This is a genomic window from Streptomyces hypolithicus, from assembly GCF_052934925.1.
The window spans coordinates 4535111-4996483 of record NZ_CM128811.1 but is presented as its reverse complement, the minus strand read 5'-3'; the positions used below and the strand labels follow the sequence as shown (position 1 = coordinate 4996483).

Here is a 461373-nt window from a genome sequence, read left to right as displayed (position 1 = left end):
TGCGGCTCCCTGGGGGACGCACTACAGCAACAGTGACGCCGTTGTCCGGCTGGTCGTGGGCGACGACGGAGAGAGTGCGTCAGGCGCGTTTACCGGTCCCGTGGAGTTCATGAAGCTGCGGGCTCAGCGCCTCCCGCCTCTTGTCCACGCTGAGTACGTCACCGGCAGCGTCGCGGACGGTGAGGAGTCGTCTACGACGATCACAGAAACCGAATTTCTCGGTGATCAATTCGGGCCCCAGCAGTTCGCCCTCGGTCTCCGACTTCGCGACTGCCGGCACACCGTTGCCGACAAGCGCGACGGCGCACGGCCGGTATGGCTCTATGGGCTCAGCGACCGCTCATGGGCGTGCGCGATGTTCCGCGACGGCGACACCGCGCGGGTCTGGCAGTCGGGCCCCCGCCGCCTGTGGGACGAAGCGGAAGCCGCCTACCGATGGTGGGAGGGCAGAGGCAAGCCGGGGCATGAGCGGTTCGGGCTCACCGTGACAGCGGAAGGACAAGCAGCCTGGCTGGACGATCCGGCCGACTCCTGGCTCGTGTAAGAGGTCGCGCAGATAGGCGCGGTGGGGAGCCCTGGGCGAAACAGGCACAGGTCCTGGGCGATCACGTAATTGTCCGCTCTGTGTTTTCCCGGGGTCTGCCGCGAACGGAGCGGCTGTACGCCTGGCCGACGAGATGAAGGGGTTCCGGGGCTTGCTCAGATCGCTGGAGCAGCCATCGAGGCGCGAGTTGCGGCAGTGATGAGAATTTCGCGGGGCACCCGCGCTGCGGCGGCAAGGGCGCGACCCACTGGGTAGGCGTGGGCGCCTGCTGGGAGATTTCCGCGGCGCCCGCTGAGTACCACGTCGATGGAGCCCGTGCTGCTGTGCGATTCCGTGGTTCTGTCCAATCGCCGCAGTGTTTGGCGGGCGACTGCCTCCGCGCTGTCGTACAGGGTGGTTCCGGTGGGCAGGCTCTGCAGAATCTCTGGCGCCACCAGGGGGTAGTGCGTGCATCCCAGCACCACGGAGTCGCAATTCTGGGGGGTCCGCTTTGCCGCGTCGGCGATCGCTTCCGCTGCTGCGGCCATGTCTCCGTGGTCGATCGCCTCGGCCAGACCAGGGCATGCGACACGCGCGACAGGCCGGCCGTTCGCGAAGTCCGCGATCAGGCGATCCTGGTAGTCACTCGCCGTGGTCCGGACGGTTGCCCACACGGCGATGCCTTGGGCGGCCGCTGCGGCCGACTTCACGGCGGGCACGGTTCCGATCACAGGCACTCGGGGTTCAAAACTCTCGCGCAGAGCGTCGATCGCGGTGACGGTGGCGGTGTTGCAGGGGACCACGATGGCCTCCGCGCCCCGCTGGACGGCCAATTGGGCGGCACTGAACAGACGGTCCGTGACGAAGGAGGCCGTTCTCGATCCCCAGGGGGCGCCGTCGGGGTCCAGAAACAGAAGCAGATCGAGTTCCGGGGCGAGGTGCCGAAGCCATCCTGTGGTGGAAAGGAGGCCAAGCCCTGAGTCGATCAATGCCACCATCATGGGAGTCAAGTTACCAGCCGACCACTGGCGCAGATGGTGGTCCGTCACGGGCGGCGGCGGGGGCGGCCCTCCCAGCGGTGAGTGGTCCACGCTCGGCGGATCAGGCTACGCACGGTGATGATGGTGTCGGCGAGGTCGAAGAAGGCGTCGATGACGGCAGCCCTACGCTCATAGCAGCGGGCGAGCCGGTGGAAGGCGTTCTGCCAGGCGTGGGTGCGTTCGACGTGCCACCTCTGGCTTGCCTGGATCGGTGCCTTCTCGCCCTTGTGTGCGATGCGGCCGTGCAGGCCGCGTTCGTGGAGCAGGGTGCGGGTCTTGTCCGAGTCGTAACCGGCGTCCAGATGCACAGTGATGTCGTCGGGCAGCGGTCCCAGGTCGTCCAGGCGGTCCAGGGTCGGGGCGAGCAGCGGGGAGTCGTGACGGTTCGCTCCAGCCAGCACGCGGCCCAGCGGTATTCCATAACCATCCGTCATACCCGAGCGTTTCAGGCCCTGTTTGCCGCGATCGACCGGTGAACGCCCTGCAACCTCACCGCCGCCGGGGGCTTTGGTGATGGAGCCGTCGACGGCGATCTGGTCGAGGACGAGGCCGACGATCCGGTCGTAGGACTCCAGCGCAATCTGCTTGAGCTTGGCGAAGACGCCGAGCCGGATCCACTCGTCGCGACGGTTGCGGATCGTGGTGGCCGAGCAGGTCGTGTCGGCGATCGCCTGGTAGGAGCAGCCGAATCGCAGGAGCTGCAGCATCTTGTCGAAGACGATCCGGTCGCTGATGCGCGGGCGGTGGCAGCCCAGTGGATGGGTCGGTGCGTAGGTCGATCGCTCAGGCAGCAGAGCGGCGAATTGGCCCCAGAGCGGTTCGGTCAGCCATGATGGCAGTACAGGCACAGGTCCCCCCGGTGATCACAGAGCGTCGCAACTCCATGATCGCCAAGGCCTGTGCCTGTCTTGCTGCCGGGGTGCCACCACCGCGCCTATCTGCGCGGCCTCTAAGTCGATCCAAGGGCCGGGGCGTTAGCGGTCCCCGCAAGCCCGTCCGTGCTTCACTCCAGCTCAGAGGCGTGCTCGGGACGGTGCGGAGGCTGCCTCCGCTGTCCCGGCAACGCACCGGCCCGCCACCCCGTTCCCTGCCCCTGCCTGCGCGGGCAGGGCGAGGACCAGCGTCAGGTGAGCGCTCACGTGCGGGGTCAGCGGGTCGGGCGCCCAGCCGTGGCGGGCGTAGAAGGACTGGGCCCGCAGATTGTGCTCGTACACCTCCAGGCGCGCCTCGCGTACGCCGGAGCGACTCCAGGACTCCACGCAGGCCGTGTGCAGCCCGGTGCCCAGGCCGCGGCCCCACCGGGCGGGGGCGACATGGAGCTGGGTGAGGTTCATGACGCCGTCTCGGACGCCGAAGGCCGCGACGCCCGCAACGGCCCCGTCGTGCTCGGCGACGAGCACACCGCCGTCCCGGCGGCCGACGGCCCCGGCCCAGCCGGCGCGGGTTCTGGCCCGTTCGGCGGGGCCCGCGTAGTCCTCCTCGGGGATGTGGCCGCGGTAGTACGTGGCGCGGGCGGCGGTGTGCAGGTCGGCTATCGCGTCGAGGTCGGCGGGGACGGCTCGTCTGATCATGACGGCTCAGACGCGGCGGGCCCGGCCTGCGGTTGCGGTCGCGGTTGCGGTTCGCCCTCCTCCGCGGCAGCGCGTCTCCCCCGTCCGGAGGAGACGGATCACCGCTGAGCGGGACGTGCAGCGGCGGCCCGTGGCGGAGCGTGGATGCCATGACCAAGACCGAACCCGTCCCCGCGCCCCCCGCGCCCACCGCCCCCGTCGGCCTGCCTCGCAGGGTGCTGCGCGCCGCCGCCGTCGTCTCCTGCGTGCCGTACATCGCGCTCAAGATCTCCTGGATCGCCGGTGGCCGCACCGGCATTCCCGAAGGCAGTGTGCTCCTCGACCGGCCCGGTGTGATGGCGGCCGTCAACGGCGTCACGGTGGTGATGGACGCGACGGTCGTCGTACTGGCGCTGCTGCTCACCCAGGCCTGGGGCCGGCGCGTGCCCGCGTGGCTCATCGCGCTGCCCATGTGGGTGGCGACCGGGCTGCTGACGCCTATCGCGACCGGGTATCCGCTCCAGCTGCTGGCCAAGGTGTTCACGGACCGCGGGACCGTGCCGGCGAACAGCGAGCCGTTCCTCGACGCATGGGTGTTCGCCGTCGTCTACACCGGTTTCATCATCCAGGGGCTGACGCTGGGCACCCTCTTCGCCCTGTACGCCCGCGACAGGTGGGGACACCTGTGGGCAGGCGCGGTCCGGGACCTGCCGGACGACGCCGTCGGCCGGGGGCTGAGGGCCACCGCCGTGGCAGGGTCGGCGCTGGCCGCCCTGGCCGCCGTACCGCATGCGCTGTGGGCCACCGGCTCCACCACCGGCCTCAGCCGGTCGCGGATCGACGAACGCACGCCGGACTTCTACCTGCTTGAGGGGACGTACGCTCTCTTCGCCTCCGTCGCCGTCGTCACGGTGCTCGCGCTGGTGCTGCGGCGCGGCCGCCTGCCGCTCAGGACCCCACTGGCACTGGCCTGGCTGAGCTCGGCCACGCTGGGCTGCTGGGGCGGGTGGTTGCTCCTGGCCTCGGCGGCGCCTTCGGGCGACGGGGCCGAAGCGTCGACCGTGCTGATGGTCCTGACCTACGCTGTGCAGATGACCGCCGGTCTCCTCCTCCTCGCCGCAGGTACGGCGTTCCTGCGGCGGCTCGGGCGCGGGGGCGGGCGCGCGGCGTGAGAACCCTGTTCGGGGCGCGGGCCCGGCTGCGCTGGATCCATCTGATCCTCGGCGGCGCGCTGTCCATGCCGTACTTCCTGCTCGGCGTGGTGATCGTCGGCTCGTTCACCGGCAATACGAATGTTTTCACCTCCACCGCCCTGCAGTTCGCGTCCTTCGGCATCGCCCTGCCCATCGCCGCCCTGACCGCCTTCTTCCCGCTGGTCAGGCCCCTGTCGGCGGGCGCGGCCAAGGCGTTGTGCGGCATGCCGGCCGAGCAGGCGGAGCAGCTGGCCCAGGGGCCCGCCCGGTCTCTGACGGCGCGGGCGCGGACCGCGGCCTGGTACACGCTCCACCTGGGGCTCGGCGGGATCATCAGCGGCATGTCGCTCGCGGTGCCGCCGTTCGCGGGCGTGCTGATCCTGCTGCCGCTGTTCGCCCGGCTGAGGGATTCCCGTCTCGATCTGCCCGCGGTGTTCGGCGAGACCTGGGCGCTGGCGCTGGCTCCGGTGGCCGGCGCCGGGATACTGCTGGCGCTGGCCGGGTGCGCGGCCGTGGCAGCGGCGCTGCTGGCCCGCTGGGCGCCGGTGCTCCTCGGGCCGGCCCCCGCCGACCGGCTCGCGGCGGCGGAGCGGCGGGCCGCTGAACTCGCCGTACGCAACCGGCTCGCTCGTGAGTTGCACGACTCGGTGGGACACGCGCTGAGCGCGGTCACGCTCCAGGCGGGCGCGGCGCGCCGGGTACTGGACAGCGATGTGGAGTTCGTTCGGGAGGCGCTGACCGCGATCGAACGGACGACGCGGCGCACTGTGGGCGAACTCGACGCGGTACTCGGGCTGTTGCGGCAGGGCGAGGAAAGGGAGGGCGAGCTCGCCGGCCCGACGCTGGACGCGCTGGGCGACCTGCTGGCCCAGTGCGGCGTGCGGGTCGCGTACACGGAGAACGGCGACCCGGCGGCCCTGGCCCCGGTGACGGTGTCCCGCGAGGCGTACCGCATCGTGCAGGAGGGGCTCAGCAACGCTCTGCGGCACGGCGCGGCGGCACCCGTGTCGCTACGGATCGCCGTGCGCGGCGAGGAGTTGGAGATCGTGATGGAGAACCCGCTGCCGGGCTCGCCCCCCGTGGTACGTCCGGGAGGCGGCCGGGGCCTGCCCGGCACAGCGGAACGCGCCGCCCTGCTCGGCGGCCACGCCGAAGCCGGGCCGCACGGCGGTGTCTGGCGGCTCACGGCCCGCCTGCCACTGGCCGGAGGTGCGCGATGAGCGCCCAGGACGCGCGGGTCAGGGTGGTACTCGCCGACGACGAGCGCCTGGTCCGTACCGCCCTGCGCGTCATCCTCGAAGCGGAGCCCGACCTGGAGGTCGTCGGCGAGGCCGCGACCGGGGCCGAGGCCGTCTCGGTCGTGCGTGGGCTGCGTCCCGACGTGGTGCTGATGGACGTACGCATGCCGGAGATCGACGGCATCCGCGCCACCGAGCAGATCCTCGGCGCTCTGGAGGATCCGCCACGGATCGTGGTCGTCACCACCTTCGAGAACGACTCGTACGTGTACGACGCCCTGCGCGTCGGGGCCGCCGGGTTCCTGCTGAAGCGGGCCGCCGCCGAGGACCTCGTCGCGGCCGTCCGGCTGGTGGCGCGCAGCGACACGCTGCTGTTCCCGTCGGCCGTGCGACGCCTGGCCGCCCAGCACGCCAGGCGCCGGCCCGAAGCGCCGCCGTGGGCGGCCCGGCTGACCCTGCGCGAGGCGGAGGTGCTGCGGCTGATGGCGGTGGGCCTGACGAACGCGGAGGTCGCGGAGCGGCTGCGGGTCGGCCCGGCGACGGCGAAGAGCCATGTGGCGGCGGTGCTGGCCAAGACGGGCGCGCGGGATCGTACCCAGGCAGTGATCGCGGCGTACGAGTCGGGTTTCATCAGGCCGCACTGAGCAGCGCGGGGAGAGCGCGGAGAGACGCGCGGAGATGAAGACTGAGTGAGAAGGGCGACATACCGGAACTCCGGGGGCCGGTTCGTTCGTCTTCTGTGCGGGATGAACAAAACAATCAGGCGCGCTTCGGTCTTCTGCCTGCTGATGGTGCTCGCCCTGCTGGTGCGGATCACCTGGGTGCAGGCGTACCAGGGCCAAGCTCTCGCAGACGACAAGAACAACCGGCGGAATGTGATCGCGCAGTACGCGCAGCCGCTCGGGAACATCATCGTGGCCGGTTCGCCGGTCACCGGATCGAAGAAGACGGAGGGCAGCGATCTCGACTACAAGCGCACCTACACCGACGGCGCGCTCTACGCGGCCGTAACCGGCTACAGCTCGCAGGCGTACGGGGCGACGCAGCTCGAAGGCATCTACAGCAATGTCCTCGACGGGACAGACAGCCGGCTGAAGAGCCCGGCCGACCTTCTCATGGGCCGGCAGAGCGACCCCGGCGCCGTGGTGACTACTGTCGACCCGGCGGTGCAGAAGGCCGCGTACAACGCGCTCGGCGACAAGAAGGGCGCCGCCGTGGCGATCGACCCGGAGACCGGGCGGATCCTCGGCATGGTCTCCACGCCTTCATACGACCCGTCGAAGATCAGCGGTATGAACGACGGCGAGGCCTGGCAGCGGCTGACCGGCGACGAGGACAAGCCGATGGTCAACCGGGCGCTGCGGCAGGCGTTGGCGCCGGGCTCGACGTTCAAGCTGGTCGTCGCCGCGGCGGCGCTGGAGGACGGGCGCTACGGCTCGGTGGACGAGAAGACGGACAGCCCGAACCCGTACCCGCTGCCCAACACACAGACGGTCCTGAAGAACGAGAACCCGTCGGCGCCCTGTGAGGACGCCACGCTGCGCACGGCGCTCCAGTACTCCTGCAACAACGTCTTCGGGAAGCTGGCCGTCGATCTCGGCCAGGACAAGGTGAAGGCGATGGCGGAGAAGTTCGGCTTCAACACCGAGAAGCTGGATGTGCCGGTCCGGGCCGCCGAGAGCCTGTTCCCCTCGGGACTCGACAAGCCGCAGACGGCGCTCACCGGCATCGGCCAGTTCGATGTGACAGCCACCCCGCTCCAGATGGCCATGGTCTCGTCGGCCATCGCCAACGACGGTGAGCTCGCGTCGCCGCACATGGTCTCCAAAGTGACGGACGGGGACGGCGACACCCTGGAGGACTTCGGGGACGCCGACAGCGAGCGGATCGTGTCGTCCGACACCGCCGAGCAGCTGCGGAGCGCGATGGTCACCGTCGTCGAGGACGGCACGGGCTCGAACGCGTGGATCAGTGGCGCCGAGGTGGGCGGCAAGACCGGTACCGCGCAGCGCGGCGTCGACAACAGCAAGTCGCCGTACGCCTGGTTCACGTCGTACGCCAAGGACGAGTCGAGCGGCCGGCAGGTGGCGGTCGCGGTCATCGTCGAGGACTCGGGCGGCCCGCGCTCGGAGGTCAGCGGCAACGGCCTGGCGGCGCCGATCGCCCAGAAGATGATGAAGGCCGCGATAGACCGGTGAAGCGGGCGGCCGGTCCCGGCCGGTGCGCTCCTGTGACCGTCCCCTGCCCGCCCCCGGTCATCGAGAGGTCCTGTCGGATCCGGTTCAGGGGCGGGCAGCAGTCGGCTCCTACTGGCCGGCCCACCGCTTGACGGTGGCCTCGGCCGTCGCGCGCTCGTCCGGTGTCAGCTTGGAGATGGTCGCGCCGTGGTTGGTGTCCGGCGCGACGAAGAGGTGCGAGTCGCGCTTGCCCGGCTTGAACTGTTCGGCGCTCCACGGGTCGTTCTGCCCGTACACGAACATCATCCGCTCGCCGCGGGTGGACACCCAGCGGTCGACGTCCTTGATCACACGGCCTTCGTAGGAGGTGCGCATGCCGGCGGGCAGCACGGAGTTGGGCTGGTAGATGTCCGGGTGGTTGCGCACATCGCGCAGGTGCTTGAACTTCAGGTCGGCCCAGCCGAGTTGGGACGCGGCCTGCCGGTAGTACGGGCCTGCGCCCTCGGCCCCGTTGCCCTGGTCCGAGTAGATGCTCAGCCCGTGGCCCAGCGACCAGGAGTAGAGCTCGTCGTCGGTCGCCTTCTTCGCGTCCGGGACGGCCGGGCAGTCGGTGTGGGTGCCGCTCTGCCAGAAGTTCCACACCTGGTCGAGCACGGAGAACTCGTAGGCCCGGTCGGCGGAGCCGAGGTAGGCGAAGGTGAGGCCCTGCTCCTTGGACGTGGCCTCGAAGCGCGGCAGCATAGCGGAGCGCCGCACCAGCATTTCGCGCTGTACGGCGTCCAGGGCGGCCCGGCACTCGGGCGTGCCGACCGTCTTGAAGAACCGCTCGTAGACGCTGTCGTCCCGGTTGTTCGCGTCGTTCGGAGCGACGTACGCGACCACGGCGTCCAGGTCGTCCGGGTAGTGGCGCTCGTGGTAGACCTGCGTCATTCCGCCCTTGCTGGCGCCCGTGCCGAGCCACTTGGCCCCGTAGAGCGTCTTGAGTGCCTGGACGATCGCGTGCTCGTCGGTCGCCTGCTGCCAGACGTTCAGGTCGTCCCAGTCGATGTCGGCGTCGGCGGGGCGCGAGGTGTTGAAGTAACGGTGTTCCACGCTGACCTGGTTGGCGCCGAGCAGCGTCGTGATCTCACGGGTGCTGGAGGACAGCCCGTACCCGCCGGTGTAGTGCACGACCGGCGCCGTCTCGCTCTTGTGCCAGAGCGTGAGTCTCTGCTGGAAGCTGCCGCTGGACGGGTCGCGGTGGTCGACGGGCTGGGCCATCGTCAGCGTGTAGAGGGGGAATCCGCCCTTGTCGGCCACCGAAACGACCGTCAGCCCGGGGATCCGCTCCAGCTTTTCGCGGATGTCAGCGGTCGCGGCCGTGCTGGTGGCCGGCGCGTCCGGGCTGGTGGCCGCGGTGTCAGCGGCGTCCGGAGCCGCCGCCGCGACGGCGGGCGAACCGGTCGCCAGAGCGGTTGCCGCTATCACGCCGGCACAGAGCAGAGAAGACAGGAAGACCTTGGTGCGCACGCTGAAGTCCCCTCGGTCGCAGGTGTGGTGATGGAAGCGATGGACTCGACGCGCCGCATGCTATGCGCTTCGGACCTGTGACCGGCCTCACTCTGATCTTTTGCTTCCTGTGTCAACCGGAGGCGTGGTCCCGGGCGTATGCCACATGAGACCGAAGAGATCCAGGAGTGGTTGTTGACCGTCGAGGAGTTCGAAGAGTTCTACGCGCATACGGCCGCCCGCCTCGTCGGGCAGCTGTATGTGATGCTCGGCGATCGGCACGAGGCCCAGGACGTCGTCCAGGAGGCCTTCGTACGGGGGTGGAGCAAGCTGAGGGCGCTCGACCGCGACGGCGAACCCGAGGCATGGATCCGTACGGTGGCCTGGCGGGTGGCCGTGAGCCGGTGGCGGGTGAGCCGCCGTTCGGCGGACGCCTGGGAGCGGCGCGGCAGCCCGGGCGCCGACCCGGGTCCGGGGCCCGAACAGGTCGCTCTGGTGACGGCGCTGCGTGAACTGCCGCCCAGGCAGCGGCGGACCGTGACGCTGCACTACGTGTGCGACCTGACGGTCGCCCAGATCGCGGCCGAGACCGGCCTGTCCACCGGAACCGTCAAGACTCACCTGGCCCGCGGCCGGGCCGCGCTCTCCCATCTGTTGCAGGATCCGCGATCCGAGGAGGCCTCCGGTGTCTGAGCCCCAGCCCCACGACCCGTTGAGGGCGGCGTTCAAAGACGCGGCGGCGGCCGGGCAGGCGCGCACCAGGCCCGTGCCCGTGGCGGTGATCGCTGAGCGCGGTGTCCGGCGCCGGCGGCGCCGTCTCGCCCTGGTGTCGGCGACCGCCTGCGCGGTGTTCGCCTCCCTGGGCGCCGCGCTGGTGACGACCCTGGCGACGGACGGCGGCGCGGACCCGGCGGTTCCTGCCACCACCCCGGCCTCGCCCGTCCCGTCGTCGTCCCTCAGCCGCACCCGCACGTCGCCCCCGCCGTCCGTCGCACCGTCCGTCGCACCGTCCGTCGCACCGTGGCTCGCCCCGTCGCTCGCACCGTCGCTCGCCCCGTCCCGGACCGCGAGCGGGGGCGCTGGGACCTCGCGGACACCGGTAGAGACCCCGTCGACGAGCCAACCCGCCACGGACTGACCGCCACGGACTGACCCGCACCACCCACCCCCGCCACATCGCCCCTTGCGCCGGCCTGCGGGCCGGCGCGGGGCGGTGGCGGTCCCCCGCATGCCTCGATGCCAACGCCGACGCCCGTACCAGGAGCCCGACCATGGCCACCGCGACCCGCCCGCGCCCCGCCGCGCAGCCCGCCCGTACCGCCGCACCGGCCTCGGCCCCGGCGCGTCCGTCCGGGCGGCGTCGGATCGTGCGCCTGCGCCTGAGTGGCGACGACCGGAACGTCCTGCTCCTGTACGTCCTGACCCGCGCCGGTCTGTGGGCCGTCGCGTACGGCACGCGGTGGCTCTTCGCCGGTGACCGCAGGGCCCGCGACGTACGGTCGGCGCTGTCGCCGTGGGAGCAGTGGGACTGGTGGCACTACCTGCGCATAGCCGAGCACGGTTACTTCCCGGGCGGAACCGGGCCGTGGACGGACGACTGGGACAACCGGGAGGCGTTCTTCCCCGGCTTCCCCCTCGTGCTCCGCGCCGTCCATACCGTCGTCCCCGACTGGACCGCCGCCGGCCTGCTGATCTCCTTCTGCTCGGGGGCAGTCGCAGTCCTGGCACTCGCCCGCGTCGCCCGCCTCCACCTGCCCGACGGCGCCACGGCCCAGCGAGCCGTGCTCTTCCTCCTGCTCTCGCCGTGCGGGGTGTTCCTGGCCGCCGGCTACACCGAGTCGCTCTTCCTCGCGCTCGCCCTGCCGGCCTGGCTCGCCGCCCAGCGCCGCAACTGGGCGCTCGCGGGCGTACTCACCTGCCTGGCGACCGGGGTCCGGGTCAGCGGTCTCTTCCTGGCGGCGGCGATCGGCGTCCACTTCGTCGCCGCGGCAGACCTGCGCAAGCAGTGGCGCTCACTGGCCTGGATCGCGCTGCCCACCCTGCCCGTGGCACTCCACTCGTGGTTCCTGCACGCGCACACCGGCGACTGGTCGGCGTGGAAGCACGCCCAGGAGCGCGGCTGGTACCGCGAGTTCCACGTTCCCTGGGAGACGTGGGCCAACACCTGGAGGGCCGCCTTCGGGCACACGCAGACCACCGGTTACGCCGCCATGTTCCAGGCCGAACTCCTCACCATGCTCGTGGGTCTGCTGCTGCTCGGTGTGCTGCTGCGGCGACGGCGATGGCCGGAAGCCGTCTACATCGGACTGACCCTGTGGGCGCTGGGCACGTCGTACTGGTACACGTCGATTCCGCGCGCCACGCTCCTGTGGTGGCCGATGTGGGTGCTGCTCGCCGCGTGGAGCGTGCGGCGCCCGTGGGTGCGAAGCGCGTACGTCGGCGTGGTGGCGCCGGTGGCGACGCTGGTCGCCGTCACCTTCCTGTCGGGACGCTGGGCGGGCTAGCTTGAGATTTAACCTCCGGATTCGAACAGCTCCGACCAGCCCTTCCTGCCGCACGAGCAGGCCCCGCAGCACAGTCGGAAACCTAAGCAAGTCGGGACAAACGGTGCGCATGCTGGTTCCGTGAAGCCGACTTGCGGTCGTGTTCGAGCGGCGAGGTTAAATCTCAAGCTAGGGGGTGTCTGACAATTCCCCGCGGCGTCGCGGCGTCCGGCACGCACGCTCGCAGCGTTGCCGAAAAGCCCTAGTACTGCAACCGCATGTGTGGGTTTTGGCCTCGGCGTTGGTAGTGGCAGCGGCGGGCTCGGGCCTGGCTGCGGCGTCGGAAGTGTGACCAGCGGAGACGGTGCTCGTTGTCGTGGCAGCGGGGCGTGATGACGACGTGCCCGATCATCCGGCGGATCTCCGGGACGCTGAGGGGTATGAGGTCTTGCTCGTCGTCTCGGCTGCCCCTTTTGTGGCTTCTGCGGCACGGGTGGCGGTCAGGTAGGCGAGGGCGGCCATCGCGAGGGTGATGTGCCGGTACCAGGCCCGGTAGAGACGGACCTGGTAGTGGTCCAGGCCGCATTCGCCCTTGGCGATCTGGAAGCATTCCTCCACCTGCCACCGTGCGCCAGCGGTTCTGACCAGGTCTTTCAGCCGGGAGGTGGCGGGGCCGTAGCAGACGTAGTAGGCGATCTCGGCGGGGTCGCTGATGCTGCGGCGGGCCAGGACCCAGTGCCCGAAGCCGTCCTGCCACTGCGGGCGGACAGCGATCCGGGCCCAGTCGTAGAACCGCTGACCGTGCGCGCCCGCTCCGGCGGAGATCCGCTTCCATCTCTGCCGGGGCACTGCGGTGATCAGGTCGCGCACCTCGGCGACCGCACCATCGGTGGTGGTCACGGTGTCGTTGACCTTGGTGGCCAGTACATAGGCGACGTGCCGTTCCTCCAGCCAGGCCCGCATGTGTTTGACCTGGCCGTATGCCTCATCCGCAGTGACCCAGGCGAAGGGGACACGGGCGTCGATCACGCGTTGCAGCATCCACTTGAAATGCTCGATCTTCGTGGCGAAGGGCACCTCGTCACCGATCCCGGCCTGCCTGCACCGCTCGCGGTCATCGGTCCAGGAGGCGGGGACATACAGTTCCCGGTCGATCAGCGCCCGGCCTTTCACGGAGGCGTAGGCCAGGAACGTGCCGATCTGACAATTTTCCGTGCGGCCGGCCGTTCCGGAGTACTGCCGCTGGACACCGGCCGACTTGACGCCCTTCTTCAGGAAGCCGGTGTCGTCCCCGATCAGCACCGCGTCCTTGGCGCCGATCGTCTCGACGACGAAGTCACGCACGTCGTCACGGACGGCATTCTCGTCCCAGTCGGCAAAGTTCAGCAGCCGCTGGAAACCGTCCGGACGACGCTGGCCAGCCTGCTCGGCCAGCGTCCACCCGTTTTTCTTCTCCAGCGGTGCGAGCAACGTACTCAGGTAGTCCAGCGCCCGCTCACGCGGCTCCGACCTGCCGAAATGGCCCGCAAAGCGAGCATGAAGATCGGCTATCCCCTCGGACCAGTTCTCGATCTGCGCGACCGTCAGCGATTCATCACACAGTCAGTCCAACGACCAAGACGGCGCCCTGTCACGCCACATGCGGTTGCAGTACTAGTAGCTCCGCTACGAGGACTGTCCGGCGCCTTGCGATCGCACGCACCGGACGCCGCTCCTTGACCCACAGGGAATTGTCAGACACCCCCAAGGACACGCCTCACGTCCCCTCGAACACCTCCCGGGTGAGGAACGCGAGCCGCGCCCGCTTCTCCGGGAGGAAGACCTCCGGCAGGTCGACCTCCGGCAGCACCACCTCCGGCCCGACCTCGAAGCCCGCCCGCTCCAGCCGCGCCACCGCCTTCTCGTTGAGGACGTCCGGCTCCGCCACCAGCCGCTGGTGGGCGGAGTCGGAGAACACGAAGCCGACGAGCGCCGCCAGCAGGTTCGCGGTGAAGCCGCGCTCTGCCACGGCGCCCTCTCCTGACCCCGGCCCGACCAGCAGGTGGATTCCGCAGTCGCCCGCCCGGACCTCGTAGCACTCGCTGACCCGGTCGGCCTCGGGCTCGTACGTCTGGAAGAGCGCCACCGGCTCGCTGTCCCGCAGCGCCAGATATCCGTGATGTGTGGTGAGCGAGTCGAGGTGCGCGTAGATCTCCCTGACCTGCTCGCGCGTCGCGTCCCCCATCCCCCAGAACCGGGCCCGCTCCTGGGTGACCCAGCCGTGCAGCAGCGTGGCGTCGCGCTCCGCGTCGACGGTGACCAGGTGCACCGTCCCGAAGCCGGGGATCTTCTGCTCGTACACGGGATCGGCGTCGATCATCGTTGTTCCTCGTTCCTTGCGTGCCCTTGCGTGCGTCGATTCTTCGGTCAGGCGGTCCCAGTCGGTGGTCACGGGTACGAGTTCGCCCCGCAGCCACACCGGCAGTTGGTCACAGTGGTGGGCGTCGCCCGCGACACCGGACGCGCCGAGCGGCACCACCCACAGGCTGTCCTCGCGCCGGGCGAGGTCCCAGACGTAGCGGGCGGCGGGCCCCCGCGCGCACCGGTCGGTGACGCCCGGGATGCTGGACGTGGACAGCACGCAGTCGTGGTCCCCGGCCAGACCCGGCCAGCCGCCGGCCGGCGCGGACGGCAGTGCCTGCCACGGCGTGAGGAGGTGTACGTCGCCCCAGGGCGCCGGCGCCGGATCCGTGGCGGCGATCGCCTCGACGGCCGCCGCCACCGCGCCGGGTCTGTCGATGCCGGGCAGCAGATCCGTGGTCAGCAGCGTCTCCAGCGCGAAGCCGACGCGCGAAGTGAGGGCCAGCCAGGGCCGGAAGATCCCGGGGTACGCCGGGTCCGCGACCGGCTCGGTCAGCGCGCCGAGGTCGGGGTGGGCGGCGATCCGCCGCACCACCTCCGTCCGTACGGCGGCGTACAGCGTGGCCTCCCTGCTGTCGGCCTCCATGCGCCGGTCCCAGGCCAGCAGCCGGTCCCGCAGGCGTGCGGCCTTCGGGCCGAGGCCGTCCAGAGAGGCGAGCAGAGCGATCAGGGGGCGCGCCGACGCGAGGGCGGTGTCGGTGTGGACGGCCGCCATGTCGGCGGCGGTCCATGACGTCGACGCGTCGAGCAGGTACGCGATGCGGTCGGCCCGGTACGGCGGTGCGAACTCCACACCGAGCGGCGCGGCCAGGCCCCGCTGGTTGGCCATCACCGCGAAGCCGTCGACGTCGGCCCGCGGCAGCGGACCGTGCACGCCCGTCCAGGTGTACGCCGCGTCCCAGGCGGGTACGACGCGCAGCCCGTTGTCGCGGTGGCGCAGCGGCACCCGGCCGGCGACCCGGTGCAGCAGGCCGCCCGCTGTGTCGGCGGCCTGGACGACGTTGACGGGCTCGACCCACTTCTCGAAGGCGGCGTCCACGTCGGCGACGGTGCGTGCCCGAAGCAGCGCGGCAAGTGCGCCGAATCCGAGGTCTTCGTACACCCGGGTCGGGCAGCGCAGGCTGACGGTCATGTCGTCGCCGGGGGCTCCGATGATGACGGGCCCGCGCTCGGTCTCGACGACTTCGACCTCGACAGGGTCACTGCCGGCGACCTCGACGGTCTCGGTGTGCGCGGTGGCTGGGCGCCAGCCGTCGGGGCCCAGCGCCTCGACACCGTCGGGGCCGCGGCGCAACTGCTCGCGGTAGAGGTCCTGATAGTCGGCCATGGCATTGGTGATGGCCCAGGCCACCGTTGAGGTGTGGCCGAAGTGGGCGATGCCGGGGACTCCGGGGACGGCAAGTCCGACCACGTCGAACTCGGGGCAGGCCAGGCGTATCTGCTGGTAGACGCCGGGGGCTTCGATGAAGCGGTGTGGGTCGCCGGCGATCAGGGGCGCACCGGTGGCGGTGCGCTCGCCGGTGACGAGCCAGCCGTTGCTGCCGCTGGTGCCGGGGCCGTCGGTGGCGAACAGGGTGACCGCCTCGCCGCCGAGCCTGCGGGCGACCTCCTCACGCCACAGCTTGGTGGGGAAGCCCGCGAACAGGATGTGCGTCGACAGCCAGACCCCCAGCGGGGTCCACGGCTGCCACTGCCCCGGGGCGAGTGCGACCGCCGCGAACTCCGGGGCGCGCGAGGCTCCTTCGACGAGGCCGGAGTTGACCCCTTCGACGTACCGGGTGATCCACGCCGCGGTGTCCGCGTCGAGGGCGCGGAAGCAGCGCCTGGCGGTGTCGTCGAGGCGGGAGCGGCGGGCGAAGGTGTCCCAGTCGACGGCGTCGGCGCCGAGGAAGGCGGCCGTGGTGCCCTGAGCCCGGTGCCGTTCGATCTCGAGCTGCCAGGCGCGGTCGGTGGCGGCGTTGCGACCCTGGGCGAAGGCGAGTTCGTGCGCGCTGTCGGCGCGGAGATGGGGGATTCCCCAGGCGTCCCGGAAGACCTCGGCACTCACTTGTTTCCCATCCAAATTTTCACACGATTTAGGTTAGGCTGACCTAACTTAACGGACGGGTGTTCGGGAAACAATCCCGGACCTGCGGGGAGGAGACTGCGGTGGGGCACGGCTGGGAGGGCGCGGTACTGAAGCTGCTGCGCGGCAAGGACTTCACGTTCACCGTGACCGGGGCGGAGCAGGTCACGGAGGACTACCGGCGCCTGCACTTCACGGACGGCGGCCTGCTCGCGGCGGCGGGCACGCACCCGACGATGTGGGTGCGGATCTGGTTCGACAACGCCGGCAAGCCGCACCAACGCGCGTACACCCTCGTCGACCCCGACGTCACGGCCGGCACGTTCAGTCTGGAGTTCGCCCTGCACGAGGGGTGCGCGAGCGACTGGGCGCGCGAGGCGCAGCCGGGTGACACGATCGAGGCGACGCTCCAGGGCACGGGCTTCGACATACCGGACCCGCTGCCGTCGCGGCTGCTGGTGGTCGGCGACCCGGCGTCGCTGCCCGCGATCAACTCGCTGCTGGACGCCATGCCCGGGGTGCCGGCGACGCTCTGGTTCGAGACATCGCACGCCTCGGACGACGAGCTGCCGCTGCGGCTGGATCCGGCCCGCCACGAACTGCGCCGCGTGCCCCGGCGGGAGGCCGGGGCACATCTGGTCGCCGAGGTGAAGGAGGCGCTGGCCGGACCGGCCGAGGACCGGGCCGGGGTGTACGTGTGGATCGCGTGCGACACGGCGACGACGCGGACCCTGACGACGTACGTACGCAAGGACCTGGGGCCGGCGAAGGGGCGGGTCCACTCGCTGGGGTACTGGCGCGCCGCGTAGCACCTCGGCGACCGGAAACCGCAACGCAGAGGCAAACGGGCGTTCACCGCGCCACACTTGACGCACCGCGCCCCCCATCGCGCCCCGAGGAGACCCTCCGATGCCCGCACCCCACACCGTCCTGCTCACCGGCGCCGCCGGCGGCCTCGGCACCCTGATGCGGGGCCTGCTGCCCGCGTACGGATACGTGCTCCGCCTCTTCGACGCGACTCCCATCGAGGGCGAACCGGGCGCGGTCACCGCCGATCTCACGGACAAGGAGGCACTGCGCGAGGCCCTGCGTGGCGTCGACGCGGTGGTCCATCTCGCCGGGATCGCGCTGGAGGCACCCTTCGAGAAGATCATGCGCTCCAACATCGAGGGCACGTACAACCTCTATGAGGCAGTCCGTCAGGAAGGTGTCCGCCGCGTCGTCTTCGCGTCGTCCAACCACGCGGTCGGCTTCACCCCGCGCCCGGCCCCCGGCGGGCCGCTCATCCCGATCGGCGTCCCGCACCGCCCCGACACGTTCTACGGGCTCTCCAAGGCCTTCGGCGAGGACCTCGCACAGCTCTACTGGGACCGGCACGGCGTCGAAAGCGTCTCGGTGCGGATCGGCGCCTGCCTCATGGAGCCGAGCACGGTGCGGATGCTGTCGGTCTGGCTGAGCCCCGGTGACTGCGCCCGCCTCTTCCACGCCGCACTGACCGCCGAGGACGTGGGCCACACCGTCGTCTACGGCTCGTCGGCCAACACCCGTCTGTGGTGGGACCTGACGTCCGCGCGGGCCATCGGCTACACACCGCAGGACGACTCGGAGCAGTACGCCGACAAGCTCGTCGCCGACCAGGGCGAACTCGACCCGTCCGACCCCGCCCACACCCGCCTGGGCGGCGATTTCTGCACCGACCCGCCCCAGTGGCCGGTCGGTCTAAGACGGTCGGTCTAAAGCGCGCGACGGGGAAGGCAGTCGGCGGGCATCATGCGGTCATGCCACGACCACACGGATTCTGTTACGAGCAGTTCGGCGACGGCACCGTCGTCGTCACCCACCAGGGGCGGACCGCCGGCACCCTGCGGGGAAACCGGGCGGAGAAGTTCCTCACCGAGGTCCGGTCGGGGGACGGTCAGCTGGTCATGGCCCGCTGGACCGGGGCGTACAAACACGGCAACGAGCGGACCGCCAGGAATCACCCGCGGAACGGGTGAACGGCAAGGGAACGGCAAAGCGGTGTCGGTCGTTAGCCCTGGCATGACCGCAATGACACCCGGCTCGAACATTCCGCTTCCCACCGCCCGCGTGGCCGTGGACGTTGCCGCCCCGGTGCGGCTCGACGTATCGGGCCTGCTGCTCACCGCCGAGGGCAAGGTGCGCTCCGACGACGACTTCATCTTCTACAACCAGCCCGCGGGGCCCGGTGTCACCTACCGGTCCGGCGGCGGCACGGCCCCCGACGCGATCGTGGTGGACACCTCGGCAGTCCCGCCGGGCATCGAGAAGATCGTGGTCACGGCGAGCCCCGACGCCGCGGGCCAGACGTTCCAGGGCGTCGAGCCCACCGCCACGGTGCGGGGCGACGACGGGGCGGCGATCGCGTCGTTCACCCCGCCGCAGCTCGGCTCCGAGACGGCGCTCGTGATCGTCGAGATCTACCTGCGCAACGGCGCCTGGAAGGTCCGCGCGGTCGGCCAGGGTTACGCGAACGGGCTGGCCGGTATCGCCACCGACTTCGGCGTCTCGGTGGATGAACCCGCGGCCCCCGCCGCCACCGCGGCCTCCACGCCCGCTGCCACCCCTGCGGCGCCGCCCGCCCCGCCGGTGTCCGACCCCCGCGTCGCCGCCGCCCCGGCGGCCCCCTCCGCCCCCGCCGCACCGCCCGCAGCTCCTGCCGGGTCCGGGAAGGTCAACCTCGACAAGGGCCGGGTCAGTCTCCAGAAGAACCAGACCGTCTCGCTGGTCAAGGGCGGCCGCCCGCTGCTCTCCCAGGTCAAGATGGGCCTCGGCTGGGAGCCCGCGTTCCGCGGCAAGGACATCGACCTCGACGCGTCCGTCATCGCCTACGACGGAAACCGCAAGCACCTGGACAGCTGCTACTTCGGCAAGCTGACGATCCTGGGCGGTGCGGTCAAGCACTCCGGGGACAACCTCACCGGCGAGGGCGCGGGCGACGACGAGGTGATCGTCGTCGACCTCGGCCGCATCCCGCCGGAGGCGACCGGCCTGGTGTTCACGGTGAACTCCTTCACGGGACAGAAGTTCACCGAGGTGGCCAAGGCGTACTGCCGTCTGCTGGACGCGGCGACCGGTGAGGAACTGGTCCGCTTCGACCTGACCGGCGCCGAGCCGCAGACGGGGGTGATGATGGCAAAGCTGATCAAGCAGTTCTCTGGCGAATGGGAAATGACCGCCATCGGCGACTTCGTGAAAAGCCGCACCGTGCGGGGAATGGTCAAGCCGGCTGCCCAGGCCCTCTAGCGCTGACGCGCGGAAAGGCTCCTAGAGCTTGGTCAGCTTGACGAACGGGCTCAGGATGCGACCCTGTCGCCCTGCGAAGTCGATGAGAACCGCTGCATCACCTTCGACCGCGATGACCCTCCCGAGTCCGAACTGATCATGCGAAACCCGGTCGCCCACCTCGAATACCTCGATCGGTGGGGCGGCCGCGGCCGGGACGTTGAAGGGACTGGACGGCAGGTAGCGCCGGGCTCCGGCTGACTTTGTCATTGCTTGAGAGTATGCGCCCCGCGAGGCTGCCACGCCATGCCCGTCCATGATCACTTCCCCTGGGGGCGGTCCGTACCCCTCCTCGCGGGCGCCCCGGGGGCACTCCCCGAGCCGGCGTCCGCCGGGGCGCCGTAGGGCCGTCCACCTGCCGTTGCGGACAGAGCGTGACCGAACTGTGCCCCTGCGGAGCCCGGTCGCGGCCGCGGTGTTCACCGCATTCGGGCCGGTCCGCCCTGTCCGGCGAGTTGGGCGCGGCCCCGGAAGCCGCCGCCGGAGTGCGGCCCGGCCGCGCCGGCGCCGCAACCGGACGGCCGGCGTAGGCGTGAGGAAGGGCATACGGGACACTGGACGACGCAGGTCTGGACGGCGCAGACCCCGACGACGGGAGGGACCACGGCATGGCCGCACGCGCGGAGTACCGCACCGTCGCACCGATCGGGGCAGGCGGTACGGGCCGGGTCGAGCTCGCGCGCAACTCCGCCGGCCGCCTCGTCGCGCTCAAGACGGTGCACGAGCACCTGACCGCCGCCCCGCGCTTTCGCGAGCGCTTCCGCCGGGAGGCCGCCGCCGCCCTACGGGTCCGCGGACCGTTCACCGCGACGGTGACCGACGCCGGTACCGAAGACAGCGAGCCCTGGCTGGCCTCCGATTACTGCGTGGGACCGCCCCTCGTGGACGTCGTCACCACCGCCGGTCCGCCGTCCCCCGCCGACCTCGCCACCTTCGGCTCCGCGATCGCCGTGGCCCTGTCGGCCGTCCACGGCGCGGGCCCCGCCCTGCTCGACCTCAAGCCCGCCCATGTCCTGATCACCCGCCGGGGCCCGAAGATCATCGATTTCGGTACGGCCGGACGCTCGGCGGGTCAGGACCCTGCCGTCGCCGGCTTCCTCGGCTTCGTCGCCCCCGAGCTGCTGACGCCGGGAAGCCGGACGGACACCCCCGCCGACGTGTTCGCGCTGGGGGCGCTCCTCGCCCTGTCCTGCACGGGACGCAACCCGTTCGGGTCCGGCAGCCCCGACGAGATGACCCGCCGCACCCTGCACGACGGCCCCGACCTCGTGGGTGTGCCGGGTCCCGAGTGGCCGGGCTTCCTCGCGCGCTGCCTGACCGCCGCGCCCGCAGCCCGGCCGAGCATGCCAGAGGCCCTGGCCTGGTGCGCGGAGCGTGCCGCCCCCGCGCCGTGGTGGGAGCAGGATCCGGTGACCGACCTGATCCGCGAGCGCGAGGACGACTTGGCGGAGCTCCTCGCGGTCAGCGGCGGCGCCACGGGCCGGTGATGGCGAGCAGGATGCCCGGGGTCTGGATGCTCGCGTAGAGCGTCTTCCCGTCGGGCGAGAAGACCACCCCGGCGAACTCGCTGTACTCCGGCTCGGCGTCCGTACCGAGGTTGAGTTCGTTGCGTGCGATGGGGTACGTACGACCTCGCTCGGTGGCGCCGAGGAGGTGCTGGCCGCCCTCCCCGTCCTCCGCGATGACCAGGCCGCCGTACGGCGAGACGGTGATGTTGTCGGGGCTGTCGAACTCGCCGCCGGTGCCCAGGAGCACCTTCAGCGTGAGCGTGCGGTGGCGGGGGTCGTAGAACCAGACCTGGCCGTCGTGCGGACGGCCCGGGCTCTCGTCACGGGCGTACGACGACACGATGTACGCGCCGCCGTCGGCCCACCACATGCCCTCCAGCTTGCGGCCGCGCGTGATGTCACCGTCGTCGAACTGCTGGCGCACCGGTACCGTCCGACCGTCCCGGTCGGGCACATCGACCCAGTCGACGCCGTACACCGTGCCGATGCGGGTGGCGCGCGACAGGTCGTCGACGAACCGGCCGCCGGAGTCGAAGCACTGGGCGGCCTGCAGGACGCCCGCGTCGTCGGCGAGCCGGCGCAGCTGCCCGCGGCCGTGCTTGAAACCGTGCGGCGGCACCCAGCGGAAGAGCAGGCCGTTCGGCTCGGAGTCGTCCTCGGTGAGGTAGGCGTGGCCGCGCTTAGGGTCGATGACGACGGCCTCGTGGTCGAAGCGGCCGAAGGCTTTGACGGGCCGGGGGCCGAGGTTGGCCCGCCGGTCGTAGGGGTCGACCTCGAAGACGTACCCGTGGTCCTTGGTCATGCCGTTCTCGCCTGCCCGGTCGGTGTTCTCCTCACAGGTCAGCCAGGTGCCCCAGCTGGTGCGCCCGCCCGCGCAGTTGGTGGAGGTGCCGGCGATGCCGACCCACTCGGCGATCTCGCCGCCACGGTGCACCTCGACCACCGTGCAGCCGCCGGACGCGGCCGGGTCGTACACCAGGCCCTCGGTGAGCGGGACGGGGTGCTTCCACTTGGAACGCGGCCCCTTCAGCTCGTGGTTGTTGACGAGCAGCGTCACACCGCGCAGGCCCTCGAACGTGGCGGTGCCGTCGTGGTTGGACGGCGTGTACTCACCTGACTCCAGCCTGGTCACACCGGAGTGCGTGATGATCCGGTACGAGAACCCCCTGGGGAGGGCCAGGATCCCCTCCGGGTCGGCGACGAGCGGCCCGTAGCCGGGGTCGTGCCCGTGCCTCCCGGCCCCCTCACCGGCGTCCCCGGCCGCGTCCCCGGCCCCTGCGGTCTCATCGGCGTCGTCCGCCGCGAGCGCGCCGGGGGCGGTGGCGAGCGCGCCGACGCTGCCGGTGAGCGCGACCGCGGCACCGGTGAGCGCGGAGCGCGCGGTGAAGTCCCTGCGGGTGAGCGTCATTTCGGACCTCCTGGGGCCCTTGGTGGGCACGTGTTCTCGGCCTCAGGCTTCCTCGCGCGTATAAACGAGAGCTGAACAATGTCCGACTTCCGAAGGGCACCGTCATGCACCTGCCCCCTCCGGCCTCCGCGCCCTCGTCACCGGCGCGGCGCGCGGGCTCGGCCGCGCATCAGGGCGCAGAGCCTAACGGCCTGGTGCGCGATAGGGGACGGGCCCGCGACGCCGGCTACGGCACCTCGCCGCGTTGGCGAAACGCCCTAATAGCTCCGCTATGAGGACGCTCCGCCGCCTTGCGATGCACCGCATCCGACGCCGCGGGCTGATCCACCCCGTATCGCACACCAGGCCGTAAGCCCGTCCGGCGCTTGAGGACCGGGGTCCGGAGCCCCGCTGCCCCCGGCGCAACCCCCAGCCCGTCAGGCGCTCGAGGGCCGGGGTCCGGGGCGGAGCCCCACACGCGGCGGAGCCGCACAATGTCACTGCGGGAAGGGGCGGGGTGGGGAATGGCCCCCGCCAGGGGGTCGGAGCGTGACGGGCCGTCTCCTCGGGTGCCGAACCCGGAAGCCGCGCTCAGCCGCGCGACCGCGCCTTGAACGCCGCCTTGCGGGCATCCTTCGCCGATCTCTTGTCCGGGTGCAGGCGCCCCATCGCCTCGAGTACGTCGGCCGTGGCCGGGTGATCCACCCGCCAGGCCGCGTCGAAGAAGCCGCCGTGCCGGCCGGTGAGCCCCGCGATGAGCCCCTGGAGTTCGTCCGGTTCACCGTCCGCGTCCAGCTGCGCAGCGATGGTGTCGATCGCGAGCCAGAAGATCATCGACTCGGGCGGCGGCGGCACGTCGGCCGCGCCCGCCTCGGCGAGCCAGACCCGGGCCAGGCCACCGAGCTCCGCATCGCCGAGCACCTCGCGCACCGCGGCCTCCGCCTCCGGGCCGACCAGCGACAGCGCCTGCTGGCTGCGGAGCCGGCGCAGCGGCGCGCCCCGGTCGGTGCCACGGGCTGCGGCCAGCAACTCCTCGGCGGCCACGGCCGGTTCGCGGCGCGCGAGCCACAGCTGCGTCTCGGTTCCGGCCGACACCTCGGGGAAGTAGGCGATGCCGTCGAGGAGCGCCTGAGCGCCCCGGTCCGCGAGGTCACCGACCGCGGGCGCGTCGACACCGGCTTCGAGCATGCGGGCCCGGACGCCGTACAGACCGAGCGGGGTCAGCCCCACCATGCCGTACCGCGAGACGTCCTCGTCGTCGACGGGCGGCTGCGGCTCGGTGCCCTCCTCCGCCATCAACGCCTCGTCGACCGGCTGGTAGGCGACGAGCCCGATCGGCTCCAGCACCCGGAACTGGTCGTCGAGCCGCATCATCGCGTCCGACACCTGCTCCAGTACGTCGTCGGTGGGCTCCCCCATGCCGTCGGGCACGATCATGGAGGCTGCGAGAGCCGGCAGCGGCACCGGCCCCTGTGCCACTGCCTCGGCGACGGTCAGCAGGTAGAGATTGCCGAGTACGCCCTCCAGGAACTCGGCCTCCGCCTCCGGGTCCCAGTCCAGCGCCTCGAAGTCGATCCGCCCGTCCTCGCCGACGACCTCCGCGAGGTCGTCCAGGACCGGCGCCGTGGCGTCAGCGAAGACGGCGTCGAAGGCGTCGAGCCAGATGGCTAGGATCTCCTGGGGGCTTCCCGAGGTGAGCACGGCCAGGTTCTCGCCGGCCGTCACCGTGCCATCGCCGACCCAAGCGTCGTTCTCCTTGCCGTCCGAGCCGTCGTCCTCTTGGTCGTCGCCCGCGAGGTCGACCAGCCCCGCGTCGACGGCGATGCGCCAGGCCTCGCTCGCGTCCGCCGCGCCGTCCTCGTCGGCGGCGAGCCCGAGGTGCTCGGCGGCCTCGGCCAGCTGCTCGTCGACGAGTTCGCCGCCCACGCCGACCCGCGTTGCGGGCCCCGCCCACCGGGCGAGCCGCGCGGCTCGCGCGAGCAGCGGTGCGGTCAGCGCCTGCCGCGCCAACTCGGCGTCGGAGTGGAGCCGCACCGGCGGCAGAGTGGGGCGGTCACCGGACATCTGGGGGTTCTCCTCGGGCATGCGGGTCGGGCGGCCCCCAGCGTAGACGCATTTGCCCTCATGCCACCTGGTTCATGTACCCGTCAGAATCCGTATCCCCGGCGGACACCTGGGGCACCTTGACAACTCCCCTGCCCACGCAAGAGATTGACGCGCGTAGAACTGTGTTTTCCACCCCTCGCTTCCCACCCCTCACCCTCGCACTCGGAGCCACGTGATGACTGCCCGTTCCTCCCTCCCCAGATCAGCCGCCGTCGCGGCCGTCGTGGCCGCCGCACTGGCCGGCGGTCTGCTGGCCGGCTCGACCTCCGCTTCCGCCGCGGAGATACGGATCCACGACATCCAGGGCACCACCCGCATATCCCCGCTCGCCGGACAGCAGGTCACCGACGTGTCGGGGATCGTCACGGGTGTGCGGACGTACGGCTCGAAGGGCTTCTGGTTCCAGGACCCGCGGGCCGACGGCGACGACGCCACCAGCGAAGGCATCTTCGTCTTCACCGGCTCCGCGCCGACCGTGGCCGTGGGCGACGACGTCCTGGTGTCCGGGACGGTCGGCGAGTACATCCCGGGCGGTACGTCGTCCGGCAACCAGTCGGTCACCCAGCTCTCCAAGCCGGTCGTGACCGTGGTCTCCGCGGGGAACCCGCTGCCCGCGCCGGTGACCGTCTCCGCGAAGTCGGTCCCCTCGCGGTACGCCCCCGAGGGTGACCCGGCGGCGGAGGGCAGCGTCAACGCGCTGCCGCTGAAGCCCCGCGAGTACGCCCTGGACTTCTACGAGTCGCTGGAGGGCAGCAACATCCGGATCGGCACCTCGCGGGTGGTCGGCGCCACCGACCCGTACTCCGAGCTGTGGGTTTCGGTGAAGCCGCACGAGAACGACAACCGGCGCGGCGGCACGGTCTATGGCTCGTACACCTCGCAGAACACCGGCCGGCTCCAGATCCAGCAGCTCGCCCCGATCTCGCAGCAGCCGTTCCCCAAGGCGAACGTCGGCGACGTGCTGTCGGGTACGACCGAAGGCCCCCTGGACTTCAACCAGTTCGGCGGCTACACCCTGACCGCCCGCACTCTCGGCTCGATCATGGACCGCGGCCTGGAGCGCGAGTCGACCCGCCCGCAGCGCGACGGCGAGCTGTCGGTGGCGACGTACAACGTGGAGAACCTGGACCCGTCCGACCCGCAGACCAAGTTCGACGCCCTGGCGGCCGCGGTGGTGGACAACCTCGCCTCGCCCGACATCCTCGCCCTGGAGGAGATCCAGGACAACAGCGGTGCGAAGAACGACGGCACGGTCTCCGCCGAGGAGACGCTGAAGAAGTTCACGGCCGCCGTCGTGGCGGCCGGCGGCCCGTCGTACGACTGGCGCACGATCGACCCGGTCAACAACAAGGACGGCGGGGAGCCGGGCGGCAACATCCGCCAGGTCTTCCTCTTCAACCCCGAGCGGGTCTCCTTCACCGACCGCGCCGGCGGCGACGCGACGACCGCGACCGATGTCGTACGGGACAAGGGCCGCGCGGCCCTGACCCGTTCGCCGGGCCGCATAGACCCCGCGAACGCGGCCTGGGAGAACAGCCGCAAGCCGCTGGCCGGGGAGTTCACCTTCCGCGGGCGCACGGTCTTCGTGATCGCCAACCACTTCGGTTCGAAGGGCGGCGACGAGTCCCTGGCCTCGCACCACCAGCCGCCGGTGCGCAAGTCCGAGGCGCGGCGTCTGGAGCAGGCCAAGTCGGTCAACGCGTTCGTCAAGGGCGTCCTCGCCGCGGAGCGCAACGCGGACGTGCTGGTCGTCGGCGACATCAACGACTTCGAGTTCTCGGCCACGACACAGGCCCTGACGGCGGACCGCGCGCTGTACCCGGCCATCAAGTCGCTGCCCCGGTCGGAGCGTTACTCGTACGTCTTCCAGGGCAACAGCCAGGTCTTGGACCAGATTCTGACGAGCCCGTCGATCGGCCGGTTCGCTTACGACAGCGTGCACATCAACGCCGAGTTCGCCGAGCAGAACAGCGACCACGACCCGCAGGTGCTCCGCTTCCGCCCGTAGTACCGGCGGTACGGCCGAGGGCTGCTCGCCCGCGCTCAGGCCGAGCGCGGGCGAGCAGCGCCGCACGTCGCCGCTGGCGCTGGGGCCGCCGCCGCCGATGGCACTGGCACTGGCACTGACACTGCGAGAATCCGACCATGATCCTTCGCCCCGCCACCCGCCCGGACCTGCCCGCGATCCTCGCCCTCCTCGCCGACGAGGATCAGACCGTCGACCCGGCGTCGGCCATCGTCGAACCGGCGCACGAGCGGGCCTTCGCCGCGATCGTCGGCGACGGCCGCAACGAGATGCTGGTCCTCACGGACGACGCCGGCGTGGTGCTGGGGTGCCTTCAGGCGACGTACATCCCGGGACTCGGCAGGGGCGGAGCCGAGCGGGCTCTGCTTGAGGCGGTACGGGTCAGGGCGGACCGGCGGGGCGCCGGGCTCGGGCGGGAGCTGATCGAGCGGGCCGTCGAGCGGGCCCGTGAGCGCGGCTGCGCGCTGGTGCAGCTGAACAGCAACAAGCGCCGCACCGACGCGCACCGCTTCTACGCCTCGCTCGGATTCACGCGCAGCCACGACGGTTTCAAGCGCAACGTGTGACCGCCGGCGGGACCGTCGAGGACGTCGGTCGTGCCGGACGGGAAATGGCCCCATTGTTCAGCTTTGCTTGTCAGTCACCGCAAGACAATCTAAGTAGACCTTAAGCGTCCGCCCCGCCGACACTGCCCGTATGAACCCAGCACCCCCAGCACCCCGCCCCTTCGGCCGGGCCCTCTGCGCGATGGTCACACCCTTCACCCCCGATGGCGGGCTCGACCTGGACGGCGCCCAGCGGCTCGCCGACCGCCTGGTGGGCCAGGGAGGCTGCGACGGTCTCGTACTCAACGGCACCACCGGCGAGTCTCCGACCACCACCGACGCCGAGAAGAGTGCGCTCATACGCGCCGTGTGCGAGGCGGTCGGGGACCGGGCTGCCGTACTGGCGGGGGTGGGCAGCGCCGACACCCGGCACACCGTCGAGCTGGCTCAGGCGGCCGAGCGCTCGGGCGCGGCCGGCCTGCTGGTGGTCACGCCGTACTACAGCCGGCCGCCGCAGGCCGCCGTGGAGGCCCACTTCCGCCGGGTCGCGGACGCGGTCGGCGTTCCGCTGATGCTGTACGACATCCCCGCCCGCACCGGCACCCGCATCGAGACCGCGACGATGCTGCGGCTCGCGGAGCACCCTCGTGTCGTCGCGGTCAAGGACTGCGCGTACGACCTGCTGGGCAGCGCCACCGTCATCGCCGGGACCTCGCTCGCCTACTACTCCGGCTGCGAGGAGCTCAACCTCCCGCTCTACGCCCTGGGCGGCGCGGGGTACGTGAGCACGGTCGCCAACGCCGCACCCCGGGCCATGCGCGCGGCCCTGGACGCCTACGACGCAGGAGAGACGACCGCCGCCGCGCTCGCCCACGGGCGGACGGTCCCACTCGTCACGCTGATGATGGCCTCGGGGCTTCCTGGCACGGTGACCGCCAAGGCCCTGCTGGCCGCTCTCGGCCGGCCGGCCGGAGGGGTCAGGGACCCGTTGCAGCCTGCCGACCGGACCACCGCAGACGGGCTGCTGGCGGCGTACGAGGAACTGACTCAGTCAAAGACGTAGGTCCTGCCGAGGATCGCCGCGTGCTCCAGCACGTCCTCCAACGGGTCGTCGATCTGACCGGTGGAGATGAGCGAGACGCGCGGCGCGTTGTGCGAGTTGCTGTGCGTCTCGTCGGCGTACGCCGCCCCTGCGGGCAGCCCCACCGCCACCAGAACCGCACTACATCCAGTCAGCCATCGGGCCGTCGCCCGCGTCCGCCGTGCCAGCATTCCGTGAGCTCATCCTGATTCATCGTCCGATGTGCCGACCTGCTTATCGACCGAATGGCGCGGAGGTCATGCAAGATCATCCGTCAGGGTGCAACTCACGTCTAGAGTCGCAGGTCAAGCCCTGGGGAATGGCGCAACGGGACGTCCTGATAGATCAGCTTGTGTCGAGCAAGAAGATCATCGGGAGTCCCGTTGCAGGAGAAGTCTGTCATCACGCGTACGGTCGAGGCGGCCGGGGGTGTGTACGCGCCGGGTCACTTGGGCGAGTTGACCCAGATCGTGGACTTCGTGCTGGTGGACGCGGTGATTGAGGAGACCGGGTCACGGGAGAGGCGACTGCGGCTGCTGCCGTCCCGGGTCGTGGTCTACTTCGTCCTCGCGCTGGCTCTGTTCGAGGACTGTTCCTATCGGGGTGTGTGGGGCAAGCTGACGGCGGGGCTGGAGGGACTGCCGTTGGTGCGTCCGGCGGTCTCCTCGCTGTCCAGGGCCCGGCGGCGGATAGGGGCGGCGCCGCTGCGGCGGCTGTTCGAGGTTCTCGCCGGACCCGTCGCCCATCTCGGGCAGGCCGGTTCGTTCTATCGAGGGCTTCGGACCGTGGCCGTGGACGGCACCTTGCTGCACGTACCGGATGAGGAGGCGCTCACCTGGCGCTATCCCAAACGAGCGGGCGAGAGTGTGGAGTTCGGCTACCCGCTGCTGCGACTCGTGGTCCTGGTCGAGTGCGGCACCCGTGCCGTGCTGGCCGCTGCGTTCGGCCCCGAGAGTGACGGCGAACTCACCTATGCAGGACGCCTGCTGAGCATGCTGGACCGCACGATGCTCCTGCTGGCCGATGCCGGCTTCGATGCGAACGAGTTCGTCCGGGACGTCCAGGCCACCGACGCCCAGTTCCTGGTGCGCTCCTCCGCCCGCCGGATACCCACCCCCTTCCGGCACCTGGGTGACGGCTCCTACCTGGCCCGGATCGGCTACGGTGTCCTGCCCGTCCTGCTGACCGTCCGCGTCATCGAGGCGTCCGTCACCGTGACCCTGGCCGATGGCACCGTCCGCACCGAGCAATGGCGCCTGCTCACCAGCCTCCTCGACCCGGCCGCCCACCCAGCCGCCGGGCTCGTGGATCTCTACCACGAGCGGTGGCAGTCGGAGACGACGTATTTCTCGATCAAGGCCACCATGCTGGACGGCCGTGTCCTGCGCTCCCGCAGCCTGACCGGCCTCGACCAGGAGGTATACGCCCTGCTCACCACCTACCAGGCACTGATCCGCGCCGCCGCCGACACCGCCTGCACCCGGCCCGGCCTGGACATGGACCGCATCAGCTTCACCGTCCTGCAGACCACCGCCGCCGACACCGTCACCACCGCGACCGCAATCCTGCCCCCGGCGGGTCCCGCCGAGCTCATCGGCCCCATCGGCCGGGCCGTCCTCGACGCTCTTCACCCCGCCCGCCACCGACACCGCGTCAAGGCCCGCACCCGCAAGAACCCCACCAGCAAGTACGGACCGAACGCCGGACAACACCCCACGACCAGCCAGCACTACACCGTCCACACCACCGTCACGTTCTTCGAACACGGGCTTGCGAACCGCTCACGGAGGTAAACGCAACGGTGTTGGGGTGCAACTGACGCCCACGGCACGAGTCGAGCACCCTCCCGGACCGATCTGCGGCGCACGGCCCGGGAGGATCGCTCAGGGTCAGTTGTGGCTGTGCAGTACGTCGTTCAGGCCGCCCCAGACCGCGTTGTTCGGGCGGGCCTCGACAGTGCCGGTCACCGAGTTCCGGCGGAAGAGGATGTTGCTCGCACCGGACAGCTCGCGGGCCTTGACGATCTGCCCATCGGGCATCGTGACGCGGGTGCCCGCCGTCACGTACAGGCCGGCCTCGACGACGCACTCGTCGCCGAGCGCGATGCCGACGCCGGCCTCGGCGCCGACCAGGCAGCGCTCACCGATGGTGATGCGCACGTTGCCGCCGCCGGAGAGGGTGCCCATGGTGGACGCGCCGCCACCGATGTCGGAGCCGTTGCCGACGACGACACCGGCCGAGATGCGGCCCTCGACCATGGAGGTCCCGAGGGTGCCGGCGTTGAAGTTGACGAAGCCCTCGTGCATGACGGTGGTGCCCTCGGCGAGGTGCGCGCCGAGGCGGACCCGGTCGGCGTCGGCGATACGAACGCCCTTGGGCGCGACGTAGTCCGTCATCCGCGGGAACTTGTCGACCGAGGTGACCTGGAGGTGCAGACCCTCTGCCCGCGCGTTCAGCCGTGCCGTCTCCAGCTGGTCGACGGCGACAGGGCCGAGCGAGGTCCAGGCGACGTTGGCGAGCAGCCCGAAGACACCGTCCAGGTTCTGGCCGTGCGGCCGCACCAGGCGGTGGCTGAGCAGGTGCAGACGCAGGTACGCGTCGTGGGCGTCCAGCGGCTTGTCGTCGAGCGAGGCGATGACCGTACGGACGGCGACGATCTCCACGCCCCGTCGGGCGTCGGGGCCGACGGCCTTGGGCGCGGAGGCGCCGAGCAGCTCGGCGGCGCGCTCGGGGGTCAGGCGCTCGGTGCCGGCGGGGCCGGGCTCGGCGACGAGCTCGGGGGCGGGGAACCAGGTGTCGAGGACGGTGCCGTCGGCGGCGAGAGTGGCAAGGCCGGCGGCGGCTGCGCCGGTGGTGCGAGTGGCTGTCGTATCGGTCATGCCCGAACGCTAACCGCCCCCACCGCACCGAGGCCAACCGATCCCGCATACCGGTCCTCCCACCACCTGCGCCGACGCCCCCGCCCCGCGCCCGCGCATCACATCCAGGCTCCTTTCCCGCAGCCCAGCACCCGCCCAACGCGCCGCCCGCATTCAGCCCGTCGAGGGGGTCCCTCCCATGCCCTTCGGGCCATGGGGGAGCTTGAGGACCGGGGTCCGGGGCAGAGCCCCGGTAGTGGGGAGGGGCGGGCAAGTGGGCCGGGGAGAAGCCGCCCCACCTCCGACGCGACAGAGGCGCCCCGCGCCCAGCACCACCCCGCCCGCCACCACCGCCACCGCCGCGGACAGCGGCCACAACAGCCCGGGCGCCGCCTCGTACAGCGCGCCTCCCAGCGGCGGCCCGAGGACGAAGCCGCTGACGGAGACACCCGAGTACAGGCTCTGGAACCGGCCCTGCACATGATCCGGCGCCTCGTCCGCGACGTACGCGGTGGCCGGAGTCTTGTAAAGAATCTCGCCCGCACTCAGCAGCAACGCCATGGCGACGGCCACCGCGACCGACGCGCCGAACGTCAACGCCCCGTAGCCCAGCCCGACCAGCACCAGACCCAGCCCGACGACGGCGAGCGGCGGGCGGCGGCGCAGGGCGAGGGTGGCCGGGAGTTCGAGGCACAGGATCAATTCGCCGTTGATGGCGAGCAGCCAGCCGTAGACGAGCGGGTTCACACCGTGGTCGCCGAGGAAGACGGGGACGGTGGAGTACATCTGCCGGTACACGATGTCCGCGAAGAAGATCGACACGAGCAGCGCCAGGACCGCGGGCCGCGCCCGCAGCTCACGCCACACGCCGGTCCGCCGGGGCGGTTCACCGGCTGCGGCCCCTCCCGGCGCGGGCTTGCCCAGGACCACACCCCCGGGTACCACCCTTGCCACGTACAGGGCGAACAGGAGCGTGACGACGCCGTCGGCGACAAAGATCACCGTGCACGAGAACTCCGCCGCGACCAGCGCCCCCAGCGGCCCGCCCACCGCGAAGCCCGCGTTCCCCGCGGCCCGCATCACGGCGAAGCCCTGGCGGCGCGAGCCGTCCGCCACGCAGACCGCGACGAGCGCGGAGTCAACGCCTTGCGCGACCCCGTCGCCGCCGGCACCCCGTACACCGTCCTGTACTGCTTCCCCAGTGCCTACTCCCGAGCCGACGCCTACCCGCCGGGCTGGGCCGCGATCCCCGGCGCCACCGGCTGCACTCTCGAATCCTGCACCTACCGCGACCGGCTGGCCGAGTTCACGGCGGCAGGCGCGACCGTGCACGGGGTCTCCGTCCAGCGTCCCGACGAGCAGCGTGCGTTCGCCGACAGGGAAGGGCTGCGATTTCCGCTGCTGTCGGACGCGGACCTGACGCTTGCGGCCGCGCTGCGCCTGCCGACGTTTCGGGCGGCGGGCATGAGCCGGCTGAAGAGGCTGACGCTGGTGGTGGAGCGGGACCGCACGATCCGTGAGGTGTTCTACCCGGTCACGGACATCGCCGGGAGCGTCGGTGCGGCGCTCGCCGCCGTCGAGCGGCTCAGCCGATGATCCGGGACAGCATCTCGCGGGCGTACGCCTCGTCGTAGTCCGCGGCGGTCAGGAGCACCTGGAGGCAGATGCCGTCCATCAGGGCCACCAGGGCCCGCGCGGTCACCGCATCGGTGCGCGCGGTCAGCTGGTCGGCCACGCCGGCGCACCATTCGGCGGCGACGGGGCGCAGGGCGGGGCGGCGCAGGGCGGCCAGGTACAGCTCGTACTCCAGCTCCACCCCGGTACGGTCGCCCGACAGCCACTCCCCCAGCAACCGCGCGAGTTCGTCCGCGAGGTCGACGCGGGGGTCGTCGAAGGCGCCGCGGGCGCTGACCGCCTTGGCGAAGCCCTCATTGGCCTGCCGGAGCGCGGCGACCATCAGCTCGTCGAGGGTCTTGAAGTGGTACGTCGTCGAGCCGAGCGGCACATCCGCCTCGGCGGCGGCCGACCGGTGGCTCAGCCCCGCGAGGCCCTTGCTCCCGACGACCCGTATCGCCGCGTCGATGATGCGCCGGCGGCGCCCGGGGTCGTAGCGGCGGGCCATCAGTGCGCGCCGCCCAGGTTGAGCACGACGACTCCGCCGATGACCAGGGCGATGCCCGCGAGCTTGACCGCGTTCGCCGATTCCCCGAGGAAGAGCATGCCGATGGCCGCGACCGCGGCCGTTCCGGCGCCGGCCCAGATCGCGTAGGCGGTGCCGACCGACATGGTCTTCAGGGTCTGCGCGAGCAGGGTGAAGGCGAGGAGGTAGCCGGCGGCCGTGCCGATCGAGGGCCACAGCTTGCTGAATCCGTCGCTGTACTTCATGGCCGTGGTCCCGGCCACCTCCGCCGCGATGGCCGCGGCCAGCAGTACGTAGGGCATGCGTACGAGCGTACAGATCGTTGCGTACGTATGTACACATGACCTTTCGCCGTTTCGCACGACCCCAGCCGCCCGATACGGTGTAGCGCCTGGTCAGGGCAGTGAAATGGGCAGTGACATGGTCAGTGAAATCCGACGGGAGAGACAGTGGCGCACGATTCGGGATGGAACGGTCCCCACGGGGGCGGGCCGTACGCGGGGCAGCACACCGGGCCCCCACCCCCCGGCTGGGGCGGCGGCTGGATGCCGCCTCAGCCCCCGCCGCCCAAGCCCGGCGTGATACCACTCGCCCCGCTGGTCGTCGGGGACATCCTTGGCGGTGCCTTCAGCGCGATGGGCCGGCACTGGAAGCAGTTGTTCGGCATATCCGTGCTCGTGTGCGCCGCCGCGTTCGCGGTGGTGGCCGCGGCCCTGGCGGTCGCGTACGGAGCCACCCAGGACAGCGTCGACAGAGTCTTCGACTCTGGACCCTACGACGACCGGATCGACACCGAAACCGTGACGTCCCTGGTCATCGCCTTCGCCGCGGTGTGGATCGTCGCCATGCTGGTGATGATCGTCGCCACCGCGACCATCCAGGCCTGCTGCCCCGCCATCCTGCAGGACGCGGTGCTCGGCCGTCGCAGCTCCATCGGCGCGGTGTGGCGCCGCACCAGGAGCCGGGTGCCCGCGGTGATCGGCGCGTTGCTGCTGCCGGGGCTCGCCCTGACGCTCGTCGCGGGGCTCTTCGTCGCGAGCTATGTCGCCGCGATGGTCTCGCTCGTCTCCGACGACCTCAGCGGTGGCTGGGCTGTACTCGGCATCGCCTTGACGCTCACGCTGATGCCCGCGGGCGTCTGGCTCTGGGTGCGGTACAGCCTGGCGCCGGCCGTCGTGGTCTTCGAATCGCAGCGGCCCGTCGCCGCGCTGCGCCGCTCGGCGCTGCTGGTGCGGGGCTCGTGGTGGCGGATCTTCGGCGTCAGCCTTCTCGGCTACGTGATCGCGTCGGTCGCGAGCTACTTCATACAGTTGCCGCTGACCGTCATCGGCATGCTGACGAGCATGCCCGATCTGACCGATCTCGACCCCGAGGCGGGCGCGGGCGAGACGCTTGCCGCTATGGGTTCGTACCTCTCGTTCGTCCTGGTGGGCAGCATCATCAGCCACGTCATCGCCACCACCTTCCCGCAGCTGGTGACCGGCCTGCTCTACGTCGACCAGCGCATCCGCAGGGAGAACCTGGCACCGGCCCTCGCCGAGGCGGCGGCATCGGCGGCAGCCCCGCACTGACACGGCGTACGACATCGGCATACGGCGAAGGGGCCCCCGGCACGGCCGGGAGCCCCCTTCGCACGGTCTCGCCGGGCTCAGACGTTGAAGCCGAGCGCGCGCAGCTGCTCACGCCCGTCATCGGTGATCTTGTCCGGCCCCCACGGCGGCATCCAGACCCAGTTGATCTTCAGCTCGCTGACGATGCCCTCGGTCGCCGACTTCGCCTGGTCCTCGATGACATCGGTCAGCGGGCAGGCCGCGGACGTCAGGGTCATGTCGAGGGTGGCGACGTTCGACTCGTCCACGTGCACGCCGTAGATCAGGCCCAGGTTGACGACGTCGATGCCCAGCTCGGGGTCGACCACGTCGTACAGCGCCTCGCGGACCTCCTCCTCGGAGGCCGGCTTCATCGTCACGGCTTCGGTCTCGGTGGGTGTCACAGCGTTCTCGCTCATGCGGTCTTCCTCACAGCCTTGTCGCGGTCTTCACCCATCGCCTGGGCCGTCGCGTCCTTCCATGCCATCCAGCTCAGCAGAGCACACTTCACTCGCGCGGGGTACTTCGAGACACCGGCGAACGCGACAGCGTCCTCCAGTACCTCCTCCATCGCGTCGTCCGGCTCCAGCTGGCCCTTGGACTGCATCAGCTCCAGGAAGGTCGCCTGGATCTTGTTCGCGTCGGCCAGCTCCTTGCCGACCAGCAGCTCGTTCAGCACGGAGGCGCTGGCCTGGCTGATGGAGCAGCCCTGGCCCTCGTACGAGACGTCGGCGACGGTCTCGCCTTCGTACCTCACGCGGAGCGTGATCTCGTCTCCGCACGTCGGGTTGACGTGGTGCACCTCGGCGTCGCCGTCCCGCAGGCCGCGCCCGTGGGGGTGCTTGTAGTGGTCCAGGATGACTTCCTGGTACATCGAATCCAGCTTCACGATCCCCAGCCCTTAACCGAAGAAGTTCCGGACGTGCTCCAGCCCGTCGACCAGGGCATCGACCTCGTCCGGCGTGGAGTACAGATAGAACGACGCTCGCGTGGTCGCAGGAATTCCGTACCGCAGGCAGACGGGCCGTGCGCAGTGGTGGCCGACGCGAACCGCGATGCCCAGCTCGTCGAGGACCTGGCCCACGTCGTGCGGGTGGATGTCGCCGAGCGTGAAGGAGATCGCGGCGCCGCGGTCCTCGGCCGTTACGGGACCGATGATCCGCAGGTCGGGGATCTGCTGGAGACGCTTCACGGCGTACTGCGTGATGGCGTGCTCGTGCGCGGCGACGTTCTCCATGCCGATCGCGGTGAGGTAGTCCACGGCCGCACCGAGGCCGACGGCCTGGGCGATCGGGGGCGTACCCGCCTCGAACTTGTGCGGCGCCGGGGCGTACGTCGACGAGCTCATCGACACGGTCTCGATCATCTCGCCGCCGCCGAGGAAGGGCGGCAGGTCCTCCAGGAGTTCCTGCCGTCCCCACAGCACGCCGATGCCGGTCGGGCCGCACATCTTGTGGCCGGTGAAGGCCACGAAGTCGGCGCCCAGCGCCTGCACGTCCAGCACCATGTGCGGGGCGGCCTGCGAGGCGTCGACGCAGACCAGGGCGCCGACATCCTGGGCGCGGCGGACGATCGCCTCGACCGGGTTGACGGTACCCAACAGGTTCGAGACCAGCGTGAAGGAGACGATCTTCGTCTTCTCGGTGATGATCTCGTCGATGTTGGACAGGTCGAGCCGGCCGTCGTCGGTCAGGCCGAACCACTTCAGCTTCGTGCCGGTGCGCTGCGCGAGCAGCTGCCACGGGACGATGTTGGAGTGGTGCTCCATCTCCGTGATGACGACTTCGGTGTCGCCGTCCACGCGGTAGGGCTCGTCGGCCCAGCCCAGCATGTTGGCGACCAGGTTGAGCGACTCCGAGGCGTTCTTGGTGAAGATCACCTCGTTGCGGCTCGGCGCGTTGATGAAGGCGGCGACCTTGTCGCGGGCGCCCTCGTACAGTGCCGTGGCCTCCTCGGCGAGTACGTGCACTCCGCGGTGAACGTTCGCGTTGTGCTGTTCGTAGTACTCGCTGAGGGTGTCGATCACCTGGCGCGGGGTCTGCGAGGTCGCAGCGGAGTCCAGGTAGACGAGCTTCTTGCCGTCGTGGAGCACCCGGTCGAGGATCGGGAAGTCCTTGCGGATCGCCTCAGTGTCCAGGAGGCCTGGCAGCTGTGTCACGCGGTTGCGCCACCCTTCGTGTACTCCTCGTAGCCCTCGGCCTCAAGCTTGTCGGCGAGCTCCGGGCCGCCGGACGCGACGATCCTGCCCTTGGCGAAGACATGCACGAAGTCCGGCTTGATGTAGCGCAGGATGCGCGTGTAGTGCGTGATCAGCAGCGTGCCGACCTCGCCGGTGTCGCGGACGCGGTTGACGCCGTCGGAGACCTGGCGCAGGGCGTCGACGTCGAGGCCGGAGTCGGTCTCGTCCAGGATCGCGATCTTCGGCTTGAGGAGCTCCAGCTGGAGGATCTCGTGGCGCTTCTTCTCACCGCCGGAGAAGCCTTCGTTGACGTTGCGCTCGGCGAACGCCGGGTCCATCTGGAGGGTCTCCATGGCCGTCTTGACCTCCTTCACCCAGGTACGCAGCTTGGGGGCCTCGCCGCGGATGGCCGTCGCCGACGTACGCAGGAAGTTGGAGACCGAGACGCCGGGGACCTCGACCGGGTACTGCATCGCGAGGAACAAGCCGGCGCGGGCGCGCTCGTCGACGGACATCTCCAGGACGTCCTCGCCGTCGAGGGTGACGGTGCCGCTGGTGATCGTGTACTTGGGGTGACCCGCGATCGAGTACGCGAGGGTGGACTTGCCGGAGCCGTTGGGGCCCATGATGGCGTGGGTCTCACCCTGCTTCACGGTCAGGTCGACGCCCTTGAGGATCTCCTTCGTGGCGTTGTCGGCCTCGACGGAGACGTGCAGGTCGCGGATTTCAAGCGTTGCCATGGGTGTCTCAGGACTCCTGGGTGACGGAGACGAGCACATCGTCCCCTTCGATCTTTACGGGGTATACGGGGACGGGGCGCGTCGCGGGAAGGCTGGAGGGCTTGCCGGTGCGGAGGTCGAAGCTCGACCCGTGCAGCCAGCACTCGATCATGCAGTCCTCGACCTCGCCCTCCGAGAGGGAGACGTTCGCGTGCGAGCAGATGTCGTTGATCGCGTACACCTCGCCCTCGGTCAGGACGACGGACACCGGCGTGCCGTCGAGTTCCACCCGTTTCGGGGTGTCCTCGCCCAGCTCGCTCAGCGCACAGGCTTTGACGAAGGCCATCAGACGGACGCCCCCAGCTCGGCGTCGATCTTGATGAGGAGGCGCTCCTCGACGTCGGGCAGGCCGATCTGCTGGACGAGCTCGGCGAAGAACCCGCGGACGACGAGGCGGCGGGCCTCGTCGGCCGGGATACCGCGCGACATGAGGTAGAACAGCTGCTCGTCGTCGAAGCGCCCGGTCGCCGAGGCGTGGCCGGCGCCGACGATCTCGCCGGTCTCGATCTCCAGGTTCGGCACGGAGTCGACGCGCGCGCCGTCGGTGAGGACGAGGTTGCGGTTCAGCTCGTAGGTGTCGGTGCCCTCGGCGGCGGCCTGGATGAGGACGTCACCGATCCACACGGCGTGCGCGCCGTTGCCCTGCAACGCGCCCTTGTAGACGGCGTTCGACTTGCAGTGCGGCACGTTGTGGTCGATGAGGAGGCGGTGCTCCTGGTGCTGGCCTGCGTCGGTGAAGTACAGGCCGAAGAGCTCGGCCTCGCCGCCGGTGCCCGCGTAGCTCACGCGCGGGTGGAGGCGTACGACATCTCCGCCGAAGGTCACCACGACCGACTTGAACGAGGCGTCGCGGCCGATCAGCGCGTTGTGCTGCGCCACGTGCACGGCCGTGTCGTCCCAGTCCTGGACGGATACGACGGTCAGCTTCGCGCCGTCGCCGACGACGAAGTCGACGTTGGCGGCGAGCACCGCGTCACCGGTGTGGTCGATGACGACGACAGCCTCAGCGAAGGCTCCCAGCTCGACGACCTGGTGGCCGAAGGCGGTGCCGCCGTCGCCGTGCACGGCGATGCGGATCGGCTCGGTGAGCACGCTCTCCTTGGGCACCGAGACGACCGACGCCTTCTCGAAGGAGGCGTACGCCTGGGCGGCCACCCGGTCCACCGGGGTGCCGGCCCGGCCGAGGCGCGCGTCACCGCGGTCCACCGTCTCGACGGTGACGCCCTCGGGGGCGGTCACCTCGACGGTGAGTACGCCGCCGGCCTCGGCGGTGCCGTCGTGCAGGCCGCGCAGCCGCTCCAGCGGCGTGAAGCGCCACTCCTCCTCGCGGCCGTGCGGCACCGGGAAGTCGGCCACGTCGAAGGACGGCGGGGCGCTCATGCGCGTGGCGACGGTGGACTCGGCGGCCACCGCGATGGAGCCGGTGGTCGTGGAGCCCACCGGGATGTTCTGAGCCTCAGCCATGGCTGTCGTAGTGCTCTCTCTCTGGGTCAAAGAATTGAGTCGCTGCGCGGGGGCGGGGCCGTTAGCCGACCGAGCCCTCCATCTGCAGCTCGATCAGCCGGTTGAGCTCCAGTGCGTACTCCATGGGGAGTTCCTTGGCGATCGGCTCGACGAAGCCGCGGACGATCATCGCCATGGCCTCGAACTCGGTCATGCCGCGGCTCATCAGGTAGAAGAGCTGATCGTCGGAGACCTTGGAGACGGTCGCCTCGTGCCCCATCGACACGTCGTCCTCGCGCACATCGACGTAGGGGTACGTGTCCGAGCGGGAGATCGTGTCGACCAGCAGCGCGTCGCAGAGCACGTTCGACTTGGAGCCCGAGGCGCCCTCGCCGATCTCGACGAGACCGCGGTAGGAGGTGCGGCCACCGCCTCGCGCCACCGACTTGGAGACGATGTTGGAGGAGGTGTTCGGCGCCATGTGGACCATCTTGGAGCCGGCGTCCTGGTGCTGGCCCTCGCCCGCGAAGGCGATCGACAGGGTCTCGCCCTTGGCGTGCTCACCCATCAGGTAGACGGCCGGGTACTTCATCGTCACCTTGGAGCCGATGTTGCCGTCGACCCACTCCATAGTCGCGCCCTCGTACGCCACGGCGCGCTTGGTGACCAGGTTGTAGACGTTGTTCGACCAGTTCTGGATGGTCGTGTAGCGGCAGCGGCCGCCCTTCTTCACGATGATCTCGACCACGGCGCTGTGCAGCGAGTCCGAGGAGTAGATCGGGGCGGTGCAGCCCTCGACGTAGTGGACGTAGGCGTCCTCGTCGACGATGATCAGCGTCCGCTCGAACTGGCCCATGTTCTCCGTGTTGATACGGAAGTAGGCCTGGAGCGGGATGTCGACGTGGACACCCTTCGGGACGTAGATGAACGAGCCGCCGGACCACACGGCCGAGTTCAGCGACGCGAACTTGTTGTCGCCGACCGGGATGACCGTGCCGAAGTACTCCTGGAAGAGCTCCGGGTGCGTCTTCAGCGCGGTGTCTGTGTCGAGGAAGAGGACGCCCTGCTCCTCCAGGTCCTCACGGATCTGGTGGTAGACGACCTCGGACTCGTACTGCGCGGCGACACCGGCGACCAGGCGCTGCTTCTCCGCCTCGGGGATGCCGAGCTTGTCGTACGTATTCTTGATGTCCTCCGGCAGTTCCTCCCACGAAGTGGCCTGCTTCTCGGTGGAACGCACGAAGTACTTGATGTTGTCGAAGTCGATGCCCGACAGGTCGGCGCCCCAGCTCGGCATGGGCTTCTTGCCGAACAGCTTGAGGCCCTTGAGCCGCAGCTTCAGCATCCACTCCGGCTCGCTCTTCTTCGCCGAGATGTCGCGGACGACCTCCTCGGAGAGGCCGCGCTTGGCTGTGGCGCCGGCGGTGTCGGAGTCGGCCCAACCGAATTCATACGTACCCAGGCCCTCGAGTTCGGGGTGGGCAATCTCCGTGGGGAGCGTCATGCGGGGTTCCTCCCGGCCGTACTTGCAGATGCTGATGGGATGGTCTGTGTGGTGCCGGCTGCGCTCGCCGCGCCGCGCGGAATGAACGTCGTGCACACCCCGTCGCCGTGGGCGATCGTGGCGAGACGTTGCACATGGGTTCCGAGCAGACTGGAAAAGAACTCGGTCTCCGCCTCGCACAGCTGCGGGAACTGCTCGGCGACATGAGCGACCGGGCAGTGGTGCTGGCACAGCTGCTCTCCGACCGGTGCACTACGCGCCGTGGCAGCGTACCCGTCGGCGGACAGGGCCTTGGCGAGCGCCTCGGGCCGGTCCTCGGGGGCGACTGCCTCGATCGACGCGCGGTAGGCCGCCGACTGGGCGGCGAACCGGGCGCGGGCGAAGGCGGTGACGGCCGCCTCACCCTTCGCGCCGCCGCCCGCCGCCTCTGCGATCCAGTGCAGGGCGTCGGCCGCGAGCGTGTCGTAGGACTGGTCGAAGGCGTCCCTGCCGCAGTCGGTGAGCGCGAAGATCTTGGCGGGTCTGCCGCGGGTCCTGGCGCCGTACACCTTCTGGTCACGGGGCTCGACGACGTTCTCCGTGACGAGCGAGTCGAGGTGACGGCGGACGGCGGCCTGGGTGAGACCGAGACGCTTCGCGAGATCGGCGACGGTGGACGGGCCGTGGTCCAGGATGGAGCGCGCGACCCGGTTGCGCGTCGAGCGCTCTCCGGTCGCGAGTTCCTCCTGCGGAGCCTCGCCAACGTATTTCACAACGCCATTGTTGCGTAATTCCTCAGCCAGTGACAACCCGCGTCTGGATCAAGCTCCGGTGGGGTGTATCACTTAGGTACACCTAAGTTGACCTGCGGAAATGATCAGAATGGGTGCGATCAGGGGGCCGTCTCCGCAGGCCCGCGGGCCCTCTCTAGACTCCCAGCATGAGCATTCCCGTCGTCCGGATCGCAGGACTGGTCAAGCGGTACGGAGCGAAAACCGCCGTCGACGGCCTCGATCTGGAGGTCCGCGCGGGAACCGTCACCGCCGTCCTCGGCCCCAACGGAGCCGGCAAGACGACCACGATCGAAACCTGCGAGGGCTACCGCAGGCCCGACGCCGGGACCGTACGTGTCCTCGGCCTCGACCCGGTCTCCGACGCGGCCCGGCTGCGCCCGCGCATCGGAGTGATGCTCCAGTCCGGCGGGGTGTACTCCGGGGCGCGCGCGGACGAAATGCTGCGGCACGTGGCGAAGCTGCACGCTGATCCGCTGGACGTCGATGGGCTGATCGAGCGACTGGGCCTCGGCGGATGCGGTCGTACGACGTACCGGCGGCTCTCCGGCGGACAGCAGCAGCGCCTCGCCCTGGCGATGGCCGTGGTCGGCCGGCCCGAGCTGGTCTTCCTGGACGAGCCGACAGCGGGCCTGGACCCGCAGGCCCGCAGGTCCACCTGGGAGCTGATCGGTGAACTGCGCTCAGACGGCGTCGGGACCGTGCTCACCACCCACTTCATGGACGAGGCCCAGCAGCTCGCCGACGACGTCGCGATCATCGATGCGGGCCGGGTCATCGCCCAGGGCAGCCCCGAGCAGCTGTGCCGGGGCGGCGCCGAGAACACCCTGCGCTTCACCGGCCGCCCCGGGCTCGACGTCGAGTCCCTGCTCAAGGCGCTGCCCGAGGACACCCTGGCGGTGGAGCTGACGCCCGGGACGTACCGGATCACCGGCAAAATCGACCCCCAGCTGCTGGCCACCGTCACCTCCTGGTGCGCCCAGCACGGCGTACTGGCGGACCGTCTCTCCGTCGAGCGGCACTCGCTGGAGGACGTCTTTCTCGAACTGACCGGTAAGGACTTGCGTTCATGAGCGTCGGTACGTACACGCCGCGGCCGGGGGCCGCCCCGCTGCGGCGGATGATCGCGGCGCAGACCGCGTTCGAGACGAAGATGCTGCTGCGCAACGGCGAGCAGCTGCTGCTGACGGTGATCATCCCGGCGCTGCTGCTGGTGCTCTTCTCGTCGGTCGACATCATCGACACGGGCGCGGGTTCGTCCGTCGACTTCCTGACGCCCGGCATCCTGGCGCTGGCCGTCATGTCCACGGCCTTCACCGGGCAGGCCATCGCGACCGGCTTCGAGCGCCGTTACGGCGTGCTCAAGCTGCTCGGCACCTCGCCGCTGCCGCGCTGGGCGCTGATGACCGCGAAGACGCTTTCGGTGCTGGTCACGGAGGTTCTGCAGGTCGCCCTGCTGACGGCGATCGCGTTCGGCCTCGGCTGGTCACCGCAGGGCAACCCGTTCGCCGTACTCCTCCTGCTCGTCCTTGGCACCGCGGCCTTCTCCGGGCTCGGCCTGCTGATGGCCGGGACGCTCAAGGCGGAGGCGACGCTGGCCGCGGCCAACCTTGTCTTCCTGCTGCTGCTGGTGGGCGGCGGGGTGATCGTGCCGCTGGACAAGTTCCCTGGCGGAGTTCAGTCGGTGCTCGGGCTGCTGCCGATCTCGGCGCTGTCGGACGGGCTGCGCGACGTACTGCGGCAGGGTGCGGGCATGCCGTGGGGCGATCTCGGGATCCTGACGGTGTGGGCGGTACTGGGGCTGGGCGCGGCGGCCCGTTTCTTCCGCTGGGAGTAGCGGCACCACGGCCTCGCGACCCGAATCCCCCGCCCACCCCCGCACCCCCCTCGGACCCCCTCGTGAAAAGCTGCACAAGCGCCGTCCTACGATGGTTGCCGTGTTGACCCCCCTCGCCTTCATCGCGCAACGCTGGACGCCCTCCCCCAGGATGCTCCGGCGCGCCGCGCTCTCCGCCGTCGTGATGGCCGTCGTCATCATCGTGACCGGTGGCGCCGTCCGGCTCACCAGCTCCGGTCTCGGCTGCGACACCTGGCCCAAGTGCACCGACGACAGCCTCTTCGCGACTCCTGCCCAGGGCATCCACGGCGCGATCGAGTTCGGCAACCGGCTGCTGACGTACGTCCTGTCGGCCGCCGTCGGCTGGGCGATCATCGCGGCCCGGTCCACCAAGCCGCGACGGCGCCGTCTCACCCGGCTCGCCTGGGCCCAGTTCTGGATCGTGCTGAGCAACGCCGTCCTCGGCGGTATCACCGTGTGGCTGGGCCTCAACCCGTGGAGTGTCGCGGGGCACTTCCTCCTCGCCAACGCCCTGCTGACGGTCGCCGTGGTCACCTGGCACCGCACCCGCGAGGGCGACGCCGCCCCCCGGCCGCGCGTCCCGCGTCCCGTCCGCAGGCTGTCCCGGGTGCTGCTGATCACCTCGGGCATCCTCATCGCGCTGGGTACGACGGTGACGGGCTCGGGCAAGCACGCCGGGGACAGCAGCGACGTACCGCGCATGCCGTTCGACTGGGTCGACGCCGCTCACCTGCACGCCTCCGCCGCCTGGGTCGTATGCACGCTGGCCGTCGCCATGTGGCTGACGCTGCGCATCGTGGACGCCCCTGACGACGTCCGGGCCCGCGCCCGCGACCTGCTGATCGTCCTGGTGGCACAGGGCGGGATCGGCTACGTCCAGTTCTTCACCGGGGTGCCGGAGATCCTGGTCGGCGCCCACATGCTCGGCTCCGCCCTGATGTGGATCGCCGTGCTGCGCCTGGCCCTGAGCCTGCGCGAGCGCCCCCTCGAAGCACCGGCACCAGTGGCCGCCCGGTCCGGTTCATCGGTGTCCGCCGCCGCCTGACGGCCCATCCCCGCCACCCGCTCGGCAGACCGGTGTCCACCGAACGGGTGGAAATTCAGGTGTCCCGCAGGAGGCCGCCGGGCCGTCTTTCACCGGCTGCTTCCACCGGCTCCAGCGAACGGGTGACCCCCCGCGTCAGGTGTTGTTACGCCCTCGGCGCGGGGGCTTCGGCGGGGCCGTTGGACGGGCCGCCGATCTGCAGGCCGGCCATACGGCTCCACTCGTACGGGCCGGTACGCACCTTGGCCGCGAAGTCGCCGTCGAAGGACTCGTGCAGCGTGATCCCGGCCTTCTCGGCGGCGCTCTGCGCGACGGCGTGGGTCGGTGCGACGAGGTCGCCCCAGCCGCCGTCCTCGCCGACGAGCACGATGCGGGTGCCCATCTGGCCGAGGTAGGCGAGCTGTCCCTCGGCGCCGCCGTGCTGCTTGGCGAAGGCGCCGATCTCCTTGGCGAGCTTCGCCACCTTGCGCTCTGCCTGCTTCGTGGCCCGCTCCGTGGCCTGCTTCGTGTCTGCCATGAGCAGGATGCTACCGACGGGTAGCCCAGCGGTCCAGGGCGGGCTTCCTAGGGGGTGTCTGACAATCCCCCGTGGGTCAAGGAGCGGCGTCCGGTGCGTGCGATCGCAAGGCGCCGGACAGTCCTCGTAGCGGAGCTACTAGGGCTGTCCGGCAACGCTGCGAGCGTGCGTCGCGACGCCGCGACGCCGCGGGGAATTGTCAGACACCCCTAGGCTGCTAGCGGAGGAAGGGGTCGACAGCGACGGCGACGAAGAGCAGGGAGACGTAGGTGATGGACCAGTGGAACAGCCGCATCTCCTTCAGCGCCGCACCGGTCACGCCGGACTTCGCGCGGGCCTTGAGCCCGTGCGCCTCCTTGAGCCACCAGCCACCGGACACCAGCGCGACCGCCGTGTAGAACCAGCCGGTGTAACCGAGCGGAGTCAGCAGCAGCGAGACGGCGACCATCACCCAGCTGTACGCGACGATCTGGCGGGCCACGACCGTGTTGGAGGCGACGACGGGAAGCATCGGCACGCCCACGCGCGCGTAGTCCGCCTTCACCTTCATCGACAGCGGCCAGTAGTGCGGCGGCGTCCAGAAGAAGATGACCATGAAGAGGATGACGGCGGCCCAGGACATCGAGTTGGTGACCGCGGACCAGCCGATGAGGACCGGCAGGCAGCCGGCGATGCCGCCCCAGACGATGTTCTGCGCGGTGCGGCGCTTGAGGATCATGGTGTAGACGACGACGTAGAAGAGCAGCGCACCGAGTGACAGCGAGGCGGACAGCCAGTTGACGAGCAGTCCGAACCACAGCGTCGAGATCACCGCGAGGCTGATGCCGAAGACGAGGCATTCACGCGGGCTGACCATGCCGGTGACCAGCGGCCGCTGCGACGTACGGTCCATCAGCGCGTCGATGTCGCGGTCGATGTACATGTTCAGCGCGTTGGCGCCGCCGGCGGACAGATAGCCGCCGAGGCAGGTGATCAGGACCAGCCAGAGATCGGGGACGCCCTGTTCCGCCAGGAACATCACCGGGACAGTGGTGATCAGCAGCAGTTCGATGATCCGAGGCTTGGTCAGTGCCACGAACGCCTTGACTCGGGCTCCGAATGGCCGGTGGCCCCCCGGGCTGGGAGTCAAGGCGACCCCTGCGGGTCGGGACTCGACGGCCGTCACGCACACCCCTGACAGAGAAATTCCAGCAAGCTCCGGGCGTGAAGGCCCGGTAAACACTTGCGCGTACCACGCCACTCTAGACGTTGCCCAGAGGCCGATCTCCGCCGGGGTCGGCTCGTGTTGAGCAGCGCCGTGGCCGGGTCCGTAGAGAGGAGGGTGAACGTCAGGAGGCGAAGTCCGCCACCCGCCGGCACGCTGGGCTCTGTCTGCTCTTAGCCAGTTCCATCCAAGTCCTGGGCTCGAAAAGATGCGCGTTCTCGCGGGGGTCTGAACTGCACTCGTTCTAGTGAAGAGCGAGCATTCGTTAGCGGCTACGGGTTAGCGGCTTCTACGGTCGGTTTTGTGGATCTGACCGAGTGGGTGGAGGCCCAGGGTGTCCATCCGCAGACCGCGCGCCGCTGGTGCCATGAGGGGACGTTGCCGGTGCTGGCGATGCGGGTGGGTCCGCGCACGATCCTGGTGAATATCGAGGCCAACCAGGCCGTTGATGTGGTCGTTGGTATGGGTTTGTACGCCCGGGTCTCCTCGCATGACCGGAAGGCTGACCTGGCGCGGCAGAGGGCCCACGGTCGCCGCTCCGCGAGGAACGGGGCGCGAAAAGCGCTTGAGGCGGCCGCGAGTGAACGGGCGTAGGAAGCCGTTGCGGCCCGTTCGTGGTCCGGGAGGCGTCGGGTGTCGCGATCCGCGACCGGCTGGGGTGCCTCACACCCCAGGACGAAAAGGTCCTGCGCCTGGTCGGCGCCCACCTCGGCAGTCTCGCTGCCGCTGACCTCGCCCTGTACTCACGGGCCGGCTTCGAGCGGACCAACCAGACCTGGGCCGGACGCAAGCCCGGCCTGACGGCTGAGTCGTCGTCCCGGTGGGCCGGTGCGATCACCAAAGGCACCCACGACCAGTACCCGCTGGCCCGTCGCGGCCAGCTCGCCCACCGGGACAAGCTCGCCGACGGCATCCGGATGCTCACGCACCGCCTGTCCCTGCCGGTCGGGGAGAGGGGCAGCAGGGGGAGGGCCCGGCGGGTACCGGTCGCAGAGGGAGTGGTTCAACAAGTCCCGCCGCCTCCATATCCTCCAGGCCCGCCTCGTGGCCGTCGAAGAGGACATCGCGGCCGGGCGCGTGCACGTCGTACGCGGCGGGAAGAGACTCGCGCGCAACCGGCACAACCTCCAGTCGGCGGGGCTGAGCGAGGAGGGGTGGCGGGAGCGTTGGGAGGCCGCTCGCTGGTTCCTTGGCGCGGACGGGGAGTCGGGGAAGCGGTTCGGGAACGAGACGATCCGGGTCACCCCCGACGGCGAGGCCTCCATCAAGCTGCCCAAACCGCTGGAACACCTGGCCAACGCCCCGCACGGCCGTTACGTCCTGGCCACCCGGGTGGCGTTTGCGTACCGGGGAGCGGAGTGGGCCGACCGCGTCGCCGGGAACCTGGCGGTCGCCTACGACATCCACTACGACGTGGTGAAACAGCGGTGGTACCTGACCACCTCCTGGAAGCGCCCCGCCGTCCGGAGCATCCCCCTGCAGGCCGCGCGTGCCGGTGGGCTGATCGGTGTCGACACCAATGCCGACCACTTCGCCGCGTACGCCTCGACCCGCACGGCAACCCGGTCGGCGAACCGCACCGCTTCCCCTACGAACTGACCGGCAGCTCGGACCACCGCGACGCACAGCTGCGCCGGCGCTCAGCGGGCTGCTGCGCTGGGCCACCCGCGTCGGCGTCACCGCGATCGCCATCGAGGACCTGGACTTTCCCGACGGGAAGACCCGTGGGCGGTTCGGCCGCAAGAAGAGGTTCCGGCAGCTGATCCACGGCATCCCGACCGCCAGGGTGAAAGCCCGGCTGGTGAACATGGCCGCCGAGCCCGGCCTGGCCCTGGTCGCTGTCGATGCGGCGTACACCAGCAAGTGGGGCGCCGAGCACTGGAAGACGCCCCTGACCTGCAGCAGGCGTGCGATGACCCGCCATGACGCGGCGGGCATCGCGATCGGAAGGCGCGCCCTCGGGCACCCGATCCGGCGACGGACGAAACCGCCCCGCCACCACCGGAGCGATGGTGGCGGGCATCGGAACGTCCAGGCCGATCGTGGGACCCGGGGGCGTGAGGGACTCCGCCGGACACGGAACGGAACCAGCCCCCCGAGGGCGGCGACCGGCCGTGCGGTCACAGCGGACAACCAGCGTGCCCGACACCGATCGGGACACGCGGCTGAGCACGGGTCCTGGCAACAGGACTCACTCCCGCTCAGTCTTTAAGGAACGGTAGGCTCGACAGCGCCCGGTGCGTCTCACCGGGATTCGACATGTGGAGAGGAGCCCTGACTCAGGGTGAGCACCAAGCCGACGACCACAGATCTCGAGTGGACCGATCTGGACCAGCGGGCTGTCGATACCGTCCGCGTCCTGGCCATGGATTCCGTACAGAAGGTGGGCAACGGCCACCCTGGTACGGCCATGAGCCTCGCGCCGGCCGCGTATGTGCTGTTCCAGAAGCTCATGCGGCACGACCCCAGCGACGCGAACTGGACCGGCCGGGACCGATTCGTCCTCTCCCCCGGTCACTCCAGCCTGACGCTCTACATCCAGCTCTACATGGCCGGGTACGGGCTGGAGCTCGACGACCTCAAGGCGTTCCGCACCTGGGGCAGCCGGACACCGGGCCACCCCGAGCACGGGCACACCACCGGCGTCGAGACGACGACGGGGCCGCTGGGCCAGGGCATCGCCAACGCCGTGGGCATGGCGATGGCCGCGCGCTACGAGCGCGGGCTCTACGACCCCGAGGCGGCTGCGGGCGCCTCTCCGTTCGACCACACCATCTGGGCGATCGTCTCCGACGGCGACCTGGAGGAGGGTGTCTCGGCCGAGGCGTCGTCACTCGCGGGCCACCAGAAGCTCGGCAACATCGTCGCGCTGTACGACGACAACCACATCTCGATCGAGGGCGACACCGAGACCGCCTTCTCCGAGGACGTGCTGAAGCGGTACGAGGCGTACGGCTGGCACGTCCAGCGCATCGAGCAGAGCGCGGACGGCGACTTCGACGTGAAGGCGCTGCACGCGGCGCTGAAGGCAGCGCAGGACGAGACCGAGCGCCCTTCGATCATCGCGGCCCGCACGATCATCGCCTGGCCCGCCCCGAACGCGCAGAACACCGAGGCCTCGCACGGCTCGGCGCTGGGCGCCGAGGAGGTCGCGGCCACCAAGCGTGTGCTGGGCTTCGACCCGGAGCAGGACTTCCAGGTCGACGACGACGTTCTCGCGCACGTGCGCGCGGCGGGCGAGCGCGGCCGTGACGCGCACGCCGCCTGGGACAAGAAGTTCCAGGAGTGGCGCAACGCCAACGCCGAGCGCGCCACCACCTTCGACCGCGTCGCCGGGGGCAAGCTGCCCGAGGGCTGGGAGCAGGCGGTTCCCGTCTTCGAGGCCGGCAAGGCCGTGGCGACCCGCGCCGCGTCCGGCAAGGTCCTGCAGGCACTCGGCGCCGTCATTCCCGAGCTGTGGGGCGGCTCCGCCGACCTCGCGGGCTCGAACAACACGACGATCGACAAGACCTCGTCGTTCCTGCCGGCGGACAACCCGCTGCCCGAGGCGGACCCGTACGGCCGTACGGTCCACTTCGGCATCCGCGAGCACGCCATGGGCTCGACGATGAACGGCATCGCGCTGCACGGCAACACCCGCATCTACGGCGGCACCTTCCTGGTGTTCTCCGACTACATGCGCCCCGCCGTCCGCCTCGCCGCGCTGATGAAGCTGCCCGTGACGTACGTCTGGACGCACGACTCCATCGGTCTGGGCGAGGACGGCCCGACGCACCAGCCGGTCGAGCACATGGCCGCCCTGCGCGCCATTCCCGGCCTGAACATGGTCCGCCCGGCCGACGCCAACGAGACGGCGATCGCCTGGCGCGAGATCCTCAAGCGGCACGACGCCCCGCACGGTCTGGCGCTGACCCGCCAGGGCGTGCCGACGTACGAGGCCAACGAGGACGCCGCACGCGGCGGTTACGTCATGTTCGAGGCCGAGGGCGGCGCGCCGCAGGTCGTGCTGATCGGCACCGGCTCCGAGGTGCAGCTCGCCGTCGAGGCGCGCGAGCAGCTCCAGGCCGCCGGGATTCCGACGCGCGTCGTGTCGATGCCTTCGGTCGAGTGGTTCGAGGAGCAGGACGCGGGGTACCGCGAGAGCGTGCTGCCCCCGTCCGTCAAGGCCCGCGTCGCGGTCGAGGCGGGCATCGCACTGACCTGGTACCGGTACGTCGGCGAGGCCGGCCGTGTCGTCTCGCTGGAGCACTTCGGCGCTTCCGCGGACGCCAAGGTTCTCTTCCGGGAGTTCGGGTTCACCGCGGACGCCGTGACGGCCGCCGCCCGGGAGTCTCTGTCCGCCGCAGCGCGCTGACGCCGGTACACGACAAGTAGGAGATGCAACTCTCATGACAGACGCACTCAAGCGCCTCTCCGACGAAGGCGTCGCGATCTGGCTCGACGACCTGTCGCGCAAGCGGATCACGTCCGGCAACCTCGCCGAGCTGATCGACCAGCAGCACGTCGTGGGCGTCACCACCAACCCGTCCATCTTCCAGAAGGCGATCGCGCAGGGCGACGGTTACGACCAGCAGCTCGGTGACCTCGCCGCCCGCAGGCTGACGGTCGAAGAGGCCGTCCGCATGATCACGACGGCCGACGTGAGGGACGCCGCCGACATTCTGCGGCCGGTCTTCGACGCGACCGGTGGCAAGGACGGCCGGGTCTCCATCGAGGTCGACCCGCGTCTGGCCCACAACACCAGGGCGACGGCCGCCGAGGCCAAGCAGCTTGCCTGGCTGGTGGACCGCCCGAACACGCTGATCAAGATCCCGGCCACCGAGGCGGGTCTCTCGGCGATCACCGAGACCATCGCGCTGGGCATCAGCGTCAATGTGACGCTGATCTTCTCGCTGGAGCGCTACCGCAAGGTCATGGATGCCTACCTGGCGGGCCTGGAGAAGGCGAAGGCCGCGGGCCTGGACCTCTCCAAGATCCACTCGGTGGCCTCCTTCTTCGTGTCCCGGGTGGACACCGAGATCGACAAGCGCCTGGACGCGCTGGGCACGGACGAGGCCAAGGCCCTCAAGGGCAAGTCCGCGCTGGCCAACGCACGTCTGGCATACCAGGCCTTCGAGGAGGTGTTCGGCTCTGCCGACTCATCGACGCAGGCCTCGGACCGCTGGTCCGCGCTGGACAAGGCGCAGGCCAACAAGCAGCGTCCGCTGTGGGCTTCGACCGGCGTCAAGGACCCGGCGTACAAGGACACGCTGTACGTCGACGACCTCGTCGCCCCCGGCACGGTGAACACCATGCCCGAGGCGACGCTCGAAGCGACGGCCGACCACGGACAGATCTCGGGCAACACGATCGCAGGCACCTACGAGCAGGCGCGCGCCGACCTCGACGCCGTCGAGAAGCTCGGCATCGCGTACGACGACGTAGTGCAGGTGCTCGAGGACGAGGGCGTCGACAAGTTCGAGGCGTCCTGGAACGACCTGCTCAAGTCGACCGAGGCGGAGCTCAAGCGCCTCGCCCCTTCGGAGGGCTAAACATTGTCCAGCAGCAATCCGCTGCGTGACGCCCAGGACCGACGGCTCCCGCGTATCGCGGGGCCGTCGGGCCTGGTCATCTTTGGCGTCACGGGCGATTTGTCACGTAAAAAGCTGATGCCCGCTGTCTACGACCTGGCCAACCGCGGCCTGCTGCCGCCGGGGTTCTCGCTCATCGGCTTCGCCCGGCGCGACTGGGAGGACGAGGACTTCGCGCAGGTCGTCCACGACGCCGTCAAGGAGCACGCCCGTACGCCCTTCCGCGAGGAGGTCTGGCAGCAGCTCATCCAGGGCATGCGCTTCGTCCAGGGCAACTTCGACGACGACAACGCGTTCGAGACGCTGAAGTCGACGATCCAGGAGCTCGACAAGGCGCAGGGCACCGGCGGCAACTTCGCCTTCTATCTGTCCGTGCCGCCGAAGTTCTTCCCCAAGGTCGTCCAGCAGCTCAAGAAGCACGGGCTGGCCGACCAGAAGGAAGGCTCCTGGCGACGGGCCGTCATCGAGAAGCCGTTCGGGCACGACCTGGCCTCCGCGCAGGAGCTCAACAAGGTCGTCCACGAGGTCTTCCCGGCCAACGAGGTCTTCCGGATCGACCATTACCTGGGCAAGGAGACGGTCCAGAACATCCTGGCGCTGCGCTTCGCGAACCAGATGTTCGAGCCGCTCTGGAACCGGTCCTACGTCGACCACGTACAGATCACCATGGCCGAGGACATCGGCATCGGCGGCCGCGCCGGCTACTACGACGGCATCGGCGCCGCCCGTGACGTCATCCAGAACCACCTCCTCCAGCTGCTCGCGCTGACCGCCATGGAGGAGCCCGCCTCCTTCGAGGCGGATGCCCTGGTCGCCGAGAAGACCAAGGTGCTGGGTGCCGTAAAGCTCCCCGCCGACCTCGGCAGCGAGACCGTACGCGGCCAGTACGCCGCGGGCTGGCAGGGCGGCGAGAAGGCCGTCGGCTACCTCCAGGAAGAGGGCATCGACCCCAAGTCGAATACCGACACCTACGCCGCGGTGAAACTGAAGATCGACAACCGCCGCTGGGCGGGCGTCCCCTTCTACCTCCGCACCGGCAAGCGCCTCGGCCGCCGCGTCACCGAGATCGCCGTCGTCTTCCAGCGCGCCCCGCACTCCCCCTTCGACCACACGGCCACCGAGGAGCTGGGGCAGAACGCCCTGGTCATCCGGGTGCAGCCGGACGAGGGGGTCACCGTCCGCTTCGGCTCCAAGGTGCCGGGCACCTCGATGGAGGTGCGGGACGTGTCGATGGACTTCGCCTACGGCGAGTCATTCACCGAGTCCAGCCCCGAGGCGTACGAGCGCCTCATCCTGGACGTCCTGCTCGGCGACGCCAACCTCTTCCCGCGGCTCGAAGAGGTCGAACAGTCCTGGCGCATCCTCGACCCGATCGAGGAGTACTGGGACAAGCACGGCAAGCCCGCACAGTACTCGGCCGGGACCTGGGGCCCAGTGGAGGCGGACGAAATGCTCGCACGAGACGGACGGAGCTGGCGTCGGCCATGAAAATCGACCTGACGGACACCACGTCCAGCAAGATCAACAAGGCGCTTGTCCAGGGCCGCCGTGCCGTCGGCACGCCGGCCGTGGGCATGGTCCTGACGCTGGTCATCGTCACCGACGAGGAGAACGCGTACGACGCGCTCAAGGCGGCCACCGAGGCCTCCCGTGAGCACCCGTCACGCACCCTGGTCGTCATCAAGCGCGTCTCGCGTTCGCCGCGCGACCGTTCCAAGGCACGCCTGGACGCCGAGGTGCGGGTGGGCGCGGACGCGGGCACCGGCGAGACGGTCGTACTGAGGCTGTACGGCGAGGTCATCAACCACGCCCAGTCCGTGGTGCTCCCTCTCCTCCTGCCCGACGCGCCGGTCGTGGTGTGGTGGGCGGTGAACGCTCCGCTGGATCCGGCGAGCGATCCGCTCGGCGCGCTGGCGCAGCGGCGGGTCACGGACACGTACGCCGCCGAGCACCCCATCCAGGAGCTGACGGCCCGCGCCGACGCCTACACCCCTGGCGACACGGACCTGTCCTGGACCCGGATCACGCCGTGGCGCTCGATGCTGGCGGCCGCCCTGGACCAGGTGGAGTGCGAGGTCACCTCGGTGGAGGTGGAGGGCGAGGAGTTCAACCCGAGCGTGGAGCTGCTCGGCATGTGGCTGGCCGAGCGGCTGGGTGTGCCGGTGAAGCGTTCGCTGTCGGCCGGTCCCGGTCTGACGGGCGTACAGATGGAGACCAGCTGCGGGCAGATCACGCTCGGCCGCTCGGACGGCTCGCTGGCCTCCCTGTCCATTGAGGGGCAGCCGGACCGGGCGGTGGCGCTCAAGCGGCGGGAGACCGCCGAGCTGATCGCCGAGGAGCTGCGCAGGCTGGACCCGGACGACACGTACGCGTCGGCGCTGAGGTTCGGTGTCGACCGGCTCGGTGAGCCGGCGGACATGGCGACGGCGCAGGACGCTGCGGCGGAGGGATCGGCCCCACCGGCCGAGGTAAAGCCGGCCGCGAAGAAGTCGGCGGCGGCGGCGGCCAAGAAGGCGGCCTCGAAGTGAGCGCCGCACCACAGCTGGTCGTCCACCACGACAAGGAACTGATGGCGCAGGCCGCGGCGGCGCGGCTGATCACGAAGGTCGTGGACGCCCAGGCCGCCCGCGGCACGGCCTCGGTCGTGCTCACGGGCGGGCGCAACGGCAACGGCCTGCTGGCCGCCCTGGCGGCGTCACCGGCCAGGGCCGCGATCGACTGGGCGCACCTTGACCTGTGGTGGGGCGACGAGCGTTTCCTGCCCTCGGGCGACCCGGAGCGCAACCACACCCAGGCGTGCGAGGCCCTGCTGGACTCGGTGCCGGTCGATCCGGCCCGGGTGCACGCGATGCCGGCCTCGGACGGCCCGTACGGCGCGGACGCGGACACGGCGGCCGCCGGGTACGCCGCCGAGCTGGCGGCGTCGGCGGGGCCCGGCGACCACGCCGGTGTGCCGACCTTCGACGTGCTGATGCTTGGCGTCGGACCGGACACGCACGTGGCCTCGCTCTTCCCCGAGCTCCCCGCGGTCCGGGAGACCGAGCGGACGGTGGTCGGTGTGCACGGCGCCCCCAAGCCGCCGCCCACCCGCGTCACGCTCACGCTGCCGGCGATCCGTGCGGCGCGTGAGGTGTGGCTGCTGGCGGCGGGCGAGGACAAGGCGAAGGCGGCGTTCATGGCGCTGTCGGGGGCGGGCGAGGTCCAGGCGCCCGCGGCGGGTGCGTACGGACGCAGCCGGACGCTGTGGCTCCTGGACGACGCGGCAGCCTCCCACCTCCCCCGCAGCCTCTACCCCCCGGCGTCAGCCTGACCGCACCGGCCCGGCCCCTGCACGCCCCGTGGGCGGTGTCGTCAGTCGCCGGACGGGTTTGATCAAGCCCGTCCGACGAGTCAGGACCGGGATCCGGGATCAGGGGTCCGGGGCGAAGCCCGGTTCGGGCGGGGCGGTTCGGGCGGGGCGGTTCGGGCGGGGCGGTTCGGGCGGGGCCCCGGCTCCGGCGGAGCCGGGGGACGGCGCCGCCTACTCCCCCCGCTCCAGGAACGGCGCCAGCAGCCCCGGCACCGCCGCGTCCGCGAAGACCAGCCCCTCCGACTCCCCCGCGTCGTACACCGAGTAGGCCCCCGCCCCCGCCGCACTCGTCGCCGTCAGCGTGATCAGCCCGGTCCGGCGCTGGAAGTACGACTGCTTCGCCGTCCAGCCGATCACCCCGCCCCGCTGCAGAGCGACCGTCGTACGCCGTACCGTCCCCGACCGCGCCACCAGGTAGTCCCCGCTGATCCCGTGCCCCAGGGACCGGTACGCGTCCAGCGCCAGCAGCACCGCGACCGGGAGCGCCACCACCGCGCATGCCCCGGCGGCGTACAACAGCACTCGCTCGCCCAGGAGCAACCCGAGCGCAGCCAGGACCAGCAACGGCGCCAGCGCCGCCCCCACCGCCCAGCGCAGCCGGCGCGTGCGCGCGCCGACCGGGTGCGGTGTGAGGCGGACCGTGCTCGTCGGTGAGGCGGCCTCCCGCAGGACGTGCGCCGCGACCGCCTCCGCCGTGCCCCGCGGCGCCGCCGGCAGCAGCGTCTTGTGGTCGGCGTGCTTGCTGTCCTCGCCTTCGGCCAGACCGGTCGCCACCGCGTCCACCCGCGCCGCCCCCAACGTCCGCACCCCGAGCGGCTCGACCAGCTCCACCCCCCGCAGCCGCCGCTCCTCGATGGAGATCGACCGTGTGGTGAGCAGACCCCGACGAACCCGCAGGGTGCCGCCGGGCTCGCGCTCCAGACGGTAGTTCCACCACATCTCGACCCACAGCCCGAGCGCGCCGACGATGCCCGCCGCGCACGCCGCGAGCACGAGCACCACGACCACCCACACCAACGGGGTGTCCCGGAACCGCGCTTCGACCCAGTCGATCAACTCGCCCCGCGCCCCGAACCATTCACTGACCTGCATCAGACCACCGGCGGCGGCGCCGCCCAGTGCGGGGGCGACGAAGGACACCGGCGCATACCGGATCCAGGCCGGGTCGAGCGTGGCCAGTTCCCCCTCCCGGTGGGAGCCCCCCGTACCGGCGGGGACTGCGCGGTCCAGCAGTTCTCGCCGCAGCCGCTCGCCCTCCTCCCGGCTGACGGGGTCGAGTTCGAGAGTGGACTCGCCGCCGGCGCTGTTCTCGCCGGTGCCTATACGGACCTTGACGAGGCCGAGGACGCGCAGCAGCACGCTGGCCGTCAGGTCGACGCTGCGGATGCGTTCACGGGCGAGCGAGCGGCGTTTGACGAGCAGCAGGCCGGTGTGGAGTTCGGCGCGCTCGACCCCGATTCGGTACCGGGTCCGGCGCCACCGCACGTAGTCGAGCGCGGAGCCGCCGGCGATCAGCAGGACGGCCGCGGTCAGCACCCAGGTGAAGGCCTGCCAGACGGGTCTGCCGCCGGCGAGCGCGAGGAAGGCGGGCAACCCGGCGCCCATGGCGATGCCCGCCATGACGAGCGCGCCCACCAGGACGGTGAGCGGATGGAGCCGCCGCCAGCCTTCACCACCAGGCGAGGCGCCACCAGGCGGGGCACCACCAGGCAGGCCGGCGCTCTTGGGGCCGTTTCTCTCCGGGCCGGCGCTCTCCGGGCCTGTGCTCTCCGGGCCTGTGCTCTCCGCCCCACCGCCCTGCGGGGCGCTCATGTCGCGTCCCCGGGGGTGGCTCGCGTGATCTGTGTCAGCCGCTCGGCCAGCTCCCGGGCCAGCTCGTGGTCGAGCCCCTCGATCTTCACGGCGCCCTTGGACGACGCGGTGGTGACGATGACCGTGGCGAGCCTGAACATCTGTTCCAACGGCCCGCGCACGGTGTCGACGGTCTGAATCCGTGACATAGGCGCGATCCGCCACTCCTGCCAGAAGAACCCGGTGCGTACGTACACCGCGTCGTCCGTGACTTCCCAGCGGTGCACCCGGAACCACCACAGCGGCAGGAACACCGCGGCCGTCAGCCCCAGCACCGTCAGCGCGCCGGCGACGGGCAGCAGCCACGGCCGCGCGGGCGCGACGAACGCGCCCAGCACGGACGCGGCCGCCACCACGGCGGCCGTGAGCAGTAGCCACTGGGTCCGCCACCAGCCGATGACCCGCCGGTCCAGCGTGTTGTTCGGCGGCCTGAGCCGCACGGTCCCCCCGGTCATCGGCCCTGCCTCCCGTTCTGTGGTCAGCGCCCGCGCAGCGTGCGGTACTTGGCGGCCAGCGTCGCTGTCGAGCTGTCGAGCTGCTCGCCGCCACCCGCCGCGGCAGCGGCTGATGTGACCGTTTCGGTCAGCACCGGCTCGATCTTCTTCGCGAGGACCTTGCCGAGTTCCACTCCCCACTGGTCGAAGGAGTCGATGTTCCAGATGGCGCCCTGTACGAACACCTTGTGCTCGTACAGCGCGATCAACTGGCCCAGCACGGACGGGGTCAGGTCGTCGGCGAGGATCGTGGTCGTGGGGTGGTTGCCCCGGAAGGTCTTGTGCGCCACCAGCTCCTCGGCGACGCCCTCGGCCCGTACCTCCTCCGGCGTCTTGCCGAAGGCCAGCGCCTGGGTCTGGGCGAAGAAGTTCGCCATGAGCAGGTCGTGCTGCGCCTCCAGACCGGGCAGCAGATCGGCGACCGGCCTGGCGAAGCCGATGAAGTCCGCCGGGATGACCTTGGTGCCCTGGTGCAGCAGCTGGTAGTAGGCGTGCTGCCCGTTGGTGCCGGGCGTGCCCCACACCACGGGGCCCGTCTGCCAGTCGACGGGGTTGCCGTCACGGTCCACGGACTTGCCGTTGGACTCCATGTCAAGCTGCTGAAGGTACGCCGTGAACTTCGACAGGTAGTGGCTGTACGGCAGGACCGCGTGCGCCTGCGCGTCGAAGAACGCCCCGTACCAGACGCCGAGCAGCCCGAGCAGCAGCGGCGCGTTCTCCTCGGCGGGCGCGGTGCGGAAGTGCTCGTCGACGAGGTGGAAGCCGCCGAGCATCTCGCGGAACCTGGCAGGGCCCACGGCGATCATCAGCGACAGGCCGATCGCCGAGTCGAACGAGTATCGCCCGCCGACCCAGTCCCAGAACTCGAACATGTTGGCCGTGTCGATGCCGAACTCGGCGACCTTCTCGGCGTTGGTGGACAGCGCCACGAAGTGCTTGGCGACGGCTTCGCTGTCCGCGCGCAGGCCCGTCAGCAGCCAGTTGCGGGCCGAGGTGGCGTTGGTGATCGTCTCGATCGTGGTGAAGGTCTTGGACGCGACGATGAACAGCGTCTCGGCCGGGTCCAAGTCCCGTACGGCCTCATGCAGATCGGCCCCGTCGACGTTCGACACGAAGCGGACCGTGAGGTCGCGGTCGGCGAAGGAGCGCAGCACCTCGTACGCCATGGCGGGACCGAGGTCGGAGCCGCCGATGCCGATGTTGACGACGTTCTTGATGCGCTTGCCGGTGTGCCCGGTCCACTCCCCCGACCTGATCCGGTCGGCGAAGGCGGTCATCTTGTCGAGCACCGCGTGCACCGCGGGGACGACGTTCCGCCCGCCGACCTCGATCACCGCGTCGCGCGGGGCGCGCAGAGCCGTGTGCAGGACCGCGCGGTCCTCGGTGGTGTTGATTTTCTCGCCCCGGAACATCGCGTCCCGCAGCCGCGTCACCCCCGCGCCGTCGGCCAGCGCACGCAGCAGTCCCAGTGTCTCGTCCGTAACCAGGTGCTTGGAGTAGTCGAGATAGAGGTCGCCCACCTTGAGGGTGTAGGCGCTGCCCCGCTCGGAGTCCGCGGCGAACAGCTCGCGCAAGTTCGTTCCGCCCAGCTGGTCGCGGTGCTTGGCCAGCGCGGCCCACTCGGGCATCTGGTTGAGCCTGGTGCGGCTTTCTGCGTTCATCTCGGACATCAGCCCACTTCTTCTCGTACCTGCGTGCATGCCCCCTGGCGGCTCCAACTTAGTTGATCAGAGCGGCCAGCGATGCTATGGCCGCAGTGAACAGTGCCGCCGCCAGCAGGGCGGGCGTGTGCGGTCCCCAGGCTGCCGCGGCGGCGCCACCGAGCAGCGCACCGAGCGGTGCGCCGGCGACCGCGAGCGTACGGAAGGCCGAGCTGATCCTTCCCAGCATGGCCGCCGGGCTGCGCTCCTGCATCAGCGTCACCTGATTGGTGTTCCACACCAGGCCCATGACCCCGAACACCGCCATCGCCGCGATGGTGACCCACAGCTCCCGGACCAGGCCCACCGCGGCCAGGCAGCCGATCTGCACGGCTCCCGCGCCGAAGACACTGCGCATCCGGCCCAGGCGCGCCGAGAGCCGGCCCGCCATCAGCCCGCCCACGACGCTGCCCACCGCATACGCCGTCAGGACTGCTGCGTACCCCGCGTGCCCGCCGCCGAGCCGGTCCGTGACGTGCAGGACGAGGGTCGCGATGAGCGCGGCCATTCCGACGTTGCACAGCGTGCAGGCGACGCAGAGCCCGCGCAGCACCCGGTCGCGCCACAGCGCCCGCAGCCCCTGCGCGATGTCCCCGCGCAGGGTGGCGCCGGCCGGCCTCGGAGTCCGCTCCGGCGTCGCAGCCACCCGCAGCGAGGCGATCAGGGCCGCCCCCAGGGCGTACGTCGCTGCGTCAGCGGCGTACGGCACAGCCGCGCCCGCCACCAGCAGTAGTGGGATCAGCGGGGCGGCCAGCAGACCGCCCGCGATCTGCTGGCCGGTCAGCAGCCTGGCGTTGGCGCTGCCCAGCGCGGCCTGGGGCACCAGCGAGGGCAGGAGGGCGGTCGCCGCGTTGTCGAAGAGGGTCTGGAGAGTGGTGAGCGCGAAAGCCAGCGCGATGAGCAGCGCTATCGAGGCGTGGCCGGAGGCCACCGCCATCGCGAACGCGGCCATCAGGGCAGCCCGCACCAGATCCACGGACCACATCGCCCGGCGCTGGTTCACCCGGTCGGCCACCGCGCCGCCCAGCAGCCCGAACAACAGCCACGGCAGATAACCGCCCGCAGACACCAGCGCCACCAGCACGGGGTCGGACGTCAACGACGCTGCCAGCAGCGGCATCGCGGCCGTACGCAGCGAGTCTCCGAACCTCGAGACGACCGCCGCCGTCCACAGCCGCCCGAACCCCCCACGCCAGGCCGGGGCCTGCGCCTTGTCAACGGTCGGCTGCCCGGCGGCCTCGCTCGTCGCCACAACGCCCCCCTCGGTTCCGGTGCTTGGAAAAACCGTAGAGGGTGCCACTGACAATCGGCCTCGGACCCCAGACCCCAGACCCCAGACCTCAGGCCTCGGAGCGGTTGCCGAAAACAGATCAGCCGGACACCCTCGGGTGTCCGGCCGGACCGCAATTCCTAGATCTCGCCGCGCAGTTTCGCCAGCGCCTCGGCGAGAATCGCCTCGCCGTCGGCGTCGCTGCGCCGCTCCCGTACGTACGCGAGATGCGTCTTGTACGGTTCCGTGCGCGGCGGGGCCGGCGGGTGGTCCCGGTCCTGACCGGCCGGGAACCCACAGCGCGGGCAGTCCCACGTGTCGGGCACCTGAGCGTCACTGGCGAAGCTCGGCTGCGTCTCGTGCCCGTTCGAACACCAGAAGGAGATGCGGAGCCGGGGCGCCGACTCGCCGCGCTCGGCCTCACCCATCGGGCCCGCTCCGACCCGGCTTCCCCGGATCGCGTTGCCACTTGCCACGGTCGTAACTCCCTGCGTGATGGTGCTGCACTGCATCAATCAGCGGCTGCCGCCGCGGAGTCGTAACACAGCTCAGCTGCGAGCGCCCCAGTTTACGTAGGGCCCAACGCGCGTCCAGTGAACGGAGTTACACCCCCGCACCGGAGACGAGCCGATCGACTCATGATAGGCCGCGCGGCCGTCTCCGTACCGGACGACGGGTCAGCTGTCCAGCTTCATCAGCAACGCAAGAACGACAATGCAGGCAAACCAGAACAGACCGACTACCACCGTGATGCGGTCGAGGTTGCGCTCGGCGACCGAGGACCCGCCGACGGACGACTGCATGCCGCCGCCGAACATGTCGGAGAGACCGCCGCCCTTCCCCTTGTGCATCAGAACCAGCAGCATCAGCAGCAGGCTGAAGACGATCAGGGCGATCGAGAACCCCATAACCACGGCTGGACCAACTTCCTCGGGCTTCGCGTACGGACGACGAACGGACGACGGGGACCGGACGGCTGCTGCACAGCCGGCGCGGCCCCCGCCAGGGTACGACGGATCGGCCCTACGGCCTACTCACTGGTCGCGGAACCGAACGATCTTGACGAACTCGTCGGAGTCCAGCGCGGCGCCGCCCACCAGGGCCCCGTCCACGTCCCGCTTCGCCATGATCGCGGCGACGTTGCCGGACTTCACGGACCCGCCGTACTGGATGCGGACCTTGTCGGCCAGCTCCTGCGAGTACAGCTCCGCGAGACGGGCGCGGATCGCCCCGCAGACCTCCTGCGCGTCCTCGGGGGTGGCGACCTCACCGGTGCCGATGGCCCACACCGGCTCGTACGCGATCACGACGGACTCGGCCTGCTCGGCCGGGACGTCCTTGAGGCCGCCGTCGAGCTGGGCCAGCGTGTGCTCCACCTGGCGGCCGGCCTTGCGGACGTCGAGGCCCTCGCCGACGCACAGGATCGGCGTCAGGCCGTGCTTGTACGCGGCCTTGACCTTGGCGTTGCAGATCTCGTCGGTCTCGTCGTGGTACTGCCGGCGCTCGGAGTGACCGACGGCGACGTACGCGCACTTGAGCTTGGCGAGCATCGGGCCCGAGATTTCACCGGTGTACGCCCCGAAGTCGTGCGCCGAGATGTCCTGGGAGCCGTACTTGATCTTGAGCTTGTCCCCGTCCACCAGGGTCTGCACGGAGCGCAGGTCGGTGAACGGGACCAGGACGGCGACTTCGACGAAGTCGTGGTCCTTGTCGGCGAGCGCGAAGGCGAGCTTCTGGACGTGCGCGATGGCCTCAAGGTGGTTGAGGTTCATCTTCCAGTTGCCCGCCATCAGCGGGGTGCGCCCTTGGGCAGAAGCAGTCATTGAGGGTCAGTCCTCCAGTGCGGCAAGGCCGGGAAGCGTCTTGCCTTCGAGATATTCGAGGCTCGCGCCGCCGCCGGTCGAGATGTGGCCGAATGCGTTCTCGTCGAAGCCCAGGATGCGGACCGCGGCGGCGGAGTCGCCGCCGCCGACCACGGTGAAGGCCGGGCTGTCGACGAGGGCCTGGGCGACCGCCTTGGTGCCCTCGGCGTAGTCGGGGTGCTCGAAGACGCCCATGGGGCCGTTCCAGAACACGGTGGCCGCGTCGGCGAGCTTCGATGCGTACAGCTTGCGGGTCTCGGGACCGATGTCCAGACCCTCCTGGTCGGCGGGGATCGCGTCGGCCGCGACCGTTCGCGGGTTCGCCGGAGCCTTCGTCTTCAGGTCGGGGAATTCCGACGACACGAGTACGTCGACGGGCAGTACGAACTCGACGCCCTTGGCCTCGGCGCGCTTCAGGTACTCCTGGACCGTCGGGATCTGGTCCTCCTGGAGCAGCGAGAGACCGACCTCGTGGCCCTGGGCCTTGAGGAAGGTGTACGCCATGCCGCCGCCGACCAGGATGCGGTCGGCCTTCTCCAGCAGGTGGTCGATCACGCCGAGCTTGTCCGAGACCTTGGCGCCGCCGAGGACCACGGCGTACGGGCGCTCGACGTCCTCGGTGAGCTTCCTGAGGACGCCGACCTCGGTGGCGATGAGGCCGCCGGCCGCGTGCGGCAGACGGGCCGGAAGGTCGTACACGGAGGCGTGCTTGCGGTGCACGGCGCCGAAGCCGTCGCCGACGTACACGTCGGCGAGCTCCGCCAGTCGATCCGCGAAGGCGCCGCGCTCGGCGTCGTCCTTGGCGGTCTCGCCGGCGTTGAACCGAAGGTTCTCGACGACGGCGACCCGGCCGTTCACGAGGCCCGCGACGACGGACTTGGCCGAGTCGCCCACCGTGTCGGTGGCGAAGGCGACGTCGGCGAAAAGCAGTTCACCGAGCCGCTTGGCGGCGAGGGCGAGCGAGAAGGCCGGGTCCGGGGCGCCCTTGGGGCGGCCCAGGTGCGAGGCCACGACGATCCGGGCGCCCGCGGCGGCGAGCCGCTGGATCGTCGGGACGACGGCGCGGATACGGCCGTCGTCGGTGATGCTGGTGCCGTCGAGCGGCACGTTGAGGTCGGCGCGGACGAAAACCCGCTTGCCTTCGACCCCGTCGGCGAGAAGTTCGTCGATCGTCTTCATCTGTTACTGGACTCCTTGGGAGACAAGACACGTGACAGGGCCCGGGCAGCGCCGCGTTGCGCTGCCCGGGCCCTGTGCTCACATCGAGGTGCCTGCCGTACGGATCAGAGCTGGTTGCCGACGAAGACCGTGAGGTCGACGAGGCGGTTGGAGTAGCCCCACTCGTTGTCGTACCAGCCGAGAATCTTCACCGTCTTGCCTTCCTGAACCATGGTCAGGGAGGAGTCGAAGGTGCAGGAGGACGGGTCGCCCACGATGTCGGAGGACACGATCTGGTCCTCGGTGTACGTGAGGAAGCCCTTGAGCTCGCCGTCGGCCGCCTTCTTGAACGCGGCGTTGACCTCGTCCTTGGTGACCTCGCGGTCGAGTTCGACGACCAGGTCGGTGGCCGAACCGGTCGGGACGGGCACGCGCATCGCGATGCCGTCCAGCTTGCCCTTGAGCTGCGGCAGGACGAGAGCGGTCGCCTTGGCGGCGCCGGTCGTGGTCGGAATGATGTTCTCGGCGGCGGCGCGGGCGCGACGCAGGTCCGAGTGCGGGAAGTCCAGGATGCGCTGGTCGTTGGTGTACGCGTGGACCGTCGTCATCAGGCCCTTGACCAGGCCGAAGTTCTCGTCGAGAACCTTCGCCATCGGCGCCACGCAGTTGGTGGTGCAGGAGGCGTTGGAGATGACGTGGTGGCTGGCCGCGTCGTACTTGTCGTGGTTGACGCCCATCACGATGGTGATGTCCTCGTCCTTGGCCGGAGCCGAGATGAGGACCTTCTTCGCGCCACCGGCGATGTGCTTCTCGGCGTCGGCCTTCTTGGTGAAGATGCCCGTCGACTCGATCACGATGTCGACGCCCAGCTGACCCCAGGGGATGTCGGCCGGGTTGCGCTCGGAGAGCACCTTGATGGTGCGACCGTCGACGGTGATGGTGTCGGCGGTGTGCGTCACCTCGGCCTTGAGCCGGCCCAGGATCGTGTCGTACTTCAGAAGGTGTGCCGTCGTCGCGGTGTCACCCAGGTCGTTGACAGCCACGATCTCGATGTCCGCACCCTGCTCCAGCAGCGCCCGGAAGTAGTTGCGCCCGATGCGGCCGAAGCCGTTGATGCCTACGCGGATCGTCACGAACCGATCTCCTCGTTAGGTACGCCGGTTTTCGACGCCGGCGAGTTGTATGGGATGTCCCCGACCGCTTCCGACCCTACCTCTCCGTGCGGCCCGCGGTGACATCGAGCTGCCCCGGAGACGACACGCGGGCCCGTACTCCCCAGTAGGAGTACGGGCCCGCGTGCCGTGAGCCGCTTCGCAGCCCGTTACGCGGAGTCAGCGCCGCAGGGACTTCAGCGCCTTCCCGAGCAGTGCCTTGCGCTCCGCGGCGCCCGGCACGTGCTCCAGACCGAAGCCGAACAGCACGGTGTCACCCGTAGTGACCGCCGCGTAGGACTTGAACAGCTCCCCGGAGCGCGCCCAGTCGCCGCCTGTGGCGGGAGTTCCCTCGGGCGCTCCAGGGACGGTCCACGCCCCGAGCGAGATCTCGAATCCCTCGCCCTGCTGGTCGGTCCCGCCCACGTTCAGCCGGGTGTCGTCCGCGAAGACGCCACGGCCGCCGCTGCCGGGGTCGGTGATGGAGCCGAGTGCCAGCTCGACCTTCTTGCCCGCGTAGGCGCTGAGGTCGAAGGAGACCTGCTTCCAGCCGCCGGAGGAGCCGGTGAAGCTGTTCCAGGCGCCGCTCGTACCGGTCGCCTTGCAGCCGCCCGCCTCCAGCGTGAGGTAGTGCCGCAGGAAGGGGTGGCCGTTGATGAAGTAGCCCTGGTCGCACTCGGCGGGGACGGCTGCCTTCGTGGCGCCGCCCGCCTCCGGGAGCGTGGTCCAGTCGTCCGCGCCCACGGTGTGCGCCTCCAGGACCGCGTGGTCGTAGCCGCTCTCGGTGTTCCAGTTGAGGGCGAGCCGCAGCTGCGGCTTGTCGGCGGCGCCGACGCCGGTCAGGTCGACGGTACGGGCGAGGCGCTTCCAGTCGCCGTCCTCGTGCGTCGCGGAGGCCATCCACTGACCCGCGTAGGGGGCGTACGGGTTGACCACTCCGGCGTACGTGCCGGCCTGCGCACTCTTGAACTGCGGGAACTGCGCCGCCGGTAGCGTCTCCGAGGTGATGGTGTACGCGCCCGCCGCGTCGAGGGGGTTTTCGGGCGTTCCCGTGAGCGGACTTCCGGCGCCCGCGAGCGTTCCCGCACCGGTGAATCCGGTGGCGCCGGAGGCGTTCGTGCGACCGTAGGCGCCGAGGTAGTACTGGCTGAAGTCGTTCGTGACGGCCGGTCCCACGACCGCGTTGCCGCCGGCCAGTTCGCCCGCTTCGATCAGCTTGCCGCCCTCGTTGAGGAAGGCGCGTACGGCGAGCTGGGTGGGCCCTGACGGCGCTTTGGCGCCGGTGTAGTGCACAGCGGTGCGGAAGTGGGAGAGAACGCCGAGCGCGTGCGGGGCGCCCTGGGTGGCGACGTCCCAGACGGCCGCGGAACGCCCGTTGCCCTTGAGCGCGTCGACGTACTCCTGGGCGTGGCGCGCGGGGGCGCCCTCTTCGGCGATCACCAGGGTGTCGGCGCGGGGGCGTTCGGCGACCGTGTACGTGAACGGTTCGCTGGAGGTGCGCTTGCCGGCCTTGGTGCGGCCGGTGAACCAGACCTCCACCTCGTCGCCCGGCTCGGCGTCCTCGACCTCCGCGCGGTACGCGTCGAAGTGGAGGTTGTCCTCGCCGCCGTACGTCTCGCCGCCCTTCCAGCGCTCCAGGTCCTCGTCGTGCGTACGCCCGCCGTTGACGCGGTAGTTCAGCTCCTTGTCACGCACGGACCTGCGGGCGGTGACAGCGACCTCTTGGTCGCCGCCCCGCGCGAAGGAGGTGGTGAAGGGGTCGGCCGTGAAGTCGGGTGCGTCCAGGCCGACCGACGACGACGGCCGGTCGGGGTGCGCGGCGGTCTCGGCGACGGAGAGCGCGAAGGGCACGTTCTTGGCGAACTCCGCCTGGATCAGCTTCTCGTCGTCCGGGAAGTTGAAACCGGACTGGCAGTCCTCGGGCTTCCACCGGTCGTCGGGGTCCGAGTTCGACACCGTCTGGCAGGTGGTCATCTCAGGGGTGAACATCATCGTGCCATTGACGTTGGCCGCGTGGCCGTCGGCCTCACCGTTGGTGGTGTAGAGCTCGGAGGAGACCTGCGGGTGGTACCCGGGAACGGCGGGATTTTCGGGCGTTCCCGCGAGCGCCTTGTAGAGCACGTCGTCGGGGGTCGGGGTGGCGACCTGCCAGCCGACGCCGTAAAGGATCAGTTCGGCGGCGGAGTGGTAGTTGATGCCGTACTCGAAACCGATGCGCTTCTGGAAGCGGTCCAGCACCCGGGTCTCGGGCTCGGACATGGGAGACGCGCCGCGGTACGTGGCACTGGCCGGGTTCGGGGACGAGCCCTCGTTGTCGTAGCCCCACTTGTAGGCGAAGTTGCGGTTGAGGTCGACGCCGTCGCCGGGCGTGTACTTTCCGTCGGCGTCGATGTCACGCATGTTCTTGCGCCACAGGCGGTCGCCCGCCGGGTCGTGGGTCCAGTCGTACCCGTCGGGGTTCGCCGAAAGCAGGAACCACAGCTCCGTGGAGTCGACGATCTTCGTGACGCGACGGTCCTTGCCGTACCGGTCCAGGTAGTGATGCATCAGCCGCCGGGTCATCTCGGGGGTGATCCACTCACGGGCGTGCTGGTTGGACATGTACAGCACGGAGGGCTTGGCGCCGTCCTTCGTCTTCCGGGCGCCCTTGGTGAGCTTGAGGGCGAGGATGTCCTGGCCCTGGACGGTCTTGCCGATGGAGACGACCTTGGTGAGGCCGGGGTGCGCCTGAGCGGTCCTGACGATCTCCTCCCGGAGATTGCCCTTGCCGCTGTACGGGCGGTAGACGCCGTCCCCGGCGGCGGCGATGCGCGACTCCGTCCTCGCCGAGACCTTGCGCTCCGTGAGGTTCCTGACGCCCTTGGCGGCCAGGTCCTCGGCCTGGGCGTCGGTGAGGAAGAGCTCGACGCGCGCCGTGCCCTTCTCCGGTGCCCGCTCGCCCATTTCGTGGGCGTCCTGGCCGGCCGCGAGGAGCAGGGGTACCTGCTCCTTGGTGACGTCGGCGTTGAACACCTTGACGGCGTCGGCGCCCACGTCCGCGGCGGCGCCGGTGACGCCCCGCCCCTCTGCCTGGGCGACCGGTGCCACGGTCACGCCGCCGAGCAGCAATGCGCCCGCTGCGAGGATCGATCTCGCTCTGCGTCTCATGAGCCCCTCATGCCGTTGTGTGCCACGAAAGTGAACAGCGCCAGGCTCATGACAGTCCATGGTCATGTCAAGAGCGCGTACGGGCGCGTACGCAATGGGACAGAGGTACGAAATAGCCCCGCCGGCGCCCCCATGAGGGCGCCGGCGGGCTGTACGGACTGCTCCACCGGGTCAGCCGACCAGACCGTCGGCCATCTCCTCGGTGATGGTGGACTCCGTGCCGGGGATGCCCAGGTCCTGCGCCCGCTTGTCCGCCATCGCCAGCAGACGGCGGATCCGCCCCGCCACGGCGTCCTTGGTCAGCGGCGGGTCGGCGAGCGCGCCCAGCTCCTCCAGGGAGGCCTGCTTGTGGTCCATGCGCAGGCGGCCGGCGGCGGCCAGGTGCTCGGGGACCTCCTCGCCGAGGATCTCCAGCGCACGCCCCACCCGGGCACCCGCGGCCACCGCGGCCCGCGCGGAGCGCCGCAGATTCGCGTCGTCGAAATTGGCCAGGCGGTTGGCGGTGGCGCGGACCTCGCGGCGCATCCGCCGCTCCTCCCAGGCCAGCACCGACTCGTGCGCCCCGAGGCGGGTCAGCAGCGCGCCGATCGCGTCCCCGTCCCGTACGACGACCCGGTCCACGCCTCGCACCTCGCGCGCCTTGGCGCCGATGGAGAGCCTGCGGGCGGCGCCGACCAGGGCGAGTGCGGCCTCGGGCCCCGGGCAGGTCACCTCCAACGAGGACGAGCGGCCGGGCTCGGTGAGCGAACCGTGTGCGAGGAACGCACCGCGCCAGGCGGCTTCGGCGTCACAGGTCGCACCGGAGACGACCTGCGGGGGCAGGCCCCGGATGGGCCGGCCGCGGCCGTCGACGAGACCCGTCTGGCGCGCCAGCTGGTCGCCGCCGGCAACCACCCGAACGAGGTAGCGCGAACCGCGGCGCAGCCCGCTCGGCGCCATCACCACCAGCTCGGAGTGGTGGCCGAAAATCTCCAGGATGTCCTTCTTGAGCCTCCGGGCCGCGAAGCTGACGTCCAGCTCCGCTTCGATCACGATCCTGCCGCTCACCAGGTGCAGCCCGCCCGCGAACCGAAGAATCGCCGAGACCTCCGCCTTCCTGCAGCAGGTCCGGGTGACGGGGAGCCGGGAGATTTCGTCCTTCACCGCTGCCGTCATCGCCATGGGCCGATCCTTCCATGCATCCGAAAAATACGGTCGTACGCGGCGGCCAACAGCTCCGGATCGTGGATCGGAGAGCCGTCGGGCGCGGCGACCGGCGCCAGCTCGACCGCCGCGCCGAGCCGCTTGGCGGCATCGGAGAGGGACTCCCGGTCGGGCACGGCAGCCTCGTCGGCCAACACCACGTCCAGGGCGAGTTTAGGGGCGTGTCGTCCCAAAACCTCCAAATGACGCTGCGGAGAGAACCCATCGGTTTCGCCGGGTTGCGGAGCGAGGTTGAGCGAGAGGACCTTGCGGGCCTTCGTCGAGACCAGCGCGTCCAGCAGCTCGGGCACCAGCAGGTGCGGGATCACCGAGGAGAACCAGGAGCCCGGTCCGAGCACCACCCAGTCCGCGTCCAGGACGGCTGCGACCGCCTCCGGGACGGCCGGCGGGTCGTGCGGGACGAGATGCACCGACTGCACCTCGCCCGGGGTGAGCGCGACGGTCGCCTGACCGCGGACCGTGTCCACGTCGTCGGGGCGCCGGGGGTCGTGCCCCCGCACGAGCGCCTGGAGCTCCAGCGGCACCGCGGACATGGGCAGCACCCGGCCGTGCGCCCCCAGAAGCTTGCCGACCAGGTCCAGGGCCTGCACATGGTCGCCGAGCTGCTCCCAGAGGGCGACGATCAGCAGGTTGCCGACAGCGTGCTCGTGCAGGTCTCCGCGGCTGGAGAAGCGGTGCTGGATGACGCGGGCCCAGGTCTGGCCCCAGTCGTCGTCCCCGCACAGCGCCGCGAGCGCCTTGCGCAGGTCACCGGGCGGGAGTACGCCCAGCTCGTCCCGCAGCCGTCCGCTGGAGCCTCCGTCGTCGGCGACGGTGACCACGGCGGTCAGGTCGCCGGTGATGCGGCGCAGCGCGGTGAGCGACGCGGACAGACCCATACCGCCGCCGAGGGCGACGACCTTGGGCTGGGCGCCGCGCCCCCGCAGCGGCCGCGCGTCACTGCCGCGCAGCCGTCGCAGGCGGAGGTTGCGTCCGGTCACTCGCGCCCCATGTCCCGGTGGACGAGGACGGTCTCGACGCCTTCAAAGGACAGCCGGGCGGCGAGCTTCTCCGACATGGCGACGCTGCGGTGCTTGCCGCCCGTACAGCCGACGGCGATGGTCACGTAGCGCTTGCCCTCGCGGCGGTAGCCGGCGGCGATGAGCTGGAGCAGCTCGGTGTACTGGTCGAGGAACTCCTTGGCGCCGGGCTGGTTGAAGACATAACCGGAGACCTCTTCGTTGAGGCCTGTGAAGGGGCGCAGCTCGGGGACCCAGTGCGGGTTGGGCAGGAAGCGGCAGTCGACGACGAGGTCGGCGTCGACCGGCAGGCCGTACTTGTAGCCGAAGGACATGACGGTGGCGCGCAGCTGCGGCTCGTCGTCGCCGGCGAACTGGGCGTCCATCTTGGCGCGCAGTTCGTGGACGTTGAGGCTGGAGGTGTCGATGACCAGGTCGGCGTCGCCGCGCAGCTCGCGCAGCAGGTCGCGTTCGGCCGCGATGCCGTCGGTGATCCTGCCGTCGCCCTGGAGCGGGTGGGGGCGGCGTACGGACTCGAAGCGGCGTACCAGGGCGTCGTCCGAGGACTCCAGGAAGACGATGCGCCGGGTGACCTCCTTGGCGTCCAGGTCGGCGAGGGATTCGCGCAGGTTGTCGAAGAAGCGCCGGCCGCGGACGTCGACGACGACCGCGATCCTGGCCACGTTGCCCTGCGAGCGGGCGCCGAGCTCCACCATGGTGGGGATCAGGGCGGGCGGCAGGTTGTCGACGACGAACCAGCCGAGGTCTTCGAGGCACTTCGCGGCGGTACTGCGGCCCGCTCCCGACATGCCCGAGATGATCACCAGCTCGGGGATGGCCGGCTCGGTCGCCTCACCGGTCTCCCCGGTCGTGCCCGTACTCACGTGTGCTCCGTCTCCGTTGTGCTCAGTCATTCCTGCTGCCCCCGATCCGGCGGGGAGACCGCGGGTGCGGTCGCCGCGGGTTCCTCGTCGTGTTCAATGATCTCTCCTGTCGCCGTGTTCACGGCGGGTGCTGCCGGCGCGGCCCGAGCGAGCGCCGCGGCGACGGTCTCGGCCGTCTTGCGGCCTATCCCCGGGACCTCGCAGATCTGGTCGATTGTCGCCGACCGGAGCCTCTTCACCGACCCGAAGTGCTTGATCAGGGCCCGTTTGCGGGTGTCGCCGAGTCCGGCGACGGTATCGAGCGGACCGGCCCTGAAACGCTGGGCACGCTTGGTGCGCTGGTAGCGGATGGCGAAGTCGTGGGCCGTGTCGCGGACCCGCTGGAGGAGGTAGAGCCCTTCGCTGTTGCGCGGCAGCACCACCGGGTCGTCCTCGCCGGGCACCCAGACCTCCTCAAGGCGCTTGGCGAGGCCGCAGACGGCGACGTCGTCGATGCCGAGCTCGTCGAGGGCGCGCTGCGCGGCGGCCACCTGGGGCTGCCCCCCGTCGACGACGACGAGCTGCGGCGGGTACGCGAAACGCTTCGGCCTGCCGTCGTCCTCCAGTGCAGTGTCCGCCACAACCTCACCATCGGCGGGCCACTCCCCCGTCTTCTCCTTCTCCACGAGGTAGCGCCGGAAGCGACGGGTGAGCACTTCGTGCATGGCGCGGACGTCGTCCTGGCCCTCGAAGGTCTTGATCTGGAACCGCCGGTACTCACTCTTGCGGGGCAGACCGTCCTCGAAGACCACCATGGAGGCCACCACGTCGTCGCCCTGGAGGTGGGAGATGTCGAAGCACTCGACGCGCAGCGGGGCGGAGTCGAGACCGAGCGCCTCGGCGATCTCCTCCAGGGCGCGGGAGCGGGTCGTCAGGTCGGACGCCCGTTTGGTCTTGTGCAGTACGAGGGCCTGCTGGGCGTTGCGCTGGACCGTCGCCATCAGGTCCTTCTTGTCGCCGCGCTGTGGGATGCGCAATGACACCTGGGAACCACGCTTCTGCGCGAGCCACTGGGAGACCGCCGGGGCGTCCTCCGGGAGGGCGGGTACGAGGACCTCCTTGGGCACCGCGTCGCCCTGCTCCTCGCCGTAGAGCTGCTGGAGCGCGTGCTCGACGAGTCCGGCGGTGTCGACGGCCTCGACCTTGTCGGTGACCCAGCCGCGCTGGCCACGGACGCGTCCCCCCCGTACGTGGAAGATCTGGACGGCGGCTTCCAGCTCGTCCTCGGCGACAGCGATCAGGTCGGCGTCGGTGGCGTCGTTGAACACCACCGCGTTCTTCTCCAGGGCGCGGCGCAGAGCGCCGAGGTCGTCGCGCAGGCGGGCGGCCTTCTCGTACTCCATGTCCTCGGCGGCCTCGTGCATCTGCGCTTCGATGCGCTTGAGGTACTGGCCGGTGCGGCCGGCCATGAACTCGCAGAACTCGTCGGCGAGTTCGCGGTGCTCGTCGGGCGTGACGCGGCCGACGCAGGGTGCGGAACACTTGCCGATGTAGCCGAGGAGGCAGGGACGGCCGGTCCTGGCGGCGTTCTTGAAGACGCCGGCCGAGCAGGTGCGTACGGGGAAGACGCGGAGCATCAGGTCCACGGTCTCGCGGATCGCCCAGGCGTGTCCGTACGGACCGAAGTAGCGCACGCCCTTCCGCTTGGGGCCACGCATGACCTGCACCCTGGGGAACTCTTCCCCCAGAGTGACCGCCAGCGACGGGTAGCTCTTGTCGTCGCGGTACTTGACGTTGAAACGGGGGTCGTACTCCTTGATCCAGGAGTACTCCAGCTGAAGCGCCTCGACCTCGGTGGAGACCACGGTCCACTCGACGGAGGCGGCCGTGGTGACCATGGTGCGGGTGCGCGGGTGGAGGTTGGCCAAATCCTGGAAGTACGAGGACAGGCGCGGGCGCAGGCTTTTCGCCTTCCCGACGTAGATCACCCGGCGGTGGTCGTCACGGAACCTGTAGACCCCCGGCGAGTCGGGGATCTGTCCCGGCTTGGGGCGGTAGCTGGAGGGGTCTGCCATGTCTCACACCCTACTTGCGGGCAGTGACAGCGCGGGGGCGCCCAGGTGCGCGAGAGGTCAGGCTTCCGGGCTCGGCCCGGGGACCGCGACGAGCCTGCCGGCCTTGGCCTCGACCGGGATCGCAGGCAGCGGGACGGTTGCCGGCCCCCGCAGCACCTCACCCGTGGTGAGGTCGAACCGGCTGCCGTGGCACGGACAGTTACCCTCGCCCTTCTCGACCTTGTCCAGGACGCAGCCGGCGTGCGTGCACTGGGCGCTGAACGCCTTGAACTCTCCCTCGGCGGGGCAGCTGACGACGATGCGCTGCTCGCGGTAGAGCTTCGCACCACCGACGGGGACCTCGTCCGCGGCGCCGAGGGGCACCGGCGTGGACGGGAGGGGCTTGGCGCGGCCGAGCTTCGACTCGGTGGAGCACGCCGCCGCGCCCAGGCCGGCCGCGCCGGCGAGGGCGGCGCCCTTCAGCACGGTGCGGCGGGGGGCGAACTGGCCGGGCATGAGGTCTCCACACATCAAGAGCGCAAGCAGCGGGGGAAGCGTCCGGGACGCCGATGGCGCCGGTGACGGATCCGACGATACCGGCGAGGCTCGGCGGGCCCCGCGCGGGCTGTCCCGGCGGACGGCGATGGGTTACGTTCGGGCCGTGATCGTCGTCGCCGGAGAGTCGCTCATCGACCTGGTTCCGCAAGGGACGTGCGGCGCGGGCGCACTGGCGCCACTGCTGCCGCGGCTGGGCGGCGGACCGTACAACACCGCGATCGCCCTGGGGCGGCTGGGCTCGGGCGCGGCGTTCTGCTCCCGGGTCTCGACGGACGGCTTCGGCGAAGCGCTCCTGGGCGGGCTGCGGGCGGCTCAGGCGGACACGTCCTTGGTCCAGCGCGGCCCCGAGCCGACGACGCTGGCGGTGGCGACGCTGGGGGCTGACGGATCGGCGGGCTACGGGTTCTACGCCGAGGGCAGCGCGGACCGGCTGTTCGAGCTCCCGGAGGAGCTTCCGGCCGGCGTACGGGCCGTCGCGTTCGGCACCTGCTCGCTGGTCCTGGAGCCGGGGGCGAGTGCGTACGAGGCGCTGCTGCGGCGGGAGGCGGGGCGGGGGCTGTTCACCCTCCTGGACCCGAACATCAGGCCCGGCCTGATCCCGGACGCCGACGCCTACCGGGCCCGCTTCCGGAGCTGGCTGCCCCATGTCTCGGTGCTGAAGCTGTCGGAGGACGACGCGCGCTGGCTGGGCGGGTCCGTGGACGAGTGGCTGGCGGCCGGTCCGTCGGCGGTGGTGCTGACGCGGGGTGCGGCAGGGCTGACGGTACGTGCACGGTCCGGCTCGGAGGTGACCGTACCGGCGGCGGTGCGGGGCGGCGCGGTGGCCGACACGATCGGCGCCGGTGACACCGTGAGCGCGGCGGTGCTGCACCGGCTTTCAGGCCTGGGTGCGCTGTCGGTGCGGGGGGTGGAGGCGCTCGACGGGGCCGCGTGGGGCGACACGCTGGCTTTCGCGGCCCGGGCGGCGGCGGTCACGTGCCGCGGGTGCCGAGCCGCCGTGGGCGCGGGAAATGACGCCCTGACGCCTTCGGGCGTGTCCTCAAACGCCGGACGGGCTTGAATGTGCCGCAAGCGCGGCAGCATCCAGCCCTCCGGCGAGTCAGGGGCGGGGCCCTGGGGTGGAGCCCCCACGCAGCGGAGTCGCACAACGTCACGGCGGGAAGGGGCGGGTCGGGGCGGCAAAAAGCCCCGCCGGGGCCCCCGCGGCCGTACGTCAGGCCCGGCGAGCGCGGACTGCCTTCTCGGCCGGGGCCTTGGCGACCGCCGCCTTCTTCTTCGCCGGCGCCCGCTTCTTCGCCGGAGTCGCGTCGCTCACCCGGTCCCCCAGGATGTCCCTGAGGAACTTGCCTGTGTGGCTCGTCGGCACGGCCGCCACCTGCTCCGGTGTGCCCTCGGCGATGACCAGGCCACCCCCGTTGCCGCCCTCGGGCCCCATGTCGACGACCCAGTCCGCCGTCTTGATGACGTCCATGTTGTGCTCGATGACGATCACCGAGTTGCCCTTGTCGACCAGGCCCGACAGGACCGTGATGAGTTTCGAGATGTCCTCGAAGTGCAGACCCGTGGTCGGCTCGTCCAGGACGTACACCGTGCGGCCGGTGGACCGCTTCTGGAGTTCGGACGCGAGCTTCACGCGCTGCGCCTCGCCGCCCGACAGGGTCGGCGCGGACTGGCCGAGGCGGACGTACCCCAGTCCCACCTCGTTGAGGGTCCGCAGGTGACGGGCGATCTTGGGAACGGCCTCGAAGAAGCCCAGGGCCTCCTCGATCGGCATGTCCAGCACCTCGGCGATGGACTTGCCCTTGTAGTGGACTTCGAGCGTCTCGCGGTTGTAGCGCGCCCCGTGGCAGACCTCGCACGGGACGTACACGTCCGGCAGGAAGTTCATCTCGATCTTGATCGTGCCGTCGCCCGAGCAGTTCTCGCAGCGCCCGCCCTTGACGTTGAAGGAGAACCGGCCCGGCAGATAGCCGCGCACCTTCGCCTCCATCGTCTCGGCGAACAGCTTGCGGACGTTGTCGAAGACACCTGTGTACGTCGCCGGGTTCGAGCGGGGCGTGCGGCCGATCGGCGACTGGTCGACGTGGACCACCTTGTCGACGAGGTCATCGCCCTCCACGCGGGTGTGACGGCCGGGCACCGTGCGGGCGCCGTTCAGTTCGCGGGCCAGGTGCGTGTAGAGGATGTCGTTGACCAGCGTCGACTTTCCGGAGCCCGAGACGCCGGTGACAGCCGTCAGTACACCCAGCGGGAACGACACGTCGATGTCGCGCAGGTTGTTCTCCCGCGCGCCGTGGACGGTGAGCTGCCGCGACGGGTCCACGGGGCGGCGGATGTCCGGCATGGCGATGGCCCGCTTGCCGGCCAGGTACTGGCCGGTGATCGACTCCTTGTTGGCCAGCAGCTCCTTCAGCGAGCCGCTGTGCACGACCTTGCCGCCGTGCTCACCGGCGCCGGGGCCGATGTCGACGATCCAGTCGGCCACCTTGATGGTGTCCTCGTCGTGCTCGACGACGATCAGCGTGTTGCCCATGTCCCGGAGCCGGACCAGCGTCTCGATGAGGCGGTGGTTGTCGCGCTGGTGCAGGCCGATGGACGGCTCGTCCAGGACGTACAGCACGCCGACGAGGCCGGAGCCGATCTGGGTGGCGAGGCGGATGCGCTGGGCCTCGCCGCCGGAGAGAGTGCCGGCCGCGCGGTTGAGGGACAGGTAGTCCAGGCCCACGTCGACCAGGAACTTCAGCCGCTCGTTGACCTCCTTCAGCACGCGTTCGGCGATCTTCTTGTCGCGGGCGTCCAGCTTCAGCCGGGCCAGGAAGTCCGCGCAGTCGCTGATCGACATCGCGGACACCTCGGCGATGGACTTCTCCATGACCGTGACCGCGAGGACGAGGGGCTTGAGGCGGGTGCCCTCGCACGTCGGGCAGGGCACCTCGCGCATGTAGCCCTCGAAGCGCTCCCTGCTGGAGTCGCTCTCGGCCTCGGAGTGACGCCGCTTGACGAAGGGCACCGCGCCCTCGAAGGCGGTGGTGTACGCCCGCTCGCGCCCGTACCTGTTGCGGTAGCGGACCTCGATCTGGGTCTTGTGGCCGTACAGCAGCGCCTTCTTCGCTCGCTGCGGCAGTCCGGCCCAGGGGATGTCCGTACGGAAGCCCAGGGCGTCCGCGAGCGCGCCGACGAGGCGGGCGAAGTAGTCCTTGGTGTGCCCGTGGGACCACGGGTTGATCGCGCCCTCGTCGAGGGACTTGTCCTCGTCCGGGACGATCAGCTCGGCGTCGACCTCCATGCGGGTGCCGATGCCGGTGCAGTCCGGGCAGGCGCCGAAGGGCGAGTTGAACGAGAAGGACCTGGGCTCCAGCTCTTCGAACGACAGGCCGTCGTACGTGCAGTAGAGGTGCTCGGAGTACATCCGCTCACGCTCGGGGTCCTCGGCCGGGAGGTCGACGAAGTCGAGGATGACCATGCCGCCGGCCAGGCCGAGAGCGGTCTCCACGGAGTCCGTGAGGCGGCGCTTGGCGCTGTCCTTCACCGTCAGGCGGTCGATGACCACCTCGATGGTGTGCTTCTCCTGCTTCTTCAGCTTGGGCGGCTCGCTCAGCTGGATGGTCTCGCCGTCCACCCGTGCGCGGCTGTAGCCCTTGGTCTGGAGGTCGGCGAAGAGGTCGACGAACTCGCCCTTGCGCTCGCGCACCAGGGGCGACAGTACCTGGAAGCGGCTGCCCTCGGGCAGCTCCAGGACCTTGTCGACGATGGCCTGCGGCGACTGGCGGGCGATGGGCCGGCCGCACTCGGGACAGTGCGGCTTGCCGATACGGGCGAAGAGCAGGCGGAGGTAGTCGTAGACCTCGGTGATGGTGCCGACCGTCGAGCGCGGGTTGCGCGAGGTCGACTTCTGGTCGATGGACACCGCGGGCGACAGACCCTCGATGAAGTCCACGTCGGGCTTGTCCATCTGCCCCAGGAACTGCCGGGCGTACGAGGAGAGCGACTCGACGTAACGGCGCTGCCCCTCGGCGAAGATCGTGTCGAACGCGAGGGACGACTTGCCCGACCCGGACAGCCCGGTGAACACGATGAGGGAGTCACGCGGGAGGTCGAGCGAGACGTTCTTGAGGTTGTGCTCGCGAGCGCCACGAACGATGAGACGGTCGGCCACGCCGGTCCGCACCTTTCTTCAGAGAGGCAGAGAGACTGAGCCCCCACGATCTCGGACGGTTCTCAGGCTATGGGGGGTAACCACAGTGATGTTGTGAGGATTCCTGATGCCTCCGACGAGCCTATAGCACGTGCATTCGATTTACAGCGTTGCCCAAACGGGTTCACCCGATCGTGTGGCCGGACTATCGTCGACACCATGAACGATCATGTGCGCGACCTGGCCTCTGTACGCGAAGCGACCGACCGGCTCCTCGCCGCTGCCGGCAAGCTGGACAACGGCGCCGTGAGCGAAGCGTCACGGCTGCCCGGCTGGACCCGTGGCCATCTGCTGGCCCACGTCGCCCGTAACGCGGACGCCCTCGTGAACGTCCTGGCGGGCCGTCCCATGTATGCCGACGCACAGGTCCGCGACGCCGACATCGAGCGTGACGCACACCGCCCCCTCGCCTTGCACCTCGAGGATGTCCGTGACAGCGCGGCCCGCTTCGACGAGGCGGCCGCCGTCCCCGCCGACTGGTCCCGTACGGTCGCCCTGCGCAACGGCGTCACGGACGCGGCCTCCCGCATCCCCTTCCGGCGGCTCGTCGAGGTCGAGCTGCACCATGTCGACCTGGGGGCGGGCTACGAGCTGGAAGATCTGCCGGAGGAGTTCACGCATCGCGAGACCGCCTTCCTCGCCGAGCGGTTCACGGGAAACCCCGACGTTCCCACGATGCTGCTCACCTCACCCGAGGGACAGCAGTGGCGTACGGGCCGCGGCGAAGGCGTTCCCGTGAACGTCGCCGGCCCGGTGCCCGATCTGATGGGCTGGCTCGCCGGCCGCCGCGACGGCGCCGCCCTGGACAGCGCGGGAGGCCCGCTGCCCGTTCTGCCGCGGCTATAGGCTGAGCCCATGACGTACAGCGGAACGGTGCGGGTCGGCGGTCCTGCGGACGTGCACGAGCTCACGGACCTGATGATCTCCAAGGTCGCCGTCGGGTCCTCGAACAACAACGCGTACCTGCTGCGCTGCCGGGACACCGGTGAGCAGCTGCTGATCGACGCGGCCGCCGAACCGCGCACGCTGCTGCGGCTGATCGGTGACGACGGCATCGCGTCCGTCGTCACCACGCACCGCCACGGCGACCACTGGCAGGCGCTGTCCGAGGTCGTCGCGGCAACCGGGGCCCGCACCCACGCGGGTCGCCACGACGCGGAAGGCATCCCGGTGCCCACCGATGTGCTGCTGGAGGACGGCGACACCGTCCGGGTCGGGCATGTAGAGCTCACTGCCCGCCACCTGGCGGGTCACACGCCGGGCTCTGTCGCCCTCGTCTACGACGACTCGCACGGGCACCCGCATGTCTTCACCGGGGACTGTCTCTTCCCCGGTGGTGTGGGAAACACCTGGAAGGACCCGGAGGCCTTCGCGAGCCTGCTCGGCGGCGTCGAGGAGAAGCTCTTCGGGCGGCTGCCGGACGAGACCTGGGTCTATCCCGGTCACGGCGCCGACACCACGCTGGGCGCCGAGCGACCGCACCTGGCCGAGTGGCGCATGCGCGGCTGGTAGCACCCTGGTGGGAGACCACCACCGCTGAGAGACCACTGCTGCGAGCCTGCTCGCGGGTGCCGGGGCCGACTGCTTCCGCCGCCGCCATGTTCGCGGTGTCGCCGCCTGCCTGCCGGAGCTGTACGAGCCGAGGGTGCGCTGCACCGGGGCGGCCGTCGGTTACAACCTGGCGGGGGTTCTGGGCGGCGCGCTGACTCCGCTCGTGGCGACTGCGGCGGCGCAGGGCGACGGTACGCCATGGGGTGTGGCGGCGTACCTGACCGCCGTCGCCCTGCTCAGCCTGGGCTGTTTCGCGCTCCTGCCGGAGACCCGGCCGGCGCCCGGCGCCGTACCGGAGACGGCCACGGCCTGACCGCACCGGCCGGTGCGGTCAGGCCGTGGGCGACCCGGGCGTCAGGACCCGACGCTCTCCTTGTCGGCGGCCGTCGCCGCCTCCGCCTCCGCACGCTGCTCCGCCTTCTTGTTGGCGATGAGGCTCGTGATCGTGGTCACGATCAGCACGCCGCAGATGACCGTCAGCGAGAAGGGGATGGAGATCTCGGGCACGTGGACCCCGGACTCATGCAGTGCGTGCAGCACCAGCTTGACGCCGATGAAGCCCAGGATGACGGACAGGCCGTAGCTCAGGTGGACCAGCTTCTTGAGCAGTCCGCCGATGAGGAAGTACAGCTGCCGCAGACCCATCAGGGCGAAGGCGTTGGCCGTGAAGACGATGTACGGGTCCTGGGTGAGGCCGAAGATCGCGGGGATGGAGTCCAGCGCGAACAGCACGTCGGTGGTGCCGATGGCGAGCATGACCACCATCAGCGGGGTCAGGACGCGCTTGCCGTTCTTCCGGATGAAGAGCTTGGTGCCGTGGTACTGGTCGGCGACGCCGAAGCGCTTCTCGATGGACTTCAGGAGGCGGTTCTCCTCGAACTCCTCCTCCTCGTCGTCGGCGCGCGCTTCCTGGATCAGCTTCCAGGCGGTGTAGATCAGGAACGCACCGAAGATGTAGAAGACCCACGAGAAGTTGGCGATGACCGCGGCGCCGGCGGCGATGAATATCGCGCGCAGGACCAGAGCGATCAGCACGCCGACGAGCAGAACGCGCTGCTGCAGGTGGGACGGCACCGAGAACTTCGCCATGATCAGAACGAAAACGAAGAGATTGTCGACGCTGAGCGATTTCTCGGTGATGAAGCCGGCGAAGAACTCTCCGGATGCCTGTGTGGTACCGAATATCAGGAGTCCGAGACCGAAGAGCACCGCCAGGACGATCCAGACGACTGTCCAGATCCCGGCTTCCTTGACGGACACGTCATGGGGCTTGCGCCCGATGAGGAAGTCCACTGCGATCAGGGCGACCAGACCAAGAATGGTCAGCACCCACAGGGTCATTGAAACGTCCACTGCGCCTCCGGCAGATAGCTACGGCAACTCGTTCAGCGTCGTCGCTGCCGGAGGTCTCTTCCACCCGGGCGCGATCACCGCGCGCCGCGGGCCGACGCCCCGGGACCGATGGCGGTCCGTATTGACGGGTACGTCGCAGCCGGGAGTACTCCCCTCCGCTCCACGAAGAGTACAGGAATACCCAAGAGAAGGTAAAGGGATGGGTAAGGAGTACCCAAGGCTCTAGGGAGTGTTTTAGAAGCAGCGTCGTCCGCCCGGAGGGCGGGTTCGGCGTGGTCTGGTGCGTGCGATCGCAAGGCGCCGGGACAGTCTCGTAGCGGAGCTACTAGGGCATTTCGGCAACGCGGCGAGGATGGGGGCTCCCCTGGTCGAGCGGAGCCGAGACCTTGGGGAAGTGCCAGACCACGCGAGACAGACGGGACTTCTAAAACACGACCTAGGTCAGCGCCGCAGTTCCCGCCTGGCGGCTGCCACCTGTGCGAGGACATCGCGCACGACCCGGCTGCCGGGCGGCGGGAGCCGTGGCTCGTACGTCCAGGTGTGGCCCACCCAGGGGTCGATCAGGTGGTCGTCGGGCACCGGCGTGACACGCAGCAGAGAACGCCACAGGGGGTCGAGCACCGGTCCGTACGCACTCGCGTCCTCGCGGTCGGCGACCATCATCAGGTGCACGCCGACCGCCGGGCCCTCGTCGGCGAGGTAGCGCAGCTGGGTGACGGCGCGGTCGTCGAAGCCGTGCGGGAAGTCGTTGACGATGAGTAGTTGCTCGGCGGTGTCCAGACCGGGCGGGAGCGAGTCCGCCGCCCCTCCCCGGACCGCCATCTGCACCAGGTCCACCCGCTGTGTGAGCTTGGCCAGGACGGCTGTCACGCCCTGGGCGCCTGCCGCGGGCGGGGCGTCGAGCACCCCCGACGTTGTCAGTGGCGCCAGTTCGGCCGCGCCCGTCCCCGCCGGATCGATGACATGGACGGTGAACTCACCGGCGGGATACACGGCCAGCAGGCGTGTGGCGTGCGCGGCGGCGGTCCGCATGGCTGCCGCGCGCAGTTCGTCGGACTCCGTCATCATCGCGGCCTCGGAGCCCGTACGGCCGCTGTCGATCCACAGGCCGCGCTCCAGCGGGAGGCGCACCAGCATGGGGATGCACAGGCCCGGCCGCTCGGGCAGACGCAGATCACCGAGGCGCAGCGCCATGGGGATCTCCATCGGAACCTGGTGGGCGTGCCAGACCTGGCTGTCCCAGGAGGCGAAGGCCGCGGGCAGGGCGGGCTCGACCACCGCCGCCTCGGCGGCGAGCTGGGCGAGGTCGCGCTCCAATACGTCGCGGGCCCGGTCCACTAGCGCGTCGTGCTTGGCGCGGGCCGCCTCGCGAGCGGCGGCCCCCGTGGCGGCGATCCGGTTGCGTGGGTCGGACAGTACGGCGTCGAGCTCCTGCTCCTGGCGGGACTCGGCGAAGTCGACGGCGCTGCGATACGCCGCGGTGGTGCGGGCCAGGTCTTCGAACATGCCCCACACCTGGTTGTACAGCCGCTCCTCCATGGTCCAGCCGGTCGCGTCACCGGCGACGGGCCGGGGGTGCTGCCCCGCGGTGGCGGCAGGCGCGGTGGCGGGTGGCGCGGTGGGCGGTGTGGGCGCGCCGGCGCGGCGGCGGGGGTGCGCATAGTCGATGGGGCTGCTCGCGGCGGTGGCGCGGCTGCCCGGTGGGGTGGCCGGCGGCGGGACCGGCAGGGACCTGGCCAGGCTGCTGCTGACCGCGTCCTGGATGGCGGCGGCGAGCCCGTACGCTCCGGGCAGCCCCTGATCGGCGAGCATCTCGGCGAGCCCGCCGGCGTACCCCTGGCCCACGGCGCGCACCTTCCAGCCGCCCTGCCTGCGGTAGAGCTCCAGGGCGACGACTGCCGACTCGGAGTCGAGTCCGGTCACGGTGTACCCGGCGATCTCGGCCCCGTCGGGCCCGGTCACGGACACGAAGGGGGCTGGGAGGGCGCCGAAGCGGGCGGGAGCTTCTGCGCCGAGCGGGAGCGCGAGCAGCACGTACACCCGGTGGACGGCTGCGGGCAACTCGCCGAGATCGACGGCGAGCCGGTGCTGGGCAGCGGCCTGCCGGGACACCTCGATCCCGGGGAGGTTCGGCGATCCGGGGTGGGCGACCCACTCCGTGCCGCGCACGATGCCGCCCTCGTCACCGAGGCCGGCGCCGGCGACGACCGGCTGTCCCGCCGAAACCCGGATCTCCAGACGCGCCTGGGGCAAGGGGTGGTTCTGCCCCCGGACCAGCTCGGCCCTCATCGCGTGTCTCCCCCGTGTCGCTGTGTCGCTGTGTTGCTATGCCGGCGTGTCGCGTAGTCGGTCAGCTGTCGCCGCAGGGGCGCGACAGGCGCAACTCCCGGCGGCAGGCTGCCTCCGGGAGCTGCGCGCACGTCAGCCGGAGCCTGCCTACAGGTGCGGCAGGATCGACGGCATCAGGTCCTGGAACGTACGGCCGTTGGCCGGGTTCCCGATGGCCGTCATCTGCCAGCCGGCGCCGGAGCGGTGCACCTTCGCCATGATCTGGGCGGTGTACTGGCCCCCGCCGTCGAGCGTGTAACGGGCGATCTCCTGACCGTTGGTCTCGTCGACGATGCGGCAGAACGCGTTCTGCACTTCCTGGAACGTCTGGCCGGTGAAGGAGTTCACCGTGAAGACGATCTGGTCGATGTGGACCGGTACCCGCTGGAGGTCCACGAGGATCGCCTCGTCGTCGCCGCCCTGCCCGGCGCCGCCGACCAGGTTGTCACCGGTGTGCTTCACGGAGCCGTCGTCGCTGACGAGGTGACGGAAGAAGACGACGTCGATCGGCTGCTTGTCCGCGAACAGGACCGCCGAGGCGTCGAGGTCGACTTCGCGGGTGCGCGAGCCGAACAGTCCGCGGCGCGGCGCTGCCTGCCAGCCCAGTCCCATGCGGACAGCGGTCAGGGTCCCCCCGTCGTTCTTCTGCAGGCTGATGGCCTGCCCCTTGGTCAGGTTGACGCCAGGGCCTCCGGGCGTGTTGCCCTTGGATACGTCCACCACGCGCTGTCCCCTCTCAACAATCTTCGCCGCGCACCCGTGTGCGCGGCTCTTCAGCACCCTACGCAGTCGCGCGGGGGCTGCCACAGGCGACGTTCACTTTGTATCGGTCTTGCAACACACCAGGTGGTGGCGTGCTGTCAGGCCTGCCCCGCTTCCCGCATCTGCCTCAGTTCCTTCTTCAGTTCGCCCACCTCGTCCCGCAGCCGCGCGGCCACCTCGAACTGGAGCTCCGCGGCTGCGGCCCGCATGCGGTCGGTCATCTCCTCGATGAGCACGGCCAGTTCGGCGGCCGGACGGTCGGTGAGCACTTCGCCCTTCTTGCCCTTCCCGCCGGCCTTGGCGCCCTTGCCCGCCTTGGCGGCCTTGCCACCGAGCGCGGGGACGGGCGTCTTGGCTGCCTGACCGTCCTTGCCCTGGCGATAGCCGGTGCCCAGGAGCTGTTCGGTGTCGACCTCCTCGCGGGCGATCGTCGCGACGATGTCGTTGATCTTCTTGCGCAGCGGCTGCGGGTCGATTCCGCGCTCCGTGTTGTACGCGATCTGCTTCTCCCGGCGCCGGTTGGTCTCGTCGATGGCCTTCTCCATCGCCGGGGTGATCTTGTCCGCGTACATGTGGACCTGGCCGGATACATTGCGCGCCGCGCGGCCGATGGTCTGGATCAGGGACGTCCCGGAGCGCAGGAAGCCCTCCTTGTCGGCGTCGAGGATGGCCACCAGGGACACCTCGGGCAGGTCGAGACCCTCACGCAGCAGGTTGATGCCGACGAGGACGTCGTATTCACCGGCGCGCAGTTCGCGCAGCAGCTCGACGCGGCGCAGGGTGTCGACGTCGCTGTGCAGATATCGCACCTGGATGCCGAGTTCGAGGAAGTACTCGGTGAGGTCCTCGGCCATCTTCTTGGTGAGCGTGGTGACCAGGACCCGCTCGTCCTTGTCGGTGCGCTTCCTGATCTCGTGCACCAGGTCGTCGATCTGGCCCTCGGTGGGCTTGATGACGACCTCGGGGTCGATGAGGCCGGTGGGGCGGATGATCTGCTCCACGAAGCCGTCGGAGCGGGAGAGTTCGTACGCCCCCGGGGTCGCCGAGAGGTAGACGGCCTGCCCGACGCGCTTTTGGAACTCCTCCCATTTCAGCGGCCGGTTGTCCAGGGCCGACGGGAGCCGGAAGCCGTGGTCGACGAGCGTGCGCTTGCGCGAGGCGTCGCCTTCGTACATCGCGCCGATCTGCGGAACGGTGACGTGCGACTCGTCGATGACCAGCAGGAAGTCTTCGGGGAAATAGTCGATGAGGGTGTGCGGCGCGGTGCCGGGCGAACGGTCGTCCATGTGCATCGAGTAGTTCTCGATGCCGGAGCAACTGCCGATCTGGCGCATCATTTCGAGGTCGTAGGTGGTGCGCATGCGCAGACGCTGGGCCTCCAGCATCTTGCCCTGCTTCTCCATCTCGCCCAGCCGCTCCTCCAGCTCCTTCTCGATGCCCCTGACCGCCTTCTCCATGCGCTCGGGTCCCGCGACGTAGTGGCTGGCCGGGAAGACGTACAGCTGCTCGTCCTCGCTGATGATCTCGCCGGTGAGCGGGTGCAGCGTGGAGAGCGCCTCGATCTCGTCGCCGAACATCTCGATGCGGACGGCCAGCTCCTCGTAGACCGGGAAGATCTCGATGGTGTCGCCGCGGACCCGGAAGGTGCCGCGCGCGAAGGCCACGTCGTTGCGGGTGTACTGGATGTCGACGAAGCGGCGCAGCAACTGGTCGCGGTCGAACTCCTCTCCGACCTTCAGCGGCACCATGCGGTCCACGTACTCCTGCGGCGTGCCGAGGCCGTAGATGCACGAGACGGACGCGACCACGATGACGTCGCGGCGGGTGAGCAGCGAATTCGTCGCGGAGTGGCGCAGCCGCTCGACCTCCTCGTTGATGGAGGAGTCCTTCTCGATGTAGGTGTCCGACTGCGGGACGTACGCCTCGGGCTGGTAGTAGTCGTAGTACGAGACGAAGTACTCGACGGCGTTGTTCGGCAGGAGCTCGCGGAATTCGTTCGCGAGCTGGGCTGCGAGGGTTTTGTTCGGCGCCATGACGAGCGTGGGGCGCTGGAGCTTCTCGATCATCCAGGCCGTGGTGGCCGACTTGCCGGTGCCGGTCGCGCCGAGCAGGACCACGTCCTTCTCACCTGCCCGGACGCGCCGCTCGAGCTCGGCGATGGCCGTGGGCTGGTCACCGCTGGGCTGGTAGGAACTGACGACCTCGAAGGGCGCCAACGTACGTTCGATATGGGAAACGGGCCGCATGAGTAAACCGTACGACCCGGCACTGACACTCACCCGGCGATCGCGTCGGCTCACCGCCGCTGCGAGGCCCCGGGGGCGGGCCGCGGGATGCCCGGACGGGCCGGGTCCGGCGCTTCGGGGCGGCCGGTGAGGAGTCGCGGATCCAGCATGAGCAGGGCGCCCGCCAGGACCAGGAGGACCATCGGACCGGTGATCGCCGGCGCGAGCAGCAGGGCCGGTGTTTGACCGCCGGACCGGTCCGCGGCCTCGTGAAGGTGGACACCGACCGCCGCCATGCCCGTGTAGTGCATGCCGCTGACCGCTAGGCCCATGGTGAGGCCGGCGCCGAGGAACGCCGGGATTCCGCGCAACGACACCGCCGCCCGGAGCGCCACGGTCGCGGCGACCACGGCGATCACCACGGACAGTGCGACGGTCGGGATGTCGTACTGCAGCTGACCGTGCAGTCGCATTCCGGCCATTGCCAGGTAGTGCAGGGAGGCGACGCCGAGCCCGGTGAGAGTTCCACCGGTGACCAGCGCCATCGCCGTGGGCCCCCGGTGTCCGACGATGAGGACGCCGATGCCGACCATGACGAAGGCGACGCCCAGGCCGGCGTAGGCCGGGACCGGGTCGTAACCGATGGACGCCTCGCGCACCGAGAACCCCGTCATCGCGATGAAGTGCGTGCTCCAGACGCCGGTGGCGACGGCGGCCGCGCCGAGTGCGAGCCAGCCGGTTCTCCGGCGGCGTCCGGCGTTCGTACGTCGCCCGTCATGGACCGCCCGGGCGACGCAGCGCAGCCCGAGCGCGCCCCCCAGGGACGCCATGAGATACGCCGCGAACGGGGTGAGCAGCCCGTGGGTGAATCCGTCGACTGTGCCGTGCATGCCCCTGGTGTGCCCTTCGGCCTCGGTCGCTCGGTCGCTCGGGGCACGGCCGTACCGCTGGTACGGAGGCCCGGTTCGGGCGAGAATAGGCCGGACGCGGTGCCCCGCACACGTTTTCGCGGCACTTTGTCGGCAGGCAAGCTGACACGTGACAGGGGAGGGACGGTTTCGTTCATTTCGTGGCCATCCTTCACCTGTCTCTTGTTGGCACCCGGCTGTCACGCTCAGAGCGTCCGCGATCACTCACTGCGAGGAGTTCCCGTGTACGTACGTACCGCCCCGGCCACGGCCGCCGCACTGCTGGGCGCCGCCGCACTGCTCGTTCCGGGCACGACCGCGCAGGCCGCCCATGCGCCGGGCCACCACGACGAGCCAGCCGTCATCGCGCACCGCGGCGCGTCCGCGTACGCACCGGAGAACACGCTCGCCGCGATCGACCTGGCCGACCGGATGGGATTCGCCTGGGTGGAGAACGACGTACAGCGCGCCAAGGACGGCGAACTGGTGGTCGTGCACGACGACAACCTGGCCCGGACCACCGATGTCGAACAGCGCTTTCCTGGCCGGGCGCCGTGGAAGGTCAAGGACTTCACAGCGGCCGAGATCGCCACGCTGGACGCGGGCAGCTGGTTCGGCCCCAAGTTCGCCGGGGCCCGTGTGCCGACCCTGAAGCAGTACGTGAACCGGGTCGAGCGCAACCGCCAGAAGCTGCTCCTGGAGATCAAGAAGCCGGAGCTCTACCCGGGCATCGAGAAGGACACCCTGCGCGTCCTGCGCCGGGAGGGCTGGCTGGGCCGCCACCACGTCAAGCACAGGCTCGTCATCCAGAGCTTCGGCGCGGACAGCGTCAAGGCCGTGCACGCGCAGCGGCCCGACCTCACCACGGGCTACCTGGGCACCCCCGCGGTGGCCGATCTGCCGCAGTACGCGCGGTTCACGGACCAGATCAACCCGTCGCACACCTCGCTCACGGCGGAGTACGTGGACGCGGTTCACCGGTTGAAGGGCGCCCACGGCAAGCGGCTGCGGGTCAACACCTGGACGGTCAACACGGCGGCGGCCGCGGTGCGGGTGGACGAGTTCGGGGTGGACGGGATCATCACCAACAACCCCGACGTGGTGCGGGACGCCGTCGGCCGGTAGCCGAAGGTCCGGGCGCGACCAGCGTGACTGCGCGACCGTCCGTGACTGTCAGTGCCTGGTCGTACCGTGGGGCGCATGGACAGCGACGGGCAGTTCGTTGAGTGGGCGGTCATCGACAGCGGCGAGGTAAGCATCGGTCCGCTGCTGCTCGCCGCCGGCGGCCGGGGCCTGGTCTGCGTGGGGTTCCACGCCCGGCCCGAGGTGGTGGGCGAGGCGCTGGGCCGGCTGCGGTCCCGGCTGGGCACCGAGGTCACCGAAGCGCCCGGCTCCGCGCGGCTGGCCGAGCCGATACGCCAGTTCGCGGCGTACTTCGCGGGCGAGCTGCGCGACTTCGACCTGGCGCTGGACTGGTCGCTCTCGTCCGGCTTCAACCGGCAGGTGCTGCGCGAGCTGGCGACCGGCGTTCCTTACGGCGCGGTCGTCGGCTACGGCGAACTCGCAGAGCGGGTCGGGCAGCCGGGCGCCGCGCAGGCGGTCGGCGCGGCGATGGGGTCCAATCCGCTGCCCGTGGTGGTGCCCTGCCACCGGGTGGTGGAGAGCGACGGAGGCCTGGGAGGGTTCGGTGGCGGGCTGGAAGCGAAACGGGCGCTGCTGGCGCTCGAAGGGGTGCTGCCCAGGCCGCTGTTCTGATGTCTGCGACATCTCGGTTTCGCCGGTACGTAAGGACTGGCAAACTGCGGCGGTGACTACAACAGGCAAGGCGGCAGGCGGCGGCGCCGTGACGATCTCCGCACCGGGACCGGACGCGCTGCGCGCCCTCCAGCGACGTACGTCCGTCGTGCTCGTGGTGAGCCAGATCCTGGGCGGACTCGGTGTGCCCATCGGCATCGCACTGGCTCCCGTCCTGGCGACCCAGGTCAGCGGCACCGAGGCCATGTCGGGCCTGGCGCCGACCGCCTCCGTCGCCGGCACCGCGCTGCTGTCGATCCCGCTGGCGGCTCTGATGACCTCGCGGGGCCGCCGCCCAGGCCTCGTGCTCGCCTACCTGATCGGGGCGCTGGGTGCGGGGCTTGTCGTCCTTGCTGCCGTCCTCGAGAACTTCCCGCTGCTGCTGCTCGGCATGGCCGGGTTCGGCGCCGCGTCCTCGGCCAACCTTCAGGCCCGGTTCGCGGCCGCCGACCTGGCCGAGCCGGACCGTCGGGCCCGGGCCATCTCGACGGTCGTCTGGGCCACGACGATCGGCGCGGTGCTCGGCCCCAACATCGCCGCCCCGGCGGGCCGCGCGTTCGACGGCACCTCCATACCGCAGACGGCCGGACCGTTCCTGTGGGCTGCCGGGATCTTCCTGGTCACCGGCCTGGTGGTCGCCGTACTGCTGCGGCCCGATCCGCTGCTCACCGCGCGGGCCCTGGCCCCCGAGGAGTCGCAGTCCCCGCAGAGCCGTTCCCTGCGAGCAGGTGTCGCGGCGGTGGCTGCCTCGCCGCGTGCCAGGCTCGCTCTGGTCACGGTCGCGGTGACCCACACCGTCATGGTCTCGATCATGGTGATGACGCCGGTCGACCTGGGTCACCACGGCGCCGGCCTCGAACTCGTCGGCCTCGTCATCAGCGGCCACATCGCCGGCATGTACGCGTTCTCACCGGTCATGGGCTGGCTGTCCGACCGCGTCGGCCGCCTCGCGGTCATCGGGCTCGCCGCCGGTCTGCTCTGCTTCGCCGCCCTGCTGGCCGGCACCGCGGGACCGAGCCACGCCCAGACCGCCGCCGGACTCTTCGTGCTCGGTCTCGGCTGGTCCGCCGGGCTCGTCTCCGGGTCGGCCCTGCTCACCGACTCGGTGCCGCAGCCCGCCCGCGCAGCGGTCCAGGGCCTGTCGGACCTGACCATGAACTCGGCGGCGGGCATCGGGGGCGCGGCAGCGGGTCTGATCGTCGCGCAGGCGGGTTACGGCTGGCTCAACGCGATCGGCGCGTGCCTGCTGCTGCCGATGGCCGCGCTCGCGCTCCTGACCGCGCGCAGGTCCGCGACTCCTGCGGAGGCGAAGGAGCCGACCGAGCCCACCGAGCCTGCGGAGCCTGCTGAGCCGAGCGAGCCTGCGGAGCCGAGCGCTAAAGGCTGATGTGGTACGCCTTGCGCAGCGTCTCGTGAACCGTCCACGTCGTACGGTCCCCCTCGCGCAGCACACAGGCGTCACCGGGCCCGATCTCCAGCGTGTCCCCGCCGGCCACCTCCACCGTGGCGCGTCCGCTCACCACCACGAAGAGCTCGTTGGCCTCCGTGTCGGTGACCACACCGGGCGTGATCTGCCAGATCCCGCGCAACTGCTTGCCGTCGGGCGACTCCCACAGCACCTTGCCCGTCACCACGGGTGCGCCGGAGACGATCTGCTCCGGATCAAGGGGTTCCGGTTCAAGGTCCGCGTCCGGAATGTGGACGGTGAAGGAGGCGGGGAGTTGCTCACTGTTGGTCATGGCGCGCCACCCTAGCCGGGCGCCCCCAGGCAGGACGTTTGCGGGGTGGGCCCGCGCGCCAGGAATGGGGGCATGCCTGACACCACACTGCTGCTCTCCGAGGAGGTGCGGGACGCGCTGGAGCGGCGCCGTCCCGTCGTGGCCCTCGAATCCACCATCATCGCGCACGGTTTGCCGCGCCCGCGCAATCTGCGGGTCGCCTGGGAACTGGAGGAGCTGGTACGCGCCGAAGGAACCGTCCCCGCGACCATCGCCGTCCTCGACGGCGTCGCCCATGTCGGCCTGGACGGAGCCCAGTTGGAGCGGGTCGCCGACGACGATGCGGTGCGCAAACTGGGACACCGCGATCTCGCGCCCGCCCTGGCGGCGGGTGCCAGCGGGGCGACGACCGTGTCGGCGACGGCGTTCCTGGCCGCGCGGGCGGGGCTGAGGGTGTTCGCCACCGGCGGGCTCGGCGGCGTACACCGCGAATGGGCCGAGTCGCAGGACGAGTCGGCGGACCTGCGGTTGCTGGCGCGGACCCGGATCACCGTGGTGTGCGCCGGGGTCAAGTCGATCCTGGACGTTCCGGCGACGTTGCAGCGGCTGGAGACTCTGGGAGTGGCGGTTCTCGGATACGGCACGGAGCACTTCCCCGGTTTCTACCTGAGCAGTTCGGGTGAGCCGGTGGACTGGACGGTACGGACGCCCGACGAGGTGGCCGCCGTGATGCGGGCCCAGGACGCGCTGGCCGGCCCGGAGGCGGCGCTGCTCGTCGCCAACCCCGTACCGGAGGCCCAACAGCTCGATCCGGCGCTGCACGACCGGGCGCTGTCCGAGGCGCTGGACGCGTGCGCGAGGCGCGAAATTTCAGGTCAGGGCGTCACGCCGTTTCTGCTGGACCATCTGGCCCGGCGTACCGAGGGCGCTTCCCTGGAAGCCAACTTGGCGGCCGTGCGCGGGAACGTACGGCTGGCGGCGCGGATCGCCACGGCGTGGGCGACGGGGGCCGGACAGGACAGAGCGGCGGAGGCATGACAGGGAGTCGGGGCGCGGGCACGGGCGGGGCGCTGCTCGTCGTCGGCGATGTGGTCACCGACGTGGTGGCCCGCCACCGCACGCCGCTCGCCCCGGCTACGGACACCGTGGCGGAGATCAGGACACTGCCGGGCGGGGCGGGCGCCAACGTGGCGTGCTGGGCGGCGTATGCCGGCCTGGCGGACGTACGGCTGCTGGCGGCGGCCGGCGTGGATGCGGGCGCCTGGCACGAGGAGCGGCTGCGGCGGGCAGGGGTGCGGCCGCAGCTCGTGCTCGACTCCGAGGCGGCGACCGCGACCGTCATCTGCCTCGTCGACGCGGCGGCCGAGCGCACGTTCCTCACCGACAGCGGGGCGGCCCTGCGCCTGTCTCCCGCCGACTGGTCCCCGTCCCTGCTGGACGGGGTCGCCCACCTGCACCTCTCCGGCTACCTGTTCTTCGCCGGCACAAGCCGGGAGGCGGCCGGCCTCGCGCTGCGCGCCGCCCGCGAACGGGGGGTGACGGTGAGCGTGGATCCCGCGTCGGCGGGTTTCATGGCCGGGATGGGCGTGCACCGCTTCCTGGAGGCGGTGGCCGGGGCGGACGTACTGCTGCCGAACGCGGACGAGGCCCGGCTGCTGACCGGGCTGTCGGAACCGGCCCACGCCGCGGCCGAGCTGAGCCGCCGGTTCCCGCTGGTCGCCACCACGCTGGGCGCGCGGGGTGCGCTGCTCGCCGCGGCGGGAACCGTGCGCTGCCAGGTCGCGGGGGTTTCCACGACGGCGGTGGACTCGACGGGCGCGGGCGACGCGTTCACCGGCGCGTTCCTCGCGGCACGCCTCGCCGGCGCGGACGCAGCCCAGGCCCTGGCAGCGGGGTGCGGGGCGGGGGCGCACGCAGTGACGGTGGTGGGCGGGCGACCGCCGGGACGGTGACGCGCGGGGGTGGGCGGGCCCGACGGCCACGCGCGGGGGAGGGCGGGCCCGACGGCCACGCGCGGGGGAGGGCGGGCCGGCCAGCGGCGACGCCCCCACCGCGGCCTACGTAGGCGTGTGCCCCGTCCAGGCCGGATGCCGGGGGTCGTCCGCCCGTACGATCACATCGGCGCCCTCCGCCGCCCCCTGCTCCTCGTAGCGGGCCAACGCCGGCAGCGTCCACCGTTCGCCGGCGCCGGTCCTGCGCTCCAGCGCTCCCGGGGCCGGCAGCGTCCACCGTTCGCCGGCGCCGGTCCTGCGCTCCAGCGCTCCAGCGCTCCCGGGGACAGCCGTACATGCACCGCCAGATCGAGCGGGAACCAGTGCCGCAGCAGCATCGGCCCGTGCACCAGCACCACGCCCCCGGACGGCAGTTGGACGTACGGACTGCGGGTCGCCCGGTCGGTGGCCGGGTCCCACAGGTCCGGAAGCACCCGGCCGGCGCCGCCCGGTTCCAGCGGCGAGAAGACCTCCCGCCACAGCGCACCGATGTCGAACCAGCCGTCGTAGTACGAGTCGGGGTCCTGCTTGCCGAATTCGAAGCGCAGCGACGCCGGTCGCAGGAACCCTTCCGCAGCGACGACCAGGACCGTCCGGCCACGCAACCGCAATGCGCCGGCCAGGCGCTCGGCAAGCTCACCCGTACCGGCGGCGGCCGCCCCGTCGACGGCCGCCTTGATCCAGGGGCCGGGCGATGCGCCGGGGCCGGGGCCGGCCCCTGTCAGGCCTTCGAGGCCGTCGAGCTGGTCAAGGCACCCTTCGAGCCGGTCGGCGAGGGCGTCGGTGAGCCGTTCCCAGGTGATCGCTTCGAACCGCACAGCCTCTCACCCCGACTGCTCGGGCCCGTCGGCCCGGTCGAAGCGCAACGGCACACCGAGCCGGTCGGCGAGCGCCGTCCCGCGCTTGGCGACCAGCTCCTGGCAGGCGCGCAGGCCCGGCCTCGGCGCGACGCCGGAGGACCGGACGGCGAACACGGCCTGCACCGTCCGCCCCTCGGCGACCAGCGTGTCGACTTGCTCGCGAACGGCGGCGGGCAGCGCAGCCCAGAGATCCGAAGTCATGACACCGACCCTAACGACCTCCCCCACGATAGGGAGTGGATCAGCGAGCGGCGTCCTGCGGCTTCGATTGCAAGGCGGAGGAGGGAGGCGGATGGGGTCTCCCCTGCTCGAGCGAAGCTGAAAGCTTGGGGAAGGAGCGTCGCCGAGCTGACTGACGACAACGCCGCAAGCGGAGTCGCAGGGCGTCGGGAGCCCGCTCCCTATCGTGGGGGAGGTCGTAAGGGCTGTCCCGGCCCCTCCCCCTGCTCTCCCGCTACCTCGCCTCGCACCCGGTCGGCGCCTCCGCGTCGACGGAGAGCGGGCTGTCGGCGGGCAGCATGTAGGTCAGGTACAGCACGACCGGCTCGCTTCCCAGGTTGCGCCCGACGTGCCGGTGACCGGCGCCGGCCGGTTCGACGAACGACTGGCCCGCCGTCGTCGTCTCGACCGAGCAGTCCTCAAGGGTCCGGGACAGTGTTCCCTGCTGTACGACGGCTATGAGCTGGCCCGGGTGGTAGTGCCAGCCGGTGGATCCGCCGGGGGCGATGGTGATGGTGCGTACGACCACATCGGTGGGCCCCTCCGCCGTCACTCTCAGCGTCCCGGCCGAGGTACCGGTGGCCAGCACCGTGCCGCTCACGCCGCTGCTCTGCGTGGCGAGCGCGGCGGACGGCGCCACCCCGCCGGCCTTCCCTGCGTCCCCCAACGGAAACCCCTCCAACTCCCCTTTGCGCGACGGAGATCCGCGCAGGATTGTGTCCCGCCCCGTTCCCCGCCGCAGTCCGCACCGTCGTGATCTCCGGAGTCGGCACACCGTATATCCAACACCCGTCCCACGCCCCGGAGTCCACCGCACCCCGGATAGCGCATCCCGTACGCCGACGGGCAGTTCCGGCCGGCGCGGACGGGGTACGCGCCCGGATGGGTACGCTCCAGGCATGGACCTGGTGGTGATCGAACCGGAACCACACAAGCGCAGACACTGCGCCGAGTGCCGCCGGGGCCCGCTACGGTTTCACACCCTGGAGTTCAACGCCGTCATCTGCCTGGACTGCGCGGACCTCGCCCACCTCACGTACCTCCCCCGGGGCAACGCGGCCCTGACCCGCCGGGCCCGCGAGGCAAGCTCGCTCTGGGCGGTGGTAGTCCGCCACAACAGACGCCGCAGCCGGTACGAACGCCAGGGCCTCCTCGTCGAGGAACCCGCCCTGGCCCGCGCCGAGGCGGCCTGCCTGGCAGACGCTGATTCCCGCGCCCGCCGCCGAGCCCGCGACGCGACCCGCCGCGCAGACGAGGACGTACGCTTCACCGCCGCCCTCGCCTCCGAGATCCTCCGCATCTACCCCTCCTGCCCGCCGCCCCGGGCCGAGGCCATGGCAACCCACACCTCGCAGCGCGGCAGCGGCAGGGTCGGCCGCAGCGCTGCGGGGCGCGCCCTGGACGAGCCGGCGATCACGGCGGCGGTGCGGGCGGCCGTACGCCACGGGGACACCCCGTACGACGCCCTGCTGATGAGCGGGGTACCGCGAAAGAAGGCGCGTGCGAGGGTCGCGGCCACGATCGAGGCCGTCCTGACCGGCTGGCAGGCATGCAGGTGAAGGGGCGGCGGTAGGGTCTCGGACATGCCGCCGGCCAGCCGTTCAGAGAAACCTTCGTCGATTTCTGGGAACGGCATATCCGACGAAGCCGGGCCAAGTAGGATTAACGCTCACCCAGCGGGCAGCGGGCAGCGGGCAGCGGGCAGCCGAAGGCCGGGAGGGCGTAAGGGGGGAGGCGTCCGTGCCGTTCGCGGTGCGGTCGGCCACCGCCCTGCATCGGCTGCTCGACGTACTGCCCGTCTTCGCCGGGGACCCCCGAATCGTACGGCGTTTCACCCTCGTGCCCGGGTCCGACTTCGGGGTCGATGCCCTCGCCGCCATCGAGCGTTCCGGCGCCCGGAGGATCCCCTGGGCCGAGGCCGTCGCCCGTACGCATCACCTGATCCTCGCCGGCGCTCCCAAGGATGACCTTCATCTGCTGCGTGGCGGACCTCGCGTGCTGCTGCCGCACGGGGCCGGGTTCAACAAGACGATCAGCGGAGAGGGTTCGGGCGATTCGGCGTCCGGGTTCGACCGGGCGTATCTGGAGCGGGACGGTCGGCTGCTCGCCGGTCTGTACGCGCTCGCGCACCCCACCCAGGTGTCGCGGCTCGACGCCGAGTGCCCGCCTGCCGCCCGTCGTGCCGCTGTGGTCGGCGATCCGACGCTCGACCGGATGCTGGCGTCCCTGACCCACCGCGACCGGCACCGGGCCGCGCTCGGCACCGGCGGGCGGCGGCTGGTGGTGTTCACGTCCACCTGGGGACCGGAGTCTCTGCTTGCCCGGCGGCCGGGGCTGGTCGCGGAAGTGGCGGGGGATCTGGCTTGTGACGAGTACCAGTTGGCGCTGGTCGCCCATCCCAACGTACACAGCGAGCGCGGTCTCCTCGACCTGCGCGAACGGCTCGCACCCGCCGTCTGCGCCGGGCTCGTCCTGGCCCGGCCCTACGAGGAGTGGGCGGCGGTGATCGTCGCCGCCGATGCCGTGGTCACCGATCACGGCTCGACCGCGCTCTACGCCGCCGCCCTGGACCGCCCGATCCTCGCCGCCTGCGACGGTGGCGGCGAACTGATCGGCGGCAGCCCGATGGCCGAGCTGCTCGCCCGAGTGCCCCGGCTGACGTCGCCCGCGGACATCGCGCTCGCGATCGCCGCCCATCGGCCAGGTTCGGGGCGCGCCCTCGCCGCAGCCGCCTTCGCCGAGCGCGAGCAGGGGCGGGCGGTGGAACGGCTGCGCGGCGAGCTGTACGCGCTGCTGGGCAGCATGGAGCCGCCCGGCAGCCCGCCCGACGAGCGCACACTGCCCGCGCCGGCAGCAGCAGGCTCGCCGATTCCAGCTCGTCCAGGGCGTCGTCGGCGGCTGCCGGGCCGTGGACGTCGCCAAGGAGGGCCGCCGCCGGTCCGGGAGCCGTCGAGGGGCCGGGGTGCACGGCCAGCAGGCGGTAGAGGCGGGCCGCGTCGGCGGTCAGGTCCCGGTATGCGGCGTCCCATGCGCCTTCCCCCATGGACAGTCCCCCTCCTTGCAGCTCGGCGGCGAGTTCCTCGACCAGGCGAGGGAGGGGGCGGCGGCGGTGCTTGCGCACCCATCTCGCGGCCACGTGCAGGGCGGCGGGCAGGCCGTCGCAGAGGAGGCCGAGGCGGTCCGCCGCCGCGGGCTCAGCGGCCAGTCGCGGGTCGTCGACCACACGGTGGAGCAGGCGCAGCGCGTGCGGGGCGGCGAGCGGGGCGAGGGGGAGTTCGATGAGGGCGTCGCCCTCGATGTCGTAGAGGCGGCCGTGGCTGATGACAACGGCCACACTGCCGGCGGAGGCGGGTAACAGGCCCTCGGTCCCGTACCGCACGTTGTCGAGGATGACGACCAAGCGTTTCGCCTGCGTACGTTCCCACCATTGCTTGCGGCGGCCGGCGAGGGAGGGGGCCAGCCACGCCGGTTGCACGCCGAGCGGACGGAGCAACTCCGCCAGTATGTCCGTGAGTTCCGCTCCGCCCTCGCGCCGGTGGTCGTCCAGGTCGACGTAGAGGATGCCGTCAGGGCAGCGCGCTTCGTCCTGGAGTGCGCGGGCCAGTCGGCGGGCGAGTGCGGTCTTGCCCACGCCGCCGATGCCGCTGAGTGCGACAAGCAGGGGGCCTTCGCAGCCGTCTTCGCCGCCTCGGGCCAACTGGAGTACGGTCGCCTGCTCCGCTTCGCGATCCTCGAAATACTGCGTTACGGGAGGCAGTTGACAGGGCGGCGGCTCTGCGGGCGCCGGCGCTTCGTGCACGTGGAGTTCGCCGACACTCCCCGCCTGTACGAGAGTTCCGACCCTGGCGTGCCCGCCCAGCGTATTCCGCGTCTCGTCGGCCACGCACCCGACTCTAGACCCACAGCCCTGGTGTCGGTGCGGGTTAACGGCCTGGTGCGCGATAGGGGGCGGAGCAGCCCGCGGCGTCGGATGCGGTGCATCGCAAGGCGGCGGAGCGTCCTCATAGCGGAGCTATGAGGGAGTTTCGCCAACGCGGCGAGGTGCCGTAGCAGGCGTCGCGGGCCCGTCCCCTATCGCGCACCAGGCCGTAAGGTAACGCGGCGGAGGGGTGGACTGTGGGTGACGCTTGGCTGCGGGTGCCGGTGGGGGCGGACGCCTCTCGGTGGGTGACGCGGGGCGGTGTACGGCGGGTGCTGTTCGTCGCGCACAACGTAACGTCGGCGACGCGGCTGCTCGACGTACTGCCGCTCTTCGAGGACGATCTCGACGTACAGTGCCTCGCCACCTGCACCGGGTCCTCGCCGTTTCTCGACGGGGTGCCGGAGTTGCTGGCGGGGGCGGGGTTGCCGGTCCTGCCCTGGCGCCAGGCCACGGACCTGGCCGCGGAGATCGATCTGGTCGTGAGTGCCAGCTACGGCGGTGAACTGCATTATTTCGAGGGCAGGTTGGTCGTTCTCTCGCATGGCGTTGGCTACAATAAGAGGCTGGCGATACCGGATACCGGATACCGGATACCGGATACCGGATACCGGATACCGGATACCGGATGGCCGGGTGACGGTGACAGCGACCGTTCCGGCGGTGGCGTCGACGTCGCTCCCGTCTTCGGGCTCGGTGCCCAGTGGCTGCTCCACGACGGCAAGCCGCTGGCCACGGCAACCGTCCTGTCCCATCCCGAGCAGCTCCAGCGGCTGAGCCTCTCCTGCCCCGAAGCCGCCCCCACCGCCGTCCTCGCCGGCGACCCCTGCTTCGACCGGACACTCGACGCCCTCCCCCACCGGGAGGCCTTCCGGCGCCGCTTGGGGGTGGCGGACGGGCAACGGCTCGTCGTACTGAACTCGACGTGGGGGCCCAGGTCTCTCTTCGGGAGCGAGGCTCTGCCGTGGGTACTGGACGAACTCAGCAGCCGGCTCCCCGTCGACACCTACCGGGTGTGCGCCGTCCTGCACCCCAACATCTGGCACGCCCACGGGCCCGGCCAGGTCCGACGGTGGTTGCGCACGGCGCAGGAGTCGGGTGTCCTCCTGGTGCCCCCGCTCGGCGCGTGGCGGCAGGCGCTGGTCGCCGCCGACTGCGTCATCGGCGATCACGGGTCCGTCACCTTCTACGCCGCCGCCCTCGGCCGGCCTGTTCTCCTTGGCGCGTTCCCCGAGCAGGATCTCGACCCGGGCTCCCCCGTCGCCGAGTTGGGGCGTACCGCGCCGCGGATGCGCCCGTACGCCGAACCTCTGCGCGCACAGCTGGACCGCGTGATCGACGACTACGTGCCGGGGAGGTACGACCACCTCGCAGCACAGACGACATCGGCCCCCGGCAAGTCCGCGGCGCTGCTGCGGCAGCTCTTCTACCGGCTGATGGACCGGGCCGAACCGCACCGGCCGGCGCTGCTGGAGCGGCTGGGTGCGCCCGGCGAGCGCCTGGCCCCGGCCACCCGGCCGCTGCGTGTCCTCACCCGCGTGCACGATGCGCCGGTCGGCGGTGACGGCCTGCCGGAGGTGAGGGTGGCGCGGTACGCGTGTCCGGACGCCGAACCCCCGGACACCGTACGGGCCGACAGCGCCCACAGCGCCGTACCCGAGGAGACCCGGGACACGACCCGCCTCTCCCTCGCCGACCTGGTGCTGGGGTACGGGCCCGAGCACCCCGAGGCATGGGCCGGCGAAACCCTGCGAAGGTTTCCGTACGCCGCCATGGCGGTGGCCGTGACGGGCACCGGCGCCTGTCTGGTGCGTACGCACGACGGCACAGTGTGCACCCTTCGGGCGTCATCCGGCGAAGACGGCCGCCCGGATCTGTGCGACCCGGCCGCCTCCGCCTCCGCCCTCTACGCGTGGCTGGACAGCGGCCGGAGCCTTGCCGCCGTGGCCCTGGCCGGCCTGACGGTGGTGACGGGGCAGCGGCGTCACCATGTCGGGGTCACCGTCAGCTCCCCGTTGGCCCCGTGACCTCCAGGGCTTCCAGCCGGGCCCGGACCACCGCCGCCCCGGGGGCGCCCGTCCGCTCGTGGTGGGCGAGTGCCTCCGTGAGGAAGCGGCGTACGGCGGCCGGGTCGTTCGCCGCCCGGGCCCGCAGTTCCGCGATGTCGGCCTGCTGGACCACCGCCTGCTCCGCCGCCATCCGCGTGGCCGCCCTCGCCAGCCATGCCTCGGCCTGTTCCGGACGGCCGGCGGCGAGAGCCGTCTCACCGAGGCTCGTCAGCACGCGGGCCTCGTTGTAGGGGTCCGGCAGGCGCCGCATCAGCTCGCCCGCCCTCTCCAGCATGGCCGTCGCCTCGTCGTACGCTCCGAGACCGCTCAGCGCGCGCCCCAGATGGTGTTCGAGCAGGGCTCGCGCGCGCGGGTCGTCGGTGAGGTCCTGCGCCCGGCGGAAGCAGTCCGCCGCTTCTTCGTACCGCCCCCACTGCAGGCGGACCAGGCCGAGCGACTCGACGGCGGTCGCCTCACCCCGCCGGTGGCCGGTCCGCCGGTCCGATTCCGCCGCGGCCTCGAACTCGGTCTCCGCCTCCGCGAAACGCGCCGCCCCCAGGTATCCGAAGCCGAGCTGCGCGTGCATGCGTCCCAAGGCCTCCGGCACGTCAGGGCAGCGGGCAGCCGCTGCCACGCCCAGCCGGTGCGTCGCGATCCACTGCGCGTGGAACCCCTGTCGCAGATACAGCGCCCACAGCGTCTCGCACAGCTGCCAGGTCAGCTCGTCGTGCCCGTACTCCGCTGCCGTACGAACCGCCTCCGCCAGGTTCTCGTGTTCCTCGCCCAGCCAGGCGAGCGCATCGGCGGGCCCGGAGTACGCGGCCGGCTCTGCGGGGCGGGCGTATGCCGGGCCGAGGTGCCAGCGGCCGGGGATGACGCGGGCGTCGGCGGCCGCCGCGGAGTCGACGTACCACAGCAGCAGTCGCCGAACGGCCGCAGCGGACTGCGCCCGGCCGTCCTCCCGCAGCGCACGCTGCTCGGCGTGGGCGCGGATCAGCTCGTGGAAGCGGTAGCGGCCGGGGGCCGTCTCGTCGAGGAGGTGGACCTCCGCCAGCTCTTCGAGCAGCTCGGACGCCTGCGAGGCGGGAACGCCGGTGAGCGCCGCGGCGGCCGGGCCGCTGATCGTCGGCCAGGCGCGCAGCGCGGCGAGGCGGTAGAGGCGGGCGGCTTCCGGCGTCAGGTCGGTGTACGAGGCGTCCGCGACGCCTTCCAGCGGCTGAACGTCCGATTCCGGTTCCCTGTGGTCTTTCATGCCCTGCTCCATGTCCTGTCGCTGCTGCTGCCAGGTCAGGTGGGTCCGTACGGCCATCCGCTCGGCCGCTACGCACAGCGCGAGCGGCGAACCGCCGCAGTGCCGGGCGACGGCCGCCGCCCCTGTCATGTCACGGCCCGGTGCGATGCGGGCGAGGAGCTGCTCGGCGTCCTGGGATGCGAACGGTCCGAGCTCCATGTGGTGGGCCCCGCGCTCCCGGATGAGCCGGGCGAGGCGGTGACGGCTGGTGACGAGGGTCAGGGAGCCCGGTCCGGTGGGAAGCAGGGGCAGCACCTGGGCGACGGAGTGCGCGTTGTCGAGGATGGTAAGGACGCGCAGCCCGGCGGTGAGGCTGCGGAACAGGTCCGTTCGGCCGTCCTCTTCGGCGGGGATCCAGCGCTGGTCGATACCCAGCCGCCGCAGAAACCGGTCGAGGGCCTCGGACGAGGTGAGGGCGGTGGCGGTGGAGTCGCCGCGCAGATCGATGTGGAGCTGAGGGCCGTCGTAGTGGCTGCTCAGGGACGCCGCCCAGTGCAGGGCGGTCGCCGACTTGCCGATGCCGCCCGCGCCGGAGAGCACGACCACGTCCGGGGCGCCGGTCTCCGCGTCCACCAAGGCCGCGAGCCGGGCTAGTTCACTGCGGCGGTTGGTGAAGTGGCGGGTGGGCGCGGGTAACTGCCGGGGTACGGGCCAGCCCGGGATGCGTACGGGCGACGGGGCTTCATGGAAGGTGATGGCGCCGATGTGCTGAGCCTGCACGCTCGGGCCGTACACAGTCCCGCTCACATCGTTGCGTACCGCTTTAGGTGTCAACTCTGCTTCCATCAGGCCCCCTTCAGACGGCTGCGTCCCTCCGGACCGACGAGACTACCGGGCCCGTCGGGCATCGAGCAGTGGCTCGTCAGGCATCGAGCAGTGCGGTCAGGGCGCCCACCGGATCCTGGTCGGGGGCACCTGTCGGCCACCAGTCGTCGGTGCCGGGGTCGGATTCGTACGGATACCAGCGGTCGTCGTGGCCAAGGCGCAGCTGGATGCCGCGCTCCGCGTCGCTGAGGTGGTTGCGGTGGGGGCGCAGGCGGGGGAGGTCGGCGGCGGCGAGGGCCGGGCGGGCCCGGTCGAAGGGGCCGGCCGGCGGGTCCCAGGGCGATTCGAGTACGGACAGGCCGGTCAAGCCGCCCTGTTGCCAGGCGGCTACCGCACGGGCCAGGTCGGTGGGGGTGCGGCCGGTCGCCGAGGCGAGGGAGGCATACAGCTTGCGGGTGGCGGCGGTCAGGCCCGAGCCGGGCTGGGCAGCGGCGAGGCGGACGGCGTCCTGCCACTGCGTCAGCGTCCCCACCGGGTCGGCGCCGGTGGTCAGGAGCGTGTGGGCGCGGGCTGCCGCGTCCGTCACCAAGAGGTCGAGGGAGAGCGGGTCGGGCGCGCCGCGTGTGCCCGGGTACGCCCCGGACGCGTGGCCGGGGTGCGCAGGCGCGGGCATGGGGGCCGGGAGCGGCGGGAGTGTGCGCGGGGCCAGCGCGGCGCTGGCCGGGACGCCGGGGAAGGGCGGCGGCGTGGGCTTCTCGCGGGCGCCATGGGCGGCGTTGCGCCGGGCGAGCTCGTCGAGGACATCACGCTCGGCGCGGCCGCGCGCGAGCAGCAGGACGAACGGGTCGGTGTCCAGGAGACGAGCAGTCTCGTAACAGAGGGCGGCCGCGTGCTTGCAGGGGTGACCGTCGTCCGGGCACGAACAGGACGGCAGCAGGTCCCCGGCGCGTCCGGGCAGCAGCTCCACTCCCACCTCGGCCGCCGACTCCACCAGCGAGTGCGGCATGTCCTTGTCCAGCAGGGCTGCCATGTGGGACGGGTCGGCAGCCGCCATGTCCAGAAAGCGCTCCCAGTCGTCGTCGGAGAGCGTGCGCAGGCGGATCTCCGTGCGGTACGGGCGCAGCCGGCTCCCTCTTACGTACGAGACGATCCGCCCCGGCGTGACACTGATCGCGCCGACGTTTCCGCCATCGGCGTACGCACGGCCGCGCGCGAGGCGGGCGGGGTCCAGCGACAGCGATTCGAGGGCGTCGACCCAGGCGCTGCCCCACCAGCTCGCGCTCCCGCTCATGGCTGCCACGACTGCCTCCGCAGCGACACCAGGTCGGCCAGCTCGCGGTCCGTGAGCTCGGTCAGGGCCGCTTCTCCGCCGCCCAGGACCGCGTCCGCCAAGGCCCGCTTGGATGCGATCAGTTCGGCGATGCGGTCCTCCACCGTGCCCTCCGCGACCAGGCGGTGGACCTGCACCGGCTGCGTCTGGCCGATGCGGTACGCGCGGTCGGTGGCCTGGTCCTCGACGGCCGGGTTCCACCAGCGGTCGTAGTGGATGACGTGGGCGGCCCGGGTGAGGTTCAGTCCGGTACCGGCGGCTTTGAGGGAGAGCAGGAAGACGGGGACCTCCGCCGACTGGAAGCGGTCCACCATCTCCTCGCGACGGGCGACGGGGGTGCCACCGTGCAGCAGCTGGGCGGGAATGGCGCGGGCCGTCAGATGGTCGGCGAGGAGGCGGGCCATCGTCACGTACTGCGTGAAGATCAGGACCGAGCCGTCCTCGGAGAGGATGGTGTCGAGCAGTTCGTCGAGCAGTTCCAGCTTGCCCGAGCGACCGGCGAGACGCCTGGTGTCCTCCTTCAGATACTGAGCGGGATGGTTGCAGATCTGCTTGAGGGAGGAGAGGAGCTTCATGACAAGGCCCCGGCGGGCGATGCCCTCGGACGCCTCGATGACCGCCATGGATTCGCGTACCGCGGCTTCGTAGAGGGACGCTTGCTCGCGGGTCAGGGAGACGGCGTGGTCGGTCTCCGTCTTGGGCGGCAGCTCGGGGACGATGCCGGGATCCGACTTCTTGCGGCGCAGGAGAAAGGGCCGTACGAGACGGGCGAGCCGCTCGGAGGCGTCGTCGTCCTCACCGCTCTCGACGAGGCGGGCGTGACGGGCGCGGAACGCCTTGAGGGGGCCGAGCAGACCGGGGGTCGTCCAGTCGAGCAGTGCCCAAAGCTCGGAGAGGTTGTTCTCGACGGGGGTGCCGGTCAGTGCGATGCGGGCGGGGGCCGGGATGGTGCGCAGCGCCTTCGCCGTGGACGAGTACGGATTCTTGACGTGCTGCGCTTCGTCGGCGACGACCATGGCCCAGGTATGGGCTGCCAGTTCAGGTGCGCTGGTGCGCATGGTGCCGTACGTCGTCAGGACGAAACCGGCGTCCGGGCCGTCGGCGGTGTCCTGGCCGCCCAGGGTGCGGGTGGCGCCGTGGAAACGGCGGACGGGGACGCCGGGGGCGAAGCGGGTGATCTCGCGCTGCCAGTTGCCGAGGAGGGACGCGGGGCAGACGACGAGGGTGGGGGCGCTGCGTGCGCGGCGGAGGTGGAGGGCGATAACCGTGATCGTTTTACCGAGGCCCATGTCGTCGGCGAGGCAGCCGCCAAGGCCGAGCGAGGTCATCAGGTCCAGCCAGGCGAGGCCGCGTAGCTGGTAGTCGCGCAGGGTGGCGTCCAGACCGGGCGGCTGGGCGAGGGGCGCGGCGTCCGCACCGGCCGGGTCGGCGGTGAGGCGGTCGCGGAGGCCCGCGAGAGCGCCGACGGGCACCGCCTCGACCTGCTCACCGTCGACCTCGGCGCTGCCGGTGAGGGCCACCGCCAACGCGTCGACCGGCTCCAGCAGGCCCAGTTCACGCTTGCGCGCCTTGCGGACCAGCGCCGGATCGACGACGACCCACTGGTCCCGCAGCCGCACGATCGGGCGGTGCGCCTCGGCGAGAGCGTCCATGTCGGCCTCGCTGAGCGGCTCGCCACCGACGGCCAACTGCCAGCTGAAGGCGAAGAGTTCCTGGGCGTCGAAGAACGAGGTGCCGTCGGTCGCCGAGCCGGGTGCGGCACGGACGACGGCTGTGGCGGTGAGCGTACGGGCAAGCTCCCTGGGCCAGTGCACGGGAACGCCGGCGGCGCCGAGCCTGGCCGCTGCGGGGCCCAGCAGCTCATACAGCTCGTCCTCCGAGAGCGGCAGTACGTCGGGAACTGTGCGCTCCAGGAGCCGGCCGAGCGGGGGCCACACCCGGGCCGCGCGGCGCAGGGCCAGGACGGCGTCGATGCGGGCGCGCGGGCCGAAGCCTTCGCTGGCGCCGCCGGACCACAGGGCCGCGGCGTCGATGACGTGGGTCGGGTCGGCGAGGCTGTGCACCTGGACCAGGGCGGTCCCGGCCCGGCGGGGCTCGCTGCCCAGTTCGTGGTGCTCGTTGTGGTGCTCGTGCTCGTTGCGCGGATCGCTGTCGAAGAGTTCGAACTGCGACAGGTCGAGGCGCAACGACACCCGCACCCCCGCGTCCACCCCGGCCGCCACCTCCGCGGCCCACTCCCGCAGGCCGGGCAGGTGCTGAGCACCCTGGGCCGCGAAGGGGGCGCCCACGGCGTACGCCGCCGACGGGGTGCGTGGCAGGGTGTCGGCGACCGCGTCGAGGAACGCCTTGACCAGGGCCTCTGGGTCGGGGACCTGGAGGGGGGTGCGACCCGGGAGCGGAACCGCGTGCGCCTCCGGGGGCATCGCCGCCGCGATGGCCCGTACCTGGGCGATGTCGTCGGCGTCGAGGGGGCCGGCCCGCCAGGCGTCGCAGTCCCCGTCGGTCAGCCCCGGCAGCAGCCGGCCCCGCGCGGCGAGATGCAGGGCATGCAGCGCGGCGGCGCCCCAGCAGCGGGCAGCGGGGTGAGCGGCGGGGTCCTGGCGGGCGCGGGCGAGCAGCGGCAGGGCGTCCTGGACGGACAGGAGGACGGCGGGGACGGTACGGCGGCGGACAGCGGTGCCCGTGATGCCATGCCGGCGCACGACCGTGATCTCCGTGGTGGCGCCGGGCAGGGCGTCGCCGTCGGGTGCCCACAGGGCGACTCCGCCCTCGCGAGGCAGCGCGGCGGGAAGGAAGACCGCGGCGGCCCGGCGGGTGCGATCCGAGGCGGCGGAGGGCCCCAGCAAGCGGTGCATCATGGTCCCCCGTCCCGATCGTGCGGTTGTGTCCTTGTCGTTGATCGAGTCTACGGTCGGGGTCTGACAACGGGTTTCGGGACGGCTACCCAGGGGGCGCGGCGGGGTGCCCGCGGGGCGTGTACGGGGGGACGTGTAGGCGGGGGGACGTGTACGCGGGGCGGGCGGGTGCCTGCGGCGCTCTCCCCTACCCGCCCCCTCCCGAACCATGGCTCCGCCGCAGGCCCCGCTCCTCAAACGCCGGAGCGCTGAGTGGTTGCGGGGGGGGGCCTGGACGGCGGGCGCACTTCAAGACCAGGGCCGCCCCTTCGCCGCGCCTCAATCCCCCGCGCCCGGCCGCCCCGCGCCGAATGTCAGGGAGCCGACCGTCTTCGCCTGGACCACTGGGCCGTGCTGGACGCCCCCGCTGATCGAGTTGTGCACGTCGCCCTCACGTGCCCCGGCCTCACGCGCCGCCCCGGCTTCACTCGTCCGCGTCAGCTCGTCGAGCAGCGCTCGCAGTTCCGCCGCGGCCGCCGGATCGGCCACGAGCGTGCGCCGCAGGCGCGTGCGCCACTCCGCCTCCACGTCCGCCGCCGTCTGCTCGTCGCCCGCGTCCCGCGCCGCTGTCAGTTCGCCGCGCGAAACCTCCAGCTCCCCCTCGACTGCGTCTTCGTCCGCCGCCGTACCCGACGCCGACCGGGAGAAGATCGCTGCGACGCGGCCCCGCGCATGGGACCACGAGTCCGTCACCATCTGCTGGACGAGCGCCGTGGCCCCCGCCGTCGCCAATGCCACCAACTCGGCTTCCATCGCGCCCCCTTGTCCTCGGCTGTCACCGCGGCCGCCTCCGCGTCCGCTCCGCTCCACCGTAGTCGGGACCGGGGCCTGTCCGGCACTAGCTAGGGGCTGTCCGGTCGATCTCCGCGGCGTCGCGGGGCGTGGCACGCACGCCCCCAAGGCCTTAAGGGCCAGGGGGACCCCCTCCGGCGTTGTCGTCGGTCGGCGACGCTCCGCGTCGCCTCCCTCCTCCGCCTTGCAGCTGCACGCACCACGCCCCGCCCCTTCTCCCACGGAGATCGACCGGACAGCCCCTAGGCCAGCCGGCGTCGTACCAGCGCGGGCAGCTCCGCGGTGCGGTGACGGCGGGTCCAGGCGATGACGGCGAGCGGCACCATCACGATCAGCGGCGTTGCCGCGTTCTGCCCGTCGAACGCGAGGACTTGGGTGACGAACGCCCCGACCATCAACGCGCTGAGGGCGATGGCCGAAACCCCGGCCAGGGCGGGGATCAGCAGAGCGATCGCACCGGCCAGCTCCAGCGCCCCGACGAGGTACATGAACCAGTCACCGAAGCCGATCGTGTCGAAAATCTCCGTCGCCGAGGAGTGGCCGACCAGCTTGGGACCCGCACTGGGGACCGCGAAGAACAGCGCCAGCAGGACCTCGAAGATGCGCACCGTGACGTACATGCGCCGACTCGGCACCGCTACGGCGGCGGCGGGTACGTCTACGACGGCGCGGGCGGGGGTAGCGGTTGCCTCGGACATCTCGTTCTCCTCTGGAAGCGGCGGTACGCGTGCTTGCGGAGATACAGACCGCGCCGCTCCCCGGAACTCATCGCCAATTGCCGGAGGACGGGGCGAGAAGCCTAAAATTGGTTCAGCGGAAGAGGCGATGCCACATGATCATGCGAACCGGGAGTGAACCGAGCACCGCACGCAGCCCCCTCCGGCTGCGGCTGGGGCTGAGCATCTGGGGTCTGCTGTGGGCCGTCGGCGGCGCAGCCGCCTTCGGTGCGGCCGGCCGTACCGGCTGGGCCGTCGCCTGCGGCTGCCTCGCCGTCGTGGTCGCCGTCGACCTGATCATGGTCGTACGCCACATCCGTCAGGGCCCGCACTTCCAGCCCGGCCGTGACATCCCGCCGTACGAACCTCCGGGCCACTGACCGGACCTGGCCTGACAGGAACTGAAGTGACCAGACCTGGCCTGCCCGCCGCTCACTCCTCGTCGTCGAACCGGGCCGCCGCAAGGTACTCCGGCTTCGGATCCAGCGCCGCAGCGAGCCTGAAATGCCGTATCGCCTGGTCGCTCCGCGCCCCGCGCTCGTAGGTGCGCGCCAGGGCGAAGTGAGCGAAGGCGTTGTCTGGTTCTCGTTCCAGAACGAGCTGGAACTCCATTTCGGCCAGACGCAACTGGGCCGCAGCGAAGAAGGCACGGGCGCGCAGCAGGCGGGCCGCCGTGTTCTCGGGATGGGCCGCGATGACCGAATCGAGGAGCTTCACGGCTCCGCGCGGATCACGTGCGGCGAGCAACTGCTCCGCCGCGCGGTAGTCGATGATGTGAGTCTCGGGGCTCGGGCTGCTTTCGGGCACGCCGGTATCCTTCCGCTCGCCTCAGTCTTTCCAACCGCCCCGGCAGCATGCCCTATTCCACTGCCTGACCACGAGGCCGGCCGTCGCGCCAGGTCAGGCAGCCGGTGGCGTGGCCCGCCCGGTCAGATCCGCCCAGACCTCGCGTACCTGGGGCTCCAGAGCGGCCAGCGGCCCATCGTTGTCGATCACCAGGTCCGCGATCGCCAGCCGCTGCTCGCGGCTCGCCTGGGCGCTCATCCGGGAGCGGGCCTCGTCCTCGGTCATGCCGCGCAGTCGCACGAGCCGCTTCAGCTGCGTATCCGGCGACGCGTCCACGACCACCACCAGGTCGTAAAGCGGCGCGAGCCCGTTCTCGGTCAGCAGCGGTACGTCGTGGATGACCACGGCGTCCTCGCTCGCACCGCGCTCCAGCTCCGCCGACCGCGTCCCCACCAGCGGATGCACGATAGCGTTCAGCGCCGCCAAGCGGTCGGGGTCGGCGAAGACGACCGAGCCGAGCTTCGGCCGGTCAAGCGTGCCGTCCGCGCCCAGGATGTCCTGCCCGAAGGCTTCGACGACGGCCGCGAGCCCCGGCGTCCCGGGCTCGACGACCTCCCTCGCGATCCTGTCGGCGTCGATCAGCACCGCCCCGTACGAGACGAGCAACAGCGACACTTCGCTCTTTCCGGCGCCGATACCGCCGGTCAACCCCACCTTCAGCATGCCCCGAAGCCTAGGGCTTCCCGGCTCCTGGGGTTCCTGGCCCCCGGGTTGCCGGCCCCTCGGGTTCCCTGCCCTAGGCTTCGCCCTCACGCTCCGCCAGGAAGCGTTCGAATTCGAGGCCGATCTCCTCGGCCGACGGCAGGTCGACAGGCTCCGCGACCAGGCTGCCGCGCGTTGCCGCGCCGGCCACCGCGTCGTACTGGTGCTCCAGACCCTGCACGAGCGAGACGAGGTCCTCGTCACCCTCACCCACCTGCCGGTCGATCTCGTCCTGGGTGCGCTGCGCATCGGCGCGCAACGCGTGTGCGACGCCCGGCAGCACCAGTCCGGTAGCCGCCGTGATCGCCTCCAGCGCGGTAAGCGCGGCGTCCGGATACGAGGAACGGGCGACGTAATGCGGCACGTGCGCCGCGACTCCGAGCACGTCGTGACCGGCGGCGGCGAGCCGGAACTCGACGAGCGACTCCGCGCTGCCAGGCACCTGCGCCTCGTCGAACGGGCTGCGATGACCGGGCATGAGATCGGTGCGGTTGCCGTGCGGGGTGATACCGACAGGACGGGTGTGCGGTACGCCCATGGGGATGCCGTGGAAGTTCACGGTGAGCCGCACTCCGAGACGCTCGACGATCTGCCGTACAGCGACTGCGAAGCGTTCCCATTCCACATCGGGCTCGGGCCCCGAGAGCAGCAGGAAGGGCGCTCCGGTCGCGTCCTGGACGAGCCTGACGTCGATGACCGGGGCCTCGTACTCGGACCACCGGTCACGCCGGAAGGTCAGGAGCGGGCGGCGGGCACGGTAGTCCACCAGCCTGTCGTGGTCGAAGCGGGCCACCACCTGGTTCGGCAGGGTGTCAAGCAGCTTTCCGACGATCTGCTCGCCGGCCTCACCCGCGTCGATGTAGCCGTCGAAGTGGTAGAGCATGACCAGTCCGGCCGATTCCTGCGCGAGCGCCGTGTCGACGGCGGCCACACCCTTCGGCTCCCACTCATACAAGTCCTGCGGATCCAGCACGATTACCGCTCCTCCTCGTGTTCCTAGGGGAGAACGTGCCGTGGGGCATGGGCATTCCCCGTCCCGGGCGTCCCTTCGTCGGGTGTCCTTGTCGGCAACAGCAGTAAGGCCCACTCCCCAGGGGGAGTGGGCCTTACTTTCAGCCAGTTACCAGTTGGTGGTCAGAGCGTCAGCTCTGGCCGCCCGCCAGCTTCTCGCGGAGCGCGGCCAGCGCCTCGTCCGACGCCAGGGCGCCGGAGTTGTCCGCCGACTCCGAGGAGTAGGAGCCGCCACCGCTGCCGCCGGAGGCAGCCGGGGCGCCGGCGGCCGGGGCTGCAGCGCCCTCGGCAGCGGCGGCCTCGTCGGCCTCGCGGGACTTGATGACCTGGGCCTGGTGCTGCTCGAAGCGCTGCTGCGCCTCGGCGTACTGGCCCTCCCACGCCTCGCGCTGGGTCTCGAAGCCCTCGAGCCAGTCGTTGGTCTCGGGGTCGAAGCCCTCGGGGTAGATGTAGTTGCCCTGGTCGTCGTACGACGCGGCCATGCCGTACAGCGTCGGGTCGAACTCGACCGAGGCCGGGTCGGAACCGAACGACTCGTTGGCCTGCTTCAGCGAGAGGCTGATACGGCGGCGCTCGAGGTCGATGTCGATGACCTTGACGAAGATCTCGTCGTTGACCTGGACGACCTGCTCCGGGATCTCCACGTGGCGCTCGGCCAGCTCGGAGATGTGGACCAGACCCTCGATGCCCTCGTCGACGCGCACGAACGCACCGAAGGGAACGAGCTTCGTGACCTTACCGGGAACAACCTGCCCGATCTGGTGCGTGCGGGCGAACTGCTGCCACGGGTCTTCCTGCGTCGCCTTGAGGGACAGCGAGACGCGCTCGCGGTCCATGTCGACGTCGAGGACCTCGACGGTGACTTCCTGGCCGACCTCGACAACCTCGGAGGGGTGGTCGATGTGCTTCCAGGAGAGCTCGGAGACGTGGACGAGACCGTCGACGCCACCCAGGTCCACGAACGCACCGAAGTTGACGATCGAGGAAACGACGCCGGAGCGGACCTGACCCTTCTGCAGGGTCGTGAGGAAGGTCTGACGGACCTCGCTCTGGGTCTGCTCAAGCCAGGCACGGCGGGACAGGACCACGTTGTTGCGGTTCTTGTCCAGCTCGATGATCTTGGCCTCGAGCTCCTTGCCCACGTAAGGCTGGAGGTCGCGGACGCGGCGCATCTCGACGAGCGACGCCGGCAGGAAGCCACGGAGGCCGATGTCGAGGATGAGTCCACCCTTGACGACCTCGATGACGGTGCCGGTGACGATGCCGTCCTCTTCCTTGATCTTCTCGATCGTGCCCCAGGCGCGCTCGTACTGCGCGCGCTTCTTGGACAGGATGAGACGGCCTTCCTTGTCCTCCTTCTGGAGAACAAGAGCCTCGATCTCATCGCCCACGGAGACGACCTCGTTGGGGTCGACATCGTGCTTGATGGAAAGCTCGCGGGAGGGGATGACGCCTTCGGTCTTGTAACCGATGTCGAGCAGGACCTCGTCCCGGTCGACCTTCACGATGACGCCGTCGACGATGTCGCCGTCGTTGAAGTACTTGATCGTCTCGTCGATCGCGGCGAGGAAGGCTTCCTCGTTACCGATGTCGTTGACCGCTACCTGCGGGGTGGTGGAAGCGGTGGTCTCGGTGCTGCTCGTCATGTGGGTAAGGGCTCCGGTACGGACAGTAAGTCGTAGGTACTGCTACGCCGGGAGCCCGTATCGCACCTGATGAAGCCGGACAGCCTTGGAGGCGCACTTTCGTGGAACGGAAAGCGCCTCGACAACCGAGGGGACATACAACCGATGCAAGCGCAGCCTGCTCTGTCTGAGGTGCGCAGGCTCGCAGCGCAACTTGTAGCATACGGGGGCAGCCGGGCAGGGTCAATGCGCGAAGGCGCACACCCGGGGCGGATCGTGCCATACCCGGCGCAACTCGGGACGGGCGAAGCCGCCCCGGCCGCACCCCACCGTGCGGGTACGGGCTCGGGCGAGCGTACGCAGACGAAACAGACGGGCGCAATGAGCCACAGGGAAGACGCTTTCCGGTACGAAGGCGAGCCTGGCGGGGACCACGCCGGCGACAGTGACGAGGCCGAGGCGACCCGGCGTGCGGCCGGTGAGGCGGAGAGCAGCCGGGCCAGCCAAACCTGGTGGGACCGGAACGCGGACGAGTACCAGAGCGAGCACGGATCGTTCCTGGGTGACGACCGTTTCGTGTGGGGCCCGGAAGGGCTCGACGAGGCCGAGGCCGGCCTGCTGGGGCCCGCCTCCGCACTCAAGGGTCTGAACGTTCTGGAGATCGGCGCGGGAGCCGCCCAGTGTTCACGCTGGCTCGCCGCCCAAGGCGCGCGTCCCGTCGCCCTGGACCTCTCGCACCGGCAGCTGCAGCACGCATTGCGCATCGGCGGGGGTGTTCCCCTGGTGCAGGCGGACGCGGGAACGCTCCCTTTCCGGGACGCGTCCTTCGACCTCGCGTGCTCGGCGTACGGCGCGGTGCCGTTCGTCGCCGACCCCGCGGACGTCTTCCGCGAGGTGCGGCGCGTTCTGCGGCCCGGCGGACGGTGGGTCTTCTCCGTCACCCATCCCGTCCGCTGGGCGTTCCCTGACGAGCCCGGCCCCGAGGGCCTTTCGGTCGCCGCGTCCTACTTCGACCGCACCCCGTATGTCGAACAGGACGACCAGGGACGCGCCGTTTACGTGGAGCACCACAGAACGGTCGGCGACCGGGTAAGGGACGTGGTGGCCGGCGGTTTCCGCCTGGTCGACCTGGTCGAGCCCGAGTGGCCGGCCTGGAACAGCCAGGAGTGGGGCGGCTGGTCCCCGCTGCGCGGAAATCTGATCCCGGGAACGGCGATTTTCGTCTGCGTACGAGACTAGGGACGTGATCCGCACCGACGCCCTGGGGCTCCTTCCCGTACGTACCGCTGTGCCCGCGTTGGAGCGTGCCCTGAACGCGCACGGAACCGCGGTGCTGTGCGCGCCGCCGGGGACGGGAAAGACGACCCTGGTGCCGCTCGTGCTGGCCGGACTGCTCGACGGTGGTGCCCCTGTGCGCAGGGTCGTCGTCGCGGAACCGCGGCGGATCGCCGCGCGGGCCGCGGCACGACGCATGGCGTGGCTGCTGGGCGAGAGCGTCGGGGGGCGCGTGGGCTTCACCGTGCGCGGGGAGCGCGTAGTGGGGCGCGGGACGGTGGTGGAGGTCGTGACCACCGGTGTGCTGCTCCAGCGTCTCCAGCGCGACCAGGAGCTGTCCGGCGTCGACGTCGTCATGCTCGACGAGTGCCACGAGCGGCACCTGGACGCGGACACGGTCGCCGCGTTCCTCCTGGACGTACGGGCCACCCTGCGCCCGGAGCTGCGACTGCTGGCCGCGTCCGCGACCACGGACGCCCAGGGCTGGGCGAGGCTGCTGGGCGACGCCCCGCCGGGCGCCCCCGTCATCGAGGCGCAGGGCGTCTCGCATCCGGTGGAGACGGTATGGGCGCCGCCCTCCCGCCCGGTGCGCCCGCCGCACGGCATGCGCGTCGACCCGGCCCTGCTCACGCATGTGGCCGCCGTGGTGCGCAGGGCGCTCGCCGAGCGGGAGGGCGATGTGCTGTGCTTCCTGCCGGGCGTGGGTGAGATCGCGCGCGTGGCGGGGCAGCTGGGCGCCACGGGTGATCTGGGCGCCGAGGTGCTTCAGGTGCACGGGCGGGCGCCGGCGGCCGTGCAGGACGCGGTACTCGCCGGTTCGGCCGGGCCGCGCAGAGTGGTGCTGGCGACCTCCGTGGCCGAGTCGAGCCTGACCGTGCCCGGCGTGCGGGTCGTGGTGGACGCGGGGCTCGCGCGTGAGCCGCGTACCGATCACGCACGCGGCCTGAGCGCGCTCACCACCGTGCGGGCCTCCCGGGCGGCCTCCCGGCAGCGGGCGGGGCGCGCCGGGCGCGAGGCGCCGGGGACGGTGTACCGGTGCTGGGACGAGGCCGACGACGTACGGCTACCGCGCTTCCCCTCCCCCGAGATCAAGGTCGCGGACCTCACTGCGTTCGCACTCCAGGCGGCGTGCTGGGGCGACCCGGACGCGAGCGGCCTGGCCCTGCTGGATCCGCCGCCGGGAGGCGCCATGGCGGCGGCGCGTGCCGTGCTGGCCGCGATCGGCGCGGTGGACGGCTCCGGTCGCGCCACGGAGCGCGGTGTGCGGATGGCGCGCGTCGGCCTGCACCCCCGGCTCGCGCGGGCGCTTGTCGACGGCGCACGGCAGGTCGGCGTGCGCCGGGCGGCCGAAGTGGTCGCGCTGCTGAGCGAGGAACCTCCCCGGGAGTACGGCGACGACCTCACCGCGGCCTGGCGTACGGCCGCACGCGGGAACGACGCGTACGGCGCGCGCTGGCGCCGGGAGGCGAAGCGTCTGGCCTCGGCGGCAGACGACGGCGCACCGCCCCCCGCGCGTGGCGGGCCGGGCGCGGGATCACGGTCGCCGGCGGACGACGAAGTGGCCGGGCTCGTGGCCGCGCTCGCGTTCCCCGAGCGGGTGGGCAGGGCGCGCGGCGAAGGCGGCTTCCTCATGGCCTCCGGGACCGGCGCCGAGCTGGGCGAGGGGTCGCGGCTGCGCAGCGCGCCGTGGCTGGCCGTCGCCGTCGCCGACCGACCCGTGCATGCCGCCTCCGCGCGCGTACGCCTCGCCGCCGTAGTCGACGAGAGCACGGCCAGGCTGGCCGCCGAGCATCTGCTGGTCTCCGGCGAGGAAGTGCGCTGGGAGGGCGGCGATGTCGTCGCCCGGCACGTGGAGCGGCTGGGCGCAGTCGAGTTGACCGTACGTACGCTCAAAAACCCCGGTGCGGAGCGTGTACGGGAAGCGCTGCTTGACGGGCTGCGGCGCGAAGGCCTCGGCCTACTGCGCTGGACGCGCGACGCGCAGGGGCTGCGCGAACGCCTCGCCTTCGTGCACCGGGTGCGGGGAGCGCCGTGGCCGAACGTGTCGGACGCGGCGCTTACGGAGCGTTCCGGGGAATGGCTGGAGCCCGAGCTCTCGCGGGCGCGCCGGAGGTCCGACCTGGGCCGCATCGAGGCGGGGCAGGCCCTGAACCGGCTGCTGCCGTGGGCGTCCGGCGACGCGGCCCGGCTGGACGAGCTGGCACCGGAGCGCATCGAGGTGCCGAGCGGGTCGCGCATCCGGGTGGACTACGGCGGCGGGCAGCCCGTACTGGCGGTGAAACTGCAGGAGATGTTCGGCCTGGCCGAGACCCCACGGGTGGCGGGTGTACCGGTGCTGGTGCATCTGCTGTCACCGGCCGGGCGCCCCGCGGCCGTCACCGCGGATCTGGCGTCGTTCTGGGGTGACGGATACCGCTCAGTGCGGGCCGAGTTGCGGGGCCGCTATCCGAAGCACCCGTGGCCGGAGGACCCGGCCACGGCGGCCCCCACCCGGCACACGAAGGCGCGGGCGTCCGGATCCGGACGCGGGTGAGAACCCCGGCGCCTGCACAGCGAAGCACCGACGCACCGCTGCCCCGTCCGGAACACGGGTCCTGACGGGGCAGCGGCAGCGGAGAGTTACGCCGAGGGTTTCGTGGCGGGGGTGGAGTCCGCCGGGTCCGTCGGGTCCGTTGAGGGGTCGGCGCCCGGGTCGGGGGAAGAAGGGGCGGTGGCGGCCGTGACGGTCAGATCGACTGTCAGGACCACACCGTCGGCCGTCGTCAGACGCAGCTTGTAGGTGCCCGCGCTGCCGTCGGTGTAGATCTTCGGCAGCGTCACCAGGCCGTGGGCGTCCGACGTGAAAACGGTGAGCGTCCGGAGTGTCTTGCCTTCGGCGTCCTTGAAGTACGGGCCCCTGTCGTTCTCCACGGGCTTGTCGGCGCCGGTGACCAGCGTCGCGGTCACCGCGACACCGGCGGCGGCCTTGCCCTTGTACGTCGCCTTCACCTCGACGAGACCGGCGAAGGATCCGCCCGTCTCGGCCTTGAGCTCCTCTTCGGAGGTACGGGCGAGCACGTCAGCCTGCGGAGCCGGAGCGGGCTTGGCCTTGACGGTGGCGCCGAAGTCCGTCGCCGGGGCGGTGGTGCCGAGAGCCTTGGCACGGATGGTGAACGTGCCGGTCCGGCCGCCCGCGCCGAGCGCGGGGGCGGTGGCGATGCCGTCGACGCCGGTGGTGACGGTGACGCGGGTCGCGGCGCCGGGGAAGCGCGCCTCGGTGGCGCCGACGATCTGGAACTGGACCTGGGCGGCGGCAACGATTTTGCCCGCCGACGTCTTGGCCCGTACGCGCAGCCGGTCCGTGAACTTCTCGCCCTCGGTGGCCGACACGCTCCGGGCACCGATCCGCTCCAGTGCGGCGACGGACGCCGGCGGCTTCGGCGGGTCGGGCTTGGCCGGAGGCTTCGTGGGTGGCGGGGTGCCGGTGCCGCCGCCCGGCTTGCCGGGATCGGTGGGCTTGCTGGGGTCGGTGGGCTTGCTGGGGTCGGTGGGCTCCGTGGGCTCCCCCGGATTGCCGGGCTCACCGGGGCTCGTGGGAGGCGGGCCGGCCGGGGTGGTGGGAGGCGTCGGCACCCCCGGTGCGGCCCCTCGCCGCTCATCGCTGCCACCGCCGCTACCGCTGCCCCCGCCGCCGCCGCCGGGCACCGTGCTGACCGGCAGGACACCCGATCCGTCCGGGACCTCGTGGCTGCCGCGCCGGTAGTAGTCGAACCAGGACAGCACCGTGCGCAGGTACTCGCGGGAGCGGTTGTATCCGAGGATCGCCTCGTCCAGCTGGCTGGAAATCGTCAAGTCACGGTTGTGCGCGCACAGGTAGCGGCCCGCGGCGAGCGACGCGTCGTAGATGTTGTTCGGGTTCTTCTCGCCGTCGCCGTTGCCGTCCTGGCCCCAGGCGGCCCAGGTGGACGGGATGAACTGCATCGGTCCGACAGCGCGGTCGTGCGTCGAGTCGTCGTCGTACGCGCCCCTGTCGGTGTCCGAGATGTTGGCGAAGCCCACACCGTTGAGGACCGGGCCGAGGATCGGCGTCAGGGTCGTCCCGTCGGCGTCGACCCGTCCGCCGCGCGCCTGGCCCGACTCGACCTTGCCGATCGCGGCGAGCAGCTGCCACGGCAGCCGGCAGCCGGGGTCGGTGCCCTTGACGGTCTCTTCCGCGCGCTTGTACGCGGCCAGGACCGTGGCGGGTATGCCCGCCTCTGCGGCGCCCGCGCCCGTGCCGGCACTGATCGGAAGGTTGACCGAAGCGCCCGGCTTGTTCGGGGTGTTCAGCGGCGGGAGGTCCGTGAAGTACGGCGAGTCACCCGCCCCCGGCGGCGTGGCAGAGGTTTCGGTGGGTTCGGTCGCGTTCGCGGCCTTCTCGCCACCGGTGTCGGCGGACGCCAACGTGCTGCCCGGCGCCTGCGAGGCGGAGAGCGCTGCGACCACGAGCGCCGCCACCGTGGTGGCCGTCGCCCCCTTGCGCAGCCTGCGATCGAATTGCACTGCCATACGTCCGGCCCCTCCGTCAACGGCTGTTCGCGCTCCCCTGCGCAAGACTCAAGCGACACTACGACAACTCCAGGCGCCGGAACACCGGGTGATGTCCGCCTGTTACTGGTTGGTCGGAAATTCACCTCCGGTCACCGGACGGCATACTGATCGCCACAGACAAGAATCAGGCCAAGGGGGGCTTTTGCCGTTCACACTCAGCCATGCCGCGGCGGTTCTGCCGGGGATCCGGCGGGACGGCACCGGGCGCGGGCCGCTGCTCGCGTCGGCGCTGGTCGCCGGATCCTTCGCGCCCGACATGACCTACTTCGCGGCCAGCGCAGTGCCGGCCGCGATGGCCTTCGGAGACGTCACGCACACCGTGGTGGGCATCGTGACGGCCGACGTACTGATCACGGCGGCACTGGTGGGCCTGTGGCTGCTGCTGCGCGAACCGCTGCTCGCGCTGGTGCCGCGTCGCCGGCAGGCCCGCTTCCACGGTTTCGTGCGCGGCCAGGACTGGACGGCCGCCCAACCGGCTTCGCTGGCCTGGCGTTTCGTCCTTTCGGCCGTCGTCGGCGCGGGCACGCACGTCGTCTGGGACTCCTTCACACACCTGGACCAGTGGGGCACGAAGGCCCTCCCGGTGCTCGGCGAAGCCGTCGCCGGATTCCCGCTGTACACGTACGCCCAGTACGGCAGCTCAGCCGTCGCGGCCGTGGCCATCGGATGGTTCGCACTCTCGGCGCTGCGCCGCCGGCCGGACGGGCCGCCACCCGCGTCCGTGCCGCCGCTGGGCACGCGCGGGCGGCGGGCGATCTGTGCGCTGCTCGCCCTGTGCGCGCTGCTCGGGCTCGTACACCGGTGTCTGCGCTGGTACGCCGCACAGACGGTGACGCTGGTCCCGCTGGACTTCGTCCCCACCGCGTGCTTCGGCGCGGGCGCCGGTCTCGCCGTCGGCCTTGTGCTGTACGCCGCCGGGATGCGGCTGTGGCTACGGCGAGACCGCAACCGGGACACGGTACGGGGCCCCGGCCCTCGGTCGCCGGACGGGCGTGATGCGGCCGACGAGTCCGCGGCGCGGGCAGGGGCTCCCGGCGCGTCCGGCGATTGAGGGCGCCCCCTGGTGAGGCGCCCTCGGGGCGGGACGAGCCCGGAGTGGGTCAGTGCGCCGCCGACTCCCAGTCCCTGCCCACTCCCACCGACACATCCAGCGGCGCGCGCAGCGTGACCGCGGCCGCCATCTCGCGGCGGACGATCTCCTCGACGCGCATCCGCTCGCCCGTCGCGATCTCCAGCACGATTTCGTCATGGACCTGGAGCAGCATCCGGGAGATCATCCCGGCTTCCTCCAGGGCCCGGTCGACGCGCAGCATGGCGACCTTGACGATGTCCGCGGCCGTGCCCTGGATCGGGGCGTTGAGCGCCATCCGCTCGGCCATCTCGCGGCGCTGGCGGTTGTCGCTGTTGAGGTCGGGCAGATAGCGGCGGCGCCCCAGCATCGTCTCGGTGTAGCCCGTGGCGCGGGCCTCCTCGACGGCACGCTGCAGATAGTCCCGAACCCCTCCGAACCGCAGGAAGAAGGTGTCCATCAGGCCGCGGGCCTCACCCGCCTCGATGTTCAGCTGCTGGGACAGACCGAACGCCGAGAGACCGTACGCCAGTCCGTACGACATGGCCTTGATCTTGCGGCGCATCTCCGGGTCGACCTGCGACTTCTCCACACCGAACACCTGGGAGGCGACGGTGGTGTGCAGGTCCTCGCCGGACAGGAACGCCTCGATCAGTCCCTCGTCCTCGGACAGGTGCGCCATCACCCGCAGTTCGATCTGGCTGTAATCGGCGGTCATCAGGGATTCGTAGCCCTCGCCGACGACGAAGCCACGGCGGATGGCCCGGCCCTCGTCCGTACGCACCGGGATGTTCTGCAGGTTGGGGTCGGTGGAGGACAGCCGCCCGGTCGCCGCGACCGTCTGGTTGTACGTGGTGTGGATGCGGCCGTCCGTGGCGATGGACTTGACGAGCCCCTCGACCGTCACCCGCAGCTTCGCCTGCTCACGGTGGCGCAGCATGATCACCGGCAGGTCGTGATCGCTCTGCGCCGCCAGCCACGCCAGGGCGTCGGCATCCGTGGTGTATCCGGTCTTGGTCTTCTTCGTCTTCGGCAGCGCCAGCTCACCGAAAAGGATCTCCTGCAGCTGCTTGGGCGACCCGAGGTTGAACTCGCGCCCCGCAGCGTCGTGCGCCTCCCCCACCGCCTGCTGCACCGCACCGGCGAACTGCTGCTCCATCGCGTCCAGATGGGCGCGGTCCGCGGCGACACCGTGCCGCTCCAGGCGGGCCAGCAGGACGGACGTCGGCAGCTCCACGTCGTGCAGCAGATCGGTGGCGCCGACCTCATCGAGGCGTTCACCGAATGCCGCACCGAGATCGAGGACCGCGCGGGCCTGCGTCATGAGGGCGTCTGCCTCGGCCTGCTCGTCCGCGCCGAACGCCAGCTGGCCGGCGGCGGACGCCGGGGCCAGCTCACGCCCCAGGTACTCCACGGACAGGGCGTCCAGCGCGAACGACCGACGCCCCGGCTTGACCAGATAGGCGGCGAGCGCCGTGTCCATCGTGACGCCGTCGACCTGCCACCCGTGCTCGGGGAAGACCCGCATGACGCCCTTGGCGTTGTGCATGACCTTCGGCTGGGCCGGATCCGAGATCCACGCGGCGAAAGCCTTGTCGTCCCCTTCGTCGAGCTGCGAGGTGTCGAACCAGGCCGCCGCGCCGTCGGCCGCCGCCAGCGCGATCTCGCTGACACTGCCGGAGCCCAGCGCCCAGGCGTCGACCGTGGCCACCCCGAGCGGCCGCCCACCGTGCGCCTCCAGCCACGGCGCGACCTCACCGGCGCCCAGCACCGTGCCGTCAATCTCGACACCGGCGGCCGGCGGCGCGGACGGCTCGGCCTGCGCCGCGCCGGGGTCGACGGCGAGCAGACGCTCACGAAGGCTCGGATTGCGGATCTCCAGTATGTCCAGGACACCGGTCAGCGCCGCACGGTCGTACGGTGCGCGCTCCAGATCCTGCGGGCCCTTCGGCAGCTCGACGTCACGCACCATCTCCGTGAGCCGGCGGTTGAGCTTCACCGCCTCCAGGTGGTCCCGGAAGTTCTGCCCGGCCTTCCCCTTGACCTCGTCGGCGCGCTCCACCAGGTCGGCGAACGAACCGAACTGATTGATCCACTTCGCCGCGGTCTTCTCCCCGACACCCGGAATGCCCGGCAGGTTGTCGGAGGGATCGCCGCGCAGCGCGGCGAAGTCCGGGTACTGCTGCGGGGTGAGGCCGTACTTCTCCTCGACCTTCTCCGGGGTGAAGCGGGTCAGCTCCGAGACCCCCTTGGTCGGGTACAGCACGGTGACATGCTCGGTGATCAGCTGGAAGGAGTCCCGGTCACCGGTGACGATCAGCACCTCGAAACCGGCGGCCTCGGCCTGCGTGGCAAGCGTCGCGATGACATCGTCGGCCTCGAACCCGTCGATCGCGAACCGGTCCGCGCCCATCGCGTCGAGCAGCTCACCGATCAGCTCGACCTGGCCCTTGAACTCGTCCGGCGTTTTTGAGCGATTCGCCTTGTAATCGGCGAACTCCTCCGAGCGCCACGTCTTGCGCGACACGTCGAAGGCCACCGCGAAATGCGTCGGCGCCTCGTCACGCAGGGTGTTCGCCAGCATCGACGCGAAGCCGTAGATGGCGTTCGTCGTCTGACCGCTCGCGGTCGTGAAATTCTCCGCGGGCAGCGCGAAGAACGCCCGGTACGCCAGGGAGTGCCCGTCCATGAGGAGCAGGCGGGGACGGTTTTCTGCGGTCTTCTTCGATGCTGTCTCTGACACGCCTCCGATCCTAGGGCGCACCACTGACAATCCGGCCCCACGCCCTGGCACTGTCAGAGGCACGTGACAGGATCGGATACGTACGGAAAGTGAACCGCCCGCTCAAACCGCCCGCTCAAAGGGGAGCGCCATGGCTGCCAAGCCGCCCGCAGGTGACCCGGTCCAGGACGCACCACAGGTCACCCCTCCCCAGCACGCCGCCGCAGGCCTCGCGGCCATCGGCCACACCCTGCGGGCCGCGACACAGCAGATGGGCCTACGCCGCACCACGCAGACCCTCCTCAAGGTCAACCAGAAAGACGGCTTCGACTGCCCCGGCTGCGCCTGGCCCGAAGAGGACAAGCGGCACACCGCCGAATTCTGCGAGAACGGCGCCAAGGCCGTCGCGGAGGAGGCGACACTGCGCCGCGTCACCCCCGCCTTCTTCGCCGCGCATCCCGTCGCCGACCTGGCTGCCCGCAGCGGATACTGGCTGGGCCAGCAGGGCCGCATCACCCAGCCGATGCTACTGGCAACAAGCGCACAGACCGACGGAGTCGACCGGTACGAACCGGTGACCTGGGAACGGGCCTTCGAGATCATCGCCGAGGAGCTCAACGCCCTGAGCTCCCCCGACGAAGCCCTCTTCTACACGTCGGGCCGCACCAGCAACGAAGCGGCGTTCCTGCTCCAGCTCTTCGCCCGCGAGTTCGGCACCAACAACCTCCCCGACTGCTCCAACATGTGCCACGAGTCGTCCGGCTCGGCCCTGGTGGAAACCATCGGCATCGGCAAGGGCAGCGTCTCCCTCGAAGACCTGCACCAGGCCGACCTGATCATCGTCGCCGGTCAGAACCCGGGCACCAACCACCCGCGCATGCTCACAGCCCTGGAAAAGGCCAAGGCCGCGGGCGCCCGGATCATCTCGGTGAACCCACTGCCCGAAGCCGGCCTCGAACGCTTCAAGAACCCGCAAACCCCAGCCGGCATGCTCAGGGGCACCGCCCTCACCGACCTCTTCCTCCAGATCCGCCTCGGCGGCGACCAGGCCCTGTTCCGGCTGCTCAACAAACTGATCGTCGACACCGAAGGCGCCGTGGACGAGACCTTCGTGCGCGAACACACCCACGGATACGACGACTTCGCGGCCGCCGCCCGCAGCGCCGACTGGGACGAGACACTCACCGCCACCGGCCTTGAACGCGACCGGATCGAGCAGGCCCTCGCCATGGTCCTCGCCTCCGAACGCACCGTCGTGTGCTGGGCCATGGGCCTCACCCAGCACAAACACGCCGTGGCGACCATCCGCGAAGTCGTCAACTTCCTGCTGCTGCGCGGCAACATCGGCCGCCCCGGCGCCGGCGTCTGCCCGGTCCGCGGCCACTCCAACGTCCAGGGCGACCGCACCATGGGCATCTTCGAACGCCCCGCCCCGGCGTTCCTCGACGCCCTGGACAAGGAATTCTCGATCACCTCACCGCGCCACCACGGATACGACGTCGTACGGTCCATCCAGGCCCTGCGCGACGGCGACGCCAAAGTGTTCTTCGCGATGGGCGGCAACTTCGTCGGCGCCACCCCCGACACCGACGTCACCGAAGCCGCCATGCGCAACGCCCGCCTGACCGTGCACGTCTCGACCAAACTCAACCGCTCGCACGCCGTCACCGGCGCCCGCGCACTGATCCTGCCCACCCTCGGCCGCACCGACAAGGACACGCAGGCGGCCGGCAGGCAGTTCGTCACCGTCGAGGACTCCATGGGCATGGTGCACGCCTCCCGCGGCAACCTCACCCCCGCAAGCCCACACCTGCTGTCCGAACCCGCCATCGTCGCCCGCATGGCCCGCGCCACCCTCGGCGCCACCTCCACGACCAACTGGGAGGACTTCGAGCAGGACTACGCCACCATCCGCGACCGGATCTCCCGCGTCGTCCCCGGCTTCGACGACTTCAACGCCCGCGCCGCCCGCCCCGGCGGCTTCACCCTGCCGCACGGGCCCCGCGACGAACGCCGCTTCCCCACCGCCACCGGCAAAGCCAACTTCACCGCCGCACCCGTGGAATACCCCGAACTGCCCGCAGGCCGCCTGCTGCTCCAGACCCTGCGCTCCCACGACCAGTACAACACCACCATCTACGGACTCGACGACCGCTACCGGGGCATCAAGGGCGGCCGCCGAGTCGTCCTCGTCAACCCCGACGACGCCCGCGAACTGGGCCTCGCCGACGGGACATACACCGACCTGGTCAGCGAATGGAAAGACGGCGTGGAACGGCGCGCACCCGGCTTCCGAGTAGTCCACTACCCCACCGCCCGCGGCTGCGCCGCCGCCTACTACCCGGAGACGAACGTCCTGGTGCCCCTCGACGCGACGGCCGACACCAGCAACACCCCCGCGAGCAAGTCCGTGGTCGTACGTCTGGAACAATCGGCGCCCGCCTAAGCGTTTGCTCAATGACTTAGGACCCCGTACGACGATCGGAGCCGGGCCCCATGGGCGAGCAGCAAGCTGTGAAGTTCCCGCAAGAGGTCATCGACGAATACGCGTCGCTGGGCGTCGACCTGCCCGCCCTGTTCTCCGCCGGACACCTCGGCACCCGCATGGGCGTGCAGATCATCGAGGCGTCCGCCGAGCGTGTCGTCGCCACCATGCCCGTCGAGGGCAACACCCAGCCGTACGGACTGCTGCACGGCGGGGCATCGGCCGTACTCGCCGAAACCCTCGGCTCCATCGGCTCCATGCTGCACGGCGGCATCACCAAACTCGCCGTCGGCGTGGACCTCAACTGCACCCACCACCGCGGCGCCCGCAGCGGCCTGGTCACCGGCGTCGCCACCCCCGTCCACCGCGGCCGCTCCACCGCGACGTACGAAATCGTCATCACCGACGACCAGGACAAGCGCGTCTGCACGGCCCGCCTGACCTGCATGCTCCGCGATGTCGATGTCGACGTCGACGTCGACGTCGACGGCAAGGACAGCAGCGGCAGCAAGGGCTGACCACCGCACGACCGCCGGCGTCACCCGGGCGTGCCCGGCCCGGACAGCCACCCGCGTCCCGGCCGGGCACCAAGCCTCCTGCACCCGCTGTTCCCCAGCTCTCCCCAACAGAGCCGGACAGCTCAACTCCCTTGCCGCACAACCGTCCCGCGCAACCTTCCTGCTCGCACACCCTTGCAACAGCCCCGGCCACGCCCTAGTTTTCGCACGTGACCGCAGGCAGCACTCGGAGACACCGAGCCGGTGCCTGCCACGCCCTCGCGATGCTCGTCGCCCTGACCGGAACAAGCGGATGCGACGGCTCCGAGATCACCCCCAGTAACAGCCCGGCACCACACCGCACCACACCGGCGGAAGTGTGCGCCTCGCTCATCTCGTACTGGGTCGAAGAAGCCCTCAAGGACAGCAAATGGGCCGGCCTCGACTGGGAACAGAAGGGCCTGTCCAACGAGCAGTACGAACTCCACGAAAAGATCCTGGTTGCCGCCCGAGCCGAGCAGAACACCCGGGGCCGGGCCGCCGCCCTGCGACTGGCGGAGCGGGAGAGCCGGGCTCGCTGCGAAGCAGCGAACGGAGCCACTGGCAGTTCCGAGAACTGGCGACCGCCGCAGTAACGCTACGTAACAGGGGAAGGTACGGAAAATCTGGCCCTGCTCGCCGCCTGCCGCACCGCCGACCCCACCACCGCTGCCCGCGGACCCCGGCTCGACGTCAGGAGCAAGATCACCTCAAGCCCCTTAGCAGAACTGCAGTTTCTCACTATGTGGTCAAAAGGGTTGGGTCGGCCCACGTCCGATCTGTCCACACTCCCCCCACCAACCCTTGGCCTCGGCATAACAAGAACGTCACATCCTGACTCCGCACCTCCCTGACCCCGCCACCTGCGCCTAGAGTCACGGCCAGTTACCGCGCCGCCGGGCGCGACTGCAGCAAGGCCGTGCACCACCCCCAGTGCGGCCCGGCGACCTAACGGCAACCCAGCAGAGGTTGCCGCGCCAGGGAAAGGATTTATCGTGCGTCACCGTTCCTTGCTCATCCTCACCACCGTGGTCACCACGGGAGCTCTCACCCTCTCCGCCTGCGGGTCACGCGACGAAGGCAGCAAGGGCAACGACAGCGGCAGCAAAAAGACCACCGTCGTCATCGGTGTCGACGCCCCGCTGACCGGCTCGCTGTCCGCTCTGGGTCAGGGCATCAAGAACTCCGTGGACCTCGCCGCCAAGACGGCGAACAAGAACAACGAGGTCCCCGGCATCGAGTTCAAGGTCGAAGCCCTCGACGACCAGGCAGTCCCGGCCTCCGGCCAGGCCAACGCCACCAAGCTCGTCGGCAACCAGGACGTCATAGGCGCCGTCGGCCCGCTGAACTCCGGCGTCGCCCAGTCCATGCAGAGCGTCTTCGCGAAGGCCGATGTCGTCCAGGTCTCCCCGGCCAACACCAACCCGGCACTCAGCCAGGGTGACGACTGGGCCACCGGCGCCGCCAAGCGCCCGTTCAAGACGTACTTCAGGACCGCCGCCACCGACGTGGTCCAGGGCAAGTTCGCCGCCCAGTACCTCTACAACGACGCGAAGAAGAAGAAGGTCTACGTCGTCGACGACAAGCAGACCTACGGCGCCGGCCTCGCCGCCATCTTCTCCGCCGAATTCAAGCGCCTCGGCGGCAAGATCGCCGGCACCGACCACGTCACGGTGAAGGAGACCGACTTCTCCAGCACCGCCGACAAGGTCAAGTCCTCCAAGGCCGACTCCGTCTACTACGGCGGCCAGTACCCCGAGGGCGGCCTGCTCGCCGACCAGATCAAGAAGACCGGCGCCAAGATCCCCACCATGGGTGGCGACGGCATCTTCGACCCCGCCTTCATCAGCGCCTCCGGCGTGGCCAACGACGGTGACTTCGCGACCTCCATCGGCTACCCGGTCGAGAAGCTCCCCACCGCCAAGAAGTTCATCGAGGACTACAAGGCCGGCGGCTACAAGGACCCGTACGCGGCCTACGGCGGCTACTCCTACGACGCCGGCTGGTCCATCATCCAGGCCGTCAAGGCCGTCGTCGCAGCCAACGACGGCAAGCTGCCCGAGGACGCCCGCGCCAAGGTCGTCGAGGCCATGGGCAAGGTCTCCTTCGACGGAGTGACCGGCAAGGTCTCCTTCGACGAGAACGGTGACACCACCAACAAGCAGCTCACCGTCTACAAGGTCGAAGGCAAGGAGTGGAAGGACGTCAAGTCCGCCACCTTCAAGGACTGATCCACCGCACAACCCGCTCCACCTGCCCCATCTGAACGAAACCGCGCGGGGGCGCAAACAGCGCCCTCGCGCGGTGTCATATCCGACAAGCTCATCGGAGGCCCTGCGGTGCACGAACTGCCGCAACAGCTGGCCAACGGCCTTGCACTCGGCGCCCTTTATGGCCTCATAGCCATCGGGTACACCATGGTGTACGGCATCGTCCAGCTCATCAACTTCGCCCACGGCGAGATCTTCATGATCGGGGGCTTCGGCGCCCTCACCGCCTACATCGCGCTCCCCAGCGGAACGTCACTCCTGGTGGCCATTCCCCTCATGATCGTCGGCGGCGCAATCGCCTCCGTCGCCGTAGCCACGGCCGCGGAACGCTTCGCCTACCGACCGCTGCGCGGCGCACCCAGGCTCGCTCCGCTGATCACCGCGATCGGCCTCTCGATCGTTCTCCAGCAGCTCGTCTGGGGCTTCTACCCCGACGCGAAGAAGCCGCGAAGCTTCCCCGAGTTCCAGGGCGAATCGTTCAAGCTGTTCGACAACCTGTACCTCCAGCGCGCCGATGCCTTCGTGCTCGTCCTCGCCCCCCTGTGCATGCTCGCCCTCGGCCTCTTCGTCGCCAAGAGCCGCAGCGGCCGCGCCATGCAGGCCACCGCGCAGGACCCCGACACGGCCAAACTGATGGGCATCAACACCGACCGCATCATCGTCATGGCCTTCGCCATCGGCGCCGCGTTCGCCGCCGTCGCCGCCGTCGCCTACGGCCTCGACAAGGGCCAGATCAACTTCGAGATGGGCTTCATCCTCGGACTGAAGGCCTTCACCGCCGCAGTCCTCGGCGGCATCGGCAACATCTACGGAGCCATGGTCGGCGGAGTCGTCCTCGGCCTCGCGGAATCACTGTCGATCGCCTACATCGAAGAGATTCCCGGAATGCAGCAGCTCGGCGGCGGCGCCTGGGCCAACGTCTGGGCATTCGTACTTCTCATCGTCGTGCTCCTCGTCAGGCCACAGGGCCTGCTCGGTGAGCGCGTCGCGGATCGGGCGTGAGAGCCATGACAACCGACACCACGCAGACCGCCGAAGCCACCCCGGCCGACGGCAGCACCTCCCGCGCCAAGCTGCTGCGCCGGCTCACCGCCCTCGGCGGCCTCGCCACCATCGCCAGCACCTTCTTGTCCTGGACATACACCGACGAATTCCCCGGCGACCTCACCGTCTACGGCTACCCCGGCGGCCTCCAGGTCCTCACGCTCGTCGCGGGCCTCCTCGTCACCCTCTACGCCCTGGCGTCACTCGACATCAAGGGCCTGCGCTGGCTGGCACCCACCGGCACGACGAAAGCCCTGCGGCTGTTCGCCCTCGGCGCCCTCGGCACCACCGGGTTCACGGTCATCGCCATCGCCGTCGAACTCGGCGGCGTAGTCAACCTCGAACCAGGCGGCTTCGTCGCACTCGTCGCCTCCGCCATCCCCGTCGCCACGGCATTCCAGCTCCCCGACGACACCCGCAAAGCCCGCCGCCCCAAGGGCCTCCCCTCCTGGGCCGAGATCCTGATCATCGTCGCCGCGTTCGGCATCGGACTCTTCGTCGTCACCTACGGCATCGACACCGAATACCCCGAACTCTTCACCGGCTACATGATCACCGCGGGCCTCGCCGTCGCCGGACTCTTCAAGGCCGGCCTCATGGCACGGCTCTCCGGCCTCACCGCCAAATACCGCTCCATCGCCGTAGCCGCGGCCTTCGTCGCCGCCGCAGCATTCCCCTTCACCCAGAACACCGACCAGTTCACCCTCATCGCGGTCAACATCCTCATCTTCGCGACCGTCGCACTCGGACTGAACATCGTCGTCGGCCTCGCCGGACTCCTCGACCTCGGATACGTCGCCTTCCTCGGCGTCGGCGCCTACACCGCCGCCCTCGTCTCAGGCACCACCGCATCCGCATTCGACGTCCAATTCCCCTTCTGGGCCTCCGTCCTCACCGGCGGCGTCGTCTCCCTCATCTTCGGCGTCGTCATCGGAGCCCCCACCCTGCGGCTGCGCGGCGACTACCTCGCCATCGTCACCCTCGGCTTCGGCGAGATCTTCCGCATCACCGTCGGCAACCTCGACGGCGTATCCGGACCCCAGATCACCAACGGCCCCAACGGCGTACCCAACATCCCCGACCTCAACTTCTTCGGATACAACTTCGGCGAATCCCACACCATCCTGGGCTTCGAACTCGGCTCCTACGCCAACTACTACCTGCTCATGCTGCTCGCGATGATCCTCGTGGTCCTCGTCTTCAGCCGCGCAGGCAGCTCCCGCATCGGCCGCGCCTGGGTCGCCATCCGCGAAGACGAGACCGCCGCCACCGCCATGGGCATCAACGGCTTCCGCGTCAAACTCATCGCCTTCGCACTCGGCGCCACCCTCGCCGGCCTCGCCGGCACCGTCCAGGCACACGTCCAGAGCACCGTGGTCCCCGAGATGTACGTCTTCGCCGGACCCGTACCGCCGAACTCCGCCTTCCTCCTCGCCGCCGTCATCCTCGGCGGCATGGGAACCATCAGCGGACCCCTCATCGGCGCCACGCTCCTCTACATGATCCCCGCCAAGCTGCAGTTCCTCCAGGACTACCAGCTCCTCGGCTTCGGCCTCGCCCTCATCCTGCTGATGCGCTTCCGACCCGAAGGCCTCATCGCCAACCGGCGCGCCCAGCTCGAATACCACGAGACCGACCAACTCGACGTACCGGAAAAGGGCCTCCCCGACACCGGCGTCGGCATCACGAAGGCGGGGGCGTGAACCCCATGACGACCACCACCGAACCCACCGTCGTCCTCGACGCCAGCGGCGTCACCATGCGCTTCGGCGGCCTCACCGCCGTACGCTCCGTCGACCTCAAGGTCAACGCCGGCGAAATCGTCGGCCTCATCGGCCCCAACGGCGCCGGCAAGACCACCTTCTTCAACTGCCTCACCGGGCTCTACGTCCCCACCGAAGGCAAGGTCAGCTACAAAGGCACCGTCCTGCCACCCAAGCCCCACCTCGTCACCCAGGCAGGCATCGCCCGCACCTTCCAGAACATTCGGCTCTTCGCCAACATGACCGTCCTGGAAAACGTCCTCGTCGGACGCCACACCAGGACCAAGGAAGGCCTCTGGTCGGCCCTCCTGCGCGGCCCCGGCTTCAAGAAAGCCGAAGCCGCCTCACACAAACGGGCCATGGAACTCCTCGAGTTCATCGGCCTGGAAAGCAAAGCCGACCACCTCGCGCGCAACCTCCCCTACGGCGAACAACGCAAGCTCGAAATCGCACGCGCCCTCGCCAGCGACCCCGGCCTGCTCCTCCTCGACGAGCCCACCGCCGGAATGAACCCGCAAGAGACCCGGACAGCCGAAGAACTCATCTTCGCCATCCGGGACATGGGCATCGCCGTACTCGTCATCGAGCACGACATGCGCTTCATCTTCAACCTGTGCGACCGCGTCGCCTGCCTCGTCCAAGGCGAAAAACTGGTCGAAGGCACACCCGCCACCGTCCAGGGCGACGAACGCGTCATCGCCGCCTACCTCGGAACGCCCTTCGAAGGCGCACCGGGCGCGGACGAAGCCGCCGAGGTCGAGGCGGCCGAAGCACAGAGCAACACCAGCACCACCAGCACCACCAGTAAGGAAGGGGAAACCCCGTGACCGCACTGCTCGAGGTCGAGGACCTCAGGGTCGCCTACGGCAAGATCGAAGCCGTCAAGGGCATCTCCTTCAGCGTCGAAGCCGGCCAAGTCGTCACCCTCATCGGCACCAACGGTGCGGGCAAGACCACTACGCTGCGCACCCTGTCCGGACTGCTCAAGCCCTCCGGCGGCCGCATCATGTTCGACGGGAAACCGCTCAGCGGCGTCCCGGCCCACAAGATCGTCGCCCTCGGGCTGGCCCACTCCCCCGAAGGCCGGCACATCTTCCCCCGCCTCACCATCGCCGAAAACCTCCAACTCGGCGCATTCCTGAGGACGGACAAAGCCGGCATCGAGAAGGACATCCAGCGCGCCTACGACCTCTTCCCCATCCTGGGCGAACGACGGAAGCAGGCCGCCGGCACCCTCTCCGGCGGCGAGCAGCAGATGCTGGCCATGGGACGCGCCCTCATGTCCCAGCCCAAGCTCCTCATGCTCGACGAACCCTCCATGGGCCTCTCCCCGATCATGATGCAGAAGATCATGGAGACCATCGTCGAGCTCAAGTCACAGGGCACCACCATCCTGCTCGTCGAGCAGAACGCCCAGGCGGCGCTCTCCCTCGCGGACACAGCACACGTCATGGAAGTCGGCACCATCAAGCTCTCCGGCCCCGGCTCGGAGCTGCTCCACGACGAGTCCGTCCGCAAGACGTACCTCGGCGAGGACTGAGCCGAACGCACGACAGCAAGGAGGCCCGTACCCCGAGCGACTCGGGGTACGGGCCTCCTTCCGTACGCGGCCCTACTGGTCCTTCGCGGCCTTCTTCTCCTCGGCGTCCTCGATGACCGCCTCGGCCACCTGCTGCATCGACAGCCGGCGGTCCATCGACGTCTTCTGAATCCACCGGAAGGCGGCCGGCTCCGTCAGCCCGTACTGCGTCTGCAACACCGACTTCGCGCGGTCCACCAACTTGCGCGTCTCCAGCCGCTGCGTGAGGTCCGCGACCTCGCTCTCCAACGCCCGCAGCTCCGTGAACCGCGAGACAGCCATCTCGATGGCCGGTACGACGTCACTCTTGCTGAACGGCTTCACGAGGTACGCCATCGCCCCGGCGTCCCGCGCCCGCTCCACCAGGTCGCGCTGCGAGAACGCCGTCAGCATGAGGACGGGGGCGATGGACTCCTCGGTGATCTTCTCGGCGGCGGAGATCCCGTCGAGCACGGGCATCTTCACGTCGAGGATCACGAGGTCGGGCTTGTGTTCCCGGGCCAGCTCGATGGCCTGCTGCCCGTCCCCGGCCTCGCCCACGACCGCGTAGCCCTCTTCCTCCAGCATCTCTTTGAGGTCGAGCCGAATGAGCGCTTCGTCCTCGGCGATGACGACGCGGGTCGTCAGCGGCGGAACGTGCGACTTGTCGTCGTCGACGGCGACGGGCTGGGGCGACTCGGGGGTGGTCACGGGGGCTCCTCGTTCCAAGGCAGGTGCTGCTGCCTTGAGCCTACCTACCTGAATCATGACGCGGTCACCCGGTACACTCCCATCGAGACACCTCGCCGGGTTGGCGGAATGGCAGACGCTGATTGCTCAAACCAATCTGTCCGAAAGGACGTGCGGGTTCGAATCCCGCACCCGGCACAAGAAGCGGATGTTCACATTCTCGTGAACATCCGCTTTTTTCACGTGCTGCGAGTTGGCGTCACGCAGAGTTGCGGTATGCACTTCCACGGCACAGAGGTACGCCACAAGGCGCTCGCTCTCCTCCGGTCCGGTTCAAAGAACGTGGACGTCGCACGGCAATTGAACGTACCGGCGGGGACCGTCTCGTACTGGTTGCACATGGACCGATCCAAGCGCGGGGAATTCCCAGGCCGACAAAGTGCGTAATGTCCCCGATGCGACGGCCGCCCTCTCGACAACGCGTCGTACTCGTACCTGCTCGGGCTCTATCTCGGCGACGGGCACATCAGTCACCACTCAGCGCACCGAGTGCCGAGCCTCATGCTCGCCCTTGATGACTCCTGGCCAGGCGTGCAGGACGAGGCCGAAGCCGCGATGTGCGCCGTGTTTCCGGGGAACGCCACATGCCGCGTACGCAGGACGGGGTGCCAGAACATCAAGGTGTACTCCAAGCACCTCCCATGCCTGTTCCCGCAGCACGGCCCCGGTAAGAAGCACGCACGTGAGATCGCGCTGGCACCATGGCAACAGGACATCATCGACGAGTACCCGTGGCAGTTCATCAGGGGGCTCATCCACTCCGACGGTGTCGGATCACGAACTGGACGACCCGTGTCGTCCGCGGCGAGCAGAAGCGGTACGAGTACCCGCGGTACTGGTTCACCAATGTCTCGGATGACATCCTGCGGCTCTACACGGACACTCTCGACAAACTCGGCATCGAGTGGACGCACTGCACCCGGCGCGGGAAGCACTACAACATCTCCGTCGCCCGACGCGCGTCCGTCGCGTTGATGGACGCTCACGTCGGGCCGAAGTACTGAGGGCACCCCTACTTCACTCCGCGGTGTCGTCCTCGCCGATGTGGTGGACGCGGACCAGGTTCGTGGAGCCCGCGACGCCCGGCGGGGAGCCGGCCGTGATGATCACCACGTCACCCTTGCGACAGCGGCCGATCCGCAGCAGGTGTTCGTCGACCTGGGCGACCATCGCGTCGGTGGAGTCGACGTGGGGGCCGAGGAAGGTTTCGACGCCCCAGGTGAGGTTCAGCTGGGAGCGCGTCGCCTGGTCCGGGGTGAAGGCCAGCAGCGGGATCGGTGAGCGGTAGCGCGAGAGGCGCTTGACGGTGTCACCGGACTGGGTGAAGGCGACCAGGAATTTCGCGCCCAGGAAGTCGCCGATGTCGGCTGCGGCGCGGGCGACGGATCCTGCCTGGGTGCGGGGTTTGTTGCGTTCGGTGAGCGGCGGGAGGCCTTTGCCGAGGATGTCCTCCTCTGCGGCTTCGACGATTCGGCTCATGGTTTTGACCGTTTCGACGGGGTACTTGCCGACGCTGGTTTCGCCGGAGAGCATGACCGCGTCGGTGCCGTCGATGATGGCGTTGGCGACGTCGGAGGCTTCGGCGCGGGTGGGGCGGGAGTTTTCGATCATCGAGTCGAGCATCTGGGTGGCGACGATGACCGGTTTGGCGTTGCGTTTGGCGAGTTTGATGGCGCGCTTTTGAACGATCGGGACTTGTTCGAGGGGCATTTCGACGCCGAGGTCGCCGCGGGCGACCATGATGCCGTCGAAGGCGGCGACGATGTCGTCGATGTTCTCGACGGCTTGGGGTTTTTCGATTTTGGCGATGACGGGGAGGTGGCGGCCCTCTTCGGTCATGATGCGGTGGACGTCTTCGATGTCGCGTCCGCTGCGTACGAAGGAGAGGGCGATGATGTCGGCTCCGGTGCGCAGGGCCCAGCGGAGGTCTTCGATGTCTTTTTCGGAGAGTGCGGGTACGGAGACGGCGACGCCGGGGAGGTTGAGGCCTTTGTGGTCGGAGACCATGCCTCCTTCGATGACGAGGGTGTGGACGCGGGGGCCGTCGACGGAGGTGACTTCGAGGGTGACTTTGCCATCGTCGATGAGGATGCGTTCGCCGGTGGTGACGTCGGTGGCGAGGCCGTCGTAGGTGGTGCCGCAGGTGTGGCGGTCGCCTTCCATGGGTTCGACGGTGATGGTGAACTCGTCGCCGCGTTCAAGGAGTACGGGGCCTTCGCGGAAGCGGCCAAGGCGAATCTTCGGGCCTTGAAGGTCGGCGAGTACGCCGACGCTGTGGCCGGTTTCGTCGGAGGCCTTGCGTACGCGTTGGTAGCGCTCCTCGTGTTCGGCGTAGGTGCCGTGGCTGAGGTTGAAGCGGGCGATGTCCATTCCGGCCTCGACCAGTGCCTTGATCTGGTCGTATGTGTCGGTGGCGGGCCCTAGGGTGCAAACGATTTTCGCTCGGCGCATGGGTCGAGCCTAGGCCTTACCAGTGAGTAGACAATTGGCCGTGCGTGACTACTCAACAACCTTTACATGAAGGGTTATTGACAAGTGTTGAATTGTGCGCCGGGGTGCTCTGATGAGCGCGGGTCAGAGCTGGGGTGGGGTCATGAGGAAGCGGGCGTTCACGAGGGCGTGGATGGTCTGGCGTTGGGGTTCGAGGTCGAGGGCGGGGGCGTCTTCGGCCATTTCGGCTGATGCGGATCGCATGCGATGGCCGTAGCCGGCTGAGAATCCGGGTGCTACGGGGTGGGCTTCTTCTGCGCCGGGGTCGGCCAGTTCGACGAGGGCGCTGAGTTCGGCGCCGAGGGCGTGGGCGTATTCGCGGGCGCGTTTGACGGCTTCCCTGACGGCCTGGGCGCGCACGTGGCCGTAGGCGGGTGAGTCGGGGCGCATGGCCCACCAGGGGCCGTCGATCTGGGTGAGTTCGAGGTCGGCGAGGCGGGTGGTGAGTTCGCCGAGGGCGGTGAAGTCGGTGAGGGTGGCGGTGATGTGTACGCGCCCGTGGTAGGCGCGGACGCGTTCGCCGCGGCCGTGTTTGGTCAGTTCGGGGGTGATGGAGAAGGCGCCGGTTTCCAGCTTCTCGACGGCGTCGCCGTATGTCTTGACTAGGTCGAGGGCGAGGGTGTTGCGGCGGGTGAGCTCTTCGAGTGCGGTGCGGCGGTCGGTGCCGCGAGCGCTGACGGTGATGCCGATGTGGGCGGTTTCGGGGTCGAATTCGAGGCGTGCTTCGCCTTGTACGGCGAGGCGGGGGGCTTCGGGGGTGCCGTAGGGGGTTGTGGTGTTCGGGGTGTTGGTCATGGTTCCACTGTGGCACTCCGCTGCTGCGGGGGCCGGGGTTTGCCGTGGTGGGTGGTGGCGTGGTGTCGGCGGCGCCCGTCTCTCAGTAGCCCTGCGCGAGGGGGGTGAGCGTGGGCTGGGTGGGGATGTTGGGTGCTTCGCGGCGCTCCAGGCCGAAGCTGGTGAACGCGGTGCGCCTCGGCAGGGGGTAGGGCTCTTTGCCGGTGAGGGAGTTGAGGATGGTCGCGCTGCGCCATGCGGCGAGGCCGAGGTCGGGTGCGCCGACTCCGTGGGTGTGGCGTTCGGCGTTCTGCACGTAGATGGATCCGGTGACGGCGGGGTCGGTGACGATGCGGAACTCGTCGTCGATGCGTGGGCGGGCGGCGGCGTCGCGGCGGATGTACGGGTCGATTCCTGCGAGGAGTTGGCCGAGGGGGCGCTCGCGGTAGCCGGTGGCGAGGATGACGGCGTCGGTGGTGAGGCGGGAGCGGGTGCCTTGCTGGCGGTGTTCGAGGTGGAGTTCGATTTTGGTGTTGGCGACGCGTCCTGCTGTGCGTACGTGGACGCCGGGGGTGAGGACGGCGTCGGGCCAGCCGCCGTGGAGGGTGCGGCGGTAGAGCTCGTCGTGGATGGCGGTGATGGTGTCGGTGTCGATGCCTTTGTGGAGTTGCCATTGGCGGGGGCCGAGTTCGTCGCGTACGGACTCGGGGAGGGCTTGGAAGTAGCGGCTGTAGTCGGGGGTGAAGTGTTCGAGGCCGAGTTTGGAGTACTCCATGGGGGCGAAGGCTTCGGTTCTCGCCAGCCAGGTGATCTTTTCGCGGCCTGGGGGGCGGGCGCGCAGGAGGTCGAGGAAGATTTCGGCGCCGGATTGGCCTGATCCGATGACGGTGATGTGGTCGGCGGCGAGGAGGTTCTCGCGCTGGTCGAGGTAGTCGCTGGAGTGGTGGACGGGGGCGGAGGGGGCGTCGACGAGGGGTTTGAGGGGGTCGGGGATGTGGGGTTGGGTGCCGATGCCGATGGCGATGTTGCGGCTGTAGGTGCGGCCGAGGGCTTCGGCTGCGCCGTCGGCGGCGAGTTGGGTGTAGTCGATTTCGAAGGCGCCCTGTTCGGCGTTCCAGCGGACGGCGTCGACTTGGTGGCCGTAGTGGAGGCCGGGGAGGTGGTCGCTGACCCAGCGGCAGTAGGCGTCGTATTCGGCGCGGTGGATGTGGAAGCGCTCGGCGAAGTAGAAGGGGAAGAGCCGGTCGCGGGCGCGGAGGTAGTTGAGGAAGGACCAGGGGCTTGCGGGGTCGGCGAGGGTGACGAGGTCGGCGAGGAAGGGGACTTGGAGGGTGGCGTCCTCGATGAGGAGTCCGGGGTGCCAGTGGAAGGCGGGGCGTTGTTCGTAGAAGGCGGTGGTGAGTCCGCCGTGTACGCCGTCGGCGAGGGCGGCGAGGGAGAGGTTGAAGGGGCCGATGCCGATGCCCACCAGGTCGTGGGGCTGGGGGGGTTCCTGGGGCTGGGGGCGGGCGGTCATCGGTGGGCGCTGCCTTCCGGGTGGGTCAGGAGTGCGAGGAGTGCGTGGAGGTCGCTGGGGGTGGTGTGGGGGTTGAGAAGGGTGGCTTTGAGCCAGAGGCGGTCGTCGGCGCGGGCGCGGCCGAGGACGGTGCGGCCTTCGGTGAGGAGGGTGCGGCGGATGGCGGCGATGTCGTCGTCGGTGGCGCCGGTGGGGCGGAAGAGGACGGTGCTGATGGTGGGCCGGTCGTAGAGGTCGAGGCCGGGGGTGGCGTCGATGAGGTCGGCGAGGTGGTGGGCGGCGGCGCAGGTGCGGTCGATGAGGTCGGCGAGGCCTTGGCGGCCGAGGGCGCGGAGGGTTACGGCGATTTTGAGGATGTCGGGGCGTCGGGTCGTACGCAGGGAGCGGCCGAGGAGGTCGGGGAGGCCGGCTTCGGTGTCGTCGTGGGCGTTGAGGTAGTCGGCCTGGTGGGTGAGCGGGGTGAGGGCGGTTGTGTCGGGTACGGCGAGGAGTCCGGCGGCGACGGGTTGCCAGCCGAGTTTGTGCAGGTCGAGGGTGACGCTGTGGGCGCGGTCGAGGCCTTGGAGGCGGGTGCGGTGGGTGTCGCTGAGCAGCAGGGGGCCGCCGTAGGAGGCGTCGATGTGGAGTTCGGCGTGGTGGTGGGCGCAGAGGTCGGCGATGTCGGGTAGGGGGTCGATTTGTCCGGTGTCGGTGGTGCCGGCGGTGGCGGCGACGAGGAGGGGGGGGTGGTGGTGGAGGAGGAGGTCGGTGAGGGCTTCGTCGAGGGCGGCGAGGTCGATGGTGCCGGTGGGGGCGGGGACGGTGACGGGTTCGGGGAGGCCGAGGAGCCAGGCGGCGCGGTGCAGGGAGTGGTGGGCGTTGGCGCCGCAGACGAGTTGGACGGGGCCGTGGCGTTCGCGGGCGAGGAGGAGTGCGAGGTGGTTGGACTCGGTGCCGCCGGTGGTGATGAGGGCGTCGGGTGCCTGGTGGTGGGGGTAGATCTCGGCGGCGAGGGTGCGGGTGACTTCGGTTTCCAGGGCGGAGGCGGCGGGTGCCTGGTCCCAGGAGTCCATGGAGGGGTTGAGGGCGGAGGCGGCGAGGTCGGCGGCGGTGGCGACGGCGAGGGGCGGGCAGTGGAGGTGGGCGGCGCAGCGGGGGTCGGCGGGGTCGGCGGCGCCTTCGGTGAGGGCGCGGACGAGGGTGTGGAGGGCTTCGTGTGCGCCGGTGCCGGTGTCGGGCAGGACGGGTCGGGCGGCGTCGAGGAGTCGTTTGGTGACGGCGTCGGGGCCGCCGGGTGGGAGGGGTCCGCCTCGGGCGTGGGCTCCTTGGTAGAGGGCGTCGAGGACGGTGTCGAGCAGGGGCCGCAGGGCGGCGGGTCCGCCTGTGCCGCCGGCGAGGGGCGGGAGGGGGGTGCCGGGTGGCGGCGTACTCATGCGGGGTCCTTCGGGTGCGCTGGGGGTGGCTCGGTTGGCTCTCCAGCGTGTGGGTGGGTGAGCCGGTGCGTCCGCTGAGCACAACGATCTGAACCCGAAAGTGGTACTGGCGCCCGGCAGGCGGGGTTGGGGCGTGTGGGGCTGGTATGGGGGCCCGGCAGGGCTGTGGGGTGGCGGGGCCGGGCGGGCTGTGGGGTGGCCGGCCCGGCGCCGCAGGCCTGGGGGTCGGAGGTGGGCTGCGGGGCCGGGGTCGGGGGTGGCGGGGTCTGGTGGGCGGCGGGGTCAGTGGCCCCGTACGGCGATGGCGCGGCGCAGGTCGTCGAGCTGGTCGACGAGTTTGCGGCGCAGGGCGGGGATGGTTTCGGTGTCGCGCAGGAATTCTTCGCCGAGGCGCAGGGAGGCGGGGTCGGCGGCGTGGACGGGGAAGGCGTGGCGTCCTGCGGCTTCGGCGATGGCGGGGCCGCGGCGGGCGGCGAGGGCGGTCGCGTCGGGGTAGTAGCGGGGGATGTAGTCGCTGACGAGGTCGGCTTGTTCGGGTTGCCAGAAGCCTTGGGCGGTGGCGGTGAAGAGGTAGTTGGAGAGGGTGTCGTCCTCGAACATGCGGGTCCAGGCGGCGGCCTTGGCTTGGGGGGTTGGGAGGGCGGCGCGGCAGCGGGCGGCGCCTTCTTGTCCGGTGGCGCTGGGGTCGTGGTCGAGTTCGGTGGCGATGGTGGTTTCGTCGGTGGCGCCGAGGATGGCGAGGCGGCGCAGGATGCGCCAGCGCAGTTCGGGGTCGAGTTCGGGGCCGCCGGGGACGCTGCCTGAGGTGAGCCAGTCCTGGATGGCGTCGGGCTGGGTGGCGGCGTCGATGAAGTGGCGTACAGCGGTGAGGCGCAGGCCTGTTGCGTTGCCGTCTTCGGTGCGGCGGATGAGGTCGCGGCAGGTGGCGGTGAGGGTGGCGAGTGCGGTGGGGCGGTGGGCTGGGGGGAGGTAGCGGTCGGTGAGGTGGGTGTGGGCGAAGGTGAGGACGCCTTGGACGATGGCGAGGTCGGTTTCGTGGGGGAGGTGGGCGCGGGCTGTTTCGAGGTAGGTGCTGGGTTCGAGGTCGCCGTCGCGGGCCATGTCGCGTAGGCAGTTCCACAGGACGGCCCGGGTGATGGGGTCGGGGATTCCGGAGAGGGTGCGCAGTGCGAGTTCCGCGGACTGTTCATCGAGGCGGATCTTGGTGTAGGTGAGGTCGCTGTCGTTGAGTACGAGGAGGGCGGGGCGGCGGCCGGGGCGCTTGGTCGGGGATTGGTGGTCGGGTACGTCGATTTCGAATCGTTCGCGCAGGACGAGGCTGCGGCCGTCGGCGAGGTCGTGGTCGTAGGCGCCGACGGCGATGCGGTGGGGGCGGTCGCCGCGTTGGCCGACGGTGAGGTGCCAGTGGCCTTCGGTTTCGGTGAGGTGGGGGGTCAGGGTGTCGGTGCCGGTGGTGCGGAGCCATGCTTGGGCCCAGGTGTGGACGTCGCGGTCGGTGGCGGAGGCGAGGTTGTCGATGAAGCCGGCGAGCGTGGCGTTGGCGAAGGTGTGGCGGGCGAAGTGGGCGTTGATGCCGGCCAGGAAGTCTTTTTCGCCGAGCCAGGTGACGAGTTGGCGCAGGGCTGAGGCGCCCTTGGCGTAGGAGATGCCGTCGAAGTTGAGGAGCGCGGCGGCGGTGTCGGGGACGGCGCCGGGGTCGGGGGCGACGGGGTGGGTGGAGGGGCGTTGGTCGGCGTCGTATCCCCAGCCTTTGCGGGAGATGGCGAAGTCGGTCCAGGTGTTGCGGAAGCGGGTGGCTTCGGTGAGGGTCTGGTAGCCCATGTACTCGGCGAAGGATTCGTTGAGCCAGATGTCGTCCCACCACTGGAGGGTGACGAGGTTGCCGAACCACATGTGGGCCATCTCGTGGGCGATGACCATGGCGCGGTTCTGTCGTTCGGTGTCGGTGACGGCGGAGCGGTAGATGAATTCGTCGCGGAAGGTGACGAGGCCGGGGTTCTCCATGGCGCCGGCGTTGAATTCGGGGACGAAGGCCTGGTCGTAGGAGTCGAAGGGGTAGGGCTCTTCGAACTTTTCGTGGTAGCGGTCGTAGCAGGCGCGGGTGATGTCGAGGATTTCGGTGGCGTCGGTGTTGAGGTACGGGGCGAGGGAGCGGCGGCAGTGGATGCCGAAGGGCAGGCCGGCGTGTTCGGTGCGTACGGAGTGCCAGGGGCCTGCGGCGACGGCGACGAGGTAGGTGGAGATGAGGGGGGTGGTGGCGGCTGTCCAGCGTCCGTCGTCCTGCTGTGCGGTGATGCTGTTGGTGAGGACGGTCCAGCCTTCGGGGGCGGTGACGGTGAGGTCGAAGAGGGCCTTGAGGTCGGGCTGGTCGAAGGCGGGGAAGACGCGTTGGACGTCGTCGAGGAAGAGCTGGGTGTAGAGGTAGGTTTCGCCGTCGGCGGGGTCGGTGAAGCGGTGCATGCCTTCGCCGGTGCGGGAGTAGTGCATGTCCGCTTCGACGCGCAGCTCGTGCGGGCCTTGGGTGAGGCCGGTGAGTGGGAGCCGGTTGTCGGTGAGTGCGGCGGGGTCGAGGGGCTGTCCGTCGAGCGTGAGGGAGCGCAGTGCGGCGGGCTTGAGTTCGACGAAGGTGTCCCCGGCCGCGCGTGCGGTGAAGTGGATGGCGGTGCGGGAGCCGAAGGTCTCCTCGCCGCGGGTCAGGTCGAGGTCGATCGCGTAGCGGTGTACGTCGAGGAACTGGGCTCGGGTCTGCGCTTCGTCGCGCGTCAGTACGGACATGGGGACATGCTGCCCGATGGGTGCGGGGCGGTGCAGGAGTCAGGCGTGGTGCCGGGGTCAGGGGTGGTGACGGCGGGGGCGTGCCGGTCTGGGGCCGGGGTCAGTCGGTGCGGACTTCGTCGGCGATCGTCTCGTGGTGGCGGATGACCTCCGCGATGATGAAAGTCAGCAGCTTCTCGGCGAACGCCGGGTCCAGTTTCGCGTTCTCCGCGAGCTGTCGCAGCCGGGTGATCTGGCGGGACTCGCGGGACGGGTCGGCGGGCGGGAGGTGGTGTTCCGCCTTGAGCCGGCCGACTTGCTGGGTGCATTTGAAGCGCTCGGCGAGCATGTGGACGACGGCGGCGTCGATGTTGTCGATGCTGTCGCGCAGCCGGCCCAGTTCGGCGATGACGGACTCGTCGATGTTGCTGGAGGTCATGGTCAGGGAGCTTACGTGGGGCGGGTCACGATGGTCGGGGGGTGTTCGGGATCTGGGATCTGGTGGCTCCAGCCGCCGGGTACGGCGCGGCTCTGCTGTTCGCGGAACCGGATGGGTGGGGTGCCGACGCGGCGGGTGAAGAGGCGGGAGAAGTAGGCGGGGTCGTCGTATCCGACGCGGCGGGCGACGGCGGCGACGGGGAGGTCGGTGGCGGCGAGGAGTTCCTTGGCGTGCCCGAGGCGGATGCCGAGGAGGTAGTCCTTGGGGCTGCATCCGGCGCTGCGGCGTACGGCGGCGCGTAGTTCCGCGGGGGTCATGCCGTGGCGGGAGGCGTGTTCGGCGATGGTCAGGGGGCGGAACGCGTCGCGGGCCATGGCGTGGAGTACGGGATCGCTGCCGGCTTGGGTGTCGGTGCGGGCGCGGCGTAGGGCGACGAGGAGTTCGTGGACGGCGGCGGCGGTCTCGACTTCGAGGAGGGGGTTTCCGCGGCGTGCGGCGCGGGCGATGCGGCTGATGGCGCTGCGGGCGGCTGCGGTGTTGTCGAGGGGGACGACGGGGCGGCCCGGTTCGATGTAGCCGAGTTCGGTGTACGTCGCGGTGGCGGGCCCGGTGAAGTCGACGAAGCTCTCGTCCCAGCCGGTGGTCGGGTCGGGCCCGTAGTGGTGCGGGGTGCCGGGGAGGAGCCAGATCAGGGCGGGGGCGGTGACGGCGGTGCGCCGGCCGTCGGCGCCGCGGTACCAGCCGGTTCCGGCGCTGATGACGACGGCGACGTGGTGGTCGAGGGTGCGGGGGCCGACGGTGGGCAGGGCGCCGTGCTGGAGACCGACTCCGAGGCAGACCAGGCCCAGTTTGTGGTGGGTGGGGCTGGGGGTGAAGTAGCGCATCCAGCTGTGGTACATGGCCTGTTCCTCCCTGCCCGCCCGACCGCCTGCCTGCCTGTCTGTGTGTCTGTGTGTCTGTGTGTCTGTGCGTCTGTCTGCCTGGTGGCGTGCTGTCGGCTGTTCGTTGTGTCCCATGTTCGTTGTGTCCAAACAGCGCTGATCTTTGTCCATGGACTGCGCTGCCGCCAGGGGGTGAGGTGATCAGGTGATGGTGGAGCGAGAGGCGGGGACCGTGGGTGATTTCGCGGTGGGTGAGCGGGACTTCGAGCTGGACGGGCGGCCGGTGCGGCTGTTGTCGGGGGCTCTGCACTATTTCCGGGTGCACGAGGGTCAGTGGGGGCACCGGCTCGCGATGCTCCGCTCCATGGGGCTGAACTGTGTGGAAACGTACGTTCCGTGGAACGTTCACGAACCGGAGCCGGGCCGGCTGCGTGACGTGGGTGCGCTCGGCCGGTTCCTGGACGCCGCGCGGGACGCCGGGCTGTGGGCGATCGTCCGGCCGGGACCGTACATCTGCGCCGAATGGGAGAACGGTGGCCTGCCGCACTGGCTGACGGGGGCAGTGGGCAGCCGGGCGCGTACGCGTGATCCGGAGTATCTGGGGCATGTGGAGCGGTGGTTCAGGAGGCTGTTGCCGCAGGTGGCCGAGCGGCAGATCGACCGGGGCGGCCGGGTGATCATGGTGCAGGTCGAGAACGAGTACGGCAGTTACGGCTCGGACCAGGTGTATCTGCGGCATGTGGCGGACCTGTTGCGGGAGTGCGGGGTCGGCGTGCCACTGTTCACGTCCGACGGGCCCGAGGATCACATGCTGACGGGCGGGTCGTTGCCGGGTGTACTGGCGACGGCGAACTTCGGGGCGGGGGCGCGTGAGGGTTTCGCGACGCTGCGCCGGCACCAGCCGGCTGGGCCGTTGATGTGCATGGAGTTCTGGTGCGGCTGGTTCGACCATTGGGGCGCGGAGCACGTCGTACGGGACGCGCGGGACGCGGCGGCGGCGCTGCGCGAGATCCTTGAGTGCGGTGCGTCGGTGAACATCTACATGGCGCACGGCGGTACGAACTTCGCGGGCTGGGCGGGTGCGAACCGTTCCGGGGAACTGCACGACGGTGTTCTCCAGCCGACCGCGACGTCGTACGACTACGACGCGCCCATCGACGAGTTCGGCCGTCCCACGCAGAAGTTCTGGCTGTTCCGGGACGTCTTGGCGCGCTACCAGAACGATGGTGGCAGGCTGCCGGACCTGCCGGCCGCGCCTCCCGCGCTGGGTGCGCCCGCGCGGGCCGGGCTGACCGGGTGGGCGCCGCTGTGCGACGTACTGCAAATGCTTGGCGGGCCGGAGACCGAGCATGCGATGCCGCCGACGTTCGAGGAGCTGGGTGTGGACCGGGGACTGGTCCGTTACCGGGTGGACGTGCCGGGGCCGCGCCGGGGGATCCGCTGGGTGTGCGGGGGCTGCGGGACCGTGCTGTGGTGTACGTCGACGGGGTGCGGGCGGGGGTGCTGAGCGGCGAGGCGGGTCCGGGCGCGGGTTACGTGGCGCTGGCCCAGCTGGTGGCGGGGCCCGCAGCGGTGGAGCTGTGGGTGGAGTCGCTGGGGCGGGTCAACTACGGGCCGCGGCTCGGTGAGCGCAAGGGCATCACGGGGGGTGTCCTGCATGAGCGCCAGTACCTGCACGGGGTGCGGGCGCAGGGGCTGTCCCTGGACGCGTTCGAGGATGCGGAGGCGGTCGGCAAGGTGTCGTTGCGTTCTCCGGAAGCGGGGGTGTCGGGGTTGTTCCGGGGAACGGCGGAGATCAAGGGCGCGGGTGACGCGAAGCTGTCGCTGCCGGGCTGGGAGCGGGGCTTCGTGTGGGTGAACGGCTTCTGCCTGGGACGCTACTGGGCGGCGGGCCCCCAGGAGTCGCTGCACGTTCCCGGGAACGTTCTGCGTGAGGGTACGAACGACGTATGGGTGCTGGAGTTGGAGCGTTCCGGGGAACAGCACGTTTCGTTCAGCTGAACCAATGTGTGCCGAAAGAGGGGCCGGCCCTCCCCTACCCGGTAAGGGCCGGCCCTCCTGGACGCTGCCCCTTACGGCATCGCCCCTTACGGGGTTGCCGCTTACGGCCTGGTGCGCGATAGGGGGCGGATCAGCCCGCGGCGTCGGCTGCGGTGCATCACAAGGCGGCGGAGCGTCCTCATAGCGGAGCTATTAGGGCGTTTCGCCAACGCGGCGAGGTGCCGTAGCCGACGCCGCGGGCCCGTCCCCTATCGCGCACCAGGCCGTTACAGGGTGGCCGCGGCCTTCTTGATGTCGGCGGCGAAGGTGGAGACCTCGGTGTAGACACCGGGGTAGTCGGGCCGCGCGCAGCCGTTGCCGTAGCTCACTATGCCGACCTGGATCCACGCGCCGGCGCCGTCCCTGCGGAACATCGGGCCGCCCGAGTCGCCCTGGCACGTGTCTGTGCCGCCCTGGTCCATGAAGCCCGCGCACAGTTCCTCGGACGGCACGAATTCATTCCCGTACGCCGTCCGGCAGGTGGCGTCGCTGACGAACGGCACCTTCGCCTTCAGGAGGTAACGCTGCTGGCCGCCGCCCTCGGTCGCCGCGCCCCAGCCGGCGATGTCGAACGTGCCTGAGTTGTACGCCGTTGTGGTGGCGATCGGCAGGGTCGGGAGGCTGATGGGCTTGGCCAGTTTGATCAGTGCCCAGTCCTTGCCCCTGCCGTTGTAGCCGGGGGCCTGGAGGACCTTGGTCGACTTGACCTTGATGGCGCTGGAACTGCGCAGGTCGACGACGCCCGCGGTGGCGGTGATGCCGGTGTTGTTGCCTGAGCCGTTCACGCAGTGCGCTGCTGTCAGGACGATGTCGTTGGCGTAGAGCGATCCTCCGCAGCCCATCGAGAGCCGCACCATGAACGGGAACTCGCCCTGGGCGGCTCGTGTTCCGCCGACCACGGGCGGTGTCGACGCGGAGGCGAGGGACGCACCCGCTGGCTGTACGGCGACGGCGGCGAGGATCACGGCGCCGGCGGCGGCAGATCTCTTCGAGGCACGCAGAAAGTTCCGCAGCTTCCTCAAGGTATTGCCTTTCGTGGGGGGTTTTCGTGGGGGGTGCTTTGTTCACGCGCTCGTTCACGCGCACGACGATGACGAGCACGACAAGAAGACTGGCATGCTCCCGTCAATACATGTGGCAGGATTATGCGGACTCGGCCTCTCTGCCGACAAGGGTGACTTTCCAGCCACCCCCCGCCCCTCCTCGTCCCCCCGTGCCTACAGTGGAGACCTGTTCACCGTCGGGCGACGACGTACGGAGGTGGCTGCGCACATGACCGGTGGCGGCGATGTCGTGCACGGCTATCCGCACCTGGCCACCGTGCGGTCCGCTCTGGCCGCCCTCCACAAGCGGCTGTCCTACGACGGCGTGCACTCCTACGCCCCGAGTGTCTTCCCCGTCGACGTCGCGCTCTGCGACCAGGACGATCTGCACCTCGGCGCCCAGCGCGTGGCCCGCGCCCTCGTCCACCACCTGCGGCTGCCGGACGCCCGCATGATCGTGAGCTTCCGCGAGATGGAGCACGCCGCGAGCGTGGAACTGGCTGCGGGTCCCGAGTACTTCATCGAGCTCAACGCCCGCTTCGAGAAGCACCGCAGGGACATCGGGGCGGCCCTCGCCCACGAGATCACTCACGTCCTGCTGCACCGGCTGGACCTGTCGTTCCCCGGCACCCGCGACAACGAGATCCTCACCGACACCGTGACGACGTACCTCGGAGCGGGCTGGCTGCTGCTCGACGCGTACCGGGAGGACAGTGCGTCCAGCCAGAAACTCGGCTACCTCACCCCGGAGGAGTTCGGGTACGTTCTCGCGAAGCGTGCGATCGCGTTCGGCGAGGACCCCGCGCCCTGGTTCACCAGCCCGCAGGCGTACACGGCGTACACCAAGGGCCTCGCGCAGGCGCGCCGCGACGAGCAGCAGCCACCCCTGACGGCGGCGGGCTGGGCGGGGCGCCGCCGGTACGCCAAGGAGCGGCGGTACGCACAGGAGAACGGCGGCCGCACGGACCCCGGTTCGCCGTCGTACGCCTTCGAGGGCGGCGCCAGCGCGCCGCTGCGCGTCTCGTTCCCCTGTCCCACCTGCTGCCAGCGCATCCGCGTACCGGTCGGCGGACGTGTACGGGCACGGTGCGCGCTGTGCCGCACAATTCTCGAGTGCGACACGTGAACGGCGCGACGCGGTTCGGCCGAGGCTCAGCCAGGCTCAGCAGCCGTGGTCGACGAGGTCGAACGACGCGTAGTGATCTGCGGTGTAGTAGTCCTCCTGAGCCGCGTCACCAGTGACGATGCGCCGCGCCCCGCGGTCTGAGGAGCCCGGGGTGACGACCGTGTACTCGTGGTAGTAACCCGTGCCGCGGCCCGGCAGGATCTGTTCCCGGTTCTGGAACACGGTCCCGTCCTGGTCGTACGGGTAGGGTCCGCCGGCCTCGATGAGGTCGAGCGTGTCGTGTGCCTGGGAGGGCAGGTCCGAGTAGCAGATGTCACCGACCGCGGATACCGCGGCGAAGGCCGGTGCGGTGGCCGGGACACCGGCGAGGAGGGTGGAGGCGAGCGCGGCGACAGCGCCGATGGCTGAGAGACGTGGGGGGATTCTCATGGCTCATGATGACGCGCGTAGCGGTTGACGCGTCAACGCCAACTGCCTGTAATTCGCGGGACGTTCACCTCACCCGCCACCGTCCCCCGAAGGCCTCCCCAAGACCGTCAGGCGCGGTCCACCTACTCCGGCCGACCCCACCCCGGCCCGTGGGCGCGAACGCCTCGGGATGCGCTGTCCGGGGCCCTGGAGACGGGCCGGAGTACGAAGACCCTCCTACGCGGCTGCGCTGCGGCTGCCGCCCTGGGCGCGTCCACCGCGCCCACTACCACGCCCACCGCCGGCCTGCGCACGCGCACCGGCCCGCTCGCCACCCTGCGAGCGACCGCCACCCTGCGAGCGACCGCCGCCCTGCGCACGCTCGCCGCCCTGTGCGCGACCACCGCCCTGCGCACGCTCGCCGCCCTGTGCGCGACCGCCGCCCTGGGAGGCGCGGCCGCCCGTCTGGGCGCGCTCGCCCTGCGTACGAGCGCCGGCTCCGGACCCACCGCTGCGACCGCCACCGTTGGCGGCGCCACCGGTGCGGCCCGCCCCGCCGCTCCCCCGTCCGCCGCGCGCGCCGCTCTGCGGGCGCCGCTTGGGCTGCGCGGACGCCTGCTGCTGCTGCGGGACCTCCACGACGATGGCCACGCCCGACGGCTCGCGCGCGCCGGTGATCCGGGTCAGTTCGTCGTCGCTGGACTTGACCCGCGCGGTCTTCGGAACGATCCCCGCGTCCGACATGAGCTGCGTCATCTCCCGCTTCTCGTCGGGCAGCACCAGCGTGACCACGCTGCCGGACTCGCCGGCGCGGGCTGTGCGGCCGCCGCGGTGCAGGTAGTCCTTGTGGTCGACGGGAGGATCGACGTTGACCACGAGGTCGAGGTCGTCGACATGGATTCCGCGGGCGGCCACATTCGTGGCGACCAGCGCCGTAACCTGCCCGGCCTTGAACTGGTCGAGGGTGCGGTTGCGCTGCGGCTGCGAACGGCCGCCGTGCAGCGCCGCCGCGTGCACACCGCTGGCCAGCAGTCGCTTCGCGAAGCGGTCCGCGGCGCGCTTGGTGTCCACGAAGAGGATGACCCTGCCGTCGCGTGCGGCGATGCGCGTGGCGACGGCCTTCTTGTCGGTCTCGTCGGCGACGTACAGCACGTGGTGCTCCATCGTCGTCACCGCGCCCGCGGACGGGTCGACGGAGTGCACCACCGGGTCGGTGAGGAACATCCGCACGAGCCGGTCGACGTTGCGGTCGAGGGTCGCCGAGAACAGCATCCGCTGCCCGTCCGGCTCGACCTGCTTGAGCAGCGCTGTGACCTGCGGAAGGAAGCCCATGTCGGCCATCTGGTCGGCTTCGTCCAGCACGGTGATCGACACCTGGCCGAGCTCCGCGTCGCCGCGCTCGATGAGGTCCTTCAAGCGGCCGGGGGTGGCCACGAGGATCTCAGCGCCGCGGCGCAGCGTGTTCGCCTGCTTGGTGATCGACATGCCGCCGACGACGGTGGCCATCCGCAGGTTCACGGCGGTCGCGTACGGCGTGAGCGCGTCGGTGACCTGCTGCGCGAGTTCCCGGGTGGGCACCAGGACGAGGGCGAGCGGTGCGCGCGGCTCGCAGCGTCGGCCTGCGGTACGGGCCAGCAGGGCGAGGCCGAAGGCGAGGGTCTTCCCGGAGCCGGTGCGTCCGCGGCCGAGGATGTCGCGGCCGGCGAGTGAGTTCGGCAGGGTCGCGCCCTGAATGGGGAAGGGCTCGGTCACACCCTGTGCCGCCAGGGTCTTGAGCAGCGCGGCGGGCATGTCGAGATCGGCGAAGTTCTCGACGGCACCCAGCGCCGGCGTGATGGTCTCCGGCATCGCGAATTCACCCTGCAGGGGCGTGGCGCGACGGGCACCACCCTTGGCGGGTGTCTTGCCGGCGGGGGCCTTGCCGCGGGCCTGGGCGGGGCGGTTGCGGACGGGGCGTGCTGAGCGTGCGGCGGCGGGGCGTTCGGAGCGAGTCATTCGGGGTTGCCTTCCTGGGGACAGCACAAGCCGGGGCCCGCACCTTCACGGTGCGGGCCCCGGCCAGCGAGGTATCGCGTCGGCTGATTAGGCCGGGACGATGTTCTCCGCCTGCGGGCCCTTCTGGCCCTGCGTGACGTCGAAGGAGACCTTCTGGCCCTCCTGGAGCTCACGGAAGCCCTGGGTGGCAATGTTGGAGTAGTGGGCGAAGACGTCGGCGCCGCCGCCGTCCTGCTCGATGAAGCCGAAGCCCTTTTCCGAGTTGAACCACTTCACGGTTCCAGTAGCCATGTCATTCTCCTAAAAAAACTGGGGCAGATCCGCAAATCCGCACCGTACGGATTCCACGTCGCCGCAATGAGCCCCATCCGGAGAACCGGAAAACAAAATGCGCCTGAGGAAGCATTCCCGTCAGGCGCACATAATGTTTATGGGTACCAAAACTGCAACTCGGCTACTCTAACACGATGGCGCCGGAGCGCCAGGCTTCGGCGCCGCAAAGATCGTGTCAGCGTGTCGCCCCGGCGGTCCGGGCCGCCCGGAGGGTGCACTCCGCCGCGCGGATTAGGGTCCGGGGATGATCGCTGAACTGCAGTGTGTGGTCCTGGACTGCCCCGATCCGCGTGCCCTGGCCCGTTTCTACGGGTCGCTCGCCGGGGGTGAGGTCAACCGGCCGGACCGCCGGTGGAGCGTGGACGACGACTGGGCGACCCTGCATACCGCCGCTGGCCAGGTCCTGGCGTTCCAGCGGGCCGACGCTCACCGGCCGCCCCGGCGGGAGGACCCGGAGCGTCCGCAGCAGTCCCATCTCGACTTCGGCGTCGCGGACCTCCGCCGGGCTCATTGCGGAGGTGACGGAGCTGGGCGCGACACTGCTGCTGGACGACGGGGCGGGGGCGAGGAGCTGGCGCGTCTACGCCGATCCCGCAGGGCACCCCTTCTGCCTCGTACGGCACTGACTCAGCGCACGCAGGTGATGACGGCCGCCCGCCCTTCCGTGTCCAGTGCCACCGGCCGTCCCGGATCGCCGGCCCGGGCCGCCACGAGCACCGCGTCGTAGCGGCCGAGGACGACGCCCTCGGCCACGAGACGCGCGGGCCCTTCGAGGGCGACGATCAACGTCATCGCGCCGGCCGGGACGCTGATCGGCAGCCGCCCCCGTATGACGGAGACGAGCATGTCCGTGCGGCCGTCCCTGCGGTGCATGGCGTTGAGGTTGACGACCGGACCGTCGAGGAGACGGCCGTGGGTCGGTACGTCGCCCGGGAAGCGCCGGGGGGTGTCGCGCGCGTCGACCAGGTGGCGCTCGCCGCCCACCGTGAGGTCCATGCCCGCTCCCTCGACGACGGTGAGTGTGCGGTCCACACCGGGGAACGTCGAGAAGGGACCGTCTGCCGTGACGTCCGCGAGGCTCACCCGCCACTCGAAGCCGTCCGTCCCGGCGCCGTCGGGCCACGCGGCGATCTCGCGGGTGACACCTCCGCCGTGCTTCCACGGCGCCACGGGCCGCTCGGCGGCCCGCAGCACCCTGAACACCCGCGCGTCCCGCGTCATCGCGCGATGCCGGCCGTACGGGCGGCGCTCAGCCACGACGGGAACTCCCTTACCAGCGCGTCGTAGAGCTCAGCGTCGGACACCTGGCGGGGATCGAGGCCGGCATGGAAGTAACCGGCGTTGTCGACGCGGCGCCTGGCCGGCACGGGGAGTTCGTCGAGCTTGCGCAGGAAGTCGAACTGCGAACTGCGGGTGTTGCCGAAGCCGATGAACTGCCAGAAGAGCGGCAGTTCGGCCGCCTTGCACAGGTAGCGCTCTGCGGCCAGCTTGTTGATCGGCCCGCCGTCGGTCTGGAAGACGACCAGGGCCGGGTCCGTGCAGCCGCTGTCGAGGTAGTGGTCGATGACCGCGTCCATGGCCAGGTGGTAGCTGGTCTTGCCCATGTGGCCGAGCCCGGCGACGATGCGGTCGATCCGCCCCTGATGGTTGTCGAGCGCGATGTCGGTGACAGCGTCCACGTCGGTGGAGAAGAAGACGACGGGGACGGACCCGTCGTCGTCGAGATGCGCGGACAGGCCCAGTACCCGGTCGGCGAGCGCCTGCACGCTGCCGTCCGTGTAATAGGGCTTCATGGAGCCCGAGTAGTCGACGACGAGGTAGACGGCCGCGCGTGCCCCGCCCAGCCCGTGCTTGTGCAGACTGACGCCGGCGCTCTTGTAGAGGCTGACCAGCGCGGGCGCGGTCTCCTCCACCTTGCGGAGGGTTGTCGCCATGCGGGGCTCCTCAATCCGGTTCGCGTACGCGGTCGGGCCGGCCGACCGGCAGCTTCGTACGCTATCCGGGCCACCCCCGGACGCATCGCGGCGCCCACCCCTTGTCCGGTCGGGGACAGGGCGGGCGCCGCGTTCAGTTCCGCACGCCGTTGTACGGGACGAATGTGGGGCCGTAGGTCAGACCGTCAGCGCACGGTCCGTCGGCTTGACCGGGGCGTGGAGGTCGCTCGCCCCCGTCAGGAAGCGGTCGACGCCGCGCGCCGCCGAGCGGCCCTCGGCGATCGCCCAGACGATCAGGGACTGGCCGCGGCCCGCGTCCCCGGCCACGAAGACGCCGTCCACGTTGGTCGCGTAGTCCCCGTCGCGGGCGACGTTGCCGCGCGCGTCGAGCTCCAGGCCGAACTGCTGGACGAGGCCGTTCTCCTGATCCGTGCCGGTGAAACCCATCGCGAGGGTGACCAGTTGGGCGGGGATCTTCCGCTCGGTGCCGGACTTCTGCTCGAGCTTACCGTCCTTGAACTCCACCTCGACGAGGTGCAGGGACTGGACGTTGCCGTCCTCGTCGCCCTCGAAGTGGGTGGTGGAGACGGCGTAGACCCGCTCGCCACCCTCCTCGTGTGCGGAGGTGACCTTGTAGAGCATCGGGAAGGTCGGCCACGGCTGGCCCGGGTTCCGCTCCTCGCCCGGCTTCGGCATGATCTCCAGCTGGGTGACGGAGGCCGCGCCCTGGCGGTGGGCGGTGCCCACGCAGTCCGCACCGGTGTCACCGCCGCCGATGACCACGACGTGCTTGCCCTCGGCGGTGATGGGGGCCACCGTCAGATCGCCCTCCTGCACCTTGTTGGCGAGCGGCAGGTACTCCATCGCGAAGTGGATGCCGTTCAGCTCGCGGCCCGGGACGGGCAGGTCGCGGGAGACGGTCGCTCCGGCGGCGACGACCACCGCGTCGTAGCGCCTGCGCAGCTTCGCGGCGTCGACGTCGCGGCCGATCTCCACCTCCGTACGGAACTTGGTGCCTTCGGCGCGCATCTGCTCGATGCGCCGGTTGATGTGCGACTTCTCCATCTTGAACTCGGGGATGCCGTAGCGCAGCAGGCCTCCGATGCGGTCGGCACGCTCGTACACGGCGACCGTGTGGCCGGCCCGGGTCAGCTGCTGGGCGGCGGCCAGGCCCGCCGGGCCCGAGCCGATCACGGCGACGGTCTTGCCGGAGAGGCGCTCGGGCGGCTGCGGGGTGACGTCGCCGTTGCCCCACGCCTTGTCGATGATGGTGACTTCGACGTTCTTGATGGTGACGGCCAGCTGGTTGATGCCGAGCACGCACGCCGATTCGCAGGGAGCGGGGCACAGCCGCCCGGTGAACTCCGGGAAGTTGTTCGTGGCGTGCAGACGCTCGGACGCAGCCGTCCAGTCCTCGCGGTAGGCGTAGTCGTTCCACTCGGGGATGAGGTTCCCGAGCGGGCAGCCGCTGTGGCAGAACGGGATGCCGCAGTCCATGCAGCGGCCGGCTTGCTTGCTGATGATCGGCAGCAGGGAGCCGGGAACGTAGACCTCGTTCCAGTCCTTGACGCGCTCACCGGCGGGGCGGGTCTCGGCGACCTCGCGGCCGGTGGTCAGGAAGCCCTTGGGGTCAGCCATGGGTCGCCGCCTCCATCATCTTCTCGGTGGTCTCCTGCTCGGAGAGACCGGCGAGCTCAGCGGCGTCCTTGGCGGCGAGCACTGCCTTGTACGTAGACGGGATGATCTTGCTGAAGCGAGTGAGCGCGGTGTCCCACTCGGCCAGCAGCTTCTCGGCGACCGTGGATCCGGTCTCCTCCTGGTGGCGGCGCACGACGTCGTGCAGCCACTGCTTGTCGGTGTCGTCGAGCGGCTCGACGGCGCCGGCGTTGCCGGGGTTGACGTTGTCCGGGTCGAGGTCGATGACGTAGGCGATGCCGCCGGACATGCCGGCCGCGAAGTTACGTCCCGTCTCGCCCAGCACCACCGCGTGGCCGCCGGTCATGTACTCGCAGCCGTGGTCGCCCACGCCTTCCGACACGACGGTGGCGCCGGAGTTGCGGACGCAGAACCGCTCACCCGTCCTGCCTCGCAGGAAGAGCTCGCCGCCGGTGGCGCCGTACCCGATGGTGTTGCCCGCGATCGTCGAGTACTCGGCGAGGTGGTCGGCGCCGCGGTCCGGGCGGACGATGACACGACCGCCGGACAGCCCCTTGCCGACGTAGTCGTTGGCGTCGCCCTCCAGCCGCAGCGTCACGCCGCGCGGGACGAAGGCGCCGAAGGACTGGCCGGCCGAACCGGTGAAGGTGATGTCGATGGTGTCGTCGGGCAGGCCCGCACCGCCGAACTTCTTCGTCACCTCGTGGCCGAGCATCGTGCCGACGGTCCGGTTGATGTTGCGGATCGCGATCTGCGCGCGAACCGGCCCGGCCGCTTCGGCGCTGTCCGCGGACAAGGCGTCGGCGGCGAGCTTGATCAGCTCGTTGTCGAGCGCCTTCTCCAGTGCGTGGTCCTGCGCCGCGATCTGGTGGCGTACCGCGCCGTCCGGCAGCTCGGGGACGTAGAACAGGGGCTCCAGGTCGAGACCCTGCGCCTTCCAGTGGTCCACGGCCACGTCGGTGTCGAGGAGTTCGGCGTGGCCGACGGCCTCTTCCAGCGTACGGAAGCCGAGTTCGGCCAGCAGCTCGCGCACTTCCTCCGCGATGAACTGGAAGAAGTTGACGATGTACTCGGCCTTGCCGGAGAACCGCTCCCGCAGGACCGGGTTCTGCGTGGCGATGCCGACCGGGCAGGTGTCGAGGTGGCAGACGCGCATCATGATGCAGCCCGAGACGACGAGCGGCGCGGTCGCGAAACCGAACTCCTCGGCGCCGAGGAGGGCGGCGATGATCACGTCGCGGCCGGTCTTCAGCTGGCCGTCGGTCTGTACGACGATACGGTCGCGCAGCCCGTTGAGCAGCAGCGTCTGCTGGGTCTCGGCGAGGCCGAGCTCCCAGGGACCGCCGGCGTGCTTGAGCGAGGTCAGCGGCGAGGCGCCGGTACCGCCGTCGTGGCCGGAGATGAGCACCACGTCGGCGTGCGCCTTGGAGACGCCCGCGGCGACCGTGCCGACCCCGACCTCCGATACCAGCTTGACGTGAATCCGCGCCTGCGGGTTCGCGTTCTTGAGGTCGTGGATCAGCTGAGCCAGGTCCTCGATGGAGTAGATGTCGTGGTGCGGCGGCGGCGAGATAAGCCCGACGCCGGGGGTGGAATGCCGGGTCTTGGCGACCCACGGGTAGACCTTGTGGCCGGGCAGCTGGCCGCCCTCGCCGGGCTTGGCGCCCTGCGCCATCTTGATCTGGATGTCGTCGGCGTTGACCAGGTATTCGCTGGTCACACCGAACCGGCCGGAGGCGACCTGCTTGATGCTGGAGCGCCGGGCCGGGTCGTACAGCCGGTCCGGGTCCTCGCCGCCCTCGCCGGTGTTGGACTTGCCGCCCAGCTGGTTCATGGCGATGGCGAGGGTCTCGTGCGCCTCCTGGGAGATGGATCCGTACGACATGGCGCCGGTGGAGAAGCGCTTGACGATCTCGGAGGCCGACTCGACCTCGTCGATCGGGATGGCTTCACGGCCGCTCTTGAAGTCGAAGAGGCCACGCAGCGTCATCAGCCGCTCGGACTGCTCGTTCACTCGCTGCGTGTACTGCTTGAAGATGTCGTAGCGGCGCCCGCGCGTGGCGTGCTGGAGGCGGAAGACCGTCTCGGGGTCGAAGAGGTGCGGCTCGCCCTCGCGGCGCCACTGGTATTCGCCGCCGATCTCCAGAGCGCGGTGCGAGGCGGAGATGCCGGAGGCCGGGTACGCCTTGGCGTGCCGGGCGGCTACCTCCTTGGCCACCACGTCGAGGCCCGCGCCGCCGATCTTGGTCGCGGTGCCGTTGAAGTACTTCTCGACGAAGGCCTCGTCGAGGCCGACGGCCTCGAAGACCTGCGCGCCCCGGTAGGAGGCGACCGTCGAGATGCCCATCTTCGACATGACCTTCAGGACGCCCTTGCCGAGGGCGTAGATCAGGTTGCGGATGGCCTGCTCGGGTTCGGCGCCCTCGATGAAGGTGCCCGCGAGGACCAGGTCCTCGACGGACTCCATGGCGAGATACGGGTTGACGGCCGCGGCACCGAAGCCGATGAGCAGCGCGACATGGTGCACCTCGCGCACGTCGCCGGCCTCGACGAGCAGTCCGACCTGGGTGCGCTGCTTGGTGCGGATGAGGTGGTGGTGCACGGCGGAGGTCAGCAGGAGGGACGGGATCGGCGCGTGCTCGGCGTCGGAGTGCCGGTCGGAGAGCACGACCAGCCGGGCGCCGTCCTCGATGGCGGCGTCGACCTCGGCGCAGATCTGTTCGATACGGTCGGCCAGCGCGTCCCCGCCGCCGCTTACGCGGTAGAGGCCGGACAGGGTGGCGGCCGTCATGCCGGGCATGTCGCCGTCGGCGTTGACGTGTATCAGCTTGGCCAGCTCGTCGTTGTCGATCACCGGGAAGGGCAGCGTGACGCTGCGGCAGGACGCGGCGGTCGCCTCCAGTAGGTTGCCCTGCGGTCCGAGCGAGGACAGCAGCGAGGTGACGAGCTCCTCGCGGATGGCGTCCAGCGGCGGGTTGGTGACCTGCGCGAAGAGCTGAGTGAAGTAGTCGAAGAGCAGCCGGGGGCGCTCGGAGAGAGCCGCGATCGGCGAGTCTGTACCCATGGAGCCGAGCGGTTCGCCGCCGGTGCGGGCCATCGGGGCGAGGATGATGCGCAGCTCTTCCTCGGTGTAGCCGAAGGTCTGCTGGCGGCGGGTGACGGAGGCGTGCGTGTGCACGATGTGCTCGCGCTCGGGGAGGTCCTCCAGCTCGATCTCGCCGGCTTCCAGCCATTCCTGGTAGGGCTGCTCGGCTGCGAGGGAGGCCTTGATCTCGTCGTCCTCGACGATGCGGTGCTCGGCGGTGTCGACGAGGAACATCTTGCCGGGCTGCAGCCGGCCCTTGCGTACGACCTTCGCCGGGTCGATGTCGAGCACGCCGACCTCCGACGACAGCACGACGAGCCCGTCGTCGGTGACCCAGTAGCGGCCGGGACGCAGACCGTTGCGGTCGAGTACGGCGCCGACCTGGGTGCCGTCGGTGAAGGTGACGCAGGCCGGGCCGTCCCAGGGCTCCATCATCGTGGAGTGGTACTGGTAGAAGGCGCGACGGGCCGGGTCCATGGAGTCGTGGTTCTCCCACGCCTCGGGGACCATCATCAGCACGGCGTGCGGCAGCGAGCGCCCGCCGAGGTGCAGCAGCTCCAGCACCTCGTCGAAGGAGGCGGAGTCGGAGGCGTCGGGCGTACAGACGGGGAAGATCCGGTCCAGCGTCTCGCCCGCGAACAGGTCACTCGCCAGCTGCGACTCGCGGGCCTTCATCCAGTTGCGGTTGCCCTTGACCGTGTTGATCTCGCCGTTGTGCGCGACGAAGCGGTACGGGTGGGCGAGCGGCCAGCTGGGGAAGGTGTTCGTGGAGAAACGCGAGTGCACGAGCGCGATGGCGGTCGCGCAGCGCCGGTCGGAGAGGTCCGGGAAGAACGGCTCCAGCTGCCCTGTGGTGAGCATGCCCTTGTAGACGATGGTCCGCGCGGACAGCGACGGGAAGTAGACACCGGCCTCGCGCTCGGCACGCTTGCGCAGCAGAAAGGCCTTGCGGTCCAGGGCCACGCCCGTGGACGTACCGTCTGCAACGAAGATCTGTGAGAAGGCCGGCATGGTGGCGCGGGCGCCGTTGCCGAGCAGCGAGGGCGTGACGGGCACCTCGCGCCATCCGAGGACGTTCAGCCCTTCCTCGGCGGCCATCGTATCGATCCGTGCGACGGCGGCGGCGCTGTCCTCGGCAGGCAGGAACGCGATTCCGACGGCGTATGCCCCGGCCTCGGGCAGGTCGAAGGAGGTGACCTCGCGCAGGAAGGTGTCGGGGACCTGGAGCAGGATTCCGGCGCCGTCGCCGGAGTCGGGCTCGGATCCCGTGGCACCGCGGTGTTCGAGGTTGCGCAGTACGGTCAGCGCCTGCTCGACCAGCTCATGGCTGGCCACACCGGTGAGGGTGGCCACAAAGCCGACGCCGCAGGCGTCGTGCTCGTTACGGGGGTCGTACATCCCCTGCTGGGCGGGGCGACCGTCCATGGGCGACCAGGCGTCGGAACGCATTGGCACTCCCGTCGTCGTCGTGGCATATGCAACTACCGAGGGACGACGTTGGCCCTCCGCGAAATTTCGTGCAGGTTACATGATGGCTGGCTTCTCGGTTAGCGGATAGCTCATTCCAGCATGCGGACACCACGCAAAGCGGTGTAGGTGATTCGGGGGCGGACAGACCGACATCAGTCCGGCCGTCGCGGAGCAGGCTTCATTGCCCACGGTGTTGAGGGCTCATGCCCGGTGGTTAATACTGCAACCGCATGTGTGGGTTTTGGCCTCGGCGTTGGTAGTGACAGCGGCGGGCTCGGGCCTGGCTGCGGCGTCGGAAGTGTGACCAGCGGAGACGGTGCTCGTTGTCGTGGCAGCGGGGCGTGATGACGACGTGCCCGATCATCCGGCGGATCTCCGGGACGCTGAGGGGTATGAGGTCTTGCTCGTCGTCTCGGCTGCCCCTTTTGTGGCTTCTGCGGCACGGGTGGCGGTCAGGTAGGCGAGGGCGGCCATCGCGAGGGTGATGTGCCGGTACCAGGCCCGGTAGAGACGGACCTGGTAGTGGTCCAGGCCGCATTCGCCCTTGGCGATCTGGAAGCATTCCTCCACCTGCCACCGTGCGCCAGCGGTTCTGACCAGGTCTTTCAGCCGGGAGGTGGCGGGGCCGTAGCAGACGTAGTAGGCGATCTCGGCGGGGTCGCTGATGCTGCGGCGGGCCAGGACCCAGTGCCCGAAGCCGTCCTGCCACTGCGGGCGGACAGCGATCCGGGCCCAGTCGTAGAACCGCTGACCGTGCGCGCCCGCTCCGGCGGAGATCCGCTTCCATCTCTGCCGGGGCACTGCGGTGATCAGGTCGCGCACCTCGGCGACCGCACCATCGGTGGTGGTCACGATGTCGTTGACCTTGGTGGCCAGTACATAGGCGACGTGCCGTTCCTCCAGCCAGGCCCGCATGTGTTTGACCTGGCCGTATGCCTCATCCGCAGTGACCCAGGCGAAGGGGACACGGGCGTCGATCACGCGTTGCAGCATCCACTTGAAATGCTCGATCTTCGTGGCGAAGGGCACCTCGTCACCGATCCCGGCCTGCCTGCACCGCTCGCGGTCATCGGTCCAGGAGGCGGGGACATACAGTTCCCGGTCGATCAGCGCCCGGCCTTTCACGGAGGCGTAGGCCAGGAACGTGCCGATCTGACAATTTTCCGTGCGGCCGGCCGTTCCGGAGTACTGCCGCTGGACACCGGCCGACTTGACGCCCTTCTTCAGGAAGCCGGTGTCGTCCCCGATCAGCACCGCGTCCTTGGCGCCGATCGTCTCGACGACGAAGTCACGCACGTCGTCACGGACGGCATTCTCGTCCCAGTCGGCGAAGTTCAGCAGCCGCTGGAAACCGTCGGGGCGACGCTGGCCAGCCTGCTCGGCCAGCGTCCACCCGTTTTTCTTCTCCAGCGGTGCGAGCAACGTACTCAGGTAGTCCAGCGCCCGCTCACGCGGCTCCGACCTGCCGAAACGGCCCGCAAAGCGAGCATGAAGATCGGCTATCCCCTCGGACCAGTTCTCGATCTGCGCGACCGTCAGCGATTCATCACACAGTCAGTCCAACGACCAAGACGGCGCCCTGTCACGCCACATGCGGTTGCAGTATTAAGGGAACAAAACCACGAGGTAACAACTACTTATGCGGAGCCCTGCATAGTGTCTCATCCTACGGCGGTTCCGAACAGGACCCCAAGGGCGTACGTCACACCCGCTGCGGCCCCGCCGAGCGCCAGCTGACGCAGCCCGCTGAACCACCAGGACCGCGCGGTCACCCTGGCCACCAACGCCCCGCAGGCGAAGAGCCCCACTAGTGCGAGAGCGACGGCGGGCCACAGCGTCGAGGCACCGAGCAGATACGGCAGTACGGGCAGCAGGGCGCCCAGCGCGAAAGCCCCGAACGACGATACGGCGGCGACCAGCGGTGAGGGAAGGTCCCCCGGGTCGATGCCGAGTTCTTCGCGGGCGTGGATCTCCAGCGCCTGCTCCGGGTCTCTGGACAGCTGGGTGGCGACCTCGCGTGCCAGCCCCGGCTCGACGCCCCGCGACTCGTAGAGCGCGGCCAGCTCCTCCAGCTCGTCCATGGGGTGCTTGCGCAGCTCGCGCCGCTCGACATCGAGTTCGGCCTCCACCAGCTCGCGCTGGGAGGCGACGGAGGTGTATTCGCCGGCCGCCATGGAGAAGGCGCCGGCGGCCAGGCCCGCGAGCCCGGTGATCACGATCGTCTGCTGGCCCACGGACCCTCCGGCGACACCGGTCATCAGCGCCAGGTTGGAGACGAGTCCGTCCATCGCGCCGAACACCGCGGGGCGCAGCCAGCCCCCGTTCACATCGCGGTGGGTGTGGTTGTCGCGGTGCGCCGCGTGAAGCGTCGCCTCGGTCTCGATGATCGCCATGTCGCCGTGTTCCCCTCTCGCCGGAGGCGGTCCCGTGTGCGGTCCCTCTGCCCCCCAACGCCTTCGAAAGTACGCACGATTCGGGCCGCCCGCCAGCAAGGCAGGCCGTACTTACCCGCGTCTGCCCGGCGATGGCCGACCGGGTGACTTGGACGTTTCGACGCCTTCGCCGAGCCCTCGCGTGGCACAGATCCAGGAACGGAGCCGAGGGAGTTGAGTGCATGCGATCCCGTACCGAACGTGCCGATCGCGGCCGCGCGCTGACGGCCCTGCGGGTGCGCCACGGCGTACGTGCCCTGCGCGACCGGGGCCGGGGCGCGATGCTCGGCCTGGCGGTGGGGGACGCGCTGGGCGCGCCTGCGGAGAACATGAAGCCGTCGGAGATCCGCCGCCGTTGGGGCCGCATCGAGGGTTTCGTGGCCGACGACCCGGCCGGTACGGACGACACCGAGTACGCGATCTTCTCCGGCCTCCTGCTCGCCCGCCACGGCTCGGCGCTCACCGTGGCCCATGTCGAGCACGCCTGGCACCTGTGGATCGTCGACCTCGACGAAGGCCCTTTCCGGGGTGCGGGCTTCAGCGAACGCGGCACGCTGGAGAACCTCCGCCGGGGCCTGGCCGCGCCGATCTCCGCACAGCACCGGCACGCGTGGAGCGACGGACTGGCCATGCGGGCCGCCCCCTTCGGCGTCTTCGCGGCGGGCCGGCCGGCGGAGGCGGCCCGCCTGGTGGCGATCGACGGCTGTGTGAGCCACGAGGGCGAGGGCATCTACGGCGGCCAGGCCGTGGCGGCCGGGGTGGCGGCGGCCATGACGGGGGCGACCCCGGCGGGCGTCACGGCAGCGGCCCTGTCCGTCGTCCCCGCCGACTCCTGGACGGCCCGCTCGCTGCGTCGGGCGGTGGCGGCGGCGCCGCAGGGCGAACGGGCGGTGCGTTCGGCGGTGGTGATCGGCGGCTACCCCTGGACGGACCTGGCCCCCGAGGCGGTGGGCCTCGCCTTCGGGGCGTTCGCGGCGGCTCGCGGCGACTTCGCGGGCTCGGTGCTGACGGCGGTCAACATGGGCCGCGACGCGGACACCACGGCGGCGGTGGCGGGCGCGCTGGCCGGCGCGATGTGCGGCGCCCGGGCCATCCCGCCGGCCTGGGCGTCGGTGATCGCCCCGGCCCGGGGCAGCTGTCTCCCCTCGATGCGCGACCACCACGTTTTGGACGTAGCCGACCTGCTCACCCCGGACGACGACCCCCAGGCAGCCTCATGACCCCGTACACCTCCGAGGCACCAGTACTCCCCGATGTCGCGGAAGCGGACGAGCCCGGGGCGGGGGCCGGTCCCGGCATCCGCCGAATCGAGGGCCTCCTCCTCGGCCTGGCCGCGGGCGACGCCGCGGGATGGCCCGCGGCTCGCCACCGCGCTGCCCGTATGCCCGACTGGACCCGTCGGCTCACCCGCGAACTCGACACGTTCGCCGAGCAGAACGCGACCACCACTCTCCCCGTCCCCATCGCCCTCAACCAACCCCCTGAACCCCTGCGCCTCGGCCCCTCCGACGACGCGGAATGGGCGGCCTTCACCGCCGTGACGATCCTCGCCGCCGCCCCCGGCCGCCTTCGTGCCGAGATCGACCGGGCCTGGACGGCCCTGGCCGCCGAGGTCGCCGCTGCGGCCGACCGCGCCCCCGAGGTCGAGTCCGCCGTACTCCCCCTCCGCGCCCGGATCTCCGTACGCGCCGGTCTCGGCAACCTCGCCGCCGGTCTGCGGCCGCCCGCCACCGGCCACGACAATCCGCACTACTTCGACGACGCCGCCTGCATCCGCGCCGCCGTACTCGCCACCGCCCAGCCGGGCGACCCGGCCGCCGCGGCCGAGCTCGCCGAGTTCGACGCCCGCTACACCCAGGACGGCGACGGCGTGCACGGTGCCCGAGCCATGGCGGCGGCGGTCGCCGCGGCCCTCGGCGGGGCCACGGTCGACGATGCCGTGGACGCCGCCCTCGCCCAGCTCCCCCGCGCCACCGAGATCGGGCGCAACGCGGCGCATGCCGTCCTGCTCGCCCGCGAGGCGACCACCACCAGCGCCTTCGCCCTCGTCCCCACCCTCGAACACCAGATCGTCGACCACGTCTACAGCTACGGCATCGCGGCCGCCGAAACCCTCCCGGTAGCTCTCGCCCTGGCCACCGCCGCCCGCGGCCGCGTCACCGAGGCGGTGCCCGCCGCGGCCTGCCTGTCCCGCGTGGCCGACTCGGCCCCCGCCCTGGCCGGCGCGCTGACCGGCGCACTCGGCGGGGGCGACGCGCTGCCACCCGGCTGGCGCGACGCCTGCCGCACCCTCGTCGGCTGCGCACTCCCCCGCCTGGCCGGCACCGACCTCGTCGACCTGGCCGCACGGCTCACCGCCCACCCGCCCCACGAAAGGCTGATCCGAACATGACGCTCACGCTGGAAGACCGCACCACCGGCAGCCTCCTCGGCGCGGCGGTCGGCGACGCCCTCGGAGGCCCGGTCGAAGGGTGGTCCCCCGAGCAGATCCAGGAACGCCACGGCGGCCGCGTGCACGGCATCGTCGGTCCGTTCTACGACGACTGGCGTACGGCGCGCCCCATCGCCCCGTACCACAAGGGTGACGGCCACATCACCGACGACACCCTCATGACCCACGCGTTGATCCGCGTGTACGCGCAGGTCCGCGACCACCTGGACGCCTACGCCGTCGCCGACCACCTGGTCCCCGAACTCATCGGCGCCCCCATCTGGATCCCGGAACTGGAAGCCGAGGCCCTGCCCCTCCAGCGCGTCTTCCTCGCCGAGAAGTGGATCGTGGCCCGCCTCCACTACGGCCACGTCGACCCGCGCGAGGCCGGCGCGGGGAACATCGTCAACTGCGGCGCGGCGATGTACATGGCCCCCGTGGGCCTGGTCAACGCGGGCAACCCCGCAGCGGCGTACGCCGAGGCGATCGATGTCGCGGGCGCCCACCAGTCGTCGTACGGCCGCGAGGCTGCCGGAGTGTTCGCGGCCGCGGTGGCAGCCGCCTGCACCCCCGACGCGACACCCGCGACCATCGTCGACACCTGCCTCGCCCTGGCGAAGGACGGCACCCGCTCAGCCATCGAAGCAGCGGCCGAAACCGCCGTCCGCCACCACGACTTCGAGTCCGCACTGGCCCCCCTCCGCGCCGCCGTCGCCCCCTTCGACACAGTAGGCCCGGACTACCGCAAGCCGACGCTCGCCGCCCGCCGCCCGTCCCGGCTGCACTCCATCGAAGAGCTCCCCGTCGCCCTCGGAATGCTCCTGGTCGCCGGCGGCGACTACCGCCACAGCGTCCTGGGCGCGGTCAACTACGGCCGCGACTGCGACTCGATCGCCACGATGAGCGGCGCGATCGCGGGCGCACTCCACGGCGAATCCGCCATCCCTCACGACTGGTCCAAGACGGTGGCCGAAGCAAGTCGCACCGACCTGCACGCCCCGGCCCACACCCTCGCAGAGGTCACCCGCGAGGTGTACGCCCGCGACAAGGACCGCCACCGGGCCCACGAGAACGCATTCGAGGCGCTGGCGACATGACCACCCGCCTGACCTGGGTGCAACCGGAAGACCTCCTCGCCCACGAACTGCGCCAGGCAGCGGAGGACGGCCGCGACCCCACTCCCCTCCGCGTCCGCTGGGAATCGGCCGGCGGCACATCAACCCCACCCCCCTCCGGCTCATCCCCCACCCCCGCAGCCCCGCACCTGCGCACCCTGGCGGAAACGCTTCTGACCGAACTAGCCCACCTCCCCACCCCCTCAGCGCAGTACGAACCCACCCCCCTGACAGCCATCAGAGAGGCCTGCCCGACCTGGCCACCCCCGACGTCCGCCCCCACGTCGGACCGCGCGTCCGCCCCCGCGTCGCCTGTCACGTTGCCAGGAGGGGACGCGTCGGGGCGCTCCCCGCAGGGCGTCGAACGCAACCCCCCCGAGGAACCACACCTACCCGAACGTTCGGCGCCCGAGGAGACGCCCCGGCGCGGCACCGACCCCAGCACCCCCGGAAGCGGCACCCCCGGCCGCAGCACCCCGGCCCCCTGCATCCCCGCCCCCCTCCTCAACCGCCTGCACGCCGCCTGGCTAGGCAGAGCAGCCGGCTGCCTCCTGGGCAAGCCCGTCGAAAAGCTCCCCCTGGACGCCATCCGCCAACTGGCCGCCAGCACCGGCAACTGGCCCCTGCGCACCTGGTTCACCGCCCGAGGCGTCCCGGAAGCACTCCTCGCCCGCCACCCCTGGAACCGCCGCTCCGCCCCCACGTCCCTGGCCGAGAACATCAACGGCATGCCCGAGGACGACGATCTCAACTACCCGCTCCTCGGCCTGCTCCTCCTCCAGCGCCACACCAAGGCCTTCACCACCACCCACCTAGGAGCGTGGGTCAGTAACCGGCAACCCGCCTTCGGTTCGTGATCATTCGTAAGGAATGATGTCCGTATGCGTGGTGGGGATGGACTGTTTGAGGTCGAGCCGGTCGAGAAGAAGCAGCCGCAGGGTCATCCAGCGGCGGTGGACAAGCGGTTCCGGGCGTTCGACCCGCACCAGGTCCTGCTGCTGCCACCGTCGCTGGACCACTGGCTGCCCGAGGGGCACCTGGCCCGGTTCGTCGCCGACCTGGTCGACGACGTGCTGGATCTGGGGCCGGTCCTGGCCGGCTACACCGAGAAGCGCGGCTTCCCGCCCTACGATCCGCGCCTGATGGTGCGCCTGCTCATCTACGGCTACACCACCGGCATCCGGTCCTCGCGGGCGATCGAGCGCAAGTGCGTGGATGACATCGCGTTCCGGTTCCTGGCCGCCGACCAGGCGCCGGACTTCCGGTCGATCTCACGGTTCCGCCGCCGCCACCTGGACGCGCTCGCGGACCTGTTCACGCAGTCACTGCACCTGGCGCAGAAGCTGGGCATGGTCAGGATGGGCCGGGTCGCGCTGGACGGCACGAAGCTGGAGGCCAGCGCCTCCAGACACAAGGCGATGAGCTACTCCCGACTGATCGACAAGGAGGAGCGGATCGAAGCCGAGATCGCCGAACTGGAGTCCAAGGCCGCCGCGTTGCTGGCCGACGCCGAGTCCACCGACACCGCCGAGGACCGGATCTTCGGCGCCGACGGCAAGGACGTGGACCTGCCCGCCGAGCTGGACCGCCGCGAGAAGCGACTCGCCCGGCTCCAGGCCGCCCGCGCCCAGATCGAAGCCGAGGCTGCTGAGAAGGCCCGCCGCCACGCCGAGGACAAGGAACGCCGCAGGCAGGATCGCGCCGGCACCGACGACGAACAGGCCGTCACCGACGCCGGGCAGCAGGCCGCCGCGAAAGCCCGTCCCAAGCCGAAGGCGCAGGCCAACTTCACCGACCCCGACTCACGGATCATGAAGAACAGCGACGGCGCCTACATCCAGGCCTACAACGCCCAGGCCGTCGTCGACGCCGAACACCAGGTCATCACCGCCGCCGACGTGACGACCAACGCCGCGGACACGCTGAACTACACCACGATGCTCAACCAGTCCGCCCAGAACACCGGCATCCACCCCAAGCAGGCACTGGTCGACGCGGGATACTGCTCCGAGACCAACCTCCAGGCCGCGAAAGACCGCCAACTCACCTGCGGCACCGACACGTTCATGGCCACCGGCCGCCTCGCCCACGACGAACAGGTCCCGCCCGCACCACGCGGACGCATCCCGGCGAACGCCACGCTGAAGGAACGCATGGCCCGCAAACTGCGGACCAAACCCGGCAAAGCCGCCTACCGCCGCCGAAAAGCCATCGTCGAACCCGTCTTCGGCCAGATCATGACCTGCCAGAACGGCCGCCAGCTCATGCTCCGCGGCGAAGACGGCGCCCGCGGAGAGTGGCGACTGCTCGCAGCCTGCCACAACCTCCGCAAGATCTTCCGGCACACCACGGCCACCGGACTCGCCGCGGCGACCGGGTGACCGGCCCGGCCCAGGCCCTCCTCTGGACCATCCCGAGGCCCAGGAGACCCCAGCCTCGGGCCAGCCGACACCGACCGGGCGACTGTGACCGATCCCGCCGACCCGACCACCCGGCCGCCTGCTCGTTACTGACCCACGCTCCTAGCCCACGTCTGGCTGGACGAACTCCCCGCAGGCCGTACCTTCACCGCCGAACGCGTCGCCTACCGCAACCTCCTCCTCGGCCTGACGCCCCCGCACACCGCCCGCCACCACAACCCGTTCCGCGAATGGATCGGCGCCCTGATCCGCGCCGACATCCACGGCTGGACACACCCCGGCAACCCGGCGGCCGCCGCCGAACAGGCCCACCGGGACGCCACCCTCACCCACACTGCCAACGGCGTGTACGGCGCGATGTTCGCCGCCGCCACCATCGCCGCAGCCGCCGCCGGCACCTCCGACGTACACCAGTGCCTCCACACGGGCCTGACCGTCGTCCCCCCGGACTCCCGCCTCGCCAAGGCAGTCCGCTTCGGTATCGAAACGGCCCACGCTCACACCACCTTCGACACCGTCGTCGACCGCCTCCACGCCGCCTACGGCCACCACCACTGGGTCCATGTGGTCCCCAACGCCGCTCTCATCGCCGCCGCCCTCACCCACGCCGACGGCGACTTCACCGGATCCATCTGCCGCGCGGTGTCCGGCGGTTGGGACACCGACTCGAACGGCGCGACCGCCGGCAGCATCGCGGGCCTCCTGGCCGGCTCCCCCGAGGCGATCCCCGCCCACTGGACGGACCCCCTCCACAACCGCCTCGCCACCTGCGTCGCAGGCCTGGACGGCATCGGCTTCGACACCCTCGCCCACCTCACCCACACGGAGGCGACCCGGCCATGACCAGCCCCACCCCACCCGCATCCACCCCCACACCCCCACCCGCACTTCCCACCCCACCCGCCGCCCCCCTCACCGGCCTGCGCGTCCTCGACCTGGCCACCCTCTTCGCCGGCCCCCTGGCCGCCACCATGCTCGGCGACTACGGCGCGGACGTCATCAAGATCGAGCACCCCACGAAACCCGACCCCTCCCGCGGCCACGGCCCCGCCAAGGACGGCATCGGCCTGTGGTGGAAGGTGCTCGGCCGTAACAAACGCACGATCACCCTCGACCTGTCCGCCCCCACCGGCCGCGACGCCCTCCTGCGCCTCGCCGCCACCGCGGACGTGGTCATCGAGAACTTTCGCCCCGGCACCCTGGAGAAGTGGGGCCTGGGCCCGGCGGAGCTGACCGCGGTCAACCCCCGACTGGTCCTGGCCCGCGTCACCGGCTTCGGCCAGTTCGGCCCGTACTCCCACCGCCCCGGCTTCGGCACCCTCGCCGAGGCGATGAGCGGTTTCGCCGCCATGACCGGGGAGCCGGAGGGCCCACCCACGCTCCCGCCATTCGGCCTCGCCGACTCGATCGCGGCCCTCGCCACCGCGTACGCGGTGATGACCGCGATCACGGCCCGCGCCACAACCCTCCGCGGCCAGGTCGTCGACCTCGCCCTCATCGAGCCGATCCTCGCCGTCCTCGGCCCGCACGCGCTCTGGTACGACCAGCTCGGCTACGTCCAGCCCCGCACCGGCAACCGGTCCCGCAACAACGCCCCGCGCAACACCTACCGCACCGCCGACAACGCCTGGGTGGCCGTCTCCACCTCGGCCCAGTCCGTCGCCGAACGCGTGATGCGCCTGGTCGGCCGCCCCGACCTGATCGACGAGCCGTGGTTCACCACGGGCAGCGGACGCGCCGAGCACGCCGACGAACTGGACGGGCCCGTAGGCCACTGGATCGGCCGCCGCACCCGCGACGAGGTGCTCGCCGCCTTCGAGAAGGCCGAAGCCGCGATCGCGCCCGTCTACGACGTACGGGATGTGATGGACGACCCCCAGTTCCGCGCCCTGGACACGATCACCGAGGTCCAGGACGACGAGCTGGGCCCGCTGCGGATGCAGAACGTCCTGTTCCGCCTCTCCGAGACACCCGGCGCGATCCGCTGGGCGGGCCGCCCGCACGGAGCCGACACCGACGCGGTCCTGACGGAGGCGGGCTTCACCGAGTCCGAGATCGCCGTCCTCCGCGACACAGGCTGCACACGATGACGGCGCCCCCCATGCCCACGCCCACACCCACTCCCGTGACCTGGCTGTACGCACCCGGCGACCGCCCCGAAACGGTCGCCAAGGCGTTGCGTGCCGGGGCCGACGTCGTGATCGTCGACCTGGAGGACTCGGTCGCCCCGCACCGCAAGGAGTACGCCCGCTCGGCCACCGCTGAGCTGCTTTCCGAGCGCACGGCCGTCCCGGTCCACGTCCGCGTGAACGCCCTCGGCAGCCCGCTCGGCGACGCCGATCTGCACGCCCTGGCGCGGCTTCCCGGCCTGTGCGCCCTGCGCCTGCCCAAGGTCACCGACTCGGCCGAGGTGCGGCACGTGGCGAACGTGGCGCCGGACGTGCCGTTGTACGCCCTGCTCGAATCGGCGCTGGGCATCGAGCACGCCCACGCGATCGCCGGGGCACACCCCGCGCTGCGCGGAATCGCGCTCGGTGAGGCGGACCTGCGCGCGGATCTGGGCGTACGGGACGACGTCGGCCTCGCGTGGCCACGCAGCCGGGTGGTCGTCGCGGCACGGGCGGCGGGCCTGGGGCCGCCGGCCCAGTCGGTGCACACGGATCTGCGGGACCTGGAGGCGCTGGCGGCGTCATGCGCCCAGGGCCGGGCCCTGGGCTTCCTGGGCCGCACCGCGCTGCACCCGCGCCAGCTGCCGGTCATCGAGGAGGCCTTCTTGCCGACGCTGAGGGAAATCGAGGAGGCGGAGGAGGTCGTCAAGGCGGCGGCCGCGGACGGCGGCGCGTTGGCGCTCCCGGACGGCCGCTTCGTGGACGCGGCGGTGGTGGCGGGCGCGTACCGCACCCTGGCCCTGGCGTCCCGCCCCCGCCGGTGACTGCGTCCAGCTCCGCCCGGACCGGGGGTCCGGAGCGGAGGCCCGGTCAGTGCTAGCGATCCGCCGGACGCTGGTCCGTGACGTCGGCGGCTCCCGCATCCGACCCGGCTTCGGCTTCGGCGTCGGCGTCGGCGTCGGCGTCGGCGTCACTGTGGGTTTCGGCGTCGGCGTCGGCGTCGGCCGCGTCCGCAGAAACCTCGTCACCCTTGGCCAAAGACACCGCCCCCGGCTCGACGATCTCCTCGCGCCCCGGCCGCGACTTCGCCGAGATCACGAAGTACGCGACCGCGAGAACGAACACGACGATCGAGGTCCACACATTGAGCCGCAGCCCCAGGACCTGATTCGCCTCGTCGACCCGCATGTACTCGATCCAGCCACGGCCGGAGCAGTACAGGGCCACGTACAGGGCGAAGACCCGGCCGTGACCGAGCTTGAAGCGGCGGTCGGCCCAGATCACGATCAGCGCGGCCCCGATGCACCACAGCGATTCGTACAGGAAGGTCGGGTGGTAAAAGCCGGCTTCCCGGTTCGTGCCCTCGGAGATCTTCAGCGCCCACGGCAGATCGGTTTCGCGGCCGTACAGCTCCTGGTTGAACCAGTTGCCCCAGCGCCCGATGGCCTGGGCGAAGGCGAGTCCGGGGGCCATGGCATCGGCCCAGGCCGGGAGCGGGATGCCACGCCGGCGGCAACCGATCCAGGCGCCGACGGCACCGAGCGCCACCGCGCCCCAGATGCCGAGGCCGCCCTCCCAGATCTTGAACGCGTCGACCCAGTTCCGGCCGTCGGTGAAGTAGAGCTGGTAGTCGGTGACGACGTGGTAGAGGCGGCCTCCGACGAGGCCGAACGGCACCGCCCAGACGGCGATGTCGGCCACCGTGCCGGCTTTGCCTCCCCGGGCGACCCAGCGCTTGTTGCCGTACCAGACGGCTACGAAGACGCCAATGATGATGCAGAACGCGTAGCCGCGGAGCGGGATCGGTCCGAGCTCGATCACACCGGTCGACGGGCTGGGAATATAAGCGAGGTCCATGGCAGGGTCGACGCTACCTTGCCGGGTGGGACGTACGGCAACCCACCCGGCAACGTCTGCGTAACGGGCCCGGTATCGGCTACGGCGCCGCGGGCGGAGCCGTCACCGTCCCGGGGTCCTTGCCCTTGTTCGCCTCAGCGACCCACTTCTTCAGGTTCTCCGGCGAGATCTGCTCGCTGCCCTTCTGCGGGAAGACGGATTCCCCGTTGAGCTGCACCGTTGGCGTGCCGCTGAAGTCGCCCTTCTGGAATGCCTCGTTGGACTTCTGAACCCAGCTGTTGTGGGTGCCGTCGTTCACACACTGCTTGAAGGGCTCCGTCACCAGCCCGTCGACCTTCTCCGCCAGCTCGATCAGGTAGCTGTTCTTGCGGAAGGCGTCGTCGGGTTCGGGCGGCTGGTTCTGGAACAGCACGTCGTGGTACGGCGTGAACTTCCCCACGTCCTGCGCGCAGGCCGCCGCGTTGGCCGCCCGCAGCGACCCCGAGCCGCTCATGTTCCCGTCGATGAGCGTGGCCAGGTGGTACTCCGTCTTGATCTGGCCGGCCGCCTCCAGCTCGTGGATCGTGTCCCGGAAGCCGTTCTCGAACTGGGCGCAGGCCGGGCAGCGGAAGTCCTCCCAGATGGTGAGCGTCGAGGGCGCGTCCTTGGCTCCGACGGGAATCATCGGGTCGCCCTTGGCGTTCGTGCCCTTCGGCGGCACCACGGGGCTCGCGCTGTCGCCGTCCGAGCCGGAGTCCGAGCCGGAGTTCGCCGCGACGATACCCACGACGGCGGCCAGGCCCAGCACACCCACCACGGCGGCCGCTACGATCAGCGTCCGCCTGCGCTTGTCGCGCGTCTTCTGCGCCTCGCGCTCCTCGATGAGGCGCTCGCGGGCGGTCCTTTTTCCCTCACGGTTCTTGTCACTCACACTCGCAGCAACGAACCGGGGAGGCACCTGCGTGCCTCCCCGGTCCATGTCCACCCGTACGGGTCAAACCGATCAGTTGTTCGCGGTGCTCCTGCGGACGCCCCGGATCCCTTCCGCCAGCTCCCCCGCGAGGGCCCGCACGGCGGCCAGCCCGGCCGCCGGGTCCGGTGCGTCCAGCAGGAGCTTCACGAAGGCCGAGCCGACGATCACCCCGTCGGCGAAGCCGGCGACCTCCCTGGCCTGGACGGCGTTGGAGACCCCGAGCCCCACGCACACCGGCATCGCCGTCGTGGCCCGCGTCCTGCGCACCAGCTCCTGCGCCTGCTCGCCCACCGAGGCACGGGTACCGGTGACACCCATCAGCGAAGCCGCGTAGACGAAACCGGAACCGGCCGCCGTGATGGTGGCCAGGCGCTCGTCCTTGCTGCTGGGGGCCACCACGAAGACGGTCGCCAGGCCGTGCTTGTCAGCGTGCTCGCGCCACAGCGCCGACTCCTGGACCGGCAGGTCGGGCAGGATGCACCCCGCGCCACCGGCCGCCGCCAGCTCCGCGGTGAAGCGCTCGACACCGTACCGGTCGACCGGGTTCCAGTACGTCATCACCAAAATCGGCGCCCCGGTCGCCTCATACGCCTCACGCACCGTCCGCATCACGTCAGCGATCTTCACACCGCCACGCAACGCGATGTCATCGGCGGTCTGGATGACCGGACCGTCCAGCACCGGATCACTGTGCGGCAGACCGACCTCGACCACGTCCGCCCCGCCCGCGACCACCGCCTTGACCGCCTCGATGGCCCCGTCCACGGACGGGAATCCCGCCGGGAGATAGGCGACGAGCGCGGCCCGGTCCTCGGACCTGGCCTTGGAGAGGGTGTCGCTCAACAGCTGAATGTTGCCGCTCACTTGGTGTCCCTCTGGATCTCGGCCGCGCCGTCGACGGCGGAAGCGTCGGCCTCGACGGCGGCCTGGGTGTCGTAGAGCCCGAAGTAGCGGGCGGCGGTGTCCATGTCCTTGTCGCCGCGTCCGGACAGGTTGACCAGGATCAGACCGTCCCTGCCCAGCTCCCGGCCCAGCTCCAGCGCCCCGGCCAGCGCATGCGCGCTCTCGATCGCCGGAATGATCCCCTCCGTACGCGACAGCAACAGCAACGCCCGCATCGCCGCATCATCGGTCACCGCCCGGTACTCACCACGCCCAATGTCCTTCAAATACGCGTGCTCCGGACCGATCCCCGGATAGTCCAGACCCGCCGAGATCGAATAGGGCTCCGTGATCTGACCCTCCTCGTCCTGCAGAACATACGACCGCGACCCGTGCAAAATCCCCGGCTCCCCCGCCGACAGCGTCGCCGCATGCTCACCGCTGCCAATACCGTGACCGGCCGGCTCACAACCCACCAGCCGAACACCCTCATCCGCCAAGAACGCATGGAAAAGACCGATCGCATTCGACCCGCCCCCCACACACGCCACCGCCGCATCAGGCAACCGGCCCGCCCGCTCCAGAATCTGGCGCCGCGCCTCCACCCCGATGACCCGATGGAAGTCACGGACCATGGCAGGAAACGGATGCGGACCCGCGACCGTACCGAAGAGATAATGCGTACGGTCCACATTGGCGACCCAGTCACGAAACGCCTCATTGATGGCGTCCTTCAACGTGCGCGAACCGGACTTCACCGCGACGACCTCGGCACCCAGCATCCGCATCCGCGCCACGTTCAGCGCCTGCCGCTCAGTGTCGATCTCCCCCATGTAAATGGTGCACTCAAGACCGAAAAGCGCACACGCCGTCGCGGTCGCCACCCCATGCTGCCCGGCACCGGTCTCCGCGATCACCCGGGACTTGCCCATCCGCCGGGTCAGCAACGCCTGACCCAGCACATTATTGATCTTGTGCGATCCGGTGTGATTGAGATCCTCACGCTTGAGGAAAACCCGCGCCCCACCCGCGTGTTCAGCAAACCGCGCCACCTCGGTCAGCGCACTCGGCCGACCCGTGTAATGCACCATCAGATCGTTCAGCTCGGCCGCGAACACCGGATCCGACTTGGCCTTGTCGTACTCCACGGCAACCTCATCCACCGCCGCGACCAACGCCTCCGGGATGAACTTGCCACCATACGCACCGAAATAGCCCTCGGCGCTCGGGATCAGACCCTCGGGGTCCGGAACGAAGAAGTCAGAAGACATCCGACGTACTCCTCAGAAGGGGCTCTCGCGCCCCATGAAAACCAACGGGTGGACTTCACCGTATGCGCCGCGCGTGACCTTGCCCCGGTACGCCTCCGTGGCATCCGGGCACAGCTCAGCGGTGCGGCACGCCTTCGGTGCGCCATCGCATGCCGTTGATCTGGCCGGGCTCGGAACCGATGTGGTACCGCACCCGGCGTCCCCGCACACGTCGCGCCGGGGCCCGGCACCCGCGCGGGCGGCACCCGCGCGCCAGTGGCGCGTGCGGGTCGCGTCCCTGCGCCCCGGGGCGGCGGAAGCCGGTCCGGGGACGGGTGGCGGGACGGCGCGAAGCGGTCATGGGCGGGGTGTCAGCTCCGGCCGTGGCGCAGGGCGGGGTGGGCGCCCGCGGCGACCAGGTCGGCGACGGCCGCTTTGGGGTCCCGGCCGGTGACCAGGGACTCGCCGACGAGCACCGCGTCGGCGCCCGCGTTGGCGTACGCGATCAGGTCGTGCGGGCCGCGCACCCCGGACTCAGCGATGGTGACGATGCCGGCGGGGACCTCGGGGGCGACCCGCTCGAACGTGCCGCGGTCGACCTTGAGCGTCTTCAGGTCGCGTGCGTTGATGCCGATGATCTTCGCTCCGGCCTCTACGGCGCGCTCGACCTCGTCCTCGTCGTGCGCCTCGACCAGCGGGGTCAGGCCGATGGACTCGGCCCGCTCGATGAGGGAGACCAAGGCCTCCTGCTCCAGGGCCGCGACGATCAGCAGAGCCAGGTCGGCGCCGTAGGCCCGCGCCTCCCACAGCTGGTAGGCGGTGACGATGAAGTCCTTGCGCAGCACCGGAATGTCGACCTTGGCGCGTACGGCCTCCAGGTCGGCCAGCGAACCGCCGAAGCGCCGCTGCTCGGTGAGTACGGAGATGACGGCCGCGCCGCCCGCCTCGTAGTCGGCGGCCAGACCCGCGGGGTCGGCGATCGCGGCGAGGGCGCCCTTGGACGGGCTTGAGCGCTTGACCTCGCAGATGACCTGGACACCGTCACCGCTCAGAGCTGCGACGCCGTCCTTGGCGTGGGGTGCCTTGGCCGCGCGGTCCTTGAGCTCGTCGAGACTGACGCTTGCCTGCCGCTCCGCAAGGTCGGCGAGCACGCCTTCGATGATCTCGTCGAGCACACTCACGAAAGCGGCCCCCCTTCCGGGACGGTGATGGTGGACCAGGATCAGCCACAACGATGATATCCGCAGGACGGCCCAGGTCTCGCATCGAGCCGCCGACAGTCCCACTACCTGGGACTTCGTGAGGGCCGGTCGTGTGACGACTACGGGGCCAGCGCGGAGCCGAACGGCAGATTCCGGACGACGCTGAAGACCGCGACCACGGCGCCGATGCCCCACCAGTACCCGGGCCGCAAGGTGATTCGCGCCGGGATGCCCCTGCTCGCCCGGACGGCCCACAGCGTCCACAGCACGGCGAAGATCCCGTACCCGACGACGGCGAGGGCGTTGGCGCCGAACGCGCCGGCCAGGTCGCCCGTGGCGACGGCGTGCGCGCTGCGCAGTCCGCCGCAGCCGGGGCAGTACAGCCCGGTGACCTGGAGCAGCGGGCAGACGGGGTAGTGGCCGGGTTCGTTCGGGTCCACCGCGCCGACGAAGGCGAAGGCCGCGACCACACCCGCGAGGGTGAGAGCCGGCGCGCCGAGCCGGCGCGCGAGCGGTCCAGGCCGCCGCCCGACGGCGGCGCCGGGGGCGGGCCCGGGCGGCGGGGAGGCGGGGGCGGGCTTGGGCATGGCGTCCATCCGCTTGATTGTCCACGCTCATGACGAAAGGCGCAGCCCCATGGCGGGCTGCGCCTTCGCTGGACGCCCGGCGCGTGTCCGGGCGGGGGCATTCGGACCGTCAGCTGGCCCCGACCTGCTGTCCGGCCTGCCCGGCCTCGATACGTGCCCGCAGCGCGCCCTCGGACTCCTTCGGCCCGCCCAGACCGGCGACACTCATGACCTTGCCGACGACACCACCGAGCACCGTCACGACCATGCCGGCCCAGAAGCCGAGCGGGTTGGCCAGCACCATGAAGGCGGCCGAAATGCAGAAACCGATGAAGATGATGGTGACACCGGTCCAGGCGGCCGGGGTGTGTCCGTGGCTGCTGCCCGCCATGAGTTCGCTCCTCGTTGCTGTTGCTCTGTGGTGAGTCGGTGGGTGCGTGTGATCAGTGCCCATTGTCCCGTACGGGTGCGGGGGCACTGAGCGCGGGGTCATGCGTCGCGCGTGGGGTCCTCGCCGCGGTCGAGCGCCTTCCACAGCTCCTCGGGCCGGTCCGGGGCGGGCGCGGCGGGCGCCTTGCGAGCCCGCGGGGTGCCGTCGCGCTCGTAGCGGCCGGACATCGCGGGCCAGCTCCGTCCGTACCGCAGGGCGAGCAGTCCGGCGAGCAGGATCAGCAGGCCGCCGGCCGCGGTGACGTACGGCCATGCGGTGTGGGTCAGTGCGGCGGCCGTCGCACTGGTGTCGCCGGTCATCCCGGCGGCCTTCTCGTCCAGCGCGGCGCGCCCGGAGGCCCCCGCGAAGGCGGTGGCGGCCGCGGCCGCGCCGCTCAGCGCGAGCAGCGCGGAGACCAGCAGCCGGCCCGCCCGGCGGACGGCGAGGACGGCGACCAGAGCGGCGAGGCCGACGATGGCCAGCGCGGCGGGCGCACCGGTGACGTCCTGGCCCTGGACGTCGAGGGGGACGCTGCCGCCTCCGACGGCGGTCGCCCCCTCGGCCCAGGTCCGGCCGGAGCCGAGGAGCACGACGGCGGCGCCGAGGGCACCGAGCAGCAGGGCGACGGCGAGACTGCGCCGGCCCGTGGCGGCGGCCGGTGCGGCGGCGGGGTCGCGGCGCGGAAGCGGAACAGGTGTGGGGGATGCGGCACTCACGGACTCCACTATCCCTTACGGCCTGGTGCGCCGTTACGCCCGGTTCGCGTTCAGAGGCGGTTCGCCGTGTGTACGGCGCGCAGTACCGCGGCCGCCTTGTTGCGGCACTCGGTGTCCTCGGCGACGGGGTCCGAGTCGGCCACCACACCGGCGCCGGCCTGCACGTGTGCTGTGCCGTCGCGGAGCAGGGCGGTGCGGATGGCGATGGCGGTGTCGGAGTCGCCGGCGAAATCGAGATATCCGACACAGCCGCCGTACAGGCCGCGGCGGGACGGTTCCAACTCCTCGATGATCTGCATGGCGCGCGGCTTCGGGGCGCCGGAGAGGGTCCCGGCGGGGAAGCAGGCGGTGAGTACGTCGAACGCGGTGCGTCCCGGCGCGACGCGGCCCGTCACCGTCGACACGATGTGCATGACGTGCGAGTACCGCTCGACGGACATGAAGTCGACGACTTGGACGCTGCCGGGCTCGCAGACCCGGCCCAGGTCGTTGCGGCCGAGGTCGACGAGCATCAGGTGCTCTGCGCGCTCCTTGGGGTCGGCGAGCAGCTCGTCGCCGAGCGCCTGGTCCTCCTGCGGGGTCGCGCCCCTGTGCCGGGTCCCGGCGATCGGATGGATCATGGCTCGTCCGTCCTCCACCTTGACCAGGGCTTCGGGGCTGGAGCCGACGACGTCGAAGCCGTCGAACCGGAAGAGGTACATGTACGGCGACGGGTTGGTGGCCCGCAGCACCCGGTAGACGTCCAGCGCACTGGCCGTGCACGGCGTCTCGAAGCGCTGGGAGGGGACGACCTGGAAGGCCTCGCCCGCCCGGATGCGCTCCTTGATGTCGTCGACGGCCCGCTGGTAGGCCTCGCCGCCCCACAGCGCGGTGTACGGCGGCAGTTCGGACGGCGGCAGGGCGGCGGGCGCGGTCGGCACGGCCCTGCTGAGGTCGGCCTCCATCGCATCGAGCCGGGCGACGGCGTCGGTGTATGCCTCGTCGACGCCGGAGTCGAGGGCGTTGTGGTTGATCGCGTTGGCGATCAGCAGGACAGAACCGTCCCAGTGGTCGAGCACGGCGAGATCCGAGGTGAGCATCATCGTCAGCTCCGGCAGCCCGAGATCGTCCCGGCCGCTCTCGCCGATCTTCTCCAGGCGGCGTACGACGTCGTACCCGAGGTAGCCGACCATCCCGCCGGTGAACGGCGGCAGGCCGACGGCGAGGTCGCGGGGGGTGTGCAGCGCCTCGATGGTGGCGCGCAGCGCATCGAGCGGGTCGCCGCCGAGCGGTACGCCGACCGGGGGCGTCCCGAGCCAGTGCGCCCGGCCGTCCTGGGCGGTGAGGGTGGCGGCGCTGCGTACGCCGACGAAGGAGTACCGGGACCAGGAGCGGCCGTTCTCGGCGGACTCCAGGAGGAAGGTGCCGGGGCGTTCGGCGGCGAGTTTGCGGTACAGGCCGACCGGCGTGTCGCCGTCCGCGAGCAGCTTGCGGCTGACGGGAATGACACGCCGGTCGACGGCCAGCTTGCGGAAGGTCTCGATGTCCATGGCCGGTGCCTTACTTCGCGAGCGGGAGGAGGACGTCGGCGTCGAAGCAGGTGCGGTCGCCGGTGTGGCAGGCGGCGCCGGTCTGGTCGACGCCGACCAGCACGGTGTCGCCGTCGCAGTCCAGCGCGACGGATTTCACGTGCTGGACGTGCCCGGAGGTGTCGCCCTTGACCCAGTACTCCTGGCGGCTGCGCGACCAGTACGTGCAGCGGCCGGTGGTGAGGGTCCGGTGAAGTGCCTCGTCGTCCATCCAGCCGAGCATGAGCACCTCACCGGTGTCGTACTGCTGGGCGATGGCCGGGACCAGGCCGTCGGCGCCGCGCTTGAGGCGGGCGGCGACTGCGGGATCGAGGCGGCTGGGGCGGGGCGTGCTGGTCATGTACGTCATTGTGCCGCGTCGGCGGGTGCCCGCAGCGACGCCGTCCGGTCACTGGGCGGTGTTCATCGGACGACGACGGTGCGCGGCGCCGTGGCCCCGGCGGGCCAACGGCCGTACGCTGGCGGGCATGTCGACCCATGCCAAGCGCGAACGCCTGCTCCTCGCCGACCTGCTGGAGGCGGCCGGACCCGACGCCCTGACGCTGTGCGACGGATGGAAGACCCGCGATCTCGCCGCCCACGTGGTGGTGCGCGAGCGTCGGGCGGACGCCGCCGGCGGGATAGTGCTGGCGGCTTTGAAGAGCCGCCTCGAACGGGTGCAGGCGGAGTTCGCCGCCAAGCCGTACGAGGAACTCATCCAGCTCATCCGTACCGGCCCGCCCCGGATGTCGCCGTACGCCCTCAAGCAGCTGGACGAGGCCGCCAACACGGTGGAGTTCTACCTCCACACCGAGGACGTCCGGCGCGCGCAGCCCGACTGGACGCCGCGCGAGCTCGACGCGGTGTTCGCGAACGTGCTGTGGTCGCGCCTGGAGCGGATGTCCCGCGTCCTCGGCCGCAAGTCGCCGGTCGGCATGGTGCTGCGCCGACCGGACGGCCAGACGGCGGTGGCGCACCGGGGGACGCCGGTGGTGACGGTCACCGGGGAGCCGGGTGAGCTATTGCTGTTCGCCTTCGGACGGCAGGATTCGGCGCGGGTCGAGGTCGACGGCGACAAGGACGCGGTGACGCGGCTGGGCGAGGCGCAGCTGGGCATCGCGATGTAGCGGGCTGCGACGCGTGCGGCGGGCGCCTGTTCGCCACTCGCCGGAGGGGCTGGAAGCGGACGCAGCTTTCGCCCCGTCCGGCGACCAGCCCGCCGCAGCCGCCCTCGCGCCCCGCTAGGGGGTGTCTGACAATTCCCCGCGGCGTCGCGGCGTCGCGACGCACGCTCGCAGCGTTGCCGGACAGCCCTAGTAGCTCCGCTACGAGGACTGTCCGGCGCCTTGCGATCGCACGCACCGGACGCCGCTCCTTGACCCACGGGGAATTGTCAGACACCCCCTAGCTTGAGATTTGACCTCGCCGCTCGAACACGACTGCAAGTCGGCTTCACGGAACCAGCATGCGCACCGTTTGTCCCGACTGCTTAGATTTCCGACTGTGCCGCGGAGCCTGCTCGTGCGGCAGGAAGGGCTGGTCGGAGCTGTTCGAATCCGGAGGTTAAATCTCAAGCTAGCGGACCGGGTGGCCCGCTTCGCGGAGGGTGGCCTTGACCTCGCTGATGCGCAGGTCACCGAAGTGGAAGACGGAGGCCGCGAGCACCGCGTCCGCCCCCGCCGCGACGGCCGGCGGAAAGTGCGCCCGGCGCCCCGCGCCGCCGGAAGCGATCACCGGCACGGTGACGTGTGCCCGTACCGCCGCGATCATCTCCGTGTCGTAGCCGTCCTTCGTGCCGTCGGCGTCCATCGAGTTGAGCAGGATCTCCCCCGCCCCCAACTCCGCCGCCCGGTGCGCCCATTCGACGGCGTCCATGCCGACGGACTTGCGCCCACCGTGCGTGGTGACCTCGAAGGACCCCGACGCGGTGCGCCGCGCGTCCACGGACAGCACCAGGACCTGGCGGCCGAACCGCTCCGCGATCTCCCGGATCAGGTCCGGCCGGGCGATGGCGGCGGTGTTGACGCCGACCTTGTCCGCGCCGGCTCGCAGCAGCTTGTCGACGTCCTCGGCGGTGCGTACGCCGCCGCCGACCGTCAGCGGGATGAAGACCTGCTCGGCGGTGCGGCGTACCACGTCGTACGTCGTCTCGCGGTTGCCGGAGGACGCGGTGATGTCGAGGAACGTCAGCTCGTCGGCGCCCTCCGCGTCGTACAGCTTGGCCATCTCGACGGGGTCACCCGCGTCGCGCAGGTTCTGGAAGTTGACGCCCTTGACGACCCGGCCGTTGTCCACGTCCAGGCAGGGGATCACGCGTACCGCGAGGGTCATGTGCCGTCACTCCCCCGGTACGCCTCGATCTCGACCTCGACGACCAAACTCGGGTCCACGAAACCGGACACGATGATCATTGAGGCGGCGGGGCGGACCTCGTCGAAGAGTTCCTTGTGGGCGCGGCCGACGTCGTCGACGTCCCGCGCGTGTGTGATGTACATGCGGGTGCGGACCACGTCGCGCCGGCCGAGGCCGATCTGCTCCAGCGCGGCGAAAGCGACGCCGAAGGAGGTGATCGTCTGGTCGTACGGCGTACCGGCGTCGATGACACCGTCGACGACCGACGTGCAGCCCGAGACGAGGACCAGGCCGTTCGGCAGCTCCACGGCGCGGGAGTAGCCGAACTGCTCCTCCCACGGGGCGCCGGTCGAGACCTTGCGCACGGAACCGGAGGCAGCGTCGGTCATGCTGACACCGCCGCCAGCGCCTCTTCGAGGGTGAACGCCTTGGCGTACAGCGCCTTGCCGACGATCGCGCCCTCCACACCCTCGGGTACGAGCGAGGCGATCGCGCGCAGGTCGTCGAGCGAGGAGACGCCGCCGGAGGCCACTACGGGTTTGTCGGTGGCGGCGCAGACGTTCTTCAGCAGGTCCAGGTTCGGGCCCTGGAGCGTGCCGTCCTTGGCGATGTCGGTGACGACATACCGCGCGCAGCCCTCGGAGTCCAGGCGGGCCAGCGTCTCGTACAGGTCGCCGCCGTCCCGCGTCCAGCCGCGGCCGCGCAGGGTCGTGCCGCGTACGTCCAGGCCGACCGCGATCTTGTCGCCGTACTCCGCGATGACCTTGGCGACCCACTCGGGGGTCTCCAGTGCGGCGGTGCCGAGGTTGACGCGCCGGCAGCCGGTGGCGAGGGCGGCGGTGAGCGAGGCGTCGTCGCGGATGCCGCCGGACAGCTCGACCTTGATGTCCATGGAGCGGGCGACTTCGGCGATCCGCTCCCGGTTGTCGCCGGTGCCGAACGCCGCGTCGAGGTCGACGAGGTGCAGCCACTCGGCGCCGGCCTGCTGCCAGGCGAGGGCGGCCTGGAGCGGGTCGCCGTACGACGTCTCCGAGCCGGACTCGCCGTGGACGAGGCGCACGGCCTGGCCGTCGCGGACGTCGACGGCGGGGAGCAGTTCAAGCTTCTGAGGCATCAGAGGGTTCCGATCCAATTGGTCAGCAGCTGGGCGCCGGCGTCGCCGGACTTCTCGGGGTGGAACTGGGTCGCCCACAGCGCGCCGTTCTCGACGGCCGCCACGAAGGGCTCTCCGTGCGTGGTCCAGGTGACCCTGGGCGCCCGGATCTTGGGATTGGTGACTTCCAGGCTCCAGTCGTGCACGGCGTACGAGTGCACGAAGTAGTAGCGCGCGTCGGCGTCGAGGCCGGCGAACAGCTCACTGTCGGCGGGGGCTTCGACCGTGTTCCAGCCCATGTGCGGGACGATGGGTGCCTGGAGCGGGCCGACCGTGCCGGGCCACTCGTCGAGGCCCTCGGTCTCCACGCCGTGCTCGATGCCCCGCTCGAAGAGGATCTGCATCCCGACGCAGATACCCATGACGGGGCGGCCGCCGGACAGCCTGCGGCCGACGATCCAGTCGCCGCGGGCCTCCCGCAGCCCCTTCATGCAGGCGGAGAAGGCCCCGACGCCGGGGACGAGCAGCCCGTCGGCGTTCATCGCCGTGTCGAAGTCGCGGGTGATCTCCACGTCCGCGCCGACGTGCGCCAGGGCCCGCTCGGCGGACCGGACGTTGCCGAAGCCGTAGTCGAAGACGACGACCTTTTTCGGGTCGCTCATGCCCACAGTCCTTGGATGCGCAGGACGCCCGCGAGCAGGCACATCACGGCGGCGAGGCCGAGCAGCACGATGACGCCCTTGGGGAGCTGCTGCTTGTAGAAGGAGTACACGCCGCCGAGGAGGAAGAGCCCCACGACGATGAGGATGGTGTTGAGGCCTGTCACAGTGCGCCCTTGGTCGACGGGAGGATGCCGGCCGCGCGCGGGTCGTGCTCGCAGGCGTACCGCAGTGCCCGGGCCAGCGCCTTGAACTGGCACTCCACGATGTGGTGCGCGTTGCGCCCGTACGGGACGTGCACGTGCAGCGCGATCTGGGCCTGCGCCACGAAGGACTCCAGGATGTGCCGGGTCATCGTCGTGTCGTACTCGCCGATCATCGGCGCCATCTTCTCCGGCTCCGTGTGCACGAGGTACGGGCGCCCGGAGAGGTCGACGGTGACCTGGGCGAGCGACTCGTCCAGCGGGACCGTGCAGTTGCCGAAGCGGTAGATGCCGACCTTGTCGCCGAGCGCCTGCTTGAAGGCGGCGCCGAGCGCGAGGGCGGTGTCCTCGATCGTGTGGTGCGAGTCGATGTGCAGGTCGCCGTCGGTCTTCACGGTGAGGTCGAACAGACCGTGGCGGCCGAGCTGGTCCAGCATGTGGTCGTAGAAGCCGACACCTGTCGACACGTCGACCTTGCCGGTGCCGTCGAGATTGACCTCGACGACGACCGAGGTCTCCTTGGTGGTCCGCTCGATCCTGCCGACGCGCGCGACGCGAGTCATGAGCTGTGCTCCTTCTTCAGTGCGCGAACCGCATCGAGGAACGCGTCGTTCTCTTCGGGTGTGCCGGCGGTGACCCGCAGCCAGCCGGGTACGCCGTTGTCCCGGACCAGAACGCCCTGGTCAAGGATCTGCTGCCACGCGGTGTGGGAGCCGGCCGCGCCGTCGAACCGGCCGAACTGGACGAAGTTGGCGTCCGAGTCGGTGACCTCGAATCCGATGGCGCGCAGCTCGGTGACCAGGCGGTCCCGCTCGGCCTTGAGCTGCTCCACGTACCCGAGCAGCGTATCGGTGTGTTCGAGGGCGGCGAGCGCGGTGGCCTGGGTGACGGACGACAGGTGGTACGGCAGGCGCACCAGTTGTACGGCGTCGACGACGGCCGGGTCGGCGGCGAGGTAGCCCAGGCGCAGGCCGGCGACGCCGAACGCCTTGGACATGGTGCGGGAGAGCACCATGTTCGGCCGGCCCTCGATCAGCGGCAGCAGGGACGGGTGGTGGCTGAACTCGCCATACGCCTCGTCGACGACGACCAGGGAGGGCTTCGCCGCCTGGGCCGCTTCGTACAGCGCCAGGACGGTGTCCGCCTCGACCGCGGTGCCCGTGGGGTTGTTGGGCGAGGTGATGAAGACGACGTCCGGCCGGTGCTCGGCGATGGTCCGCTCGGCCGCGCGGACGTCGATGGTGAAGTCCTCGTTGCGCGGCCCGGAGACCCAGCCGGTGCCGGTGCCGCGCGAGATGAGGCCGTGCATCGAGTACGACGGCTCGAAGCCGATGGCGGTGCGGCCGGGACCGCCGAAGGTCTGGAGGAGTTGCTGGATGACCTCGTTGGAGCCGTTGGCCGCCCAGACACCGTCACGGGCGACCTCGTGGCCGGCGGTGCGGGTGAGGTAGCGGGCCAGCTCGGTGCGCAGCTCGACGGCGTCCCGGTCGGGGTAGCGGTTCAGCTCGCGGGCGGCGTCGCGGACCCGTTCGGCGATGCGCTCGACGAGCGCCTCGGGCAGCGGGTACGGGTTCTCGTTGGTGTTGAGGCGTACGGGCACGTCCAGCTGGGGGGCCCCGTAAGGGGACTTGCCGCGCAGTTCGTCGCGGATGGGCAGGTCGTCGATGCGCGTCATCGTGTGGGCACCTTCCAACCGAACCGGGCCTTGAGCGCGGCCCCGTGCGCCGGCAGGTCCTCCGCCTCCGCCAGTGTCACCACGTGGTGGGTCACCTCGGCGAGCGCGTCGCGCGTGTAGTCCACGATGTGGATGCCGCGCAGGAAGGACTGGACGGACAGGCCCGACGAGTGGCAGGCGCAGCCGCCGGTCGGCAGGACGTGGTTGGAGCCGGCGCAGTAGTCGCCGAGCGAGACCGGGGCGTACGGGCCGACGAAGACCGCTCCGGCGTTGCGCACCCGCCGGGCGAGGGCAGCCGCGTCGACGGTCTGGATCTCCAGGTGCTCGGCGCCGTACGCGTCGACGACCCTCAGGCCCTCCTCCATGGAGTCGACCAGCACGATGGACGACTGCTTGCCGCCGAGGGCCGGGATGATCCGGTCGTCGCTGTGCTTGGCCGCCGCGACCTGCGGTCCGAGTTCCTTTTCGACGGCGTCGGCGAGCTGCTCGGAGTCGGTGACCAGCACGGCGGCGGCCAGTGGGTCGTGCTCGGCCTGGCTGATCAGGTCGGCTGCGACGTGCGCCGGGTCGGCGCTCTCGTCGGCGAGGACGGCGATCTCGGTCGGGCCGGCCTCGGTGTCGATGCCGATGAGGCCGGTGAAGTAACGCTTGGCCGCGGCGACCCAGATGTTGCCGGGCCCTGTGACCATGTTGACGGGCGCGCACTCGTCGGTGCCGTACGCGAACATGGCGACGGCCGTGGCGCCGCCGGCCGCGTACACCTCGTCGATGCCGAGCAGCGCGCAGGCCGCCAGGATCGTGGGGTGCGGGAGGCCGCCGAATTCCTTCTGCGCGGGGGACGCGAGAGCGATCGACTCGACGCCCGCCTCCTGCGCGGGAACCACGTTCATGATCACGGACGACGGGTAGACGGACAGGCCGCCGGGTGCGTAGAGCCCCACCCGCCCGACCGGGACCCACCGCTCGGTGACGGTGCCGCCGGGCACGACCTCGGTGGTGTGCTCGCTGCGGCGCTGCGCGCGGTGGACGATCCTGGCCCGCCTGATCGACTCCTCGAGCGCGGCCCGGACCTTGGGGTCGAGCCGCTCCAGGGCGGTGCTCAGCGCGTCGGCGGGGACCCGGATGCGCTCCAGCCGTACGCCGTCGAATTTCTCCGCGTACTCGATCATGGCCGCCGTGCCCCGATGGTGCACGTCCTCGCAGATGGGCCGCACCTTTTCCAGGGCGGCCTGTACGTCGAAGTCGGCACGGGGCAGCAGGTCGCGCAGGGCGCCGCCCTCGGGGAGGGCGTCGCCGCGCAGATCGATTCGAGAGATCACGCTGTCAATTCTCGCAGACCGCATCCGGCCACCGGCCGCCCGTATCACTGGCTGATACTTCCACCCGCCGCCCGGCGACCAGGCCACGGCGTGGCGCCGGGCACCGCCTCTCTGGTATCTCAAGCCATTCATCACCACTGGCGTTCAGCCCGTCACACAGAGGGAAGAACGGCCGTACGAATCGGCGAAAGGGGCGGCCTTGACCGAGCCGCAGCAGGACGTCGAAGCGCCCGACTGGCTCAGTGCCGCGGAGCTCGGCATGTGGCAGGCGTTCCGCAATGGCAGTACGTACGACCTCAGCACCCTCGACCCGGTGCTGGACGATCCGCTGTCGGCCTGGCCATGGCCGCCCGAGCGCAGCGTGCGGGCCCGCGTGGTGGCCCTGCTGCTGCTCAGCGGGCCGCCGGCGCTGGCCGGGCGCGTCGCGGCGCTGAAGCTCAGGGGCGTACAGATCACGGGGACGCTGAAGCTCGCGGGCGGCCGGGTGGAGCCGTACGTCGAGCTGAACGGCTGCCGTTTCGAGAAGGAGGTGCTGCTGCCCGAGTGCCATTTCGCGACGCTGCGCATGGTGGGCTGCGTCATCCCGCGCCTGGAGGCGGCCCGCTTGCACACCGAGGGCGACCTGCATCTGCCCCGCTGCGTGGTGCCGGGCGGCATCCGGCTGACCGACGCCCAGATCGGCACGGACCTGCTGATCAACCAGATCGTCGTGCACCCCGACCGCAGGGGCCGCTCGATCGCCGCCGACGGGCTGTTCGTGGCGCAGGATCTCCAGGCCGAAATGGTCGAGCTGCACGGCGAGTTCAGCCTGCGCGGTGCCAAGGTCGGGGTCTCGCTGAGCCTGCGCGGCAGCCGGCTGCGCAGGCCGTACGGCGTGGAGGGGCGGCGGGCCCTGAACGCCCCGCAGCTGACCGTGGAGCGCACGCTGTACATGACGCCCGCCGGCGTCGGCCCGCGCGGCGCGGCCCCGGGCACCACCCCGCCGTACGGCACCGGGAACACTCCGGTGCGCGGCACCCGCGTCCAGCGGTTCCAGAGCGACGGCGGGATACGGCTGGACGACGGGCGGTTCGGCGACGCCGTGGACTTCGAGGGCGCCCGGTTCGTCATGTCGCTCGGCCAGGAACTGTCGCTGCGCCGGGTGCAGACCCCTGAGCTGCGGTTTCTCGGGGAGCGGCCGGAGGAGGGGAAGGTCGTGCTGTCTGGCGCGAAGGTCGGCAACCTGGTCGACAGGGCGGACAGCTGGCCGCTGCCTGGCGGGCTCACCATGAACGGCTTCAGCTACGAGTGCCTGGTGCCTCGCGGCCTGTTCCCGCTCTCCTGGCGGCTGGAGTGGGTGACCGCGGCGACCCCCGAGTACGCGCCGGAGCCGTACGAGCGGCTTTCGGCCGTTCTTCGCAGCAGCGGAGAGGACGCCGACGCCCGCGAGGTGCTGCTCGCCAAGCAGCGCAGACGGCGCGAGACGCTGCCGCTCGCCGGGAAGCTGTGGGGGTTCGTGCAGGACTGGACGGTGGCGTACGGGTACCGGCCGGGCCGGGCGGCGGTGTGGATGACCGTGCTGTGGGCCGCGGGCGCGGTGGCGTTCGCCCAGCTCGATCCCGAGGCGATCAAGCCGGGGGAGCACCCGGACTTCAACCCGTCCCTGTTCGCCCTGGACCTGCTGCTGCCGGTGATCAACCTCGGGCAGGAAGGGCACTGGCGGCTCGGAGTGGGCTGGCAGTGGGCGGCCGCGGGACTGATTCTGCTCGGCTGGATCCTCGCGACGACGGTGGCCGCGGGGGCGTCCCGGCTGCTGCGCCGCGGCTGATCCGACATCAGGAATTCGCCACCTCCCGGTACCCGCCCTCCTGGTTCTTTACCGTCCCTTGACCGCGGGTCGCACAACCTTTCCAGCCGATACGAAAGCTTCACCGGCATCCTCTGGCGCGCCTTCCACCTGCGGTTTTCAATGGTCCGCACCATGCCATTCCTTCGTGCTCTGATCAGCACCGCGCGCATGATCCGGCACACCCCGGATCTGACCGCCGGTCTGCCGTGCGACGACGAGGTCCTGCTCGACGTCGCCGACGACCGACTGGGCCCCGCGCTCGTCGCCGCGGCCCTCGGCGACCACGGGCCCGCCGCGAAGCTCCTCGCGACCACCCGCGAGTACGCCGAATGGGAGAACCGCGACCGGTACACCACCCGCCTGGCCACCTTCGCCAACAACCGTCAGGGCTGGCTCGTCGACTGGCTGGCGGCCGCCCCGCGCGACCCGGACGCGCTGCTCGTGAAGGCCGAGCTGTCGGTCTGCCGGGCCTGGGCGTCACCGGCCCGCGCCGAGCGGCTGCGCGATGTGGGCCCGCTGATCGAGGCGGCGGCCGACGCCGCTCCGCGCGATCCCGTGCCGTGGCGCGTCGCTCTGGACCACGCGCGGGGCACGCATGCCTCGCACACGGCGTTCGAGGAGCTGTGGGCGCGGGCGGTTTCCCGCTCCTCGCACCACTACGGGTGCCATGTCTCGGCGCTCCAGTACCTCTCCGCGCAGTGGTACGGCTCACACCGCGAGTGCTTCGACTTCGCCGAGCAGGCAGCCGAGGACGCCCTGCCCGGATCGCTGGTACAGGCCCTGCCCGTACGCGCGGCCTTCGCGTACCTGCTCAGCGGCGGCGCCACCACGGCCGGGCCCGGCGCGGTGATCGCCTGCGAGCGGATCGACGCGGCGGCCGATCTCGCGATCGCGCTGTCCGCCCAGTACGGGGCGGGCGACCCGTGGACGGCGGAGGTCCGCAATCTGCTGGCGTGCGTCCTGGCCATCCGCGGGCGGTGGGGCGAGGCCCTCGAACAGTTCCGGCTGATCGGGCCGTACGTGACCTCGTTCCCGTGGTCGTATCTGAGCGAGGACCCGCTGGGCCACTTCCTGGAGCTGCGGGACACCGCGAGGATCCAGGTGGCCTCGGCCACGCCGTTGCGGCCTTCGCGCAGGACGGCCCGCCGGGTCAGTCCCGACGGCCATTACGCTTGACCGCTGTGACCACCGCTCGCCTTCCTCTCTTCCCGCTGAACTCGGTTCTGTTCCCGGGCCTCGTGCTGCCGCTGAACATCTTCGAGGAGCGTTACCGCGCCCTGATGCGCGACCTGTCGAAGGGCGCGGACGCCGGCGGCTCCGCCGACCCGACCGACCCCGCCGCATCACCCGACGCCCCCGGCCCCCAGGACGAGCCGCGCCGTTTCGCGGTGGTCGCCATCCGCGACGGCCGGGAGGTCGCCGCGACCGGCCCCGGCATGCCGGACGAGACGGCCGTGGCGGAACGCGGACCGGCGGCGGGCTTCGGCCCCGACCCGATCCAGGCGTTCCACCGGGTGGGCTGCATCGCGGACGCGGCTACGATCCGCGAGCGCGAGGACGGCAGTTTCGAGGTCTTGGCCACCGGAACCACCCGGGTCAAGATCCTCTCGGTCGACGCGAGCGGCCCGTACCTCACGGCAGAGGTGGAGGAACTGCCCGAGGAGCAGGGCGACGACGCGGGCGCGCTGGCGGAGGGCGTACTGCGCGCGTTCCGCAGCTATCAGAAGCGGTTGGCGGGAGCGCAGGAGCGCTCGCTGTCGACGGGAGCGGAGCTGCCGGACGAGCCGTCCGTCGTCTCGTACCTCGTCGCGGCCGCGACGGTGCTGGACGTCCCTGCGAAGCAGCGCCTGCTCCAGGCGCCGGACGTGGCGACCCGCCTGCGCGAGGAGCTGAAGCTGCTGCGTGCCGAGGCGGCCGTGATCCGGCACCTCCCCTCGCTCCCCATGGTCGACCTGACCCGCTCCCCCACCAGCCCCAACTGACCGGAGGCCGCACCGCCGTGGCGAAGAAGCAGCGCCAGTCCGCAGGCACCCCGGCGACCGTCGCCCTGGCCGCGGCGGGGACGACGTACATCCTCCACGCGTACGAGCACGACCCGGCGTCCGGTTCCTACGGCGAGGAGGCCGCACGGGCCCTCGGCGTCACACCGGACCGCGTCTTCAAGACGCTGATCGCCGACGTCGACGGCGCTCTGACGGTGGCGGTGGTCCCGGTGGCGGGCTCGCTCGACCTGAAGGCGCTGGCGACGGCGGTGGGCGCGAAGCGCGCCGCGATGGCCGACCCGGCAGCCGCGGAACGCACCACGGGCTACGTGCGCGGCGGCATCTCACCGCTGGGCCAGCGGAAGAAACTCCGCACGGTCGTGGACGCGTCGGCCTCGGCGCACACCACGGTATGCGTCTCGGCGGGCCGTCGAGGCCTGGAGGTGGAACTCTCCCCCACCGACCTGACCACCCTCACGAACGCCACCACCGCGCCCATCACGCGCAGGCCTACTGCCTGAGACCGACCCCGCCGTCCCACCTGCGAGCCACGCCGGCCCCCAACCGGCCCGGTCCCCGTCCGGCGGGGCCTGTCCTAAGGGCCGGCCCACTTCCTTGCAGCCACTCCAGCTCGTCGTCGGCCACGCCCGTCCGGGCCCCTCCGGCCCCGTCGGGACCACTCCTAACCGCCGACAGCCACGCCCGTCCGGGGCCACACCAGCCAGTCCGGGGCCACACCAGCCAGTCGGGGGCCACTCCGGGCCGACTGGGGCAACTCCGGGCCCGACCCGGCCACATTCCAGTCCGTCCGGCGGCCCCTCCATGTCAACCAGTGGTTGATCCCAGCCCGACCGGCGACCATTCCATGCCGTCAGGCCGCCGTTCAAGCCCGTCCGGCGTTTGAGGACCGGGGTCCGGGGCGGAGCCCCCGCGCGGCGAAGCCGCACCGTGCCGCAGCAAGGAGGGGGCACGCAGGGGAACAGCCCCGCGCGGCGGCACACGGCACCCACGCCCATCCGCACCGGCACCCGCACCCGCACCGCCAGGGTCAGCCGGACGTACCCCAACCCGAACCGGACCCCGGAGCCGGCCCCGGAGCCGCGCCCGGCCCCGGCCCCCAGCCGCCCGCCTCCCACTCCGGCTCGGGATCCCGCGCCCCGAACAACGCAGTAAGCCCCAGATGCACCAGCATCGCCGCCAGCGGCCAGGCCAGCAGCGCCCCCTTCGCGCCGAGCTCGAGCGGCGCGTCGAAGGCGACCCCCTGCCCCACCTCTCGCGCACGCGCAACCACATCGTCCGTCGGCCCGAACCACACGCCGACCCCCCACGCCAGCAGCGAGCCGAGCAGCGCTCCCACTGCCAGCCCCACCACCACGGGTATGCCGCCACGCCGGTTGAGCCAGAACACCACGGCCGCACTGACCGCACCGAACGCAAGGGCCAGCAGGGCGAACGTACTGTCCGCCCCCACCGCCTCCTCGCTCTCGGTGTTCTCCAGGAAGACGGCCTTGTCAGTGGAGATCAGCGGCACCCGCGGCGCCAGCCACATCCACAGCAGCCCCAGCGCCACCCCCAGCACCGTCAGCGCCAGCACCACCACGAAAGCCCGCACGACCTCCGTGGACGCCGACATCCCCCCGTCCGGCCCCCCGTCCGGACCCCCGCCATCGCCCCCGGCGGAACCCTCTCCGGCGTAGGACGTCTGCCAGGACCAGCCGTACGACGGCCGATTCGGCGGCCCGTACGGCGGCTGATAAGGCGGCTGATAAGAGGGTTGATGAGACGGCCGCTCAGGCGGCTGATGGTGAGGCGGCGTCAGAGGAGCAGTCACCCTGCCATCGTGCCAGGCCCCCCGGACCCGCGCCTCACCGGACCGCGTCCGCACGCCGCAGCGGACCGCGTCCGGCTAGCGAACCGCCGCCCGCCGGTACGCCCACGTGGCAACGGCCAGCGAAACGACCCCGGCTCCCGCGCACACCGTCAGGTCGAGCGCCACCGCCGCCCAGTCCGGGTCGGCGTCGAACGTCCTCGCGAAAGCCTCGACCCCGTACGTCGACGGCAGCAGATCCCGGGCGTACGAAACCGGCGCAGGCAGCCGTGCTGCCGGCAGCACGCCCAGCAGCAGCGCCGCGGACATGCCCAGCTGCCCGAACAGCGTCGCCAGTTCCTGCCGCGGCGCGAGCAGCCCCAGCGCCGCCCCGAGCCCGGCGAGCGCGGCCCCCGCGAGCGGGATCACCGCGGCGAGCACCCACAGGTTCATCAGCGGCAGCTGGAAGAGCGTGCATCCGACGACGGCAGTGACGAGCGTCCCCGGCACGGTGAAGGAGGCGTACGCCCCGGCCGTCCCCAGCACCACGGCGGCCGGCGGCACCGGCAGCGTGGCGTAATGGTCGAGCCCGCCCCCGGCCCGCAGCTGCCCGAAGTACTGCGCCAGCAGGTTCAGCGCCACGAAGGCGACCACCAGCACACTCGACCCGGCGACGACGGCCCGCGCCTCACCGCCTCCGTCGACGACCCCCCGCATCAGGACCATGATCCCGACGGACTGGAACGTCGCCACGAAGAGCAGCGGGATGCGCGCCACCCGCGCCCGCGACAGCTGCGCCCGGTAGACGGCCGCGAGCGCGGGCAGCAGCCGGGCGCGCGGCGCGAGCGGCGCGGGCCACGTGTCGCCGGACACGCAGCCGGCCGTCTCCTCCGACGCTCCTGAAGCCCCTGACGACTCTGACGCCCCGATCCGCGTGGCAGCGGTCTGTGCAGGCACCACACTCACGCCTTGACCAGCCCCTTCGTGCTTCCGCCCAGTGCGAGGTAAACGTCTTCGAGGCTGGGGGTGGCGAGCGTGAAGTCGTCGAGCGCGGCGAACGCCTCGCCCCCGGTCACGGCGGCCACCGCGGCGCGCGCCTCGTCGGGCGCGAGCCTCAGCACCCAGCGCCGCCCGGACTCCTGCGCGGAATTCCGCAGCGCCGCGACCTCGGGCACGTGCAGCGGCGCCCGCTCCCGCCACATCAGGTCGAGCCGCACCTCGCCGGCCACGCGCGCCTTGAGGCCGGCCGGGCTGTCGCACGCGATCACCCGGCCGTTCTCCAGCACGGCGACCCGGTCCAGCACGGTCTCGGCCTCGATCACATTGTGGGTGACGAGCAGTACCGTGGCGCCGTTTCGCACCCTCCGCCGGTCCACCGCGGCCCACACCGCGCGCCGCGCGACGGGGTCCATGCCGGTGGTGGGTTCGTCCAGTACGAGCACGGGCCGCTCCCCCACCAGCACGGCGGCGAAGCAGGCGAGCCGCCGCTGCCCGCCGGAAAGCTTCTTCAGCGGCCGCCCGGAGATGCCGGTCAGCCCGAGTTCTTCGAGTACGTCGTCCCGCTCGGCCCGCGCGGCCCGCAGGGTCAGTCCGCGCAGCCGCCCGGTCGTTTCGGCGGCGAGCGAGACGGTCAGTTCGTCGAGCGCGGTCGATTCCTGACCCAGGTAGCCGACGAGTCGCGAGGCGCGCTCGGGATGGCGCACCAGGTCGTGCCCCAGCAGTTCGACGCTGCCCGCATCGGGCCGCATGAGCCCGGTCAGCTGGCGTACGAGAGTGGACTTGCCTGCGCCATTGGGCCCGAGCAGCCCGAAGATCTCGCCGCGGTTCACATCGAGGGAGATCCCGTCTGTGGCCCGAACGGCCGGTGTGGCGGGCGCCCCGCGCCGGCCCCGGGCGGCGGGATACGTCTTGACCAGGTCTCGGACGGCACACACGACTGCCGTGCCGCTTTGCGCCTGCGCTGTGCCCGTACTCACGAGGAACGAGACTACGGGGTTCTCGGCCCCGCCCCGCCCCCGGGGCCGACGGGCCACGGCCTCCAGGGGCCCCGCTACTCCCCCGCCGTCACCTGTTCCGCCGCCGCCCGCACATCGATCTCCCGCCAGAACCCGGCCCGGATCGCGTACCGGTCGTGCTCGTCGATCTGGTCGTCCTTGTGCGCCAGCAGCCCGAACCGGGCGGCGTAGCGCAGCAGCTCGCCGTCGATCCGGTGCGGGATCCGCGGGTACATCGTCGACAGCCGCTGGGTGTGGCCCGGCTCCGGCAGTCGCTCCATCCAGCGCCGGGCGAAGACCTGCCCCACCTCGAAGGGGTCGCCGCCGACCGTGGTGATGTCCTCTTCACGGTCCGCCCACCGCTGCTCGGCGCTGGTCAGCTGCGCCAGCGTCGGCAGCGACGCGGTCTCGGCGGGCTCGCCGAGGGTGCTGCCGCCGGGCCGCTCCGCCCAGCCCCTGTCGGACGACCAGCGCAGGGTCGCCCCGGCGGTCCCGCCCGAATGCGGCGTCGCGGCCTGCGGCGTCGTATGCGCTCCGGGACCCCGCAGGCTCGCGAGGTCCTTGGGTGTCGGTACACCCCGCGCTGCGTGCTGCGGGTGACCGTCACCGGACCCGTTCGCCCCGGCCGCGTGCGCCGGATCCGAGGTGGACGCCGGCTCCGAACGCGCCACCCCGGTCGTCCCCGCCGCCTGCGCCTTTGCCTGGGCGTGTGCTTCGGCCTGCGCGGCCCGCTCCGCCGAAGCGGCGAGGGCCGACTCCGGCAGGGGCGCCGACAGGATCGCGGCGATTTCCGGCCGCGGCACCGGCGGCGGAGCGCAGATCCCGGAGAGGTCCTTCGCCCGTACGGCCTTGGTGATCCACGCCCGGTCCAGGACGCTTCGCTCGTCGGCCTCGGCCACCAGGTCCTCGGACTGGTTGTAGTCGCCGTCGGCGGCCTGCACGGCCCACAGGTGGACCGCTACACCGTGTTCCTTGGCGGACATCAGCCCGGGCAGCAAGTCCCCGTCACCGGTCACCAGCACGATGTCGGAGCAGGCGCGATTTCTGGCCAACTCGGTGAGCTCCGCGTGCATCGCCGCGTCGACCCCCTTCTGCGCCCACCGCCCGTCGCTGCGGGTCAGCGCGCCCAGCCGCACGGTCACCCGGGGCATGACGCGCAGCCGCCGGTGCTCGGGCTGGGGTACGCGGTCGGGGGCACCGTCAAACCAGTAGATACGCAGCAGTGGCTGCTGCGTATCGGCCTCGGCGCGTTCTCGCAGGCCCTGGATGAGGGCCGCATGATCCACGGTGATGCGGGATCGGGCCGGTTCCCCGGCGAGCAGACTCGCGGCGGCGCCGAGCAGATAGCCGGCGTCCACCAGAACGACGCAGCGGTCCACGCGCTCCACCCTCTTTCGGGAACCTCGGGATCGGAAGGTGCTTCGAAGATGCTTCGGGGTCCGGAATGTTTTCAGGCTTGCTTCGAGTCTGCCCGACTGCGTGAGGGTTAACGGCCGGAACTCGATCATCGGCGTGGCGGATGCCGAAGTTGCCGGCGCCCATACCGGCGCAGACTCCAATTACGCACGGTAATGATCCAAAATGCACGCTTTGTCGTTACGCGCAAGACTGGTCGCGGCTCTGGCCCCTAGAACCCCCACAGGAGGCAGCACCATGGCCAAGAACAAGAAACAGTCGCGGGACCAGCAGAAGTCGTCCGCCGCCGAGCGCGGTGCCCAGCAGGCCAAGAGCTCCTCGATGGAGGCTCAGGCCGAGCAGCGCATCTCGCAGGTCACGCCCGGTGACGTCGCCCGCAAGGGCCGGCAGAAGCGCTTCGGCCACAACTGACGCTCATGATCAGCAGGGGCGCGCCCGTCACGACGGGCGCGCCCCTGCTGATGTCCGGCCTTCCGATGTCCGGCCGACCGCGGCTGCGCGAGATACGGGGCTAACCCGCCAGGCACGACGGCCCAAGTAGCACCTTCAGGTCGCCGAAGAGCGCCGCGTCAGGCTGCACCCGGTGCCGGTCGAGCCGCAGCACCGTCGTCTTGCGTGCCCCCTGGAGCCGGATCCGGACCTCGGTGTTGCCCCGGTGGTGCCCCAGGATCTCGCCGAGCTTGGTGACCATCGGCGGGGTGACCTTCACCGTCGGGATGGTGAGGACGACGGGCGCGTTCGTACCCGCCGAGGACACGTCCGGGACCATCAGTTCCATCGCGACGAGGCGGGGCACGTCCTCCCGCTTGTCGAGCCGGCCCTTGACGAAGACCACGGTGTCCTCGACGAGCTGGGTCGAGACCAGCTGATACGTCGCGGGGAAGAACATGCACTCGATGGAGCCGGCCAGGTCCTCCACGGTCGCGATCGCCCAGGCGTTGCCCTGCTTGGTCATCTTGCGCTGGAGGCCGGAGATGATGCCGCCGATGGTGACGATCGCACCGTCGGAGTGCTCGCCGCCGGTGAGCTGCGAGATCGCCGCGTCGGCCTTGTCGCTCAGGACGTGCTCGATGCCGAAGAGCGGATGGTCGGAGACGTAAAGGCCGAGCATTTCGCGCTCCTGGGCGAGCAGGTACGACTTCTCCCACTCGATGTCGGAGAACTCGACGTCGAGCCCGAAGCCCGGCTCGTCGCCGTCGTCCTCGCCCCCGCCGAAGAGGTCGAACTGCCCCTCCGCCTCCTTGCGCTTGACCTGCACCACGTTGTCGATCATGGGTTCGTGGTGTGCGACCAGGCCCTTGCGGGTGTGGCCCATCTCGTCGAAGGCCCCCGCCTTGATCAGGGATTCGACGGTCCGCTTGTTGCAGACGACCGCCTCCACCTTGTCGAGGAAGTCGGGGAAGGAGCTGTACTTCCCCTTCGCCTTGCGGCACCGGATGATCGAGTCCACGACGTTCTGGCCGACGTTGCGGATGGCGGTCAGGCCGAAGAGGATCACGTCGTCGCCCTGCGCGGCGAAGTTCGACTGCGACTCGTTCACATTGGGCGGCAGCACCTTGATGCCCATACGCCGGCATTCGTTGAGGTAGACGGCCGACTTGTCCTTGTCGTCCTTGACGGAGGTGAGCAGCGCCGCCATGTACTCGGCGGGATGGTTCGCCTTGAGGTACGCCGTCCAGTAGGTGACCAGACCGTACGCCGAGGAGTGCGCCTTGTTGAACGCGTATCCGGCGAAGGGCACCAGCACGTCCCACAGGGCCTGGATCGCCGCGTCGGAGAAGTCCTTCTTCTTCGCGCCGGCCTGGAAGAGCACGAAGTTCTTCTGCAGCTCGTCGGGCTTCTTCTTGCCCATGACGCGGCGCAGGATGTCGGCCTCGCCGAGCGAGTAGCCGGCGATGATCTGCGCCGCCTTCTGCACCTGCTCCTGGTACACGATCAGGCCGTGGGTGAGACCGAGAACCTCCTTGAGAGGCTCCTCCAGCTCCGGGTGGATCGGCGTGATCTCCTGCTGGCCGTTCTTGCGCAGCGCGTAGTTGGTGTGCGAGTTCATGCCCATCGGGCCCGGCCGGTACAGGGCCGAGACAGCGGAAATGTCCTCGAAGTTGTCGGGCTTCATCAGCCGCAGCAGGGACCGCATGGGCCCGCCGTCGAACTGGAACACGCCGAGCGTGTCACCGCGGCACAGCAGCTCGTACGTCGCCGGGTCGTCCAGCGGCAGGCTGAGCAGCTCCAGGTCCTTGCCCTTGTTGGACTTCACCATCTTGACGGCGTCGTCCATGATCGTGAGGTTGCGCAGGCCGAGGAAGTCCATCTTCAGCAGACCGAGCGACTCGCAGCTCGGGTAGTCCCACTGTGTGATGGTCACGCCGTCCGAGTGCCGCACCCAGACCGGCACATGGTCGGTGATCGTCTCGCTGGACATGATCACGCCGGCGGCGTGCACGCCCATCTGCCGCACCAGGCCCTCGACGCCCTTCGCGGTGTCGATCACCTTCTGCACGTCCGGCTCGTTCTCGTACATCCCCCGGATCTCGCCCGCCTCGCTGTAGCGCGGGTGCTTGGGGTCGGTGATGCCGTTGAGGTCGATGCCCTTGCCGAGGACGTCGGCGGGCATCGCCTTGGTGAGCCGGTCACCCATCGCGTACGGGTAGCCAAGGACGCGGGCGGAGTCCTTGATCGCGTTCTTGGCCTTGATCTTGCCGTACGTACCGATCATCGCGACCTTGTCGGCGCCGTACTTCTCCGTGACGTACCGGATCACCTCGCCGCGCCTGCGCTCGTCGAAGTCGATGTCGACATCGGGCATGGAGATGCGCTCGGGGTTGAGGAACCGCTCGAAGATCAGTCCGTGTTCGATCGGGTCGAGGTCGGTGATGCCCATGGCGTACGCGACGATCGAACCGGCGGCCGAGCCACGGCCGGGGCCGACCGCGATGCCGTTGTTCTTGGCCCACATGATGAAGTCGGCGACCACGAGGAAGTACCCCGGGAAGCCCATGTCGATGATGATCTTCATCTCGTACTCGACCTGCTGCAGCCGGTCGTCCGGGATACCGCCCGGGTAGCGCCTGGCCATGCCGCGCATGGTCTCCTCGCGGAACCAGGTCACCTCGGTGAAGCCCTCGGGCACCTCGAACTTCGGCATCAGGTTCCGCTCCTGGAACCAGCCCTCGGTGTCGATCTGCTGGGCGACCAGGAGGGTGTTGGCGCAGCCTTCCTGCCAGGCGTCGGAGGAGTCGACGGCGTACATCTCGTCGGTCGACTTCAGGTAGTAGCCGGTGCCGTCGAAGCGGAAGCGGTCCGGGTCGGAGAGGTTCTTGCCGGTCTGGATGCACAGCAGGGCGTCGTGTGCCGTCGCCTCGTTGGCGTAGGTGTAGTGCGAGTCGTTGGTGACCAGTGGCGGAATGTCGAGCTTCCTGCCGATCTCCAGCAGTCCGTCACGGACCCGGCGCTCGATCTCGATGCCGTGGTCCATCAGCTCCAGGAAGTACTTGCCCTCGCCGAAGATGTCCTTGTAGTCGGAGGCGGCCTTGACCGCCTCGTCGAACTGGCCGAGCCGCAGCCGCGTCTGTACCTCGCCGGACGGACACCCGGTGGAGGCGATCAGGCCCTCCGACCACTGGGCGATCGTCTCCTTGTCCATCCTGGGCCACTTCGTCAGCCAGCCTTCGGCGTAAGCGTCCGAAGAGAGCCGGAAGAGGTTGTGCAGACCGGTTTTATTCGCCGCCCAGATAGTTTTGTGCGTGTAGCCGCCGGAGCCCGACACGTCGTCGCGCTTCTGGTGCGGCTGGCCCCACTGGATGCGCCGCTTGTTGCGCCGGGACTCCGGGGCGACGTACGCCTCGATTCCGATGATCGGCGTCACACCGGCCTTCTTCGCCGAATGGAAGAAGTCGTACGCCCCGTGCAGGTTTCCGTGGTCCGTCATCGCGATGTGCGACATGCCCATCTCATTACAGGCCTCGAACATGTCCTTGAGCCGCGCGGCACCGTCCAGCAGCGAGTACTGGGTGTGGACGTGGAGGTGCGTGAAGGGCGGCTTGGTCACGGTGAAGGCCTCCGCGGGACGGTCGGTGACAGGTAGGGGCGACAGCGTGGAAGTCTACTTCGGCGCACTGACAGCGGTGAGGACTCCGCGGCGCGAAGCGCCTCGTGGAGGGGCGGTGGTCGGGTGACGGGTGGGCGGGCACTCACCGGTACGGTCGGGCGTTGGACAGGGCGAAAAGTCCTGTCCATTGTGCCAAGTACGTGAGCCACCAGGAGGCAACCGGCGATGTCGGTCCAGCAGACGGACTCCGCTCAGCGCGGCGAGGAGATCCTCGCCGTATTCGACACCGCGTTCGGGGAGCTTCTCGCCGCCGATCCGGCGGCCTTCCGGGTCAAGTTCCGCAAGATGGCCGCCTCGGCCTTCGCCTTCTACCGGGGCACGGCGTCCCTGTTCTACGCCGACCTGGAGCGTGAGCAGCACGGCGGCGAGTATCTGGACGAGCGCACCGGCCGGGTCTGGATCCACGGCGACCTGCACGCTGAGAACTTCGGCACGTACATGGACTCCCAGGGCCGCCTGATCTTCAACGTCAACGATTTCGACGAGGCGTACGTCGGCCCCTTCACCTGGGACCTCAAGCGCCTCGTCGCGTCGATCGCCCTCATCGGCTACACGAAGGCGCTCAGCGACGAGCAGATCAGCGAGCTGGTGGGCACGTACGCCGGCGCCTACCGCGAGCGCATCCACGCCTTGGCCACCGGTGCCAAGAGCGGCGACTCCGAGCTGCCCCCCTTCACCCTGGACACCGCCGAGGGCTCGCTGCTCGGCGCGCTGCGCGCCGCCCGCTCCCTGACCCGGTTCGGGCTGCTCGACTCGATGACCGAGATCCGCGACTTCGAGCGCCGCTTCTCGCCCGGCGGCGGCTCCGTCGACCTCGATGCCGCCACCCGCTACAAGGTGCTGGCGGCGTTCGACGGCTATCTGGAGACACTGCCCGAGTCCAGCCTGACCCGCCCCGACTCCTACCGGGTCAAGGACGTCGTGGGCCGGCGAGGCATCGGCATCGGCTCCGCCGGCCTGCCGTCGTACAACATCCTGCTCGAAGGCAACAGCGACGCGCTGGAGAACGACGTCGTGATCTACATGAAGCAGGCGCAGACCCCGGCGGTCTCCCGGCACATCACGGACAGCGCCGTCCGTGACTACTTCCAGCACGAGGGTCACCGCACGGTCATCTCCCAGCGCGCCCTGCAGGCCCACGCCGACCCATGGCTGGGCTGGACCGAGCTGGACGGCTCGGGTCAGCTGGTCGCGGAGGTCTCGCCGTACGCCGTGGACCTCGACTGGGGCGACATCGACGACGCCGAGGAGATCGCCGCGGTCGTCGCCGACCTGGGCCGCGCCACCGCCACGATGCACGCGGCGGCGGACGACGAGAGCGGCCACTCGCTGGTGCCGTTCTCCACGGAGCGGGCGATCGACGCGGCCATCGCGGCCGACGAGGACGGCTTCGGCCGCCTGCTGGTGGACTTCGCGCACAGCTACGGGGCGCGGGTGCGGGCCGACCACCAGATCTTCGTCGACCTGTTCCGCAACGGCAGGATCCCCGGGCTCGACAATCGTCCGCTCTAGACCGACCGGTCTTGGACCGACCGGCAATCGGGGGGTGGGAGAAGGAGCGGGGCTGGGGTGCGTACTTCGCAAGGCGGAGGATTGAGCGATGGCGGAGCCATCGGGATTGACGACAACGCCGCGAGGCGCGTGCCCCAGCCCCGCGACGCCGCCCCCCGATTGCCGGTCGGTCTTAGGAAGTCCCTACGGGCCCGCATGGCAAACTCACCCTCTATGGGCATATCCGGGACGCAGCTGAGAGCGGTGCGCGCGGCGCTTTTCACCGCGCTCGTCGTGACGCTCTCCGCTGCCTCCCATGTGCTGCTCTCGCGGGTTCCGCTGCCCCTGACCGTGGTGGCCGGCGCCGCCGCCGTCGTCTTCGCCGTCGCCTACGCACTGGCGGGCCGCGAGCGCGGCTTCGCCGCCATCGCGGGGCTGCTCGTCCCCCTGGAGCTGGCCGCCGACACCGTCTTCACGGCCGGACAGCGTGCCTGCTACGGGCCGACCGGCGGACCGGTGGCGGGGTCGCTGCGCTCGGTCGGCTTCGATGTCCTCTGCGGCGAGGAGGGTTCCGGCGCGGTCGGCGCCGAGCTGATACGGATCACCGGTCCTCAGCAAGGCGCCGCCGGCCTGCTCGATTCAGCCGACCCCGCGCTCCCCTGGCTGCTGCTGGCCGCCCACGTCACGGTCGGCCTGCTGGCCGCGGCCTGGCTGCGGCGCGGCGAGTCGGCGCTCGCCGGACTGGGGCGGGCCCTGGCCGTGTTCACCTTCCGGCCGCTGCTGACCGCGGTCGCCGTGACGGTGGCCGCCCACGGGTGCGTACGGCGCATGGTGCGGCCCGCGCACCGGGTCCGTACCGCCTCCCACGGCCGCCTGTTCGTGCACGGCGTGGGACGGAGGGGGCCGCCGCTCACGGCGAGCGTTTTCGCCTGAGCCCGCGCAGACCGCGCGGACCCCCTTGGGGGCAGACCCCTCACATCCCGTACGGAGAACACGATCATGAGTGCACGCAACAGCCGGCGCAACAAGTCCGACGCCCGCGAACGACTGCGCGTCGAGCGCGAACGCCAGGCCAAGAAGGACAGGACCCGCCGTCAGATGCTCGTCGCGTCCGCGATCGTCGGCGTGCTGGTGATCGCCGGCGGCGTCGGATACGGCGTCACGCAGATGAACAAGCCCTCCCACTGGGAGACCGCCAAGAACGAGACCCAGGTCACCAAGCCCGCGAACTCCGAAGGCAAGAACGGCACCACCGTCGTCATCGGCAAGAAGGACGCGAAGAAGACGCTGGAGCTGTACGAGGACTCGCGCTGCCCGGTCTGTGCGACCTTCGAGCAGGCGAACGGCGAGACGATCAAGAAGGACATCGACTCCGGCAAGTACCGCCTCAGGTACGTCGGTGCCTCCTTCCTCGACGGCACCGACAACGGCGAGGGCTCGAAGAACGCGCTGAGCGCGCTGGGCGCGGCGCTGGACGTCGGCCCGGAGGCGTTCCTGGAGTACAAGGGCGCGCTGTACTCCCAGAAGAACCACCCGCAAGAGCAGGACGACAGGTTCGCCGAGGACGACTACCTGATCAAGGTGGCCGACGAGGTGGACGCCCTCAAGGGCAACAAGGAGTTCCGCAAGCACGTGCAGGACGGCACCTTCGACGCCTGGGCGATGAAGATGTCGGACACCTTCCAGAGCGCCGGTGTGGAGGGCACCCCGGCGCTGAAGGTGGACGGCAAGGCGGTCGAAGGGCCGGACGGCGGTGCGCCCATGACGCCCGAGGAGTTCGGGACCGCCGTCGACAAGGCCCTCAAGGGGTAGCCGGAAAGCGGCACTTCACCGAAGGGCGGGCGAACGTATCGGCGTTCGCCCGCCCTTCGTGCTTACCGATCAGTAGTATGGTCGGCCGTGACCAGTCGATTTCTTTCATCTCCCAGCCGCCGCACGGTCGTCAGGGCCGCTGCCGCCACCGCTGTCGCCGGCCCCGTCGTAGCGGGCTCGTTCGCCGCCTCCGCCACGGCCGCGGATTCCGCCGCCACGCGGGCTCCCGTCTTCCTCCACGGTCTCGCTTCCGGGGACCCGCTGCCCGACGGCGTCCTCCTGTGGACGCGCGTCACGCCCGTGCCCGACGCCGTGCCCGGCTCCGGCGTGGGGCCCGACACCGCCGTGCTCTGGGAAGTCGCGGAGGACAGCGCGTTCACCACGACCGTCGCCCGCGGCGCCACGACCGCGACGGCGGCGGCGGACCACACGGTGAAGGTCGACGTACGGGGACTGCGCCCGGCCACCGCCTACTGGTTCCGCTTCACCGTGGACGGCACGCGCTCCCCCGTCGCCCGCACCCGCACCGCTCCCGCCGCCGACGCCGCCACCCCCGGGGTGCGCTTCGGCGTGGTCTCCTGTGCCAACTGGGAGTCCGGCTACTTCTCGGCGTACCGGCATCTGGCCGCCCGCGCCGACCTCGACGCGGTCCTCCACCTCGGCGACTACCTCTACGAGTACGCGGCGGGAACCTACCCCGCGCCCGAAGACGCCGTACGCCGGCACGAGCCCGTCCACGAGATCGTCAGCCTCGCCGACTACCGGACCCGGCACGGCAATTACAAGACCGACGCCGACCTTCAGGCCCTGCACGCCGCGCACCCCGTCATAGCCATCTGGGACGACCACGAGTTCGCCAACGACGCCTGGTCGGGCGGCGCGGAGAACCACACCCCGGGCACGGAGGGCGACTGGGCGGCGCGCGTGACCGCCGCGAAGCAGGCGTACTTCGAGTGGATGCCGGTCCGCGCCTCCACGGAGGGCACCGTCTACCGGCGCCTGCGCTTCGGCAAGCTGGCGGATCTGCACCTGCTCGATCTGCGGTCGTTCCGCTCCGAGCAGGCCAAGGCCGGCAACGGCTCGGTGGACGACCCGGAGCGTACGGTCACCGGCCGCGCCCAGCTGGACTGGCTCAAGTCCGGACTCGCCTCCTCCGACGCCGCCTGGAAGCTGGTCGGTACGTCGGTGATGATCTCGCCGGTCGCTTTCGGGGCCCTGCCGGCACATCTGCTGAAGCCGCTAGCCGAGCTGCTCGGGCTCCCCAAGGAGGGCCTGGCCCCCAACGTCGACCAGTGGGACGGCTACACCGACGACCGCAAGGAGCTGATCAGCCACCTCACGGACCGGGCGATCAGGAACACGGTCTTCCTCACCGGCGACATCCACATGGCGTGGGCGAACGACGTACCCGTCAGGGCGGCGACGTATCCGCTCTCGCGGTCGGCCGCGACCGAGTTCGTGGTCACCTCGGTCTCCTCGGACAACCTCGACGACATCCTGCGGGTCGCCCCGCAGACCGTCTCCCTGGCCGCCGCCGCGGCGATCAAGGCCGCCAACCGCCATGTGAAGTGGGTGGACATGGACTCGCACGGGTACGGCGTCCTCGACGTCACAGGCGAGCGCTCGCAGATGGACTACTACGTCATCTCCGCCAAGGAGCAGCGGGACGCGACGGCCAGCTGGTCGCGCTCGTACCGGACGCTGAGCGGCACGCAGAAGGTCGAGCGGGTGAACCGGCCGGTCCGCTGACCGCCACCCCCTGACCGACCGGCCGGCTGACGGTGTGGTGGCGGCCCAGTGCCCACACTGGGCCGCCACCACACATCCTCCCGGAACCAGCTAAAGCGTCGCCAGGAAACCGGTCGCGACCTTCCACGTCTGCTCGGCGGCCGCCGCGTCGAAGTCCGGCAGGTCCGGGTCTGTGAAGATGTGCCCGGCCCCGGGGTAGCGGTAGATCTCCACATCGGTGCCGGCCCGCTGCATCTGCAGATACCAGGCGTTCAGCCAGTCGTCCGGCTCGAACGGGTCGGGGTCCGCGACATGCAGTTGTACGGGCAGATCGGGCGCCGACGCGTCCTCGGCGAGGTCCGAGGTACCGTGCAGAAGCAGCAGCCCGCGGGCCTTCTCGTCCCCGAGGGCCAGCGTCTGCGCGACGGAGCCGCCGAAGGAGAAACCGGCGTACACCAGACCGCTCTCGGAATGCGGGGCCGCCGCCAGCACGGCGCGGCGCAGCAGCTCGTCCCGGCCGAAGCCGTCCTTGATCGCCATGCCCTCCTCGGTGCTCTCGGCGGTTTGCCCCTCGAAGAGGTCGGGCACGTGCACCTGGTGCCCGGCAGCCCGCAGCCGGTCGGCCGCGGTGTGCACCGCCGGGCGCAGCCCGTGGACGGAGTGGAAAAGAATGATGTCCATTCCGTCATCCTGCCATTTCGTGCAGGAGGCACTGAGCCCCGGAGACAGGGAGTCATGGAGAACGTTCTGCGCCCGTTGATCGTCTTTGGTGGGGCGGTCCTGCTCACGCTGGTCGTCGGCTGGGCAGCCGATGTCCTGCTGCGCCGTACCGACGTCCGCCATCATGAGACCCCGCTGTGGGGCCTGCTGCGCCGCTGCCGCCTGCCGCTGCAGGTGGTGCTGCTCACAGCCCTGCTGAGAGGGGCGTACGACAAGACGGCGCTGAAGGTCGTCCAGGAGCACGAGACCGGGGTGGGCCAGGTTCTCTCGCTGGTGCTCATAGGCGCGAGCGCGTGGCTGGTGGTGCGGATCGCGTCCGCCGTCGTGGAGTCGACGTACGCCCGCTACGCGTCCACGACACGCGATCCGGCCCGGGTACGGCGGGTCCGTACCCAGGTGACGCTGATCATGCGGATCGTCATAGCGGTCGTGGTGATGGTGGCACTCGCCGCGATGCTGATGACCTTCCCCGGCATGCAGACGGTCGGCAAGTCGATGCTGGCCTCGGCCGGAATCCTCGGCATCGTCGCCGGTGTCGCCGCCCAGTCGACGCTCGGCAACCTCTTCGCCGGCTTCCAGATCGCCTTCGGCGACATGGTCCGGATCGGGGACACGGTGGTCGTGGACGGCGAGTGGGGTGTGGTCGAGGAGGTCACTCTGACGTTCCTGGCCGTACGGACCTGGGACGAGCGCCGGATCACGATGCCTGTGTCGTACTTCACCAGCAAGCCGTTCGAGAACTGGTCGCGCGGCGGCGCACAGATGACCGGAACCGTCTTCTTCCAGCTGGACCACAGCGCACCGGTGGATCTGATGCGCGAGAAGCTGGAGGAGATCCTGGAGCTGTGCAAGGCCTGGGACGGCCGGGACTGGAGCCTGGCGGTCACGGACACGACGCCGAGCACCATGGAGGTGCGGGCCGTCGTCACCGCCAAGGACGCGGACGACATCTGGACGGTGCGGTGCGTCGTGCGGGAGCAGCTGCTCGGCTGGCTCTGCGAGAAGCATCCGTACGCCCTCCCCCGCATCGCCACCGCACCGGCCGTGCGGCCGCCGAACGGCACGCCGCTGCTGCAGGCACCGGCCCCCGGCCCGGTCGACGACAGCACCGACCCTGAGCTGCGGACCGGCCGGGGCTGAAGCGGGCTGTGGGCTGTGGGCTGTCCCAGGCCGTCCTACCTACCGCAGGCTCCGTACGTCGAGGTGGTGCAGCACCCGGTCGACCACCTCCGGGTCCGCGCCGGGTTCGCTGCGCGCCGACAGCACCTCGTGGCGGGCGGCGGACAGCAGCTCCCGTTGGATCCGCTGCACCGCCCTGACCCGCTCGGCGCGCTGCGCGTAAGCCTCGCGCCGCTCGTCGTCCACGATCTCGGGACTGATCCTGGCGCCGATGTCCAGCGCCCCGCGCTGGAGCCGGTCCAGGACGTCCTCGGGGAGGTCCTCGACCTCCTGGATCTCCTTGAGCCGGCGCTTGGCCGCCTGGGCCGCCCGCACCGCCAGGTCGTGTTCGAGCTCCCGCTCGGCGTCCGTGTCGGCGCGTACGCCGAGCTTCCGCACCAGCCACGGCAGCGTGAGCCCCTGGAATACCAGGGTCGTCATGATGACGGCGAACGCGATGAAGATGATCTCCTCCCGGGCCGGGAACGGCGATCCGTCATCGGTCCTGAGCGGAATGGCCAGCGCCAGCGCGACGGAGGCCACGCCCCGCATGCCCGACCACCACATGACGACGGACTCGCGCCAGGTCAGTGGGATGTCCTCGTCGTAGTCCCGCAGGGTGTGCAGCCGCTTCGCCAGCCAGGCGGCGGGCAGCAGCCACACCAGCCGTACGCCGACGACGACAGCGACGATCACCGCTCCCCAGCCGAGCATTTCGCGCAGGCGATCGTCGGCCGTCCCGAAGACGACGTGGAGTTCGAGGCCGATGAGGCCGAAGGCGACGCCGGTGACCAGGGTGTCGACGATCTGCCAGAAGGTCTGCCCGGCGAGACGGCCGAGTACGTCGTCGGCGTCGACCGCGTTCTCCGCGAGGTACAGCGCGATGACGAGCACGGCGAGCACGCCCGAGCCCATGAACTCCTCCGCCAGTACATAGCTGACGAACGGGGCCAGCAGCGTCAGGCCGATCTGGAGGGTGGTGTCGCCCAGGAAGCTCATCAGCTTGTCGGTCATCCAGCCGAGCCCGAGTCCCACAGCGACCGCGACGACCGCGGACAGCGCCAGCTCCCCGACGGCGACCGGCCAGGAGAACGTGCCGCTCACCGCCGCGGCGATCGCCACGTGGTAGAGCACGATGGCCGTCACGTCGTTGAACAGCCCCTCGCCCTCCAGGATCGACACCAGCCGCCGCGGCAGCCCGAGCGACCCGGCGACGGCCGTGGCGGCCACCGGGTCGGGCGGCGCGACGAGCGCGCCCAGCGCGATGGCCGCGGCGATCGGCAGCCCCGGCACAACGACCTGGACGACGGCGGCGACCGCTGCCGTCGTCACGAAGACCAGCGCGACCGCGAGCAGCAGGATGGGGCGGAAGTTGGCGGTGAACTGCCGCCAGGAGGTGCGCTGCACGGCGGCGTACAGCAGCGGTGGCAGGACCAGCGGGAGGATGTAGTCGGGCGGGATCTCGATGTTCGGTACGAACGGCAGCAACGCCAGCACGATCCCGGCGAGCGTCATCAGAACCGGCGCCGGCAGCCCCAGACGCTCGCCGAGTGGCACCGTGACGACGGCCCCCAGCAGCAGCACGAACAGCAGGGCCAACTGGTCCACGGTGCACCATCCGACGGTTTCGAATCCTCGACGATCAAGAATCCAAGCGTGCCACGCCCAAGCCCCCCGACTGCCCGTCGGCCTTATGCCCGAACAGGACCAATGCGTCTGGTTTGGGCATCTTTCATGCCTTCTATGCCGAAACGGGCAGAGCCCGCCGCATCGCCCGGTGCGCGATGCCCGCGTCCGCGAACTCGGGCCCGTACGCGGCGTATCCGAGCCGCTCGTAAAACCCCAGCGCGTGCGTCTGCGCGTGCAGGTCCACCGCGCTCAGGCCGCGCCGGACGGCCGCGTCCTCGATGGCCCGCACCAGGGCCGCGCCGACGCCGAGCCCGCGCGCCTCGCCGCTCACGGCCAGCCGGCCGAGCGAGCCGACCGACGCGTCGGCGCCGGTCTTGCCGACGGCGGCGGGGCCGTGCAGCAGCCGTCCCGTACCGAGCGGCACGCCGTCGCGGGTCACGGCCAGGACGTGCACCGCGGTCGCGTCGTACGTGTCGTACTCGATGTCGGCGGGCACCTCCTGCTCGACGACGAAGACCTGCTGGCGGACGGCGGAGCAGGCCTGAAGGTCGGCGGGCCCTTCGGCGATCCGGACGTCGTACGCGAGCTCGCTCATCGGGCCGCGCTCACTCGCTCTCGGCGCGGATCGCGTCCAGCGCGTTCTGCAGGTCGTCGGGGTAGGTGCTCTCGAACTCGACCCACTGCCCGTCCGAGGGGTGCTCGAAGCCCAGGCGCTTGGCGTGCAGCCACTGCCGGGTCAGCCCGAGGCGCTTGGCCATCGTCGGGTCGGCGCCGTAGGTGAGGTCGCCCACACAGGGGTGCCGGTGGGCGGACATGTGCACGCGGATCTGATGCGTGCGCCCCGTCTCAAGCTTGATGTCGAGGAGCGACGCGGCCCTGAAGGCCTCAATCAGGTCGTAGTGGGTGACCGACGGCTTGCCCTCGGCCGTCACGGCCCACTTGTAGTCGTGGTTGGGGTGGCGCCCGATCGGGGCGTCGATGGTGCCGCTCATCGGGTCCGGGTGGCCCTGGACCAGCGCGTGGTACTTCTTCTCGACGACCCGGTCCCGGAACTGCGCCTTGAGCAGCGTGTACGCCCGCTCCGACTTGGCCACGACCATCAGGCCCGACGTACCGACGTCCAGGCGGTGCACGATGCCCTGGCGCTCGGCGGCGCCGGAGGTGGAGATGCGGTACCCGGCGGCGGCGAGGCCGCCGATCACGGTGGTGCCGCTCCAGCCGGGGCTGGGGTGCGCGGCGACGCCGACCGGCTTGACGATCACGACGATGTCGTCGTCGTCGTGCGCGATCTCCATGCCCTCGACGGGCTCGGCGACGATCTGTACGGGCGCCGCGGCCTGTGGCATCTCCACCTCGAGCCACGCCCCGCCCCGGACCCGCTCGGACTTCCCGACCACCGACCCGTCGACCTGAACCTTCCCGGCGGCGGCGAGTTCGGCCGCCTTCGTACGGGAGAACCCGAACATCCGGGAAATGGCGGCGTCGACGCGCTCGCCCTCAAGGCCATCGGGAACGGGCAGGGTGCGGAACTCGGGAATCGTACTCACCCGTCGAGTATGCCTTGTCAGTCCTTATGAACAGTGCCGTCGGGGTCCAGCCCGCGGAACGACAGGATCACGATGAGGACGCCGCCGCACACGATCGCCGAGTCAGCGAGGTTGAAGACCGCGAAGTTCGCCGGGGCGATGAAGTCGACCACGGCGCCCTTGAAGATGCCGGGCGAGCGGAAGATCCGGTCGGTGAGGTTGCCGAGCGCACCGCCGAGCAGCAGGCCGAGGGCGACGGCCCAGGGCAGGCTGTAGAGCTTGCGTGCCAGCCGGGCGATCACCACGATCACCGCGACGGCGATGGCGGTGAAGATGACCGTGAAGGCCTCGCCGATGCCGAAGGCCGCGCCCGCGTTCCTGATCGCCTCGAAGCGCAGCAGGTCGCCGATGATCTCGATCGGCTCGTGGTGCTCCAGCTTGGCCACCACGACCATCTTGCTGCTCAGGTCGAGCAGGTACGCCACGAGGGCGACCGCGAACAGCACAGCGATCCGCCGCTTGCCCCTGCCCGCCGTCGGCTGCTCGTCCGGGGCCGCCCCGCCGGGGGACGGCTCCGGCTCGGCTCCCGCAGCCCCGGGGATGTCCGGAGTACCGATGATGCGCTCCGCCTCTGCCACGTGAGTCCCTCAACCTAGGTGCCTGACTGAGCACGAGGGTACGGCACACACGTACGGACGCACCCGGAAGACGGCTGGTCGGGGCTGCGGGAGCCGGGCCGGAGCTGTCCCCGCCGGCACTCCCTCAGTAGCGGCGCTCCTGCTTCTGCTTGTCCTCCATGCACAGGGTGGCGCGCGGGAAGGCCTGCATGCGCGCCTTGCCGATCGGCTTGCCGCACACCTCGCACAGGCCGTACGTCCCCGCGTCCAGCCGCTCCAGGGCCCGCTCGGTCTGCTCCAGCCGTTCGCGGGCACTGGCGGCCAGCGCCAGCTCGTACTCCCGCGAGATGTTCTTGGTGCCGGTGTCGGCCTGGTCGTCGCCCGCGCCGTCCCCGGAGTCCCGCATCAGCCCGGTGACCGCCTCCTGCGACGCGGCGATCTCCGCGGTGAGGCCGGCGACGTCCTTCTCCAGCTCGGTCCGCGCCTCGGTGACCTCGTCCGGGGTCCACGGGTCCTCCCCGGGCCGTACCGCGAGTTCCCCGGGGGCCGCGGCCGTACGGGCCCCGTGGACCGCCGTCGCCGTCGCCGTGGCGGCCTTCTTGGCAGCCGATGTCCTGCTCGCGGTCTTCTTCGCAACCACCGTCTTGGCTCCTGTCTCTTCCGCGGCCGCAGCCGCCCCCTCGGCCGCGGACGCGGCCCTCTTCGCAGCCGCCTTCTTGGCAGGTGCCTTTCTGGCGGGTGCCGCCTTCTTGGCAGCGGTCTTCTTCGCGACAGCCTTCTTCGCGGCGCTCTTCTTCGCAGCGGTGTTCTTCGCGGCGGCTGCGTGCTCCGCCCCGGCCCGTTCTGCGCTCTGTGCGGCGGTCTTCTTTGCCACCATGGCCGCGGCCCCTTCACATATCGTGATCTCGCTCGCGAATCGTGCTGGGACGATAAGTCGACCCCAGCCCCGCGGCAACGGGGCACGCCGCCGGTTCGGCCCGCCCGCGCGGGCGGCGCCGCGAACCTGCATCGGTTGTGCCCAGCTCTCCGCCGGGTAATCCGTCCCGGACGCCTCCAGCGCGCTCCGCGGGAGGCGTCCGGGGCGGATTGGCCATCCGGGTGAGCGGCCCACGCTCCGCCGCGTTCCCCCGCCCCCGAAAACCGGGCGGTCGACGAGCCCTGCGGCCCGTACACTGGGCGCAGCGAAAGGCCACGATGGGGACGAGTAGCGTCGTACGCAGCCAAGAGCGATCCGGGGACGGTGTGAGCCCGGGGGCGGAGCCCGGCGTGAAGCATCACCCCTGAGCCGCCGGAAGAACGCCGCGAGGCAAGTAGAACCGGTATCGCTGCCCCAATGAGGGGGTCACGGGCGCCGCCCGGGGCCAAGGAGGGTGGTACCGCGGGAGCCCAGCGCTCTCGTCCCTCCGACGGAAGCCACAGTCCGCCGGAGGAAGATCGATGTCGCAGTACCGCCAGGTGCCCGCCCAGGTCGACCTGCCCGCGCTCGAGCACGCCGTGCTCGATTTCTGGCGCGAGAGCAAGGTCTTCTCGAAGAGTCTCGAACAGTCCGAGGGGCGCCCCGAGTGGGTGTTCTACGAGGGCCCGCCGACCGCGAACGGCATGCCGGGCGCACACCACATCGAGGCCCGGGTCTTCAAGGACGTCTTCCCGCGTTTTCGCACCATGCGCGGCTACCACGTCGCCCGCAAAGCCGGCTGGGACTGCCACGGCCTGCCCGTCGAGCTGGCCGTCGAGAAGGAACTGGGCTTCAACGGCAAGAAGGACATCGAGGCTTACGGCATCGCGGAGTTCAACGCGAAGTGCCGCGAGTCGGTGACCCGTCACACCGACGCCTTCGCCGAGCTGACGACCCGCATGGGGTACTGGACGGACCTCGACGGCGCGTACCGCACCATGGACCCCTCGTACGTCCAGTCGGTCTGGTGGTCGCTGAAGGAGATCTTCACCAAGGGCCTGCTGGTCCAGGACCACCGCGTCGCCCCCTGGTGCCCCCGCTGCGGCACCGGCCTGTCCGACCACGAACTGGCGCAGGGATACGAGACGGTCGTCGACCCCTCCGTGTTCGTCCGCCTCCCGCTGACCTCGGGCCCGCTCGCGGGCGAGGCGTCGCTGCTGATCTGGACGACGACGCCGTGGACGCTGGTCTCCAACACGGCGGTCGCCGCGCACCCGGGCGTCACCTACGTCGTGGCGACGGACGGCGAGGAGAAGCTGGTCGTCGCGAAGCCCCTGCTGGAGAAGTCGCTGGGCGAGGGCTGGCAGGCCACCGGGCAGAGCTTCACGGGCGCCGAGATGGAGCGCTGGGCGTACGAGCGCCCCTTCACCCTGGTCGACTTCGAGTCCGAGGCGCACTTCGTCGTCAACGCCGAGTACGTCACGACGGAGGACGGCACGGGTCTGGTCCACCAGTCCCCCGCCTTCGGTGAGGACGACCTCAAGACCTGCCGGGCGTACGGCCTGCCCGTCGTGAACCCGGTGCTGCCCGACGGCACCTTCGAGCCGGAACTCGCGCTCGTCGGCGGCCAGTTCTTCAAGAAGGCCGACGAGGCCCTCACCGAGGACCTGGGCAACCGCGGCCTGCTCTTCCGTCATGTCCCCTACGAGCACAGCTACCCGCACTGCTGGCGCTGCCACACCGCGCTCCTGTACTACGCACAGCCGTCCTGGTACATCAGGACCACCGCGGTCAAGGACGCGATGCTGCGCGAGAACGAGCAGACCAACTGGTTCCCGGACTCGGTCAAGCAGGGCCGCTTCGGCGACTGGCTGAACAACAACATCGACTGGGCGCTGTCCCGCAACCGCTACTGGGGCACCCCGCTGCCGATCTGGCGCTGCGAGGACAACCACCTCACCTGCGTCGGCTCGCTGGCCGAGCTGTCCGGCCTGACCGGCACCGACCAGTCGGACCTGGACCCGCACCGCCCGTACATCGACGCGGTGACCTTCCCCTGCACCGGCGAGGGCTGCTCGCTGACGGCGACACGCGTGCCGGAGGTCATCGACGCCTGGTACGACTCGGGTTCGATGCCGTTCGCGCAGTGGGGCTACCCGTACCAGAACAAGGATCTCTTCGAGAAGCGCTACCCGGCGCAGTTCATCTCGGAGGCCATCGACCAGACCCGCGGCTGGTTTTACACGCTGATGGCCGTAGGCACCCTGGTCTTCGACAAATCGTCGTACGAGAACGTCGTCTGCCTGGGCCACATCCTCGCCGAGGACGGCCGGAAGATGTCCAAGCACCTGGGCAACATCCTCCAGCCCATCCCGCTCATGGACCAGCACAGCGCAGACGCGGTCCGCTGGTTCATGGCGGCCGGCGGCTCCCCATGGGCGGCCCGCCGCGTCGGCCACACCACGATCCAGGAGGTCGTCCGCAAGACACTCCTCACGTACTGGAACACGGTCGCCTTCCAGGCCCTTTACGCCCGTACGTCGAAGTGGGCGCCCAGCGCCGCCGACCCCTCCCCCACCGACCGCCCGGTCCTGGACCGCTGGCTGCTGTCCGAGCTCCACGCCCTGACCGACCAGGTCACCGAGGCGATGGAGTCGTACGACACCCAGCGCGCGGGCAAACTGCTCTCGGCCTTCGTGGACGACCTCTCCAACTGGTACGTACGCCGCTCGCGCCGCCGCTTCTGGCAGGGCGACAAGGCGGCGCTGCGCACCCTGCACGACGTCGTGGAGACGGTCACCCGCCTGATGGCCCCCCTCACCCCGTTCATCACCGAGCGGGTCTGGCAGGACATGGTCGTCCCGGTCACCCCGGACGCCCCGGAGTCGGTCCACCTCTCCACCTGGCCCGAGCCCGACCTGACTGCCATCGACCCGACCCTGTCGCAGCAGATGGCGCTGGTACGCCGCCTGGTCGAGCTGGGCCGCGCGACGCGCGCCGAGTCGGGTGTCAAGACCCGCCAGCCGCTGTCCCGCGCCCTGGTCGCGGCGTCGGGCTTCGATGCGCTCACCCGTGAGCTGCACGCGCAGATCACGGAAGAGCTGAACGTCTCGTCGCTCGCCTCCCTCTCCGAGGTGGGCGGCTCGCTGGTCGACACGACCGCGAAGGCGAACTTCCGCGCACTGGGCAAGCGCTTCGGCAAGGGCGTCCAGGCGGTGGCCAAGGCGGTGGCGGACACCGACGCGGCAGCGCTGTCCGTGGCCCTGCGTGAGGGCACGGCGACGGTGACAGTGGACGGCGAGGTGGTCTCCCTCTCGCCGGACGAGGTCATCATCACCGAGACCCCGCGCGAGGGCTGGTCGGTTGCCTCCGACTCGGGCGCCACGGTGGCCCTGGACCTGGAGATCACCCCGGAGCTCCGCCGGGCGGGCCTGGCCCGTGACGCGATCCGCCTGATCCAGGAGGCGCGCAAGAACAGCGGGCTGGACGTCGCCGACCGCATCGCCGTCCGCTGGTCGGCGTCCGACCCGGCGACGGCGGAAGCCCTCGCGGAACACTCCGCGCTGATCGCGGACGAGGTCCTGGCCATGGACTTCGCGACGGGCGAGGCAGACGACACATACGGCACCCCGTTCACCGACGACGCCCTGACCCTCACCTTCCGCCTCCGCAAAACCGAGGCGTAACCGGCACCGACGCCGAGGCTCCGCCCCTACCAAGCCCGTCCGGTCCGCCGGGACTCCGCCCGTACCAAGCCTGTCCGGCGATTGAGGACACGCCCGAAGGGCGTCGGGGTCTGGGGCGGAGCCCAGCTTCGGGAAGGGGCGGGTAGGGGAACAGGCCCGCCGCAGGCGCTCACCCGCACCGTCCCGCACACCGCACACCCACCCGCACCACCACCCGCACCCCGCACCCCGCACCCCGCACACAAAAAGGGCCGGGCCCCAGGGAAGCAATCCCTGGGGCCCGGCCCTCAGCCTGCCGACGGCTACGCGCTCACCGCGCGCACCGCCGTCAGTTGTCGTCCTCGTCGATCAGGAACCCACGCATCGGCGACGGCGCCTGCTGCATCGGCTGCGGCGCCTGCGGCCGCACCGGAGCCATCGGCTGGGTCATCGCCGGCGACATCTGCTGCTGACCGCCGTACGACGGGCCGTTGGAGGACGGGCCACCGTGGCCGCCCATCGACGGGCCGCCGCCCCTGGAGTGACCGGAGTGCCCCATCGCACCCGCACCGGCCGGTGCCATGGAACCGCTCATCTGCGGAGCCGGCGGCAGCGAAGCGGCGGCCGGGGTCCGCGGCGGAGCCAGCGAGTCGTCCGCCTGGGTCTCCAGCTGACGCAGCTGGCTCTCCAGGTAGGACTTCAGCCGGGTCCGGTACTCGCGCTCGAAGCCGCGCAGGTCCTCGACCTTGCGCTCCAGCGTCGCGCGGGCGGACTCCAGCGAGCCCATCGCCACGCGGTGCTTCTCCTGCGCGTCCCGCTCCAGCGCGTCCGCCTTGGCACGGGCGTCCCGCTCCAGACCCTCGGCACGGCTGCGCGCCTCACCGACGATCTTGTTGGCCTCGGAACGTGCCTCGGCGATCGCCTGGTCTGCGGTCTGCTGCGCCAGCGAGAGGACTCGCGCGGCGCTGTCGCCGCCGGGGCCCTGACCGGGCTGCGGAAGCTGCGGACCGTGGCCGCCCATCGGGCCACCCATCTGGCCCTGACCCATCTGGCCCTGACCCATCTGGCCCTGGCCCATGGGACCCTGGCCCATCTGGCCCATCTGGCCCATCTGGCCCTGACCCATCTGCCCCTGGCCCTGGCCCATCTGCCCCTGGCCCATCTGGCCCTGACCCATCGGGCCGGGGCCGTGCTGGCCCTGGGGACCCGGACCGTGCTGGCCGAGCTGGCCCTGCTGACCGTGCTGGCCGTGCCCACTGGGACCCGCGGGCAACTGCGGAGCGCCACCGGGCAGCTGGGGCGGACCCATCTGCGGCGGCTGCTGCTGGACCGGCGGACCTGATATGGCCGCCGGCACGGGCGCGCCGGGACGATCCTGCGGCTCCTGCTTGCGCATGCCTTGCTGCTGCTGATTCTGCGCGGCGGCACGCGTCGCGGCGGCCAGCTTGGCGCGCAGGTCCTCGTTCTCGCGGAGCAGCCGGGTCAGTTCGGACTCGACCTCGTCGAGGAAGGCATCGACCTCGTCCTCGTCATAGCCTTCTCGGAGGCGGACGGTCGTGAACTGCTTGTTCCGCACGTCCTCGGGGGTCAGCGGCATCTCTTCTTCACCTCTACGTAGTCGTCGGCAGTCGGCAAGACCGTATCGCTCACAGCCTGATCACAATGCTGATCAAGATGTAAACGATGATCATCAGAACGAAGAAGGACAGGTCGAGTGCCACGCCCCCGAGACGCAGCGGCGGAATGAACCGCCGCAGAAGCTTGAGCGGTGGATCGGTGACAGTGTAGGTGGCCTCCAAAACGACCACCATTGCCTTGCCGGGTTCCCATGAACGCGCGAACTGAAAGACGTAATCCATGACCAGCCGGAAGATCAGCACGATGAGGAAACACATCAGCGCGATGTAGATCACGTCCAGCGCCACACTCATCTCGCGCTTCCCTCTCCCCGTACTCTCGTGGTTCCGGCCTCCCGGCCGGCATCGTTCCCGATGTCGTGTCTCAGCTTTGGTTGAAGAACCCGCCCTCTGCGATACGGGCCTTGTCCTCCGCCGTGACATCGACGTTAGCAGGCGACAACAGGAACACCTTCTGCGTCACTCGCTCAATGCTGCCATGCAGACCGAAGACGAGACCCGCGGCAAAGTCGACAAGTCGCTTCGCGTCCGTGTCGTCCATCTCCGTGAGATTCATGATCACCGGAGTGCCCTCACGGAAGTGTTCCCCGATGGTACGGGCCTCGTTGTAGGTCCGGGGGTGCAGCGTGGTGATGCGGTAGGGCTCACGCTCGGACACGACCTTGGGCATGATCACCGGTGCGTTCTTCTCCAGGTTCGGACGTTCAGGTGTGATGGATGCCACGGGGGCAATACGTGCCAGTCGTCCGCTTTCAGCCGGAAGCGGAACCGGCTCGCGCGGAGCCGGCGGCTGCACCGCGCGCACGGGCTCCTCATGGCGCTCCAGCGACCGTTCCTGGTGTCGCTCCTGGTGCGGGGGCTGGTGCCGGCGGTGGTCCCGCTCGGGCTCCGGCTCGGGCTCGAAATCGTCATCGGGATCGAAACCCCGGCCGTCGTACCCATCGTCCTCCACGAGGCCGAGGTAGACCGCCATCTTGCGCATCGCGCCGGCCATTCTCTGAGTCCTCCGCTCTGTGGTGGATCGCCCTTGTTGCCGATGTTGCAGCGTCACCAAGTGCCCGCGATCCACTCGGCCTGCCCACCTATCAGTGGGAATGACCATATTTTCTGCTGTGGTCCGACTTGCTTCGCGACGTTACCCGAGCCCGGGTCGGACTCCGAGCACCGCAGTACCGACGCGTACATGTGTCGCTCCGGCTGCCACGGCCTGCTCGAGGTCCGCACTCATCCCTGCTGACACCATGTTCGCAGCAGGATGAGCCGCGCGCAGGCTGGATGACAATTCCATCAGGCGCTCGAACGCCGCCTGTTGGCGGCCCGCGTAGGGCCCGGCCAGCGGCGCGACCATCATCAGTCCGCCGAGCGTGAGCCCGGCAGCGCCGGCCACCTCCGCGGCCAACTCCACTACGCCGTCGGGCCCCACGCCGCCCCGCTCGCCCGACTCCGCGTCGAGGGCGACCTGGATGAGGCAGCTCAGCTCACGCCCGGTCCGCGCCGCCGCGGCCGAGAGCGCCGTCACCAGCTTCGCCCGGTCGACGGACTGCACGACATCGGCGTAAGTCGCCACAGAACGGACCTTGTTCGTCTGAAGCTGGCCGACAAAGTGCCAGTCGAGCGACAGATCCGCACACTCGGCGGCCTTGGGGGCCGCGTCCTGGTCCCGGTTCTCGGCGACATGGCGGACGCCGAGTTCGGCGAGCAGGCGGACATCGCTCGCGGGGTACGTCTTGGTGACCACGATCAGGGTCACCTCTTCCCGCGCCCGCCCGGCCGCCGCGCAGGCAGCGCCGATGCGCTCCTCCACCAGGGCCAGGTTTGCGGTGAGTTGTGCCTTACGGTCCGTCATGCGCTATCCGTCCAGCCAGACATATCCGGCGAGCCGCCCCGTGGTGCGGTCACGGCGGTACGAGAAGTGATCGCCCGATTCCAGGGTGCACACCGGCGACTGGCGCCGGTCGCGCACCCCGAGGGCTGCGAGCTGGGCGTGCACGCCCGCCGTCACGTCGACGGCCGGCGTTCCCCAGCTGGTCTGCGACCACGCCTCGGGCACTGCCCCGGCGACCTCGGCCCGCATCTCGGCCGGCACTTCGTAGCACCGCCCGCACACGGCCGGGCCGGTGTGCGCGGTGATACGGGCGGGATCGGCGCCCAGTGTGATCATCCTCTCGACGGCCGCGGGCACGACGCCCGCGACCATCCCGGGGCGCCCCGCGTGAGCGGCGGCCACCACCCCGGCGACCGGGTCGGCCAGCAGCACGGGCGTGCAGTCGGCGGTGAGCACGGCGAGCGCGAGCCCCGGACGCCCGGTGACCAGCGCGTCGACCGGGGGAATCGCGCTCGCGGTCCCCCACGGTCCGTCGACCACGGCCACGTCGCTCCCGTGCACCTGGTTCATCCAGACCACCCGGGCCGGATCGAGGCCGAGCGTCTTCGCGGTGCGTTCCCGGTTGTCGCGAACGGCGGCAGGGTCGTCGCCGACCGCACCGCCGAGATTGAGCTGCTCGTACGGAACGGCGCTCACCCCGCCCCACCTGTCGGTGAAGGCGAAGTGCGCGCCGTTCTCGTGTATCGCGTGGTGCTGCACGGTCACTTCAAGAAGTCCGGGACATCCAGCTCTTCGGCCTGGCTGTCCGGGTGGTACGGACGGGCCGGCGGTACGTGCGCCGGCGAGGCCGGTGCGCTCGGAGCCTCGTGCGTCGGCGCGGCCTCGGCCTGGACCGGAGCCTCCTCGCGCTCGCGCGGCGGAATGGTGCCGATGCCACTGGCCGGCGGCCGTGCGGCCTCCGCCTGGCGGGCCGGCTGCGCGGGCTCCTCGCGCTTGGCGCCCGAACCCGATCCGGCGGCGAGGACGTTCTCCCGGCGGGCCGGCGGCTGGCCGCCGTCGAAGCCCGCGGCGATGACGGTGACCCGTACCTCGTCGCCGAGCGCGTCGTCGATGACCGCGCCGAAGATGATGTTGGCCTCCGGGTGGGCCGCCTCGCTGACCAGCTGCGCGGCCTCGTTGATCTCGAAGAGACCGAGGTCACTGCCGCCGGAGATGGAGAGCAGCACGCCACGGGCGCCGTCGATGGACGCCTCCAGGAGCGGCGAGGAGATCGCCATCTCAGCGGCGGCCACCGCGCGGTCGTCGCCGCGCGCCGAGCCGATGCCCATGAGCGCCGAACCGGCCTCGGACATGACCGACTTGACGTCGGCGAAGTCGAGGTTGATCAGCCCCGGGGTGGTGATGAGGTCGGTGATGCCCTGGACACCGGAGAGCAGCACCTGGTCGGCGGACTTGAACGCGTCCAGCACGCTGACCTGGCGGTCCGAGATGGACAGCAGCCGGTCGTTGGGGATGACGATGAGGGTGTCGACCTCTTCGCGGAGCTCGGCGATGCCGTCCTCCGCCTGGTTCGCGCGGCGCCGGCCCTCGAAGGTGAACGGGCGGGTGACCACACCGATCGTAAGGGCTCCGAGCGAGCGCGCGATGTTGGCGACGACAGGTGCGCCGCCCGTTCCGGTGCCGCCGCCTTCGCCGGCGGTGACGAAGACCATGTCGGCCCCCTTGAGGACCTCCTCGATCTCCTCACGGTGGTCCTCTGCCGCCTTGCGGCCGACTACCGGATTGGCCCCGGCGCCGAGGCCGCGGGTCAGTTCGCGGCCGACGTCGAGCTTGACGTCGGCGTCGCTCATCAACAGGGCTTGCGCATCGGTGTTGATCGCGATGAACTCGACGCCCTTGAGACCGACCTCGATCATCCGGTTGATGGCATTGACACCACCGCCGCCGACACCGATGACCTTGATGACTGCGAGGTAGTTCTGCGGTGCTGCCACGTCGAAGGCCTCTCGCCTCGAGTTACGTGCCGTCGCGGTGTTGCAGCGCGCGACGACTGATGCCGATTGGGACGGTCCGAACGCCGACCCGAACCCTAACGGTGAAGTTTAGGGTTACCAGTGTGTCTGTTCCTTGAACTCTTCCGAACAGGACACTAAGTCGACAAGTGGTGCGCGTTCAACGAACACGCCGAACCTCCCGTTTTTCTTTTCACCCTATGTGATCACCCATATCGCTGGCCAACCAGGGTGCTGGCCTGGGCGTATGACCGTCAACTCCCCGACGCGGCCGGTGCGGTGGGCGCACTGACGTCGAAGCGCCGGGCCCCGGGTACTGCTTTCATGAGGGCCTTCAGTGCGCGTGCCTTCGCCGCGCCCTGCTCACCGCTTCCCCACACGACAGTACGGCCTCGCTCCAACTCCAGGGTGACGGAGTCGTAGGAATCGACCTGGACCGTCCGTAGGTCCCGGGAGACGGACCCGGGCAGTTCGCCGGTGACCCGCACTGCTTCCCGCAGCAACCGCTGTGGGCCGAACCGGCGCAGACTCGGGGACTCACCGGGCGTCAGTTCCAGCAACGGTACGCCCTTGGGGGCCTCGGCCACCGTGGCGAACCGCACACTCTCGTCGTCCACTTCGACGAACTTTTCGCCCTTTTCGATGAGCAGTACCGGCTTCCGCTCGGTCACTTCGACACCGATGCCGTGCGGCCACGAGCGGATGACTTCCACCGAGTCGATACGGGGCAGTTTCTGCCGCAGCCGGTCCTCAATGGCATCGGTGTCGACTGAAATCAGCGGCGCCCCGACCGGTACGGCCGCCGCAGTGAGTACCTCATCGGGCGTCAGGATCTGTGTGCCCGAGGCCTTCACCCGCTCCACGCGCAGCCAGGAAGAGCCGTACAGCACCCAGATTCCACCACCCGTGAGCACGACGGCGAGCACCAGCACCAGGATCTGCACACCACGGCGGGGCAGCCGCAGCCGGCCGCCCCCGGCCCCGCCCGGGGACGGGGCGGCCGCCGACGACTGCTGCGCCTGTCGTTCACCGCGCGGGGCGGTCGTCGGTCCGGCCACTGCCTGTCGCCTCCTGGGACACTGCGTTCGGGAACCGGCCGGTCAGCCGGCCCTGCGTGCGGCGATCGCCTCGTACACCATGCCGACGAGCAGTTCGTCGGCGTCCCGGCGGCCGAACTCGGCGGCCGCGCGGGACATCTCGAACAGCCGGTGCGGGTCCGCGAGGACCGGGAGCACGTGGCTCTGCACCCACTCGGGCGTCAGCTGGGCGTCGTCGACCAGCAGTCCGCCCCCGGCGTTGACCACCGGCTGGGCGTTGAGCCGCTGTTCGCCGTTGCCGATGGGCAGCGGGACGTAGGCGGCAGGGAGCCCGACGGCGGAGAGTTCGGCGACGGTCATCGCGCCCGCGCGGCAGAGCATCATGTCGGCCGCCGCGTACGCGAGGTCCATCCGGTCCACGTACGGTACCGGGATGTAGGGCGGCATACCGGGCATGTTGTCGACGTGCGGCATTTCGTTCTTCGGGCCGACGGCGTGCAGGATCTGGATTCCGGAGCGCTGGAGCACCGGAGCGATCTGCTGGACCACCTCGTTGAGGCGGCGGGCGCCCTGCGAGCCGCCGGAGACCAGCAGCGTCGGCAGGCTGGGGTCGAGACCGAAGGCGGCGCGCGCCTCCGGGCGGACGCGGGCCCGGTCGAGGGTGGCGATGGTGCGGCGCAGCGGGATGCCGATGTAGCGGGCGCCGCGCAGCTTGCTGTCCGGGGTGGACACGGCGACGGCGTGCGCGTATCGCGAGCCGATCTTGTTGGCCAGGCCCGGGCGTGCGTTGGCCTCGTGGACGATGATCGGTACGCCGAGCCGCTTGGCGGCGAGGTAGCCGGGCAGGGCGACGTAGCCGCCGAAGCCGACGACGCAGTCGGCCTTGGTACGTTCCAGGATCTGCTCGGCGGCCTTGATGGTGCCGCGCAGCCGTCCGGGGACCGTGATCAGTTCCGGGGTGGGCCTGCGGGGCAGCGGCACGGCGGGGATCAGCCCGAGTTCGTAACCGCGCTCGGGTACGAGCCTGGTCTCAAGTCCGCGCTCCGTGCCGAGGGCTGTGATGCCCACGGAAGGGTCCTGCCTGCGCAGTGCGTCCGCGAGGGCGAGCGCGGGCTCGATGTGGCCGGCGGTCCCCCCACCGGCGAGTACGACATGCACCGAAATTCACCGCTCTCCGGACGGACGCTTCGTGACGCGCCGTCTCATCGTCTTCCATCTCACCCCGGCCCCTTTGCCAAGGACTGTCCTTCGCATGGCGAGGGCGGCCTTCGCCGCGGGATCCGCTCGCGCGAAGGCGATCAGCAACCCTACGGCGAACATGGTCGGCAACAGGGACGAGCCCCCGTAGGAGAACAGCGGGAGCGGGACACCGGCGATCGGCAGCAGGCCGAGCACCGCACCGATGTTGACCACGGCCTGGGCCGTGATCCAGGTGGTCACACCTCCCGCGGCGTACCTCACGAAGGGGTCCTCCGTGCGTCCGGCCACGCGGATACCCGCATAGCCTAGAGCCGCGAACAGGGCGAGTACCGACAGCGTCCCCGCCAGGCCCAGTTCCTCGCCGGTGATGGCGAAGATGAAGTCGGTGTGAGGCTCCGGGAGTTGACCCCATTTCTCCACACTCGCGCCGAGTCCGGAACCGAACCATCCGCCGGAGGCGAGTGCGTAGATTCCGTGCACGGCCTGCCAGCATTCGCCCTTGGGGCCGAGGTCGGTCGCTCCGGTGCACGAGAGGCGCGACATACGGTTCGGGTTGCTGCTGATGAGGACGAAGCCGAGGAAGGCCGCGAAGGCGAACACTCCGGCGAAGAGCCGGGTCGGGGCCCCAGCGAGCCAGAGCAGTCCGAAGAGGATCGCGGTGAGGAGGATCGCCGTACCCATGTCGCCGCCGAGCATGATCAGGCCGAGCAGCAGGAAGGCGACGGGGACGAGCGGCACCAGCATGTGCTTCCACTGGGTCAGCAGCCGCTTGTCCTGCTTGCGGGCCAGCAGGTCGGCCCCCCACAGGACGAGCGCGAGCTTGCCGAACTCGCTGGGCTGGAGCATGAACGGGCCGCCGAGCGAGATCCAGTTCTGGTTGCCGCCGATCGCAACTCCTATCCCGGGAATCTGGACCAGCACCATCAGGAAGACGGTCACGGCGAGCAGCGGGTAGGCCAGCGCGCGGTGCAGTTTGACGGGCATCCGGGAGGCGGCGAAGAGCAGCGCCGAGCCGATGACGGCGGCGACGAACTGCTTGCCGAAGAAGTACGACGCCGGCAGTGACAGCGCCAACGCCTTGATCATCGAGGCGGAGTAGACCATCACCAGACCGAGCACGGTGATCAGCAGAGCGCTGCCCAGGATGAGGTAGTACGCCGTCAGGGGCCGGTCCCAGGTGCGGCGCGCCTGTTCGTACAGCCGGCGCACACCGCTGCCGCGCGGCGGCCCGGGCGGTGCGGAGGTGCGGCGGCGCAGGGCGGCCGGGCGGCGGGGCGCCACGGCCCCGGCCCGCCCGCGCAGCGCCGTGCGGCCGCGCGGGGCGTCGTCGTCGGCCAACATGTCGGTGCCCCTCCACTCATGAGCTGCGGGGTGCTAGCCCTGCCCCGGAGCCAACTCGCGTACCGCGTCGGCGAAGGCCTCGCCCCGCTTGTTGTAGTTGGCGAACATGTCCATGGAGGCGCAGGCCGGGGCCATCAGCACCGTGTCCCCCGGCTGGGCGAGCCGCGCCGCTTCCCGGACCGCCGCCGGCATCGCCCCAGTGTCGGTCCGGTCGAGGTCGACCACCGGTACTTCGGGGGCGTGTCGCGCCAGGGCTTCGGCGATCAGTGCCCGGTCCGCGCCGATGAGGACGACGCCACGCAGTCGCTTTGCCGACTTCTCGACGAGCTCGTCGAAGGTGGCGCCCTTGGCGAGGCCGCCCGCGATCCACACGATCGGCTCGTACGCCGCCAGGGAGGCCTCGGCGGCGTGGGTGTTGGTGGCCTTGGAGTCGTCGACGTAGGCGACGCCTCCGATGTCCGCCACGTGCTCGATGCGGTGGGCGTCCGGCCGGAAGGCGCGCAGTCCGTCCCGTACGGCGGCGGGCTCGACACCGTACGCGCGGGCGAGGGCCGCGGCCGCCAGGGCGTTGGCGATGTTGTGCGGGGCGGGCCCGGGGGCTCCGGGGGTTGTCCCCCGGGAAGACGCGGCGACGTCGGAGACTTGCGCCAGCTCCTGCGCGTTCTTCTGCCGGTTCGTCACGAAGGCGCGGTCGACCAGGATGCCGTCGACGATCCCGAGCTGGGAGGGGGCGGGCGGGCCGAGGGTGAAGCCGATCGCCCGGCAGCCCTCCTCGACGTCGGCCTCGCGGACCAGGGCCTCGGTCGCGGGGTCGGCGGCGTTGTAGACGCAGGCGACCCGGTTGCCCTCGTAGACGCGGCCCTTGTCGGCGGTGTACGCCGCCATGGAGCCGTGCCAGTCGAGGTGGTCGGGGGCGAGGTTGAGGACGGCCGCGGAGTGGGCGCGCAGCGAGGGCGCCCAGTGCAGTTGGTAGCTGGAGAGCTCGACGGCCAGTACGTCGTAGGGCTCGTCGCCGAGCACGGCGTCGAGCAGCGAGACGCCGATGTTGCCGACCGCCGCTGTACGCAGGCCGGCGGCCTCCAGGATGGAGGCCAGCATGCGTACGGTCGTGGTCTTGCCGTTGGTGCCGGTGACGGCGAGCCACGGCGCGGCACCAGGTCCCCGCAGCCGCCAGGCCAGTTCGACGTCGCCCCAGATCTCCACGCCCGCCTCGGCGGCGGCCGAGAAGAGCGGCTTGTCGGGCTTCCAGCCGGGTGCGGTGACGACGAGTTCGGTGCCCTCGGGCAGTGTCGCTCCGTCGCCGAGGCGGACGGTGACCCCCAGGTCCGCGAGTTCGGCGGCCTGGGCGCGGGAGCGTTCGTCGTCGCCGTCGTTGACGACGGTGACGTGGGCCCCGAGGCCCCGCAGCGCGCGCGCCGCGGGAATCCCGGAGACGCCCAGACCCGCGACGGTGACCCGCTTGCCGGTCCAGGTGTCGCTCGCGTCGGTCACTTGTCGGCCGCCCAGCCCGCGTAGAAGAGTCCGAGGCCGACGATCACGCACATGCCCTGGATGATCCAGAAGCGGACCACCACGAGGACTTCGGACCATCCCTTGAGTTCGAAGTGGTGCTGGAGCGGTGCCATCTTGAAGACCCGCTTGCCGGTCATCTTGAAGGAGCCGACCTGGATCACGACGGACATGGTGATCAGCACGAACAGGCCGCCGAGCAGTGCCATCAGGAACTCGGTGCGCGAGCAGATCGCCAGACCCGCGAGCGCGCCGCCCAGCGCGAGCGAACCGGTGTCGCCCATGAAGATCTTGGCGGGCGAGGTGTTCCACCACAGGAAGCCGAAGCAGGCGCCCATCAGGGCTGCGGCGACGACCGCGAGGTCGAGTGGATCTCGTACTTCGAAACAGGCTTCCGGGTTGGTCAGGCTCGGCGCGTCCGCGCAGGACTCCTGGAACTGCCACAGACCGATGAAGGTGTACGCGCCGAAGACCATGACGGAGGCGCCGGTGGCGAGTCCGTCGAGGCCGTCGGTGAGGTTCACACCGTTCGACATCGCCAGGATCATGAACAGCGCCCAGACCACGAACAGCACCGGGCCGATCGACCAGCCGAAGTCCTGGACGAAGGACAGCTTGGTCGAGGCCGGGGCGTTGCCGCGGATGTCCTTGAACTGCAGGGCCAGCACGGCGAAGGCGATGCCGACGATCAGCTGGCCTGCCATCTTCGCCTTGGCCCGCAGGCCCAGCGAACGCTGCTTGACGATCTTGATGTAGTCGTCGAGGAAGCCGACCAGTCCCATGCCCGCCATGAGGAAGAGCACCAGCAGGCCGGAGACGCTCGGCTTCTCGCCGGTGATGACCTTCGCCAGGGCGTACGCGACGAGCGTGGCCAGGATGAAGGCGATGCCGCCCATGGTCGGGGTGCCGCGCTTGCCGTGGTGGCCGCGCGGTCCGTCGTCGCGGATGAACTGCCCGTATCCCTTGCGGGCCAGCAGTTTGATCAGCAGCGGGGTACCGACCAGGGTCAGAAAGAGCCCAATGACCCCCGCGAAGAGAATCTGCCTCATCGGCCGGCGACCTCACCCTCGGTGCGGTGGTCGAGAAGCGCAAGCGCGACCCGCTCGAGACCGACCGACCTGGAAGCCTTCACCAGCACGACGTCTCCCGGACGCAGTTCACTGCGCAACAGGTCGACCGCTGCCTGCGCGTCGGACACGTGCACCGACTCCTCACCCCACGAACCCTCGTTGTAAGCGCCCAGCTGCAGCCAGGACGCTTCCCTGCCCCCGACCGCCACGAGCTTGCTGACGTTGAGCCGGACGACAAGCCGTCCGACCGCGTCGTGCTCGGCGAGCGAATCGTCTCCCAGCTCGGCCATCTGCCCGAGCACCGCCCACGTACGACCCCCCTGGGGCCGAGAGGCTCCGCCCATCGCCGCGAGCGCGCGCAGGGCGGCTCGCATGGACTCGGGGTTCGCGTTGTAGGCGTCGTTGACGACCGTCACGCCGTCAGGACGCTCGGTGACCTCCATACGCCAGCGGGACAGCGTGCCCGCCTCGGAGAGCGCCAGGGCGATCTCGTCCACGGACATGCCCAGCTCATGGGCGACGGCGGCCGCGGCGAGCGCGTTCGACACGTGGTGCTCACCGTACAGCCGCATGGTCACGTCACGGCACCCGGTGGGTGTGTGAAGGCTGAAGGAGGGGCGGCCGTCGTCGGTGAGCCGGACATTCTCGGCGCGTACGTCCGCGTCCGCGGCCTCGCCGAAGAGCACGACCCGGGCCTTCGTACGGGCGGCCATGGCCCGTACGAGCTGGTCGTCCGCGTTGAGCACGGCCACCCCGCCCGCGTCGGCGGTCGGCAGCGCCTCCACCATCTCGCCCTTGGCGGCGGCGATCTGCTCGCGGCCGCCGAACTCGCCGATGTGGGCGGTGCCGACATTCAGTACGAGGCCGATGCGCGGCGGGGTCAACTCGGTGAGGTAGCGGATGTGGCCGATGCCGCGCGCGCCCATTTCGAGGACCAGGTGCTCGGTCTCGGCGCTCGCGCGCAGCGCGGTGAGCGGCAGGCCGATCTCGTTGTTGAGGGAGCCCGGCGTCCAGACCGTGGGGGCCTTGCGTTCCAGGAGCTGGGCGATCAGGTCCTTGGTGGAGGTCTTGCCGGCCGAACCGGTGAGCGCGACGACCTGGGTGCCGAGCCGCCCGACGACGGTGCGGGCGAGGGCGCCCAGCGCCTCGGTGACGTCGTTCACGACGACGGCGGGTACGCCGACGGGGCGGGTGGCCAGCACGGCCGCGGCGCCCGCCGCGACGGCGCCGGCCGCGAACTCGTGGCCGTCGACGTGTTCGCCGGCGAAGGCGGCGAAGAGACTGCCGGGCTCGACCTGGCGGGAATCGATCACCACGGGACCGGTCACCTGGACGGCGCTGTCCGGTATGTCGCAGGACTGCCCGCCGGTGATGTCGGCGATCTCGGCGAGGGAGAGGACGATCACTGGGGCATCCCACTGTTCTGAGCCGGTGCGGCGCTCAAGATCGCGGCGCGGAGCACCTGACGGTCGTCGAAGGGGCGTACCACTCCCGCGATGTCCTGGCCCTGCTCGTGTCCCTTGCCCGCGATCAGCACGGTGTCGCCGGGCCGGGCGCGGGCCACGGCCGCGGCGATGGCGGCTGCCCGGTCGGAGTCGATGAGGACGTCGCCGCGCTCGTGGGCCGGCACCTCTGCGGCGCCCGCGACCATAGCGGCGAGGATCGCGAGGGGGTCCTCGGAGCGGGGGTTGTCCGCCGTCAGTACGGCGGTGTCGGCCAGACGGGCCGCTGCCGCGCCCATCGGACCGCGCTTTTGCTGGTCGCGGTCGCCGCCGCAGCCGAGCACGATGTGCAGCTTGCCCTCGGTGACCTTGCGCAGGGCGCGCAGGACCGATTCGACGGCGTCCGTCTTGTGGGCGTAGTCGACCACCGCGAGGTACGGCTGGCCCTCGTCCACCCGTTCCAGCCGGCCGGGTACACCCGGGACGGCGGCGATGCCGTCGGCGGCGGTCTGCGGGTCGACGCCCGCGACGGCGAGCGTGACGATCGCTGCGAGCGTGTTGGCGACGTTGAACGGGCCGGCCAGCGGGGCGGTCGCCGAGATGCGCTCGCCCCCCGGCCCGACGGCCGTGAACGTACTGCTGAACGGGCCGACTTCGACGCCCTCGGCGTGCCAGTCTGCGTCCGGATGGCCCTCGGCGGAGAACGACGTCACCGGGACACCCGACTCGGTGAGGAGGCGGCGGCCGTACTCGTCGTCGAAGTTGACGACGCCCACCCTGCTGCGTTCCGGGGTGAAGAGACGTGCCTTCGCCTGGAAGTAGTCCTCCATGCCCGAGTGGAATTCCATGTGCTCGGGGCTGAGGTTGTTGAAGACCGCGACGTCGAAGACGCAGCCGTCGACCCGGCCGAGCACCAGCGCGTGGCTGGAGACCTCCATGGCGACCGCCTCGACACCGCGTTCGCGCATGACCGCGAACAGGGCCTGGAGGTCGGTGGCCTCGGGGGTGGTGCGCTCGGACTTGATGCGCTCGTCGCCGATGCGCATCTCGACCGTACCGATGAGGCCCGTCAGTCTCCCGGCCCGGCGCAGACCGCCCTCGACGAGGTACGCCGTGGTGGTCTTGCCTGACGTACCGGTGATGCCGAGCTGGAGCAGGCCGTGGCCGGGCCGGTCGTAGATGTCGACGGCCAGCTCGCCCATGTGGCTGCGCGGGTCGTCGACGACCAGGGCCGGCAGGCCGGTCGCCGCGGCGCGTTCGGCTCCGGCCGGGTCGGTGAGGATCGCGGCCGCGCCGAGTCCCGCCGCCTGGTCGGCGAAGTCGGCGCCGTGGAAGCGCGCACCGGGCAGGGCGGCGTAGAGATCGCCTGGCCTGACCGCGCGGGAGTCGTGTGTGATACCGGTGACCTCGGCCGCGCCGGTGGGTTCGATACCCAGCCGATCGGCCAGCTCCCCGAGGGGTGTCGGGCGGACCTGGACCGGCCGGGGCGCTCCGGGGTACGTCACCGGGGCGTCCTCCTGGGTGGTTTGGGACTGATCAGCGTGTGGCACGGCGGTGAGCGTACCGGGCCCACCCGGTCCCCCGCGAAACGAGGGGGGTCGGCGCGCAGCGGCGTCGGTTGAGGGTGGCGGTGGGAGACGGGTGGGCGAGGGGGGTCGGCGCGCAGCGGCGTCGGTTGAGGGTGGCGGTGGGAGACGGGTGGGCGAGGGGGGTCGGCGCGCAGCGGCGTCGGTTGAGGGTGGCGGTGGGAGACGGGTGGGCGAGGGGCCGTGCGGGGCGGGGTCTTCTTGGTTTCCGGAGCTTCGGGTGATGGTTGTCACTGGTGGTCCTGAATCACTGGCCGGGCTCGAAGGACACCGGAAGTCGGGGGGGGTTGCTGCCGGTCGGTGCGACCTGGAGGGTCTTGAGCGCGAACTCCATGACCTCCTTGTAGATGGGGCCGCAGATCTGGCCGCCGAAGTAGCTGCCCCTGGTCGGGTTCTGGATGGCGCAGTAGACGGTGACCCGCGGGTTGTCGGCGGGCGCGAAGCCGGCGAAGGACGCGGTGTACCCCTTGTAGCGCCCGGTGGCCGGATCCACTCGGTTGGACGTGCCGGTCTTGCCGCCGACGCGGTAGCCGGGGATGCGGGCCTTGGTGCCCGTGCCCTCCTCGTCGTCGACGACGGACTCCAGCATCGTGGCGAGCGTCTTGGCGGTCTTCTCGCTGACCACGCGGGTCTTCTTGGGCGCCGGGGCGGGCGTGAAGCGGCCGTCGGGGCCCTTGGCGCCGCGTACGAGGGTCGGCTGGATCCGTACGCCTCCGTTGGCGATCGTCGAGTAGACGGAGGCGGCCTGCATGGCGTTGAGCGACAGGCCCTGGCCGAACGGGATCGTGTACTGCTGCGAGGTGCTCCAGTCCTTGGGCTCAGCCAGGATGCCCGCGGTCTCACCGGGGTAGCCGAGCCCGCTGGGGCTGCCGAGGCCGAACTTGCGCAGGTAGGAGTGGAGCACCTTGTTGGCCTGGGCCCGCGAGGTGCCGAGTTGCTCGGTCGCCAGGATCGTGCCGATGTTGCTGGACTTGGCGAGTACGCCGTTGAGCGTGAGGTACCAGGTGGGGTGGTCGATGTCGTCCTTGAACAGCCGGTCGCCGCGGTGGAGCCGGTTGGGTACGACGACGTGCGTGCCGGGGGCCGCGGCGTTCTCCTCCAGCACCGCGGCCATGGACATGACCTTGGAGGTCGAGCCGGGTTCGTAGGCGTCCTGGAGGGCGGCGTTGCCCAGGGAGGCCGAGTCGGCCTGCGAGAGGTCGTTGGGGTCGAAGCCGGGGGCGTTGGCCATGGCGAGGACCTCACCGGTGCGGTTGTCCTGGACCATGACATAGCCCCGGTCCGCCGCCGACTTCTTCACCTGTTCGGCGACGGCGTTCTGGGCGGCCCACTGGATGTCGCGGTCGATGGTCAGCTCGATGCCGGAGCCGGGGACGGCCGGGACTTCGCGGGCGCCGGCGGTGGGCACGCGGCGGCCGCCGGACTGCGCGTACTTGATCTCCCCGTCCTTGCCCGCGAGTTCCTTGTTCAGCTGGACCTCGATGCCGCCCGCGCCCTTGCCCTCGGCGTTGACGTAACCCAGTATTCCGGCGGCCAGATCACCGTTGGGGTAGACGCGTTTGCTGCTGTCCTCCTGGAAGACACCGGCGAGCACGTTGACGCCCTTGCCGCCCTTGGCCTTGTCGGTCTGGGCCTTGTCGGCGAAGACCCCCTTCAGGTCCTTGATCTGCTTCCAGATCTGCGGGGTCTGGCGGCGGGCGAGGACGGCGTACCTGCTCCTGGGTTTGCTGAGCTGCTTCGCCAGGTCACCGGCGTTCTTGCGCAGGATGGGGGCGAGGAGCGCGGCAGCCTGCCGGGGTGCGTCCGGGGCCTTGCTGAAGGCGGGGGTGAACATCGACGGGTCGGCCGTGATGTCGTGCGCGTCGACGCTGGTGGCGAGGGCGATGCCGTTGCGGTCGGTGATCTCGCCGCGTTCGGCGGGCAGCGTGGCGCTGGAGTACCGGTTCTTCTCCGCCTTGGCGGCGTAGGCGCTGGCGTCGACGGCCTGCACCTGGAGCAGCCGTACGACGAAGGCCAGCATCACCAGCGTCAGGGCGAAGCTGACGAAGCGCAGCCGGGGTCTCGGGCTGCCGAGCCGCAGGGACCGCGGGGCCTTGGCCGCCGGGCGTGGCCGCCGGGGGGCGGGGTGGGCCTTGGGGCGTGCGCCGGACCCCGGGCGCCCCGCGTTCTGCGGGCGGCCGGGGCGGGGCACGCGACGGCGCGGCGGTTCCTTGGGGGGCACTGCGTCACCTGCCGGGAGTCGGGGTCGGCATCGCGGACGGGCTCCCCTGGGCGGGAGCGGGGGTGGAGGCGCCGGAGGTGGGAGACACCGGGGACGGCGGCGGGGGCGCGGGCGCGGGCTGCACGGTGGGCGCGGAGGCCGGCGGGAGCGGGACCGGGTCGGGAGCGCCGAGGGGGGCTACGTCGGCGGATGCCGCACCCGGGGCGTCGGGGGCCCGGGACGCCTCGCCACGGACCGTACCGTCCGGTTCGAGGAAGGCCGGGCTGCCACCGGGCACCATGCCGAGCTCCCGGGCCCTGCGCTCCAGCGCCCCGGGCGCGGACCGGTCGTCCACGTCCTGCTGGAGCGCCTGCTCCTCGTCGGTCAGTTCGGTGGTCCGCTTCTTGAGTTCGCTCAGCTTGAACGAGCCCTCGTTGAGCGAGGAGTTGAGCATCAGCAGGGTGATGAGCCCGCCGCCGAGCAGCAGCACGACCAGCAGCACGAAGGGGGCCCTGGCCGCCTGGCCGGACGTACCGGAACGCGCACCGGAGCCGGAGCTCGAACCGGTGCCGGCACCGGCACCGGACGGCAGCATCCGGGACAGCCGCGCGGCCGTCTCCCCCACCTGCTGGACCGCCTTCACCGCACATCCTGCCGGATGCGCTCGGCCCCGCGCAGCCGCGCCGGCGCCGCGCGGCGGTTCTCCGCGATCTCCGCCTCGGTCGGCAGTTCCGCGCCGCGGGTCAGCAGCTTCAGCCGCGGCTGGTAACTCTCCGGCACGACCGGGAGCCCCGGGGGCGCGGTGTTGGCCGCGCCGGCCGCGAAGACCTGCTTGACGAGGCGGTCTTCGAGCGAGTGGTAGGAGAGGACCGCGATACGGCCGCCCACGTCCAGCGTCTTCACGGCCGCCGGGATCGCCTGTTCCAGCACGGTCAGCTCACCGTTGACCTCGATGCGCAGCGCCTGGAAGGTGCGCTTGGCGGGGTTGCCGCCGGTGCGCTTGACGGCCTGCGGGAGCGCGTCACGGATCAGTTCCACCAACCGGGCGCTGTCGCTGAACGGCTCCTTCTCGCGCTCGCGCACGACCGCCGAGACGATGCGCTTGGCCTGCTTCTCCTCGCCGTACGCGCGCAGGATCCGCACCAGTTCGCCCGGCGGGTAGGTGTTCAGGACCTCGGCCGCGCTGACGCCCGTGGTCTGGTCCATGCGCATGTCGAGGGGGGCGTCGTGGGCGTACGCGAAACCGCGTTCGCGCTCGTCGAGCTGCATCGACGAGACGCCGAGGTCGAACAGGACGCCCTGGACACGGGGCACGGACAGCCGGTCGAGAACGTCGGGGAGCTCGTCGTAGACGGCGTGCACCAGGGTGGCCCGGTCGCCGAAGGGGGCGAGCCGCTCGCCGGAGAGCCGCAGCGCCTCCTTGTCCCGGTCCAGCGCGATGAGCCGGACCTGGGGGAAGGAGGTGAGCAGTGCCTCGCTGTGCCCGCCGAGGCCGAGGGTGCAGTCGACGACCACCGCTCCCGGCTCACCGAGGGCCGGGGCCAACAGGTCCAGGCATCGCTGGAGCATCACCGGGACGTGTCGGGTCTGGCTCATGCGCCCTCTCAGGTACCGGCGCGGTGGTGCACGTACGGCCTGGTCCCCACCCGCTCAGAAGGGGAGACGGCCTGCCGGCGCCGGGGAAGGGGCGTCGGCCGACCGGCGAGCGGGAGGAGGCCGGGCCGTACGTACGCCGCGCACGGGAGTTTTTCGGTATGTGCGGTATGTGTCCGTAAAGCGACAAGGGGTGCGTCTGGCCACCCACATCGCGCCACTTTAGTCGACCGGTCCTGGCGGTCAATCAACCGGCCAGCGCGTCGCTCGGGCGACTTTTCACCCGAACGGAGCAGACTCGATGAATGCTTGTGGGTTACCTCACAACAAGACTTGTTGACGTCCTTTGTCCCTTCTCACAGCGGGCCTATCCCCGTGGCGCGCATTAACGTCTGAGCCATGTCGACTTCCGCGCACCTTCCCGCCGAGCCATCCGCCACTCCCCCCGCGGCAGGCACCGCCGGTACGGTCACCGACCGCCTCGTGGAAGCGAACCGGCGGTACGCAGCCAAGTTCGGAGACCCTGGCATGGACGCACGGCCGGTCCTGCGTGTCGCCGTCGTCGCCTGCATGGACGCGCGGCTCGACCTGCACGACGCGCTCGGACTGGAACTAGGCGACTGCCACACCATCCGTAACGCGGGCGGTGTGGTCACGGACGACGTCATCAGGTCCCTGACCATCAGCCAGCGCGCCCTGGGCACGCGCAGCGTCATACTCATCCACCACACCAACTGCGGACTGGAGAGCCTGACCGAGGACTTCCGGCACGAGCTGGAGGACGAGGTGGGCCAGCGCCCCTCCTGGGCGGTGGAGGCCTTCCGGGACGTCGACCAGGACGTACGCCAGTCCATGCAGCGGGTGCGGACCTCGCCCTTCCTGCCGCACACCGACGACGTGCGCGGCTTCGTCTTCGAGGTGGCCACCGGCCTGCTGCGGGAAATCGACCCGGTGAAGTAGCGGGCGAAGCCGCCACGATCGTGGATGAAAATATGGCAAACCAGACGTATCTCACCCACTTATCCACAGGCGAGTGACACGAAGCGGTAACGGCAACAAGAATGCGGGTGTGACATCGTGCCGGACCCTCCGGTTGGTGTCCGTGTTTGGGATGGGCCGCTCCGTCGTCGTGACGCCGGCCCGGGGAACGGGGCCGAGGAGGGCCGGGTGACGACCTATGACGATCGAGCGAGCCTTACAGATCTGACCACCACAGCGGAGCGGGTGCGCGGGTCGGTGGAAGGTGTGATCGAGGGCAAGCCGGAGGTCGTACGGCTTTCGCTGACCGTGCTCCTCGCGGAAGGCCATCTGCTCATCGAAGACGTGCCTGGCGTGGGCAAGACGATGCTCGCCAAGGCGCTCGCGAGATCCATCGACTGCTCGGTGCGGCGCATCCAGTTCACGCCCGACCTGCTGCCCTCGGACATCACCGGCGTCAGCATCTTCGACCAGCAGCGGCGTGAATTCGAGTTCAAGCCGGGCGCGATCTTCGCCCAGATCGTGATCGGCGACGAGATCAACCGCGCATCGCCGAAGACCCAGTCGGCGCTCCTGGAATCCATGGAGGAACGCCAGGTCACCATCGACGGGCAGTCGTACGAGCTGCCCACGCCCTTCATGGTGGTCGCCACCCAGAACCCGGTGGAGATGGAGGGCACGTACCCGCTGCCCGAGGCGCAGCGCGACCGCTTCATGGCCCGCGTCTCCATCGGTTATCCGAGCGCGGAGGCCGAGCTCCAGATGCTCGATGTGCACGGCGCGGCCTCCCCGCTCGACGACCTCCAGCCGGTCGCGCACGCCCACGACATCGTGAAACTGATCGACGCGGTGCGCGCGGTCCACGTGGCCGACTCGGTGCGGCGGTACGCGGTGGAACTGGTCTCGGCCACTCGCAGCCACCCGGACCTGCGGCTCGGCGCCTCACCGCGCGCCACGCTGCACCTGCTGCGCGCGGCGAAGGCGTCGGCTGCGCTGAGCGGGCGCGACTACGCACTGCCCGACGACGTACAGACGCTGGCGGTGGCGGTGCTCGCGCACCGGCTGCTGCCGACGGCCCAGGCCCAGCTGAGCCGGCGCACCGCCGAACAGGTCGTCCTGGACATCCTGCAGCGCACCGCCGTACCGACGTCGGCGCCGCCCGCCAACGGCTACGCGAACGGTCTCACGCCGTCTTCCGGCGCCGCGGTCCACGGCCACCAGCACCCCGGCGTACGGCGACTGTGATGACGGCCGGGGGGCCGGACGCGTCGGCCGGGGTCGGCAAGAGCGGGCAGGCGGACCACAAGGGCGGCCTGCGGGTGGCGCTGTCCGGCCTGACCACGCGTGGCCGGTCGTTCCTGGCGGCCGGGGTGGCGGCCGCGGTCTGCGCGTATGTCCTGGGCCAGGGTGATCTGCTGCGGGTGGGGCTGCTGCTCGCGGTGCTGCCGCTGGTCTGTGTGGCCGTGCTGTACCGCACCCGCTACCGGGTGGCCGGGAGCAGGCGGCTGACGCCGTCACGGACGGCGACGGGCTCGGAGGCGCGCGTACACCTGCGGCTCGACAATGTCTCGCGGCTGCCCACCGGCCTGCTGATGCTGCAGGACCGGGTGCCGTACGTCCTGGGGCCCCGGCCACGCTTCGTCCTGGACCGGGTGCAGGCGGGCGGCCGGCGCGAGGTGTCCTACCGGGTCCGCTCCGACCTGCGCGGGCGCTATCCGCTCGGCCCGCTCCAGCTGCGGCTGACCGACCCCTTCGGGATGTGCGAGCTGACCCGCTCGTTCAGTGCGCACGACACGCTGACCGTGATCCCGCGCGTCGAGGCACTGCCCGCGGTGCGCCTGACAGGCGAGGCGTCGGGGTACGGCGACGGGCGCAACCGCTCTCTGGCGCTGGCCGGCGAGGACGACGTGATCCCGCGCGGCTACCGGCACGGCGACGACCTGCGCCGGGTCCACTGGCGCTCCACCGCGCGCTACGGCGAGCTGATGGTGCGCCGGGAGGAGCAGCCGCAACGGGCCAGGTGCACCGTGCTGCTCGACACCCGGCGGGGCGCCTACCAGGGGGCGGGGCCCGACTCCGCCTTCGAGTGGGCGGTGTCGGGGGCGGCTTCCGCTCTGGCGCATATGCTCGAACGGGGCTTTTCGGTAAGGCTGTTGACCGACACGGGCAACTCGGTGCCCGGTGAGGGCGCGGGCGGATTCGCCGGAGCCACCCAGGAAACGGCGGACTCCGCGGGACTGATGATGGACACGCTCGCCGTCGTGGGGCACTCGGACGGCGGGGGTCTGTCCCGGTCGTACGACGTGCTGCGCGGCGGGAACGAAGGGCTGCTGATCGCCTTCTTCGGCGATCTGGACGACGAACAGGCGGTGGTGGCGGCGCGGATGCGCCGGCGCTGCGGCGCAGCAATCGCTTTTGTGCTGGACAGCGCTACCTGGGCCGCGGGGCAGGCAGTGGCAGCCGAAGCCGAGGGGGACTCGTCGGCGCGCATCGCGGAGCAGGCCGAGGAGCGGGTCAGGCCCCTGCGCGAGGCGGGGTGGACCGTGCTGACGGTGGCGCCCGAGACGCCCCTGGCGGATCTGTGGCGGATCGCGGAACGACAGCGCAGCGGCTCGGGGGTCTTCCCGGTCGGCGGCGCGGCAGGCACGGCAGCCACCACGGGGGGTTGGTCATGAGCGGTAACGGACGGCTGACGCTGTGTGCCACGGCGGCGACCCTGATGGCGGCGGGCGCGCTGCTGCCCCTGGTGGACAAGTCCTCGTGGTTCCTGACGGCCGCCTTGCTGGTGGCGGTGCAGGCGGCGGTCGGCGCGCTCGCGCGGCGGGTGCCACTGGCCCGGCCGCTGACGGTCACCGCACAGGCCCTTGCGGCGCTGCTGATGCTGACCGCGCTCTTCGCCATGGACTCCGCGATCCTGGGGGTGCTGCCCGGGCCCGAGGCCTTCCAGGAGTTCGCCCGGCTGTTCGCGGCGGGCGGAGAGGATGTCGGGCAGTACGCCATACCGGCTCCCGCGACCGAAGGCATCAGGCTGATGCTCGTCGGCGGTGTCCTGCTGATCGCGCTGGCCGTGGACGCGCTCGCGGTGACGTTCCGCAGCGCCGCACCGGCAGGACTGCCACTGCTCGCGCTCTACTCCGTGGCCGCGGGGCTTTCGCCGGGCGGCGCGAGCTGGCTGTGGTTCCTGCTGGCCGCCTCCGGCTACCTGTTGCTTCTGCTGGCCGAGGGCCGGGACCGGCTGTCCCAGTGGGGGCGCGTGTTCGGCGGCGCCCCCAGAGCCGGGGGGCGCCCGGCGGCCGGCGGTTTCGAGACGGCGGGCGGCTCGGCGCTGGCCCCGGTTCGCACGGGCCGGCGTATCGGCGTACTGGCCCTGGGTGTCGCGCTGGCTGTGCCCGCCGCGCTGCCCGCTCTGGACGGCGGGCTGCTGAACAGGGCGGGCGCGGGCAAGGGTTCTGGCTCCGGCGGTGGGACCATTTCGGCGGTCAATCCGCTGGTCTCGCTCCAGAACAGCCTGAACCAGCCCGAGGACCGTGAGGTGCTGCGGTACCGCACGAACACGCAGAGCACGAAGGACCTCTACCTGCGGATCGTCTCGCTGGATCAGTTCGACGGCGCCGCGTGGAAGTCCTCGGAGCGCCGGATCCAGGACGTACCGGACCGGCTGCCCCGGCCGCCGGGGCTCAGCCCCGGCGTCCGTACGACCGAGATCAACTCCAGTGTCTCGGCGGCCGGGTGGTACTCCCAGAGTTACCTTCCGCTGCCCTACCCGGCGACGCAGGTGGACATCGCGGGTCGCTGGCGTTACGAACCGTCCGGCCGCACCCTGGTGGGCGACCGGGGCCAGAACACGCGGGGTGCGCGCTACACCGCGGGCAGCCTGATCGTGCAGCCGACGGCTCAGCAGCTGGGGGACGCGGGCGCACCCCCGGAGGAGCTGCTGCGCGAGTACACCAAGGTCCCCGATTCACTGCCCGGGGTGGTCGAGGCGACTGCTCAGGACATCACCAAGGACGCCTCGAACGCGTACGAGCGGGCGGTCGCACTTCAGGACTGGTTCGCGTCCGACGGCGGCTTCACCTACGACACCCAGGTGCAGTCGGGCAGCGGCAGTGCGGCGATCACGCGTTTCCTGAAGGACAAGGAAGGCTTCTGCGTCCACTTCTCGTTCTCGATGGCCGCGATGGCGAGGACGCTCGGGATACCGGCGCGGGTGGCGGTGGGCTTCACGCCCGGTACGCCGAAGGCGGACGGCACCATGTCGGTGGGCCTGCGTGACGCGCACGCGTGGCCGGAGCTGTACTTCGAGGGCGTCGGGTGGACGCGGTTCGAGCCGACGCCGTCGCGTGGCTCGGTGCCGGACTACACCCGCGAGGACTCGCCGTCCGGCGGAGCCTCCGATCCGGCCGAGGCAGAGCCCAGCACCTCGGCGGAGCCGTCGGCGGAGCCGAGCGCGAGAGAGAGCTGCCCGGCGCAGGAGCGGAAGCTGGGCGAGTGCGGTGGTCCGGCCCAGCAGGGCGGCGGCGGGCCAACCGACTCGGGTTTCCCGTTCGAGGCGCTGCTGTGGTTCGCGCTGATCGGGCTGGGCGTGGTCATCTTCGTGCTGCTGCTTCTGCTGCCGTTCCTGCTGCGCACCCGGGCGCGTGTGTCCCGGCTGGGCACCCGCGGTCGCACACCTGCGGACGCGGCTGCCCGTACCCTGGCCGGCTGGCTTGAGATCACGGACTCCGCCTGGGACTACGGCATCACACCTGACGACTCGCAGACGCCCCGCAAGGCCGCCGCCCGCATCGTCCGGCTCGCCGGACTCGACGGCGCCCCCGCCGATGCGGTGCACCGGGCGGCGGGCGCGCTGGAGCAGGTGCTGTACTCCCCGCGGCCTGTCGTCCCGGGCAGCCTCGCCGATGAGGCCGGGCAGGTACGGGCGGGGTTGCGGGAGGCCGCCGGGCGCAAGGCGCGGATGCGGGCGGTTCTGCTGCCGCGCTCGGCCGTCCGGGTGGTGTGGGCGATGTCGGACCGGTGGGCCGGGGTGACGGACCGGTGGGACGCCAGCCGCTGGAACCCGGCGCAGTGGGCGGGTGCGGCGGTGTGGCGCCGGTTTCGGCAACAGAGCTGAACCCGCGTGCGGTATGAGTTCCGGATATGAGTGAGGGGCGGCCGCTGGGAAGCGGCCGCCCCTCACTCATACCGCAGGCGGTGAGGCGTAGTGCTGGATGCCAAGTACTGAGTACTGAATGCGAAGTGCTGGATGCGAGCGGTTGCGATCCACCGGTGCGACCCGGGCCATCGGTACTCGGTGCGTTCGGTCCGCGCTGCCGGTGGTTACCGCCCCTGACCCTCGTCACGGCGGCGCTGCCACCGCTGCTCGATGCGGTTCATGACCGACCGTCGCTGCCGGGGCTGGCTGCGAGCGGGCGTGCCAGTGCCAGTGCCGGAAGTCGGCTGCTCACCCGGCTTCGGGGCCTTGCGCCAGCCGGTGACCGCGAGCACGGCGCAGCCGAGCATCACAAGGAAGCCCACCACGCTGACCCAGATCTGCTGTGCGACCATTCCGGCCATGAGGAGCGCGATACCCACCAGAAAGCCTGCGACCGCCTGGTAGACCCGTCGCCGGGTGTACGTACGCAGCCCGCTTCCCTCAAGCGCTGTCGCGAACTTGGGATCTTCGGCGTACAGCGCTCGCTCCATCTGCTCGAGCATTCGCTGCTCGTGCTCCGAGAGCGGCACGGAGTCCTCCTACTCGTCGGCCGCGGGGGGCGACCGTATGCGGCCCTTTCAGAATAGGCAGGGAATCGCCCCCGTGAAACCCGCCCTCTACGCCAATTCACCATCCGGGCCGCCATGCCCTCTCGGTTGCCTGGGGGGTGTGCATTCCCCAGTGGCCGATCCGCCATGCCGGACGGTGTGCTCCGATCATACGGGGAAGCGCGGCCGATCGGGGGGCCTGTGGCGCACTCCATGTCCGCCTGCGCTGCTGATCAGCCGCTTCCCCGGGCCCCGGGCCGCTGCCTCAGCGTCCGCTGGGCCCGGGCTTCGGTTCGTGCTTCGGCTCCTGCGTCGGCTCCTGCTTCTCGCCCAGGACGTGCAGCTGGGTGGCGACGGAGTGGAAGGCGGGGAGTTCCGCCGCCGCGGCCTCCAGCTTGAGCAGGGCGTCCAGGGCGCCCGGCTCGGTGTCCACCAGGGCGCCGGGGACCAGGTCGGCGAAGACGCGCACGCCGTGGACGGCGCCGACCTCGACGCCGGCCGCCGTGACCAGCTCGGTGAGCTGCTCGGCGGTGAAGCGCCGCGGCACCGGGTCACCCTCGCCCCAGCGCCCGGCCGGGTCCGTGAGGGCGTGCTTGGCCTCCGTGAAGTGGCCGGCCAGCGCCCGCGCCAGGACGGCGCCACCCAGGCCGGCTGCGAGCAGGCTGAGGGTGCCTGCGGGGCGAAGCGCGTCGACCGCGTTGCGCACGCCTTCGGCGGGGTCGTCGACATACTCCAGGACGCCATGGCACAGCACCGCGTCGTACCCGCGGCGGTCGACGACGTCGAACAGGCCGTGGATGTCGCCCTGCACACCCCTCACGCGCTCGGCGACGCCCGCCTCCGCCGCCCGGCGCTCCAGCGCGAACAGGGCGTTGGGGCTGGGGTCGACGACGGTGACGCGGTGGCCGAGGCGGGCGACGGGCACCGCGAAGTTGCCCGTGCCCCCGCCGGTGTCGAGGACGTCCAGGGCGTCGGTCCCCGCCGCCTTGACCCTGCGGTCGAGGGCGTCCTTGAGGACCTCCCAGACCACGGCGGTACGGAGAGATGCCCGGGGGCGCATCGGGTCCGACACGGCAGTTGACTCCTCGGCGCGGCGCCGCCGCGGGCGGCGGGGCGGTGAACGGTGCGGGCGATGAACGCCCCGCCCACCCTATTGCCTCCGCGTGAGTGCCCCTGCCTGCCCCGTCATCCCACTTCCGGACGATCCGACGGCTGCTCCCTGGGCCGGGGCAGTACCGGGTCGAGCGCGAGCAGCTGCTCGACCAGGCGCAGGAACATGGCCGCGTCACGCAGCAGATCGTCGGCGTCGCGCGGGCTCGCAGCGCCCTGTATGCCGGCCTCGGCCCTGGCCCTGCGGGGAGCGCCAGAGGCGAACAGTGCGCTCCACTCGGTCAGTTCCGGCGCGATCTCCGGGAGGACCTCCCAGGCGCTGCGGATCCGCTGCCGCCGCCGCGCGGTGGCCTCGGGGCGGCCGCGTGCCGCGAGGACGGCTGCGGCGGTGCGCAGGGCGGCGAGGTGCGCCGTGGCGTACCGCTCGTTCGAGACGTCGAGGGCCTGGGCCTCGCCCAGTCCGCTGCGGGCCTGGGCGAGGAGTTCGAGGGCCGCGGGCGGGGCGCCCGCGGCGCGCAGCACGGGGTGCACATCGCCGGGAGGACCGAAGTGGCCTGCGGCTGCGGACGTGTGAGCCATGACGAGCCTCCTGTCGTCGCGTGACGGCTCTGTAGCCGTATGTACCCATCGTGAAGGGCACCACTGACAATCTGCGCTGACCTGGGCTTTTGCTTCGTAAGCAGGTTCGGGATAGTTTTTGCACTGACTGGTCAGTTCAAAAATGGGGAGGGCTTGTGGACAGCCCGCACGACGAACGCGGCGAACAAGAGGAACACAGCACAGGGGTGGCCCTGTCCGCCGAGGGCTTCGGGCTCAGGGGCCCGCGGGGCTGGACGTTCCGGGGCGTGGACATCGCGGCGGAGCCCGGCGCTCTCGTCGCGGTCGAGGGTCCCTCGGGATCCGGCCGCACCTGTCTGCTGCTCGCTCTCACCGGCCGCATGCGGGCCACCGAGGGCCATGCGGAGGTCGGCGGGCTGCGGCTGCCGAAGAAAATGGCCGACGTACGCCGGATCTCCGCGCTCGGCCCGGTCACCGGCGTCAACGAGCTGGACCCGGCCTTCACGGTCGCCGAGCACCTGCGCGAACGCGCCCTCCTGCAGCGACGCTACGACGGTTCGCTGCGCGCGCTGCTGCGGCCCCGCGCCGAGCGCGCCGCCGAGGGCCGGGCGAAGATCGACGCCGCGCTCGACGCGGCCGGCCTGGACCTGGAGACGCTGCCCAAGGGGGCACGTACGTCCGTACGGGACCTGGAGCGGCTGGAGGCGCTGCGCCTGTCCGTCGGGCTCGCGCTGATAGGCCGTCCGCGGCTGCTCGCCGTCGACGACATGGATCTCAAGCTCGCGGCCCCCGAACGAGCCTCGGCCTGGGCGCTGCTGCGTTCCCTCGCCGACGCGGGGACAACCGTTCTCGCGGTGTGCAGCGAGGCACCCGACGACGCGCTGCGGGTGACCATCGCGGATCACCGCGACGACGACGCACGGGCCGGCACCACCGACACCACCGACACCACCGACACCACGGAAGAGGGGGCGGACGATGCGCTCGCCGAAGCTGGCCGCGCTTGAGCTGAAGCGGTTCGGCAGGGGGAAGCTTCCGCGGGCCGCGCTCGTCGCGCTGCTGCTGCTCCCGCTGCTGTACGGCGCGCTGTACCTGTGGTCGTTCTGGGACCCGTACGGCAGGCTCGACCGCATACCCGTGGCCCTGGTGAACGACGACGAGGGCGCCACCGCCCAGGGCAAGAAGATCGCCGCGGGTGACGAGATCACCGGGAAGCTGCACGACAGCAAGGTCTTCGAGTGGCACGAAGTGAGCGCCGCCGAGGCCCGGGAGGGCGTGGAGGACGGGGCGTACTATCTGTCGCTGACCATGCCGTCGGACTTCAGCAAGCGGATCGCCTCCAGCTCCGGCGACGCTCCCGAGACGAGCGCCCTCCAGGTGCGCACCAACGACGCGAACAACTACATCGTCGGGCAGATCTCGCGAACGGTCTTTTCGGAGGTGCGGACCGCCGCCTCGAAGAACGCTTCCCGTTCGTTCCTGGACAAGATCTTCATCTCCTTCTCCGACATCCACGACGAGACCGAGAAGGCGGCCAAGGGCGCCGACGACCTCGACGGCGGCATCGGAAAGGCCAAGAAGGGCTCGGGCGACCTGAAGAGCGGCCTGAGCAAGGCCAAGACGGGCTCGAAGAACCTCGTGGACGGCCTGAAGAACGCCAAGAAGGGCAGCGGCGACCTGTCCGCCGGTGTGACGAAGCTGCACACCGGGTCGGGTGAACTCAAGCGCGGCTCGCAGCAGGTGGCGGACGGAACGCAGAAGCTCGCATACAAGGTCAACGGCATCGCGGGATCCGTGCGGCCGTACCTCAAGGACGACGGGAAGACGGTCGGGGCCACGGCGAAGCTCGTTTCGGACGGCACGCGGGTCGTTCGCGAGCGTCTGCGCGAGCTCGTGAACGGGGCGCCCGTGGCCGCTGAGGAGTCCGGCGCGGCCGCCGCACAATTGCACACCGCCTATGAAGCACGCTGTGTGGACCAGCCCGTTCAGGACCCCGCCTGCCCGGTCCTGAAGAAGGCCGACGAGGCCGCGGCACACTCGGCCGAGGTCGCTGCGGACGTCAACGGCCTCGTCAAGGACCAGCGTGAGGATCTGACGCGGCTGGACAAGCAACTGGTCACGCTCCAGGAACAGGCGCGCAAGCTGTCCCTGCGCGCCCCCCACCTCGACGAGGACCTCAGCGCCGCTGTCTCCCAGGTCAACGCGCTCAACGCGGGCGCCGGCAAGGTGGCCAAGGGCGCCGCCAAGCTCAACACCGGGCTGGCCTCCGCCAAGACCGGCGCGGGCAGCCTCGACAGCGGCATCGGCAGGCTGCGGGACGGCGCCACCGATCTCGACACCGGCCTGGGCCGGCTCAGGTCCGGCGCCGGTGAGTTGAACGGTGGCCTCGTCAAGCTCGCCGACGGCTCCGATAAGCTCGCCACCGGGCTGAACAAGGGCGTCGGCAAAATCCCCGACTACGACAAGCAGAACCGCGACGAGCGCACCGAGGTGATGGCCGACCCGGTCCAGCTGGCGTCGAAGTCGATGCACCAGGCGCCGAATTACGGCACCGGATTCGCCCCGTACTTCATCCCGCTGTCCCTGTGGGTCGGCGCGATGGTCGCGTACATGCTGATCCAGCCGCTCAATCGGCGCGCTCTGGCGGCCGGGGCGTCGGCCTGGCGGATCGCCCTCGCGGGCTGGCTGCCGGTGGCGGCCGTCGGAGTGCTGCAGGTGGCCGCACTCATGTCCGTACTGCACTGGGGACCCGGGCTCCAGATGGAGCGCGCCGCGGGGACGATCGGATTCCTGATCCTGGTGACGGGCTGCTTCGCGGCGATCGTGCAGTGGCTCAACGCCCGGTTCGGGGCGGCGGGACGCATCCTGGTGCTGGCCGTGCTGATGCTCCAGCTGACCTCGGCAGGCGGCACGTACCCCGTACAGACCAGTCCTGGCTTCTTCAACGCCATCCACCCCTTCCTGCCGATGACGTACGTCGTCGAGGGACTTCGCCGTCTCATCACCGGCGGCGGCCTGGAGCCGGTCTGGACGGGCAGCGCGGTACTTCTCGCCTTCACGGCGGGGGCGCTGGCGCTGACCGCCCTCTCCGCCCGGCGCAAGCAGGTGTGGACTCTCGACCGGCTGCACCCGGAGCTCAGCCTGTGAGAATCGTGCCCATGGAAAGCAGAACACGCCGCGAGGTCACCCGGCAGAAGCTCTACGAGGCGGCCGTCACCCTGATCGCGGAACAGGGCTTCTCCTCGACGACGGTGGACGAGATCGCCGAACGCGCCGGGGTCGCCAAAGGCACGGTCTATTACAACTTCAAGAGCAAGGCCGAGCTTTTCGAGGAGCTGTTGCGCCACGGCGTCGGGCTGCTCACCGCCTCCCTGCAGGCCGCCGCCGACGAGACAGCCGAGCGGGACGGCACCAAGGTGGAGGCCCTGGACGCGATGATCAGGGCCGGCCTGGGCTTCATCGACCGCTACCCGGCCTTCACCCAGCTGTACGTCGCCGAACTGTGGCGCACCAACAGGGCCTGGCAGTCGACGCTGCTGGTGGTACGCCAGGAGGCGGTCGCTGTCGTGGAGACCGTGCTGCGCGAGGGAGTCGACAACGGCGAGCTGAGCAAGGAGATCGACATTCCGCTGACGGCGGCCGCGCTGGTCGGGATGGTGCTGGTGGCGGCGCTCGACTGGCAGGCGTTCCAGCGGGAGCGGTCGATCGACGACGTGCACTCCGCGCTGTCGCGGCTGCTGCACGGGCGGGTCGGCGGCTGCTAGGGGGTGTCTGACAATTCCCCGTGGGTCAAGGAGCGGCGTCCGGTGCGTGCGATCGCAAGGCACCGGACAGTCCTCGTAGCGGAGCTACTAGGGCTTTTCGGTAACGCTGCGAGCGTGCGTGCCGGACGCCGCGACGCCGCGGGGAATTGTCAGACACCCCCTAGCTTGAGATTTAACCTCCGGATTCGAACAGCTCCGACCAGCCCTTCCTGCCGCACGAGCAGGCCCCGCAGCACAGTCGGAAATCTAAGCAAGTCGGGACAAACGGTGCGCATGTTGGTTCCGTGAAGCCGACTTGCGGTCGTGTTCGAGCGGCGAGGTTAAATCTCAAGCTAGGGCCTTGTCCGGCGGCCCCCTCACGTCTTCGCCGCGGGGCGGCAACAAGCGCCGGTCCGGCAAAGCTCGATCCCCCCGAGCCTCGCCGGACCGGCGCTGTGGTGCCCCCGTGGCCCCCGTTCCCCCGTGCACCCCCGTTGCGTCAGGGGAGCCGCGCCGCTCCGCCGCCCCGTGTCGGCGGTACCGGCGCTGCGCCCCTTCCGTGCTCCACACTCTTCCGTCTGCGCAGGTGGGAGCCCATCCGCGCAACTACTCATCTCGGACACTAGGTACGGATACTCAGGGCTGGGCGCTCAACCCCAGTCGGCCCGGTGGGCGACGGATACGATCGCGTCCGTGTCTGTACTCCCCCTGGTCTTCACCAGCGGCTGGGCCAGCGGGATCAACGCCTATGCGGTGGTCCTCCTGCTCGGCGTCTTCGGCGCGACCGGGCTCACCGACGAAGTGCCCGAGTCGCTTCAGCGCACTGATGTCCTGGTCGTCGCCGGGGTGCTGTTCGTATGCGAGGCGGTTGCGGACAAGGTCCCGTACGTCGACTCCGTCTGGGACTCGGTCCACACCGTCGTCAGACCGGTCTCGGGAGCGGTCGTCGGCGCTCTGCTGGCCGGCCAGAGCGGCTCGCTGCCGGACCTGGCGGCGGGTGCGGTGGGCGGCACGACAGCCCTGATGAGCCATGTGGTGAAGGCCGGAACGCGGATGGCGGTCAACACTTCGCCGGAACCGTTCAGCAACGTCGCCTTGAGCACGGCGGAGGACCTGGGCGTCGGGGCCGTCATCACGTTCGCGATGTTCCACCCGGTCGCCGCCGCCGTCATCGCCGCGACGCTCCTCGTTCTGGGGCTCGTGATACTGGTCTTTCTCGCATCCAGGATCCGCCGGTTCCTGCGGCGCAGAGCGCAGCGGCGCGAGGAGAGACGCATGGCGGCGGGGGCGCGTCCCGGGCCCCGGCCTCCCGGCTGAACTGTCAGTGGTGGCCGCTACAGTCCCTGCCATGGCACGGATTGTGGTGATCGGCTCCGGGATGGGCGCGATGGCGTCCGCCGCCCGGCTGGCCGTCGCGGGCCACCGCGTGGCGGTGTACGAGCGGGCGGCGACCTACGGTGGCGCACTCGGCAGGTACGCACGGGAAGGCTTCGTCTTCGATACGGGGCCGGGCCTGCTGCACCTGCCCGCCGTGTATCGGGACCTGTTCGCCAAGACGGGTAAGCAGTCGCTGGAGCAGTGCGTCGACCTGGCCCCGGTGGACCCGGCGAGCCGGCACCTCTTCGCCGAAGGCCCCGACGTCTCACTGCCCAACGCCTCGCGCGCCGGTGTCGTCTCCGCCCTGGACGCGGCACTGGGTTCCGGGGCCGGAGAGCGCTGGGGCGAGTTCCTGACCCGGGCCCGCGAGGCGTGGGACCGGACCCGGCGTCCGCTCCTGGAGGAGCCGCTGCGCCCCGACTGGCAGGTGCTCGGCCGCGACCCGTATCCCTCGGTGCGTCGGCGCCGGATGCTGCGTGGCGTCCGGGAGGCGGCCACGATCGGCGAGATCGGCGCCTGGGAGCTGAAGCACCCCGCCCTGGCCGCTCTGCTGGACAGTTACGCGCTCGCGTATGGGCTCGATCCGCGCAGCGCGCCGGCGGCGGCGGCCGTCCTGCCGTACATGGAGCAGACCTTCGGCAGTTGGTATGTGCGCGGCGGGATGCGGGAGCTGGCGCGGGCGGTGTACGAGCGGTGCCTGGCCCGCAGGGTGGAGTTCACGTTCGGCTCCGAGGTCGTCGCGATCATGGAGAAGGGCGGCCGGGCGTCGGGCGTTGAGCTGGCCGACGGCACGGCCGTCGACGCCGACTCGGTGGTCCTCGGTGCGGATCCGCGCACCCTGGAAATTCTGGCCCCCGACCGCGCGACCTGGGCGGCCCAGGACGTCACGCCGGGTCCGGTGCCGCCAGGCCGGTTCACGCTCTTCCTGGCGCTGCGGGGCGGCCGCCCCGACGGCGTCGCGCACCGGACGGTGGTTCACTCCCCCGACGCCGGCGCGGAGGCGTCGGCGGTCTTCGGCGGTGTGCCCGCCGAGCGGCCCACGGTGACAGTGCTGCGGCCGGACGACGCACTGACGCGGCCGGACGAAGACCGCGAGGCGGTGACGCTCACCGCCACCGTGGCGCCGCAGGGCCCCGCCGACTGGACGGACGGGGCGCGGTCCGAGGCGTACGCCGACGCACTGGTCGAGGCGGCGCTACGGGCCGTGCCCGACCTGCGCGAGCGCCTGCTGTGGCGGGAGATACGTACGCCGGCCGACACGGCCGCAGCGACGGGGGCCACCGGCGGCGCGGTGCCCGCGCCGGCGCTCGCCGGGGCCGGGGGCCGTCACCTGCATCCGGCCAACAGTTCGCGGCTGCCCGGCCTGCTGCTGGCCGGCGGGTGGGCGCACCCCGGCGGCGGGCTCGCCCATGCCGGGATGTCGGGGGCGCTCGTCGCGGGGCTCGTGGTCGAGGGCGAGGGGTTCCGCGGCTCGCAGTAGCGCTGCTGCGGGCCTCGGGACGCGGGCCCCAGGCCGGTCAGTAGCGGTACTGCTCGTTGTGGCCGGTGGTGTCGTAGCCGGTGGGCTGGTACGGCTCGTGGGGCGGCTGCTCGGCGTCGTACGGCTGCTCGCCGTCGCGCTGCGGTGGGACCCACACGCCGCCGGACGGCGTCTCAGCGCCGTACTGCTGGTGACCGTGCCCTTGGCCGTCGTACTGCTGACCGTCATACCCCTGGCCGTCGTACTGCTGAGTGCCGATGTACGGGTCGGAGTACGCGGCGTACTGCTGCTGGTCGGGCGGGTAGTCGTACTGGTCGGCGTAGGTGTCCTGAGAGGCGTAGGTGTCCTGAGAGGCGTAGGCGTCCTGCGGGGTGTACATGTCCTGGCTGGGCTGGTGGTGGCCGGGGTAGGTGTCGTAGCCGACGTAGCCCCCGAAGACATCGCTCTCGGGCTGCTGCTGCGCGGCAGCGTACGCCGCCGCGTCGTACACGCCGTACTGTCCGGTCTCCTCGGGCAGCGGCTGCGGGGCGTAGACCGGCTCGTCGGGAGCGGCCTGCTCGTACTGGAGGTCCGAGACCTCCAGGGTCGGCTCCTGTTCCGGGGCCGGGGCACCGCGCTTGCGGCGGCGGCTCTCGCCCGGCTTGCCGCCTATCGCCCAGCCCGTGGAGAAACCGCGGCGGAACGACAGCGTGACGTACGTCTGCCCGATCGCGAAGGCGACCGCGCCGCCCGCGATCACGACCACGGAGGGCAGCAGCACGCCGAGGACCACACCCATGAAGCCGGTGAAGGCCAGCAGCCGCCAGCGCAGCCGCGCCTTGTACTGCAGCAGCACCTCACCGAGCAGCCACAGTGCGACCGCTCCGAACGCGATGTAGAGGACCGCCCAGCCCATGCCCGCCCCTCTCCTGCGGCCGTAGCCCGGCAAGGTGACGGGTACGGCCGGTCACGACTGCTCGTGCAGTCCGAGATTCTCGTAGATTTCGAGCGTCGCCGTCGAGTTGTTGAGCGTGATGAAGTGCAATCCGGGGACCCCCTCGGAGAGCAGCCTCGCGCAGAACTCCGTGGCGCACTCGATGCCAATGGAGCGTACAGCCGCCGGATCGTCCTTGACTGCGAGGATCCTGTCTTTCAGCTCGGGCGGCAGCGCGGCGTTGCTGAGCTGCGGGAATCGCTCCAGCTGCTTGACGCTCGTGACCGGCATCACCTCGGGGATGATCGGCGTCTCACAGCCCGCTGCCTGCACCCGGTCGCGCATCCGCAGGTAGTTCTCCGGGTCGAAGAACATCTGGGTGATCGCGTAGTCGGCGCCCGCGCGGCACTTGTCGACGAAGTGCCGGATGTCGGTGTCCCAGTCGGCCGAGCGCGGGTGCATCTCAGGGAAGGCAGCGACGCCCACGCAGAAGTCGCCTGCCTCCTTGATGAGCCGGACGAGCTCGGCGGCGTACCGCACGCCCTCGGGGTGCTCGACCCACTCGCCCATCGGGTCGCCGGGCGGATCACCGCGCACGGCCAGGATGTTCCTGATCCCCGCGTCGGCGTACTGCCCGACCATGTTGCGCAGCTGGGCGACGGAGTGGTCGACCGCCGTGAGGTGCGCGACCGGGGTGAGCGTGGAGTCGGCCGCGATCTGCTGAGTCGCTCCGACCGTCCCGGCGCGGGTGGAGCCGCCGGCCCCGTAGGTCACGGAGACGAAGCTGGGGGCAACCGCCTCGACCCGGCGCAGCGCGTTCCAGAGGTTCCGCTGGCCCTTCTCGGTCCGGGGCGCGAAGAACTCGAACGAGTACGAGGTTTTGCCGGTCGCCAGCAGATCACGCACGGTACGAGCGTGATCCGTCCTGGTCGAAGCTGTGCCAAGGGCCATACCGGCAGGTTATCCAGGGGGCGACGGTCACCCAACCGGGCGAGGCAAAATGTTCGTATTGTCGCTTTGTTGTCCACCCATCGGACAGTTATCCGGCGTACGCCTGTCCGCCGCGCGCCCGCACCCGCTTCGCGAGCTCCGCCGTGGCGGACGCCGGGTCTTCGGCCTCCGTGATGGCCCGGACGACGACGACCCGGCGGGCACCGGCGTCCAGCACCTGGCCGAGGTTGCCCGCGCCGATGCCGCCGATGGCGAACCACGGCCGGCTCTGGCGCAGCGCGGCGGCGTACTCGACGAGGCGGAGGCCGGGGGCGTACCGGCCGGGCTTGGTGGGGGTGGGCCAGCAGGGGCCGGTGCAGAAGTAGTCCACGCCGGGTTCCGCGGCGGCTGCGTCCACTTCCCGCTCGCCGTGCGTGGAGCGCCCGATGAGCACATCGGCGCCGAGTATCGCCCGCGCGGCGGGCACGGGCAGGTCGCCCTGGCCCAGGTGCAGTACGCCCGCTCCGATGGAATGCGCCACATCGGCCCGGTCGTTCACGGCGAGGAGCTTGCCGTGCCTGCGGCAGGCGTCGGCGAAGACCTGGAGGTGCTCCAGCTCCTCGGCCGCCTCCATGCCCTTGTCGCGCAGCTGCACGATGTCCACACCACTGGACAGAACGGCGTCCAGGAACTGCGGCAGGTCGCCCTGGCGCTTCCGGGCGTCCGTGCAAAGGTAGAGCCGGGCGTCGGCCAGCCGCTCACGGGCCGTGTGCTGGGCCGTGGAGTGGGCCGTGGCGGGCTCGGTGGGCACGGGCATGGTGGGCATGGGCATGGTGAAATCCCCCCCGTGGGTGGGCGGTGCACGGACCAGGAAAGGCGCCGTGCACCGCTGCGCGGTTTGTGTCGTCAGTGATCAGACGGCGAGCGCCTGGGCACGCCGCTTCACCTCCGTGCCGCGATTCTCACTCAAAGCCTGCGCGGGGGTGCCGGGCAGGGTCGGGTCGGAGGTGAAGAGCCACTCAAGCATCTCTTCGTCGGTGAAGCCGTCGTCCCTCAGGAGAGTCAGGGTCCCGGCGAGACCCTTGACCACCTTGTCGCCGTCAATGAAGGCGGCAGGCACCTGAAGCACCCGGTTCTCTCCCCGGCGCACGGCGATCAGCTGGCCTTCCTTGACCAGCTGCCTCACGCGCGTCACCTCGACATCGAACCTTTCGGCGATGTCGGGGAGGTTGAGCCAGGCGGGGACGAGAGCATCGATCTTTGCGTCAATCTCGGTCACGAGGACAAGCGTGCCACCTGGGACTGACAGTCGGTAGTCGGGGCCTGCCGAGCGGGTGCCAAGCGGCGTGTCCCAGGGGCCGAGGACAGACCTGGACCGGCCGGCCGGTCTTACGGCCTGGTGCGAGATAGGGGACGGGCCCCGCGACGCCGGCTATCGCGCACCAGGCCGTTAGCGAGTCGCCGACTTGAGCGGTACGGAGGGATCGGCGGCCCGCGCCGCGTCGAGGGCCACGCCCGAGACGATGAGCCGGCGCCCCTGGGCGAGGTCGCGCGGCCGGCCCACGGCGAGCAGCGCGACCAGCGCCCCCTCGCGCAGCCAGCACACCGACCAGGCGTCGCCGTCCGGGTCGCCGCGCCAGAGCGTGGTGTCGGCGGACGCGTGGTGTCCCGCGTACTGCACGAAGCGGCCGAACTGCTCGGACCAGAAGTACGGGACGGGGTCGTAATCCTGCGGCGCCTCGCCCAGGATGTCCGCCACGACCGTGCGGGGGCCCTGGAGCGCGTTGTCCCAGTGGTGGACGAGCAGCCGTTCGCCGTAACGCGCCGAGGGGAAGGAAGCGCAGTCCCCGACGGCATACACGTCGGGCACCGACGCGCGCAGGCGGGCGTCCGCGGTGACGGAGCCGTCCGGTCCGAGGGCGATGCCGGAGCCGCCCAGCCACGCAGTCGCCGGGCGGGCGCCGATGCCGACGACCACCGCCCCGGCCGCGAGCCGCCGGCCGTCGGCCAGGACGACGGTGCCCGGCTCGATCGCGGCGACGCGGGCTCCGGTGAGCAGTTCGGCGCCGCTCTCGGCGTACCAGGCCGCCATGGGGGCGGCGACCTCGGCGGGCATGGTACCCGCGAGCGGCCGGTCCGCGGCTTCGACGACGGTGACCGCGCAGCCCGCCTGGCGGGCGGCCGTGGCGAACTCCGCGCCGATCCAGCCCGCCCCCACGACCACGATGTCGTGCTGTGCTGCGAGGACCGGCCGCAGCCGCGCCGCGTCGTCGAGCGTGCGCAGCAGGTGTACGCCGGGTACGCCCTCACTACCGGGCAGTGTCAGGGGCAGCGCCCCGGTGGCGAGAACCAGGACGTCGTACGGGACGGGGCCCGATGCCGTGTCGATCTCGTGCGCCTCGGGGCGTACGCGGGTCACTTCGAGCCCCAAGCGCACGGTGATGTCCAGGGCTTCGAAGTCGACGTCGAACGCCGAACCCTCGGCGCTGCCGAGCAGCACCGCCTTGGAAAGCGGCGGCCGGTCGTACGGCTGGTGCGGCTCGGCGCCGATCAGCGTCACGGGTCCGGTCCAGCCCTGCTCGCGCAGGGCCACCGCGGTCTGCACGCCGGCCATTCCGGCACCGACGACGACGACACGCCGCCCGGCCCGCCCCGGCGTGCTCCCGTGTGCCTGGCTATCCGTCCGACTCCACGTCTGCTCGCTCACCCGGTCACTCTAGATCCAAGAGCCAGAGGGGCTCGCTGCCCGGCGGACGGGGGCAGCTGTTCTACGACGCTCGTCCCGCCGCCCTCCCGCGACTCCCACTCCCACGTCTCCTCCAGACGCACCCGCCCGTCCGGCAGGTCCACGACGGTGGACACGCAGTGGCCCGACGCGGTCGTGCCGTCGTGCCGCAGCTGTACGTAGCGGAAGTCCAGCGCGTCGCCCTCTCGGGTGCCGACGAGGTGGCCGCGTTCGACATCGCCGCCCGCGTAGTCGGCCCAGATCCGGCCGCCCTGCTCGTGGTAGGTGAACCGGGTCTGCGAACCCACCTGGCCGGGCGCCTGGTCGGCGACCGGTGACAGGACGAGACCGTCGAGCGAACGGGCCACAGCGATTGCTCCCTTACAGCGCGTCGGGGCCGGGCGTTAGGGTGGCCACCGTACTCGCGGGAGCCCGGACGCACCGGGCTGAGAGGGAGGCTGGGCGGCCTCCGACCGACGAACCTGATCCGGGTCATGCGGCGAAGGGAGGGGCTGGACGCCCATGCACGCACACAACTCCTCGGACGTTCTCGTCGTCGGGGGCGGCATCATCGGTCTCGTCACCGCCTGGCGGGCCGCCCAGCGCGGACTGAGCGTCGCCGTCGCCGATCCGGAGCCCGGCGGCGGGGCGGCGCAGGTCGCGGCGGGCATGCTCGCAGCCGTCACCGAACTCCACTACGGCGAGCAGACCCTGCTCGGCCTCAACCTCGCGTCCGCCGCGCGCTATCCGGCGTTCGTCACGGAGCTGGAGGCGGCGACGGGGCAGGACGTCGGCTACCGCTCCTGCGGGACGCTCGCCATCGCGCTCGACACCGACGACCGCGCGCACCTGCGCGAACTCCACGCCCTGCAGAGCCGCTCGGGACTTGAGTCCGAGTGGCTCACGGGGCGCGAATGCCGCCGCCTGGAGCCGATGCTCGCGCCGGGCGTGCGCGGGGGCCTGCGGGTGGACGGTGACCATCAGGTGGACCCGAGGCGGCTGGCCTCGGCGCTGGTGACGGCGTGCGAACGCGCCGGGGTGGCCCTGCACCGCACGTGGGCGGACCGGCTTTCGGTCGTACGCGGGAAGGCGGCCGGCGCCGTACTCGCGAACGGCACGCAGCTGTCCGCCGGACAGGTGGTCCTGGCGGCCGGCAGTCTCAGCGGGCGGCTCGCGGGCGTACCGGAGGAGGTACTGCCGCCGGTACGCCCCGTCAAGGGTCAGGTGCTGCGGCTCGCTGTGCCTCGGGCGTACGCGCCGTTCCTGAGCAGGACCGTGCGCGCGGTCGTTCGCGGGAGCCACGTCTATCTCGTCCCGCGTGAGAACGGCGAGCTGGTCGTCGGCGCGACCAGCGAGGAGCTCGGCTGGGACACCACGGTCACGGCGGGCGGCGTGTACGAGCTGCTGCGCGACGCGCACGAGCTGGTGCCCGGCATCACCGAACTCCCGCTCACGGAGACCCGCGCGGGGCTTCGGCCCGGCTCCCCCGACAACGCCCCGATGCTGGGGCCGACCACGCTGCCGGGGCTGCACCTGGCCACCGGGCACTACCGAAACGGTGTGCTGCTCACCCCGGTCACAGGCGACGCCATGGCGGCGGTCCTGGCCGGCGGGGAGCTGCCGGACGCGGTGCGCCCGTTCACCCCGCTACGCTTCGCCGCCGCCCCCGGCCCCGCCACCGCCCCGGTGGCCACCACCGTGCCCGTACCACCTCAGGAGCAGCCGGTATGACCATTTGCGTGAACGGCGAGACCCGCGAGGTCGCCGACGGTACGACGCTGGCCGCGCTCGTCCGGACACTGACCCCCGCCTCCTCAGGGGTGGCCGCCGCCCTCAACGAAACCGTCGTTCCGCGCGGGCAGTGGGACGCCACCGCGCTCGGCGACGGCGACCGCATCGAAGTGCTCACCGCAGTCCAGGGAGGCTGAACCATGGCCGACGACGTACTCAGCATCGGCGACACCACGTTCTCTTCGCGTCTGATCATGGGAACGGGCGGTGCGCCCAGCCTTGACACCCTGGAACGCTCACTCGTCGCGTCCGGGACCGAGCTGACGACCGTTGCCATGCGGCGGCTCGATCCGACGGTCCAGGGAACGGTACTTTCCGTTCTGGAGAAGCTCGGTATCCGCGTACTGCCGAACACAGCAGGGTGTTTCACAGCGGGCGAGGCCGTACTGACGGCCCGGCTGGCGCGGGAGGCACTGGGTACGCACTGGGTGAAGCTGGAGGTCGTCGCCGACGAGCGGACGCTGCTGCCCGATCCGATCGAGCTGCTGGACGCGGCGGAGACCCTGGTGGACGACGGCTTCACCGTCCTGCCGTACACGAACGACGATCCGGTGCTCGCCCGGAAGCTGGAGGACGTCGGGTGCGCCGCGATCATGCCGCTGGGCTCACCGATCGGGTCCGGGCTCGGCATCCGTAATCCGCACAACTTCCAGCTGATCACCGAGCACGCGCGGGTGCCGGTCATTCTCGACGCGGGTGCGGGCACCGCGTCGGACGCCGCGCTCGCGATGGAGCTGGGATGCGCGGCGGTGATGCTGGCTTCGGCGGTGACGCGGGCACAGGAGCCGGTGCTGATGGCGGAGGCGATGCGGCGGGGGGTGGAGGCGGGGCGGCTGGCGTTTCGGGCGGGGCGGATTCCTCGGCGCCACTTCGCCGAAGCGTCGTCGCCCGCTGCGGGCCGGGCGGTGCTGGACCCGGAGCGCCCGGCGTTCTGACCGGCCGGAGCCGGGGCCCCGCCGCGGACCTTCACAGTGCGGCCTGCGAAACGTGTCCGCGGGGGCTCGTAGACTCGCCTGCGTGGATACGACCCTTCAGGACCCGCTCGTCGGGCACGTGCTCGACGGCCGCTACCGCGTCGATGCCCGCATCGCCGTGGGCGGCATGGCCACGGTCTACCGGGCCGTCGACACCCGCCTCGACCGGGTGCTCGCCCTCAAGGTGATGCACCCCACTCTCGCGGCCGACGCCTCCTTCGTGGACCGGTTCATCCGGGAGGCGAAGTCGGTGGCCCGCCTCGCGCACCCCAATGTGGTCGGCGTCTTCGACCAGGGCACGGACGGGGCGTACGTCTATCTGGCGATGGAGTACGTCGCCGGGTGCACCCTGCGCGACGTGCTGCGGGAGCGCGGCGCCCTCCAGGTCCGCGCGGCCCTCGACATCCTGGAGCCCGTGCTGGCCGCTCTCGGGGCCGCGCACCGCGCCGGCTTCGTGCACCGGGACATGAAGCCGGAGAACGTCCTGATCGGCGACGACGGCCGGGTCAAGGTCGCCGACTTCGGTCTCGTACGGGCCGTCGACACCGTCACCAGCACCACGGGGTCCATCCTCGGCACCGTCTCCTACCTCGCGCCCGAGCAGATAGAGCACGGCGCGGCCGACACTCGCGCCGACGTCTACGCCTGCGGCGTCGTGCTGTACGAGATGCTGACCGGCGCCAAGCCGCACTCCGGCGGCACCCCGGCCCAGGTGCTCTACCAGCACCTGCACGAGGACGTGCCCGCGCCGTCGGCGGCCGTGCCAGGGCTGGCCGTGGAGCTGGACGAGCTGGTCGCGGGCGCCACCGCCCGCGACCCCGAGTTCCGTCCTTACGACGCCGTATCACTCCTCGCACAGACCCGCCAGGCGCGCGCGGCGCTCAGCGACGACCAGCTCGACGCGCTGCCGCCACAGGCCCGCGCCCAGAAGCACGACGGCGCCCAGGACCGTACGAGCGTCATCGCGCGGGCGGTCGCGACCAGCACACCCATGGCGGCCGAAGCGCACGGCGGCCGGGGCGACGGCGCCGAGCCGCTCAACCGCACCAGCCGGCTCCAGATGCCCCCGCAAGCACCGCCACGGCCCGCACCGGCCGGGCAGGGCCTCGCACGCAGGCAGTTCGGGCAGCTCAGGCAGCCCGGCCGGCGGGGCGCCCTCGCGCTCGTGACCGCCGTGCTGCTCGTCCTCGGGGTCGGCGCCGGAGTCTGGTACATCAACGCCGGCCAGTTCACCCGCGTCCCCTCCCTCCTCGGCCAGACGGAGCGGGAGGCCACCGGGCGGCTGTCCTCCGCCGGGCTGGAGGTGCGGACGGTGCAGCGCGAGTACAGCGAGAGCTTCGATCGCGGCACCGTCATGGACAGCGACCCAGAGTCCCGCGCGCGCATCCGCGACAACGGTTCCGTCACCCTGGTCGTCTCGCGCGGCCCGGAGATCGTGAAGGTCCCCGACCTCGGGGGTACGCCACTCGCGAAGGCCAGGAGCGAGTTGAAGAAGGCCGGCCTGGCGCCAGGTGTCGTCACCGAAGCGTTCAGCGAGGACGTGCCGAAGGGGTCCGTCCTCAGTACGGACCCGCGCCCCGGCACCGGACAGAACCCGGACTCGGCCGTCGCTCTCGTCGTCAGCAAGGGCTCCCCCGTCGAGGTGCCCGACGTGACCGGCGAGAGCGTGGCGGACGCCAGGGCGGAGCTGGAGGACGCCGGGCTCACGGTGCAGGTCAGGCCCGGGCGGATCACCTCGCGGCAGGACGCGGGCTCCGTCGCCAGGCAGTCCACCGCGGCCGGCGCGCGACTCGCCGAGGGCGACACCGTCACACTCACCGTCTCCAAGGGCCCGCGCATGATCGCCGTGCCCGATGTGGTCGGCGACAGCGTCGACGAAGCGAAGAAGACCCTGCGGGAGGCCGGCTTCCAGGTCGAGGTGGACCGCCCCTTCCTCTCCTTCGGCGACGAGATCGCACGCCAGTCCGTGGAGGCGGGCGAAGAGGCCTCCGAAGGCAGCACGATCACCATCCGGACCAAGGGGCTGTAGGCCGTGCAGAGCACAGCGCGTATCGCGCCCATCCCGGCCCGCAACCCCGTCGGCGGCCATGTGCCCGTGACCGGCGGCCTCGCCGCCAAGGGGCTGGCCTACGCCCGCGAGATGGACGCCGAAGCCGTGCAGGTCTTTGTCGCCAACCCCCGCGGCTGGGCGACACCCGCCGGAAACCCGTCGCAGGACGAGCAGTTCCGCGCGGCCTGCGCCGCCGAACGGATACCGGCGTACGTCCACGCCCCGTACCTGATCAATTTCGGCTCCCACACCGAGGCGACGGTGGAGAGGTCCGTGGAGTCGCTGCGCCATTCGCTGCGCCGCGGCCGCGAGATCGGCGCTCAGGGGGTCGTGGTGCACACGGGTTCGGCGACCGGTGGCCGTCCGCGCTCCGAGGCGCTCGCGCAGGTACGCACGCACCTGCTGCCACTCCTGGACGAGCTGACGCACGACGACGACCCGTTCCTGCTGCTCGAATCGACGGCGGGGCAGGGGTCGTCCCTGTGCTCGCGGACGTGGGACTTCGGCCCGTACTTCGAGGCGCTCGACGCGCACCCGAAGCTCGGGGTCTGCCTCGACACCTGCCACATCTACGCGGCGGGGCACGATCTCGCGGGTCCCGGCGGGATGAAGCAGACGCTGGACCTGCTGGTGGACACGGTGGGCGAGGGGCGGCTGAAACTCATCCACGCCAACGACTCCAAGGACGTGGCCGGCGCGCACAAGGACCGGCACGAGAACATCGGCGCGGGCCACATCGGCGAGGAGCCGTTCCGCGAACTGTTCACGCACCCGGCGACCGAGGGCGTCCCGCTGACGATCGAGACGCCGGGCGGCAAGGAGGGCCACGCCGCGGACGTGGCCCGGCTGAAGGAACTGCGGAACTGGGCCGGTACGACGAGCTAGTGGGTGCTGAAGATCCGCCGGGAGCCCGGCCAAGGTCTTCAGCACCCTCCTAGAGCTCGGGGCCGTCGCCGGGTTCCTCCTGGTACGAGTACCGCTGCTCGCGCCAGGGGTCGCCGACGTTGTGGTAGCCGCGCTCCTCCCAGAAGCCGCGGCGGTCCGCCGTCATGTACTCGACGCCCCGGACCCACTTGGGCCCCTTCCAGGCGTACAGATGCGGCACGACCAGCCGCAGCGGGAAGCCGTGCTCGGCGGTGAGCAGCTCACCGCCCTTGTGGGTGGCGAAAACCGTCCGGTCGCCGGTGAAGTCGGCGATCCGCAGATTGGCACTGAAGCCGTACTCCGCCCAGACCATGACATGGGTGACGCTCGGCGCGGGTGGCGCGAGTTCGATGAGGGTACGTGCGAGGACGCCACCCCATTCGGCCCCGAGCATGCTGAATTTCGTCACGCAGTGCAGATCGGCCTCGACCGTGGCGAACGGCAGCGCCGAGAACTCCTCGTGGTTCCAGCAGTGCTTGCCAGCGTCCGCTGTGGCACCGAAGACCCTGAACTCCCAGCGGTCCGGCTTGAACTTGGGTACGGGACCGTAGTGGGTGACGGGCCAGCCACGCTGCAGCCGCTGTCCCGGAGGAAGCTGGGGGTGATCTGTTTCGTGACGTTCCCGGCTTTCCGGCTGACCCATGCCTCCATGGTGACAGACTGCAAGGGGTGGTCATGACCAGGTCTGCCCCGATTCGGGGCAACTCCTGATAAGCCTGTACTTACTGGACGCCCCTGGCCCACGGTGCGAGGATGCGCGAAACCTGCCCAGTTCCACGCCTGGAAGGAGCCTCTGCGATGCAGGGCGACCCCGAGGTCATCGAATTCCTCAACGAGCAGCTGACCGCCGAGCTGACTGCCATCAACCAGTACTTCCTGCACGCCAAGATGCAGGACAATTTCGGCTGGACGAAGCTCGCGAAGTACACCCGGGCCGAGTCCTTCGACGAGATGAGGCACGCGGAGGTACTGACCGACCGGATCCTCTTCCTGGACGGCCTGCCGAACTACCAGCGGCTCTTCCACGTGCGGGTGGGGCAGACCGTCACCGAGATGTTCCAGGCCGACCGGCAGGTCGAAGTCGAGGCGATCGACCGCCTCAGGCGGGGCATCGAGGTCATGCGGGCCAAGGGCGACATCACGTCGGCGAACATCTTCGAGGACATCCTCAAGGACGAGGAGCACCACATCGACTATCTCGACACCCAGCTGGAGCTGGTCGAGAAACTCGGTGAGCCGCTCTACATCGCCTCGCTGATCGAGCAGCCGAGCGAGGCCTGACTCGCTCAGGCCGCTTCGGGCAGAGCTGTCACGGGGAGAGCTGGCGGGGTGAGCGTCGCGCCGGTGAGCGGCGCCTGGCCCTGTTCGATCAGCACCCGGCGCGGACAAGCGCCGCGGCCGAGCAGCCCCTGGATCGTACGTACGCAGGAGCCGCAGTCCGTCCCCGCCTTGCTGACCGACGCTATCTGACGCGGGGTGCAGGCACCGGCGGCGGCGTGATCCTTGATCTGCTGATCCGTAATGCCGAAGCAAGAGCAGACGAACACGCGGTGCACCTCCTGACGGGGCCGAAGGGGACGACTAATCGGTAAGGTCAACCTAACCTTACCTGCCGCCCCTCGCACGGAAAAGCCCCGGATACGACTGTGGGGCGCGGATCACATTCGATCCGCGCCCCACACCCGGTTCAGCCCTGGGGGCTACCCGCCACCGGCTACTGGTCCCGGTACATCTCAGCGACCAAGAAGGCCAGGTCAAGCGACTGGCTGCGGTTGAGGCGCGGGTCGCAGGCCGTCTCGTAGCGCTGGTGCAGGTCGTCGACGAAGATCTCGTGGCCGCCGCCCACGCACTCCGTGACGTCGTCGCCGGTCAGCTCGACGTGGATGCCGCCCGGGTGCGTACCCAGGGCCTTGTGCACCTCGAAGAAGCCCTTGACCTCGTCGAGCACGTCGTCGAAACGGCGCGTCTTGTGGCCGGACGCGGCCTCGAAGGTGTTGCCGTGCATCGGGTCGCTCACCCACGCCACGGCCGCGCCGGAAGCGGTGACCTTCTCGACCAGCTCGGGCAGCTTGTCGCGGACCTTGTCGGCGCCCATGCGGACGACGAAGGTGAGCCTGCCGGGCTCGCGGTCCGGGTCGAGCTTGTCGACATAGGCCAGCGCCTCGTCGACCGTGGTCGTCGGGCCGAGCTTCACACCGATGGGGTTACGGATCTTCGAGGCGAACTCGATGTGTGCGCCGTCGAGCTGGCGGGTGCGCTCACCGATCCAGACCATGTGGCCCGATACGTCGTACAGGTGGCCCGTACGCGAGTCGATCCTGGTCAGGGCGGACTCGTAGTCCATCAGCAGCGCCTCGTGCGAGGCGTAGAACTCGACCGTGCGGAACTCCGCGGGGTCGGTTCCAGCCGCTTTCATGAAGTTCAGCGCGTTGTCGATCTCGCGGGCGAGCTGTTCGTAACGCTGACCGGACGGCGAGGACTTCACGAAGTCCTGATTCCAGGCGTGCACCTGGCGCAGGTCCGCGTAGCCGCCGGTGGTGAAGGCGCGCACGAGGTTCAGCGTCGAGGAAGACGCGTGGTACATCCGCTTCAACCGCTCGGGGTCCGGGATCCGGGCCTTCTCGGTGAACTCGAAGCCGTTGACGGAGTCGCCGCGGTAGGTCGGCAGGGTGATGCCGTCGCGGGTCTCGGTCGACTTGGAGCGCGGCTTGGAGTATTGGCCGGCAATCCGGCCCACCTTCACCACGGGCACGGAGGCGGCGTACGTCAGCACCGCGCCCATCTGGAGCAGGGTCTTGAGCTTGTTTCGGATCTGGTCGGCCGACACGGCATCGAAGGCCTCGGCGCAGTCGCCGCCCTGCAGCAGGAACGCCTCGCCCTTGGCGACGGCTCCCAGTCGGGCACGCAGCTGGTCGCATTCGCCCGCGAAGACGAGGGGCGGATACGACTCGAGGTCCGCGATCACATCACGCAGAGCCTCGGCATCGGGGTACTCAGGCTGCTGCGCCGCGGGAAGATCTCGCCAGGTGTTGCCACCCTCGGGGGTGGTCTTAGCGTTCACGGTCACCTTCACAACAGTACGGGGTCAGCCCGGCTGTCCATGCTCAGGCTCACCAGGTGAGACGGGTGTGGCGCGCTCCCCCGCGCTCGGCGCGGCCAGCGCCAGCGCCCAGTGTGTGCGGCGCAGCATAGCCCGCGCCATGAACGGGTGCACCCGGCGTACGACGCCCCAGTAGACGCGGCCGCGCAGACCGGCGGCCTTCGCGACAGTGCTGAGTGTGACGTACCGCTCGTCGACCAGGATCGACGCCCGGGCCCGCAGGCCCGCTGTGTCGACGTTCATCAGCAGCTCACCGCCCCCGCGGGCCACCACGGGGAAGGAGTCACGCAGGATCCCCGTCCAGGCCTCCGGGTCGCGTGGCATGCCGGGCAGCAGCTCCATCCGGTACGCGTCCCGGTAGGCGGGCCGGTCGATCGCGTCGCGGATCAGCCGGGCCTGCGGCGGGATCTCGACCGCGGCGGCCCTGGCCCAGGACAGCCGGTGGAGCAGCCGCACCCACGGCGACCAGCGCACCGGGTGCGCGACCCCGCCGGTCGCGGCCCGCTCGAAGTTGTCGAAGACCTCCTCGATGACCGTTCCGTGCGCCGCACGGACAGCGAGCAGCCACTGGAGCCGGGCGGCACCGCGCTGGTCCTGCTCCAGCACATGCCGGACCAGGCAGCGCTCGGGGCCGAGCGGTTCCACCGTCATCTCGTGGAAGCCGTTGTCGGGCGGCGCGAAGGCGAAGCGGACGCGGCGGCCCGGTTCGTACGCCGAGACGCTGTAGCGGACCGGGCCGTGCCCTCCGACCGCGCCCACGCCGAGCGGGCGGTCGAAGCGCATCGGATCCCAGGCCGGGGTCGGGAAGACCGGGTCGTCCTCGGCGGAGAGCCGGTCGAGCAGGGCCCCGACCACCTCCGCGGAAGCCTCGACCGTGCGTTCGTGGACATTCCGTACTGCGGTCACCGCACACACCTCCATACGCTTGCGTATGGTCCACCATACGGTACCGTACGGTCATGGCACAACGGCAGAACGGAAAGGCAGGAAAGGCCCGGCTGAGCGCGCAGGACTGGGCGGACGCGGCCCTCACCGCGATCGGCGAGGGCGGGCTCGCGGCCGTCGCGGTGGAACCGCTCGCCGCCCGGCTCGGCACCACCAAGGGCAGCTTCTACTGGCACTTCACCAACCGGGAGGCCCTCATCGAGGCCGCGCTCGCCCGCTGGGCCGAGACCGAAACCGAAGCGGCCATCACCGAGATCGACACCGAGCCCGACCCCGCATCCCGGATCCGCCGGCTCTTCACCGAGGCCACCACGTCGGCCATCGCCGACCCCCTGGAGGTCTCGCTGCTCGCCACCGCGGCGCACCCGCAGGTCGCCGCGACACTGCGGCGCGTGACCGAGCGCCGCGTCGACTATCTGGCCAAGCTCTTCGCGGATCTCGGCTTCCCCGAGCCGCAGGCGCGCCACCGGGGACTGCTCGCCTACAGCGTCTACCTGGGCCACACGCAGCTGGGACACGCCGCCCCTGGCACGCTCCCCCGGGGTGACGAACTCGGCTCCTATCTCGACGCGGCGCTCGACACGCTGATGCGACGCTGAGACACGCATGACGCCGGTGCCCGGTTCCGCTAGGGTGCGGAGCATGTTCGCGCAGACGACTCAGACCTGGTGGTGGACCGCTCATCCAGCGGCCCACTGACATCGCGCGCAACACGGAATCGCGAAGGCCGCCCGAGGGGCGGCCTTTGGTGTTTCCAGGGGCTGTTCCTCTCCACCCGGACCCACTCGGCCGGACCCACTCGGAAGGAACACCGCCCATGCTCATCAGCGAGCTGCTGGACGACACCCGCCCCTTCGCCCTCCTGCGCAGGCGGACCCCCGGCCATGACCACGACACCGTCGAACTGCTGATCGGCGACGTGCACCGGGCCGCGCGGCTGGCCGACATCCCGGCCGGCGCCGACGGCGTGCCCGTGCTCGCGCTGGTGCCGTTCCGGCAGATCAGGGAGCGCGGGTTCGACGTACGCGACGACGGGACGCCCCTGAGCGTGCTGGTCGCCGCCGAGTCGTACGCGCTGCCGCTCGACGACGTCCTCACGCAGCTGCCGGCCCACGAGGTGCGCGTGGAGGGCGGGGCCTTCGACGTCACGGACGAGGAGTACGCCGCAATCGTGCAGCGGGTCATCGAGGACGAGATCGGGCGCGGCGAGGGTGCGAACTTCGTCATCCGCCGGACCTTCGAGGGCGCTGTGCCGGGGTTCTCACGCGCCGACGCGCTGGCGCTCTTCGGGCGGCTGCTCGCCGGCGAGCGAGGAGCGTACTGGACATTCGTCGTGCACGACGGGGAGCGCACGCTGGTCGGGGCGAGCCCCGAGGTGCATGTGCGGATGAGCGGCGGCACGGTCGTCATGAACCCGATCAGCGGCACATACCGCTACCCCTCGGACGGGCCGAGCACCGAGGGACTGCTGGACTTCCTCGACGACGCGAAGGAGACCGCGGAGCTCTCCATGGTCGTCGACGAAGAGCTCAAGATGATGTGCACCGTCGGGGACAGGGGCGGGGTCGTCGTCGGCCCGCGGCTCAAGGAGATGTCCCATCTCGCGCACACCGAGTACGAGTTGCGGGGCCGCTCCTCCCTCGACGTCCGCGAGGTGCTCAAGGAGACCATGTTCGCGGCGACCGTCACCGGATCGCCGGTGCAGAACGCCTGCCGGGTCATCTCCCGGTACGAGCCCGGTGGCCGCGCCTACTACGCGGGCGCCCTGGCCCTGATCGGGCGCGACGAGGGCGGCGCCACACTGGACTCCCCCATCCTCATCCGGACCGCCGACATCAGCGCGGACGGCCGACTGCGGGTGCCGGTGGGTGCGACGCTGGTGCGCGACTCGGACCCGGACGGCGAGGTCGCCGAGACGCACGCCAAGGCGGCGGGGATCCTGGCGGCCCTGGGGGTGCGTCCCGGCGGGCCCGGCCCCAGCGGCGTACCACCGCGCCTCGCGGACGATCCGCGGGTGCGCGAGGCGCTGGACTCCCGGCGGGCCTCGCTGGCGCCGTTCTGGCTGCGGATGCAGGAGCGTACGCCGACGCTGACCGGGCACGCCCTGGTGATCGACGCCGAGGACACCTTCACGGCGATGCTGGCCCACCTGCTGCGTTCCTCGGGGCTCGATGTGTCCGTACGGCGCTACGACGAGCCGGGGCTGCGTGAAGCCGCACTCACGCACCGGGGGCCAGTGGTCCTGGGCCCCGGGCCAGGCGACCCGGCGGACGCGGGCGACGCGAAGATGCGGTTCCTGCGCGGGCTCGCAGCGGAGCTGCTGCGCGGGCACCGGCATGGGCTGCTCGGGGTCTGTCTCGGGCATGAGCTGCTGGCGGCGGAGCTGGGCCTGGCGACCGTACGCAAGCAGGTTCCTCACCAGGGGGCGCAGACGCGGATCGATCTCTTCGGGCGCCCTGAGACCGTCGGTTTCTACAACAGCTTCGCGGCACGCTGCGACGCGCGGGAGGCAGCGGAACTGGCCGCGCACGGTGTTCGGATCAGCCGCGACCCGGCAACGGACGAAGTGCACGCGTTGCGCGGCCCTGGCTTCGCGGGCATGCAGTTCCACCCGGAGTCGGTCCTGACTCTGCGGGGGACAGCCATCGTCGGCGAGCTGCTGGGTCAGCTCACCGAGGGGGCGGCGGCCGATCGCGTCCCGACTGGAAGCCGGAGGCCAGAGTTTCCGCGGCTCTCTCCCTGAAAAGGGGCGACAGGGGGGCGGGCCGGACAGGGAGATGTACGGCCCGCCCCCCAGCCGCTCAGCACCTGGGGGCCCGGACTACCGTCCGATGTCGTCGAGGCCGCGCTCGATGGCGTACCGGACGAGTTCCACCCGGTTGTGCAGCTGGAGCTTGCCGAGAGTGTTCTGCACATGGTTCTGCACGGTGCGGTGCGAGATCACCAGGCGTTCGGCGATCTGCTTGTACGACAGCCCCTTGGCGACCAGCCGCAGCACCTCGGTCTCGCGGTCGGTGAGCTGCGGCGCCTTCGGTTCGTCGGAGCGGACCGGGGCAGGGCCGTGGGCCAGCCGCCGGTACTCGCCGAGGACCAGGCCGGCCAGGCCCGGCGTGAAGACGGGGTCACCGGCCGCCGTGCGCCGTACCGCGTCGATGAGTTCGTCGGGCCCCGCCGACTTCAGCAGGTAGCCGGTCGCACCGGACTTCACCGCTTCCAGTACGTCGGCGTGCTCGCCGCTCGCGGACAGCACCAGGACCCGCATCGCCGGGTCGGCGCCGACCAGCTCCTTGCAGACCCGGGCGCCGGGCATCCCCGGCAGATTGAGGTCCAGAACGAGGACCTGGGGCGTCACGGCCCGGGCCCGGCGCACCGCCTGCGGGCCGTCGCCGGCCGTGGCGACCACGTCGAAGCCCGCGGCGGCGAGGTCGCGGGCGACCGCGTCCCGCCACATCGGGTGGTCATCGACCACCATTACTCGGATGGCCTGCGCATCCGGCTGCTCTTCGCTCATCGTGCCTGTCCTGCCTTCCCCCGCGGAACCTTCAGTTCGACTTCTGTGCCCTGCCCCGGAACCGAGATCAGCTCGGCCGTGCCGCCGATGTCCCGCAGCCGCCCGCGGATGGACAGCGCGACGCCGAGCCGCCCCTCGCCCTCCGCCTGGGCGAGCCGTCCGTCCGGAATGCCGGGACCGTCGTCACGGACCGTCACCACGACCTCCTGCGGCCAGTCCTCGACCAGAATCCAGGCCTGGGCGTCCTCGCCGGCGTGCCTGCGGACATTGTCCATGGCGGCACCGACAGCCGCCGCCAGCTCCCCGGCCGCGGCCCGCTCCAGCAGGACCGGGGCCCCGGGTTCGGCGAGGCTGACCTTCGATCCGGCATGCACGGCAAGCAGCGAGCGCAGGTCGCAGCGGTCCCCGTCCCCGAGGTGTACACCGGCGTCGTCCACCTCGACCTCGACCGCCCGGACGACCGCGCCCAGCGCCGCGTCCCGCGAGACGCGCGTGGCCGGAACCAGGCCACTGGAGACCAGGGTGCGCAACGCCACTTCCTGCTCCCCGGCCATCCTGCCGAGCTCCGCCGCCTCGCCGCCGAGCGAGGTGCCGCGGCGCTGCACCATGGCGAGGACCTGCAGGACGCTGTCGTGGATGTCGCGGGCCAGGCGTTCGCGTTCGCGGGTCGCCGCCTCGATCTCCAGGGCCCGGGCGAGTGTGCGCTCGGAGGCGCGGGCGACCTCGACGACGTAGCCGATGGCGATGGAGGCGACCCACACCAGCAGGACGTTGTGGAAGGTGTCCCGGCTGGGGCTGCCGCGCTCGATGATGTTGGCGACGGCGACGAAGGAGGACGCGAACGCCGCCCAGCGCCAGCCGCCCTTGATCGCGAACGCCAGGACGGAACCGGCGGTCCATATCGTCGGCAGCGTCGGACCGTCGATCTGCTGGGCCTGGAAGTCGGCGAGCGGGGTGAGCAGGATGCCGGTGAGGGCGAGGGTAAGGTCGGCGACGAGGAACCGCCGGGTGCAGCTCGCGGCGTTCGCCACCTTGGGGAGCGTGACGAGGGTCCACACCGACATCACCGCGAGGAAGACGATGGCCACCCACGGGCGCTCGAACGTCTCCCGGGTGAAGGCGAAGAGGAGCACCGCGTAGAGCATCGTCATGATGCGGTAGCCGGTCAGCGCACGCCACAGCGGCTGCTCGACCGACATCCGCACGACCCGCTCGCTCCGCGCCTTCGCCATCATCCCCACCCCTGGACGGACTCCGTTACGCCCGAGAACGTTCCGCCGCGGCCTTCACCGCTTTGACCTTGTCGGCCTTGGCCTTGTCCGCCTTGGCCGCCTTCTCGGCGTCGGCTATCTGGCGCTTGGCCGCCGTGGCGTAGATGTCGACGTACTCCTGGCCGGAGAGCTTCATGATCTCGTACATGACCTCGTCGGTCACCGACCGGAGAATGAACCGGTCGCCGTCCATGCCGTGATAGCGGCTGAAGTCCAGCGGCTTGCCGATCCTGATCCCCGGGCGCATCAGCTTGGGTACGACCTTGCCGGGCGGCTGGATTTTCTCCGTGTCGATCATGGCGACCGGGATCACGGGGGCTCCGGTGGCCAGTGCCACCCGGGCGAGGCCGCCGGGCTTGCCCCGGTAGAGGCGGCCGTCGGGCGAGCGGGTGCCCTCCGGGTAGATGCCGAAGAGGCCACCGCCCTCGATGACCTGGATGCCGGCCCTGATCGCGGCCTCACCCGCGCCACGTCCGCCCGAGCGGTCCACGGGGAGCTGGCCGACGCCCTTGAAGAAGGCGGCGGTGAGCTTTCCCTTGACGCCCGGCGTGGTGAAGTACTCGGCCTTGGCGATGAAGGTGACCTTGCGGTCGAGGACCGCGGGCAGGAAGAAGGAGTCCGAGAACGACAGATGGTTGCTCGCGAGGATCGCCGGCCCCTCGGCGGGAATGTTCTCGAGGCCCTCCACTGTGGGCCTGAAGGCGACCTTCAGGGACCCGCCGATGGAGAACTTCATTGCGCCGTAGATCAACCGAATGCCTTCCCTTGTGCGTTGAACAGACCATAACCCGCGCCCGGTCTGCCCTCCTGCGCACTGGCCGGCCGACGGATCTGGTCGGTGTCAGTCCGGTCGCGTACGGTGAAGTACATCTGACTGATGACTCATGACTCATGAACAGGAGACCCCGGTGCCGGTCCTCCCTGGAGCCGAGCCGTTCCGCCACGAGGGCGGGGAGGTCGGCGTCCTCCTCTGTCACGGCTTCACCGGTTCCCCGCAGTCGATGCGCCCCTGGGCCGATCATCTGGCCGAGCGCGGGCTGACGGTGTCCCTGCCGCTGCTGCCCGGGCACGGCACCCGCTGGGAGGACATGCAGCTCACGGGCTGGCAGGACTGGTACGCCGAGGTCGACCGCGAGCTGCGGGTCCTCGCCGAGCAGTGCGGCCAGGTCTTCGTCTTCGGGCTCTCGATGGGCGGCGCGCTGGCGCTGCGCCTGGCCGCGAAGCACGGGGACGCGATCACGGGTGTCGCCGTGGTCAACCCGGCGAACAAGGTGCACGGCCTCTCCGCGTACGCGCTGCCGGTGGCCCGCCATCTCGTCCGTACGACGAAGGGGCTGCGCAGCGACATCGCCAAGGCGGGCGCGGAGGAGGTCGGATACGACCGGGTCCCGCTGCACGCCGCCCACTCCGTGCGGAACTTCTTCCGGCTCGTCGACTCCGAGCTGCCGCAGGTGACACAGCCGCTGCTGCTGCTGCACAGCCCGCAGGATCACGTGGTGCCGCCGGCCGACTCGGCCCGGATCCTCGGCCGGGTCTCCTCGACGGACGTCACCGAGACACTGCTGGAACAGAGCTACCACGTCGCGACGTTGGACCATGACGCGGAGCGGATCTTCGACGACAGTTATGCGTTCATCGGCCGCCTCGCTCCGAGTGTCGGTAAGAAGGGGAGCACGACCGGTGGCTGAGCACGACGCGGAGCCTGCGGGCCGCGAGGACGAGCGGGAGCCGGACGAGGGTGCGGTCACCCCGGCTGCGGCCGGGGGCACGCCTGCCGCGGGCACGCCTGCCGCGGGCACGCCTGCCGCGGGCACCCCGGCCGGGGAGTCCGCCTCGGTGGACGAGGACGCGGCGTGGGCCGCGATCGTCGCGGGGTACGGCGCCGAGCCGCCGGACCCGCCGGGCGCGAAGCCGTTCAAGTCGATCGAGGACCTGACGCTGCTGGAGGGCGAGCGCAACGGGACGGGCACGGACCGTCCGAAGAAGTCCTTGAGGAAGGACCCGGCCGAGGCCGGTGCCGACCCCGGTGCGGGAGCCGATGCCGGTGCGGGAGCCGGGGCCGGGGGCGACCGGGACGACGCCGAGCCGGCGTCGTCGCTCGGCAGCTCCGTAGTGTTCGCGCCGGGTGTCGGCGGCCCGCGCAACTACTCGCTGGCCGAGCCGGGCGACGACGACCTGGAAGACGGCGACGAGGGCGACGAGGGCCACTTCGTCCCGCCGGAGCCGCCGCCGCTGCCGCCCGCCGACACAACGGCCAAGTTCGCGTGGCTCGCGGTCATAGGCGGTCCGCTGTTGCTGCTCATCGCCATGCTGCTCCAGTGGGACATGACCTGGTGGCTCACGACGCTGGGCGTCGGCGGGTTCCTCGGCGGGTTCGCCACGCTGGTGGGGCGGATGGCGCACGACGACGACGAGGACGACGACCCCGGCCGCGGCGCGGTCGTATAGGCCGGCCCCCGGACGCCCGCCGGGCGTTCGAGGAGCAGGTCCGGGGGCAGAGTCCCGGCTACGCCGCCGGTACCCGCAGCGCCGCCAGCACCGGGAGGTGGTCCGTCGCCGCCCTCACGTCGGCGTCCGGGAGCCCCAACGGCACTCCGCAGCCCAGTACTTCGATACCCGGCGTCGCGAAGACCGCGTCGATCCGCTGATGGGGGTCGCCCGGCGTCGACGTGTGCTCGCCGCCCCACGGCTTCACCGCCCAGCAGTCCTGCAGCTCCCCCGCCAGCCGGCGAAACGTCCGCCCCTGAGGACGCTCGTTGAGGTCGCCCCCCGCGATCGCGTGCGGCACCCCCATCGCGCTCAGCCGCTCCAGCAGCAGCCCGCCCTGTGCGTACCGTTCGTCACGCTGAAGGCTGAGGTGAGCGCTCACCACGCCGAGCCGCACACCCCCGATCCGTACCACCGCCGTCGCGAACCCCCGCTGGTGCAGCCCGGGCGTGCGCGGAAGCAGCACGTCCTGGGTACGCTCCACCGTCGCCCGCAGCGAGCACAGCAGCAGCGGCCCCGAAGCGGTGGCGCCGCCGCCGAGCACCACCAGGCCGGTGCGGGCCGCGAGCCACGCCGCCCGCTTGCGCCAGCGGAAGAAGCGCGGCGCCTCCTGGACCAGTACCAGGTCGGGTGCGCACGCGCTGATGACCCGGGCCAGCGCCTCGCGGTCGTCGCGCATCGAGCGGATGTTGTAGCTGAGGACGCGGATCACGGCCGAACCGTCCGGCTCGGTACGGGAGTCGGGCAGCGTACTCGTCGGACCAGTCGAACTCGTCGCCATGCGGATCAAGATACGGAAATGCCCGCCGCACCCCAAGAGGGCGCAGCGGGCACCACCGCGCTGTCGGATCCGCGCCGGCGGATCCGGTCGTCAGCCTTGGCGGGCCAGGTCCGCCGCGCCGACCAGGCCGGCCTCGCCGCCCAGTTGCGCCGCGAGCACCTGCGCGTGCGGACGCCACTGGCCGCCGATCAGCCAGCGCCGGAAGGACTTGCGGATCGGGTCGAGCACCAGCTCGCCTTCGTCGGAGACCCCGCCGCCGACGATGAACGCCGACGGGTCGAACAGCGACGCCAGGTCGGCGAGGCCCGCGCCCGCCCAGCGGGCCAGCTCCCGGAAGGAGTCGACGGCCACCGGACAGCCCTGGCGGGCGGCCGCGCTGATGTGCTTGCCCTCGATGCCCTCGACCGTGCCGTCGCCCAGGGCGAGCAGGATCCCGGCGTTCTCGGGGGTGGCGTTGGCGCGCTGCTTGGCGTACCTGACGAGGGCCCGTCCGGACGCGTACTGCTCCCAGCAGCCCTGGCTTCCGCAGCCGCACAGCAGACCGTCCGGCACGACCCGGATGTGGCCGAACTCGGCGGCGACGCCGAAGCGTCCGCGGCGCAGCTTGTTGCCGATGATGATGCCGCCGCCGAGGCCGGTGCCCAGGGTGATGCAGATGACGTCCTCGTGGCCCTTGCCCGCGCCGAACCTGTACTCGCCCCAGGCCGCCGCGTTCGCGTCGTTCTCGACGACCACGGGCATGCCGACCCGCTGCTCGACCTTGTCCTTCAGCGGCTCGTGCCGCCAGTGGATGTTCGGCGCGAAGAGGACGGTGGCGCGCTTGTCGTCGACGTAACCCGCGGCACCGATGCCGACGGCCTCGATGTCGTGCCCCTTGCCGGCCTCGGACACCGTGGAGCAGATGGCGTCGACGATGCCTTCGGCGGTCGGCGGCGTGGGCACCTTGTGCGTGTCGAGAATGGTGCCCTCTTCGTCGACCACGCCTGCCGCGATCTTCGTGCCGCCGATGTCGACGCCGATGGTGAGTCCCATGTGTCCCTCAGTTTTCGGTCGAGCCCCGCTAGGGGCAACCGTACCCGAGGGTGGGGTCAGTCAAGGTCGATCTGCTCGCCCGCGGACGGGCCCTCGGGGCCGTCGTCCCGCTTGGCGTCACCGGTCGGCACACCGCCGGTGGGCGACGAGTCGCGGGTCCAGCCGCCTTCCTGGCGCTGCACGGCGGAGCGGTACGCGGCCAGCAGCTCGCCGCCCGCGGCGGCCAGGTGGTCGAAGACGTCCGGATTGCGCTCGATGACCGGCTCGACGGCTGCCTTCGCCTGGTTGATGAACTGGCTGACGGCGCCCTGCGCGGCCGTGCCGGGCAGCGACGACTGGAGGGAGGAGACCTTGTCGGCGACGGCGTCGACGAGCTTGCGCAGCTCATCGGCGGCGGACCCCGGCTGCGCCCCGGCGCCGGCGCGACGGCGCGCCTTCTCGGCGGCGAGGTCCTCGGCGCACGCCTTCGCCCAGGCATCGGCCTCGGGCTCGGCGGCCCGGGGCCGGACGCCCTCGGGCCCGGCGGGCTCGGGCTGCGGCTCAGGTGCGGGACGCTCGGTGGCATCGCTCATGGCGGACACTCCTGCGGCAGGGCGGGCGGTTCGTACGGTACGTACGTCCCGTACCTCCGACGTTACCCGAACGGTGGCAGGAGGTTCATCGTGCTTGCGGCCAGAGCCGGGGATCGGGACCGAATCGCACCCGCAGCACCCCGTCCGCCAGGCCGGCGCCCGAGACCTCGCAGCGGCGCAGGGCGGACGGCAGGGGCAGGATCCGGCGGAACGCGCCCACGTCGACGACGAGTTCGTCGCCGCGCCGGACCAGGCCGAGGTCTTCCTTGCGGGCGCCGGGCAGCGGAAGGTGCCAGACGAGGACCCCGTCCTCGGCCAGCCGGTCCTCGACGGGCCACGGCCGGGCCTCAGGTCTCGGCCCGGCCTCGGCGGCCGGGGCGGCAGGGGCTTGCAGGCCCTCCGGGCCCGCCAGCTCGGCGAGATCCTCCAGGCCGCGCGGATCACGGCCCAGGTGACGCACCTCGCGGACCGGCGCCGCCGGCTGCCAGGCGTCGTGCCACTCGGCGAGGCTCTTGTGCTGCTGTCCCGCGAGCGTGGCCAGCCAGGTGTCCGGGGAGTCGGGCGGCAGGACCCGGTTCGCCGTCACCGTCTCGACGGTGAGGCCGAAGAGGGCCAGTGCGCTGCGGGCCGTACGCAGAGCATCGGTGCCCGCCGGCCCCGGCTCGGCGACCAGTCGCACCGTCGTGCCGGGGTCGGCGAGCAGCCCCTGGACGGCGGCCAGTTCCGTTTCGCGGCGGGCCGCGGCCTCGTACAGCCACTGCGCGGGCATGGGGACACCGGCGAGCTGGGCGAGCACGGGCCGCAGCGCGCGGGCGGCCTGGCGCTCGGGCGGCAGGAGCCGGCGCAGGTAGCGGCGCAGCTGTTCGGGAAGGGCGAGGGTGGCCAGGGCCGAGTTCAACGGTGGCAGGTCGACGACGAGAAGGTCGTACGCTCCCCGGTCGGCGCCGTCGGGGCCGAAGGCCCGCAGGGCGTGCAGCAGCGCGAACTGTTCGCTGCCCGGCAGCTCTGTCAGCTCCCCGCCGTCCAGACGGTTCGCGCCGAGCAGGTCGAGCGCGGTCCCCGCCCGTTCCTGGAGCGCCAGCAGTTCCCGTCGGAACTGGGCGCCCGAGTCGGTCCTGGCCGCCCAGAGCCCCGGCGCGGCCTCGGCCGGCGCGGATCCGGTGCGTATGCCGAGGGCCGCGCCCAGGGTGTCCACCGGGTCGGCGGACAGCACCAGTACGCGGCGCCCGGCCCGCGCGGCGGCCACGGCGGTCGCGGCGGCGACCGTGGTGCGGCCGGCGCCGCCGGGGCCGGTGACCAGGAGGGTTCGCTGGGCCGTGGGCATCAGGACATCAGGCTTTCGGTGCGCTCTCGACGCGCTTCTTCAGACCGGCCAGGGCCCGGTCGATGATGACCTTCTCGGCCTTGCGCTTGATCATGCCCAGCATCGGGATCTTGACGTCGACCGTCAGCCGGTACGTGACCTCCGTGCGGTCAGGACCGACCGGGGCGAGGCTGTACGAGCCGTCGATCGCGCGCAGCATCTGCGACTTGACCAGCGTCCAGCTGACCTCGCGGGCTCCGGTCCAGGTGTACGCGAGGGTGTGGTCGTCCTTGATCGCGCCGGCATCCAGCAGCAGGCGTACCTGCTCGGCACGGCCCTGGGCGTCGGTGCCGAGGACCTCCGCCTCCTTCACCTCGCCGGTCCACTCGGGGTAGCGGGCGAAGTCGGCGATCACGCCCATCACGTCGGCCGGTGTCGCCTCGATCATGATGCTCGAGCTGGTGTGTTCCGCCATCACTGTGGCTCCTCCAGTGCGGTTCCGGTCAGGGGCATGTGCCGCGTGCAGGCTATCGCGCCCCGTCAGGTCACCACTCCAGGGCCCAGGGGCGGCCGGTGGCCGCGAAATGGCCGACGTTCACGCATTCGGTGGCGCCGACGCGCATGCGCTGGACCTGCGGTTGGTGCACGTGGCCGAAGAGGGCGTACCGGGGGCGGGTGCGGCGGATCGCGTCGAGCAGCGCCCGGCTGCCGCGCTCGAACCGGCGGGCCACGGTGTCGTACACCAGCTCGGGAACCTCGGGCGGAATGTGCGAGCAGAGCACGTCGACCTCGCCCAAAGCCTCGACCTTGGCGGCGTACTCCTCGTCGTCGATCTCGTACGGCGTGCGCATCGGGGTCCGCAGGCCGCCGCCGACGAAGCCGAAGACACGGCCGCCGATCTCGACGCGCTCGCCGTCGAGGACGGTGGTGCCCGGGCGGGCGTATTCGGGCCACAGCGGCGGCATGTCGACGTTGCCGTAGGTGGCGTACGTCGGTGTGGGGAAGGCCGCGAAGAGTTCGGCGTACTGCTTGCGTACCGCCGCCTCGGTGGCGCCGGCCCGGTCGACGCCGGCCCACAGCCTGCGGCCCAGCTCGCGCGCCTCCTCGAAGCGGCGCGCGGTGCGCAGCTCGACGATCAGGTCCGCGTTCGCGGTGCCGAACAGGTCGGGGAAGATGCCGCGTGAGTGGTCGGCGTAGTCGAGGAAGAGGACCAGGTCACCGAGGCAGACGAGGGCGTCCGCGCCGTCGCCCGCCCGGGCCAGGTCTCTGGCGTTGCCGTGTACGTCGCTGACCACATGCACTCGCATGACGATCACACTAGGACGCCCGCGTTCCTCTGAGGTAGAGGGGCCCTTCCCGGGCAAAGCTTGCCGGGAGGGGCACTAGAGGTGGCCGGACCTGCGGTAACTTCCGTGTCGCCGCAGGGGTGGACTAGTCTGCGCGAAGCACCGTCACCTCGTGTGATGCAGCAGACATCTGGCCGGACCCCCCTATCGGGAACCGACTACTGGTGGGTAACGTCCGGGCAGTCCAAACGTGCTCACCCCACTGAGCACCTGCCCGGTCTTGGACCGCAGCCGACGTGCACACCGACGTGGCGCCGGCGCCCGATGAGGAGCAGCAGTCTTGCGCGAGTTCAGCCTTCCGGCCCTGTACGAGGTCCCCTCGGACGGCAACCTGACAGATCTCATCCGCCGCAACGCCACGCAGCACCCCGATGTGGCGGTGATGAGCCGCAAGGTCGGGGGCACCTGGACTGATGTCACCGCGACCGAGTTCCTCGCCGAGGTCCGGGCCGCCGCCAAGGGCCTGATCGCGGCCGGCGTCCAGCCGGGCGACCGGGTCGCCCTGATGTCCCGTACCCGCTACGAGTGGGTGCAGATGGATTTCGCGATCTGGAGCGCCGGGGCGGTGACCGTGCCGGTGTACGAGACCAGCTCCGCCGAGCAGGTGCAGTGGATCCTGGGCGACTCCGGCGCGGTCGCCGTGATCGTCGAGAGCGAGGCGCACGCCGCCGCGGTGGCGTCCGTGCGCGACGGGCTGCCGGCCCTGCAGCACGTCTGGGAGATCGACCGGGGCGCGGTGGAGGATCTGCGTACCTCCGGCGCCGAGATCACGGACGGGACGGTCGACGAGCGCAGCGCGAGCGCCAAGGCCGACGACCCGGCGACCATCGTCTACACGTCGGGCACCACGGGCCGCCCCAAGGGCTGTGTGCTGAGCCACCGCAGTTTCTTCGCGGAGTGCGGCAACGCGGTGGAGCGCCTGAAGCCCCTGTTCCGTACCGGCGAGTGCTCGGTGCTGCTCTTCCTGCCCGCCGCGCACGTCTTCGGGCGGCTCGTCGAGGTGGCAGCGGTGATGGCGCCGATCAAGCTCGGCTGCGTACCGGACATCAAGAACCTCACCGACGAACTGGCCTCCTTCCGGCCGACGTTGATCCTCGGTGTGCCGCGCGTCTTCGAGAAGGTCTACAACTCTGCGCGGGCCAAGGCGCAGGCCGACGGCAAGGGCAAGATCTTCGACAGGGCCGCGGACACCGCGATCGCCTACAGCCGGGCGATCGGCACCCCCCAGGGCCCGGGTCTCGGGCTCAAGCTCAAGCACAGGCTGTTCGACAAGCTGGTCTACAGCAAGCTGCGCGCGGTGCTCGGCGGCCGCGGCGAGTACGCGATCTCCGGCGGCGCTCCGCTGGGCGAGCGCCTCGGCCACTTCTTCCGCGGCATCGGCTTCACGGTCCTGGAGGGGTACGGGCTGACGGAGTCGTGCGCGGCGACCGCGTTCAACCCGTGGGACCGACAGAAGATCGGTACGGTCGGCCAGCCGCTGCCCGGCTCAGTCGTGCGGATAGCCGACGACGGTGAGGTGCTGCTGCACGGCGAGCATCTGTTCTCGGGGTACTGGAACAACGAGTCGGCCACCGCCGAGGCGCTGACCGACGGCTGGTTCCACACCGGTGACATCGGCACGCTCGACGAGGACGGCTACCTCGCGATCACCGGCCGCAAGAAGGAGATCATCGTCACGGCGGGCGGCAAGAACGTCGCCCCGGCGGTGATCGAGGACCGCATCCGGGCGCACGCGCTGGTCGCGGAGTGCATGGTGGTGGGCGACGGGCGGCCGTTCGTCGGCGCGCTGATCACCCTCGACGATGAGTTCCTGGCCCGCTGGGCGGCCGAGAACGGCAAGCCGGCCGGTTCGACGGCGGCGGCGCTGCGGGAGGACCCGGAGCTGCTCGCGGTCGTCCAGCAGGCGGTGAACGACGGCAACGCGGCGGTGTCGAAGGCGGAGTCGGTGCGCAAGTTCCGTGTCCTGGCGACCCAGTTCACCGAGGAGGCCGGTCACATCACGCCGTCGCTGAAGCTCAAGCGCAACGTCGTGGCGAAGGACTTCGCCGACGAGGTCGAGGCGATCTACCGAGGCTGACCGGGCCCGTTGCGGCGTACACCGGTGCGGCGCGGGTGCGGCGCGGCTCCACCGGTGTACGGGCCGCCGTGGCTGGCTTCAGGCAGTCACGGCAGCTCAGGCCGTCACAGCAGCGCCCTGAGCTTGTGCGCGAGCAGGTCCCAGCGCCACTTCTCCTCGACCCACGCCCGGCCCCGCTCCCCCATCCGCCGGCGCAGTTCAGGTTCCTGCAGCAGCGCGGCGATCCGGTCGGCCGAGTCGTCCACCGCCACCGCGGTGGGCCCGCCTCGCACCACCCACCCCGTCTCCCCGTCGAGTACGGCGTCGGGTGCCCCGCCGGAGTCGCCGGCCACGACCGGCAGGCCGGTGGCCGAGGCCTCCAGGTAGACGATGCCGAGCCCCTCGACGTCGAGCCCGCCCCGGCGCGTACGGCATGGCATCGCGAAGACGTCGCCCGCGCCGTAGTGCGCCGGCAGCTCCGCCCAGGGCACGGGGCCGGTGAAGCGCACCGAGTCGCTCACGCCCGTCTCCGCCGCCAGCTTCCTCAGCTCCTTGGCGTACGGCCCGCCGCCCACGATCAGCAGGACCGCGTCGGGCACCGCGCGCAGTATCCGGGGCATCGCCAGGATCAGCGTGTCCTGGCCCTTGCGCGGTACCAGCCGGGACACGCACACGACGACCGGCCGGCCGGCCAGCCCGAGGCGCTCGCGGACCGCGTCGCCGCCGGAGCCGGGGTGGAAGGTCTCCTCGTCGACGCCCGGCGGCAGTTGCACCATGCGTGCTGCGGCCTCCGGGGTGAGCGCGGCGGCGATCCGCGACCGCGTGTACTCGCCGAGGTAGGTGATCGTGTCCGTACCCTCGCCGATCCTGCGGAGCAACTGCCGGGACGCCGGCAGCTGAGCCCAGCCCGCCTCGTGGCCGTGCGTCGTGGCGACGATGCGCCTCGCGCCGGCCTCCCGCAGTGCGGGCGCCATCAGCCCGAGCGGGGCCGCGGCGCCGAACCACACGGAGGAGCAGCCGTGTTCGCGCAGCAGCCCGGCCGCGCGGCGGGTGACGCGGGGCGTCGGCAGCAGCATCGTCGCCCTGTCCCGTACGACGGTGAACGGCTGCTCGGCGTCGAAGGCCGCCGTGGCCCGCGCCCCCTCGTCGCCGCGCTTCCAGGTGGAGGCGTAGACGACCAGCTGCTCGGGGTCCAGGCGCAGGGCCATATTGTGCAGGAACGCCTGGATGCCGCCGGGGCGGGGCGGAAAGTCATTGGTCACGATCAAGGTCTTGTGCATCGCCGCCGACAGTACCGAACCGCGCGGTGTCCTGGCGGCCTGGCCGCCCTGGCACCCGCACGGCCGCCCCGGCATCATGTCTCCTTCAGCCACGACGGAACGGACGAGGTCGTCATGACGGGCACACCCCGTACCAAGCCCCCTGCCCCCCTGCGGATTGTGACTGTCTGGGTGCTCACCAGGGCCGTACTGCTGCTGTTCGTCTTCAAGGTGCTCGTCGTGCCGGGCCCCGACGTCACCAGCGACGTGTCGGTGATCTACCAGGGTTGGTACGAGGTGCTCAGGACCGGCACCTTCCCGCAGGACGACGTCACCTGGCAGTACCCGCCGGCCGCCGCCCTCGCGATCCTCTCCCCCGCCGTGCTGCCCTTCCTCGGCTACGCGCAGGCCTTCTTCCTGCTGGCCTGCCTGTCGGACGCCCTGGTCACGGGCCTGCTCGTGTACGCCGGCCGGCGCCCCGGCAAGCGGTTCGCCGGGGCGTGGGTGTGGGTCGCGGGCCTGCCGCTGCTGGGCCCGACGGCGTACGCCAGGTACGACGTGATGGTCACCGCGGTCGCCGTGGCGGCCCTGCTGGCCGGGGCGCGCCACCCGCGCCTGCTGGGCGCGCTCGCGGGCTTCGGGGCGCTGCTGAAGGTGTGGCCGGCGCTGCTGCTGGCCGGCACGGCCCGCGGGCGCGGGACCCGGCTGGCCTGGACGGCGGCGGCAGTGGCCTCCGCCGCACTGCTGGCGCTGCTCTGCGCGACGATGCCGGGGGCGCTGGCCTTCCTGACCTTTCAGCGTGACCGGGGCACGGAGATCGAGTCGCTGGGCGCGCTCGTCTTCCACGTCGCCCGGCACTTCGGCTGGGAGGGCGAGGTGCTGCTCAACTACGGCTCGATGGAGTTCCTCGGCCCGTACGTGCCGCTGGTCAGTACGGCGGCGATGGGGCTGACGGCGGTGGCGTTCGGCTGGCTGCTGCTGTGGCGGCTGCGCGCGCGGATCTTCCGGGCGTCAACCGTGTCCGACGCGGCGTTCACCGCGGTGCTGCTGTTCACGACCACGAGCCGGGTGATCAGCCCCCAGTACCTGCTGTGGCTGGTCGGCCTGGCCGCCACGTGCCTGGCCTTCCGGGGCAGCCGCATGGACCGGCCCGCGTGGCTGGTGCTGGCCGCGACGGGCGTGACGCTGCTGGAATTCCCGATCTGGTTCTCGCACGTCGTCGCGAGCGACGTGTGGGGCGTACTGCTGCTGGTGGTACGCAACGGCCTCCTGGTCGCGGCGACCCTGATGGCCGCGAAGCGGCTGTGGCTGGACACCGTTCCTGGTGCGGCGCCGGAGAGCGTGCTGCCCGGGCCGCGGGCGGAGGAACGGGAGCTTCTGCGGTCGTAGGCGCGGACCAGCGTCCAGCGTCCGTCCCCAAACGCCGAACGGGCTGGGTGTGCCGGGGGGCGCGGGCCTGGCCCGAGTGTGGCCCGGGTTTGGCCCTGCCGGGGCTTTCCCCGACCCGCCCCTTCCCGAACCGGGGCTCCGGCCCCGGACCCCGGTCCTCAAGCGCCGGACAGGCTGATTTTGTCCCGTGCTGCGGCTCGGCCGGGGAGTTCTCCCGCGTGGCTCACCCGAGCCGTTCGCGTACGTACTCCCGCCAGCGCGCCGAGAAGTCCTCCGACGTAGTCCCCAGCTCCCCCCGCATCGCCTGCGCCACGGCATCCTCCCGCTTTCCCCGCTCCCGCTCCGTCCCCACCGCCCGGTAGAACGCGGTGAGCTTCGCCTCGCCCCACTCCCGCGCGATCAGCTCGCACGCAAGCCAGGCGCCCTCGTACGCCCGCGCCAAAGCTCCGGCGTCCCTACCCCCGTCCCCCGCAAAGCCGAAGTCCTCGTCCACCGGCAGCTCCGCCGGCGCCTCCCCCGCCCGTACCGCCCGCTGGAGCTGCGGTGCGATCTCGCCCGCCAGGCGGCTGCTCTCGCGGTACGCCGTCCAGTCGGCGAAGCCCTCCGAGAGCCACAGCGGGGTGGCGGCCGAGGTGTGCGCCCGGGTGGCGACGTGCGCCGTCTCGTGGGTGAGGACCACCTGCCGCCCGTGCGCGCCCAGCAGCGCATACGCCTCGGGATTGACGATCACCCGGTCCGCCGGCGCGGGCGCCGTCCCCGGCCCCCCGTCCCCGCCGCCCCCGGCCTCGCCGGTCGTGACGGCCGCTATACCCCGGTACCCGGCCGCCGGTGCGCCCAGCAGCGATCCCATGGCCTCCAGCGACGCGGGCACCAGGACCACCACCCGCCGCGCCCACCGGCCCGGCCACGCCCGGTCGGCCACCGGCACCGCGCGGTCGGCGGCCCGGGCCGTGTCGCGCAGCCGCTTCGCGTCCTGGCCGACGCCGAGCACCAGGCTGCGTTCACCCCGTACGACGGTGACTCTGCCCTGCTCCCACAACTGACGCCCCGCTCCGCTGCCGGTCAGGTCGGCCGCGACGTACCAGCGCCCGCCGCGTTCGGCCAGGTCCAGCTTCTCGGCCGCCTTCACGGGGGCTTCGTCGTGCCCTTCGAGCCGGTAGCGCAGCTCGACGTCGACGGTGACCCGGCCGGTGTCCGTGCGGTCGAGGCCGGTCAGCCGGTACTCCCAGGAGCGCAGCGGCACCTCGGCGAGGTTCGCGAACTCCCGGCGCTCCGCGGCCCGCAGCCGCACCGCCCCGGCGTCGACGACGGACAGGAAAGCCGCCTCGTCGAGGTCGGTGACGGCGTCCGCCCTGCGGTCCAGCATCCGCTGGATGTCCCGCGTCGCGGTGTCCGCGGGCCGGGCCGGGGTAGAGCACCCGGACGCGAGGACCAGCGTGGCGACGACAGGCCCCGCCCACCGCCTCCGCCGCGCCCACCGCGACCCGTACCGCCGACCTGCCATCCGGCGATCGTACGGGCCCGCTGGGCGCCGTGGTCAGACCCGGGTCACCGACGAGACGGGCATCATGGCGACGGGGTCGTAGCGCACCGGGGCTCCCGGGTAGGGCGCGTGCACCACCTGGCCGTTGCCGACGTACATGCCGATGTGGCTGGCGTCGTCGCGGTAGGCCACGAGGTCGCCGGGCTGGGCCTGGTCGAGGGAGACCTGCCGGCCGGCGTACCGCTGCGCCTGCGAGGTGCGCGGCAGGGAGACGCCGGCCTGCGCGTACGACCACTGGGTGAGCCCGGAACAGTCGAAGCCGGACGGCCCGTTGGCGCCCCAGATGTACGGCTTGCCCACCGCCCGCAGCGCGGCCCGCACGGCGGCCGACGCCCGCCCGGAGGCGGGTGCGTCGCCCGCCGCAGCGGGCGTGGGCGGTGTCTCGCCGCCGCCGGAACGTGAGGACCGGCCGTCGAACTCCTCGCGTTCGGCCGACGGCAGCGAGTCGAGTAGCCGGCGCGCCTCGGCGAGCTTGCGCTCGACGGTCCGCTTGTGGCGGGCGACGGCTGCCCGGCTGCGTTCGAGTTCGCCGAGCTTCGCGGTGGCCTCGGCGCGCTGGCGCCCCAGGCCCCGCTGGGCGGCCCTGAGTTCGCTCAGGGCGCCGACCTGGCGGTCGCCGATACGGTCGAGGGCCGCCGCCTTGGCGAGGTAGCTGTCGGGGCTCGCGGACAGCAACAGCGCCAGGGCCGGGTCGATACCGCCCGCCCGGTACTGCGCTCCGGCGACCGAACCGAGCGCCCCCCGCATCCGGTTGATGCGGTCCTGGCCCCTGGCGACCCGGTCACGGACCCTCCCGACCTCGGCGCGCAGTCCGTCGGCGAGCTCGTCGGCCCGGTTGAACCGCTCGGTGGCCTGCTCGGCCTGCTCGAAGAGCCGGTCGACCCGCGCCTGGGTGCTCGTGGCGGTGGCCTGGCGGGTGCCCTGGGGGTCGGCGCTCGCAGGGGAAGTCGCGAGCGCTGCCGCGGCCGTTGCCGCGGCGGCGGAGTAGACAGTTACCCGGGCGCTCTGTGTGAGGCCGGACTGTGAAAGACGCCGATGGGTCGCCACAGGAAGCCGCACTCCCTTCCGCTGCGTGCAGCCCCCTGCCGCCCGGGCGGGCGGACCGATGGACCGGGGAGCTGCGCGTGCAGACAGTAGCCGCGCGAACACGCACCGGCCAAAGGCGGCGCGACCCGAACACAGGGACGCCCCGCCGGAGACCCAGGTCACCGGCGGGGCGGGCAGTCAGCGCGAGTTGCCGGAGTTCGCTCGAATGGGCGGTGTCGGCAGCGACTGTGGCGCGTTCGTCAGACGCGCGTGCCGAACTGGAAGGTGCCCATGTAGTCCATCGACTCGTAGCGCACACTGGCGCCCGGCTTCGGGGCGTGCAGGATCTGGTTGTTGCCGGCGTAGAGGCCGACGTGCGCCAGGTTGTTGAAGAACACCAGATCGCCCGGCCTGAGCTGGCTCTTGCTGTAGAGCTTCTGGCCGTCGTTGTGCTGGGTGAACGTGGTGCGGGTGATCGAGGCGCCGGCCTGGGCGTACGCCCACTGGGTCAGTCCCGAGCAGTCGTACGAGTTGGGGCCCGACCCGCCGGATACGTACGGCTTGCCTATCTGGGTGGCGGCGGCGGACAGCGCGGCGGCGCCGAGACCCGAAGCGGCCACCTCCTTCTTGCCCAGGCTCACGCGCTCGGTGGCGGCGCGGCTGGCACGCTGCTCCTTCTCCGCGATCTCCGCGCGCTCGGCGGCGGTGAGCGTGTTCAGGAGCCGCTGCGCCTCGGCGAGCTTGGCCTGGAAGCTCTGCTTCTTGTCGCCGAGTTCCTTGCGTACGTCCTCAAGGTCGGCCAGCTTGCCGCTCGCCTCGGTGCGCTCCTGGGCGAGAGTGCGCTGCTTCGCCTGGATCTTCTCGAGCGCCTCGGTCTGCTTGGCGCTCAGCTGGTCCATCGCGCCGGCCTTGTCCAGGAAGCTGTCCGGGTCGGCCGAGAGGAAGAGCTGCACGGAGGGGTCGATGCCGCCGGAGCGGTACTGCGCGGTGGCCACCGAACCGAGCTCGCCGCGCAGGTCGTTGAGGTCCTCCTGGCCGCGGGCGACCTTGTCCTGGAGGTTGTCGACCTCTTCCTTGAGCTTGTCCTGGCGCTCCTTGGACTGGTTGTACTTCTCCGTGGCGGCCTCGGCCTCGTGGTACAGCTTGTCGACCTTGGCCTTGACCTCGCTTTTGGAAGGCTTGGGGTCGGCCTGAGCGGTCTGGGACGTGAGAGCGACGGCTGCGGCTGCTGTCGCGGTGAGCACGGTCACACGAGTGCGGCTCGGCTGCTTGGGACGACGGTGGGACGCCACGAAGGCGAGCTCCTTCTTCCTCGAGCCGCCTACCGGGCTGAGGGGGACGGATCCCCGGCTCCACTTTTCGGTTCCCCCGCGGAACTGGACCGAATGGAGTGGACTCGGCGGTGTCTTCGCTGCCACCCCGGATGGGTGATCTACCGTGCGAAGGTTCGAGGTCAGACATTAGTGACCTTCTTGTGATCAGTTCAAATCCTCACGGGCAAAAACTCGCCCAGTGGTCACATTCTTTACTCACATCACACGCGCAGTAGCGGCCACTTGACGGTACGTTCCGTCAATTCGGGCATTACGCGGGTAAGTTACGAGACGCACTAGACTCGCGAAAGCCGCTTCAGCAGCAAGGCGGACGCGACCGGCCTCGCCCCCGCCTTCGCGACGCCGTCGGCCACCTCGCGGTCGGTCGAGGCCACCACCACGGGCCGCCCCGGCGGCTCCGCCCGGGCCAGCTGCCTGATGAGCTCGTCGGCGGTCACCCCCGGCTTGCTGAACAGCACCCGCACCCCGCGCGGCGGCGCGAGCAGCACCGGGGCGACCAGTTCGGCCCCGTCGAAGACACATGTCACCTCGGCGCCGGTCTGCGCGGCCAGCATCGAGAGGCCACCGAGCAGCCGCAGCCGCTGCTTGTCGAGCGGCATCTGCGGATATCCGGTCTTGGTGACGTTGTAGCCGTCCACCAGCAGATGGCACTGCGGTAGTTCGAGGAGCTGGTCCAGCAGCGCGGGGTCCGTCTCGGAGAGCGCCCTGGCCGCGATGTCCTTGGGGGTCATACGTCCCGGCTCGACGGCGTCGACCGTGTCCGCCGGGTGCAATGAGGCGGGCGGCAGCGCCAGTTCGCGGCGCAGCCCCTGGGCCGCGTCGAGCACGGTGTCGAGCAGCAGCCGCAGCCGCATGTCCTCGATGCTGCGGCCCTCACGCACCGCCCGGCGGCTCGCCTCGACGGACGCCTCCGCCTCGCCGAGCCGGGCCCGCAGCCGCCGGGCCTCGCTCTCAGCGGCGGTGATCCGGGCGCCGGTCTCGGACTTGAGCACCTCGGTCTCGGCACGCGTACGCCGCAGGGCTGCCTCGCCGCGCTTGACATCGCTGAGCGCGCTGCGGAGTTTGCGGTGCAGCACATCGGCTTCCTTGCGGGCCGCCTCAAGTTCGCTGCGCAGCCCCGCGGACTCGCTCCTGGTCTGCTCGCGCGCGTGCGCGACCTCCTCGCGCAGGCGTTCCAGCTCGCGCTGGGCGGCCTGGTCGGCGCGCTCGGCGTCCGCCCGCTGGGCCTCCTCGCCGACGGCGGCCACCAGCTTGACCCAGCCGGCCGGGCGCAGCACGTACGCCGCGGCCGCCACGTCAACGGGGTCGGCCGCGGCGGGCGGCGAGCCGGATTCCAGCGCCCCGGTGAGCTCGGGCTGGGCGGCGCGCAGCCGCTCGCCGATGCGCTGGCGGAAGGCAGTGTCGCCCTCCAGCGCGGCGGCCATCGCGTTGCCCGCGAACTTGGCGCGCCGGGTCGGGGTGAAGCGGGCGTACTGCCTCAGCTGGCCCGGGAGTTCGGCGACGGTGAGCCCGCCGAAGGCGTCCGAGACCAGCGCGACGACCTTGCGCCGTACGCCTTCGGGCAGCGGGCGGTCGAGCACCTCTGCGGCGTCTGGGGCCGAGTCGGCCGGTTCAGCGCCGCCTGCCTGCTCCACAATCCGTCACCCACTACCTTCTCGGCCGGTCCCCTCAGGATCCGGCGCCCGGCCTGTCCACCAGTTCGATCTGATCCACCGCGTTACACCAGCGGCAGCGCACGGACTCGATGGTCTCACTGACCACCTCGCGTTCCTCGACCTTCGACTCTCCGGCCAGGTCGAGGTGGACGTACTCGACCACCTTCGAGGAGCGGGTCACGTCGAAACGCGTGAGGTTGCCGCACAGAGCGCATCGCCAGCGCGTCCCGTCGGTCGGCTGGGGAACCGTCGTCATCGTGCGTCCTCTTTCGTTGTGCCTACTGCCCGTAACCCTACGGCCTCACGCCTCCCCCGGGTGGCGGAGAGTCCACGCTGCAAGACGGGGTCCGGCGAGGCGCTCTGTCCAGCTCGGTACCGTTACGACATGATCTGATCATGATCAATTGGCGGGAAGTGGCCCGGGGACCCGTAGTGACGTACGGCGTGATCGGCCTGTGCTGCCTGATCTTCGCGATCGGCCCCATCTCCGGACTCAACCCGGTCTACGGCACGGGCGACGTGCTGCTGGCCGCGCAGGCGGCGTACTTCGAGCGCTGGGGCGTGATCCCGGACGAGCTGCTGAGCGGATCGCTCGACGCCCTGACCACCCCGTTCACCGCGCTGTTCGTGCACGGCACCTGGCTCCACCTGCTCGGCAACCTGCTCTTCCTGTTCGTCTTCGGCGCCATGGCAGAGGAGCGGATGGGCCGCATCCGGTTCGCCCTGTTCTACCTGGGCTGCGGCTACCTCGCCCTGGTCGTGTACGCGCTCGCGCACGCCGAGTCGGACCAGACGCTGGTGGGTGCGTCGGGGGCGATCTCGGCGGTGCTGGGCGCGTTCCTGTTCCTCTTCCCGAGGGCGCGCGTCACCAGCCTCTTCCCGTTCCTCTTCTTCCTGCCGCTGCGCTTCCCCGCCTGGATCGTGCTGATCTTCTGGTTCGCCCTGCAAGGGATCGCGGCACGGCAGGCCGGCTCGGGGCCCGGGGTGGCCTACCTCGCGCATCTGGCGGGGTTCGTCGCCGGCTTCCTCTACGCATGGGGGCGCTTCGGGCGTACGGCTAGAGTGAGGACCCCAGCGCCGGCCACCGAGGGAGAAGGCAAGCCGTGATCACCGCGATCGTGCTCATCAAGACCAGCGTGGACCGCATCCCCGAGATCGCCGAGTCGATCGCCGCGCTGGAGAGCGTCAGCGAAGTCTTCTCGGTCACGGGTACGTACGACCTGATCGCCATGGTCCGGGTGGCCCGGCACGACGACTTGGCAGAGGTCATCCCGGGCCGGATCAGCAAGATCCCCGGCGTGGAGGGCACCGACACGCACGTCGCGTTCCGCACGTACTCCCAGCACGACCTGGAAGCGGCCTTCGCCATCGGCCTCGACGCGTAGCCCGGTCGCCGGACCGGGGTCACACCGCCGGGACGCAGCGGCCGTCCTCGGTGCGGTAGCTCCACTTGGCTCCGTCTGCGACGAGCTCCTTGACGGCGCCGACGAAGCGCTCCACGTGCTCGTCGGGCGTACCGGCGCCGAAGCTGACCCGGATCGCGTTCAGCGAGCGTTCGCCCGGCTCCGCCTCCGGCGCACCGCACTCGCCCTGCTGCTCGGGGTCGGTGCCGAGGAGCGTACGCACCAGGGGGTGGGCGCAGAACAGGCCGTCCCGTACGCCGATGCCGTACTCGGCGGAGAGCGCGGCGGCGAAGTGCGAGCTGTTCCAGCCGTCCACCACGAACGAGATGACGCCGACGCGCGGGGCGTCGTCGCCGAACAGTGACAGCACCCGGACCGCCCCGACTTCCGCCAGGCCCTCGCGCACCCTGGCCACCAGCTGCTGCTCGCGCTCGACCAGGGTGTCGAAGCCGGCCTCGGTGAGTGCCTTGCAGGCGGCGGCGATCGCGTACACACCAATGACGTTGGGCGAACCGGCCTCGTGGCGGGCGGCCGTGGTGTGCCACTCGACGTCCACACCGCCGTCGGCGCGGCGGGCGACGGTGCGCGAGGCGCCGCCGCCCGCGAGGTAGGGGTCGGCGGCCCGCAGCCAGTCGGCGCGGCCGGCGAGGACGCCGGAGCCGAACGGCGCATACAGCTTGTGCCCGGAGAAGGCGACCCAGTCCACGTCGAGTGCGGCGATGTCCACCGGGTGGTGCGGGGCGAGCTGCGCCGCGTCGAGCACGATCCGCGCGCCGTGGGCGTGGGCCGCGGCGGCGAGTTCCCTGACCGGCCACAGCTCCCCGGTGACGTTCGAGGCTCCCGTCACGCACACGAGTGCGGGGCCGTGGAGGGCGCGGTCGGCCAGCGCCCGCTCCAGCGTCTGGACGGCCTGGGCCGGCGTCCGGGGGGCGTCCAGGTAGGTGACCTCAGCGTCGCGCCACGGCAGCAGCGAGGCGTGGTGCTCGGTCTCGAACACGAAGACGTCGCAGTCGGCGGGCAGGGCCGAGGCCAGCAGATTGAGGGAGTCGGTGGTGGACCGGGTGAAGACGACCTGGTCGTCCTCGCGGCAGCCGAGGAACTCGGCGACGGTGACGCGGCTGGTCTCGAAGAGATCCGTCGACAGCTGGGAGAGGTACCCGGCGCCGCGGTGCACGCTGCCGTAGTACGGCGCGTACGCGGCCACGTCGTCCCACACGCGCTGCAGGGCGGGGGCGCTGGCCGCGTAGTCGAGGGCGGCGTAGGTGACCTCGCCGCCGGTGACGAGCGGCACGAGGACATCCCGTCCCAGAACCGGCAGGGGGGCACAAAGGGTCTGGTCGGCGGCAGCGAGGGAAACAGACATGGCGAACTCCCGTGAGGAACATGCGAGTTCACTGCACCGGCGTAGAGCGCGGCAGCGCAGGAACGAAAGGAAATGAGAGTGCGGAAGTGGGGCCTGAAGCCCTATCGCATTCGCTTGCTCACGAGACTGCTCCCTTGAGGACCAGGACCCCAGGGGTGGCATCAATGGATGCCAGGGGTCCGCGCTTGCCGCGGACCTTTCTGTCCACGACCTGGTCTTCACCCGGGGCACCCCGCCACGGACGGAGGGTTGCCGGACAGCAAGCCGGGGCCAAAACGCTGTCACTCATGACCTGACCAGCATCCTGCCACACCCGCGACGCGACGCAAGGCGCAGTCCACACACTGGACCGCGCCCCGCGTCACATCTCGCCTGGCCAGTGCCGTGACTGTTGGGGCACTAGTGCCGCGACCGGCAATGTTTGCCCCATAAGGAGCGTCGTCCAGTGCGTGCGATCGCAAGGCGGCCGGAAGTCCTTGGATGGGGTCTCCCCTGCTCTCCCCTGCTCGAACGAAGTTGAGCGCTTGGGGAACGAGCTACCAGGGCTTTCGGTCAACGCGGCGAGCGTGCGTGCTGGACGGCGCGACGGGGCAAAGCTTGCCGGGAGCGGCACTAGCTGTTGCTGGCGGCCACCCAGCGCTCCAGCGCCGCACGCGCCGCACCGGAGTCGATCGACTCCGCCGCCTTGACGATGCCCGCCGCCAACTGGTCGTTGAGCGAGGCGTCGGAGGGGTCGAGGGCGACCAGCGCCGCAGCCGTGTTGAGCAGCACCGCCTCGCGCACCGGGCCGCGTTCCCCGGCCAGCAGCCGGCGGGCGACATCCGCGTTGTACGACGCGTCCGCGCCCCGCAGCGCCTGAACGGGCACGATCTCCAAGCCCACGTCACGCGGGTCGAAGGCCTGCTCGGTGACCGACCCGTCCCGTACGGTCCACACGCGCGAGGTCGCGGTCGTGGTCAGCTCGTCGAGGCCGTCGTCGCCGCGGAAGACCAGCGCGGAGTTCCCCCGTGCGGCGAGAACGCCCGCCACGATGGGCGCCATCCGGGCGTCCGCGACACCGACCGCCTGCGCCCGTACCTGCGCCGGGTTGGTCAGCGGACCCAGGATATTGAACGTCGTCTGCGCGCCCAGCTCCTTGCGCGCCTTCGCCGCGTACCGCAGGGCGGGGTGGAACTTCACCGCGAAACAGAAGGTGATGCCTGCTTCCTCGGCCACCTGGGCGACACGCAGGGGCGTCAGCTCCAGGTTGACGCCGAGCTTCTCCAGCACGTCCGAGGCGCCGCTCGCCGAGGACGAGGCACGGTTGCCGTGCTTGACGACCTTCGCCCCGGTGCCCGCGACGACGATCGCCGACATGGTGGAGATGTTGACCGTCTTGGCCAGATCGCCGCCGGTGCCGACGATGTCGACCGTACGGCCCGGCACCTCGATGGTGTTGGCGTGCGCGTACATCGCCCGTACCAGACCGGTGACCTCGTCGACCGTCTCCCCCTTGGCGCGCAGCGCGACCGCGAAGCCGGCGATCTGGGCGTCGGTCGCCTCGCCACGCATGATGCGGTCCATGGCCCACGCCGTGTCGTCGGCGGACAGGTTCTCGCCGCGCAGCAGGGCGTTCAGCACACCCGGCCACGAGCCGGCCGCCACGCTGCCGCCGCCGACCGGGGTCACAACGTTCATGGTCCGCTCCAGGGTCCACAGCCAGTAAGGATGCCTCCTACCCTATCCAGCGCCGGGCACAGCGAAGAGCCCCGTCCGTGGGAAGGACGGGGCTCACGCTGTGGCGAAGCAGTTCAGGTCGGGGACCTGCGGGGATCAGTGGTGGCCGTGGCCGCTGGTGATCTCCTTGTACTCCTCGGCGGTCGGCTTGGGGATCTGGGTCCCCTCGCCGTAGTAGCCCTTGCTCAGCTTGGCCCTGAGCTTCTGGCCACGCGTCAGCTTGCGCTCGACACCGTTCTCGTCGACCGTGGGGCCGATCTTGGCCGGCTTGTACTGCTCGTGCGCCGTGAGGGTGTGCAGCTTCTCCTGGCTGAGCGGCTCGTGGACCTCGATGAACTCACCGTGCGGCAGCCGCTTGATGATGCCGGACTCCCGTCCGTGCAGCACCGTCTCGGCGTCGCGCCGCTGCAGACCCATGCAGATCCGCTTGGTGATGACGAACGCGAGGACCGGTCCTACGAAGTAGGTGATCCGGACGAACCACGTGATCGAGTTGATCGACAGGTTGAAGTGCGTGGCGAAGATGTCGTTGCCACCGCCGAGCAGCATGATCACGTACCCGACGACCCAGGCGACACCCAGTCCGGTCCTGGTCGGCGCGTTGCGCGGCCGGTCCAGGATGTGGTGCTCCCGCTTGTCGCCGGTGACCCAGGACTCGATGAACGGGTAGACCGCAATCGCCCCTAGGACCAGACCGAAGACGACCAGCGGGATGAACACGCCCAGGGCGAGCGTGTGGCCCCACAGGTTGATCTCCCAGCCGGGCATCACCCGGATGAGGCCTTCGGCGAAGCCCATGTACCAGTCAGGCTGTGCGCCGGTGGAGACCTGGTCCGGACGGTACGGGCCGAGCGCCCAGACCGGGTTGATCGTGAACAGCGCCGAGACGGCCGCGATGACACCGAAGACCAGGAAGAAGAAGCCTCCGGCCTTGGCCATGTAGACCGGCAGCAGGGGCATGCCGACGACGTTCTTGTTCGTACGGCCGGGACCCGCGAACTGGGTGTGCTTGTGGTAGAAGACCAGGATCAGGTGCGCCACCACGAGGCCGAGCATGATGCCCGGCAGCAGCAGGATGTGGATGGAGTAGAACCTGGCCACCATGTCGTGGCCGGGGAACTCCCCGCCGAACAGGAAGAACGAGATGTACGTGCCGACGACGGGCGTCGCCAGGATCGCGCCCTGCGTGAAGCGGACACCGGTGCCGGAGAGCAGGTCGTCGGGGAGCGAGTAGCCGGTGAAACCGGTGAACATGCCCAGGACGAACAGCAGGAAGCCGAACATCCAGTTGATCTCACGCGGCTTGCGGAACGCGCCCGTGAAGAACACGCGCATCATGTGCACGAACATCGCCGCGAGGAAGATCACCGCGGCCCAGTGGTGGATCTGCCGGATGAGCAGACCGCCTCGGACGTCGAAGCTGATCTCCAGGGTCGACGCGTAGGCCTCCGTCATGCGGATGCCCTGCATCGGCACGTACGAGCCGTGGTAGACGATCTCGTTCATGCTCGGGTGGAAGAACAGCGTCAGGTACACACCCGTGAGGATGATGATGATGAAGCTGTAGAGGCAGATCTCACCCAGCATGAAGGACCAGTGGTCCGGGAAGATCTTGCGCATGTTGGCCTTGGCGAGGCTGTAGATGCCCAGCCTGCCGTCCGCCCAGTCGGCGACCCGCTCACCTGCGGGTGCCTCTTTGCGCTTTTCTTCGGTCACGGTGCTCATCCGCGCTCCCAGAAGCTAGGACCGACGGGCTCTTCGAAGTCGCTGAGCGCTTCGAGGAATCCTTCGTCATTCACGCCGATCCGCAGCTGCGGAAGGGCGTGGCCGGCCGGGCCGAAGATGACGCGCGCACCGTCGGCGAGGTCGAAAGTGGACTGGTGGCACGGGCAGAGCACGTGATGCGTCTGCTGCTCGTACAGGCTGATCGGGCAGCCGACGTGGGTGCAGATCTTCGAGAACGCCACGATGCCCTGGTGGGACCAGTCGAGTTCGCGCTTGTCCTTGATGTCCTTCGGCTCAAGCCGGACGATCATCAGGGCGGCCTTGGCGATCTCGTTGTTGAAGTCGTGGTTGTCCTCCTCCAGGCCTTCCGGCTTGGCGAAGGTCAGCGAACCCACCGCGATGTCCTCGGGACGCAGCGGCTCGTCCGTGTTCATGTTGATGAGCTGCTTGCCCTTGGCCCACAGGGTCTTGCGCAGCTTGTCCTCGGGCAGCGGGCCCAGATCGCGCAGCAGCACCACACCGGAGAGCGGCACCATGGCCAGCGCACCGAACATCGTGGTGCGGATCAGCTTGCGGCGGCCGATCGCGGACTCCTCGGCACCGGCCTTGAAGTCGGCCATGACCTTGGCCTTGACCTCGGGCTCGGCCTCGATGGGGTGACGCTCGGCGGCGACCTCGACATCGGACATCAGGGTGCGGGCCCAGTGGACCGCGCCCGCACCGATGCAGAAGAGGGCGAGGCCCAGCGTCAGACCCAGCGAGAGGTTGAGCGCGCTCACGTGGCCGATCGGCCAGACGTACACGATCTGCTCGACGGGGAACGCCACGAAGGAGGCGATGAAGCCCACCGTGGACAGCATGGACAGCGTGAACAGGAAGGCGACGGTGCGCTCGGAGCGCTTCGCGGCCCGTTCGTCGATGTCCTGGATGCGCGGCTTGTGGGGCGGCAGCCCCGGGTCGGCGAACGGGTCGTCCGCCACCGCTACCGCGCCGTGCGCGGAGTCCTGCTCGCTCGGCAGGCTCTTCTCTGGAATCTCTTGACTACTCATGACTTCTTGGCCTTAGCGGTGTGGGCCGCGACCCAGACGGCGACGGCGACGAGCGATCCCAGACCGAAGATCCAGCCGAACAGACCCTCGCTGACGGGGCCGAGGCCGCCCAGCGCGAAGCCGCCGGGGGTCTCCGTCTCCTCGCCGTTCACTGTCTTGACGTACGCGATGATGTCCTTCTTCTCCTTCTCCGGCAGCGTGCTGTCGGGGAAGGACGGCATGTTCTGCGGGCCGGTCTGCATGGCCTCGTAGAGATGCTTCGGCGACACGCCTTCGAGGCTCGGGGCGTACTTGCCGTTCGTCAGGGCACCGCCCTCGCCGGTGAAGTTGTGGCACTGGGCGCAGTTGGTACGGAACAGGTCGCCACCCTTGGCGATGTCCGCACCCTCGGGGCTGTACTGCTCCTCGGTCGGCGTGATGGGGCCGGCGCCGAGCGAGGCGATGTACGCCGAGAGCTGGTCGATGTCTGCCTGCGAGTAGATGTTCTTCTTCTTCGGCACCTGGGCGCCGGGCTGCTGGGCCGGCATACGGCCGGTCGCGACCTGGAAGTCCACTGCGGCCGAGCCGACGCCCACGAGGGACGGGCCGTCACTGCCGCCCTGACCGCCGGTGCCGTGGCAGCTTGAGCAGCCGACGGCGTACAGCTTCTTGCCCTCTTCGATGGCGAGGGACTGGGCTGTGTCGTCGGCCTGCGCCTTGCTCGCGGGCGCAAACGCGGCGTACAGCCCCCCGGTGGCCGCCAGTGCGAGGAGTAGTACGACGACCGCCGCCAGGGGATGGCGTCGTCGTGCGGAGAGCTTTTTCACGGATTACCCCGGTGTCAGGATCTTCTGCGTCGATGCTTGCTGGATGTAGTCGGGTGCGGACCCGAGTTACTTGATCATGTAGATCGTGGCGAAGAGGCCGATCCAGACGACATCGACGAAGTGCCAGTAGTAGGACACGACGATGGCGGCGGTTGCCTGCTCATGGGTGAATCTCTTGGCCGCGTAGGTGCGGCCCAGGACCAGCAGGAAGGCGATGAGCCCGCCCGTCACATGCAGTCCGTGGAAGCCGGTCGTCAGGTAGAACACCGAGCCGTACGGGTCGGACGAGAGCGAGAGCCCCGCGTCCTTCACCAGCTCGGTGTACTCCAGGACCTGGCCGCCAATGAAGATCGAACCCATGACGAACGTGAGGATGAACCACGCCCGGAGCTTCTTCACGTCGCCCCGCTCCGCGGCGAAGACGCCGAGCTGGCAGGTGAGGGAAGAGAGCACCAGGATCGTGGTGTTCGTCGCCGAGAACGGGAAGTTCAGGTGTTCGGCCTGCGTCTTCCAGAAAACGGGACCCGTCACCGATCGCAGGGTGAAGTACATCGCGAAGAGGGCCGCGAAGAACATCAGCTCGGAACTCAGCCAGATGATGGTTCCGACGCTGGTGAGGTTCGGTCGATTGACCGACGGGTGCGCATGCCCGGTATCTACTGTCGTTGCTGTCGCCACGACCGACATTATGTCGGTCGCTTATCCCGCCCTCACTCCCGGGGGTGCCATTCGGTGTGTCCGGGCTCCGGGAAGGCTCCTCGGGCTGACCCGAACGGCCCATCGAAGGCCTGTCCGAACCCCTGCTGACTGGCCGTGGGACGGAGTAGCATCCGCGCATCGGTTCGTGATCCAAGGAGGAGCAATGTCCGCCACGGTTCTGGTCTACAGCGACAACGCGAACACCCGCGAACAGGTGCGGCTGGCAGCGGGTCGCAGGCCTGCCGCGGACGTACCGCCGGTCGAGTTCCTGGAGTGCGCCACGCTGCCGGCCGTCATCACGGCGCTCGACAAGGGCGGCATCGACGTCTGTGTGCTGGACGGAGAGGCCGTGCCCGCGGGCGGTATGGGGGTGTGCCGGCAGATCAAGGACGAGATCTTCGACTGCCCGCCCGTGCTGCTCCTGCTGGGGCGCCCACAGGACTCCTGGCTGGCGACCTGGAGCCGCGCGGAGAGCGCGGTGACCCTTCCGGTCGATCCGGTGGAGTTCGCGGGCGCCCTGGCCGCTCTGCTGCGCGGCCGGCTCCCTGCCGAGGCGTGACATCCGAGGTCCCCGGACCTGGCCCCGTCAGACCTCCGGCCGCAGCCTGGCCGCGTCGACGGGGCCCCCGCCGTCCCGGGTGCCGGCCAGCAGAGCACTGCCCTTGCGCCACTTGTCCCAGGACAGGTTCCAGTCGCCGAAGCCGTTGCCGAAGGGGTCCATGTCCTCGCCTGCGCTGTTGACGACCTCGACGATGTCGCCCTGGCGGACGGTGTCGTAGAACCACTCGGCGTTGCCGGTGCTCATGCCGGTGCAGCCGTGGCTGACGTTGGCGGAGCCCTGCGAGCCGACGGACCAGGGGGCGGCGTGGACGTACTCGCCGCTCCAGGTGACCCGAGTCGCGTAGTAGACCGGCAGGTCGTACGAGTCCGAGGTGCCCTCCGGGATGCCGATGCTCGTACCGCGCATCCGTACGAAGTACTCCTTGCCCAGCACGACCTTGACCCCGTTGCGGGTGGAGAATCCGGGCTTGCCGGTGGTCACCGGGATGGTGTTGATCACTTCGCCGTTGCGCTTGACGGTCATGGTGTGCGAGCCGGCGTCGGTGATGGCTTCGATCCGGTCGCCGATGCTGATCTTCAGTGGCTTCGCGGCTCCGCCGTAGAGCTGGTCGGCGACCTTGATGCCTTCGAGGTTGCTGCGCACCTCGACAGTGGCCTTGACGGGCCAGTACTCCTTCGGGCGGAAGTGCAGGTTCTTGTCGTCCACCCAGTGCCAGGCACCCTGCGCCGCGGGCTGCGACCGGACCTTCAGGGCCCGCTCGACGACCGCGCGGGCCGCCTCGCCCTTCACCGGAGCGCTGAGTTCGGCGGTGACCGGCTGGCCGACGCCGTACGTGCCCTTCTCGGGGCCGAAGGCGACCTTCAGGCTCTTCTTGGCGGGGGCGGCGGCGGTGTCGAAGGCGAGGACGCGGGCGCCGGGCGCGCCTTCGTCGTCCTCGGTGCTGACTCTGACCGTGTAGTGCGCTCCCGCGGCCAGCGGCGCGGTGCTGTGCCAGCGTGCGCCGTCGGCGGAGAGTTCGCCCGCCAGGTAGCGACCGGCGGCGTCGGAGGCCGTCACGTCGGTGATCCGGCCGCCCTGCCTGGCGGTGATCTCCAGGGGCTTCTCGGGGTCCGCCTTCGTCGTGCCCGAGGCAGCGTTGAAGGAGACCTGGCCCGCGGCGTCGTAGGGCGCGGCCGAGAGCGGATGGCTGTCGGAGGATGTGCTGCACGCGGTGGCTGCTGCCCCGAGGGAGGCGATCAGCAGCGAGCAGCTCAGGACCGTCCAGGATCGAGGTGCGTTGCTCATAACGACACGTTATGAACATTCATCCGATTCAGCGCGTCGGCGGGGTCAGACGAGTGAATGCGAGGGGCCCGGCCACCTGTTGTCCGGGTGACCGGGCCCTTCGGGGTGCTGCGGGTGCTGCGGGTGCTGCTAGGGCAGCCGGTACGGCCGACTACTGGTTCTGGCTCTCACCGCGGTAGTACTCGAAGACCCAGCCGAAGAGGCCGATCAGCAGCAGCGGAGCCGAGAAGTACAGCAGCCACCAGCCGATGGCGACGCCCATGAAGGCGAACGCGCCACCGATGGCCAGCGACAGTGGCTGCCAGCTGTGCGGGGCGAAGAACCCCACCTGGCCGGCCTCGTCCGCTACGTCGGCCTCCTTGTTGTCCTGGGCCATGGTGTCGGCACGCTTGGCCGTGAAGGCCAGGTAGTAGCCGATCATCACGCTCAGGCCGAAGGCCAGGAAGAGCGCCGTGGTTCCGACCGGCTCCTTCGACCACACGCCGTAGATGATGGCGATGGCCAGGATGAAGAAGCTCAGCCAGAGGAACATCCTTCCCTGGATCTTCACTTGCCGACCTCCTTGCCACCGAACATGGCGGTGTCCTTCTGGCCGTGGTTCTCGAGCTGCTCGAGAGCGGCGATCTCAGGGTGGTGCAGGTCGAACGCCGGGGATTCGGAACGGATCCGCGGCAGCGTGAGGAAGTTGTGCCGGGGCGGCGGGCAGGACGTCGCCCACTCCAGCGAACGACCGTAGCCCCAGGGGTCGTCGACCTCGATCTTCTTGCCGTACTTGGCGGTCTTCCAGACGTTGTAGAAGAACGGCAGGATCGACAGACCGAGCAGGAAGGAGCTGATGGTCGAGAAGGTGTTCAGCGCCGTGAAGCCGTCTGCGGCGAGGTAGTCCGCGTACCGGCGCGGCATGCCCTCGGCGCCCAGCCAGTGCTGCACCAGGAACGTGCCGTGGAAGCCCACGAACAGCGTCCAGAAGGTGATCTTGCCGAGGCGCTCGTCCAGCATCTTGCCGGTGAACTTCGGCCACCAGAAGTGGAATCCGGCGAACATCGCGAAGACCACGGTGCCGAAGACGACGTAGTGGAAGTGCGCGACGACGAAGTACGAGTCGGAGACGTGGAAGTCCATCGGGGGCGAGGCCAGGATGACGCCGGTCAGCCCGCCGAAGAGGAAGGTGACCAGGAAGCCGACCGTCCAGAGCATCGGTGTCTCGAAGGACAGTGAGCCCTTCCACATGGTGCCGATCCAGTTGAAGAACTTCACACCGGTCGGTACCGCGATCAGGAAGGTCATGAACGAGAAGAACGGCAACAGCACGCCGCCCGTGACGTACATGTGGTGCGCCCACACCGTGACCGAGAGGCCGGCGATGGCGATGGTCGCGGCGATCAGACCGATGTAGCCGAACATCGGCTTGCGGCTGAAGACCGGGATCACTTCGGAGACGATGCCGAAGAACGGCAACGCGATGATGTACACCTCTGGATGGCCGAAGAACCAGAAGAGGTGCTGCCACAGCAGCGCACCGCCGTTGGCCGCGTCGAAGATGTGCGCACCGAACTTGCGGTCCGCCTCCAGCGCGAAGAGCGCGGCGGCCAGCACCGGGAAGGCCAGCAGGACCAGCACACCGGTCAGCAGCACGTTCCAGGTGAAGATCGGCATCCGGAACATCGTCATGCCGGGAGCGCGCATGCAGATGATCGTGGTGATGAAGTTGACCGAGCCGAGGATCGTACCGAAGCCGGAGAAGGCCAGACCCATGATCCACATGTCGGCGCCGACGCCCGGCGAGCGGACCGCGTCCGACAGCGGGGAGTAGGCGAACCAGCCGAAGTCGGCCGCGCCCTGGGGGGTGAGGAAACCGGCCACCGCGATGAGCGAGCCGAAGAGGTAGAGCCAGTACGCGAACATGTTCAGCCGCGGGAACGCCACGTCGGGCGCACCGATCTGCAGCGGCATGATCCAGTTCGCGAACCCGGCGAACAGCGGCGTCGCGAACATCAGCAGCATGATCGTGCCGTGCATCGTGAACGCCTGGTTGAACTGCTCGTTCGACACGAGCTGCGTGCCGGGACGGGCCAGTTCGGCGCGCATGACGAGCGCCATGACGCCGCCGATGCAGAAGAACAGGAACGACGTGATCAGGTAGAGCGAGCCGATGGTCTTGTGGTCAGTGGTGGTGAGCCACTTGATCACCACGTTCCCCGGCTCCTTGCGCCGTACCGGCAGCTCGTTCTCGTAGTACGAGTCGTCTTCTGCCGCGGCACCCTGGGGTTGATTGAGGATGCTCACAGTTGGTTCGTCTCCGCATTCCTGGCCGGGTCGGTCTGCTCGATACCGGCCGGGATGTAGCCGGTCTGGCCCTTCTCCGCCAGCTCCTTGAGGTGCTGCTGGTATCGCTCCGGAGAGACGACCTTCACATTGAAGAGCATCCGGGAGTGATCGACACCGCAGAGCTCGGCGCACTTGCCCTTGAAGGTGCCCTCACGCGTGGGGGTGACCTCGAAGACGTTGGTGTGGCCGGGGATGACGTCCTGCTTCATCAGGAACGGCACCACCCAGAAGGAGTGGATGACGTCGCGCGACGACAGGATGAAGCGAACCTTCTCGCCCTTCGGCAGCCACAGGGTCGGGCCCGGGTTGCCGTTCTGCGGGTTCCGCTCGCCCGGGGTGCCGACCGCGTAGACGCCTTCGGCGCCCTTGGGGAACTGATCGGTGTACTTGTCCGGGATGGCGTCGAGCTCCGCCGGGAGCTTCACGCCCGTGGTGGCATCGCCGTCCACGTTCTCCACGTAGTTGAATCCCCAGCTCCACTGGAAGCCGACCACGTTGACGGTGTGGGCCGGCTTGTCGTCGAGCGCGAGGAGCTTCGACTCGTCGCGCGCGGTGAAGTAGAAGAGGACGGAGACGATGATCAGCGGAACCACGGTGTACAGCGCCTCGATGGGCATGTTGTACCGGGTCTGCGGAGGTACTTCGACCTTGGTGCGGCTACGCCGGTGGAAGATGACGCTCCACAGGATCAGCCCCCACACCAGGACGCCCGTGGTGAGCGCTGCCGCCCACGAGCCCTGCCAGAGGGAGAGAATCCTGGTGGCCTCTTCGGTGACCGGGGTAGGCGTCCCGAGGCGGGGGAAGTCCTCCCATGTGTACGAGCAACCAGAGGCGGTCGCCAGGACCACGCCCACGGTCAGCACCTGGAGCAGCTTCCGCCGCATCGGGCGCCGCGACGAGCGGTCGGAGCCGTTGGGACTCACGTAGCGCCTTCCCGAGAGTCTCGCCCGCGCGGTCGGTTGCGGCCGGTCACACTGGTCGGTCGCCGGCCCTGACGCGGGCAGGGGTTTGGATGTTTATGCGGACCAAACCCTACTGGACGCAATTTGGGGTCGCGCGGGGAGGGTGCCCAACGCGCCGTACCCCTCCCCGAAGGAATGGCTTCTCCGCGGAATCCCGGCCTCCGCCCCCCTTCTGACGGCCCCTGACCCGGTCTCGACCTGGCCGTCCGCCCGCGGCGCGGCGTCGGGGGATTACGGCCTCCCCCACGGTAGGGAGTGGATCAGCGAGCGGCGTCCTGCGGCTTCGATTGCAAGGCGGAGGAGGGAGGCGGATGGGGTCTCCCCTGCTCGAGCGAAGCCGAGAGCTTGGGGAAGGAGCGTCGCTGCCTGACGACAACGCCGCAAGCGGAGTCGCAGAGCGTCGGGAGCCCGCTCCCTATCGTGGGGGAGGTCGTTTAGCGTGGCGGTGTGCCCTACTTCGACGTCGCGTCCGCCGCCCCGCTGCACCCCGTCGCCCGTCAGGCCCTGCTGGCCTCGCTGGACGAGGGGTGGGCCGATCCCTCCCGCCTGTACCGCGAGGGGCGGCGGGCCAGGCTGCTGCTCGACGCGGCCAGGGAGGCGGCGGCCGAAGCCGTGGGCTGCCGCCCCGACGAGCTGGTCTTCACCCCGTCCGGCACCCGCGCGGTGCACACCGGCATGGCCGGCGCCCTCGCCGCCCGTCGGCGTGTCGGCGCCCACCTGGTGGTCTCGGCCGTCGAGCACTCCGCCGTGCTGCACGCGGCCGCCGATCACGAGAGCCGGGGCGCTGCGACAGCGCGGGCCAAGGCGACGCAGATCGCGGTGGACCGGACGGGCCGGGTGACCCCCGGTTCGTACGCGGCGGCGCTGCGCCAGGACACCGCGCTGGCTTGCCTGCAGTCCGCCAACCACGAGGTCGGCACGGTGCAGCCGGTGGCCGAAATCGCACAGGAGTGCCGGGCGGCGGGTGTGCCGCTCCTGGTGGACGCGGCGCAGTCGCTGGGCTGGGGACGGGTGGAGGGGGACTGGTCGCTGCTCACCGCGAGTGCGCACAAATGGGGCGGCCCCGCTGGGGTCGGACTGCTGGCCGTACGCAAGGGTGTCCGGTTCGCGGCGCAGGGCCCGGCCGACGAGCGGGAGTCGGGGCGGGCGGCCGGCTTCGAGAACCTGCCGGCGATCGTGGCGGCGGCGGCGTCACTGCGGGCGGTACGGGCGGAGGCGAACACCGAGGGGGCGCGGCTCGCGGCGCTGGTGGACCGGATCAGGGCGCGGGTACCGGAGCTCGTACCGGAGGTGGAGGTGGTGGGTGATCCGGTGCGGCGACTGCCGCACGTCGTCACCTTCTCCTGTCTCTATGTCGACGGGGAGACGCTGCTGCACGAGCTGGACCGGGCGGGTTTCTCCGTATCATCCGGTTCGTCCTGTACGAGCAGTGCGCTCATGCCCAGCCATGTGCTGCGGGCGATGGGGGTGTTGTCGGAGGGGAACGTGCGGGTGTCGCTGCCGATGGGGACGCCGGAGGGGGAAGTGGAGGGGGACGTGGCGCGGTTCCTGGAGGTGCTGCCGGAGGTGGTGGCAGGGGTGCGGGAGCGGCTGGGGGCACCGGTCGCGGCCCCAGCCGCCCGGCCCGCCGACGCGTCGTCCTCGTCGCTTGTCGTGGACGCGCTGGGCAAGCGGTGCCCGATTCCGGTGATCGAGCTCGCGAAGGTGATCGGTGATGTGCCGGTCGGGGAGACGGTGACGGTCCTGTCCGACGACGAGGCGGCTCGGCTGGACGTGCCGGCGTGGTGCGGGATGCGGGGGCAGGAGTACGTCGGGGAGGAGCCGGCGCCGCGGGGCGTGGCGTACGTGGTGCGGAGGCGAGGGTAGGCAGCGCGCGGGGCCGGGCCCCGGGCCCCGGACGGGGCCTGCCCCCGCCTCCGGACGCCCTGTTTCAGCCCCTCCGGCGTTTGAGGAGCGGGGTCCGGGGCGGAGCCCCAGCTTCGGGCGGAGCCCCGGTCAGACCAGGTGCTTGCGGACCTCCGCCGCCGCATCGTCGCCGTACGCCTTCGTGAAGCGGTCCATGAAATGCGCCCGGCGCAGCGTGTACTCCTGCGTGCCCAGCGTCTCGATGACCAGCGTCGCCAGCATGCATCCGACCTGCGCGGCCCGCTCCAGGCCGACGCCCCAGGAGAGCCCGGACAGGAAGCCGGCCCGGAACGCGTCGCCGACGCCGGTCGGGTCGACCTTCGCGTCCTCCTCCGGGCAGCCGACGAGCACCGGCTCCGCCCCCACCGTCTCGATGCGCACCCCGCGCGAGCCGAGCGTGGTGACGCGGTGGCCGACCTTGCCGAGGATCTCCGCGTCGGTCCAGCCGGTCTTGGACTCGATGAGCCCCTTCTCGTACTCGTTGGAGAAGAGGTACGTCGCCCCTTCCAGCAGCGTGCGGATGTCGTCGCCGCCCATCCGGGCGATCTGCTGCGAAAAGTCCGCGGCGAACGGGATGGAACGGGCCTTGCACTCCTCCGTATGACGGAGCATCGCCTCGGGGTCGTCCGCGCCGATCAGCACCAGGTCGAGGCCGCCGACGCGCTGAGCGACCGACTGGAGTTCGATCTGGCGGGCCTCGCTCATCGCGCCCGTGTAGAAGGAGCCGATCTGGTTGTGGTCGGCGTCGGTGGTGCACACGAAGCGCGCGGTGTGCAGTACCTCGGAGATGCGCACCGAGGCGGTGTCCACTCCGTGCCGGTCCAGCCAGGCGCGGTACTCGTCGAAGTCCGAGCCGGCCGCGCCGACCAGGATCGGGTCCGAGCCGAGCTGGCCCATGCCGAAGCAGATGTTCGCGCCGACACCGCCCCTGCGTACGTCGAGGTTGTCGACGAGGAAGGACAGCGAGACCGTGTGCAGCTGGTCCGCGACCAACTGGTCGGCGAAGCGGCCGGGGAAGGTCATGAGGTGGTCGGTGGCGATAGAGCCGGTGACTGCGATACGCACGGGGAGGACGCTCCTGCGGGCAGTGAGTGAGGGCGGTGATCGAGAACAGTTCACGCTACCCGCTCGCGGCCACACCGGCTAAGCGGCAAAACTACCCAATAGTAGGGCTTTTTTCCGGACGCCCCTGGTGCCTACGGTGCCAGCACAGGGTCCGCTGATGTGCGGCCCCCAGAGCCACGGGAGCACCACGCATGCACCAGCACAGCGTCACGACGTACCCCCGGACCGAGCAGGACGGCGGCATGGACCGGCTGCGGGGAGACTGCGCCCGTATGGTCCGGCACTGGGCGGTGCCCGCGGCGGCCGCTCCCGCGCCCGTCCCTGCCTCGCTGATCCACGGCGTCACGGTGCCTCCCGCGTCCGCCCGGCTGGTGGGCGGGATGTCCGAATACGGCGGCTGAGCCCCCTCGGCGCACGCTCCGTAGGTGCATTCGGGGGAACCACACGCTCTCTCGTTCCGTCCCACCGGTGTCCCCCCGACAGGGGAGAGACCATACGGCGATGGATGGCCGAGCAGCCGAAGGAGCGATGCCGTGAGCACCGAGCGACCGGACGAGGAAGCAGTGACCGGCGTCCGCAGGCGGCGCGCGCCGCTGGCCGCCGCCTCGGTGGCCGCGGCGGTGCTGCTGGCCGGCGGTGGCGCCGCGTACTGGGCGGCGACGGCGGCGGACAATGGCAGCGCGGCGAAGAACGGCAGCGGCGCCCGGGCGGACGACGACGACCCGCCGCCGCTGCGCCTCGACGGCTACACGGAGCGGGACGCCGCGGGCATCGCCCCGGGCGAGCCCTCCCCCAACGGCGGCGTGACGTATCGCGCCGCGGGCAAGCTGCCCGAGGGGCCCGGCTCCGCCCACGTCTACCGCGCGGGGGGCACGGTCACCGAGGGGGAGGTTGCGCGGCTGGCCGAGGCGCTCGGCGTGGCCGGGAAGCCGCGCTCGAAGGGGACGGCCTGGCAGGTGGGCGGCGCCGCTGACGGCGCGGAGCCCGTGCTGCGGGTCAACAAGCAGGCGCCGGGCACCTGGACGTTCGCCAAGTACGGCCCGCGCGCCGGCGACAGCTGCACCAAGGCCACTTCCTGCGGTGATGTCTCCGCCGCGCCCGGCGGCAGCGGGCGGGCGGTCAGCCCGGACGCGGCCAAGGATGCGGCGATGCCCGTCCTGAAGGCGCTGGGCCAGGACGACGCCAAGCTCGACGCGCGCCAGCTGATGGGCGCGGTACGGGTGGTGAACGCCGACCCGAAGGTGGGCGGGCTGCCGACGTACGGCTGGGCGACCGGCATCCAGATCGGATCCGACGGCCAACTTGTCGGTGGAAGTGGGCAGTTGAAGGGACTGACGAAGGGCGCCGAGTATCCGGTGATCAGCGCGACCGATGCACTGAAGCAGCTGAACGCGGCGGGCGAGGGCGCGGGCAAGGTCGGCATCGGCGGGTGCGCCACTCCTGTCCCGCATGCGGACGGGGACGGTGGCGGGGACGTGCGCGGTGGCGTGGACGGGCCTCCCGAGGCGCCCTGCGAGCGGGACGGCGGGAAGAAGCCGGCGGCGCCCGAGCCGGTGGCCGTCGGCGGGGCGGTGTTCGGGCTGGCCGCGCAGTACGTCGACGGGCGGCAGGCGCTCGTACCCTCGTGGCTCTTCGAGGTGCGGCCGGGCGGTGACGCGCAGCCGTTCACGATCACTCATCCGGCGGTCGACCCCGAGTATCTGGCCACACCCGAGGCACCGGCGCCGCGCGAGAAAGCCCCGCAGCACATCCAGTCGTACGCGGCCGACGGGCGCAAGCTCACCCTGCACTTCTCGGGCGGCGTGTGCAGCGACTACGCGGCCGAGGCGGCCGAAGGGGACGCGACGGTGAAGGTTCGGATCACCGAACCGAAGCCCGACCCCGACCGGCTGTGCGTCGCGATGGCCAAGGATCTGACCGAGACGGTGACGCTGGACAAGCCGCTCGGCAACCGGAAGGTCGTGGACGCGCGCAGCGGTGAGACGGTGCGGAGCCAGTAGGGTCGACCGTGCATACGGCGGTACATACGGCAGAAGGCGGCAACCCCGGCCGGGGTTGCCGCCTTCTGCCGTATGCGGTTCAGCTGAACGAGTCGCCGCAGGCGCACGAGCCCGTGGCGTTCGGGTTGTCGATCGTGAAGCCCTGCTTCTCGATGGTGTCGACGAAGTCGATGGAGGCACCGCCCAGGTACGGGGCGCTCATGCGGTCGGTGACGACCTTGACGCCGTCGAAGTCCTTGAGGACGTCGCCGTCCAGGGAGCGCTCGTCGAAGAAGAGCTGGTACCGCAGGCCGGAGCAGCCACCGGGCTGGACGGCTACGCGCAGGGCCAGGTCCTCCCGGCCTTCCTGGTCCAGCAGGGCCTTGACCTTGGCCGCGGCGGCGTCGGACAGGAGAAGGCCGTCGCTCACGGTGGTCTTTTCGTCCTGAACGGACATCTACATCTCTCCCGGGTTGTACGGACTGCTTGCCGACCTGTGCAACCGGCGCGGCCGCGGATTCATTCCGGACCTGAGCTCGTGTCTTCTCCATTCATGCTCGCACACCCGATTCGGATGCGGGACGGATCGGGGCGCGGACCGGAGCGCCGCTCGCTGGAACGACGCTTTGGCCGACCGAGGGCCGACCGTAGCGCCGCCAGAATTCGTCACATCGACGACATCGGCATCGTCAAAGTGACATGAAGGGGCTATGATAGATAGCGTCAAATCGACGAAAAGGCTGTTTGCAGAGATAGAAAGGGTGCGTGTCGTGACCACCGCCCAGCCACTGGACGTCCAGCCGACGCCCCTCGCCTTGCTGCTGCTCGGCCGTGAGGCCGACACCAAGAGCGAGCGGGGCGTGGACTGTCCCGGCGACCTGCCCTCCCCCTCCGACCCGGACCTGGTGGAGCGCGCCCGCGCCGCCAAGGAGAAGCTCGGAAACAAGGTCTTCATCCTCGGCCACCACTACCAGCGTGACGAGGTCATCCAGTTCGCGGACGTAACCGGGGACTCCTTCAAGCTGGCCAAGGACGCGGCCGCCAGGCCCGAGGCCGAGTACATCGTCTTCTGCGGTGTGCACTTCATGGCCGAGTCCGCGGACATCCTGACCTCCGACGACCAGAAGGTCGTCCTGCCCGACCTGGCCGCGGGCTGCTCGATGGCCGACATGGCCACCGCCGAGCAGGTCGCCGAGTGCTGGGACGTACTGACCGAGGCCGGGGTGGCCGAGCAGGTCGTGCCCGTCTCGTACATGAACTCCTCGGCCGACATCAAGGCGTTCACCGGCAAGCACGGCGGCACGATCTGTACGTCGTCGAACGCCAAGCGCGCCCTGGACTGGGCCTTCGAGCAGGGCGAGAAGGTCCTGTTCCTGCCGGACCAGCACCTGGGGCGCAACACGGCCGTGCGGGACATGGGGATGTCCCTGGACGACTGCGTGCTCTACAACCCGCACAAGCCGAACGGCGGCCTGACCGCCGAGGAGCTGCGGAACGCGAAGATGATCCTGTGGCGCGGGCACTGCTCGGTGCACGGCCGCTTCTCGGTCGAGTCGGTCAACGACGTGCGTGAGCGCATCCCCGGCGTCAACGTCCTGGTGCACCCCGAGTGCAAGCACGAGGTCGTGGCGGCCGCGGACCACGTCGGCTCGACGGAGTACATCATCAAGGCGCTGGAGACGGCCCCGGCCGGCTCGAAGTGGGCGATCGGAACCGAGCTGAACCTGGTCCAGCGGCTGGCGAATCGTTTCGCTGCCGAGGACAAGGAGGTCGTCTTCCTCGACAAGACGGTCTGCTTCTGCTCGACCATGAACCGCATCGACCTGCCGCACCTGGTGTGGACGCTGGAGTCGCTGGCCGAGGGCAACCTCGTCAACCGCATCGAGGTCGAGCGGGAGACGGAGCAGTTCGCGAAGCTCGCGCTGGAGCGGATGCTGGCCCTGCCGTAGTAGGCGCAACGAGTACGCCGGTAGGGGGCGCCCCGCGCATTACGGGGCGCCCCCTACCGCTTCCGGCGTTACGTTGCTGTGGGGCGCCGATGAGTTCCGCGGCGCCCGGCTGTCTACCTCTTCGACAAGCGCAGCAGCTGCCCCGGAAGGGTGAGGAACATGCTCTACATGATCCAGATGAACGTGCCTGCCGCCGAGTGGGACTCCATCATGTCGTCCTTCTCCAAGGAGGACACGGAGGCCATGTTCGCCCACATGGGCTCGCTCAACGACGAACTCACCTCGGCGGGAGAGCTCGTGGAGGCGCGTGGCCTGGGCGGGCCCGGTCTTGCCAAGACGGTGCGGGCAGGGAGCAACGGGCGGCCTCAGGTGACCGATGGGCCGGCCGAGGCCGGCCGCATCCTCGCCGGGTACTGGGTGGTCGACGTCAAGAGCGAGGACCGCGCCCTGGCGATCGCCGCGCGGGCATCGGCCTGTCCCGGCCCCGGCGGAAAGCCCGGCAGCGACCCGGTCGAGGTGCACGCGCTCTCCGACGACTCGGGCGTCTGAGCAACGGGGCGAGCCCCGGTCCCCCGGCTGGCGAAGTAGTTCAGTCGCGCGTCCATGGTGTGCTCCTCCGTGGTCGTCAGTGGCTACACCCCCTGGGACGAGGTAGCCCGACCCGCTGTGACATGGCTCGCCGACCTGGAAATCGAACACGCGCGTCTCGAACCGCCGGACCAGGCTGAACGCGGGCCTCGCTCGCGCGGCGGCCCGCTACATGATCGACCATGCGCTCGCGGCCGGGGCGAGGTGATCTAGTGCCCCACCCTTGGCCGTACGAGGCCCGATTCGTAGGCGATGACTACCAATTGGGCGCGGTCTCGGGCCCCGAGCTTCGCCATCGCCCGGTTCACATGGGTCTTGACGGTGAGGGGGCTGACGGCCAGCTGCTCGGCGATCTCGTCGTTGGAGTGGCCGCCTGCGACCTGGACGAGGACCTCGCGCTCGCGCACGGTGAGTGCGGACAGCCGGTCGATGCGGGCCGTCGCGCCCTCGCCGGGCTCGCCCGAAGCGCCGCCCTGCGCAAGGAACTTCGCGATCAGGCCCTTGGTCGCCACGGGCGAGAGCAGCGCGTCACCGGCCGCCGCGATGCGGATGGCGCTCAGCAGTTCGTCCGGTTCGGCGCCCTTGCCGAGGAACCCGGAGGCGCCGGCGCGCAGCGACTGGACGACGTAGTCGTCGACCTCGAAGGTCGTCAGCATGACGATGCGTACGGCGGCCAGTTCAGGGTCCTGACTGATCATGCGGGTGGCGGCGAGGCCGTCCGTACCGGGCATGCGGATGTCCATCAGGACGACGTCGGCGCGCAGGGTTCGGGCGAGCTCGACGGCCTGGGCGCCGTCCGCCGCCTCGCCGACGACCTCCATGTCGGGTTCGGAGTCCACCAGGACCCGGAACGCACTGCGCAGCAGGGCCTGGTCGTCGGCGAGCAGCACCCGGATGGTCGTGGCGGTCGTCATGCGGTCTCCCCCGTACGCACCGTGAGCGGCAGGATCGCATGGACACGGAATCCGCCGCTGTAGCGGGGGCCTGCGGTGAGGGTGCCGCCGAGTGCGGCGACGCGCTCGCGCATGCCGGTGAGGCCGTGGCCGCCGCCGGTTTCGGGCTCGGACGCCCCGGCCGTCGAGCCGTTGTCGATCACGGTTATCTCGGCGGACGAACCGACGCGGACCACGCTGACCTCGGCCCTCGCGTGCGCGCCCGCGTGCTTCTGGACGTTGGTCAGGGCTTCCTGGATGATCCGGTACGCCGCGAGGTCGACGGCGGCCGGCAGCGGCGCGGCCTCGACTTTGTCGGGCCGCGCGATCTCCACCGGCAGGCCGGCACGGCGGAAGGAATCCAGCAGCTGATCGAGTACGCCGAGGCCGGGGGCCGGTTCGGTGGGTGCCTCGGGGTCGCCGGACTGGCGAAGCAGGCCGACGGTGGCACGCAGTTCGTTCAGCGCGGAGCGGCTGGCTTCCCGTACGTGCGCCAGGGCTTCCTTGGCCTGGTCGGGGCGCCTGTCCATGACGTGAGCGGCCACGCCGGCCTGGACGTTGACCAGGGCGATGTGGTGGGCGACGACGTCATGCAGGTCGCGGGCGATGCGCAGGCGTTCCTCCGCGACCCGGCGGCGGGCCTCCTCCTCGCGGGTGCGTTCGGCGCGTTCGGCGCGTTCACGGATGGCGTCGATGAAGGCGCGGCGGCTGCGTACGGCGTCACCGGCGGTCGCCCCGATGCCGGTCCAGGCGAAGATCCCAAGATTCTCTTGGGAGTACCAGGGACCAGTGCCGAAGCACATGGCTGCGGCCGTCAGGCCGGTCATGGTGAGCAGGCCGACGCGCCAGGTGGTGGGGCGGTCGGTGCGGGACGCGACGGTGTAGAGCGCGACGACGGCGCTCATAGCGACGGGCGCGGGCGGGTCGCCGGCGACGAGTTCGACGAGGGTGACGAGGCACGTGAAGCCGAGCACGGCCATGGGGTTGCGGCGCCGCAGGACGAGGGCGGCGGAGCCGAACACCATCAGGACGAGGCTGCCGGCTCCGGGGGTCCTGGTGCCGAAGGCGGGACCGCCGTGCGGGCTGCCGTGCGGGTCGGCGACCGAACCGGCGACGATCGTGACGAGGACGGCGAACGCCAGGGCGGCGTCGAGGGCGAGGGGGTGGGCGTGGAGCCAGCAACGGGACCTGTTGAATCCCGTACCGAGGGCGGTCATGGGAGGCCACGGTACGGGGTGGCAGCCGCTGCGCGGGGGGCTCGAACGCCGGATGGGCTGGAGGTGCGGACGGGCTGAGGTGTCAGCCCGGGATCAGGCCGTCGTCGGAGAGCATGTCGCGGACCTCTTCGAGCGACGCGTCCGGGGACGGAAGGATCAGCTCGGAAGGTTCCAGGGAGGCGTCGGCCAGCGGCTCCCCGAGACGGCGTACCGCTTCGAGGAGCGCACCGAGGGTCCGCCGGAAACCGGACTCGTCGCCGCCCTCCATCTCGGCGAGGAGTTCGTCGTCCAGCTTGTTCAGCTCGGTGAGGTGACTGTCGGCCAGCATCAGCTGCCCCTCCCCCATGATCCGTACGATCACGACGTTCTCCTCGCGTGGAGTGCGGAGTAAGGGCGGCCCTACTGCTTGTCGAACTTGTGCTGGGGCTTCGGCTGCTCCCCGGCGTCCTGCTGACCGCCTTCGAGCGCCTGCTGCTGCGAGGTGGGGCCGCCCGCCAGCTCGGCCTTCATGCGCTGCAGCTCCAGCTCTACATCTGTACCACCGGAGATCCGGTCGAGCTCGGCGGCGATGTCGTCCTTGGCCATCCCGGACGAATCGTCCAGGGCGCCGGACGCCAGCAGCTCGTCGATCGCGCCGGCCCGCGCCTGCAGCTGCGCGGTCTTGTCCTCGGCCCGCTGGATCGCCAGCCCAACGTCGCCCATCTCCTCGGAGATGCCCGAGAAGGCCTCGCCGATACGGGTCTGCGCCTGCGCGGCGGTGTAGGTGGCCTTGATCGTCTCCTTCTTCGTACGGAAGGCGTCGACCTTGGCCTGGAGGCGCTGCGCGGCGAGCGTCAGCTTCTCCTCCTCGCCCTGGAGCGTCTGGTGCTGCGTCTCCAGGTCGGTCACCTGCTGCTGCAACGCGGCACGGCGGGACAGCGCCTCGCGGGCGAGGTCCTCCCGGCCGAGCGCGAGCGCCTTGCGTCCCTGGTCCTCCAGCTTGGAGGACTGGCCCTGCAGCTGGTTCAGCTGCAACTCCAGACGCTTGCGCGACGTCGCCACGTCGGCGACCCCGCGGCGTACCTTCTGGAGCAGCTCCAGCTGCTTCTGGTACGAGTAATCGAGGGTCTCGCGCGGATCCTCGGCCCGGTCAAGGGCCTTGTTTGCCTTCGCGCGGAACAGCATCCCCATACGCTTCATGACACCGCTCATGGGCTTCGCGCGCCCCCTTCTGACGGCCTACGGACTCCAGCTCCAGCACTTGCACCCAACACTACGGGCCCTGTCTCCATTACCGCACTGTTCGGGGCCTGATGCGCTCCTCCTCCAGGACGAGGAGCGCCCGCCGGTCTCCGGCGCAGGGAGTAGGTGAAGGCCGGGGAAGCGACCGTTGCGGGATCGTTCCCCTCGGGGCTGTGGTCCATGCGTCCCACCCCGTACCCTTGGGCTTTGTGTTCCGTAGCCGTTCCTCCAAGGAAGAGAAGGCCCCCACCGACAAGGTGCAGGTGGACCTCTCCAAGCAGACCCGTGATCCGCAGGCCCCCAAGGGCCGCCCCACGCCGAAGCGCGCTGTCGCACAGTCGCAGCGCCGCAGCGTGGCGGCGTCCCCTTCGAACCGCAAGGAGGCGATGAAGCGTCAGCGCGAGGCCCGCCGTGCGGACCTGGCAAGGCAGCGGGAGGCACTGGCGAGCGGTGACGAGCGCTTCCTGCCCGTTCGCGACAAGGGCCCCGTACGCCGCTTCGTGCGCGACTTCGTCGACTCCCGCTTCTGCGTGGCCGAGTTCTTCCTGCCGCTCGCGGTGGTGATCCTGGTGCTCAGCATGATCCGCACGAGCAACATCCAGAACATCGCGCTGCTGCTGTGGCTCGGTGTGATCGTGATGATCGTCATCGACTCCATCGGTCTGGTGATCCGGCTCAAGAAGCAGATCAACGAGCGCTTCCCGAACGAGCCGAAGCGCGGCGCCGTGGCCTACGGCCTGATGCGTACGCTCCAGATGCGCCGCCTGCGCCTGCCGAAGCCGCAGGTCAAGCGCGGGCAACGGCCCTGAGCACAGAAGTCGGGTCCGACCTGCCCGCCGGCGTGGACATCGGGTGCGCCGGCGCCCCGGCCACAGGGCCGAAGGGCCCCGGCGGCCTGCGGGACACCGTCTGCCGGGAACTCGTCGCGCGCCAGCTCGACGAGCAGATTTCGGCCCACTTCCCGGTGGGCCGGCGGCTCGCCGTACTGGATGTGGGCATGGGCCGGGGCACGCAGGCCCTGCGCCTGGCCCGGGCCGGTCACAAGGTGACCGGCCTGGAGTCCGACCCGGACCTGCTGGTGGCCGCGCGCGAAGCGGTCGCCGGTGAACCGGCGGGCATCCGCGAGCGGGTGCGGCTCGTCGAGGCCGACGGACTGCAGACCGGCGCGCATTTCCTGCCCGGCAGCTTCGACGTGGTGCTGTGCCACGGCGAGCTGATGTACGTCGAGGAGACCGACGCCATGGTGGCGGGCCTGGCCAGGATGCTGGCGCCCGGCGGCCTGCTGTCCCTCCTCGTCCGCAACGCCGACGCGCTCGCCATGCGCTCCGGGCTAGCCGGGGACTGGGGCGGGGCGCTCACGGCGTTCGACTCGCACACGTACACCGACGGACTCGGCATGCAGGTGCGCGCCGACCGTCTCGCCGCGCTCACCGCGACACTCGCCGGGATCGCCGCCCCGCTGCGCGCCTGGTACGGCGTGCGGGTCTTCACCGACCTGGCCGAGGGCGACGCCGACGCGGCGGGCCTGCCGCCGGAGGAGCTGGAGCGCGTACTGGCCCTGGAGGACCGGGCCGGGCGTACGGACCCCTACCGCCGGGTCGCCGCGCTGCTGCACCTGTGCGGCGTACGCGGCTGAGGTTTCGCGGCCCCCACGCCGGCGAGATCAGCCTTCGCGGGTGCGGAAAAAAGACGCGCAGGGGCCGCACACCGGTCAGGTGAACGACCTACCGCACGCGTCTTGCCCGGTGTGAGCAGCGCAGAGATAAAGCCGACGCAGAAGCTGCCGGCCGGGGAAACCTGGCGGGCGCTCTACCAGCACTTCCGTCCGCACCGGGCCGTGGTCGCCCTGGGTGCCTTCCTCGCCCTGATCGGGGCCGCGAGCGGCCTCGCCCAGCCGCTCGCCGCGAAGACGCTGGTGGACCGGCTCGGTGAGAACCAGTCCATCTCCGGAATTCTGCTCGCGCTCACCGCCCTGGTGGTGATCGGTACGGCCATCGAGGCGGTCGGCGCGTACATCCTGGAGCGCACCGCGGAGTCGGTGGTGCTCGCCGCCAGGCGTTCACTCATCGGGCGGCTGCTGCGGCTGCGACTGCCCGAGGTGGAGCGGACCCAGCCGGGCGATCTGATGTCCCGGGTCACCTCGGACACCACACTGCTGCGCGCCGTCACCACCCAGGGCATCGTCTCGGCGGCGACGGGCAGCCTCGCGTTCGTCGCGACGATCATCCTGATGGGCTTCATGGACATGGTGCTGCTCGGCGTCACCCTCGGCGTGATCGTGCTCATCGGCGGTTCCATGGCGCTGGTGATGCCGAAGATCGCGGAGGCCGCGAAGCGTTCCCAGGAGGCGGTCGGCGCGATCTCGACCGTGCTGGAGCGGGCCTTCGGAGCGTTCCGTACGGTCAAGGCTTCCGGCGCGGAGGCGCGCGAGGCGGCGGTCGTCGAAGCCGCCGCGCGCGAGGCGTGGCGGCACGGGGTGCGGTCCGCGAAGTGGCAGTCCGTGGCGTGGTCCTCGGTCGGACTCGCGGTGCAGGTGTCGTTCCTCGCGGTGCTGGGCATCGGCGGGGCGCGGGTCGCGTCCGGGGCGATGTCCGTGTCCTCGCTGGTGGCCTTCCTGCTGTTCCTCTTCTACCTGATCGACCCGGTGTCGCGGATGGTCGAGGCCGCCTCGCAGTACCAGGTGGGCTCGGCGGCCGTCGCCCGGATCGTGGAGGCCGAGCGGCTTGAGGTGGAGGAGGCGCAGGACGATCCGGTGCGGGTCGGGACGGGGCCGGCGACGGTCGCCTTCGACGACGTCCGCTTCCGCTACCGGGAGGACCTTCCGTACGTCCATCACGGCGTCACCTTCGAGGTCCCCGGCGCCGGGACGACCGCGTTCGTCGGGCCCTCGGGAGCGGGCAAGACCACCGTCTTCGGGCTGATCGAGCGGTTCTACGAGGCGACCGGGGGCCGGATCCTGCTCGACGGCAAGGACATCCGCGACTGGCCGCTCGCCGAACTGCGGGCCTCCATCGGTTACGTCGAGCAGGACGCGCCGGTGCTGGCGGGGACGCTGCGCGAGAACCTGGTCTTCGCCGCCCCCCAGGCCACGGACCAGGAGATACGGGAGGTGCTCGTACGGGCCAGGCTCGACGCGCTCGTGGCGCGGCTGCCGGACGGTCTGGAGACCGTGGTCGGGCACCGCGGCTCGAAGCTGTCCGGCGGCGAGCGCCAGCGCGTGGCGATCGCCAGGGCGCTGCTGCGCCGGCCGCGGCTGCTGCTCCTGGACGAGGCGACGTCGCAGCTCGACGCGGTCAACGAGATGGCCCTGCGGGACACGGTGGCGGAGGCGGCGCGGGAGACGACGGTGCTGGTCGTGGCGCACCGGCTGTCGACGGTGACGCTGGCGGACCGGATCGTGGTGATGGACGCGGGGCGGGTACGAGCGGTCGGCACCCACGCGGAACTGGTGGCGCGGGATCCGCTGTACGGGGAGCTGGCGGCGACGCAGTTCCTGACGGCGAGTTCCTGACGGCCAGTTCCCGACGGCAAGTTCCCGACGGCGAGTTCCTGACGGCGAGTTCCTGACGGACGCGCCGGACCCACCCGCTGGACTCGCCGGTCCGACCCCTGTTGGACCTTCCCCAGGGGCCGGAAATCGCGCCGAAAGAGACACTCCAGGCATGGATGGATCACGAAGTCGCTGCCGGCTCGGCCGTCGTCCTCAGATGCTCCTGACCGCCGGAGCGTGCGCGGTCGCCCTCACGCTGATGAGCGGATGTTCGGGGGCGGCGCCGTCGGCCGTCTCCCCCGCCGCCAGCTCCGGGGCCTTCGCGCCGTCCCCGCCCGGCGCGGAGGCGGGGGCGCCGAGGGCGGAGGACGGCCTTGAGAGCGACTACCAGCGGGTGATCCAGCAGGTGCTGCCGTCGGTCGTCCAGATCGACGCGTCCCAGGGGCTCGGGTCCGGTGTCGTCTACGACGACCGGGGGCATGTCGTCACCAACGCGCATGTGGTGGGCGACGAGAAGACCTTCAAGGTCACGGTGGCCACGGGCGGCGAGGTGCTCGGCGCGAAGCTGGTCGCGGACTACCCCGAGCAGGACCTGGCCGTCCTCAAGCTGGACAACGTCCCCGACGGGCTGAGACCCGCGCGGTTCGCGGACACGTCGGTGGCGGAGGTGGGCCAGATCGTGCTGGCGATGGGCAGCCCGCTCGGGTTGTCCAGCAGCGTCACGCAGGGCATCGTCTCGGCGGTCGGCAGGACGGTGAGCGAGGGGCGTACGGGCGGGGGCACGGGCGCGACGCTCGCGAACCTGGTGCAGACGTCGGCCGCGATCAATCCGGGAAACAGCGGGGGCGCGCTGGTCAATCTCGCCGGCCAGGTCGTCGGCATCCCGACGCTGGCGGCGACCGACCCGGACCTGGGCGGCAGCTCTGCGCCGGGCATCGGGTTCGCGATCCCGGCTTCGATGGTGAAGACGGTCGCGGACCAGATCATCAAGAGCGGCAGGGTGACCGACTCGGGGCGGGCGGCGCTGGACATCGCGGGCCGTACGGTCGTCAACAACGCCTTCGAACCGGCCGGCGTCGCCGTGGTGTCCACCAAGCCGGGCGGCGCGGCGGCGGATGCGGGAATCCGGGCCGGGGACATCGTGACGGGGATCGACAACGACGCGGTCACGTCGATGACCTCGCTGTCGGAGGCGCTGGCGGCGAAGAAGCCGGGCGACGAGGTGCGGGTGACGTACCAGCGGGACGACAGGGAGCGGTCGGCGGAGGTCACGCTCGGCGAGATCTAGGCGGTGCGGAAGGGGGGCTGCGCCCCGGGCGCCGGGGGCCGAGCCGACCGGGGCCGGGGCGCAGTCCGGGGGTCAGGCCTCGGGGTGGAGGTTCATCGGGCCGTAGATCTTGGTGCCGTCGTCAAAAAGCACCACCTGATCCGCGCCGCCGTCCGCCAGGTCCTTCCAGATCTCGCCGATCCACGACTCCGCGTCGCCCTGCGTGGTGAACTCCTCCGGCACCACCGCCGGCTGGACCTCCGTACCGTCGGCCGTCTCGAACCGCCACGTCCATGCCATGTCCGCCTCCAGGGTCCAACTTCCCAACGTGTGCTCTTTCCAGCACAGTCCTGCCCCGCAGAGTAGCCGGGCGCGCATCACCGGCGGGGACGCGGGAGGATCGTCCTCGTGGAACTGACTCTGCTCGGCACCGGGGCCCCGGACGGCCTGCCCCGCCCCGACTGCCCCTGCGCCTCGTGCGCCACCGCCCGCTCCGGGTCGGCCAGGGCCGCGACCGCACTGCTCGTGGACGGTGCGCTGCTGCTCGACCTGACCCCGGGGGCGGTGCTGGCCGCCGCGCGCGCGGGGCACTCGCTGACCGGCGTACGGCAGGTACTGCTGACGCATCCGCACGACGGGCCCGCGATGGAGCTGCCGCCGGGGCTGCCGGCGGCCGGGCGGGTGCCGGACGGGCAGAAGCTGACGCTGATCAGCGGGCATCGGGTGCGCGCGGTGCCGATGGACGCGCCCGGCACGGGGTACGAGGTGACCTCGCCGGACGGTGAGCTGCTGCTGTACCTGCCGCCGGGGGGCGCGCCTGCCGGGGAGAGCGCCAACGGGCACACGTACGACGTGGTCGTCGCCGACATCGTGGGGCGGCCGGACGCGCTGGCGCGGCTGCGGGCGGCCGGGGCGGTCGACGCGACCACGGACGTCATCGCCGTGCACCTCGACCACGGTGTGCCGCCGGGCGCGGAGCTGGACCGGCGGCTCGCGGCGGCGGGTGCGCGGGCGGTGCCGGACGGGACGACGGTGCTGGTCGGCGAGTACCACGCGGTGCCGGACGTGCCGCGCCGCACGCTGGTGCTCGGCGGGGCGCGCTCGGGCAAGTCGGTGGAGGCCGAGCGGCGCCTGGAGACCTTCCCCGAGGTGGTGTACGTCGCCACCGGCGGCACCCGCTCCGGCGACAGCGAGTGGGCGGCGCGGGTGGGGCTGCACCGGGAACGCAGGCCGGGCGCGTGGCGCACCGAGGAGACGTGCGAGCTGGCGCCGCTGCTGGCCGCGGACGGGCCGCCGCTGCTGATCGACTGTCTGGCGCTGTGGCTGACCGACGCGATGGACCGGGTCGGGGCGTGGGACGACGCCGAGTGGGCGGCGCACGGGGAGCGCGCGCTGCGGGCACGTACGGCGGAGCTGATCGCGGCGGTGCGGGCGACGCGGCGCACGGTGGTGGCGGTCAGCAACGAAGTGGGGTCGGGCGTGGTGCCGGCCACGGCGAGCGGGCGGCGGTTCCGCGACGAACTGGGGCGGCTGAACGCGGGGGTCGCGGCGGAGTGCGAGCGGGTGCTGTTGGTGGTGGCGGGGCAGGTGGTGGGGTTGCGGGGGTGAGCCCCCGCCGCCCGGACGCCGCCGGGACGCCTTTCGGGCGCCGCCCGGCCGCCCTTCCGGACGCCCCTCGGGCATGTGAGGAGCGGGGTCCGGGGTGAAGTTCCGGGTGTGGGAAGTACTGTTCGGCGAATGAGCTCGCTTAATCTCGACGACTTCTCCGACCTGATCGAGCGCCCCGACGGCGGCATCCGCCGCGATGCCGAAGAGCGCCGGGAGCGGCTGGTCGTGCCGCCCGGGGCACTCGGCCGGCTCGACGAGCTGGGTGAGTGGCTGTCGGCCGCTCAGGCGTCCGTGCGCGTCAAGCCCGTGGAGCGCCCCCGCGTCGTCCTCTTCGCCGGTGACCACGGCGTAGCCGAACTCGGCGTCTCGGCCCGCCCCGCCGGGGGCGCGCACCGGCTCGTGCGTGCCGTGCTGGACGGCGAGAGCCCCGTCGCCGTACTGGCCCGCCGGGCCGGCGCGTCCGTCCGCGTCGTCGACGCCGGCCTCGACTGCGACCCGGCGCTGCTGCCAGACGACGTCGTACGCCACCGGGTGCGGCGCGGCTCCGGGCGTATCGACGTCGAGGACGCACTCACCCTGGAGGAGGCGCAGCAGGCCGTGCGCCTCGGTATGGCCGTGGCTGACGAGGAGGCCGACGCCGGTACGGACCTCGTCGTACTCGGCGATCTGAGCGTCGGCGGCACGACTGCCGCCGCCACCCTGATCGCCGCGCTGTGCGGCACGGACGCGTCCGTGGTCACCGGCCGCGGCGGCGCCGGCATCGGTGACCTGGCGTGGATGCGCAAGTGCGCCGCCATCCGGGACGCGCTGCGCCGGGCCAGGCCGGTCCTCGGCGACCAGGTGGAGCTGCTGGCGACCGTGGGCGGCGCCGACCTCGCCGCGGCGACCGGGTTCCTGCTCCAGTGCGCCGTACGCCGTACTCCGGTGATCCTCGACGGTGTGGTGTCCGCCGCCTGCGCCCTGGTGGGCCAGCGCGCCGCGTTCCGGGCGCCGGACTGGTGGCTGGCGGGCCAGGTCAGCGGCGAGCCGGGGCAGGCGAAGGCGCTGGACCGGATGGCGCTCAACCCCCTGCTCGATCACGGCGTCACTGTCGGGGAAGGCACGGGGGCACTGCTCGCGCTTCCCTTCGTCCAGGCCGCCGCCGCGCTCGCCGCCGAGCTGCCGGAACGGGAGGAGACCGGCAGCACCGCGGGCTGACCGCGGGCAGAGCGCAGGCAGACCGCGAACAGACCGCGGGCACCTCGTCGCACGCGACGCGGCGAGTGCTTGCGACGGACGATGGCGGCGCGGCGCCCCATATCATCGCTTTTCATGGGAGAAGTTCGTTTGCCAGTCGAAGGAACGACCCGGGGCACCGACCGCTCGCGCCGCAGTGCGGCTTTCGCCGTCTGGTACCTGCGCATCGTGGCGTTCATCAACTTCCTGAGCGCCGTGTGGGTTTCCCTCGGCCAGGATGTGCGACGCCACAACACCGAGAACTACTTCACCCCGTACCTGCTGACGGCGGGCTTCGCCTCCGGGCTCTTCGCGCTCTTCCTGGCGATCACCATGCGCCGCCGCAAGCGGGCCGCCTGGATTCTCAACTCGGTCCTCAGCGGCCTCTTCCTGCTGCTCTTCGCCCTCGTCATGGTCATTCCCGAGGTGCGGCAGTACTGGCAGAACTGGGTCTCGTTGATCCTGACCGCCGCCTTCGTCGTGGCGCTGCTGCTCGGCCGGCGCGAGTTCTACGCCAAGGGCGACCGCTCCAACCCGAAGCTCGCCGCCGCCGTCGCCGTGGGCGGGCTGCTGATCACCTCTCTGATCGCCGGCCTGGTGGTCACCGTCAGCAACACCGCGGACGACAGCCACCGCTCGACCTTCCTGGACCGCTGGCGCTACGGAGCGACGCGGCTGGTGTCGGTGGCCGCCGACGACGCGCGCTTCCCGGGCATCACCACCCCCGGCTGGGCCGACGTCTTCATCAACGTACTGAGCACCCTGCTGCTCCTCGGCGTGCTGTACGCCGCCTTCCGCTCACGCAGGACCGTCGACCCGCTCACCGAGGAGGACGAGGCGAAGCTGCGTGCGCTCCTCACCAAGTTCGGCGAGCGCGACTCCCTCGGCTACTTCGCGCTGCGCCGCGAGAAGAGCGCCGTGTGGTCCCCCTCCGGCAAGGCCGCCGTCACCTACCGGGTCGTCGGCGGGGTCTCCCTGGCGTCCGGCGACCCGATCGGCGACCCCGAGGCCTGGCCCGGCGCGATCGAGCCGTGGCTGGCCGAGGCCCGCGAGCACGGCTGGATCCCCGCCGTGATGGGCGCGAGCGAGGAGGGCGGCACGGTGTACGCCCGGCACGGCATGGACGCCCTGGAACTGGGCGACGAGGCGATCGTCGACCTCGACGAGTTCACGCTGGACGGGCGCGCGATGCGGACCGTGCGCCAGGCCTACAACCGGGTCAAACGCGCCGGATACGTGGTGCGCGTCCGCCGCCACGAGGAGATCCCGGGCGACGAGATGGCCGAGCTGCTGCGCAAGGCCGACGACTGGCGCGACGGGGCCACCGAGCGGGGCTTCTCGATGGCGCTGGGGCGGCTCGGGGACGCGGCGGACGGGCGCTGCGTGATGCTGGAGTGCACGGACGCCGAGGGCCGGCTGCGGGCCGTGCTGAGCTTCGTACCGTGGGGGCCGCGAGGCCTGTCCCTGGACCTGATGCGGCGTGAGCGCGACTGCGAGAACGGCCTGATGGAATTCATGGTCATCGAACTCCTGCAGCGCGCCGCGGAGATCGGCGTCACGCAGGTGTCACTGAACTTCGCGATGTTCCGCTCCGTCTTCGAACGGGGCTCGAAGCTCGGTGCCGGGCCGGTGCTGAGGCTGTGGCGTTCGCTGCTCAGCTTCTTCTCCCGCTGGTGGCAGATCGAATCGCTCTACCGCGCCAACGCCAAGTACCGGCCGATCTGGGAGCCCCGGTTCCTGCTCTTCGAGAAGAGCTCCGACCTGCTGCGCATCGGTGTCTCCTCGGCCCGCGCCGAGGGCTTCCTCGAAGCGCCCGGCCTGCCCAAGTGGATGCATCGCAGGCACCTGGACGCCGGACGGGACGCCGGAAACGCCGGACGGTGACGGCAGTGGCCACCTGCTGTGGCTGCCGCCGTTCACTTCTGGTCGCGGGCGGGCAGCCGTTCGGGATCCGGCACCCCGCCGATCAGGTCCTGAAATCTGCGGCTGAGCCCCGACCAGCGGCGATCATGGTGCCAGGCACGCAGCGCCGCCCTGGCGCGCGCCCGTGGGCGCCTGCGATAGACACGCTTCGCCCACGGGGACCCGGGTTTGGCCAGCCGGATCGCGCCGATGAGCGCCACGAACGGTACGACGGCTCCGAAGACCGCCGTGCGGACTTTGCCCTTGCTGAGCGCGACCAGGGCCAGGAAGAAGTTGAAGGCCACGTTCGCGATCAGCGCACCGCGGCTCTGCCGCTCGTCCGGCGTCAGTTCGTTCACCCCGAACGGCGCCGATCCGCTGAGCACCAGGCCCACCAGCGCGGCGGTGAGGACTACCACCTCCACACTCTGGCGGCCCTGTTCGCTCCAGTAGACGTCGTCGAGATGGAGTACCAGCGCGAACTCGTCGAGGACCAGCCCCGCGCCGAGCCCGAAGATCACCGCGCAGACCGCGCCGCTGACGCCGTGCCGGCCGGCGGCCACCGCCCCGAAGCCGCCGATCGTCATGAGGATCAGACCGGGAACCACATGGTGAATGTGCAGGCCGCCCGGTGAGACGTTCCTGAACGGCCCCCGGCCGGCCCGGATCAGCCGGGTGATGGTGCGGGTGATCAGAAACGTGAGGATGAAGGAGAGCAGAGCCAGCAGCAGCGGGAGCTTCCCCGGCTCCAGGATGTTCCGGTACCACCAGTGACCCATGCCACTCGCCCCCTTTTTGTCCGTTACGCGTAACTTACCGGCCGTCGGCAGCGACTACCGTGCGCGCGGTGACCTTCCTCATCAGCGACGGCCTGCGGTTCGCCTTCGGCACGCTCACTGTGCTTCCCGTCCGCGTGACCCGGTGGGACCGCGAGGCGGCGCGCGCCGGGATGCTGTGCGCCCCGCTGGCGGGCCTTGTGGTGGGCTTGTGCGCGGCAGCAGCGGGGGGCGTACTACTGCTCCTCGGGTCGGGGCCGCTGCTCGCCGCCGTGGCGAGCGCCGCCGTACCGGCCGCTCTCACGCGTGGGCTGCACCTGGACGGTCTCGCCGACACAGGGGACGGGCTGGGCAGCGCGAAAGGGGCCGATGACGCGCTGCGCATCATGAAGCAGTCGGACATCGGGCCGTTCGGGGTGATCACCCTGCTGTTCGTGCTGCTGGCCCAGGTGGCGGCGCTCCACGAGCTGTACGCCGCCGGGTGGGCGCGGGGTGCCGCGGGCGCCGCACTGTCAGCCGTGGCCGCCCGCCTCGCCCTGACCCTCGCCTCCCGCGCGGGCGTTCCCGCGGCCCGTCCCGGGGGGCTCGGTGCGGCGGTCGCGGGAACGGTCACCGTGCGTTCCGCGGTGGCTGTCGCAACTGCTGTGGCAGCGCTCTGCGCGTGCGTCGCGGGAACGCTCTTCGGCCCGTACGCCGCCCTGCGGTTCGCGGGTGCGGTGCTCGTTGCCCTGGCCGCAGCACAGGTGTTGCTGCGCCACTGTGTACGCCGCTTCGGCGGGGTCACAGGGGACGTGTTCGGTGGCGTGGCGGAGACGGCGGCCACGGCGGCGCTGGTGGTCCTGGCGCTGGAGTGACGGGGGCCCTGGCGCTGGGGTGACGGGTGCCCGCCGGGGTGCGGGGGGCCGCGCGCTCAGCAGGGCCTGCGCCACACCCCCAGCTCGTACTTCTTCAGCATCGAGCTGAGTCCCAGCTTTCGCGTCCCCTGGCAGAAGCGGCGCAGCGGCAGTTCGTACTCCACGTGGAAGACCGCCTTGCCGGCCTTGATGAACGGCGTGAGCTGTTCGCACTCCTCGTACTCGGCGCACTGCTCGTTGACCGCGAAGTCGAAGTCCCCGACGAGTTCCGGGATCTGGTCCAGGTCGTTCTTGAGGCCGACGGACATGCCGCGCGCGTGGGCGAGGCGGGCGATCAGCCGGTTGTAGCGGAGTTGGTCGGCTGCGGTGAGGGGGAAGCCTGTGCGGTTGCGGTAGCCGTCCATGTTGTCGGGCTCGACCGCGTCGAAGCCCTTCTTCCGGCACATGTCGAGGCGTTCGGCCATCAGGGGTTCGAGGATGTCGGTGCGGCGGATGTCGAGCCAGCGCTCACCCTTCCAGCCGTTCCCCCGGCCCAGGACGGACTTGGGGTACTTCCCGGCGTCCGGCCGGAACTCCTCCCAGGCGCCGGTGGAGAGGTAGCAGATCACCTTGCGGCCCTCGCGGTGCAGGCCGGCGACGGCGGAGGGGGGGTGGTCGAAGCCGTCGATGTCGTACACGGGTACGTCGACGGTGGGATCGAGCCGGCCGCTGAGCTGCCACTGCCAGGCGAGGCCGGGCTCCGGCAGCCAGCGCGGGCCCGGCGGCTCGCGGTCGTCCGGCGTGTCGGGGTCGCCCGTGCAGGCTGCGAGCAGCAGCAGGGGCAGCAGGAGCAGGAGGGCGCGCCGGGTCCTCATCGCGGGCCGTCCAGGCGGTCCAACCCGTCCAGGCGGTCCAAGCAGTCCAAGCAGTCCAAGCAGTCCAAGCAGTCCAAACCGTGCGGCAGGGTCCCCCACGGGTGCGCCCCCTCCCCCGGTACCGCGCAGCCGACGCCGGCGGTGAGGGCGGCGTCGGGCGGGGCGGCGTACACGAGATGGCAGAAGCGGCCGGGTGCGTACGCCGCCGTCCAGGGCGGGACTTCGGCCGTCCGGTACGTCTCCCAGGTGCCCTCGAAGGTGACCAGCAGGTCGGCGGTCTCCAGGTAGCCGGGGTCCGGGTGGACGCCGTGGTTGAGCACGACGGTGGTGGCGCGGGCCGCGCGGGCGGCGACGGCCAGGCGCCGGTAGTGGGGCAGTGCGTCGGGGCCGGACGGCACCTGGTCGAGGAAGACCCCGTCGACGCCGTACCAGTCGCGGTGGCGCTGCAGGTCCTGGACGACGGCGGCGTGCGGGCGGCGTGCGTAGTCCGTGTCGGCGTAGCCGAGGACGCGTACACCCGCATCGCGCAGGCGCGACGACACGGCGGCGAACGCCGCGTCGGGGGCGGCGCCGGGACCGCTGTCGGGGTTGAGCACGACGCCGTACAGGCGCGGAGCCGCCCGGATGACGACCTCCCAGGCGTCCGGGCGTTCGGCGGGGTGCTCGTAGAGCGGCACGAGCAGGTGGGTCACGTAGAGATCCTCACGGACGGTGGGCGGTCGCGCGACCCAGCAGGACGCAGGCCAGGGCGGCCAGTACGGCGGACCCGGCGCCAGGCACGGCGAGCGCGACGGAGTGGGCGGCACCCGGCGCGGCGAACAGGGCCACGGTCTGGGCGAGGGCGGCCGCACCGCACACGGCCGCTGCGGCAAGCACCGCGCCGAACGCCTGGAGCAGCAGCCCGGTCCACAGCATGACGCCGATGAGCAGCAGGCCGGTCACCCGGGGGGCGTCCGGTACGGAGGCCCCGGGCCACAGGAGGGTCGCGGCCACGACGAGGGCGAGCAGCACGGCGAGGTAACCGGTCAGGCAGCCGGCGAGGGCGGCGCCGGCGGCGCGGCGGAAGGCACGGGGGGTGGTGCTCGCGCGCAGCCCGGCGTCGCCGCGTCGCCGGAAGCGGTGCAGCAGCCATTCGGCGGGGCCCATGCTGAGCGTGAGCGCGACGGCGCCGGGGGCGGCGATGGCGCCGCCGGGGCTTCCGGCGACCTCGTCCGCGAGTACGGCGTGCAGCACGAGCACGCCGGTCGTGAGCCCGAACGCACCGTACGGCAGGGACCGCAGCAGCGGGGGCCCGCCCCGCGGCACCGTGCGGCTCCCCCACCTGGGGCCCCGCCGCCTTGAGCCCCGCCGCCTTGGACTCCGCCGCCTTGAGCTCCGCCCCGGAGCCCGCTTCTCGAACGCTGGAGGGGCTGGATACGCCGATTGAGGAGAACGCAGCCACAACCGGCCGCCCGCACCGCCCCGCACCAGCTCACGCGCCGTCAGCGCCAGCACCGCCGCCCCCGATGCGATCAGCAGCCCGGCCCTGACCGCCGTCGGCACGTCGTACGCCGCCGTCAGCGCGGCCCCCGCCGCCATCGGGGCGAGCGCCGACAGCAGCAGCCGCTCGCGCCCCAGAACCAGCAGCGCCGTGGCCGCGCCCTGGTAGACCGCCTGGGCACCGGCGAACGCGACCGCCCCAGCGCCCCCCGCCCCCGGCCACGCGGCGACCGCAGCCGCGACCCCCGTCCCCAGTACCGCCCCCGCAGGCGCACCCGCGAGCAGCGCCCCGGCGGCGGCCGGACGGTCGCCGAGTCCCAGCCAGGTGTACGCCCGGTGTGCCAGCGCCTGATTCCACGTCCACCCGACGAGTGCCCCCGCCAGGAGGACGCCCGTACCCGGAGGCAGTCCCTGCCCGTCCCCCGGGGCCGGGGCCACGAACGGCGCCACCAGGACGTACGCGAGACCCGGCAGCGCGAACAGCAGCCCACGCAGCAGGCACGCCGCGAGCCCGCCGTGACCCCACGGCCCGCTCCCCTCGGCGGGCGCGGCGTCCGGTTCCGGAAAGGCGCGCGGAACGCGGGTGAAGAGCTCCTCGGCCAGGGCGAAGGAGTCCTCACGGCCGTACGTCAGCCGGATGTGATCGTCCGTCATGCCGTCCGATTCGAGGATCGCCGCGATCTCGTCGGGGTGCACCGCGGCGGATATCAGGTCCGCCAGCCGGTCGGTGAGTTCGTCCAGCGGGTCCGCGGCCCGGCGGGGCGACCTGGGGCGCTGACGGGGGATGCGCGGCAGGGTGTCCCGGTGCTCGCCGGGGAACGCCGTCCACAGCGGGCCGCTCACCAGTCCCCTCCGGCTCCGTGCAGGGACAGATCGCTCCACCAGGGGTCGGCGAGCTCGGTGGTCGTCGAGTCGCCGGGCGGCTCGGGCAGCGCGGCAACCTGCTCGGGTACGCGGTCGAGTTCGAGGCCGATTTCGCGGCCGCGTTCGCCGTCGAGTTCGCGGTAGATGTCGCGGAAGCCGTCGACGGAGCGGCGCAGCGTGAAGCGGTCGATCACCCGCTGACGGGAGAGCCGGCCGAGTTCGGTCCGCCGGGCGTCGTCCCCCATGAGGTCGAGGACGGCCCGTGCCATCGCCTCCGGTTCGCGCGGCGGCACCACGAGCCCGGTGTCGCCGACGGCTTCGCGTACGCCGCCCACATCCGTCGACACGGTCGTCCGCCCGCACGACATGGCTTCGATGATGCTGAACGGGAAGCCCTCGCTGATGCTGGAAAGCATCACGATGTGGCCCGCCCCGTAGGCGCGGGCCACATCGGATATCCGTCCCTCGTAGGTGATTGCGTCGGCCACGCCCAGCTCGGCGGCGAGTTTCTCCAGCTGCGTGCGGTACCACTCGCCGCCGTCCGGCACCCCGCCGAACAGCCTGAGCCGCAGCTCGGGCAGGCGGGCGCGGGCCAGTGCGTAGGCCCGTACGAGCGTCTCCAGGTCCTTGATCGGGTCGATGCGGCCCGCCCAGCTGAGCGTGGGGACGTCCGGCTCGGGACCGGCGTGCGGGAAGAGGTGCGGGTCGACGCCGTTGTAGACGGTGCGGATGCGCGCGGCGGGGGCGCCGCCGCGCTCCTCCCAGCGACGGTTGTACTGGTTGCAGGGGGTGATGAGGTCGGCCTCGCGATAGCCGAGCGAGTTCAGCTCGCGGTAGAAGCCGAGCAGCAGCGCCTTGACGGGCCAGCGCTGCGCGACCGAGCGATAGCCGAGATAGCGCTCGCGGAGGTAGATGCCGTGCTCGGTGAGGAGGAAAGGTGCGCCGTCGAAGTGCTTGGCGGCGAGGGCGGGAAGCGTGGCGAGCCCGCTGCTGACGGCGTGCGCCACGCTGTCGGCGGGGATACGGGCGGCCAGCGGGCGCAGCAGGTGCTCCAGCAGATCGGTCGCGGTGAGCGCGTCGTGCAGGGTGGGCCTGGCCCGGGCTATCGGCAGGTGCCGCATGGTCCAGACCCTGGTCAGGGTGCGCAGTGCCGCCTCGGAGCGCAGGGCGCGGGTCAGCCGGCCCTGCCGGGCGAGGGTGGCCAGGGCGTACAGCTCGGGGCCGAAGTCACAGCCGGCTTCCGGGTCGAGGAGAGCGAGGAGGAAGCGCTCGTAACCGGCCAGGAACAGGCGGTGCTCCCGGCCCCGGAGGGGACGCGGGCCGCGGAACAGCCCGGCGCCCCCTCGGCCGCCCCCTCCCGTCTCGGGTCCCCACAGCGGGACCGTGGTGTGGCGGTAGACGTTGCGCGGCAGCTCCCAGGTGACGGGCTCGCGGCCGCTGCCGGTGAGCGAGACGACGTGGAAATCGACCTCCGGCATGCCGCGGACGAGCTGGTCGCACCAGGTGCTGACGCCCCCCTGGACGTGCGGATACGTTCCTTCGGTGAGCATGCTGACGTGGAGCCCGCGGCTCATGTGGATGTCCCCCCAGGACGGGTTCCAGGTGCTGTTGGTCAGACGGGTCGGTCAGGTCGGTCAGGACAGACGGCGGGGCAGGTCAGAAGGCGGGGCGGATCAGGCAGTAGGGGCGGATCAGGCAGTAGGGACCCGCAGCGTGACCGCTCGCTGGAACGCCTCCGGTGACGTCCAGGCCGAGCGCTGTCCGGCGTATGGCGTGCCGTAAACGGCCGTTCCCAGGAACTGCTGCTTTCGCGTGCCCTCCGGCGCCGTGACGGGTGCCGCGATCCCCGAGGGCGCCTGCACGGTGACGGTCGTGCCGATGCGGTACGCCGTGACCTCGCCGTCCGCGAGCACCTCGTCCCAGGCGGCGCGGCGGGCGAGCTCGGAACCGGCGTCCTTGTGGCGTGGGTTGACGACGGGCGTGTTGTCGGCGAACAGGGCCCGGTAGTCGCCCAGGACCTTGTCCAGGACCGGGTAGAGGATCCTTTCCTCAGCCAGGTTGGACTGGTGCACGTAGTGCGGGCGCGGGTCGTTGGCGATGACGTGGCCGAGCGCCGTGCGCGCCTCCTGCGGCGCGATGTGGTCGGCGTAGCCGGTGGCCGTGTCGAGCGGGTCGTCGAGGCAGGTCGAGCCGGGGTTGGTCTCGCACACGCCGCTGCCGCCGTCGGCCCTGCTGCTGTAGATCCAGTTGTACTCGTCCGTCATCTCGGCGGCCGTGCCGACGTTGTAGTACACGTTCATCGGGTGGCGCGGCACGGTGAGCGCGCTGCCGACGGCCCGCTGGCGCGGCTCGCGCGAGTTGTCACTGGCCACCCACTCCACGCCGTTGTCGGCGAGCGCGGGGGCGAGGTTCGGGTTGTCCTGGGGCTGCTGCGGCAGGGTCTTGAGGCCCGAGTGCTCCCCGGTGACGAGTTCGCTCCGGTCGACGACGAGGCCCTTGCCCACCGCCCACCGGTGGTTGTCCCGGATCTGCGCCGAGATGTCGGCGCGGCTCATCCACCGCGTGTTGCCCGCGGCGTCCTTCGCGCACTGCCACGGCACGGTCGAAGTGTCCTGCACGCACCCGAGGAAGGGGTGGGTGTACGTGTGGTTCACCCAGCGGTACTTCGCCCGGTCGGCGAGCAGCTGCGCGGTGAGCGGGTCGCTGCCGCCGTTCGCGGCCTTCCACTCCTCGCCGGACCCGGCGTTGTAGACCATGTCGAGCGTGAAGCCGGCCGACTGCTGCCACTGGGCGGCGTACCGCGCGTCGTCGGCGGTCATCCGCACGGGCGTGGTGCCCTCGCCCTCGCCGTCGCCGCAGTCGAAGTCGAAGTCGCCGGGGGTGCAGTTGAGTTCGGTGTCCCAGCGGCTGTCCGGTGCGAAGACGTCGTCGACGTGCACCGAGAAGTAGTTACGGCTCTGGCCGAGGTGGACGCCCCCGGTGAGCCATTCGACGACGCCGCGGGCGAGCAGCCGGAACTGCCGCTGGTTCTGGTTGTACGCGAAGGTGACGACCAGTTCGCGCCGCCCGTCGCTGACGAACTCGCCGACGAGACTGGCCCGTCCGCCGCCGTCGACCGGCATGTCCAGGTAGCTGGTGTAGCCCTCGCGGGGCCGGCCCGCGTACCCGTAGCTCTCGCCGACGGACGGCGAGTTGTCCTCGAACTCGACGGCCCCGTCGAGATAGCCGAAGGGCCCGGCCTTCCCGGCGGGGGTCACTGCCGCGTCCACGCCGTCGAGCGTCCCGGCGTACCCGCCCTCGCCGGAGTAGTCGAGCCCGACGCCCGGGTGCGCCCAGCTGTAGGCGTCGACCTGGCGGATGCCGAAGGTCTTCTCGTACGCGGTCAGGGCGGCCGTCTCCGGGGACCCGGCGCCGAACACCCCCGAGGTGGGCAGCACCACGCCCTGGTACTTGGCGCGCGGCCGCCCGTCCACCGTGTCGGACAGGAACGCCGCGTCGACGACCGGCCGGTCCGGGTCGTCGAGCCGCACCACGGTGTGCGGCACGCCCGTGCCCCGCAGCTCCGACGCGATCGCGTCCACCGAGGCTCCGCCGTCGTCGACGACGAGAACCTTCAGGTCGATACGGGGCACGGGCGCGGCGCCCGCTCCCGTCGGCGGCACCGCCACCACCAGCAGTCCGGCCGCCAGCACCGCGGCCGAGGCCCTGCCCACACGCACCTTGTCGTACGCCATCGCGCACCCTCCCCTAGAAGATCGTCCACGGAGAGTTCGCGGACGACCTGTGGAAATCATGCAAAGCAAGGTCATGGTCACTTGCCTGATTGCCGCGAGTGTGACGGAGGCCTCACCCGCCGCAATGTAAACACGAAAAATGAGACCACTGATGAGTGAACGCCTCGCTGCTGTGATCGAACGACTCAACCGCGCGTAGGCTCAGCAGCGGCGCACATCCGGCCGGGCCGCCGGGTCGCCGGGTCGCCGGGTCGCCGGGTCGCCGGGAGAAAACGGACGCGTCGGGCGCGGCCGGCCCCACCCCTTCGGCCGAACAACTCAACGGAAGCGAGATTTCACCACCGTGACTGCTCTCACTCTCAGCACTTCCGGCGCGGCCGCGCTGCGCGCCGACGCCATCGTCGTCGGTGTGGCGAAGGGCGCTGGATCCAAGTCCGGGGACCTGGTCGTCGCACCGGGCGCCGAGGCCGTGGACAAGGCGTTCGACGGGAAGCTCGCCGCCGTCCTGGAGACCCTCGGCGCCTCGGGTGCCGAGGGCGAGGTCACCAAGCTGCCCGCGCCCGACGGCCTCAAGTCCCCCGTCGTGCTGGCCGTCGGCCTGGGCGCGGCGCTGGACAAGGACGACACGTACAGCGCCGAGTCGCTGCGCCGCGCGGCCGGCGCCGCCGCCCGCGCGCTGAGCGGTGCCAAGAAGGCCGGCTTCGCGCTGCCCGTGGAGGCCGTCGAAGACGCCGCGGCCGTCGCGGAGGGGGCCCTGCTCGGTGCGTACGCCTTCACGGCGTACCAGGGCGGAGAGAAGGGCGAGAAGGCAGCGGCCGACGGGGCGAAGCTGCCGCTCGCCGAGATCACCGTGCTCGGCGGCAAGCCGCGCGACAAGGCGTTCAAGGCCGCCGTGGAGCGCGCGCTGGCGCTGACCGAGGAGATCAACCGCGCCCGCGACCTGGTCAACACCCCGCCGAACGACCTGTACCCGGAGTCCTTCGCCGCCGTGGCCACTGCGGCCGGCAAGGAGCACGGTGTCAAGGTGCAGGTGCTGGACGAGAAGGCGCTCGTCAAGGGCGGCTTCGGCGGCATCCTCGGCGTAGGCCAGGGCTCGGAGCACGGCCCGCGCCTGGTGAAGCTCGCGTACACGCACCCCAAGGCGGAGAAGACCCTCGCCTACGTCGGCAAGGGCATCACCTACGACTCGGGCGGCATCTCGCTGAAGCCGGCCGGCCACAACGAGACGATGAAGTGCGACATGGCCGGCGCCGCCGCCGTGTTCGCCGCCGTCATCACGGCCGCCCGCCTCGGCCTGCGGGTCAACGTCACCGGCTGGCTGGCGCTCGCCGAGAACATGCCCTCCGGCAGCGCGACCCGCCCCGGTGACGTGCTGCGCATGTACAGCGGCAAGTCCGTCGAGGTGCTCAACACCGACGCCGAGGGCCGCCTGGTCCTCGGTGACGCGCTGACCCGCGCGTCCGAGGAGCACCCCGACGCGATCGTCGACGTGGCGACGCTGACCGGTGCGATGGTGGTGGCTCTCGGCAACCGGACCTTCGCCGTCATGGGCAACGACGAGTCGTTCCGTACCGCCATCCACGAGATCGCGGAGGAGGCCGGCGAGCAGTCCTGGCCGATGCCGATGCCGGTGGAGCTGCGCAAGGGCATGGACTCCGCGACCGCCGACATCGCGAACATGGGCGAGCGGATGGGCGGCGGTCTGGTCGCCGGTCTGTTCCTCCAGGAGTTCGTCGGCGAGGACATCGCCTGGGCGCACCTGGACATCGCGGGCCCGGCGTACAACGACGGCAGCCCCTTCGGCTACACCCCCAAGGGCGGCACCGGTTCCGCGATCCGCACCCTGGTGGCGCTCGCCGAGCACACCGCCGCGGGCGACCTCGGCTGACCCTGGCTCCGCGTGCGTACGGCCCCGGGCACGTGTCCGGGGCCGTACGCACGCCTCAGTAACGGCCTGGTGCGCGATAGGGGGCGGATCAGCCCGCGGCGTATCGCAAGGCGGCGGAGCGTCCTCATAGCGGAGCTATTAGGAGTTTCGCCAACGCGGCGAGGTGCCGTAGCCGGCGTCGCGGGCCCGTCCCCTATCGCGCACCAGGCCGTAAGCGCCTCAGTAAACGCGTCAGTAATTTGCGGCGAGCGGCCCCTGACCGTCTCGTTCCCCGGCCCCGCGTCCCGCCGTCCGTGAACAAGTGCGAGGATGGGTTCTCGGCAGGACAGGGCCCCCACCACAGGGCCGACACATAAAAGCGGCCGAACACCAGCCGCCGCCCGGTCATCGACGACCGCGCCCGGCGCACATGCATGGAGGACGTGACGTGGCGAACGACGCCAGCACCGTTTTCGACCTAGTGATCCTCGGCGGTGGCAGTGGCGGTTACGCCGCGGCCCTGCGCGGCGCTCAGCTTGGCCTGGATGTCGCCCTGATCGAGAAGAACAAGCTCGGCGGCACCTGCCTGCACAACGGCTGCATCCCGACGAAGGCACTGCTGCACGCGGGCGAGATCGCCGACCAGGCGCGCGAGTCCGAGCAGTTCGGCATCAAGGCGACCTTTGACGGCGTCGACATGGCGGGCGTCCACAAGTACAAGGACGACGTCATCGCCGGCCTGTACAAGGGCCTGCAGGGCCTGGTCGCCTCGCGCAAGGTGACGTACATCGAGGGCGAGGGCAAGCTCTCCTCCCCGACCTCCGTCGATGTGAACGGCCAGCGTGTCCAGGGCCGCCATGTCCTGCTGGCGACCGGCTCCGTGCCGAAGTCGCTGCCGGGCCTGGAGATCGACGGCAACCGCATCATCTCTTCGGACCACGCGCTGACGCTGGACCGGGTCCCGAAGTCCGCGATCGTGCTCGGCGGCGGCGTCATCGGCGTCGAGTTCGCCTCCGCGTGGAAGTCCTTCGGCACGGACGTGACCGTCGTCGAGGGCCTCAAGCACCTCGTGCCGGTCGAGGACGAGAACAGCTCGAAGCTGCTGGAGCGCGCGTTCCGCAAGCGCGGCATCACCTTCTCGCTGGGCGCGTTCTTCGAGAAGGCCGAGTACACGAACGACGGCGTCAAGGTCACCCTGGCCAACGGCAAGGAGTTCGAGGCCGAGCTGCTGCTCGTCGCGATCGGCCGCGGCCCGGTGTCGCAGGGCCTCGGGTACGAGGAGCAGGGCGTCGCGATGGACCGCGGCTACGTCCTGGTCGACGAGTACATGCAGACCAACGTGCCCACCATCTCGGCGGTCGGTGACCTCGTCCCCACGCTCCAGCTCGCGCACGTCGGCTTCGCCGAGGGCATGCTGGTGGCGGAGCGTCTGGCCGGGCTCAAGGTCGTTCCGGTCGACTACGACGGTGTGCCGCGCGTGACGTACTGCCACCCCGAGGTCGCTTCCGTGGGCATCACCGAGGCCAAGGCCAAGGAGATCTACGGCGCGGACAAGGTCGTCGCACTGAAGTACAACCTCGCGGGCAACGGCAAGAGCAAGATCCTCAAGACCGCGGGCGAGATCAAGCTCGTCCAGGTCAAGGACGGTGCCGTGGTCGGCGTCCACATGGTCGGTGACCGTATGGGCGAGCAGGTCGGCGAGGCTCAGTTGATCTACAACTGGGAGGCGCTGCCGGCCGAGGTCGCGCAGCTCGTCCACGCCCACCCGACGCAGAACGAGGCGATGGGCGAGGCCCACCTGGCCCTGGCCGGCAAGCCTCTCCACTCCCACGACTGATCCAGTCCCGGGCGCGACGACCACTTCACTTTGTTAGGAGCAACCGAAACCATGTCGGTTTCCGTAACCCTTCCGGCGCTCGGTGAGAGCGTTACCGAGGGCACTGTCACCCGTTGGCTGAAGGCCGAGGGCGAGCGCGTCGAGGTCGACGAGCCGCTGCTCGAGGTGTCGACCGACAAGGTCGACACCGAGATCCCGGCGCCCGCCGCCGGCATTCTCTCGTCCATCAAGGTCGCCGAAGACGAGACGGTGGAGGTCGGCGCCGAGCTGGCCGTCATCGACGACGGCTCGGGCGCGCCCGCAGCCGAGGCCTCCGCTCCGGCCGCCGCCGAGGAGGCACCGGCCGAGGCCGAGGCCCCCGAGGCCCCCGCCGCCCAGTCCGAGCCCGAGCCGGAGGCCGAGCCCGCTGCGGCTCCGGCCGAGGCCGAGGCCCCTGCTGCCGCCCCGTCCGGCGGCGCCTCCGGTACGGACGTCGTACTGCCCGCACTGGGCGAGTCGGTCACCGAGGGCACCGTCACCCGCTGGCTGAAGGAGGTCGGCGAGGAGGTCGCGGAGGACGAGCCGCTGCTCGAGGTCTCGACCGACAAGGTCGACACCGAGATCCCCTCCCCGACCGCCGGAACGCTGCTGGAGATCCTGGTCGGCGAGGACGAGACCGCCGAGGTCGGCGCGAAGCTCGCCGTCATCGGCGACAAGGGCACGGCCCCGGCTCAGGAGACCCCGAAGCAGGAAGCGCCCAAGCCGGAGGAAGCCCCGAAGCAGGAGGCCCCCCAGCAGCAGGCTCCGGCTCCGAAGCAGGAGCAGGCCGCCCCCGCTCCCCAGGCCCCGGCCGCCCCGGCGGCCGCCCCGGCCAAGGCTGCCGCGCCGGCTGCCCCTGCCGCTCCCGCTCCCGCTGCCCCTGCCTCTGCGGGCGACGCGGACGGTGCGTACGTGACCCCGCTGGTCCGTAAGCTCGCCGCCGAGAACAACGTCGACCTGGGCGCGGTCAAGGGCTCCGGCGTCGGTGGCCGCATCCGCAAGCAGGACGTTGTAGCCGCAGCGGAGGCCGCCAAGGCCGCCGCGGCTCCGGCTGCCGCCGCCCCGGCGGCCGCTTCGAAGGCTCCGTCCCTCGAGGCGTCCCCGCTGCGCGGTCAGACGGTCAAGATGACCCGCATGCGCAAGGTCATCGGCGACAACATGATGAAGGCCCTGCACACGCAGGCCCAGCTGACCTCGGTCGTCGAGGTCGACATCACCAAGCTCATGAAGCTGCGCAACCAGGCGAAGGACGCGTTCGCCGCCCGCGAGGGCGTCAAACTGTCCCCGATGCCGTTCTTCGTCAAGGCGGCGGCCCAGGCGCTGAAGGCCTACCCGGTCGTCAACGCCCGGATCAACGAGGATGAGGGCACGATCACCTACTTCGACACCGAGAACATCGGTATCGCGGTGGACTCCGAGAAGGGTCTGATGACTCCGGTCATCAAGGGTGCGGGCGACCTCAACCTGGCGGGCATCTCCAAGAAGACCGCCGAGCTGGCCAGCAAGGTCCGCGGCAACAAGATCACCCCGGACGAGCTGTCCGGAGCGACCTTCACCATCAGCAACACCGGTTCGCGCGGTGCGCTGTTCGACACCGTCATCGTGCCGCCGAACCAGGTCGCCATCCTGGGCATCGGCGCCACCGTCAAGCGTCCGGCGGTCATCGAGACCGCCGAGGGCACCGTCATCGGCATCCGCGACATGACGTACCTGGCTCTCTCCTACGACCACCGCCTGGTGGACGGCGCCGACGCGGCCCGTTACCTGACGGCCGTCAAGGCGATCCTGGAGGCCGGCGAGTTCGAGGTCGAGCTCGGGCTGTAAAGCACACCTGCTGTACGACGGCGCCCCCGCCCGGAGAGATCCGGGCGGGGGCGCCGTCCGTTTGCCGCAGCGGCCTTACGGCCTGGTGCGCGATAGGGGGCGGATCAGCCCGCGGCGTCGGATGCGGTGCATCGCAAGGCGGCGGAGCGTCCTCATAGCGGAGCCATTAGGGGTGTCTGACAATTCCCCGTGGGTCAAGGAGCGGCGTCCGGTGCGTGCGATCGCAAGGCGCCGGACAGTCCTCGTAGCGGAGCTACCAGGGCTTTTCGCCAACGCGGCGAGGTGCCGTAGCCGGCGTCGCGGGCCCGTCCCCTATCGCGCACCAGGCCGTAAGCGGGTTGTGCTCCACGCGTGTTACCGCCTACGGCAGAACCGGCAACATCCCGGCCGTTGGGTTACTGCGTCGCTCACGGTCGGGGCGTGGAAGTCAGAGCAGGCCGCGCTCAGTTGCCGACACCTTCGTCTGACCTGGATCCGGGCCCGGGACACCACGATGTGGAGCGACGGCGTGTGGCTCGTCGACTCGACGGCTACTGCGGTCGCACTCCCGGTACTTCGGGGGACTGCGCCTGCGCCTGGTGCAACCAGGCATCGTCTGCCAGCGGCGTTCATTTCTGTGCGGCCGGCCGCTGAGGGCTGTGTGCGGGCCGCTGCGACAATGACCGGTAGCCTCGGCCAGGGCCACAGCCTCGGCCTCCACGAAGGAGCTCCCTCATGACCCCGCCCGTCGTCCACTCGCTGCGCGAGCAGATCCGCGAGCACATCGTGGAGGGGATCGTCAGCGGGCGCTGGAAGCCGGGCGAGCGGATCGTGGAGCGCCGGATCGCGACCGAGCTGCAGGTCAGCCAGACGCCGGTGCGGGAGGCACTGCGGGAGCTGGAGTCGTTGCGGCTGATCGAGTCGGCGCCCAACAAGGGCGTACGGGTACGGAACCTGTCGGCGGCCGACCTGGAGGAGAGCTACCCGGTACGGGCCGGCCTGGAGCAGATCGCGGCGGAGCTGGCGGCGGACGCGCTGGCCGACGACTGCTCGGCGCTGGAACCGCATGTGGCGGCGCTGTACGAGGCGGACCGCCTGGCGGACGGCACCGGGCAGGTGCGGCACACCGTGGCCTTCCACCGGGAGCTGGTGCGGGCGGCGGGCAACGGTGTTCTGCTGCACACATGGGAGGGGCTCGGCATCGAGGTGTTCACCGCGCTCTCGATCCGCTGGCTGGGGACGGTGCAGAAGTCGTACGCCGAGGAGCACGAGGCGCTGGTGGACGCGTTCCGGCGGCGTGACCCGGCGATCGGCACGCTGGTCAAGGCGCATGTCCTGGGGTGCGCGCCGCGGGCGTGACGGTGGCCTGGTGCAGGGTGCGGGTGCTGCGGGGGCGGGCGCGGGGGCGTCGGGTGCGGGGCCGCCGGGTGCGGGGCCGCCGGGGGTGCGGGGGTCAGGCGTGCGGGTGGCCTGCGGCGCTTCGGCGTGCGGACCCCGGCATGCATCCCAAATGCCCGAAACGCCCCGGCACCCCGTGCCCTATTCCGCGGCACGGAATGCCAATTTCATTGCGCGGGCAAGTTTTTCGCCCCCAGGCTTTGATCGATCATCGATCAGCGACTTACAGTCGACGACGGGTCCACCGACCCGCCGCCCTGTCCTGCCAGACACGGCACCCTTTTCTTCACCCCCCCTCCTGTCCGGAAGGCGGCCATCGTGACCGACCCCGTACGCATTTCCCCGAGCGAGCTCGACCAGCTCCCGGACCGTGACACCGAGGAGACCGCCGAGTGGGCGGCCTCCCTCGACGCCGTCACCAAGGCCGCCGGCCCGCACCGGGCGGCCTACCTGATGCGCCGCACGCTCCAGCACGCCGAAGGCTCCGGCATCGCCCTGCCGAAGCTGCTGGAGACGGACTACGTCAACACCATCCCGACCTCCGCCGAGCCCGCCTTCGACGGCGACGAGGCGATGGAATCCCGTATCGCCGCCTGGAACCGCTGGAACGCGGCCGCCATGGTCACCCGCGGCTCCCGGTTCGGCGTGGGCGGGCACATCGCCACCTTCGCCTCCGCGGCCTGGCTGTACGAGACGGGCTTCAACCACTTCTTCCGCGGAAAGGAGGGGGACGGCTCCGGCGACCAGCTCTACATCCAGGGCCACGCCTCCCCCGGCATCTACGCCCGCGCCTTCCTCGACGGCCGCATCAACGAGGGCCAGCTCGACCGCTTCCGCCAGGAGGCCGGCGGCGACGGCCTGCCGTCGTACCCGCACCCGCGGCGGCTGCCGTGGCTCTGGGAGTTCCCGACCGTGTCCATGGGCCTCGGCCCGCTCTCCGCGATCTACCAGGCGCGCTTCAACCGCTACCTGGAGAACCGCAAGATCAAGGACACCTCGAACTCGCACGTCTGGGCGTTCCTCGGCGACGGCGAGATGGACGAGCCGGAGTCGACCACCGCGATCACCCTCGCCGCCCGCGAGCAGCTCGACAACCTCACCTTCGTCATCAACTGCAACCTCCAGCGCCTCGACGGCCCGGTCCGCGCCAACTTCCGGGTCGTGCAGGAGCTGGAGGCGCAGTTCCGCGGCGCCGGCTGGAACGTCGTCAAGACGCTCTGGGGCTCCGCCTGGGACGAGCTGTTCCAGCTCGACACCCAGGGGGCGCTGGTGCGCCGCCTGCGTGAGGTGCCGGACGCGCAGTTCCAGACGTACGCGACCCGTGACGCGGCGTACATCCGCGAGCACTTCTTCGGCGCCGAGCCCGCGCTGGCCGAGCTGGGCAAGCTGCTTACCGACGCGAAGATCGCCGAGTGCTTCCACACCTCGCGCGGCGGCCACGAGGCCCGCAAGGTGTACGCGGCGTACCGGGCGGCCGTGGAGTTCAAGGGCGCGCCGACGGTGATCCTCGCGCAGACCGTGAAGGGCTACACGCTCGGCCCGGGCTTCGAGTCCAAGAACGCCAACCACCAGATGAAGAAGCTGTCCGGCAAGGAGTTCCGCGCGATGCGGGACCTGCTGGAGCTGCCGATCCCCGACTCGAAGCTGGACGAGGAGCTGGTGCCGTACGGGCACCCGGGCGCCGACTCCACCGAGGTCCGCTACCTCCAGGAGCGCCGCGCCGCCCTCGGCGGCCCCGCGCCCGCGCGCCGGGTGCACGCGGTGGCGCTGCCGGAACCGCAGGAGCGCGCGTTCCAGGCGCTCAAGAAGGGGTCCGGCAAGCAGGAGATGGCCACCACCATGGCCTTCGTCCGGCTGGCCAAGGAGCTGATGCGGGACAAGGAGACCGGCAAGCGGTGGGTGCCGATCGTGCCCGACGAGGCGCGTACCTTCGGCATGGAGTCGCTGTTCCCCTCGGCCGGCATCTACTCGCCGCTGGGCCAGACGTACGAGCCCGTCGACCGCGACCAGCTCATGTACTACAAGGAAGCCACGAACGGCCAGATCCTCAACGAGGGGATCACCGAGGCCGGCGCGATGGCCGACTTCATCGCCGCGTCGACGTCGTACGCGACGCACGGCGAGCCGATGATCCCGTTCTACATCTTCTACTCGATGTTCGGCTGGCAGCGCACGGCCGACCAGATGTGGCAGCTCGGTGACCAGCTGGGCCGCGGCTTCATCGTCGGCGCGACCGCCGGACGTACGACTCTGACCGGTGAGGGCCTCCAGCACGCGGACGGCCACTCGCACCTGATCGCGTCCACCAACCCGGCGTCGCTCAACTACGACCCGGCGTTCGCATACGAGATCGCGGTCATCGTCAAGGACGGTCTGCGGCGGATGTACGGCCCCGAGGCCGAGAACGTCTTCTACTACCTGACCGTCTACAACGAGCCGAAGCCGCAGCCCGCGATGCCGGATGGCGTCGAGGAGGGCATCCTCAAGGGCCTCTACCGCTTCAAGGAGGCCGCCGCCCCGGCCGCCGACGCGCCGCGAGCTCAGCTGCTCGCGTCGGGTACGGCGATCCACTGGGCGCTGGAGGCGCAGGAACTCCTCGCGGCGGACTGGGGTGTCGCGGCCGACGTGTGGTCGGCCACGTCGTGGGGCGAGCTGCGGCGGGACGCGCTGGAGTGCGACGAGGCGCTGCTGCGCGGCGAGATGCGCACCCCGTACGTCACCCAGGCACTCGAAGGCGCCCCCGGTCCGGTGCTCGCGGTGAGCGACTGGATGCGTCAGGTCCCGGACCAGATCAGCCAGTGGGTCGAGCAGGACTACTCCTCGCTGGGCACGGACGGCTTCGGCCTCTCCGACACCCGTGAGGCGGCGCGACGCCACTTCGGCGTCGACGCGCAGTCCGTGGTGGTCGCGGCCCTCGCCCAGCTGGCCCGGCGCGGCGAGGTGCCGGCGTCGGCGGTCAAGGAGGCGCGGGAGCGGTACGGCCTCTGAGCCGGTGCCTCTGCGTCGGTGCCCGGGCGTGTCGGGGCACCGCCGCCCGGCCCCCGCTCCTCAATCGCCGGAGGCGCTGGTTTTCCCAGCGTCTCCGGCGGGTGAGGGCATGCCCCCACCCGGCACAATGGCCCGCATGCGCGCAGCCCGGCTCATCAAGATGGTGCTTCTGCTCCAGTCCCGCGCCTCCATGACCGCCGCCGAGCTGGCGCGTGAGCTGGAGGTCTCCGAGCGGACCATCACGCGGGACGCGCAGGCCCTTTCGGAAGCGGGTGTTCCGGTGTACGCCGACCGGGGCCGGGCTGGGGGCTACCGGCTGATCGGGGGGTACCGCACCCGGCTGACCGGGCTGGCCCGCAGCGAGGCCGAGGCGCTGTTCCTGTCCGGACTGCCGGGCGCGCTGCGCGAGATGGGCCTGGACGACGCCGCGTCGGCCGCACGCCTCAAGGTCTCCGCGGCGCTGCTGCCCTCGCTGCGGGACGCGTCCGACACGGCGGCGCAGCGCTTCCATCTCGACGCACCCGGCTGGTACCAGGAGCCGAAGACCCCCGCGTTGCTGCCCGTCATCGCCGAGGCCGTCTGGGACGACCGGATGATGACCGGCCGCTACCGGCGCGGCCAGGACCACGAGGTGGAGCGCGAACTGGCCCCCTACGGCCTCGTGCTGAAGGCCGGCGTCTGGTATCTGTGCGCCCGCGCGGAGGGGGAATTCCGGGTCTACCGGATCGACCGTTTCGCCGCCGTGGCGGTGTCCGAGGAGCGCTTCGTACGGGACGAAAGCTTTCTGCTGCCGGAGTTCTGGGAGGAGCGGGCCGCGGATTTCGCCCGCTCGATCCTGCGCTCCGAGGTGGAGGTGCGGCTGTCGGAGTCCGGCGCACGCCAACTGCCGTACGCCGTGGACCGCGCGGCGGCCACGGAGGCGCTGGCAGGGGCCGGGCCGCCGGACGAGCTGGGGCGTATCACGATCACGCTGCCGGTCGAGTCCTGGGATGTCGCCTACGGCCAGCTGCTGTCGCTCGGGCCCGAGCTGGAGGTCCTGCGGCCGCCGGACCTCCGCGCGCGTTTCGCGGAGGCGGCGGCCCGTACGGCACGGCTGTATCAGTAGGCAGCGGGCAGCAGGATCGTCGTTAGCGGTAGTCACTTGCCGGGGCGTCCTTGCCGCCCAGGGAGACCTCCATGATGTACGGCCAGGCATCGGGGCGGCTGCCGTCCGCGTCCGTGAAGCCGTACTCCTTCGCGAGCTGGCCGCTGGACAGCGACCGCTTGTTCCAGCGTGCCCTCTCCGGGTCCGCCGCGATGGCCGCGACCGCCCGGCCGACGTACACCGGCGACTCGGCGATCACGAAGTCCGGAACCTGGGCGATGGCGTCGCGCCAGTTCTCCTCGGTGACGCCGAACGTGTCCAGCATCTCCTCCGAGCGCAGGAAGCCCGGAGTCACGCTGACCGCTGTGCAGCCCACGTCCTCCAGGTCGTGGCCGAGGTTGAACGCCATCCGGATCGGCGCGTTCTTGGCGAGGTCGAAGTAGTAGTTCTCCCGGAAGCGGGTCCGGTTGTACTCGTCGGTACCGTCCGTCACCTCCACCACCAGACCGCCCCGGTTCCTCACCAGCAGCGGCAGCGCGACGCTGCTGGTGATGGCGTGGGACTTCACGCTCAGCTCCAGCATGCGCAGCCCGGTGGCGAGTTCGGTGTCCCACATCTTCTTGCCGAATTCGACCAGCCGCTCGCCGCCCCAGCAGTTGTTGACCAGGATGTCCAGCCGGCCGCGCTCCCGGTCGATGCGCTCCACGAGCGCCCGTACCTGGTCGGCTTCGAGGTGATCGGTGGGTACGGCGATGCCTTCGCCGCCCTCGGCCGTGACGAGTTCTGCCGTCTGCTCGATCGTCTCTCCCGGGCGGCCGACCTCGCTGGTGTGCTCACGGGTGGTGCGGCCGGTGACGTACACCGTGGCTCCTGCCGCGCCCAGTTGTACGGCGATCGCCCGGCCCGCGCCCCGGGTGGCTCCGGCCACCAGTGCGATCCGGTCTTTCAGCGCGTTCCGTGGTACGCCCTGCTCATCCATGTCTGCTCCGTAACTCGTCGGGAACTCGTCGGGCGGCGACCATGCCGTCCAGATCACACTGGCACCCCATCCGGACACCTGCTGTCGGGCTTTCGGCGTCGCCGTCCCGCGGCTTCGCGCTTTCGGCGCAGGTAACGACACAGCCGCATCCGGTGCGCCCCGCGTGCGTGGGCCAGTGCCAAGGCCGATGCTTGTCCCGTGATGGACGAGACGGAATTCTGGGAGATCATCGACAGCACCCGCGTGGCCGCCGAGGGCGACCCCGAGGACCATGCCGACCTGCTGGTCGAGCAGCTGATCCAGCGTGACCCCGATTCCGTGCTCGACTTCGCCAGACACTTCGAGACGCGCTACAACCGGGCGTACCGCTGGGATCTGTGGGGCGCGGCGGCCGTGCTGCTCGACGGTGCGAGCGACGACGCCTTCGACTACTTCCGCTGCTGGCTGATCGGCCAGGGGCGGGAGGTCTTCGAGGGGGCGCTGCACGACCCGGACCAGCTGGCCGTCCTGCTCGACGATTTCGACGAGGAGGTGGACGGGGACGGCGAGGAGCTGGGATACGCCGCGGACGAGGCGTACGAGCAGCTCACCGGCGCGGTCGCACCCGGCCTCGGGGTCGCTCCGCAAGCGCCGGAACCGGAGGGCACGCCGTTCGACTTCGAGGACGACGGCGCCCTGGCCGACCGCTTCCCCCGGCTCTGGGAGCGCTTCGGCGGGTAGGTTCTGTCCCCCGGTTGGCGTCCGGTCGGCGTCCGGTCGTCGTCCGGCTCAGAGTGCAGGCTGCTCTTGGTACGCCGGGCCGGGGGCGAGGGCGAGCAGGGCCACGTCGTCCTGCACGTCCTCCGCCTTGCCGACGAAGCCGACCAGGTCCCGGCGTACGGCCTCGGTGAGGCCCCCCAGGTCGTCCGCGGGGACTTCGGCGGCCACCGCCGGCAGCCTAAGCGCCAGCGGATAGAAGTCGCCGGCCGGGCCGCGCGCCTCCGTCACCCCGTCGGTGTGGGCCAGGATCCGGTCTCCGTGCTCCAGCGGTACCACGGCCACTTCGGCCGGGGCCATACCGGTGAGGCCCAGGCCCAGCGGGGGCGCCGGGTCCACCTGGACCTCGCGCGCCGCACCGCCCCGCAGCAGCAGCGGTGGCGGGTGACCGCAGCTGACCACCCGTACCACGTCGTCATCGGCCGGGAACTCCAGCACCACGGCGGTCGCGAACAGCTCCGCGTGCTCCACCCCGGCGGAGTCGACGACCAGGCGCCGGTCCAGCCGGGCCGCCACCTGCGCCAGGTCCGCCTCGTCGAGTACGGCTTCGCGGAAGGCGCCCAGCAGCGCCGCGACCGTGGCGACCGCGGCCAGCCCGTGCCCCTGCACGTCGGCCACCAGGGCCCGTACGCCGTGGCTGCTCTCCCGCACGTCGTACAGGTCACCGCCGACCAGCGTCCCGCGCTGCGCCGAGCGGTACAGACCGGCGCAGCGCACCCGTCCCACGGACGCGGGCAGCGGCGGCAGTACGGCGAACTGCGCGGCCTCCGCCACCGTGCGGACCGTCACCAGCTGTTCGTCCCGGCGCACCCGCACCCACGCGATGGCCACACTCAGCAGCACCACGACGAACACCGCGACCAGGTCCGAGTCCTCGACGTAATCGCGTTGCTGGCTGTACGGCAGGGACAGCGCCACCAGGGTGAGCCCGCCGAGCACCGCCACCCACACTGGTCCGTAGGCCAGGGCCGCGGTCGGAGTGAGCGCGACCAGGAAGAAGCCCAGCTGGACGTTTTCCGGGGTGACGACCTGAGCGGTGGTCAGCAGCACCAGGATCAGGGCGGGCAAAGCCCTGATCCAGCGCGGCGGAGCCGTTCCGCCGAGCCGTCCCGCAACCTCTTCCGCGCCCCTGGCCCGGCTGGAGCTCATGCGGCGAGGGGCCCGCGGCTCGTCGCCCGGGTCGCTGACGTGGAATGCATCCTGGCCTCTCTCATTACGAATCCACTATGACCCGCGGGTCCAGGGCGCGCCCCATGAGCACATCGTCGACGTACTCGCCGCGCAGCAGGAACTCACCAGGCAGCACGCCCTCCACCGCGAACCCCTCGGCGGCGTAGAGCGCCCGCGCGGGGGCGTTGTGGCCGAGTACGCGCAGTGTCATCCGGGTCGCTCCCCGGCGCCGTGCCTCATCCAGGGAGGCGCGCAGCAGGGCGCGCCCGACGCCTTGCCCACGCGCGTGGGCCGCCACGGCAAGGCCCTGGATCTGCAGGACGTGCGCGTTGCTGGCGAGCGGGGTGGGCGGGACCATCCGGAGGTATCCGACGACCGCCCCGCCCAGTTCGGCCACCAGGATGTTCTCGGGCGGGTGCCCCTCGTCGAAGAACGGCGGGTGGGGCGGCCGGGGCATCGGCTGCACCGAGTGAACCGGCGACCAGGTGGCCCGGTCCAGGTCGCCCAGAGCCTTCTCGTCGGCTGCGGCGGCGGGGCGTATGAGAGGGGAAACCTCGAGGGAAACGGGCGTGTCAGACATGCCTTTCACTGTGTCACGCGAGCCCCGCCAGGCCCTGATGTGGGCCGGGTGGGGAGTGGGGGGCGGGGAATGGGGGGCGGGGAATGGGGGGGCCGGGGCAGGATGGGTGCATGCGGATTGCGGTCACCGGTTCGTCCGGTCTCATCGGTACGGCGCTCGTGCGCTCGCTGCGCACGGACGGACACGAAGTGGTGCGCTTGGTACGGCGTCCCGCGAAGAACGCGGAGGAGGTGAGGTGGGATCCCAAGCGGCAGTACGTCGATGCCGACGGGCTTGCCGGGTGTGAGGCCGTCGTCCATCTGGCGGGTGCCGGTGTGGGTGACCACCGGTGGACCCCCGCGTACAAGAAGGAGATCCGCGACAGCAGGGTCCTCGGAACGGCCGCGATCGCCGAAACCATCGCTTCCCTGGACGCGCCGCCGGGCGTTCTCGTGAGTGGCTCAGCGATCGGCTACTACGGCGACACCGGGGAACGCTCGGTCGATGAGGACGCGCCGCCCGGCGAAGGCTTCCTGCCGTCGGTCTGCGTGGAGTGGGAGGACGCGGCCGCTCCTGCGCAGGAGGCAGGCGTACGCACCGTCTTCGCCCGCACCGGTCTGGTGGTGGCGCGGGAGGGCGGGGCGTGGGGGAAGCTCTTCCCCCTCTTCAAGGCGGGGCTCGGCGGGCGGATCGGATCCGGCCGCCAGTACTGGAGCTTTATCGCGCTGCACGATCACATCGCCGCACTGCGGCATCTGATCGACACCGAGTCGCTGTCGGGTCCGGTGAACCTCACCGCGCCGCAGCCGGTCACCAACCGGGAGGTCACGGAGGCGATGGGGCGCGTGCTGGGGCGCCCGACGCTGCTGAGCGTTCCGGCGCCGGCGTTGCGGCTCGCGCTGGGCGAGTTCTCCGGGGACGTGCTGGGCAGCCAGCGGGTGGTGCCGCGGCGGCTGGAGGAGTCCGGCTTCTCCTTCGCGTTCCCCGGCGTCGAGGAGGCCGTACGGGCGGCGCTGCGCTGAGGCGCGCTGAGGCGGCGCGGGGCTCTTGGCGCGGTGCCGGCGCCGGGGCGCGGGGGCGGGGCGTTGGGGTCGGTGCCGTGCCGGGGCGTCTCCTCGGGTGTCGAACGTTCGGGCACGTCGGGTTGTTCGGGGTGTTTGCGTTCGACACCCTGCGGGGAGCGCCCCGACACGTCCCCTCCCGGCACCTCGAGATGCGACGCGGGGAATTCTCCGCACGCTGGCGTGGGCTGGTTCTGGGAGGTGCGGGCGGCGGACACCAGACGGCGTTCCGATCGGTTTTGGATGCTTCCCTTTTCTTTCGTGACCGGTTCGCTTCGGTTGTGCTCCGGTTGTGCTCCCGTGCCCCGGTCGATGCGCGACTGCGGTGCGCCGTGCCCCGCTTCTACGCTGCACCCCGGATTCGTGCATTCAGCGGCCTTGTTGAGGGCATGAGCCCCCCACATCAGCCGCGTCGACCTCGGGGAGGGGCACGTGCTCACCAGCGCACACCACGCGGACGTCGTCATCGTGGGAGCCGGCGCGGCCGGGCTTTCCGCCGCCCATCAGCTGACCAGTGCCGGGGTAACAGTCACCGTCCTGGAGGCGGCCCCTTACGTCGGCGGGCGGATGGCCACCGAGGAGGTCGACGGGTTCCGGCTCGACCGCGCCGGCCAGGTGCTCAGCACCGCCTATCCGGAGCTGCGGCGCACGCCGGGGCTCGCGGGGCTGGCCCTGCGTACCTTCTCGCCCGGCGTACTCGTGCACAGCGAGGGCCGGCGCTATCGTGCGGGCGAGGCGGGGAGCGCGCGGGGCGCACTCAGTGCCGCACGCGCCCGGGCGAGCGCCCCCCGTCCCCCGTTCAGCGGCGCACTCGACCAGGCCCGCCTCGGCGCGGCGCTCCGGCGGTTCGCGGCCACCCCGGTGGACCGCCTGGCAGCCCGTCCCGAACGGCGCGCCGCCGACGCCCTGTCCGGGCGCGGACTGCCCTCCCGTACGGTCGACGGCTTTCTGCGCCCGCTGCTCTCCGCCCTGCTCTGCGACCCCGGCCTGTCCACCTCCAGCCGGTGCGCCGACCTCGCCCTGCGCGGCTTCGCACGCGGCCGGCTGTGCGTACCCGCGGGCGGGGCGTCGGCGCTGCCCGAGCGGCTGGCCGCGACCCTGCCGCCCGGAACGGTGCGTACGGGCGTCACCGTGACCGCGGCGTCGACCACCTCCGTCACCACCGAGGAGCACGGCGAAATCGGCTGCCGCGCCCTCCTGCTGGCCACCGGCGCCCGCGCCGCCGCCGGTCTGCTGCCCGGACTGCGGGTGCCGTCCTTCCACCCGGTCACCGTCCTGCACCACACCGCGCCCACCGCCCCGCTCACCGACCCGTCGTTGCTGCTCGACGCCGACCGTGGCGGTCCCGTGTCGCACACGGCCGTGCTCAGCGAGGTGGACGCCTCGCGGGCGCCGCGCGGGCGGGCGCTGATCTCCTCGACGGTGCTGGGCACTCCCCCGGCCGGCCCCGACCGTCCGGTACGCGCCCACCTCGCCAGGCTCTACGGCGTACCCACCGACGACTGGGAGCTGCTCGCGGTGCACCACGACCCGGAGGCCGTGCCCGCCATGCCGGCGCCGCACGACCTGCGCCGCCCGGTGCGGATACTCGCCGGTCTCTACGTGTGCGGCGACCACCGGGAGACGAGCACGGTGCAGGGCGCCCTGCACTCGGGGCGCCGGGCCGCGCGGGAGATCCTCCGCGACTTCGGCATCCAGCCGGGGTACGCGGCCGAGGAGCTGCGCGCAGCAGCGTGAGCGCCCTCACCCCAACGCGGCCACCCGGTCCCGGTAGCCCCGGACCGGCGCCGCGTCCCGGTACGGCTCCAGCCGCTTCTCGAAGTCCCGTACGTACTCCAGCGCCCGCACCGACCGCATCTCCGCCGCCTGCTGCGCCGACTCCGCGCCCAGCGCGCACGCCTGGTCCAGCTCGCCGAGCCCCAGACGTGCCGACGCCAGTACGACCCGGCAGAACAGCCGGCTGCGCGCGTACCCCGGCGCCCGCAGCTGCAAGGAGCGCTCGGCGTGCTGCGCGGCCGCTCGGTACTGCTGGAGGTCCCGGTGGCAGTGCCCGAACTCGTCCGCCAGCTGCGCCTCGTCGAAGAACCGCGCCCAGTGCGGTACGTCGCCCCCGGGCCGCGCCGCCTCCGCCGCCCGTTCGGCCCGTACCAGCGAGGCCGTGCACGCCCGGACCTCCCCGAGCACCGCGTGCCCACGCGCCTCCACGGAGTGCAGCAGTGCCTGCACGACGGCGGGCGCCGCGCTGCCGACGCCCTGCTGCGCGACGCGCGCCAGCTGCACCGCCTCGCGTCCGTGCCCCAGGTAGACCGCCTGCCGGCTCATGGTGACCAGCACGTACGAGCCGTACGGCCGGTCGCCCGCCGCCTGCGCGAGGCGCAGCGCCTGCACGAAGTACCGCTGGGCGAGCCCGTGCGCGGCGATGTCGTACGACGTCCAGCCCGCCAGCCGGGTCAGGTCGGCGGCCGCCGCGAACAGCCGGCGCCCCGTGGTCTCGCCGTAGGTCCCGCGCAGCATGGGTTCCACCTCGTGCTCCAGGTAGCGCACCAGGGCCTGCCGGGCGTGCCCGCCGCCGTAGGCGTGGTCCAGCGTCCGGAACAGGTCGGCGACCGAGCGCAGCGCCGCGATGTCGCCCATACCGACGCGCTGGCCGGGGCCGCGGTCGGTGTGCCGCGGCCGGTGCGGGGCGGCGCGGCCCTGGACGGGGACCCGTAAGACAGCCGGCTGCGGGTCACCGCGGGCCACCCGGTCGTCGGCGCGCCCGATCAGCCAGTCCCGGCTCGGGACGACGAGGCCGGCCGGGGTGAACGCGATCTTGCGCAGTTCGGCGGGGCTGCCGGAGTCCTTGCGCCACAGCCCGCTCACGATGTCGACGGCCTCCTCGGGGGTGGCGGCGAACTCCAGCCCCGCGTAGACGGGCGCGCAGGCGTCGAGGCCGAGGTCCTGGGCGGTCAGGCGCCGCCCGAGCCGGCGGGTGAACACCTCGGCGATCAGGGCGGGCGTGGTGCCGCGCGGCTGCTGGCCGCGCAGCCACCGGGTCACGGAGGTCTTGTCGTACCGCAGATCGAGGCCGTGCTCCAGGCCGAGCTGGTCCACTCTCCGGGCGAGGCCTGCGTTGGAGAATCCCGCTTCCGCGATGAGCGCGGCGAGCTGGCGGTTGGGGGTGCGCTGCGGAGGTCGATCCGTCATCAGCTGTGCGGTCTCCTGCCTTCCGGGCTCCGGGAGCAGCCCTCATGGAACGGCGCGAATTTAGCGGCACGAGCCGTCCGTATCGGCATCTTCGACCCGTATTCATCCGATCGTGTGAGGATTTGTGAGGACGCTGACGAAAACAACCTGCCGGGCGGGGGCGATCGGCGCGGCCGTACAGTGGCGGATGGCGCGCAAACGTGCAGGGTGTCGGTTCTAGGGAGGCGTTGCCGTGAGTGAGCTGCGGTTTGTCCGGCTGGGTTTCGGCGAGGAAGCCGTCGAGTACCAGGCGGCCTGGCAGCGGCAGCGCGAGGTGCATGCCGCTCGTTTCGCGGACGAGATCCCGGACACCTGCCTGCTCCTGGAGCACCCGCCCGTCTACACCGCGGGCCGGCGTACGGCGCAGAGCGAGCGCCCGCTGGACGGCACTCCGGTAGTGGACGTGGACCGGGGCGGCAAGATCACCTGGCACGGCCCCGGCCAGCTCGTCGGCTACCCGATCATGAAGCTGCCGCGCCCCGTCGATGTCGTGGCGCACGTACGCCGTCTGGAAGACGCACTGATCCTCACCTGCGCGGAGTTCGGTGTGGCCACCAGCCGGGTCGAGGGCCGCAGCGGTGTCTGGGTGCTGGGTGACCCGGTCGAGCGGCGCCCGCAGCTCGGCGGCCTCGCCCTGGACTTCGACCCGCGGCTTCAGGACGAGGAGTTCGACCCGCGGATGAACGGTCCCGAGTACGCCCCGTCCAACGCCGGCCAGCGCCGCGAGGACCGCAAACTCGCCGCCATCGGCATCCGGGTCGCCAAGGGCGTCACCATGCACGGCTTCGCGCTGAACGTGAATCCGGACAACACGTGGTTCGACCGGATCGTGCCGTGCGGCATCCGGGACGCGGGCGTCGCCTCGCTCGCCGGCGAGCTCGGCCGGGAGGTCACCGTCGACGAGGTGCTGCCCATCGTGGAGAAGCACCTGCGGGACGTACTGGAGAACGCCGAACCGGCGCCCCGCCTGGTGGAGCGCGCTGCTGCCCAGGCCTGAGGGGCTGGGGAATGCGGGCCTCTGGCCATGGGTTGGCCAGACGTAATCGCCGCACAAATATCGGGCGTACCCTGGTGTTCGCCGAAGAATCGAAGTCGTAGGGAGCCGGTCGTGTCCGCAGTCGCACCCGACGGACGCAAGATGCTGCGCCTTGAGGTCCGGAACAGTCAGACCCCGATCGAGCGCAAGCCCGAGTGGATCAAGACCCGGGCGAAGATGGGCCCCGAGTACACCAAGATGCAGGCCCTGGTGAAGGGCGAAGGACTGCACACGGTGTGCCAGGAAGCCGGCTGTCCGAACATCTACGAATGCTGGGAAGACCGCGAGGCCACCTTCCTCATCGGTGGAGACCAGTGCACCCGGCGCTGCGACTTCTGCCAGATCGACACGGGCAAGCCCGCCGCGCTCGACGTGGACGAGCCGCGCCGCGTGGGCGAGTCCGTGGTCACGATGGACCTGAACTACGCCACCATCACCGGCGTCGCCCGCGACGACCTGGAGGACGGTGGCGCCTGGCTGTACGCGGAGACCGTGCGCCAGATCCACGCGATGACCGCGGACCGCGCGGACGGGCGTACCAAGGTCGAGCTGCTGATTCCGGACTTCAACGCCGTACCCGAGCAGCTGGCCGAGGTCTTCTCCTCCCGCCCCGAGGTGCTCGCGCACAACGTCGAGACGGTGCCGCGCATCTTCAAGCGCATCCGCCCCGGCTTCCGCTACGAGCGCTCCCTCGAAGTCATCACGCGCGCCCGTGAGGCCGGTCTGGTGACCAAGTCGAACCTCATCCTGGGCATGGGCGAGGAGCGCGAAGAGGTCAGCCAGGCGCTCCAGGATCTGTACGACGCGGGTTGCGAGCTCATCACGATCACGCAGTACCTGCGCCCCTCCCCGCGCCACCACCCCGTCGAGCGCTGGGTGAAGCCGCACGAGTTCGTGGAGCTGAAGGAGGAGGCCGACGAGATCGGCTACTCCGGTGTGATGTCCGGACCGCTGGTCCGTTCCTCGTACCGCGCGGGCCGGCTGTTCGGCCAGGCGATGGAGCGGCGCGGCGAACTTGCGGCACAGCGGAGCGTGTGAGTCCGGGCACAGGTGACCACGGGCCCCCAGTGGCACCGACGGCACGGTCCGTACGCCCCCGCAGGTGGGGGACGCGTACGGGCCGTGCCGACGTTTTTCGGCCTGTTGGGCGTACGCGTCAAGGGTTCATAGCTGTTTGACCGGCCGGTCATGCGCTGGTAACACCAATCAGTGACCCTAGGTTTACGCACAGCTGCACTCCGGCACGTGCCCCCCCCTCGCCCGCCGCGCCACCGCCCCAGGAGGGACCCACACCATGCAGGCCGCGACGCCCGTCGACGCAGGAATGCCGCCCGTCACCCGCGCCACAGCGATCCCGTCCGTCACGGACGCGCTGCGGGCCGTCGAGTCCGTCCTGATGCGCGGCGGACAGCGCACCGCGCGGCGCAACGCCTGGACGTCGGTGCTCGAAGACCGGCGCAGGGCCAAGGACCGGGTCGAGGCTCAGCACGTGCTGGAGGGCGTGGCCACCCGTGCTTCGGAGGCAACGTAAACTTCCCAGCATGGCGAGGAAGGAACGCGCAGAGAACGCGGACACTGCGAACCCCGGGCGACTCAAGCAGATTGCCCTGACCTACAAGATGACCCGGCGGGCCGACTCCAAGATCGGTCTCGTTCTCGCGGGTGTGGGAATCGTCACCTTCGGTGTCTTCCTCGCGATCGGCTTCTTGATCGATCACCCGGTCTACCTGGGCATTCTGGGCGTCCTGCTGGCCTTCCTCGCGATGGCGATCGTCTTCGGACGCCGCGCCGAGCGGGCTGCCTTCGGGCAGATGGAAGGACAGCCGGGCGCGGCGGCCTCGGTTCTGCAGAACGTCGGGCGCGGCTGGTCCACGACCCCCGCGGTGGCGATGAACCGCAACCAGGACGTGGTGCACCGGGCCGTCGGCAAGGCCGGCATCGTGCTGGTGGCCGAGGGCAACCCGAACCGGCTCAAGGGCCTGCTGGCCGCCGAGAAGCGCAAGATGGCGCGCATCGTCGTGGACGTACCCGTCCACGACCTGATCGTCGGCAACGACGAGGGTCAGGTGCCGCTGAAGAAGCTGCGCACCACGATGCTCAAGCTGCCCCGCGTCCTCACCGGCCCCCAGGTCACGTCGGCCAACGACCGACTGCGCGCGATGGGCGACCTGATGTCGAACATGCCGCTGCCGAAGGGGCCCGTACCCGGGCGCGGCATGCGGGGTCAGCGACCGCGCTAGTACCCGAGTGGTCCATACGTCGAAGGGCGGTCCGGAACCGAGAGGTTCCGGACCGCCCTTCTCTCGTACGCGGCTCAGGTACGCGGCTCTCGTACGCGGCTCTCGTACGCGACCAGGGTTCAGATCCTGACCTGGACGGCGCGGGCGAGGCGGTCGTGCAGGCCGCGGCCGTCGCGGTCCCAGACCAGGGCCGGGATGGCGAGGCACAGGAGCACGCTGCGGACGAGCACCCGCAGGACGCCGAGGCGGCCGCCGTCCTCGGCGATGACGCGCAGGCCGAAGAGGCGCTTGCCGGGAGTGGAGCCGACCGTGCTGACGGTGAGCACGCTCAGTACGAGCAGCACGCCGAGCGCCCAGTTGCCCGAGGCCTGCCCGTCACCACCTGTGAGCAGCCCGTATGCGATGAGCATGCACAGGGTCCAGTCGAAGAAGAGGGCGCCGAAGCGCCGGCCGAGCGGGGCGACGGCCCCGGGCCCGTGCTCCGGGAGTCCGAGCCGCTCACCCCGGTACCCGGTGACGGCACCCATCTCCTTGGCTGCTTCGCCCGGCCCGGAGAGCCACGATCCGATTGCTTGCCTGTTGTCCACCCGTACAAGGTACTGCGACCGCTTTCGTACCCTGGAGGTCGGGCCCCTCCGGAGCCGGTCCGGTTAACTTGTGCGAAACAAATGGGTCATGCTTGAGAAATCCGGTCTGCCTATGGTCGGGTCCAGCGTGTGCCACCGCACTGGCCGCACGGAGAGCTACAACCCCGCCCCCTCCCGGGTGGGAGTAGGAGGAGTTGGATGTTCCAGAACGCCGACGACGCGAAGAAGTTCATCGCCGACGAAGACGTCAAGTTCGTCGACGTCCGGTTCTGCGACCTGCCGGGAGTGATGCAGCACTTCACGATCCCGGCCGCGGCGTTCGACCCGGACGAGGAGCTGGCCTTCGACGGCTCGTCGATCCGTGGCTTCCAGGCCATCCACGAGTCCGACATGGCGCTCCGCGCGGACCTGTCGACGGCGCGCATCGACGCGTTCCGCAAGGACAAGACGGTCAACATCAACTTCTTCATCCACGACCCGATCACGGGCGAGCAGTACAGCCGTGACCCGCGGAACGTGGCCAAGAAGGCGGAGGCGTACCTCGCGTCGACCGGCATCGCCGACACGGCGTACTTCGGTCCCGAGGCGGAGTTCTACGTATTCGACAACGTGCGCTTCCAGACCTCCGCGAACGAGTCCTTCTACCACATCGACTCCGAGGCCGGCGCCTGGAACACCGGTGCGGTCGAGAACAACCGCGGCTACAAGGTCCGCTACAAGGGCGGCTACTTCCCCACGCCGCCGGTCGACCACTTCGCCGACCTGCGTGCCGAGATCTCCCTGGAGCTGGACAAGAACGGCCTCCAGGTCGAGCGCCAGCACCACGAGGTCGGCACGGCCGGCCAGGCCGAGATCAACTACAAGTTCAACACGCTGCTCGCCGCGGCCGACGACCTGATGCTCTTCAAGTACGTCGTGAAGAACGTCGCCTGGCGCAACGGCAAGACCGCGACCTTCATGCCGAAGCCGATCTTCGGTGACAACGGCTCGGGCATGCACGTCCACCAGTCCCTGTGGTCCGGCGGCAACCCGCTGTTCTACGACGAGCAGGGCTACGCGGGCCTGTCGGACATGGCTCGCTACTACATCGGCGGCATCCTCAAGCACGCCCCGTCGCTGCTGGCCTTCACCAACCCGACGGTGAACTCCTACCACCGCCTGGTCCCCGGCTTCGAGGCCCCGGTCAACATGGTCTACTCCCAGCGCAACCGCTCGGCGGCCATGCGTATCCCGATCACGGGCTCGAACCCGAAGGCCAAGCGCGTCGAGTTCCGCGCCCCGGACCCGTCCTCGAACCCGTACCTCGCGTTCTCGGCGCTGCTGATGGCGGGCCTGGACGGCGTCAAGAACAAGATCGAGCCGGCCGAGCCGATCGACAAGGACCTCTACGAGCTGGCTCCCGAGGAGCACGCCAACGTCCAGCAGGTCCCGACCTCGCTTCCGGCCGTCCTCGACGCCCTTGAGGCGGACCACGAGTACCTCCTGGCCGGCGGCGTCTTCACGCCGGACCTGATCGAGACGTGGATCGACTACAAGCGCACGAACGAGATCGCCCCGATCCAGCTCCGCCCGCACCCGCACGAGTTCGAGCTGTATTTCGACATCTAAACCGCCGCCAATTCTCTGACTAGATGCCAGAAACTCTGCGAGGGCCGCTATCCCATAGTCGGGGTAGCGGCCCTCGCTGGCTCGTCCAGGCTGGTCAAGGAGCCCCGGCCGGCCGGCACGGGCGAGCGGACGAACCGGGGCGGTCCTGAGAGTTCAGCGCCTGTCGGATCGCGGCGCTTGGGGCTTGCGGCGCTACCCTGCGAGCCGAGCGAGAACGAGGAGTCGGGCCGCGGATTGCTCCTCGTCGCAAGCCTGGCGGATCGCTGGGGAGTGGACCGTCGCCCCTGGGGAAAGATCGGTACCGGGTCGGCGGTCGACCTGTCGGATACCGCAACTCGAACACGACCTGGCGCGACAAGGATGATGCCGACACGAAACGAGTGACACCGGCCATGCGCCATGGCGTTGGTCACCAGGTCAGAGACGATGACGGTTGCTGCCCCGTCAAGGCGGTCGAGGCCCCAGGTGTTAAGGACGGCTGTGATCAGCCGACGTGCACGGCTTGCGGACCTCTCCTCGCACGGCAGCGTCTCGCTGTAGCCAGGGGAACCGATGGCGTTGGGCCTGGTCACGATCATGGTCACGAGGTCTTCCCTCCGGGGGCGGGCCGCCCGCTCCGCAGTGTGGTCTGCGGAGCGGGCTCTCCTCCATGTCGCCGAGGGTGGGGGAATCTGTCAATCCCCTCGAACTGTGGAGTCCTTCCTATGCAGCCAGCCTCATGGTGAGGCCGGCCCAGTACTCGTTCTCGTAGTCGATCGGGCTCCGGTACCCGCACACGCTGTGTAGTCGGCGGGTGTTGTAGAAGTCGGTGATCCAGGTGGCGATCCTGATCCGGGCCCCGGTGCGGGTGCGGAACGTGTGGCGGTGGACGCACTCGACCTTGAGGACACTGTTGAACGCCTCGCTGACGGCGTTGTCGAAGCACGAGCCGACCCGGCCCATGGACCGTGTCACTCCCAGTCGGCGGCAGGCGTGGGCGAACTTCCGCGAGGCGTACTCCTTGGGTTCAAGGAGTCGTCGCAACACTTCCGCTTTGTGTCGATAGTAGGTGACTGTCGAGAGTCTCGGCTGGGGTCCTCCAGCCAAGGGTCTTGCGAGGTCTGCTGTTAAGGGCGGCGGCGACGGCGGCGAGGTCTTCGCGGGTGTGCCTGCTGAGGTCGGTGCCCTTCGGGAAGTACTGCCGTAGCAGGCCGTTGGTATTCTCATTGGTTCCGCGCTGCCAGGGGCTGTGCGGGTCGGCGAAGTAGATCTCCAGACCTGTGTCGATGCGGAGCAGGGCGTGCTGCGCCAGTTCCGAACCCTGGTCCCAGGTAAGGGACTTGCGGAGCTGGGAGGGAAGGTCGACGATCACTTCCGCGAGGGCTGCACGTACGGCCTCGGCTCCGTGACCGGCAAGCGCGGGGCCGTTCTTGGTCCGTGGGCCGCCGTGGCCGGGCATCGGCGGCAGGTGCAACAGCATCGTGAACCTGCTGCTGCGTTCCACCAGGGTGCCGATCGCGGAGCTGTTCAGGCCGATGATGAGGTCGCCCTCCCAGTGACCGGGGACCGCCCGGTCCTCCACCTCAGCCGGCCGCTGACTGATCAGCACCTCCTCGGTGACGAATTTCTTCCCCCGGCCAGCGGTGCGGGCCCGGGGCACTCGTAGGGCTCGGCCGGTACGCAGGCAGGCGACGAGTTCACGCTTCAGCCCGCCGCGGCCCTGGACGTAGAGCGCCTGGTAGACCGCCTCGTGCGAGATACGCATGGACTCATCATCGGGGAAGTCGACCCTCAGCCGGTTGGATATCTGCTGTGGGCTCCACGATGTGGCCCAACGGCGGTCCTGACGCCTCGGCTTGTTCCGTCCCTTCCACCGCGATACCGCGGGCCCCGGCGCAGGTGCACCGTCCTGGTAGCGGATCTCTCCGGCCAGGCGGTCCTGGACGTACTCGTGCAGCCGCTCGTTGCCGGCCAGCTTGGACAGTTTCGGCCGCTGCGCGGCCAGTTCGGCCTTCCACTGCGCGATCGACGCCCGGTAGGCGAGCTGTCCATTGCGGGTGGCGGCGTTGCGCCGCAGTTCCCGCGAAATCGTCGAAGGGGTCCTGCCCAGCCTGCGGGCGATCTCCCGGACCCCGGCGTCCTGAGCCTTCAGCAGAGCGATCTCTTCACGCTCTTCGAAGGAGAGATACCTGCCCGACACCGGGCCAATCTGGATCGACGGCATCCCGCCACGTTCCCGGAACCACCGAGTTCCCACGGGCCCCGACACGCCGCACGCGATCGCCGCATCCTCACTGGTCAGCCCCTCAGCAATCTTCTTCCAGAAGACACGCTCCACATCCCGACGAATCGGCGGTCTGCCCGGCGATCGCATCGCCGGGCGCCCTGTTACCGCCGTCGTCCACCCAGTCGGCCGTCCCATCGGACACCTCGGGTCTGTACGGTCTCCGGTGTAATTGATGATCAAGGAAGAGACATCAAGTGACTGACACCGTGACCGAGTGTGTGGCCGCCGGCGACCAGGCGGAGCCGTCGTTGGAGACCCCGACGGTCGAGCAGAAGCTCATTGACCAGCTCGTCGAGCAGGCCCGGAGCAAGGGGCTGCGGCTGACTGGCGAGGGCGGGCTGCTGCAGCAGTTGACCAAGACGGTTCTGGAGTCCGCCCTGGAGGGCGAGATCACCGACCATCTCGGCTACGACAAGCACGACCCGGCGGGCAAGGACGGTGGCAACAGCCGCAATGGCACCCGTTCCAAGACCGTGCTGACCGACATCGGCCCGGTCGAGATCGACGTTCCCCGCGACCGCGAGGGGTCCTTCGAGCCGGCCATCGTCAAGAAGCGGCAGCGCCGGCTGACCGGCGTCGACGAGATGGTGCTCTCGCTGTCCGCGAAGGGCCTCACACACGGGGAGATCTCCGCGCACCTGGCCGAGGTCTACGGCGCCAACGTGTCCAAGACGACCATCACCACGATCACCGACAAGGTGATGGACGGCATGGCGGAATGGCAGAACAGGCCGCTTGACCGCGTCTACCCCGTCGTCTTCATTGACGCTATCAACGTGAAGATTCGCGATGGCCAAGTAGCGAACAGGCCGATCTACGTGGCTCTGGCGGTCACTGCCGAAGGGCACCGGGACATCCTCGGGCTGTGGGCCGGCGACGGCGGCGAAGGCGCGAAACACTGGCTGCGGGTGCTGTCGGAACTGAAGAACAGAGGCGTCGAAGACGTCCTCATGCTGGTCTGCGACGGACTGAAGGGGCTGCCCAACGCGGTCGGCGAAGTCTGGCCCCGTACCGTTGTGCAAACGTGTGTGGTTCACCTCTTGCGGGCGTCGTTCAGGTACGCGGCCCGCCAGGACTGGGACAAAATCGCGAAGGCGTTGAAGCCGGTCTATACCGCGCCGAGCGAGGACGCGGCCACGACGCAGTTCCTGGAGTTCGCCGAGGTCTGGGGGAAGAAGTATCCGGCGATCGTCCGTCTCTGGGAGTCGAGTTGGGCAGAGTTCACGCCTTTCCTCCAGTTTGATGCGGAAATACGTCGCATTGTGTGCACGACCAACAGCATCGAGAGCGTCAACGCCCGCATCCGCAAGGCCGTCCGCTCCCGCGGGCACTTCCCCACGGAGCAGGCCGCCCTCAAATGCGTCTACATGGCCGTCATGAGCCTCGACCCCACCGGCGCCGGCCGCAAACGCTGGACTATGCGCTGGAAGGGTGCGATGAACGCCTTCGACATTGCCTTCGACGGCCGCCTCACTGCAGGTCAACTCTAGCCACACCAAACCCAGTTACACCTTTGACTGGACAGACCCCCTCCGGCGGCAACGCGGGGCTCGCCTGCGCGTGGGCCGCCCAGCAGCAGGGCGTCAGGGCCACCGTGTTCCTGCCCGAGACCGCGCCCCCGGTCAAGGTCGCCAAGCTGCGCGGGTACAGCGCGGACGTACGCCTAGTGGGCGCCGAGTACGCCGAGGCCCTCGCCGCGTGCGAAGACTTCGCGGGCGCGACCGGCGCGCTGGCCAGCCACGCCTACGACCACCCCCTGATCGCCGCAGGAGCAGGCACCCTGCTGGAGGAGATCCGCCAGCAGATCCCCGGCCTGGACACCGTGGTCGTCGCGGTCGGCGGCGGCGGCCTGTTCGCCGGAGTGGCCACCGCGGCCCAGCGCCACGGAGTACGCGTCGTCGCCGTGGAGCCCGAGAACTGCCGGGCACTGAACGCCGCCCTGGAAGCCGGCGAGCCCGTCGATGTCCCGGTCGACTCGATCGCCGCTGACTCCCTGGGAGCCCGCCGCACCTCACGGATGGCCCTGCACGCTGCTCAGCGGGACCGTGTGCACTCGGTCCTCGTGCAGGACAGCGACATCATCACGGCGCGCCAGTCTCTGTGGGACCACCGGCGTATCGCCGTCGAGCACGGAGCCGCGACCGGACTGGCAGCTCTGCTCGCGGAACCGGGGTACGACTCCCGGTGGAACGCCCTGCCGCAGCCCGCCGATCCCTTTGTGCCGAGCCGCAGCTACCGGCCCGGCAACGGGGAGAAGGTCGCCGTGATCCTCTGTGGCGCCAACACCGACCCCAGCAGCCTGACGAACCAGGATGAATTGGAGTAGATGCAACATGCTCCTGGGACCATGCCCGGGCGGTACGGGCAGCGGGGGCCTCGCTCCGCGGGGAATCCTCCGAACCCTCCGCTCCCATGCGTTGGCTCCTTCGGAGATCAAAGTACGGCGGGCCCGCACAGCGGTGAGCGCGACGACGAAGAGGCTCTTGCAGAGGAAGCCCTCGGGGAGCGGCGCGGTGACGGGAGCGAGTCGTTCACGCCGCCGCCTATCGAGGTCTGGCTCGCCCGTGCGTTGCCGTGTTCTCATCCGGCGGCGTGCTGGCCGTCGCTAGGTTCGACCCTTCGTCCCGATATCTGGCCAAGCACACCTGTGCCCGGCCAGGCGGCAGGGCTCATCTTGAGGAGAGAAAGTGCCGATCCCCGCAGCGCACATCCAGGCCGTGGTCACGGTCTACCTCGCCGCCCATCCCGAGGAACGGGCGGCACTGCAGCCGCTCCTGGACGGCCTTGACGCCGGCCGGGACATGGCCGCCCGGGAGACGTTCGACGGGCACGTCACGACGTCGGCCGTCATCGTCAACGACCACGACCAGGTCCTGCTGATCCATCACGTCGCCTCGAACGTGTGGATCCAGCCGGGCGGTCACTGCGAGCCCTCCGACCGGACGCTGATGGAGGCGGTGCTGCGGGAGGTCGCGGAGGAAACCTCCCTCGTCGCGCTGGAGCCGTTCGGCGGCATTGAGGCACCCATCCACATCGACGTCCACGAGCTGGAGGCGCGGCCGGAAAAGCGCGAGCCCCGGCATCGGCACTTCGATGTCCGGTTCGTCTTCCGGGCGCGCGGCGAGACGCCGGTGACGTTGCAGGTGGAGGAGGTGTCCGGGGCGCGCTGGCGCGGCCCCTCCGAGCTGGGGGACCCAGTACTGCGAGCCCGGGTCGGGGAACTGCTTGGGCGTCCGCGCGAGGACCGGCCAGCGGAGGAGGACCCGTACGGCACCGTCGTGGTGATCAGCGATGCCTCCGGGCGGGTCCTGATGCACCTGCGCGATGACCGGGTGGGCCTGTGGGCTCCGGGGACGTGGGCCCCGATGGGCGGGGGCGCAGAGCCGGAGGACGTCGACCCGCACGCCACCGCCGTCCGAGAGCTCCGCGAGGAGGTCGCCCTGACCGGCGTGGAGCTGCGGCCCATGTTCAAGGTCCTCTCCGACGGCTACCCCGTGCACGTCTTCCACGGCTGGTGGGACGGAGAGATCTCCGAACTCACCCTCGGGGAGGGCACCGACCTGGCATGGATCGAACCCGGTCAGTTCGCCGACCTGCCCATCCATCCGTCGATGCTCGCCGACACGATGCGGGTGCTGGAGCTGGTCACCCCGCGCCCGGCGCCGTACGGGTACGGGACCCTGGCCCTGATCCGCAACGCGGACGGCCACCTGCTCATGCACCTCCGGGGCGACGGCCCGGGGATCCGCTGGCCGTCCACGTGGAGCCCGAACGGCGGCAAGCCGGAAGCTGAGGACCAGGGCCCGTACGCAACGATCGCCCGCGAGGTGAAAGAGGAGATCGGCCTCAGCCTGCCGCTCACGCACGCCTTCACGCATACGGCCGCCAACGGACACCTGAGCTACGTGTTCGAGGGCCGCTGGGACGGAAACCCGGACACCCTGACCCTGACCGAGGGCGTCGCCCTGGGCTGGGTCGACCCCCGACACCCCGGCGCCCTGCCGATGAGCGACCTCATCCGCTACGTCACCGCCCGCGCGCTCGGCGACGACCTCGAGACCCAGGCCCGCATCGAGCGGATCGCCGAGTTCGTGGCCTCCGCGATGATCATCCACGACGGCCGCGTGCTCGTCGTGCGCCGGAACCCGGAGGACTTCCTCGGCGGTACCTGGGAAATCCCAGGGGGACGCATCACCGATGATGAACCGATCGTGGACGGACTGCTGCGCGAGACGCTGGAGGAGACCGGGCTCGCCATCACCCACGTGGAGCACTAGGGCGTGTATCGGGTCGTGATCATTGAGTGGTTCGCGTGAGGTGCTTGATCCAGATCATGGAGGCCCGCAGGTGGAGTCCGGCTTGGTAGCTTTCGGGGGTCTTGTCGTAGCGGGTGGCGATGCCGCGCCATGCCTTGAGTTGGTTGATCAGGCGCTCGACGGTGTTGCGCTCCTTGTACAGGTCGGTGTCGTGGGTGAGGGGCCGGCCGCCTTGGCGGCCCTTCTTCTTCCGGTTGGCGGTCTGGTCCTTCTTTTCCGGGATGACGGCCTTGATGTTTCGTCTGCGCAGGTAGGCGCGGTTGCCGCGGGAGGAGTACGCCTTGTCGCCGGCGACGGCGTCGGGTCGGGTGCGGGGGCGGCCTGCCGGGCCGCGGACCCGAAGCTTGTCCAGGACCGGGATGAACTGCGGGCTGTCGGCGGCCTGTCCCACGGTCAGGGTCAGCACGAGCGGTCGGCACTTGCGGTCGCAGGCGATGTGGACCTTGCTGGTCTGCCCGCCCCGCGAGCGCCCGAGGAGGGCGGCCTTCAGTCGGAGCCTGCGGCGCCGCCGGACGCGTCTTCGCTCGGCGCCGCCGTCGGCCCCGGGCCCGGTTTGTTCGTCTTCGGTGCCCCCTTTGACCGGGCCTTCTCCTCGTCGGCAGCTTCCTCCAGGGCGTCGAGCACGCCGGGGCCCAGACGCATACCGGCCGCGTCGTGGTGGGCCCGGGCCGTGGTGGAGTCCACGCTGACCAGGGAGAGGTCCACCTCGCCCCGCGCGGCCGCTTTCGCGATCAGCCCTTCCAGCAGGGCCTCGAAGACTCCGGCGTCCCGCCACTGCCGGAAGCGGTTGTGCACGGTGGACCACGCCCCGAAATCGGCAGGCATCTCACGCCACTGCGCTCCCGAGCGGAACTTCCAGATCACACCCTCGAACTGCTGCCGCAACCGGGCGGGAAACGGACCGTACTCGCCGATCGGCAGGTACGGCTCGACGTACTCCCACTCCTGGTCCGTCAGTTGCGCCCGTGTCATACACACCGGACTACCCGATCCGCCCGCCCCACGAGAGCGAAACCCACATATTGATCACGACCAGATACACGCCCTAGACCCAATACCAGTGACTTAAGAGTCCCGGACGGGTGGGACTTGGAGCGGTGGGTTGATCGGGGCGGTCTTGTAGTGCGGGGCGATGGCTACTGCGTCGGTTGGATCGAGGGTGGGCTGGGGCCAGAGCTGGTGCTTGGCGCGTTTGACGCCGAAGTTGGACATTTTGCGTTTGACGACGCGGGGATGGGACCAATGGTCATGAGTTAACGCTCCAGGTGCGATGATCTTTGGGTGGAGCGAGTTGAGGGTGCGGTCGCAGGGCGGCTGACGGATGACGTGTCGATCGGGCTGCTGGCGACGGTGTTTCCGGAGGAGGCGGTGCAGGCCGCGGTGGACGAGGCTGGGGCGCGTGAGGAGCGGACCCGTTCGTTGCCATCGAAGTTGATGATGTATCTGGCTATGGCGTTGTGGCTGGAGCCGGGCAAGGGGTATGTGCGCACGCTGCGGGGCTTGCTGGAGGGGCTGCGGTGGTCGCGGGGTGGCTGGGACGGTTACCGGGTGCCCAGCGACGGGGCGATCTCTCTGGCCCGCTACCGGCTGGGGGAGGCACCGCTGCGGAACCTGTTCGACGAGGTCGCCGCACCCGTCGCGGATGAGCGGATGCCGGGGGCGTTCTGGCGGGGTCTGCGGCTGATGGCGGTGGACGGGACGGTCTTCGACCTGCCCTCCGGCCGGCACAACGAGGCCGCCTTCGGCGTGCCGTCCGGCGGTAGCCGTCCGCAGGCCCGCCTGGTGGCGCTGGCGGAGTGCGGCACCCTGGCCCTGGCCGGGGCGGCTTTCGACTCCATCGAGGTCGGCGAACGGGCCCTGTTCGAGCGCCTGCTGGACCGGCTGGCTCCGGGCATGCTGCTGCTGGCCGACCGGGGCTTTCCGTCCTACGACCTGTACACGGCCGCCGCCGCGACGGGTACCGAACTGCTGTGGCGCGTCTCAGCCTCCTTCGCCCTGCCCGTCAGGAAACGCCTGGCCGACGGCACCTACCTTTCCGAGCTGCGCGGTACCAGGCGCTCGGAGCGTGTGCCGGTGCGGGTCATCGAGTACAGCGTGGCCGACGACGACGGGGTCAGCGAGGTGTTCTGCCTGATCACCACCCTGCTGGACCCCGAGGCAGCCCCGGCACTCGAACTGGCCCGCAACTACGCGGAAAGGTGGTCGGTGGAAGTCCTGTTCAAGCTGGTCAAGGTCGACCTGCGGACCAGTGGCGGCGTCCTGCGTTCGGGTAAACCCGAGGGCGTACGCCAGGAGTTGTGGGCCCTGCTCTGCGTCTACCAGGCCCTGCGCACTCTGATCACGAAGGCCGCCGTGATCGCGGGTGTCGACCCGGCCCGCATCAGCTTCCCGCCCGTCCTGGACGCCGTCAAAAGCTCCGTGCGGACGGCCTTTTCCCCCTGACCTCCTCGCGAAGGCCCTGCGCTTCTTCATAGCCGACCTCCCCCGACATGCTCATCCGCGAACGCCCCAAGCGCACCGCGCCCCGAACCACGAAGCGCCCCCATCTGAGCTACCGAACCCGCAGCTCAACCGACCCTGGAACCCGCCACGTCACCCGCACCATCGTGCTCCACCAGCTGACGCCCGATCCGGATTAACTCATGGTCATTGGGGATGGGACCGTCGGCGGCGCTTGGGTAGCAGGTGGCGGGCTATCTCGTGGAGTCCGTCCGTGAGTGCTGCGGCCATGCGCTCAGGGGGAAAAGGCCGCCTGCGCGGTGACTTGGCGTCGGGCGAGGCGGAGAGTGCGGGTGAAGGAGAGCCGGTCGGTATCCGTGTCGATGCCTTCGGCGGCGGTGTGCATGAGCTGGCGGATCGCGTGGTGGACGAGCAGGTGGCCCCAGACCTCCTGCTCAACGCCGTCGGGCGAACGGGAACGCAGGACCTGGGCGGGGCCGCGCTGGTGTGTCTTGAGTTCATCCAGCGTGGTCTCGATCTCCCAACGCTCGTTGTAAAGGGCCGCCAACTCCGTTGCAGGCGCCGCTTCATGGTCGAGGATGGTGGTGATCAGCCGGTACGGGGCGTCGCGCTGCGGGCGGCCCGGGTCGTCCAGGGTGTACTCGATGACACGCACGATGGTCGCGTCGGCGCGCTTGCGGTCGCCCGCAGCGGCGATGTCGGACAGATAGGACCCGTCGGGCAGCTCCTGGCGCACGGGCAGCACAGCGTTGGACTTGATGCGCCACAGCAGATCCGCACCGCCGGCCGATGCCGCACGCCACTGCACCAGGCCGGCGAAGCCCCGGTCGGCCATCAGCAGGTCACCCACCCCGAGGGCCTCGAACAGTTCCGCTGCCAGGACCGACTCGGCCGTTGTGAACGGTCCAAGGGCTGCGTGAGTGATCGCGTGGGTGCCGCACTCGGCCAGGGCCACCACCCGCACCTGCGGGAACGCGGACCGCTCCCCCCGGTGGGTCTTCGGGCGGCCGAACCGCGCGTCGTTCTCCGCACTGTCCGGCACATCGAACGTGGTCCCGTCGACCGCCATCAGACGCCAACTCCCGTACCAGGCACCAGGTGTAGCCCGCGTGGCGACAGGCCCGGCAGACTGCTCGAACAGCGCCTTGAGCGGTTCCGGTCCAAGCTTGACCCGCGCCCGGGAGATCGCGGCGGTGGTGGGCACCTGCCACGAACCCGACCAGCGCCGCGCCCATGCCAGCCCCTCCGTGAGCATCCGGGCCACCTCTTCGTACCCCTGCCCGGAGAACAGACACATCGCCAGCACGAAGTACACCACCACCCGCGGCGGCAGCAGCCGCTGACGCTGCCCGGACCGCCCGCTCTCCTCCACGATCCGATCCACCAGCTCCGGCGGAAACGACCGCGTCAGCAACCCGATCGCGATCCGGTCCGACAACCGCTCATCCGTCTCAGACTTAACCTGCCCAGGGCGTGGCATCCCGGCACCTCCTGAACAGGCACCCTACCAGCGACAAACCTTAAGTCACTGGTATTGGCCCTAGACCGGACATGCTCCACGAGGAACCGCAGTCGCTCGTCCACCGTGTCCCCGGCATCGCCGGTGAGGTCGTCCAGCGCAACAGCGGCCGTGAGGATGCACTCGACGAGTTCGCAGACGAGACGCTTCAGGAGTCACTAGAGGGTGACACGACCTGCATGCGGGACCTTCTCGTGGACCTGCACCGGCGCGCGGAATGCCTCGGCCTGCGAGTACTGGTCGCCAGCCGGCAGTTCCAGCCCCAGCAGCTCATGGCCGAAGCGGCCGGCATCAGTCGTTGCGTACGGCAGTAGCATCCGGGCTGCGCAGTAGCGGCGGAGAGACGCAGAACTCAGTAGGCACACAGTTGGGGGACCTGGAAAAGAGCATGCCTGCGCCAAGCGCTCTCAGGCTTTCCAGGGGAAGACAGACTCCGCGTGCTGTTGGGGGTGCAGGGCGAACCCGGCGGAGAGCCTCCCCGCCGTTGACGCCGCCATCGGAACCACCGCACGCATCGCCAGGCCCTGCAGCGCAGCAGCTGAGTCGTTTTCGCCAAGTTCGCGCGGCGTGACCGCATCGGCCTCAGCTTTTCCGCGTCCGCGTCCGCGAGCAAGTGATCGTCTTGCCGATCCCCCGGCGAGGTCCCCGTAGGCCGACGGTGAGCGATCGTCGACGGTTGCGCCGACGCCAAGAACGCCCGCATCGGCGTCGACGACCCCGCCACCCGCAACCTGCCACCGGAGAAGAAGCGGCCGCGAGGGGGAGCCTGCGGCATGAAAAGGTCCTCTCGCCGACATGCCAGTACGGCAGTGGCTGCCGCCCGACTGGATCAGGTCGCGCATCGGCGGGTGACCCGCCAGGTGAGGGACGCCAGCGCGCCGAAAACGAGAAGGGGGCACACCGCGGCGGAGCATGAGCTGTGTCAGAACGGCAGTCGTCGCCGGTACGCCGTTGGTCGCTTCGCGGGGCTTGGTTGCCGCGTCCGCCAGGTGGTCGGCGATGCGCGCCTCCTTCTGACGCGTGGACTGCTGCAGTTCCGCCGAGGCGTCTTCTGCCATGTCATATCCTGACCGGCGTGCCCGGCCTCACGGCACCTTCTGCGCACCTGCTGACGTCTGAGGAGTTTCGTCTGCCCCTCGACGCTGGCGCTTTCGTAAGTGGCGCCGCACTCTCCACGGAAAGCTCTGACAGCCCATCCGTGGAGTCACCCACGAAGCGCGGGCAGGAGCTTGTCGCGGCTTGCGGTGAAAAAGGCGTCCTGGTCGGGGCCGATCTGGCCGATGTACACCTCGTCGAAACCAGCGTCCACGTAGGCGCGTACGGCGCCCACGTGCTCCTCGACGTCGTCCCCGCACGGCACATTGCCCGATACCTGCTCGTGGGTGACGAGCTGGCTCGCCTGCTCGAAGTGGGCGGGAGTGGGGAGGATCTGGGCCAGCTCCCCGGGCAACTGCTCGTTGGGCCACAGCCGGTGCACGGTCTCGACGGCTTTTTCCCGGTCCTCGCCCCAGCACACCTTCAAACCGCCGATCACCGGCTTCCCGCCCCCGCCGGCGTCGCGGAAGCGGGCGACAAAGATGGGAACACGTTCGGGCACCCTCCGTGATCAGGTGGTCTCCCGGCGCTCTTGCCTGGCACACAGATCTCACGCCATGATCAAGCAGGACCGACTGATGGACGATCGCTGTGATCTTGACGCTGGGGGGCGTATGGGTGCCTATCGTTTCAACCCGCCACCGAACTGGCTGATGCCAACCGGCTGGACTCCGCCCACGGACTGGACACCGGACCCCTCCTGGCCGCCACCCCCCAACGGCTGGCAGCTGTGGATTCCGGCCCAGCAAGACGAAGAAGGCCCCGCGCCCGCGGCCGAGATCCCGGCGCCCCGCCGGCAACGCTGGTTCCGGCGCAACCGGGGAGAGGGGGGAAGCGAAGCCGAGCAACTGCGCGACTGGATCTCACGAACCCAGGGCGCCGACGCCGCGACGGTAGCGCTGCTGAAGCAGCAGACCCGTCAGGAAGCCGAACAACTGCGCCGGCAGGCGGTAGACGAGGCCGACGAGATCGTGCGCGAGGCTCGTCGTACGGCCAAGGACAGTCAGGCAGCCGCCCGCCAGGCCGCGAAGGACACGGAGAAGGCACGGAAGGAGGCGGAGCAGCACCGCGCCGAGGTCTATCAGGCGGAGAGCCGGCTGAACGACCTGCGTACGCGGATCGTGACCACCGACGAGACCGTGATGCTCCAGCAGATCGGGATTTACGCCTACCGCCACCCGCTCGACGACGCCGTGGCCTACCGAGCCCGTCTGGACGCCATCAAGGCGAAGATCAAGGAACTCGCCCGCTCACAGCAGGCCGTACTCGGCGCCAGCGGCTGGACCGTCAACGGATCGGCCCGCCAGGGCACCAAGATGATCCGCAACTATTCGAAGCTCATGCTCCGCGCCTACAACGCCGAAGCCGACTACGCCGTGCGCAGCATGCGCCCGCACCGCCTCACCTCGCTGGTCGACCGCCTGTACAAGAGCCGCGAGACGATCGCCAAGCTGGGCGCAACCATGGACATCCGGATCGGTGATGCCTACCACGATGCCCGAGTGGAGGAGCTGCGTCTGACGGCGGACTTCCTGCAGCGCAAGGAAGAGGAGAAGCAGGCCCAGCGCGAGGCCCGCGCCCGCGAGCGTGAAGAGGCAACCGCTCAGCGCGAACTGGATCGCGAGCGGGAGAAACTACACAAGGAGATGAGCCACTACCAGAGCGCGCTGGACAGGCTGAGGGCCCAGGGCGATCACGCGGCAGCCGCCGAGATGGCGGCGAAACTCGCGGAGATCGAGGGGGCTCTGGACGACGTGGAGGCCCGTGCCGCCAACATCCGCACCGGCTATGTGTACGTGATCTCCAACGTCGGCGCCTTCGGCGACAGCATGGTCAAGATCGGGATGACCCGGCGACTCGAACCGCTCGAGCGGATCTACGAGTTGAGCGGCGCCGCGGTGCCCTTCCGATTCGATGTCCACGCACTGATCTTCAGCAAGGACGCAGTCGGGCTCGAAACGCGTCTTCACCAGGAGTTCGCGTCGCGTCGGGTCAATCGGGTCAACAGCCGCAAGGAGTTCTTCCGCGTCACACCGGCAGAGGTCAAAGCCGTCCTCGAACGGAGCGCCGGTGAACACCTCGTCGAGTTCAATGAAGTCGCCGAAGCGATCGAGTGGCGCAGCAGCAAAACGGCAGGCAACGGAGCGTCGTAAAGCGCAGATGGCCGAGAGCGGAGCGGCACAGGACCGCTACGTGGTCGCACCACTGCAACAGCGGACAGGTCAAGGTTGTTTCCGGGAGGGTGTGCCGGCCCACGGATCGGCCTTTCGGCCCGTCAGCCACTCGCTGGCGGCGGAGCCCAAGGTTGTCCAACTCATGCGTCGGAAGGCTCGGGCGAGCCTCCCGGGCCGGGCACCAGCCCACCGGCCTGGGACGTCACAGGCCGCGGAGTCATCGCTGCTTAAGACGTTGATACGCGGGAGTGCCAGCCACTCTCCGGCTGGATCCCCAACCGAAGGTCGCCTGCCGGATCCCGTCGCTTCATCCTCGAAGCGGAGCGCCGTGCAGGCCGGAACGTCGAGAGGACGCACGGGCCGGGGCCGCCGACGAACGTACAGGCCCCGAGGTCGGCGAGCTGACAGCGGATAGATGCCGCTGGGGAGTGGAAGCGGTCTGCTGCCCACCACCGCTGATGGTTGTCAGGGTGAGACCGAACAGGAGCCTATTCATCTCCTCGCCGGTCAGCCCCACCTCCGCAGCGACTGTGGCAGGCCGAACACCCTTCGTTCGCAGTGCCGCGAAGACCTTGGTCAGCACCTGCGACGTTTCCCGCTGCCCCATGCCCTCGGGTTCGGCGGAGCGGTACCCCAACCGGCTCAGTTCCGCGCACGTCGACCTGTACTGCCAGTCCGTGAGCAGGCCCAGATCGTGCATGCGGTACGTCAGGGCCATGGCGGAGACCTTCCAGATCCTCTTGCCGCGGATGATCTGGTCGACGTGGGCACCCGACGGCATGTGGCCCAGGACACTCGCCCTGGGCATGAGGAACGCGGACGCGAAGGCGTTGGCCTGCCGTTCGGCTTCGGGTCCCGAGCAGGCGTGCTCGCTGCCGTGCATCACGAGGTGTCCAAGTTCGTGAGCGGCATCGAAACGGCCTCGCTCGGCCGACTTGAGGGTGTTGAGGAACACGAAGGGCACGCCGTCACGCCACACCGCGAACGCGTCGACCTCGGCGTGATCGGGGTCCAGGGAGAACACTCGCACCCCATGGGCTTCCAGAAGGTGCACCATGTTCGGGGCCGGTGCCTCGCCCAGCTCCCAGCGGGTGCGGACCATCCCGGCGGCCGTTTCCGGATCCGGCTTACCCAGGGATGGCACGTCCACAGCTGGAAGCCGGAAGCCTTCGGCGATCCAGTCATAGAGCGTCGCACCGAGCGTTCCTGCCGCACGGGCGGCATCCAGCACGCGGGGGGAGGTCTTACTGCGTGCCCGCCACGAGATCCCGTCGGCGGGGAGTTCCTCCAGCGCCGGACCCTGGAAGAAGGCGGCGGGGAAGTCCAGGGCAGAGGCCAGCTTGTTCAGGGTGGCGGCGCGCGGAGCGGTTCGTCCCGTCTCGTAGTTCGACAGGCTCTGCACCGAGACGCCTGCCCGGTCCGACAGCTCGGCGAGGGTCATCCCCCTGCGCTTGCGTGCCAGTGCGATACGGGACGGGGTCACCATGTTTGGGGCTGCCTCAGCTATCGGTGGTGCTTGGTGGGGGCGGCGGACTCCGACGCCCCCACTATACGGACTCAGCGGAAATCAACAGGGATGTCGATCTCCCCCGGCCCATCATCGTTCAAAGGTTCGATTCCGTCCATCGTGAGCACAGGAAGCGGAATCCGCCTTCCCCATTCGACCACAAATCCGTCCACGAACCTCTTAGGCCGCGAGAGCTCGCAGTCGATGCGCACCGCGTCCCCGACCTTCGTACGGTGAGACAGCAAGAACCACGTCTTCAGCGCGCAAGCTTCCTCCTCACTGAGGGACACACCCCTGGGGCCCGCACCGGCCACGAACAGAGCGGTCTGGACGTGCGCCGCCCCCTCACCCTCGTTGGCGCGAGTGACCTGCCCGGTGGCAGCGCCCCGGCGACGCCCGTTCTTCGGGAACAGGCTCGCCTGGCCGGTAGCCGCGTCACCGACCATGACACCCATGGCCATCGACCGGTCGGCGTTGCAGACCAGCTCAAGGCGGCCGTGCACGAGCCGCGCCCACCCCTCGTGCTCGATGTGCAATTCCCGAACGGTGCGCACGTGCGCCTCGTAAGCCCTCCGCCCGCCGGTCCCCGTCGGATCGTTGGGGACTGCGGTGCGCCGTGCCGCTTCGCCCGCACGCAGCACCTCGTGCAGGAACTCCAACCTGGTCCCCATTCCACCAAGTTGAGCCCGCACATCGTCGGGCTCCGAGGGAGACGTTGACAGGGAAAATGGCAAGAGGACCTCCGATAGGCGACAGCTGAACGATGGAGACCCTACCGCAAACGAGGTGCCATCCTTATAAGATCTCCACCCTTCCGCACGGCCATCTCTGCGCGTTCGGACGGCACAAGCTAGCGGTGGCCGACACTCGATGGCAGAGCGCACGGAGCCGCCGGCGAGGACGCCCAGGCGGGAGAGGCTACGGAGCTGCGCCGCCCGAAGGGGTTACCCACTGAGGCTTCACCCCCGGGCTCGCGTACGGGCCCTCGGCGCCAGAGAGGAAGGCTCCGAGCTCACGACGGAACGCTCACGTTCCTGGAGTCTGCCGCCCCCATCACTCGCTGGCGGCAAGTCGACCGGGAGCAGATACCGTTAGGCCGGTACGACACACCCGACTACACGCACGTGCCGGAGGCCCCCCTGGCGCACATTGCGGCAGGGGTCGGACTTGGAAGAGGGGCTGGAAGCTATGCGCAGTTCACAACTGCGCCCCAGCCCTCGATTGCCGGGCCCCCGTAGGAGAAGTAGAAGCTGGTGGTGCCACATCAGTGACATTCGTCCGCCACCTGGGCGGTGGGAATTGAAGCCAGCCCCGCTTCGTCGGTGTTGGGCGGGCGGACACAGTTGCGTGGGGTTTCCGCCTCTTCGACAAGCTGTTCGCAGGCGCCATGGCGGACCCGTGCGAAGACGGACCCTCAGAGTGCGGTTCGCGCCGTGATGCCCGATTCGCGATGAGGTCTGGGTGAGGTGCCCTGCTCGGTGGGGTGGGCTGGTGCTCAGGGGCGGGGCTGGGTGAACAAGCCGGGCTCGGGCTCGGTGAGGATACCGCGGGTTACCAGGCGTTTCAGCTTGGAGCGGATGCCCTCGGTGTTCTTCGGCAGGATCGGAAGGTCGAGGGCCTCGCAGATGTCGCGGGCCCGCATCGGATGGCCGGTGTCGGCGAGGACCGTGAGGATCTGCTGGTAGGCGGGGTGTTCCGGCACCTCGGCGCGGGGTGGATCGTCGACCGGTGCCGGTGCCGGTGCCGGTGCGGGGAGGCTGAGGAGGGTCTTGCGGGTGATCTGCAGATTCTCGCTCTCGGTGTCGAACTCGCAGAGGCGGGCGGTGAGTTCGGCGATCTGGTCCCGGAGCCGTCCGGCCTGCTCGCAGACTTCGCTCATCCGGACCTCGACGTAGGCCAGTACGGCCTCGACCTGGAGGATCTCACTCACGCGCCCCTCCAGGAGGGGAGGGTGATGCCGGTGAGGCGGCGGGCCATGACCGACGTCATCGCCCAGAACACCCGCGAGCGGGAGGAGGCGAGCCGGTGTTCGTAGTCACGCACGAGACGGCGGTAGAACATCAAGATCCCGTTCGTCTGTTCCACGATCCACCGCTTGGCCTGCGGGACGAAGCCCTTCTCGGCCGGGTTGCGCTCGACGATCTCGACATCGATGCCGAGAGTCTTGCCGTGGTCGACGACGCTCTTCTTGAAGCCCTGGTCGACCAGGGCCTTCCGCACCGTGTCGGTCTGCGCGGCCACACCGTTCAGCAGGGCGATGCCGGCAGCGTTGTCGTGCGCGGACGCCGGCAGGGCGGCGGCCTCGACGACGAGGCCCAACACGTCCACGGCCAGGCATCTCTTCCTGCCCGGCACCTTTTTCGAAGCGTCCTTGCCCGTCGTGTCGGCCGGGACGCCGACGGCCGCGTGGATGCTCTGGGTGTCCAGGACCACCAGACTCGGGTCGGCTAATCGCTTCCGGCTCTCGCGCAGCTGCCAGCGCAGGAGGTCGTGAACGCTCTGGTCGGTGCCGTCGTCACGCCAGGCGGCGAAGTAGTAGTACGTCGCACTCTTCGGCGGCAGATCGTGCGGCAGGTACTCCCACTGACAGCCGGTGCGGTTCTGGTAGAGGATCGTGTTGACGATCTCCCGCATCGCGTATTTGCCCTGATGGCCGGTGGCCGAGGGGTGCTCGGCCTTCCAGGCGCTGATCACGGGCTCGATCAACTTCCACTGCTCGTCGGTGAGATCACTCGGGTACGGATTGCGACCACTCATCCCGCCACCCAAGCGAACCTCGAACGCCTGACCGGCAGAGATGCCCCAACGCCACCCCATCGAGCGACACCAAACCCGGCATTACAGTGCGAACCGCACTCTCACCGACACCCCGGGGGGCGTCGCGAATTTACGGGTTGCTTCCGGGAGTTGGGTTCGTTGATGTGATATGGGCCGTTTCGATGAGTTGATCAGTCCGTTGCGGGCGAAGTTCGAGGCGGTGACTCCGCATCTCAACGAGCGGCAGTGCCGTCTGCTGTATGCGGCGGAAGCGCGGCAACTCGGACATGGAGGGATCGCGGCTGTCGCCAGGGCCGCGGGGGTCTCCACGGGGTGCGTCAGTCGGGGCCTTGTCGAGTTGGAGGACGATGCCGGGCCCGATGGCCGGGTACGTCGGCGAGGTGCGGGGCGTCCCGCGCTGGCGGCGAAGGACCCGGGGCTCCGAGCCGCACTGCTGGCGTTGGTCGAGGACAGCACGCAAGGTGACCCGATAGGGCCGTTGACCTGGACCACGAAGTCGCTGCGGCATTTGGCCACCGAGCTCGCAGCCCAGGGACGCGCGGCGGGTCGGGACGTGATCGCCGCATTGTTGAAGGAGGCGGGTTTCAGCCTGCGGAGCAACGCCAAGGTCCTGGCCGGCAGCGGTCACCGGGACCGCGATGCCCAGTTCCACCACCTCAACGACAAGGTGCGCCAGTTCCTCGACGCCGGCGACCCCGTGATCAGTGTGGACACGAAGAAGAAGGAACAGATCGGGCTGTTCGCGCAAGGAGGGCGGGAATGGGCCCCGCCCGGCAGGCCCGTGAAGGTCCTCGATCACGACTTCCCCTCCCAGGCGGCCGGCACCGCGATCCCCTACGGCATCTACGACGTCGGACGCAACACCGGCTACGTAGTGGTGGGCACCGACCATGACACCGCCGCGTTCGCGGTGGCCGCCCTGCGCCGCTGGTGGAAGGAGGAGGGCCGCGCCGCCTACCCGAACGCACGCCGCCTGTTGATCACCGCCGACGGCGGCGGCTCCAACAGTTCCCGGGCCAAGGCATGGAAAGCGAACCTCGCCGCCCTGGCCACCGAGACCGGCCTGCACATCAGTGTGTGCCACCTGCCGCCCGGCACGTCGAAATGGAACAAAGTGGAGCACCGCCTGTTCTCGTTCATCTCGATGAACTGGCGGGCCCGCCCCCTGACCAGCTACAAAGTCGCCCTGAACCTCATCGCCGCCACCACCACGAGCACCGGGCTGAGCGTGAACGCCCGCCTGGACGAGGGCACCTACCCCATCGGTATCGAGATCGACGCCCAGCACGCCGCCGCACTCACCATCACCCCCGACAGCTTCCACGGCGAGTGGAACTACACGATCCCGCCCCAGCCCGGCGTCCCCGCCGGGCCCCTCCAGCCACCCACCCGCCGGGCCCACCCCCGTCACGCCCACACCTTCGACACCGCCATGGCAACCCACCCCGTACTGACCGGGATGACCCGACACGCACTCGATCAACTCACCGCAGACGTCCGCGCGTTGATCGATCAAGTGCCCACCGGCCAGCGCCCCCGTCACCGCAAACTCGCCGTGGAAAGCATGATCTGGGCCGCCGTTCTCGATCAGCGCGGGCTGCCCTGCTCACTGACCGCCCACCTCTTCCGCATCGGCGAGAACCAGATGCGCACCCTGATCAAGCAGGTCCGGCCCCTGCTCCAGCAACACGGCCACCACGCAGACCCACTGCCCGTCCGGCTCGTCGACCCCAGCGAACTCGCCGCCTACGCCATGCACACAACATCAACGACAGGCTGACGTGACACGCTCCATCAATTAATCGACGCCCCCTGCTCCGTGGGGAAGTGCCCGCGGGAGCGGACGGCCTTGCGGATGCGGGCGTTGACGCTCTCGATGCTGTTGGTCGTGCACACAATGCGACGTATTTCCGCATCAAACTGGAGGAAAGGCGTGAACTCTGCCCAACTCGACTCCCAGAGACGGACGATCGCCGGATACTTCTTCCCCCAGACCTCGGCGAACTCCAGGAACTGCGTCGTGGCCGCGTCCTCGCTCGGCGCGGTATAGACCGGCTTCAACGCCTTCGCGATTTTGTCCCAGTCCTGGCGGGCCGCGTACCTGAACGACGCCCGCAAGAGGTGAACCACACACGTTTGCACAACGGTACGGGGCCAGACTTCGCCGACCGCGTTGGGCAGCCCCTTCAGTCCGTCGCAGACCAGCATGAGGACGTCTTCGACGCCTCTGTTCTTCAGTTCCGACAGCACCCGCAGCCAGTGTTTCGCGCCTTCGCCGCCGTCGCCGGCCCACAGCCCGAGGATGTCCCGGTGCCCTTCGGCAGTGACCGCCAGAGCCACGTAGATCGGCCTGTTCGCTACTTGGCCATCGCGAATCTTGGTTCTGTCGACGATCTTGTGATCCGGTGGCTGCTGATCACCGGGTGAGCAGGACGCGTTTGCGAAGGAGATCGAGTCCGGCACGGCCGAACATCTGGCGTTTGAGCATCTTCAGCCGGTTGACGTTGCCCTCGACGGCGCCAGAATTGTGCGGCAGGGAGAGTCCGTTGCGTGCGGCGTCTATGTCGCGGCGGAGGTTGCGGGCGAAGGAGGCCAGGGGTATCAAGGTGTCCTGTTCGACGGTGGTTATCCATGTGTCGAGGCGATCGCCGTGAAGGCCGGTCATCATCGTGGCGAACCCTCTGACGTGGAGGGTGAGCCGGTCGAGGTTCGTGTCGCGGTCTCGCAGGAGACGCAGCATGGCCGTCTTGTCGTCTCCAAGATGTTCAGGGTGGGTCATGATCCAGGAGGTGACCTCGCGGACGGTCGGGGGTTTCGGTCCGGGTGCGGGAGCGTGTCCACGGCCGTCGCGGTAGCGGCGTAAGTGGCGCTGGACGGCCAATTCACCTCCTGAATAACCGAGTTGTTGGACTTCGCGGCACAGCTGGGCGGCATTTCGGATGCCTTCGTTCCACCGCTGATGGAGGTAGGCGGTGTACGGATCAACTTTGTGCGCTCGCTGCAGCGTCTTGGTGATGACGGCGTCCACCGAGCTGGCCTGAACGAGTTTGCGCACGGTGGCCTGGTGCAGTCCGAGTTTCCGGCCGATCGCCGCCTTCGAAAGGCCCTGTTCCCATAGCTTGTGCACAGCGGCGTGCTGGTCTCTCATCCGGGTGACGATCTTGAGTTCGGCCGATGGCTGGACCACCTCCGGTGCTTGGACCGGCGGTTCGGCGGTGTGGGCAGGAGGCGGTTCGGCCAGGTGATCGCGGTGCGAGTTCACAGTCTTCTCGACGGCTTGGCCGAGGTTTTGCCACAGGTGGAATCGGTCGGCGACCTGCTCGGCCTGGGGCGCCCCGAGACGTACTCCTTCGGCGTATCCGCTGGAGCGGTCCCGGCAGACGACCCGGATCTCGGGGTGGCTGCCCAGCCAGGCGGCCAGGTCCTCACCCGCACGGCCGTCGAACAGGTCGATCGGGCGGTGGGTGTCCATGTTGATCAGTACGGTGCCGTAGTGGCGGCCACGCCTGAAGGCGAAGTCGTCGACGCCCAGCACCTCCACTTCACCGATCTCCGGGTCGGGTAGTGCTCTGACCAGCCGCAATAGCGTGTCTCGCCCCACGGCGATGCCGATGGCTGATGCCATCCGTGTCCCTGCCCGGCCGGCCAGTGCCAGGCCGATCTCGGTCAGCAGCCCCCGTAGCAGGGGTGTGTAGCGGCTGTGGGGGGTGGTCAGCCCCGTGATCTGCTCGGCGAATGTCACCGCGACGCAGTCGGGGTTCTCGCACCGGAAACGCCGTACGCATATCTCGACCACGACACCGAGCCCACCAGTGGCAACGTCCCGAAGTCGGCGAACGTAGCTGCCGTGAACCCGCCGGGATAACTGGCCGCACCGACATACCCCCGTGTCAGCCCGGACCCGGGTCCGCATCACGACCTCGTCCAGCCCCGATTTACCTGCTCGATCAGCAGCGCGGACAGGTGGGGAAACAACTCATTGAGCACATCGTCAGAGCACGCGGTGCATGATCGCAAAGTCGGATGCCGGCCTGCCGCACCGTCCGGATCACAAGATCGTCGACAGAACCCGAATCTTCACGTTGATAGCGTCAATGAAGACGACGGGGTAGACGCGGTCAAGCGGCCTGTTCTGCCATTCCGCCATGCCGTCCATCACCTTGTCGGTGATCGTGGTGATGGTCGTCTTGGACACGTTGGCGCCGTAGACCTCGGCCAGGTGCGCGGAGATCTCCCCGTGTGTGAGGCCCTTCGCGGACAGCGAGAGCACCATCTCGTCGACGCCGGTCAGCCGGCGCTGCCGCTTCTTGACGATGGCCGGCTCGAAGGACCCCTCGCGGTCGCGGGGAACGTCGATCTCGACCGGGCCGATGTCGGTCAGCACGGTCTTGGAACGGGTGCCATTGCGGCTGTTGCCACCGTCCTTGCCCGCCGGGTCGTGCTTGTCGTAGCCGAGATGGTCGGTGATCTCGCCCTCCAGGGCGGACTCCAGAACCGTCTTGGTCAACTGCTGCAGCAGCCCGCCCTCGCCAGTCAGCCGCAGCCCCTTGCTCCGGGCCTGCTCGACGAGCTGGTCAATGAGCTTCTGCTCGACCGTCGGGGTCTCCAACGACGGCTCCGCCTGGTCGCCGGCGGCCACACACTCGGTCACGGTGTCAGTCACTTGATGTCTCTTCCTTGATCATCAATTACACCGGAGACCGTACAGACCCTAAATTCGCGACGCCCCCGGGCTTGAAGCGCTGCCAGGTGAAGATCCGGGAGGCAAGCATCGGCTCCTTGCGCAGCACCGTGTAACAGCCCTGCCCGCCGACGAACACCAGCGCCAGCTGGGTTGTGGACGATCACGTAATTCCCCGGGCTCAGCGTCACGTAATTCCCCAGGTCCTGGCCTCGTCCATGTCTACTTGATCGAGGGCTTGTTTGTCTTGTCGGTGACGCCTGCGCGGGGCCGCTTGTTGGGGCGGTAGCTGGGACCGTTCATGATCACCTGATGGCTGGTGTTGATGAGCCGGTCCAGGAGGGACTCGGCGACGACGGGGTTGGGGAAGAGCGGATACCAGTCGCTCGGCGCCCTGTTGCTGGTCAGGATCAGCGACCGGCCCTGCCGCTCGGAGACCAGCTCGTAGAGGTCGTCGGCCTGGGCCGCGGTCAGCTGGCGCATCGCGAAGTCGTCCAGGATGAGCACGTCGGGCCGTACCAGTTCGCGCAGTCGGCGGTCCCAGGTGCGGTCCGCGTGGCCGCCGGCCAGGTCGGCCAGAACCCGGCTGGTCTTGGCGAAGCGGACGTTGGCGCCCTGGCGGATCGCCATATGTCCGAGTGCCTGGGCGACGTGTGTCTTCCCAACGCCGACCGGCCCGAACAAAATTACGGACTCGCCGGTGTGCAGCCAGCGCAGTGCCGCAAGGTCGCGGACCTGGGCCGCGGGTATCTTCGGGGAGGCCGCGAAGTCGAACTCCTCCAAGGTGACCTGCTGCTCGAACTTCGCCCGGGTCAGGCGCCGTTGGAAGGCGACGGTCTCCCGGCGGGTGATCTCGTCCTGGCAGAGGATCTGGAGGAACTCCAGGTGGCCGAGCTCGCCGCCGTGGGCCTGCGAGAGGCGGGCGTCGAGAGTTTCCAGCATGCCCGAGAGCTTCAGCGCGCGAAGCGCGTCCCGCAGGGCGGTGTCCATGATGCTCATCACGCCACTCCTTCTTCGTGACGGTGGTCATCACGGTCGTCGTTCGTCATGTCGGGGGGTGTCGCGGTCGCGAAGAGCCGCTGAGGTCCGTGCAGGAAGGCGGCGGCTCCGCCATCGCCGGAGGATTCGGGGGCCGGCTCGGTCTCGGTGCCGGCGACGAGGATGCCCTTGATCGTGCGATAGGACGGGTCGCCGACCAGGGTCGCCTTGGCGCAGGCGGCCTCCAGCCTGCCCTCGCCGTACTTCTTGCGCAGGCCGAGGATCCCCTGGGCGGCGCGGAGCCGATAGAGCGCGTTGACCTCCAGCAGCCCATCGACCACCTCGCGGCAGGCCGTGCCGACCTGCGCGGACTGGGTCCGGCACCAGGTCGGGGTCCGCATGTGGAAAGCGATCTTCTCCGGCGGGTAGTCGCTGGCATGGGTGCGCTTGCCCTGCTCAAGTGCCCCGTGGGTCTTGACCAGTTCGCCGTCGTGGAAGACCTGCACGAAGGTCGCGGTCGAGCGGACGTCGACCCGCTTGCCCATCAGTTTCCACGGCACCGAGTAGAGGGTGCGGCCGGCCTTGATGTGAATGTCCGGGCCGACGGTGGCCGTCGACCACTTCGCGAGCACGAACGGGGTCTTCGGCAGCGGCAGCAGCGTGGACGCCTCGACGGCCTCGAAAACCGAGGCCGGGGCGGCCCCGCCCAGCGGGCGGCACTGCCGCTGACCGGCGACTTCGGTGCACCACCGGATGGCCTCGGCCTGCATCTGCTCGAGCGAGAAGAACTCCCGGCCCCGCCACCAGGAATCACGTATATAGGGCATAGGGCGCTCGACGCGCGGTTTATCTTTTGGCTTCAGAGCGCGGGCTGGATCTACCAACGCACCGTAATGGGCCGCGAGTTCGGCATACGCTTTGTTGATTTTAGGGTCGTAGAGGTCGGGCTTGTCCACCCCGGTCTTCAGGTTGTCGGGCACCAGCCGCTGCGGGACGCCGCCGAAGAATCTGAAGGCTTCGACGTGGGATTCGGTCCAGGAGTGCTGGTCCAGGTGGATCACCGGGCGGACGAACATGTGCCGCGAGCACGGCAGCACCATCACGAACGCCCAGATCCGGTGCCGCTTCCCGCTCCGCGGGTTGATCCACTGGCCAAGGAAGCCGTAGTCGATCTGAGCCTCCAGCCCCGGCTCGATCTCGTCGCGCAGGACCGTGACCTGAGAGCGACGGGTCTCCTCGGGCAGCGTCGCCGATATCCACCGCCGAAGCGACGACACCGAAACCACCAACTCGTTCTCGTCCCGCAGCCGTTGGTGGATCGTGGCGACGGTCACCGTCCCCAGCAGGCTCTTGATGTAATCACGGTGCTTGTCGATCTCGGGCCAGGTCACCTGCCGCAACCGGGCATCGGCGAGCTCGGGGAACCAGCCCTTGATCAGAGAGGCCCAGTCCTCCGCGGCCATCGCCGCCCCGCCCGGGGCCATCCCGGCGGCCTCCGCCGGGGCCAGGTACTTCCTGATCGTCTTGCGGTCCAGTCCCAGCGACGCGGCCAGCTCGCTCTTGGAGCGGCCCGCGTACCAGTGGACATAGATCTCGGTCACATCGACCACGTTGAACGTTCTCCTTGCCATCGTGCGCTTCCCTCGACCTCGAACCACTGATCGAGGAAGCGTCCGTCATCTCGACGGCCAGGACCACTACCCGCTGCGTCCGTCGTCCCCATGGGGAATTACGTGACCGCGGGGGTGGGGAATTACGTGACGCGGAACCCGCCTCACCTGGGGAATTTCGTGATCGCTCACATGGGTGCCGTAGTCGTCCCACAGATAGCGGAAATACTCGAACACCTCGGAGTTGAGCCACTGCGCCTCGTCCACGACCAGCGTGCGCGGTTTCGTGGCGAGCGCGTCCTTGAGGAGCCGGTCGAACTCGGAGGGAGCGCCCGGGGCATCACCCTTCAGACCGAGCGCGGCGAAGATCTCGTGTCTCACCGCACGGGCCGTCGGGCGTGCGCGAAAGGTGATGCGCCGTACCTCCTCGCCCGGCTCCAGCTCCCGCAGGCACGTATTGACCGCGAGCGTCTTGCCGAACCCGGCATCCCCGTAGACGCACATCATGGCCCGCGCATCGATCGTGTCGGCCAGGTTCTGGCGGGCGCGGACCAGGGCGGCGGTGGACACGATGTGCGCGCCGGGCAGCGACAGGTACTGGTCTCCCTCGGCCGGGGGCAACATGCCGGTCATCGGTCCTCCTCTCCTTCTGCTTCGTCGGACGCGTCCTGGACAGCGGCACCATCAGGCGCGGCGGGCAGGCCGAGGCCTTGGGGGCGTTGCTCGATGCGCAGCGAGGCCGGGGTGCGCCAGTGGTCCGGGGGCGGCGCAGGCGGGACCAGATCGGGCAGCGCCCACTGGGCCGCATCGCCGAGCCGGGTCCTGGCCGCCTCGGCGGCGGCTTCGGCCGCGGTCAGCGCGCCCAGTTGCTCGGGCTGTCTGGCTTCGGTGACCGCCGCGTACTTGGTCCGGGTGTGGCGCCGAGGCGGCAGCCAGCGCGCGGGCCAGACGCCGCTTCTCGGCCTCCTTGCGGCGGCGGTGGGCCCGCCGCTGCTCCGGCGTAGCCGCGTCCGCCAGATGCGCCGGTCCCAGGTGCTTGCCACTGACCGCGTCGAACACCTCGATCTCATGGTCGTGGTGCGGGATGTAGCGGATGCGGACCTTCGTGCCCACATCCGCACCGCCGTGCATCCACTCCCCCACGTAATACCGGTTGTTCCACCGCACCCCGCTGGTGGTGAGCGTGCGGGTCCGGCCGTCGTCGGCGAGCGTGTACCGGTACAGCAGACCCGGGTCCACGTCCTCGACCGGTGTGGGATCGGCCCGCCACGCCTGAAGCGGCGTGAGCCCGCCCAGGGCCTGGGAGGTGTGCTCGGTGTTCCACCACGTGGTCCACTGCAGCAGCAGGCGGACGAACTCGGCGAACGGCAGCGGATCCGCGTCGTCGATGAAAGGACTCCGGGCACCAGGGCGCAGCGCGGCGGACGGGGCGTGGGTGTAGCGGGGCAGCGAGACGAAGAACATCTGCTCGGCGCACCGGTTCAGGTTCTCCACCGTCCCCTTCAAGTCCGGCCGGTAGGGCGGGAGATCCTGGACCGGCACCGCGAACTGGCCCAGGGCTCCGGTGACCGTACGCGAGAGGAAATCGGCACCGCGGTCGATCCGCACCAAAGACGGCAGACCACCGATGGGCCCGTACGGCCCCGTCGGCTCTTCGTCTCTCGAGACCGCGATCCGCAGAGCGGCCAGGATCGCGTCCCTCGATGGCTGGTGCGGCGTGATCGCCGCACCCGGGACCGCACCGGTGGCACAGTCGATGAACCACGTCACCCACGGGAACACCAACTCGCCGTCCAGCAGCACCTCGACCGGGACATGCTTGTGATCGCCCTCCCAGCAGGCATTACGCCACAGCCTCGGGCGCCGAAGATGCACATCATGACGCCGCCGGGCCCGCTCACCACCGACAAGAGCCGCACGCTGCCCCGCGTTCAGGTCCCGACGGATCGCCCGGTGCAGCGTCGCCAGCGAAGGCACCTCAGGTGCGTTCTCTCCCTTGGCACGGGCCGCGGCGGTCTCGGCCACCAACTCCCGGTGCAGCGCGGCCGCGTTCCCGCACCACGCCGCAAGCCGCCCATGCAGCCCCTCATCAATACGGAACCGCGAGCGCTCAGCCGGCTCCAGACGCCCCTGGCGAGCAGCGTCCAGCCACCGCCACACCGTCCGCACAGACACCCCCACCGACACGGCGACCAGCCGCACATGCGCCGTAGTCAAATCCCCGCGCCCGTCCAGCGCCAGCAACCGGCCAAGCGCCTGATCACGCCCCACACCCCGCTCCCCCACCACGAAAGACACTGGAGAGGATGCACCGCTGCTGCCGAACCGCTCCACCCCGGCCATACCGCACCCCCTGCACACGCAACATCCAGAAGGGAAACAATCCGCCAACTACCCAAGAGACCAAAGGACTTCACACAACTCCGGTATCCACACATCCTCCAAGCGCTACACTCCCGCGCCGCTCAGGAATCTGCACCACACCAGACCAGCCACCACACACCCTGTCCGGTGACATCACACTCACACCAGTGACATTCCCACTCAGATTCGCAGTCCGCACAGATTGTTACGGAAAGCAAAGCTGCGACGCGCACAGAACATTGAGGGCTTCAAGGAAGTCCGTGAGCGTCACCCGTCGGTGGGTGGGAAGCGATCGAGCTGACCCCGTCGACGGAACCCGGCCTTGGAAAGTTCGCGGACCGCTCGCTGGCCGAGCGATGGCGCAATCATCACCAGGGGCGCGCGGTGTTCGGACTGTTGTCATCAATATCCTATTTTTCGCGCTTGGGCAAGCGGTGTAAATATGTGCTTATATCTCCGGCGTTAAGAAGCTTTGCTTTCCGTAACAATCTGTGCGGACGGCGAGCTCAGCAAGGGGAGTGCATAAGTGAAGACGACTTGTCGCGCGGGGAGCGTTGCCTTGATCACGGCCGGTGCGGTTCTGCTGTCCACGCCGTACCTGGCCGTTGCGGACGCGCGCAGCACGGGCGGGGAATCCGAGGCGGAGAAGGCGGTCACGGAGCTGCTGGACGCGGTCGCGGAGCAGGCGAAGAACCCGATCCGCGAGGCGGAGAGCGCCGAGGCAGCTTTGGCGGCCGCGCAGATGCAAGACCGCCGCGTTGAGGTCCTGCAGATGCGGACCGAGACCGACACCGTGTACGCCAACGCGGATGGCACCTTGACCCGTACCTCGGCAGCCGGCCCGGTCCGCATGGTCAAGGACGGCCGCTGGGTGGATGTCGACCTCGACTTCAAGCGCACCGCCGACGGGGGCGTCACCGCCGCCGCACACCCTGAGGGTCTGCGGCTGGCCGGTGCCGGCGGCACCACGGCACGCTCCTTGAAGGCCGCCGCGGCGGCCGACCAGGACACCGCCCGCGACCTGGTCGTACTCGGCAAGGGCGACCAGCGCATCGCCATGCAGTGGAAGGGCGGCCTGCCCGCCCCGCAGCTGTCCAAGAACACGGCCACCTACCCCCAGGCCGTGCCGGGGGGCGACTTGGTCGTCGAGGCCACCCGGACCGGCTTCGAGCAGTACCTCAAGCTCCACAAGGCCCCGCAGGACGGCGCCCCCCTGGTGCTGCCGCTCGTCCTCCCCGAGGGCATGCAGGCCAAGGCCGCCGACGACGGGGGCATCGACTTCCGCGACGCATCCGGCGAGATCGTCGCGACCATGCCCGCGCCCACCATGTGGGACAGCCAGGTCGATGCGCGCTCGCTGGAGCACACCAACCGCAAGAAGGTCGCCATGGAGGTGACCCAGTCGGGCAACACCGCAGAGCTGAGCCTGCGGCCCGACACCGCATGGCTGCACGACGCGCACACCCAGTACCCGGTCACCATCGACCCCTCGACCGACGCACTCGACGTCCTGTTCGACACCTTCGTGCAGGGCGGCGACACCACGGACCAGTCGGTGAACACCGACCTGAAAATCGGCTGGCCCGGCGACTCCGAGGGAAGCACCAAGCGCGTCGCCCGCTCCTTCCTCACCTTCCGCACCTCCAACTTCGCCGACGCACTCGTGTCGAAGGCGTCACTCAAGATGTGGAACTACCACTCCTGGTCGTGCGAGAAGAGCGACTGGCAGGTGTGGGCCGCGGGCGCGGCGGACAAGAACACCCGCTGGACCGCGCAGCCCCCGCGCCTCGAGAAGATCGCCACCTCCTCGGACACCAAGTCCGCGACGTGCAACACAGAGGGCTGGGCCACGGCCGACATCACCAAGCTCGCCCAGACCTGGTCCTCCGCCAAGGCCGAGACCGGCAACATCGCCCTCAACGCCGCCGACGAGGCCGACACCTCCGGCTGGAAGCGCTTCTACTCCGCCGACACCGCCGACCAGACCAAGGTCCCCACCCTGGAGGTCACCTACAACTACCGGCCCCGCAACGGCGCCAACCTGCAGGCCGGCGCACCTTTCATCTCCAGCGGCGGCATCTTCAAGGTCAACACCACAACCCCGATCCTGCGCTTCTCCACCGAGGACACCAACGGTGACGACGAGATCGTCGGCACCTACGAGATCACCGACATCGCCACCGGCCAGGTCGTGGCCACTGTCAACGCACCTGCGGCGGCGTCCAACGCCACGTCGCAGCTCAAGGTGCCCGAGGGCAAGCTCGCCTCCGGCAAGACCTACAGCTTCCGCACCACCACCTACGACGGCGAGCACTACGCCAACGGCTGGTCCGACCCGGTCCGCTTCACCGTCGACACCGCCTGGAAGCCGACCGCCGCCGAGAACACGCTGGGCCTGGCCAACACCTACTCCGACGCGGCCGACATCACCGCGGCCACCTCCTCAGACTCCACCTACGCCTCCATCGCGGTAACCGAGGACAACGTCGTCAGCGTCCCCTGGGACGGCAAGAACAAGTCCATCGACATCAAGAACGGCATCATGCCCAACCAACTCTCCATACCGCAGGCCGCCTCCCGGGGCACGCAGGTCGGCGGCAACGTCGTCTACACCTCCACCGGACCCGTCGACACCGTGGTGCAGCCCACTGCCGACGGTGGCTCGCGCACGCTGAACATCCTCAAGAACAGCACAGCCCCCAAGGTCTACGAGACCAACTTCCAGATCCCCGCCGGCATGTACGCCCTCACCCACGACGACGGCTCCGTCTCCCTGTACTCCGCGGGCGACGACAACGCCGAAAAAGCCCCCGCGAAGGAGGCGGCCGCCTTCTTCGACGCCCCCTGGGCCAAGGACGCCCACGGCAAGGATGTGCCCACCAGCTACAAGGTCGTCGGAAACAAGATCGTCCAGAGCGTGGAGTTCACGTCCGCCAGCGCCTTCCCCATCGTGATCGACCCGGGTTTCTGGTCGACCACCTGGAAGATCACCAAGTGCGCAGCGGCCATCGCGAGCGTCGTCTTCAGCCTGACGCCCATGGGCTCCTCAACGCGTATATGGACGGCCGTCCGACTCGTGAAGCGGATCGGTGTCAAAAAGACGGCGAACCTCATTCGCACCTACGCTAAGCACCGCAAGATGACCTCCGCGCACCGCAAGGCCGTCGCAGCCCTTCTCGGGTACACCGCGATCAAGAACACCTGCAAGTTCTAGGAGTCGTGCACGATGTTCGCTCTCATCGCGCTCCTGGCGCAGCTCACGGTGATCTTCATCCACCGAGCAAGGAACCAACCCCGTCTACGGCCCGACTCCTACGCGCTCTACACCGGTTTGTGCGCGCTCGGGATCGCCGCCGGCTGGCTGGCCATCGGCCGCCCGGACATCACCTTCAACGACGGCCCCCTCGTCCTGCTCAGCGGCCTGCTGATCGCGGCCGAAGCAGCCGACGCGACGGCGAAGCTGGGCGCGCCCCGATGGGCGGACAAGGCAGTGTGCCTCCTGGGCGGGGCCGCAGCAGCGACATGGATGTCACCCGGCTGGATCCCTTGGGCCTAGCCAACGGCAAGGGGAACCGACGCCACCGTTGCGCCCGCACGCAGAGCTGGCGGGTGAGTCCAGAACCCTGTGCAACGAAAGGGCCCGTGGTGCCAACCAATTGGCACCACGGGCCCTCTCGCGTCAGTCGCTGCGACGTTTTGCAGGCGTTGTCACGTTATCGGGGGCGTGGGCGGCTGAGTGAAGTTTCCCCAAGGCCGGGTAGTTAGCGTTTTCGCGGGTCGCGCAAGGGACTTGGTGTCGGTGTGGCTGCCGTGTAGCGGCCGGTGCGGACCCTCCTGATCATTCCTTTCTCGGTCCAGCGGGCGAGTTGTCGGTAGGTGGCAACGAGTGTGACGTCGCCGAGGAGCTCGGCGATCTCCCTTGAGCGCCAGAGCCGTTCGGGTTCTGCCTGCAGGATGGCCAAGGTCCGTGTCATGCGGCTGCCGGTCCTGCCGGTTCCGGTGTTCTCCCGGACTGTCCTCGCCGGCAGAGCGGGGTCTGGTGGTGGGGGTGACAGGAGCGTGATTGTCATCGAGGTCACGACCTGGCTGGTGTCGGGACGGCCGTCCATCTTCCTTTCCGCGTAACGGGAGATGGGGGACTTCACCTTGCGGGTACTGACCCGGGTTCGTCGTGCGGGCGACAGCGCCGACAAGACCCTGCGGCCGATCACGCCGATGCCCGGTTCGAAAACTCCCTGCGCGCATACCAGCAGGTCGCGGGCGGTGTGGAGGGCGATGGTGAAGCCGCAGCGGTCGGGATCGGTGCCCGGCCTGGACTCCGCTGCCTCGACCATGGTGCGGCGCAGGAGCTGGTAGAGGGTGAGCAGGGACCACATCTCCTGCTCGACGCCGACCGGGTCGTGCGAGCGCAGGACGCGTCCGTTCAAGATCGTGTGGCGCAATGCGTAATAGGCGCTCTCATGCTCCCAGCGCTCGTGGTAGAGGCGCACGAGGTGGTCGGCCGGGTAGCGGCGTGCGTCCAGGAGTGTGGTCACCAGGCGGTAGGAGCCCTCGAAAGTGCTGCCGTCCGCGCAGGTGACGTTCACCCGGGCTTCGATGATCCGGGCCGGGACGCCGCCGATGACCGAGAGGTAGGAGGAGTCCGCGAGCCGTTGCAGGACCGGTGGGCGCCGGCGCTGGCTGATCCGGCCCAGGACCTGTGCGCCGGTGACATGTACGGCCGCAAGGAAGTCGTTGCTGTCGAAGCCCCGGTCCCACAACACCAGCATCTTCGGGCCCAGATGATGCAACAGCCTGGTGGCATAGGAGGTTTCGCCCTGACGAGTGGGGCCGAAGACCGCTCCGATCACGGCCCGGGTGCCGGTCTCGACCAGCGTCATCAACTCGATCTGCGGATAGCCGTTGTGCGGACACCGCCCCAACCAGCCCCGGTTGCGTTCGCTGTCGGGCACCTTGGTCGAGCTGCAACCGTCGAACGACACCGTCCGATACGGGCCGAACCGCACCCCCGGCGTGGTCGGCTGAGCCAACACCCCGGCCAACACCTCGAACAGCGCCCGCACCGGCGCGCTGCCCAGCCTGCGGCGCAGATCACGGAGCGCCTTCGCGCTCGGGCAAGCGATCGGCATCCCCGACAGGCCGGCAGCCAGCTTGTCCCAGACCAGCCGGTAGCCGACCTCGGGGAACAGGCACATCGCCAGGAGGAAGTAGACCCCGACACGCGAGGGCAGATCACGCAACCGCCGCTGCACGGTCCCGGTCTCGGACAAGACCGCGTCCACCAGCTCGAACGGCACGAACGGCGTCAGTTCTCCCAGATGCCCGGGAGCGAACCGGCCCGCGGCCACAGTCACCGTACGGGTGATGGCCGTCAGTGCCGACGGCGAGACACAATGAACAGGCAACGGAGCTCTGAGGTGACCCCCGTGGTGTGGACACACCTAACAATGGATCTTGATGGTCCAGGAAGGTGTAGATCCACATGGCAAGGCCCTCGAAGTACAGTGCGGAGTTCCGGTCCGACGCGATCGCGTTGTGGCGGGCATCGGCGGGAAGGCGGACGTTCAGGGACGTCGCGGCCGATCTGAACGTCAACCCCGAGACGCTGCGGACCTGGGTGCGTGACGCCGACGACGGTCCGGCCGCCTCCGGCGGGTCGCAGGACACCGAGGCCGAGCTGGCCCTGCTGCGCGCGGAGAACGCCAGGCTGGCCAAGGCGGAGAAGGAATGGCAGCTCGAGCGGGAGATCCTGCGACGGGCAGCCGCCTATTTTGCCCGGGAGATGAAGTGAAGACTGCCGCTTGGGACTTCATCTCCGCCCACGCCGAGATGTTCGGCATCAAGCGGATATGCCGGGTACTGGAAGTCTCCCGCTCGGGCTACTACCGGTGGATCGCCGGCGCCCAGACGCGGGCCGTCCGGCAGGCCACCGAGGATGCCCTGGTCGAGGAGATCCGCGAGATCCATGCCGAACACCGCGGGAACTATGGCGCGCTCCGAGTCCATGCCGAACTGCGCGGTTTCGGCCACATTGTCAACCGCAAGCGGGTGGCCAGGCTGATGCGCAAGCACGGCATCACCGGCCGCCACCTGCGGAAGAAGAAGCGCACCACGGTCCCTGACCGGCTCGCGCCGCCGGTGGCGGACCTGGTTCAGCGGGACTTCACCGCTGTCACTCTGGACGAGAAGTGGTGCGGCGACATCACATACGTGCAGGTCGGAGCCGCGTGGCTCTATCTCGCCTGCGTCATCGACATCCGCTCGCGCCGGGTGCTCGGCTACTCGATGGCCCCGCACATGCGGGCCGGGCTCGTCATCGACGCGCTCCAGGCCGCGGTCGCAGCCCGCGGCGGTGACGTCACCGGGGTGATCTTCCACGCGGACCGCGGATCGCAATATACGTCGGCCGCGTTCGCGCAGGTCTGTGACCGGCACGGCATCCGCAGGAGCATGGGAAGGGTCGGCTCGAGCTATGACAACGCCCTGGCCGAGAGCTTCTGGCAGGGACTGAAGCGAGAAGCAATGCACGGGAAGCTGTTCGTGACGATGCGACAGGCCAGGCTGGAGATCTTCCAGTGGCTCACCTACTACAACGCCTGCCGACGCCACAGCGCGCTCGACTACCTCTCTCCAATGGAGTTCGAACAGCAGCACCACAGGACAGCTAAACTCTCACTCGCAGCATGAACCCCTGTGTCCACACTCCGGGGGTCGGGTCTGTCCAGTCAAAGGTGTAACTGGGTTTGGTGTGGCTAGAGTTGACCTGCAGTGAGGCGGCCGTCGAAGGCAATGTCGAAGGCGTTCATCGCACCCTTCCAGCGCATAGTCCAGCGTTTGCGGCCGGCGCCGGTGGGGTCGAGGCTCATGACGGCCATGTAGACGCATTTGAGGGCGGCCTGCTCCGTGGGGAAGTGCCCGCGGGAGCGGACGGCCTTGCGGATGCGGGCGTTGACGCTCTCGATGCTGTTGGTCGTGCACACAATGCGACGTATTTCCGCATCAAACTGGAGGAAAGGCGTGAACTCTGCCCAACTCGACTCCCAGAGACGGACGATCGCCGGATACTTCTTCCCCCAGACCTCGGCGAACTCCAGGAACTGCGTCGTGGCCGCGTCCTCGCTCGGCGCGGTATAGACCGGCTTCAACGCCTTCGCGATTTTGTCCCAGTCCTGGCGGGCCGCGTACCTGAACGACGCCCGCAAGAGGTGAACCACACACGTTTGCACAACGGTACGGGGCCAGACTTCGCCGACCGCGTTGGGCAGCCCCTTCAGTCCGTCGCAGACCAGCATGAGGACGTCTTCGACGCCTCTGTTCTTCAGAGTGCGGTTCGCACTGTAATGCCGGGTTTGGTGTCGCTCGATGGGGTGGCGTTGGGGCATCTCTGCCGGTCAGGCGTTCGAGGTTCGCTTGGGTGGCGGGATGAGTGGTCGCAATCCGTACCCGAGTGATCTCACCGACGAGCAGTGGAAGTTGATCGAGCCCGTGATCAGCGCCTGGAAGGCCGAGCACCCCTCGGCCACCGGCCATCAGGGCAAATACGCGATGCGGGAGATCGTCAACACGATCCTCTACCAGAACCGCACCGGCTGTCAGTGGGAGTACCTGCCGCACGATCTGCCGCCGAAGAGTGCGACGTACTACTACTTCGCCGCCTGGCGTGACGACGGCACCGACCAGAGCGTTCACGACCTCCTGCGCTGGCAGCTGCGCGAGAGCCGGAAGCGATTAGCCGACCCGAGTCTGGTGGTCCTGGACACCCAGAGCATCCACGCGGCCGTCGGCGTCCCGGCCGACACGACGGGCAAGGACGCTTCGAAAAAGGTGCCGGGCAGGAAGAGATGCCTGGCCGTGGACGTGTTGGGCCTCGTCGTCGAGGCCGCCGCCCTGCCGGCGTCCGCGCACGACAACGCTGCCGGCATCGCCCTGCTGAACGGTGTGGCCGCGCAGACCGACACGGTGCGCAAGGCCCTGGTCGACCAGGGCTTCAAGAAGAGCGTCGTCGACCACGGCAAGACTCTCGGCATCGATGTCGAGATCGTCGAGCGCAACCCGGCCGAGAAGGGCTTCGTCCCGCAGGCCAAGCGGTGGATCGCGGAACAGACGAACGGGATCTTGATGTTCTACCGCCGTCTCGTGCGTGACTACGAACACCGGCTCGCCTCCTCCCGCTCGCGGGTGTTCTGGGCGATGACGTCGGTCATGGCCCGCCGCCTCACCGGCATCACCCTCCCCTCCTGGAGGGGCGCGTGAGTGAGATCCTCCAGGTCGAGGCCGTACTGGCCTACGTCGAGGTCCGGATGAGCGAAGTCTCCGAGCAGGCCGGACGGCTCCGGGACCAGATCGCCGAACTCACCGCCCGCCTCTGCGAGTTCGACACCGAGAGCGAGAATCTGCAGATCACCCGCAAGACCCTCCTCAGCCTCCCCGCACCGGCACCGGCACCGGCACCGGCACCGGCACCGGTCGACGATCCACCCCGCGCCGAGGTGCCGGAACACCCCGCCTACCAGCAGATCCTCACGGTCCTCGCCGACACCGGCCATCCGATGCGGGCCCGCGACATCTGCGAGGCCCTCGACCTTCCGATCCTGCCGAAGAACACCGAGGGCATCCGCTCCAAGCTGAAACGCCTGGTAACCCGCGGTATCCTCACCGAGCCCGAGCCCGGCTTGTTCACCCAGCCCCGCCCCTGAGCACCAGCCCACCCCACCGAGCAGGGCACCTCACCCAGACCTCATCGCGAATCGGGCATCACGGCGCGAACCGCACTCTTAGAGCTGTTTTGGCAGGTCACGAGCTCATGCGGAACCACGCAGCGACCTAATCCCAGGACTCAGCACGGGGGCCGGTCCGCCACCTCAGTAGCTGTTCGTGGCACCAGCTCACCCCACGGGCCCCGGTCTATGCGGGAGCTCGAATCAGCTCGGGCTTAACGAGAGGTCACCGTGGCGCGGGCTCGCACCACCAACTCCAACGAGTGATCAAGGGTTGGGTGTTGACATCCGCAGGTGCCGGGCGTTGCCGCTCTACATACAGGCGCAGGGCCTGGTGATGTCTAGGCATCCGTCCGGCACCCGCGGGCACCAACACCATCACCTCGTTCTGGTGGGCTGCGAGGGACACCTGACGCCGCGCGATCTGCTTCGAGGCGTCGAGGCCAGGTGAGTCGTGGGCGTCCGTCCGGTACCCACGCAGCCCACACCGCTCGAACAGTCCGCCTGACTACCCGTGCCGCCGGACCGTTCTTAACTCCGGATTAGGTGATGTCCCCTACGATCTTGCGGCCGGGCCGGTCGGCGTGGAAGTCGCGGCCGATCAGGTCGAGGGCTGGGGCAGCCCTGGGGTCCTGCTTGGTCAGGCTGCGGCGTCCGGTGCGCCGGGTGTGGCCGGCGATGCCGTGGTCGCGCATGATGCGTGCGACACGCTTGCGGTTGACCGGCCGGCCCCGGCGGCGCAGTTCGGCACTCACGCGCGGGACGCCGTAGGTCAATGCCGGGAAGCTTGGCTTGATCATCTCGTGTGGCTGTCGGGCTCCGCGGTGGTCGGCGGGGTTGTGTCGAGTGGGATGATTTCGATCCCGTATCCGGTGATTTTTGTGCTGCGGCTGGCCGGCCCGGCGGGTTTCGAGGGGAAGATGGAGCTGGGGCGTTTCACGGTCCGGGGGCAGACCCGCAGGCGTCGCTCGGCCGATCGCAGGTTCGCCAGCAGCGACGTGGTCATCTCGGCGAGGTGGGTGCCGATCCGCGCCGTGGTGCGGATCACGGTGTCCCGGGCGACGGTCAGGGCGACAGTGAAGGAGAGCCGGTCGGCATCGAGCCCGTGGCCGGCGGCGGTGGAACTGATCGTGCGGCGGATCGCCTGGTGGGTGACGAGATACGCCCAGATCTCCTGGTTGACCAGCGCGGGTGTCTTCGATCTCAGGACGGCGCGTGCCCCGCGCTGAGTGATCTTCAAGTCCCGGAATTCGAGCTCGGATTCCCACCGCTGGGAATACAGTGCGGCCAGTTCACCGGCGGGGAAGGCCGCAGGGTCGAGCAAGGTGGTGATGAGCCGGTAGGGCTCATGGCGTCGTGACCCGTCGGCGGCCTCGATGACGACCACCATCTCGATCACCCGGATCCGTACCGACCGGGGCCGCCCCGCCAGGGCTTTCGTGATGTTCTTGTGCGCGTGCCGGGTCGCGAGCCAGGAGCCGTCGGGCAGGACCTCGTCGGGGACCAGCCGCACCGCCGCCGAGATCCGCCACAACAGATCCGCCCCGCCGGCGGCGGCATCGACCCACAGCAGCCAGCCCGGGAATCCCCGGTCGGCCAGGACCAGCATCCCGGGGCGCATCCGGTCCAGCAGGCGCCGTGTCAGGTCCTGCTCACAGACCCGGCGGATGTCGAACGCCACCCCGAGCAGCGCCCGGGTCCCGCACTCGATCAGCGCGACCAGGCGGACCTGGGGGAACGCGGCGATCCGCCGCTGATTGCGGGTCCGGCCGAACACCGCGTTCACCGCGGTGTCGGCGACCTCGAGAAACGTGCCGTCCACCGAGGCCAGCCGAAGCCCCCGCCAGAACACCCCCGGCATCGCGACCGTGCCGACCGGCCCGGCGATCCGCTCGAACAGTAACCGGAACGGCTCCGGGCCCAGCGTGACGCGGCGCTGCCGCAGCGCCGAGGAGGAGACCAGCTGGCCCCGCGCGGCCAGCCGCGCCGTCCCACCGGCCAGCTTCGACAGCACCGACCGGTAGCCGTCTCTCGGGAACAGCGTCAACGCGAGCACGAAGAACACACACGTCACCGCGCAGAGTTTGCCGTCACTACGCCGGTCCCCGCGGCCGGAAGCCGCCAGCACATCCGTGACCATCCGCCGTGTCACAACCTGGCGCAACACACCCAGCTGCCCCGTCTGTCCCGCGCTCGCACGCGACGACCCCTCTATGCCAGACTCCCCAGACAACGAAGCTCCTGTTCCGAACAAGTCGATCGTGGTAGATCGCTCGTTCTACAGGAGCTTCGCTGCATCCAGCGCCCGCACACGAGATGATCAAGCCAAGCTTCCCGGCATTGCGCCGTAGGTGCCCTTCGACGCGATGTGAACCACGGTGATCTCGTGGGCCAGGGCCTCATCTGCCCGCCGCCGCGCCTGTCGGGCCTCGATCCCGGCCGCCCAGGCGTAGTAGGTGGATCGGGCCGTCTTCATCGCCCGGCACAGCAGGGTGATCGCGTAGTTGGCTTTCTCCGCGTGGATGAACCGGCATATCGCGCTCACCGATCGGTCTCCTTCGCGAAGAAAGCTGTCGGTCGGGTGGCCCGGGGGAATCGCACCCCCGGGCTCCCACAGATCCCGGCGTGACAGTCTCCCGTCACCGGGCTCTTATCATCCTGATCGTCAGGTGACGTTGACCCATTTCCAGTGCGCGAAGAACGACGGGTAGGACTTGACGACCTGATCCCACCTTCGCGCTGCCTTCTTGTAGGTCTTCAGCCGCTTGTGTTTCTTCCGGACCCAGCGCAGCAGGTAGAAATTGATGCGCTGGAGGAGGGGATACAGTTCGGTTTGATAGAAGGCTCCGTAGTACTGCATCCATCCGCGAATGATGGGGTTGAGCCATTTCGCGAACTCGCCGAAGGAGTAGGTGACATGCATGTGAATCCGCCAGGAGCGGACTTCCGTGCTCATCTTCTTCAGGGCGTCCTTGCTGACCGCCGGGAGGAAGGACGTGAAGATCTTCCCGTGGCGATCCTGTGCCGGACGGGTGCGGAATGTGAAACCCAGGAAGGTGAACGAGGTAGCCGTGCCATCACGGCGTCGCTCCCTTCCGCAGTACACGATCCGCGTCTTGTCCGGGTGCAGTTGGAGCCCGACCTCAGCCATTCTGTCTTCGAGTCGCGCCAGGACCTCTCGGGCCTGTCGCTCCGACGAGCAGTGGATCACCGCGTCGTCCGCATAGCGTTCGAACTGGACACCCGGAAAACTCCGGGTGAGCCACATGTCGAACGCGTAGTGCAGAAACAGATTCGCCAGGATCGGGGAGACCGCAGACCCTTGCGGGGTTCCCCGGTCTCTCTGCTGCAAGGTGCCGTTGGGTATCAGTACGGGAGCGGCAAGCCACCGCTTCACATACAGAATGACCCACGCGGCCTCAGTATGGGATTCCACCGCTTTCATGACCAGGTCCCAGCGGACGCTGTCGAAGAACTTGGCGATATCAAGGTCAATCGCCCACTTCTTCTTCCAGCATCTTTGCCGGCACGCAGCCACCGCGTCCAGCGCCGACCGTCCGGGACGGTAGCCGAAGGAGTCCGGGTGGAACAATGGCTCCACCCGTTTCTCCAGATGCCTGGCCACCACTGTCTGGGCGATCCTGTCCGGCACTGTCGGAACGCCGAGCAAACGGACTCCGTCACCATGCGACTTGGGAATCTCCACACCTTTCACCGGGGGCGGAAAATTGCTCCCCGAGGACATCCGGTTCCAGATCTTGTAGAGGTTTCCCCTCAAATCCTTCTCGAACGCCTCGATCGTGCAGCCATCCACCCCCGCAGCACCCTGATTCGCCTTCACCTTCAGATACGCCTCCCAGACCTCTCCTTTCGAGATATCAAACGGCTTCCCTGACGACTTCAGCTCGCTCACGCAGCTCCTCCCGGGAAAACCCGGTTGACCAAACAAACGAACCACGGACAATCCGGCCCCTTCGCTCCACCCTCACCGCGCCGAGCAAGAGCTTCATCACTACTACGAACCGGTCCGCCGACACAGCTTGCATCGGTACTCGGCCTCTCGCGGGTTGTCCGCTTGAGGTTCTCCCTTATGCGGCATCGTCCAAATCGGGTTACCGCAGCATCAAGCCGTGCCTTCCCACGTTCCGCACGAGCGCCGCAGACCAGGATCACGTCGCCTCTACGCCGGGCACCACCTGGCCAGTAGATCGGGTATCCGCCAGGCTCATCCCGGGGCAAAAAGTAACCCCCGGTTTTGATGCCGCTTAATCCTTAACGACGCGTCAACAGCGTCCCCCTTGACGGGGATTCGCGCTCCGTCTTCCTGGTCCCCACCTGACGCCTCTTGGACGCCTTTTCCACATCGCTCACCACGGTCGCGTCACCGCTTCCGCAGCATGTGGCGGTTTGAAGCCTCCCCCCGCAGGGCGGCTCCGAAGGGCCAACCTTCATCACTCGTGCAGCATCACGATCTGTCGCTCACCTACCCATAGCGAATTCCCGTGTTCGTGGCACACCTTTTCCCATAACCTCCAGCGCGGCCTTGTTCCGGGCCAGTTCCTTCTCCAGCCGTTCCACCTGGCGGCGTAGCTTCTCGTTCTCCGCCTCGGCGGCCGACTTCTTCGGCCTCGCCGGACTGGTGCGCTTGTCGACCAGCTTTTCCAGGGCCCCGGCGTCCCGCGCGGCCCGCCATTCCTTGACGTGCGAGTGATACAGGCGCTCGCGGCGCAGGACCGCGCCCTTCTCATTCTTGGGCGCCGCGTCGTACTCGGCCACGATCTTCAGCTTGTACTCGGGACTGAAGGAACGGCGCTTCGGCCTGGGGGCCGGGTCGGATCCGGCGGGCTTGTTGCTGGTCATGAGGGGGTGGTTCTCCTGTCGGCCTCGATCCTTCCGCGGTGATCGTTGCCTCGTAGGGTGATCACTTCGCCCCGTTTGTCCCCGCTGTTCGCGGTCAGGGTCTTCGCGTGTCGCTGCGGCTGCGCCGGGTTCCACGGTCCCGGGGTGGTGCGGGGCTCTCCTTCCTGGTCTTCGTCGGGGCGGGTCTGTTCGTCAGGTGACGGTGGTCAGGCCAGTCAGGCGCTGCCAGGCCAGGACGAACGCTTCTGCCCAGGGCCAGTCGGGGGCGAGGCGGAGGTGCCGGCGGCGGGCATGGGCGGCGAGACGGGCGGGCAGGTGGTAGATCCGAAACCGCATGGTGTCGGGTTCGGCGTCGGCCAGGCCGTCCTGGTCGTGCAGGGCGAGGAGGCGGAGCCAGGCGTCGAGGTCGGCGGCGAGGTTCGCGGCGAGCATCCAGCCCTGGTTCGTGGTGAAGGATTTCGAGGGCAGGTTGTGCAGCCCCATCGCTTTGTTCGTGCGGACCCGGTCCTCGACGACGGCGTGGTGCCGGTGCAGAGCGTCCAGCCACTGTGCCTGGTGGGAGCCGGGGATCCGGGTCATCTTGCGGATGTTGGTGGCGATGATCGAGTACTTGAAGCCGGTCTTCTTCTCGAAGTCGGTCAGGTTCGCGAGGTGGCGGCTGGAGGGCTTGACCCGGCGGGCGATCAGCCTCAGTCCCTTGTCCCAGCCCTCGCGTGCGCTCAGGCCGCTCAACTCCGCGACCCCGTAGTCCTCCTGGAGGGTGCCGTCCTGGTTCAGGGAGACCTCCCAGGCCGTCTCGGGCAGGCGGGCGATGGCCTGCTCGTCGAGGTCGGTGATGGTCCAGCCGGTGGTGAAACGGACCGTGCGCCGACGGGTGTTCAAGCCGATGAGGTGCTCATGCAGGCCGTGTGTGGCGCCGGCGCCGTCGACGCGGATCAGGAGTTTCGCGGCCGAGGAGCCAGGGATCTGGGCGAGCGCGTCGGCCAGGACCGTGAGGTGGTCGGCGACCGTGTTGCTGCCGGCGTTGCCCGGCCGCAACAGCATCGCCAGGCACTCGGACGTGTTCGCGCACCAGGCGGCCAGCGGATGGAACCCGAAAGTCTTCTTCCAGGTCGCCCGCGCCCGCTCCTTCTTCGAGGCAGCCGTGATGATCGTGGCGTCCATATCCACGATCACCCAGTTGTGCAGGCGTTTTCCGGCGACGGTGAGCCAAGGGAAGCCGCCGGGCCGCAGGGCCAGCCACGACCACACCATCCGGCGGACCCGTGCCCGGGCGCGGGCGATCGCCGCGAGCCGGTCGGCATCGCACAGGTCCAGGGTGCGGTACACAGTGGAGTCCGAGACGCCCGGGCCGGTCATCCGCTCGTGATGCAGGGCGAGTTGTTCGGCCTCCGCCACGCTCCGGGCGCCCAGCGCGATCGATATCGCCAGCTGGACGAACACCACCGCCCGATCCCGCCACCCCGGCCCGCCCACCGGGAACACCCCAGCCAGCGCCTCCGTCAGCCCCGACCGGTCCGCCAGCCGCCGCAGCAGCACCACCCCGGCATGCCCGACCAGCCCCTTCCCGTCAGCCCCCACGACCAGGCCCCGGTCCCACCCTGTACGCTCGCTCACCAGAAAGGTGTCCTGATTCTTGCAACCGATGCTTCCTCGACAGTCGCATCCTCGCAGGTCAGGACACCTTTTCTGCTACCCGGCCGTCAGGCCGGGCAATTCCGCTGAATGGTCAGGGTCGGTGCCCTCTCAGGCTAACCCGCCGAAGCGGGACGTCTCACCCAAGGCTGACAGAGAGGGGGTCGCCTGCGAGGCCAGAGAGATCGGCGGCTACATCCAGCCATTCGGGCAAGGTATGCACGGCAAGGAAGCGTGGCGACGAGAGCGAGTGCGCCCGGGCGGCTCCGTCCGGTTTCTGTCGGTGCATCCCCCTCGACAAGCCCGCTGGGGGCTTTGGGATGCGCAGGTCGAAACGTTTCTCTGCCCGCCAAAAGCACCCCGCTCGCCCGATGTTGCCTTCTGGCCGAAATCTATGACCAGCCGTGCAGCTGTCCGACTGTATTTGCGTTTTACGTATGATCCGATTTTCTTTTGCGGTCTTGCCACGGCACCCGCTGATGCGGGTAGCTAGGGCGCGCACCCGCTTCCTTGTTCCGGGCTTCCGATGAGCCCTGGCGGGGCGGCTGTGAACCGGCCTCCGGTTCACAGCCGCCCAGGGAGGCGGTCGTGCACACCTGTACGTGAGGGAGACGTCATGAAGAAGGCCTACGAAGCGCCGACGCTCGCCAAGCTGGGGACGTTCCGGAAGAAGACCGGGCTCCTGCAGCGCTCCGGCAACGACCGGCTCATCCTGAGCAAGAACTGACGACCGACGGTTCTGACTCGACGCCATGACTGAACTGCACGAGAGTGCGGGGGCGGGCCCCGGCGACGCGCACTTCACGGTCTTCACCGACTGTGAGGGCGCGGCCGCCGCGGCCCGCTCCTTCTCCCGCCCCGGAACCCGGACCCTCACACATGCCTCGGGCCGTCCCTGGCTCGTCGGCCACTGGCACGACGACGAGATCGTCACTGCACATGCCGGCCGCACTGGTCTCGCTGTCATCGGCTGCTGCCCGATCGATGCCAGCGAACTCGAGCGCCGCGCCGGGCAACTTCGTGACCTTGCCGAGCTCGACGCACTGGCTCGCTCCCTACCCGGCAGCTTCCATCTCGTCGCCGCGCTCGACGGTCAGCTCAGGGTGCAGGGCACCGCGTCCGGGCTCCGACTGGTCTTTCACGCCCGCGTTGACGGCGTGCAGGTGGCTGCTAGCCGCGCCGACGTACTCGCCGCCGCGCTCGGCGCCGAACCGGACGGGGAGCAACTGGCCGTCCGATTGCTGTGGCCGGTTCCCCATCCGCTCGCTGAAGCACCCATGTGGAGAGGCATTACCGCCGTGTCCCCACAGGACGCGCTGATCATCGCGGCGGACGGCCGGACCGTGCGCCACTCGCGCTGGTGGACACCGCCGGAGCCGTTGCGCACGCTCGCCGATGGCGCCCCCCTTGTCCGTGAAGCCCTGGTCACGGCGGTTGATGCCCGTACGCGGCAGGGCGGCGTGGTCAGCAGTGACCTGTCCGGCGGCCTGGATTCCACCTCCATCTGCTTCCTGGCGGACCGTTCACCGGCCCATGTGGTGGCCAGCACCTGGCCGGGGCGCGATCCCGCCGACACCGATCTGTACTGGGCCGAGCAGGCCGCCCGGTCAATGCCGGACATCGACCATGTGGTCTGGGACGCCCACGCCTCGCCACTGGTCTACAACGACCTGCTCGGCATCGACGACCTGCTGGACGAACCGACTATCGGCGTCATGGACCGCTCCCGAGTCCTACACCACCTGCCCGCAATGGCCGAGCGCGGCAGCCGCCTGCACCTGACCGGCATCGGCGGCGACCATGTGGCCTGGTGCTCCGAGGCGTACTACCACCGGCTGCTGCGCACCCGCCCGCTGTTCGCCCTTTCTCAGCTTCGCGGCTTTCGGGCCCTGTGGCAGTGGCCACTGAGAGGCACGGCACGGGCACTGGCCGACTCGCGGCCGTACGGGAAGTGGCTGGCCGACTCCAGCAGTCGCCTGCGCGACCCACTGCCTGCCACGGTCAGCACCAGCCTCGGCTGGGGCATGCCCCCACGCCTCTTCGGCTGGGTCACCCCCGACGCCGAACGGGCAGCCCAGCGGGCGCTGCGCGAGGCAGCGGCGAACGCGGTCCCGCTGCACCCAGACCGTGGCCTGCACGCCGACCTCGACCAGATTCGTTCCTGCACGCGCATCATCCGCCAGTGGGACCGGATGGCCGCCCGGGCAGGCGTGCCGATGGCATCGCCGTTCCTCGACGACCGCGTCATCGAGGCATGCCTCGCGGTGCGCCCGAGCGAGCGTGTCACGCCCTGGCAGTACAAACCCCTCCTGACCGCCGCGATGAGCGGGATCGTGCCCGATGCGTGCCTGCGGCGCACCAATAAGGCCGCCGCCTCCATGGACGCCTCCAACGGGCTGCGCGAACACCGCGCCGATCTGCTGGCACTGTGGGAGGACTCCCGGCTGGAGCAGTTGGGCCTGGTCGACGGGAACGCGTTGCGCCGGCTCGCCCAGCGGCCGGCCACACCCGAACTGCGCGACGCGATCCTCTACTCGACCATCGCCGCCGAAGTCTGGCTGCGCGGCCTGGCCCGCTCCACCGAGCCCGAAGCGCAGGCCAGTTACTGAAACCGTTTTCTGAACTCGACCCCGGGAAAGGTACGCACACCATGGCATTGCGGTTCGGCGCCAACGTCTCTGCGGCGGAGACCGATTACGGCACGGTCCTACTCGACGAACATGTGGGCCAGTACTGGGAGTTGAATCCCACGGCCACGCTGGTGGTCAAGACACTGATGGCGGGCGGTGACGAAGCGGACGCGGTCGCCGCGGTTGCCGACGAGTTCGACATCGACGTCGCCCGGGCGAGGCAGGACGTCGATGCCCTCGTCCAGCAGCTGTGGACCTCGGGGCTGGTGGAATGACGACCCCCAGCGCACTGGAGCGACCCACCGACGTCCCCTTCGCGCGACGCCTCGCCGCCCGACTCGTCCTTTTGCCCGCGCTCGTGCTCTCCCTGCTGCCGCCCCGCCGGATCCGTGCCGTGCTCGGCCTCGCCCGCCGCGGCGCCAGACCGGCCACTGGTGCACAGGCCAAGTACGCGCGGGACGCCATGTGCGCGGTGAGCCTGCGGTGCGCCGGGCCGAAGGGCTGCCTGCCCCGTTCCCTGGGAGCCGCCCTGCTGTGCCGCCTGACAGGGAGCTGGCCGACCTGGTGCACCGGGGTGCGCGTGGTGCCGCCGTTCACGGCGCACGCCTGGATCGAGGCGAACGGCCGTCCCGTGGGCGAGGGCGTACCCGACGACTACTTCACCCGGCTCATCACGGTCGCCGCCGCGAGCCGATCGGGCCGATGACCGACACTGTCGTGAATCAGGCACAATCCGCGGCGGGGGGTGACCGCTCCACACGGGCCGCGGTCGCCACCATGTACCGGCTGACGGACGGGCACCGCGCGTCCGTTATCATCGCCACCGCGCTCACTTTGGTCGGCTCCGCCCTTGGCCTGGCTCAGCCGCTCGTTGCGAAGCAGGTCGTGGACGCGAGCGGACGCGGACAGGTACTGGGGCCCCTGCTGCTGCTCCTGGCCGCGCTGTTCGTCACCGAAGCGGCGACGGGCGCGATGGGCCGTTTCGTTCTGGAGCGCATGGGGGAGGGCGTCGTACGGCAGCTGCGTCACAGCCTGGTGGGGCGGCTGCTCCGACTGGAGATGCGGGAATACGACAAGCACCGCAGCGGCGACCTGATCTCCCGGGTCACCACCGACACCACCCTGCTCAGAGAAGTGGTCTCCCAGGCACTGGTCGACCTGGTGACCGGCACCCTCGTCGCCGCCGGGGCGATCGTCCTCATGCTATGGATCGACCCACTGCTACTCCTCCTGGTCGCGGCGACCGTGACCGTCGCCGCCGTGATCGTCGCCTCGCTGCTCAAGGGCATCCGCATCGCCTCCGAACGCATACAGACCTCCATCGGCGCGATCGCCGCCGACCTGGAACGCGCGCTCGGTGCCCTGCCGATGGTCCGGGTGCACCGCGCGCGGAGGACCGTGAAGCTGCCCGCATCGGCGCATGCGTCGATTCGGCGTACATCGCCGGCGTACGGACCGCGAAACTCGCCTCCGTGATGAGCCCGGCCGTCGAACTCGCCGTCCAAGGCTCCTTCCTGATCGTCCTGGTCATCGGCGGCCTGCGGGTGAGCACAGACGCCAACTCCCTCGGCGACCTGGTCGCCTTCCTGCTCTACGCCTCGTATCTGGTCCTGCCGCTGTCCTCGGTCTTCCGCGCGGTCGGCCTGATCCAGCGCGGCATGGGCGCCTACCAGCGCATCGAACAGGCACTGTCCCTGCCGGGAGAGCCCTCACAGGCCCAGACACCGGCCCAGGCACGTACACGGGAACCGGCCCGGCAGACCGTCTCACACGAGACGTCTGCCCTCGCCCTGCGGGACCTCAGTTTCGGCTACGACCCGAGCCGGCCTGTGCTGCGCGGCATCTCCTTCACCGCCCCTCACCGGAGCCAGACAGCTCTGGTCGGCCGGTCGGGTGCGGGCAAAAGCACAATCTTCGCCCTGGTGGCCAGATTCTACGAACCGGACTCCGGCGCCCTGCTTTTCGACGGCCAGCCTGCCACCGAGCTGAGCCGCGCGGAGTGCCGGTCGCGCATCGCGATCGTCGACCAGAACACCCACGTCGTCCACGGCTCACTGCGGGACAACATCACCTACGCCGACCCCAACGCCTCCGAGGCCGAAGTCCAGCGCGTAGTCGAACTCGCCCAGCTCACGGGCGTCGTCGAACGGCTGCCCGGCGGCCTGTCCGGCATGCTCGGCGAACGCGGCGGCACCCTCTCCGGAGGCGAGCGCCAGAGAGTCGCCCTGGCCCGCGCCCTCCTCGCCCGGCCCTCCCTTCTGCTGCTGGACGAGCCGACATCCCACCTGGACGCCGTCAACGAAACCGCGCTCACCGCCGTGATGCGCGACGTGGCCCGAGAATGCGCCGTCCTGGTCATCGCGCACCGCCTGTCCACAGTCCAGCACGCCGACATGATCATCGTCCTGGACAAAGGCACCGCCGTCGCCTGCGGACGTCACGAGGAACTGCTCACCACCAGCCCCACCTACCGCGAGCTGGCCGCCGGACAGATACTCCGGCCAGCCACCACGCCCTCCACGTGACGTCCGCACGCCCCCACCCGCACAGCCGCGGCGCCTCGTCACCGCAAGAGCCCTTTTGCAGCTAAAGACGGGTTCCTACGTGGTGAGTTTGAGGAGTCGTTTGTAGCAGCAGAGGGCCGCGGCGAGTTTGAGGAAGGCCAGGTAGGGCAGGTGGCGCTCAAAGCGAGGGTTGAGTCGGCGGTAGCCGGTCAGCCAGGACATGGTGCCCAGGGCCCAACTTGAGGCCGCGTAACCTCCTTGTCCGTCTCCCCGACAGCCGCACGGCACGCACCAAGCGGATCGACCCGCTCCGCGCTCGAGGACGTCCTGTTCGCGGGACGCCAGGCCCGCATCCACGTCCTAGCAGGAGCTCCATCTCTGTTTCAGGCGGCTTGACACACCAGCCCGGCGCCCAACTACACGGTTGGTACTAGGCCAGGGCTTCGGCGAAGTCGTGTGACGTCCGTTTCGTGATCATGTGAGCCCGAGAAGGGCGAGCGGACGGTCCGCGTTGCGGGCGTTGTGTCGTAGGGCGGCCGCGATGTTGGTCGCGCCGGACAGTCGCAGGGCTCCGATGGCGAGGTTGCGCCAGGTGGCCATCGCGCGGGGTGCGTTGCCGGTGCGCAGTTGGGAGGCGTCCTCGGAGAAGGTCGTGTCTCTGACGTGGTGCAGGGCCTCCACCTGCCAGTGGTCCCTGATCAGGGTCGCGAGTTGGGCTGGCGTGGCCCGCTCGGCGGTCAGGCTGGTGACTGCGTAGACGGTCTTGACCGTGGTCCTGCCGGTTTTGCGGTCAGTGCGGCGTCGCTTGATCTGGACGGCCTGCCGGGCACCGGGGAAGAGCAGGTTGTTCACGGTGGCCACCTTGATCCGCCTGATCTCCGAGCGTCCGTGGCCGGCATTCTTCGTGCGGCCCTGCAGCGGGATGTGCGTCCGGGGAAGGGATTTGAGCTGCTTTCGGAGTTTCTTCTGATTGCCCTTGACGATCACGATGTAGTGGGCTTCGCGGCCCAGGAGGTAGGCGGCGTGCTCGCGTTGGGTGTGCAGGGCGTCGCTGGTGACGACCACGCCGGCCAGGTCGGCGACGGTTTCCAGGAGGGGCTGGAAGTAGGTGATTTCGTTCGTCTTCACACCGACGTCCAACTGAGCCAGGACGAGGCCGGTGGTGTGCTCCAGGGCGGCGAGGAGGTGGATCTTGCGGCCGCCTGCCCTGGCGGCTCCGCGCAGGGCCTTGCCGTCGACTGCCAGGCCGCGCATTCGACCCGTGGTGGGGGTGCGGCGGTCGGCGAGCCAGTGGCCGACCGCCAGATCGAGCGCGTCGCCGTCGATCCGGGCCAGCAGCCTGCGAACTGTCGTCTCCGCGGGCAGGACCCGCTTGGGGAACAGCGGGTCGACTCGTACGCCGACGCGCTCCAGGACGTGTGGTGGAGCGTCGGCGATCCACTCGCCGACCGCCAGAAGCGACGTGGCCCCGGCCAGCACCGCGCACGCGGCCAGGGTGAGCACGAGGACCAGAGCGTGTCGTACCCCCCGCGGATCACGCGGATCAGGCACTTCGGACAGGCGCTCCAGCAGCCCTGGTACCTCTTCGGGTGCGACCACGGGATGCTCACGGAGTTGGTCAAAGGCGGGCGGGATCGGCGATGATTCGTCGGCAGGCACGGTCTTCCAAGCAGGTCACGGGGCGTCGAGAACTCCATGATCTTGGAAACCGTGCCTGTCTCACTTCCCGGGCCGCCTCAACCTGGCAGATCGTCATGAACCGGACGCCCTACGACTTCGCCGAAGCCCTGGGACCTGCCGATCAATAACTCTTCGATTTTCGTGGGCTGTTGGGTCGTAGGCTGTGGGGGTGTCGGAGGGGACGAAGGCAGAGCTGATGGATGCGTTCGGGCTGTTGCTGCCGCATCTCGATGAGCGCCAGCAGCGACTGACGTTGGGCGCCGCGGCCCGCGTTCTGGGCCATGGCGGGATCCGCATGGTGGCCGGAGCGGCCGGGGTGGCGGAGTCCACGGTGTCGCGCGGGAAGCGGGAGCTGGAGCACGCGGAGGAGCCCGCTGGCCGGGTACGGGCACCGGGCGCGGGTCGGAAGCCCTTGCGGGAGGCCGATCCGGGACTATTGCCCGCGTTGCTGGCGCTGGTCGAGCCGGATCAGCGCGGCGACCCGGAATCTCCGCTGCTGTGGACGGTGAAGTCCACCCGGAATCTGGCGGCCGAGCTGACGCGTCAGGGGCACCGGGTCGGTTCGGACACGGTGGCCGCGCTGTTGAAGGCGGCGGGATTCTCTCTGCAGGGCACCTCCAGGACCACCGAGGGGGCCCGGCATCCGGACCGGGACGCCCAGTTCCGCTACATCAACGACCAGGTCACGGCGTACCTTGCCGAGGGGCAGCCGGTCATCAGCGTGGATGCCAAGAAAAAGGAGACGCTGGGCAACTACGCGGTCATCGGACGCGAGTGGCACCGCGCCGGACAGCCGGTGCAGGTCCGCGCACACGACTTCCCCGAGAAGGGCGCCCAGAAAGCGGTGCCGTACGGGATCTACGACATCGGCGCGGACGCAGGCTGGGTGTCGGTGGGCTGCGACGGGGACACCTCTGCCTTCGCGGTGGCCACTTTGCGCCGCTGGTGGAACGGTGAGGGGCGCCGCCGCTACCCACATGCTTCCCGCCTGCTGGTTACCGCCGACGGCGGAGGCTCCAACGGCTACCGTGTGCGCGCCTGGAAGAAGGAACTCGCGGACTTCGCCTACGAGACGGGCCTTGAAGTGACTGTCTGTCACTTTCCACCGGGAACATCGAAATGGAACAAAATAGAGCACCGGCTGTTCTCACAGATCAGCATCAACTGGCGTGGCAGGCCCCTGACCAGCCACGAAGTCGTCGTCAGCACCATCGGAGCGACCACGACACGCAGCGGACTGTCCGTCCACGCCGAGCTCGACCCCGGCGCCTACCCCACCGGCGTCACCGTCCCCGACACCGTCATGGAACGCCTGCCCCTGACGCCGCACGAGTGGCATGGCACGTGGAACTACACCCTGCGCCCCGAACCACTCGCTCCTGAATTGGCGTCACCAAGCGTCGAGTTCGGACGCTTTCCCACCGGCGACAAGCTCCCCATGTGGCTGCGGCACCCCAGCCTCACCGGGCTCGAACCCGCCGCCTTCGACGATCTCGCCGCCCGCTGCCAAGCCTGGTGTGCCGAGCACCCGCCGATCTTCCTGCCCGGCAAACGTCCCGACGGCGGCCCCGGCGCCGGCAGCAGACGGCTCTCCGTCGCCGACCAGCTTGTCGTCTTCCTCCTCACGAAGCGCTGGTCCATGGCCCAGACGCCACTCGCCGAGGCAACCGGCCTGGCCAAGAGCCGGATCGGCGCGACCCTCCGGGAGGCCACGCCCGTACTCACCGCGCTCGGATACACGGTCCCGGTCGGCGCCCTCACCGTGACCACGGCACAACAGCTCGCCGAGATCGCCGGGCACGACCTCACACCCCCGTAATCCTCACCAAGATCTAGGATTTATTGATCGGCAGGTCCCTGACCCCAGGGGGCTTCGCGTTGCGCCAGGGTTGCCGGCCGCCGTCCACAGGGAGGACGGCGGCTTTGCGTTACGACATGATCGCACCGATGATCGCAACAGCGACAAGCAGGCAGCTCAGGGCTCTGATGAACCAGACTGTCTCGCCGAATCCGCTGCGGTCCGCTGTGAACATTGCGCAGGCAGTCGCTAGGGCGGGCCAGACGAGCCAATGCAGGTTAAGCGGGTGGCCAATGAAGTATGTCAGCGAAAAGTACCCCAGGATGTAGAGGGCGCCTGCTATGCCAGCATCGCGCCACATGATAATTCGTCGGTTCTCTTTGCTATGACCCTGTTCAATCAACGGGGTCTCCCTCCCTGTAAGGCTTCTTGCAATTACTTGAGGTCGTCGAAGCAAGCCTTCTTTATACTCTTGACCCCCAACAGGGTAGTGAAGCCCGATCCCAGAGCGGATGCGGCGCCCCTCTTTGTGTTGACCCCGGAGAGGGTAGCAAGGAGCTTCTTGACCCCACCGGCCGTCTTGATGGCCCTGTAACTCGCAGTACCAGGATGGAAGGCGGCGGCGAGGGCGCCGCCGCACTTCATGGAGTTCCAGGTGTCGCTGACCATGCCGCCGGCGATTTCCTTGGTCTTGTCCCACCACTTGGGGTCGGCGACAACAGGGTAGGCAGTGGACTCGTTGACCTGGATGGTCTGGATGAGTTCGTTGCCTTCGAGGCGGTAGGCGGTGGGGACAGACTGGCCGTTGGCGTCCTTGGCCCAGGGCGCTTCGAAGGTGCCGAGCAGTTCTCCGGCGCTGTCTGCAACGAGCACGCCGCCGTCCTCATCGATGACGGGGTGGGCACCGCTGGGGAGGTCGAGGGAGAAGCGGTACTCGGTCGGCGCCGTGCCGTTGTTCATCGTGATCAGAGCGCTGGCGCTGCCATCCCGGCCGGCCTGGGCGGCGACGTCAACGGACCCATTCGGCTGGGCGTAGACCACAGTGCCGTGAGCGCTGGTGTGCGCGGACGCCGCTGCCGAGCCGGGCAAGCCGATCCCTATCTGGGTGCCGGTGGAGTCAGTCACAGTGAGTTCGCCGGAGCCGGTCGTCGGCATTTCCACGCGTGTGCCCGCCGAGTTGGCAACCAGCCTGCCGTCGTCGGTCTGGGGGGCAGTGAGGTTGGCGACGCCGGTGGCCTTCTCGACCACGGCCGCTGCCTGAGCGCTCGTTTCCGGTGCAGGCGCACCGGTGTCGGCGAACGCCGGAACGGCAGAGGACAACAGAGCAGCAGCGGTCAGTGCTGCTAGGCCCGTGAGAGCAGTCCGGCTGGTGGTACAGATGTTCATAGAGTTCCCCGAGTAGCTTCTGATGTCACCGGGGTCAGGCCGGTGACATTGCGACGTGGATGATCGTTTCACGGTGCACAACCGGCACGTGCCAAAAGTTCGGAGGGGAAGATCACTGGAACCCGGAGGCCGAAAAGCGCATCCGCCCGCGCGACCGCCGTAGCAAAGCCAGTCAGGCACTTGCGTCAAGACCCTTGCAGAAAGCAGCGCGCCACGCGGCCTCGGTACCGTCAAGGGTAGAAGTCCCAACCTTATTGATCAGAAAACAAGGGGTTCTCGTTGAGGGTGTAGCGGACGTGGGGTCCGTGGAAGTAGCCGCGGACGATGTGGGGTTGGCGCTGGCGTCTGCGGAAGAAGCGACGGGTCTCGGCGGCGAGTTCGGCCTGGTTCCGGGCCCGGTGGCCTTTGGGCAGGCTGTGCTTGAGGTCGGCGTTGACGAGTTCGTCGGGGTTGAGCTCGGGCGAGTACGGGGGCAGGAAGTGCAGCTCGATCTCTTCGGTGTGCACGGCGAGCCAGGTCCGGACGGTCTTCGAGCGGTGTGCGGAGTGCCCGTCGACCACGAGGTGGATCTTGTGGTCGAAATGCCCGACGAGCCGGTCGAGGAAGGGGGCGTCGATTAATTGATGGAGCGTGTCACGTCAGCCTGTCGTTGATGTTGTGTGCATGGCGTAGGCGGCGAGTTCGCTGGGGTCGACGAGCCGGACGGGCAGTGGGTCTGCGTGGTGGCCGTGTTGCTGGAGCAGGGGCCGGACCTGCTTGATCAGGGTGCGCATCTGGTTCTCGCCGATGCGGAAGAGGTGGGCGGTCAGTGAGCAGGGCAGCCCGCGCTGATCGAGAACGGCGGCCCAGATCATGCTTTCCACGGCGAGTTTGCGGTGACGGGGGCGCTGGCCGGTGGGCACTTGATCGATCAACGCGCGGACGTCTGCGGTGAGTTGATCGAGTGCGTGTCGGGTCATCCCGGTCAGTACGGGGTGGGTTGCCATGGCGGTGTCGAAGGTGTGGGCGTGACGGGGGTGGGCCCGGCGGGTGGGTGGCTGGAGGGGCCCGGCGGGGACGCCGGGCTGGGGCGGGATCGTGTAGTTCCACTCGCCGTGGAAGCTGTCGGGGGTGATGGTGAGTGCGGCGGCGTGCTGGGCGTCGATCTCGATACCGATGGGGTAGGTGCCCTCGTCCAGGCGGGCGTTCACGCTCAGCCCGGTGCTCGTGGTGGTGGCGGCGATGAGGTTCAGGGCGACTTTGTAGCTGGTCAGGGGGCGGGCCCGCCAGTTCATCGAGATGAACGAGAACAGGCGGTGCTCCACTTTGTTCCATTTCGACGTGCCGGGCGGCAGGTGGCACACACTGATGTGCAGGCCGGTCTCGGTGGCCAGGGCGGCGAGGTTCGCTTTCCATGCCTTGGCCCGGGAACTGTTGGAGCCGCCGCCGTCGGCGGTGATCAACAGGCGGCGTGCGTTCGGGTAGGCGGCGCGGCCCTCCTCCTTCCACCAGCGGCGCAGGGCGGCCACCGCGAACGCGGCGGTGTCATGGTCGGTGCCCACCACTACGTAGCCGGTGTTGCGTCCGACGTCGTAGATGCCGTAGGGGATCGCGGTGCCGGCCGCCTGGGAGGGGAAGTCGTGATCGAGGACCTTCACGGGCCTGCCGGGCGGGGCCCATTCCCGCCCTCCTTGCGCGAACAGCCCGATCTGTTCCTTCTTCTTCGTGTCCACACTGATCACGGGGTCGCCGGCGTCGAGGAACTGGCGCACCTTGTCGTTGAGGTGGTGGAACTGGGCATCGCGGTCCCGGTGACCGCTGCCGGCCAGGACCTTGGCGTTGCTCCGCAGGCTGAAACCCGCCTCCTTCAACAATGCGGCGATCACGTCCCGACCCGCCGCGCGTCCCTGGGCTGCGAGCTCGGTGGCCAAATGCCGCAGCGACTTCGTGGTCCAGGTCAACGGCCCTATCGGGTCACCTTGCGTGCTGTCCTCGACCAACGCCAGCAGTGCGGCTCGGAGCCCCGGGTCCTTCGCCGCCAGCGCGGGACGCCCCGCACCTCGCCGACGTACCCGGCCATCGGGCCCGGCATCGTCCTCCAACTCGACAAGGCCCCGACTGACGCACCCCGTGGAGACCCCCGCGGCCCTGGCGACAGCCGCGATCCCTCCATGTCCGAGTTGCCGCGCTTCCGCCGCATACAGCAGACGGCACTGCCGCTCGTTGAGATGCGGAGTCACCGCCTCGAACTTCGCCCGCAACGGACTGATCAACTCATCGAAACGGCCCATATCACATCAACGAACCCAACTCCCGGAAGCAACCCGTAAATTCGCGACGCCCCCCGGGGTGTCGGTGAGAGTGCGGTTCGCGCCGTGATGCCCGATTCGCGATGAGGTCTGGGTGAGGTGCCCTGCTCGGTGGGGTGGGCTGGTGCTCAGGGGCGGGGCTGGGTGAACAAGCCGGGCTCGGGCTCGGTGAGGATACCGCGGGTTACCAGGCGTTTCAGCTTGGAGCGGATGCCCTCGGTGTTCTTCGGCAGGATCGGAAGGTCGAGGGCCTCGCAGATGTCGCGGGCCCGCATCGGATGGCCGGTGTCGGCGAGGACCGTGAGGATCTGCTGGTAGGCGGGGTGTTCCGGCACCTCGGCGCGGGGTGGATCGTCGACCGGTGCCGGTGCCGGTGCCGGTGCGGGGAGGCTGAGGAGGGTCTTGCGGGTGATCTGCAGATTCTCGCTCTCGGTGTCGAACTCGCAGAGGCGGGCGGTGAGTTCGGCGATCTGGTCCCGGAGCCGTCCGGCCTGCTCGCAGACTTCGCTCATCCGGACCTCGACGTAGGCCAGTACGGCCTCGACCTGGAGGATCTCACTCACGCGCCCCTCCAGGAGGGGAGGGTGATGCCGGTGAGGCGGCGGGCCATGACCGACGTCATCGCCCAGAACACCCGCGAGCGGGAGGAGGCGAGCCGGTGTTCGTAGTCACGCACGAGACGGCGGTAGAACATCAAGATCCCGTTCGTCTGTTCCACGATCCACCGCTTGGCCTGCGGGACGAAGCCCTTCTCGGCCGGGTTGCGCTCGACGATCTCGACATCGATGCCGAGAGTCTTGCCGTGGTCGACGACGCTCTTCTTGAAGCCCTGGTCGACCAGGGCCTTCCGCACCGTGTCGGTCTGCGCGGCCACACCGTTCAGCAGGGCGATGCCGGCAGCGTTGTCGTGCGCGGACGCCGGCAGGGCGGCGGCCTCGACGACGAGGCCCAACACGTCCACGGCCAGGCATCTCTTCCTGCCCGGCACCTTTTTCGAAGCGTCCTTGCCCGTCGTGTCGGCCGGGACGCCGACGGCCGCGTGGATGCTCTGGGTGTCCAGGACCACCAGACTCGGGTCGGCTAATCGCTTCCGGCTCTCGCGCAGCTGCCAGCGCAGGAGGTCGTGAACGCTCTGGTCGGTGCCGTCGTCACGCCAGGCGGCGAAGTAGTAGTACGTCGCACTCTTCGGCGGCAGATCGTGCGGCAGGTACTCCCACTGAGGCTCCGCCAAGCTCGTTTCCGCAGGTCAGTGGGGCTGGTGTGATGCGGTGGTGAGGTCCTCACGCTGACAGGCGGGGTGATCGTTAGCACGAGATCGTCCGGCGCGGGTGATCTCGCGGGTTCTGGAGTGAGGTTCGCAGGGCGCCGCGTAGGTTCTGCGCCGGGAGGGATCCTCATGGCGGATGTGCTGACGTGGACGATCGAACGGCGGCTTGAGCTGGCGAAACGTGCCGAGCTGCTGCGCAAGGAGCTGGACGAACTCGACACGGAGGTCGCCCGGTTGGTGGCTGCCGAGGTGGTGTTCGGGCAGTGGGCCGAGGCCACCGATGGTGGACGGCGACCGCCGGGCATCGTGTCACCGGAGCCGGAGCCGGAGCCGGCCGCTGTGACGGTGGGTCCGGGTGCGGGCGGGATGCGGGTGGTGCCGGACCGCGTCGAGGGGATGGGACGGGAGGTCCTGACCTCGCAATATCGGCGGGTCACGGAGATCGTGGCCGGGGCGGACGGTCCGGTGACGGCCAAGGACGTCGCCCTCGGGCTGGGCCGGGAGGCGACCCCGGCGAAGATCGAGCCGGTCCGGGGCCGGCTGCGCAAACTGGCCGACCGGGGCTGGCTCTCGCGCACCGCGTCCGGGCGCTACCTGCCACGCTGACCGGTGACGCCGTCAGCCGGACGGGCCGGTTTATGCCGTAACGCGAAGACCCCCGGCGGGAGTTGGTAAGTGTGTGACCAAAAACCAGCCCGCCGAGGGCCCTGAGGATGTTGTCTACCAGGTTCGTCTCCCGCTGTCGAAGCGGACCATCGATCTCGTCGCCGGCCTGATACGCCAACGCCGCAACCGGATGCGCTCTGTCTGGCGCAAGGCCGAACCTGGTAAGCAGGCCGTCGTCGTGCTCGCCGTACTCCGTCACGACCAGCGCCTGGCCGACATGGCCGACGGCAACCAGGTCGGCGAGTCCACCGTCCGCCGCTGGGTGAAAGAAGTCGTCGAGCTGCTGGCCGCCCGCGCCCCACGCCTGGACCGCGCGTTGAAGAAGATCGCCGGCAGCGGCGGGGTCGTGGTCCTCCTGGACGGCACCCTGATCCGCACCCACCGCCGCACCGGAAAGGACGACCGGAAGAACTACTCCGGCAAACATAAGGCCCATGGCCTGCTGTTTCTCGCGCTCACCGACGAGAAGGGCAACCTGATCTGGATCTCCGCGGCCAAGCCTGGCCGGTCCAGCGAGATCACCACCGCCCGCCACAGCAAGATCACCGGACATCTGAGGGAGGCCGGCCTCGGCGCCTTGGCCGACCTTGGCTTCGTCGGCCTGGACGACAAGCCCGAAGACGACCCGGTGATCATCACTGGCCGCAAGGCCACCCGCAATCACCAGCTGACGGCCGCCGAGAAGGAAGCGAACCGCCTGGTCAGCCGCGAACGCGCCGCCAACGAACACGGCTTCGCGAACCTCAAGTCATGGCGGATCCTGACCAAACTCCGCACGGACACCCGGCAGGCGACCACGCTCCTGCGGGCCCTGCTCGTCCTGGCTAACAGCGAAGTACAGCGCTGACGGGGCAGGCGGATGATCTCGCCCCAACGATCACCCCGCCTGCCAGCGCGAGGACCTCACCGGAACATCACACTAGACCAACTGACCTGCGGAAACGAGCTTGGCGGAGCCTCACTGGACACTGGACAGTGGGGAGTCTGCAACAAGGACTCCTACGAGAACACCAGCACCAACGCATGGGGGTCCAAGGGTAGCAGGGTGCGGTGGCAGATCGTGGCAGGCACGAGCTACGGTTCCTGGTCCCCTTGGTACTTGAACGACGAGTGAGCCGTTTCCAGGCTTCGTGCACGGGCGGTGTATGCGAGAGACCTGGACTCGAACCAGGATCTCGCTGCATTCGGCTGCCCCGCGAGCGAGCGTCGCCGCGAGGTCTACGTCGGCCTTGCGAAGCGAGGAGCTCTGCCAGAGGCGGCCGTCCAACTGGTATGCCTCGTCAGCCGGCTGTCTATCCGCATCATCGGATCGTGCCGTCGGCTGTGCGGGGCGAAGTGCGACGACAGGCCAGTGGCCGCACCCGTGGACCGGCACCCGGGCTCGCCACGCACCCGGGTGCCACCCACGACCCAGGCGAGCCCGATCTCCCGCAGTGTCTGCAGGTGGTGCTCCACCGTCCGCTCGGACAGGCCGGTGACGCGGGAAGGTACTCGATGCCCGGACGGCACGGGAACAGCTGCGCGAGGTCTTGGGCGACACGCACGGTCGTCAGACCGAACGAGCGCGGCCCCTGCGACCGGTGCGCCCGCGGGCCGTACTGTCCTATCCGGCGACACAGTGGGCCGCCTGCATCCAGCTGTAGCCGTTCAGCGACTGGCACGACGCGTAGGGCGGTCCGTGATCGGAGTGGCAGCCTCGTGCACCCTTGATCCAGACGCTCGTGCACCCTCGATTCAGACGCTCGTCCCGCCGCCCAGCAGCCGGGCGAGCGTGCTCACCTCCCCGTCGATCTCGCGGGCGCACTCGTACAGCACAGGGTGGGGCCTCCCCCACGGGTCCGCGACGTCATCCTCGGCCGGCGGGACCGGGGCGGCGGCACCCCGGCGGCCGGCCGCGGCCGCGACGACGACGTCGAAACCGTCCCCGACCCGCGGGCCTTCCCCGCCCGCTTCCCCGCCCCGCACTTCGTCGACTCCCCCCGCGGCGAGACGCACGAACTCCTTCAGGGTGAAGCAGCGCCGCATCGCCGACGGCGCGAGCCGCACGGCCGCCTCCCGGTGCTCGATGGCGAGCCCGAGGACCAGCGCCGCTCCCACGACGAGCTGCGCGGTGAGCGGGCGGGCCGCGAAGCCGGAGCCGTCACCGCCCAGCTTCTCCAGCACCGCCCTGGTGGAGCTCTCCATGCCGGCCCGGGGCCACGCCTCCGCGCCGGCGCTCTCCGGCCGCACGGCCGAGCCGGGCGGAAGCTTCGCGGCCAGCAGCCGCTCGGCGAGCACCGAGCGGTGCACGTTGCCCGTGCAGACGAACAGGACACGGGTCATTTCTCGCCCGCGAGACGTGTCGCCGCGGCGGCCTCCTTCCGAGGGTCCGACACACGAGGAGCGGGCAGCTCGCCGTACGGCCCGTAGGTGCCGTAGCGATCGCCCCGGGGCACCGGAGCCATGTTGAAGACGGTGCCAAGGACGCGGACACTCACGCGGTCCAGCGATTCCGCGGCGGTGCGGACCTGTTCCCGGCTGGTCTTCGCGGCGCGGACGACGAGCAGCGCGCCCTGGGCGAAGGAGGCGAGTCCGAGGGTGTCGGCAACCGGCAGCAGCGGCGCGGTGTCGATGATCACGACCTCGTAGGTGTCGGCCAGTTCGCGCAGTACCTCTTCCATGCGCGCCGAGGCGAGCAACTCCGTGGGGTTCGGCGGTACGGCGCCGCTGGCGAGAACCGAGAGCCGGCCGCCGGCCTGCTGCATCACGTCCTCGATGCGGGCCTGTCCGATGAGCACGGTGGTCAGACCGGCGTCCTGGACGAGACCGAAGGTCGAGGCCACGCACGGTCGGCGCAGGTCGCCGTCCACGAGGCAAGTGGAGAGACCTGCCTCGGCGAGCGAGAGGGCGAGGTTCACCGCGGTGTTGGTCTTGCCCTCACCAGGCACCGAACTTGTCACCGCGATGATCCGGGGCGGCTCGTCGACCTGCGAGAACTGCAGGTTGGTGCGCAGCTTGCGGAAGGCCTCGGCACGGTGGGAGTGCCTGTCGGCGCTGACGAGCGGTTGCTTGGGAACGTTCCTGTCGTACGGGATGGTGCCGAGACCCGGCAGCGCGGTGAACTCGCCCAGCGCCTCGCTGGTCTTGAGCGTGGTGTCGAGGGTCTCGCGCAGGGCGGCGAGTCCGGCACCGAGCAGCAGGCCGCCGAGCACTCCTGCGACCAGGTTCAGCAACGGGCGGGGGGAGACCGGACCGGCGGGGGCGACGGCTTCCTGGGTGATGCCCAGAGAGACGGGCGAGGCACCGGCGCCCGTACGGCGGCTCTTTCCTGTCTGCTCCGAGCCGGGCGCGCGCTTGGGCGCCTCCAGTCGTTCGACGACCGCGCTGAACCGCTGCGCCACGGCGTTGGCGATGCGCGCCGCACGCTTGGGCTCGGCGTCCCGGACGGTGATGTCGATGAGCACGGTGTTGAGTGGGGCGGCGGCGGTGATCCGCGACGCCAGTTCCTCCGGAGTGGTGCGCAGTCGCAGCTCCTTCACCACGGGCCGGGTCACCTGACGGGTGGCCACGATCGCGGCGTACGACTGAACGCGCGCCTGCGAGAAGCTCTGCCCCTGGTTCATCTGGGCGGTGTCGTCGCCGGTGCGGGTGGCGACGAAGAGCTGGGTCCTCGCCTCGTAGACGGGTGTGCTCAAGCTCGTCGCGGCGAGCGCCGCTCCGGTCGCGAGAACGAGACAGACCACGACGGTCGGCCAGCGTCTGGCAAGAGCCTTCAGGAATCCGTGGAGATCCAAGCTGCACCCCTCATAGGACCGAGGGAACCACCCGAAATAGAATGTTCTGTTCCCTGTGTATGCAGCCGACGATAGGGACTCGCGCGCGTCAACCGGGGGAGCCACCCCTGTGTCGGACCACCAAACGACGCGCGCGACGCACACCACCCCGCCGGGGTGACGGCATGGGCCATCGAGAAGCAAGCGCTACACCATCGGGTGACTTCTGAGCAGCGCCGTGCCAGTCGATGCCATATATCCCATTTATTGCATGTATCTAGATGTTGGTATCCCGATCTTGCTTACAGCCGACGTTGCAGCCTGGCCCGGACTGAAGTCGAGGAGAGTGAAGAAGATGACGACATCGCCCAGATGGCGGGTTGCTCTGGCATCGGCAGCATCAACTGCTGTGCTCGTTGCCGCACCGCTGGTGGGGGCGCAGACCGCCCACGCACAGCCGCCTTGCCCAACGTGCCACGCATATCCGCCGGTGCCCCCGCAGCTCACCTTGAGCCGCACCGTCGTGCCCGCCGGGGGCACGCTGACGTTCGGTGGCAATTGCTTCGCCCCCTTCGAGTGGGTCGTGGCGGAACTGCACTCGCATGAGGTCGTCCTGGGCAGGTTCAGGGCGAATGCGCAGGGAGTCGTCAGGGGCAAGGTGACCATCCCGCGGAAGGCCAAGCCGGGATACGACACCTTCGAGCTGGAGGGCCGCAAGTCCAGGCTGAAGCTCTCCGCCCGTATCAAGGTGCTGCGCGCGGAGCACGAGCAGTCCAGCTGGTCTTACGGGTCGAACGGATCCGACCGTCTTGACGGACAAGGTGGGCCCGGCCCGCACGACTCCGACGGACGGGGGAATTCCCACCACGGCTCGGCCCTAGCTGCCACCAGCAGCGAGCAGGCCCTGACAGTGAGCGGCATCGCGGCCGGGCTGGTCGCTGCGGGCGGGGGCACGAGGCTGGCCGTGCGCCGTCGCCGCAGTTCATGACGGAGCAGGACATCGGCACGGCGGAACCACGGCGTCCCGGTCCCGGCCGAGACGCCTTCCGCATGCGCAGGCCCGGCCGCTCCCGGGAGGGGGCACCGGGACGCCGTCGCATGCTCAGGAACACCCGCTGGCCGCCGCGGCGCTCCCACTGGCCGGCGCCGTCTGGATCGGTGTCACCGGGCTGCTGGCCCGTTCCGAGTTGATCGCGGCCGGGCGGGATCTCGACGCGCTGCGGCAGTCGGTGGCGGCCGTGCCCGGCGCCGCATCCGGTGCCGTGCCCGCGTCCGCCCGGGAGCGGGAGGTGCGTTCCGCCGCCGCCCACGCCGCTCGGGCGCATCGCCTCACCACCGGCCCGGCCTGGTACCCCGCAGCCGCGCTGCCCTTCCTCGGTGGCCCGGTCAGGACCGTGCGCGGGGCCGCGTACGCGACCGGCTGGCAGGCGATGTGCTGTCCCCGCTGGCGCGAGCCCTGCCACCACCCACGCCGGACAGTCGTGGTGACGGGATGTCGGAGGCCCTCATGACCTTGCAGAAGCACGCGCCGGAAGTCGTTCGGGCCGCCCGCACCGCGGTCGAGGTGCAGGCCGACGTGCATGGGCTGCCCCGGTCTACCTGGTTGCCGGCGGCCGACCGGGCCCGGGCCGGGCTCGCGCGGCAGATCGACCGCCTCGCCCCTGTGATGACCGACGCCTCCCTGGCGGCCCGCGTCCTGCCGTCTATGCTCGGCGCGCGAGGGGAACGGCGCTATTTCCTCGCGTTCCAGAACATCGCCGAGGCGCGTGGTACCGGGGGCGTTCCGGGGGCTTTCGCCGTGCTGTCGGCCGACCGGGGTCATCTGTCCTTCGAGCGGTTCGGCAACAACACCGAGATGGCCACGGCAAAGACGGACCTCGACCTGGGAGCCGGCTTCGCGGCCCGCTATCAGGGCAGCGAGCCGACCCGGGTGTGGGCCAACTCCAACATGAGCCCGCACTTCCCCTACGCGGCCCGCATCTGGGCCGCGGCGTGGCGCAAACACACCGGCGAGCGCGTGGACGGCGTGTTCGCCGTCGACTCCACCACGCTGAGCCGTTTCCTGCGCGTCACCGGCCCGGCCCGCATGGCGGGCGGCACCGAGCTCACCGCCGACAACGTCGTGGACCTCACCGAACGGGCCAGCTACGCGATGTACGACGACGTGGCCCGGCGCAAGGCGTTCTTCGTCGATGCGGCCCGCGCCGCTGCCGGCCCCCTGATCACCGCGACCGGCGACATGCGCCGACTGCCCGCCCTGCTCGTCGCCCTGAACGACGCCCAGCGGGACGGACGGCTGAAGGTGTGGAGCGCGCATGCGGCGGAGCAGCGTCTCATCCAGTCGCGCCCCTACTCGGGCACGCTCCCGGAGACTCCTGGCTCCTTCGCGGGGCTGGTGGTGAACAACGCGGCCGGCTCCAAACTGGACTACTACCTCGACCGGAGCCTGGTCTGGGAAACGAACGGCTGCTCCAGCGGCGACCGCCCGGTCACCGCGACCGTGACCCTGACCAACCGGGCCCCGGTCTCCGGGCTGCCTGGCTACGGACTCCCCGCCCTACCGCACCCGGCCGGGTGACAACCGGCTCCTGGTGTCGTACTACGCGGGCGTCGGCGCCACCCTGACCGGCGCCACCCTGACCGGCGCCACCCTGGACGGCCGCCCGGCGCAGCTCGCGCCCGGCGTCGAACGCGGCCACTCCGTGTACACACTGGACCTGGAACTGCCCGCCCGCTCCAGCCGCACGCTGGTGCTGCACCTGCTGGAGCCGCACGCGGACCGCGCCCCGGTCCTCCTGCGGCAGTCCCTGGTGACGCCACTGCGAGCCACATTGAAACCGGGCGGTTCCTGCCGTGTCTGAGCGCCTGCGCCGCACCGGGGCGGTGCTCCTGAGTGCGCTGCTGCTCGCGTTGTACGCGAGGGGAGAGCACGCACCGGACGATCCGGCAGGCGGGTCGCCGCGCACCGGGTCGAGCACCTGCGGGTCAAGGTGCTCAAGACCTTTCCGCACGACCCGCAAGCGTTCACGCAGGGCCTCGAGATGGCCGGCGACACGCTCCACGAAGGCACCGGCATCTCCGTCCGGTCCTCGGTACGGACAGGGCCTTCGAGTGAGAAGCCCACGATCCGCACGGCACTCCCCGCCCCCTTGTTCGGTGAGGGCATCACCGTGCTCGGCCGAACCCCGTGGCAGCTCACCTGGCGGAACCGGACTGCCGTCGAGCGTGACGTCAAGACGCTCAAGGAGCTGCGTCCGGTACCAGGACGACCGCTGGGGCGTGTGCCTTGAGCGGGCCCGGCACCAGCTAGTGACCTGAGTCAGAGATTCGGTAGCGGTAGGCGGCCCGCCACGGGTGACGTTCCGTGACCCCAGGGCGCTCGCGAAGACGGGCGAGGTCGCCGTGACCGAAGGGGGACGGCCGGTGAAGGAGCTGAACGAGTTGGAGTGCGTCGGCGGCGCCGTGTACGCCAACGTGCTCTTCACCGACCGGATCGTGCGCATCGATCCCGCCACCGGAGAGGTGACGGCGAGCATCGATGGCTCGGGCCTGCTGCGCGACGACGAACTCGTCCCGGGAGCAACGCTGAACGGAATCGCGGCCGTCCCCGGGACGGACCAGTTCCTGGTCACGGGAAAGTTCTGGCCCAGAATGTTCCGCGTGGTGTTCGTCCCGGCCTGAGACGGGCCACAGCGACGCGGATCACCGGCCCGGCGAGCGGGAGCCGGAGCCGGAGCCGGTGAAGCAACCGGCGTTCGTACGCCGCCGAGGGGGCCTGGGGTCGCGCACTGCGATCCCGGTCCCTCGCCTGTGCGTACCTGGCACCCGAGGCTGCGCCGCGTGGCCCCTGACTGGTCCTTTCCGGTGAGGATCGGCGAGGCGAACGGCAGGCGGCACGCTGTGCCGCGATCCTTCGGTGACATTCGATGCGCACAGATCGCGGGCGGCCGTCACCAGGGACCGCAACGGTGGTCACGTGACGGGCCGACACGCGAGGTGGAGTAACACGACGATGCATATCGTGCGGGTGAGCTACCGGGTCCCCCCTATGCCGGGGGGAATGGAACGCCATGTCGAATACCTGACGCGCCATCAGATCGCGGGTGGAAACCGGGTGTCCATCTCGTTCCGGCACGGGGCGACGGTACCCGTCGGAGCCACGCGACTGCCGCTGCGAAGGATCCCGCGGTCCCGGATGCTCGGGCCGGTGTCCGACCGGCTCGCCTTCGCGGCGGAAGCCGCTGCGGCGATCAAGGACCTCTGCGCCGCCCGACGCGACGTGGACCTGGTGCATCTCCACGGCGACCACATCGAGGCCGCCGGGCTGGGTCCCGTGTGCCGGCGCCTGGGAATTCCGCTGTTCCTGACGGTGCATGCGGCACTCACCGACCGGCATCAGTGGCTCGCCCGGCACGCTTTCCGGCAAGTGAAGGCGTTCATCGCCCTGGGGTCGGCGACCGCTGCCGACCTCGCGGCGCGCGGCGTGGACCGGGAGCGCATCCTCACCATGTCCAGCGGCCTGGAGCTGTCCGCCATGCCGGCCCCCGCCGATGCCGTGGCCCGTGAGCGCGGCCTGATCGTCAGCGTCGGCGCGCTGAACCCGATGAAGAACCACCATCTGCTCATCGAGGCGTTCCACGAACTGGCGCGCAACCGACCGGGCATGCGTCTGGTGATCGCAGGAGAAGGCCCCGAGCGGGACCGCCTCGACCGGCTCGCGGCGGGGGGTCCGGGAGTCGAACTGGTCGGTCCCCTGTCCCGGCAGAAGGTCTACGACCTGGTCCGGCGAGCCGAAGTGTTCGTCCTCGCGTCCCGCAGACTTTCCGGGAAGGGCGAAGGCGTGCCCACGGCGGCGTTGGAGGCGCTCGCGCTGGGCACGCCCGTCGTGGTGTCCTCGGACGCCTCGCTCGATCCGGTGGTCACGGACCGCGAGGCCTACCGGGTCTTCCCGTCGGGCTCGAAGGCGGACCTGGTGCAGGTGGTGAGAACCGTGCTCGACGACGAACCGGGCCGCAACCGGATGAGCAGGCTCGGCGTACGTGCGGCCGCGGAGCTGGACTGGTCCCGGGTCGCGCAGCGCGTCGAGAAATGGTACCGAGCGGCGCCAGTGCAGCGGCGCACTCCTTCTCATGACGGGCGCTGAAAGGGATCAAACGAATGCCGACGACAATTCACGGCATGGCCAAAATGGTCTGGGAACATCCCGCCAACCGCGGGCGGCGGCCCCAGGCCTTCGCCGCCATGGCGGGATGGCAAGCCTGGAAGAGGCTGGTCGGGCGCCCACTGGACTTGTCCGTCTACGACGGTATGTCGTTCCGTGCCTATCCTGACAGCACGCAGCCGGGCCGCTTCGTCTATTTCGGCGGACTTCCGGATTACGAAGAAATGACTTTCATGAAGCGGTATCTCCGGCCTGGAGACGGGTTCATCGACGGCGGTGCCAACGAAGGAATGTTCACCTTGCTCGCCGCCCAGCTCGTGGGACCGAGCGGCGCCGTACATGCCTTCGAGGCCGTGCCCGCGTTCGCGAAACGGCTCCAGGACAACGTCGGCGCGAATTCCCTGCGTTGGGTGACAGTCCACGAAATGGCGATCGGATCCGATCAGGGCACCGTGCCGTTTGCGGTGAGGGGCTCCGGTTCACGCATCCGGACCGAGGCCGACGGCGACAGCGCCGTGCAGGTGAGGCTCGGCCGGCTCGACGACACCCTCCCCGAACGCTCCTTCGCGATGGGCAAGCTCGACGTCGAAGGCACGGAACACCTGGCCCTTCGCGGTGCCGAACGACTCATCGCCCGGGGCGAGCCGGCGGTGTGGATGCTCGAACTCGTCGACAAGTTCCTCCACCACTTCGGCTCCACCGCCCGTGAGGTCCGCCGGTGGCTCGGTAACCACGGATACGACATGGTGCTCTACGACCCGGACCGCAACCGGCTCGTCCCAGCGCCGGACCCGCTCCGTGCGGGGCCCGATGTCCTGGCCGTGTGCCGCCGAAGGCGGCCGGAGGTGGAAGCGCGGCTGGCCGCTGCGGTCTGACGCGGAAATATAAGAATCCGAATCCGGCATTCACTTCGATCCACCCTGCCGGGCATCACGAAAATTCCCGAGAATGTCTAAACCGGAAATGGCACCCAGGGCAGTAAAAATGGGGTGTCTAATTCACTGGTGAGGCCCGCAACTGCCCGGCGCAGTGCGAGCTGCGCCGACGGAAGGGAATCCGTGATGAGTGCGACTCATTGCATCGAACGCGCTGTTGTGACCGGGGCGGCGGGCTTCATCGGCTCCCATGTCGTAGAAAACCTGCTGCAACGCGGGGTCACCGTTCTCGGCGTCGACCGGCGCTCGCCCCGCGACAACGCCTTGGCGGCGGAGAACCTCGAGGGCGTCATGGGACACCCGGGTTTCCGCCTGGTCCAGGGCGACCTCGTGACGGACGAGCTCAAGCCGTGGGTCCACGCCGCGGACACCGTGTTTCACCTCGCGGCCATTCCGGGCGTCCGGCCGTCGTGGGGGGACGGCTTCGGCGAGTACCTCGCGTGCAACGTACTGGCGACGCAGCGGTTGATGGATGCATGCCAGGCCTCAGGCGTCCGCCGCCTCGTCCTCGCCTCGTCCTCCAGCGTCTACGGGGACGCCGTCGGCCGGGGCCCCCTGCGCGAGGAGGACGCCACCGCTCCTCTGTCACCGTACGGGGTGACCAAGCTCGCGGCCGAACGTCTTGCTCTCGCCTACGCGCTCGCACCGGCAAGCCCCACGAGCGTGGTCGCACTGCGCTATTTCACGGTGTACGGCCCCCGGCAGCGGCCGGACATGGCTATCGGCCGGATGTTGCGCGGAATCCTCACGGGAGAGCCGCTGCAGCTCTACGGGGACGGCCGCCAGCGCCGGGACTTCACCTTCGTCACGGACGCCGCGGCGGCCACTGTCGCCGCAGCGACCGTAGATGCGACCGCGGAGGCGGTCAACGTGGGCGGAGGGGACAGCGTTTCGGTGCTCGACGTGCTGAGGAGGATCGCCGACATCACCGGGGCGGAGGTTCCGGTGCGCGACGACACCCACCAGCCGGGCGATGTGCAGGTGACCGAAGCGAATCTCACGAAGGCGCGAGAGCTGCTCGGTTACGTCCCCTCGGTCACGTTGACCGAGGGCATCGAGCGCCAGTGGAAATGGCTGTCCACCCGTTCCCGCGGCCCCCTTCACGACGCGGCCGCCGTGACGGCGTGACACGGAGAGCGGTGGGCGGCATGCGCGTCTTCCTTGACGTCGGCGGACACTACGGCGAGTCCCTCGACGTCGCCCTCGACCCCCGCTGGGGCTTCGAGAAGATCTACTCGTTCGAGCCGGCGGAACCCTGCCGGCGCATTCTCCGAGGGTTCCGCGACTCCCGGGTGCACATCGTGCCGGCCGGCCTCTCCAACAGGACCGGGCAGGCGACCCTGTTCGGGGCGGGTCTGCTCGGAGCGAGTGTGTATGCCGACAAGGGCGAGTTGGGCGACGGGCACGTCCGGGCGGAGACCATCGCCCTGCTGCGCGCCACGGAGTGGCTGCGGGCGAACACCTCGGACGACGACGAGATCTACCTCAAGCTCAACTGCGAAGGCAGTGAGTGCGATGTACTCGAGGACCTCCTGGACAGCGGCGTGATCAGCCGGCTGCGGAGCATCTACGTCGACTTCGACGTCCGCAAGATCCCCAGCCAGGCCCATCGGCACGCGATCGTGGAGGACAGACTGCGACACCACGGCCAGAGGTTCGTCACACCCGAGTCCCTGAAGAGCCACGGAGGCGGCGCCGCGGTGCGGGAGTGGCTCGAGCTGGTGAGCCCGCATTCGCCCGCCGCGGCGAGCACGGTGCGCTACCGTCTCGGACTCCACCGCCCGCCCTACATGTGGGCCACGCACGCCGCGCGGGCCGCGCTGCCGCGACCCGTCTACGCGCTCGCTGCGCGCCGCTTCGGCGCCCAGGCCCGGCAGCGGGCCGGGGCCGACCGCGGCTGATCCGGCCGGGTGCGCCGCCGCGCCTGTGGCCGGCGGCGCACCCTCACAGCAGCGCGTGGAGCATCGCGGCCACGCGCTCGGGGGAGAATTCGCTCTGCGCCCGGTGCCGCAACCGCAGCCCCAGCTCGCGCCGGTCGGCGCGGGGGACAGCCGTCAGGGACCGAAGGTGCCCCGCCAGAGCGTCGAGGTCACCGACCGGCGCGACGTAGGGGTAGTCGGCACCCACCACGTCCACCGAACCGCCTGCGTCGGTCGTCACCACCGGTGTGCCCGAGGCCATCGCCTCCAGCAGCACCCGCGGGAAGCCCTCCTCGTAGCTCGGCATGACGACGACGTCCGCCGCCGCGTACAGCCGGGGCAGGTCGCGATTGGGAACCGAGCCCAGCAACTGCATGCGTCCGCTCCTCGCCGGGTCGGCCGCCTCGCGTTCCAGGCGGGGCCGATCCGGGCCGTCCCCGGCCACCACGAGCCGGACCCGGAGGCCGCAGTCGCGGACCTGCGGGTCCGAGGCGACGGCGTCCAACAGGGGTGCGAGGAGGGTGACTCCCTTGCGGTACGACAGCCGGTGCACGAAGAACACGATCAACTCGTGCTCGCCCCAGCCGAGTTCGGTCCGCGCTTCGTCGCGTGCGGCCTCGTCCAGGGGGGCGAATCGTTCGGCGTCGACGTCGTTGTAGAGCAGCCGCATCCGTCGGCTCGGCACGCCCCACAACCCGGCCATCAGCGGCACCATGGTCTCTGGGCCGGTCACCAGGCAGTGCACGAGCCGGGCCGTGAGCAGGTTGAGGACCTCATGGGCCCTGAGCCGCAGGGTCCTGGGTTGCTCCGGACTCCGTACGTCGGGCAGACCGCTGCGCCAGAGCAGGATGCGGTGGCGGTACAGCGGGTAGGTCAGGATCAGAACGATCACGAAGAGGGTGGAGTAGCGCAGGAAGTAGGTCCGGTAGCCCGCGCGGGACAGGCGGTGCACCGTGAGCGCGGTGCCCAGCATCCGGCCGATCCGGTTCCGGCCGGGTACGCGCATCAGGAGACGGACCCCGGCGAGTTGCGCCGGAGGATTGCCACGCTCCACAGCGGCCGCGACGTCGACACGCTGTCCCAGAGCCGCCAGCAACGCCGGGATGTGCGCGAAGTGTTCGGACTCGTCTTCAGACAGGTGCGGCACCACATAGACGAGCCGCGGGCGCGAACCGGGCTGGGCGGAGTCCGGTTCGCTGTGTGACCTGCCCTGCATCACGTCGGCCATCTAGCCCACCTGCTGCTGGAGTTGTTCAGCGCGCCGCTGCGGAACGCGCGGCATCCGCACCGCGCCCGTGATCTTCCTGGAGTCGAACAGGAAGACCGGGCGCTGGCGGCGGCGCCCGCAGAAGTCCAGGAAGGCCCTGCTGCAGTTGACGTCGTCGCTGGCAAAGACGCCGCCCTGCGTCATCCTGGGCCAGGCCTGCCCGTACTCGAACAGCTGCGGGAGATACAGGTGGTCGCTGTCGTGGAAGAACAAATCGATGGACCCCACGCGCTCCAGCGCCCGGCTGAAGCCTGGCGCGGGGTCCTTCTCGTCGAGGATCTCCAGCTGCCACTGCGGGTGTTGGCCGACCAGCCGGCCTGCGGTGTGGTTGACGTCGAAGCTGTGCAGCATCCCTGAGCCATTGCGCTCGAGTGCGGCGAGGATCAGCCATGAGGACCGGCCGTCGGCCACCCCGGTCTCCACTACCGACTGAGGCTTGAGCAGCCGGCTCAGTCCGTACAGCACCGCGCTGGTCTCCGCTTCCACGCCGTGGGTCCGGGGGTAGCAGAGCGCCGTGTCGGCGTAGCGGGCGGCTAGTTCTTCGGTGGCCTCCTGGTACTCGCTCAGGACGCGCTCGATCTCTGTCGCTTCCCAGCCCAGTTCCCGCAGAAATCCCGGCGCCGACGTGGTCAACTTCCCTCCGGAGCGGGTGAAGTCCATGACGCTCGGCGCCGTGTACCTCCGGATGCCGGTCCCCAGGGTGCGCATGGCGACGTACCCGCCCAGCACTGACGCCACAGGCCCCAGTCCAGAGTGCCTGACCCAACGACGAACGGTCGATACTCGGCTCACGGTGCCCTCCTCGGTGTTACCTGGTATCTGCGCCACATAACGTATCGGGTCATACTGGGTTCATCTCCAACAACACGGGGCGTTGGAGAGTCAGTCGGCGTCGGCGTTCCGGGAAAGTGCGGTCGGCATGCCGATGCCGGTGGTGAAGCCATGGGTGGGGGACGGCGCCCCCGGCGGCGGCCGGCCGCGCTCGTTCGGCGTCACGTGTGCCGGCACGGATTGCCCCTTCTCAGCATGTCTGAACGGGATATGTCTCATCGGGAGTGAAGAATGGGGCTGATGCTCGTCACCGAAGACCTGAGGACCTGGGTGGACGACGGCCCCCACCCGAGAACGGAGGTCCGGGTGCACGAGGACGCGGAACGCTCGACCCGGCGGCCGGGCCACGCCCCGGCCGGGCCCCGACCGGTGGCGGCATGAGAGCAGGAGCAGTGACGGACATGCGTATCTTCCTCGACGTCGGCGGTCACTACGGCGAAACCCTCGATGTCGCCCTGGACCCCGCATGGGCCTTCGACAAGATCTACTGCTTCGAGCCGGCGGAGCCCTGCCGGCGCATCCTGAGCGGCTTCCGCGACATCAGAGTGCAGGTCGTGCCCGCGGGGCTGTCCAACAGGACCGGCGAGGCGACCCTGTACGGCACGGGCCTGCTGGGCGCGAGCGTATACGCCGACAAGAAGCAACTCGACGCACACGTCCAGGCGGAGGCCATCACCCTGGTGAGGGCCGCGGACTGGCTGGCGGACAACACGACGCCCGGCGATGAGATCTATCTGAAGCTGAACTGCGAGGGCAGCGAGTGCGACGTACTCGAGGACCTTCTCGACAGCGGCCTGACCAAGCGGCTGAAGAGCGTCTACCTGGACTTCGACGTGCGGAAGATCCCCAGCCAGGTCCACCGGCAGGAGACCGTCGAGCGGCGGCTGCGCGAGCAGAACCTGCACTTCGTCACCCCGGACGCCCTGGCCGCCCCCGGGGGCAGTGGCTCCGTGAGGAAGTGGCTGACAACGGTGAGCAGCCCACGCAGGACCACGGGCCCCGGAGCCTTGCGCTACCGTCTCGGGCTCCATCGGCCGCCGTACGTATGGGCGGCCTCCGTTGCCCGCAGGGCACTGCCGGCATCCGTCTACGAGAAGGCCGCACGACGTGTCGGCGTCCAGGCGCGCAGGCGCGCCCGGACACTCAGCGGCTGAGACCACCGAAGGAAGCAGCGGGCCGTGGCATTTCATAAGGGGCTGGTGCCGTGAGGTGGCTACGGGCATGCGCCAACATTCCCCCCCGGCTGCGCGGCACGCGCATCGGAACCGGGTCGTACATCTCTCCGCGGGCAGTGATCCAGGAGCATGCCCGCATCGCCATCGGGCAGCGGACCCTGGTCGGCCGCCACGTGGAGCTGGTCCCGCAGGGCGGCTCCATCACGATCGGCAGCGACTGCTCACTGAACAACCGCGTCGTCCTCTACGGCGCCGGCGGGATCACCGTGCAGGACGGGTGCCGCATCGCGACCGGCGTCGTCATCGTCGCCTTCAACCACGGGGTCGACGACCTCGCCCTCCCCATCCGCTGCCAGCCGATCACGGCCCGAGGGGTCGTCGTCGGGAACGACGTGTGGATCGGGGCACACACGATCCTGCTGGACGGGGTGACCGTCGGGTCGGGGAGCGTGATCGGAGCGGGGTCGGTCGTCACGCGCGACGTCCCCGAGTACGCCGTCGTGGCCGGCAACCCCGCGCGCGTGCTGCGTCGCCGCGGCGTCTCGCAACGGACGGCTATCGCCACCGCGGGGCCCGGGCCGTGACACGGCGATAGAGGCGGCCGAGGTCCTCGAGGTTGACGGAGAAGGCGTGGGCCGCGAGGACTTTTCGGCGTACAGCGGCCAGGTCCTCGGGCCGGGGCGGGGACGCCGCCACCTGTCGCAGACCCTCGGCGAGCGCCCCGGCGTCGGGCGGAACCAGTACGACGGCGGGCCAGTCGGACACGGCAGCCGGAATGCCCCCGACACGGGTCGCCACGACGGGGACGGCCGCAGACGCCGCTTCCAGCAGGGTTCTCGGCAGCCCTTCGTCCCTCGACGAGATGACGAAGAGGTCGGCGCGCGCGTACTCCTTCCGCACGTCGTCGATGTCGCGCGCTCCGAGGAAGGTGACCCTGTCGGCCAGGCCGAGCCGTTCGGCAAGCGCCACGAGCCCCGCCTTCTCGGGACCGTCACCGACGATGCGCAGCCGGGCCGCCGGAACCGTCTCGATCAGCGTGGCGAGCGCCGTCAGGAGGATGTCGTACCCCTTGGACGGTACGAGCCGGCCGACCGCGAGGAGCGACAGACCGGGTCCGGCCAGGGGCGGGAGGGTGCGGACCGGCGGATCCTCCCAGACCGGCTGGAGCCGCGGCGGCACGAGAGCGGACGGAATGCCGCGCTGCGACAACGCGTCGGCCATCGACTGGGCCACCACTCTGCGCTCGGTGGCCCGGCGGGCGAACGCGACGACCGACCGTTCGAGGACGGCCTTCCGCCATCGGCCCAGTGAGGCGACCGGCAGACCGAGATAGTCGCCGTGGACGTCCATGAGCCAGGGACGCCTGACCAACAGTGACACGGTCCAGGCCGCCAGCCAGCCCCACGGCTCGGCCCCGTTGAGGACGACGGTCTCGCCCCTGCGGGCGGCCGCACGCGCGTGGCGCACCCCGAGACGGACCGATCCGGCGACCCAGAGCAGGGACTGCGGCCCCGGGCGGCGCGGGCGCCGTACCACGTGCATCGAGCCGCGGTCGCATTCCAGGTGCGGGCCCGCCCAGATGCACCAGGCGTGACCGAGCCGGTCGGCGAGCGCGTTCCACGAGCGGAAGTCGGCGGAGTCCTCGACGCCGCGCTGCCGGTGGCCCGAGATGGTCACGACGGTGATGCGCTGCCGTTCCACGGGGGCGGTGGAGTGGGTGGTCATCACACGTCCTGGAGCCGGTAGCCGGTCAGCAGGGGCGCCAGCTCGGCCGGGGGGACCCGCGACCAGGCGTCGACGGCCGACAGGCACGGGACGAAGGGATCGCAGCCCTGGGCGTACGTCGGGTGGGCGAATTCGAAGAAGTGCACGGTGATTCCGTAGTCGGCGAAGGCGTCGAGGTCGAGGTAGTCGCGCCCGGAGGGGCCTGCGAGGTACTCGTCGGCGCCTACCGCCCGGCACAGGTTGAGGATCAGTTCGGACTTGGTTCCGGGGGCGTCGAGCTCGGAAGAACGGACCGTCGGCACCTTGACGTCGAACTGGGACAGCATCCAGTCCGCGAGGTCGAGGTTGAGGTCGGCCAGGGAGCCGCCGGGCGGTGCCTCGTCGATCACCGACAGCAGGTCGCCGATACGGTCCACGCCCGGGGTCCCGGACAGCGCCTGGATGAGGCGTCCACGGTAGCGCCGCCGCCAGGAGGGCACCTCGCAGATCTGCACATCGCGGATCCGCGTGCCGAACGGGGCGGTCACCGGAACGGTCAACCAGGTGGGCCGGCCGTCCAGCAGGACCCTGTTGCGGTTCTGGAAATAGTTCTTCCGGTACGGCACCGCGTCGAGGACGATCCACAGGTCCGACGCGGCGACCTTGGACAGGAGGCCGAGCCAGGGCAGGTGCTCGGGCTGGTGGATGGTGACCCTCATACCAGCACGCCTTCCAGCCGGGACACTTCGAACGCCTCGCCGTACCGGGCACGCATCTCGTAACCGCGGTACCGGGAGCGGGCCTCGACGCCTTCGATCCACTGCTCCCCGTACTTGGTGTATTCCGACTTGTGCTGACGCAGGGCCTGCAGCTTCTTCTCGATGGTGTCGTCGATGTTGATGTAGAGCTGTGGGCGGAAACCGACATAGCTCCGCCCCGACGGGGTGATGGGCTCGTACATGACGACGGAGTTGTAGTACCGGCTCGCCGCGATGGTGGCAAGCGCGGTGTTGGCATGGGACCGATGGGTGTCGAACGGCCAGTGTGTGAAGACCATCGTCGGGCGGAAGTCGTCGACGACCTTGTTGATCGACTCCACGACGGTCGAGTGGTTCTCCACGTCCTTGGCGGGGAACGACAGGACGTCGATCTCCTTGACCCCGAGCGTGGCGGCGGCTTGCTGGCCCTCGGCGACCGCCACGTCGGCGTCGCGGAAGTGGCTCCCGTCGTAGCTGGTGTAGTCCGATGGGCTCATCACCAGGAAACGCACCCGTGCTCCCGCCTCCACGAGACGAGCGGCGGTCCCTCCGGCCGCCAGCTCGATGTCGTCGAGGTGGGCCCCCACGAACAGGCTGCGCTCAAACATGGGGTTGCTGCAGAACATCGCGTCGTCCTCTCGGGAAACAGTCACCGATGGAGTGGGGTGCCGGCCGCCAGGGACAACTTGCCTTCCGGCGTTGTGCCGGTGACGCCGAAGCCCGCACGCGCGTACAGGTCAAGAGCCGGCTGGTTGCGGGGGTCGCAGATGAGAGTGACGACGCCGGGCGTTTCCGCCAGGAGGTGGGCGAGCAGCCGAGAAGCGATACCGGTGCCCTGGTGACGAGGGTCGGTGGCCACGCGGTGAATGTGCGCGCCCTCGGGACGCCGGGAAGCGATCACGAATCCGACCGGCTTCCCGCGCACGGTCGCGACGAGGCTCAGCTCGCGTTTTCCGGGAAGGTGCCGGGCGAAGTTCTCGGCCTGCCACGGACCGGTGTCGTAGTGGCTGCTTGCCCGATGCACGCGCTGCTCCAACTCAACTAGGGCGTGGAGCAGTTCGTCCACGACATCACCCAGGCGATGCAGGTCTCGGACGGGCTGCCGGACGGCAGTCGTCCCCTTCGTACGGTGCATCCAAGTCCCCCGAGGTCGCGGCTTTCGCATGAGCGTCGCAGGGCGGAGGCCGCAGGAGGGGTCGGCGAGCCGGTCCGGACCCATCAGTACCCTCCGACGGCGTATTGGGGACGCGGGCTCCCGCGTGCCGAATGCACAGTGCCGTGTCGGCGCGGCCACACTCGGCCCGGTGACATTGCCAAGGACGCGAATGAAGGTGCTGCTCATGGTCAGCGCCGCAATTTCCGTGCCAGTGACCACCTTGGACCCCGGGCGGCCTCCAGCGCCTGGGCTGGACGCCGCCTCACTGGCGGACGTCTTGGGCTCGGCATGGCCGGTGGCGGCGACGTTGGTGGCCCTGGCCACGCTCGGGATGCTCCTGCCGCCCGAGCTCCTGCTGACCGGTGCCGTCGTGCTGGGCCACGGGTTCGCAATCACCGCTCTGCAAGCCCCCGTGGCGGGGCCGCTGCTCATCAGCGACGTGCTGTTGCTTGCCTACTTGCTGCGCGTTGTCGCAGAGCGCCGTCCCTCGGCGGAACGCAACGGATCGGTCAACCTGTGGCTCGCACTGTTCCTGGGCTGGTCGTTCCTGGCCACGCTCTACGCAGGCTTGACCGTCACACCCTTGCTCCGGATCACCGCCTACTGTGCGGTGTTCGTTCTCCTGTCGCGCCGGTGGGTGGACCGGAGACTCGTCTACTACGGCGTACTGTGCTACGCCCTCGCCAACCTTGTGGGCGGCGTGCTGCTGGGGCAACAGCGGCTCCTCGGGGTGGACATCGGCGACCCCTCTCAGACCGGCGCTCTTCTGCTGGCCGCGCTGTGCCCGCTGCTCACATCCGAACTGCGGTTCAGGGGCAGGTGGTTCGTCGGCGCGGTGCTCTTTTGCGGGATCTTCCTGACGCAGACGCGCGGCGTGTGGTTCGCCACCGTCGTCGTGCTGGTCGTCTGGGCGCAGAAGAAGCTTTCAGCAGTCAGGATCGCCGCCGTTCTCGCGGGTCTCGGGCTGGCAGGGCTGCAGATGGTCGGCTTGGTCACCCAGTGGTTGGGCCTCAACAGCTTCAGCGAGGTTCTCCGTAGGCAGAGCGTCGTCAACGGAATCCGCTCCGGCCTGGAGAATCCCGTCTTCGGGAGCGGATGGGGACACGTGTCGTCCATGGACCATTTCCAGGTGGCCGGCTGGAACCCCACCCGATATGTCATGCCCTACAACCTGTTCGTCAATGTGTTTGCCGCGGTGGGTCTGCCCGCACTGCTGGCGCTCGTGTTGTTCCTGGGAGGGCTGCTCCGGCGCCAGGCATGCCGACGTGACGCACCTCTGCTGTTCACCGTCGCCGTACTCGCCATGTCCTTGACGGAGATGACCCTGTACGCGGGGTCGACACAGACGCTGCTCTTCTTCGTCTACGCGGGCATGGGGCTCGGCTCGGCAGTGCCGCTGGACAGGAGCATCGTCAGGATGCGGAACCCGACCACTGCGCGCCGGCTGACCGCGCCACGGACCGACCGGCCGGGAGAGCTCCGTACGAAGACCGGTGTCAGGCGCGCAGCACCGGCCCCGACGTGACCGACGTGTAGGCCATAGGTGTTCCCTCGCTGGGCAGGCGGCGCGTCGTCGTCGTCGCTTGCTCCTGTCGGGTCACCATGAGTGCGCGTCGCGAGCACGTACCAGTGCCCGACTCAGCGATCGGCCAGGAACGCGGTGAGGCTGAATGGTGATTGCCCGAGGTCACACCCACGACGCCGCTCCCTCCCGAATCCGGGTGATGAGGGTCATCGCCCGGATGAACGTGGGCGGTCCGGCCCTCCAGGTCTCCACACTCATGCGGGGACTCGACAGCGAGCTCTTCGACCACCGGCTCTTCGCCGGCTTCGTGGGCCCGGACGAGGCCGACTACGTCGAGCAGCGGGCCCCGCAAGTGCGGGTCTGCCCTGTGCCGACCCTGGGCCGGGCCGTGCGGCCCACCGATGATCTGCGCGCCCTGTCGGCACTGACCGCCGCCATGCGCCGGTTCCGGCCGCACATCGTGCACACGCACACCGCCAAGGCGGGAGCACTCGGACGTACGGCGGCCGTGCTCGCCCGGGTGCCGGTACGCGTGCACACCTTCCACGGCCACCTCCTCCAGGGCTACTTCTCCCCGGCGAAGACCCGCCTGGTGGTGCAGGCCGAGCGCAGCCTTGCGACCGTCACCGACCGGCTGGTGGCCGTGGGACGCAGCGTCCGCGACGACCTCCTGGCCGCCGGCATCGGCCGACCCGGGCAGTACGCCGTGGTGCCGCCCGGCACCACGCCGGCCGCTGCTCCGGGCCGCTCGGAGGCGCGCAAGCAGCTCGGCCTCCCGGAGGACAGCCTCGTCGTGGCCTATGTCGGGCGGGTGACCAGGATCAAACGGCCCGACCGGTTCCTGTCGGTGGCCCGAGAGGTGCGTCGCGCCTTTCCGGCCGCTCGATTCCTGGTGTGCGGAGACGGAGACCTGCACGGCGATCTGGAAGCGGCCGGTGATCTGGGCGACTCGCTCCACCTGCTGGGCTGGCGCGCCGACGTGGAGACCGTCTACGCCGCCTCGGACATGGTGCTGCTCACCTCGGACAACGAGGGTATGCCGGTCAGTCTCATCGAGGCCGGGCTGGCGGGGCTGCCAGCCGTTGCAACGAACGTGGGCAGCGTGGCTGAGGTGGTCCAGGACGGGCAGACCGGGCTTCTGGCCCGGCGCGACGCAGACGAGCTCACCCGCCACACCGTCAGGCTCCTCGGCGACGACTCGCTCCGCCGCCGGATGGGCGAGCAGGCCCGCGCCTGGACAGCGCGGCAGTTCGGGGCCGAGCGCCTGGTGCAGGACACCCACGACCTCTATGCCTCCATCGCCGTGGCACGCGGCTGGTGGCCGAGCCCCCAGTGAAAGGCGCGAACCGTTGAACGTCGTAGTGACCGGAGGCGCCGGGTTCATCGGAGCGAACCTGTGCCGTGAACTGACGTCCCGCCCTTCCGTCGGCAGGGTCGTCGCCCTGGACGACCTGAGTACCGGTACAGCGGCCAATCTCGCGGGTACGGACGTGGAGCTGGTCGAGGGCAGCATCCTCGACCGCGACCTGCTCGAGGGCGTGGTGGCCGGGGCCGACGCCGTGGTCCATCTGGCCGCGCGGCCATCCGTGCCGCGTTCCCTGGCGGATCCGTTCGCCAGCCACGAAGTCAACGCCACCGGAACCATGCGCGTCCTCGAAGCGTGCCGCCGCGGAAACACCCACCTGGTCGCCGCGTCCTCGTCGTCGGTGTACGGCTCGGTCGCCGACCTGCCCAAGCACGAGGGCCTGCCGACGCGTCCCCTCAGCCCGTACGCCGCCAGCAAGCTCGCCACCGAGGCCTATGCACTCGCCTACGGATCGACTTTCGGCCTTCCGGCGCTCGTTTTCCGCTTCTTCAACGTCTACGGCCCGCTACAGCCTGCCGGACACGCCTACGCGGCCGTCGTTCCGGCCTTCATCGACGCCGCGCTGCGCGGTCAGCCGCTGACGGTCTTCGGCGACGGCCACCAGACCCGCGACTTCACCTACGTCGGAACGGTCGCCCGGGTGCTCGCCGACGCCGTCGTGCGGAAGGTCACGAGTACGAGCACCGTCAACCTGGCCTTCGGTACCCGGATCAGCGTCCTGGAGCTCGCCCATCACCTCGCCAAGACGCTGGAGCTGGCGATCGACATCCGCCACGAGGACCCCCGCCGCGGCGACGTGCGCGACTCGCAGGCGGACGACGGGCTGCTCCGCAGTCTCTTCCCGGGTCTCGCGGCGGTTCCGCTGGAGGAGGGGCTGGCGGAGACCGTCCGATGGTTCCGCTCCCTGCCGGCGTACGCGTAGCAGAGTTGATGTGCGCTCGCGGGCGGGAACTCAGTGGTCTCCGCCGCAGGCCGCACCGACCGCCTGGACTCGGGGGCCAGTCCCCACCGGACCCGGCTCAGGCTGGACACCCGGATCCGACATCGACCGGGTGAGGCACCTCAGCACAATGAACCAGCCGGCCGTACTGAGGACCATCAGGCCCAGATTTCCCCATGCCCAGGCCAGTGTCCTGTCCGACGCACCGGCGCAGAAGTGGATGACGCCGGCCAGCATCCCGAGCTGACAGACGCCCTCGGCGGTGAGGAAGACCAGCCTGACCCCGGGGAAGCCCAGAGCCGAGGGCAGAACCTTGGACCAGATCGCCGTGCCACGCAGCGCGGCCCCTGCCAGCATCACCACCGCCGCGGTCGCCAGGATCGTGTACTGGGGGCCGTACATCAGGCCGATCAGCAGGCCAAGGAGGGAGACCGCGGCCACCACCGCGACCAGTCCGATGGCGCCGACGAGTGCACTGCAGCGGCGGACGTCGCGCATCACCGCCCATCGGCGCCCATGGGCTCCGGCCCGTGCAATACGCGGGTAGAGCTGTGACGCCACCGGGTTGACGACGCTCCCGAAGAGACGGCCCGGAGCACCGGCGATCTTCAGGTACGTCACCAGGGTGGGGCCACCGAGCAGTCCGGCCAGAAGGGAGACGCCGCTGTCCGAGGCCAGGGAGACGGATTGGGTCGCCGAACTCTTCACCAGGAAGGGCAACAGGCCCACCGGCATCGGAGCGGGGCCGTCAGCGGGAGGGCCGCACGCCTGCCTCACCTGCCGCCAGGCGACCACGGTGACGGACATGGTGGAGACAAGGCTGGTGATCACGGTGGCCACCAGGTAGCCGACCGTGCCGGCCGTCATCAATGCCGTCAGCGTCACCAGGAAGCCGAAGACCGCGAGCACCACGCGGATCACTCCGAGCCGCTCGAGCCGGTCGGAGATCGCGAAACCGACCGATGCACTGCCCCAGGGCGTGGCCGCTCCTGCCGCCAGCACGGCAGGCACGAGCAGCGACAGCCGTTCGGCGGGAATCCATCCGAGGGCCGCGGCGGCCGACGCCGCCGCCACGCCCAGGACCGTGGCCAGCAGCCCGGCCCCGATGTCCAGCCGGAGAAGCCGGCAGTACAGCCGGGTTCCGTGACCGGGGCCGCGACGTTGTTCCATGGGAACGAACCGCTGCTGTGCGTCCTCGAAGCGCGGATCCCACAGCAGGAACCAGACCGCTGCCATGGCCTGGGTCAGAAGCACCTCCCCCGCCGCAGTGCTGCCGACCAGCCGGACCAGTGTGACGGTGGTGGCGAACGAGAGTGCCGCCTCGATCTGGCTGGCGGCGGTGAGCGAGCCGAAGGTCCTCAGATGCCGCTGCCAGGGCAGGCGCCTCGCCCAGCGCCTCACCCACCTCCCGGGGTCGGTCCCGGCACCTGGGGCCTCCAGCGGCGCCGCCGTTGGCGGTGTACCACTCACCTGCTGCTGCACCTCCTCGTCACTCGGAGCGTGTGGCGGGCATCGGCCTCTCTGCCGCAACCGCCCCACGGCCCGTCCGACCTGGCGAGGCCGTCCCGACCCCGGCGGAGCAGGAGGATCCGGCCGGCCTGGATCCTCCCCGGCCCGGGAAGGGCGCGGACGCGCACGGGTCAGAGGACCTCGACACGCTCACCCCGGCAGCGATTGCGCGAGTCGAAGACGTAGGCCCCGGCTTCTTCGACGAGTGCGTAGTCGAAGGCATCGTGGTCGGTCGCCACGACGACCACGTCGGCCGCCCGGACCTCCGCCTCGGTGAGTTCGACCCGAGTGATCTCCGGGGGAACGAGGTACGAGTCGGTGTGCGGCTCCGCCACCACCAGCCGGGCGCCGAGAGCGAGCAGCGACCGGGCGAGGGCGAGGGCCGGCGACTCACGGATGTCGCCCGAGTTCTTCTTGTAGGCCAGACCGAGTTGCAGCACGCGCGAGCCCTTGACCGACTTACCGCGTTCGTTCAGTCCGCGGGTGATCCGCCAGACGGCGTGGGACGGCATGTGGCCGTTGATCTCGTTGGCCAGGGCAATGAATCGGAGATCCTGTTTCAGCAGCCTCTTGACCTGCCACGACAGATAGGACGGGTCCACCGGCAGACAGTGTCCGCCCACGCCGGGACCGGGTCGGAACGGCATGAAGCCGAACGGCTTGCTGCTGGCGGCCTCCACGGCCTCCCAGATGTCGGCACCCAACTGTCGGGACACCATGGCCATTTCGTTGACCATCGCAATGTTGACGTGCCGGTAGGTGTTCTCCAGCAGCTTGGTCAACTCGGCGGTCCGGCACGAACTCACCGGCACGGTCTGCTCCACGATGTCGCCGTAGAACCTCTCGACGCTGCCCAGGGACGCGGGGTCGATCCCGGAGATCACCTTGGGCGTGTTCTCCAGGTGCCAGTCGGGGTTGCCCGGGTCGATGCGCTCGGGGCTGTAGCCGAGGTGGAAATCCGCTCCGGCCCTCAGTCCGCTGCCCGCTTCCAGCAGCGGAAGCAGCAGGCTCTCGGTCGTCCCGGGATACGTGGTGGACTCGAGGATCACGGTGGAGCCGGGTGAGATGTGGGGGGCGATGCTCCGACCGGCGCACTCCACGAAACTCAGATCGGGGACGCTCTCACGCAGCGGTGTCGGCACGGTGATGACGCATACGTCGAAACCGCCGATCCCGTCGTAGTCGGTGGTGGCACGGAAGTGGCCGCTGTCCGTGATGGCCATGAGGCGTGCGTCGTCGACGCCTTCGATGTAGGAGTCGCAGCCGCCCAGGCGTTTGACACGCAACTCGTCGGTATCCACGCCGATGACGGAGTATCCCGCCTCGACCGCCCGGACGGCCAGCGGAAGGCCTACGTAGCCCAAGCCGACGACGATCAGGTTGCGCCTGTCGACCTCGCTGCTCTGACGCACCCTCATCACTCCGATTTTCTATTGAGGAACCGGCATATGCCGTAGCCCATTGATGCATACGCGGCAGCTCCGGCGCGCCCTTTCGGGATGTGTCCGGCCGACATCACCCTGATTTCGTAACGGGAGACTCGCCGAGCGTTCCGTCATCACCTGACGAGGTTCCAATCTCCGCTATTCATCGCATAGGTGAACGTTAGCTCGGCACTGTGATCGAGCTCCCCGGAACCGCGACCCCACCACCCGAACCGGAGTGACGCCGCACATGGATCGTTGTTCGAAGTACCTGGTCACCGGCGGAGCCGGCTTTATCGGCTCCCATCTCGTCGACGCACTGCTGGCTGACGGAAACAGCGTGGTGGTCCTCGACAACCTCACCACGGGACGGCAGGAAAACCTCACCCAGGCGCGGACGAACCCGCGTTTCCGCTTCGTCCACGGGTCCGTGCTGGATGCGCCGCTCGTCGACGAGCTGGTGCAGGAATGCAATATTGTCATCCATTTGGCTGCCGCCGTAGGGGTCAAACTCATCGTCGAGCAGCCGTTGAGGTCGTTCATCACGAACACAAAAGGCACCGAGACCGTCATCGAGTCCGCGCAGCGTTACGATCGCAGGATTCTCATCGCCAGCACCTCGGAAATCTACGGGAAGAACTCTTCAGGACCGCTCAGCGAGACCTCCGACCGCATCCTGGGCAGCCCTTCCGTGGCCCGGTGGTCGTACAGCACCGCCAAGGCGGTGGACGAGATCATGGCCTGCCTCTACCACCGGGAGCGAGGGCTGAGGTCGACCGTGGTCCGGTTCTTCAACACCGTGGGCCCCCGCCAGAGCCCGGCCTACGGAATGGTCATTCCGCGGTTCGCCCGGCAGGCAGTGCTCGGGGAACCCCTCACGATCCACGCGGAGGGCAGCCAGAGACGCTGCTTCCTGCATGTCGCCGACGCCGTCGCGGCGCTGCTGCTCCTGCTGGAACATCCCGAGGCGGTCGGAGAGACCTTCAACATCGGCGCGGACGACGAGATCAGCATCCGCGAGCTCGCCAACCGGATCATCGCCCAGACCGGAAGCGTCTCACCCGTGGAACACCTGTCGTACGCCGAGGCTTACGGACCGGACTTCGAGGACATGGAACGACGTGTCCCCGACACCACGAAACTCCGCGCACTGACGGGCTGGCAGCCCCGGCGCAGCCTCGCCGACGTGCTCGCCGACGCGATCGCGGACGCCCGTGCCGCAGAGCGCTACACCCAGTCGGCACACGTGCCGGCCACCCCGGAGCCACGTCTCCCCGCAACCGACGGACCCGTTCCCGAAACCGCTGTGGCGGGACGGTGACCGGCATCGGCGCAGTGGTACCCATGGCGGGAGCAGGCGCCGCGGCCCTGTTGCTCGGACTGCTGCTGACGGAAGCGATGCGGCGCTTCGCCCTGCGCCATGGGATCACCGACCGTCCCAGCGCCCGTAAGGCGCACACCCGGCCCACGCCCTATCTCGGCGGTGTCGCCGTCGCGCTCGCCACCCTTGCCGTGGGTACGGCCGTCGCGCTCGCCCGGGGTGTCTTCAACCCGGTTCTCGCAGTGGTGCTCGGCGGAGCGGCCATCGTGTGCGTCCTCGGGCTCATCGACGATCTGCGCCAGCTGGGCTCCAAGGTCCGGCTGTGCGTCGAGACGTCGGCCGCCACGCTGGTGGTAGTGGTGGGGGGGCATCCGACCGTCTTCGGCGGCGCGGTCGACGCGGTGCTCGCCGCCCTGTGGATCGTCTTCGTCACGAATGCGTTCAACCTGCTGGACAACATGGACGGCGCAGCGTCATCGCTGTGTGTCGTCATCGGAGGATTCGTCTGCCTGACTGCCCTGGCAGGCGATCCGATCGGCCTGGGTGTGGTGATGGCGGCACTGGCCGGGGCCTGTCTCGGATTCCTGTTCCACAACAGGCATCCGGCACGGATCTTTCTCGGTGACGCGGGCTCACTCTTCCTCGGCTTCACGCTGGCCTCCGCGATGATGGTGTCCCACGGTGGCGCCGCCGGCCTGTCCGGACCCGCCAGCCTGCTGCTCGCCACCCTGGTTCCGACGTTGGACACCGCGCTGGTGATGCTGTCCCGCTACCGGGAGTCGAGGCCCCTGCTGCAAGGCGGCACGGACCATATCGCCCACCGGTTGCGGCGCATGGGCTTGACGGTGCCGCAGGTGGTCCAGACGCTCAGCGCCTTCGCCGTGGTGGGCTGCCTGTCCGCGATGCTGGTGACCTACGGGTTGCTTGCTCCCGGCATCGCGCTCCTCGCCGCCTGCGCAGTGGGGATCGGGTCGGTGCGGCTGCTGCTCGAAGTCCCCGCTGTGGCCACCGCTTCGCCGCGCGTCGCGGTCCCGGCCGGCGCCCTGGCCGACGGGGGTGCCCGTACAGCACTCCGGTGGAGACTCAGTGCTGGGTCCAGACTCCGCCACAGGGCGGTGCGGCCGACGGGCGTGCCGCACTCGCGTGAAGCCACGAACGCCGCCGCGTTGTCCCCGACAGCGGGCACTCTGGTGGCACCGCAGTGATGCCGTAGACGAGTCGATCAGCAGCCACCGGGGCCGACGACATCGGCCCCGGCCTGGTGAATCGCTCTGGAACAACCGCCGGGCACGCCCTCAGCAAGGGCGTGCCCGTAGTACTGCCCTTTCGGCATCCGGGTGATGCTCCCGCGAAAAATGCGCGACCGGGCCAAGGCTTCGTGTTCGGCTGCCATTCAACACCTATGGTGCTGACCCGCGACGGCGCAAGGCCTCGTCGGCATCGGAAGGCGGCTCGATGACCACGACGCGTATCTGCGAAGTGATCAAGACCCTCGATGTCGGCGGTGCCGAGGTCCTCCTGGTCGAACGCCTGCGCAGGGCGCCCCGGTCCGACCGTGACTACACCGTGGTCTTCCTCCGAGCCGAGACGGAGGAACTGGTGGATGCACTCCGGGACTGCGGAGTGACACTCGTCGATCTCCGGTCCTGTCCGCGGAGGCTGCGCTACCTCGGACTGCTCCGTGCCGTGCGGCGCCTGGCTCCGGACGTGGTCAACGTTCACTCCCCGTTGCCCGCCGCGGTGCTGCGCCCCGCCCTGCACCTGATGCGCCGGCGCCCGGCGCTGATCTCGACGGTGCACTATGTGCGGTGTCACCCGCTGACGAGGCTGCTCGAACGGCCGACCCGGCGCCTTGACGATCTCACGGTGGCCGTCTCACCACAGGTGGCGGCCTCCGGCTCCGTGCGGGGCGCTCGCCATGTCCGTACGCGCATCCACGGTGTGGACGTGGCCGCGCAGCGCAGCTGGGCACGACGAGCGGACCAGGTGCGGGAGGAGTTCGGGATCCCGGCGGACGTCTTCGTGCTGGCGTTCGTGGCCAACTTCCGTCCGGTGAAGAACCACGCGCTGCTGGTCGAAGCAGCCGCTCTGGTCCTTGAGCGGCGTCCTGACGCGCTGTTCGTCCTGGCCGGGGACGGCCCTCTGCGCGAGCAGGTGCTCGCGGACATCCGCCGACGCGGGCTACAGGACCGAATGCCGTATCTGGGACGGATCCAGCAGGCCGGCCGGCTGGTGGCGGCTGCCGACACCCTGGTTCTGGCATCCCACTACGAAGCGATGCCCGTGGTGGTCATGGAGGCACTGGCGTCCGCTGTGCCGGTGGTGGCCACGAGAGTCGGGGGAATCCCCGACCTGGTCCGCGACGGCGACAATGGCATCCTCGTCCAGCCCGGTTCACCACAACGGCTGGCGGAAGGCATCCTGCGTGCCATGCGGCCCGAGGTCCATTCCGCGCTCGCCGCCCGAGCGCTCGCCGACACCACGTCGGTGGACGTTGCCTCCACCGCCGCATGGTTCGACGACGTCTACGCCGCCTTGGCGAGCGGAGCCCGGGAAAGCCGAAGAGACGCCGTCCCGGGGGGAGTGCAGGTCCGCTGACTCCTCCGCGTCCTCGGTCACCGCTGCCTTCTGTGGTGTCCGCCGTCAGTCGCCGCACGTGGGGTAGGGCTCCACATGGGCCTGCAGCGGTGTGACCAGCGGCTGGCGCCACAGCACGGGCGCACGGTCACTGACCGGCTCCAGGAGCTGGAGCGTCAGGGTGCGGGCGTGCTGCGCGGGCAGCTCCAGGTCCAGCGTGTAGACCGGGTGCCGGAGTTCCTCGCCGATGCCCACCAAGGCGGTCCGGCCGTCGAGGGTCGCACCGGTGAGCTGTGCGCCCGTGCTGGCGTAGTAGGAAACCAGCACCCGGTTGTCTCCCGGCCGCACGGGGTACGCCGGCTTGTCGCCCCGCTGGGTGACGTAGGGAGGAAGCCCCGACCGCGGCGCCCGGTTGGTGAGAGTGATCCGCGCGGTGACGAGCCGGCCTTGCGGCGTACAGCGGCCCGAAACCCAGTCCAGCTCTCGCTCCAGGTAGTAATCCAGCTTCCCGCCCGCAGCGTTGTTGACGACGAGTCCGGCGAAGGAGCCGGCCTCCTGGGGAAACGTGCCGCTCAACGGACGGGTCGACAGCAGACGTTGCTCGTCCTCCCGGGCGCTCCACACCTTCAGCCGTCCTGTCGCCGCGTCACCGTACGCCGCCTTGAGCAGTCCGGGAATCCGTCGCGGATCGTGGAAGGCGTCCACCAGGGTGGTGACTGCCGTGCGCGCCACCCCGAGGAGGAACGCCTTGCGCCGCGCGTCGTCGGAGTAGCGTGCGTAGCCCGTGCGCTCCGTGAGGTCCAGCATGTTGTCACCGGTGAGCGCCGCGCCGTCGGGCAGTCGTCCCGGGCCCGCCACGCGCAGCAATCGGCCCAGGGTGGTGGGGTCCAGGGCGATGACCCCGTCCACCCTCTTGCCGCTGCGCTGGCGCCAGGTTGCCGCCCAGATACGGGCGGCGTAGGGGAAATGCGGGCTGAGATTGGAGTTGGCCCAGAAGCGGGTGGGCTCGTACCGGGCATAGCGGGCGGTGTATTCGGATCCCAGATCGACCGCAGGACTGCCACCCGTCACCCCGTCGTCATTGCCGAAGGTCTCGAAGTGCAGTCGTCCCCGTTCGGCGGTGAGCACGGCGAAGGCCCCCGGCATGCCGCCGGTGCCGCGGGCTTCCGCCGTGTTCTGGACGCCGACGAAATACCGTCGAGGGTCCTGGTCGCCCAGCATCGCCGGCAGTACACGGGCGGCCACGGCGGCATCAGACGTGACGGGGGCGATCCGGTCGAGCAGCCCCACCAGTTGCGTGCGCGCGTGGTCGGCCGCCGGCAGCCAGGTGGTGCGGGGAAGACGGCCGGCCTCCGCACGCGTCTCGGTGACTACCCGTGCCGCCCGCTCCAGAGCCGGAGCCTTGCCGCCGAAGGCGGACAGCAGGGCACCCCTGCCGCCCTCACGGGAGTCATCGGCGAGTTCGGGAGCGATGCGCACGAACGGCGGAAGTACGTCGTGCGTCAACCGGTCGGCGGCGCTCGCCGCGCCGCGAACCGTTTCCGCGGGTCGGCCGAAGAACGGCACCTGCGCGAAGAGGTACCAGGCGGGTCCGGTGGTCAGGCGATGCGCCCGGGCGGCGTGCACCGCCGCAGAGCTCATCGCCGCCCCCGAGTCGGTTGTCGCTGCCCCCGAGGCAGCGTTGCCCTTCGTATCCACGACCGAGTGCCGCAGCGCATCCAGCGACCGCTGAGCGGCCAGCAACTCCGTCCGGGCCAGCAGACCGGTGCCCACGATCCAACCCGCCAGGGCGAGACACAGGACGGCGACGGCCGACAGTACGTACCGGGCACGCGGCCGGGGGAATCGGCGCCGTGCCGGCTCCGTCCTCGAAGACCGCCCCGTGTTCTCGAGGAACTCGAGACGCTCACGCAGGTGTCGCAGCCACACGGAGAACTCGGTGATCAATGGTTTTCGAGCCACGAGGCTACTCCACCCCCGTACCGCCGCCGGGTGGGACCCCTCCTGTCGCCCCGCGAAGAGCGTGGCCGGGCCGGTCGCCCGGACGAGGGGCCACAGCGGCGGCAGCGGAGGCTGTGCCGACCGCCCGCGCGCCACGCCACATCGACGGCGTTGCCAAGTTCTCCACGCTCCTCACATGAGTCCAGGCCCGAACAGGCGAGGCGAAGTGGCTCTACACACGCATACATGTCCCGGGTAGCGTCTGATAACGCCATGGAATCCCTAAATGACCGAATGGCCCAATAAATCATTCTTACTTCGTCTGACCGCGCCTGGCTCCCGCCCATGTGCGATGTGCCGGTCTGGTGTCAGTGGGCGAGTGTCAGTGACGGCACGTCAGGCCGGGATGTTCTCGCTGGTCGGGCGTTGAGGAAGAGCGCGGTGACTGTCGTGGGGTGGTGTGTGCGGGGGGTGTTGCTGTCATGGGGCTGTGAGGTTCGGTCGTGATGACACTGGGATGTTCGGCGTTGTGTGTCACCGACGTGTAGGTGTATTTGTGCTGCTCAAGGGCAGTTGGATCGGTCGATCATGGTGACAGTTCCCCGAATATTGCAGTGACGTGAAGCCGTATCGGCCGGTGTCGTGTTCGCCGTGTCTCCTTTGTCTTCCTGGTCTTCACGGAGCCGTCTGGGCGTGTGGAGTGTGTCCGGCGGTTCTTGGCAGGTGCTGCGGGGGTGCGGTGCCGGTGCCGGTGCCGCGGAGCCTGGCTGGTCCAGATTCCCGCGGTAGTCCCGAGGGTCATTAGCACGCGCATCTATCGAACTGGCGGGAATGTTCTGCTGTCACCCGCTCGGGTGAGCGGCTGGGCTGGAAGCGTACGCGCGGCTCATAGCCTCGCATCAGACGCATCCGTCACACACGTGTGTCTGGCTGAACTGCCCTGTGTCCCAACGCTGTTGGAGGCTGTAAGAGTGCGGTTCGCACTGTAATGCCGGGTTTGGTGTCGCTCGATGGGGTGGCGTTGGGGCATCTCTGCCGGTCAGGCGTTCGAGGTTCGCTTGGGTGGCGGGATGAGTGGTCGCAATCCGTACCCGAGTGATCTCACCGACGAGCAGTGGAAGTTGATCGAGCCCGTGATCAGCGCCTGGAAGGCCGAGCACCCCTCGGCCACCGGCCATCAGGGCAAATACGCGATGCGGGAGATCGTCAACACGATCCTCTACCAGAACCGCACCGGCTGTCAGTGGGAGTACCTGCCGCACGATCTGCCGCCGAAGAGTGCGACGTACTACTACTTCGCCGCCTGGCGTGACGACGGCACCGACCAGAGCGTTCACGACCTCCTGCGCTGGCAGCTGCGCGAGAGCCGGAAGCGATTAGCCGACCCGAGTCTGGTGGTCCTGGACACCCAGAGCATCCACGCGGCCGTCGGCGTCCCGGCCGACACGACGGGCAAGGACGCTTCGAAAAAGGTGCCGGGCAGGAAGAGATGCCTGGCCGTGGACGTGTTGGGCCTCGTCGTCGAGGCCGCCGCCCTGCCGGCGTCCGCGCACGACAACGCTGCCGGCATCGCCCTGCTGAACGGTGTGGCCGCGCAGACCGACACGGTGCGCAAGGCCCTGGTCGACCAGGGCTTCAAGAAGAGCGTCGTCGACCACGGCAAGACTCTCGGCATCGATGTCGAGATCGTCGAGCGCAACCCGGCCGAGAAGGGCTTCGTCCCGCAGGCCAAGCGGTGGATCGTGGAACAGACGAACGGGATCTTGATGTTCTACCGCCGTCTCGTGCGTGACTACGAACACCGGCTCGCCTCCTCCCGCTCGCGGGTGTTCTGGGCGATGACGTCGGTCATGGCCCGCCGCCTCACCGGCATCACCCTCCCCTCCTGGAGGGGCGCGTGAGTGAGATCCTCCAGGTCGAGGCCGTACTGGCCTACGTCGAGGTCCGGATGAGCGAAGTCTCCGAGCAGGCCGGACGGCTCCGGGACCAGATCGCCGAACTCACCGCCCGCCTCTGCGAGTTCGACACCGAGAGCGAGAATCTGCAGATCACCCGCAAGACCCTCCTCAGCCTCCCCGCACCGGCACCGGCACCGGCACCGGCACCGGCACCGGTCGACGATCCACCCCGCGCCGAGGTGCCGGAACACCCCGCCTACCAGCAGATCCTCACGGTCCTCGCCGACACCGGCCATCCGATGCGGGCCCGCGACATCTGCGAGGCCCTCGACCTTCCGATCCTGCCGAAGAACACCGAGGGCATCCGCTCCAAGCTGAAACGCCTGGTAACCCGCGGTATCCTCACCGAGCCCGAGCCCGGCTTGTTCACCCAGCCCCGCCCCTGAGCACCAGCCCACCCCACCGAGCAGGGCACCTCACCCAGACCTCATCGCGAATCGGGCATCACGGCGCGAACCGCACTCTAAGTGATCACCGTGCCGTTATCCGCCCGCTCACTCCAGGGGCGCTGGCAGCGCTGACGACGCTGGACGACGCCTCGGAGACTGCGGAGGCGGGCTTGGGGCGGCATCGGGACGAGTTGCGGCCCGCTGCTGTGGCCCGGCTGCTGCGGTTGCGTGGTGCGGGGGAGTTGACGACTGCGCATGTGCGGCTGGTCGCCGAGTCAGTGGACGTCAGCGTGGTGTGGCGCTGGCTGGCGCAGGCCGAGGAGACCGGTTCCACGGAGAAGCCCGAGCGCAGGCGGTTTCGGATCACCGACGAGATCATTGATGTGCTCGCCGACTACCAGGGCAACGTCAAGCGGGCCCACGAGCACCTGACCCGCCTCGCCCTGGCAGCGGGGGAGGAGCCGGTGGGGCTGACCACGCTGCACGACGCCATCGCCCGTGACCTCGACCCCGGTTTCATGGCGGGTCTGCGGGAGGGCATTCCGGCCGCCCGCGGTTTCGATCCCGCCTTCCAGCGGCCGGCGGTAGCCCGCAATCAGGTGTGGGAGGGCGACCACAAGCAGGCTCCCACCGTCGTGATGATGCCCGACAAGAAGCTGTCGAAGGTGTGGGTGACATGGTTCGAGGACCGCGGTACCAGCTATGTGATGGGCTGGGCGGTCACCGTCGGCTCCGCGCACCGAGGATCGGTCCTGGCGGCCGTGCGTGCGTCCGTGCTGCGGGAGGACCCTTACGGCCCGGCCGGGGGACTGCCGCACCTGGTGCGCGTCGACGGCGGCGCCGACTTCCTGTCCAAGACCGTCCGGCGGGCCTTCGGGCTCCTCGGCGTACCGGGTACGCAGCGCCCGCCACAAAGGGGGCGTCGATTAATTGATGGAGCGTGTCACGTCAGCCTGTCGTTGATGTTGTGTGCATGACGTAGGCGGCGAGTTCGCTGGGGTCGACGAGCCGGACGGGCAGTGGGTCTGCGTGGTGGCCGTGTTGCTGGAGCAGGGGCCGGACCTGCTTGATCAGGGTGCGCATCTGGTTCTCGCCGATGCGGAAGAGGTGGGCGGTCAGTGAGCAGGGCAGCCCGCGCTGATCGAGAACGGCGGCCCAGATCATGCTTTCCACGGCGAGTTTGCGGTGACGGGGGCGCTGGCCGGTGGGCACTTGATCGATCAACGCGCGGACGTCTGCGGTGAGTTGATCGAGTGCGTGTCGGGTCATCCCGGTCAGTACGGGGTGGGTTGCCATGGCGGTGTCGAAGGTGTGGGCGTGACGGGGGTGGGCCCGGCGGGTGGGTGGCTGGAGGGGCCCGGCGGGGACGCCGGGCTGGGGCGGGATCGTGTAGTTCCACTCGCCGTGGAAGCTGTCGGGGGTGATGGTGAGTGCGGCGGCGTGCTGGGCGTCGATCTCGATACCGATGGGGTAGGTGCCCTCGTCCAGGCGGGCGTTCACGCTCAGCCCGGTGCTCGTGGTGGTGGCGGCGATGAGGTTCAGGGCGACTTTGTAGCTGGTCAGGGGGCGGGCCCGCCAGTTCATCGAGATGAACGAGAACAGGCGGTGCTCCACTTTGTTCCATTTCGACGTGCCGGGCGGCAGGTGGCACACACTGATGTGCAGGCCGGTCTCGGTGGCCAGGGCGGCGAGGTTCGCTTTCCATGCCTTGGCCCGGGAACTGTTGGAGCCGCCGCCGTCGGCGGTGAGCAACAGGCGGCGTGCGTTCGGGTAGGCGGCGCGGCCCTCCTCCTTCCACCAGCGGCGCAGGGCGGCCACCGCGAACGCGGCGGTGTCATGGTCGGTGCCCACCACTACGTAGCCGGTGTTGCGTCCGACGTCGTAGATGCCGTAGGGGATCGCGGTGCCGGCCGCCTGGGAGGGGAAGTCGTGATCGAGGACCTTCACGGGCCTGCCGGGCGGGGCCCATTCCCGCCCTCCTTGCGCGAACAGCCCGATCTGTTCCTTCTTCTTCGTGTCCACACTGATCACGGGGTCGCCGGCGTCGAGGAACTGGCGCACCTTGTCGTTGAGGTGGTGGAACTGGGCATCGCGGTCCCGGTGACCGCTGCCGGCCAGGACCTTGGCGTTGCTCCGCAGGCTGAAACCCGCCTCCTTCAACAATGCGGCGATCACGTCCCGACCCGCCGCGCGTCCCTGGGCTGCGAGCTCGGTGGCCAAATGCCGCAGCGACTTCGTGGTCCAGGTCAACGGCCCTATCGGGTCACCTTGCGTGCTGTCCTCGACCAACGCCAGCAGTGCGGCTCGGAGCCCCGGGTCCTTCGCCGCCAGCGCGGGACGCCCCGCACCTCGCCGACGTACCCGGCCATCGGGCCCGGCATCGTCCTCCAACTCGACAAGGCCCCGACTGACGCACCCCGTGGAGACCCCCGCGGCCCTGGCGACAGCCGCGATCCCTCCATGTCCGAGTTGCCGCGCTTCCGCCGCATACAGCAGACGGCACTGCCGCTCGTTGAGATGCGGAGTCACCGCCTCGAACTTCGCCCGCAACGGACTGATCAACTCATCGAAACGGCCCATATCACATCAACGAACCCAACTCCCGGAAGCAACCCGTAAATTCGCGACGCCCCCCGGGGTGTCGGTGAGAGTGCGGTTCGCGCCGTGATGCCCGATTCGCGATGAGGTCTGGGTGAGGTGCCCTGCTCGGTGGGGTGGGCTGGTGCTCAGGGGCGGGGCTGGGTGAACAAGCCGGGCTCGGGCTCGGTGAGGATACCGCGGGTTACCAGGCGTTTCAGCTTGGAGCGGATGCCCTCGGTGTTCTTCGGCAGGATCGGAAGGTCGAGGGCCTCGCAGATGTCGCGGGCCCGCATCGGATGGCCGGTGTCGGCGAGGACCGTGAGGATCTGCTGGTAGGCGGGGTGTTCCGGCACCTCGGCGCGGGGTGGATCGTCGACCGGTGCCGGTGCCGGTGCCGGTGCGGGGAGGCTGAGGAGGGTCTTGCGGGTGATCTGCAGATTCTCGCTCTCGGTGTCGAACTCGCAGAGGCGGGCGGTGAGTTCGGCGATCTGGTCCCGGAGCCGTCCGGCCTGCTCGGAGACTTCGCTCATCCGGACCTCGACGTAGGCCAGTACGGCCTCGACCTGGAGGATCTCACTCACGCGCCCCTCCAGGAGGGGAGGGTGATGCCGGTGAGGCGGCGGGCCATGACCGACGTCATCGCCCAGAACACCCGCGAGCGGGAGGAGGCGAGCCGGTGTTCGTAGTCACGCACGAGACGGCGGTAGAACATCAAGATCCCGTTCGTCTGTTCCACGATCCACCGCTTGGCCTGCGGGACGAAGCCCTTCTCGGCCGGGTTGCGCTCGACGATCTCGACATCGATGCCGAGAGTCTTGCCGTGGTCGACGACGCTCTTCTTGAAGCCCTGGTCGACCAGGGCCTTCCGCACCGTGTCGGTCTGCGCGGCCACACCGTTCAGCAGGGCGATGCCGGCAGCGTTGTCGTGCGCGGACGCCGGCAGGGCGGCGGCCTCGACGACGAGGCCCAACACGTCCACGGCCAGGCATCTCTTCCTGCCCGGCACCTTTTTCGAAGCGTCCTTGCCCGTCGTGTCGGCCGGGACGCCGACGGCCGCGTGGATGCTCTGGGTGTCCAGGACCACCAGACTCGGGTCGGCTAATCGCTTCCGGCTCTCGCGCAGCTGCCAGCGCAGGAGGTCGTGAACGCTCTGGTCGGTGTGAACCGTTCCGGGTTTGATCGAGGCTCGATCTTTTGGAAGGATCGAGTCCGTTATGGCGAAGCAATACCCGAAGGAGCTCAAGGAGCGGGCCGTGCGTCTGGTCCTGGAGACTCGTGATCAGTACAAGACGGAGTCCGCGGCGATCCGCTCGATCGGCGCGAAGCTCGACATCGGGCCTGAGTCCCTGCGGAACTGGGTGCGGCAGGCCGAGGTCGACGCCGGCGCCCGGAACGGGACCACGACGGAGGAATCCGCCCAGCTCAAGGCCCTCAAGAAGGAGGTCGCCGAGCTGAAGCGGGCGAACGACATCCTGAAGGCCGCAGCGAGTTTCTTCGCGGCCGAGCTCGACCGGCCACACACACGCTCGTAGCGTTCATCGACGAGTACCGGGACCGCTTCGGCGGAGTCGAGCCGATCTGCAGGACGCTCACCGAGCACGACTGCAGCATCCACCCGTCCACCTACTACGCGTACAAGAAACGTCCCGTGTCGGCCCGCGCCCTGCGGGACGCGGAACTCGCGCCGCTGATCGTCAGTATCTACCGGGACAACTACAGCGTCTACGGAGCCCGCAAAATCTGGGCCGAGCTCAGGCGCCAGGGCCACGCAGTGGCCCGGTGCACCGTCGAGCGGATCATGAAGCTCGAAGGCATCACGGGAGCGGTGCGCGGGAAGAAGGTCGTCACCACCGTGGCGGACAAGGAAGCCGAGCGGGCCCCGGACCGGCTCGGCCGGCAGTTCGTGGCCAGTGCCCCGAATCGGGTGTGGGTCGCGGACTTCACCTACGTGGCCACCTGGTCCGGCACCGTCTACGTCGCGTTCCTCGTCGACACCTACTCCCGCCGGATCGTCGGCTGGTCCGCAGCGACGAACAAGCAGACCCCGCTGGTGCTGTCCGCACTGGAAATGGGTCTGTGGCAACGCGACCGGTCCGGAAACCCCGTTACCGCAAGGGAGTTGATACATCATTCCGATGCCGGATCTCAACTTGGGTTCAAGGAGTCGTCGCAACACTTCCGCTTTGTGTCGATAGTAGGTGACTGTCGAGAGTCTCGGCTGGGGTCCTCCAGCCAAGGGTCTTGCGAGGTCTGCTGTTAAGGGCGGCGGCGACGGCGGCGAGGTCTTCGCGGGTGTGCCTGCTGAGGTCGGTGCCCTTCGGGAAGTACTGCCGTAGCAGGCCGTTGGTATTCTCATTGGTTCCGCGCTGCCAGGGGCTGTGCGGGTCGGCGAAGTAGATCTCCAGACCTGTGTCGATGCGGAGCAGGGCGTGCTGCGCCAGTTCCGAACCCTGGTCCCAGGTAAGGGACTTGCGGAGCTGGGAGGGAAGGTCGACGATCACTTCCGCGAGGGCTGCACGTACGGCCTCGGCTCCGTGACCGGCAAGCGCGGGGCCGTTCTTGGTCCGTGGGCCGCCGTGGCCGGGCATCGGCGGCAGGTGCAACAGCATCGTGAACCTGCTGCTGCGTTCCACCAGGGTGCCGATCGCGGAGCTGTTCAGGCCGATGATGAGGTCGCCCTCCCAGTGACCGGGGACCGCCCGGTCCTCCACCTCAGCCGGCCGCTGACTGATCAGCACCTCCTCGGTGACGAATTTCTTCCCCCGGCCAGCGGTGCGGGCCCGGGGCACTCGTAGGGCTCGGCCGGTACGCAGGCAGGCGACGAGTTCACGCTTCAGCCCGCCGCGGCCCTGGACGTAGAGCGCCTGGTAGACCGCCTCGTGCGAGATACGCATGGACTCATCATCGGGGAAGTCGACCCTCAGCCGGTTGGATATCTGCTGTGGGCTCCACGATGTGGCCCAACGGCGGTCCTGACGCCTCGGCTTGTTCCGTCCCTTCCACCGCGATACCGCGGGCCCCGGCGCAGGTGCACCGTCCTGGTAGCGGATCTCTCCGGCCAGGCGGTCCTGGACGTACTCGTGCAGCCGCTCGTTGCCGGCCAGCTTGGACAGTTTCGGCCGCTGCGCGGCCAGTTCGGCCTTCCACTGAGGCTCCGCCAAGCTCGTTTCCGCAGGTCAGTTGGTCTAGTGTGATGTTCCGGTGAGGTCCTCGCGCTGGCAGGCGGGGTGATCGTTGGGGCGAGATCATCCGCCTGCCCCGTCAGCGCTGTACTTCGCTGTTAGCCAGGACGAGCAGGGCCCGCAGGAGCGTGGTCGCCTGCCGGGTGTCCGTGCGGAGTTTGGTCAGGATCCGCCATGACTTGAGGTTCGCGAAGCCGTGTTCGTTGGCGGCGCGTTCGCGGCTGACCAGGCGGTTCGCTTCCTTCTCGGCGGCCGTCAGCTGGTGATTGCGGGTGGCCTTGCGGCCAGTGATGATCACCGGGTCGTCTTCGGGCTTGTCGTCCAGGCCGACGAAGCCAAGGTCGGCCAAGGCGCCGAGGCCGGCCTCCCTCAGATGTCCGGTGATCTTGCTGTGGCGGGCGGTGGTGATCTCGCTGGACCGGCCAGGCTTGGCCGCGGAGATCCAGATCAGGTTGCCCTTCTCGTCGGTGAGCGCGAGAAACAGCAGGCCATGGGCCTTATGTTTGCCGGAGTAGTTCTTCCGGTCGTCCTTTCCGGTGCGGCGGTGGGTGCGGATCAGGGTGCCGTCCAGGAGGACCACGACCCCGCCGCTGCCGGCGATCTTCTTCAACGCGCGGTCCAGGCGTGGGGCGCGGGCGGCCAGCAGCTCGACGACTTCTTTCACCCAGCGGCGGACGGTGGACTCGCCGACCTGGTTGCCGTCGGCCATGTCGGCCAGGCGCTGGTCGTGACGGAGTACGGCGAGCACGACGACGGCCTGCTTACCAGGTTCGGCCTTGCGCCAGACAGAGCGCATCCGGTTGCGGCGTTGGCGTATCAGGCCGGCGACGAGATCGATGGTCCGCTTCGACAGCGGGAGACGAACCTGGTAGACAACATCCTCAGGGCCCTCGGCGGGCTGGTTTTTGGTCACACACTTACCAACTCCCGCCGGGGGTCTTCGCGTTACGGCATAAACCGGCCCGTCCGGCTGACGGCGTCACCGGTCAGCGTGGCAGGTAACGCCCGGACGCGGTGCGCGAGAGCCAGCCCCGGTCGGCCAGTTTGCGCAGCCGGCCCCGGACCGGCTCGATCTTCGCCGGGGTCGCCTCCCGGCCCAGCCCGAGGGCGACGTCCTTGGCCGTCACCGGACCGTCCGCCCCGGCCACGATCTCCGTGACCCGCCGATATTGCGAGGTCAGGACCTCCCGTCCCATCCCCTCGACGCGGTCCGGCACCACCCGCATCCCGCCCGCACCCGGACCCACCGTCACAGCGGCCGGCTCCGGCTCCGGCTCCGGTGACACGATGCCCGGCGGTCGCCGTCCACCATCGGTGGCCTCGGCCCACTGCCCGAACACCACCTCGGCAGCCACCAACCGGGCGACCTCCGTCTCGAGTTCGCCCAGCTCCTTGCGCAGCAGCTCGGCACGTTTCGCCAGCTCAAGCCGCCGTTCGATCGTCCACGTCAGCACATCCGCCATGAAGATCCCTCCCGGCGCAGAACCTACGCGGCGCCCTCCGAACCTCACTCCAGAACCCGCGAGATCACCCGCGCCGGACGATCTCGTGCTAACGATCACCCCGCCTGTCAGCGTGAGGACCTCACCACCGCATCACACCAGCCCCACTGACCTGCGGAAACGAGCTTGGCGGAGCCTCACTGCGCGATCGACGCCCGGTAGGCGAGCTGTCCATTGCGGGTGGCGGCGTTGCGCCGCAGTTCCCGCGAAATCGTCGAAGGGGTCCTGCCCAGCCTGCGGGCGATCTCCCGGACCCCGGCGTCCTGAGCCTTCAGCAGAGCGATCTCTTCACGCTCTTCGAAGGAGAGATACCTGCCCGACACCGGGCCAATCTGGATCGACGGCATCCCGCCACGTTCCCGGAACCACCGAGTTCCCACGGGCCCCGACACGCCGCACGCGATCGCCGCATCCTCACTGGTCAGCCCCTCAGCAATCTTCTTCCAGAAGACACGCTCCACATCCCGACGAATCGGCGGTCTGCCCGGCGATCGCATCGCCGGGCGCCCTGTTACCGCCGTCGTCCACCCAGTCGGCCGTCCCATCGGACACCTCCACGATCAAGGTGTTGCGACGACCGGTTGAATCCGCCCAATACACCAGCTTCCGTCTCGCCACCCACCTGGCCGCCGAACAGATCGCCGCGTCCATCGGCACCGTCGGAGACGCCCTCGACAACGCCCTGATGGAATCGACCATCGGGCTCTACAAAACCGAACTCATCAAGCCGCAGCGGCCCTGGAAAGCCCTGAGCGACGTCGAGCTGGCCACCGCCGAGTACGTCGACTGGTACAACCATCGTCGACTCCACGGTGAGATAGACCACGTCCCACCCTCCGAATACGAAGCCATCCACTACCAAAACTCGCAAGAACCGCAGGTCAAAGCCACAATCTAGAGCCTCTACCGAACCCGGAACGGTTCAGGCACCCCCACAGACAAAGCGACGACCAGTACGCCGGGCACCGTAGCCGGTGCCACTGACATTGATACTCGTAGCGGGTTCCGGTGGTCGTGGCTCTGCCACTGACTGACACCCTGCTGGGTTGTCTTCCGGCTGTACCGTCCGGCTGCAACCGCTGCCCGTCGCGTCAATCCGCATGTCACAGGAGGTCCGCGTCGGCGCTCGTGAGGTTGGAAAAGGCTGGGAGCATGACACACTCAACCGGTCCGTCGGCGACCAGTGCCCGCCCCGGTCGCTGAGGAGCCTGACGACGTGCTGGTGCGCCGCATGCTCATCCAACTGCCTCTGGGCACGCCGACATCTTCGGACCGGGACGGACCCCGCGTAGCGCGCCTGCCGCTTCACGTCACGGGTATCGGAACGTCCAAGCAACCAATTTGGCTAGGAGCTTGTAATGGTGCGGATGGTGCTGCGTGACAAGACCGCGGCGGAGCCCGGGGACCGGGTTCCCGGAAAACCGCCCCTGTCTGTGCTCGGCCGGGTACTGGCCATGCTGCTGGCCTTCGCGGCGATGGTGGGATTCGCGGTGGTGCTGGCCCGGCTGACGCTGGAACCGTCGGCGGCATCCGTGCCGTTGACGCACAGTAATCTGCGCCCTGGTGACTCCATCCGTGCCTATCTCGCCCAGCCCGCGTCCTTTGACACGGTCAAGCAGCTCGGCGGCAATATCGTGATGGGTGTGCCGTTCGGTGTGCTGCTGCCGGTGCTGGTGCCCCGTACGCGAGGGCTGGTCCGGGTGGCGGTGGTCACCGCTCTCGTGATGCTTCTCGTAGAACTCGTCCAAGGCGCCCTTATCATCGGGCGTACCTTCGACATCGATGACGTTCTGCTCAACACCACTGGTGCTCTTCTGGGTTACCTGCTGATCGGCCTCCGGCTGGGCCGTGCAGTGCATCCCCGGCGCCGCCACTGGTGGCACCGATTCACCAAACACCCGGTGACTGCTACGGATCCGGCATAACTGAGCTTTTCCAGCCGCCCCTCCGGCGGGTGAGGTTTCGCGCGGTGTTGACAAGGTCGGCGAGCAGGGCGGGGCCGTCCTGCGGGGCGAACCTGTCCCAGGTGCTGGTGGGAACCCGTCAGGGCCGGTGGGCAAGCCGGATCCGCCCGCCGACACCTCTACCTGCGACAGCTGGGGAGAGGTGTGGACTGTCCGGAGTCGGCGCGGCGGCGGCCAGCACGGTCCCGCACGGAGTGCCGCACCGGGTCCCGCTCCGAGTCCCGCACCGGGTCCCCCGGGCCCGCCGCGGTCCGCGATGAACACGCAGGCCACGGCGCCGGACAAGGGGGAGCGCGGCGCCGACTACTTCCGTACGAGCCCCCTTTCCGCAGCCCGGCGGGCGACCCGGCCCGGTCCCGCGGGTCCCCGCGGCCACCACAGGCTCCCGGTCCCGGCGAGCGCTCCGGCCTCCCCCACCTCCAGGGGAGGCCGGAGCGCCACCCGACACGGCGAAGGCCCCGGACAGCCCCGCGGTCATGCGCTGGGGCGTGACCGTAATCCTCGCAGGGGGGGCGCCTGCCTTCGGGTATACCTGCCAGCCGGCACCGCCGGACCGACCCGAGTTCACCGTTCGGGCGATGGTCGAGATCATCGGCTTCGTTCACACCGGTTCCAACGATCCTTCCGCCATCCGGGGCATGTGAAGCAGCGTCCGTGAATCGCGGGCGAGCGGAGATCGAAGCGAGCCGCAAGCCGAGCCGTTTGTGTCACGTGTGTCTGCGCGCCGCCGCACGCACACCGGGTTTCGCCGCTGGACCTGCGGCGATGATCGACATCGGTGCAAGGCTCAAGATTCCTTGCCGGCCAGGATCCTGTCGGCAAGGTAGTGCGGACACGTCCTGGCATGCCAGGTGACGGTCAGACGTCCCTCGTGGGTGGCAAGGGTGCGCGCCGCCTTCCGTGCGGGGCGCGCCTTGCAGTACGAGCAGGTGACGGTCTGCGGCCGAAGTACATCCACCGGGCCGCCCCTTCCTCCTTGCCGAGGTCCCGCAGGTTCATGTCCACGTCTATCAAACTTTGCGCATGATCCGGACCCATACCCGCCTGTACGGCCCAGGAATCAAAGGCCAGGCCGCCCGCCAGGACACCGGAGTTCGGTCCGGTCGTACTGCGCCAGAGCGCTCTGGGCACCGGTCCTGCCCCTGCGCACCCATGTCGGCGCGGTCTGCCCACGACCCTGGCCCGGGTCCCGGCCCGGGCGCAGGGCCCTACCAGGAGCGGTGGTCTGGGACCGTGGGGCTGTTGCCGGTTGCTGGGGGCCGGTGTCGGCGGGCGGGGTGCGGAGCAGGAGTTCGAATGCGTGGCGGACAGTGTCGGCTTCGGTGGGGCGGAGCTGGGCCAGGGCGGTGTTAATCCAGGCCGGTCGCAGACGCGCACGGCGGTGTCGATTCCCGCCGGGGTGGCGGTGACGCAGGTGATCCGGGGGCGCCGGGGTCGGGCTGGCGCTCGATCAGCCCGAGGGCGGCGAGCCGACTGACTTTGGCGGTGATGTTGGACGGGGCGCAGCGGAACCGGTTCTGGCACGGCCTCGTTGTACGAGGCGGGATGCACACCCCTGCCGGCTCCTTTCCGGGCACCCCGAGCGCCGGAAGGGAGCCGGTACCTCACGGCAGTGCCGAGGCAGATAGTGCCTGCTTCCAGACAGGCACCGTCGCAGCCTTGACCGCCCCGGCCCGGTGATAGCCACCGGTTCCCCAGGCGATCAGGAGACAGGCGACCTTGACCAGCATCACGCAGCCCACTGCCACATGTCACATCCCGGCGGACGCCGAGGATGTCCTGCTCGGCGCCGGGATTTCCGGCCGCGGGGCCCGGCGCGCAGTGGACATCCCCTGGGCCGGGGAAGGGATCGCGCCCTTTGAGTGCTTTTCGTGATTCCGGTGCTCGTTCGGCCTGCTTGAGGGTGCGGGTGGGGTGGGGGCGTGGTCAGCTCCGGTGGGAGCGGCGCCGTGGCTTGCTGGGTGACGGGCAGCGCATCGCGTGTCGTCCGTCGTGTGGCTGGGGGCCGTTCGTCGAGGCTCTCTTCCTGGTTCTGCTCTCTGTGGGCTCGTCTCTTCAATCGTCAGGAGTTCGACCGTGAAGTTTCGTCGTACTGCCGCAATGTCCCTGGCCGCTTCGGTCCTGGTGGTCGGCGGTGGGCTGTTGACCGCACCGTCTGCTGCTGCCGACCCTGTTCCCCCCGATGCCGCCGCCTGTGTGGGCCTGCTCAAGGACGCGGCCACCGCGGCCGCGGCCTTCGCGGCCGCCAACGTCACCTATTCGGCCAGCATGGCCGCCGCCCTGGTCATCGCCGCCAACCCTGCCGCTGCCCAGGCCACGGCAGGGGAAGCCCTCAAGGCCCAGAAGACAGCCAACGATGCGGCTGCCGCCGCTCTCAAGACCGCAGCCGCCGCGGCAGGTTGTGTGCTGCCGGGTGCCACCCCGCCTCTCCCGGCCTCCTGACGTTGCGGGGGCAGTTGCCCCAGCGGCACAACGGCGCGCCTCAAAGGCGTTGACGACGCCTACCAGGCAGAACCGGTCGTGCCTCAGACCCGAGGAGCAGGTACGGCATTGCTGCCCTTGGAGAACCTGCGGAGGGGCGGCAGGGAGACCTTCTGCTCGAGCCGCAGGGGGCCTAGGGCGTGTATCTGGTCGTGATCAATATGTGGGTTTCGCTCTCGTGGGGCGGGCGGATCGGGTAGTCCGGTGTGTATGACACGGGCGCAACTGACGGACCAGGAGTGGGAGTACGTCGAGCCGTACCTGCCGATCGGCGAGTACGGTCCGTTTCCCGCCCGGTTGCGGCAGCAGTTCGAGGGTGTGATCTGGAAGTTCCGCTCGGGAGCGCAGTGGCGTGAGATGCCTGCCGATTTCGGGGCGTGGTCCACCGTGCACAACCGCTTCCGGCAGTGGCGGGACGCCGGAGTCTTCGAGGCCCTGCTGGAAGGGCTGATCGCGAAAGCGGCCGCGCGGGGCGAGGTGGACCTCTCCCTGGTCAGCGTGGACTCCACCACGGCCCGGGCCCACCACGACGCGGCCGGTATGCGTCTGGGCCCCGGCGTGCTCGACGCCCTGGAGGAAGCTGCCGACGAGGAGAAGGCCCGGTCAAAGGGGGCACCGAAGACGAACAAACCGGGCCCGGGGCCGACGGCGGCGCCGAGCGAAGACGCGTCCGGCGGCGCCGCAGGCTCCGACTGAAGGCCGCCCTCCTCGGGCGCTCGCGGGGCGGGCAGACCAGCAAGGTCCACATCGCCTGCGACCGCAAGTGCCGACCGCTCGTGCTGACCCTGACCGTGGGACAGGCCGCCGACAGCCCGCAGTTCATCCCGGTCCTGGACAAGCTTCGGGTCCGCGGCCCGGCAGGCCGCCCCCGCACCCGACCCGACGCCGTCGCCGGCGACAAGGCGTACTCCTCCCGCGGCAACCGCGCCTACCTGCGCAGACGAAACATCAAGGCCGTCATCCCGGAAAAGAAGGACCAGACCGCCAACCGGAAGAAGAAGGGCCGCCAAGGCGGCCGGCCCCTCACCCACGACACCGACCTGTACAAGGAGCGCAACACCGTCGAGCGCCTGATCAACCAACTCAAGGCATGGCGCGGCATCGCCACCCGCTACGACAAGACCCCCGAAAGCTACCAAGCCGGACTCCACCTGCGGGCCTCCATGATCTGGATCAAGCACCTCACGCGAACCACTCAATGATCACGACCCGATACACGCCCTAGCAGAAGGGGGTGGCCCCTCTGCGAGTCGGCTGTTCAGTTCTGGGCACCTTCACGACCGGTGACGCGCGGTCTCGGCGTGTCAGCACCCGGCCGTGCCCTGTCACTGAACAGTCGGTGTTCCGACTGTTCAGTGACAGGGTCAATGTGCGGCCGTCAGCCCTGGAGCCGCGCCAGGTGTCCTTGCGCAGGGGTGGCTCGGGACACCTGGTGCGGGCAGGTCACGGTGTTCCGTTGGCTCCGTTGGCGCAGGGGCTGCCGCCGCCGAAGGTCCCGCCGAGGCCGCCGGCCCCGCCGTGGAAGAGGAGGCCCCCGGTGGCGTTGCCGCCGGCGCCGCCGATCCCGCAGGCGCCGTCGGCGCTGGCGCCCGATTTGGCGCCGCCGTTGCCCCCGTTGCCGCCGTTGCCGCCGACATTGAGGATGCCTCCGGAGCTCAGGCCGCCGGCCCCGCCGATACCGGCGGCGCCACCCGGGTAGGCGCCGCCGGAGCTGCCGTTGCCGCCGTTGCCGGCCCTTCCGCCCTTGCCGCCCTTACCGAAGCTGTTGATGCCGCCGGCACCGCCGTTGCCGCCCGCACCACCGCCGTGGCCGATGCCACCGTTGCCCGCGTTGCCGCCGGCCCCGCCGTCCGATCCCCCGGCGCCGCCGAGGCCGCCGCGGCCACCTGCGCCGGCGTTGACGCCGGAATTGCCGCCGGCACCGCCGGCGCCGCCCGCACCCCCGTGGGTGCCCATGCCGCCTGCTCCACCCGCGCCTCCGGCACCGGTCAGGCCGCCGGCCGCGCCGTTGCCGCCGTTGCCGCCCGCGGAGCCGTCGGGGCCGGCGTTGCCGCCGACAGCACCTGCCCCGCCGGAACCGCTGCCAAGGCCCGTGCCGCCCTTGCCGCCCGTACCGCCGAGCCCGCCCAGGACCCCGTTCCCGCCGGGACCACCCGCGCCGCCGGCGCAGTCCCCGCTTCCGGTCGCGGGGCCGCCGGCGGTGCCGGGAAAGCCGTTGGGGTGGGAGGCGTTGCCGTTGGCACCCGCGACGCCGGCGGTGCCGGCAGTACAGGCAAGGGCGGAGGCGCTGGCGGGAGAACCGAGGAAGAGTGCCGTGCCGGCGAAGAGAGCGGGCAGGGCGAGGAGGGCGGTGGTCTGTTTCCTGTTCATGACGGGGGGTCCTCTGGCTCAGGTGAAGCGAGGGTTGATGCGGGGCTGAACGAGGCCGACGCGGAACTGAAAGAGGAGCAGGGCTCCCCGAAACTTTTCCCGGGCCGCAGGCCGGCAGACAGTCGGTGAAATTCCGGACTCTTTTCATAAGACACGAATTTCTTAATATTTATACTGGAATGAGGAGTGCGATATTCATCGATATTTTCCCGCAGGGGCAGTCCTCTGAATGCAGTAAGCAAACTCACCCGTACGGGGCGTTTGGCCGGGATACACTGATGCGGCCATAAAGCGCTCATGACGCGCCGCCATCTCCCGGCTCTCCGGGTCCCGTAGCTGCTGAACTGCGGGTTCTTCCAGGTTGCGGTAGCCGAAGGCAGCTGCAGGCACCCGGCGCCCGGGGCCCTGTGAGCGCGCCGGAGCAGCGCCGGGGCAGATAGAGCTGCAGGATGACGGCTATTGCGCCCGCCGGACGCCATTTCCTTGTTTAGCCTCGCCGTTTCAGTTGCTGCTGCTGAGTGACTGGGCGGGGCGTTTGGGACGGTGCTGGTCGGTGGGCGTGGCGACGGCCCGGCGCGGTGGTCGGGTTCTCCAGGATTCCTCGGGTCGTGGGTGGTCAGGGGCTGCCGGTCAGATGGCTGGGCGGGGCAGGGCCGCGAGTCGGTGGAACGCGGCGGCGAGTTCGTGTCTCCAGGGCCAGGTGGCCGAGATTCGCAGGTGGAGGCGGCGGCCGCCGCGGGTGAGACGGGCGGCGACGTGCAGTAGCTGGTAGCGGAGTCTCTTGGGCTCGGCATGGGCCAGTTCACCGTCCAGCAGCAGGACGCGGGTCCAGGCGAGGAGGTCGATCGCTGCGAGGCTGAGTTCGAGCCAAGCCGCGTTGATGGCGAAGTGGCGGGAGGGGAAGCGGCCGAAGCCGGTGGTCTTGCCGCAGCGGATGTGGTCTTCGACGGTGGCGTGTCCGCGGTGGCGGACTTCCAGGAACTGGGCGGAGCCCTCGTCGGAGTAGGGGGTGTCGGTGAGGAACGCCTGGTGCCGCAGGCCCTCGTCCTGGTCGAACAGTGAGAGTTGGGCGCCGGGGTGCGGTCGTTCGCAGCGCACGATGACGCGGGTGTGCCGGCCGGGTAGCCGGAAAGGTCGGTCATGCCGGTCAGTTCGGCGATCTCAGCGCCGGCACGCAATGTCCCGTTCTGCTCCAGGGCGGGATGCCACACCTGCTCGGGCAGGGCCCGGATCGCGCGGCAATGTGATCCGCAGCGGTGTTTGCTCCGGCGTTCCCGGGCCGCAGCCGCCCGGACATGCCCTCGCCTGTATTGGCCAGGGAACACACCAGAGGGGGGAAGCCGAAGCCGCCTTTATAGGTGGGTGCTGCCTGCTCCTTCTCGGAGTGGCAGGTCACCAGCGTGGCGTCGATGTCCAGGACCAGGCCGGGCACCTCCCGTCCGCCGGCTATCGCCGCCGGTATGCCGGAGCGGGTCTCGGATGCCTGCAACCAGGCCACTCCGCGTGCTTGGGCTCGGGCCAACCGCAGGCGGTCCAGTACGCGTTCGTCGACGGCGTCCAGCAGACGCCAGGCCGTCGGTGTCGAGGCGACCGGGCCGAATACCTCGCTCTGGTCCCGGAGTACGGCCAGATCCGTGATGGCCTCGCCGCCGTCAGCCAGCATCACGGCCAGATCGACGGCCACCCGGCCCGGGTCATGACCAGTGCCGCGTGGCCGAAGCGGTCTGAGGGCGGCGGAGTACGTGCTGGTCAGCCTGGTGGCATCGGCGAGATCAGCCAGCAACCGTGCCCCGGCATGCCCGACCACCCCCGAACCGTCGGCGGAGACATGAAGCCTGGGACGAGAACCGATACCCTGCACGCAGAAAGTGCCTTCCACCTGGACCGACAGAACCCCTCGACAAGGTTCATCGTCCCCGCTCAGAAGGCACTTTCGCGTTACCGCTCATGATCCGGACCAAAGCCCAAGTGAAACGCGCAGGTTAGGCCGACGTCGCCGAATCCAGCAATTTTCGACACTTGCCGCCACTCGCCTGCGAGTTCGAGGGGCACGCCTCCGGCGTCACCTGCGACTCCAGGACGGGACCACCGTTCAGCCAACCAGTCAGCCGTCATGCGGTCTTACCCCACGGGCCAGCGCGGGAGGAGCCTTCTCGGGGCAGCACATCGGGTTTAACTGGCCGCTGCTCATGTTTCTTATCGAAGCCCCGCACCTCCCGCACAGGCATTTGAAGCCAGAGTTTGGCGAATCTCTCTACTTCCAGACATTTGATCATCCAGCACAGTGCATGCCGCGCTATTCCCGCCTAGTTTGTGGGTGTGCCAGCCGGAGAATATCTCCGGGTGCACAAACCGAAAGGCGTACCTCATGCGCATCTCGCGCAACACCGCCATGGCCCGGACCCTCCTGATCAGCGCGATCGCCGTAGTCGGCCTCGCGACCCCAACCCTGGCTTCCGCGACGGCTCTCACCGACGCGGGCAGTTCCCGGACTTCCATCCTGGGCGTACTCGGCCTCCCCGGCGCTAACGGCGCCAACGGCGTGGGGAGCAACGGCGGTATCGGTGGCCTCGGCGGCACCGGTGGAGCGGCCGGTGCGAACGGCAACGGCGGCAACGGCGGCGCCGGGGGCAACGGTGACGGCAGCGGAAGCACCGGCGGTGCCGGTGGCGCGGGCGGCGCCGGCGGGGCCAACGGCAACGGCGGCAGCGGAGGCGCCGGGGGTGTTGCCAACCAGGGCGGCACCGGTGGCAAAGGCGGCGTGGGCGGCGTAGGCAACGCCGGTGCGGGCATCGCCGGCGGCAAGGGTGGCAAGGGCGGCGCGTCAACGGCAGGCGGCACCCACAAGGGCGGCACGGGCGGAGCGGGCGGCGCCGCGAGTCCGGTGTGTCCTGGTAAGCCCGGCGGCGCCGGCACCGCCGCCACGTTGACCGCGGACGGCATCACCGGCGCCACCGGCGCTGCTGGACGCACCACTCTCCCCTGCTGAGCAACGCACCGGACCGGCCCGGCATCCGGACCCGTATCCGGCAAGGGCCCCCGAAGGACGCGTTCACGGGGCCTCACACCACACGATCACTGACCGACGACTGATCACTGACGCATGGTGAGCAGAGCTCGGACGAGTCGCCCGGCTGGGCTTCCCAGCCGGGCGACTCACGTCGTGGGGCGAGCGTCGCGGGGCGGCCTCGCTTCAAGGCGCGTAGCGAGTCATGATCAAGCTGCGCAGTCCCCCCTGGGGGCGGGGCCTGGACCGGTAGACCTCTTCGCGCGACGCGAGTGCGGTCGACCGACGAGGAACGGCAAATCGGGCCGCTCCCCACCGGAGTAGTACACGCTGCCTCGGAGCCCGGCCCGTGCGCCGCCCCCTGAGGGGTGCGCAACCAGCGGGGACCCCGGAGCCCGCAGCGGCCATCCGCACCCGGGCCCCCGGCCCCTCACCCGCCGCGCCGTTGGCGGTGCACAGTCCGGCCGGACAGCTGCCCGCTCCAGGAGGCTCGCTGCGCCCGGTGTTCGCCGCAGCATCCGCCGAAGCCGCTACGGGTGGACCGGGCGGCATGACCTTCCCCGAGTGGTGGGTTTTCAGCGTGAGGTCCGTGCGCTGACCCGCAGTTGACCGCTATCCCTGCGGTCATGATCACGAACCTGGTACGCGGCCTGGCCGCACTCTCCCTGTCCCTGGCACCGCTCATCGTCCCCTCCCCCGCGCAGGCCGGTGAGAGCCGTGAGGGCTACACCCGCCGCACCCCGCCTCGACCCTCTCCACCGTGGCGCCGGCCCCGCTCGCCGTGACACCCTGACCCTCTTGGGCATTCTCCTGGCCAAGACGGAAACCGATACCGCTCAGCGCGCCCCCGCCGGGCAGGAACCGCCGTCCGCCCTGACACGCCTGCTGGCCGGCTACCACGCCCAGACCAGCCTCCCCGACGGCACCCGCACCCAGGACTGCCATGAAGCTTCGAAGGCGCTCGCCCCCGCCCCGAACGCACTCGGGGCGGGGGCGAGAGGCGGGAGTTGGGCCTCAGCGGTTGTGGTGGAGGAGGGTGCGGACCAGGCGGCACGTGGTGTCGGACGGGGGGCGTATGCCGAGGAGTTCGGCGGTGGCACGGATCTTGTGATTGGTGGCCTGGGTCGGGTGGTAGACGCCTGCGTCGAGCAGTGCGATGGCCAGGCGCATCGCCTTGAGGTGGCGGTTGTGCGTCTCGTACCAGGCGCGCGGCTGGCCGGCCGGGAGCGGGCGCTTGGCCAGGGGGTGCGGGGCGATCGTGAACAGTGCGGCCGTGGGCATCCGGGCATCCTCCTGGAGCGGTCGGGACCCTTGCTGACTCCTTCGATTTTACTGCCCACCACTGACAATCGGCCCTGGCCAGAGGGGGTTTGGGGTGAGGTGGGCAGGGGTGGCCGGAGGTACGGTTGGGGCATGGAGATCTGGATCAATCCCGCGTGTTCCAAGTGCCGCAGCGCTGTAGACCTGCTGGACGCCGAAGGGGCCGACTACACCGTGCGCCGCTACTTGGAGGACGTACCGACCGAGGACGAGATCCGTGCGGTGCTGGAGCGGCTCGGGCTGGAGCCGTGGGACATCACGCGCACCCAGGAGGCGGTGGCCAGGGAGCTCGGGCTGAAGGAGTGGGCGCGGGACGCCGGTTCGCGGGAGCGGTGGATCGGGGCGCTGGCCGGGCATCCGAAGTTGATCCAGCGGCCGATCATCACGGCGGAGGACGGTACGGCCGTGGTGGCCCGTACGGACGACGCGGTACGGGACGCCATGTCCCGGTGAGGTTCAGCGCACCGGTGCTCGCTCATCCTCGCCGGGCGTCTTCGCCGTGGCCAGGGCGATGCGGTTCCAGGTGTTGATCGTGAAGATCAGGGCCAGGAGCTGGGCAAGCTCCTGGTCGTCGAAGTGGGCGGACGCCTCGGCGTACACCTCGTCCGGCAGTCCGGCGTCCGCGATCCGCGTCACCGCGTCCGTGAGGGCCAGGGCCGCCTGTTCCTTGTCCGTGAAGAAGTTCCTGGCCTCCTTCCACACCGCGACCATGTGCAGTCGCTCCTCGCTCTCGCCGGCCTTGCGGGCGTCGGTGGTGTGCATGTGGAGGCAGTACGCGCAGTGGTTGAGGTGCGAGGCGCGGATCTGCACCAGTTCCACCAGCGCCGGGTCCAGCCCCTCGCGGGCGGCCGCGTCGAGGCCGATCACGGCCCGGAACGCCTTGGGGGCTGCCTTCGCGAAGTTCAGCCGGGCGGTGGTGGAGGTGGTGGGCTGCTTGATCTCTGTTGTCGTCATGGGTACGAATCTATGGTCTCGGGCGACCGGCTGAGGGGTGCAATCACGTGGTGGAATCATGGGTCAATTCCGCTGAGGGAATCGGCAGGGATCTGTACGTCGAACTGGAGCGGGAAGGCCCCGGTTCCAGCAGCCGCCGGGCCGCTCTCACGCGGGCGCTGCGCGAGGCGATCCGGGGTGGGCGGCTCGCTCCCGGGACGCGGTTGCCGCCGTATCGCTCCCTCGCGGCCGACCTCGGGCTGGCCCGTAACACCGTCGCCGACGCGTACGCGGAACTCGTCGCCGAGGGGTGGCTGGCGGCCCGGCAGGGGTCGGGGACCCGGGTCGCGGAGCGGACGGCGCCGGCCGCGCCCCGGCGGCGGGCGCGCACTCCGGCGCGGGCTGCTCCTGCGACGTACGACCTGGTGCAGGGCAAACCGGACCCGTCCGCCTTCCCCCGCACAGCCTGGCTCGCCTCGGCGCGGCGGGCACTCACCGCCGCGCCCCACGACGCGTTCGGCCCCGGAGATCCGCGCGGCAGGGTCGAACTGCGCCGGGCGCTGGCCGAGTATCTGGCGCGGGTGCGGGGGGTACGGGCCGATGCCGGGCGGATCGTGCTGTGCTCGGGTGCCGCGCACGCGTTGCGGCTGCTGGCGGGTGTGGTGGGCGGGGTGTGGGCGGTGGAGGCGTACGGGCTGCCGTTCCACCGGGGGCTGCTGACGGACGGCGGTGTACGTACGATCCCGATCGGCGTCGACGAGGACGGCGCCAGGGTCGCGGAGCTGGGAGGGCAGCGGGCCGCGCTGCTCACCCCGGCGCACCAGTTCCCGACGGGCGGTCCGCTGCACGCGCAGCGGCGGGCGGCGGCGGTGGACTGGGCGCGGGCCACGGGCGGGCTGGTGGTCGAGGACGACTACGACGGCGAATTCCGTTACGACCGGCAGCCGGTGGGCGCGGTCCAGGGCCTCGATCCTGAACATGTGGTGCTGATCGGGTCGGTCAGCAAGGCGCTGTCCCCCACGCTGCGCATCGGCTGGATGGTGCTGCCCGAGCGGCTGCTGGACGACGTGGTGGCGGCGAAGGGCGAGCGCGAGCAGTGGTCGAGCGCGACCGAGCAGTTGACCCTGGCGGACTTCTTGATGTCGGGGGCGTACGACCGCCATGTGCGCCGGATGCGGCAGCGCCACCGGCGCAGGCGCGACCAGCTGGTCGCCGCGCTGGCGGAGCGGGCGCCGCAGGTGCGGGTCACGGGGATCGCGGCGGGGCTGCACGCCGTGCTGGAACTGCCGGCGGGCACGGAGCGGGCGGTGGTGAAGGCCGCGGCCTGGCAAGGGCTGGCGGTGGAGGGGCTTTCGGACTACCTGCATCCGGATCATCGCGGGGATGGGGGCGGCGGAGGTGGCGGCGTAGGTGGTGGTGACGGGCTGGTCGTGGGGTATGCGACGCCGGCCGAGCATCTGTACGCGGACGCGCTGGAGGCGTTGTGCCGGGCGCTGCCACCGGCGTGACGAGTGGCGGCCGGAGTGACTGGGGTAACTGGATTGGCTGGTGCGGCTGTTGAGATGGCTGGGGGCGGCGTACGTACGTACGGGCACAGTCGCACAGCCAGGAGGCATACGTGTCGCGTAAGAAGACCCTCAGCCGCAAGAAGAGTCTCGCCCTGCTGGCGGGTGCCGCCGCGATGGTCGCGGGCACCGCAGTGGTGATGACCGGTACGAGCCAGGCCTCAGTGGCCTGCGACGGGCTGGCCACCGCGCTGGCGAACAACGAGGAGTTCATCGCCGGTCAGCGGGCGAACCCCGATGCGCAGTCGCAGGCGCGGATCGCCA

At 70.2% G+C, this 461373-nt stretch carries 396 protein-coding genes, 1 tRNA gene, 22 pseudogenes and 1 riboswitch (2 of these 420 only partly in view); of the genes and pseudogenes, 181 read left to right on the top strand and 238 right to left on the bottom strand.

All coding sequences use genetic code 11. The features are described 5' to 3' along the window. Nucleotides 1-544 carry the end of a methyltransferase domain-containing protein gene (locus ACU6WZ_RS23500; protein ID WP_447030163.1) on the top strand. 632 nt of this gene lie to the left of the window's left edge, so only the last 544 of its 1176 coding nucleotides appear in the window; its start codon lies off the left edge, out of view; its stop codon occupies nt 542-544. A gap of 155 nt (nt 545-699) precedes the next feature. Here ACU6WZ_RS23500 and ACU6WZ_RS23495 read toward each other — a convergent pair whose 3' ends face one another. The 3 genes from ACU6WZ_RS23495 to ACU6WZ_RS23485 all read right to left on the bottom strand — a co-directional run bounded on the left by ACU6WZ_RS23495 (nt 700) and on the right by ACU6WZ_RS23485 (nt 3134). Further along, a complete protein-coding gene (locus ACU6WZ_RS23495) occupies nt 700-1524 on the bottom strand; it encodes a glutamate racemase (protein ID WP_326437148.1) in 825 nt (274 codons plus the stop codon). Between the two features lie 44 nt (nt 1525-1568). After that, entirely contained in the window at nt 1569-2411 is an 843-nt protein-coding gene (locus ACU6WZ_RS23490; protein WP_447030161.1) for an IS5 family transposase, read from the bottom strand. A gap of 165 nt (nt 2412-2576) precedes the next feature. Beyond that, a complete protein-coding gene (locus ACU6WZ_RS23485; RefSeq protein WP_447030159.1) occupies nt 2577-3134 on the bottom strand; it encodes a GNAT family N-acetyltransferase in 558 nt (185 codons plus the stop codon). 149 nt (nt 3135-3283) lie between these two features. Here ACU6WZ_RS23485 and ACU6WZ_RS23480 point away from each other — a divergent pair, with 149 nt between their 5' ends. The 4 genes from ACU6WZ_RS23480 to ACU6WZ_RS23465 all read left to right on the top strand — a co-directional run bounded on the left by ACU6WZ_RS23480 (nt 3284) and on the right by ACU6WZ_RS23465 (nt 7742). Further along, the gene (locus ACU6WZ_RS23480) at nt 3284-4285 is read left to right on the top strand and encodes a hypothetical protein (protein ID WP_447030157.1); all 1002 of its coding nucleotides are present in this window, start codon (nt 3284-3286) and stop codon (nt 4283-4285) included. Next, the gene (locus ACU6WZ_RS23475) at nt 4282-5526 is read left to right on the top strand and encodes a sensor histidine kinase (RefSeq protein WP_447030156.1); all 1245 of its coding nucleotides are present in this window, start codon (nt 4282-4284) and stop codon (nt 5524-5526) included. The genes ACU6WZ_RS23480 and ACU6WZ_RS23475 overlap by 4 nt, the downstream gene beginning before the upstream one ends. Beyond that, nucleotides 5523-6188 carry a response regulator transcription factor gene (locus tag ACU6WZ_RS23470; RefSeq protein WP_447030155.1) on the top strand — a complete coding sequence of 222 codons (666 nt, stop codon included), beginning with the start codon at nt 5523-5525 and terminating at the stop codon, nt 6186-6188. The genes ACU6WZ_RS23475 and ACU6WZ_RS23470 overlap by 4 nt, the downstream gene beginning before the upstream one ends. A 102-nt stretch (nt 6189-6290) precedes the next feature. Continuing rightward, nucleotides 6291-7742: a peptidoglycan D,D-transpeptidase FtsI family protein gene (locus ACU6WZ_RS23465; RefSeq protein WP_447030153.1), complete on the top strand. Its 1452-nt coding sequence runs from the start codon at nt 6291-6293 to the stop codon at nt 7740-7742. Nucleotides 7743-7850: 108 nt separating this feature from the next. Here ACU6WZ_RS23465 and ACU6WZ_RS23460 read toward each other — a convergent pair whose 3' ends face one another. Then, entirely contained in the window at nt 7851-9230 is a 1380-nt protein-coding gene (locus tag ACU6WZ_RS23460; RefSeq protein WP_447030152.1) for a S28 family serine protease, read from the bottom strand. A 138-nt stretch (nt 9231-9368) separates the two neighbouring features. Here ACU6WZ_RS23460 and ACU6WZ_RS23455 point away from each other — a divergent pair, with 138 nt between their 5' ends. The 3 genes from ACU6WZ_RS23455 to ACU6WZ_RS23445 all read left to right on the top strand — a co-directional run bounded on the left by ACU6WZ_RS23455 (nt 9369) and on the right by ACU6WZ_RS23445 (nt 11713). Next, nucleotides 9369-9902 (top strand): SigE family RNA polymerase sigma factor, encoded by a 534-nt coding sequence (locus ACU6WZ_RS23455; protein ID WP_447030151.1) that lies wholly within the window; start codon nt 9369-9371, stop codon nt 9900-9902. After that, nucleotides 9895-10347, top strand: coding sequence for a hypothetical protein (locus ACU6WZ_RS23450; protein ID WP_447030149.1), 453 nt, complete (start codon nt 9895-9897; stop codon nt 10345-10347). The genes ACU6WZ_RS23455 and ACU6WZ_RS23450 overlap by 8 nt, the downstream gene beginning before the upstream one ends. A 133-nt stretch (nt 10348-10480) precedes the next feature. Then, nucleotides 10481-11713: a mannosyltransferase family protein gene (locus ACU6WZ_RS23445; RefSeq protein ID WP_447030148.1), complete on the top strand. Its 1233-nt coding sequence runs from the start codon at nt 10481-10483 to the stop codon at nt 11711-11713. 387 nt (nt 11714-12100) lie between these two features. On the opposite strand, the gene ACU6WZ_RS23440 is transcribed toward ACU6WZ_RS23445, so the two are convergent. Further along, a complete protein-coding gene (locus tag ACU6WZ_RS23440) occupies nt 12101-13264 on the bottom strand; it encodes an IS701 family transposase (protein ID WP_447034207.1) in 1164 nt (387 codons plus the stop codon). 184 nt (nt 13265-13448) lie between these two features. Beyond that, nucleotides 13449-16139, bottom strand: coding sequence for a GNAT family N-acetyltransferase (locus tag ACU6WZ_RS23435; RefSeq protein ID WP_447030147.1), 2691 nt, complete (start codon nt 16137-16139; stop codon nt 13449-13451). A 101-nt stretch (nt 16140-16240) separates the two neighbouring features. Between ACU6WZ_RS23435 and ACU6WZ_RS23430 the strand changes: the two genes are divergently transcribed. The 4 genes from ACU6WZ_RS23430 (at nt 16241) to ACU6WZ_RS23415 (ending at nt 19421) form a co-directional block, all read left to right on the top strand. Beyond that, nucleotides 16241-16966 (top strand): siderophore-interacting protein, encoded by a 726-nt coding sequence (locus ACU6WZ_RS23430; RefSeq protein ID WP_447030145.1) that lies wholly within the window; start codon nt 16241-16243, stop codon nt 16964-16966. 100 nt (nt 16967-17066) lie between these two features. Beyond that, on the top strand, nt 17067-17894 hold the full coding sequence (locus ACU6WZ_RS23425) for an NAD-dependent epimerase/dehydratase family protein (protein WP_447030144.1): 828 nt from the start codon (nt 17067-17069) through the stop codon (nt 17892-17894). 41 nt (nt 17895-17935) lie between these two features. Then, nucleotides 17936-18154: a hypothetical protein gene (locus ACU6WZ_RS23420; protein ID WP_447030143.1), complete on the top strand. Its 219-nt coding sequence runs from the start codon at nt 17936-17938 to the stop codon at nt 18152-18154. 43 nt (nt 18155-18197) lie between these two features. Beyond that, nucleotides 18198-19421: a TerD family protein gene (locus ACU6WZ_RS23415; protein WP_447030142.1), complete on the top strand. Its 1224-nt coding sequence runs from the start codon at nt 18198-18200 to the stop codon at nt 19419-19421. A 21-nt stretch (nt 19422-19442) separates the two neighbouring features. Here the strand turns inward: ACU6WZ_RS23415 and ACU6WZ_RS23410 are convergent, their stop codons facing one another. After that, entirely contained in the window at nt 19443-19670 is a 228-nt protein-coding gene (locus tag ACU6WZ_RS23410; RefSeq protein WP_447030141.1) for a hypothetical protein, read from the bottom strand. Between the two features lie 398 nt (nt 19671-20068). Between ACU6WZ_RS23410 and ACU6WZ_RS23405 the strand changes: the two genes are divergently transcribed. Then, nucleotides 20069-20947: a protein kinase domain-containing protein gene (locus ACU6WZ_RS23405; protein ID WP_447030140.1), complete on the top strand. Its 879-nt coding sequence runs from the start codon at nt 20069-20071 to the stop codon at nt 20945-20947. Here the strand turns inward: ACU6WZ_RS23405 and ACU6WZ_RS23400 are convergent. Next, on the bottom strand, nt 20922-22376 hold the full coding sequence (locus tag ACU6WZ_RS23400; RefSeq protein ID WP_447030139.1) for an alkaline phosphatase PhoX: 1455 nt from the start codon (nt 22374-22376) through the stop codon (nt 20922-20924). The two genes, ACU6WZ_RS23405 and ACU6WZ_RS23400, sit on opposite strands and share 26 nt — an antisense overlap. A 570-nt stretch (nt 22377-22946) precedes the next feature. After that, nucleotides 22947-24419 (bottom strand): hypothetical protein, encoded by a 1473-nt coding sequence (locus tag ACU6WZ_RS23395; protein WP_447030138.1) that lies wholly within the window; start codon nt 24417-24419, stop codon nt 22947-22949. 217 nt (nt 24420-24636) lie between these two features. On the opposite strand from ACU6WZ_RS23395, the gene ACU6WZ_RS23390 reads away from it, so the two are divergent. The 3 genes from ACU6WZ_RS23390 (at nt 24637) to dapA (ending at nt 28095) form a co-directional block, all read left to right on the top strand. Further along, nucleotides 24637-26469, top strand: a complete 1833-nt coding sequence (locus tag ACU6WZ_RS23390) for a DUF8508 domain-containing protein (RefSeq protein ID WP_447030137.1) — start codon at nt 24637-24639, stop codon at nt 26467-26469. 137 nt (nt 26470-26606) lie between these two features. After that, entirely contained in the window at nt 26607-27053 is a 447-nt protein-coding gene (locus ACU6WZ_RS23385; RefSeq protein WP_447030136.1) for a GNAT family N-acetyltransferase, read from the top strand. 130 nt (nt 27054-27183) lie between these two features. Continuing rightward, a complete protein-coding gene (dapA, locus tag ACU6WZ_RS23380; RefSeq protein ID WP_447030135.1) occupies nt 27184-28095 on the top strand; it encodes a 4-hydroxy-tetrahydrodipicolinate synthase in 912 nt (303 codons plus the stop codon). On the opposite strand, the gene ACU6WZ_RS23375 is transcribed toward dapA, so the two are convergent. Continuing rightward, a complete protein-coding gene (locus ACU6WZ_RS23375) occupies nt 28080-28304 on the bottom strand; it encodes a hypothetical protein (RefSeq protein ID WP_447030134.1) in 225 nt (74 codons plus the stop codon). The genes dapA and ACU6WZ_RS23375 overlap by 16 nt on opposite strands. A 192-nt stretch (nt 28305-28496) precedes the next feature. Between ACU6WZ_RS23375 and ACU6WZ_RS23370 the strand changes: the two genes are divergently transcribed. Beyond that, the gene (locus ACU6WZ_RS23370; RefSeq protein WP_447029603.1) at nt 28497-29906 is read left to right on the top strand and encodes an IS4 family transposase; all 1410 of its coding nucleotides are present in this window, start codon (nt 28497-28499) and stop codon (nt 29904-29906) included. 96 nt (nt 29907-30002) lie between these two features. On the opposite strand, the gene dapD is transcribed toward ACU6WZ_RS23370, so the two are convergent. Together dapD and ACU6WZ_RS23360 are read right to left on the bottom strand one after the other, a co-directional pair. Further along, nucleotides 30003-30992: a 2,3,4,5-tetrahydropyridine-2,6-dicarboxylate N-succinyltransferase gene (dapD, locus tag ACU6WZ_RS23365; protein ID WP_447030133.1), complete on the bottom strand. Its 990-nt coding sequence runs from the start codon at nt 30990-30992 to the stop codon at nt 30003-30005. A 153-nt stretch (nt 30993-31145) separates the two neighbouring features. Next, entirely contained in the window at nt 31146-32087 is a 942-nt protein-coding gene (locus ACU6WZ_RS23360) for an MFS transporter (protein WP_447030132.1), read from the bottom strand. A 33-nt stretch (nt 32088-32120) separates the two neighbouring features. Here ACU6WZ_RS23360 and ACU6WZ_RS23355 point away from each other — a divergent pair. After that, nucleotides 32121-32567 (top strand): annotated as a pseudogene (locus tag ACU6WZ_RS23355) (peroxiredoxin); the annotation flags it as partial. On the opposite strand, the gene ACU6WZ_RS23350 reads toward ACU6WZ_RS23355, so the two are convergent. Both ACU6WZ_RS23350 and ACU6WZ_RS23345 read right to left on the bottom strand, forming a co-directional pair. Further along, a complete protein-coding gene (locus ACU6WZ_RS23350) occupies nt 32557-33093 on the bottom strand; it encodes a TetR/AcrR family transcriptional regulator (protein ID WP_447030131.1) in 537 nt (178 codons plus the stop codon). The pseudogene ACU6WZ_RS23355 and the gene ACU6WZ_RS23350 sit on opposite strands and share 11 nt — an antisense overlap. Continuing rightward, nucleotides 33093-33413 carry a DMT family transporter gene (locus tag ACU6WZ_RS23345; RefSeq protein WP_447030129.1) on the bottom strand — a complete coding sequence of 107 codons (321 nt, stop codon included), beginning with the start codon at nt 33411-33413 and terminating at the stop codon, nt 33093-33095. Before ACU6WZ_RS23345 ends, ACU6WZ_RS23350 begins: the two co-directional genes overlap by 1 nt. A gap of 243 nt (nt 33414-33656) precedes the next feature. On the opposite strand from ACU6WZ_RS23345, the gene ACU6WZ_RS23340 reads away from it, so the two are divergent. Beyond that, the gene (locus tag ACU6WZ_RS23340) at nt 33657-34682 is read left to right on the top strand and encodes a DUF7847 domain-containing protein (RefSeq protein ID WP_447030128.1); all 1026 of its coding nucleotides are present in this window, start codon (nt 33657-33659) and stop codon (nt 34680-34682) included. Between the two features lie 77 nt (nt 34683-34759). On the opposite strand, the gene ACU6WZ_RS23335 is transcribed toward ACU6WZ_RS23340, so the two are convergent. The 8 genes from ACU6WZ_RS23335 to ACU6WZ_RS23300 form a co-directional block, all read right to left on the bottom strand. Next, a complete protein-coding gene (locus ACU6WZ_RS23335) occupies nt 34760-35119 on the bottom strand; it encodes a metal-sulfur cluster assembly factor (RefSeq protein ID WP_447030127.1) in 360 nt (119 codons plus the stop codon). Beyond that, nucleotides 35116-35589: a Fe-S cluster assembly sulfur transfer protein SufU gene (gene sufU, locus ACU6WZ_RS23330; RefSeq protein WP_447030126.1), complete on the bottom strand. Its 474-nt coding sequence runs from the start codon at nt 35587-35589 to the stop codon at nt 35116-35118. The genes ACU6WZ_RS23335 and sufU overlap by 4 nt, the downstream gene beginning before the upstream one ends. 12 nt (nt 35590-35601) lie before the next feature. Next, nucleotides 35602-36858, bottom strand: a complete 1257-nt coding sequence (locus ACU6WZ_RS23325; protein ID WP_447030124.1) for a cysteine desulfurase — start codon at nt 36856-36858, stop codon at nt 35602-35604. Further along, complete coding sequence (gene sufC / locus ACU6WZ_RS23320) at nt 36855-37619, bottom strand: Fe-S cluster assembly ATPase SufC (protein WP_447030123.1); 765 nt, start codon at nt 37617-37619, stop codon at nt 36855-36857. The genes ACU6WZ_RS23325 and sufC overlap by 4 nt, the downstream gene beginning before the upstream one ends. A 7-nt stretch (nt 37620-37626) precedes the next feature. Further along, the gene (locus tag ACU6WZ_RS23315) at nt 37627-37944 is read right to left on the bottom strand and encodes a bifunctional 3-phenylpropionate/cinnamic acid dioxygenase ferredoxin subunit (RefSeq protein WP_447030122.1); all 318 of its coding nucleotides are present in this window, start codon (nt 37942-37944) and stop codon (nt 37627-37629) included. Continuing rightward, a complete protein-coding gene (sufD, locus tag ACU6WZ_RS23310; RefSeq protein WP_447030121.1) occupies nt 37944-39122 on the bottom strand; it encodes a Fe-S cluster assembly protein SufD in 1179 nt (392 codons plus the stop codon). The genes ACU6WZ_RS23315 and sufD overlap by 1 nt, the downstream gene beginning before the upstream one ends. Nucleotides 39123-39183: 61 nt before the next feature. Then, on the bottom strand, nt 39184-40605 hold the full coding sequence (sufB, locus tag ACU6WZ_RS23305; protein WP_447030120.1) for a Fe-S cluster assembly protein SufB: 1422 nt from the start codon (nt 40603-40605) through the stop codon (nt 39184-39186). After that, entirely contained in the window at nt 40602-41357 is a 756-nt protein-coding gene (locus ACU6WZ_RS23300; protein ID WP_447030119.1) for a helix-turn-helix transcriptional regulator, read from the bottom strand. Before ACU6WZ_RS23300 ends, sufB begins: the two co-directional genes overlap by 4 nt. Nucleotides 41358-41524: 167 nt before the next feature. Between ACU6WZ_RS23300 and ACU6WZ_RS23295 the strand changes: the two genes are divergently transcribed. The 3 genes from ACU6WZ_RS23295 (at nt 41525) to ACU6WZ_RS23285 (ending at nt 44278) form a co-directional block, all read left to right on the top strand. Continuing rightward, nucleotides 41525-42448, top strand: coding sequence for an ABC transporter ATP-binding protein (locus ACU6WZ_RS23295; RefSeq protein WP_447030117.1), 924 nt, complete (start codon nt 41525-41527; stop codon nt 42446-42448). Then, on the top strand, nt 42445-43212 hold the full coding sequence (locus ACU6WZ_RS23290; protein WP_447030116.1) for an ABC transporter permease: 768 nt from the start codon (nt 42445-42447) through the stop codon (nt 43210-43212). Before ACU6WZ_RS23295 ends, ACU6WZ_RS23290 begins: the two co-directional genes overlap by 4 nt. A 91-nt stretch (nt 43213-43303) precedes the next feature. Beyond that, nucleotides 43304-44278 (top strand): COX15/CtaA family protein, encoded by a 975-nt coding sequence (locus ACU6WZ_RS23285; protein WP_447030115.1) that lies wholly within the window; start codon nt 43304-43306, stop codon nt 44276-44278. A 145-nt stretch (nt 44279-44423) separates the two neighbouring features. Here ACU6WZ_RS23285 and ACU6WZ_RS23280 read toward each other — a convergent pair whose 3' ends face one another. Both ACU6WZ_RS23280 and ACU6WZ_RS23275 read right to left on the bottom strand, forming a co-directional pair. Beyond that, entirely contained in the window at nt 44424-44795 is a 372-nt protein-coding gene (locus ACU6WZ_RS23280) for a hypothetical protein (protein WP_447030113.1), read from the bottom strand. Nucleotides 44796-45012: 217 nt separating this feature from the next. Next, on the bottom strand, nt 45013-45966 hold the full coding sequence (locus ACU6WZ_RS23275; protein WP_447030112.1) for a heme o synthase: 954 nt from the start codon (nt 45964-45966) through the stop codon (nt 45013-45015). Nucleotides 45967-46302: 336 nt separating this feature from the next. Between ACU6WZ_RS23275 and ACU6WZ_RS23270 the strand changes: the two genes are divergently transcribed. The 7 genes and pseudogenes from ACU6WZ_RS23270 to pgl all read left to right on the top strand — a co-directional run bounded on the left by ACU6WZ_RS23270 (nt 46303) and on the right by pgl (nt 54879). Next, on the top strand, nt 46303-46593 hold the full coding sequence (locus tag ACU6WZ_RS23270; RefSeq protein ID WP_447030111.1) for a hypothetical protein: 291 nt from the start codon (nt 46303-46305) through the stop codon (nt 46591-46593). 20 nt (nt 46594-46613) lie between these two features. After that, nucleotides 46614-48211: pseudogene (locus ACU6WZ_RS23265) on the top strand (IS200/IS605 family accessory protein TnpB-related protein). A 72-nt stretch (nt 48212-48283) separates the two neighbouring features. Continuing rightward, nucleotides 48284-50353, top strand: coding sequence for a transketolase (gene tkt / locus ACU6WZ_RS23260; RefSeq protein ID WP_447030109.1), 2070 nt, complete (start codon nt 48284-48286; stop codon nt 50351-50353). Nucleotides 50354-50387: 34 nt separating this feature from the next. Beyond that, nucleotides 50388-51530, top strand: coding sequence for a transaldolase (tal, locus tag ACU6WZ_RS23255; RefSeq protein WP_447030108.1), 1143 nt, complete (start codon nt 50388-50390; stop codon nt 51528-51530). Between the two features lie 3 nt (nt 51531-51533). Further along, on the top strand, nt 51534-53057 hold the full coding sequence (gene zwf, locus ACU6WZ_RS23250; protein WP_447030107.1) for a glucose-6-phosphate dehydrogenase: 1524 nt from the start codon (nt 51534-51536) through the stop codon (nt 53055-53057). Then, the gene (gene opcA / locus ACU6WZ_RS23245) at nt 53054-54097 is read left to right on the top strand and encodes a glucose-6-phosphate dehydrogenase assembly protein OpcA (RefSeq protein WP_447030106.1); all 1044 of its coding nucleotides are present in this window, start codon (nt 53054-53056) and stop codon (nt 54095-54097) included. The genes zwf and opcA overlap by 4 nt, the downstream gene beginning before the upstream one ends. Before the next feature lie 41 nt (nt 54098-54138). After that, nucleotides 54139-54879 (top strand): 6-phosphogluconolactonase, encoded by a 741-nt coding sequence (pgl, locus tag ACU6WZ_RS23240; RefSeq protein WP_447034205.1) that lies wholly within the window; start codon nt 54139-54141, stop codon nt 54877-54879. Nucleotides 54880-55089: 210 nt separating this feature from the next. On the opposite strand, the gene ACU6WZ_RS23235 is transcribed toward pgl, so the two are convergent. From ACU6WZ_RS23235 to ACU6WZ_RS23165, 15 genes are all read right to left on the bottom strand, one after another. Further along, nucleotides 55090-56631, bottom strand: coding sequence for a PH domain-containing protein (locus ACU6WZ_RS23235; protein WP_447034204.1), 1542 nt, complete (start codon nt 56629-56631; stop codon nt 55090-55092). Between the two features lie 95 nt (nt 56632-56726). Beyond that, nucleotides 56727-57224, bottom strand: coding sequence for a PH domain-containing protein (locus ACU6WZ_RS23230; RefSeq protein ID WP_447030104.1), 498 nt, complete (start codon nt 57222-57224; stop codon nt 56727-56729). A 23-nt stretch (nt 57225-57247) separates the two neighbouring features. Then, a complete protein-coding gene (pgi, locus tag ACU6WZ_RS23225; protein ID WP_447034203.1) occupies nt 57248-58924 on the bottom strand; it encodes a glucose-6-phosphate isomerase in 1677 nt (558 codons plus the stop codon). 58 nt (nt 58925-58982) lie between these two features. Next, nucleotides 58983-60215: an MFS transporter gene (locus tag ACU6WZ_RS23220; RefSeq protein ID WP_447030103.1), complete on the bottom strand. Its 1233-nt coding sequence runs from the start codon at nt 60213-60215 to the stop codon at nt 58983-58985. Between the two features lie 158 nt (nt 60216-60373). Then, nucleotides 60374-60709, bottom strand: a complete 336-nt coding sequence (locus ACU6WZ_RS23215; protein WP_402368832.1) for an RNA polymerase-binding protein RbpA — start codon at nt 60707-60709, stop codon at nt 60374-60376. A 201-nt stretch (nt 60710-60910) separates the two neighbouring features. Further along, nucleotides 60911-61141, bottom strand: coding sequence for a preprotein translocase subunit SecG (gene secG / locus ACU6WZ_RS23210; protein WP_447030101.1), 231 nt, complete (start codon nt 61139-61141; stop codon nt 60911-60913). Nucleotides 61142-61267: 126 nt separating this feature from the next. Continuing rightward, complete coding sequence (tpiA, locus tag ACU6WZ_RS23205) at nt 61268-62056, bottom strand: triose-phosphate isomerase (RefSeq protein ID WP_447030100.1); 789 nt, start codon at nt 62054-62056, stop codon at nt 61268-61270. Between the two features lie 6 nt (nt 62057-62062). Beyond that, nucleotides 62063-63274 (bottom strand): phosphoglycerate kinase, encoded by a 1212-nt coding sequence (locus ACU6WZ_RS23200; protein ID WP_447030099.1) that lies wholly within the window; start codon nt 63272-63274, stop codon nt 62063-62065. Nucleotides 63275-63378: 104 nt separating this feature from the next. Next, nucleotides 63379-64386, bottom strand: a complete 1008-nt coding sequence (gene gap / locus ACU6WZ_RS23195) for a type I glyceraldehyde-3-phosphate dehydrogenase (protein WP_447030098.1) — start codon at nt 64384-64386, stop codon at nt 63379-63381. Nucleotides 64387-64584: 198 nt separating this feature from the next. Then, entirely contained in the window at nt 64585-67551 is a 2967-nt protein-coding gene (locus tag ACU6WZ_RS23190) for a M14 family metallopeptidase (RefSeq protein WP_447030096.1), read from the bottom strand. 171 nt (nt 67552-67722) lie between these two features. Next, nucleotides 67723-68712 carry a DNA-binding protein WhiA gene (gene whiA / locus ACU6WZ_RS23185; protein WP_028813910.1) on the bottom strand — a complete coding sequence of 330 codons (990 nt, stop codon included), beginning with the start codon at nt 68710-68712 and terminating at the stop codon, nt 67723-67725. After that, nucleotides 68703-69734, bottom strand: a complete 1032-nt coding sequence (locus ACU6WZ_RS23180) for a gluconeogenesis factor YvcK family protein (RefSeq protein ID WP_447030095.1) — start codon at nt 69732-69734, stop codon at nt 68703-68705. The genes whiA and ACU6WZ_RS23180 overlap by 10 nt, the downstream gene beginning before the upstream one ends. Next, entirely contained in the window at nt 69731-70666 is a 936-nt protein-coding gene (gene rapZ, locus ACU6WZ_RS23175) for an RNase adapter RapZ (protein WP_447030094.1), read from the bottom strand. Before rapZ ends, ACU6WZ_RS23180 begins: the two co-directional genes overlap by 4 nt. Further along, a complete protein-coding gene (gene uvrC, locus ACU6WZ_RS23170) occupies nt 70663-72690 on the bottom strand; it encodes an excinuclease ABC subunit UvrC (protein ID WP_447030093.1) in 2028 nt (675 codons plus the stop codon). Before uvrC ends, rapZ begins: the two co-directional genes overlap by 4 nt. Nucleotides 72691-72747: 57 nt before the next feature. Continuing rightward, the gene (locus ACU6WZ_RS23165) at nt 72748-73185 is read right to left on the bottom strand and encodes a Rieske (2Fe-2S) protein (RefSeq protein ID WP_447030091.1); all 438 of its coding nucleotides are present in this window, start codon (nt 73183-73185) and stop codon (nt 72748-72750) included. A 145-nt stretch (nt 73186-73330) separates the two neighbouring features. On the opposite strand from ACU6WZ_RS23165, the pseudogene ACU6WZ_RS23160 reads away from it, so the two are divergent. Next, nucleotides 73331-74249 (top strand): annotated as a pseudogene (locus ACU6WZ_RS23160) (carbohydrate kinase family protein). Between the two features lie 191 nt (nt 74250-74440). On the opposite strand, the gene uvrA reads toward ACU6WZ_RS23160, so the two are convergent. Further along, nucleotides 74441-77383: an excinuclease ABC subunit UvrA gene (gene uvrA, locus ACU6WZ_RS23155; RefSeq protein WP_447030090.1), complete on the bottom strand. Its 2943-nt coding sequence runs from the start codon at nt 77381-77383 to the stop codon at nt 74441-74443. A 198-nt stretch (nt 77384-77581) separates the two neighbouring features. Between uvrA and ACU6WZ_RS23150 the strand changes: the two genes are divergently transcribed. From ACU6WZ_RS23150 to ACU6WZ_RS23140, 3 genes and pseudogenes are all read left to right on the top strand, one after another. Beyond that, nucleotides 77582-78268 carry a maleylpyruvate isomerase family mycothiol-dependent enzyme gene (locus tag ACU6WZ_RS23150; RefSeq protein ID WP_447030089.1) on the top strand — a complete coding sequence of 229 codons (687 nt, stop codon included), beginning with the start codon at nt 77582-77584 and terminating at the stop codon, nt 78266-78268. Between the two features lie 9 nt (nt 78269-78277). Then, on the top strand, nt 78278-78934 hold the full coding sequence (locus ACU6WZ_RS23145; protein ID WP_447030088.1) for an MBL fold metallo-hydrolase: 657 nt from the start codon (nt 78278-78280) through the stop codon (nt 78932-78934). Between the two features lie 97 nt (nt 78935-79031). Further along, a pseudogene (locus ACU6WZ_RS23140) lies at nt 79032-79286 on the top strand (MFS transporter); the annotation flags it as partial. 41 nt (nt 79287-79327) lie between these two features. On the opposite strand, the gene ACU6WZ_RS23135 reads toward ACU6WZ_RS23140, so the two are convergent. The 5 genes from ACU6WZ_RS23135 to ACU6WZ_RS23115 form a co-directional block, all read right to left on the bottom strand. Continuing rightward, a complete protein-coding gene (locus ACU6WZ_RS23135) occupies nt 79328-80326 on the bottom strand; it encodes a TerC family protein (RefSeq protein ID WP_447030087.1) in 999 nt (332 codons plus the stop codon). A gap of 441 nt (nt 80327-80767) precedes the next feature. Next, nucleotides 80768-82615, bottom strand: coding sequence for a TerD family protein (locus tag ACU6WZ_RS23130; RefSeq protein ID WP_447030086.1), 1848 nt, complete (start codon nt 82613-82615; stop codon nt 80768-80770). 147 nt (nt 82616-82762) lie between these two features. Continuing rightward, entirely contained in the window at nt 82763-83329 is a 567-nt protein-coding gene (locus tag ACU6WZ_RS23125; protein ID WP_447034201.1) for a TerD family protein, read from the bottom strand. A gap of 185 nt (nt 83330-83514) precedes the next feature. Beyond that, nucleotides 83515-85662, bottom strand: a complete 2148-nt coding sequence (gene uvrB / locus ACU6WZ_RS23120) for an excinuclease ABC subunit UvrB (protein WP_447030085.1) — start codon at nt 85660-85662, stop codon at nt 83515-83517. 50 nt (nt 85663-85712) lie between these two features. Then, nucleotides 85713-86531 carry an MHYT domain-containing protein gene (locus tag ACU6WZ_RS23115; protein WP_447030084.1) on the bottom strand — a complete coding sequence of 273 codons (819 nt, stop codon included), beginning with the start codon at nt 86529-86531 and terminating at the stop codon, nt 85713-85715. A gap of 261 nt (nt 86532-86792) precedes the next feature. Between ACU6WZ_RS23115 and ACU6WZ_RS23110 the strand changes: the two genes are divergently transcribed. The 3 genes from ACU6WZ_RS23110 (at nt 86793) to ACU6WZ_RS23100 (ending at nt 89730) form a co-directional block, all read left to right on the top strand. Next, nucleotides 86793-87674 (top strand): glycerophosphodiester phosphodiesterase, encoded by an 882-nt coding sequence (locus ACU6WZ_RS23110; RefSeq protein WP_447030083.1) that lies wholly within the window; start codon nt 86793-86795, stop codon nt 87672-87674. Nucleotides 87675-87749: 75 nt separating this feature from the next. Beyond that, nucleotides 87750-88304, top strand: a complete 555-nt coding sequence (locus tag ACU6WZ_RS23105) for a methylated-DNA--[protein]-cysteine S-methyltransferase (protein ID WP_447030082.1) — start codon at nt 87750-87752, stop codon at nt 88302-88304. 88 nt (nt 88305-88392) lie between these two features. Beyond that, a complete protein-coding gene (locus ACU6WZ_RS23100; RefSeq protein ID WP_447034200.1) occupies nt 88393-89730 on the top strand; it encodes an MFS transporter in 1338 nt (445 codons plus the stop codon). On the opposite strand, the gene ACU6WZ_RS23095 is transcribed toward ACU6WZ_RS23100, so the two are convergent. Then, the gene (locus tag ACU6WZ_RS23095; RefSeq protein ID WP_447030081.1) at nt 89720-90082 is read right to left on the bottom strand and encodes a cupin domain-containing protein; all 363 of its coding nucleotides are present in this window, start codon (nt 90080-90082) and stop codon (nt 89720-89722) included. The genes ACU6WZ_RS23100 and ACU6WZ_RS23095 overlap by 11 nt on opposite strands. Nucleotides 90083-90154: 72 nt before the next feature. On the opposite strand from ACU6WZ_RS23095, the gene ACU6WZ_RS23090 reads away from it, so the two are divergent. Together ACU6WZ_RS23090 and ACU6WZ_RS23085 are read left to right on the top strand one after the other, a co-directional pair. Further along, nucleotides 90155-91099 (top strand): pseudouridine-5'-phosphate glycosidase, encoded by a 945-nt coding sequence (locus tag ACU6WZ_RS23090; protein ID WP_447030080.1) that lies wholly within the window; start codon nt 90155-90157, stop codon nt 91097-91099. Next, complete coding sequence (locus ACU6WZ_RS23085) at nt 91096-92013, top strand: carbohydrate kinase family protein (protein ID WP_447030079.1); 918 nt, start codon at nt 91096-91098, stop codon at nt 92011-92013. The genes ACU6WZ_RS23090 and ACU6WZ_RS23085 overlap by 4 nt, the downstream gene beginning before the upstream one ends. A 105-nt stretch (nt 92014-92118) precedes the next feature. Here the strand turns inward: ACU6WZ_RS23085 and ACU6WZ_RS23080 are convergent. The 3 genes and pseudogenes from ACU6WZ_RS23080 to ACU6WZ_RS23070 all read right to left on the bottom strand — a co-directional run bounded on the left by ACU6WZ_RS23080 (nt 92119) and on the right by ACU6WZ_RS23070 (nt 93798). Further along, nucleotides 92119-92870, bottom strand: a pseudogene (locus ACU6WZ_RS23080) (nucleoside/nucleotide kinase family protein). A 6-nt stretch (nt 92871-92876) separates the two neighbouring features. Then, on the bottom strand, nt 92877-93113 hold the full coding sequence (locus ACU6WZ_RS23075; RefSeq protein WP_447030078.1) for a hypothetical protein: 237 nt from the start codon (nt 93111-93113) through the stop codon (nt 92877-92879). 253 nt (nt 93114-93366) lie between these two features. Continuing rightward, entirely contained in the window at nt 93367-93798 is a 432-nt protein-coding gene (locus ACU6WZ_RS23070) for a cupin domain-containing protein (RefSeq protein WP_447030077.1), read from the bottom strand. Between the two features lie 232 nt (nt 93799-94030). On the opposite strand from ACU6WZ_RS23070, the gene ACU6WZ_RS23065 reads away from it, so the two are divergent. Further along, a complete protein-coding gene (locus ACU6WZ_RS23065; protein ID WP_447030076.1) occupies nt 94031-94690 on the top strand; it encodes a DUF2293 domain-containing protein in 660 nt (219 codons plus the stop codon). A gap of 103 nt (nt 94691-94793) precedes the next feature. Here ACU6WZ_RS23065 and ACU6WZ_RS23060 read toward each other — a convergent pair whose 3' ends face one another. Both ACU6WZ_RS23060 and ACU6WZ_RS23055 read right to left on the bottom strand, forming a co-directional pair. Then, nucleotides 94794-95669, bottom strand: a complete 876-nt coding sequence (locus ACU6WZ_RS23060; protein WP_447030075.1) for a hypothetical protein — start codon at nt 95667-95669, stop codon at nt 94794-94796. Further along, a complete protein-coding gene (locus tag ACU6WZ_RS23055; protein ID WP_447030074.1) occupies nt 95659-97014 on the bottom strand; it encodes a hypothetical protein in 1356 nt (451 codons plus the stop codon). The genes ACU6WZ_RS23060 and ACU6WZ_RS23055 overlap by 11 nt, the downstream gene beginning before the upstream one ends. Before the next feature lie 233 nt (nt 97015-97247). Between ACU6WZ_RS23055 and ACU6WZ_RS23050 the strand changes: the two genes are divergently transcribed. Continuing rightward, on the top strand, nt 97248-99077 hold the full coding sequence (locus ACU6WZ_RS23050) for a hypothetical protein (RefSeq protein ID WP_447030073.1): 1830 nt from the start codon (nt 97248-97250) through the stop codon (nt 99075-99077). Here ACU6WZ_RS23050 and ACU6WZ_RS23045 read toward each other — a convergent pair. The 5 genes from ACU6WZ_RS23045 to ACU6WZ_RS23025 form a co-directional block, all read right to left on the bottom strand. Further along, nucleotides 99055-101109 (bottom strand): tetratricopeptide repeat protein, encoded by a 2055-nt coding sequence (locus ACU6WZ_RS23045; RefSeq protein ID WP_447030072.1) that lies wholly within the window; start codon nt 101107-101109, stop codon nt 99055-99057. The two genes, ACU6WZ_RS23050 and ACU6WZ_RS23045, sit on opposite strands and share 23 nt — an antisense overlap. A 142-nt stretch (nt 101110-101251) precedes the next feature. Beyond that, complete coding sequence (locus ACU6WZ_RS23040) at nt 101252-102445, bottom strand: SWIM zinc finger family protein (RefSeq protein ID WP_447034199.1); 1194 nt, start codon at nt 102443-102445, stop codon at nt 101252-101254. Further along, nucleotides 102442-105339, bottom strand: a complete 2898-nt coding sequence (locus ACU6WZ_RS23035; protein ID WP_447034198.1) for an SCO1167/SCO6262 family helicase — start codon at nt 105337-105339, stop codon at nt 102442-102444. Before ACU6WZ_RS23035 ends, ACU6WZ_RS23040 begins: the two co-directional genes overlap by 4 nt. 318 nt (nt 105340-105657) lie before the next feature. Then, on the bottom strand, nt 105658-106131 hold the full coding sequence (locus ACU6WZ_RS23030) for a hypothetical protein (protein WP_447030071.1): 474 nt from the start codon (nt 106129-106131) through the stop codon (nt 105658-105660). 281 nt (nt 106132-106412) lie between these two features. Next, on the bottom strand, nt 106413-106868 hold the full coding sequence (locus ACU6WZ_RS23025; protein ID WP_447030070.1) for a DoxX family protein: 456 nt from the start codon (nt 106866-106868) through the stop codon (nt 106413-106415). 140 nt (nt 106869-107008) lie between these two features. Here ACU6WZ_RS23025 and ACU6WZ_RS23020 point away from each other — a divergent pair, with 140 nt between their 5' ends. Continuing rightward, nucleotides 107009-107266: a DUF6343 family protein gene (locus ACU6WZ_RS23020; protein WP_447034196.1), complete on the top strand. Its 258-nt coding sequence runs from the start codon at nt 107009-107011 to the stop codon at nt 107264-107266. A gap of 52 nt (nt 107267-107318) precedes the next feature. Here the strand turns inward: ACU6WZ_RS23020 and ACU6WZ_RS23015 are convergent, their stop codons facing one another. The 4 genes from ACU6WZ_RS23015 to rpsA all read right to left on the bottom strand — a co-directional run bounded on the left by ACU6WZ_RS23015 (nt 107319) and on the right by rpsA (nt 111091). Continuing rightward, nucleotides 107319-107693 carry a tetratricopeptide repeat protein gene (locus ACU6WZ_RS23015; RefSeq protein WP_447030069.1) on the bottom strand — a complete coding sequence of 125 codons (375 nt, stop codon included), beginning with the start codon at nt 107691-107693 and terminating at the stop codon, nt 107319-107321. 93 nt (nt 107694-107786) lie between these two features. Then, entirely contained in the window at nt 107787-108395 is a 609-nt protein-coding gene (gene coaE / locus ACU6WZ_RS23010; RefSeq protein ID WP_447030068.1) for a dephospho-CoA kinase, read from the bottom strand. Between the two features lie 73 nt (nt 108396-108468). After that, nucleotides 108469-109407 (bottom strand): PAC2 family protein, encoded by a 939-nt coding sequence (locus ACU6WZ_RS23005; RefSeq protein ID WP_447030067.1) that lies wholly within the window; start codon nt 109405-109407, stop codon nt 108469-108471. Nucleotides 109408-109576: 169 nt separating this feature from the next. Next, a complete protein-coding gene (gene rpsA, locus ACU6WZ_RS23000) occupies nt 109577-111091 on the bottom strand; it encodes a 30S ribosomal protein S1 (protein WP_447030065.1) in 1515 nt (504 codons plus the stop codon). Between the two features lie 360 nt (nt 111092-111451). On the opposite strand from rpsA, the gene ACU6WZ_RS22995 reads away from it, so the two are divergent. Together ACU6WZ_RS22995 and hrpB are read left to right on the top strand one after the other, a co-directional pair. After that, nucleotides 111452-112309 (top strand): class I SAM-dependent methyltransferase, encoded by an 858-nt coding sequence (locus tag ACU6WZ_RS22995; RefSeq protein WP_447030064.1) that lies wholly within the window; start codon nt 111452-111454, stop codon nt 112307-112309. Between the two features lie 4 nt (nt 112310-112313). Further along, on the top strand, nt 112314-114878 hold the full coding sequence (gene hrpB, locus ACU6WZ_RS22990) for an ATP-dependent helicase HrpB (protein WP_447030063.1): 2565 nt from the start codon (nt 112314-112316) through the stop codon (nt 114876-114878). Between the two features lie 86 nt (nt 114879-114964). Here hrpB and ACU6WZ_RS22985 read toward each other — a convergent pair whose 3' ends face one another. After that, a complete protein-coding gene (locus ACU6WZ_RS22985; RefSeq protein WP_447030062.1) occupies nt 114965-116872 on the bottom strand; it encodes a lytic transglycosylase domain-containing protein in 1908 nt (635 codons plus the stop codon). 184 nt (nt 116873-117056) lie between these two features. Here ACU6WZ_RS22985 and ACU6WZ_RS22980 point away from each other — a divergent pair, with 184 nt between their 5' ends. Then, nucleotides 117057-117965 carry a DUF4184 family protein gene (locus tag ACU6WZ_RS22980; RefSeq protein WP_447030061.1) on the top strand — a complete coding sequence of 303 codons (909 nt, stop codon included), beginning with the start codon at nt 117057-117059 and terminating at the stop codon, nt 117963-117965. Nucleotides 117966-118014: 49 nt separating this feature from the next. On the opposite strand, the gene polA is transcribed toward ACU6WZ_RS22980, so the two are convergent. Next, the gene (gene polA / locus ACU6WZ_RS22975) at nt 118015-120726 is read right to left on the bottom strand and encodes a DNA polymerase I (RefSeq protein WP_447030060.1); all 2712 of its coding nucleotides are present in this window, start codon (nt 120724-120726) and stop codon (nt 118015-118017) included. Between the two features lie 130 nt (nt 120727-120856). Between polA and ACU6WZ_RS22970 the strand changes: the two genes are divergently transcribed. The 8 genes from ACU6WZ_RS22970 (at nt 120857) to ACU6WZ_RS22935 (ending at nt 130343) form a co-directional block, all read left to right on the top strand. Beyond that, on the top strand, nt 120857-123151 hold the full coding sequence (locus ACU6WZ_RS22970; RefSeq protein ID WP_447030058.1) for an FdhF/YdeP family oxidoreductase: 2295 nt from the start codon (nt 120857-120859) through the stop codon (nt 123149-123151). Nucleotides 123152-123201: 50 nt separating this feature from the next. Next, on the top strand, nt 123202-123708 hold the full coding sequence (locus tag ACU6WZ_RS22965) for a PaaI family thioesterase (RefSeq protein WP_447030057.1): 507 nt from the start codon (nt 123202-123204) through the stop codon (nt 123706-123708). Nucleotides 123709-123917: 209 nt separating this feature from the next. Continuing rightward, a complete protein-coding gene (locus tag ACU6WZ_RS22960) occupies nt 123918-124322 on the top strand; it encodes a hypothetical protein (RefSeq protein ID WP_447030056.1) in 405 nt (134 codons plus the stop codon). A 399-nt stretch (nt 124323-124721) separates the two neighbouring features. After that, nucleotides 124722-125957 (top strand): branched-chain amino acid ABC transporter substrate-binding protein, encoded by a 1236-nt coding sequence (locus ACU6WZ_RS22955; protein ID WP_447030055.1) that lies wholly within the window; start codon nt 124722-124724, stop codon nt 125955-125957. A 108-nt stretch (nt 125958-126065) separates the two neighbouring features. Next, nucleotides 126066-126998 (top strand): branched-chain amino acid ABC transporter permease, encoded by a 933-nt coding sequence (locus tag ACU6WZ_RS22950; protein WP_347121706.1) that lies wholly within the window; start codon nt 126066-126068, stop codon nt 126996-126998. A gap of 5 nt (nt 126999-127003) precedes the next feature. Beyond that, nucleotides 127004-128743, top strand: a complete 1740-nt coding sequence (locus ACU6WZ_RS22945; protein ID WP_447034195.1) for a branched-chain amino acid ABC transporter permease — start codon at nt 127004-127006, stop codon at nt 128741-128743. After that, entirely contained in the window at nt 128740-129630 is an 891-nt protein-coding gene (locus ACU6WZ_RS22940; protein WP_447030054.1) for an ABC transporter ATP-binding protein, read from the top strand. The genes ACU6WZ_RS22945 and ACU6WZ_RS22940 overlap by 4 nt, the downstream gene beginning before the upstream one ends. After that, nucleotides 129627-130343 (top strand): ABC transporter ATP-binding protein, encoded by a 717-nt coding sequence (locus ACU6WZ_RS22935; protein WP_447030053.1) that lies wholly within the window; start codon nt 129627-129629, stop codon nt 130341-130343. Before ACU6WZ_RS22940 ends, ACU6WZ_RS22935 begins: the two co-directional genes overlap by 4 nt. 72 nt (nt 130344-130415) lie before the next feature. Here the strand turns inward: ACU6WZ_RS22935 and ACU6WZ_RS22930 are convergent, their stop codons facing one another. Further along, nucleotides 130416-131072, bottom strand: coding sequence for an ANTAR domain-containing response regulator (locus tag ACU6WZ_RS22930; RefSeq protein WP_447030052.1), 657 nt, complete (start codon nt 131070-131072; stop codon nt 130416-130418). A gap of 94 nt (nt 131073-131166) precedes the next feature. Between ACU6WZ_RS22930 and ACU6WZ_RS22925 the strand changes: the two genes are divergently transcribed. Beyond that, nucleotides 131167-131249, top strand: a tRNA-Leu gene (locus ACU6WZ_RS22925). A gap of 78 nt (nt 131250-131327) precedes the next feature. Continuing rightward, nucleotides 131328-132115 (top strand): annotated as a pseudogene (locus tag ACU6WZ_RS22920) (helix-turn-helix domain-containing protein). Nucleotides 132116-132128: 13 nt separating this feature from the next. On the opposite strand, the gene pyk reads toward ACU6WZ_RS22920, so the two are convergent. The 7 genes from pyk to ACU6WZ_RS22885 all read right to left on the bottom strand — a co-directional run bounded on the left by pyk (nt 132129) and on the right by ACU6WZ_RS22885 (nt 141395). Continuing rightward, nucleotides 132129-133562, bottom strand: a complete 1434-nt coding sequence (gene pyk / locus ACU6WZ_RS22915; protein WP_447030051.1) for a pyruvate kinase — start codon at nt 133560-133562, stop codon at nt 132129-132131. A 123-nt stretch (nt 133563-133685) separates the two neighbouring features. Beyond that, nucleotides 133686-134396 carry an SIMPL domain-containing protein gene (locus tag ACU6WZ_RS22910; protein ID WP_447030050.1) on the bottom strand — a complete coding sequence of 237 codons (711 nt, stop codon included), beginning with the start codon at nt 134394-134396 and terminating at the stop codon, nt 133686-133688. An 82-nt stretch (nt 134397-134478) separates the two neighbouring features. Then, complete coding sequence (locus tag ACU6WZ_RS22905) at nt 134479-135891, bottom strand: lysine N(6)-hydroxylase/L-ornithine N(5)-oxygenase family protein (protein WP_447030049.1); 1413 nt, start codon at nt 135889-135891, stop codon at nt 134479-134481. Further along, the gene (locus ACU6WZ_RS22900; RefSeq protein ID WP_447030048.1) at nt 135888-137303 is read right to left on the bottom strand and encodes a pyridoxal phosphate-dependent decarboxylase family protein; all 1416 of its coding nucleotides are present in this window, start codon (nt 137301-137303) and stop codon (nt 135888-135890) included. The genes ACU6WZ_RS22905 and ACU6WZ_RS22900 overlap by 4 nt, the downstream gene beginning before the upstream one ends. 282 nt (nt 137304-137585) lie before the next feature. Then, on the bottom strand, nt 137586-140078 hold the full coding sequence (gene pepN, locus ACU6WZ_RS22895; RefSeq protein ID WP_447030047.1) for an aminopeptidase N: 2493 nt from the start codon (nt 140076-140078) through the stop codon (nt 137586-137588). Nucleotides 140079-140178: 100 nt separating this feature from the next. Beyond that, nucleotides 140179-140496 carry a chorismate mutase gene (locus ACU6WZ_RS22890; RefSeq protein ID WP_447030046.1) on the bottom strand — a complete coding sequence of 106 codons (318 nt, stop codon included), beginning with the start codon at nt 140494-140496 and terminating at the stop codon, nt 140179-140181. Between the two features lie 11 nt (nt 140497-140507). Further along, entirely contained in the window at nt 140508-141395 is an 888-nt protein-coding gene (locus ACU6WZ_RS22885; protein WP_447030045.1) for a helix-turn-helix transcriptional regulator, read from the bottom strand. A gap of 214 nt (nt 141396-141609) precedes the next feature. Here ACU6WZ_RS22885 and ACU6WZ_RS22880 point away from each other — a divergent pair. After that, nucleotides 141610-143378, top strand: a pseudogene (locus ACU6WZ_RS22880) (glycoside hydrolase family 35 protein). A gap of 266 nt (nt 143379-143644) precedes the next feature. On the opposite strand, the gene ACU6WZ_RS22875 reads toward ACU6WZ_RS22880, so the two are convergent. Further along, nucleotides 143645-144430, bottom strand: a complete 786-nt coding sequence (locus tag ACU6WZ_RS22875; RefSeq protein WP_447034194.1) for a S1 family peptidase — start codon at nt 144428-144430, stop codon at nt 143645-143647. Nucleotides 144431-144689: 259 nt separating this feature from the next. Here ACU6WZ_RS22875 and ACU6WZ_RS22870 point away from each other — a divergent pair, with 259 nt between their 5' ends. Then, on the top strand, nt 144690-145586 hold the full coding sequence (locus ACU6WZ_RS22870; protein WP_447030044.1) for a hypothetical protein: 897 nt from the start codon (nt 144690-144692) through the stop codon (nt 145584-145586). A 36-nt stretch (nt 145587-145622) separates the two neighbouring features. On the opposite strand, the gene ACU6WZ_RS22865 is transcribed toward ACU6WZ_RS22870, so the two are convergent. The 3 genes from ACU6WZ_RS22865 to ACU6WZ_RS22855 form a co-directional block, all read right to left on the bottom strand. Then, nucleotides 145623-146015 (bottom strand): guanyl-specific ribonuclease, encoded by a 393-nt coding sequence (locus ACU6WZ_RS22865; RefSeq protein WP_447030043.1) that lies wholly within the window; start codon nt 146013-146015, stop codon nt 145623-145625. Between the two features lie 216 nt (nt 146016-146231). Next, nucleotides 146232-147989, bottom strand: coding sequence for a DEAD/DEAH box helicase (locus tag ACU6WZ_RS22860; RefSeq protein ID WP_447030042.1), 1758 nt, complete (start codon nt 147987-147989; stop codon nt 146232-146234). A gap of 87 nt (nt 147990-148076) precedes the next feature. Then, nucleotides 148077-148280, bottom strand: coding sequence for a cold-shock protein (locus tag ACU6WZ_RS22855; protein ID WP_015607926.1), 204 nt, complete (start codon nt 148278-148280; stop codon nt 148077-148079). Between the two features lie 286 nt (nt 148281-148566). On the opposite strand from ACU6WZ_RS22855, the pseudogene ACU6WZ_RS22850 reads away from it, so the two are divergent. Continuing rightward, nucleotides 148567-148948 (top strand): annotated as a pseudogene (locus ACU6WZ_RS22850) (VOC family protein). Between the two features lies 1 nt (nt 148949). On the opposite strand, the gene ACU6WZ_RS22845 reads toward ACU6WZ_RS22850, so the two are convergent. From ACU6WZ_RS22845 to ACU6WZ_RS22820, 6 genes are all read right to left on the bottom strand, one after another. Next, a complete protein-coding gene (locus tag ACU6WZ_RS22845; RefSeq protein ID WP_447034192.1) occupies nt 148950-149543 on the bottom strand; it encodes a HutD/Ves family protein in 594 nt (197 codons plus the stop codon). Next, complete coding sequence (locus tag ACU6WZ_RS22840; protein WP_447030041.1) at nt 149540-150256, bottom strand: vWA domain-containing protein; 717 nt, start codon at nt 150254-150256, stop codon at nt 149540-149542. Before ACU6WZ_RS22840 ends, ACU6WZ_RS22845 begins: the two co-directional genes overlap by 4 nt. A 177-nt stretch (nt 150257-150433) precedes the next feature. After that, on the bottom strand, nt 150434-151894 hold the full coding sequence (locus tag ACU6WZ_RS22835) for a glutamate synthase subunit beta (protein WP_447030040.1): 1461 nt from the start codon (nt 151892-151894) through the stop codon (nt 150434-150436). Continuing rightward, nucleotides 151887-156446: a glutamate synthase large subunit gene (gene gltB / locus ACU6WZ_RS22830; protein WP_447030039.1), complete on the bottom strand. Its 4560-nt coding sequence runs from the start codon at nt 156444-156446 to the stop codon at nt 151887-151889. The genes ACU6WZ_RS22835 and gltB overlap by 8 nt, the downstream gene beginning before the upstream one ends. Before the next feature lie 381 nt (nt 156447-156827). Then, entirely contained in the window at nt 156828-157991 is a 1164-nt protein-coding gene (locus ACU6WZ_RS22825) for an IS701 family transposase (RefSeq protein ID WP_185302568.1), read from the bottom strand. A gap of 137 nt (nt 157992-158128) precedes the next feature. Then, on the bottom strand, nt 158129-158860 hold the full coding sequence (locus ACU6WZ_RS22820; RefSeq protein ID WP_447030038.1) for a VIT1/CCC1 transporter family protein: 732 nt from the start codon (nt 158858-158860) through the stop codon (nt 158129-158131). A gap of 320 nt (nt 158861-159180) precedes the next feature. Here ACU6WZ_RS22820 and ACU6WZ_RS22815 point away from each other — a divergent pair, with 320 nt between their 5' ends. The 8 genes and pseudogenes from ACU6WZ_RS22815 to ACU6WZ_RS22780 all read left to right on the top strand — a co-directional run bounded on the left by ACU6WZ_RS22815 (nt 159181) and on the right by ACU6WZ_RS22780 (nt 167797). After that, complete coding sequence (locus ACU6WZ_RS22815) at nt 159181-160119, top strand: ADP-ribosylglycohydrolase family protein (protein WP_447034191.1); 939 nt, start codon at nt 159181-159183, stop codon at nt 160117-160119. Further along, nucleotides 160116-161291 (top strand): ADP-ribosylglycohydrolase family protein, encoded by a 1176-nt coding sequence (locus tag ACU6WZ_RS22810; RefSeq protein WP_447030037.1) that lies wholly within the window; start codon nt 160116-160118, stop codon nt 161289-161291. Before ACU6WZ_RS22815 ends, ACU6WZ_RS22810 begins: the two co-directional genes overlap by 4 nt. Next, entirely contained in the window at nt 161288-162427 is a 1140-nt protein-coding gene (locus tag ACU6WZ_RS22805; protein WP_447030036.1) for an ADP-ribosylglycohydrolase family protein, read from the top strand. Before ACU6WZ_RS22810 ends, ACU6WZ_RS22805 begins: the two co-directional genes overlap by 4 nt. Continuing rightward, nucleotides 162424-163302: a hypothetical protein gene (locus tag ACU6WZ_RS22800; protein ID WP_447030034.1), complete on the top strand. Its 879-nt coding sequence runs from the start codon at nt 162424-162426 to the stop codon at nt 163300-163302. The genes ACU6WZ_RS22805 and ACU6WZ_RS22800 overlap by 4 nt, the downstream gene beginning before the upstream one ends. A gap of 96 nt (nt 163303-163398) precedes the next feature. Continuing rightward, nucleotides 163399-164826 (top strand): IS1182 family transposase, encoded by a 1428-nt coding sequence (locus ACU6WZ_RS22795; RefSeq protein ID WP_447033827.1) that lies wholly within the window; start codon nt 163399-163401, stop codon nt 164824-164826. Nucleotides 164827-164967: 141 nt separating this feature from the next. Next, nucleotides 164968-165708 (top strand): annotated as a pseudogene (locus ACU6WZ_RS22790) (ADP-ribosylglycohydrolase family protein); the annotation flags it as partial. Then, nucleotides 165705-166955 (top strand): CaiB/BaiF CoA transferase family protein, encoded by a 1251-nt coding sequence (locus ACU6WZ_RS22785; RefSeq protein WP_447030033.1) that lies wholly within the window; start codon nt 165705-165707, stop codon nt 166953-166955. The pseudogene ACU6WZ_RS22790 and the gene ACU6WZ_RS22785, both read left to right, overlap by 4 nt. Beyond that, entirely contained in the window at nt 166952-167797 is an 846-nt protein-coding gene (locus ACU6WZ_RS22780) for an HpcH/HpaI aldolase/citrate lyase family protein (protein ID WP_447030032.1), read from the top strand. Before ACU6WZ_RS22785 ends, ACU6WZ_RS22780 begins: the two co-directional genes overlap by 4 nt. A 52-nt stretch (nt 167798-167849) precedes the next feature. Here ACU6WZ_RS22780 and lgt read toward each other — a convergent pair whose 3' ends face one another. From lgt to hisI, 11 genes are all read right to left on the bottom strand, one after another. Next, a complete protein-coding gene (gene lgt, locus ACU6WZ_RS22775) occupies nt 167850-168830 on the bottom strand; it encodes a prolipoprotein diacylglyceryl transferase (RefSeq protein WP_447030031.1) in 981 nt (326 codons plus the stop codon). Nucleotides 168831-168909: 79 nt separating this feature from the next. After that, nucleotides 168910-169740 (bottom strand): DsbA family protein, encoded by an 831-nt coding sequence (locus ACU6WZ_RS22770; RefSeq protein ID WP_447030030.1) that lies wholly within the window; start codon nt 169738-169740, stop codon nt 168910-168912. 72 nt (nt 169741-169812) lie between these two features. Beyond that, entirely contained in the window at nt 169813-170646 is an 834-nt protein-coding gene (trpA, locus tag ACU6WZ_RS22765; protein WP_447030028.1) for a tryptophan synthase subunit alpha, read from the bottom strand. Then, nucleotides 170643-171935 carry a tryptophan synthase subunit beta gene (gene trpB, locus ACU6WZ_RS22760; protein ID WP_447030027.1) on the bottom strand — a complete coding sequence of 431 codons (1293 nt, stop codon included), beginning with the start codon at nt 171933-171935 and terminating at the stop codon, nt 170643-170645. The genes trpA and trpB overlap by 4 nt, the downstream gene beginning before the upstream one ends. A gap of 115 nt (nt 171936-172050) precedes the next feature. Further along, entirely contained in the window at nt 172051-172275 is a 225-nt protein-coding gene (gene trpM, locus ACU6WZ_RS22755; protein WP_447030026.1) for a tryptophan biosynthesis modulator TrpM, read from the bottom strand. A gap of 10 nt (nt 172276-172285) precedes the next feature. Beyond that, nucleotides 172286-173095 (bottom strand): indole-3-glycerol phosphate synthase TrpC, encoded by an 810-nt coding sequence (gene trpC, locus ACU6WZ_RS22750; protein ID WP_447030025.1) that lies wholly within the window; start codon nt 173093-173095, stop codon nt 172286-172288. A gap of 140 nt (nt 173096-173235) precedes the next feature. Next, nucleotides 173236-173712 carry a DUF2752 domain-containing protein gene (locus ACU6WZ_RS22745; protein WP_447030024.1) on the bottom strand — a complete coding sequence of 159 codons (477 nt, stop codon included), beginning with the start codon at nt 173710-173712 and terminating at the stop codon, nt 173236-173238. A gap of 100 nt (nt 173713-173812) precedes the next feature. Next, nucleotides 173813-174073, bottom strand: coding sequence for an HGxxPAAW family protein (locus tag ACU6WZ_RS22740; protein ID WP_447030022.1), 261 nt, complete (start codon nt 174071-174073; stop codon nt 173813-173815). Nucleotides 174074-174171: 98 nt separating this feature from the next. Then, nucleotides 174172-174828: a TIGR02234 family membrane protein gene (locus ACU6WZ_RS22735; protein ID WP_447030021.1), complete on the bottom strand. Its 657-nt coding sequence runs from the start codon at nt 174826-174828 to the stop codon at nt 174172-174174. Between the two features lie 50 nt (nt 174829-174878). Further along, nucleotides 174879-176357 carry an anthranilate synthase component I gene (locus ACU6WZ_RS22730; RefSeq protein ID WP_447030020.1) on the bottom strand — a complete coding sequence of 493 codons (1479 nt, stop codon included), beginning with the start codon at nt 176355-176357 and terminating at the stop codon, nt 174879-174881. 10 nt (nt 176358-176367) lie between these two features. Continuing rightward, a complete protein-coding gene (hisI, locus tag ACU6WZ_RS22725) occupies nt 176368-176736 on the bottom strand; it encodes a phosphoribosyl-AMP cyclohydrolase (protein ID WP_447030019.1) in 369 nt (122 codons plus the stop codon). 127 nt (nt 176737-176863) lie between these two features. Here hisI and ACU6WZ_RS22720 point away from each other — a divergent pair, with 127 nt between their 5' ends. Beyond that, the gene (locus tag ACU6WZ_RS22720; RefSeq protein WP_447030018.1) at nt 176864-177502 is read left to right on the top strand and encodes a TIGR03085 family metal-binding protein; all 639 of its coding nucleotides are present in this window, start codon (nt 176864-176866) and stop codon (nt 177500-177502) included. 448 nt (nt 177503-177950) lie between these two features. On the opposite strand, the gene hisF is transcribed toward ACU6WZ_RS22720, so the two are convergent. Genes hisF through hisD form a run of 8 tightly spaced genes read right to left on the bottom strand, consistent with a single transcriptional unit; the run spans nt 177951 to nt 183676 of the window. Beyond that, nucleotides 177951-178706, bottom strand: a complete 756-nt coding sequence (gene hisF, locus ACU6WZ_RS22715) for an imidazole glycerol phosphate synthase subunit HisF (protein WP_447030017.1) — start codon at nt 178704-178706, stop codon at nt 177951-177953. After that, the gene (locus tag ACU6WZ_RS22710) at nt 178703-179116 is read right to left on the bottom strand and encodes a RidA family protein (protein WP_447030016.1); all 414 of its coding nucleotides are present in this window, start codon (nt 179114-179116) and stop codon (nt 178703-178705) included. Before ACU6WZ_RS22710 ends, hisF begins: the two co-directional genes overlap by 4 nt. Then, nucleotides 179113-179841 (bottom strand): bifunctional 1-(5-phosphoribosyl)-5-((5-phosphoribosylamino)methylideneamino)imidazole-4-carboxamide isomerase/phosphoribosylanthranilate isomerase PriA, encoded by a 729-nt coding sequence (priA, locus tag ACU6WZ_RS22705; protein WP_447030015.1) that lies wholly within the window; start codon nt 179839-179841, stop codon nt 179113-179115. The genes ACU6WZ_RS22710 and priA overlap by 4 nt, the downstream gene beginning before the upstream one ends. Next, nucleotides 179841-180482, bottom strand: a complete 642-nt coding sequence (gene hisH / locus ACU6WZ_RS22700; protein ID WP_447030014.1) for an imidazole glycerol phosphate synthase subunit HisH — start codon at nt 180480-180482, stop codon at nt 179841-179843. The genes priA and hisH overlap by 1 nt, the downstream gene beginning before the upstream one ends. Then, complete coding sequence (locus ACU6WZ_RS22695; protein WP_447030013.1) at nt 180479-180646, bottom strand: CG2302 family histidine operon protein; 168 nt, start codon at nt 180644-180646, stop codon at nt 180479-180481. The genes hisH and ACU6WZ_RS22695 overlap by 4 nt, the downstream gene beginning before the upstream one ends. Then, the gene (gene hisB / locus ACU6WZ_RS22690) at nt 180643-181245 is read right to left on the bottom strand and encodes an imidazoleglycerol-phosphate dehydratase HisB (RefSeq protein ID WP_447030012.1); all 603 of its coding nucleotides are present in this window, start codon (nt 181243-181245) and stop codon (nt 180643-180645) included. Before hisB ends, ACU6WZ_RS22695 begins: the two co-directional genes overlap by 4 nt. Next, on the bottom strand, nt 181242-182357 hold the full coding sequence (locus ACU6WZ_RS22685; RefSeq protein ID WP_447030011.1) for a histidinol-phosphate transaminase: 1116 nt from the start codon (nt 182355-182357) through the stop codon (nt 181242-181244). The genes hisB and ACU6WZ_RS22685 overlap by 4 nt, the downstream gene beginning before the upstream one ends. Beyond that, entirely contained in the window at nt 182354-183676 is a 1323-nt protein-coding gene (gene hisD, locus ACU6WZ_RS22680) for a histidinol dehydrogenase (protein ID WP_447030010.1), read from the bottom strand. Before hisD ends, ACU6WZ_RS22685 begins: the two co-directional genes overlap by 4 nt. A 199-nt stretch (nt 183677-183875) precedes the next feature. Here hisD and ACU6WZ_RS22675 point away from each other — a divergent pair, with 199 nt between their 5' ends. The 4 genes from ACU6WZ_RS22675 to ybaK all read left to right on the top strand — a co-directional run bounded on the left by ACU6WZ_RS22675 (nt 183876) and on the right by ybaK (nt 188007). Further along, nucleotides 183876-185483 carry an oxidoreductase gene (locus tag ACU6WZ_RS22675; RefSeq protein ID WP_447030009.1) on the top strand — a complete coding sequence of 536 codons (1608 nt, stop codon included), beginning with the start codon at nt 183876-183878 and terminating at the stop codon, nt 185481-185483. Nucleotides 185484-185624: 141 nt separating this feature from the next. Then, nucleotides 185625-186680 carry a hypothetical protein gene (locus ACU6WZ_RS22670; RefSeq protein ID WP_447030007.1) on the top strand — a complete coding sequence of 352 codons (1056 nt, stop codon included), beginning with the start codon at nt 185625-185627 and terminating at the stop codon, nt 186678-186680. Nucleotides 186681-186685: 5 nt separating this feature from the next. Then, complete coding sequence (locus ACU6WZ_RS22665; protein WP_447030005.1) at nt 186686-187486, top strand: LON peptidase substrate-binding domain-containing protein; 801 nt, start codon at nt 186686-186688, stop codon at nt 187484-187486. 17 nt (nt 187487-187503) lie between these two features. After that, the gene (gene ybaK, locus ACU6WZ_RS22660) at nt 187504-188007 is read left to right on the top strand and encodes a Cys-tRNA(Pro) deacylase (RefSeq protein ID WP_447030003.1); all 504 of its coding nucleotides are present in this window, start codon (nt 187504-187506) and stop codon (nt 188005-188007) included. 527 nt (nt 188008-188534) lie between these two features. Here ybaK and ACU6WZ_RS22655 read toward each other — a convergent pair. From ACU6WZ_RS22655 to ACU6WZ_RS22640, 4 genes are all read right to left on the bottom strand, one after another. Continuing rightward, nucleotides 188535-189119 carry an ABC transporter permease gene (locus tag ACU6WZ_RS22655; RefSeq protein ID WP_447030001.1) on the bottom strand — a complete coding sequence of 195 codons (585 nt, stop codon included), beginning with the start codon at nt 189117-189119 and terminating at the stop codon, nt 188535-188537. 273 nt (nt 189120-189392) lie between these two features. Then, nucleotides 189393-190166 (bottom strand): ABC transporter permease, encoded by a 774-nt coding sequence (locus ACU6WZ_RS22650; protein ID WP_447030000.1) that lies wholly within the window; start codon nt 190164-190166, stop codon nt 189393-189395. 89 nt (nt 190167-190255) lie between these two features. Further along, nucleotides 190256-191227, bottom strand: a complete 972-nt coding sequence (locus ACU6WZ_RS22645) for an ABC transporter ATP-binding protein (protein WP_447034189.1) — start codon at nt 191225-191227, stop codon at nt 190256-190258. A gap of 116 nt (nt 191228-191343) precedes the next feature. Continuing rightward, on the bottom strand, nt 191344-192666 hold the full coding sequence (locus ACU6WZ_RS22640; RefSeq protein WP_447029999.1) for an NYN domain-containing protein: 1323 nt from the start codon (nt 192664-192666) through the stop codon (nt 191344-191346). Between the two features lie 274 nt (nt 192667-192940). Here ACU6WZ_RS22640 and ACU6WZ_RS22635 point away from each other — a divergent pair, with 274 nt between their 5' ends. Continuing rightward, complete coding sequence (locus ACU6WZ_RS22635) at nt 192941-193114, top strand: hypothetical protein (RefSeq protein WP_447029998.1); 174 nt, start codon at nt 192941-192943, stop codon at nt 193112-193114. 100 nt (nt 193115-193214) lie between these two features. Here the strand turns inward: ACU6WZ_RS22635 and dnaE are convergent, their stop codons facing one another. After that, on the bottom strand, nt 193215-196751 hold the full coding sequence (dnaE, locus tag ACU6WZ_RS22630) for a DNA polymerase III subunit alpha (protein ID WP_447029997.1): 3537 nt from the start codon (nt 196749-196751) through the stop codon (nt 193215-193217). 225 nt (nt 196752-196976) lie between these two features. Here dnaE and ACU6WZ_RS22625 point away from each other — a divergent pair, with 225 nt between their 5' ends. The 4 genes from ACU6WZ_RS22625 to ACU6WZ_RS22610 all read left to right on the top strand — a co-directional run bounded on the left by ACU6WZ_RS22625 (nt 196977) and on the right by ACU6WZ_RS22610 (nt 201863). Further along, on the top strand, nt 196977-198323 hold the full coding sequence (locus ACU6WZ_RS22625; RefSeq protein ID WP_447029996.1) for a DUF2252 domain-containing protein: 1347 nt from the start codon (nt 196977-196979) through the stop codon (nt 198321-198323). Between the two features lie 213 nt (nt 198324-198536). After that, nucleotides 198537-199235: a hypothetical protein gene (locus tag ACU6WZ_RS22620; protein ID WP_447029995.1), complete on the top strand. Its 699-nt coding sequence runs from the start codon at nt 198537-198539 to the stop codon at nt 199233-199235. A 66-nt stretch (nt 199236-199301) separates the two neighbouring features. Next, the gene (locus tag ACU6WZ_RS22615; protein WP_447029993.1) at nt 199302-200114 is read left to right on the top strand and encodes a DsbA family protein; all 813 of its coding nucleotides are present in this window, start codon (nt 199302-199304) and stop codon (nt 200112-200114) included. A gap of 87 nt (nt 200115-200201) precedes the next feature. Further along, complete coding sequence (locus tag ACU6WZ_RS22610; protein ID WP_447029992.1) at nt 200202-201863, top strand: alkaline phosphatase D family protein; 1662 nt, start codon at nt 200202-200204, stop codon at nt 201861-201863. Between the two features lie 90 nt (nt 201864-201953). On the opposite strand, the gene ACU6WZ_RS22605 is transcribed toward ACU6WZ_RS22610, so the two are convergent. Continuing rightward, entirely contained in the window at nt 201954-202523 is a 570-nt protein-coding gene (locus ACU6WZ_RS22605; RefSeq protein WP_447029991.1) for a dienelactone hydrolase family protein, read from the bottom strand. A 54-nt stretch (nt 202524-202577) separates the two neighbouring features. Between ACU6WZ_RS22605 and ACU6WZ_RS22600 the strand changes: the two genes are divergently transcribed. Next, nucleotides 202578-203702 carry a mechanosensitive ion channel family protein gene (locus ACU6WZ_RS22600; protein WP_447029990.1) on the top strand — a complete coding sequence of 375 codons (1125 nt, stop codon included), beginning with the start codon at nt 202578-202580 and terminating at the stop codon, nt 203700-203702. A 39-nt stretch (nt 203703-203741) separates the two neighbouring features. On the opposite strand, the gene ACU6WZ_RS22595 is transcribed toward ACU6WZ_RS22600, so the two are convergent. The 5 genes from ACU6WZ_RS22595 to ACU6WZ_RS22575 form a co-directional block, all read right to left on the bottom strand. Continuing rightward, on the bottom strand, nt 203742-205328 hold the full coding sequence (locus ACU6WZ_RS22595) for a Na+/H+ antiporter (protein ID WP_447029989.1): 1587 nt from the start codon (nt 205326-205328) through the stop codon (nt 203742-203744). A gap of 133 nt (nt 205329-205461) precedes the next feature. Beyond that, nucleotides 205462-205944: a GNAT family N-acetyltransferase gene (locus ACU6WZ_RS22590; protein ID WP_447029988.1), complete on the bottom strand. Its 483-nt coding sequence runs from the start codon at nt 205942-205944 to the stop codon at nt 205462-205464. A gap of 10 nt (nt 205945-205954) precedes the next feature. Further along, nucleotides 205955-206896 (bottom strand): RluA family pseudouridine synthase, encoded by a 942-nt coding sequence (locus ACU6WZ_RS22585; RefSeq protein WP_447029987.1) that lies wholly within the window; start codon nt 206894-206896, stop codon nt 205955-205957. Nucleotides 206897-206913: 17 nt separating this feature from the next. Then, nucleotides 206914-207513, bottom strand: coding sequence for a signal peptidase II (gene lspA, locus ACU6WZ_RS22580; protein WP_447029986.1), 600 nt, complete (start codon nt 207511-207513; stop codon nt 206914-206916). A 124-nt stretch (nt 207514-207637) separates the two neighbouring features. Then, nucleotides 207638-208369 carry a TraR/DksA family transcriptional regulator gene (locus tag ACU6WZ_RS22575; protein ID WP_447029985.1) on the bottom strand — a complete coding sequence of 244 codons (732 nt, stop codon included), beginning with the start codon at nt 208367-208369 and terminating at the stop codon, nt 207638-207640. A 560-nt stretch (nt 208370-208929) separates the two neighbouring features. Here ACU6WZ_RS22575 and ileS point away from each other — a divergent pair. Further along, entirely contained in the window at nt 208930-212073 is a 3144-nt protein-coding gene (ileS, locus tag ACU6WZ_RS22570) for an isoleucine--tRNA ligase (protein ID WP_447029984.1), read from the top strand. Between the two features lie 328 nt (nt 212074-212401). Here ileS and ACU6WZ_RS22565 read toward each other — a convergent pair whose 3' ends face one another. The 16 genes from ACU6WZ_RS22565 to rsmH form a co-directional block, all read right to left on the bottom strand. Beyond that, nucleotides 212402-213649: a DivIVA domain-containing protein gene (locus ACU6WZ_RS22565; protein WP_447029983.1), complete on the bottom strand. Its 1248-nt coding sequence runs from the start codon at nt 213647-213649 to the stop codon at nt 212402-212404. Between the two features lie 49 nt (nt 213650-213698). Further along, a complete protein-coding gene (locus ACU6WZ_RS22560; RefSeq protein ID WP_138895421.1) occupies nt 213699-213983 on the bottom strand; it encodes a YggT family protein in 285 nt (94 codons plus the stop codon). A 70-nt stretch (nt 213984-214053) separates the two neighbouring features. Beyond that, the gene (locus ACU6WZ_RS22555) at nt 214054-214683 is read right to left on the bottom strand and encodes a cell division protein SepF (protein WP_447029982.1); all 630 of its coding nucleotides are present in this window, start codon (nt 214681-214683) and stop codon (nt 214054-214056) included. Nucleotides 214684-214824: 141 nt separating this feature from the next. After that, nucleotides 214825-215535 (bottom strand): YggS family pyridoxal phosphate-dependent enzyme, encoded by a 711-nt coding sequence (locus ACU6WZ_RS22550; protein ID WP_447029981.1) that lies wholly within the window; start codon nt 215533-215535, stop codon nt 214825-214827. A 3-nt stretch (nt 215536-215538) separates the two neighbouring features. Further along, complete coding sequence (pgeF, locus tag ACU6WZ_RS22545) at nt 215539-216279, bottom strand: peptidoglycan editing factor PgeF (protein ID WP_447029980.1); 741 nt, start codon at nt 216277-216279, stop codon at nt 215539-215541. Further along, complete coding sequence (gene ftsZ, locus ACU6WZ_RS22540) at nt 216276-217508, bottom strand: cell division protein FtsZ (RefSeq protein WP_447029979.1); 1233 nt, start codon at nt 217506-217508, stop codon at nt 216276-216278. Before ftsZ ends, pgeF begins: the two co-directional genes overlap by 4 nt. 272 nt (nt 217509-217780) lie before the next feature. Then, entirely contained in the window at nt 217781-218584 is an 804-nt protein-coding gene (locus tag ACU6WZ_RS22535) for a cell division protein FtsQ/DivIB (protein WP_447029978.1), read from the bottom strand. Nucleotides 218585-218626: 42 nt separating this feature from the next. Next, nucleotides 218627-219721 (bottom strand): undecaprenyldiphospho-muramoylpentapeptide beta-N-acetylglucosaminyltransferase, encoded by a 1095-nt coding sequence (gene murG / locus ACU6WZ_RS22530; RefSeq protein ID WP_447029977.1) that lies wholly within the window; start codon nt 219719-219721, stop codon nt 218627-218629. A gap of 6 nt (nt 219722-219727) precedes the next feature. After that, nucleotides 219728-221104 carry a putative lipid II flippase FtsW gene (gene ftsW / locus ACU6WZ_RS22525; RefSeq protein WP_447029976.1) on the bottom strand — a complete coding sequence of 459 codons (1377 nt, stop codon included), beginning with the start codon at nt 221102-221104 and terminating at the stop codon, nt 219728-219730. 33 nt (nt 221105-221137) lie between these two features. Further along, the gene (gene murD / locus ACU6WZ_RS22520) at nt 221138-222595 is read right to left on the bottom strand and encodes a UDP-N-acetylmuramoyl-L-alanine--D-glutamate ligase (protein WP_447029975.1); all 1458 of its coding nucleotides are present in this window, start codon (nt 222593-222595) and stop codon (nt 221138-221140) included. Further along, nucleotides 222592-223662, bottom strand: coding sequence for a phospho-N-acetylmuramoyl-pentapeptide-transferase (gene mraY / locus ACU6WZ_RS22515; RefSeq protein WP_447029974.1), 1071 nt, complete (start codon nt 223660-223662; stop codon nt 222592-222594). The genes murD and mraY overlap by 4 nt, the downstream gene beginning before the upstream one ends. Further along, complete coding sequence (locus ACU6WZ_RS22510; RefSeq protein WP_447029973.1) at nt 223659-225089, bottom strand: UDP-N-acetylmuramoyl-tripeptide--D-alanyl-D-alanine ligase; 1431 nt, start codon at nt 225087-225089, stop codon at nt 223659-223661. Before ACU6WZ_RS22510 ends, mraY begins: the two co-directional genes overlap by 4 nt. Continuing rightward, entirely contained in the window at nt 225086-226675 is a 1590-nt protein-coding gene (locus tag ACU6WZ_RS22505; protein WP_447029972.1) for a UDP-N-acetylmuramoyl-L-alanyl-D-glutamate--2,6-diaminopimelate ligase, read from the bottom strand. Before ACU6WZ_RS22505 ends, ACU6WZ_RS22510 begins: the two co-directional genes overlap by 4 nt. 283 nt (nt 226676-226958) lie before the next feature. Further along, nucleotides 226959-228932 carry a peptidoglycan D,D-transpeptidase FtsI family protein gene (locus tag ACU6WZ_RS22500; RefSeq protein WP_447029971.1) on the bottom strand — a complete coding sequence of 658 codons (1974 nt, stop codon included), beginning with the start codon at nt 228930-228932 and terminating at the stop codon, nt 226959-226961. A 4-nt stretch (nt 228933-228936) separates the two neighbouring features. Continuing rightward, nucleotides 228937-229506 carry a cell division protein FtsL gene (gene ftsL / locus ACU6WZ_RS22495; RefSeq protein WP_447034187.1) on the bottom strand — a complete coding sequence of 190 codons (570 nt, stop codon included), beginning with the start codon at nt 229504-229506 and terminating at the stop codon, nt 228937-228939. 44 nt (nt 229507-229550) lie between these two features. Beyond that, entirely contained in the window at nt 229551-230507 is a 957-nt protein-coding gene (gene rsmH, locus ACU6WZ_RS22490; RefSeq protein WP_447029970.1) for a 16S rRNA (cytosine(1402)-N(4))-methyltransferase RsmH, read from the bottom strand. A gap of 396 nt (nt 230508-230903) precedes the next feature. On the opposite strand from rsmH, the gene ACU6WZ_RS22485 reads away from it, so the two are divergent. The 4 genes from ACU6WZ_RS22485 (at nt 230904) to ACU6WZ_RS22470 (ending at nt 236592) form a co-directional block, all read left to right on the top strand. Next, nucleotides 230904-231464, top strand: coding sequence for a beta-class carbonic anhydrase (locus ACU6WZ_RS22485; RefSeq protein WP_447029969.1), 561 nt, complete (start codon nt 230904-230906; stop codon nt 231462-231464). 207 nt (nt 231465-231671) lie between these two features. Further along, nucleotides 231672-232727 carry an AAA family ATPase gene (locus ACU6WZ_RS22480; protein ID WP_447029968.1) on the top strand — a complete coding sequence of 352 codons (1056 nt, stop codon included), beginning with the start codon at nt 231672-231674 and terminating at the stop codon, nt 232725-232727. Beyond that, on the top strand, nt 232727-234157 hold the full coding sequence (locus ACU6WZ_RS22475) for a DUF58 domain-containing protein (RefSeq protein ID WP_447029966.1): 1431 nt from the start codon (nt 232727-232729) through the stop codon (nt 234155-234157). Before ACU6WZ_RS22480 ends, ACU6WZ_RS22475 begins: the two co-directional genes overlap by 1 nt. Then, a complete protein-coding gene (locus ACU6WZ_RS22470; protein ID WP_447029965.1) occupies nt 234154-236592 on the top strand; it encodes a transglutaminase TgpA family protein in 2439 nt (812 codons plus the stop codon). Before ACU6WZ_RS22475 ends, ACU6WZ_RS22470 begins: the two co-directional genes overlap by 4 nt. Before the next feature lie 206 nt (nt 236593-236798). Here the strand turns inward: ACU6WZ_RS22470 and ACU6WZ_RS22465 are convergent, their stop codons facing one another. The 3 genes from ACU6WZ_RS22465 to ACU6WZ_RS22455 all read right to left on the bottom strand — a co-directional run bounded on the left by ACU6WZ_RS22465 (nt 236799) and on the right by ACU6WZ_RS22455 (nt 238910). Next, nucleotides 236799-237203 (bottom strand): SCO2097 family morphological protein, encoded by a 405-nt coding sequence (locus tag ACU6WZ_RS22465; RefSeq protein ID WP_447029963.1) that lies wholly within the window; start codon nt 237201-237203, stop codon nt 236799-236801. A 283-nt stretch (nt 237204-237486) separates the two neighbouring features. Continuing rightward, the gene (locus ACU6WZ_RS22460) at nt 237487-238293 is read right to left on the bottom strand and encodes a methyltransferase (RefSeq protein WP_447029962.1); all 807 of its coding nucleotides are present in this window, start codon (nt 238291-238293) and stop codon (nt 237487-237489) included. A gap of 113 nt (nt 238294-238406) precedes the next feature. Further along, complete coding sequence (locus tag ACU6WZ_RS22455; RefSeq protein ID WP_447029960.1) at nt 238407-238910, bottom strand: SAV_6107 family HEPN domain-containing protein; 504 nt, start codon at nt 238908-238910, stop codon at nt 238407-238409. A gap of 155 nt (nt 238911-239065) precedes the next feature. Between ACU6WZ_RS22455 and ACU6WZ_RS22450 the strand changes: the two genes are divergently transcribed. The 5 genes from ACU6WZ_RS22450 (at nt 239066) to ACU6WZ_RS22430 (ending at nt 245489) form a co-directional block, all read left to right on the top strand. Next, on the top strand, nt 239066-239896 hold the full coding sequence (locus ACU6WZ_RS22450; protein WP_447029958.1) for an ATP-binding cassette domain-containing protein: 831 nt from the start codon (nt 239066-239068) through the stop codon (nt 239894-239896). Continuing rightward, nucleotides 239868-242036: a YhgE/Pip family protein gene (locus tag ACU6WZ_RS22445; RefSeq protein WP_447029957.1), complete on the top strand. Its 2169-nt coding sequence runs from the start codon at nt 239868-239870 to the stop codon at nt 242034-242036. Before ACU6WZ_RS22450 ends, ACU6WZ_RS22445 begins: the two co-directional genes overlap by 29 nt. A gap of 11 nt (nt 242037-242047) precedes the next feature. Further along, nucleotides 242048-242653 (top strand): TetR/AcrR family transcriptional regulator, encoded by a 606-nt coding sequence (locus ACU6WZ_RS22440; protein ID WP_447029955.1) that lies wholly within the window; start codon nt 242048-242050, stop codon nt 242651-242653. 672 nt (nt 242654-243325) lie between these two features. Continuing rightward, nucleotides 243326-243949: a DUF4126 domain-containing protein gene (locus ACU6WZ_RS22435; RefSeq protein ID WP_447029954.1), complete on the top strand. Its 624-nt coding sequence runs from the start codon at nt 243326-243328 to the stop codon at nt 243947-243949. A 31-nt stretch (nt 243950-243980) separates the two neighbouring features. Next, entirely contained in the window at nt 243981-245489 is a 1509-nt protein-coding gene (locus ACU6WZ_RS22430) for a phytoene desaturase family protein (protein WP_447029952.1), read from the top strand. Between the two features lie 37 nt (nt 245490-245526). Here ACU6WZ_RS22430 and ACU6WZ_RS22425 read toward each other — a convergent pair whose 3' ends face one another. From ACU6WZ_RS22425 to ACU6WZ_RS22400, 6 genes are all read right to left on the bottom strand, one after another. Next, nucleotides 245527-246384 carry a hypothetical protein gene (locus ACU6WZ_RS22425; RefSeq protein ID WP_447029951.1) on the bottom strand — a complete coding sequence of 286 codons (858 nt, stop codon included), beginning with the start codon at nt 246382-246384 and terminating at the stop codon, nt 245527-245529. 51 nt (nt 246385-246435) lie between these two features. Next, complete coding sequence (gene metF, locus ACU6WZ_RS22420; protein ID WP_447029950.1) at nt 246436-247353, bottom strand: methylenetetrahydrofolate reductase [NAD(P)H]; 918 nt, start codon at nt 247351-247353, stop codon at nt 246436-246438. A gap of 88 nt (nt 247354-247441) precedes the next feature. Further along, nucleotides 247442-248149 carry a thiamine phosphate synthase gene (gene thiE / locus ACU6WZ_RS22415; RefSeq protein ID WP_447034186.1) on the bottom strand — a complete coding sequence of 236 codons (708 nt, stop codon included), beginning with the start codon at nt 248147-248149 and terminating at the stop codon, nt 247442-247444. A gap of 96 nt (nt 248150-248245) precedes the next feature. After that, nucleotides 248246-248611: an Rv2175c family DNA-binding protein gene (locus ACU6WZ_RS22410; RefSeq protein WP_447029949.1), complete on the bottom strand. Its 366-nt coding sequence runs from the start codon at nt 248609-248611 to the stop codon at nt 248246-248248. 171 nt (nt 248612-248782) lie between these two features. Continuing rightward, the gene (locus ACU6WZ_RS22405; RefSeq protein ID WP_447029948.1) at nt 248783-250039 is read right to left on the bottom strand and encodes an NAD(P)/FAD-dependent oxidoreductase; all 1257 of its coding nucleotides are present in this window, start codon (nt 250037-250039) and stop codon (nt 248783-248785) included. Next, a complete protein-coding gene (locus ACU6WZ_RS22400; RefSeq protein ID WP_447029947.1) occupies nt 250036-250425 on the bottom strand; it encodes an avidin-fold protein in 390 nt (129 codons plus the stop codon). The genes ACU6WZ_RS22405 and ACU6WZ_RS22400 overlap by 4 nt, the downstream gene beginning before the upstream one ends. Nucleotides 250426-250579: 154 nt before the next feature. Here ACU6WZ_RS22400 and thiO point away from each other — a divergent pair, with 154 nt between their 5' ends. The 5 genes from thiO (at nt 250580) to ACU6WZ_RS22375 (ending at nt 255757) form a co-directional block, all read left to right on the top strand. Continuing rightward, the gene (thiO, locus tag ACU6WZ_RS22395) at nt 250580-251788 is read left to right on the top strand and encodes a glycine oxidase ThiO (protein ID WP_447029946.1); all 1209 of its coding nucleotides are present in this window, start codon (nt 250580-250582) and stop codon (nt 251786-251788) included. Beyond that, entirely contained in the window at nt 251785-251985 is a 201-nt protein-coding gene (gene thiS, locus ACU6WZ_RS22390; protein WP_447029945.1) for a sulfur carrier protein ThiS, read from the top strand. The genes thiO and thiS overlap by 4 nt, the downstream gene beginning before the upstream one ends. 3 nt (nt 251986-251988) lie before the next feature. After that, complete coding sequence (locus ACU6WZ_RS22385) at nt 251989-252783, top strand: thiazole synthase (RefSeq protein WP_447029944.1); 795 nt, start codon at nt 251989-251991, stop codon at nt 252781-252783. An 82-nt stretch (nt 252784-252865) separates the two neighbouring features. Further along, the gene (gene pknB, locus ACU6WZ_RS22380; protein WP_447029943.1) at nt 252866-254851 is read left to right on the top strand and encodes a Stk1 family PASTA domain-containing Ser/Thr kinase; all 1986 of its coding nucleotides are present in this window, start codon (nt 252866-252868) and stop codon (nt 254849-254851) included. A 3-nt stretch (nt 254852-254854) separates the two neighbouring features. After that, nucleotides 254855-255757, top strand: a complete 903-nt coding sequence (locus ACU6WZ_RS22375; protein ID WP_447029942.1) for a deoxyribonuclease IV — start codon at nt 254855-254857, stop codon at nt 255755-255757. A 49-nt stretch (nt 255758-255806) separates the two neighbouring features. Here ACU6WZ_RS22375 and ACU6WZ_RS22370 read toward each other — a convergent pair whose 3' ends face one another. Then, nucleotides 255807-256439, bottom strand: coding sequence for a sulfite oxidase-like oxidoreductase (locus ACU6WZ_RS22370; RefSeq protein WP_447029940.1), 633 nt, complete (start codon nt 256437-256439; stop codon nt 255807-255809). A gap of 155 nt (nt 256440-256594) precedes the next feature. Here ACU6WZ_RS22370 and bfr point away from each other — a divergent pair, with 155 nt between their 5' ends. Beyond that, nucleotides 256595-257077, top strand: coding sequence for a bacterioferritin (gene bfr, locus ACU6WZ_RS22365; protein WP_447029939.1), 483 nt, complete (start codon nt 256595-256597; stop codon nt 257075-257077). A gap of 5 nt (nt 257078-257082) precedes the next feature. Here the strand turns inward: bfr and ACU6WZ_RS22360 are convergent, their stop codons facing one another. The 3 genes from ACU6WZ_RS22360 to ACU6WZ_RS22350 all read right to left on the bottom strand — a co-directional run bounded on the left by ACU6WZ_RS22360 (nt 257083) and on the right by ACU6WZ_RS22350 (nt 259802). Beyond that, a complete protein-coding gene (locus ACU6WZ_RS22360; RefSeq protein WP_447029938.1) occupies nt 257083-257343 on the bottom strand; it encodes a (2Fe-2S)-binding protein in 261 nt (86 codons plus the stop codon). A gap of 167 nt (nt 257344-257510) precedes the next feature. Beyond that, nucleotides 257511-258863 carry a class II 3-deoxy-7-phosphoheptulonate synthase gene (locus tag ACU6WZ_RS22355; RefSeq protein ID WP_447029937.1) on the bottom strand — a complete coding sequence of 451 codons (1353 nt, stop codon included), beginning with the start codon at nt 258861-258863 and terminating at the stop codon, nt 257511-257513. 18 nt (nt 258864-258881) lie between these two features. Then, nucleotides 258882-259802 carry a DUF2867 domain-containing protein gene (locus tag ACU6WZ_RS22350; protein ID WP_447029936.1) on the bottom strand — a complete coding sequence of 307 codons (921 nt, stop codon included), beginning with the start codon at nt 259800-259802 and terminating at the stop codon, nt 258882-258884. Nucleotides 259803-259855: 53 nt separating this feature from the next. Between ACU6WZ_RS22350 and ACU6WZ_RS22345 the strand changes: the two genes are divergently transcribed. The 3 genes from ACU6WZ_RS22345 to ACU6WZ_RS22335 all read left to right on the top strand — a co-directional run bounded on the left by ACU6WZ_RS22345 (nt 259856) and on the right by ACU6WZ_RS22335 (nt 262584). Continuing rightward, a complete protein-coding gene (locus ACU6WZ_RS22345; protein ID WP_447029934.1) occupies nt 259856-260440 on the top strand; it encodes a TetR/AcrR family transcriptional regulator in 585 nt (194 codons plus the stop codon). A 7-nt stretch (nt 260441-260447) separates the two neighbouring features. Beyond that, a complete protein-coding gene (locus tag ACU6WZ_RS22340; RefSeq protein WP_447029932.1) occupies nt 260448-260540 on the top strand; it encodes a trp operon leader peptide in 93 nt (30 codons plus the stop codon). Nucleotides 260541-260658: 118 nt separating this feature from the next. Beyond that, nucleotides 260659-262584 (top strand): anthranilate synthase family protein, encoded by a 1926-nt coding sequence (locus tag ACU6WZ_RS22335; protein ID WP_447029931.1) that lies wholly within the window; start codon nt 260659-260661, stop codon nt 262582-262584. A gap of 78 nt (nt 262585-262662) precedes the next feature. Here ACU6WZ_RS22335 and ACU6WZ_RS22330 read toward each other — a convergent pair whose 3' ends face one another. From ACU6WZ_RS22330 to ACU6WZ_RS22320, 3 genes are read right to left on the bottom strand one after another with little or no spacing between them, the layout of a single operon-like run. Continuing rightward, nucleotides 262663-263352: a response regulator gene (locus tag ACU6WZ_RS22330; protein ID WP_447029930.1), complete on the bottom strand. Its 690-nt coding sequence runs from the start codon at nt 263350-263352 to the stop codon at nt 262663-262665. Then, the gene (macS, locus tag ACU6WZ_RS22325) at nt 263349-264587 is read right to left on the bottom strand and encodes a MacS family sensor histidine kinase (RefSeq protein ID WP_447029929.1); all 1239 of its coding nucleotides are present in this window, start codon (nt 264585-264587) and stop codon (nt 263349-263351) included. The genes ACU6WZ_RS22330 and macS overlap by 4 nt, the downstream gene beginning before the upstream one ends. A gap of 22 nt (nt 264588-264609) precedes the next feature. Continuing rightward, nucleotides 264610-265374, bottom strand: coding sequence for a lysophospholipid acyltransferase family protein (locus tag ACU6WZ_RS22320; protein ID WP_447029927.1), 765 nt, complete (start codon nt 265372-265374; stop codon nt 264610-264612). Between the two features lie 157 nt (nt 265375-265531). Between ACU6WZ_RS22320 and ACU6WZ_RS22315 the strand changes: the two genes are divergently transcribed. Next, nucleotides 265532-266311: an alpha/beta hydrolase gene (locus ACU6WZ_RS22315; protein WP_447034184.1), complete on the top strand. Its 780-nt coding sequence runs from the start codon at nt 265532-265534 to the stop codon at nt 266309-266311. Continuing rightward, nucleotides 266304-267071 (top strand): hypothetical protein, encoded by a 768-nt coding sequence (locus ACU6WZ_RS22310; RefSeq protein ID WP_447029926.1) that lies wholly within the window; start codon nt 266304-266306, stop codon nt 267069-267071. Before ACU6WZ_RS22315 ends, ACU6WZ_RS22310 begins: the two co-directional genes overlap by 8 nt. 58 nt (nt 267072-267129) lie before the next feature. Here the strand turns inward: ACU6WZ_RS22310 and ACU6WZ_RS22305 are convergent, their stop codons facing one another. From ACU6WZ_RS22305 to ACU6WZ_RS22280, 6 genes are all read right to left on the bottom strand, one after another. After that, nucleotides 267130-267891 carry an endonuclease/exonuclease/phosphatase family protein gene (locus tag ACU6WZ_RS22305; RefSeq protein WP_447029925.1) on the bottom strand — a complete coding sequence of 254 codons (762 nt, stop codon included), beginning with the start codon at nt 267889-267891 and terminating at the stop codon, nt 267130-267132. Nucleotides 267892-267981: 90 nt separating this feature from the next. Beyond that, nucleotides 267982-268923, bottom strand: coding sequence for an ROK family glucokinase (locus ACU6WZ_RS22300; protein ID WP_447029924.1), 942 nt, complete (start codon nt 268921-268923; stop codon nt 267982-267984). A gap of 56 nt (nt 268924-268979) precedes the next feature. After that, on the bottom strand, nt 268980-269495 hold the full coding sequence (locus ACU6WZ_RS22295; protein ID WP_447029922.1) for a DUF5304 domain-containing protein: 516 nt from the start codon (nt 269493-269495) through the stop codon (nt 268980-268982). A gap of 85 nt (nt 269496-269580) precedes the next feature. After that, nucleotides 269581-270819 (bottom strand): ArsA family ATPase, encoded by a 1239-nt coding sequence (locus tag ACU6WZ_RS22290; RefSeq protein ID WP_447029921.1) that lies wholly within the window; start codon nt 270817-270819, stop codon nt 269581-269583. A gap of 7 nt (nt 270820-270826) precedes the next feature. Next, nucleotides 270827-271273: an SRPBCC family protein gene (locus tag ACU6WZ_RS22285; RefSeq protein WP_447029920.1), complete on the bottom strand. Its 447-nt coding sequence runs from the start codon at nt 271271-271273 to the stop codon at nt 270827-270829. Between the two features lie 70 nt (nt 271274-271343). Then, complete coding sequence (locus tag ACU6WZ_RS22280) at nt 271344-272105, bottom strand: metallophosphoesterase family protein (protein ID WP_447029919.1); 762 nt, start codon at nt 272103-272105, stop codon at nt 271344-271346. Between the two features lie 319 nt (nt 272106-272424). On the opposite strand from ACU6WZ_RS22280, the gene ACU6WZ_RS22275 reads away from it, so the two are divergent. After that, the gene (locus ACU6WZ_RS22275) at nt 272425-274221 is read left to right on the top strand and encodes an AMP-dependent synthetase/ligase (RefSeq protein ID WP_447029918.1); all 1797 of its coding nucleotides are present in this window, start codon (nt 272425-272427) and stop codon (nt 274219-274221) included. Nucleotides 274222-274325: 104 nt separating this feature from the next. Here ACU6WZ_RS22275 and ACU6WZ_RS22270 read toward each other — a convergent pair whose 3' ends face one another. Beyond that, nucleotides 274326-275480: a glycosyltransferase family 4 protein gene (locus ACU6WZ_RS22270; RefSeq protein WP_447029917.1), complete on the bottom strand. Its 1155-nt coding sequence runs from the start codon at nt 275478-275480 to the stop codon at nt 274326-274328. Nucleotides 275481-275594: 114 nt separating this feature from the next. Between ACU6WZ_RS22270 and ACU6WZ_RS22265 the strand changes: the two genes are divergently transcribed. Next, nucleotides 275595-276848 (top strand): glycosyltransferase 87 family protein, encoded by a 1254-nt coding sequence (locus ACU6WZ_RS22265; RefSeq protein ID WP_447029916.1) that lies wholly within the window; start codon nt 275595-275597, stop codon nt 276846-276848. A 223-nt stretch (nt 276849-277071) separates the two neighbouring features. Here the strand turns inward: ACU6WZ_RS22265 and ACU6WZ_RS22260 are convergent, their stop codons facing one another. The 5 genes from ACU6WZ_RS22260 to ACU6WZ_RS22240 all read right to left on the bottom strand — a co-directional run bounded on the left by ACU6WZ_RS22260 (nt 277072) and on the right by ACU6WZ_RS22240 (nt 282662). Next, nucleotides 277072-278352 (bottom strand): hypothetical protein, encoded by a 1281-nt coding sequence (locus ACU6WZ_RS22260; protein WP_447029914.1) that lies wholly within the window; start codon nt 278350-278352, stop codon nt 277072-277074. A 33-nt stretch (nt 278353-278385) separates the two neighbouring features. After that, the gene (locus ACU6WZ_RS22255) at nt 278386-279438 is read right to left on the bottom strand and encodes a C40 family peptidase (RefSeq protein WP_447029912.1); all 1053 of its coding nucleotides are present in this window, start codon (nt 279436-279438) and stop codon (nt 278386-278388) included. A 239-nt stretch (nt 279439-279677) separates the two neighbouring features. Continuing rightward, nucleotides 279678-280709, bottom strand: coding sequence for a C40 family peptidase (locus tag ACU6WZ_RS22250; protein WP_447029911.1), 1032 nt, complete (start codon nt 280707-280709; stop codon nt 279678-279680). 317 nt (nt 280710-281026) lie between these two features. Continuing rightward, nucleotides 281027-282388, bottom strand: coding sequence for an NYN domain-containing protein (locus ACU6WZ_RS22245; RefSeq protein WP_447034182.1), 1362 nt, complete (start codon nt 282386-282388; stop codon nt 281027-281029). 31 nt (nt 282389-282419) lie between these two features. Next, nucleotides 282420-282662, bottom strand: coding sequence for a hypothetical protein (locus ACU6WZ_RS22240; RefSeq protein ID WP_447029910.1), 243 nt, complete (start codon nt 282660-282662; stop codon nt 282420-282422). A gap of 140 nt (nt 282663-282802) precedes the next feature. Between ACU6WZ_RS22240 and ACU6WZ_RS22235 the strand changes: the two genes are divergently transcribed. After that, on the top strand, nt 282803-283513 hold the full coding sequence (locus tag ACU6WZ_RS22235) for a rhomboid family intramembrane serine protease (RefSeq protein WP_447029909.1): 711 nt from the start codon (nt 282803-282805) through the stop codon (nt 283511-283513). Beyond that, on the top strand, nt 283510-283791 hold the full coding sequence (locus tag ACU6WZ_RS22230) for an Lrp/AsnC family transcriptional regulator (RefSeq protein ID WP_447029908.1): 282 nt from the start codon (nt 283510-283512) through the stop codon (nt 283789-283791). Before ACU6WZ_RS22235 ends, ACU6WZ_RS22230 begins: the two co-directional genes overlap by 4 nt. A gap of 19 nt (nt 283792-283810) precedes the next feature. Here ACU6WZ_RS22230 and ACU6WZ_RS22225 read toward each other — a convergent pair whose 3' ends face one another. The 6 genes from ACU6WZ_RS22225 to ctaE all read right to left on the bottom strand — a co-directional run bounded on the left by ACU6WZ_RS22225 (nt 283811) and on the right by ctaE (nt 291155). Beyond that, on the bottom strand, nt 283811-285172 hold the full coding sequence (locus tag ACU6WZ_RS22225) for an aminotransferase class V-fold PLP-dependent enzyme (RefSeq protein WP_447029907.1): 1362 nt from the start codon (nt 285170-285172) through the stop codon (nt 283811-283813). Between the two features lie 176 nt (nt 285173-285348). Beyond that, a riboswitch (SAM riboswitch) is annotated at nt 285349-285465 on the bottom strand. A gap of 319 nt (nt 285466-285784) precedes the next feature. Continuing rightward, nucleotides 285785-286849, bottom strand: coding sequence for an anthranilate phosphoribosyltransferase (gene trpD / locus ACU6WZ_RS22220; protein WP_447029906.1), 1065 nt, complete (start codon nt 286847-286849; stop codon nt 285785-285787). 135 nt (nt 286850-286984) lie between these two features. Then, complete coding sequence (gene qcrB / locus ACU6WZ_RS22215; RefSeq protein ID WP_447029905.1) at nt 286985-288613, bottom strand: cytochrome bc1 complex cytochrome b subunit; 1629 nt, start codon at nt 288611-288613, stop codon at nt 286985-286987. Next, entirely contained in the window at nt 288610-289662 is a 1053-nt protein-coding gene (gene qcrA, locus ACU6WZ_RS22210; protein ID WP_447029904.1) for a cytochrome bc1 complex Rieske iron-sulfur subunit, read from the bottom strand. The genes qcrB and qcrA overlap by 4 nt, the downstream gene beginning before the upstream one ends. After that, nucleotides 289659-290468, bottom strand: coding sequence for a cytochrome bc1 complex diheme cytochrome c subunit (gene qcrC, locus ACU6WZ_RS22205; protein WP_447029903.1), 810 nt, complete (start codon nt 290466-290468; stop codon nt 289659-289661). The genes qcrA and qcrC overlap by 4 nt, the downstream gene beginning before the upstream one ends. Before the next feature lie 66 nt (nt 290469-290534). Then, the gene (gene ctaE / locus ACU6WZ_RS22200; RefSeq protein WP_447029902.1) at nt 290535-291155 is read right to left on the bottom strand and encodes an aa3-type cytochrome oxidase subunit III; all 621 of its coding nucleotides are present in this window, start codon (nt 291153-291155) and stop codon (nt 290535-290537) included. A gap of 175 nt (nt 291156-291330) precedes the next feature. On the opposite strand from ctaE, the gene ACU6WZ_RS22195 reads away from it, so the two are divergent. Next, on the top strand, nt 291331-291726 hold the full coding sequence (locus ACU6WZ_RS22195) for a hypothetical protein (RefSeq protein ID WP_447029901.1): 396 nt from the start codon (nt 291331-291333) through the stop codon (nt 291724-291726). Nucleotides 291727-291753: 27 nt separating this feature from the next. Here ACU6WZ_RS22195 and ACU6WZ_RS22190 read toward each other — a convergent pair whose 3' ends face one another. The 4 genes from ACU6WZ_RS22190 to ctaC all read right to left on the bottom strand — a co-directional run bounded on the left by ACU6WZ_RS22190 (nt 291754) and on the right by ctaC (nt 296264). After that, nucleotides 291754-293013 (bottom strand): L,D-transpeptidase, encoded by a 1260-nt coding sequence (locus ACU6WZ_RS22190; protein ID WP_447029900.1) that lies wholly within the window; start codon nt 293011-293013, stop codon nt 291754-291756. A gap of 151 nt (nt 293014-293164) precedes the next feature. Then, on the bottom strand, nt 293165-293563 hold the full coding sequence (locus tag ACU6WZ_RS22185; protein WP_447029899.1) for a cytochrome c oxidase subunit 4: 399 nt from the start codon (nt 293561-293563) through the stop codon (nt 293165-293167). Next, nucleotides 293560-295299 (bottom strand): aa3-type cytochrome oxidase subunit I, encoded by a 1740-nt coding sequence (gene ctaD, locus ACU6WZ_RS22180; RefSeq protein ID WP_447029898.1) that lies wholly within the window; start codon nt 295297-295299, stop codon nt 293560-293562. The genes ACU6WZ_RS22185 and ctaD overlap by 4 nt, the downstream gene beginning before the upstream one ends. After that, the gene (gene ctaC / locus ACU6WZ_RS22175; protein WP_447029897.1) at nt 295296-296264 is read right to left on the bottom strand and encodes an aa3-type cytochrome oxidase subunit II; all 969 of its coding nucleotides are present in this window, start codon (nt 296262-296264) and stop codon (nt 295296-295298) included. Before ctaC ends, ctaD begins: the two co-directional genes overlap by 4 nt. 486 nt (nt 296265-296750) lie before the next feature. Between ctaC and ACU6WZ_RS22170 the strand changes: the two genes are divergently transcribed. Then, nucleotides 296751-298169: a cysteine desulfurase/sulfurtransferase TusA family protein gene (locus ACU6WZ_RS22170; RefSeq protein ID WP_447029896.1), complete on the top strand. Its 1419-nt coding sequence runs from the start codon at nt 296751-296753 to the stop codon at nt 298167-298169. Nucleotides 298170-298298: 129 nt separating this feature from the next. Here the strand turns inward: ACU6WZ_RS22170 and ACU6WZ_RS22165 are convergent, their stop codons facing one another. Further along, nucleotides 298299-299273, bottom strand: coding sequence for a carbohydrate kinase family protein (locus ACU6WZ_RS22165; protein WP_447029895.1), 975 nt, complete (start codon nt 299271-299273; stop codon nt 298299-298301). A gap of 191 nt (nt 299274-299464) precedes the next feature. On the opposite strand from ACU6WZ_RS22165, the gene ACU6WZ_RS22160 reads away from it, so the two are divergent. Both ACU6WZ_RS22160 and ACU6WZ_RS22155 read left to right on the top strand, forming a co-directional pair. Then, nucleotides 299465-299674, top strand: a complete 210-nt coding sequence (locus tag ACU6WZ_RS22160) for a hypothetical protein (RefSeq protein WP_447029894.1) — start codon at nt 299465-299467, stop codon at nt 299672-299674. Between the two features lie 132 nt (nt 299675-299806). After that, nucleotides 299807-301273, top strand: coding sequence for a hypothetical protein (locus ACU6WZ_RS22155; protein ID WP_447029892.1), 1467 nt, complete (start codon nt 299807-299809; stop codon nt 301271-301273). A 79-nt stretch (nt 301274-301352) separates the two neighbouring features. Here ACU6WZ_RS22155 and ACU6WZ_RS22150 read toward each other — a convergent pair whose 3' ends face one another. Beyond that, nucleotides 301353-301709: a HesB/IscA family protein gene (locus ACU6WZ_RS22150; RefSeq protein WP_447029891.1), complete on the bottom strand. Its 357-nt coding sequence runs from the start codon at nt 301707-301709 to the stop codon at nt 301353-301355. A 304-nt stretch (nt 301710-302013) separates the two neighbouring features. Between ACU6WZ_RS22150 and nadA the strand changes: the two genes are divergently transcribed. Next, the gene (gene nadA / locus ACU6WZ_RS22145) at nt 302014-303201 is read left to right on the top strand and encodes a quinolinate synthase NadA (protein WP_447029890.1); all 1188 of its coding nucleotides are present in this window, start codon (nt 302014-302016) and stop codon (nt 303199-303201) included. A 159-nt stretch (nt 303202-303360) separates the two neighbouring features. Then, on the top strand, nt 303361-303750 hold the full coding sequence (locus ACU6WZ_RS22140; protein WP_447029888.1) for a YciI family protein: 390 nt from the start codon (nt 303361-303363) through the stop codon (nt 303748-303750). A 248-nt stretch (nt 303751-303998) separates the two neighbouring features. Here the strand turns inward: ACU6WZ_RS22140 and ACU6WZ_RS22135 are convergent, their stop codons facing one another. From ACU6WZ_RS22135 to ACU6WZ_RS22120, 4 genes are all read right to left on the bottom strand, one after another. Continuing rightward, a complete protein-coding gene (locus ACU6WZ_RS22135) occupies nt 303999-304703 on the bottom strand; it encodes a response regulator (protein WP_447029887.1) in 705 nt (234 codons plus the stop codon). Next, on the bottom strand, nt 304700-305938 hold the full coding sequence (locus ACU6WZ_RS22130; RefSeq protein ID WP_447029886.1) for a sensor histidine kinase: 1239 nt from the start codon (nt 305936-305938) through the stop codon (nt 304700-304702). The genes ACU6WZ_RS22135 and ACU6WZ_RS22130 overlap by 4 nt, the downstream gene beginning before the upstream one ends. An 82-nt stretch (nt 305939-306020) precedes the next feature. Then, on the bottom strand, nt 306021-306299 hold the full coding sequence (pspAA, locus tag ACU6WZ_RS22125) for a PspA-associated protein PspAA (RefSeq protein WP_447029885.1): 279 nt from the start codon (nt 306297-306299) through the stop codon (nt 306021-306023). A gap of 38 nt (nt 306300-306337) precedes the next feature. After that, nucleotides 306338-307117, bottom strand: a complete 780-nt coding sequence (locus ACU6WZ_RS22120) for a PspA/IM30 family protein (RefSeq protein WP_447029884.1) — start codon at nt 307115-307117, stop codon at nt 306338-306340. 251 nt (nt 307118-307368) lie between these two features. Here ACU6WZ_RS22120 and ACU6WZ_RS22115 point away from each other — a divergent pair, with 251 nt between their 5' ends. The 4 genes from ACU6WZ_RS22115 to ACU6WZ_RS22100 all read left to right on the top strand — a co-directional run bounded on the left by ACU6WZ_RS22115 (nt 307369) and on the right by ACU6WZ_RS22100 (nt 311937). Continuing rightward, nucleotides 307369-307968, top strand: coding sequence for a DUF3043 domain-containing protein (locus tag ACU6WZ_RS22115; protein ID WP_447029883.1), 600 nt, complete (start codon nt 307369-307371; stop codon nt 307966-307968). 86 nt (nt 307969-308054) lie between these two features. Continuing rightward, entirely contained in the window at nt 308055-308795 is a 741-nt protein-coding gene (locus ACU6WZ_RS22110; RefSeq protein ID WP_447034180.1) for a class I SAM-dependent methyltransferase, read from the top strand. A gap of 111 nt (nt 308796-308906) precedes the next feature. Next, a complete protein-coding gene (locus tag ACU6WZ_RS22105) occupies nt 308907-310670 on the top strand; it encodes an ABC transporter ATP-binding protein (protein WP_447029882.1) in 1764 nt (587 codons plus the stop codon). A 151-nt stretch (nt 310671-310821) separates the two neighbouring features. Further along, nucleotides 310822-311937: a S1C family serine protease gene (locus ACU6WZ_RS22100; RefSeq protein WP_447029881.1), complete on the top strand. Its 1116-nt coding sequence runs from the start codon at nt 310822-310824 to the stop codon at nt 311935-311937. Nucleotides 311938-312009: 72 nt separating this feature from the next. Here the strand turns inward: ACU6WZ_RS22100 and ACU6WZ_RS22095 are convergent, their stop codons facing one another. Continuing rightward, entirely contained in the window at nt 312010-312216 is a 207-nt protein-coding gene (locus tag ACU6WZ_RS22095; RefSeq protein WP_447034178.1) for a hypothetical protein, read from the bottom strand. A gap of 108 nt (nt 312217-312324) precedes the next feature. Between ACU6WZ_RS22095 and ACU6WZ_RS22090 the strand changes: the two genes are divergently transcribed. The 3 genes from ACU6WZ_RS22090 to ACU6WZ_RS22080 all read left to right on the top strand — a co-directional run bounded on the left by ACU6WZ_RS22090 (nt 312325) and on the right by ACU6WZ_RS22080 (nt 316623). Continuing rightward, nucleotides 312325-313524, top strand: a complete 1200-nt coding sequence (locus ACU6WZ_RS22090; RefSeq protein ID WP_447029880.1) for a bifunctional adenosylcobinamide kinase/adenosylcobinamide-phosphate guanylyltransferase — start codon at nt 312325-312327, stop codon at nt 313522-313524. A gap of 129 nt (nt 313525-313653) precedes the next feature. After that, nucleotides 313654-314721, top strand: a complete 1068-nt coding sequence (gene cobT, locus ACU6WZ_RS22085; protein ID WP_447029879.1) for a nicotinate-nucleotide--dimethylbenzimidazole phosphoribosyltransferase — start codon at nt 313654-313656, stop codon at nt 314719-314721. A gap of 114 nt (nt 314722-314835) precedes the next feature. Beyond that, nucleotides 314836-316623, top strand: coding sequence for a phosphatidylglycerol lysyltransferase domain-containing protein (locus ACU6WZ_RS22080; RefSeq protein WP_447029878.1), 1788 nt, complete (start codon nt 314836-314838; stop codon nt 316621-316623). A 32-nt stretch (nt 316624-316655) separates the two neighbouring features. On the opposite strand, the gene ACU6WZ_RS22075 is transcribed toward ACU6WZ_RS22080, so the two are convergent. Next, the gene (locus tag ACU6WZ_RS22075; protein WP_447029876.1) at nt 316656-317420 is read right to left on the bottom strand and encodes a hypothetical protein; all 765 of its coding nucleotides are present in this window, start codon (nt 317418-317420) and stop codon (nt 316656-316658) included. Nucleotides 317421-317488: 68 nt separating this feature from the next. On the opposite strand from ACU6WZ_RS22075, the gene ACU6WZ_RS22070 reads away from it, so the two are divergent. After that, entirely contained in the window at nt 317489-318271 is a 783-nt protein-coding gene (locus ACU6WZ_RS22070; protein WP_447029875.1) for an adenosylcobinamide-GDP ribazoletransferase, read from the top strand. Nucleotides 318272-318327: 56 nt separating this feature from the next. On the opposite strand, the gene ACU6WZ_RS22065 is transcribed toward ACU6WZ_RS22070, so the two are convergent. From ACU6WZ_RS22065 to ACU6WZ_RS22045, 5 genes are all read right to left on the bottom strand, one after another. After that, nucleotides 318328-319125 carry an endo alpha-1,4 polygalactosaminidase gene (locus tag ACU6WZ_RS22065; protein WP_447029874.1) on the bottom strand — a complete coding sequence of 266 codons (798 nt, stop codon included), beginning with the start codon at nt 319123-319125 and terminating at the stop codon, nt 318328-318330. Beyond that, entirely contained in the window at nt 319122-319817 is a 696-nt protein-coding gene (locus tag ACU6WZ_RS22060; RefSeq protein WP_447029873.1) for a spherulation-specific family 4 protein, read from the bottom strand. The genes ACU6WZ_RS22065 and ACU6WZ_RS22060 overlap by 4 nt, the downstream gene beginning before the upstream one ends. 10 nt (nt 319818-319827) lie before the next feature. Beyond that, nucleotides 319828-321447, bottom strand: coding sequence for a hypothetical protein (locus ACU6WZ_RS22055; protein ID WP_447029872.1), 1620 nt, complete (start codon nt 321445-321447; stop codon nt 319828-319830). Then, entirely contained in the window at nt 321444-323042 is a 1599-nt protein-coding gene (gene pelF / locus ACU6WZ_RS22050) for a GT4 family glycosyltransferase PelF (protein WP_447029871.1), read from the bottom strand. The genes ACU6WZ_RS22055 and pelF overlap by 4 nt, the downstream gene beginning before the upstream one ends. 117 nt (nt 323043-323159) lie before the next feature. After that, nucleotides 323160-325202, bottom strand: a complete 2043-nt coding sequence (locus tag ACU6WZ_RS22045) for a hypothetical protein (RefSeq protein ID WP_447029869.1) — start codon at nt 325200-325202, stop codon at nt 323160-323162. Between the two features lie 343 nt (nt 325203-325545). Between ACU6WZ_RS22045 and ACU6WZ_RS22040 the strand changes: the two genes are divergently transcribed. The 6 genes from ACU6WZ_RS22040 to ACU6WZ_RS22015 all read left to right on the top strand — a co-directional run bounded on the left by ACU6WZ_RS22040 (nt 325546) and on the right by ACU6WZ_RS22015 (nt 336218). Continuing rightward, nucleotides 325546-327090, top strand: a complete 1545-nt coding sequence (locus ACU6WZ_RS22040) for a leucyl aminopeptidase (RefSeq protein ID WP_447029868.1) — start codon at nt 325546-325548, stop codon at nt 327088-327090. A 427-nt stretch (nt 327091-327517) separates the two neighbouring features. Next, on the top strand, nt 327518-328906 hold the full coding sequence (lpdA, locus tag ACU6WZ_RS22035) for a dihydrolipoyl dehydrogenase (protein ID WP_447029867.1): 1389 nt from the start codon (nt 327518-327520) through the stop codon (nt 328904-328906). Between the two features lie 51 nt (nt 328907-328957). Next, complete coding sequence (gene sucB / locus ACU6WZ_RS22030) at nt 328958-330748, top strand: 2-oxoglutarate dehydrogenase, E2 component, dihydrolipoamide succinyltransferase (RefSeq protein ID WP_447029866.1); 1791 nt, start codon at nt 328958-328960, stop codon at nt 330746-330748. A 714-nt stretch (nt 330749-331462) separates the two neighbouring features. Then, on the top strand, nt 331463-332086 hold the full coding sequence (locus tag ACU6WZ_RS22025) for a GntR family transcriptional regulator (RefSeq protein WP_447029864.1): 624 nt from the start codon (nt 331463-331465) through the stop codon (nt 332084-332086). Between the two features lie 357 nt (nt 332087-332443). Continuing rightward, nucleotides 332444-335113, top strand: coding sequence for a pyruvate dehydrogenase (acetyl-transferring), homodimeric type (gene aceE / locus ACU6WZ_RS22020; RefSeq protein ID WP_447029863.1), 2670 nt, complete (start codon nt 332444-332446; stop codon nt 335111-335113). 136 nt (nt 335114-335249) lie between these two features. Beyond that, a complete protein-coding gene (locus ACU6WZ_RS22015; protein WP_447029862.1) occupies nt 335250-336218 on the top strand; it encodes a helix-turn-helix transcriptional regulator in 969 nt (322 codons plus the stop codon). A 22-nt stretch (nt 336219-336240) separates the two neighbouring features. Here ACU6WZ_RS22015 and ACU6WZ_RS22010 read toward each other — a convergent pair whose 3' ends face one another. Further along, entirely contained in the window at nt 336241-337176 is a 936-nt protein-coding gene (locus ACU6WZ_RS22010) for an SDR family oxidoreductase (RefSeq protein ID WP_447029861.1), read from the bottom strand. 201 nt (nt 337177-337377) lie between these two features. On the opposite strand from ACU6WZ_RS22010, the gene ACU6WZ_RS22005 reads away from it, so the two are divergent. Further along, on the top strand, nt 337378-337896 hold the full coding sequence (locus tag ACU6WZ_RS22005; protein WP_447034177.1) for a DUF4240 domain-containing protein: 519 nt from the start codon (nt 337378-337380) through the stop codon (nt 337894-337896). Between the two features lie 48 nt (nt 337897-337944). Here ACU6WZ_RS22005 and ACU6WZ_RS22000 read toward each other — a convergent pair whose 3' ends face one another. Together ACU6WZ_RS22000 and ACU6WZ_RS21995 are read right to left on the bottom strand one after the other, a co-directional pair. Beyond that, nucleotides 337945-339081, bottom strand: coding sequence for a PP2C family protein-serine/threonine phosphatase (locus ACU6WZ_RS22000; protein WP_447029860.1), 1137 nt, complete (start codon nt 339079-339081; stop codon nt 337945-337947). A gap of 64 nt (nt 339082-339145) precedes the next feature. After that, entirely contained in the window at nt 339146-339682 is a 537-nt protein-coding gene (locus ACU6WZ_RS21995; RefSeq protein ID WP_447029859.1) for a GNAT family N-acetyltransferase, read from the bottom strand. A gap of 110 nt (nt 339683-339792) precedes the next feature. Here ACU6WZ_RS21995 and ACU6WZ_RS21990 point away from each other — a divergent pair, with 110 nt between their 5' ends. Continuing rightward, on the top strand, nt 339793-340683 hold the full coding sequence (locus ACU6WZ_RS21990) for a TIGR01777 family oxidoreductase (RefSeq protein WP_447029858.1): 891 nt from the start codon (nt 339793-339795) through the stop codon (nt 340681-340683). Between the two features lie 471 nt (nt 340684-341154). Next, nucleotides 341155-342459, top strand: coding sequence for an NAD(P)/FAD-dependent oxidoreductase (locus tag ACU6WZ_RS21985; RefSeq protein ID WP_447029856.1), 1305 nt, complete (start codon nt 341155-341157; stop codon nt 342457-342459). Nucleotides 342460-342465: 6 nt separating this feature from the next. Here the strand turns inward: ACU6WZ_RS21985 and ACU6WZ_RS21980 are convergent, their stop codons facing one another. Continuing rightward, entirely contained in the window at nt 342466-343908 is a 1443-nt protein-coding gene (locus tag ACU6WZ_RS21980) for an NsdA family TPR-like regulatory protein (protein WP_447029855.1), read from the bottom strand. A gap of 232 nt (nt 343909-344140) precedes the next feature. Here ACU6WZ_RS21980 and lipB point away from each other — a divergent pair, with 232 nt between their 5' ends. From lipB to ACU6WZ_RS21960, 4 genes are all read left to right on the top strand, one after another. Further along, nucleotides 344141-344944, top strand: coding sequence for a lipoyl(octanoyl) transferase LipB (lipB, locus tag ACU6WZ_RS21975; protein ID WP_447029854.1), 804 nt, complete (start codon nt 344141-344143; stop codon nt 344942-344944). Nucleotides 344945-345055: 111 nt separating this feature from the next. Continuing rightward, nucleotides 345056-346021 carry a lipoyl synthase gene (gene lipA, locus ACU6WZ_RS21970; protein ID WP_447029853.1) on the top strand — a complete coding sequence of 322 codons (966 nt, stop codon included), beginning with the start codon at nt 345056-345058 and terminating at the stop codon, nt 346019-346021. A gap of 256 nt (nt 346022-346277) precedes the next feature. Further along, a complete protein-coding gene (locus ACU6WZ_RS21965) occupies nt 346278-346514 on the top strand; it encodes an SCO2195 family GlnR-regulated protein (RefSeq protein WP_447029851.1) in 237 nt (78 codons plus the stop codon). A 10-nt stretch (nt 346515-346524) separates the two neighbouring features. Further along, nucleotides 346525-347223: a DUF4191 domain-containing protein gene (locus ACU6WZ_RS21960; protein ID WP_447029850.1), complete on the top strand. Its 699-nt coding sequence runs from the start codon at nt 346525-346527 to the stop codon at nt 347221-347223. A 119-nt stretch (nt 347224-347342) separates the two neighbouring features. On the opposite strand, the gene ACU6WZ_RS21955 is transcribed toward ACU6WZ_RS21960, so the two are convergent. Then, nucleotides 347343-347810 carry an RDD family protein gene (locus ACU6WZ_RS21955; protein ID WP_447029848.1) on the bottom strand — a complete coding sequence of 156 codons (468 nt, stop codon included), beginning with the start codon at nt 347808-347810 and terminating at the stop codon, nt 347343-347345. Nucleotides 347811-348008: 198 nt separating this feature from the next. Between ACU6WZ_RS21955 and glnA the strand changes: the two genes are divergently transcribed. Continuing rightward, nucleotides 348009-349418: a type I glutamate--ammonia ligase gene (gene glnA / locus ACU6WZ_RS21950; protein ID WP_447029846.1), complete on the top strand. Its 1410-nt coding sequence runs from the start codon at nt 348009-348011 to the stop codon at nt 349416-349418. 702 nt (nt 349419-350120) lie between these two features. Here glnA and ACU6WZ_RS21945 read toward each other — a convergent pair. Together ACU6WZ_RS21945 and ACU6WZ_RS21940 are read right to left on the bottom strand one after the other, a co-directional pair. After that, a complete protein-coding gene (locus ACU6WZ_RS21945; protein WP_447029845.1) occupies nt 350121-350444 on the bottom strand; it encodes an integrase core domain-containing protein in 324 nt (107 codons plus the stop codon). Continuing rightward, nucleotides 350425-351819 (bottom strand): IS30 family transposase, encoded by a 1395-nt coding sequence (locus ACU6WZ_RS21940; RefSeq protein ID WP_447029501.1) that lies wholly within the window; start codon nt 351817-351819, stop codon nt 350425-350427. The genes ACU6WZ_RS21945 and ACU6WZ_RS21940 overlap by 20 nt, the downstream gene beginning before the upstream one ends. An 83-nt stretch (nt 351820-351902) precedes the next feature. Between ACU6WZ_RS21940 and ACU6WZ_RS21935 the strand changes: the two genes are divergently transcribed. From ACU6WZ_RS21935 to ACU6WZ_RS21925, 3 genes are all read left to right on the top strand, one after another. Next, complete coding sequence (locus tag ACU6WZ_RS21935) at nt 351903-353174, top strand: IS256 family transposase (protein WP_447034019.1); 1272 nt, start codon at nt 351903-351905, stop codon at nt 353172-353174. Nucleotides 353175-353197: 23 nt separating this feature from the next. Then, nucleotides 353198-354010, top strand: a complete 813-nt coding sequence (locus ACU6WZ_RS21930) for a pyridoxal-phosphate dependent enzyme (protein ID WP_447029844.1) — start codon at nt 353198-353200, stop codon at nt 354008-354010. A 361-nt stretch (nt 354011-354371) separates the two neighbouring features. Then, on the top strand, nt 354372-355961 hold the full coding sequence (locus ACU6WZ_RS21925) for an NUDIX hydrolase (RefSeq protein WP_447029843.1): 1590 nt from the start codon (nt 354372-354374) through the stop codon (nt 355959-355961). 19 nt (nt 355962-355980) lie between these two features. Here the strand turns inward: ACU6WZ_RS21925 and ACU6WZ_RS21920 are convergent. Next, nucleotides 355981-356972 (bottom strand): annotated as a pseudogene (locus ACU6WZ_RS21920) (IS5 family transposase). Between the two features lie 309 nt (nt 356973-357281). Between ACU6WZ_RS21920 and ACU6WZ_RS21915 the strand changes: the two are divergent. Beyond that, complete coding sequence (locus tag ACU6WZ_RS21915) at nt 357282-358442, top strand: IS4 family transposase (protein ID WP_447029841.1); 1161 nt, start codon at nt 357282-357284, stop codon at nt 358440-358442. A 292-nt stretch (nt 358443-358734) separates the two neighbouring features. Here ACU6WZ_RS21915 and ACU6WZ_RS21910 read toward each other — a convergent pair whose 3' ends face one another. Continuing rightward, nucleotides 358735-359940, bottom strand: a complete 1206-nt coding sequence (locus ACU6WZ_RS21910) for an IS4 family transposase (protein ID WP_447029839.1) — start codon at nt 359938-359940, stop codon at nt 358735-358737. Between the two features lie 71 nt (nt 359941-360011). On the opposite strand from ACU6WZ_RS21910, the gene ACU6WZ_RS21905 reads away from it, so the two are divergent. Continuing rightward, nucleotides 360012-360293 (top strand): hypothetical protein, encoded by a 282-nt coding sequence (locus tag ACU6WZ_RS21905; RefSeq protein WP_447029837.1) that lies wholly within the window; start codon nt 360012-360014, stop codon nt 360291-360293. A 93-nt stretch (nt 360294-360386) separates the two neighbouring features. Here the strand turns inward: ACU6WZ_RS21905 and ACU6WZ_RS21900 are convergent, their stop codons facing one another. Both ACU6WZ_RS21900 and ACU6WZ_RS21895 read right to left on the bottom strand, forming a co-directional pair. Beyond that, entirely contained in the window at nt 360387-361037 is a 651-nt protein-coding gene (locus ACU6WZ_RS21900) for a hypothetical protein (RefSeq protein ID WP_447029835.1), read from the bottom strand. A 146-nt stretch (nt 361038-361183) separates the two neighbouring features. Next, nucleotides 361184-361576 (bottom strand): LLM class oxidoreductase, encoded by a 393-nt coding sequence (locus ACU6WZ_RS21895; protein WP_447029834.1) that lies wholly within the window; start codon nt 361574-361576, stop codon nt 361184-361186. A gap of 112 nt (nt 361577-361688) precedes the next feature. Here ACU6WZ_RS21895 and ACU6WZ_RS21890 point away from each other — a divergent pair, with 112 nt between their 5' ends. Beyond that, a complete protein-coding gene (locus ACU6WZ_RS21890) occupies nt 361689-363227 on the top strand; it encodes an SNIPE associated domain-containing protein (RefSeq protein ID WP_447029832.1) in 1539 nt (512 codons plus the stop codon). A gap of 328 nt (nt 363228-363555) precedes the next feature. On the opposite strand, the gene ACU6WZ_RS21885 is transcribed toward ACU6WZ_RS21890, so the two are convergent. From ACU6WZ_RS21885 to ACU6WZ_RS21870, 4 genes are all read right to left on the bottom strand, one after another. Beyond that, nucleotides 363556-364734 (bottom strand): helix-turn-helix domain-containing protein, encoded by a 1179-nt coding sequence (locus tag ACU6WZ_RS21885; protein ID WP_447029830.1) that lies wholly within the window; start codon nt 364732-364734, stop codon nt 363556-363558. Nucleotides 364735-364805: 71 nt separating this feature from the next. Further along, nucleotides 364806-365426: a hypothetical protein gene (locus ACU6WZ_RS21880; RefSeq protein ID WP_447029829.1), complete on the bottom strand. Its 621-nt coding sequence runs from the start codon at nt 365424-365426 to the stop codon at nt 364806-364808. A gap of 824 nt (nt 365427-366250) precedes the next feature. Next, entirely contained in the window at nt 366251-366685 is a 435-nt protein-coding gene (locus ACU6WZ_RS21875; protein WP_447029801.1) for a hypothetical protein, read from the bottom strand. Beyond that, nucleotides 366682-367512, bottom strand: a complete 831-nt coding sequence (locus tag ACU6WZ_RS21870; RefSeq protein ID WP_447029762.1) for an IS5 family transposase — start codon at nt 367510-367512, stop codon at nt 366682-366684. Before ACU6WZ_RS21870 ends, ACU6WZ_RS21875 begins: the two co-directional genes overlap by 4 nt. Nucleotides 367513-367681: 169 nt before the next feature. On the opposite strand from ACU6WZ_RS21870, the gene ACU6WZ_RS21865 reads away from it, so the two are divergent. Next, nucleotides 367682-369313 carry an ISAzo13 family transposase gene (locus tag ACU6WZ_RS21865; RefSeq protein WP_447029802.1) on the top strand — a complete coding sequence of 544 codons (1632 nt, stop codon included), beginning with the start codon at nt 367682-367684 and terminating at the stop codon, nt 369311-369313. A gap of 26 nt (nt 369314-369339) precedes the next feature. On the opposite strand, the pseudogene ACU6WZ_RS21860 reads toward ACU6WZ_RS21865, so the two are convergent. The 7 genes and pseudogenes from ACU6WZ_RS21860 to ACU6WZ_RS21830 all read right to left on the bottom strand — a co-directional run. Beyond that, nucleotides 369340-369912 (bottom strand): annotated as a pseudogene (locus tag ACU6WZ_RS21860) (IS256 family transposase); the annotation flags it as partial. Nucleotides 369913-369949: 37 nt separating this feature from the next. Then, entirely contained in the window at nt 369950-371446 is a 1497-nt protein-coding gene (locus ACU6WZ_RS21855) for an ISL3 family transposase (protein ID WP_447029827.1), read from the bottom strand. Nucleotides 371447-371602: 156 nt separating this feature from the next. Continuing rightward, nucleotides 371603-372142: pseudogene (locus tag ACU6WZ_RS21850) on the bottom strand (transposase); the annotation flags it as partial. Between the two features lie 294 nt (nt 372143-372436). Further along, the gene (istB, locus tag ACU6WZ_RS21845; protein WP_447028588.1) at nt 372437-373213 is read right to left on the bottom strand and encodes an IS21-like element helper ATPase IstB; all 777 of its coding nucleotides are present in this window, start codon (nt 373211-373213) and stop codon (nt 372437-372439) included. After that, a complete protein-coding gene (gene istA / locus ACU6WZ_RS21840; protein ID WP_447033763.1) occupies nt 373213-374802 on the bottom strand; it encodes an IS21 family transposase in 1590 nt (529 codons plus the stop codon). Before istA ends, istB begins: the two co-directional genes overlap by 1 nt. A gap of 87 nt (nt 374803-374889) precedes the next feature. Then, the gene (locus ACU6WZ_RS21835; protein WP_447029826.1) at nt 374890-375435 is read right to left on the bottom strand and encodes an AAA family ATPase; all 546 of its coding nucleotides are present in this window, start codon (nt 375433-375435) and stop codon (nt 374890-374892) included. Then, nucleotides 375432-377046: pseudogene (locus ACU6WZ_RS21830) on the bottom strand (transposase). Before ACU6WZ_RS21830 ends, ACU6WZ_RS21835 begins: the two are co-directional and overlap by 4 nt. A 679-nt stretch (nt 377047-377725) precedes the next feature. Here ACU6WZ_RS21830 and ACU6WZ_RS21825 point away from each other — a divergent pair. Both ACU6WZ_RS21825 and ACU6WZ_RS21820 read left to right on the top strand, forming a co-directional pair. Next, nucleotides 377726-380380: a DNRLRE domain-containing protein gene (locus ACU6WZ_RS21825; RefSeq protein WP_447029824.1), complete on the top strand. Its 2655-nt coding sequence runs from the start codon at nt 377726-377728 to the stop codon at nt 380378-380380. Between the two features lie 12 nt (nt 380381-380392). Next, entirely contained in the window at nt 380393-380722 is a 330-nt protein-coding gene (locus ACU6WZ_RS21820; RefSeq protein WP_447029822.1) for a hypothetical protein, read from the top strand. A 205-nt stretch (nt 380723-380927) separates the two neighbouring features. Here ACU6WZ_RS21820 and ACU6WZ_RS21815 read toward each other — a convergent pair whose 3' ends face one another. Beyond that, the gene (locus ACU6WZ_RS21815; RefSeq protein ID WP_447029820.1) at nt 380928-382520 is read right to left on the bottom strand and encodes an IS4 family transposase; all 1593 of its coding nucleotides are present in this window, start codon (nt 382518-382520) and stop codon (nt 380928-380930) included. A 128-nt stretch (nt 382521-382648) separates the two neighbouring features. Here ACU6WZ_RS21815 and ACU6WZ_RS21810 point away from each other — a divergent pair. After that, nucleotides 382649-383853, top strand: a protein-coding gene (locus ACU6WZ_RS21810; protein ID WP_447028795.1) for an IS3 family transposase whose coding sequence is annotated in 2 segments (ribosomal slippage) — nt 382649-382889 and nt 382889-383853 — 1206 coding nt in all. Because the reading frame shifts where the segments join, the coding sequence is not laid out codon by codon here. Between the two features lie 65 nt (nt 383854-383918). On the opposite strand, the pseudogene ACU6WZ_RS21805 reads toward ACU6WZ_RS21810, so the two are convergent. Next, nucleotides 383919-384488 (bottom strand): annotated as a pseudogene (locus tag ACU6WZ_RS21805) (IS256 family transposase); the annotation flags it as partial. Nucleotides 384489-384588: 100 nt separating this feature from the next. On the opposite strand from ACU6WZ_RS21805, the gene ACU6WZ_RS21800 reads away from it, so the two are divergent. Together ACU6WZ_RS21800 and ACU6WZ_RS21795 are read left to right on the top strand one after the other, a co-directional pair. After that, nucleotides 384589-385419: an IS5 family transposase gene (locus ACU6WZ_RS21800; protein WP_447029818.1), complete on the top strand. Its 831-nt coding sequence runs from the start codon at nt 384589-384591 to the stop codon at nt 385417-385419. After that, nucleotides 385416-385862: a hypothetical protein gene (locus ACU6WZ_RS21795; protein ID WP_447029761.1), complete on the top strand. Its 447-nt coding sequence runs from the start codon at nt 385416-385418 to the stop codon at nt 385860-385862. The genes ACU6WZ_RS21800 and ACU6WZ_RS21795 overlap by 4 nt, the downstream gene beginning before the upstream one ends. Before the next feature lie 563 nt (nt 385863-386425). Here ACU6WZ_RS21795 and ACU6WZ_RS21790 read toward each other — a convergent pair. From ACU6WZ_RS21790 to ACU6WZ_RS21765, 6 genes are all read right to left on the bottom strand, one after another. Then, nucleotides 386426-386683 (bottom strand): IS3 family transposase, encoded by a 258-nt coding sequence (locus ACU6WZ_RS21790; RefSeq protein WP_447029817.1) that lies wholly within the window; start codon nt 386681-386683, stop codon nt 386426-386428. After that, nucleotides 386680-388023: an IS4 family transposase gene (locus tag ACU6WZ_RS21785; protein WP_447028847.1), complete on the bottom strand. Its 1344-nt coding sequence runs from the start codon at nt 388021-388023 to the stop codon at nt 386680-386682. The genes ACU6WZ_RS21790 and ACU6WZ_RS21785 overlap by 4 nt, the downstream gene beginning before the upstream one ends. A gap of 180 nt (nt 388024-388203) precedes the next feature. Beyond that, on the bottom strand, nt 388204-388428 hold the full coding sequence (locus ACU6WZ_RS21780; protein ID WP_447029815.1) for a hypothetical protein: 225 nt from the start codon (nt 388426-388428) through the stop codon (nt 388204-388206). A gap of 120 nt (nt 388429-388548) precedes the next feature. After that, nucleotides 388549-389796 (bottom strand): group II intron reverse transcriptase/maturase, encoded by a 1248-nt coding sequence (gene ltrA, locus ACU6WZ_RS21775; protein WP_447029813.1) that lies wholly within the window; start codon nt 389794-389796, stop codon nt 388549-388551. Nucleotides 389797-390362: 566 nt separating this feature from the next. Continuing rightward, nucleotides 390363-390743 carry a hypothetical protein gene (locus ACU6WZ_RS21770; protein ID WP_447029811.1) on the bottom strand — a complete coding sequence of 127 codons (381 nt, stop codon included), beginning with the start codon at nt 390741-390743 and terminating at the stop codon, nt 390363-390365. A 192-nt stretch (nt 390744-390935) separates the two neighbouring features. Beyond that, nucleotides 390936-392360 carry an IS1380 family transposase gene (locus ACU6WZ_RS21765; RefSeq protein ID WP_447029810.1) on the bottom strand — a complete coding sequence of 475 codons (1425 nt, stop codon included), beginning with the start codon at nt 392358-392360 and terminating at the stop codon, nt 390936-390938. Between the two features lie 634 nt (nt 392361-392994). Between ACU6WZ_RS21765 and ACU6WZ_RS21760 the strand changes: the two genes are divergently transcribed. The 5 genes and pseudogenes from ACU6WZ_RS21760 to ACU6WZ_RS21740 all read left to right on the top strand — a co-directional run bounded on the left by ACU6WZ_RS21760 (nt 392995) and on the right by ACU6WZ_RS21740 (nt 397533). Further along, entirely contained in the window at nt 392995-393105 is a 111-nt protein-coding gene (locus tag ACU6WZ_RS21760; protein ID WP_356565628.1) for a keywimysin-related RiPP, read from the top strand. A 25-nt stretch (nt 393106-393130) separates the two neighbouring features. Next, on the top strand, nt 393131-394987 hold the full coding sequence (locus ACU6WZ_RS21755) for a lasso peptide isopeptide bond-forming cyclase (RefSeq protein WP_447029808.1): 1857 nt from the start codon (nt 393131-393133) through the stop codon (nt 394985-394987). A 41-nt stretch (nt 394988-395028) separates the two neighbouring features. Continuing rightward, nucleotides 395029-395283: a lasso peptide biosynthesis PqqD family chaperone gene (locus tag ACU6WZ_RS21750; protein ID WP_447029806.1), complete on the top strand. Its 255-nt coding sequence runs from the start codon at nt 395029-395031 to the stop codon at nt 395281-395283. Then, nucleotides 395280-395714 carry a lasso peptide biosynthesis B2 protein gene (locus tag ACU6WZ_RS21745; RefSeq protein WP_447029805.1) on the top strand — a complete coding sequence of 145 codons (435 nt, stop codon included), beginning with the start codon at nt 395280-395282 and terminating at the stop codon, nt 395712-395714. Before ACU6WZ_RS21750 ends, ACU6WZ_RS21745 begins: the two co-directional genes overlap by 4 nt. Then, nucleotides 395711-397533 (top strand): annotated as a pseudogene (locus tag ACU6WZ_RS21740) (ABC transporter ATP-binding protein). The gene ACU6WZ_RS21745 and the pseudogene ACU6WZ_RS21740 overlap by 4 nt, the downstream one beginning before the upstream one ends. 75 nt (nt 397534-397608) lie before the next feature. On the opposite strand, the pseudogene ACU6WZ_RS21735 reads toward ACU6WZ_RS21740, so the two are convergent. Both ACU6WZ_RS21735 and ACU6WZ_RS21730 read right to left on the bottom strand, forming a co-directional pair. Continuing rightward, a pseudogene (locus tag ACU6WZ_RS21735) lies at nt 397609-397737 on the bottom strand (IS5/IS1182 family transposase); the annotation flags it as partial. Between the two features lie 408 nt (nt 397738-398145). Next, nucleotides 398146-399063: pseudogene (locus ACU6WZ_RS21730) on the bottom strand (ISAs1 family transposase); the annotation flags it as partial. Nucleotides 399064-399388: 325 nt separating this feature from the next. On the opposite strand from ACU6WZ_RS21730, the gene ACU6WZ_RS21725 reads away from it, so the two are divergent. Further along, entirely contained in the window at nt 399389-401011 is a 1623-nt protein-coding gene (locus tag ACU6WZ_RS21725) for an ISAzo13 family transposase (protein ID WP_447034176.1), read from the top strand. Between the two features lie 414 nt (nt 401012-401425). Here ACU6WZ_RS21725 and ACU6WZ_RS21720 read toward each other — a convergent pair whose 3' ends face one another. The 5 genes and pseudogenes from ACU6WZ_RS21720 to ACU6WZ_RS21700 form a co-directional block, all read right to left on the bottom strand. Further along, complete coding sequence (locus ACU6WZ_RS21720) at nt 401426-402376, bottom strand: hypothetical protein (protein ID WP_447029804.1); 951 nt, start codon at nt 402374-402376, stop codon at nt 401426-401428. 251 nt (nt 402377-402627) lie between these two features. Then, nucleotides 402628-402936 carry a transposase gene (locus ACU6WZ_RS21715; protein WP_447029803.1) on the bottom strand — a complete coding sequence of 103 codons (309 nt, stop codon included), beginning with the start codon at nt 402934-402936 and terminating at the stop codon, nt 402628-402630. 78 nt (nt 402937-403014) lie between these two features. Further along, entirely contained in the window at nt 403015-404646 is a 1632-nt protein-coding gene (locus ACU6WZ_RS21710) for an ISAzo13 family transposase (protein ID WP_447029802.1), read from the bottom strand. Nucleotides 404647-404792: 146 nt separating this feature from the next. Then, nucleotides 404793-405227 carry a hypothetical protein gene (locus tag ACU6WZ_RS21705; protein ID WP_447029801.1) on the bottom strand — a complete coding sequence of 145 codons (435 nt, stop codon included), beginning with the start codon at nt 405225-405227 and terminating at the stop codon, nt 404793-404795. After that, nucleotides 405224-405883, bottom strand: a pseudogene (locus tag ACU6WZ_RS21700) (transposase); the annotation flags it as partial. The gene ACU6WZ_RS21705 and the pseudogene ACU6WZ_RS21700, both read right to left, overlap by 4 nt. 177 nt (nt 405884-406060) lie before the next feature. On the opposite strand from ACU6WZ_RS21700, the gene ACU6WZ_RS21695 reads away from it, so the two are divergent. Together ACU6WZ_RS21695 and ACU6WZ_RS21690 are read left to right on the top strand one after the other, a co-directional pair. Next, nucleotides 406061-406537 (top strand): hypothetical protein, encoded by a 477-nt coding sequence (locus ACU6WZ_RS21695; protein ID WP_447029800.1) that lies wholly within the window; start codon nt 406061-406063, stop codon nt 406535-406537. A 73-nt stretch (nt 406538-406610) separates the two neighbouring features. Beyond that, on the top strand, nt 406611-407444 hold the full coding sequence (locus ACU6WZ_RS21690) for a transposase family protein (RefSeq protein ID WP_447029754.1): 834 nt from the start codon (nt 406611-406613) through the stop codon (nt 407442-407444). Between the two features lie 887 nt (nt 407445-408331). Here ACU6WZ_RS21690 and ACU6WZ_RS21685 read toward each other — a convergent pair. Together ACU6WZ_RS21685 and ACU6WZ_RS21680 are read right to left on the bottom strand one after the other, a co-directional pair. After that, nucleotides 408332-408919 carry an arsenate reductase/protein-tyrosine-phosphatase family protein gene (locus ACU6WZ_RS21685; protein ID WP_447029799.1) on the bottom strand — a complete coding sequence of 196 codons (588 nt, stop codon included), beginning with the start codon at nt 408917-408919 and terminating at the stop codon, nt 408332-408334. Continuing rightward, nucleotides 408916-410370, bottom strand: a complete 1455-nt coding sequence (locus ACU6WZ_RS21680) for a tyrosine-protein kinase domain-containing protein (protein WP_447029798.1) — start codon at nt 410368-410370, stop codon at nt 408916-408918. Before ACU6WZ_RS21680 ends, ACU6WZ_RS21685 begins: the two co-directional genes overlap by 4 nt. Nucleotides 410371-410857: 487 nt before the next feature. Between ACU6WZ_RS21680 and ACU6WZ_RS21675 the strand changes: the two genes are divergently transcribed. The 9 genes from ACU6WZ_RS21675 to ACU6WZ_RS21635 all read left to right on the top strand — a co-directional run bounded on the left by ACU6WZ_RS21675 (nt 410858) and on the right by ACU6WZ_RS21635 (nt 418346). Further along, on the top strand, nt 410858-411337 hold the full coding sequence (locus tag ACU6WZ_RS21675) for a hypothetical protein (RefSeq protein ID WP_447029797.1): 480 nt from the start codon (nt 410858-410860) through the stop codon (nt 411335-411337). 519 nt (nt 411338-411856) lie between these two features. After that, nucleotides 411857-412927: a DUF4012 domain-containing protein gene (locus tag ACU6WZ_RS21670; RefSeq protein WP_447029796.1), complete on the top strand. Its 1071-nt coding sequence runs from the start codon at nt 411857-411859 to the stop codon at nt 412925-412927. A 13-nt stretch (nt 412928-412940) separates the two neighbouring features. Beyond that, a complete protein-coding gene (locus ACU6WZ_RS21665; RefSeq protein ID WP_447029795.1) occupies nt 412941-413210 on the top strand; it encodes a hypothetical protein in 270 nt (89 codons plus the stop codon). A gap of 129 nt (nt 413211-413339) precedes the next feature. Then, the gene (locus ACU6WZ_RS21660; RefSeq protein ID WP_447029794.1) at nt 413340-413639 is read left to right on the top strand and encodes a glutaminyl-peptide cyclotransferase; all 300 of its coding nucleotides are present in this window, start codon (nt 413340-413342) and stop codon (nt 413637-413639) included. A 64-nt stretch (nt 413640-413703) separates the two neighbouring features. After that, nucleotides 413704-414030 carry a glutaminyl-peptide cyclotransferase gene (locus ACU6WZ_RS21655; protein ID WP_447029793.1) on the top strand — a complete coding sequence of 109 codons (327 nt, stop codon included), beginning with the start codon at nt 413704-413706 and terminating at the stop codon, nt 414028-414030. A gap of 379 nt (nt 414031-414409) precedes the next feature. After that, nucleotides 414410-415492, top strand: coding sequence for a glycosyltransferase family 4 protein (locus ACU6WZ_RS21650; RefSeq protein ID WP_447029792.1), 1083 nt, complete (start codon nt 414410-414412; stop codon nt 415490-415492). A 35-nt stretch (nt 415493-415527) separates the two neighbouring features. Then, nucleotides 415528-416385, top strand: a complete 858-nt coding sequence (locus ACU6WZ_RS21645; protein WP_447029791.1) for an FkbM family methyltransferase — start codon at nt 415528-415530, stop codon at nt 416383-416385. Nucleotides 416386-416571: 186 nt separating this feature from the next. Then, complete coding sequence (locus tag ACU6WZ_RS21640; protein ID WP_447029790.1) at nt 416572-417573, top strand: NAD-dependent epimerase/dehydratase family protein; 1002 nt, start codon at nt 416572-416574, stop codon at nt 417571-417573. Beyond that, entirely contained in the window at nt 417570-418346 is a 777-nt protein-coding gene (locus ACU6WZ_RS21635) for an FkbM family methyltransferase (protein WP_447029789.1), read from the top strand. The genes ACU6WZ_RS21640 and ACU6WZ_RS21635 overlap by 4 nt, the downstream gene beginning before the upstream one ends. Before the next feature lie 43 nt (nt 418347-418389). On the opposite strand, the gene ACU6WZ_RS21630 is transcribed toward ACU6WZ_RS21635, so the two are convergent. The 3 genes from ACU6WZ_RS21630 to ACU6WZ_RS21620 form a co-directional block, all read right to left on the bottom strand. Next, nucleotides 418390-419592 (bottom strand): glycosyltransferase family 4 protein, encoded by a 1203-nt coding sequence (locus ACU6WZ_RS21630; protein ID WP_447029788.1) that lies wholly within the window; start codon nt 419590-419592, stop codon nt 418390-418392. Beyond that, the gene (locus tag ACU6WZ_RS21625) at nt 419593-420369 is read right to left on the bottom strand and encodes a class I SAM-dependent methyltransferase (RefSeq protein WP_447029787.1); all 777 of its coding nucleotides are present in this window, start codon (nt 420367-420369) and stop codon (nt 419593-419595) included. Nucleotides 420370-420513: 144 nt separating this feature from the next. Beyond that, nucleotides 420514-420639 (bottom strand): hypothetical protein, encoded by a 126-nt coding sequence (locus ACU6WZ_RS21620; RefSeq protein WP_447029786.1) that lies wholly within the window; start codon nt 420637-420639, stop codon nt 420514-420516. 63 nt (nt 420640-420702) lie between these two features. Between ACU6WZ_RS21620 and ACU6WZ_RS21615 the strand changes: the two genes are divergently transcribed. From ACU6WZ_RS21615 to ACU6WZ_RS21605, 3 genes are all read left to right on the top strand, one after another. Then, entirely contained in the window at nt 420703-420843 is a 141-nt protein-coding gene (locus ACU6WZ_RS21615) for a hypothetical protein (protein WP_447029785.1), read from the top strand. Between the two features lie 20 nt (nt 420844-420863). Continuing rightward, on the top strand, nt 420864-421616 hold the full coding sequence (locus tag ACU6WZ_RS21610; RefSeq protein ID WP_447034174.1) for an FkbM family methyltransferase: 753 nt from the start codon (nt 420864-420866) through the stop codon (nt 421614-421616). Between the two features lie 137 nt (nt 421617-421753). Then, the gene (locus ACU6WZ_RS21605) at nt 421754-422221 is read left to right on the top strand and encodes an acyltransferase (RefSeq protein WP_447029784.1); all 468 of its coding nucleotides are present in this window, start codon (nt 421754-421756) and stop codon (nt 422219-422221) included. Here ACU6WZ_RS21605 and ACU6WZ_RS21600 read toward each other — a convergent pair. From ACU6WZ_RS21600 to ACU6WZ_RS21585, 4 genes are read right to left on the bottom strand one after another with little or no spacing between them, the layout of a single operon-like run. After that, nucleotides 422193-423362, bottom strand: coding sequence for a glycosyltransferase (locus ACU6WZ_RS21600; protein WP_447029783.1), 1170 nt, complete (start codon nt 423360-423362; stop codon nt 422193-422195). The two genes, ACU6WZ_RS21605 and ACU6WZ_RS21600, sit on opposite strands and share 29 nt — an antisense overlap. Further along, nucleotides 423362-424060: a WbqC family protein gene (locus ACU6WZ_RS21595; RefSeq protein ID WP_447029782.1), complete on the bottom strand. Its 699-nt coding sequence runs from the start codon at nt 424058-424060 to the stop codon at nt 423362-423364. The genes ACU6WZ_RS21600 and ACU6WZ_RS21595 overlap by 1 nt, the downstream gene beginning before the upstream one ends. Beyond that, complete coding sequence (locus tag ACU6WZ_RS21590; protein ID WP_447029781.1) at nt 424057-424752, bottom strand: PIG-L deacetylase family protein; 696 nt, start codon at nt 424750-424752, stop codon at nt 424057-424059. Before ACU6WZ_RS21590 ends, ACU6WZ_RS21595 begins: the two co-directional genes overlap by 4 nt. Next, the gene (locus ACU6WZ_RS21585) at nt 424749-425123 is read right to left on the bottom strand and encodes a GNAT family N-acetyltransferase (RefSeq protein ID WP_447029780.1); all 375 of its coding nucleotides are present in this window, start codon (nt 425121-425123) and stop codon (nt 424749-424751) included. Before ACU6WZ_RS21585 ends, ACU6WZ_RS21590 begins: the two co-directional genes overlap by 4 nt. 316 nt (nt 425124-425439) lie before the next feature. On the opposite strand from ACU6WZ_RS21585, the gene ACU6WZ_RS21580 reads away from it, so the two are divergent. From ACU6WZ_RS21580 to ACU6WZ_RS21570, 3 genes are all read left to right on the top strand, one after another. Then, complete coding sequence (locus tag ACU6WZ_RS21580) at nt 425440-426780, top strand: O-antigen ligase family protein (RefSeq protein ID WP_447029778.1); 1341 nt, start codon at nt 425440-425442, stop codon at nt 426778-426780. 199 nt (nt 426781-426979) lie between these two features. Then, nucleotides 426980-428116 carry a glycosyltransferase gene (locus ACU6WZ_RS21575; protein ID WP_447029777.1) on the top strand — a complete coding sequence of 379 codons (1137 nt, stop codon included), beginning with the start codon at nt 426980-426982 and terminating at the stop codon, nt 428114-428116. Between the two features lie 13 nt (nt 428117-428129). Continuing rightward, a complete protein-coding gene (locus ACU6WZ_RS21570; RefSeq protein WP_447029773.1) occupies nt 428130-429068 on the top strand; it encodes an NAD-dependent epimerase/dehydratase family protein in 939 nt (312 codons plus the stop codon). Nucleotides 429069-429098: 30 nt separating this feature from the next. On the opposite strand, the gene ACU6WZ_RS21565 is transcribed toward ACU6WZ_RS21570, so the two are convergent. Both ACU6WZ_RS21565 and ACU6WZ_RS21560 read right to left on the bottom strand, forming a co-directional pair. Further along, nucleotides 429099-430487: a lipopolysaccharide biosynthesis protein gene (locus ACU6WZ_RS21565; RefSeq protein WP_447029771.1), complete on the bottom strand. Its 1389-nt coding sequence runs from the start codon at nt 430485-430487 to the stop codon at nt 429099-429101. Nucleotides 430488-430726: 239 nt separating this feature from the next. Beyond that, nucleotides 430727-432013, bottom strand: coding sequence for a nucleotide sugar dehydrogenase (locus tag ACU6WZ_RS21560; protein WP_447029770.1), 1287 nt, complete (start codon nt 432011-432013; stop codon nt 430727-430729). A 256-nt stretch (nt 432014-432269) separates the two neighbouring features. Between ACU6WZ_RS21560 and ACU6WZ_RS21555 the strand changes: the two genes are divergently transcribed. The 3 genes from ACU6WZ_RS21555 (at nt 432270) to ACU6WZ_RS21545 (ending at nt 435938) form a co-directional block, all read left to right on the top strand. Further along, on the top strand, nt 432270-433340 hold the full coding sequence (locus tag ACU6WZ_RS21555; RefSeq protein WP_447029768.1) for an NAD-dependent epimerase/dehydratase family protein: 1071 nt from the start codon (nt 432270-432272) through the stop codon (nt 433338-433340). 23 nt (nt 433341-433363) lie between these two features. Further along, nucleotides 433364-434545: an MraY family glycosyltransferase gene (locus tag ACU6WZ_RS21550; protein ID WP_447029767.1), complete on the top strand. Its 1182-nt coding sequence runs from the start codon at nt 433364-433366 to the stop codon at nt 434543-434545. 250 nt (nt 434546-434795) lie between these two features. Further along, nucleotides 434796-435938, top strand: coding sequence for a glycosyltransferase (locus ACU6WZ_RS21545; RefSeq protein WP_447029765.1), 1143 nt, complete (start codon nt 434796-434798; stop codon nt 435936-435938). 45 nt (nt 435939-435983) lie between these two features. Here ACU6WZ_RS21545 and ACU6WZ_RS21540 read toward each other — a convergent pair whose 3' ends face one another. Next, the gene (locus tag ACU6WZ_RS21540; protein ID WP_447029763.1) at nt 435984-437879 is read right to left on the bottom strand and encodes a DUF4012 domain-containing protein; all 1896 of its coding nucleotides are present in this window, start codon (nt 437877-437879) and stop codon (nt 435984-435986) included. 1049 nt (nt 437880-438928) lie between these two features. Here ACU6WZ_RS21540 and ACU6WZ_RS21535 point away from each other — a divergent pair. The 3 genes from ACU6WZ_RS21535 (at nt 438929) to ACU6WZ_RS21525 (ending at nt 441182) form a co-directional block, all read left to right on the top strand. Next, entirely contained in the window at nt 438929-439759 is an 831-nt protein-coding gene (locus ACU6WZ_RS21535) for an IS5 family transposase (RefSeq protein WP_447029762.1), read from the top strand. Continuing rightward, nucleotides 439756-440202, top strand: coding sequence for a hypothetical protein (locus ACU6WZ_RS21530; protein WP_447029761.1), 447 nt, complete (start codon nt 439756-439758; stop codon nt 440200-440202). The genes ACU6WZ_RS21535 and ACU6WZ_RS21530 overlap by 4 nt, the downstream gene beginning before the upstream one ends. A 173-nt stretch (nt 440203-440375) precedes the next feature. Then, entirely contained in the window at nt 440376-441182 is an 807-nt protein-coding gene (locus tag ACU6WZ_RS21525) for a hypothetical protein (protein ID WP_447029760.1), read from the top strand. On the opposite strand, the gene ACU6WZ_RS21520 is transcribed toward ACU6WZ_RS21525, so the two are convergent. The 3 genes from ACU6WZ_RS21520 to ACU6WZ_RS21510 form a co-directional block, all read right to left on the bottom strand. Continuing rightward, nucleotides 441154-442785 (bottom strand): ISAzo13 family transposase, encoded by a 1632-nt coding sequence (locus ACU6WZ_RS21520; RefSeq protein WP_447029759.1) that lies wholly within the window; start codon nt 442783-442785, stop codon nt 441154-441156. The two genes, ACU6WZ_RS21525 and ACU6WZ_RS21520, sit on opposite strands and share 29 nt — an antisense overlap. A gap of 146 nt (nt 442786-442931) precedes the next feature. Continuing rightward, entirely contained in the window at nt 442932-443366 is a 435-nt protein-coding gene (locus tag ACU6WZ_RS21515; protein ID WP_447029758.1) for a hypothetical protein, read from the bottom strand. Further along, nucleotides 443363-443869, bottom strand: a complete 507-nt coding sequence (locus ACU6WZ_RS21510; protein ID WP_447029757.1) for a transposase — start codon at nt 443867-443869, stop codon at nt 443363-443365. Before ACU6WZ_RS21510 ends, ACU6WZ_RS21515 begins: the two co-directional genes overlap by 4 nt. Nucleotides 443870-443999: 130 nt before the next feature. Between ACU6WZ_RS21510 and ACU6WZ_RS21505 the strand changes: the two genes are divergently transcribed. Both ACU6WZ_RS21505 and ACU6WZ_RS21500 read left to right on the top strand, forming a co-directional pair. After that, complete coding sequence (locus ACU6WZ_RS21505) at nt 444000-444317, top strand: transposase (protein ID WP_447029756.1); 318 nt, start codon at nt 444000-444002, stop codon at nt 444315-444317. Nucleotides 444318-444322: 5 nt separating this feature from the next. After that, nucleotides 444323-445045 (top strand): IS3 family transposase, encoded by a 723-nt coding sequence (locus ACU6WZ_RS21500; protein ID WP_447034173.1) that lies wholly within the window; start codon nt 444323-444325, stop codon nt 445043-445045. Here ACU6WZ_RS21500 and ACU6WZ_RS21495 read toward each other — a convergent pair. The 4 genes and pseudogenes from ACU6WZ_RS21495 to ACU6WZ_RS21480 form a co-directional block, all read right to left on the bottom strand. Next, nucleotides 444942-445934, bottom strand: a pseudogene (locus tag ACU6WZ_RS21495) (IS30 family transposase); the annotation flags it as partial. The gene ACU6WZ_RS21500 and the pseudogene ACU6WZ_RS21495 overlap by 104 nt on opposite strands. Before the next feature lie 112 nt (nt 445935-446046). Continuing rightward, entirely contained in the window at nt 446047-446880 is an 834-nt protein-coding gene (locus ACU6WZ_RS21490; protein WP_447029754.1) for a transposase family protein, read from the bottom strand. A 73-nt stretch (nt 446881-446953) separates the two neighbouring features. Continuing rightward, nucleotides 446954-447430, bottom strand: a complete 477-nt coding sequence (locus tag ACU6WZ_RS21485) for a hypothetical protein (protein ID WP_447029753.1) — start codon at nt 447428-447430, stop codon at nt 446954-446956. Between the two features lie 179 nt (nt 447431-447609). Continuing rightward, nucleotides 447610-448014 (bottom strand): annotated as a pseudogene (locus tag ACU6WZ_RS21480) (helix-turn-helix domain-containing protein); the annotation flags it as partial. Nucleotides 448015-448037: 23 nt separating this feature from the next. On the opposite strand from ACU6WZ_RS21480, the gene ACU6WZ_RS21475 reads away from it, so the two are divergent. Both ACU6WZ_RS21475 and ACU6WZ_RS21470 read left to right on the top strand, forming a co-directional pair. Further along, nucleotides 448038-448367 carry an integrase core domain-containing protein gene (locus tag ACU6WZ_RS21475; protein WP_447029751.1) on the top strand — a complete coding sequence of 110 codons (330 nt, stop codon included), beginning with the start codon at nt 448038-448040 and terminating at the stop codon, nt 448365-448367. 460 nt (nt 448368-448827) lie between these two features. Further along, on the top strand, nt 448828-449394 hold the full coding sequence (locus ACU6WZ_RS21470; RefSeq protein WP_447029750.1) for a VanZ family protein: 567 nt from the start codon (nt 448828-448830) through the stop codon (nt 449392-449394). Between the two features lie 826 nt (nt 449395-450220). Here ACU6WZ_RS21470 and ACU6WZ_RS21465 read toward each other — a convergent pair. Then, the gene (locus ACU6WZ_RS21465; RefSeq protein WP_447029749.1) at nt 450221-450391 is read right to left on the bottom strand and encodes a hypothetical protein; all 171 of its coding nucleotides are present in this window, start codon (nt 450389-450391) and stop codon (nt 450221-450223) included. Between the two features lie 1118 nt (nt 450392-451509). On the opposite strand from ACU6WZ_RS21465, the gene ACU6WZ_RS21460 reads away from it, so the two are divergent. Further along, nucleotides 451510-451875, top strand: coding sequence for a hypothetical protein (locus ACU6WZ_RS21460; RefSeq protein ID WP_447029747.1), 366 nt, complete (start codon nt 451510-451512; stop codon nt 451873-451875). 249 nt (nt 451876-452124) lie between these two features. Beyond that, nucleotides 452125-453116: pseudogene (locus ACU6WZ_RS21455) on the top strand (IS5 family transposase). Between the two features lie 241 nt (nt 453117-453357). Here the strand turns inward: ACU6WZ_RS21455 and ACU6WZ_RS21450 are convergent. Together ACU6WZ_RS21450 and ACU6WZ_RS21445 are read right to left on the bottom strand one after the other, a co-directional pair. Then, a complete protein-coding gene (locus ACU6WZ_RS21450) occupies nt 453358-454284 on the bottom strand; it encodes a hypothetical protein (RefSeq protein ID WP_447029746.1) in 927 nt (308 codons plus the stop codon). A 630-nt stretch (nt 454285-454914) separates the two neighbouring features. Continuing rightward, nucleotides 454915-456163 (bottom strand): annotated as a pseudogene (locus ACU6WZ_RS21445) (transposase). 489 nt (nt 456164-456652) lie between these two features. Between ACU6WZ_RS21445 and ACU6WZ_RS21440 the strand changes: the two are divergent. Together ACU6WZ_RS21440 and ACU6WZ_RS21435 are read left to right on the top strand one after the other, a co-directional pair. Continuing rightward, complete coding sequence (locus ACU6WZ_RS21440; RefSeq protein WP_447029745.1) at nt 456653-457273, top strand: hypothetical protein; 621 nt, start codon at nt 456653-456655, stop codon at nt 457271-457273. Nucleotides 457274-457917: 644 nt separating this feature from the next. Beyond that, the gene (locus ACU6WZ_RS21435) at nt 457918-458076 is read left to right on the top strand and encodes a hypothetical protein (RefSeq protein ID WP_447029743.1); all 159 of its coding nucleotides are present in this window, start codon (nt 457918-457920) and stop codon (nt 458074-458076) included. 229 nt (nt 458077-458305) lie between these two features. Here ACU6WZ_RS21435 and ACU6WZ_RS21430 read toward each other — a convergent pair whose 3' ends face one another. Then, the gene (locus tag ACU6WZ_RS21430) at nt 458306-458572 is read right to left on the bottom strand and encodes a hypothetical protein (protein WP_447029742.1); all 267 of its coding nucleotides are present in this window, start codon (nt 458570-458572) and stop codon (nt 458306-458308) included. A 132-nt stretch (nt 458573-458704) separates the two neighbouring features. Here ACU6WZ_RS21430 and ACU6WZ_RS21425 point away from each other — a divergent pair, with 132 nt between their 5' ends. Further along, entirely contained in the window at nt 458705-459064 is a 360-nt protein-coding gene (locus ACU6WZ_RS21425; protein WP_447029741.1) for an ArsC/Spx/MgsR family protein, read from the top strand. A gap of 3 nt (nt 459065-459067) precedes the next feature. On the opposite strand, the gene ACU6WZ_RS21420 is transcribed toward ACU6WZ_RS21425, so the two are convergent. Next, nucleotides 459068-459565 carry a carboxymuconolactone decarboxylase family protein gene (locus tag ACU6WZ_RS21420; protein WP_447029740.1) on the bottom strand — a complete coding sequence of 166 codons (498 nt, stop codon included), beginning with the start codon at nt 459563-459565 and terminating at the stop codon, nt 459068-459070. A 47-nt stretch (nt 459566-459612) separates the two neighbouring features. On the opposite strand from ACU6WZ_RS21420, the gene pdxR reads away from it, so the two are divergent. Then, a complete protein-coding gene (gene pdxR, locus ACU6WZ_RS21415; protein WP_447029738.1) occupies nt 459613-461052 on the top strand; it encodes a MocR-like pyridoxine biosynthesis transcription factor PdxR in 1440 nt (479 codons plus the stop codon). Nucleotides 461053-461162: 110 nt separating this feature from the next. Next, nucleotides 461163-461373, top strand: partial view of an SCO2207 family protein gene (locus ACU6WZ_RS21410; protein ID WP_447029737.1) — the 5' portion only. Its footprint extends 485 nt past the window's final position; only the first 211 of its 696 coding nucleotides appear in the window; its start codon is at nt 461163-461165; its stop codon lies off the right edge, out of view.

Excerpts from the sequence above, each read along its gene's own strand:
- ACU6WZ_RS23420 (WP_447030143.1), top strand. The coding sequence starts at position 17,936 with ATGCCACGACCACACGGATTCTGTTACGAGCAGTTCGGCGACGGCACC.
- glnA (WP_447029846.1), top strand. The coding sequence starts at position 348,009 with ATGTTCCAGAACGCCGACGACGCGAAGAAGTTCATCGCCGACGAAGAC.
- ctaE (WP_447029902.1), bottom strand. The coding sequence starts at position 291,155 with ATGTCGGTCGTGGCGACAGCAACGACAGTAGATACCGGGCATGCGCAC.
- cobT (WP_447029879.1), top strand. The coding sequence starts at position 313,654 with ATGAGCTCGCTTAATCTCGACGACTTCTCCGACCTGATCGAGCGCCCC.
- ACU6WZ_RS22100 (WP_447029881.1), top strand. The coding sequence starts at position 310,822 with ATGGATGGATCACGAAGTCGCTGCCGGCTCGGCCGTCGTCCTCAGATG.
- ACU6WZ_RS22565 (WP_447029983.1), bottom strand. The coding sequence starts at position 213,649 with ATGCCGCTGACCCCCGAGGACGTGCGGAACAAGCAGTTCACGACCGTC.
- ACU6WZ_RS21580 (WP_447029778.1), top strand. The coding sequence starts at position 425,440 with ATGGTCAGCGCCGCAATTTCCGTGCCAGTGACCACCTTGGACCCCGGG.
- ACU6WZ_RS23025 (WP_447030070.1), bottom strand. The coding sequence starts at position 106,868 with ATGTCCGAGGCAACCGCTACCCCCGCCCGCGCCGTCGTAGACGTACCC.
- ACU6WZ_RS21910 (WP_447029839.1), bottom strand. The coding sequence starts at position 359,940 with ATGCCACGCCCTGGGCAGGTTAAGTCTGAGACGGATGAGCGGTTGTCG.
- ACU6WZ_RS23035 (WP_447034198.1), bottom strand. The coding sequence starts at position 105,339 with ATGCACCGCTTGCTGGGGCCCTCCGCCGCCTCGGATCGCACCCGCCGG.
- pgl (WP_447034205.1), top strand. The coding sequence starts at position 54,139 with ATGGCGCAGGCCGCGGCGGCGCGGCTGATCACGAAGGTCGTGGACGCC.
- ACU6WZ_RS22800 (WP_447030034.1), top strand. The coding sequence starts at position 162,424 with ATGACCACCCGCCTGACCTGGGTGCAACCGGAAGACCTCCTCGCCCAC.
- istB (WP_447028588.1), bottom strand. The coding sequence starts at position 373,213 with ATGAGCATCATGGACACCGCCCTGCGGGACGCGCTTCGCGCGCTGAAG.
- ACU6WZ_RS22425 (WP_447029951.1), bottom strand. The coding sequence starts at position 246,384 with ATGGGCTGGGCGGTCCTCTACATCGCGTTCGGAGCGGTCGCACTGTGG.
- ACU6WZ_RS22120 (WP_447029884.1), bottom strand. The coding sequence starts at position 307,117 with ATGAAGCGTATGGGGATGCTGTTCCGCGCGAAGGCAAACAAGGCCCTT.
- ACU6WZ_RS23395 (WP_447030138.1), bottom strand. The coding sequence starts at position 24,419 with ATGTCCGGTGACCGCCCCACTCTGCCGCCGGTGCGGCTCCACTCCGAC.
- ACU6WZ_RS23315 (WP_447030122.1), bottom strand. The coding sequence starts at position 37,944 with ATGGCCTTCGTCAAAGCCTGTGCGCTGAGCGAGCTGGGCGAGGACACC.
- ACU6WZ_RS22805 (WP_447030036.1), top strand. The coding sequence starts at position 161,288 with ATGACGCTCACGCTGGAAGACCGCACCACCGGCAGCCTCCTCGGCGCG.
- hisI (WP_447030019.1), bottom strand. The coding sequence starts at position 176,736 with ATGACCAGCACGCCCCGCCCCAGCCGCCTCGATCCCGCAGTCGCCGCC.
- ACU6WZ_RS22840 (WP_447030041.1), bottom strand. The coding sequence starts at position 150,256 with ATGGCGACAACCCTCCGCAAGGTGGAGGAGACCGCGCCCGCGCTGGTC.
- ACU6WZ_RS21670 (WP_447029796.1), top strand. The coding sequence starts at position 411,857 with ATGACCTTGCAGAAGCACGCGCCGGAAGTCGTTCGGGCCGCCCGCACC.
- ACU6WZ_RS21425 (WP_447029741.1), top strand. The coding sequence starts at position 458,705 with ATGGAGATCTGGATCAATCCCGCGTGTTCCAAGTGCCGCAGCGCTGTA.
- dapD (WP_447030133.1), bottom strand. The coding sequence starts at position 30,992 with ATGACCGATACGACAGCCACTCGCACCACCGGCGCAGCCGCCGCCGGC.
- ACU6WZ_RS21870 (WP_447029762.1), bottom strand. The coding sequence starts at position 367,512 with ATGAGTGGTCGCAATCCGTACCCGAGTGATCTCACCGACGAGCAGTGG.
- secG (WP_447030101.1), bottom strand. The coding sequence starts at position 61,141 with ATGGGGTTCTCGATCGCCCTGATCGTCTTCAGCCTGCTGCTGATGCTG.
- ACU6WZ_RS23115 (WP_447030084.1), bottom strand. The coding sequence starts at position 86,531 with ATGCACGGCACAGTCGACGGATTCACCCACGGGCTGCTCACCCCGTTC.
- ACU6WZ_RS21610 (WP_447034174.1), top strand. The coding sequence starts at position 420,864 with ATGCGTATCTTCCTCGACGTCGGCGGTCACTACGGCGAAACCCTCGAT.
- ACU6WZ_RS22475 (WP_447029966.1), top strand. The coding sequence starts at position 232,727 with ATGACGGCCGGGGGGCCGGACGCGTCGGCCGGGGTCGGCAAGAGCGGG.
- ACU6WZ_RS22550 (WP_447029981.1), bottom strand. The coding sequence starts at position 215,535 with ATGACGGACCGTAAGGCACAACTCACCGCAAACCTGGCCCTGGTGGAG.
- ACU6WZ_RS22995 (WP_447030064.1), top strand. The coding sequence starts at position 111,452 with ATGAGCCACAGGGAAGACGCTTTCCGGTACGAAGGCGAGCCTGGCGGG.
- ACU6WZ_RS22865 (WP_447030043.1), bottom strand. The coding sequence starts at position 146,015 with ATGAGAATCCCCCCACGTCTCTCAGCCATCGGCGCTGTCGCCGCGCTC.
- ACU6WZ_RS22900 (WP_447030048.1), bottom strand. The coding sequence starts at position 137,303 with ATGAGTACGCCGCCACCCGGCACCCCCCTCCCGCCCCTCGCCGGCGGC.
- ACU6WZ_RS22905 (WP_447030049.1), bottom strand. The coding sequence starts at position 135,891 with ATGACCGCCCGCCCCCAGCCCCAGGAACCCCCCCAGCCCCACGACCTG.
- ACU6WZ_RS22190 (WP_447029900.1), bottom strand. The coding sequence starts at position 293,013 with ATGAGCAACGCACCTCGATCCTGGACGGTCCTGAGCTGCTCGCTGCTG.
- ACU6WZ_RS22025 (WP_447029864.1), top strand. The coding sequence starts at position 331,463 with ATGACCCCGCCCGTCGTCCACTCGCTGCGCGAGCAGATCCGCGAGCAC.
- ACU6WZ_RS22295 (WP_447029922.1), bottom strand. The coding sequence starts at position 269,495 with ATGAGCGATGCCACCGAGCGTCCCGCACCTGAGCCGCAGCCCGAGCCC.
- ACU6WZ_RS23075 (WP_447030078.1), bottom strand. The coding sequence starts at position 93,113 with ATGACTTCGGATCTCTGGGCTGCGCTGCCCGCCGCCGTTCGCGAGCAA.
- ACU6WZ_RS22080 (WP_447029878.1), top strand. The coding sequence starts at position 314,836 with ATGGGAGAAGTTCGTTTGCCAGTCGAAGGAACGACCCGGGGCACCGAC.
- ACU6WZ_RS21720 (WP_447029804.1), bottom strand. The coding sequence starts at position 402,376 with ATGAACATCTGTACCACCAGCCGGACTGCTCTCACGGGCCTAGCAGCA.
- ACU6WZ_RS23105 (WP_447030082.1), top strand. The coding sequence starts at position 87,750 with ATGGACAGCGACGGGCAGTTCGTTGAGTGGGCGGTCATCGACAGCGGC.
- uvrC (WP_447030093.1), bottom strand. The coding sequence starts at position 72,690 with ATGGCAGACCCCTCCAGCTACCGCCCCAAGCCGGGACAGATCCCCGAC.
- ACU6WZ_RS21750 (WP_447029806.1), top strand. The coding sequence starts at position 395,029 with ATGGCATTGCGGTTCGGCGCCAACGTCTCTGCGGCGGAGACCGATTAC.
- sucB (WP_447029866.1), top strand. The coding sequence starts at position 328,958 with ATGTCGGTTTCCGTAACCCTTCCGGCGCTCGGTGAGAGCGTTACCGAG.
- ACU6WZ_RS21645 (WP_447029791.1), top strand. The coding sequence starts at position 415,528 with ATGGCCAAAATGGTCTGGGAACATCCCGCCAACCGCGGGCGGCGGCCC.
- ACU6WZ_RS23410 (WP_447030141.1), bottom strand. The coding sequence starts at position 19,670 with ATGACAAAGTCAGCCGGAGCCCGGCGCTACCTGCCGTCCAGTCCCTTC.
- ACU6WZ_RS21640 (WP_447029790.1), top strand. The coding sequence starts at position 416,572 with ATGAGTGCGACTCATTGCATCGAACGCGCTGTTGTGACCGGGGCGGCG.
- ACU6WZ_RS23230 (WP_447030104.1), bottom strand. The coding sequence starts at position 57,224 with ATGACCGGGGGGACCGTGCGGCTCAGGCCGCCGAACAACACGCTGGAC.
- rpsA (WP_447030065.1), bottom strand. The coding sequence starts at position 111,091 with ATGACGAGCAGCACCGAGACCACCGCTTCCACCACCCCGCAGGTAGCG.
- ACU6WZ_RS21865 (WP_447029802.1), top strand. The coding sequence starts at position 367,682 with ATGGGCCGTTTCGATGAGTTGATCAGTCCGTTGCGGGCGAAGTTCGAG.
- ACU6WZ_RS21835 (WP_447029826.1), bottom strand. The coding sequence starts at position 375,435 with ATGACCGGCATGTTGCCCCCGGCCGAGGGAGACCAGTACCTGTCGCTG.
- ACU6WZ_RS23425 (WP_447030144.1), top strand. The coding sequence starts at position 17,067 with ATGCCCGCACCCCACACCGTCCTGCTCACCGGCGCCGCCGGCGGCCTC.
- ACU6WZ_RS23285 (WP_447030115.1), top strand. The coding sequence starts at position 43,304 with ATGGTTGCCGTGTTGACCCCCCTCGCCTTCATCGCGCAACGCTGGACG.
- ACU6WZ_RS22655 (WP_447030001.1), bottom strand. The coding sequence starts at position 189,119 with ATGTCGGCGTCCACGGAGGTCGTGCGGGCTTTCGTGGTGGTGCTGGCG.
- ACU6WZ_RS22015 (WP_447029862.1), top strand. The coding sequence starts at position 335,250 with ATGCGCGCAGCCCGGCTCATCAAGATGGTGCTTCTGCTCCAGTCCCGC.
- ACU6WZ_RS21615 (WP_447029785.1), top strand. The coding sequence starts at position 420,703 with ATGCTCGTCACCGAAGACCTGAGGACCTGGGTGGACGACGGCCCCCAC.
- qcrB (WP_447029905.1), bottom strand. The coding sequence starts at position 288,613 with ATGAGCACCGTGACCGAAGAAAAGCGCAAAGAGGCACCCGCAGGTGAG.
- ACU6WZ_RS22780 (WP_447030032.1), top strand. The coding sequence starts at position 166,952 with ATGACGGCGCCCCCCATGCCCACGCCCACACCCACTCCCGTGACCTGG.
- ACU6WZ_RS22455 (WP_447029960.1), bottom strand. The coding sequence starts at position 238,910 with ATGGCTCACACGTCCGCAGCCGCAGGCCACTTCGGTCCTCCCGGCGAT.
- ACU6WZ_RS21790 (WP_447029817.1), bottom strand. The coding sequence starts at position 386,683 with ATGATCAAGCCAAGCTTCCCGGCATTGACCTACGGCGTCCCGCGCGTG.
- ACU6WZ_RS23150 (WP_447030089.1), top strand. The coding sequence starts at position 77,582 with ATGAACGATCATGTGCGCGACCTGGCCTCTGTACGCGAAGCGACCGAC.
- ACU6WZ_RS23085 (WP_447030079.1), top strand. The coding sequence starts at position 91,096 with ATGACAGGGAGTCGGGGCGCGGGCACGGGCGGGGCGCTGCTCGTCGTC.
- ACU6WZ_RS22445 (WP_447029957.1), top strand. The coding sequence starts at position 239,868 with ATGCGCTCGCCGAAGCTGGCCGCGCTTGAGCTGAAGCGGTTCGGCAGG.
- sufD (WP_447030121.1), bottom strand. The coding sequence starts at position 39,122 with ATGGCTGAGGCTCAGAACATCCCGGTGGGCTCCACGACCACCGGCTCC.
- ACU6WZ_RS23030 (WP_447030071.1), bottom strand. The coding sequence starts at position 106,131 with ATGGAAGCCGAGTTGGTGGCATTGGCGACGGCGGGGGCCACGGCGCTC.
- ACU6WZ_RS23465 (WP_447030153.1), top strand. The coding sequence starts at position 6,291 with ATGAACAAAACAATCAGGCGCGCTTCGGTCTTCTGCCTGCTGATGGTG.
- ACU6WZ_RS22575 (WP_447029985.1), bottom strand. The coding sequence starts at position 208,369 with ATGGTGGCAAAGAAGACCGCCGCACAGAGCGCAGAACGGGCCGGGGCG.
- ACU6WZ_RS21880 (WP_447029829.1), bottom strand. The coding sequence starts at position 365,426 with ATGGGGACCAGGTTGGAGTTCCTGCACGAGGTGCTGCGTGCGGGCGAA.
- mraY (WP_447029974.1), bottom strand. The coding sequence starts at position 223,662 with ATGAGGCAGATTCTCTTCGCGGGGGTCATTGGGCTCTTTCTGACCCTG.
- ACU6WZ_RS22970 (WP_447030058.1), top strand. The coding sequence starts at position 120,857 with ATGGCTGCCAAGCCGCCCGCAGGTGACCCGGTCCAGGACGCACCACAG.
- ACU6WZ_RS21430 (WP_447029742.1), bottom strand. The coding sequence starts at position 458,572 with ATGCCCACGGCCGCACTGTTCACGATCGCCCCGCACCCCCTGGCCAAG.
- ACU6WZ_RS22010 (WP_447029861.1), bottom strand. The coding sequence starts at position 337,176 with ATGGATGAGCAGGGCGTACCACGGAACGCGCTGAAAGACCGGATCGCA.
- ACU6WZ_RS22160 (WP_447029894.1), top strand. The coding sequence starts at position 299,465 with ATGCACCAGCACAGCGTCACGACGTACCCCCGGACCGAGCAGGACGGC.
- ACU6WZ_RS21600 (WP_447029783.1), bottom strand. The coding sequence starts at position 423,362 with ATGACCACCCACTCCACCGCCCCCGTGGAACGGCAGCGCATCACCGTC.
- ACU6WZ_RS22235 (WP_447029909.1), top strand. The coding sequence starts at position 282,803 with ATGATCAATTGGCGGGAAGTGGCCCGGGGACCCGTAGTGACGTACGGC.
- ACU6WZ_RS23385 (WP_447030136.1), top strand. The coding sequence starts at position 26,607 with ATGATCCTTCGCCCCGCCACCCGCCCGGACCTGCCCGCGATCCTCGCC.
- ACU6WZ_RS21485 (WP_447029753.1), bottom strand. The coding sequence starts at position 447,430 with ATGGCGGATGTGCTGACGTGGACGATCGAACGGCGGCTTGAGCTGGCG.
- ACU6WZ_RS23350 (WP_447030131.1), bottom strand. The coding sequence starts at position 33,093 with ATGGCCCGCCGCTACGACCCCGGGCGCCGCCGGCGCATCATCGACGCG.
- ACU6WZ_RS22615 (WP_447029993.1), top strand. The coding sequence starts at position 199,302 with ATGAGTGCACGCAACAGCCGGCGCAACAAGTCCGACGCCCGCGAACGA.
- pgi (WP_447034203.1), bottom strand. The coding sequence starts at position 58,924 with ATGAACGCAGAAAGCCGCACCAGGCTCAACCAGATGCCCGAGTGGGCC.
- ACU6WZ_RS21900 (WP_447029835.1), bottom strand. The coding sequence starts at position 361,037 with ATGGCAGAAGACGCCTCGGCGGAACTGCAGCAGTCCACGCGTCAGAAG.
- ACU6WZ_RS22335 (WP_447029931.1), top strand. The coding sequence starts at position 260,659 with ATGCTCATCAGCGAGCTGCTGGACGACACCCGCCCCTTCGCCCTCCTG.
- lgt (WP_447030031.1), bottom strand. The coding sequence starts at position 168,830 with ATGGACCTCGCTTATATTCCCAGCCCGTCGACCGGTGTGATCGAGCTC.
- ACU6WZ_RS22890 (WP_447030046.1), bottom strand. The coding sequence starts at position 140,496 with ATGACCTCCAGCAACATCGACGAGTCCGTCATCGCCGAACTGGGCCGG.
- ACU6WZ_RS21695 (WP_447029800.1), top strand. The coding sequence starts at position 406,061 with ATGGCGGATGTGCTGACGTGGACGATCGAACGGCGGCTTGAGCTGGCG.
- gltB (WP_447030039.1), bottom strand. The coding sequence starts at position 156,446 with ATGCGTTCCGACGCCTGGTCGCCCATGGACGGTCGCCCCGCCCAGCAG.
- ACU6WZ_RS21650 (WP_447029792.1), top strand. The coding sequence starts at position 414,410 with ATGGAACGCCATGTCGAATACCTGACGCGCCATCAGATCGCGGGTGGA.
- ACU6WZ_RS22345 (WP_447029934.1), top strand. The coding sequence starts at position 259,856 with ATGGCACAACGGCAGAACGGAAAGGCAGGAAAGGCCCGGCTGAGCGCG.
- hisH (WP_447030014.1), bottom strand. The coding sequence starts at position 180,482 with ATGAGCGACCCGAAAAAGGTCGTCGTCTTCGACTACGGCTTCGGCAAC.
- ACU6WZ_RS21745 (WP_447029805.1), top strand. The coding sequence starts at position 395,280 with ATGACGACCCCCAGCGCACTGGAGCGACCCACCGACGTCCCCTTCGCG.
- pelF (WP_447029871.1), bottom strand. The coding sequence starts at position 323,042 with ATGAGCCGCGGGCTCCACGTCAGCATGCTCACCGAAGGAACGTATCCG.
- ACU6WZ_RS22730 (WP_447030020.1), bottom strand. The coding sequence starts at position 176,357 with ATGGACATCGAGACCTTCCGCAAGCTGGCCGTCGACCGGCGTGTCATT.
- ACU6WZ_RS22740 (WP_447030022.1), bottom strand. The coding sequence starts at position 174,073 with ATGGCGGGCAGCAGCCACGGACACACCCCGGCCGCCTGGACCGGTGTC.
- ACU6WZ_RS23190 (WP_447030096.1), bottom strand. The coding sequence starts at position 67,551 with ATGAGACGCAGAGCGAGATCGATCCTCGCAGCGGGCGCATTGCTGCTC.
- ACU6WZ_RS21980 (WP_447029855.1), bottom strand. The coding sequence starts at position 343,908 with ATGACGGATCGACCTCCGCAGCGCACCCCCAACCGCCAGCTCGCCGCG.
- ACU6WZ_RS22835 (WP_447030040.1), bottom strand. The coding sequence starts at position 151,894 with ATGGCTGACCCCAAGGGCTTCCTGACCACCGGCCGCGAGGTCGCCGAG.
- ACU6WZ_RS21940 (WP_447029501.1), bottom strand. The coding sequence starts at position 351,819 with ATGGGACGGCCGACTGGGTGGACGACGGCGGTAACAGGGCGCCCGGCG.
- ACU6WZ_RS21770 (WP_447029811.1), bottom strand. The coding sequence starts at position 390,743 with ATGACCAGCAACAAGCCCGCCGGATCCGACCCGGCCCCCAGGCCGAAG.
- priA (WP_447030015.1), bottom strand. The coding sequence starts at position 179,841 with ATGCCTCAGAAGCTTGAACTGCTCCCCGCCGTCGACGTCCGCGACGGC.
- ACU6WZ_RS21555 (WP_447029768.1), top strand. The coding sequence starts at position 432,270 with ATGGATCGTTGTTCGAAGTACCTGGTCACCGGCGGAGCCGGCTTTATC.
- ACU6WZ_RS21855 (WP_447029827.1), bottom strand. The coding sequence starts at position 371,446 with ATGCGGACCCGGGTCCGGGCTGACACGGGGGTATGTCGGTGCGGCCAG.
- ACU6WZ_RS21905 (WP_447029837.1), top strand. The coding sequence starts at position 360,012 with ATGCTCCACGAGGAACCGCAGTCGCTCGTCCACCGTGTCCCCGGCATC.
- ACU6WZ_RS22005 (WP_447034177.1), top strand. The coding sequence starts at position 337,378 with ATGGACGAGACGGAATTCTGGGAGATCATCGACAGCACCCGCGTGGCC.
- ACU6WZ_RS22965 (WP_447030057.1), top strand. The coding sequence starts at position 123,202 with ATGGGCGAGCAGCAAGCTGTGAAGTTCCCGCAAGAGGTCATCGACGAA.
- ACU6WZ_RS22385 (WP_447029944.1), top strand. The coding sequence starts at position 251,989 with ATGGCCGACGACGTACTCAGCATCGGCGACACCACGTTCTCTTCGCGT.
- ACU6WZ_RS23405 (WP_447030140.1), top strand. The coding sequence starts at position 20,069 with ATGGCCGCACGCGCGGAGTACCGCACCGTCGCACCGATCGGGGCAGGC.
- coaE (WP_447030068.1), bottom strand. The coding sequence starts at position 108,395 with ATGCTGAAGGTGGGGTTGACCGGCGGTATCGGCGCCGGAAAGAGCGAA.
- ACU6WZ_RS22810 (WP_447030037.1), top strand. The coding sequence starts at position 160,116 with ATGACCCCGTACACCTCCGAGGCACCAGTACTCCCCGATGTCGCGGAA.
- ACU6WZ_RS23280 (WP_447030113.1), bottom strand. The coding sequence starts at position 44,795 with ATGGCAGACACGAAGCAGGCCACGGAGCGGGCCACGAAGCAGGCAGAG.
- ftsW (WP_447029976.1), bottom strand. The coding sequence starts at position 221,104 with ATGTTGGCCGACGACGACGCCCCGCGCGGCCGCACGGCGCTGCGCGGG.
- ACU6WZ_RS22590 (WP_447029988.1), bottom strand. The coding sequence starts at position 205,944 with ATGAGCGAGCTCGCGTACGACGTCCGGATCGCCGAAGGGCCCGCCGAC.
- ACU6WZ_RS21800 (WP_447029818.1), top strand. The coding sequence starts at position 384,589 with ATGAGTGGTCGCAATCCGTACCCGAGTGATCTCACCGACGAGCAGTGG.
- whiA (WP_028813910.1), bottom strand. The coding sequence starts at position 68,712 with ATGGCGATGACGGCAGCGGTGAAGGACGAAATCTCCCGGCTCCCCGTC.
- ACU6WZ_RS22710 (WP_447030016.1), bottom strand. The coding sequence starts at position 179,116 with ATGACCGACGCTGCCTCCGGTTCCGTGCGCAAGGTCTCGACCGGCGCC.
- ACU6WZ_RS22130 (WP_447029886.1), bottom strand. The coding sequence starts at position 305,938 with ATGACCGCCCTCGGTACGGGATTCAACAGGTCCCGTTGCTGGCTCCAC.
- ACU6WZ_RS22910 (WP_447030050.1), bottom strand. The coding sequence starts at position 134,396 with ATGACCAACACCCCGAACACCACAACCCCCTACGGCACCCCCGAAGCC.
- ACU6WZ_RS22605 (WP_447029991.1), bottom strand. The coding sequence starts at position 202,523 with ATGGACATCATTCTTTTCCACTCCGTCCACGGGCTGCGCCCGGCGGTG.
- opcA (WP_447030106.1), top strand. The coding sequence starts at position 53,054 with ATGAAAATCGACCTGACGGACACCACGTCCAGCAAGATCAACAAGGCG.
- ACU6WZ_RS22720 (WP_447030018.1), top strand. The coding sequence starts at position 176,864 with ATGTCGACCCATGCCAAGCGCGAACGCCTGCTCCTCGCCGACCTGCTG.
- ACU6WZ_RS23295 (WP_447030117.1), top strand. The coding sequence starts at position 41,525 with ATGAGCATTCCCGTCGTCCGGATCGCAGGACTGGTCAAGCGGTACGGA.
- ACU6WZ_RS22815 (WP_447034191.1), top strand. The coding sequence starts at position 159,181 with ATGCTCGGCCTGGCGGTGGGGGACGCGCTGGGCGCGCCTGCGGAGAAC.
- ACU6WZ_RS21820 (WP_447029822.1), top strand. The coding sequence starts at position 380,393 with ATGTTCGCTCTCATCGCGCTCCTGGCGCAGCTCACGGTGATCTTCATC.
- ACU6WZ_RS22225 (WP_447029907.1), bottom strand. The coding sequence starts at position 285,172 with ATGTCTGTTTCCCTCGCTGCCGCCGACCAGACCCTTTGTGCCCCCCTG.
- ACU6WZ_RS23375 (WP_447030134.1), bottom strand. The coding sequence starts at position 28,304 with ATGCTGGCACGGCGGACGCGGGCGACGGCCCGATGGCTGACTGGATGT.
- ACU6WZ_RS21545 (WP_447029765.1), top strand. The coding sequence starts at position 434,796 with ATGACCACGACGCGTATCTGCGAAGTGATCAAGACCCTCGATGTCGGC.
- ACU6WZ_RS23445 (WP_447030148.1), top strand. The coding sequence starts at position 10,481 with ATGGCCACCGCGACCCGCCCGCGCCCCGCCGCGCAGCCCGCCCGTACC.
- ACU6WZ_RS22195 (WP_447029901.1), top strand. The coding sequence starts at position 291,331 with ATGTCCGCCACGGTTCTGGTCTACAGCGACAACGCGAACACCCGCGAA.
- ACU6WZ_RS23340 (WP_447030128.1), top strand. The coding sequence starts at position 33,657 with ATGCCGCCTCAGCCCCCGCCGCCCAAGCCCGGCGTGATACCACTCGCC.
- trpD (WP_447029906.1), bottom strand. The coding sequence starts at position 286,849 with ATGAACGTTGTGACCCCGGTCGGCGGCGGCAGCGTGGCGGCCGGCTCG.
- ACU6WZ_RS22635 (WP_447029998.1), top strand. The coding sequence starts at position 192,941 with ATGGCCAAGAACAAGAAACAGTCGCGGGACCAGCAGAAGTCGTCCGCC.
- ACU6WZ_RS21725 (WP_447034176.1), top strand. The coding sequence starts at position 399,389 with ATGGATGCGTTCGGGCTGTTGCTGCCGCATCTCGATGAGCGCCAGCAG.
- ACU6WZ_RS23485 (WP_447030159.1), bottom strand. The coding sequence starts at position 3,134 with ATGATCAGACGAGCCGTCCCCGCCGACCTCGACGCGATAGCCGACCTG.
- pepN (WP_447030047.1), bottom strand. The coding sequence starts at position 140,078 with ATGTCCGTACTGACGCGCGACGAAGCGCAGACCCGAGCCCAGTTCCTC.
- macS (WP_447029929.1), bottom strand. The coding sequence starts at position 264,587 with ATGATGGCGAAGGCGCGGAGCGAGCGGGTCGTGCGGATGTCGGTCGAG.
- ACU6WZ_RS21520 (WP_447029759.1), bottom strand. The coding sequence starts at position 442,785 with ATGGGCCGTTTCGATGAGTTGATCAGTCCGTTGCGGGCGAAGTTCGAG.
- ACU6WZ_RS22290 (WP_447029921.1), bottom strand. The coding sequence starts at position 270,819 with ATGCCCACGGCCCAGCGAACCCTCCTGGTCACCGGCCCCGGCGGCGCC.
- ACU6WZ_RS22945 (WP_447034195.1), top strand. The coding sequence starts at position 127,004 with ATGACAACCGACACCACGCAGACCGCCGAAGCCACCCCGGCCGACGGC.
- rapZ (WP_447030094.1), bottom strand. The coding sequence starts at position 70,666 with ATGACTGAGCACAACGGAGACGGAGCACACGTGAGTACGGGCACGACC.
- sufB (WP_447030120.1), bottom strand. The coding sequence starts at position 40,605 with ATGACGCTCCCCACGGAGATTGCCCACCCCGAACTCGAGGGCCTGGGT.
- ACU6WZ_RS22685 (WP_447030011.1), bottom strand. The coding sequence starts at position 182,357 with ATGACGCGCATCGACGACCTGCCCATCCGCGACGAACTGCGCGGCAAG.
- ACU6WZ_RS22000 (WP_447029860.1), bottom strand. The coding sequence starts at position 339,081 with ATGAGCTCCAGCCGGGCCAGGGGCGCGGAAGAGGTTGCGGGACGGCTC.
- ACU6WZ_RS22285 (WP_447029920.1), bottom strand. The coding sequence starts at position 271,273 with ATGGCGGAACACACCAGCTCGAGCATCATGATCGAGGCGACACCGGCC.
- ACU6WZ_RS21560 (WP_447029770.1), bottom strand. The coding sequence starts at position 432,013 with ATGAGGGTGCGTCAGAGCAGCGAGGTCGACAGGCGCAACCTGATCGTC.
- pyk (WP_447030051.1), bottom strand. The coding sequence starts at position 133,562 with ATGCGCCGAGCGAAAATCGTTTGCACCCTAGGGCCCGCCACCGACACA.
- ACU6WZ_RS21505 (WP_447029756.1), top strand. The coding sequence starts at position 444,000 with ATGGCGAAGCAATACCCGAAGGAGCTCAAGGAGCGGGCCGTGCGTCTG.
- ACU6WZ_RS22885 (WP_447030045.1), bottom strand. The coding sequence starts at position 141,395 with ATGTACCACAGCTGGATGCGCTACTTCACCCCCAGCCCCACCCACCAC.
- thiO (WP_447029946.1), top strand. The coding sequence starts at position 250,580 with ATGCACGCACACAACTCCTCGGACGTTCTCGTCGTCGGGGGCGGCATC.
- dapA (WP_447030135.1), top strand. The coding sequence starts at position 27,184 with ATGAACCCAGCACCCCCAGCACCCCGCCCCTTCGGCCGGGCCCTCTGC.
- ACU6WZ_RS23040 (WP_447034199.1), bottom strand. The coding sequence starts at position 102,445 with ATGAGCGGGAGCGCGAGCTGGTGGGGCAGCGCCTGGGTCGACGCCCTC.
- trpB (WP_447030027.1), bottom strand. The coding sequence starts at position 171,935 with ATGTCTTCTGACTTCTTCGTTCCGGACCCCGAGGGTCTGATCCCGAGC.
- ACU6WZ_RS21785 (WP_447028847.1), bottom strand. The coding sequence starts at position 388,023 with ATGGTCACGGATGTGCTGGCGGCTTCCGGCCGCGGGGACCGGCGTAGT.
- ACU6WZ_RS21450 (WP_447029746.1), bottom strand. The coding sequence starts at position 454,284 with ATGAACAGGAAACAGACCACCGCCCTCCTCGCCCTGCCCGCTCTCTTC.
- ACU6WZ_RS23470 (WP_447030155.1), top strand. The coding sequence starts at position 5,523 with ATGAGCGCCCAGGACGCGCGGGTCAGGGTGGTACTCGCCGACGACGAG.
- ACU6WZ_RS23415 (WP_447030142.1), top strand. The coding sequence starts at position 18,198 with ATGACCGCAATGACACCCGGCTCGAACATTCCGCTTCCCACCGCCCGC.
- ACU6WZ_RS21470 (WP_447029750.1), top strand. The coding sequence starts at position 448,828 with ATGGTGCGGATGGTGCTGCGTGACAAGACCGCGGCGGAGCCCGGGGAC.
- ACU6WZ_RS23090 (WP_447030080.1), top strand. The coding sequence starts at position 90,155 with ATGCCTGACACCACACTGCTGCTCTCCGAGGAGGTGCGGGACGCGCTG.
- ACU6WZ_RS22270 (WP_447029917.1), bottom strand. The coding sequence starts at position 275,480 with ATGCACAAGACCTTGATCGTGACCAATGACTTTCCGCCCCGCCCCGGC.
- ACU6WZ_RS23480 (WP_447030157.1), top strand. The coding sequence starts at position 3,284 with ATGACCAAGACCGAACCCGTCCCCGCGCCCCCCGCGCCCACCGCCCCC.
- ACU6WZ_RS23455 (WP_447030151.1), top strand. The coding sequence starts at position 9,369 with ATGCCACATGAGACCGAAGAGATCCAGGAGTGGTTGTTGACCGTCGAG.
- ACU6WZ_RS22370 (WP_447029940.1), bottom strand. The coding sequence starts at position 256,439 with ATGGGTCAGCCGGAAAGCCGGGAACGTCACGAAACAGATCACCCCCAG.
- rsmH (WP_447029970.1), bottom strand. The coding sequence starts at position 230,507 with ATGAGCCAGACCCGACACGTCCCGGTGATGCTCCAGCGATGCCTGGAC.
- ACU6WZ_RS23390 (WP_447030137.1), top strand. The coding sequence starts at position 24,637 with ATGACTGCCCGTTCCTCCCTCCCCAGATCAGCCGCCGTCGCGGCCGTC.
- ACU6WZ_RS23020 (WP_447034196.1), top strand. The coding sequence starts at position 107,009 with ATGCGAACCGGGAGTGAACCGAGCACCGCACGCAGCCCCCTCCGGCTG.
- ACU6WZ_RS22265 (WP_447029916.1), top strand. The coding sequence starts at position 275,595 with ATGACGGGCACACCCCGTACCAAGCCCCCTGCCCCCCTGCGGATTGTG.
- ACU6WZ_RS22330 (WP_447029930.1), bottom strand. The coding sequence starts at position 263,352 with ATGAGCGAAGAGCAGCCGGATGCGCAGGCCATCCGAGTAATGGTGGTC.
- ACU6WZ_RS22785 (WP_447030033.1), top strand. The coding sequence starts at position 165,705 with ATGACCAGCCCCACCCCACCCGCATCCACCCCCACACCCCCACCCGCA.
- bfr (WP_447029939.1), top strand. The coding sequence starts at position 256,595 with ATGCAGGGCGACCCCGAGGTCATCGAATTCCTCAACGAGCAGCTGACC.
- sufC (WP_447030123.1), bottom strand. The coding sequence starts at position 37,619 with ATGGCAACGCTTGAAATCCGCGACCTGCACGTCTCCGTCGAGGCCGAC.
- ACU6WZ_RS21685 (WP_447029799.1), bottom strand. The coding sequence starts at position 408,919 with ATGACCCGTGTCCTGTTCGTCTGCACGGGCAACGTGCACCGCTCGGTG.
- ACU6WZ_RS22300 (WP_447029924.1), bottom strand. The coding sequence starts at position 268,923 with ATGGGACTCACCATCGGCGTCGACATCGGCGGCACGAAGATCGCGGCA.
- ACU6WZ_RS22620 (WP_447029995.1), top strand. The coding sequence starts at position 198,537 with ATGGGCATATCCGGGACGCAGCTGAGAGCGGTGCGCGCGGCGCTTTTC.
- ACU6WZ_RS23095 (WP_447030081.1), bottom strand. The coding sequence starts at position 90,082 with ATGACCAACAGTGAGCAACTCCCCGCCTCCTTCACCGTCCACATTCCG.
- ACU6WZ_RS23290 (WP_447030116.1), top strand. The coding sequence starts at position 42,445 with ATGAGCGTCGGTACGTACACGCCGCGGCCGGGGGCCGCCCCGCTGCGG.
- ileS (WP_447029984.1), top strand. The coding sequence starts at position 208,930 with ATGTCGCAGTACCGCCAGGTGCCCGCCCAGGTCGACCTGCCCGCGCTC.
- ACU6WZ_RS22240 (WP_447029910.1), bottom strand. The coding sequence starts at position 282,662 with ATGACGACGGTTCCCCAGCCGACCGACGGGACGCGCTGGCGATGCGCT.
- ACU6WZ_RS23130 (WP_447030086.1), bottom strand. The coding sequence starts at position 82,615 with ATGAGGGCCGAGCTGGTCCGGGGGCAGAACCACCCCTTGCCCCAGGCG.
- ACU6WZ_RS21890 (WP_447029832.1), top strand. The coding sequence starts at position 361,689 with ATGGGTGCCTATCGTTTCAACCCGCCACCGAACTGGCTGATGCCAACC.
- ACU6WZ_RS21995 (WP_447029859.1), bottom strand. The coding sequence starts at position 339,682 with ATGTCTGACACGCCCGTTTCCCTCGAGGTTTCCCCTCTCATACGCCCC.
- ACU6WZ_RS21710 (WP_447029802.1), bottom strand. The coding sequence starts at position 404,646 with ATGGGCCGTTTCGATGAGTTGATCAGTCCGTTGCGGGCGAAGTTCGAG.
- ACU6WZ_RS21435 (WP_447029743.1), top strand. The coding sequence starts at position 457,918 with ATGATCACGAACCTGGTACGCGGCCTGGCCGCACTCTCCCTGTCCCTG.
- ACU6WZ_RS21420 (WP_447029740.1), bottom strand. The coding sequence starts at position 459,565 with ATGACGACAACAGAGATCAAGCAGCCCACCACCTCCACCACCGCCCGG.
- ACU6WZ_RS22150 (WP_447029891.1), bottom strand. The coding sequence starts at position 301,709 with ATGTCCGTTCAGGACGAAAAGACCACCGTGAGCGACGGCCTTCTCCTG.
- ACU6WZ_RS22430 (WP_447029952.1), top strand. The coding sequence starts at position 243,981 with ATGGCACGGATTGTGGTGATCGGCTCCGGGATGGGCGCGATGGCGTCC.
- ACU6WZ_RS22625 (WP_447029996.1), top strand. The coding sequence starts at position 196,977 with ATGTCGGTCCAGCAGACGGACTCCGCTCAGCGCGGCGAGGAGATCCTC.
- ACU6WZ_RS22045 (WP_447029869.1), bottom strand. The coding sequence starts at position 325,202 with ATGGCGTACGACAAGGTGCGTGTGGGCAGGGCCTCGGCCGCGGTGCTG.
- ACU6WZ_RS22075 (WP_447029876.1), bottom strand. The coding sequence starts at position 317,420 with ATGGGTCACTGGTGGTACCGGAACATCCTGGAGCCGGGGAAGCTCCCG.
- tpiA (WP_447030100.1), bottom strand. The coding sequence starts at position 62,056 with ATGACTGCTTCTGCCCAAGGGCGCACCCCGCTGATGGCGGGCAACTGG.
- ACU6WZ_RS22095 (WP_447034178.1), bottom strand. The coding sequence starts at position 312,216 with ATGGCATGGACGTGGCGGTTCGAGACGGCCGACGGTACGGAGGTCCAG.
- ACU6WZ_RS22280 (WP_447029919.1), bottom strand. The coding sequence starts at position 272,105 with ATGCGAGTGCATGTGGTCAGCGACGTACACGGCAACGCCAGAGACCTG.
- thiS (WP_447029945.1), top strand. The coding sequence starts at position 251,785 with ATGACCATTTGCGTGAACGGCGAGACCCGCGAGGTCGCCGACGGTACG.
- ACU6WZ_RS22135 (WP_447029887.1), bottom strand. The coding sequence starts at position 304,703 with ATGACGACCGCCACGACCATCCGGGTGCTGCTCGCCGACGACCAGGCC.
- ACU6WZ_RS22870 (WP_447030044.1), top strand. The coding sequence starts at position 144,690 with ATGACCGGTGGCGGCGATGTCGTGCACGGCTATCCGCACCTGGCCACC.
- ACU6WZ_RS22855 (WP_015607926.1), bottom strand. The coding sequence starts at position 148,280 with ATGGCTACTGGAACCGTGAAGTGGTTCAACTCGGAAAAGGGCTTCGGC.
- ACU6WZ_RS22260 (WP_447029914.1), bottom strand. The coding sequence starts at position 278,352 with ATGGCAGGTCGGCGGTACGGGTCGCGGTGGGCGCGGCGGAGGCGGTGG.
- ACU6WZ_RS21960 (WP_447029850.1), top strand. The coding sequence starts at position 346,525 with ATGGCGAGGAAGGAACGCGCAGAGAACGCGGACACTGCGAACCCCGGG.
- ACU6WZ_RS21550 (WP_447029767.1), top strand. The coding sequence starts at position 433,364 with ATGGCGGGAGCAGGCGCCGCGGCCCTGTTGCTCGGACTGCTGCTGACG.
- ACU6WZ_RS21630 (WP_447029788.1), bottom strand. The coding sequence starts at position 419,592 with ATGGCCGACGTGATGCAGGGCAGGTCACACAGCGAACCGGACTCCGCC.
- ACU6WZ_RS21965 (WP_447029851.1), top strand. The coding sequence starts at position 346,278 with ATGCAGGCCGCGACGCCCGTCGACGCAGGAATGCCGCCCGTCACCCGC.
- ACU6WZ_RS23165 (WP_447030091.1), bottom strand. The coding sequence starts at position 73,185 with ATGCCCGGCCAGTTCGCCCCCCGCCGCACCGTGCTGAAGGGCGCCGCC.
- ACU6WZ_RS21575 (WP_447029777.1), top strand. The coding sequence starts at position 426,980 with ATGAGGGTCATCGCCCGGATGAACGTGGGCGGTCCGGCCCTCCAGGTC.
- tal (WP_447030108.1), top strand. The coding sequence starts at position 50,388 with ATGACAGACGCACTCAAGCGCCTCTCCGACGAAGGCGTCGCGATCTGG.
- ACU6WZ_RS23065 (WP_447030076.1), top strand. The coding sequence starts at position 94,031 with ATGGACCTGGTGGTGATCGAACCGGAACCACACAAGCGCAGACACTGC.
- ACU6WZ_RS22305 (WP_447029925.1), bottom strand. The coding sequence starts at position 267,891 with ATGGCGACGAGTTCGACTGGTCCGACGAGTACGCTGCCCGACTCCCGT.
- ACU6WZ_RS23200 (WP_447030099.1), bottom strand. The coding sequence starts at position 63,274 with ATGAAGACGATCGACGAACTTCTCGCCGACGGGGTCGAAGGCAAGCGG.
- ACU6WZ_RS23400 (WP_447030139.1), bottom strand. The coding sequence starts at position 22,376 with ATGACGCTCACCCGCAGGGACTTCACCGCGCGCTCCGCGCTCACCGGT.
- ACU6WZ_RS21990 (WP_447029858.1), top strand. The coding sequence starts at position 339,793 with ATGCGGATTGCGGTCACCGGTTCGTCCGGTCTCATCGGTACGGCGCTC.
- thiE (WP_447034186.1), bottom strand. The coding sequence starts at position 248,149 with ATGCCCGTGCCCACCGAGCCCGCCACGGCCCACTCCACGGCCCAGCAC.
- ACU6WZ_RS23145 (WP_447030088.1), top strand. The coding sequence starts at position 78,278 with ATGACGTACAGCGGAACGGTGCGGGTCGGCGGTCCTGCGGACGTGCAC.
- hisF (WP_447030017.1), bottom strand. The coding sequence starts at position 178,706 with ATGACCCTCGCGGTACGCGTGATCCCCTGCCTGGACGTGGACAACGGC.
- ACU6WZ_RS22820 (WP_447030038.1), bottom strand. The coding sequence starts at position 158,860 with ATGGCGATCATCGAGACCGAGGCGACGCTTCACGCGGCGCACCGCGAC.
- ACU6WZ_RS21535 (WP_447029762.1), top strand. The coding sequence starts at position 438,929 with ATGAGTGGTCGCAATCCGTACCCGAGTGATCTCACCGACGAGCAGTGG.
- hisB (WP_447030012.1), bottom strand. The coding sequence starts at position 181,245 with ATGACTCGCGTCGCGCGCGTCGGCAGGATCGAGCGGACCACCAAGGAG.
- ACU6WZ_RS22340 (WP_447029932.1), top strand. The coding sequence starts at position 260,448 with ATGACGCCGGTGCCCGGTTCCGCTAGGGTGCGGAGCATGTTCGCGCAG.
- ACU6WZ_RS23335 (WP_447030127.1), bottom strand. The coding sequence starts at position 35,119 with ATGAGCGAGAACGCTGTGACACCCACCGAGACCGAAGCCGTGACGATG.
- metF (WP_447029950.1), bottom strand. The coding sequence starts at position 247,353 with ATGGCCCTTGGCACAGCTTCGACCAGGACGGATCACGCTCGTACCGTG.
- trpM (WP_447030026.1), bottom strand. The coding sequence starts at position 172,275 with ATGACCGCTTCGCGCCGTCCCGCCACCCGTCCCCGGACCGGCTTCCGC.
- qcrA (WP_447029904.1), bottom strand. The coding sequence starts at position 289,662 with ATGAGTAGTCAAGAGATTCCAGAGAAGAGCCTGCCGAGCGAGCAGGAC.
- ACU6WZ_RS22845 (WP_447034192.1), bottom strand. The coding sequence starts at position 149,543 with ATGACGCGGGACGCGCGGGTGTTCAGGGTGCTGCGGGCCGCCGAGCGG.
- ACU6WZ_RS22985 (WP_447030062.1), bottom strand. The coding sequence starts at position 116,872 with ATGGCAGTGCAATTCGATCGCAGGCTGCGCAAGGGGGCGACGGCCACC.
- uvrB (WP_447030085.1), bottom strand. The coding sequence starts at position 85,662 with ATGCGGCCCGTTTCCCATATCGAACGTACGTTGGCGCCCTTCGAGGTC.
- ACU6WZ_RS22745 (WP_447030024.1), bottom strand. The coding sequence starts at position 173,712 with ATGGACGCCATGCCCAAGCCCGCCCCCGCCTCCCCGCCGCCCGGGCCC.
- ACU6WZ_RS21440 (WP_447029745.1), top strand. The coding sequence starts at position 456,653 with ATGCGCATCTCGCGCAACACCGCCATGGCCCGGACCCTCCTGATCAGC.
- ACU6WZ_RS22560 (WP_138895421.1), bottom strand. The coding sequence starts at position 213,983 with ATGAGTGTGGCGCTGGACGTGATCTACATCGCGCTGATGTGTTTCCTC.
- ACU6WZ_RS23495 (WP_326437148.1), bottom strand. The coding sequence starts at position 1,524 with ATGATGGTGGCATTGATCGACTCAGGGCTTGGCCTCCTTTCCACCACA.
- ACU6WZ_RS22440 (WP_447029955.1), top strand. The coding sequence starts at position 242,048 with ATGGAAAGCAGAACACGCCGCGAGGTCACCCGGCAGAAGCTCTACGAG.
- ACU6WZ_RS22065 (WP_447029874.1), bottom strand. The coding sequence starts at position 319,125 with ATGAGGACCCGGCGCGCCCTCCTGCTCCTGCTGCCCCTGCTGCTGCTC.
- ACU6WZ_RS21595 (WP_447029782.1), bottom strand. The coding sequence starts at position 424,060 with ATGAGGGTCACCATCCACCAGCCCGAGCACCTGCCCTGGCTCGGCCTC.
- ACU6WZ_RS22600 (WP_447029990.1), top strand. The coding sequence starts at position 202,578 with ATGGAGAACGTTCTGCGCCCGTTGATCGTCTTTGGTGGGGCGGTCCTG.
- ACU6WZ_RS22470 (WP_447029965.1), top strand. The coding sequence starts at position 234,154 with ATGAGCGGTAACGGACGGCTGACGCTGTGTGCCACGGCGGCGACCCTG.
- ACU6WZ_RS23345 (WP_447030129.1), bottom strand. The coding sequence starts at position 33,413 with ATGCCCTACGTACTGCTGGCCGCGGCCATCGCGGCGGAGGTGGCCGGG.
- ACU6WZ_RS22140 (WP_447029888.1), top strand. The coding sequence starts at position 303,361 with ATGCTCTACATGATCCAGATGAACGTGCCTGCCGCCGAGTGGGACTCC.
- ACU6WZ_RS22485 (WP_447029969.1), top strand. The coding sequence starts at position 230,904 with ATGTCGACTTCCGCGCACCTTCCCGCCGAGCCATCCGCCACTCCCCCC.
- ACU6WZ_RS21755 (WP_447029808.1), top strand. The coding sequence starts at position 393,131 with ATGACTGAACTGCACGAGAGTGCGGGGGCGGGCCCCGGCGACGCGCAC.
- ftsL (WP_447034187.1), bottom strand. The coding sequence starts at position 229,506 with ATGCTGCCGTCCGGTGCCGGTGCCGGCACCGGTTCGAGCTCCGGCTCC.
- ACU6WZ_RS22860 (WP_447030042.1), bottom strand. The coding sequence starts at position 147,989 with ATGACTCGCTCCGAACGCCCCGCCGCCGCACGCTCAGCACGCCCCGTC.
- ACU6WZ_RS21885 (WP_447029830.1), bottom strand. The coding sequence starts at position 364,734 with ATGGTGACCCCGTCCCGTATCGCACTGGCACGCAAGCGCAGGGGGATG.
- ACU6WZ_RS22670 (WP_447030007.1), top strand. The coding sequence starts at position 185,625 with ATGGTCCGCACCATGCCATTCCTTCGTGCTCTGATCAGCACCGCGCGC.
- ACU6WZ_RS21760 (WP_356565628.1), top strand. The coding sequence starts at position 392,995 with ATGAAGAAGGCCTACGAAGCGCCGACGCTCGCCAAGCTGGGGACGTTC.
- ACU6WZ_RS22555 (WP_447029982.1), bottom strand. The coding sequence starts at position 214,683 with ATGGCCGGCGCGATGCGCAAGATGGCGGTCTACCTCGGCCTCGTGGAG.